This is a genomic window from Rhizobium sp. BK112 (assembly GCF_014193215.1).
In the GTDB taxonomy this organism is placed as follows: Bacteria; Pseudomonadota; Alphaproteobacteria; order Rhizobiales; family Rhizobiaceae; genus Rhizobium; species Rhizobium anhuiense.
Map to the genome: position 1 here is coordinate 457,500 of NZ_JACHYZ010000001.1, position 449,930 is coordinate 907,429.

441 protein-coding genes, 2 tRNA genes, 2 other RNA genes, 7 pseudogenes and 2 riboswitches (2 of these 454 cut by a window edge) are annotated in these 449,930 nt (G+C 61.7%); of the genes and pseudogenes, 251 read left to right on the forward strand and 201 right to left on the reverse strand.

Features of this window, described 5'->3' with window-relative positions; genetic code table 11:
• Window positions 1-615: the 3' portion of a neutral zinc metallopeptidase gene (locus FHT75_RS02130; protein WP_028759077.1), read on the forward strand. Its footprint begins 306 nt before the window's first position; the window shows 615 of its 921 coding nt (coding positions 307-921); its start codon lies beyond the left edge, outside the window; it ends in the stop codon at window positions 613-615.
• Window positions 616-673: 58 nt separating this feature from the next.
• On the opposite strand, the gene FHT75_RS02135 is transcribed toward FHT75_RS02130, so the two are convergent.
• Window positions 674-1,669: an aldo/keto reductase gene (locus FHT75_RS02135; protein WP_063474553.1), complete on the reverse strand. Its 996-nt coding sequence runs from the start codon at window positions 1,667-1,669 to the stop codon at window positions 674-676.
• A gap of 406 nt (window positions 1,670-2,075) precedes the next feature.
• On the opposite strand from FHT75_RS02135, the gene FHT75_RS02140 reads away from it, so the two are divergent.
• Together FHT75_RS02140 and FHT75_RS02145 are read left to right on the forward strand one after the other, a co-directional pair.
• Window positions 2,076-3,320, forward strand: coding sequence for a TCR/Tet family MFS transporter (locus tag FHT75_RS02140; RefSeq protein WP_063474554.1), 1,245 nt, complete (start codon window positions 2,076-2,078; stop codon window positions 3,318-3,320).
• A gap of 142 nt (window positions 3,321-3,462) precedes the next feature.
• On the forward strand, window positions 3,463-4,866 hold the full coding sequence (locus FHT75_RS02145; protein ID WP_047611097.1) for an MATE family efflux transporter: 1,404 nt from the start codon (window positions 3,463-3,465) through the stop codon (window positions 4,864-4,866).
• A gap of 17 nt (window positions 4,867-4,883) precedes the next feature.
• Here FHT75_RS02145 and FHT75_RS02150 read toward each other — a convergent pair whose 3' ends face one another.
• Window positions 4,884-5,204, reverse strand: a complete 321-nt coding sequence (locus FHT75_RS02150) for an antibiotic biosynthesis monooxygenase family protein (protein WP_063474555.1) — start codon at window positions 5,202-5,204, stop codon at window positions 4,884-4,886.
• 129 nt (window positions 5,205-5,333) lie between these two features.
• Window positions 5,334-6,539: a glutamine-hydrolyzing carbamoyl-phosphate synthase small subunit gene (gene carA, locus FHT75_RS02155; RefSeq protein WP_063474696.1), complete on the reverse strand. Its 1,206-nt coding sequence runs from the start codon at window positions 6,537-6,539 to the stop codon at window positions 5,334-5,336.
• Window positions 6,540-6,808: 269 nt separating this feature from the next.
• On the opposite strand from carA, the gene FHT75_RS02160 reads away from it, so the two are divergent.
• Window positions 6,809-7,264, forward strand: coding sequence for a GatB/YqeY domain-containing protein (locus tag FHT75_RS02160; RefSeq protein ID WP_028758328.1), 456 nt, complete (start codon window positions 6,809-6,811; stop codon window positions 7,262-7,264).
• Window positions 7,265-7,267: 3 nt separating this feature from the next.
• Here the strand turns inward: FHT75_RS02160 and FHT75_RS02165 are convergent, their stop codons facing one another.
• A complete protein-coding gene (locus FHT75_RS02165; RefSeq protein ID WP_063474556.1) occupies window positions 7,268-8,155 on the reverse strand; it encodes a hypothetical protein in 888 nt (295 codons plus the stop codon).
• Window positions 8,156-8,823: 668 nt separating this feature from the next.
• On the opposite strand from FHT75_RS02165, the gene dnaG reads away from it, so the two are divergent.
• The 16 genes from dnaG to FHT75_RS02245 all read left to right on the forward strand — a co-directional run bounded on the left by dnaG (window position 8,824) and on the right by FHT75_RS02245 (window position 25,424).
• Window positions 8,824-10,833, forward strand: coding sequence for a DNA primase (gene dnaG / locus FHT75_RS02170; protein ID WP_047611091.1), 2,010 nt, complete (start codon window positions 8,824-8,826; stop codon window positions 10,831-10,833).
• Window positions 10,833-12,701 (forward strand): DNA helicase RecQ, encoded by a 1,869-nt coding sequence (recQ, locus tag FHT75_RS02175; RefSeq protein ID WP_127430197.1) that lies wholly within the window; start codon window positions 10,833-10,835, stop codon window positions 12,699-12,701. Before dnaG ends, recQ begins: the two co-directional genes overlap by 1 nt.
• Before the next feature lie 96 nt (window positions 12,702-12,797).
• Entirely contained in the window at window positions 12,798-13,985 is a 1,188-nt protein-coding gene (locus FHT75_RS02180) for a glycine C-acetyltransferase (RefSeq protein WP_028758332.1), read from the forward strand.
• A gap of 181 nt (window positions 13,986-14,166) precedes the next feature.
• Window positions 14,167-15,204 carry an L-threonine 3-dehydrogenase gene (gene tdh / locus FHT75_RS02185; RefSeq protein ID WP_028758333.1) on the forward strand — a complete coding sequence of 346 codons (1,038 nt, stop codon included), beginning with the start codon at window positions 14,167-14,169 and terminating at the stop codon, window positions 15,202-15,204.
• A 10-nt stretch (window positions 15,205-15,214) separates the two neighbouring features.
• On the forward strand, window positions 15,215-15,562 hold the full coding sequence (locus tag FHT75_RS02190) for a GFA family protein (RefSeq protein ID WP_063474559.1): 348 nt from the start codon (window positions 15,215-15,217) through the stop codon (window positions 15,560-15,562).
• Window positions 15,563-16,026: 464 nt separating this feature from the next.
• Window positions 16,027-18,084, forward strand: a complete 2,058-nt coding sequence (gene rpoD, locus FHT75_RS02195) for an RNA polymerase sigma factor RpoD (protein ID WP_047611085.1) — start codon at window positions 16,027-16,029, stop codon at window positions 18,082-18,084.
• 421 nt (window positions 18,085-18,505) lie between these two features.
• The gene (locus tag FHT75_RS02200; protein ID WP_018242976.1) at window positions 18,506-18,799 is read left to right on the forward strand and encodes a GYD domain-containing protein; all 294 of its coding nucleotides are present in this window, start codon (window positions 18,506-18,508) and stop codon (window positions 18,797-18,799) included.
• A 167-nt stretch (window positions 18,800-18,966) separates the two neighbouring features.
• Entirely contained in the window at window positions 18,967-19,707 is a 741-nt protein-coding gene (locus FHT75_RS02205) for a DUF930 domain-containing protein (RefSeq protein WP_063474560.1), read from the forward strand.
• 85 nt (window positions 19,708-19,792) lie between these two features.
• The gene (locus FHT75_RS02210) at window positions 19,793-20,896 is read left to right on the forward strand and encodes a DUF930 domain-containing protein (protein WP_063474561.1); all 1,104 of its coding nucleotides are present in this window, start codon (window positions 19,793-19,795) and stop codon (window positions 20,894-20,896) included.
• A 107-nt stretch (window positions 20,897-21,003) separates the two neighbouring features.
• A complete protein-coding gene (locus tag FHT75_RS02215) occupies window positions 21,004-21,165 on the forward strand; it encodes a hypothetical protein (protein ID WP_165932205.1) in 162 nt (53 codons plus the stop codon).
• Between the two features lie 102 nt (window positions 21,166-21,267).
• Entirely contained in the window at window positions 21,268-22,065 is a 798-nt protein-coding gene (locus tag FHT75_RS02220; RefSeq protein ID WP_063474697.1) for an APH(3')-II family aminoglycoside O-phosphotransferase, read from the forward strand.
• A gap of 60 nt (window positions 22,066-22,125) precedes the next feature.
• A complete protein-coding gene (locus FHT75_RS02225; protein WP_063474562.1) occupies window positions 22,126-22,929 on the forward strand; it encodes a helix-turn-helix transcriptional regulator in 804 nt (267 codons plus the stop codon).
• 69 nt (window positions 22,930-22,998) lie between these two features.
• Window positions 22,999-23,898: a DMT family transporter gene (locus FHT75_RS02230; protein ID WP_127430202.1), complete on the forward strand. Its 900-nt coding sequence runs from the start codon at window positions 22,999-23,001 to the stop codon at window positions 23,896-23,898.
• Between the two features lie 3 nt (window positions 23,899-23,901).
• Entirely contained in the window at window positions 23,902-24,594 is a 693-nt protein-coding gene (locus FHT75_RS02235; protein ID WP_063474564.1) for a B3/4 domain-containing protein, read from the forward strand.
• A gap of 98 nt (window positions 24,595-24,692) precedes the next feature.
• Window positions 24,693-25,091: a DUF427 domain-containing protein gene (locus FHT75_RS02240; protein WP_063474565.1), complete on the forward strand. Its 399-nt coding sequence runs from the start codon at window positions 24,693-24,695 to the stop codon at window positions 25,089-25,091.
• A gap of 75 nt (window positions 25,092-25,166) precedes the next feature.
• Entirely contained in the window at window positions 25,167-25,424 is a 258-nt protein-coding gene (locus FHT75_RS02245; RefSeq protein WP_063474566.1) for a DUF6894 family protein, read from the forward strand.
• 145 nt (window positions 25,425-25,569) lie between these two features.
• On the opposite strand, the gene FHT75_RS02250 is transcribed toward FHT75_RS02245, so the two are convergent.
• A complete protein-coding gene (locus FHT75_RS02250; protein WP_028756014.1) occupies window positions 25,570-25,815 on the reverse strand; it encodes a DUF6894 family protein in 246 nt (81 codons plus the stop codon).
• 133 nt (window positions 25,816-25,948) lie between these two features.
• On the opposite strand from FHT75_RS02250, the gene FHT75_RS02255 reads away from it, so the two are divergent.
• The 7 genes from FHT75_RS02255 to FHT75_RS02285 all read left to right on the forward strand — a co-directional run bounded on the left by FHT75_RS02255 (window position 25,949) and on the right by FHT75_RS02285 (window position 30,706).
• Window positions 25,949-26,668, forward strand: a complete 720-nt coding sequence (locus tag FHT75_RS02255; RefSeq protein WP_028756013.1) for a Crp/Fnr family transcriptional regulator — start codon at window positions 25,949-25,951, stop codon at window positions 26,666-26,668.
• 142 nt (window positions 26,669-26,810) lie between these two features.
• Window positions 26,811-28,031 (forward strand): MFS transporter, encoded by a 1,221-nt coding sequence (locus tag FHT75_RS02260; RefSeq protein WP_168334180.1) that lies wholly within the window; start codon window positions 26,811-26,813, stop codon window positions 28,029-28,031.
• 83 nt (window positions 28,032-28,114) lie between these two features.
• A complete protein-coding gene (locus tag FHT75_RS02265; RefSeq protein ID WP_097630794.1) occupies window positions 28,115-28,714 on the forward strand; it encodes a DUF922 domain-containing Zn-dependent protease in 600 nt (199 codons plus the stop codon).
• Between the two features lie 111 nt (window positions 28,715-28,825).
• Window positions 28,826-29,179: a DUF1428 domain-containing protein gene (locus FHT75_RS02270; RefSeq protein ID WP_132572656.1), complete on the forward strand. Its 354-nt coding sequence runs from the start codon at window positions 28,826-28,828 to the stop codon at window positions 29,177-29,179.
• A 97-nt stretch (window positions 29,180-29,276) separates the two neighbouring features.
• On the forward strand, window positions 29,277-29,699 hold the full coding sequence (locus FHT75_RS02275) for a secondary thiamine-phosphate synthase enzyme YjbQ (RefSeq protein ID WP_063474569.1): 423 nt from the start codon (window positions 29,277-29,279) through the stop codon (window positions 29,697-29,699).
• Between the two features lie 166 nt (window positions 29,700-29,865).
• Window positions 29,866-30,171 carry a hypothetical protein gene (locus FHT75_RS02280; RefSeq protein WP_097542121.1) on the forward strand — a complete coding sequence of 102 codons (306 nt, stop codon included), beginning with the start codon at window positions 29,866-29,868 and terminating at the stop codon, window positions 30,169-30,171.
• 175 nt (window positions 30,172-30,346) lie between these two features.
• Window positions 30,347-30,706 (forward strand): hypothetical protein, encoded by a 360-nt coding sequence (locus FHT75_RS02285; protein ID WP_018242957.1) that lies wholly within the window; start codon window positions 30,347-30,349, stop codon window positions 30,704-30,706.
• 329 nt (window positions 30,707-31,035) lie between these two features.
• Here the strand turns inward: FHT75_RS02285 and FHT75_RS02290 are convergent, their stop codons facing one another.
• On the reverse strand, window positions 31,036-31,776 hold the full coding sequence (locus FHT75_RS02290) for an SIMPL domain-containing protein (RefSeq protein WP_028756007.1): 741 nt from the start codon (window positions 31,774-31,776) through the stop codon (window positions 31,036-31,038).
• Window positions 31,777-32,104: 328 nt separating this feature from the next.
• On the opposite strand from FHT75_RS02290, the gene FHT75_RS02295 reads away from it, so the two are divergent.
• Window positions 32,105-32,656: a hypothetical protein gene (locus FHT75_RS02295; RefSeq protein WP_097542122.1), complete on the forward strand. Its 552-nt coding sequence runs from the start codon at window positions 32,105-32,107 to the stop codon at window positions 32,654-32,656.
• Window positions 32,657-32,719: 63 nt separating this feature from the next.
• Here the strand turns inward: FHT75_RS02295 and FHT75_RS02300 are convergent, their stop codons facing one another.
• Window positions 32,720-32,866 carry a hypothetical protein gene (locus FHT75_RS02300; protein WP_164735911.1) on the reverse strand — a complete coding sequence of 49 codons (147 nt, stop codon included), beginning with the start codon at window positions 32,864-32,866 and terminating at the stop codon, window positions 32,720-32,722.
• Window positions 32,867-33,119: 253 nt separating this feature from the next.
• Here FHT75_RS02300 and FHT75_RS02305 point away from each other — a divergent pair, with 253 nt between their 5' ends.
• Window positions 33,120-33,308, forward strand: a complete 189-nt coding sequence (locus FHT75_RS02305; RefSeq protein WP_028756005.1) for a hypothetical protein — start codon at window positions 33,120-33,122, stop codon at window positions 33,306-33,308.
• 102 nt (window positions 33,309-33,410) lie between these two features.
• Here the strand turns inward: FHT75_RS02305 and FHT75_RS35710 are convergent, their stop codons facing one another.
• Window positions 33,411-33,605, reverse strand: coding sequence for a hypothetical protein (locus FHT75_RS35710; RefSeq protein ID WP_080759842.1), 195 nt, complete (start codon window positions 33,603-33,605; stop codon window positions 33,411-33,413).
• Between the two features lie 337 nt (window positions 33,606-33,942).
• Between FHT75_RS35710 and FHT75_RS02310 the strand changes: the two genes are divergently transcribed.
• Complete coding sequence (locus FHT75_RS02310) at window positions 33,943-34,647, forward strand: FkbM family methyltransferase (protein ID WP_028756004.1); 705 nt, start codon at window positions 33,943-33,945, stop codon at window positions 34,645-34,647.
• A 329-nt stretch (window positions 34,648-34,976) separates the two neighbouring features.
• On the forward strand, window positions 34,977-35,288 hold the full coding sequence (locus FHT75_RS02315; RefSeq protein ID WP_082849686.1) for a hypothetical protein: 312 nt from the start codon (window positions 34,977-34,979) through the stop codon (window positions 35,286-35,288).
• A gap of 677 nt (window positions 35,289-35,965) precedes the next feature.
• On the opposite strand, the gene FHT75_RS02320 is transcribed toward FHT75_RS02315, so the two are convergent.
• Window positions 35,966-36,041: transfer RNA gene (locus tag FHT75_RS02320), tRNA-Ile, on the reverse strand.
• 201 nt (window positions 36,042-36,242) lie between these two features.
• Here FHT75_RS02320 and FHT75_RS02325 point away from each other — a divergent pair.
• Window positions 36,243-36,611 carry a response regulator gene (locus tag FHT75_RS02325; RefSeq protein ID WP_028756002.1) on the forward strand — a complete coding sequence of 123 codons (369 nt, stop codon included), beginning with the start codon at window positions 36,243-36,245 and terminating at the stop codon, window positions 36,609-36,611.
• Between the two features lie 101 nt (window positions 36,612-36,712).
• On the opposite strand, the gene FHT75_RS02330 is transcribed toward FHT75_RS02325, so the two are convergent.
• The 3 genes from FHT75_RS02330 to FHT75_RS02340 form a co-directional block, all read right to left on the reverse strand.
• On the reverse strand, window positions 36,713-36,904 hold the full coding sequence (locus FHT75_RS02330; protein ID WP_028756001.1) for a hypothetical protein: 192 nt from the start codon (window positions 36,902-36,904) through the stop codon (window positions 36,713-36,715).
• Window positions 36,901-37,566, reverse strand: a complete 666-nt coding sequence (locus tag FHT75_RS02335) for an acyl-homoserine-lactone synthase (RefSeq protein WP_097594206.1) — start codon at window positions 37,564-37,566, stop codon at window positions 36,901-36,903. The genes FHT75_RS02330 and FHT75_RS02335 overlap by 4 nt, the downstream gene beginning before the upstream one ends.
• A 507-nt stretch (window positions 37,567-38,073) precedes the next feature.
• A complete protein-coding gene (locus FHT75_RS02340; RefSeq protein WP_028755999.1) occupies window positions 38,074-38,799 on the reverse strand; it encodes a LuxR family transcriptional regulator in 726 nt (241 codons plus the stop codon).
• Window positions 38,800-38,922: 123 nt separating this feature from the next.
• On the opposite strand from FHT75_RS02340, the gene FHT75_RS02345 reads away from it, so the two are divergent.
• A complete protein-coding gene (locus FHT75_RS02345) occupies window positions 38,923-39,117 on the forward strand; it encodes a hypothetical protein (protein WP_018242928.1) in 195 nt (64 codons plus the stop codon).
• Between the two features lie 710 nt (window positions 39,118-39,827).
• Here FHT75_RS02345 and FHT75_RS02350 read toward each other — a convergent pair.
• Window positions 39,828-40,067 carry a DUF2934 domain-containing protein gene (locus FHT75_RS02350; RefSeq protein ID WP_028755998.1) on the reverse strand — a complete coding sequence of 80 codons (240 nt, stop codon included), beginning with the start codon at window positions 40,065-40,067 and terminating at the stop codon, window positions 39,828-39,830.
• Between the two features lie 24 nt (window positions 40,068-40,091).
• A complete protein-coding gene (locus tag FHT75_RS02355; RefSeq protein WP_028756342.1) occupies window positions 40,092-40,298 on the reverse strand; it encodes a hypothetical protein in 207 nt (68 codons plus the stop codon).
• 357 nt (window positions 40,299-40,655) lie between these two features.
• Here FHT75_RS02355 and FHT75_RS02360 point away from each other — a divergent pair, with 357 nt between their 5' ends.
• Both FHT75_RS02360 and FHT75_RS02365 read left to right on the forward strand, forming a co-directional pair.
• The gene (locus FHT75_RS02360; protein ID WP_028756343.1) at window positions 40,656-41,039 is read left to right on the forward strand and encodes a hypothetical protein; all 384 of its coding nucleotides are present in this window, start codon (window positions 40,656-40,658) and stop codon (window positions 41,037-41,039) included.
• Window positions 41,040-41,208: 169 nt separating this feature from the next.
• Complete coding sequence (locus FHT75_RS02365; RefSeq protein ID WP_097542124.1) at window positions 41,209-41,622, forward strand: DUF4174 domain-containing protein; 414 nt, start codon at window positions 41,209-41,211, stop codon at window positions 41,620-41,622.
• Window positions 41,623-41,686: 64 nt separating this feature from the next.
• Here FHT75_RS02365 and FHT75_RS02370 read toward each other — a convergent pair whose 3' ends face one another.
• A complete protein-coding gene (locus FHT75_RS02370) occupies window positions 41,687-42,397 on the reverse strand; it encodes a GntR family transcriptional regulator (RefSeq protein WP_132572645.1) in 711 nt (236 codons plus the stop codon).
• Window positions 42,398-42,664: 267 nt separating this feature from the next.
• Between FHT75_RS02370 and FHT75_RS02375 the strand changes: the two genes are divergently transcribed.
• The 8 genes from FHT75_RS02375 (at window position 42,665) to FHT75_RS02410 (ending at window position 49,807) form a co-directional block, all read left to right on the forward strand.
• Window positions 42,665-43,753 (forward strand): ABC transporter ATP-binding protein, encoded by a 1,089-nt coding sequence (locus FHT75_RS02375; protein WP_028756346.1) that lies wholly within the window; start codon window positions 42,665-42,667, stop codon window positions 43,751-43,753.
• Between the two features lie 53 nt (window positions 43,754-43,806).
• On the forward strand, window positions 43,807-45,105 hold the full coding sequence (locus tag FHT75_RS02380; protein WP_047611023.1) for a PotD/PotF family extracellular solute-binding protein: 1,299 nt from the start codon (window positions 43,807-43,809) through the stop codon (window positions 45,103-45,105).
• A gap of 254 nt (window positions 45,106-45,359) precedes the next feature.
• Window positions 45,360-46,274 carry an ABC transporter permease gene (locus FHT75_RS02385; RefSeq protein WP_028756356.1) on the forward strand — a complete coding sequence of 305 codons (915 nt, stop codon included), beginning with the start codon at window positions 45,360-45,362 and terminating at the stop codon, window positions 46,272-46,274.
• Window position 46,275: 1 nt separating this feature from the next.
• A complete protein-coding gene (locus FHT75_RS02390) occupies window positions 46,276-47,097 on the forward strand; it encodes an ABC transporter permease (protein WP_047611022.1) in 822 nt (273 codons plus the stop codon).
• 1 nt (window position 47,098) lies between these two features.
• The gene (locus FHT75_RS02395; RefSeq protein WP_028756354.1) at window positions 47,099-47,842 is read left to right on the forward strand and encodes an aspartate/glutamate racemase family protein; all 744 of its coding nucleotides are present in this window, start codon (window positions 47,099-47,101) and stop codon (window positions 47,840-47,842) included.
• Between the two features lie 3 nt (window positions 47,843-47,845).
• A complete protein-coding gene (locus FHT75_RS02400; RefSeq protein ID WP_028756353.1) occupies window positions 47,846-48,457 on the forward strand; it encodes a flavin reductase family protein in 612 nt (203 codons plus the stop codon).
• A 96-nt stretch (window positions 48,458-48,553) separates the two neighbouring features.
• Complete coding sequence (locus FHT75_RS02405; RefSeq protein WP_028756352.1) at window positions 48,554-49,051, forward strand: heme-degrading domain-containing protein; 498 nt, start codon at window positions 48,554-48,556, stop codon at window positions 49,049-49,051.
• A 132-nt stretch (window positions 49,052-49,183) separates the two neighbouring features.
• Window positions 49,184-49,807 (forward strand): DUF2799 domain-containing protein, encoded by a 624-nt coding sequence (locus FHT75_RS02410; RefSeq protein WP_028756351.1) that lies wholly within the window; start codon window positions 49,184-49,186, stop codon window positions 49,805-49,807.
• Window positions 49,808-49,810: 3 nt separating this feature from the next.
• On the opposite strand, the gene FHT75_RS02415 is transcribed toward FHT75_RS02410, so the two are convergent.
• Complete coding sequence (locus FHT75_RS02415) at window positions 49,811-51,070, reverse strand: AGE family epimerase/isomerase (RefSeq protein WP_063474580.1); 1,260 nt, start codon at window positions 51,068-51,070, stop codon at window positions 49,811-49,813.
• A gap of 215 nt (window positions 51,071-51,285) precedes the next feature.
• Between FHT75_RS02415 and metH the strand changes: the two genes are divergently transcribed.
• Entirely contained in the window at window positions 51,286-55,059 is a 3,774-nt protein-coding gene (gene metH / locus FHT75_RS02420; RefSeq protein WP_063474581.1) for a methionine synthase, read from the forward strand.
• Window positions 55,060-55,192: 133 nt separating this feature from the next.
• On the opposite strand, the gene FHT75_RS02425 is transcribed toward metH, so the two are convergent.
• Complete coding sequence (locus FHT75_RS02425) at window positions 55,193-55,957, reverse strand: GntR family transcriptional regulator (protein ID WP_011652849.1); 765 nt, start codon at window positions 55,955-55,957, stop codon at window positions 55,193-55,195.
• Complete coding sequence (locus tag FHT75_RS02430) at window positions 55,954-56,838, reverse strand: N-acetylglucosamine kinase (protein WP_047611011.1); 885 nt, start codon at window positions 56,836-56,838, stop codon at window positions 55,954-55,956. The genes FHT75_RS02425 and FHT75_RS02430 overlap by 4 nt, the downstream gene beginning before the upstream one ends.
• A gap of 525 nt (window positions 56,839-57,363) precedes the next feature.
• Between FHT75_RS02430 and FHT75_RS02435 the strand changes: the two genes are divergently transcribed.
• The 5 genes from FHT75_RS02435 (at window position 57,364) to FHT75_RS02455 (ending at window position 62,701) form a co-directional block, all read left to right on the forward strand.
• Window positions 57,364-58,623 carry an ABC transporter substrate-binding protein gene (locus FHT75_RS02435; protein ID WP_047611009.1) on the forward strand — a complete coding sequence of 420 codons (1,260 nt, stop codon included), beginning with the start codon at window positions 57,364-57,366 and terminating at the stop codon, window positions 58,621-58,623.
• Window positions 58,624-58,837: 214 nt separating this feature from the next.
• Window positions 58,838-59,785, forward strand: coding sequence for a carbohydrate ABC transporter permease (locus FHT75_RS02440; RefSeq protein WP_028755804.1), 948 nt, complete (start codon window positions 58,838-58,840; stop codon window positions 59,783-59,785).
• Window positions 59,786-59,794: 9 nt separating this feature from the next.
• Window positions 59,795-60,634: a carbohydrate ABC transporter permease gene (locus FHT75_RS02445; protein ID WP_028755805.1), complete on the forward strand. Its 840-nt coding sequence runs from the start codon at window positions 59,795-59,797 to the stop codon at window positions 60,632-60,634.
• On the forward strand, window positions 60,631-61,689 hold the full coding sequence (locus FHT75_RS02450) for a Gfo/Idh/MocA family protein (protein WP_028755806.1): 1,059 nt from the start codon (window positions 60,631-60,633) through the stop codon (window positions 61,687-61,689). The genes FHT75_RS02445 and FHT75_RS02450 overlap by 4 nt, the downstream gene beginning before the upstream one ends.
• 10 nt (window positions 61,690-61,699) lie before the next feature.
• Window positions 61,700-62,701, forward strand: coding sequence for an ABC transporter ATP-binding protein (locus FHT75_RS02455; RefSeq protein ID WP_028755807.1), 1,002 nt, complete (start codon window positions 61,700-61,702; stop codon window positions 62,699-62,701).
• 69 nt (window positions 62,702-62,770) lie between these two features.
• On the opposite strand, the gene FHT75_RS02460 is transcribed toward FHT75_RS02455, so the two are convergent.
• The 6 genes from FHT75_RS02460 to FHT75_RS02485 form a co-directional block, all read right to left on the reverse strand.
• On the reverse strand, window positions 62,771-63,076 hold the full coding sequence (locus FHT75_RS02460) for an NIPSNAP family protein (protein WP_028755808.1): 306 nt from the start codon (window positions 63,074-63,076) through the stop codon (window positions 62,771-62,773).
• 193 nt (window positions 63,077-63,269) lie between these two features.
• Window positions 63,270-64,331, reverse strand: coding sequence for an ABC transporter ATP-binding protein (locus FHT75_RS02465; protein WP_028755809.1), 1,062 nt, complete (start codon window positions 64,329-64,331; stop codon window positions 63,270-63,272).
• 12 nt (window positions 64,332-64,343) lie between these two features.
• Complete coding sequence (locus FHT75_RS02470) at window positions 64,344-65,132, reverse strand: ABC transporter permease (protein WP_029867940.1); 789 nt, start codon at window positions 65,130-65,132, stop codon at window positions 64,344-64,346.
• Window positions 65,129-66,022, reverse strand: coding sequence for an ABC transporter permease (locus tag FHT75_RS02475; RefSeq protein ID WP_028755810.1), 894 nt, complete (start codon window positions 66,020-66,022; stop codon window positions 65,129-65,131). Before FHT75_RS02475 ends, FHT75_RS02470 begins: the two co-directional genes overlap by 4 nt.
• Before the next feature lie 71 nt (window positions 66,023-66,093).
• Window positions 66,094-67,197, reverse strand: a complete 1,104-nt coding sequence (locus FHT75_RS02480) for an ABC transporter substrate-binding protein (RefSeq protein WP_028755811.1) — start codon at window positions 67,195-67,197, stop codon at window positions 66,094-66,096.
• A 190-nt stretch (window positions 67,198-67,387) separates the two neighbouring features.
• The gene (locus FHT75_RS02485; RefSeq protein ID WP_028755812.1) at window positions 67,388-68,260 is read right to left on the reverse strand and encodes a MurR/RpiR family transcriptional regulator; all 873 of its coding nucleotides are present in this window, start codon (window positions 68,258-68,260) and stop codon (window positions 67,388-67,390) included.
• Window positions 68,261-68,437: 177 nt separating this feature from the next.
• Here FHT75_RS02485 and FHT75_RS02490 point away from each other — a divergent pair, with 177 nt between their 5' ends.
• From FHT75_RS02490 to FHT75_RS02515, 6 genes are all read left to right on the forward strand, one after another.
• Window positions 68,438-69,211, forward strand: a complete 774-nt coding sequence (locus FHT75_RS02490; protein ID WP_028755813.1) for an N-formylglutamate amidohydrolase — start codon at window positions 68,438-68,440, stop codon at window positions 69,209-69,211.
• Between the two features lie 112 nt (window positions 69,212-69,323).
• On the forward strand, window positions 69,324-70,880 hold the full coding sequence (locus FHT75_RS02495; protein WP_028755814.1) for an amino acid permease: 1,557 nt from the start codon (window positions 69,324-69,326) through the stop codon (window positions 70,878-70,880).
• A gap of 147 nt (window positions 70,881-71,027) precedes the next feature.
• Window positions 71,028-72,392 (forward strand): glutamine synthetase family protein, encoded by a 1,365-nt coding sequence (locus FHT75_RS02500; protein ID WP_028755815.1) that lies wholly within the window; start codon window positions 71,028-71,030, stop codon window positions 72,390-72,392.
• A 244-nt stretch (window positions 72,393-72,636) separates the two neighbouring features.
• Complete coding sequence (locus FHT75_RS02505) at window positions 72,637-74,022, forward strand: aldehyde dehydrogenase family protein (RefSeq protein WP_028755816.1); 1,386 nt, start codon at window positions 72,637-72,639, stop codon at window positions 74,020-74,022.
• Window positions 74,019-75,170, forward strand: a complete 1,152-nt coding sequence (locus FHT75_RS02510; protein ID WP_029867941.1) for an iron-containing alcohol dehydrogenase — start codon at window positions 74,019-74,021, stop codon at window positions 75,168-75,170. Before FHT75_RS02505 ends, FHT75_RS02510 begins: the two co-directional genes overlap by 4 nt.
• 228 nt (window positions 75,171-75,398) lie before the next feature.
• Entirely contained in the window at window positions 75,399-76,112 is a 714-nt protein-coding gene (locus FHT75_RS02515) for a ParA family protein (RefSeq protein WP_028755818.1), read from the forward strand.
• 71 nt (window positions 76,113-76,183) lie between these two features.
• On the opposite strand, the gene FHT75_RS02520 is transcribed toward FHT75_RS02515, so the two are convergent.
• Window positions 76,184-77,584, reverse strand: coding sequence for a L,D-transpeptidase (locus FHT75_RS02520; RefSeq protein ID WP_183844621.1), 1,401 nt, complete (start codon window positions 77,582-77,584; stop codon window positions 76,184-76,186).
• 254 nt (window positions 77,585-77,838) lie between these two features.
• Here FHT75_RS02520 and FHT75_RS02525 point away from each other — a divergent pair, with 254 nt between their 5' ends.
• The 3 genes from FHT75_RS02525 to FHT75_RS02535 all read left to right on the forward strand — a co-directional run bounded on the left by FHT75_RS02525 (window position 77,839) and on the right by FHT75_RS02535 (window position 79,507).
• Window positions 77,839-78,678, forward strand: a complete 840-nt coding sequence (locus FHT75_RS02525; RefSeq protein ID WP_183844622.1) for an aldose 1-epimerase family protein — start codon at window positions 77,839-77,841, stop codon at window positions 78,676-78,678.
• Window positions 78,679-78,749: 71 nt separating this feature from the next.
• A complete protein-coding gene (locus tag FHT75_RS02530; protein ID WP_047610991.1) occupies window positions 78,750-79,088 on the forward strand; it encodes a TIGR01244 family sulfur transferase in 339 nt (112 codons plus the stop codon).
• 74 nt (window positions 79,089-79,162) lie between these two features.
• Window positions 79,163-79,507 (forward strand): RidA family protein, encoded by a 345-nt coding sequence (locus tag FHT75_RS02535; RefSeq protein WP_028755822.1) that lies wholly within the window; start codon window positions 79,163-79,165, stop codon window positions 79,505-79,507.
• A gap of 39 nt (window positions 79,508-79,546) precedes the next feature.
• Here FHT75_RS02535 and FHT75_RS02540 read toward each other — a convergent pair whose 3' ends face one another.
• The 4 genes from FHT75_RS02540 to FHT75_RS02555 are packed head-to-tail and all read right to left on the reverse strand — an operon-like array spanning window position 79,547 to window position 84,357.
• Window positions 79,547-81,205 (reverse strand): thiamine pyrophosphate-binding protein, encoded by a 1,659-nt coding sequence (locus tag FHT75_RS02540; RefSeq protein WP_029867943.1) that lies wholly within the window; start codon window positions 81,203-81,205, stop codon window positions 79,547-79,549.
• A 13-nt stretch (window positions 81,206-81,218) separates the two neighbouring features.
• On the reverse strand, window positions 81,219-82,421 hold the full coding sequence (locus tag FHT75_RS02545; protein ID WP_183844623.1) for a CaiB/BaiF CoA transferase family protein: 1,203 nt from the start codon (window positions 82,419-82,421) through the stop codon (window positions 81,219-81,221).
• A 17-nt stretch (window positions 82,422-82,438) separates the two neighbouring features.
• Entirely contained in the window at window positions 82,439-83,395 is a 957-nt protein-coding gene (locus FHT75_RS02550; protein ID WP_183844624.1) for a DMT family transporter, read from the reverse strand.
• Window positions 83,396-83,427: 32 nt separating this feature from the next.
• Window positions 83,428-84,357 carry an alpha/beta fold hydrolase gene (locus FHT75_RS02555; protein WP_183844625.1) on the reverse strand — a complete coding sequence of 310 codons (930 nt, stop codon included), beginning with the start codon at window positions 84,355-84,357 and terminating at the stop codon, window positions 83,428-83,430.
• A 157-nt stretch (window positions 84,358-84,514) separates the two neighbouring features.
• Here FHT75_RS02555 and FHT75_RS02560 point away from each other — a divergent pair, with 157 nt between their 5' ends.
• The 4 genes from FHT75_RS02560 (at window position 84,515) to metF (ending at window position 89,093) form a co-directional block, all read left to right on the forward strand.
• Entirely contained in the window at window positions 84,515-85,255 is a 741-nt protein-coding gene (locus FHT75_RS02560; protein ID WP_183844626.1) for a ribonuclease T2 family protein, read from the forward strand.
• Window positions 85,256-85,353: 98 nt separating this feature from the next.
• Window positions 85,354-87,003: an energy-dependent translational throttle protein EttA gene (ettA, locus tag FHT75_RS02565; protein WP_028755828.1), complete on the forward strand. Its 1,650-nt coding sequence runs from the start codon at window positions 85,354-85,356 to the stop codon at window positions 87,001-87,003.
• A gap of 160 nt (window positions 87,004-87,163) precedes the next feature.
• The gene (locus tag FHT75_RS02570; protein ID WP_183844627.1) at window positions 87,164-88,189 is read left to right on the forward strand and encodes an ArsR/SmtB family transcription factor; all 1,026 of its coding nucleotides are present in this window, start codon (window positions 87,164-87,166) and stop codon (window positions 88,187-88,189) included.
• Window position 88,190: 1 nt separating this feature from the next.
• A complete protein-coding gene (gene metF / locus FHT75_RS02575) occupies window positions 88,191-89,093 on the forward strand; it encodes a methylenetetrahydrofolate reductase [NAD(P)H] (protein WP_028756318.1) in 903 nt (300 codons plus the stop codon).
• 462 nt (window positions 89,094-89,555) lie between these two features.
• Here the strand turns inward: metF and FHT75_RS02580 are convergent, their stop codons facing one another.
• From FHT75_RS02580 to FHT75_RS02600, 5 genes are all read right to left on the reverse strand, one after another.
• A complete protein-coding gene (locus FHT75_RS02580; protein ID WP_183844628.1) occupies window positions 89,556-90,461 on the reverse strand; it encodes a DMT family transporter in 906 nt (301 codons plus the stop codon).
• A 130-nt stretch (window positions 90,462-90,591) separates the two neighbouring features.
• The gene (locus FHT75_RS02585) at window positions 90,592-91,809 is read right to left on the reverse strand and encodes a lytic murein transglycosylase (RefSeq protein ID WP_183844629.1); all 1,218 of its coding nucleotides are present in this window, start codon (window positions 91,807-91,809) and stop codon (window positions 90,592-90,594) included.
• A gap of 81 nt (window positions 91,810-91,890) precedes the next feature.
• On the reverse strand, window positions 91,891-92,688 hold the full coding sequence (locus FHT75_RS02590) for a GH25 family lysozyme (RefSeq protein WP_047610975.1): 798 nt from the start codon (window positions 92,686-92,688) through the stop codon (window positions 91,891-91,893).
• 129 nt (window positions 92,689-92,817) lie between these two features.
• Window positions 92,818-93,489 carry a class I SAM-dependent methyltransferase gene (locus FHT75_RS02595; RefSeq protein WP_183844630.1) on the reverse strand — a complete coding sequence of 224 codons (672 nt, stop codon included), beginning with the start codon at window positions 93,487-93,489 and terminating at the stop codon, window positions 92,818-92,820.
• Window positions 93,486-94,730, reverse strand: a complete 1,245-nt coding sequence (locus FHT75_RS02600) for a DUF3419 family protein (protein WP_132572603.1) — start codon at window positions 94,728-94,730, stop codon at window positions 93,486-93,488. The genes FHT75_RS02595 and FHT75_RS02600 overlap by 4 nt, the downstream gene beginning before the upstream one ends.
• Window positions 94,731-94,948: 218 nt before the next feature.
• Between FHT75_RS02600 and FHT75_RS02605 the strand changes: the two genes are divergently transcribed.
• Window positions 94,949-96,373 carry a serine hydrolase domain-containing protein gene (locus tag FHT75_RS02605; RefSeq protein ID WP_132572600.1) on the forward strand — a complete coding sequence of 475 codons (1,425 nt, stop codon included), beginning with the start codon at window positions 94,949-94,951 and terminating at the stop codon, window positions 96,371-96,373.
• 31 nt (window positions 96,374-96,404) lie between these two features.
• Here the strand turns inward: FHT75_RS02605 and FHT75_RS02610 are convergent, their stop codons facing one another.
• The 3 genes from FHT75_RS02610 to FHT75_RS02620 all read right to left on the reverse strand — a co-directional run bounded on the left by FHT75_RS02610 (window position 96,405) and on the right by FHT75_RS02620 (window position 99,366).
• Window positions 96,405-97,346, reverse strand: a complete 942-nt coding sequence (locus FHT75_RS02610) for a lytic transglycosylase domain-containing protein (protein WP_063474582.1) — start codon at window positions 97,344-97,346, stop codon at window positions 96,405-96,407.
• A gap of 115 nt (window positions 97,347-97,461) precedes the next feature.
• Window positions 97,462-98,097 (reverse strand): LysE family translocator, encoded by a 636-nt coding sequence (locus FHT75_RS02615; RefSeq protein ID WP_029867949.1) that lies wholly within the window; start codon window positions 98,095-98,097, stop codon window positions 97,462-97,464.
• A 57-nt stretch (window positions 98,098-98,154) separates the two neighbouring features.
• The gene (locus FHT75_RS02620; RefSeq protein ID WP_029867950.1) at window positions 98,155-99,366 is read right to left on the reverse strand and encodes a pyrophosphate--fructose-6-phosphate 1-phosphotransferase; all 1,212 of its coding nucleotides are present in this window, start codon (window positions 99,364-99,366) and stop codon (window positions 98,155-98,157) included.
• A 409-nt stretch (window positions 99,367-99,775) separates the two neighbouring features.
• Here FHT75_RS02620 and FHT75_RS02625 point away from each other — a divergent pair, with 409 nt between their 5' ends.
• The 18 genes from FHT75_RS02625 (at window position 99,776) to murB (ending at window position 119,313) form a co-directional block, all read left to right on the forward strand.
• Window positions 99,776-100,483 carry a J domain-containing protein gene (locus FHT75_RS02625; RefSeq protein ID WP_029867953.1) on the forward strand — a complete coding sequence of 236 codons (708 nt, stop codon included), beginning with the start codon at window positions 99,776-99,778 and terminating at the stop codon, window positions 100,481-100,483.
• Window positions 100,480-101,241, forward strand: a complete 762-nt coding sequence (locus FHT75_RS02630) for an N-acetylmuramoyl-L-alanine amidase (protein ID WP_029867954.1) — start codon at window positions 100,480-100,482, stop codon at window positions 101,239-101,241. Before FHT75_RS02625 ends, FHT75_RS02630 begins: the two co-directional genes overlap by 4 nt.
• Window positions 101,242-101,504: 263 nt before the next feature.
• Entirely contained in the window at window positions 101,505-102,032 is a 528-nt protein-coding gene (locus FHT75_RS02635) for a lytic transglycosylase domain-containing protein (RefSeq protein WP_029868443.1), read from the forward strand.
• 99 nt (window positions 102,033-102,131) lie between these two features.
• Window positions 102,132-103,319 (forward strand): NAD(P)/FAD-dependent oxidoreductase, encoded by a 1,188-nt coding sequence (locus tag FHT75_RS02640; RefSeq protein ID WP_029868444.1) that lies wholly within the window; start codon window positions 102,132-102,134, stop codon window positions 103,317-103,319.
• Between the two features lie 9 nt (window positions 103,320-103,328).
• Complete coding sequence (locus FHT75_RS02645) at window positions 103,329-104,504, forward strand: NAD(P)/FAD-dependent oxidoreductase (protein ID WP_063474583.1); 1,176 nt, start codon at window positions 103,329-103,331, stop codon at window positions 104,502-104,504.
• A gap of 53 nt (window positions 104,505-104,557) precedes the next feature.
• Window positions 104,558-104,955, forward strand: an RNA gene (rnpB, locus tag FHT75_RS02650) — RNase P RNA component class A.
• 427 nt (window positions 104,956-105,382) lie between these two features.
• Window positions 105,383-105,820, forward strand: coding sequence for a division/cell wall cluster transcriptional repressor MraZ (gene mraZ / locus FHT75_RS02655; RefSeq protein ID WP_024320776.1), 438 nt, complete (start codon window positions 105,383-105,385; stop codon window positions 105,818-105,820).
• A gap of 17 nt (window positions 105,821-105,837) precedes the next feature.
• On the forward strand, window positions 105,838-106,863 hold the full coding sequence (gene rsmH / locus FHT75_RS02660; protein WP_063474584.1) for a 16S rRNA (cytosine(1402)-N(4))-methyltransferase RsmH: 1,026 nt from the start codon (window positions 105,838-105,840) through the stop codon (window positions 106,861-106,863).
• A gap of 1 nt (window position 106,864) precedes the next feature.
• Window positions 106,865-107,383, forward strand: a complete 519-nt coding sequence (locus tag FHT75_RS02665; RefSeq protein ID WP_063474585.1) for a hypothetical protein — start codon at window positions 106,865-106,867, stop codon at window positions 107,381-107,383.
• Entirely contained in the window at window positions 107,383-109,143 is a 1,761-nt protein-coding gene (locus tag FHT75_RS02670; RefSeq protein ID WP_047610954.1) for a peptidoglycan D,D-transpeptidase FtsI family protein, read from the forward strand. The genes FHT75_RS02665 and FHT75_RS02670 overlap by 1 nt, the downstream gene beginning before the upstream one ends.
• A 6-nt stretch (window positions 109,144-109,149) precedes the next feature.
• Window positions 109,150-110,670, forward strand: coding sequence for a UDP-N-acetylmuramoyl-L-alanyl-D-glutamate--2,6-diaminopimelate ligase (locus FHT75_RS02675; RefSeq protein ID WP_063474586.1), 1,521 nt, complete (start codon window positions 109,150-109,152; stop codon window positions 110,668-110,670).
• Window positions 110,667-112,100 carry a UDP-N-acetylmuramoylalanyl-D-glutamyl-2,6-diaminopimelate--D-alanyl-D-alanine ligase gene (locus tag FHT75_RS02680; protein WP_063474587.1) on the forward strand — a complete coding sequence of 478 codons (1,434 nt, stop codon included), beginning with the start codon at window positions 110,667-110,669 and terminating at the stop codon, window positions 112,098-112,100. Before FHT75_RS02675 ends, FHT75_RS02680 begins: the two co-directional genes overlap by 4 nt.
• A 22-nt stretch (window positions 112,101-112,122) precedes the next feature.
• The gene (gene mraY / locus FHT75_RS02685; protein ID WP_003541415.1) at window positions 112,123-113,223 is read left to right on the forward strand and encodes a phospho-N-acetylmuramoyl-pentapeptide-transferase; all 1,101 of its coding nucleotides are present in this window, start codon (window positions 112,123-112,125) and stop codon (window positions 113,221-113,223) included.
• A gap of 7 nt (window positions 113,224-113,230) precedes the next feature.
• A complete protein-coding gene (murD, locus tag FHT75_RS02690) occupies window positions 113,231-114,643 on the forward strand; it encodes a UDP-N-acetylmuramoyl-L-alanine--D-glutamate ligase (RefSeq protein WP_063474588.1) in 1,413 nt (470 codons plus the stop codon).
• Window position 114,644: 1 nt separating this feature from the next.
• Window positions 114,645-115,799 (forward strand): putative lipid II flippase FtsW, encoded by a 1,155-nt coding sequence (gene ftsW / locus FHT75_RS02695; protein WP_047610942.1) that lies wholly within the window; start codon window positions 114,645-114,647, stop codon window positions 115,797-115,799.
• A gap of 6 nt (window positions 115,800-115,805) precedes the next feature.
• Window positions 115,806-116,930, forward strand: coding sequence for an undecaprenyldiphospho-muramoylpentapeptide beta-N-acetylglucosaminyltransferase (gene murG / locus FHT75_RS02700; protein WP_047610941.1), 1,125 nt, complete (start codon window positions 115,806-115,808; stop codon window positions 116,928-116,930).
• Complete coding sequence (gene murC / locus FHT75_RS02705) at window positions 116,927-118,342, forward strand: UDP-N-acetylmuramate--L-alanine ligase (protein ID WP_063474589.1); 1,416 nt, start codon at window positions 116,927-116,929, stop codon at window positions 118,340-118,342. Before murG ends, murC begins: the two co-directional genes overlap by 4 nt.
• Entirely contained in the window at window positions 118,339-119,313 is a 975-nt protein-coding gene (gene murB, locus FHT75_RS02710) for a UDP-N-acetylmuramate dehydrogenase (protein ID WP_063474590.1), read from the forward strand. Before murC ends, murB begins: the two co-directional genes overlap by 4 nt.
• A gap of 3 nt (window positions 119,314-119,316) precedes the next feature.
• Here murB and FHT75_RS02715 read toward each other — a convergent pair whose 3' ends face one another.
• Window positions 119,317-120,246 (reverse strand): UDP-glucose 4-epimerase family protein, encoded by a 930-nt coding sequence (locus FHT75_RS02715; RefSeq protein ID WP_063474591.1) that lies wholly within the window; start codon window positions 120,244-120,246, stop codon window positions 119,317-119,319.
• 114 nt (window positions 120,247-120,360) lie between these two features.
• A complete protein-coding gene (locus tag FHT75_RS02720) occupies window positions 120,361-121,674 on the reverse strand; it encodes an MFS transporter (protein ID WP_063474592.1) in 1,314 nt (437 codons plus the stop codon).
• Between the two features lie 210 nt (window positions 121,675-121,884).
• Here FHT75_RS02720 and aqpZ point away from each other — a divergent pair, with 210 nt between their 5' ends.
• From aqpZ to ligA, 10 genes are all read left to right on the forward strand, one after another.
• Window positions 121,885-122,586, forward strand: a complete 702-nt coding sequence (gene aqpZ, locus FHT75_RS02725; protein WP_280178063.1) for an aquaporin Z — start codon at window positions 121,885-121,887, stop codon at window positions 122,584-122,586.
• Between the two features lie 272 nt (window positions 122,587-122,858).
• Window positions 122,859-123,785: a D-alanine--D-alanine ligase gene (locus FHT75_RS02730; protein WP_047610935.1), complete on the forward strand. Its 927-nt coding sequence runs from the start codon at window positions 122,859-122,861 to the stop codon at window positions 123,783-123,785.
• Window positions 123,773-124,705: a cell division protein FtsQ/DivIB gene (locus tag FHT75_RS02735; RefSeq protein WP_063474594.1), complete on the forward strand. Its 933-nt coding sequence runs from the start codon at window positions 123,773-123,775 to the stop codon at window positions 124,703-124,705. The genes FHT75_RS02730 and FHT75_RS02735 overlap by 13 nt, the downstream gene beginning before the upstream one ends.
• Window positions 124,702-126,033, forward strand: coding sequence for a cell division protein FtsA (gene ftsA / locus FHT75_RS02740; RefSeq protein ID WP_047610931.1), 1,332 nt, complete (start codon window positions 124,702-124,704; stop codon window positions 126,031-126,033). Before FHT75_RS02735 ends, ftsA begins: the two co-directional genes overlap by 4 nt.
• Window positions 126,034-126,088: 55 nt before the next feature.
• Window positions 126,089-127,807, forward strand: a complete 1,719-nt coding sequence (gene ftsZ / locus FHT75_RS02745; protein ID WP_047610929.1) for a cell division protein FtsZ — start codon at window positions 126,089-126,091, stop codon at window positions 127,805-127,807.
• Between the two features lie 262 nt (window positions 127,808-128,069).
• Entirely contained in the window at window positions 128,070-129,026 is a 957-nt protein-coding gene (lpxC, locus tag FHT75_RS02750) for a UDP-3-O-acyl-N-acetylglucosamine deacetylase (RefSeq protein ID WP_047610927.1), read from the forward strand.
• Window positions 129,027-129,283: 257 nt separating this feature from the next.
• Window positions 129,284-130,153: an outer membrane protein assembly factor BamD gene (locus FHT75_RS02755; protein ID WP_174824440.1), complete on the forward strand. Its 870-nt coding sequence runs from the start codon at window positions 129,284-129,286 to the stop codon at window positions 130,151-130,153.
• Window positions 130,154-130,158: 5 nt separating this feature from the next.
• Complete coding sequence (gene recN, locus FHT75_RS02760) at window positions 130,159-131,832, forward strand: DNA repair protein RecN (protein ID WP_063474596.1); 1,674 nt, start codon at window positions 130,159-130,161, stop codon at window positions 131,830-131,832.
• Window positions 131,833-131,923: 91 nt separating this feature from the next.
• Window positions 131,924-132,460 (forward strand): DUF6886 family protein, encoded by a 537-nt coding sequence (locus FHT75_RS02765; protein WP_063474597.1) that lies wholly within the window; start codon window positions 131,924-131,926, stop codon window positions 132,458-132,460.
• A gap of 102 nt (window positions 132,461-132,562) precedes the next feature.
• A complete protein-coding gene (gene ligA / locus FHT75_RS02770) occupies window positions 132,563-134,719 on the forward strand; it encodes an NAD-dependent DNA ligase LigA (RefSeq protein WP_063474598.1) in 2,157 nt (718 codons plus the stop codon).
• A 34-nt stretch (window positions 134,720-134,753) separates the two neighbouring features.
• On the opposite strand, the gene FHT75_RS02775 is transcribed toward ligA, so the two are convergent.
• Entirely contained in the window at window positions 134,754-135,290 is a 537-nt protein-coding gene (locus FHT75_RS02775; RefSeq protein WP_063474599.1) for a GNAT family N-acetyltransferase, read from the reverse strand.
• A 281-nt stretch (window positions 135,291-135,571) separates the two neighbouring features.
• Here FHT75_RS02775 and FHT75_RS02780 point away from each other — a divergent pair, with 281 nt between their 5' ends.
• Together FHT75_RS02780 and FHT75_RS02785 are read left to right on the forward strand one after the other, a co-directional pair.
• Window positions 135,572-136,162, forward strand: a complete 591-nt coding sequence (locus tag FHT75_RS02780; protein ID WP_047610917.1) for a 3'-5' exonuclease — start codon at window positions 135,572-135,574, stop codon at window positions 136,160-136,162.
• Between the two features lie 76 nt (window positions 136,163-136,238).
• Window positions 136,239-136,730 (forward strand): CreA family protein, encoded by a 492-nt coding sequence (locus FHT75_RS02785; protein WP_063474600.1) that lies wholly within the window; start codon window positions 136,239-136,241, stop codon window positions 136,728-136,730.
• Between the two features lie 230 nt (window positions 136,731-136,960).
• Here FHT75_RS02785 and FHT75_RS02790 read toward each other — a convergent pair whose 3' ends face one another.
• A complete protein-coding gene (locus tag FHT75_RS02790; protein WP_017965084.1) occupies window positions 136,961-137,428 on the reverse strand; it encodes a chemotaxis protein CheW in 468 nt (155 codons plus the stop codon).
• Window positions 137,429-137,430: 2 nt separating this feature from the next.
• Window positions 137,431-139,395, reverse strand: a complete 1,965-nt coding sequence (locus FHT75_RS02795) for a methyl-accepting chemotaxis protein (protein ID WP_063474601.1) — start codon at window positions 139,393-139,395, stop codon at window positions 137,431-137,433.
• Window positions 139,396-139,787: 392 nt separating this feature from the next.
• Here FHT75_RS02795 and FHT75_RS02800 point away from each other — a divergent pair, with 392 nt between their 5' ends.
• Window positions 139,788-140,390 carry an SCO family protein gene (locus tag FHT75_RS02800; RefSeq protein WP_183844631.1) on the forward strand — a complete coding sequence of 201 codons (603 nt, stop codon included), beginning with the start codon at window positions 139,788-139,790 and terminating at the stop codon, window positions 140,388-140,390.
• A gap of 68 nt (window positions 140,391-140,458) precedes the next feature.
• The gene (locus tag FHT75_RS02805; RefSeq protein ID WP_047610908.1) at window positions 140,459-141,337 is read left to right on the forward strand and encodes a 50S ribosomal protein L11 methyltransferase; all 879 of its coding nucleotides are present in this window, start codon (window positions 140,459-140,461) and stop codon (window positions 141,335-141,337) included.
• A 310-nt stretch (window positions 141,338-141,647) separates the two neighbouring features.
• On the opposite strand, the gene FHT75_RS02810 is transcribed toward FHT75_RS02805, so the two are convergent.
• Entirely contained in the window at window positions 141,648-141,821 is a 174-nt protein-coding gene (locus FHT75_RS02810) for a hypothetical protein (RefSeq protein ID WP_012758267.1), read from the reverse strand.
• 278 nt (window positions 141,822-142,099) lie between these two features.
• Here FHT75_RS02810 and FHT75_RS02815 point away from each other — a divergent pair, with 278 nt between their 5' ends.
• Complete coding sequence (locus FHT75_RS02815) at window positions 142,100-143,935, forward strand: aminopeptidase P family protein (RefSeq protein ID WP_063474602.1); 1,836 nt, start codon at window positions 142,100-142,102, stop codon at window positions 143,933-143,935.
• Window positions 143,936-143,966: 31 nt separating this feature from the next.
• Here the strand turns inward: FHT75_RS02815 and FHT75_RS02820 are convergent, their stop codons facing one another.
• Window positions 143,967-144,275 carry an AzlD family protein gene (locus FHT75_RS02820; protein ID WP_047610903.1) on the reverse strand — a complete coding sequence of 103 codons (309 nt, stop codon included), beginning with the start codon at window positions 144,273-144,275 and terminating at the stop codon, window positions 143,967-143,969.
• Between the two features lie 3 nt (window positions 144,276-144,278).
• Window positions 144,279-145,010, reverse strand: coding sequence for an AzlC family ABC transporter permease (locus FHT75_RS02825; protein ID WP_063474603.1), 732 nt, complete (start codon window positions 145,008-145,010; stop codon window positions 144,279-144,281).
• Window positions 145,011-145,143: 133 nt separating this feature from the next.
• On the opposite strand from FHT75_RS02825, the gene FHT75_RS02830 reads away from it, so the two are divergent.
• Window positions 145,144-145,407, forward strand: coding sequence for a DUF2164 domain-containing protein (locus FHT75_RS02830; protein WP_047610898.1), 264 nt, complete (start codon window positions 145,144-145,146; stop codon window positions 145,405-145,407).
• Window positions 145,408-145,499: 92 nt separating this feature from the next.
• Here the strand turns inward: FHT75_RS02830 and FHT75_RS02835 are convergent, their stop codons facing one another.
• The 3 genes from FHT75_RS02835 to FHT75_RS02845 form a co-directional block, all read right to left on the reverse strand.
• A complete protein-coding gene (locus tag FHT75_RS02835; protein ID WP_063474604.1) occupies window positions 145,500-146,165 on the reverse strand; it encodes a dihydrofolate reductase family protein in 666 nt (221 codons plus the stop codon).
• 95 nt (window positions 146,166-146,260) lie between these two features.
• A complete protein-coding gene (gene pncA, locus FHT75_RS02840) occupies window positions 146,261-146,887 on the reverse strand; it encodes a bifunctional nicotinamidase/pyrazinamidase (RefSeq protein ID WP_063474605.1) in 627 nt (208 codons plus the stop codon).
• 331 nt (window positions 146,888-147,218) lie between these two features.
• Window positions 147,219-147,722, reverse strand: a complete 504-nt coding sequence (locus FHT75_RS02845) for an EF-hand domain-containing protein (protein ID WP_063474606.1) — start codon at window positions 147,720-147,722, stop codon at window positions 147,219-147,221.
• A 397-nt stretch (window positions 147,723-148,119) separates the two neighbouring features.
• Here FHT75_RS02845 and FHT75_RS02850 point away from each other — a divergent pair, with 397 nt between their 5' ends.
• Complete coding sequence (locus tag FHT75_RS02850) at window positions 148,120-148,467, forward strand: membrane protein (protein ID WP_047611758.1); 348 nt, start codon at window positions 148,120-148,122, stop codon at window positions 148,465-148,467.
• A gap of 16 nt (window positions 148,468-148,483) precedes the next feature.
• On the opposite strand, the gene FHT75_RS02855 is transcribed toward FHT75_RS02850, so the two are convergent.
• Window positions 148,484-150,976, reverse strand: coding sequence for an ATP-dependent helicase (locus tag FHT75_RS02855; RefSeq protein ID WP_047610891.1), 2,493 nt, complete (start codon window positions 150,974-150,976; stop codon window positions 148,484-148,486).
• Window positions 150,977-151,236: 260 nt separating this feature from the next.
• On the opposite strand from FHT75_RS02855, the gene FHT75_RS02860 reads away from it, so the two are divergent.
• The 9 genes from FHT75_RS02860 to FHT75_RS02900 all read left to right on the forward strand — a co-directional run bounded on the left by FHT75_RS02860 (window position 151,237) and on the right by FHT75_RS02900 (window position 164,810).
• Window positions 151,237-151,713 carry a VOC family protein gene (locus FHT75_RS02860; protein ID WP_063474607.1) on the forward strand — a complete coding sequence of 159 codons (477 nt, stop codon included), beginning with the start codon at window positions 151,237-151,239 and terminating at the stop codon, window positions 151,711-151,713.
• 412 nt (window positions 151,714-152,125) lie between these two features.
• Window positions 152,126-154,069, forward strand: coding sequence for a PrkA family serine protein kinase (locus tag FHT75_RS02865; RefSeq protein ID WP_047610888.1), 1,944 nt, complete (start codon window positions 152,126-152,128; stop codon window positions 154,067-154,069).
• Between the two features lie 12 nt (window positions 154,070-154,081).
• Entirely contained in the window at window positions 154,082-155,356 is a 1,275-nt protein-coding gene (locus FHT75_RS02870) for a YeaH/YhbH family protein (RefSeq protein WP_047610886.1), read from the forward strand.
• The gene (locus FHT75_RS02875; RefSeq protein ID WP_047610884.1) at window positions 155,353-156,903 is read left to right on the forward strand and encodes a SpoVR family protein; all 1,551 of its coding nucleotides are present in this window, start codon (window positions 155,353-155,355) and stop codon (window positions 156,901-156,903) included. Before FHT75_RS02870 ends, FHT75_RS02875 begins: the two co-directional genes overlap by 4 nt.
• A gap of 160 nt (window positions 156,904-157,063) precedes the next feature.
• Window positions 157,064-157,984: an adenylate/guanylate cyclase domain-containing protein gene (locus tag FHT75_RS02880; protein WP_063474608.1), complete on the forward strand. Its 921-nt coding sequence runs from the start codon at window positions 157,064-157,066 to the stop codon at window positions 157,982-157,984.
• A 266-nt stretch (window positions 157,985-158,250) separates the two neighbouring features.
• Window positions 158,251-159,462 carry an efflux RND transporter periplasmic adaptor subunit gene (locus tag FHT75_RS02885; protein WP_047610881.1) on the forward strand — a complete coding sequence of 404 codons (1,212 nt, stop codon included), beginning with the start codon at window positions 158,251-158,253 and terminating at the stop codon, window positions 159,460-159,462.
• Window positions 159,459-162,614, forward strand: coding sequence for an efflux RND transporter permease subunit (locus tag FHT75_RS02890; protein WP_063474609.1), 3,156 nt, complete (start codon window positions 159,459-159,461; stop codon window positions 162,612-162,614). The genes FHT75_RS02885 and FHT75_RS02890 overlap by 4 nt, the downstream gene beginning before the upstream one ends.
• 269 nt (window positions 162,615-162,883) lie before the next feature.
• Window positions 162,884-163,882, forward strand: coding sequence for a flagellin (locus FHT75_RS02895; RefSeq protein WP_063474610.1), 999 nt, complete (start codon window positions 162,884-162,886; stop codon window positions 163,880-163,882).
• Window positions 163,883-164,144: 262 nt separating this feature from the next.
• Window positions 164,145-164,810, forward strand: a complete 666-nt coding sequence (locus FHT75_RS02900; protein WP_047610874.1) for an OmpA family protein — start codon at window positions 164,145-164,147, stop codon at window positions 164,808-164,810.
• A 67-nt stretch (window positions 164,811-164,877) separates the two neighbouring features.
• Here FHT75_RS02900 and FHT75_RS02905 read toward each other — a convergent pair whose 3' ends face one another.
• Complete coding sequence (locus FHT75_RS02905; RefSeq protein ID WP_063474611.1) at window positions 164,878-165,285, reverse strand: DUF2000 family protein; 408 nt, start codon at window positions 165,283-165,285, stop codon at window positions 164,878-164,880.
• 40 nt (window positions 165,286-165,325) lie between these two features.
• On the opposite strand from FHT75_RS02905, the gene FHT75_RS02910 reads away from it, so the two are divergent.
• Window positions 165,326-166,237, forward strand: coding sequence for an AraC family transcriptional regulator (locus tag FHT75_RS02910; protein WP_063474612.1), 912 nt, complete (start codon window positions 165,326-165,328; stop codon window positions 166,235-166,237).
• Here the strand turns inward: FHT75_RS02910 and FHT75_RS02915 are convergent.
• The gene (locus FHT75_RS02915) at window positions 166,197-167,291 is read right to left on the reverse strand and encodes an AbrB family transcriptional regulator (protein ID WP_063474613.1); all 1,095 of its coding nucleotides are present in this window, start codon (window positions 167,289-167,291) and stop codon (window positions 166,197-166,199) included. The two genes, FHT75_RS02910 and FHT75_RS02915, sit on opposite strands and share 41 nt — an antisense overlap.
• 258 nt (window positions 167,292-167,549) lie before the next feature.
• On the reverse strand, window positions 167,550-168,452 hold the full coding sequence (locus FHT75_RS02920) for a LysR family transcriptional regulator (protein WP_063474614.1): 903 nt from the start codon (window positions 168,450-168,452) through the stop codon (window positions 167,550-167,552).
• Window positions 168,453-168,544: 92 nt separating this feature from the next.
• On the opposite strand from FHT75_RS02920, the gene FHT75_RS02925 reads away from it, so the two are divergent.
• The 3 genes from FHT75_RS02925 (at window position 168,545) to FHT75_RS02935 (ending at window position 175,158) form a co-directional block, all read left to right on the forward strand.
• On the forward strand, window positions 168,545-169,579 hold the full coding sequence (locus tag FHT75_RS02925; protein WP_063474615.1) for an aldo/keto reductase: 1,035 nt from the start codon (window positions 168,545-168,547) through the stop codon (window positions 169,577-169,579).
• Between the two features lie 264 nt (window positions 169,580-169,843).
• Window positions 169,844-171,256, forward strand: a complete 1,413-nt coding sequence (locus tag FHT75_RS02930; protein ID WP_047614158.1) for an FAD-binding oxidoreductase — start codon at window positions 169,844-169,846, stop codon at window positions 171,254-171,256.
• A gap of 191 nt (window positions 171,257-171,447) precedes the next feature.
• Window positions 171,448-175,158, forward strand: coding sequence for an AsmA-like C-terminal region-containing protein (locus FHT75_RS02935; RefSeq protein ID WP_063474616.1), 3,711 nt, complete (start codon window positions 171,448-171,450; stop codon window positions 175,156-175,158).
• Window positions 175,159-175,253: 95 nt separating this feature from the next.
• Here FHT75_RS02935 and FHT75_RS02940 read toward each other — a convergent pair whose 3' ends face one another.
• The 4 genes from FHT75_RS02940 to ssrA all read right to left on the reverse strand — a co-directional run bounded on the left by FHT75_RS02940 (window position 175,254) and on the right by ssrA (window position 176,836).
• Window positions 175,254-175,478 carry a ribbon-helix-helix domain-containing protein gene (locus FHT75_RS02940; RefSeq protein ID WP_047610860.1) on the reverse strand — a complete coding sequence of 75 codons (225 nt, stop codon included), beginning with the start codon at window positions 175,476-175,478 and terminating at the stop codon, window positions 175,254-175,256.
• Window positions 175,479-175,584: 106 nt separating this feature from the next.
• Window positions 175,585-175,779 (reverse strand): DUF4169 family protein, encoded by a 195-nt coding sequence (locus FHT75_RS02945; RefSeq protein WP_047610858.1) that lies wholly within the window; start codon window positions 175,777-175,779, stop codon window positions 175,585-175,587.
• Between the two features lie 50 nt (window positions 175,780-175,829).
• A complete protein-coding gene (locus FHT75_RS02950; RefSeq protein ID WP_047610856.1) occupies window positions 175,830-176,345 on the reverse strand; it encodes an SspB family protein in 516 nt (171 codons plus the stop codon).
• A gap of 128 nt (window positions 176,346-176,473) precedes the next feature.
• Window positions 176,474-176,836: a transfer-messenger RNA gene (ssrA, locus tag FHT75_RS02955) on the reverse strand.
• Window positions 176,837-176,947: 111 nt separating this feature from the next.
• Here ssrA and FHT75_RS02960 point away from each other — a divergent pair.
• From FHT75_RS02960 to FHT75_RS02980, 5 genes are all read left to right on the forward strand, one after another.
• Window positions 176,948-177,742, forward strand: a complete 795-nt coding sequence (locus FHT75_RS02960) for a thymidylate synthase (RefSeq protein ID WP_063474617.1) — start codon at window positions 176,948-176,950, stop codon at window positions 177,740-177,742.
• Window positions 177,743-177,755: 13 nt separating this feature from the next.
• Entirely contained in the window at window positions 177,756-178,274 is a 519-nt protein-coding gene (locus tag FHT75_RS02965; protein ID WP_047610853.1) for a dihydrofolate reductase, read from the forward strand.
• 149 nt (window positions 178,275-178,423) lie between these two features.
• Window positions 178,424-179,506, forward strand: a complete 1,083-nt coding sequence (gene hflK / locus FHT75_RS02970) for an FtsH protease activity modulator HflK (protein WP_047610852.1) — start codon at window positions 178,424-178,426, stop codon at window positions 179,504-179,506.
• Window positions 179,507-179,509: 3 nt separating this feature from the next.
• Window positions 179,510-180,466, forward strand: a complete 957-nt coding sequence (gene hflC / locus FHT75_RS02975; RefSeq protein WP_047610850.1) for a protease modulator HflC — start codon at window positions 179,510-179,512, stop codon at window positions 180,464-180,466.
• Window positions 180,467-180,672: 206 nt separating this feature from the next.
• Complete coding sequence (locus FHT75_RS02980; protein WP_063474618.1) at window positions 180,673-182,403, forward strand: Do family serine endopeptidase; 1,731 nt, start codon at window positions 180,673-180,675, stop codon at window positions 182,401-182,403.
• 93 nt (window positions 182,404-182,496) lie between these two features.
• Here the strand turns inward: FHT75_RS02980 and serB are convergent, their stop codons facing one another.
• Window positions 182,497-183,387: a phosphoserine phosphatase SerB gene (gene serB / locus FHT75_RS02985; RefSeq protein ID WP_047610846.1), complete on the reverse strand. Its 891-nt coding sequence runs from the start codon at window positions 183,385-183,387 to the stop codon at window positions 182,497-182,499.
• On the opposite strand from serB, the gene miaA reads away from it, so the two are divergent.
• Window positions 183,386-184,282: a tRNA (adenosine(37)-N6)-dimethylallyltransferase MiaA gene (gene miaA, locus FHT75_RS02990; protein ID WP_047610844.1), complete on the forward strand. Its 897-nt coding sequence runs from the start codon at window positions 183,386-183,388 to the stop codon at window positions 184,280-184,282. The two genes, serB and miaA, sit on opposite strands and share 2 nt — an antisense overlap.
• A 3-nt stretch (window positions 184,283-184,285) precedes the next feature.
• Here miaA and FHT75_RS02995 read toward each other — a convergent pair whose 3' ends face one another.
• Window positions 184,286-185,776: a PLP-dependent aminotransferase family protein gene (locus FHT75_RS02995; RefSeq protein WP_063474619.1), complete on the reverse strand. Its 1,491-nt coding sequence runs from the start codon at window positions 185,774-185,776 to the stop codon at window positions 184,286-184,288.
• A gap of 141 nt (window positions 185,777-185,917) precedes the next feature.
• Here FHT75_RS02995 and FHT75_RS03000 point away from each other — a divergent pair, with 141 nt between their 5' ends.
• Together FHT75_RS03000 and FHT75_RS03005 are read left to right on the forward strand one after the other, a co-directional pair.
• Entirely contained in the window at window positions 185,918-186,532 is a 615-nt protein-coding gene (locus FHT75_RS03000; RefSeq protein WP_063474620.1) for a LysE family translocator, read from the forward strand.
• Window positions 186,533-186,552: 20 nt separating this feature from the next.
• Window positions 186,553-187,479, forward strand: a complete 927-nt coding sequence (locus FHT75_RS03005; protein WP_063474699.1) for a dihydrodipicolinate synthase family protein — start codon at window positions 186,553-186,555, stop codon at window positions 187,477-187,479.
• Here the strand turns inward: FHT75_RS03005 and FHT75_RS03010 are convergent.
• Complete coding sequence (locus FHT75_RS03010) at window positions 187,464-189,488, reverse strand: ATP-binding protein (RefSeq protein WP_063474621.1); 2,025 nt, start codon at window positions 189,486-189,488, stop codon at window positions 187,464-187,466. The two genes, FHT75_RS03005 and FHT75_RS03010, sit on opposite strands and share 16 nt — an antisense overlap.
• A gap of 323 nt (window positions 189,489-189,811) precedes the next feature.
• Between FHT75_RS03010 and FHT75_RS03015 the strand changes: the two genes are divergently transcribed.
• Window positions 189,812-191,602 carry an acetolactate synthase 3 large subunit gene (locus FHT75_RS03015; RefSeq protein ID WP_047611753.1) on the forward strand — a complete coding sequence of 597 codons (1,791 nt, stop codon included), beginning with the start codon at window positions 189,812-189,814 and terminating at the stop codon, window positions 191,600-191,602.
• 83 nt (window positions 191,603-191,685) lie between these two features.
• A complete protein-coding gene (gene ilvN / locus FHT75_RS03020) occupies window positions 191,686-192,258 on the forward strand; it encodes an acetolactate synthase small subunit (RefSeq protein ID WP_063474622.1) in 573 nt (190 codons plus the stop codon).
• Window positions 192,259-192,338: 80 nt separating this feature from the next.
• Here the strand turns inward: ilvN and FHT75_RS03025 are convergent, their stop codons facing one another.
• Window positions 192,339-193,187 (reverse strand): aldo/keto reductase, encoded by an 849-nt coding sequence (locus FHT75_RS03025; RefSeq protein WP_063474700.1) that lies wholly within the window; start codon window positions 193,185-193,187, stop codon window positions 192,339-192,341.
• A gap of 150 nt (window positions 193,188-193,337) precedes the next feature.
• On the opposite strand from FHT75_RS03025, the gene FHT75_RS03030 reads away from it, so the two are divergent.
• A complete protein-coding gene (locus tag FHT75_RS03030; protein ID WP_063474623.1) occupies window positions 193,338-193,931 on the forward strand; it encodes a LysE family translocator in 594 nt (197 codons plus the stop codon).
• Here the strand turns inward: FHT75_RS03030 and FHT75_RS03035 are convergent.
• Complete coding sequence (locus FHT75_RS03035; protein WP_063474624.1) at window positions 193,923-194,399, reverse strand: DUF2269 family protein; 477 nt, start codon at window positions 194,397-194,399, stop codon at window positions 193,923-193,925. The genes FHT75_RS03030 and FHT75_RS03035 overlap by 9 nt on opposite strands.
• A complete protein-coding gene (locus tag FHT75_RS03040) occupies window positions 194,399-195,673 on the reverse strand; it encodes an SDR family oxidoreductase (protein WP_063474625.1) in 1,275 nt (424 codons plus the stop codon). The genes FHT75_RS03035 and FHT75_RS03040 overlap by 1 nt, the downstream gene beginning before the upstream one ends.
• Window positions 195,674-195,770: 97 nt before the next feature.
• Between FHT75_RS03040 and nthA the strand changes: the two genes are divergently transcribed.
• From nthA to FHT75_RS03055, 3 genes are read left to right on the forward strand one after another with little or no spacing between them, the layout of a single operon-like run.
• On the forward strand, window positions 195,771-196,424 hold the full coding sequence (gene nthA, locus FHT75_RS03045) for a nitrile hydratase subunit alpha (RefSeq protein WP_063474626.1): 654 nt from the start codon (window positions 195,771-195,773) through the stop codon (window positions 196,422-196,424).
• Entirely contained in the window at window positions 196,421-197,080 is a 660-nt protein-coding gene (gene nthB, locus FHT75_RS03050; RefSeq protein ID WP_063474627.1) for a nitrile hydratase subunit beta, read from the forward strand. Before nthA ends, nthB begins: the two co-directional genes overlap by 4 nt.
• Window positions 197,067-197,435 (forward strand): nitrile hydratase accessory protein, encoded by a 369-nt coding sequence (locus FHT75_RS03055; RefSeq protein ID WP_063474628.1) that lies wholly within the window; start codon window positions 197,067-197,069, stop codon window positions 197,433-197,435. The genes nthB and FHT75_RS03055 overlap by 14 nt, the downstream gene beginning before the upstream one ends.
• Before the next feature lie 3 nt (window positions 197,436-197,438).
• Here the strand turns inward: FHT75_RS03055 and FHT75_RS03060 are convergent, their stop codons facing one another.
• The 5 genes from FHT75_RS03060 to FHT75_RS03080 all read right to left on the reverse strand — a co-directional run bounded on the left by FHT75_RS03060 (window position 197,439) and on the right by FHT75_RS03080 (window position 200,108).
• A complete protein-coding gene (locus tag FHT75_RS03060; RefSeq protein ID WP_063474629.1) occupies window positions 197,439-198,221 on the reverse strand; it encodes an anti-sigma factor family protein in 783 nt (260 codons plus the stop codon).
• A complete protein-coding gene (locus tag FHT75_RS03065) occupies window positions 198,218-198,733 on the reverse strand; it encodes an RNA polymerase sigma factor (protein ID WP_063474630.1) in 516 nt (171 codons plus the stop codon). Before FHT75_RS03065 ends, FHT75_RS03060 begins: the two co-directional genes overlap by 4 nt.
• Before the next feature lie 46 nt (window positions 198,734-198,779).
• A complete protein-coding gene (locus tag FHT75_RS03070) occupies window positions 198,780-199,160 on the reverse strand; it encodes a lipoprotein (protein ID WP_047614143.1) in 381 nt (126 codons plus the stop codon).
• 150 nt (window positions 199,161-199,310) lie between these two features.
• Window positions 199,311-199,727, reverse strand: coding sequence for a VOC family protein (locus tag FHT75_RS03075; protein ID WP_063474631.1), 417 nt, complete (start codon window positions 199,725-199,727; stop codon window positions 199,311-199,313).
• A gap of 45 nt (window positions 199,728-199,772) precedes the next feature.
• Window positions 199,773-200,108: a cupin domain-containing protein gene (locus FHT75_RS03080; RefSeq protein ID WP_047610811.1), complete on the reverse strand. Its 336-nt coding sequence runs from the start codon at window positions 200,106-200,108 to the stop codon at window positions 199,773-199,775.
• Between the two features lie 143 nt (window positions 200,109-200,251).
• On the opposite strand from FHT75_RS03080, the gene FHT75_RS03085 reads away from it, so the two are divergent.
• On the forward strand, window positions 200,252-200,824 hold the full coding sequence (locus FHT75_RS03085) for a MarR family winged helix-turn-helix transcriptional regulator (protein WP_063474632.1): 573 nt from the start codon (window positions 200,252-200,254) through the stop codon (window positions 200,822-200,824).
• A 117-nt stretch (window positions 200,825-200,941) separates the two neighbouring features.
• Entirely contained in the window at window positions 200,942-201,430 is a 489-nt protein-coding gene (locus FHT75_RS03090) for an RrF2 family transcriptional regulator (protein ID WP_063474633.1), read from the forward strand.
• Between the two features lie 114 nt (window positions 201,431-201,544).
• On the opposite strand, the gene FHT75_RS03095 is transcribed toward FHT75_RS03090, so the two are convergent.
• The 4 genes from FHT75_RS03095 to FHT75_RS03110 all read right to left on the reverse strand — a co-directional run bounded on the left by FHT75_RS03095 (window position 201,545) and on the right by FHT75_RS03110 (window position 204,893).
• Window positions 201,545-203,026 (reverse strand): mechanosensitive ion channel family protein, encoded by a 1,482-nt coding sequence (locus FHT75_RS03095; RefSeq protein ID WP_063474634.1) that lies wholly within the window; start codon window positions 203,024-203,026, stop codon window positions 201,545-201,547.
• A 93-nt stretch (window positions 203,027-203,119) separates the two neighbouring features.
• Complete coding sequence (locus FHT75_RS03100; RefSeq protein ID WP_063474635.1) at window positions 203,120-203,536, reverse strand: cupin domain-containing protein; 417 nt, start codon at window positions 203,534-203,536, stop codon at window positions 203,120-203,122.
• A 53-nt stretch (window positions 203,537-203,589) separates the two neighbouring features.
• Window positions 203,590-204,345 (reverse strand): SDR family oxidoreductase, encoded by a 756-nt coding sequence (locus FHT75_RS03105; protein ID WP_063474636.1) that lies wholly within the window; start codon window positions 204,343-204,345, stop codon window positions 203,590-203,592.
• 68 nt (window positions 204,346-204,413) lie between these two features.
• A complete protein-coding gene (locus FHT75_RS03110) occupies window positions 204,414-204,893 on the reverse strand; it encodes a carboxymuconolactone decarboxylase family protein (protein WP_047610801.1) in 480 nt (159 codons plus the stop codon).
• 132 nt (window positions 204,894-205,025) lie between these two features.
• Between FHT75_RS03110 and FHT75_RS03115 the strand changes: the two genes are divergently transcribed.
• Together FHT75_RS03115 and FHT75_RS03120 are read left to right on the forward strand one after the other, a co-directional pair.
• Window positions 205,026-205,952, forward strand: a complete 927-nt coding sequence (locus FHT75_RS03115) for a LysR family transcriptional regulator (protein ID WP_063474637.1) — start codon at window positions 205,026-205,028, stop codon at window positions 205,950-205,952.
• Between the two features lie 90 nt (window positions 205,953-206,042).
• Window positions 206,043-207,170, forward strand: coding sequence for an ATP-dependent RecD-like DNA helicase (locus FHT75_RS03120; RefSeq protein ID WP_047610798.1), 1,128 nt, complete (start codon window positions 206,043-206,045; stop codon window positions 207,168-207,170).
• A gap of 40 nt (window positions 207,171-207,210) precedes the next feature.
• Here the strand turns inward: FHT75_RS03120 and FHT75_RS03125 are convergent, their stop codons facing one another.
• Entirely contained in the window at window positions 207,211-207,903 is a 693-nt protein-coding gene (locus FHT75_RS03125) for a MerR family transcriptional regulator (RefSeq protein ID WP_063474638.1), read from the reverse strand.
• Between the two features lie 451 nt (window positions 207,904-208,354).
• Here FHT75_RS03125 and FHT75_RS03130 point away from each other — a divergent pair, with 451 nt between their 5' ends.
• Window positions 208,355-209,107 carry a pyridoxine 5'-phosphate synthase gene (locus FHT75_RS03130; protein ID WP_063474701.1) on the forward strand — a complete coding sequence of 251 codons (753 nt, stop codon included), beginning with the start codon at window positions 208,355-208,357 and terminating at the stop codon, window positions 209,105-209,107.
• 246 nt (window positions 209,108-209,353) lie between these two features.
• Here the strand turns inward: FHT75_RS03130 and FHT75_RS03135 are convergent, their stop codons facing one another.
• Entirely contained in the window at window positions 209,354-210,262 is a 909-nt protein-coding gene (locus FHT75_RS03135) for an SDR family oxidoreductase (RefSeq protein ID WP_063474639.1), read from the reverse strand.
• A 123-nt stretch (window positions 210,263-210,385) separates the two neighbouring features.
• On the opposite strand from FHT75_RS03135, the gene FHT75_RS03140 reads away from it, so the two are divergent.
• Complete coding sequence (locus FHT75_RS03140) at window positions 210,386-210,802, forward strand: winged helix-turn-helix transcriptional regulator (protein WP_028757540.1); 417 nt, start codon at window positions 210,386-210,388, stop codon at window positions 210,800-210,802.
• A 9-nt stretch (window positions 210,803-210,811) separates the two neighbouring features.
• Here FHT75_RS03140 and FHT75_RS03145 read toward each other — a convergent pair whose 3' ends face one another.
• The 4 genes from FHT75_RS03145 to FHT75_RS03160 form a co-directional block, all read right to left on the reverse strand.
• Window positions 210,812-212,020, reverse strand: a complete 1,209-nt coding sequence (locus FHT75_RS03145) for an MFS transporter (protein ID WP_063474640.1) — start codon at window positions 212,018-212,020, stop codon at window positions 210,812-210,814.
• Window positions 212,021-212,147: 127 nt separating this feature from the next.
• A complete protein-coding gene (locus FHT75_RS03150; RefSeq protein ID WP_028757542.1) occupies window positions 212,148-212,771 on the reverse strand; it encodes a TetR/AcrR family transcriptional regulator in 624 nt (207 codons plus the stop codon).
• 59 nt (window positions 212,772-212,830) lie between these two features.
• Window positions 212,831-213,748, reverse strand: coding sequence for a helix-turn-helix domain-containing GNAT family N-acetyltransferase (locus FHT75_RS03155; protein WP_063474641.1), 918 nt, complete (start codon window positions 213,746-213,748; stop codon window positions 212,831-212,833).
• A gap of 201 nt (window positions 213,749-213,949) precedes the next feature.
• A complete protein-coding gene (locus FHT75_RS03160) occupies window positions 213,950-214,669 on the reverse strand; it encodes an aspartate/glutamate racemase family protein (protein WP_028757544.1) in 720 nt (239 codons plus the stop codon).
• A 147-nt stretch (window positions 214,670-214,816) separates the two neighbouring features.
• Here FHT75_RS03160 and FHT75_RS03165 point away from each other — a divergent pair, with 147 nt between their 5' ends.
• From FHT75_RS03165 to FHT75_RS03185, 5 genes are all read left to right on the forward strand, one after another.
• A complete protein-coding gene (locus FHT75_RS03165) occupies window positions 214,817-215,281 on the forward strand; it encodes an Lrp/AsnC family transcriptional regulator (protein WP_047610791.1) in 465 nt (154 codons plus the stop codon).
• Window positions 215,282-215,307: 26 nt separating this feature from the next.
• Entirely contained in the window at window positions 215,308-215,853 is a 546-nt protein-coding gene (locus tag FHT75_RS03170; protein WP_063474702.1) for a PH domain-containing protein, read from the forward strand.
• 127 nt (window positions 215,854-215,980) lie between these two features.
• Entirely contained in the window at window positions 215,981-216,490 is a 510-nt protein-coding gene (locus FHT75_RS03175; protein WP_080759837.1) for a BA14K family protein, read from the forward strand.
• A 366-nt stretch (window positions 216,491-216,856) separates the two neighbouring features.
• On the forward strand, window positions 216,857-218,122 hold the full coding sequence (locus FHT75_RS03180; protein ID WP_063474703.1) for an NAD(P)/FAD-dependent oxidoreductase: 1,266 nt from the start codon (window positions 216,857-216,859) through the stop codon (window positions 218,120-218,122).
• A gap of 447 nt (window positions 218,123-218,569) precedes the next feature.
• Entirely contained in the window at window positions 218,570-220,525 is a 1,956-nt protein-coding gene (locus FHT75_RS03185) for an elongation factor G (protein WP_063474642.1), read from the forward strand.
• 137 nt (window positions 220,526-220,662) lie between these two features.
• On the opposite strand, the gene FHT75_RS03190 is transcribed toward FHT75_RS03185, so the two are convergent.
• Window positions 220,663-221,709 carry an NAD(P)-dependent alcohol dehydrogenase gene (locus tag FHT75_RS03190; RefSeq protein WP_028757485.1) on the reverse strand — a complete coding sequence of 349 codons (1,047 nt, stop codon included), beginning with the start codon at window positions 221,707-221,709 and terminating at the stop codon, window positions 220,663-220,665.
• A 204-nt stretch (window positions 221,710-221,913) separates the two neighbouring features.
• Here FHT75_RS03190 and FHT75_RS03195 point away from each other — a divergent pair, with 204 nt between their 5' ends.
• From FHT75_RS03195 to FHT75_RS03205, 3 genes are all read left to right on the forward strand, one after another.
• Entirely contained in the window at window positions 221,914-222,822 is a 909-nt protein-coding gene (locus FHT75_RS03195; protein WP_028757486.1) for an AraC family transcriptional regulator, read from the forward strand.
• A gap of 92 nt (window positions 222,823-222,914) precedes the next feature.
• Window positions 222,915-223,973, forward strand: coding sequence for a glycosyltransferase family 2 protein (locus FHT75_RS03200; RefSeq protein ID WP_063474643.1), 1,059 nt, complete (start codon window positions 222,915-222,917; stop codon window positions 223,971-223,973).
• Window positions 223,973-225,655: a hypothetical protein gene (locus tag FHT75_RS03205; RefSeq protein ID WP_063474644.1), complete on the forward strand. Its 1,683-nt coding sequence runs from the start codon at window positions 223,973-223,975 to the stop codon at window positions 225,653-225,655. Before FHT75_RS03200 ends, FHT75_RS03205 begins: the two co-directional genes overlap by 1 nt.
• 11 nt (window positions 225,656-225,666) lie before the next feature.
• On the opposite strand, the gene FHT75_RS03210 is transcribed toward FHT75_RS03205, so the two are convergent.
• Together FHT75_RS03210 and FHT75_RS03215 are read right to left on the reverse strand one after the other, a co-directional pair.
• Window positions 225,667-226,032, reverse strand: a complete 366-nt coding sequence (locus FHT75_RS03210) for a DUF4087 domain-containing protein (protein WP_063474704.1) — start codon at window positions 226,030-226,032, stop codon at window positions 225,667-225,669.
• A 23-nt stretch (window positions 226,033-226,055) separates the two neighbouring features.
• Window positions 226,056-226,502 (reverse strand): hypothetical protein, encoded by a 447-nt coding sequence (locus FHT75_RS03215; protein ID WP_028757490.1) that lies wholly within the window; start codon window positions 226,500-226,502, stop codon window positions 226,056-226,058.
• Between the two features lie 174 nt (window positions 226,503-226,676).
• Here FHT75_RS03215 and FHT75_RS03220 point away from each other — a divergent pair, with 174 nt between their 5' ends.
• Together FHT75_RS03220 and ilvC are read left to right on the forward strand one after the other, a co-directional pair.
• Entirely contained in the window at window positions 226,677-227,342 is a 666-nt protein-coding gene (locus FHT75_RS03220; protein WP_028757491.1) for a TetR/AcrR family transcriptional regulator, read from the forward strand.
• A gap of 49 nt (window positions 227,343-227,391) precedes the next feature.
• On the forward strand, window positions 227,392-228,411 hold the full coding sequence (gene ilvC, locus FHT75_RS03225) for a ketol-acid reductoisomerase (RefSeq protein ID WP_183844632.1): 1,020 nt from the start codon (window positions 227,392-227,394) through the stop codon (window positions 228,409-228,411).
• 49 nt (window positions 228,412-228,460) lie between these two features.
• On the opposite strand, the gene FHT75_RS03230 is transcribed toward ilvC, so the two are convergent.
• The 6 genes from FHT75_RS03230 to FHT75_RS03255 form a co-directional block, all read right to left on the reverse strand.
• Window positions 228,461-229,048 carry a class I SAM-dependent methyltransferase gene (locus FHT75_RS03230; RefSeq protein ID WP_047610778.1) on the reverse strand — a complete coding sequence of 196 codons (588 nt, stop codon included), beginning with the start codon at window positions 229,046-229,048 and terminating at the stop codon, window positions 228,461-228,463.
• Entirely contained in the window at window positions 229,038-229,373 is a 336-nt protein-coding gene (locus FHT75_RS03235) for a type II toxin-antitoxin system RelE/ParE family toxin (protein ID WP_047610777.1), read from the reverse strand. The genes FHT75_RS03230 and FHT75_RS03235 overlap by 11 nt, the downstream gene beginning before the upstream one ends.
• Entirely contained in the window at window positions 229,357-229,608 is a 252-nt protein-coding gene (locus FHT75_RS03240) for a type II toxin-antitoxin system ParD family antitoxin (protein WP_047610776.1), read from the reverse strand. The genes FHT75_RS03235 and FHT75_RS03240 overlap by 17 nt, the downstream gene beginning before the upstream one ends.
• Before the next feature lie 105 nt (window positions 229,609-229,713).
• Window positions 229,714-230,091: a type II toxin-antitoxin system VapC family toxin gene (locus tag FHT75_RS03245; RefSeq protein WP_047610774.1), complete on the reverse strand. Its 378-nt coding sequence runs from the start codon at window positions 230,089-230,091 to the stop codon at window positions 229,714-229,716.
• Window positions 230,091-230,300 carry an AbrB/MazE/SpoVT family DNA-binding domain-containing protein gene (locus tag FHT75_RS03250; protein WP_047610772.1) on the reverse strand — a complete coding sequence of 70 codons (210 nt, stop codon included), beginning with the start codon at window positions 230,298-230,300 and terminating at the stop codon, window positions 230,091-230,093. The genes FHT75_RS03245 and FHT75_RS03250 overlap by 1 nt, the downstream gene beginning before the upstream one ends.
• 346 nt (window positions 230,301-230,646) lie before the next feature.
• On the reverse strand, window positions 230,647-231,747 hold the full coding sequence (locus FHT75_RS03255) for a branched-chain amino acid aminotransferase (RefSeq protein WP_063474646.1): 1,101 nt from the start codon (window positions 231,745-231,747) through the stop codon (window positions 230,647-230,649).
• A 268-nt stretch (window positions 231,748-232,015) separates the two neighbouring features.
• On the opposite strand from FHT75_RS03255, the gene FHT75_RS03260 reads away from it, so the two are divergent.
• On the forward strand, window positions 232,016-233,236 hold the full coding sequence (locus tag FHT75_RS03260; protein WP_047610768.1) for a PLP-dependent aminotransferase family protein: 1,221 nt from the start codon (window positions 232,016-232,018) through the stop codon (window positions 233,234-233,236).
• A 22-nt stretch (window positions 233,237-233,258) separates the two neighbouring features.
• Here FHT75_RS03260 and FHT75_RS03265 read toward each other — a convergent pair whose 3' ends face one another.
• The 3 genes from FHT75_RS03265 to FHT75_RS03275 all read right to left on the reverse strand — a co-directional run bounded on the left by FHT75_RS03265 (window position 233,259) and on the right by FHT75_RS03275 (window position 236,481).
• A complete protein-coding gene (locus FHT75_RS03265; protein ID WP_063474647.1) occupies window positions 233,259-234,302 on the reverse strand; it encodes a DUF2278 family protein in 1,044 nt (347 codons plus the stop codon).
• A 341-nt stretch (window positions 234,303-234,643) separates the two neighbouring features.
• Window positions 234,644-235,099, reverse strand: coding sequence for a c-type cytochrome (locus tag FHT75_RS03270; RefSeq protein ID WP_244604775.1), 456 nt, complete (start codon window positions 235,097-235,099; stop codon window positions 234,644-234,646).
• Window positions 235,100-235,422: 323 nt separating this feature from the next.
• Entirely contained in the window at window positions 235,423-236,481 is a 1,059-nt protein-coding gene (locus FHT75_RS03275; protein ID WP_063474649.1) for an aldo/keto reductase, read from the reverse strand.
• Window positions 236,482-236,778: 297 nt separating this feature from the next.
• Between FHT75_RS03275 and FHT75_RS03280 the strand changes: the two genes are divergently transcribed.
• From FHT75_RS03280 to FHT75_RS03290, 3 genes are read left to right on the forward strand one after another with little or no spacing between them, the layout of a single operon-like run.
• A complete protein-coding gene (locus tag FHT75_RS03280; protein ID WP_183844633.1) occupies window positions 236,779-237,744 on the forward strand; it encodes an ABC transporter substrate-binding protein in 966 nt (321 codons plus the stop codon).
• Between the two features lie 7 nt (window positions 237,745-237,751).
• A complete protein-coding gene (locus tag FHT75_RS03285) occupies window positions 237,752-239,446 on the forward strand; it encodes an ABC transporter permease (RefSeq protein ID WP_063474651.1) in 1,695 nt (564 codons plus the stop codon).
• Window positions 239,434-240,489: an ABC transporter ATP-binding protein gene (locus FHT75_RS03290; protein ID WP_047610757.1), complete on the forward strand. Its 1,056-nt coding sequence runs from the start codon at window positions 239,434-239,436 to the stop codon at window positions 240,487-240,489. The genes FHT75_RS03285 and FHT75_RS03290 overlap by 13 nt, the downstream gene beginning before the upstream one ends.
• A gap of 21 nt (window positions 240,490-240,510) precedes the next feature.
• Here the strand turns inward: FHT75_RS03290 and FHT75_RS03295 are convergent, their stop codons facing one another.
• Window positions 240,511-240,867, reverse strand: a complete 357-nt coding sequence (locus FHT75_RS03295; protein ID WP_047610755.1) for a DUF4189 domain-containing protein — start codon at window positions 240,865-240,867, stop codon at window positions 240,511-240,513.
• Window positions 240,868-241,065: 198 nt separating this feature from the next.
• Between FHT75_RS03295 and FHT75_RS03300 the strand changes: the two genes are divergently transcribed.
• Both FHT75_RS03300 and FHT75_RS03305 read left to right on the forward strand, forming a co-directional pair.
• On the forward strand, window positions 241,066-242,175 hold the full coding sequence (locus FHT75_RS03300) for an endonuclease/exonuclease/phosphatase family protein (RefSeq protein WP_063474652.1): 1,110 nt from the start codon (window positions 241,066-241,068) through the stop codon (window positions 242,173-242,175).
• Window positions 242,176-242,183: 8 nt separating this feature from the next.
• Window positions 242,184-242,954: an NUDIX hydrolase gene (locus FHT75_RS03305; protein WP_063474653.1), complete on the forward strand. Its 771-nt coding sequence runs from the start codon at window positions 242,184-242,186 to the stop codon at window positions 242,952-242,954.
• A gap of 149 nt (window positions 242,955-243,103) precedes the next feature.
• On the opposite strand, the gene FHT75_RS03310 is transcribed toward FHT75_RS03305, so the two are convergent.
• The 5 genes from FHT75_RS03310 to FHT75_RS03330 form a co-directional block, all read right to left on the reverse strand.
• On the reverse strand, window positions 243,104-243,406 hold the full coding sequence (locus tag FHT75_RS03310) for a hypothetical protein (RefSeq protein ID WP_097594224.1): 303 nt from the start codon (window positions 243,404-243,406) through the stop codon (window positions 243,104-243,106).
• A gap of 86 nt (window positions 243,407-243,492) precedes the next feature.
• Window positions 243,493-243,789, reverse strand: a complete 297-nt coding sequence (locus tag FHT75_RS03315) for a hypothetical protein (protein WP_047610748.1) — start codon at window positions 243,787-243,789, stop codon at window positions 243,493-243,495.
• Between the two features lie 154 nt (window positions 243,790-243,943).
• Window positions 243,944-244,019 (reverse strand) — tRNA-Lys (locus FHT75_RS03320).
• 218 nt (window positions 244,020-244,237) lie between these two features.
• Entirely contained in the window at window positions 244,238-245,149 is a 912-nt protein-coding gene (locus tag FHT75_RS03325) for a PhzF family phenazine biosynthesis protein (protein WP_063474655.1), read from the reverse strand.
• A 456-nt stretch (window positions 245,150-245,605) separates the two neighbouring features.
• The gene (locus FHT75_RS03330) at window positions 245,606-245,914 is read right to left on the reverse strand and encodes a hypothetical protein (protein WP_047610744.1); all 309 of its coding nucleotides are present in this window, start codon (window positions 245,912-245,914) and stop codon (window positions 245,606-245,608) included.
• Window positions 245,915-246,198: 284 nt separating this feature from the next.
• On the opposite strand from FHT75_RS03330, the gene FHT75_RS03335 reads away from it, so the two are divergent.
• Window positions 246,199-247,014 carry a chromate resistance protein ChrB domain-containing protein gene (locus FHT75_RS03335; RefSeq protein WP_063474705.1) on the forward strand — a complete coding sequence of 272 codons (816 nt, stop codon included), beginning with the start codon at window positions 246,199-246,201 and terminating at the stop codon, window positions 247,012-247,014.
• Window position 247,015: 1 nt separating this feature from the next.
• Window positions 247,016-248,437: a chromate efflux transporter gene (gene chrA / locus FHT75_RS03340; RefSeq protein WP_063474656.1), complete on the forward strand. Its 1,422-nt coding sequence runs from the start codon at window positions 247,016-247,018 to the stop codon at window positions 248,435-248,437.
• A gap of 77 nt (window positions 248,438-248,514) precedes the next feature.
• On the opposite strand, the gene FHT75_RS03345 is transcribed toward chrA, so the two are convergent.
• Together FHT75_RS03345 and FHT75_RS03350 are read right to left on the reverse strand one after the other, a co-directional pair.
• Complete coding sequence (locus FHT75_RS03345; RefSeq protein WP_063474657.1) at window positions 248,515-249,846, reverse strand: hemolysin family protein; 1,332 nt, start codon at window positions 249,844-249,846, stop codon at window positions 248,515-248,517.
• Window positions 249,847-249,974: 128 nt separating this feature from the next.
• A complete protein-coding gene (locus tag FHT75_RS03350) occupies window positions 249,975-250,358 on the reverse strand; it encodes a VOC family protein (RefSeq protein WP_047611743.1) in 384 nt (127 codons plus the stop codon).
• A gap of 317 nt (window positions 250,359-250,675) precedes the next feature.
• Here FHT75_RS03350 and FHT75_RS03355 point away from each other — a divergent pair, with 317 nt between their 5' ends.
• Window positions 250,676-250,999 (forward strand): RcnB family protein, encoded by a 324-nt coding sequence (locus tag FHT75_RS03355; protein ID WP_063474658.1) that lies wholly within the window; start codon window positions 250,676-250,678, stop codon window positions 250,997-250,999.
• Between the two features lie 142 nt (window positions 251,000-251,141).
• Here the strand turns inward: FHT75_RS03355 and FHT75_RS03360 are convergent, their stop codons facing one another.
• From FHT75_RS03360 to FHT75_RS03370, 3 genes are all read right to left on the reverse strand, one after another.
• Entirely contained in the window at window positions 251,142-251,321 is a 180-nt protein-coding gene (locus tag FHT75_RS03360; RefSeq protein WP_063474659.1) for a hypothetical protein, read from the reverse strand.
• Window positions 251,318-252,523, reverse strand: coding sequence for a zinc metallochaperone GTPase ZigA (zigA, locus tag FHT75_RS03365; protein ID WP_063474660.1), 1,206 nt, complete (start codon window positions 252,521-252,523; stop codon window positions 251,318-251,320). The genes FHT75_RS03360 and zigA overlap by 4 nt, the downstream gene beginning before the upstream one ends.
• A gap of 143 nt (window positions 252,524-252,666) precedes the next feature.
• Window positions 252,667-253,695 carry a zinc ABC transporter substrate-binding protein gene (locus tag FHT75_RS03370; RefSeq protein ID WP_063474661.1) on the reverse strand — a complete coding sequence of 343 codons (1,029 nt, stop codon included), beginning with the start codon at window positions 253,693-253,695 and terminating at the stop codon, window positions 252,667-252,669.
• A 102-nt stretch (window positions 253,696-253,797) separates the two neighbouring features.
• Between FHT75_RS03370 and FHT75_RS03375 the strand changes: the two genes are divergently transcribed.
• The 5 genes from FHT75_RS03375 (at window position 253,798) to FHT75_RS03395 (ending at window position 257,232) form a co-directional block, all read left to right on the forward strand.
• On the forward strand, window positions 253,798-254,733 hold the full coding sequence (locus tag FHT75_RS03375) for a metal ABC transporter ATP-binding protein (protein WP_063474662.1): 936 nt from the start codon (window positions 253,798-253,800) through the stop codon (window positions 254,731-254,733).
• The gene (gene znuB, locus FHT75_RS03380; protein WP_063474663.1) at window positions 254,726-255,541 is read left to right on the forward strand and encodes a zinc ABC transporter permease subunit ZnuB; all 816 of its coding nucleotides are present in this window, start codon (window positions 254,726-254,728) and stop codon (window positions 255,539-255,541) included. Before FHT75_RS03375 ends, znuB begins: the two co-directional genes overlap by 8 nt.
• Window positions 255,538-255,936: a Fur family transcriptional regulator gene (locus FHT75_RS03385; protein WP_047610731.1), complete on the forward strand. Its 399-nt coding sequence runs from the start codon at window positions 255,538-255,540 to the stop codon at window positions 255,934-255,936. The genes znuB and FHT75_RS03385 overlap by 4 nt, the downstream gene beginning before the upstream one ends.
• 85 nt (window positions 255,937-256,021) lie before the next feature.
• Complete coding sequence (locus FHT75_RS03390; RefSeq protein WP_047610729.1) at window positions 256,022-256,420, forward strand: ester cyclase; 399 nt, start codon at window positions 256,022-256,024, stop codon at window positions 256,418-256,420.
• A gap of 410 nt (window positions 256,421-256,830) precedes the next feature.
• Window positions 256,831-257,232, forward strand: a complete 402-nt coding sequence (locus FHT75_RS03395; RefSeq protein ID WP_047610727.1) for a hypothetical protein — start codon at window positions 256,831-256,833, stop codon at window positions 257,230-257,232.
• Window positions 257,233-257,519: 287 nt separating this feature from the next.
• On the opposite strand, the gene FHT75_RS03400 is transcribed toward FHT75_RS03395, so the two are convergent.
• Window positions 257,520-258,050, reverse strand: coding sequence for a gamma carbonic anhydrase family protein (locus FHT75_RS03400; protein ID WP_063474664.1), 531 nt, complete (start codon window positions 258,048-258,050; stop codon window positions 257,520-257,522).
• Between the two features lie 10 nt (window positions 258,051-258,060).
• Complete coding sequence (locus FHT75_RS03405; protein ID WP_063474665.1) at window positions 258,061-258,756, reverse strand: fumarylacetoacetate hydrolase family protein; 696 nt, start codon at window positions 258,754-258,756, stop codon at window positions 258,061-258,063.
• Between the two features lie 284 nt (window positions 258,757-259,040).
• Between FHT75_RS03405 and FHT75_RS03410 the strand changes: the two genes are divergently transcribed.
• Together FHT75_RS03410 and FHT75_RS03415 are read left to right on the forward strand one after the other, a co-directional pair.
• On the forward strand, window positions 259,041-259,793 hold the full coding sequence (locus FHT75_RS03410; protein WP_063474666.1) for a nucleotidyltransferase domain-containing protein: 753 nt from the start codon (window positions 259,041-259,043) through the stop codon (window positions 259,791-259,793).
• Window positions 259,794-259,837: 44 nt separating this feature from the next.
• Window positions 259,838-260,374, forward strand: a complete 537-nt coding sequence (locus FHT75_RS03415; protein ID WP_063474667.1) for a GNAT family N-acetyltransferase — start codon at window positions 259,838-259,840, stop codon at window positions 260,372-260,374.
• Between the two features lie 32 nt (window positions 260,375-260,406).
• Here FHT75_RS03415 and FHT75_RS03420 read toward each other — a convergent pair whose 3' ends face one another.
• Window positions 260,407-261,303: a DMT family transporter gene (locus FHT75_RS03420; RefSeq protein WP_063474668.1), complete on the reverse strand. Its 897-nt coding sequence runs from the start codon at window positions 261,301-261,303 to the stop codon at window positions 260,407-260,409.
• 171 nt (window positions 261,304-261,474) lie between these two features.
• On the opposite strand from FHT75_RS03420, the gene FHT75_RS03425 reads away from it, so the two are divergent.
• Window positions 261,475-262,365 (forward strand): LysR family transcriptional regulator, encoded by an 891-nt coding sequence (locus tag FHT75_RS03425; RefSeq protein WP_097542209.1) that lies wholly within the window; start codon window positions 261,475-261,477, stop codon window positions 262,363-262,365.
• 118 nt (window positions 262,366-262,483) lie between these two features.
• On the opposite strand, the gene FHT75_RS03430 is transcribed toward FHT75_RS03425, so the two are convergent.
• From FHT75_RS03430 to FHT75_RS03440, 3 genes are all read right to left on the reverse strand, one after another.
• Window positions 262,484-263,464 carry an SDR family oxidoreductase gene (locus FHT75_RS03430; protein ID WP_063474670.1) on the reverse strand — a complete coding sequence of 327 codons (981 nt, stop codon included), beginning with the start codon at window positions 263,462-263,464 and terminating at the stop codon, window positions 262,484-262,486.
• A gap of 159 nt (window positions 263,465-263,623) precedes the next feature.
• The gene (locus FHT75_RS03435) at window positions 263,624-265,609 is read right to left on the reverse strand and encodes an adenylate/guanylate cyclase domain-containing protein (protein ID WP_063474671.1); all 1,986 of its coding nucleotides are present in this window, start codon (window positions 265,607-265,609) and stop codon (window positions 263,624-263,626) included.
• Window positions 265,609-269,382, reverse strand: a complete 3,774-nt coding sequence (locus FHT75_RS03440; protein ID WP_063474672.1) for a FecR domain-containing protein — start codon at window positions 269,380-269,382, stop codon at window positions 265,609-265,611. The genes FHT75_RS03435 and FHT75_RS03440 overlap by 1 nt, the downstream gene beginning before the upstream one ends.
• 129 nt (window positions 269,383-269,511) lie before the next feature.
• Between FHT75_RS03440 and FHT75_RS03445 the strand changes: the two genes are divergently transcribed.
• Window positions 269,512-270,051 (forward strand): Pycsar system effector family protein, encoded by a 540-nt coding sequence (locus tag FHT75_RS03445; RefSeq protein WP_047610710.1) that lies wholly within the window; start codon window positions 269,512-269,514, stop codon window positions 270,049-270,051.
• 59 nt (window positions 270,052-270,110) lie between these two features.
• On the opposite strand, the gene FHT75_RS03450 is transcribed toward FHT75_RS03445, so the two are convergent.
• Together FHT75_RS03450 and FHT75_RS03455 are read right to left on the reverse strand one after the other, a co-directional pair.
• The gene (locus FHT75_RS03450; protein ID WP_063474673.1) at window positions 270,111-270,599 is read right to left on the reverse strand and encodes a RidA family protein; all 489 of its coding nucleotides are present in this window, start codon (window positions 270,597-270,599) and stop codon (window positions 270,111-270,113) included.
• Window positions 270,593-271,318, reverse strand: a complete 726-nt coding sequence (locus FHT75_RS03455; protein ID WP_047611738.1) for an SDR family NAD(P)-dependent oxidoreductase — start codon at window positions 271,316-271,318, stop codon at window positions 270,593-270,595. The genes FHT75_RS03450 and FHT75_RS03455 overlap by 7 nt, the downstream gene beginning before the upstream one ends.
• Window positions 271,319-271,512: 194 nt before the next feature.
• On the opposite strand from FHT75_RS03455, the gene FHT75_RS03460 reads away from it, so the two are divergent.
• Window positions 271,513-272,415, forward strand: a complete 903-nt coding sequence (locus FHT75_RS03460) for a LysR family transcriptional regulator (protein ID WP_063474674.1) — start codon at window positions 271,513-271,515, stop codon at window positions 272,413-272,415.
• 113 nt (window positions 272,416-272,528) lie between these two features.
• Entirely contained in the window at window positions 272,529-273,305 is a 777-nt protein-coding gene (locus FHT75_RS03465) for a DUF1194 domain-containing protein (protein ID WP_063474675.1), read from the forward strand.
• Between the two features lie 60 nt (window positions 273,306-273,365).
• Here the strand turns inward: FHT75_RS03465 and ampC are convergent, their stop codons facing one another.
• A complete protein-coding gene (gene ampC / locus FHT75_RS03470) occupies window positions 273,366-274,523 on the reverse strand; it encodes a class C beta-lactamase (RefSeq protein WP_063474676.1) in 1,158 nt (385 codons plus the stop codon).
• Window positions 274,524-274,648: 125 nt separating this feature from the next.
• Between ampC and FHT75_RS03475 the strand changes: the two genes are divergently transcribed.
• Window positions 274,649-275,533 carry a LysR family transcriptional regulator gene (locus FHT75_RS03475; RefSeq protein WP_063474677.1) on the forward strand — a complete coding sequence of 295 codons (885 nt, stop codon included), beginning with the start codon at window positions 274,649-274,651 and terminating at the stop codon, window positions 275,531-275,533.
• 70 nt (window positions 275,534-275,603) lie between these two features.
• Here the strand turns inward: FHT75_RS03475 and FHT75_RS03480 are convergent, their stop codons facing one another.
• On the reverse strand, window positions 275,604-275,972 hold the full coding sequence (locus FHT75_RS03480) for an antibiotic biosynthesis monooxygenase family protein (protein ID WP_174824441.1): 369 nt from the start codon (window positions 275,970-275,972) through the stop codon (window positions 275,604-275,606).
• A 98-nt stretch (window positions 275,973-276,070) separates the two neighbouring features.
• Here FHT75_RS03480 and FHT75_RS03485 point away from each other — a divergent pair, with 98 nt between their 5' ends.
• Complete coding sequence (locus FHT75_RS03485) at window positions 276,071-276,547, forward strand: MarR family winged helix-turn-helix transcriptional regulator (protein WP_063474679.1); 477 nt, start codon at window positions 276,071-276,073, stop codon at window positions 276,545-276,547.
• Window positions 276,528-277,061 carry a cytochrome b gene (locus FHT75_RS03490; protein WP_082849687.1) on the forward strand — a complete coding sequence of 178 codons (534 nt, stop codon included), beginning with the start codon at window positions 276,528-276,530 and terminating at the stop codon, window positions 277,059-277,061. Before FHT75_RS03485 ends, FHT75_RS03490 begins: the two co-directional genes overlap by 20 nt.
• Before the next feature lie 140 nt (window positions 277,062-277,201).
• On the opposite strand, the gene FHT75_RS03495 is transcribed toward FHT75_RS03490, so the two are convergent.
• On the reverse strand, window positions 277,202-277,891 hold the full coding sequence (locus FHT75_RS03495; protein ID WP_063474706.1) for a VOC family protein: 690 nt from the start codon (window positions 277,889-277,891) through the stop codon (window positions 277,202-277,204).
• 282 nt (window positions 277,892-278,173) lie between these two features.
• Window positions 278,174-278,608, reverse strand: a complete 435-nt coding sequence (locus FHT75_RS03500; RefSeq protein WP_063474681.1) for a 6,7-dimethyl-8-ribityllumazine synthase — start codon at window positions 278,606-278,608, stop codon at window positions 278,174-278,176.
• 78 nt (window positions 278,609-278,686) lie between these two features.
• Window positions 278,687-278,829, reverse strand: a riboswitch (FMN riboswitch).
• A gap of 259 nt (window positions 278,830-279,088) precedes the next feature.
• Here FHT75_RS03500 and FHT75_RS03505 point away from each other — a divergent pair.
• The gene (locus FHT75_RS03505) at window positions 279,089-279,535 is read left to right on the forward strand and encodes an SRPBCC domain-containing protein (protein WP_063474682.1); all 447 of its coding nucleotides are present in this window, start codon (window positions 279,089-279,091) and stop codon (window positions 279,533-279,535) included.
• A 185-nt stretch (window positions 279,536-279,720) separates the two neighbouring features.
• A complete protein-coding gene (locus FHT75_RS03510; RefSeq protein ID WP_018485640.1) occupies window positions 279,721-280,029 on the forward strand; it encodes a GCG_CRPN prefix-to-repeats domain-containing protein in 309 nt (102 codons plus the stop codon).
• A gap of 218 nt (window positions 280,030-280,247) precedes the next feature.
• On the opposite strand, the gene FHT75_RS03515 is transcribed toward FHT75_RS03510, so the two are convergent.
• On the reverse strand, window positions 280,248-280,472 hold the full coding sequence (locus tag FHT75_RS03515) for a hypothetical protein (RefSeq protein WP_047610691.1): 225 nt from the start codon (window positions 280,470-280,472) through the stop codon (window positions 280,248-280,250).
• 217 nt (window positions 280,473-280,689) lie between these two features.
• Here FHT75_RS03515 and FHT75_RS03520 point away from each other — a divergent pair, with 217 nt between their 5' ends.
• The 3 genes from FHT75_RS03520 (at window position 280,690) to FHT75_RS03530 (ending at window position 283,801) form a co-directional block, all read left to right on the forward strand.
• The gene (locus tag FHT75_RS03520) at window positions 280,690-281,808 is read left to right on the forward strand and encodes an adenylate/guanylate cyclase domain-containing protein (RefSeq protein WP_047610688.1); all 1,119 of its coding nucleotides are present in this window, start codon (window positions 280,690-280,692) and stop codon (window positions 281,806-281,808) included.
• Window positions 281,809-281,879: 71 nt separating this feature from the next.
• Window positions 281,880-282,524, forward strand: coding sequence for a winged helix-turn-helix domain-containing protein (locus tag FHT75_RS03525; protein ID WP_063473342.1), 645 nt, complete (start codon window positions 281,880-281,882; stop codon window positions 282,522-282,524).
• Window positions 282,521-283,801 carry an MFS transporter gene (locus tag FHT75_RS03530; protein WP_097594227.1) on the forward strand — a complete coding sequence of 427 codons (1,281 nt, stop codon included), beginning with the start codon at window positions 282,521-282,523 and terminating at the stop codon, window positions 283,799-283,801. The genes FHT75_RS03525 and FHT75_RS03530 overlap by 4 nt, the downstream gene beginning before the upstream one ends.
• Here the strand turns inward: FHT75_RS03530 and FHT75_RS03535 are convergent.
• Both FHT75_RS03535 and FHT75_RS03540 read right to left on the reverse strand, forming a co-directional pair.
• Window positions 283,788-284,714, reverse strand: coding sequence for a LysR family transcriptional regulator (locus FHT75_RS03535; protein ID WP_063473340.1), 927 nt, complete (start codon window positions 284,712-284,714; stop codon window positions 283,788-283,790). The genes FHT75_RS03530 and FHT75_RS03535 overlap by 14 nt on opposite strands.
• A 298-nt stretch (window positions 284,715-285,012) precedes the next feature.
• Complete coding sequence (locus tag FHT75_RS03540) at window positions 285,013-285,936, reverse strand: phytanoyl-CoA dioxygenase family protein (protein WP_063473339.1); 924 nt, start codon at window positions 285,934-285,936, stop codon at window positions 285,013-285,015.
• A 97-nt stretch (window positions 285,937-286,033) separates the two neighbouring features.
• Here FHT75_RS03540 and FHT75_RS03545 point away from each other — a divergent pair, with 97 nt between their 5' ends.
• Entirely contained in the window at window positions 286,034-286,861 is an 828-nt protein-coding gene (locus FHT75_RS03545; protein ID WP_047610678.1) for a helix-turn-helix transcriptional regulator, read from the forward strand.
• Window positions 286,862-286,864: 3 nt separating this feature from the next.
• Here FHT75_RS03545 and FHT75_RS03550 read toward each other — a convergent pair whose 3' ends face one another.
• Window positions 286,865-287,887: an LLM class flavin-dependent oxidoreductase gene (locus tag FHT75_RS03550; protein WP_063473338.1), complete on the reverse strand. Its 1,023-nt coding sequence runs from the start codon at window positions 287,885-287,887 to the stop codon at window positions 286,865-286,867.
• A 233-nt stretch (window positions 287,888-288,120) separates the two neighbouring features.
• Window positions 288,121-288,270, reverse strand: a complete 150-nt coding sequence (locus FHT75_RS03555) for a hypothetical protein (RefSeq protein WP_245294514.1) — start codon at window positions 288,268-288,270, stop codon at window positions 288,121-288,123.
• A gap of 134 nt (window positions 288,271-288,404) precedes the next feature.
• On the opposite strand from FHT75_RS03555, the gene FHT75_RS03560 reads away from it, so the two are divergent.
• The 3 genes from FHT75_RS03560 to FHT75_RS03570 all read left to right on the forward strand — a co-directional run bounded on the left by FHT75_RS03560 (window position 288,405) and on the right by FHT75_RS03570 (window position 292,869).
• Window positions 288,405-289,274 (forward strand): FecR domain-containing protein, encoded by an 870-nt coding sequence (locus FHT75_RS03560; RefSeq protein WP_245294513.1) that lies wholly within the window; start codon window positions 288,405-288,407, stop codon window positions 289,272-289,274.
• Between the two features lie 39 nt (window positions 289,275-289,313).
• Entirely contained in the window at window positions 289,314-292,094 is a 2,781-nt protein-coding gene (locus FHT75_RS03565; protein WP_063473336.1) for an EAL domain-containing protein, read from the forward strand.
• A 133-nt stretch (window positions 292,095-292,227) separates the two neighbouring features.
• Entirely contained in the window at window positions 292,228-292,869 is a 642-nt protein-coding gene (locus FHT75_RS03570; RefSeq protein WP_063473335.1) for a metallophosphoesterase family protein, read from the forward strand.
• Between the two features lie 168 nt (window positions 292,870-293,037).
• Here FHT75_RS03570 and FHT75_RS03575 read toward each other — a convergent pair whose 3' ends face one another.
• Window positions 293,038-293,379, reverse strand: coding sequence for a hypothetical protein (locus FHT75_RS03575; RefSeq protein WP_063473334.1), 342 nt, complete (start codon window positions 293,377-293,379; stop codon window positions 293,038-293,040).
• Between the two features lie 5 nt (window positions 293,380-293,384).
• Window positions 293,385-294,182, reverse strand: a complete 798-nt coding sequence (locus FHT75_RS03580; protein ID WP_063473333.1) for a DUF899 domain-containing protein — start codon at window positions 294,180-294,182, stop codon at window positions 293,385-293,387.
• A gap of 117 nt (window positions 294,183-294,299) precedes the next feature.
• Here FHT75_RS03580 and FHT75_RS03585 point away from each other — a divergent pair, with 117 nt between their 5' ends.
• From FHT75_RS03585 to FHT75_RS03595, 3 genes are all read left to right on the forward strand, one after another.
• Window positions 294,300-295,520: a helix-turn-helix domain-containing protein gene (locus FHT75_RS03585; RefSeq protein ID WP_097622366.1), complete on the forward strand. Its 1,221-nt coding sequence runs from the start codon at window positions 294,300-294,302 to the stop codon at window positions 295,518-295,520.
• 45 nt (window positions 295,521-295,565) lie between these two features.
• A complete protein-coding gene (locus FHT75_RS03590) occupies window positions 295,566-296,198 on the forward strand; it encodes a PQQ-binding-like beta-propeller repeat protein (protein WP_028758212.1) in 633 nt (210 codons plus the stop codon).
• A 127-nt stretch (window positions 296,199-296,325) separates the two neighbouring features.
• Entirely contained in the window at window positions 296,326-297,240 is a 915-nt protein-coding gene (locus FHT75_RS03595) for a phosphotriesterase (RefSeq protein ID WP_063475196.1), read from the forward strand.
• Between the two features lie 104 nt (window positions 297,241-297,344).
• Here the strand turns inward: FHT75_RS03595 and FHT75_RS03600 are convergent, their stop codons facing one another.
• Window positions 297,345-297,881, reverse strand: coding sequence for a GNAT family N-acetyltransferase (locus tag FHT75_RS03600; protein WP_063475195.1), 537 nt, complete (start codon window positions 297,879-297,881; stop codon window positions 297,345-297,347).
• An 87-nt stretch (window positions 297,882-297,968) separates the two neighbouring features.
• Between FHT75_RS03600 and FHT75_RS03605 the strand changes: the two genes are divergently transcribed.
• Both FHT75_RS03605 and FHT75_RS03610 read left to right on the forward strand, forming a co-directional pair.
• Window positions 297,969-299,714 (forward strand): sensor histidine kinase, encoded by a 1,746-nt coding sequence (locus FHT75_RS03605; protein WP_183844634.1) that lies wholly within the window; start codon window positions 297,969-297,971, stop codon window positions 299,712-299,714.
• A 10-nt stretch (window positions 299,715-299,724) separates the two neighbouring features.
• Window positions 299,725-300,126 (forward strand): PleD family two-component system response regulator, encoded by a 402-nt coding sequence (locus tag FHT75_RS03610; protein WP_003560657.1) that lies wholly within the window; start codon window positions 299,725-299,727, stop codon window positions 300,124-300,126.
• A 129-nt stretch (window positions 300,127-300,255) separates the two neighbouring features.
• Here the strand turns inward: FHT75_RS03610 and FHT75_RS03615 are convergent, their stop codons facing one another.
• Window positions 300,256-301,725: a PLP-dependent aminotransferase family protein gene (locus FHT75_RS03615; protein WP_245294582.1), complete on the reverse strand. Its 1,470-nt coding sequence runs from the start codon at window positions 301,723-301,725 to the stop codon at window positions 300,256-300,258.
• A 90-nt stretch (window positions 301,726-301,815) separates the two neighbouring features.
• On the opposite strand from FHT75_RS03615, the gene FHT75_RS03620 reads away from it, so the two are divergent.
• The gene (locus tag FHT75_RS03620) at window positions 301,816-302,679 is read left to right on the forward strand and encodes a DMT family transporter (protein ID WP_028758216.1); all 864 of its coding nucleotides are present in this window, start codon (window positions 301,816-301,818) and stop codon (window positions 302,677-302,679) included.
• Between the two features lie 228 nt (window positions 302,680-302,907).
• Entirely contained in the window at window positions 302,908-303,366 is a 459-nt protein-coding gene (locus FHT75_RS03625; protein ID WP_063475193.1) for a DUF4168 domain-containing protein, read from the forward strand.
• 72 nt (window positions 303,367-303,438) lie between these two features.
• Here FHT75_RS03625 and FHT75_RS03630 read toward each other — a convergent pair whose 3' ends face one another.
• The gene (locus FHT75_RS03630; protein ID WP_028756802.1) at window positions 303,439-304,053 is read right to left on the reverse strand and encodes a 3'-5' exonuclease; all 615 of its coding nucleotides are present in this window, start codon (window positions 304,051-304,053) and stop codon (window positions 303,439-303,441) included.
• Between the two features lie 543 nt (window positions 304,054-304,596).
• Between FHT75_RS03630 and FHT75_RS03640 the strand changes: the two genes are divergently transcribed.
• Window positions 304,597-306,273, forward strand: a complete 1,677-nt coding sequence (locus FHT75_RS03640) for a globin-coupled sensor protein (protein ID WP_082849724.1) — start codon at window positions 304,597-304,599, stop codon at window positions 306,271-306,273.
• Between the two features lie 80 nt (window positions 306,274-306,353).
• On the opposite strand, the gene FHT75_RS03645 is transcribed toward FHT75_RS03640, so the two are convergent.
• From FHT75_RS03645 to FHT75_RS03655, 3 genes are all read right to left on the reverse strand, one after another.
• The gene (locus FHT75_RS03645) at window positions 306,354-306,740 is read right to left on the reverse strand and encodes a cupin domain-containing protein (RefSeq protein WP_063475218.1); all 387 of its coding nucleotides are present in this window, start codon (window positions 306,738-306,740) and stop codon (window positions 306,354-306,356) included.
• A 148-nt stretch (window positions 306,741-306,888) separates the two neighbouring features.
• Window positions 306,889-307,155 carry a DUF2277 domain-containing protein gene (locus tag FHT75_RS03650; RefSeq protein ID WP_028756799.1) on the reverse strand — a complete coding sequence of 89 codons (267 nt, stop codon included), beginning with the start codon at window positions 307,153-307,155 and terminating at the stop codon, window positions 306,889-306,891.
• A gap of 172 nt (window positions 307,156-307,327) precedes the next feature.
• Complete coding sequence (locus FHT75_RS03655; RefSeq protein WP_028758222.1) at window positions 307,328-308,551, reverse strand: ROK family transcriptional regulator; 1,224 nt, start codon at window positions 308,549-308,551, stop codon at window positions 307,328-307,330.
• A 193-nt stretch (window positions 308,552-308,744) separates the two neighbouring features.
• On the opposite strand from FHT75_RS03655, the gene FHT75_RS03660 reads away from it, so the two are divergent.
• From FHT75_RS03660 to FHT75_RS03680, 5 genes are all read left to right on the forward strand, one after another.
• On the forward strand, window positions 308,745-310,019 hold the full coding sequence (locus FHT75_RS03660; protein WP_063475191.1) for an ABC transporter substrate-binding protein: 1,275 nt from the start codon (window positions 308,745-308,747) through the stop codon (window positions 310,017-310,019).
• Window positions 310,020-310,283: 264 nt separating this feature from the next.
• Complete coding sequence (locus FHT75_RS03665; protein ID WP_028756796.1) at window positions 310,284-311,168, forward strand: carbohydrate ABC transporter permease; 885 nt, start codon at window positions 310,284-310,286, stop codon at window positions 311,166-311,168.
• Window positions 311,168-312,019 carry a carbohydrate ABC transporter permease gene (locus FHT75_RS03670; RefSeq protein ID WP_063475190.1) on the forward strand — a complete coding sequence of 284 codons (852 nt, stop codon included), beginning with the start codon at window positions 311,168-311,170 and terminating at the stop codon, window positions 312,017-312,019. Before FHT75_RS03665 ends, FHT75_RS03670 begins: the two co-directional genes overlap by 1 nt.
• A gap of 46 nt (window positions 312,020-312,065) precedes the next feature.
• Window positions 312,066-313,211 (forward strand): ABC transporter ATP-binding protein, encoded by a 1,146-nt coding sequence (locus FHT75_RS03675; RefSeq protein WP_097622368.1) that lies wholly within the window; start codon window positions 312,066-312,068, stop codon window positions 313,209-313,211.
• A gap of 16 nt (window positions 313,212-313,227) precedes the next feature.
• Complete coding sequence (locus tag FHT75_RS03680) at window positions 313,228-315,360, forward strand: beta-galactosidase (protein WP_063475188.1); 2,133 nt, start codon at window positions 313,228-313,230, stop codon at window positions 315,358-315,360.
• 329 nt (window positions 315,361-315,689) lie between these two features.
• Here the strand turns inward: FHT75_RS03680 and FHT75_RS03685 are convergent, their stop codons facing one another.
• Window positions 315,690-316,292 (reverse strand): hypothetical protein, encoded by a 603-nt coding sequence (locus FHT75_RS03685; RefSeq protein ID WP_063475217.1) that lies wholly within the window; start codon window positions 316,290-316,292, stop codon window positions 315,690-315,692.
• 50 nt (window positions 316,293-316,342) lie between these two features.
• On the opposite strand from FHT75_RS03685, the pseudogene FHT75_RS03690 reads away from it, so the two are divergent.
• A pseudogene (locus FHT75_RS03690) lies at window positions 316,343-316,526 on the forward strand (dihydrofolate reductase family protein); the annotation flags it as partial.
• A 122-nt stretch (window positions 316,527-316,648) separates the two neighbouring features.
• A complete protein-coding gene (locus FHT75_RS03695) occupies window positions 316,649-319,432 on the forward strand; it encodes an EAL domain-containing protein (protein WP_183844635.1) in 2,784 nt (927 codons plus the stop codon).
• 132 nt (window positions 319,433-319,564) lie between these two features.
• Here FHT75_RS03695 and FHT75_RS03700 read toward each other — a convergent pair whose 3' ends face one another.
• The 21 genes and pseudogenes from FHT75_RS03700 to FHT75_RS03795 all read right to left on the reverse strand — a co-directional run bounded on the left by FHT75_RS03700 (window position 319,565) and on the right by FHT75_RS03795 (window position 343,790).
• Window positions 319,565-320,212 (reverse strand): hypothetical protein, encoded by a 648-nt coding sequence (locus tag FHT75_RS03700; RefSeq protein ID WP_028756790.1) that lies wholly within the window; start codon window positions 320,210-320,212, stop codon window positions 319,565-319,567.
• Window positions 320,213-320,538: 326 nt separating this feature from the next.
• A pseudogene (locus FHT75_RS35715) lies at window positions 320,539-320,649 on the reverse strand (GFA family protein); the annotation flags it as partial.
• Window positions 320,649-320,987: a slr1659 superfamily regulator gene (locus tag FHT75_RS03705; protein ID WP_028756789.1), complete on the reverse strand. Its 339-nt coding sequence runs from the start codon at window positions 320,985-320,987 to the stop codon at window positions 320,649-320,651. The gene FHT75_RS03705 and the pseudogene FHT75_RS35715, both read right to left, overlap by 1 nt.
• 7 nt (window positions 320,988-320,994) lie before the next feature.
• On the reverse strand, window positions 320,995-321,555 hold the full coding sequence (locus FHT75_RS03710; RefSeq protein ID WP_028758184.1) for a slr1658 superfamily regulator: 561 nt from the start codon (window positions 321,553-321,555) through the stop codon (window positions 320,995-320,997).
• Window positions 321,556-321,559: 4 nt separating this feature from the next.
• A complete protein-coding gene (locus tag FHT75_RS03715) occupies window positions 321,560-323,917 on the reverse strand; it encodes a SpoIIE family protein phosphatase (RefSeq protein ID WP_168333974.1) in 2,358 nt (785 codons plus the stop codon).
• Window positions 323,917-325,089 (reverse strand): class I SAM-dependent methyltransferase, encoded by a 1,173-nt coding sequence (locus tag FHT75_RS03720; protein ID WP_028758186.1) that lies wholly within the window; start codon window positions 325,087-325,089, stop codon window positions 323,917-323,919. The genes FHT75_RS03715 and FHT75_RS03720 overlap by 1 nt, the downstream gene beginning before the upstream one ends.
• On the reverse strand, window positions 325,086-325,595 hold the full coding sequence (locus FHT75_RS03725; RefSeq protein ID WP_028758187.1) for a hypothetical protein: 510 nt from the start codon (window positions 325,593-325,595) through the stop codon (window positions 325,086-325,088). Before FHT75_RS03725 ends, FHT75_RS03720 begins: the two co-directional genes overlap by 4 nt.
• Window positions 325,596-325,652: 57 nt before the next feature.
• A complete protein-coding gene (locus FHT75_RS03730; RefSeq protein ID WP_028758188.1) occupies window positions 325,653-327,305 on the reverse strand; it encodes a putative bifunctional diguanylate cyclase/phosphodiesterase in 1,653 nt (550 codons plus the stop codon).
• A 213-nt stretch (window positions 327,306-327,518) separates the two neighbouring features.
• Window positions 327,519-328,523 carry a C-terminal binding protein gene (locus FHT75_RS03735; RefSeq protein ID WP_183844636.1) on the reverse strand — a complete coding sequence of 335 codons (1,005 nt, stop codon included), beginning with the start codon at window positions 328,521-328,523 and terminating at the stop codon, window positions 327,519-327,521.
• A gap of 37 nt (window positions 328,524-328,560) precedes the next feature.
• On the reverse strand, window positions 328,561-329,538 hold the full coding sequence (locus FHT75_RS03740) for a ketopantoate reductase family protein (RefSeq protein ID WP_028758190.1): 978 nt from the start codon (window positions 329,536-329,538) through the stop codon (window positions 328,561-328,563).
• Window positions 329,539-329,615: 77 nt separating this feature from the next.
• Window positions 329,616-330,797 (reverse strand): acyl-CoA dehydrogenase family protein, encoded by a 1,182-nt coding sequence (locus tag FHT75_RS03745; protein ID WP_028758191.1) that lies wholly within the window; start codon window positions 330,795-330,797, stop codon window positions 329,616-329,618.
• Between the two features lie 114 nt (window positions 330,798-330,911).
• Complete coding sequence (locus tag FHT75_RS03750; protein WP_168333977.1) at window positions 330,912-332,015, reverse strand: LLM class flavin-dependent oxidoreductase; 1,104 nt, start codon at window positions 332,013-332,015, stop codon at window positions 330,912-330,914.
• A 211-nt stretch (window positions 332,016-332,226) separates the two neighbouring features.
• Window positions 332,227-333,318 (reverse strand): LLM class flavin-dependent oxidoreductase, encoded by a 1,092-nt coding sequence (locus FHT75_RS03755; RefSeq protein ID WP_183844637.1) that lies wholly within the window; start codon window positions 333,316-333,318, stop codon window positions 332,227-332,229.
• The gene (locus tag FHT75_RS03760) at window positions 333,315-335,045 is read right to left on the reverse strand and encodes a dipeptide ABC transporter ATP-binding protein (RefSeq protein WP_183844638.1); all 1,731 of its coding nucleotides are present in this window, start codon (window positions 335,043-335,045) and stop codon (window positions 333,315-333,317) included. Before FHT75_RS03760 ends, FHT75_RS03755 begins: the two co-directional genes overlap by 4 nt.
• Window positions 335,024-335,872, reverse strand: coding sequence for an ABC transporter permease (locus FHT75_RS03765; RefSeq protein WP_047610629.1), 849 nt, complete (start codon window positions 335,870-335,872; stop codon window positions 335,024-335,026). Before FHT75_RS03765 ends, FHT75_RS03760 begins: the two co-directional genes overlap by 22 nt.
• Window positions 335,869-336,879, reverse strand: coding sequence for an ABC transporter permease (locus FHT75_RS03770; RefSeq protein ID WP_028758196.1), 1,011 nt, complete (start codon window positions 336,877-336,879; stop codon window positions 335,869-335,871). Before FHT75_RS03770 ends, FHT75_RS03765 begins: the two co-directional genes overlap by 4 nt.
• A gap of 37 nt (window positions 336,880-336,916) precedes the next feature.
• Entirely contained in the window at window positions 336,917-338,569 is a 1,653-nt protein-coding gene (locus tag FHT75_RS03775) for an ABC transporter substrate-binding protein (protein WP_183844639.1), read from the reverse strand.
• 134 nt (window positions 338,570-338,703) lie between these two features.
• Window positions 338,704-341,025, reverse strand: coding sequence for a molybdopterin guanine dinucleotide-containing S/N-oxide reductase (locus FHT75_RS03780; protein ID WP_028758198.1), 2,322 nt, complete (start codon window positions 341,023-341,025; stop codon window positions 338,704-338,706).
• 47 nt (window positions 341,026-341,072) lie between these two features.
• Complete coding sequence (locus FHT75_RS03785) at window positions 341,073-342,449, reverse strand: FAD-binding oxidoreductase (protein WP_183844640.1); 1,377 nt, start codon at window positions 342,447-342,449, stop codon at window positions 341,073-341,075.
• Between the two features lie 157 nt (window positions 342,450-342,606).
• Window positions 342,607-343,209: a 2-hydroxychromene-2-carboxylate isomerase gene (locus tag FHT75_RS03790; protein ID WP_063475178.1), complete on the reverse strand. Its 603-nt coding sequence runs from the start codon at window positions 343,207-343,209 to the stop codon at window positions 342,607-342,609.
• Window positions 343,206-343,790: a TetR/AcrR family transcriptional regulator gene (locus FHT75_RS03795; protein WP_063475177.1), complete on the reverse strand. Its 585-nt coding sequence runs from the start codon at window positions 343,788-343,790 to the stop codon at window positions 343,206-343,208. The genes FHT75_RS03790 and FHT75_RS03795 overlap by 4 nt, the downstream gene beginning before the upstream one ends.
• Window positions 343,791-344,266: 476 nt before the next feature.
• Between FHT75_RS03795 and FHT75_RS03800 the strand changes: the two genes are divergently transcribed.
• The 4 genes from FHT75_RS03800 (at window position 344,267) to FHT75_RS03815 (ending at window position 346,825) form a co-directional block, all read left to right on the forward strand.
• A complete protein-coding gene (locus FHT75_RS03800; protein ID WP_063475176.1) occupies window positions 344,267-344,818 on the forward strand; it encodes an alpha/beta hydrolase in 552 nt (183 codons plus the stop codon).
• A 165-nt stretch (window positions 344,819-344,983) separates the two neighbouring features.
• Complete coding sequence (locus tag FHT75_RS03805) at window positions 344,984-345,676, forward strand: type 1 glutamine amidotransferase domain-containing protein (RefSeq protein ID WP_183844641.1); 693 nt, start codon at window positions 344,984-344,986, stop codon at window positions 345,674-345,676.
• 148 nt (window positions 345,677-345,824) lie between these two features.
• Window positions 345,825-346,238: a GFA family protein gene (locus FHT75_RS03810; RefSeq protein ID WP_028757269.1), complete on the forward strand. Its 414-nt coding sequence runs from the start codon at window positions 345,825-345,827 to the stop codon at window positions 346,236-346,238.
• A gap of 143 nt (window positions 346,239-346,381) precedes the next feature.
• Window positions 346,382-346,825 (forward strand): SRPBCC family protein, encoded by a 444-nt coding sequence (locus FHT75_RS03815; RefSeq protein WP_003560606.1) that lies wholly within the window; start codon window positions 346,382-346,384, stop codon window positions 346,823-346,825.
• Between the two features lie 47 nt (window positions 346,826-346,872).
• Here FHT75_RS03815 and FHT75_RS03820 read toward each other — a convergent pair whose 3' ends face one another.
• Together FHT75_RS03820 and FHT75_RS03825 are read right to left on the reverse strand one after the other, a co-directional pair.
• Entirely contained in the window at window positions 346,873-347,805 is a 933-nt protein-coding gene (locus tag FHT75_RS03820; RefSeq protein ID WP_028757270.1) for a hypothetical protein, read from the reverse strand.
• A 179-nt stretch (window positions 347,806-347,984) separates the two neighbouring features.
• A complete protein-coding gene (locus FHT75_RS03825; RefSeq protein ID WP_088930348.1) occupies window positions 347,985-348,158 on the reverse strand; it encodes a hypothetical protein in 174 nt (57 codons plus the stop codon).
• Window positions 348,159-348,377: 219 nt separating this feature from the next.
• Here FHT75_RS03825 and FHT75_RS03830 point away from each other — a divergent pair, with 219 nt between their 5' ends.
• Together FHT75_RS03830 and FHT75_RS03835 are read left to right on the forward strand one after the other, a co-directional pair.
• Window positions 348,378-348,578: a hypothetical protein gene (locus tag FHT75_RS03830; protein ID WP_028757271.1), complete on the forward strand. Its 201-nt coding sequence runs from the start codon at window positions 348,378-348,380 to the stop codon at window positions 348,576-348,578.
• Between the two features lies 1 nt (window position 348,579).
• A complete protein-coding gene (locus FHT75_RS03835; RefSeq protein WP_028757272.1) occupies window positions 348,580-348,789 on the forward strand; it encodes a hypothetical protein in 210 nt (69 codons plus the stop codon).
• A 98-nt stretch (window positions 348,790-348,887) separates the two neighbouring features.
• On the opposite strand, the gene FHT75_RS03840 is transcribed toward FHT75_RS03835, so the two are convergent.
• Window positions 348,888-349,778 carry an SDR family oxidoreductase gene (locus FHT75_RS03840; protein WP_063475174.1) on the reverse strand — a complete coding sequence of 297 codons (891 nt, stop codon included), beginning with the start codon at window positions 349,776-349,778 and terminating at the stop codon, window positions 348,888-348,890.
• Between the two features lie 91 nt (window positions 349,779-349,869).
• Between FHT75_RS03840 and FHT75_RS03845 the strand changes: the two genes are divergently transcribed.
• On the forward strand, window positions 349,870-350,694 hold the full coding sequence (locus FHT75_RS03845) for a helix-turn-helix transcriptional regulator (RefSeq protein WP_028757274.1): 825 nt from the start codon (window positions 349,870-349,872) through the stop codon (window positions 350,692-350,694).
• Between the two features lie 2 nt (window positions 350,695-350,696).
• On the opposite strand, the gene FHT75_RS03850 is transcribed toward FHT75_RS03845, so the two are convergent.
• Entirely contained in the window at window positions 350,697-350,900 is a 204-nt protein-coding gene (locus FHT75_RS03850) for a hypothetical protein (protein ID WP_125853736.1), read from the reverse strand.
• On the opposite strand from FHT75_RS03850, the gene FHT75_RS03855 reads away from it, so the two are divergent.
• Window positions 350,899-352,440, forward strand: a complete 1,542-nt coding sequence (locus tag FHT75_RS03855) for an Ig-like domain-containing protein (RefSeq protein WP_097594416.1) — start codon at window positions 350,899-350,901, stop codon at window positions 352,438-352,440. The two genes, FHT75_RS03850 and FHT75_RS03855, sit on opposite strands and share 2 nt — an antisense overlap.
• Before the next feature lie 212 nt (window positions 352,441-352,652).
• Here the strand turns inward: FHT75_RS03855 and FHT75_RS03860 are convergent.
• A pseudogene (locus tag FHT75_RS03860) lies at window positions 352,653-352,787 on the reverse strand (cell division protein FtsZ); the annotation flags it as partial.
• A 276-nt stretch (window positions 352,788-353,063) separates the two neighbouring features.
• Here FHT75_RS03860 and FHT75_RS03865 point away from each other — a divergent pair.
• Window positions 353,064-353,276 carry a hypothetical protein gene (locus FHT75_RS03865; protein WP_047611710.1) on the forward strand — a complete coding sequence of 71 codons (213 nt, stop codon included), beginning with the start codon at window positions 353,064-353,066 and terminating at the stop codon, window positions 353,274-353,276.
• A gap of 124 nt (window positions 353,277-353,400) precedes the next feature.
• On the opposite strand, the gene ftsZ (FHT75_RS03870) is transcribed toward FHT75_RS03865, so the two are convergent.
• The 3 genes from ftsZ (FHT75_RS03870) to FHT75_RS03880 all read right to left on the reverse strand — a co-directional run bounded on the left by ftsZ (FHT75_RS03870) (window position 353,401) and on the right by FHT75_RS03880 (window position 356,773).
• Complete coding sequence (gene ftsZ / locus FHT75_RS03870) at window positions 353,401-354,420, reverse strand: cell division protein FtsZ (protein ID WP_017964879.1); 1,020 nt, start codon at window positions 354,418-354,420, stop codon at window positions 353,401-353,403.
• A 317-nt stretch (window positions 354,421-354,737) separates the two neighbouring features.
• A complete protein-coding gene (locus FHT75_RS03875; RefSeq protein ID WP_063475172.1) occupies window positions 354,738-356,108 on the reverse strand; it encodes a sensor histidine kinase in 1,371 nt (456 codons plus the stop codon).
• The gene (locus FHT75_RS03880) at window positions 356,105-356,773 is read right to left on the reverse strand and encodes a response regulator transcription factor (protein ID WP_063475171.1); all 669 of its coding nucleotides are present in this window, start codon (window positions 356,771-356,773) and stop codon (window positions 356,105-356,107) included. Before FHT75_RS03880 ends, FHT75_RS03875 begins: the two co-directional genes overlap by 4 nt.
• Window positions 356,774-356,914: 141 nt before the next feature.
• On the opposite strand from FHT75_RS03880, the gene FHT75_RS03885 reads away from it, so the two are divergent.
• From FHT75_RS03885 to FHT75_RS03895, 3 genes are all read left to right on the forward strand, one after another.
• On the forward strand, window positions 356,915-357,403 hold the full coding sequence (locus FHT75_RS03885; RefSeq protein ID WP_063475170.1) for a hypothetical protein: 489 nt from the start codon (window positions 356,915-356,917) through the stop codon (window positions 357,401-357,403).
• A gap of 68 nt (window positions 357,404-357,471) precedes the next feature.
• Window positions 357,472-357,885: a hypothetical protein gene (locus FHT75_RS03890; RefSeq protein WP_047610598.1), complete on the forward strand. Its 414-nt coding sequence runs from the start codon at window positions 357,472-357,474 to the stop codon at window positions 357,883-357,885.
• A gap of 795 nt (window positions 357,886-358,680) precedes the next feature.
• On the forward strand, window positions 358,681-359,829 hold the full coding sequence (locus FHT75_RS03895) for a hypothetical protein (RefSeq protein ID WP_210294331.1): 1,149 nt from the start codon (window positions 358,681-358,683) through the stop codon (window positions 359,827-359,829).
• Between the two features lie 86 nt (window positions 359,830-359,915).
• Here FHT75_RS03895 and FHT75_RS03900 read toward each other — a convergent pair whose 3' ends face one another.
• Window positions 359,916-360,902 carry an aldo/keto reductase gene (locus tag FHT75_RS03900; RefSeq protein WP_063475168.1) on the reverse strand — a complete coding sequence of 329 codons (987 nt, stop codon included), beginning with the start codon at window positions 360,900-360,902 and terminating at the stop codon, window positions 359,916-359,918.
• Window positions 360,903-361,040: 138 nt separating this feature from the next.
• Window positions 361,041-363,053, reverse strand: coding sequence for a BTAD domain-containing putative transcriptional regulator (locus tag FHT75_RS03905; protein ID WP_063475167.1), 2,013 nt, complete (start codon window positions 363,051-363,053; stop codon window positions 361,041-361,043).
• Window positions 363,054-363,230: 177 nt separating this feature from the next.
• Here FHT75_RS03905 and FHT75_RS03910 point away from each other — a divergent pair, with 177 nt between their 5' ends.
• The 3 genes from FHT75_RS03910 (at window position 363,231) to FHT75_RS03920 (ending at window position 364,725) form a co-directional block, all read left to right on the forward strand.
• Window positions 363,231-363,494 (forward strand): hypothetical protein, encoded by a 264-nt coding sequence (locus FHT75_RS03910; RefSeq protein ID WP_047610594.1) that lies wholly within the window; start codon window positions 363,231-363,233, stop codon window positions 363,492-363,494.
• Window positions 363,495-363,818: 324 nt separating this feature from the next.
• Window positions 363,819-364,199 (forward strand): VOC family protein, encoded by a 381-nt coding sequence (locus FHT75_RS03915; RefSeq protein ID WP_047611701.1) that lies wholly within the window; start codon window positions 363,819-363,821, stop codon window positions 364,197-364,199.
• Window positions 364,200-364,242: 43 nt separating this feature from the next.
• On the forward strand, window positions 364,243-364,725 hold the full coding sequence (locus FHT75_RS03920) for a cupin domain-containing protein (protein WP_063475166.1): 483 nt from the start codon (window positions 364,243-364,245) through the stop codon (window positions 364,723-364,725).
• A 106-nt stretch (window positions 364,726-364,831) separates the two neighbouring features.
• On the opposite strand, the gene FHT75_RS03925 is transcribed toward FHT75_RS03920, so the two are convergent.
• The 3 genes from FHT75_RS03925 to FHT75_RS03935 are packed head-to-tail and all read right to left on the reverse strand — an operon-like array spanning window position 364,832 to window position 367,754.
• A complete protein-coding gene (locus FHT75_RS03925; protein ID WP_047610589.1) occupies window positions 364,832-365,176 on the reverse strand; it encodes a response regulator in 345 nt (114 codons plus the stop codon).
• A 1-nt stretch (window position 365,177) separates the two neighbouring features.
• On the reverse strand, window positions 365,178-366,650 hold the full coding sequence (locus tag FHT75_RS03930; RefSeq protein WP_063475165.1) for a sensor histidine kinase: 1,473 nt from the start codon (window positions 366,648-366,650) through the stop codon (window positions 365,178-365,180).
• A gap of 27 nt (window positions 366,651-366,677) precedes the next feature.
• Window positions 366,678-367,754, reverse strand: a complete 1,077-nt coding sequence (locus FHT75_RS03935; protein WP_245294581.1) for an AraC family transcriptional regulator — start codon at window positions 367,752-367,754, stop codon at window positions 366,678-366,680.
• Window positions 367,755-367,842: 88 nt separating this feature from the next.
• Between FHT75_RS03935 and FHT75_RS03940 the strand changes: the two genes are divergently transcribed.
• The 5 genes from FHT75_RS03940 to FHT75_RS03960 all read left to right on the forward strand — a co-directional run bounded on the left by FHT75_RS03940 (window position 367,843) and on the right by FHT75_RS03960 (window position 373,195).
• The gene (locus FHT75_RS03940) at window positions 367,843-368,211 is read left to right on the forward strand and encodes a DsrE family protein (protein WP_063475164.1); all 369 of its coding nucleotides are present in this window, start codon (window positions 367,843-367,845) and stop codon (window positions 368,209-368,211) included.
• Between the two features lie 182 nt (window positions 368,212-368,393).
• Window positions 368,394-369,674: a bifunctional sulfur transferase/dioxygenase Blh gene (gene blh / locus FHT75_RS03945; protein ID WP_063475163.1), complete on the forward strand. Its 1,281-nt coding sequence runs from the start codon at window positions 368,394-368,396 to the stop codon at window positions 369,672-369,674.
• Window positions 369,675-369,948: 274 nt separating this feature from the next.
• Window positions 369,949-370,199, forward strand: a riboswitch (cobalamin riboswitch).
• A 181-nt stretch (window positions 370,200-370,380) separates the two neighbouring features.
• Window positions 370,381-371,397 (forward strand): ABC transporter substrate-binding protein, encoded by a 1,017-nt coding sequence (locus FHT75_RS03950; protein WP_063475162.1) that lies wholly within the window; start codon window positions 370,381-370,383, stop codon window positions 371,395-371,397.
• A complete protein-coding gene (locus tag FHT75_RS03955; protein WP_047610579.1) occupies window positions 371,394-372,434 on the forward strand; it encodes a FecCD family ABC transporter permease in 1,041 nt (346 codons plus the stop codon). The genes FHT75_RS03950 and FHT75_RS03955 overlap by 4 nt, the downstream gene beginning before the upstream one ends.
• The gene (locus FHT75_RS03960) at window positions 372,431-373,195 is read left to right on the forward strand and encodes an ABC transporter ATP-binding protein (protein WP_097594242.1); all 765 of its coding nucleotides are present in this window, start codon (window positions 372,431-372,433) and stop codon (window positions 373,193-373,195) included. The genes FHT75_RS03955 and FHT75_RS03960 overlap by 4 nt, the downstream gene beginning before the upstream one ends.
• 105 nt (window positions 373,196-373,300) lie before the next feature.
• On the opposite strand, the gene FHT75_RS03965 is transcribed toward FHT75_RS03960, so the two are convergent.
• A complete protein-coding gene (locus FHT75_RS03965; protein ID WP_097594243.1) occupies window positions 373,301-373,798 on the reverse strand; it encodes an HIT family protein in 498 nt (165 codons plus the stop codon).
• Between the two features lie 207 nt (window positions 373,799-374,005).
• Here FHT75_RS03965 and FHT75_RS03970 point away from each other — a divergent pair, with 207 nt between their 5' ends.
• The 8 genes from FHT75_RS03970 to FHT75_RS04005 all read left to right on the forward strand — a co-directional run bounded on the left by FHT75_RS03970 (window position 374,006) and on the right by FHT75_RS04005 (window position 380,865).
• Window positions 374,006-374,929 carry an MYG1 family protein gene (locus tag FHT75_RS03970; RefSeq protein ID WP_097630421.1) on the forward strand — a complete coding sequence of 308 codons (924 nt, stop codon included), beginning with the start codon at window positions 374,006-374,008 and terminating at the stop codon, window positions 374,927-374,929.
• A 198-nt stretch (window positions 374,930-375,127) separates the two neighbouring features.
• A complete protein-coding gene (locus tag FHT75_RS03975) occupies window positions 375,128-375,517 on the forward strand; it encodes a c-type cytochrome (protein ID WP_097542266.1) in 390 nt (129 codons plus the stop codon).
• Between the two features lie 148 nt (window positions 375,518-375,665).
• Entirely contained in the window at window positions 375,666-376,484 is an 819-nt protein-coding gene (locus tag FHT75_RS03980) for a cytochrome c oxidase subunit II (protein WP_063475156.1), read from the forward strand.
• A gap of 63 nt (window positions 376,485-376,547) precedes the next feature.
• The gene (locus tag FHT75_RS03985; RefSeq protein WP_097594245.1) at window positions 376,548-378,317 is read left to right on the forward strand and encodes a cytochrome c oxidase subunit I; all 1,770 of its coding nucleotides are present in this window, start codon (window positions 376,548-376,550) and stop codon (window positions 378,315-378,317) included.
• Window positions 378,314-379,027, forward strand: a complete 714-nt coding sequence (locus FHT75_RS03990; protein WP_097630419.1) for a cytochrome c oxidase subunit 3 — start codon at window positions 378,314-378,316, stop codon at window positions 379,025-379,027. The genes FHT75_RS03985 and FHT75_RS03990 overlap by 4 nt, the downstream gene beginning before the upstream one ends.
• A 9-nt stretch (window positions 379,028-379,036) precedes the next feature.
• Window positions 379,037-379,756, forward strand: a complete 720-nt coding sequence (locus FHT75_RS03995; protein ID WP_063475153.1) for a heme-copper oxidase subunit III family protein — start codon at window positions 379,037-379,039, stop codon at window positions 379,754-379,756.
• 7 nt (window positions 379,757-379,763) lie between these two features.
• Window positions 379,764-380,129, forward strand: a complete 366-nt coding sequence (locus FHT75_RS04000) for a cytochrome C oxidase subunit IV family protein (protein WP_063475152.1) — start codon at window positions 379,764-379,766, stop codon at window positions 380,127-380,129.
• A gap of 43 nt (window positions 380,130-380,172) precedes the next feature.
• On the forward strand, window positions 380,173-380,865 hold the full coding sequence (locus FHT75_RS04005) for a molybdate ABC transporter substrate-binding protein (protein ID WP_063475151.1): 693 nt from the start codon (window positions 380,173-380,175) through the stop codon (window positions 380,863-380,865).
• A 60-nt stretch (window positions 380,866-380,925) separates the two neighbouring features.
• On the opposite strand, the gene FHT75_RS04010 is transcribed toward FHT75_RS04005, so the two are convergent.
• Entirely contained in the window at window positions 380,926-381,963 is a 1,038-nt protein-coding gene (locus FHT75_RS04010; RefSeq protein WP_063475150.1) for an AraC family transcriptional regulator, read from the reverse strand.
• Between the two features lie 120 nt (window positions 381,964-382,083).
• On the opposite strand from FHT75_RS04010, the gene FHT75_RS04015 reads away from it, so the two are divergent.
• The 5 genes from FHT75_RS04015 (at window position 382,084) to FHT75_RS04035 (ending at window position 387,483) form a co-directional block, all read left to right on the forward strand.
• Window positions 382,084-383,535 carry an APC family permease gene (locus FHT75_RS04015; protein WP_063475149.1) on the forward strand — a complete coding sequence of 484 codons (1,452 nt, stop codon included), beginning with the start codon at window positions 382,084-382,086 and terminating at the stop codon, window positions 383,533-383,535.
• Window positions 383,532-383,705, forward strand: a complete 174-nt coding sequence (locus FHT75_RS04020; protein WP_176707371.1) for a hypothetical protein — start codon at window positions 383,532-383,534, stop codon at window positions 383,703-383,705. The genes FHT75_RS04015 and FHT75_RS04020 overlap by 4 nt, the downstream gene beginning before the upstream one ends.
• Window positions 383,706-383,796: 91 nt before the next feature.
• The gene (locus tag FHT75_RS04025) at window positions 383,797-385,785 is read left to right on the forward strand and encodes a primary-amine oxidase (protein WP_097594417.1); all 1,989 of its coding nucleotides are present in this window, start codon (window positions 383,797-383,799) and stop codon (window positions 385,783-385,785) included.
• 97 nt (window positions 385,786-385,882) lie between these two features.
• Window positions 385,883-386,479 carry a dienelactone hydrolase family protein gene (locus FHT75_RS04030; protein WP_063475148.1) on the forward strand — a complete coding sequence of 199 codons (597 nt, stop codon included), beginning with the start codon at window positions 385,883-385,885 and terminating at the stop codon, window positions 386,477-386,479.
• Window positions 386,480-386,745: 266 nt separating this feature from the next.
• Window positions 386,746-387,483 (forward strand): SDR family oxidoreductase, encoded by a 738-nt coding sequence (locus FHT75_RS04035; protein WP_063475147.1) that lies wholly within the window; start codon window positions 386,746-386,748, stop codon window positions 387,481-387,483.
• A gap of 150 nt (window positions 387,484-387,633) precedes the next feature.
• On the opposite strand, the gene FHT75_RS04040 is transcribed toward FHT75_RS04035, so the two are convergent.
• From FHT75_RS04040 to msuE, 8 genes are all read right to left on the reverse strand, one after another.
• On the reverse strand, window positions 387,634-388,872 hold the full coding sequence (locus tag FHT75_RS04040; protein ID WP_063475146.1) for an SfnB family sulfur acquisition oxidoreductase: 1,239 nt from the start codon (window positions 388,870-388,872) through the stop codon (window positions 387,634-387,636).
• Between the two features lie 35 nt (window positions 388,873-388,907).
• On the reverse strand, window positions 388,908-389,687 hold the full coding sequence (locus tag FHT75_RS04045) for an ABC transporter ATP-binding protein (protein ID WP_063475145.1): 780 nt from the start codon (window positions 389,685-389,687) through the stop codon (window positions 388,908-388,910).
• A 108-nt stretch (window positions 389,688-389,795) separates the two neighbouring features.
• Window positions 389,796-391,139 (reverse strand): ABC transporter substrate-binding protein, encoded by a 1,344-nt coding sequence (locus tag FHT75_RS04050; protein ID WP_063475144.1) that lies wholly within the window; start codon window positions 391,137-391,139, stop codon window positions 389,796-389,798.
• Between the two features lie 69 nt (window positions 391,140-391,208).
• On the reverse strand, window positions 391,209-392,255 hold the full coding sequence (locus FHT75_RS04055) for a branched-chain amino acid ABC transporter permease (RefSeq protein WP_183844642.1): 1,047 nt from the start codon (window positions 392,253-392,255) through the stop codon (window positions 391,209-391,211).
• Between the two features lie 3 nt (window positions 392,256-392,258).
• A complete protein-coding gene (locus tag FHT75_RS04060; RefSeq protein WP_063475142.1) occupies window positions 392,259-393,155 on the reverse strand; it encodes a branched-chain amino acid ABC transporter permease in 897 nt (298 codons plus the stop codon).
• Complete coding sequence (locus FHT75_RS04065; RefSeq protein ID WP_063475141.1) at window positions 393,155-394,066, reverse strand: ABC transporter ATP-binding protein; 912 nt, start codon at window positions 394,064-394,066, stop codon at window positions 393,155-393,157. The genes FHT75_RS04060 and FHT75_RS04065 overlap by 1 nt, the downstream gene beginning before the upstream one ends.
• Window positions 394,067-394,178: 112 nt before the next feature.
• Window positions 394,179-395,288, reverse strand: coding sequence for a dimethylsulfone monooxygenase SfnG (sfnG, locus tag FHT75_RS04070; protein WP_063475140.1), 1,110 nt, complete (start codon window positions 395,286-395,288; stop codon window positions 394,179-394,181).
• A gap of 28 nt (window positions 395,289-395,316) precedes the next feature.
• A complete protein-coding gene (msuE, locus tag FHT75_RS04075; protein ID WP_097594250.1) occupies window positions 395,317-395,901 on the reverse strand; it encodes an FMN reductase in 585 nt (194 codons plus the stop codon).
• A gap of 343 nt (window positions 395,902-396,244) precedes the next feature.
• Here msuE and FHT75_RS04080 point away from each other — a divergent pair, with 343 nt between their 5' ends.
• From FHT75_RS04080 to FHT75_RS04110, 7 genes are all read left to right on the forward strand, one after another.
• Window positions 396,245-397,351 (forward strand): helix-turn-helix domain-containing protein, encoded by a 1,107-nt coding sequence (locus FHT75_RS04080; protein ID WP_063475139.1) that lies wholly within the window; start codon window positions 396,245-396,247, stop codon window positions 397,349-397,351.
• Window positions 397,352-397,437: 86 nt separating this feature from the next.
• Window positions 397,438-398,637 carry an efflux RND transporter periplasmic adaptor subunit gene (locus tag FHT75_RS04085; RefSeq protein ID WP_244604778.1) on the forward strand — a complete coding sequence of 400 codons (1,200 nt, stop codon included), beginning with the start codon at window positions 397,438-397,440 and terminating at the stop codon, window positions 398,635-398,637.
• A complete protein-coding gene (locus tag FHT75_RS04090) occupies window positions 398,634-399,338 on the forward strand; it encodes an ABC transporter ATP-binding protein (protein ID WP_047614052.1) in 705 nt (234 codons plus the stop codon). The genes FHT75_RS04085 and FHT75_RS04090 overlap by 4 nt, the downstream gene beginning before the upstream one ends.
• Window positions 399,335-400,474, forward strand: a complete 1,140-nt coding sequence (locus FHT75_RS04095; protein WP_063475137.1) for an ABC transporter permease — start codon at window positions 399,335-399,337, stop codon at window positions 400,472-400,474. Before FHT75_RS04090 ends, FHT75_RS04095 begins: the two co-directional genes overlap by 4 nt.
• A 4-nt stretch (window positions 400,475-400,478) precedes the next feature.
• On the forward strand, window positions 400,479-401,693 hold the full coding sequence (locus tag FHT75_RS04100) for an ABC transporter permease (RefSeq protein ID WP_097594251.1): 1,215 nt from the start codon (window positions 400,479-400,481) through the stop codon (window positions 401,691-401,693).
• 320 nt (window positions 401,694-402,013) lie between these two features.
• Window positions 402,014-403,501, forward strand: a complete 1,488-nt coding sequence (locus FHT75_RS04105; RefSeq protein ID WP_047610548.1) for a right-handed parallel beta-helix repeat-containing protein — start codon at window positions 402,014-402,016, stop codon at window positions 403,499-403,501.
• Window positions 403,502-404,097: 596 nt separating this feature from the next.
• A complete protein-coding gene (locus tag FHT75_RS04110) occupies window positions 404,098-405,579 on the forward strand; it encodes a right-handed parallel beta-helix repeat-containing protein (protein ID WP_183844643.1) in 1,482 nt (493 codons plus the stop codon).
• A 70-nt stretch (window positions 405,580-405,649) separates the two neighbouring features.
• On the opposite strand, the gene FHT75_RS04115 is transcribed toward FHT75_RS04110, so the two are convergent.
• From FHT75_RS04115 to FHT75_RS04125, 3 genes are all read right to left on the reverse strand, one after another.
• Window positions 405,650-405,931, reverse strand: a complete 282-nt coding sequence (locus FHT75_RS04115; protein ID WP_047610543.1) for a hypothetical protein — start codon at window positions 405,929-405,931, stop codon at window positions 405,650-405,652.
• Between the two features lie 168 nt (window positions 405,932-406,099).
• On the reverse strand, window positions 406,100-406,744 hold the full coding sequence (locus FHT75_RS04120; RefSeq protein ID WP_047610542.1) for an NrsF family protein: 645 nt from the start codon (window positions 406,742-406,744) through the stop codon (window positions 406,100-406,102).
• Window positions 406,741-407,289 carry a sigma-70 family RNA polymerase sigma factor gene (locus tag FHT75_RS04125; protein WP_047610540.1) on the reverse strand — a complete coding sequence of 183 codons (549 nt, stop codon included), beginning with the start codon at window positions 407,287-407,289 and terminating at the stop codon, window positions 406,741-406,743. Before FHT75_RS04125 ends, FHT75_RS04120 begins: the two co-directional genes overlap by 4 nt.
• Before the next feature lie 182 nt (window positions 407,290-407,471).
• Here FHT75_RS04125 and FHT75_RS04130 point away from each other — a divergent pair, with 182 nt between their 5' ends.
• From FHT75_RS04130 to FHT75_RS04140, 3 genes are all read left to right on the forward strand, one after another.
• Window positions 407,472-407,756 (forward strand): pentapeptide MXKDX repeat protein, encoded by a 285-nt coding sequence (locus FHT75_RS04130; protein WP_047610538.1) that lies wholly within the window; start codon window positions 407,472-407,474, stop codon window positions 407,754-407,756.
• Window positions 407,757-407,840: 84 nt separating this feature from the next.
• Entirely contained in the window at window positions 407,841-408,683 is an 843-nt protein-coding gene (locus tag FHT75_RS04135) for a cytochrome b/b6 domain-containing protein (protein ID WP_047614046.1), read from the forward strand.
• Window positions 408,680-409,456 carry a molybdopterin-binding protein gene (locus FHT75_RS04140; RefSeq protein ID WP_028758922.1) on the forward strand — a complete coding sequence of 259 codons (777 nt, stop codon included), beginning with the start codon at window positions 408,680-408,682 and terminating at the stop codon, window positions 409,454-409,456. The genes FHT75_RS04135 and FHT75_RS04140 overlap by 4 nt, the downstream gene beginning before the upstream one ends.
• A 7-nt stretch (window positions 409,457-409,463) precedes the next feature.
• On the opposite strand, the gene FHT75_RS04145 is transcribed toward FHT75_RS04140, so the two are convergent.
• The 3 genes from FHT75_RS04145 to FHT75_RS04155 form a co-directional block, all read right to left on the reverse strand.
• The gene (locus FHT75_RS04145; RefSeq protein ID WP_155295699.1) at window positions 409,464-409,601 is read right to left on the reverse strand and encodes a hypothetical protein; all 138 of its coding nucleotides are present in this window, start codon (window positions 409,599-409,601) and stop codon (window positions 409,464-409,466) included.
• 22 nt (window positions 409,602-409,623) lie between these two features.
• Entirely contained in the window at window positions 409,624-410,181 is a 558-nt protein-coding gene (locus FHT75_RS04150; protein ID WP_063475134.1) for a hypothetical protein, read from the reverse strand.
• A 159-nt stretch (window positions 410,182-410,340) separates the two neighbouring features.
• The gene (locus tag FHT75_RS04155) at window positions 410,341-411,117 is read right to left on the reverse strand and encodes a protocatechuate 3,4-dioxygenase (protein WP_183844644.1); all 777 of its coding nucleotides are present in this window, start codon (window positions 411,115-411,117) and stop codon (window positions 410,341-410,343) included.
• Window positions 411,118-411,155: 38 nt separating this feature from the next.
• Between FHT75_RS04155 and FHT75_RS04160 the strand changes: the two genes are divergently transcribed.
• Together FHT75_RS04160 and FHT75_RS04165 are read left to right on the forward strand one after the other, a co-directional pair.
• Window positions 411,156-411,467 (forward strand): hypothetical protein, encoded by a 312-nt coding sequence (locus tag FHT75_RS04160; protein WP_132572277.1) that lies wholly within the window; start codon window positions 411,156-411,158, stop codon window positions 411,465-411,467.
• Between the two features lie 50 nt (window positions 411,468-411,517).
• Window positions 411,518-413,100, forward strand: a pseudogene (locus FHT75_RS04165) (Na+/H+ antiporter).
• 100 nt (window positions 413,101-413,200) lie between these two features.
• Here FHT75_RS04165 and FHT75_RS04170 read toward each other — a convergent pair.
• Entirely contained in the window at window positions 413,201-415,102 is a 1,902-nt protein-coding gene (locus FHT75_RS04170) for a potassium transporter Kup (protein ID WP_097542286.1), read from the reverse strand.
• 334 nt (window positions 415,103-415,436) lie between these two features.
• On the opposite strand from FHT75_RS04170, the gene tyrS reads away from it, so the two are divergent.
• The 3 genes from tyrS (at window position 415,437) to FHT75_RS04185 (ending at window position 418,967) form a co-directional block, all read left to right on the forward strand.
• The gene (gene tyrS / locus FHT75_RS04175) at window positions 415,437-416,729 is read left to right on the forward strand and encodes a tyrosine--tRNA ligase (protein WP_047610531.1); all 1,293 of its coding nucleotides are present in this window, start codon (window positions 415,437-415,439) and stop codon (window positions 416,727-416,729) included.
• Window positions 416,730-416,864: 135 nt separating this feature from the next.
• Entirely contained in the window at window positions 416,865-418,040 is a 1,176-nt protein-coding gene (locus tag FHT75_RS04180) for an MFS transporter (protein ID WP_097542287.1), read from the forward strand.
• A gap of 504 nt (window positions 418,041-418,544) precedes the next feature.
• The gene (locus FHT75_RS04185) at window positions 418,545-418,967 is read left to right on the forward strand and encodes a TIGR02594 family protein (RefSeq protein ID WP_028758913.1); all 423 of its coding nucleotides are present in this window, start codon (window positions 418,545-418,547) and stop codon (window positions 418,965-418,967) included.
• 38 nt (window positions 418,968-419,005) lie between these two features.
• Here FHT75_RS04185 and FHT75_RS04190 read toward each other — a convergent pair whose 3' ends face one another.
• The 3 genes from FHT75_RS04190 to FHT75_RS04200 all read right to left on the reverse strand — a co-directional run bounded on the left by FHT75_RS04190 (window position 419,006) and on the right by FHT75_RS04200 (window position 422,123).
• Window positions 419,006-419,791: a class I SAM-dependent methyltransferase gene (locus tag FHT75_RS04190; RefSeq protein WP_047610527.1), complete on the reverse strand. Its 786-nt coding sequence runs from the start codon at window positions 419,789-419,791 to the stop codon at window positions 419,006-419,008.
• A gap of 128 nt (window positions 419,792-419,919) precedes the next feature.
• Complete coding sequence (locus tag FHT75_RS04195) at window positions 419,920-420,594, reverse strand: hypothetical protein (protein WP_246712878.1); 675 nt, start codon at window positions 420,592-420,594, stop codon at window positions 419,920-419,922.
• A 131-nt stretch (window positions 420,595-420,725) separates the two neighbouring features.
• Window positions 420,726-422,123, reverse strand: coding sequence for a pyridoxal phosphate-dependent decarboxylase family protein (locus FHT75_RS04200; RefSeq protein ID WP_047610523.1), 1,398 nt, complete (start codon window positions 422,121-422,123; stop codon window positions 420,726-420,728).
• 311 nt (window positions 422,124-422,434) lie between these two features.
• Between FHT75_RS04200 and FHT75_RS35725 the strand changes: the two genes are divergently transcribed.
• The 3 genes from FHT75_RS35725 (at window position 422,435) to FHT75_RS04215 (ending at window position 424,459) form a co-directional block, all read left to right on the forward strand.
• The gene (locus tag FHT75_RS35725; RefSeq protein WP_246712879.1) at window positions 422,435-422,836 is read left to right on the forward strand and encodes a hypothetical protein; all 402 of its coding nucleotides are present in this window, start codon (window positions 422,435-422,437) and stop codon (window positions 422,834-422,836) included.
• 109 nt (window positions 422,837-422,945) lie between these two features.
• Window positions 422,946-423,452, forward strand: a complete 507-nt coding sequence (locus tag FHT75_RS04210) for a GNAT family N-acetyltransferase (RefSeq protein ID WP_063475128.1) — start codon at window positions 422,946-422,948, stop codon at window positions 423,450-423,452.
• A gap of 86 nt (window positions 423,453-423,538) precedes the next feature.
• Window positions 423,539-424,459, forward strand: a complete 921-nt coding sequence (locus FHT75_RS04215) for an ornithine cyclodeaminase family protein (RefSeq protein ID WP_183844646.1) — start codon at window positions 423,539-423,541, stop codon at window positions 424,457-424,459.
• A gap of 15 nt (window positions 424,460-424,474) precedes the next feature.
• On the opposite strand, the gene dapB is transcribed toward FHT75_RS04215, so the two are convergent.
• The 3 genes and pseudogenes from dapB to FHT75_RS04230 form a co-directional block, all read right to left on the reverse strand.
• Window positions 424,475-425,245 (reverse strand): 4-hydroxy-tetrahydrodipicolinate reductase, encoded by a 771-nt coding sequence (gene dapB, locus FHT75_RS04220; RefSeq protein WP_028758920.1) that lies wholly within the window; start codon window positions 425,243-425,245, stop codon window positions 424,475-424,477.
• A 133-nt stretch (window positions 425,246-425,378) separates the two neighbouring features.
• Window positions 425,379-425,594, reverse strand: coding sequence for a hypothetical protein (locus tag FHT75_RS04225; RefSeq protein ID WP_183844652.1), 216 nt, complete (start codon window positions 425,592-425,594; stop codon window positions 425,379-425,381).
• A 147-nt stretch (window positions 425,595-425,741) separates the two neighbouring features.
• Window positions 425,742-426,325: pseudogene (locus FHT75_RS04230) on the reverse strand (histidine phosphatase family protein).
• A gap of 245 nt (window positions 426,326-426,570) precedes the next feature.
• Here FHT75_RS04230 and FHT75_RS04235 point away from each other — a divergent pair.
• Window positions 426,571-427,044 (forward strand): VOC family protein, encoded by a 474-nt coding sequence (locus tag FHT75_RS04235; protein ID WP_183844647.1) that lies wholly within the window; start codon window positions 426,571-426,573, stop codon window positions 427,042-427,044.
• 100 nt (window positions 427,045-427,144) lie between these two features.
• Here the strand turns inward: FHT75_RS04235 and FHT75_RS04240 are convergent, their stop codons facing one another.
• Window positions 427,145-427,546, reverse strand: coding sequence for a GFA family protein (locus FHT75_RS04240; RefSeq protein ID WP_028827839.1), 402 nt, complete (start codon window positions 427,544-427,546; stop codon window positions 427,145-427,147).
• Window positions 427,547-427,777: 231 nt separating this feature from the next.
• Here FHT75_RS04240 and FHT75_RS04245 point away from each other — a divergent pair, with 231 nt between their 5' ends.
• Window positions 427,778-429,658, forward strand: a complete 1,881-nt coding sequence (locus FHT75_RS04245) for an ABC transporter ATP-binding protein (RefSeq protein ID WP_183844648.1) — start codon at window positions 427,778-427,780, stop codon at window positions 429,656-429,658.
• A 35-nt stretch (window positions 429,659-429,693) separates the two neighbouring features.
• Here FHT75_RS04245 and FHT75_RS04250 read toward each other — a convergent pair whose 3' ends face one another.
• The 3 genes from FHT75_RS04250 to ubiA all read right to left on the reverse strand — a co-directional run bounded on the left by FHT75_RS04250 (window position 429,694) and on the right by ubiA (window position 432,177).
• Complete coding sequence (locus tag FHT75_RS04250; RefSeq protein WP_047610507.1) at window positions 429,694-430,308, reverse strand: LysE family translocator; 615 nt, start codon at window positions 430,306-430,308, stop codon at window positions 429,694-429,696.
• A gap of 154 nt (window positions 430,309-430,462) precedes the next feature.
• Window positions 430,463-431,239: a phosphodiester glycosidase family protein gene (locus FHT75_RS04255; RefSeq protein ID WP_183844649.1), complete on the reverse strand. Its 777-nt coding sequence runs from the start codon at window positions 431,237-431,239 to the stop codon at window positions 430,463-430,465.
• 23 nt (window positions 431,240-431,262) lie between these two features.
• A complete protein-coding gene (ubiA, locus tag FHT75_RS04260) occupies window positions 431,263-432,177 on the reverse strand; it encodes a 4-hydroxybenzoate octaprenyltransferase (protein ID WP_028757504.1) in 915 nt (304 codons plus the stop codon).
• Between the two features lie 206 nt (window positions 432,178-432,383).
• Between ubiA and FHT75_RS04265 the strand changes: the two genes are divergently transcribed.
• Entirely contained in the window at window positions 432,384-432,767 is a 384-nt protein-coding gene (locus tag FHT75_RS04265; protein ID WP_028757503.1) for a VOC family protein, read from the forward strand.
• A gap of 173 nt (window positions 432,768-432,940) precedes the next feature.
• On the opposite strand, the gene FHT75_RS04270 is transcribed toward FHT75_RS04265, so the two are convergent.
• Together FHT75_RS04270 and FHT75_RS04275 are read right to left on the reverse strand one after the other, a co-directional pair.
• Complete coding sequence (locus FHT75_RS04270) at window positions 432,941-433,114, reverse strand: hypothetical protein (RefSeq protein ID WP_168333141.1); 174 nt, start codon at window positions 433,112-433,114, stop codon at window positions 432,941-432,943.
• A gap of 246 nt (window positions 433,115-433,360) precedes the next feature.
• Window positions 433,361-434,572 (reverse strand): argininosuccinate synthase, encoded by a 1,212-nt coding sequence (locus tag FHT75_RS04275; protein WP_183844653.1) that lies wholly within the window; start codon window positions 434,570-434,572, stop codon window positions 433,361-433,363.
• A gap of 128 nt (window positions 434,573-434,700) precedes the next feature.
• On the opposite strand from FHT75_RS04275, the gene FHT75_RS04280 reads away from it, so the two are divergent.
• Complete coding sequence (locus FHT75_RS04280; RefSeq protein ID WP_028757501.1) at window positions 434,701-435,168, forward strand: Lrp/AsnC family transcriptional regulator; 468 nt, start codon at window positions 434,701-434,703, stop codon at window positions 435,166-435,168.
• Between the two features lie 17 nt (window positions 435,169-435,185).
• On the opposite strand, the gene FHT75_RS04285 is transcribed toward FHT75_RS04280, so the two are convergent.
• Both FHT75_RS04285 and FHT75_RS04290 read right to left on the reverse strand, forming a co-directional pair.
• Window positions 435,186-435,548 (reverse strand): hypothetical protein, encoded by a 363-nt coding sequence (locus FHT75_RS04285; RefSeq protein ID WP_028757500.1) that lies wholly within the window; start codon window positions 435,546-435,548, stop codon window positions 435,186-435,188.
• Between the two features lie 117 nt (window positions 435,549-435,665).
• Window positions 435,666-436,505: an SDR family oxidoreductase gene (locus tag FHT75_RS04290; RefSeq protein ID WP_028757499.1), complete on the reverse strand. Its 840-nt coding sequence runs from the start codon at window positions 436,503-436,505 to the stop codon at window positions 435,666-435,668.
• A 131-nt stretch (window positions 436,506-436,636) separates the two neighbouring features.
• On the opposite strand from FHT75_RS04290, the gene FHT75_RS04295 reads away from it, so the two are divergent.
• Together FHT75_RS04295 and FHT75_RS04300 are read left to right on the forward strand one after the other, a co-directional pair.
• On the forward strand, window positions 436,637-437,014 hold the full coding sequence (locus tag FHT75_RS04295; RefSeq protein ID WP_028758907.1) for a winged helix-turn-helix transcriptional regulator: 378 nt from the start codon (window positions 436,637-436,639) through the stop codon (window positions 437,012-437,014).
• A 36-nt stretch (window positions 437,015-437,050) separates the two neighbouring features.
• A pseudogene (locus tag FHT75_RS04300) lies at window positions 437,051-437,868 on the forward strand (class I SAM-dependent methyltransferase).
• A gap of 16 nt (window positions 437,869-437,884) precedes the next feature.
• On the opposite strand, the gene FHT75_RS04305 reads toward FHT75_RS04300, so the two are convergent.
• Window positions 437,885-438,697: a hypothetical protein gene (locus FHT75_RS04305; protein WP_029868411.1), complete on the reverse strand. Its 813-nt coding sequence runs from the start codon at window positions 438,695-438,697 to the stop codon at window positions 437,885-437,887.
• A gap of 144 nt (window positions 438,698-438,841) precedes the next feature.
• Here FHT75_RS04305 and FHT75_RS04310 point away from each other — a divergent pair, with 144 nt between their 5' ends.
• Window positions 438,842-439,717: a helix-turn-helix domain-containing GNAT family N-acetyltransferase gene (locus FHT75_RS04310; protein WP_029868412.1), complete on the forward strand. Its 876-nt coding sequence runs from the start codon at window positions 438,842-438,844 to the stop codon at window positions 439,715-439,717.
• Window positions 439,718-439,819: 102 nt separating this feature from the next.
• Here the strand turns inward: FHT75_RS04310 and FHT75_RS04315 are convergent, their stop codons facing one another.
• Window positions 439,820-440,023, reverse strand: coding sequence for a hypothetical protein (locus tag FHT75_RS04315; RefSeq protein ID WP_029868413.1), 204 nt, complete (start codon window positions 440,021-440,023; stop codon window positions 439,820-439,822).
• Window positions 440,024-440,223: 200 nt separating this feature from the next.
• Window positions 440,224-440,865: a dihydrofolate reductase family protein gene (locus tag FHT75_RS04320; RefSeq protein ID WP_029868414.1), complete on the reverse strand. Its 642-nt coding sequence runs from the start codon at window positions 440,863-440,865 to the stop codon at window positions 440,224-440,226.
• A gap of 90 nt (window positions 440,866-440,955) precedes the next feature.
• Between FHT75_RS04320 and FHT75_RS04325 the strand changes: the two genes are divergently transcribed.
• Window positions 440,956-441,477, forward strand: a complete 522-nt coding sequence (locus FHT75_RS04325) for a winged helix-turn-helix transcriptional regulator (protein ID WP_028827836.1) — start codon at window positions 440,956-440,958, stop codon at window positions 441,475-441,477.
• Window positions 441,478-441,492: 15 nt separating this feature from the next.
• On the opposite strand, the gene FHT75_RS04330 is transcribed toward FHT75_RS04325, so the two are convergent.
• The 3 genes from FHT75_RS04330 to FHT75_RS04340 are packed head-to-tail and all read right to left on the reverse strand — an operon-like array spanning window position 441,493 to window position 444,115.
• Complete coding sequence (locus FHT75_RS04330) at window positions 441,493-442,296, reverse strand: ABC transporter permease (RefSeq protein ID WP_029868232.1); 804 nt, start codon at window positions 442,294-442,296, stop codon at window positions 441,493-441,495.
• A 2-nt stretch (window positions 442,297-442,298) separates the two neighbouring features.
• The gene (locus FHT75_RS04335; RefSeq protein ID WP_029868233.1) at window positions 442,299-443,099 is read right to left on the reverse strand and encodes an ABC transporter permease; all 801 of its coding nucleotides are present in this window, start codon (window positions 443,097-443,099) and stop codon (window positions 442,299-442,301) included.
• Entirely contained in the window at window positions 443,096-444,115 is a 1,020-nt protein-coding gene (locus FHT75_RS04340; protein WP_028756070.1) for an ATP-binding cassette domain-containing protein, read from the reverse strand. Before FHT75_RS04340 ends, FHT75_RS04335 begins: the two co-directional genes overlap by 4 nt.
• 158 nt (window positions 444,116-444,273) lie before the next feature.
• On the opposite strand from FHT75_RS04340, the gene FHT75_RS04345 reads away from it, so the two are divergent.
• Complete coding sequence (locus tag FHT75_RS04345) at window positions 444,274-444,816, forward strand: NADPH-dependent FMN reductase (protein WP_183844650.1); 543 nt, start codon at window positions 444,274-444,276, stop codon at window positions 444,814-444,816.
• A gap of 19 nt (window positions 444,817-444,835) precedes the next feature.
• Here FHT75_RS04345 and FHT75_RS04350 read toward each other — a convergent pair whose 3' ends face one another.
• On the reverse strand, window positions 444,836-444,982 hold the full coding sequence (locus FHT75_RS04350) for a hypothetical protein (protein WP_164735916.1): 147 nt from the start codon (window positions 444,980-444,982) through the stop codon (window positions 444,836-444,838).
• Window positions 444,983-445,121: 139 nt separating this feature from the next.
• On the opposite strand from FHT75_RS04350, the gene FHT75_RS04355 reads away from it, so the two are divergent.
• The 3 genes from FHT75_RS04355 to FHT75_RS04365 all read left to right on the forward strand — a co-directional run bounded on the left by FHT75_RS04355 (window position 445,122) and on the right by FHT75_RS04365 (window position 448,112).
• On the forward strand, window positions 445,122-445,793 hold the full coding sequence (locus FHT75_RS04355; RefSeq protein ID WP_028756072.1) for a response regulator transcription factor: 672 nt from the start codon (window positions 445,122-445,124) through the stop codon (window positions 445,791-445,793).
• Window positions 445,790-447,139, forward strand: coding sequence for a sensor histidine kinase (locus FHT75_RS04360; RefSeq protein WP_409527290.1), 1,350 nt, complete (start codon window positions 445,790-445,792; stop codon window positions 447,137-447,139). Before FHT75_RS04355 ends, FHT75_RS04360 begins: the two co-directional genes overlap by 4 nt.
• A gap of 103 nt (window positions 447,140-447,242) precedes the next feature.
• Window positions 447,243-448,112, forward strand: coding sequence for a DUF3313 domain-containing protein (locus FHT75_RS04365; protein ID WP_029733168.1), 870 nt, complete (start codon window positions 447,243-447,245; stop codon window positions 448,110-448,112).
• Window positions 448,113-448,241: 129 nt separating this feature from the next.
• Here the strand turns inward: FHT75_RS04365 and FHT75_RS04370 are convergent.
• From FHT75_RS04370 to FHT75_RS04380, 3 genes and pseudogenes are all read right to left on the reverse strand, one after another.
• A pseudogene (locus tag FHT75_RS04370) lies at window positions 448,242-448,693 on the reverse strand (GNAT family N-acetyltransferase).
• Between the two features lie 254 nt (window positions 448,694-448,947).
• Window positions 448,948-449,475: a BA14K family protein gene (locus FHT75_RS04375; RefSeq protein WP_028756080.1), complete on the reverse strand. Its 528-nt coding sequence runs from the start codon at window positions 449,473-449,475 to the stop codon at window positions 448,948-448,950.
• A gap of 360 nt (window positions 449,476-449,835) precedes the next feature.
• Window positions 449,836-449,930, reverse strand: partial view of a BA14K family protein gene (locus FHT75_RS04380; RefSeq protein WP_029733167.1) — the 3' portion only. The gene runs 394 nt beyond the window's last position; 95 of the gene's 489 nt are visible here — the last part of the coding sequence; its start codon lies off the right edge, out of view; its stop codon occupies window positions 449,836-449,838.

The following is a 449,930-nucleotide window of genomic DNA, read 5'->3' on the forward strand; positions in this document are numbered from 1 at the left end:
CGCACCGTTCTTGCCGAGACCGAGGATACCTGGCAGGGCATCTTCCAGGCGCAGGGCCAGAATTACGAGGAGCCGCGCCTCGTGCTGTTCTCGGGTTCGACCGCATCGGCCTGCGGCTCCGCATCATCGGCTACCGGGCCGTTCTACTGCCCTGGCGATCACAAGGTCTATCTCGACACCGAATTCTTCCAGGAGCTTTCCGACCGGTTCGGCGCGTCGGGCGATTTTGCCGAGGCCTATGTCGTTGCCCACGAGGTGGGCCATCATGTGCAGAACCTGCTCGGCATCCTGCCGAAATTCAATCAGGCCCGCCAGCGCATGAGCGAGGAGGAAGCCAACAAGATGTCGGTGCGCGTCGAGTTGCAGGCCGATTGCTTTGCCGGCATCTGGGGCAAATATACCCAGCAGAAGGGCCTCTTGGAGTCCGGCGACCTGGAGGAAGCGCTGAACGCTGCCCAGCAGATCGGCGACGACACGCTGCAGAAACGGTCGCAGGGCTACGTCGTCCCCGAAAGCTTCAACCACGGCACCTCGGCGCAGCGCGTCAAATGGTTCAAGCGCGGTTTCGACAGCGGCCAGCTGTCGGCCTGCGATACGTTTTCCGGGCCGATCTGAGAGGGTGAGAGGTAGAGGCGCGTAGCACGCGCCCACGCAGCCGTTTCAATCCTTTTGCTTACTTCTCGCTGTCCATATCCTGCAGCATATGTTCGGGATAACGCCCACCTGCAGCCGCATCCTTCGGCACGGCGCGTTCGATGGCGGCGAAATCGTCTGGTGACAGGTCGACCGCGCGTGAGCCGAGCGCCTCGCTCAGCCGGTCGCGGCGGCGGGCGCCGATGATCGGGACGATATCCTTGCCCTTGGCGGCGACCCAGGCGATGGCGATCTGGGCGACCGAGACGCTCTTTGCCTCGGCGATCTCGCGCAGCTTCTCCACCAGAGCGAGGTTTTGTTCGATATTGCCTTCCTGGAAGCGCGGGCTGTAGGCACGGAAATCGCCGGCCGTCGCACCCTGGCCCTTCTGCCAGTGGCCGCTGATCAGGCCGCGCGAGAGCACGCCGTAGGCGGTGATCGAGATGCCGAGTTCGCGTGTCGTCGGCAGGATCTTCTCCTCGATGCCGCGCGAGATCAGCGAATATTCGATCTGCAGGTCGACGATCGGGGCAACAGTGGCGGCGCGGCGGATCGTATCGGCACCGACCTCCGACAGGCCGATATGCCTGACATAACCTGCCTTGACCATGTCGGCGATGGCGCCGACCGTGTCCTCGATCGGCACCTTCGGATCGAGGCGGGCCGGGCGGTAGATGTCGATATAGTCGACACCGAGGCGCTGCAGCGTGTAGCTGAGGAAGTTCTTCACCGCGACCGGGCGGGCATCGATGCCGTTCCAGCCGCCGACGGGATCGCGCAGGCCGCCGAACTTGACGCTGATGACGGCGCTCTCGCGCCTGCGGCCTTTCAATGCCTCGCCGATCAGCATTTCATTGTGGCCCATGCCGTAGAAATCGCCGGTGTCGAGCAGGTTGATGCCGGCATCGAGCGCGGCATGGATCGTCGCGATGCTTTCTGCGCGATCCGAGGGGCCGTACATGCCCGACATGCCCATGCAGCCGAGACCGATGGCCGAGACATCGGGTCCGGTCTTTCCTAAACGATAAGTCTGCATTTGTCTTCTCCATCAGTTTGCGCCACGCGGCGCAATCGGGTATCCGCGCCGGGGGCGTCCTCGATGCCGTTCTACCGCTTTCGCATGCGGGCGATAATCGGGCGGCACAGGACGGGCTGTACGGCGAAATGCACAATGACCAGTCTTTTTACCGGTGTTCTCTGGTGATCTGGAAGCCGTCGCAGCGATTGCAAGGGAACGCCCGGCGATCGGCTGGGCGGCTCTCGATCTCCTGAAGCTGGAACGGCAGCGCGCGCCCTCCGGTTGAGGCATCTCATGAACTTCCCGCCTGGCATTATCAAAAACTTTGAAATGTTCACGGATTGTTTCGGTTTCCTTTCTGAGCTATGTCACTTTCTCGGCGATGAGATCGTCTTTTCAGAACCAACCGCTGTAGAGATGCCTCATGCTGGACCCCAAATTCGTTCGCCGCGGCCTTTTCCTGGTCTTCATCATCCTCTTCCTCGACATTATCGGCATCGCCATCATCATGCCGGTGCTGCCCGCCTATCTGGAGCAGTTGACCGGCGGCAGCGTCAGCGATGCGGCGATCGACGGCGGCTGGCTGATGCTCGTCTATGCCGGCATGCAATTCCTGTTCGCGCCGCTGCTCGGAAACCTGTCCGACCGTTTCGGCCGTCGTCCGATCCTTTTGCTTTCGGTGCTGACCTTTGCGATCGACAATTTCATCTGCGGCATCGCTACCAGCTTCTGGATGCTGTTCGTCGGCCGCGTGCTTGCCGGCATCAGCGGCGGCAGCTTCGCCACCTGCTCGGCCTATATCGCCGATATCAGCACCGAGGAGAACCGGGCGAAGAATTTCGGGCTGATCGGCATTGCGTTCGGCGTCGGCTTCACCATCGGCCCCGTCGTCGGCGGCTTCCTCGGCGAATTCGGCCCGCGTGTGCCGTTCCTCGGCGCGGCCGCGCTATCGCTCATCAATTTCATCGCCGCCTGCTTCCTGCTGCCGGAAACGCTGGCGGCGAAGAACCGCCGCCGGTTCGAATGGAAACGCGCCAATCCGCTCGGCGCGTTGCGCCAGATGCGCCATTATCCCGGCATCGGCTGGGTCAGCCTCGTCATGTTCCTGTTTTTCCTGGCGCATGCCGTCTATCCCTCGGTCTGGTCGTTCGTCTCGACCTATCGTTACGGCTGGAGCGAGGGACAGATCGGCCTGTCGCTCGGCATTTATGGCATCGGCGCGGTGATCGTCATGGGGCTGGTTCTGCCGCGGATCGTGCCGGTACTCGGCGAGTGGAAGACCGCTCTTCTCGGCCTCTGCTTCTCGGCCGTCGGGCTCACCGGCTATGCCTTCGCCTGGGAGGGCTGGGTCGTCTATGTCATCATCGTTGCGACCGTCATGGAAAACGTCGCCGATCCGCCGCTGCGCAGCATCGCCGCCGGCAAGGTGCCGCCCTCGGCGCAAGGCGAGTTGCAAGGCGCGCTGACCAGCCTCAGCAGCATCACGACCATCCTTGGGCCGCTGATCTTCACGCAGATGTTCGGTTATTTCACGCGGCCCGAGGCGCCGGTCACCTTCGCCGGGGCGCCCTATTTGACCGCTGCCCTGTTCATCCTGGTGGCCGCCGGCGTGTTCCTCATGCGGGTTCGGGTCCGTGAACCGGCCGAGGCACTGGAAGCGGCAGGTTGATCGATCAGAAACGCTGATGCGATGATGAATTTTTCATCATCTGCCTCATCTGGGGTAGTTCTTTGCGGGGCTTTGCTCTAAGTCCGGATGTTATTTCGCCGCAAGCTGCGGCGACGCATATTTCAATCACAGGACTGGTGTCATGGACACGCCGATCGACGCGCGCAGACTTGCGCCGACAACCGATAATCGTTGGGGCGCACATTTCCGTGCAACGCTGGCGCTCGGCATTCCGCTGATCGGCGCGCAGCTTGCCCAGCTCGGCATCAACACCACCGACGTGATGATCGTCGGCCGGCTCGGCGCCGAGCATCTGGCGGCGATGGTGCTTGCGGCGCAGTTCCTGTTCACGATCCTGATCTTCGGCTCGGGCTTTGCCATCGCCGTCATTCCGATGGTGGCGCAGGCCTACGGCCGCGGCGACGTTGTCTCGGTGCGCCGGTCGCTGCGCATGGGTCTGTGGGTGGTGATCGGGTACTGGGTAATCATGCAGCCGGCCTTCTTCAATTCGGAGCAGGTCCTTCTCTTCGCACAGCAGAAGCCCGAGGTGGCCAAACTCGCCCACGGCTACATCATGATCGGCCAGTTCGGCGTGCTGCCGGCGCTGCTCTTCAACGTCATGCGGGCGCTGGTCAGCGCCATCGGCAAGGCGGGCATCATCCTCAACGTCACCATCGCCACGCTGGTGATGAATGCGATCTTCGCCTATATGCTCGTGCTCGGCCATTTCGGCTTTCCGGCAATGGGGCTCGAGGGCGCTGCGATCGTTTCGGTCGTCGTGCAGACGGCAGGCTTCCTCTTCATCCTGGCTTTCGTGCAGCGGCGGGAAGAGACCCGGCGCTACGAGATCTTCGTGCGGTTCTGGAAACCCGACTGGCATGCGCTGCTGGAGGTCATCCGGCTTGGTTTCCCGATCAGCGTCACCATCCTTGCCGAAGTCAGCCTGTTCACGGTGGCCTCGCTGCTGATGGGCTATATCGGCACCATCGAGCTTGCGGCTCACGGCATTGCCCTGCAATGGGCGTCGATCGCATTCATGATCCCGCTCGGCCTCAGCCAGGCGGCGACGGTGCGCGTCGGCGTCGCGCACGGGCAGGGCGACCATCAGGGGCTGGTGCGGGCTTCGATCATGGTGCTCATCCTCGCCTGCGCCATTTCGGCGGTGGGCTCGGTACTCTTTGCCACCATGCCGCAATTCCTCGGCAGCTGGTTCCTCGACGTGAACTCGCCCGAAGCGCCGGAGGTGCTTGCCTATGCCGGGCCGCTGATCGTCGTTGCCGGGCTTTTCCAGCTCGTCGACGGGCTGCAGGTGATCGCCAATGGATTGCTGCGCGGTCTCAAGGACGCGCGCGTACCGATGATCATGGCGTTGATCGCTTACTGGCCGATCGGCTTCTTCCTGGCCTGGGCCTTTGCCTTCCCGCTGGGTTTCGGCGGTATCGGCATCTGGTTCGGCTTCCTCGTCGGGCTGGCAGCCGCCGCCGTCATGCTCTGTGCGCGCTTCTACCTTCTCCTTCGCCGGGAGGCGGAGCTGGCCCACGCCTGAGCCGTCCGCCTCTGCCGTCAGGCCGCGACGGGCTTGTAACTGGCGATATCGGCGCGAATGCCGAGACGTGCAAACATTTCCTGCGGATCGAAATGGGCGACCCTATGGGCCGCTGCAACGGCCGCCCCCGCGCGCTCGACGACCTCCGTATTTTCCCATTCGGCGATCGTGACGAAATTGAATTCGCCTGGGCCGGCGACCTGTTCCAGCACCCTGTGATCGATGAAACCGTCCTGCGCCTCCAACAGCTTGTGGGTCATCATCACTTTGACGAGAAATTCCTCTCGCGCCGCTGCCGGCACGACGAACTTGTCTATCCTGTAGAAAGCTCCGCTCATCCAGTTTTCTCCTGCATCAGATGTTTGCAGGCAGATCTGTAATTCCTCAACTTAAGCTGAGGTCAAGGGGCGGATAAAGAAAAAGGCCCGCCTGGGCGAGCCTTCATCGGAAATCGCTGTGGCTTGAAATCAGCGTTCGGCGAGTGCCGATTCGCCCTTCTTTTCGCGCACCATGTTGATGAAGCGGCGGAAGAGATAGTGGCTGTCCTGCGGGCCGGGAGAAGCTTCCGGATGATGCTGGACGGAAAAGACCTGCTTGCCGAGCACGCGCAGGCCGCAATTGGTGCCGTCAAAAAGCGAAATGTGAGTCTCTTCAACGCCATCAGGCAGCGACTTCGAGTCGACCGCGAAGCCATGGTTCATCGAGACGATCTCGACCTTGCCCGTCGTGTGGTCCTTGACGGGGTGGTTGGCGCCGTGATGGCCCTGATGCATCTTCTCGGTCTTTGCGCCGAGTGCGAGACCCAGCATCTGGTGGCCGAGGCAGATGCCGAAAACCGGGATGTCGGTCTTGATCAGCGTCTTGATGACAGGCACGGCATATTCGCCGGTTGCCGCCGGATCGCCCGGGCCGTTCGACAGGAAGATGCCGTCCGGCTGCATGGCGAGGACGTCTTCGGCGCTCGTTGTGGCCGGCATGACGGTCACCTTGCAGTCGAGGCCGGCAAACAGGCGCAGGATGTTGCGCTTGACGCCGTAATCGAGGCAGACGACGTGGAATTTGGCGTCCGCAGCCTTGAGTTCACCGTAACCTTCGTTCCAGACCCACGGCGTTTCGGTCCACTGCGAGGACTGGCCCGACGAGGCGATCTTGGCAAGGTCGAGACCTTCGAGGCCGCTCCAGGCTTTGGCTTCGGCCTTCAGCGTCTCGATGTCGAAGACGCCGTTAGGATCGTGGGCGATCACCGCGTTCGGGGCGCCGTTCTCGCGGATCCAGGCTGTCAGCGCGCGCGTGTCGATGCCGCAGAGGCCGATGACGCCGCGTGCCTTCAGCCATTGGTCGAGGTGCTTGGCGGCGCGGTAGTTCGAAGGGTCGGTGATGTCGGCCTTGAAGATGACGCCGACGGCGCCGTGCCGGGCGGCCGGCGTCAGATCCTCGATGTCTTCCTCGTTGGTGCCGATATTGCCGATATGCGGGAAGGTGAAGGTGACGATCTGGCCGAGATAGGAGGGGTCCGTCAGGATCTCCTCATAGCCGGTCAGCGCCGTGTTGAAGACCACTTCGGCCGGCACTTTGCCGGTGGCGCCGATGCCCTTGCCTTCGATGACCGTGCCGTCGGCAAGAACGAGCAGGGCGGTCGGCTTTTCGATTGTCCAGGGTGCTGTCGCGGTCATCTTCATCCCGTTTCCGGCAGGTGGGCGCGTTGCCGCGCTCGTCGCCATTTGATCTCGCAGGCGTGTGGACACGGCAATGCCGCGCGCTTCAGGCCTGATCACGAATTTTGGTGCAGGTGGCGGTAAATAGCCACGCAATCGCTTAGCGTCAATCTTTGTAGCCGAGATTGCCGCCGTTTTCCTGCGCTTTATCTCCCTGATCGCGCAATTTATTTGATCCGCCGCATCAGCGTGGTTTATGAAGCGGCATCAAAACAGGAGTGAAGACCATGCTGCGCGATCAACTCGCCACCCAGCTGAAAGAGGCGATGAAGGCCAAGAATGCGGAGCGGCTTTCCACCGTCCGGCTGATTCAGGCCGCGGTCAAGGACCGCGATATCGCCAATCGCGGCACCGGCAAGGAGCAGGCGAGCGACGACGAGATCCTGCAGATTCTCGCCAAGATGGTGAAGCAGCGCGACGAATCGGCAAAGATCTACGAGGAGAATTCCCGGCCGGAGCTTGCCGCCAAGGAGCGCGCCGAAATCACCGTCATTCAGGATTTCATGCCGAAGCAGCTTTCCGACAGTGAAGTGCGCGCCAACGTCTCGGCGATCATCGCCGAGACGGGTGCCGCGGGCGCCAAGGATATGGGCAAGGTGATGGCAGCGCTGAAGGAGCGTTATGCCGGCCAGATGGATTTCGCCAAGGCCTCGGCGACCGTCAAGGAATTGTTGAACGGATAAGTTTCAGATAACGCGTCGTGCCTGCGGCTCGTCACGGACCGCAGGCCCGAGCACCGCTTCGGCGGCGGCATCGACGATGGCGAATTTCGCCGCCTGATAATTCCAATATTCGCGGATGAAGTGGCCCGACAGCCAGAAGTCGCCCTTGCGGGAGAGTTCTGTCCAGCCGACGCTTTCCATGGTCGCCGCCTGCGTCAGTAGCCGCTTCAGATGGGTGTTGGAGATCATGAACTGTTCGCGCAGTTCCCTGAGCGACAGAGGGCCGAGAACGACGCGGTCGGCCGTCCGGGGAAATTCCGGAAGGCGCGAGATCAGGTAGTCCATCACCAGTCCGCCGGAATTTGCCCAGTTGAAGAGGTTGAAGGTCGGGCCTGGATTGCGCACCGCTTCACTCCCGATGATCGCCTTGGCGATCAGCGGCTGGATCGCTGCCATCATCGCCGAGGGATCGGCAGTGATCTTGTCGGCGCGCTCACCGCCGTCGAGGCTATCGAGGATCATCATATGGGTGACGAGCCAACGGGTGAAATGCTGCTCGGCGATTTCGGTCGGCTCCAGGTAGCGTGTGCGCTTGTCGGGGCCGGGAACCGGTCGCAGGAAGCGATAGGCCAGCATTTCCTGCATGAAGGCTGCGGCCGTGTTGCGGCTGGCGATATCGTTCTTGACCGCGAAATCGATGAAGCGGCCGGAATAGAGGCCGCTCTTGCCGCCGTCGGGATGACCGTAGTGAAGGGCGAAACCGGCATGGGCCATCAGCCAGCGCTGCTGCGCGGCGAAGATCGAGGCGATGCGCGGGCTCTCGCGATAGATGGCGAGCATCTGATCGGCGCACTGCAGGATCGCAGCGAAAAATCGATCGTCTGCTGCAAGATTTTCCGCGGTAAAAGCCATTGGAGAGGTCCAGGAGTTCGGCGCATACATCTTTCATGCCAGCACCGCCTGTCAACGGTTTTGTCAATAAGCGGTTAATTTCAAAGGGAGAGTTGTCGCAAGGCGAGCCAAAATTTAAGAAGGCAGGAGCTGGGGGCGCTCCTGCCTTCTTGCTCTTTGCTTCCGCCGGCAACGCAGGACCGAGGCCCAAACCGGAGGGTATTTGCAAAGGCACCCTTGCGAAGCGGCGCCGGGGGTAGGGATGGTGCTTCGCTCGGGGATCGCTTTGTTGAGATCGAACCTATTGCGGGCTGGCTGCTTATTCAAATTACAAAAAAATAATGATTGGCGAAAACGGCGGTTTGGGGGGCATCAAAGCGGAGGCCGGGCAGTAGGCTGTAAGACGGGGGTGTCCGAGCGGCGGAATTGATATGTCACTGTTTTTAAAGGATTTAATATGGGAATTCGGCAGGCTTTGGCTCTTTGTGGAGCACTCACGACGGTGCCGTTCCCGATCTGCGAGGACAATAATGTCGCACCCCTGTCGCAGGGGCGATAACGTGTTGTTGATTGGAAAACCGACATCGCAAGCAACCGGTGCACTTGCCTGTGAATAGCGGGTTTTCATGACAAGTTTCGTGGCATGGAGCGGCAAAGCAGCTTATATGGAGCTTGGCCAAGAGGTATAGATGCGCTTTTCCAACACCTTTCTCGATGAGATCCGCGACCGCGTTCCGATTTCGAACGTGATTGCGCGCCGCGTCAGCTGGGACAAGCGCAAGACCAACGTATCGCGCGGCGATTATTGGGCCTGCTGCCCGTTCCACGGCGAGAAATCGCCGAGCTTCCACTGCGAGGACCGAAAGGGCCGCTATCACTGCTTCGGCTGTGGGGTCACCGGCGACCATTTCCGCTTCCTGACCGAACTCGAGGGCCTGAGTTTTCCCGAGGCGGTGCAGCAGATCGCCGATATGGCCGGCATGCCGATGCCGCTGGCCGATCCTGTGATGGAGAAGCGTGAGAAGGAGCGCGGTTCGCTGATCGACGTCATGGAAATGGCGACGCAATTTTTCCAGGACCAGTTGCAGACGGCGAATGGGGCGAGGGCACGGGCCTATCTGCGCGACCGCGGGCTGACGGGACGCACCATCGAGACCTTCCGTCTCGGCTATGCGCCCGACAGCCGCAATGCGCTGAAGGAATTTCTTGCCGGCAAGGGCGTGCTCAAGGAGCAGATCGAGGCCTGTGGCCTGGTCGTCCATGAAAACGTGCCGGTTTCCTACGATCGCTTCCGCGACCGCATTATGTTCCCGATCCTTTCGTCGCGAGAGAAGGTCATCGCTTTCGGCGGCCGTGCCATGTCTGCGGATGCGCCGGCGAAATATCTGAACTCGAACGAGACGGAGCTCTTCCACAAGGGCAATGTTCTTTATAATTTCGCCCGTGCGCGGCGCGCGATCCAGGGACCGGGCCGCGGCGACCCTCAGGATGACAATGCGACGGGCACCATCATCGCCGTCGAAGGCTATATGGACGTGATCGCGCTCTATCAGGCCGGCGTCGAGAATGCCGTTGCGCCGCTCGGCACGGCGCTTACCGAAAACCAGCTCGAACTGCTCTGGAAGATGGTGCCGCAACCGGTGCTCTGCTTCGATGGCGACGGGGCCGGTATCCGCGCCGCCAATCGCGCCGCCGAACTGGCGCTGCCGCATCTGAAGCCCGGCCGTTCCGTCCGCTTCGCGCTTCTGCCCGACGGCAAGGACCCGGACGATCTTGTGCGCGACGAGGGCCGCGCGCCCTTCGACAAGGTGATGAGCCAGGCAAAGCCGCTTTCCGAGATGCTGTGGAGCCGGGAGATCAATACCGGCAAGTTCGACACGCCCGAGGCGCGCGCCGAGCTCGAAGCACGGCTGAAGCAACTGGTCGCCGTCATCGCCGACGAGAATGTGCGCCGCCACTACCAGCAGGATATTCGCGACCGGCTGAACGCTTTCTTCCAGCCGCAGTTCCAGAACCGCAACAATGGCGAGCGCCGCGGCGGCTTCGCGGGCAATGGCAATTACCGCCCGGGCCGCGACAATGCCGGCAAGGCGGGGCCGAAAAGCCCCAGCATCATTTCCGACCGGCTCGCCCGCTCCGGCCCCGTGCGCGGCCACCGGGACAATACGGCGTTGCGCGAAAGCGTGTTGGCGCTGACTGTCATCAATCACCCCTCGCTGATGATCGACGATTATGACGAAATCGCCGCGATCGACTATGACAGCCGCGAGCTGCAGCGGCTCTGGTCGGCGATGCTCGGGGCTGCCGCTGCCGTCGCCGGCCCGCATCTGACACGCGAATATCTCACCGAACGGTTGGAATTCGAGGGTTTCGGTCCGCTCATCAAGAGCCTCGATCAGCAGGTGCGCAATGCCCGGCTCTGGACGGCGACCGAGGAGGCGGCGATGGAGGATGCGCGCGAAGGCTACCGCCAGGCGCTGGCCTTCCACAAGCGGGCGAAGGCGCTGCGCCGGCAGAAGATCGAACTCGAGCGAGAGATTGCGCTGGCGACCGAAGCCGGCGACGGCGAGGCGATCGTTCAATTGATGCGCGCGCAGCAGGAAGTGCATTTCGAAGGGGTGCGCCTTGAGAACCAGGAGGCGATCATCGATGGCTTCGGGGTGCTTTCCGGCCGCGTCAAAGGGGCGGCGAACCACTGATGTCGCTGACCGAACGCAATGAACCGGGCTTTTGCGCTTCCGGCGCGCTGTTTTCTTCCGGCCGCTCGCCACTCGCTATCCTCAAGCAGGTCTACGGCTATTCCTCCTTCCGCGGCAAGCAGCAGCAGGTGGTCGAACATGTGGTTTCCGGCGGCGACGCTGTCGTGCTCTTTCCCACAGGTGCGGGCAAATCGCTGTGTTTTCAGATCCCGGCGCTTTGCCGCGATGGCGTCGGCATCGTCGTTTCGCCGCTGATTGCGCTGATGCGCGATCAGGTGGAGGCGATGAAGCAGCTCGGCATCCGTGCCGCAGCGCTCAATTCGTCGCTGTCGCGCGAGGAATTCGTCGAGGTTCGTCGCGCGCTCTCGGCAGGCCACCTCGACCTTCTCTACGTGACGCCCGAGCGCATTCTGACCGACGGGTTCCGCGAGCTGATCGCCAACGAGAAGATCGCGCTCTTTGCCATCGACGAGGCCCACTGCGTCTCGCAATGGGGCCATGATTTCCGGCCGGAATATCGTGCCCTCGGCCGGCTCGGTGAACAATATCCCGGCGTGCCGCGCGTGGCGCTGACGGCGACGGCCGATCCGCATACGCGCGACGACATCATCGAGCGGTTGGGGCTCGATGCCGCGGAGATCTTCACCACCAGTTTCGACCGGCCGAACATTGCCTACGAGATCGTCGAGCGTGACCAGCCGCGCCAGCAGCTCTTGAGGTTCCTCTCCGGCCATAAGGGCGACAGCGGCATCGTCTATTGCCTGTCGCGCGCCAAGGTCGAGGATACGGCCGACTGGCTGAACGGGCAGGGCATCCGCGCGCTCGCCTATCATGCCGGCATGGACAGGGCGGTTCGCGACGCCAATCAGGATGCCTTCCTGAAAGAAGAGAATCTTTGCCTGGTCGCCACCGTCGCCTTCGGCATGGGCATAGACAAGCCGAATGTGCGGTATGTCGCCCATCTCGACCTGCCGGGCTCGGTGGAAGCCTATTATCAGGAGACCGGGCGCGCCGGGCGCGACGGCCTGCCGTCGGAGGTCTGGATGGCCTATGGCATGGCCGACGTCATCCAGCGCGGCCGGATGATCGACGAGGGCAGTGCCGCCGCCGAGATCAAGCGGGTCGAACGCGCCAAACTCAACGCATTGCTGGCGATCTGCGAGACGGCTTCTTGCCGGCGCCAGGCGATCCTTGCCCATTTCGGCGAAGCGCATGCCGGCCATTGCGGCAATTGCGACACCTGCCTGAAGCCGGTCGAAACCTGGGAGGGCACGGAGGCGGCGATCAAGGCGCTGGCCGCCATCTATCGCACCGGCGAGCGTTTCGGCGCCGGCCATGTCGTCGACGTGCTCCTCGGCAACGTCAACGAAAAGACCGAGCGTTTCGGTCACGCCGAGATGCCGGTCTTCGGTGCCGGCAAGGATATTCCGGCGCGTGTCTGGCAATCCGTGTTCCGTCAGCTGCTCGCCATGGGTCTGATCCGCGTCGATCACGAAGCTTTCGGCGCGCTGAAGCTGGAGCCGGAGGCGCGGGCCGTCTTCAAGCACGAGCGGCAGGTGTTCTTTCGCAAGGACCGCCCGGCCTCGGAGCGGCGTACGAAGAAGGCGGAGCGCGGCGAGCGCAAATCCGGCTTGTCAGGCGCCGATGGCGCTCTCTTCGAGGCGCTGCGGGCCGAGCGCATGGCGATCGCGAAATCGCTCGGCGTGCCGCCCTATGTCGTCTTTCCCGATACGACACTCATCGCCTTCGCCACGGAGAAGCCGCGAAGCCGCAAGGAATTGCTCGCCATATCGGGCGTCGGGCAGGCGAAGCTCGAACGCTACGGCGATGCCTTCCTCGAGATCATTCTCTCGCACGACAAGGGCTGAAGGCTCACGGCTGATCTCGGTCCAGCGCTGAAGAAGACAAGCCGGCGGCGATATGCTAACCCGGCTGGCACGGAAATCTTCACGAAGGGCCGCCCCATGACCTCGCAATTTCTCTCCCATCTCCGCAACGAGATTTCGGTGCTGAAGGATGCCGGCCTCTATAAATCCGAGCGGGTCATCACTTCCAAGCAGGCGGGCGAGATCGGCATTTCCACCGGTGAGCGGGTGCTGAATTTCTGCGCCAACAACTATCTCGGCCTTGCCGACAACGAGGAACTGGCCGAGGCCGGCAAGCAGGCGCTCGACCGCTACGGTTATGGCATGGCTTCGGTGCGCTTCATCTGCGGCACGCAGGAGGAGCATAAGCAACTCGAGGCGCGCATCTCCGCCTTCCTCGGCATGGAAGACACGATCCTCTATTCCTCCTGCTTCGATGCCAATGGCGGCCTGTTCGAAACGCTGCTGTCCGAAGAGGACGCGATCATCTCGGACGCGCTGAACCACGCCTCGATCATCGACGGCGTCAGGCTTTCGAAGGCCAAGCGTTTCCGCTACGCCAATAACGACATGGCAGCACTCGAAGAGGAATTGAAAAAGGCCGAAGGCAGCCGGTTCAAGCTGGTCGCCACCGACGGTGTCTTCTCGATGGACGGCATCATCGCCAATCTCGGCGGTGTCTGCGATCTCGCCGAGAAATACGGCGCGATGGTCATGGTCGATGACAGCCACGCCGTTGGCTTCGTCGGCAAGAACGGCCGCGGTTCGGCCGAACATTGCGGTGTCGAGGGCCGGATCGACATCATCACCGGCACGCTTGGCAAAGCGCTCGGCGGCGCCTCGGGCGGTTACACTTCGGCCAAGGCTGAAGTCGTCGAATGGCTGCGGCAGCGCTCGCGGCCCTATCTGTTCTCGAACACGCTGGCGCCTGTCATCGCTGCGGCCTCGCTCAAGGTGTTCGATCTCATCGAAAACGGCGATGCCTTGCGCAAGCGCCTTTCCGACAATGCGGATCTCTTCCGCACAGAGATGACCAAGCTCGGTTTCACGCTTGCCGGCGAAGGCCATCCGATCATCCCCGTCATGCTGGGTGACGCCAAGCTCGCCCAGGACATGGCGGGCCTGATGCTGAAGAAGGGGATCTATGTGATCGGCTTCTCCTTCCCCGTGGTGCCGAAAGGCCAGGCCCGCATTCGCACGCAGATGTCGGCGGCGCATTCGCGGGCGGATGTGGAGCGGGCGATCGCGGCTTTTGCCGAGGCAGGGCGGGAATTGGGTGTGATTTGAGAATAGGCGATGCTGCCCCTCACCCTAACCCTCTCCCCGCTCGCGGGGAGAGGGGACGTGCCCAACGGACCGCTTGAGAATGCGGAAACGGTGCGGCATATCCCTTCGCCCCGCTTGCGGGGAGAAAGGGCCGGCAGGCGGATGAGGGGCTGCGACAGATACGGGGCCAAGGAATACAGATATGTCGAACATGATGAAGGCACTGGTCAAAGCGAAACCGGAAGTCGGGCTCTGGATGGAGAATGTGCCGGTGCCCGAGGTCGGGCCGAACGATGTGCTGATCCGGGTGAAGAAATCGGCGATCTGCGGCACCGACGTCCATATCTGGAACTGGGACCAGTGGGCGCAGAAGACCATTCCGGTGCCGATGGTGGTCGGCCATGAATTTTCCGGCGAGATCGCCGAGATCGGTTCGGCGGTCACCCGCTATCATGTCGGCGAGCGCGTCTCCGGCGAGGGGCATATCGTCTGCGGCAAGTGCCGCAACTGCCGGGCGGGCAGGGGGCACCTCTGCCGCAACACGCTTGGCGTCGGCGTCAACCGCCCGGGTTCCTTCGGCGAATTCGTCTGCATCCCCGAAAGCAATGTCGTGCCGATCCCGGACGATATATCAGACGAGATCGCGGCAATCTTCGACCCGTTCGGCAATGCCGTGCATACCGCACTCTCCTTCGATCTTGTCGGCGAGGACGTGCTCGTCACCGGCGCCGGCCCGATCGGCATCATGGGCGCGCTCGTCGCCAAGCGATCCGGCGCCCGCAAGGTCGTCATCACCGATATCAATCCGCACCGGCTGGATCTCGCCCGCAAACTCGGCATTGACCACGTCGTCGATGCTTCCAAGGAAAACCTCGCCGATGTGATGAAGGCGATCGGCATGACGGAGGGTTTCGACGTCGGGCTTGAAATGTCGGGAGCGGCCCCCGCCTTCCGCGACATGATCGACAAGATGAACAATGGCGGCAAGATCGCCATTCTCGGCATCGCGCCTGCTGGTTTCGAGATCGACTGGAACAAGGTGATCTTCAAGATGCTTAATCTCAAGGGCATCTATGGCCGCGAGATGTTCGAGACCTGGTACAAGATGATCGCCTTCGTCCAGGGCGGCCTCGACCTTGCGCCCATCATCACCCATCGGATCGGCATCGACGATTTCCGCGATGGCTTCGAGGCGATGCGGTCGGGCAACTCCGGCAAGGTCGTCATGGATTGGATGTGAGGAGGACGACATGATTTATGAAGGAAGCTGCCATTGCGGCAACGTTGCTTTCGAGGTCGAAGGCGAATTCACCGAGGCGCTGGATTGCAACTGCTCGCTCTGCCGCAGGCGGGGCGGGCTTCTCGCCTTCGTGCCGCGTGACAAGCTGGTGCTGAAGACGCCCGAGGCCAATCTCTCGACCTATACTTTCAACAGCCATGTCATCCGGCATCACTTCTGCGCCAATTGCGGCATCGCGCCGTTTGGTGAAGCCGTGACCCCGGATGGCGCGGCGATGGCCTCGATCAATCTGCGCTGCATTCCCGCGGTCGATCTCGGGGCGCTGACGGTGAAGGCCTATGACGGCGCGGCGCGTTAGATTCTTCAGGCTGAAGGCGCATATATCATCGGTACAACTGCAAAAATGGTGGAAATAACGGGTATGGCGGGCAAAATATTTGCTGCCCTTGTCTTTTGTTCGCCGCATCTTAAATAAGGCTTCGCAATCGCTGCCGCGGTTCAAAGCCTGTGGATAAGGCTTTTTCCGATATTTCGTGAGCTTTTTTTCTGGAAAAGCTTGACGAGAACAAAAAATGTGGGAATCACCGTTCGACTTGTTGAAACGGTGAACTGGGTCAAGGCGGATCGCGCAACCATGGCCGGAAATCCAAAAGCAAGAAAGCTTTGCTGTCCGGTGCCGGCGATCGTGGTTAATCAGGCTTTAAATGTCATCCCGTTAGGTGGGCAAAGGTGATTCGAGGGCGGCGCGAGCGACGCGTCAGGCCCTGAGACGGCCCATTCACCGTAGCGAGATTGGATAGCGTCAGGAAGGCGACGATATAAATGGCAACCAAGGTCAAAGAGAACGAAGACGCGGAAGTCGAACGCGACGGCGCAAGCGACGGCCCTCTTCTCGATCTTTCCGACGACGCGGTCAAGAAGATGATCAAGGCCGCCAAGAAGCGCGGCTATGTGACGATGGACGAGCTCAACGCTGTCCTGCCGTCCGAAGAAGTGACGTCCGAGCAGATCGAAGACACGATGTCGATGCTGTCGGATATGGGCATCAACGTCATCGAGGACGAAGAAGCCGAGGAAGCCGGTGCTTCCGGCGGCGGCGATGACGACGACGCCGGCGGTGACGAGGACAGCGAAGGCGGCGAGCTCGCACCTTCGAGCGGCACGGCGCTTGCGACCGCCAAGAAGAAAGAACCGACAGACCGGACAGACGATCCTGTTCGTATGTACCTGCGCGAGATGGGCTCGGTGGAGCTTCTCTCCCGCGAGGGCGAAATCGCGATCGCCAAGCGCATCGAGGCCGGCCGCGAAACGATGATCGCAGGCCTCTGCGAGAGCCCGCTGACCTTCCAGGCGCTGATCATCTGGCGTGACGAACTCAACGAAGGCACGACGCTGCTGCGCGAGATCATCGATCTCGAAACGACCTATTCAGGTCCTGAAGCCAAGGCTGCGCCGCAGTTCCAGAGCCCGGAGAAGATCGAGGCCGACCGCAAGCTCGCCGAGGAAAAGGAAAAGACCCGCCGCGCCCGCTCCGGCGACGACGACATTACCGATGTCGGCGGCGAAGGCCTGCCTCCCGAAGAGGAGGAAGAGGACGAGGACGAATCCAACCTTTCGCTGGCGGCGATGGAAGCAGAGCTTCGTCCGCAGGTGATGGAGACGCTGGATACGATCGCCGAGACCTACAAGAAGCTGCGCAAGCTGCAGGACCAGCAGGTCGAGCAGCGGCTGTCGGCTTCCGGCACGCTGTCTACCGCCCAGGAGCGCCGCTACAAGGAACTCAAGGATGAGCTCATCAAGGCCGTCAAGTCTCTGTCCCTGAACCAGAACCGCATCGATGCTCTGGTCGAGCAGCTCTACGACATCAACAAGCGCCTCGTTTCCAACGAAGGCCGCCTGCTGCGTCTGGCCGAATCCTATGGCGTCAAGCGCGACTCCTTCCTGGAGCAGTACCAGGGCGCCGAGCTCGACCCGAACTGGATGAAGTCGATCGGCAATCTGGCTGCTCGCGGCTGGAAGGAATTCGCCAGGGGTGAAAACACGACGATCCGCGACATCCGCCAGGAGATCCAGAATCTGGCGACCGAGACCGGGATCTCGATCTCGGAATTCCGCCGCATCGTGCATATGGTGCAGAAGGGCGAGCGCGAAGCGCGCATCGCCAAGAAGGAAATGGTCGAAGCAAACCTTCGCCTCGTCATCTCCATCGCCAAGAAGTACACGAACCGCGGCCTGCAGTTCCTCGACCTCATTCAGGAAGGCAATATCGGCCTGATGAAGGCGGTCGACAAGTTCGAATACCGCCGCGGCTACAAGTTCTCGACCTATGCGACATGGTGGATCCGTCAGGCGATCACCCGTTCGATCGCCGACCAGGCCCGCACGATCCGCATTCCGGTGCACATGATCGAGACGATCAACAAGATCGTCCGCACGTCGCGCCAGATGCTGCACGAGATCGGCCGCGAGCCGACGCCGGAAGAACTGGCCGAAAAGCTTGCGATGCCGCTCGAAAAGGTCCGCAAGGTCCTGAAGATCGCCAAGGAGCCGATCTCGCTCGAAACCCCGGTGGGCGACGAAGAGGATTCGCATCTCGGCGATTTCATCGAGGACAAGAACGCGCTGCTGCCGATCGACGCCGCCATCCAGGCGAACCTGCGCGAAACGACGACCCGCGTTTTGGCCTCGCTGACGCCGCGCGAGGAACGCGTCCTGCGCATGCGCTTCGGCATCGGCATGAACACCGACCACACGCTCGAAGAAGTCGGCCAGCAGTTCTCGGTCACCCGAGAACGTATCCGCCAGATCGAGGCAAAGGCGCTGCGCAAGCTGAAGCATCCGAGCCGCTCCAGAAAGCTGCGCTCGTTCCTCGACAGCTGAGCGACGACAAGATCTCTACGATTGCGAAAGCCGGGCTTCATGTCCGGCTTTTTGCTTTCCGTCTTTGTGTCATCCAGTCGTTATCTCGCAACCGGTGTTTCGGCCCCACATTGCTCGCCTAGTCTCAATCTGTGATCTGCTGCCATGTCGAACGTTTGGAGGTCCGCTTTTAGGTGCCACGCGAGCGCGCACTGAAGCTCTGTGTACGAAGAAATTTTGTACGCAGTCCCAGACGCGGGGTTATCTCGACTTTCTGCACACTTTTGGGCGACATGCCTAATACCAATGATCCCGGCGGCTTTCTTGTCGCTGGGTGGTGACAAGATTATAGTCCGGCCACGGGGGAAGAAATCGATCGCGATGCGCGAGCGAGGACCGGTGCATGCCCGCGTCGGGCGAATCCTCCGTTGGGAGGTGCGAAATGACCACTTACATTGTGTTGATCAACTGGACGGACCAAGGTGTGCGCAACGTTCGCGACTCGTCAAAACGGCTGGATGCGGCGAAGAAATTGCTCGGCGACATGGGCGGCTCCTTCAATCAGTTCTTTCTGACGATGGGCGGCCACGACATGGTGGCTGTCTGCGAAGCGCCTGACGATGCCGTGATGGCGCGGTTTGGCCTCTCGCTCGCGATGGGCGGCAATGTCCGCACCCAGACACTGAAGGCATTCCCGGAGGCCGCCTATCGAGAGATCATCGGCTCACTTGGTTGATCGCGACAAAGGACCGCTATCGGCGGTCATAAGCGTTGCGCAACTCGCGTCAGACTGGCACTGTCGCCCTGTCCTTAATTCCTCGTGGCGTATCGGCAGGGCTCTTGATGAAAGCGTTCCCGGGTTTTATGGCCGCCTTCGATTGTCCGACAGCTGCTTCCTGAGCGATGGCACTGGTGTGGGAAAATCGGGGCGAAAGCATCGAGCGGGGCGCTTTCGCCTCGTTCGCTCTGCATGCCGTCATGCTTGCACTGCTGCTCCTGCTGCTTCCGAGACCTGAGCCGCCGGCACCGTTGCCGGACGACGGCATTACGGTTGATATCGTTCCCGAAGTCGCCAAACCTTCTGCGATAGCGCAGCGGGTCGCGGCGCCTGCACCCGCTACGGCAAAGCCGGATGCGAGTGCGCCGGTCCAGGAGATCGCTCCGCCGCATCAGGAGGAGGCGCCGGCGGCCGCGAGGTCGCCTGAATGGGCTTCCGTCCCTCCGGTGCCGCCGAAGCCTGGTGTATTCGTCCAGGCGGGCCAGCTGTTTTCGGAGACGGTGTTGTCAGATCCGCGCAGCCGGCGCGCCCGCGAGGCGCTGCGCGGCCTTGCCGGCAGCGAGCGCAATCTGCAGCTCTGTGACCTGGAGGCGCTGGAACAGGTGCGCCGCGCGCAGCCGGCGATGGCGCCGGATGCGCTCGCGCCCTATGCGATGGCGGCGGAGAAGGTCAGCGGCAACAGGGTCGAGGTGAAGGGCGGCGCCTTCCGCAGCAAACGGAAGTGGTACAATATTCAGTTCAAATGCGAGCTCAATGCCGCCTCCGGCAAGGTCGCGTCCTTCGCCTTTCTCATCGGCGATGCCATTCCGCAAAGCGAATGGCGGGTCCATGACCTGGTGGCGGACGATGGAGCCGCCGACCAATGACACCATAGCGCCGCGCGTCTTTTCGGACGCGCAAAGGACGCTGTAGCACTTTGAATGGCTGCTGCGATCACGCGGTTTTTTTCTTTTGTGGCTTGATGCTGCCGGCTTTAAAGGCCACATCGCTGCTGTGACAGAAGAAGACGTGGAACCAGCGGAAACGCAGCATGAAACGGGAAAACAGCGGCCTCAAATCCGCTGGGGTGTCGTCGCGTCCGTTGTCGCGCATATTCCCATCATTGCTCTTCTGATTTTCGGGCTGCCGAAGATCGAGCCGAAGCCCGCCGAAGACGAGAGCGTCAAGGTGGAGCTCGTTCCGCCGCCGGAGGAGAAGAAGCCGGAGCCCAAGCCCGAGGAAAAACCACCGGAGCCGAAGCCGCCGGAAGAGGCCAAGAAGCAGCCACCGCCACCTCCTCCGCCACCACCACCTCCTCCTCCGCCGCCGGCTCAGAAAGCTCCCGAGCAGGCGAAGCCGATGCCGACCCTGAACCCTGTCGTCCAGTTTGGCGACAGGAATAGCGGCCCCGAAAGATCGTTGGCGGGAAAATCGTCTCAAGGCGAAGCCAAACCCGCATCAACTCCACCGGAGCACGATGCGGAACCGGAGCAGAGGCCGACACAGGCTGCCGCGGAAAAGCCTGAAACTGAGACGCCTGCTTCAAAGCTCGTCCCAGATGATGTGAAGCTTCCAGAGGTTGCGACAACGGACGTTTCCCCGAAGCCCAATGGGCCGCCGACAGACATGTCCGGCGAAGCCACGACGAGTATCGAGCAGGCCAAACCACTGGAGCAGAAGACCGCTGAAAAGTCGAAAACGGTCGCTAAAAACAACGATCTGCCCAAGGCAAAAACGCTGTTTTCGCACATTGGAGATGGCAATTTGCTTGCGCAGACTGCGATCGATGGCCTTCCGCGCAAAGAACGAGTGGCCAAACTTTGCGCGACTGAACTTCAAGGGCAGCTCGTTCACGATTCGCCGAGCTATGCTCCTATCGATTTGCCTTTTCGTCGGCTGCCAACCGGTACTCTCCTCGATATCGATGACGCAGCTTTTAGCACAGCCAGGGGCTGGTACCATGTTCGCTTCCGTTGCGAAGTGGATGAGAATGCCACGAAGGTCGTGTCGTTTGCCCACAAGGCCGGCGGATTGATCCCTCGTAGCCAGTACGCGAAGTATGGTATTGAGGATTAGTTTCACTGTCTCGATACAGTCTGGCCGGCAACAAGCCACGCGCAAGGAACCGCACCTAGCCTCTTCTCATGGCCGTGATGTTTCCGGTGAAGAAGAGGACAAATGATATGTCGAACGAGATCGAGCGTTTTTTGGAGCGTCAGGACGAAGCCGTGAGCGCGCTGTTCCTGGAGAACAAAGGCGACGAACTGACCGATATTCTGGTGGCGGCTCTGGAAGAGGCTTTCGAAATCCTTCTCGAAGCCGCGCCCCCCGAAACTGTTCATTGAAGTCGCAGAGGGCGTCCAGCGCCGATATGCGCTGACCGATCGTGCCGCTTGCAGTGCATCGCCCTGTCGGGATAATGCGGCAGCGTCAATGGCATGGATATCATGTCGAATTGCCAAGAAGATCAACCGCTGGCAGCGGGCGCGCTTGATGCCCGCCTGGCCGGATACCGGTTCGAGCGCGATGCGCTCGGACGTTCTGCGGCGAGCGTCTTCCGGCTCGAAGCTCCCGGATTGCCGACGCTTTATCTGAAGGCCGAACAGGCCGGCCCTTTCGGCGAGCTCGCCGACGAGGCAGCCAGGCTGCGTTGGCTCAAGGCGTCCGGTCTGCCCTGTCCCGATGTCATAGCAGAGGATAGCGACGGTGCGCACAACCGGCTGCTGATCAGCGCGCTGCCGGGTAATGACCTCGCCAGCGCGTCGGCGCTGACGCCGTTTGCGCGGGTCGAACTGCTGGCGGTAGCCCTTCTCGACCTGCATCGGCTGCCGATCGCATCCTGCCCTTTCGACCATCGGCTGGAGAGACGCATTGCGGCGGCGAAAGCGCGGATGCAGGCCGGCATCGTCGACGAGACCGATTTCGATGAGACGCGGCTTGGAAAGAGTGCCGAAGCCCTGTTTGCCGAACTCGAAAGCAGAAGGCCGGGCCGCGAGGATCTCGTCGTCACCCATGGCGATGCCTGCCTGCCGAATTTCATCGCCTCCGAAAAGGGATTTTCCGGCTATATCGACTGCAGTCGCCTTGGCGTCGCCGACCGCTATCAGGATATCGCGCTTGCCTGCCGCAGCATCGCCTATAATTTCGGCGCGGCGCTGGTGCGGCCCTTCCTCGACCGCTACGGCCTGCCGGCCGCGGATCCGGCGAGGCTCGGCTACTATCAACTGCTCGACGAGTTCTTCTAGGCGTTGCCTCCTCTCCGTCCGACTGGCAGAGTGGCCCGTGATCGGACCTGCGGACAGACGATGGCGAAAAACCAGTTCAGGATGTTGCGCTCGGCGCTGACTGGCGTCGAAGCGGTAGAAGCGGAAACGCATCACAGCTTCGCCCGCCACACGCATGAGCAATTCGGCATCGGCCTGATGTCCGCCGGTGCGCAGTCCTCGCTCAGCGGCCGCGGCATGGTCGAGGCCGAGGCCGGTGACATCATTACGGTCAATCCGAACGAGGTGCATGACGGCGCGCCGATCGGCCAGCGACGATCCTGGCGCATTCTCTATTTCGATCCCGCCATCGTCACCGGTCTGGCGCACGAGATCGGCGAAGACGGGGTAGGGCGATCGGAAATTCCGCATCCCGTCATCCGTAACCGCGCGATCGCCGGCCGCTTCGAAACGCTGTTCCGTGCGGCAACCGGCGCTGCGGCGGACGGGCTGCTCTGCGAGGAACTGCTTCTGCAACTCGTCGCCGACGTCATGCGCGAGCGCGGCGGCGCCGAACAGAGGCCGCCGGTGCCGGCGTCGATCCGTGCGGCGCGAGAGCTGATCGATGACGATCCGCTTGCCGCCGTCTCGCTTGCCGATCTCTCCCGGGAAAGTGGGCTCAGCCGCTTCCAGGTGCTGCGTGGTTTTGCCAAGGCGACCGGCCTGACACCGCATGCCTATCTCGTCCAGGCCCGCATCCATATTGCACGGCGGCTGATTGCTCAGGGCATGCCGCTGGCGGAAGCGGCTTTTGCCAGCGGCTTTGCCGATCAGAGCCATATGACGCGCGTCTTCGTGCGCAAATACGGTCTGTCGCCGCGCCTCTATGCCGGCGCCTTTCTCTGAACCTGCAATTTCGTTCAAGACCCCGGCAGGCCCTTGCTGTTTTCTCGGCGCGTCCAACAGGAGACGCGGATGTCGAGACAGGTTCAAGGTTATCTCTATCTGGCGCTGGCCATGCTGACTGTGGGAAGCACGGTTGTATCAAGCAAGCTCATTGCATCAGGCCTGCCGCCGTTCAGCGCCACCGCGTTGCGTTTCGCCATCGCCTTTCCCATCTTTCTCGTGTTGATGCGGGCGACCGGCGCGCGGCTGCCGAAGCTCTCCGGAAAAGACCGCCTCATCCTCGTCATTCAAGCCGGGGCCGGTAGCGTCGGCTATACGACGCTGCTAATTTCTGGCCTCAGCCTGACCTCGGCGGCCGATGCCGGTGTCATCATCGGCACGCTGCCGGTGGTGTCGGCCGCAATCTCCATTCTGCTGCTTGGCGAACGGCCGCAGCGTGGCCTGCTTCTCGCTGTGGCGCTGGCGACGGCAGGCGTTCTGTCGATCGCCGCCACGCCGGAGGCCGCAGGAGGCTCGCTTGCCGGGAATGCGCTGATCTTCCTGGCGGTGGTCTGCGAGGGAGTGTTCATCCTGCTGAACAAAAAACTGAAAACGGAGATCGCGCCGCTTGCCCAGTCGGCGCTGATGACCGGTATCGGCTTCATCGTCGCCGTCATCCCGGCTGTTTTCGAAGCGCCTCTCGCAGAGGGTCTGTCGGGAAGCGCGGTCGCCGCCGTCGTCTACTATGCGCTGGTGCCGACCGTCGGCGGATTTCTATTGTGGTATGCGGGGGCGGAGAGGGTCAGCGGCACGGAAGCTGCGCTCTTCACCGCGCTTGCTCCCGTTTCCGCCGTCATGCTTGCCTTCATCATCCTTGGCGAGCCGGTCGGGCTCAGCCAGATCGCCGGCATCACCTGCGTGCTGGCCGCCGTGCTCGGGCTGGCCCTTGCCGGGAGCCGTGTCGCGGTTAAGCGCGTCGAGGGGAGATAGACCATGCAGTTCAGCCATTCCGATGCCATATGGCAGGTCTTTCCGGAGCTTCGCGCTGGCGCGCTCCATGCGGGAGGCATCGATGCGGATGTCGATGTCGAGGAGGCGATCGCACACTTCAGCGCGATCGCCGAGGCCCGGCTGGCCGAAACGCAGGAAGGCGAATTCCCCGAAATCCAGGCCTGGCGGCGCGGCTTCTCCCGTATGGGGCTGAAGCCGACGCAATATCGCTGCGCTTCCGAGGCGCTGCTGCGGCGCTTCCGTCAGGAGCATGCGCTGCCGCGCCTGCATCCGCTCATCGATCTCAGCAATGCGATTTCGCTCGCTTTCGCCATCCCGATCGCCGTCTTCGACGCGGAAAGGATCGTCGGCGATCTCGAGGTTCGACGGGCCGGGGGTGACGAGACCTATCTGACCTTCGGCGGCGTGAGCGAACATCCGGAGCCGAACGAGGTGATCTTCGCAGACGGGGTGGGGAACGCGCATGCGCGGCGCTGGACGAACCGGCAGAGCGGGCTTTCGGCCGTGCGGCAGACGACGCGCTCGGTGCTGATCGTTGCCGAGGCCTTGCATGCTTCGGCCGGTGAGGACATGGAGGGGTTGGTCGCCACGGTGGCCGATGCGCTTGCGCACCATTGGCCGGCGGCGCCGAAAACGGCGTTGCTGAGCGTGGAATCGCGGCATTTTGAATTCTAAGGGAGCGACACTTCAGCAAAGGTGGCATTCCAGGCCTTGGGCCGGCAGCGTGCCCGCCCTATCTCCAAGGGGCCGATATCTCCTGGAGACGAACCACCATGTCAGACAAGACGATCAAGATCCCGGGGCCGGACCACCCGATCACCGTCGAGCACAATCCCTCCCGCGTCGTCGTCACGCTCGGCGGCAAGATCATCGCCGATACCCACGATGCGCTGACGCTGCGCGAGGCCTCCTATCCGCCGGTGCAGTATATTCCGCGGAGGGATGTGGACATGTCGCTGCTGCAGCGCACCGACCACACCAGCCATTGCCCCTATAAGGGCGATGCCTCCTATTACAGCATCATTGCAGGCGGCGAGCGCTCGAAGAATGCCGTCTGGACCTATGAGGCGCCGAATGCAGCGGTCAGCAATATCAAGGACCATCTCGCCTTCTACCCCGACCGCGTCGACGGTATCGAGGAAATGGCCTCTCCGGAAGCCGGCACCTTCTGACGGCGTCCGTTGCAGCCGTTCCGGCGGAACATGTTTGCCGCCGGCCCGTTAGGCCCATCTAGCGGGGGATGTGTCGTGCCGAAATTCTACTTTCAGCTTTTCGATCGGGATGGCGTCGGGGCGACCGAGACGGGATATGATTTCGACTCCGTCGAGGCTGCCAAAGCGGAGGCGCGGCGCGTGCTCGCGGAGATGGCCGCCGAAGGCCTGCCGGCTGCGCCTTTGAATATGCTGTCGGTGGAACTCTTCGATGAAAGCCGGCGGCCGCTGGCGGAAATCCGGCTGGTTCTCGAAGAAATTTCGAAAGAGCCGCGATCGGCGCGCCGGCCTTGAATAGCTGTCGATCGAGCCGAAGCAATCGAAAGACTATGTCAAATTTAATTGTCGGCTATGAAGACGGGTCTTAGCGTCGCGTCACAATCGACCGAGTCGGATTGATGCGTATGTGTGACCGGCGGCAGCCCTTGAACGGCGGCCGCTATCGCAAGATGTCGAGCCATTCATTGTTGAAGACGAGGCTGGCAACCGTGACCGGATCGCCTTTCTCGTTGCGAACGGTGACGGCGATCGTCATGCGGTCACCCGCAGGCAGTTCGTCCCGGGCCACATCCAGCAGGATGCGGGTCACTTCCTTCGGAATGTCTTCACGAGATCTGAGCTCGGTGCCGTGCTCATCGCGCGTGGGACCTTCCCCGTTGTGTAGATCGAAATAGTAGCGAGCCATGGTTTTTCCCTACGCGTTAGAGGGGAAATCACAGATGAAGACAATTGTTCCCGAGGCTAGGCATTGATTCTTATAGAAAAACTGGGTTGCATCGAAATCGGTCGGGCCCCTCGCGATATCGGGGGGCAGGCCCTTGATTGAATCCCTGCTGCTCAACCTTGGAAGCCGCGATGTGCTGTCGGATGAAGAGGAAAGCCATCTCAGGGCGATCATCGTCAAAGACAGGTATTTTGCTGCCGGGGAGGATCTCGTCTCCGAAGGAAGCAGGCCTGGCTACAGCACGCTACTGCTCGACGGTTTTGCGGCGCGCTACAAGGTGATGGCCGACGGCAGCCGCCAGATCACGGCGCTGCATGTCGCCGGCGATTTCGTCGATCTGCACGCTTTCCCGATCAAGAAGATGGATCACGGCATCGTTGCGCTGTCGTCCTGCCATGTCGCCTTTGCCGATCACGCCGACCTCAGGGCGATCACCGAGCGCATGCCGCACCTGACCCGGCTGCTCTGGCTCGACACGCTGGTCGATGGCGCCATTCACCGGGAATGGATCGTCGCCATGGGCCGGCGCTCCAAACGCGCCCATATCGCTCACCTCGTCTGCGAACTCTTCGTGCGGCTGCAGGTGGTGAAGCGGACGCGCGGCGCAAGCTTCCAGTTTCCGTTGACGCAGATCGAGATGGCCGACGTGCTCGGCGTTTCCGTCGTCCATCTGAACAAGACGCTGCAGGCGTTGAGGCGCGAGGGGGTGTTCACCTGGGAGAACCGGACGATCACCATCGTCGACTGGGAACGCCTGCAGGAAATCGCCGAATTCGACCCCGGCTATCTCAGCATCTCCAGGGAACCGCGCTAACTTTGTGAGGCCGAGCATTGCACAATCCGGTGACAACAGCTCATTGCAATTGACAAACCATTTATTGGGGCAGAACACGTGCCAATATTTTTGAAAACCCCATGAAGGCCACGGCTTCGCCGCGTCGGCCGGTGATATCGCAATGGACATATCCCAAAGCCCGGGGAGCGTTCTTCGCCACCCCGGCTATCTGAACTTCGCCGCCTCCCGCGTCTTTTCCTCGCTTTCCTTCCAATCCATCGGCATCGCCATGGGCTGGATGATTTACGATCAGACGCACAGCGCCTTTGCGCTCGGCCTCGTCGGCTTCTGCCAGTTCCTGCCGATGGCGGTGCTGACCTTTGTCGTTGGCCATGTGGCCGACCGGTTCGACCGGCGGCGCATCGGGCTTGTCTGCCAGTTGATCGAGGCGGTGACGGCGCTGGTGCTGGCGATCGCCACCTGGCAGCAATGGCTGACGCCGGCCGGCATCCTTACCGCCGTCACCGTGCTTGGCGCCGTCGTCGCCTTCGAGCGGCCGACCATGGCGGCGCTGCTGCCGAATATCGTGCCGGCCTCGATGCTGCAGAAGGCGGTCGCCACGTCCACCTCGATGATGCAGACGGCGCTGATCATCGGCCCCTCGCTCGGCGGCCTGCTCTATGGCCTTCATCCCGTGGCGCCCTTTGCCATCGCGGCGCTGCTGTTTGCCGTTGCGAGCTTCAATGTCATTTCGATCCGCATGCAATGGAGCCCTGCCAGGCGCGAGCCGGTGACGCTTGCTTCCGTCTTTGCCGGTGTCTCCTTCATCCGCAGCCGGCCTGTCATGCTCGGCACGATCTCGCTCGATCTCTTCGCGGTGCTGCTCGGCGGCGCCACCGCGCTCTTGCCGATGTTTGCCCGCGATATCCTGCATGCCGGCCCCTGGGGCCTCGGCCTGCTGCGCGCAGCGCCGGCAATCGGCGCGCTCGCCATGTCGATCGTGCTTGCCCGCCGGCCGCTCGAAAGCAATGTCGGGCGCAAGATGCTGGCCGCCGTCGCGGTGTTCGGCGTCGCCACCATCGTCTTCTCGCTCTCCACCAATATTGCGCTTTCCGTCGCGGCGCTGCTTGTCGTCGGCGCCTCCGATACGGTGAGCGTTGTCGTTCGCAGCTCGCTGGTACAGCTTCTGACGCCGGACGAGATGCGTGGCCGTGTCAGCGCCGTCAACTCGCTGTTCATCGGCACCTCCAACCAGCTCGGCGAATTCGAATCGGGCATGATGGCTGCAGCCCTCGGGCCGGTCGCCACCGGCGTCGTCGGCGGGCTCGGCACGATCGTCGTCGTCGTCCTGTGGATGCGGCTCTTCCCCGATCTCACCAGGGTCAAGACGCTGCAGGGTTGATGCTTGCGCCTCGTTTAACCGCGTTGAAAGACGGGAGCGGTCCCATTAGGTTCGGCGGCGGGAATCATTTGGCGGGGCGGCGCGTGACGAGACATTTCCTATCTTCTGCGCTGACGGCGTTTTTCGCGTTGGCGCCGGCGGCAGCGCTCGCCGAATGGCAGGCGGTCGAGGAGGTGCGGCCCTATTCGATATCGGGCAAGACCGGGGCCGAACTCTACGAATCGATCGGGGCGCGGGGACCGAAAGCCGGGGTCACGGGCCGGGTGATCGCGCATACGACGTTCAAGCTGACCTGGACGAGGAAATACGAACCGCAGGGCAATGCCTGTGTGATCGTGGCCAACCGGCCGAAGCTCATCATCACCTACACGCTGCCGAAGCCGGCGAGCGAGCTGCCGGCGGCCGTCGACAGCAGCTGGCAGGCCTTTATATCGGGTGTTGCGGCCCATGAACGCGTGCATGGCGTGACCATCAAGGAAATGGTCAAGGAAATCGAGGCGACGAGCATCGGCCTCACCGTTGCCGATGACCCCGATTGCAAGAAGATCCGGGTCGAGCTGACCCGGCGCCTCGGCGAGATCTCGATGCGCCAGCGCCAGCGCGGCCGCGACTTCGACAAGATCGAAATGGGTGACGGCGGCAATATCCAGCAACTGATCTTGAAGCTGGTGAATGGTCCCTGATCGGGCCGAAGCTGATAGCGCGGCGCGGTCAACCACTCGCCACCGGGCTGGACCCGCTCGGCAAGGCTCCTATCTCCCCCGCAATAACAGACACATGAGAGGAGGAGTGCAATGTCCTATGTCGATGGTTTCATCGTCGCGGTGCCGAAGGAGAATGTCGGGGCCTACAAGAAGTTCTCGACCTTTGCCGGCACGATCTGGAAGGAATATGGCGCCCTCGAATATGTCGAGTGCATCGGCGACGACGTGCCCTATGGCGAACTGACCTCCTTTCCCCGCGCCGTGCAGGCGAAGGCGGATGAGGTGGTGGTGTTTTCCTGGATCGTCTACGGCTCGCGCCGGGAGCGCGACGATGTCAATGCCAAGGTGATGGAGGATCCGAGGCTCAAGGGCGACCAATGGCAGATGCCGTTCGACGGCAAGCGGATGATCTATGGCGGCTTCGAGATGCTGCTCAAGCTCTGATGGCGCCAGGCAACCTTTGACTTCCCCCGGCAAGCTTGACTCGCCGCCAGCGGTGCGCCAACTCGCGGGGAATGTCATTGCGAGATGGGAGAGCGCCTTGCCCCAGACGATCCTTAGCCTGTCCACACGCGGACAGGGCCTTTACGAATTCACCGACCAGGCGAGCGCTTTCGTCAACGCCTCGGGGCGGGAGGAGGGGCTTCTGACCGTCTTCGTGCGCCACACATCCTGTTCGCTGCTGATCCAGGAAAATGCCGATCCCGATGTGCGCACCGATCTTCTCTCCTTCTTCCGCCGCCTCGTGCCGCCGGCCTCCGATCCTCAGATGAGCTGGATCGTGCACAGGGCCGAGGGGCCGGATGATATGCCGGCGCATATCAAGGCGGCGCTGACGCAGGTCTCCATCGGCATTCCCGTCGCCAGGGGGCGGCTGATGCTCGGCACCTGGCAGGGGCTCTATCTCTTCGAACATCGAGACCGGCCGCACCGGCGCGAGATCGTGCTGCATCTCAGCCCCTGAACATCGAAAGAGAGAGTCGATAGTGCCGGAAACCGCCGACGTTTTCGGCATCATGCTGTTGTGAATGCAAACTGAATGCCCGGTTCGAACACCATTCATTTTGCAACGTTTACTGTCGACACAATCCCTGAAGGGAGAGCCTGGAATTCAATCGACGGAGACATCCATGACGCATTTCCTCACCAAGGCTTCGCTTGCCGCTCTGCTCGCCCTCTGCACCATTCCGGCCACTGTTTCCACGGCCGCCGCCGCGGGGCCGCAGACGAGCTTCGTCGTCGAGGCACAATACCATCGGCCGATCCGCGGCTGCTCGCCGATACACGCCGTGAATAAGGCGCGCGATTTCGGCCTGCGGAGAGCCCATGTCACCCGCCTGTCGCCGCGCGTCGTCGTCGTCGCAGGGCGCGACCGTCGCGGCTGGGACAGAATGGTCTTCGCGAATGTCCGCGGCTGCCCGCTGATCCGGCGCTGAGGACTGCGGTCGGAGGCGCCGAAGCGGCGCTTCCGGTCCGTTTTGCCTTGACGGCGACACTTTCAGCCGTCTCTTCTCTGATCTGTATGAGTGATTCTCAAATGACGCTTCGGCGTAATGTGGAGAGTGGGGAGGGCGGCTCGACCGCTCCGACTTTCAAACGAAAGGTTTTTCGATGATGCAGTTTTTGGCAAAGGCGGGTCTTGCCGTCATGCTGACAGCCGGCACTCTTGCCGGCACGGTGGCCCCGGCCGCCGCCCAGTTGAATATCATTATCGGCGAGCCGGACCGTGGTCCGCCACAGGATTACCGCCGTCCGCCTCCGGGCTATGACCGTCCGCCTCCGGGCTACGGCCGCCCGTCGCGCGGCTGCAATCCGCAGCTCGCCGAAAATCTCGCCCGGGATTACGGCTTCCGCCGCGCCCGCGTCGTCGACATCACCCCGCGCCGCGTGATCGTCCAGGGCTGGACGCGTCGTGGTCCCGATGAAATGAGCTTCGGCAACGTGCGCGGCTGCCCCGCCCTGCGCCGCTGATATCAAGTAGAATACCGCCTCGTCTCCCCGATGCGGCGGCCAGAACCGCCTTTGCCAGTCTTCCCGGATCGGCAAGGGCGGTTTTCTTTTTGAAAGACTTTTTACAGCGCTGCGGGTCTGAAAAGACGCCGAGCGCTCCGTTTAATGACAAATCTCGCTCGCCCCGCCTCATCCTCGGAATTGTGCCACTGCTGTCCGGTTTACGCGGATAGAGGGCTGCCTCTCGTCGATCTCCAAGCGGTGGGAGGTCGTGTCACGCTGAACCCTTGCTCGTGTATTGTCGGCAGCCTGAGCACCGCACGTTTCTTCAAACGCGCGGTGCTCTCCTTTTACTGCTCGATGGCGAAAGTCACGGTGACGCTGACATTGTAATTATTCTCGCCGCCCTGGACGGGAACGGCAGTGTCGGAGGTCTCTTTCATCATCGTGGCGCGATAGACCGGCTGCGGCATGGCGCGCGGCACATTCTCGTTGATCTCGAGGATGCGGCCGAGCTTGACGCCGGCGGCTTCGCTCAGCGTCTTCGCCTTCTTGACGGCATCGGCGACGGCATCCTTGCGTGCCTCTTCGAGAGTGGCTTCCGGTTTGTCGTTGGTGAACTGGATGTCACCGCCTTGGTTGATGCCGAGGGTGACGGCCTGATCGATCACCTGGCCGAGCTTGGCGAGATCGCGCAGCCTGACGGTGACCGAATTGATGGTCTGGTAGCCGACCAGTTGCGGCTGTTGCTGCTGGCCGTCGACGGGCTGCGGATAATTGTATTGTGGTTGGATGGAAAAGCCGGAGGTCTGCAGATCGCGCTCGGCGATGCCGCCGCTCTTCAGCGCGGTCAGCACGTCGTTCATCGCCTTGTTGTTCTCGTCGAGCGCTTCGCGGGCGGTTTTCGCCTGTTTGACGACGGCAAGATTGAGGACGGCCATATCGGGCGCTGCGGACGATTCGCCGTCGCCCGTCACCGAGATCACCGGCTCGCGCGGCTTTACCTCCTGCGCGAATGCCGGCGCTGCGGCGGTCAGCGGCAGGGCCAGAAGGGCAGTCATCAGAACAGTTCTGGTGTAGATCGGCGCCATGTTTTCATTCCTTGGTTGTCGTTTCCCTGAACAGCTTTCTGTCGGTTGATTGTGAAGCTATTGCGGCGGAAAAGACAGGCGCATGCGCATCGCGAGAAAAATGTGGAGTAACGAGGAGAGGATATGCCGCGGTCACCCTCTCTGCCCTGCCGGGCAGAGGGGCTCACACGGCACACCGGTAAAGCGCAGGCAAACGATACTTCGCCTCGCATCAACCGACGTGACGACGCCACCGCTTCCCAAATTCCGCAAACCTGATAGCAAATATGGCGGGTTAAGGAACAAGCGGCGGCCGCACAGCACATCGTGCGGCCGGCAAGGGGGCAGCATGCGATTCTTGGCAATTCTTTCGATCAGCCTCGCCGTCGATCTGGCGGGCTGCTCTCAGGTGGCGGAAAAGGCGGAGAATGCCGCCAACCGCTCTTACACCAGCTATGCGCTGGGCAAGCCCTATGCGGAGGTCGCCAATCTCGGCCAGTCGCCGATGGCGCGGCTTTCCGGCTCGGAAGCGACCTTCGGGCCGATGATCGGTGCGACGTCATTGACGAACGGCATGACGATCTACCGGCACATGGCGCCCGGCGCCAAGACCGAAACCGGCACGAATTTCGTCGGTCTGGTCGGCAGCTCCACCGTTTCGCAGAACAACCGGCTTTCCTATTTCCTGGTGGGCGCCGACGGGGTCGTCAAGGATTGGGCGACTGGCTCGGTACAGGGCAACGCCAGCGACTGCGTGCAATATATCGGAGGCATCATCAACCGCTGCACCGACATGCGGCAGCTCCAGGCTTCGCTGGCGCTCTACGACATGCGCGTGGCGACCAAGGCCGGCCAAGCCATTTCCAGCTGGGGTGAACCGGCTGCACCCGCAGTGAACTAAGGACGCGCGCCGGCGAGGGTAGGGGCGTTTCCCTACCCGTTGGCCGGGGAATGTATTGGACGCTTAGGCGCCGAAATCGTCCATGAAGGATGGATGGATGGCGGGCTGGCGCTCTTCGCGTGCGGCGCGAATGCGCTGGGGAACCGCACCGAGACCGGAGACGAAGCGGGTCAGGAGATTGCGGTGGAAAAGTCTCTGTATGGCACTCATGGCAATTCACTCATTCTTTTTTTTGTTAGCCGACAGCATATATTTTGCCCAGACTGCCGGAACAATGGGCAATTTCACATGACAGTTATGCGACAGTGCATGGCTTGAGGAGATGGCCTGCACGCTGATCACATTGGCGTTAGATCGGGCCGCTAAGGCCGGTCGGCCACGATAAATCCTCGTCTGTCGTCGCCGTGGCGTGGTAGATTGCCCGCTTGGGGTAAAACGATACCCCTCCGAAGGAGAAGCTCAGATGAACCGATTTTTCGCATTTATCGCGACCGGAACGCTGATCAGCCTTGCCTCGATCATCTCGGCCTGCACTTCGTCCGGAAGCGTCGACCAAACCTCCTCGATCGGCTACTACCACGAGGATCTGCCGCTCAACCCAGCCTGCGGTGGTGGGTTCAGGCCGAGCGATGGGCGTTCTTGCAGCTATTAGAAATCTGCGCCGATCGGGCATGATGCCGCCGGATGAAGTCGTCTGACTGGCAATCGCTGGAGGCGAACTATCGCTGCAATCAGACTTCCAATTTTTCCCGCGCTAATAGCTGCACGGACGATCATTGCCGAATCCATCGCGGCAGGCAGGCCGGAGGTCAAAGTCAGCGCTCCGGGCGGTATACCCGACCGAGCCCGTTTGCATCGAGTCGTTTGGGCTCGTGGTGCAGGCCGATGCCGACATGGCAATGACGAAGACGGCTGTCATGGCCCCCGATAGTTTGCGAGTTTGAAGCATCTCCCCACCCTTCACTGTCCAACGTGTCCGTATACTCGTGGCAAGTAGGGCCGAAGAGGCGTCCTGATAACTGTCGTTGCCGATCAAGATTTTGTTATTTGTTGAAAACCCCTTCGCAAGCGCTTGCTGCCACGATCAAGGTTGTTTGGCCATGCCTGCAGAAGGGATCCACGGCTACGTCGGCTTCACCTAAAGAACTAGGCTTGGCGAAACGGCCACGCAAGGCATCAACTATCGATGATCTAGCCACTGGTTGCCAATTCACGGAAGGTGAAGAAACAGGGGCACGCCGCTCGACGAGTGGATAGCACATGCTTTCGAGTTACCGGGAGCCTACATGCTTCATATTGCTAAGATTGCGCCACCTCGGTTCAGGCTATGGACGCGCGCTTCACGAGAATGGCGCCATGGTGAGCCCGAGCTTCGGATCCTCGATCGATTATGCCGTCGGAGCCAGACTGCCATCGATATAGGTGCGAACTACGGTGTCTATTCTTGGTTCTTGACCAAGTATGCGCGCAATGTCGTCGCCTTCGAGCCTCAACCTAACATGGTAGCTTTTCTGAAGGCCGCGCTTGGTTCGTCGGTTCGGGTGGAGCAGGTCGCACTTTCCGACAGCGCTGGCGTTGCAACGATGCGGATCCCCAGTGATCAGCGCATGGATGGCTGCGCCACGATTGAGGAGCAGAATAGGCTTTCGACGCAAAATGTCGAAGAAATTTCCGTTCCAACCCGGCGCCTGGATAGCTATCAGTTCGACACTGTAGGCTTCATCAAGATCGACGTTGAAGGGCACGAACTAAAAGTACTCGAAGGCGCGGAGGCTATATTGCACCGGGATCGCCCAAATCTGCTTATCGAAGCGGAAGACCGACATCGACCCAACGCTGTCGGCAGTGTGATCGACTATCTTAAGCCGTTTGGATATTCTGTATATTGCCTGAAAGATCGAAAATTTCGTTCCCTGTCGATCGACGAGGTCCGGAAAGGCTCTTCCGGAACGCCTTACAACTACGTTTTTTCTATCCGCGACGATCTATAAGCGCACTTAGTGTGCCCACCCCCCGCCGGCCGACCTTCAGCGGCAATGACCGCTGGCGCGTCGCGGCAAAGCGCTCGGAAATCGGACGGGATTGGACCTCGGGCGGGAGGATATTTTGCCGGCCCTTTGAGAACGGTTTAAACGCTCCTTGAGCCGTCCTTAAGACCTGATTGGGCTTTTCAAAAATTCGGGAACCTCGTGTCAAAATTCCAAAAAATCACGTCCGCCGAGCCGAAGGAAGTTCAACGGCCGGTGTTTTTCTGAGAAGCGCGCGTTCATCGGAGGTTAATCCTTGTTAACCCAGAATCGAAGCCTGAAAGGATGATCCGATGAAGATGCTTTTTTCGTCACTTGCAGCCATTGTCTTGTCTGCATCGTTCGCCCTGCCGCTAAACGCCACGCCGATTGTCGTGCCGAACGCAGCACAACTGCACACCCCAGACGTCGAGCAGGTCAAACACCGGAAACATGGGAAATGGCATGCAAATCGCCACTGGAAACAGCGATACGCCCACCGCGACTGCAGGTATTATGGCTCGTGCTACCGTCCGCGGTATTACGGTCATCGCGACTATTACGGCTATCGCGACGATTACTCCTATCGTCGTCGGTCAGGAGTGACTGTGTATTTCGATTTTTAGTCGGCACTGCCACGGGCGCCAACCTATAAAAAGAAAGGTCGGGCGAATGCTCGCGCCGACCTTTCTTTGATTGCATCGCACGGTGCCAGTACATCCGTGGTCACCAGCAAAAGCTATCCGATAGATTGAATTTATGCGCCTCGTGAATTTTCGCAAGGATTAGGGGGCTGCTGATTTAGAGCTAGGCAGGGGGCGCAATAACCGCGGTACGACGAGAAGTCCGACACGCGCTCTGAAGTGCGCTAGTTGCTCGGCCGATCCGTCCAGTCGATCATCGCGGCGGCAGCAAAACGGAAGCCCTACCATAGCGCGCCGTCAGCCTTACCAACCGGCGGCTATTGACCAACATGCCCTGTTTGCGTGGCCGCCGCGGCTTGTGTCGGCATAGGCGCCACTCTGCTCGATCATATGGTTGGACAAGGTGCTATGCCCTGTCCGCGAAAGGCCGGAGCCTCGATCGCCGCAAAAAAAACGGTGCGACTAGCGATCAGCTCAAGGCAATATTCAGATGGTTACACCCGCGCAGCACGTCGCAAGAAGCTAGCCGGAGACGGCGCCAAGCTCCTCTTGCCGGATCGGAACGAGAACTAAAATGTCTAACTCGGTGGGTCTAAGCTTGAAAGCTGGGACCTTGAACGCAAATATATGCAGGAAAAATAGGATCTTAGAGAGTTGAATGGTGGGCCCGGAGGGACTCGAACCCCCAACCAAGCGGTTATGAGCCGCCGGCTCTAACCATTGAGCTACAGGCCCTTGGCGCCGGGTGTCCGGCGCTTGGGTGCCGGGGCAATGGTTCCCGCGGCACGGGTTCCGCTCTAACGCAAATCGGGAAGAGCCACAAGCGGAGAGCGCACGCATCTGTGGACGATGCATATTTCGTGGGCAGCCACTGGAAGCTTCCCGCGCGGACCACAGTTATTCAAGTGACCTTCCGCATGAAAAGGGCGATCGCAGATGGTGGCTTTGAACAGTGCCGTGGTGCTCATCGTGGAGGATGAGCCGATGATCCGGTTCAATATCCTCGATGTGCTGGAGGATGTCGGCCACGTGGCGCTGGAGGCGGCGAATGCCGATGAGGCGCTGGTGGTGCTGAAGGGCAGGCAGGATGTCGATATCCTGTTCACCGACGTCAACATGGCCGGCTCGATGGACGGTCTCCAGCTTGCCAATCGGGTGAGGGCGATGCGGCCGAACATCGGCATCATCATCACCTCGGGCATGGTGCGGCTCGATCCGATGGCGCTACCCGCCAATACCGCTTTCCTGCCGAAGCCCTATATGCACGACACGTTGATTTCGACGATCAATTCCCTGATGACGTAGTAACACCGCGCAGCCGCAAAACGGGGACTGGTCTTGCGGCTGCGCGCGAGGCGCCGGGAGACATGGCTCGTCTTCAGGCACGGCGGAGGGGAACAGCGCCCTCAGCTGAAGCTGCTCTTCAGCGCCTCGTTCTCGTGATGGGCTTTCTTCTCGTAGATCGTGAACAGCGCCATCGAGAGGAGATAGGAGAGGAAGGGATCCCCTATCTGCGTAGCGAGGTCGCGGGATGCGAGAACATGGCGTTCCAGCGCGCCGATATCCTTCTGCGTGGCGGTTTCAGCGAGGCGGTTCATGCTGCCATCTCCAGGAATTGGGTCACGACCGAGCGAGCCGGCACGTGCCTGACATAAAGGGGTAGGGTGAGGCCGAGGGCGGCGCGCATCTTGCGCAGCACGCGGTCCGATACTTCGAAGGCGCCGCAGCAGACGGGATATTTGCCGTAGCCGTCGGCGCGGCCGAGTTCTTCCACTTCGGCGCCTGCGCGCTTGTAAACGCGCTTGAGGTAGGGCTCGTAGTTGGAAATCATCGTATGGATGCCGTGATCGAGCGCGCATTCGCAAAGCGCAAGCAGCATCATGGAGAAGGCGCGGCCGGCATCGATGCCGGGGAAATCTCGGGTGATCGCCTCTTCATCGATGCACATCCGCGTGCCTTCCCAGATGCCGGGGGAGATGAGATCGGCGGCATCGGGAAAGGTCTCGCGGAACACGTCGTAGAGAAGGGTCGGGCCCGTCGTCGGCATCAGGCGCATGCCGCCATAAAGACGGGTGCGGTTGTCGTTGCACCAGACGAGATAGGCGGGAGCCAGCGAATCGTAGCTGTCGCGTTCGTAAGGGCCGATGACGGGCACGTCCCAGCCGAGCGTATCGGCGAACACCTTCTTGCGCAGGCGAAACATCTGGTCGAGTACGGCAGCGTATTTCTGATACTCATGTGCCTGAATGATAACGAACATTTTGCCCTCCAGCGTTTTCAAGTTCGTGGAAGGCAGAATGGTTCAGGCGGGCCGGATCGGAAATTCCCTCAGATGGGCCCCCTCAGATGAGGGGGGCAGAGCCTGCCGCGCAAAAGTGAGATTTTGTGATCACGACATGCGCCAAAAAACGCGCCAGAGCCTTTCCTGGCCAGATTGAAGCATTCTGCCGGAGCAGGTTTTCGTCAGGGCAAAGGCGCTTGGCGAAGGGCATACCTCTTGGTACGTCCGAGCCGATCGCCTTTGATCCTGGCGTAGAGATGCCCGGCCCACCGGCCGCACTGCTTCGCCATGCGAAGCAATAGGTGCGTCCGGCGATTCTAAAGTCCTGCAGATTTGCCTAGCAAATCTGCGGGAGGGTTGGCTGAAACGGGCCGGCTGATCGACCGGTCGGCCTGGCCGTAGAACTGGGCTACGACGCGCGCCGGCCGGTCGACCATCCGACTCCGTTTGAGCCAACAGAATGCTTCAATCTGACCAGGAAAGGCTCTAGGGATTGATGATGCGCAATTGCACGGCCCGCGACGCGGCGGCCGAGATCGTCGCGCAGCCGAGCTTGAAGCGGGCGGTCTTCAGATAATCGCGCGTGGTGTGCTCGGATATGCCCAGGATGAGCGAAATATCCTTGTAGTCCTTGCCGAGCGCCGTCCAGTGCAGGCATTCGATTTCGCGCGGCGACAGTGCCGGCACCGGATCGTTCTCGCCATGCAGCTCGTAGACGGCCTTGCGGTGGATCAGGTGAGCGATCTCGAGCCATTCGTTGCGGCAGCGGCGGACGAGTTCGGCCCATTGGTCAGCCGGTATGCGGGCATTCATCGACAGCAGGGCGCGGCGCTGCGCCTTGTCGGCGACGGGAATGGAGTAGCCGTTGCCGCCGATGCCGTGCTTCTGGGCGTCGACCAGCATGGCATAGGCCTCCGGCGTCGGCTCGACCTCGCTCCAGTCGAAGGGCAGCTGGCGTTCGAAGCCCTCTTTGACGATCGGATCGACCTTCACATAGCTGTTCAGGAGGTAGCGGGAGACCCAGGCATCCGGATAGGTGGTGCGCACGAAGGGCGAATCGATCTTGCTGGCGATGGTCTGGGCGAGATGGTATGTGACGAAATCGAGGCCATATTCCGCCTGCAGAATGCGGATCGCGGCATCCACATTGGCCGCGGCCTTGATCTGTTCGAAAGCGGACTCGAACTTTTCGCTATAGGTATTCTCAATCATTTCCACTGCCCCAATTCCCTCAATCCTACCGCGAGGGCCGTCATAAATACAAGGCATCCCCACATATGCGGGGAATGACAATTCGGGTCCCATCTGCTAGCGCCTGTCATGAGGAGACCTCATATGGACAGCAAGAGACCATTCGAGATTGCCGAATGCCAACAGGCCGCCAAGGGCCTGAAATCCAGCTGGCAGGACATGGCAGGCTCCGAAGCGCTGATCCGCGCCCTCGTTGCCGAACGCAACGGCGACAGGCCGCTGGCACTGTTCTGGACCGAGGTTCACCGGGCGCTCTGCCAGGAAACCAACGCTTTCTGACGATCGGCCTTCCCGAACGGCTCAGCCTTTTCTCCGCAATTCAGGCATGACACCCACGCCGGCCGGCAGGCAAATCCCACAGCATTTCTGCTCTGCAAAACTGCCGATGAATACGTCTTCATTCATGTCGTGATTCGATTTGGCGGTGAAAGGATCGGACTTTGCGTTCTGGATCTATGGTTAAGAAATCCGCATTATTTCATCGACTTGTTTCGAAACGATTGATGGAGACTTTGCGGAGGGAGCGATGATGTTTGTGGAAACGGTTGCGCTGTGCCGTCGCTGACGCTCTCTTGCGAAAGGCAAGCCGAGCCCTCTTTCCATCCTGAAGTGCCAGGGCTCCGAAGAGCAAGGCCGGCCACCGGGGTCCGCTCCGGCTATACATGCGGCCGCAGCACCCATCACCCGCCTCCGTCCTTAGAGGCTCCGGCCTTCGGCCTGCGCATCTCAGGATGAGGGTTGATTGGTGTGTGGCGTGGCAGCGGCTGATCGGCGGCCGTGTGGCAGGCGGGCGATCGGTATGCCGTGTGGTACTGAGTGGTGCCGTGCAGAGTCTGGCTTGCCGTTCTGCTCTCCGGGGAGGCAAGCGGCGACGCCTCTCCCCCTCATCCTGATGCGCGCCGCAGGGGCTCTAAGGACGAGGCCGCCACGGGGGGCTCCGGCAATGGACGAGCACTGCCGAACGGCTGAAGCCGGCTTGGGATAGGGGGTCAGCCGACCATTGTGGAAGGATTGACCCAGTCTTGCCGCGGCATTTCGGGCTGCTGCGATCTCGGGCGAAACTTCACCAGCACCTCGCGGCCATCGGAAGAGGCCTTCGTGCGCTCAAGCGCATCGCGTTCGGCAACCGCCTGGCGCCAGTGTTCGTCGTCGCGGCCAATGGGCCGGCCCTGTTCTTCCCAGATCGCGTAAGCTCTTTTGCTGATCCATTCGTGGCGTCTGTCGCTCATCTATCCATTCCACTCGTCAAAGTGTTATTCGGCAATTCTGTCCGGCAGAACCGGCGACCGGCGTTTGGCTGCCATCAGCAGGTCGAGTTCGATAGAGGAGGGCCCGAAACGGGTGAACAGGCTTTCGGCCTGATCGCTCAGCAGGCCATATTTGGAAGCGAATTCATCAAGGCTATAGGGGCGGCCGCGCAGGATTCTGCTTCGGCGCTCCGGCTCACGGATTTGCGTCATTGGTGATAACCCCAGACTGTTTTGTGAATTATGAGAACAAAACAAATTACAACGACAAAGGTTCCGTGATTTTTCAGGGTTTTTTCGCCTCGTCGTACCGTTTTGGGGCGCCTGAATGCGGGTGGCATGAATTTTCCAAAAGGGTGCTGCCTGAGAAAATTTCGCCTAAAAAATGCAGGAATTTCAGCCGGTTATGAAATTGGCTTTCGCGGCGGCCGATAAATGGCTTTATCCCCGGCACGTTACTCTATAGAATCAATCGTGTTATTCGGTCCGCAGGGGCAATATTTTCCGTTCCCGCGTTGATGCCGACCGATACCGGAGGACTTGGCTTCAATCCAACAAGAGGAGACAGACATGATGAATGCACTGCCGCCACTTCATAACGGCCACGCGCCGTTTACCCTCCAGCAATTGTTCCGCGAAGCGCTCTATGCCTTCGAGGAATGGGATAGCGAATTGACCGAGCCGATCGTGACCCACGAAGGACGGATCATCCCCATCAGCTTCGTTTTCGAAGCCATGCGCGAATGCACCGACATCGTGCCGATGAATATCGTCGGCGCCGTCACCGAACGGCTGACCAAGCCGTGGGAGGGCGAAGGCCCGCTCGACCAGATGACCTTCTCGACGGCGGCACGCGTCATGCGCGTGCTGGTGCGCAAGCGCCTTCTCGCCAACGGCACGGCGGATCTCGTCGCCGTTTCGGCCCACGCGGCCGAAGACCAGAGCCGCGACTGACAGGACGAGGATCGCGGCCATGGCTGCGATCCTTTTCCGCTTTCTGGCGGAACCTCGCTCATCCCCAGCCGTTTAGTCCGCACAGCCCGCCACTACGGCGCCTCGCGTCTTCGGACGCGCAATTCTGTACGCGCAATTCTGTAGTGATGACGGCCGAGGAACGAGCATCATGCTGAAATCCATCGTTCATGAAATCATCGGCGCATCCAGGCATGAGCCGGAGCTTCCGCAATCGCTGGAGCAGTTTCGCGACAGGAAGCGGGTATTGATCATCTTCGCCGACGCGCAAGACGACCGTCCAATCATTCAGGACGAATGGCTGCGCAAGGCGCAAATGCGCCTCATCGAGGAAGACGTCGAGGTATTCACCATTGCCGGCGGCGGCGCGTTCGCGCTGTTCGATGATGACTGGGAGCTCGATGCCGACGATATTCGCGCGCGGCTGCAGGGACCGCCGGCCGGTGAGTTCGGCCTGATCCTGATTGAGCGCGACGGAACCGTCCGACTGCGGTCGAGCGAGCCGCAAACCGCGGAGGAAATTTTCGCGGCCTTCGAGACGCTGCCGAAGCAGACACCCTGGTAAGGCTTCAGCCTTCGGTCTGAAACGAAAGCGGGGGTGGCGAAAGCTGCGCTCCCCCTTTGCGTGTTCAGAGCTCGAAGGCTTCCTTGAGGCCGAGGCTCTTGCGTTCGCGCAGATCGAGGTCGGCCTCGATATGGGCGATATGATGCAGCATCAGCTGGCAGGCGCGGTCGAGTTCCTTGACTTCGATCGCCGAAATGATGTCGCCATGTTCGGAGTGGCCGCAGCTCGATGCGGTCGACCGGCCATAGAGCGCAATGACGAGGGATGAGCGGGCAACGAGTTCCTCCATGAAGCGCTGCATGATCGCATTGCCGGATATCGCCGCCAGCGTCAGGTGAAAATCGCCCGATGCCTTGATCTCGGCTCGGCGCGCCGTCTGGCCGCGCTCGCTCATCAGGCGGCCTTCTTCCAGCAGCAGCTGTCTCAGATGGGCGATGTCATCCGGCGTGATCCGGGCGGCTGCCTCGCGCAATATGCCGGGTTCGACGAGCCGGCGGGCGGAAAAGATCTGGCGCGCCTCATCCGGCGAGGGATAAGCGACGAAAGCGCCGCGGTTCTTCTCGACGCTGACGAGGCCTTCATAGGAGAGTGCCTGCAGGGCGGCGCGGGCAAGCGTGCGGCTGACATTGAAGAGATTGCCGACATCGCTTTCCGAAAGCTTGGTACCGGGCGAGAGCCTGCGCTCGACGATCGCTTCGCGAATGGCATCGCGGATCTGTTGCGCGCCGGTCTCGGCGGAGTCGTCGGCCTGCTGAGCCTTGGCAGCGGATTTCATGAAATCGATTTCCTGATGGTCGGCAAACCATATCCGTGTTCGCGGCAAAAGTTAAATAGAATTTGTGCCCGAAGTGACGCTGAAATTGTATACGATCTTTTGCACAAATCGCGCACGATAGCCTAAATCGTGAGCAGATGCGGTTCTGCCTATAATTCGCCCTTGAAACTTCTGTTGATATAAAATCCTTATTTCGCAACGGTTTGATGCAGAAAACTGCATTTGGCACGGCAGATGCATCGTCTTTTTCGAACAGGGGAAGGCATGATGTCGAAAGCGGCAGAGATCGATATAGTATCCGTTTCGAAGGTCTATGGCGCGACGACGGCCGTCCATGCGATCAGCCTGAAAATTCCGGCCGGCTCCTATTGCTGCTTCCTCGGCCCGTCGGGCTGCGGCAAGACCTCGACGCTGCGCATGATCGCCGGCCACGAGAGCATTTCGTCGGGCGATATTCGGCTCGGCAATGTCGTGGTCACCGACTTTCCGCCGGCCAGGCGTGGCACGGCGATGATGTTCCAGTCCTACGCGCTGTTCCCGCATCTCGACCTGATCGACAACGTCGCCTTCAGCCTGAAGATGAAAGGCGTCGACAAGCAGGAGCGGCGGGCGAAGGCGCGCGAGATGCTCAAACTGATGCAGATGGAGGCCTATGCCAGCAGGCGTCCGGCCCAGCTTTCCGGCGGCCAGCAACAGCGCGTGGCGCTGGCGCGCGCGCTGATCACCGATCCGGAAGCGCTGCTGCTCGATGAGCCGTTGTCGGCGCTCGATCCGTTCCTGAAGATCCGCATGCGCGCCGAACTCAAGAAGCTGCAGAAGTCGCTCGGCATCACCTTCGTGCACGTCACCCACAGCCAGGAAGAGGCGATGGCGCTCGCCGATGTCATCGTCATCATGAACGACGGCCGGATCGAGCAGGCCGCAGCACCCCGCGAGGTCTTCGAACGGCCGGCGACGGCCTTCGTCGCGCGCTTCATGGGCGATCACAATGTGCTGTCCGGCCAGGTGACATCGAGCGAGAACGGGGTGCTGGTCATGACGGTGCCGGAGGGGCAGAGCTTTTCCGTGCGCGGGACGGGCAGGGAGGTCGGCGAGCGCGTCGATATCGGCATCCGCACCGATCGCGTGCGCCTGCAGGTGGCGACCGAATGGACGCTCGGCTTCAACGGCATCGTCTCCAACATCGAATATCGCGGCTCTTCCGTGAAGATCACCGTTATCGGCGCCGGCAGCGACGATTTCACCGTCATATCAGACGACGGCGACTATTTCGCCCGGCCGGTCGCCGTCGGCGACACCGTCGCGCTCAGCTGGGCGCTCGAGGATGCCGTGCTTCTCGGCCGCTCCTCGGCGTGAGCCATCACCATCAAGAACCATGAACCTTCCATATCAAGAAAAGGGGAACTGACATGACGACTGAAACGACATCGACCAAGGCGGAGAAGGGTCTGTCCCGCCGCACACTGCTGAAGACGGGCGCTGCCGCCGTCGGCGCCATCGCCGGCTCCGGCGCCATCACCGGCTTTCCGACAATCTGGGCGCAGACGAACATCACGCTTCGCCAGTTCGGCACCGGCGTTTCCAACATCAACGCCATCGCCGAGAAGTGCAAAGCCGATCTCGGCATCACGCTGGAGATGACGGCGACCGATTCCGACGCCGCCGCCCAGCGCGCCGTCACCCAGCCCGACAGCTACGACATTGCCGATATCGAATACTGGATCGCCAAGAAGGTGTTCCCGACAGGCGTCCTGCAGCCGATGGACGTCAAGAAGCTGAAATATTACGACAAGATCGTGCCGCTGTTCATCAACGGCAAGCTGAAGCCGGAAAGCGTCATCGCCCAGGGCACGGCGCCGCACACGGTCGGCTTCGTCGAGGCTCCGGGCGCCAAGACCTTTGCCAAGGAACCGACGCAGTGGATGACGATGGTTCCGACCATCTACAATGCCGATACGCTCGGCATCCGCCCCGATCTCGTCGGCCGCGATATTTCGAGCTGGGCCGACATCATGGATCCGAAGTTCAAGGGCAAGACCTCGATCCTCAACATCCCGTCGATCGGTATCATGGATGCTGCGATGATCATGGAGGCTATGGGCAACATCAAGTATGCCGACAAGGGCAACATGACCAAGGAAGAGATCGACAAGACGATCGAATTCCTCATCAAGGCTAAGGGCGACGGCCAGTTCCGCGCCTTCTGGAAGAGCTTCGACGAATCGGTCAACCTGATGGCATCGGGTGAAGTGGTCATCCAGTCCATGTGGTCGCCGGCCGTCGCCGCCGTCCGCTCCAAGGGTATCGCCTGCAAGTATCAGCCGCTCAAGGAAGGCTACCGCGCATGGGGCGGCGGCCTCGGCCTTGCCTCGCACCTCAAGGGCGCGCAGCTCGATGCGGCTTACGAATATATCAACTGGTACACGTCGGGCTGGGTCGGCGGCTACCTCAACCGCCAGGGCTACTATTCCGCCTGCATGGAAACGGCCAAGAACTTCATGACAGCCGACGAATGGGGCTACTGGATCGAGGGCAAGCCGGCGCAGGGCGATATCCTGTCGCCTGAAGGCAAGGTCATGGAAAAGGCCGGCGCCGTTCGCGACGGCGGAGCCTTCGAAGCCCGCATGGGCGCGGTCGCCTGCTGGAACTCCGTCATGGACGAGGACCGCTACATGGTCCGCCGCTGGAACGAGTTCATCGCTGCGTAATGCGATTGCCGTTTTCCCCTCCTCAACCCTCCCCACAAGGGGGAGGGAGTCCGGAGGCGGTGCGGCAGAGAACTCCCTCCCCCTTGTGGGGAGGGTTGGGGAGGGGTCCTTTGAGCCCTCCCTGTCGGAAAGCAGGTGGCCCGGACGCCGCCGCGATTCTCTTCTCCCCCAGCGGGGAGAAGGTGCCGGCAGGCGGATGAGGGGGTGGCACGCACCTTCGTTCCACTTGACGTAATCAGAACGGAGAACCGGATATGGCGACCATCGCAGCGGAAACGGAGGAGGACGGTCAGGGCGCGCGCGGCGGGCGTGGACTGAGGCTCTCCCCATCGGCGATATCCTATCTCCAGGCGACGCCGCTGTTCGCCATTCTCGGCTTCTTCTTCCTGCTGCCGATCGCCATGATCGCGGTCGTCAGCTTCTGGGACTACGATTTCGCCGGTCTCTACCCCGATTTCCTCACCATGAACTATACCGACACGCTCGGTTCGTGGGTGACGTGGAAGACCTATCTCAACACGTTGAAATTCACCGCGATCGTCTGGTCGCTGACGCTCGTCATCGGCTTCTGGGTCGCCTATTTCCTGGCCTTCCACATCCGCAAGACCTCAACGCAGATGATCCTCTTCCTCGTCTGCACCGTGCCGTTCATGACGTCGAACATCATCCGGATGATCTCGTGGATCCCGGTGCTCGGTCGCAACGGCCTGGTCAATTCGGCGCTGATCAAAATGGGCATCATTCCGCAGCCGATCGAATGGCTGCTCTATTCCGATTTCGCCGTCGTGCTCGCCATGGTGCATCTCTATACGCTGTTCATGGTGACGCCGATCTTCAACACGCTGATGCGCATCGACCGGTCGCTGTTCGAGGCGGCGCGCGATGCCGGTGCGTCGGGCTGGCAGATATTGTGGAACGTCGTCATTCCGCTCGCCAAGCCCGGCATGGCGATCGGCACGATCTTCGTCGTGACGCTCGTCATGGCCGACTTTTCGACGGTTCAGGTGATGTCCGGCGGCCAGAGCGCCTCGGTGGCGCTGATGATGAAGAACCAGATGTCGCTGCTGCAATATCCGGCAGCGGCCGCCAATGCCGTGGTGCTGCTCGCCGTCGTGCTCCTGATGGTCGCGGCCATCCTGCGCGTCGTCGACATCCGCAAGGAGCTTTGAGATGAACCACGAAAAACGCGGCCTGCAATTCTATCTGCTGGCGATCTTCTTCATCATCTTCGTACTGTTTCTCTACGGCCCGCTTTCGGCGATCCTGATCCTCTCCTTCCAGGGACCGGACGGCGGCCTGACCTTCCCGATGAACGGCGTTTCCACCCATTGGTTCTTCAACCTGTTCGAGAAGCAGGCGGTCGGCGATTTCGGCGCCTCGTTCCGCCGTTCCTTCACCCTCGGGCTGATGGTGATGGCGGTGACGGTCGTCGTGTCGCTGCTTGCCGGGCTTGCCTTCCGCCGCCGCTTCCGCGGTTCGACCGCGCTGTTTTACGCCACGGTCGCAAGCCTCGTCGTGCCGTCGATCATCATCTCGCTCGGCATCGGCGTGGTCTTCCAGCAGGGAGGGCTGAAGCCCGCCTGGTATTCGTCGGCCTTCGGCGCGCATCTCACCTGGACGCTGCCCTTCGGCGTGCTGATCATGTTTGCCGTCTTCAACCGTTTCTCGCCGGCTTACGAAGAGGCGGCGCGCGATCTCGGCGCCAGCTCCTGGCAGACGTTCCGCCATGTCGTGCTGCCGATGATCGCGCCAAGCCTGATCGGCGTCGGCTTGTTCGGCTTCACGCTCTCCTATGACGAATTTGCCCGCACGCTGATGACCTCAGGCAGCTACAACACCTTGCCGCTCGAAATCTACGGCATGACGACCAACGTCACGACGCCGGTGCTCTATGCGCTCGGCACGGTGACGACGCTGTTTTCCTTCACCATCATTCTCATCGCCCTTGGCATCATGATGATGCTCAGCCGGCGGCAGGCAAAGATAAACTGATATGCGCATCCTCATCGTCAATCCGAACACAACGGCCTCCATGACCGAGAAGGCCGCGACCGCCGCGCGTGCGGTGGCAGCCTCCGGCACGGAGATCATCGCCGCGACGTCGCGCATGGGGCCGGTTTCCATCGAGGGACATTACGACGGCGCGCTGGCGATCCCCGGTCTGCTCTCTGAACTCCAGGAGCGGCAGGCGGTCGGCTATGACGCGGCTGTGATCGCCTGCTTCGACGATACCGGGCTCGAAGCGGCACGGAGCTTTGCCGATGTGCCGATCCTCGGGCTTTGCGAATCCGCCGTGGTGACGGCAGGATTCCTGGCGCAGCGCTTCACCGTGGTGACGACGCTGGAGCGCTCGCGGGTGCTGATCGACAATCTCGTGCGCCGCTACGGCATGGGCGAGCGCGCCAAGGTGCGGGCCTCCGACATCCCGGTGCTGGAGCTGGAAGATGCGGCCTCGGGCGCAATCGGCAAGCTCAGGGCCGAGATCGAGCGGGCGCTTTCAGAGGACGGCGCCGAGGCGATCGTGCTCGGCTGCGCCGGCATGACCGATCTGGCGCGCGAGCTGCAGGAGATCTACGGCGTGCCGGTCGTCGACGGCGTTGCGGCCGCCGTCAAGCAGGCCGAGGCGCTGGTGTCGCTCGGGCTTTCCACCAGCAAGCGCGGCTCCTATGCCTCGCCGCTGCCGAAACCCTTCAGCGGGGCGATGAGCGGTTTTGCGCCAGTCCGGAAAGCCGGCTGAGCCATGTCCGTTTCCTTCGATTTCAAACAGCTCAGCGAGCGCGAACGCTACAAGCTGATGATCGGCACGATCATCCCGCGGCCGATCGCGCTGGTGACGACGGTGGATGAGGACGGCCGGATCAACGCCGCGCCCTTCAGCTTCTTCAACTGCCTTTCTGCCGATCCGCCGATCCTTGCGATCGGGGTCGAGAACAATGCCGACATGTCGTTCAAGGACACGGGCCACAATATCCGCATGACCGAGGTGTTCACGGTCAATATCGTCTCCTTCGCCATCGCCGAGGCGATGCATGTCTGCGGCGCCAAATATCCGCGCGGCGTCGACGAGCTGAAGCAGGCGGGGCTGACGGCGATGCCGGGCGAGAAGGTCGCTTCGCCCTTCATCGCCGAGGCGCCGGCCGCCTTCGAATGCCGGCGGCATGTGACGCTGGAACTCGGCCGCTCGCGGCAGATCGTCATGGGTGAGATCGTCTATGCGCATTACCGCGACGGGGTCGTCGATCCGCAAAGGCTGCATGTCGATCCGGCAGCGGTCGATGCGATTGCAAGGCTCGGCGGCGATACCTGCGCCACCATCCGCGACCGTTTCGAGATGCTGACGCCGAAGCTCTGACGGGTGCGATAGGCCATAGGCCCAAGTTTTGCTTTACTTTTTCGGCTCCCGCGCGAATGGTCTGCACGGATTATCGCGGCAGAGGAGCGCTTACCCATGACAATCGAGAACGATCTCAGCCGGATCGCGGAGCAGGAGAAAGCGCTGAGCTTCGACGCTTTCGACCTGACGACGGCATGGCAGCTCGGCAAGCTCCTGCAGGAACTCGCCACCGAGCGCGGCCTCGGCATCGCGATCGATGTGACCTTGCATTCGATGCCGGTGTTTTACGCGGCACTCCCTGGCGTGACGCCCGATAACGTCAATTGGGTCCGCCGCAAGCGCAACATGGTGTTGCGCTATTTCCGCAGCAGCTATGCCTCCGGCCTGAAGTTGCAGAAGGACGGCAAGACGGTCGAAGACAATGGGCTTGATGGCGCCGACTATGCGCCGCATGGCGGCAGTTTTCCGATCAACGTCAAGGGCACCGGTTGCATCGGCGCCGTCACTGTCTCCGGCCTGCCGCAGCGCGACGACCACAATCTCGCGGTCGAGGCACTGGCGCTGATGCTGGCGAAGGATCTGGATACGTTGCGGCTTGCCCCGCCGCTCTGATGCGACCTTTCCTGCCGTAATTTTGACAGAAAAAAGCCATGAAAACTGCAAAATCGTGTCGCCGCTCCGGTGACGCGGCCCTATCCTGCGGCTAAGCTGCGGCATCGCACTCCTATTTTACCCCGGGACGCCATGATCCGCTTGTTTCTTGCGCTTGCCGCCATTGTCGGCTTCGGCCTTTTCCTTGCCTCCTGCAACACGCTGTCCAAGGAGGAATGCGTCGCCGCCGACTGGCGGGTGATCGGTGAGAGTGACGGGGCGGCGGGCTACGAGCCGCAGCAGCGTTTCGCCGCCCATGCGAAATCCTGCGAACGGGTCAAGATCATCCCCGATCAGTCGATCTGGTTCCAGGGCTATCAAGCGGGCCTGGTGCGCTACTGCACGCCGCTCAGCGGGCTTTCACGCGGCCAGGCGGGCAGCGGCTATGCCAATGTCTGCCCACCGGAAACCGCGCCGGGGTTCCTGCGCGGCTTCAACCTCGGCAGCAAGCAGCACGGGCTGCAGGAACGCCTCAACTCGATGCAGAACGACTATAGCTCCAAGGAGATGAGCATTGACGAGCTTTCCGACAAGCTGAGGGATGCCAAGGATGGCGACCGGTCGGAACTGCGCCGGCGGATCGAGGATCTGGAAGACGACATGCACGACATCCGCCGCGACCAGCGCGACGTGCAGGACGATCTCGACCGCGTCAACGAGGATGTCGAATGGTTCCAGCGCAACCCGAGCGCCGAACTGCCGGCGCCGGGTTACTGAAGCTCAGAGCTTGCCATTGGCCTCGGCGATGCCCTTCGTCAGGCTGCCGGTTGCCGGGAAGAGCGGAATGAGGCAGGCCTGCAGCGCGTGGTAGATATCGCCCTTGCCGGGGAAGAGCGAGTGCGAGGGCACGAGATCTTCCGTCAGTTCCTCATGCCAGCCGCCGTTCTTGTGGTCAATGAAGGCGCGCTCGATCACGTTCCAGATCTTGCGGTAGCTCTCCTCGTGGAAATCGCTCGGCAGATGTTCGTTGAGGAAATGGGCGGCAGCGGCGCCTTCGCAGGCCGGCCACCAGAGCTTATTGCGCTTGGCGGGCTTGTCGTCCCAGTCGAGCGTATAAAAGAAGCCGCCCTTGTCGTTGTCCCAGCCGAGCGCCATGGATTGGGCAAACAGCGCCTTCGCCGCATCCGGCATCCATTCGATGCGTTTGCCGCCGAGCGCCCAGAGCTGCAGGATCAGGCGAGCCCATTCCAGCCAATGGCCGGGCGTCGTGCCGGCCGGGCGGAACATTTCGTTCGGATGATAATAGGTCTTGTCGAGCTTCCATTCGGCGTCGAAATGCTCGGCGACGCGCCAGTCGACCGAACCGGCCGCGCGGCGGATGACGAGATCGGCGATGCTTTCGGCCTTGGTCAGATATTGCCTGTCGCCGGTCGCTTCGAAGGCCGCCATCAGCGCTTCGGTCAGGTGCATGTTGGAGTTCTGGCCGCGATAGGCGCCGCCGTCGAGCGGCTGCCAGTCGGCGGTGAATTCCTCCGCGATTGCGCCGTGCTTGGCTTCCCAGAACTTTGTGTTGAGGATCTCGGTGATATCATTGAGCATGCCGTCGGCAAGCGGATGGCCGATGGTCTTTGCGGAGGAGGCGGCCAGCAGCACGAATGCATGGCCATAGCCCTGCTTGTTGGAATCGACCGGACCGTCATTGTTAAGCGACCAGAAATAGCCGCCGTTTTTCCGGTCGCGATGATGGTTCCAGATATAGTTCATGCCGTGGTCGGCGACGTCGGCAGCGCCCGGACGGCCGAGCAGGGCGCCGATCGAGAAGCAATGCACGGCGCGCGCGGCAATATGGATGCCGCGAACCTGGCCCTCGGCGTCGAGAGGCCTGCCTTGGTCGTCGAGATCGTAGAAACCGCCCTTGGGGTTGACCGAATTGTGCTGGAAGAAATCGAAGAGGCCGTTCGCCTGGTTGAGCAGCCAGTCGCGATGATAGGCGCGGGTCGTCCAGTTTCCAAGCGCGGCATTGCCGGTTGCGGGTGCCATGATGCTCCTCCGATTTCGTGCACAAGCGTTGCAAACGCCTATATAGAGGTCGAGCAAGCCTGTCATCGGTCTATCGCATCGGCCGTCCTTTGCGCGTCTGAAAAGGCGCGCGGTGCTGTAGCCTTGCAAAGCACGAAATCGATAGGCATATATTGACATAAAGATATCTTTATGTGATTTGGAAGTCTGGTCTTATGACGTCAAGGAGCCCTCCCGTGTTTGACAATCTCTTTGGTCCGGAAACGGGCAAGCGTGACGGCCGTGAAGTTTTCGCGGCTTTGAAACAAGCCGCGAGCGAGCGCATCCTTGTCCTCGACGGAGCCATGGGCACACAGATCCAGGGGCTCGGCTATGACGAAGACCAGTTCCGCGGGACCCGCTTCATCGGCTGCGCCTGTCACCAGAAGGGCAATAACGACCTTCTGATCCTGACCCAGCCGGACGCGATCGAAGAGATCCACTACAAATACGCCAAGGCCGGCGCCGACATTCTCGAGACCAACACCTTCTCCTCGACCCGCATCGCGCAGGCCGATTACGAGATGGAAGGCGCGGTCTACGACCTCAACAAGGAAGGTGCCGAGATCGTGCGCCGGGCGGCACAGCGCGCTGAACGCGAGGACGGCCGCCGCCGCTTCGTCGCCGGCGCCATCGGCCCGACCAACCGCACCGCCTCGATCTCGCCTGATGTCAACAATCCCGGCTTTCGCGCCGTCACCTTCGACGATCTGCGTTCCGCCTATGGCGAGCAGATCGACGGCTTGATCGACGGCGGCGCCGACATCATCCTCATCGAGACGATCTTCGACACGCTGAACGCCAAGGCGGCGATCTTCGCCTGCGAGGAGCGCTTCGCGGCCAAGGGCGTGCGCCTGCCGGTGATGATCTCCGGCACGATCACCGATCTGTCCGGTCGCACCCTGTCCGGCCAGACGCCTTCGGCCTTCTGGAACTCGGTGCGCCATGCCAATCCCTTTACGATCGGTCTCAACTGCGCGCTCGGCGCCAACGCCATGCGCCCGCATCTGCAGGAACTTTCGGGCGTCGCCGACACCTTCATCTGCGCCTATCCGAATGCCGGCCTGCCGAACGAATTCGGTCAATATGACGAAACGCCGGAGCTGATGGCCGCGCAGATCGACAGCTTCGCCCGCGAAGGCCTCGTCAATATCGTCGGTGGCTGCTGCGGTTCGACGCCGGAACATATCAGGGCGATCGCCGAGACCGTCGCCAAGTACAAGCCGCGGCCGATCCCCGAGCATCGTCCCTTCATGTCGCTGTCAGGCCTCGAACCTTTCGAGCTGACCAAGGACATTCCCTTCGTCAATGTCGGCGAGCGTACCAACGTCACCGGCTCGGCGAAGTTCCGCAAGCTGATCACCAATGCCGATTATACGGCAGCGCTCGACGTCGCCCGCGACCAGGTCGAGAACGGCGCGCAGGTGATCGACATCAACATGGACGAGGGCCTGATCGATTCCGAAAAGGCGATGGTCGAGTTCCTCAACCTGATCGCCGCCGAGCCTGACATCGCCCGCGTGCCCGTGATGATCGATTCGTCGAAGTTCTCGATCATCGAATCCGGCCTGAAGCGCGTCCAGGGCAAGCCGATCGTCAACTCGATCTCGCTGAAGGAAGGCGAGGAGAATTTCCTCGCCCAGGCGCGGCTGTTGCACAATTACGGCGCGGCCGTCGTCGTCATGGCCTTCGACGAGACCGGACAGGCCGACAGCTATGAGCGCAAGGTGGAAATCTGCACGCGCGCCTACAAGCTGCTGACCGAGAAGATCGGCTTCCCGCCCGAGGATATCATCTTCGATCCGAACATTTTCGCGGTCGCGACCGGCATCGAAGAGCACAATAATTACGGCGTCGATTTCATCGAGGCGACGCGGACGATCCGTGAGCGCATGCCGCTGGTGCATATTTCCGGCGGCGTTTCGAACCTGTCCTTCTCGTTCCGCGGCAACGAGCCGGTGCGCGAGGCGATGCACGCCGTGTTCCTCTACCACGCCATCCAGGCGGGCATGGACATGGGCATCGTCAATGCCGGCCAGCTGGCGGTCTACGACAACATCGATCCCGAGCTGCGCGAGGCCTGCGAGGACGTGGTGCTGAACCGCCGCCCCGACGGCACCGAACGGCTGCTCGAAGTGGCCGAGCGCTTCCGCGGCGCCGGCGCCCGGGAAGGCCGGGTCCAGGATCTCTCCTGGCGCGAATGGAGTGTCGAGAAGCGTCTCGAACATGCGCTGGTCAACGGCGTTACCGAATATATCGAGGCCGATACCGAGGAGGCGCGCCAGCAGGCCGCCCGGCCGCTGCATGTCATCGAGGGCCCGCTGATGGCCGGCATGAACGTCGTCGGCGATCTCTTCGGTTCGGGCAAGATGTTCCTGCCGCAGGTGGTCAAGTCGGCGCGTGTCATGAAGCAGGCGGTCGCCGTGCTGCTGCCCTACATGGAAGAGGAAAAGCGCCTCAACGGCGGCGAAGAGCGCCAGTCGGCCGGCAAGATCCTGATGGCGACGGTCAAGGGCGACGTGCACGATATCGGCAAGAACATCGTCGGCGTCGTGCTGGCCTGCAACAATTACGAGATCGTCGACCTCGGCGTCATGGTGCCGGCGACGAAGATCCTCGAAACGGCGATCGCCGAGAAGGTCGACGTCATCGGCCTTTCGGGCCTGATCACGCCGTCGCTCGACGAGATGGTGCACGTTGCGGCCGAGATGGAGCGGCAGGGTTTCAAGATCCCGCTCTTGATCGGCGGGGCGACGACCAGCCGCGTGCATACGGCCGTGAAGATTCATCCCGGCTACAACAACGGGCAGACGATCTATGTGACCGATGCCAGCCGCGCTGTTGGCGTCGTCTCGGCGCTGCTCTCGCCGGAGACCCGCCAGGGCTATGTCGACGATATAAGAGCCGAATATGCCAAGGTGGCGGCCGCCCATGCGCGCAGCGAGGCCGAGAAGGTGCGCCTGCCGTTGCCCCGGGCTCGCGAGAATGCTCACAAGATCGACTGGTCTGCCTACCAGCCGGTGAAGCCGCAATTCTTCGGCACGCGGGTGTTCGAGGATTACGATCTGGCCGAACTTGCCAAATATATCGACTGGACGCCGTTCTTCCAGACCTGGGAACTGCGCGGCCGTTACCCCGCCATTCTCGAAGACGAGAAGCAGGGCGAGGCAGCGCGCGCGCTCTGGACCGATGCGCAAGCCATGCTCAAGAAGATCATCGACGAGAAGTGGTTCCGCCCGCGCGCCGTCATCGGCTTCTGGCCGGCCGGCGCCGTCGGCGACGATATCCGGTTGTTCACCGACGAGAGCAGGACGCAGGAGCTTGAGACCTTCTATACCCTGCGCCAGCAGCTTTCGAAGCGGGACGGGCGGCCAAACGTGGCGCTCTCCGACTTCGTCGCGCCTGTCACAAGCGGGGTTCAGGATTATGTCGGCGGCTTCGTGGTGACGGCCGGTATTGAGGAAATCGCCATTGCCGAGCGTTTCGAACGGGCGAACGATGATTATTCTTCGATCCTGGTCAAGGCGCTGGCCGACCGTTTCGCCGAAGCTTTTGCCGAGCGTATGCATGAGCAGGTGCGTCGAGAATATTGGGGCTATGCCAAGAACGAGACGCTCAGCAAAGAGGATCTCATCACCGAAGCTTATGCCGGCATCCGCCCCGCGCCCGGTTATCCCGCCCAGCCTGACCACACCGAAAAGGCAACGCTCTTCAAGCTGCTCGACGCTGAAAAAGCGGCCGGCGTGAAGCTGACGGAAAGTTATGCGATGTGGCCGGGTTCCTCGGTCTCCGGCCTCTATATCGGCCACCCTGACTCCTATTATTTCGGTGTCGCCAAAATCGAGCGCGATCAGGTGGAAGATTATGCCAGGCGCAAGGGCATGGAGGTTTCCGAAGTCGAGCGCTGGCTCGGACCGGTGCTGAACTACGTGCCGCGCAAGGCGGATGAGGAGATCGACGACGCGGCGTAACCAGCCGTTTGGCGTCTTCCGCTGATAAAATAATTCAAGAAAGGAGGGAGCCGGAAGTGAATCACTTTCCGGCTCCATGCTTTTGAAAATCAAGAAGATTTTTCTTTTGAGCCGATGATGTCGGCCTTGCGGTTCAAGTCACCGCGATCGTCAGCTCCGCGACGAAATCATAGGCGTCGCCGCGATAGAGCGAGCGGGTGAATTCCACGGCGCGGCCGGAGCCAAGATAGGAGATGCGCTCGATCGACAGGCCGGCCGCACCGACCGAGACGCCGAGAAGCTGGGCGTCGGCTTCCTTCATATTGGTTGCCGAGATGCGCTGCACCGCGCGTACCGGGCGGACCTGGAGGCGTTCGAGTTCAGCATAGAGCGAATTGGTGACGGCCGAGGGATCGGGCAGGAACTCGCCGGAAACGCTGGCATTCTCGATCGCCAGCGGCTGGTCGTCGGCGATGCGCAGGCGGGAGAGGCGCGAAACCTTGACGTCGGTGCCGAGGCCGAGAATCATCATCTCGTCGGGCGAGGGGGTGTGGATGCCCTTGTGCAGCCATTCGGAGCGGGAGGACATGCCGCGGCGCGCCATATCCTCGGTGAAGGAGGTCAACTGCGACAGGCGTTGCTCGACCTTGGAGACCGGCTTGGCGACGAAGGTGCCCGAGCCGTGGCGGCGCACCAGCAGGCCGTCGGCGACCAATTCGTCGATCGCCTTGCGGACGGTGACGCGGCTGACGGCGGCGAATTCGGCGATGTCGCGTTCCGGCGGCAGCGCATCGCCGTGGCCGAGCGTGCCGGTGCGCACGGCCTCTTCGAGCATGCGGCGCAGCTTGACGTAGAGCGGGCCGGTACCGGCAGCCTGCAGGCGCTCCAGGGATAGGATGGTAGCGAGGTCGTCGCTCATGCCGCACCTCTCTGCCTGTTGTTCAGGAGCTTCACCGCAAGTCCCACCGCGCCCTGCAGGGCATCGCCCTTCGGTTTGGCGAGCAGCAGCCTGTAACGTTCGGCAAGCCAGGGTTCATAGGCTTCGGCAAGGCCGCCGAGCAGGCAGATCGACGGGCATTCGGGCCAGAGCAGCGCCTCGAGGCTTTCGCCGATCGCGGTCGCGGCGTCGGTGACGATGCCAACCGCAACAGTATCGCCCTTGGCCGCATGTTCGAAGACAACAGGTGCGTAGCGGGCAAAGTCCTTCGGTCTTGCCGAATGCGCGAATTCGACGATGCGCTCGGGATCGTTGCCGTATTCGGCCATGACCGCTTCGGTGATCGGCGATGCCGGCCGCACCCCGTCATGGGCGAGCAGCGATCGTTCCATTAGGTCGCGGCCGAGGCGGGCGCCGCTTGCCTGGTCCCCAACGACGAAACCCCAGCCGCCGATGCCGTTCAGCCGGCCATCCCTACGGGCATTATAGACCGAGCCGGTGCCGAAGGCGCCAACGATACCGTCGGCATCGCCGAGCGCACCCTGCAGGGCAATCAGCGCATCGGTGACGACGCGACCTTCGGTAAAGGGCAGGGCCGTTTCGATTCGTCTGCCGTAATCGCCGACGTTGGCACCGGCGACGCCGACGACGGCTGCGACGGAGGAGATGGTTTCAGCAGCAAGCCCGGCATCGCACAGCGCCTGCCGGGCGGATTCGACGATATTGAGAAGAGAGTTTTCGAGATCCGACAGAATGTTGGCAGGGCCTGATTTGCCGCGGCCGATGACATTGCCGTTTCCGTCCGCGACTGCGGCCCGGCAGCTCGTTCCGCCGCCGTCTATGCCGATTGCAAGCTCCGTCATCGGGCCTCCGAATATACCGTTCCCTATGTTTTTTAATACAATACCAAAAAAATACCATTTACCAAGTGGGAATGAGGGAGAAAATCAATCTTTTTATCTCATTGATTTCACTGGATTTAATTTTTTAACGAATTTTCTCAGGCCGAAAAGTTAAATTCGGCTGGACAATTGGTATTTTTTTGGCATTAATTCCGCAAAAGGGAACAGCACTTCGAAGCCCACGAAAACCGGCAGTTAAGCCAAGCCGGAACCGCTACGAAGGTGATCGAGATGACGACCCACTGGCCTATCGGGCTTGTGGCGAATTCGGGCATTCATCGGCTTTCCCCATCATTTCGCCGCCCCGGTGTAGCCGCTGGGAAGGTGCGCAGTCCGGCCGCAGGCGATCCGCCTTCGTGTCCGTCGAGCTTTCGGGACCGGCATTGCTGGCGGTCCTCCAAGGGGCGTTGGGTGTTGCCTCAGGCACGCCAATTGCTTGTTTCAGATCGAAAACAGCGCCTCGCGGCGCTTAAACAGGAGAGGGAAATGAAAAACACTGCTCTGAAAAGCTTCCTGCTTGCATCCAGCCTGCTGACGTCAGCAGGCCTCGTCCATGCCGCCGACGTCACGCTGACGATCGAAAGCTGGCGCAATGACGACCTGCAGATCTGGCAGGAGAAGATCATCCCGGCCTTCGAAGCCAAGAACCCGGGCATCAAACTCGTCTTCTCGCCGACAGCACCGACCGAATACGATGCTGCAACGTCTGCCAAGATCGATGCCGGCAGCGCCGGCGACATCATCACCTGCCGTCCCTTCGACAAGTCGCTGGCCCTGTTCAAGAGCGGCAACTTGACGAGCCTGAATGATCTGCCGGGTATGGAGAACTTCTCGCCGGTCGCAAAGGCCGCCTGGACGACCGACGACGGCAAGTCGACCTTCTGCGTGCCGATGGCTTCGGTCATCCACGGCTTCATCTACAACAAGGATGCCTTCGACAAGCTCGGCATCTCGGTGCCGAAGACGCAGGACGAGTTCTACGCAGCGCTCGACAAGATCAAGGCCGACGGCACCTACATCCCGCTCGCCATGGGCACGAAGGACCTCTGGGAAGCCGCCACCATGGGCTACCAGAACATCGGCCCGAACTACTGGAAGGGTGAGGACGGCCGCGCCGCCCTGATCGCCGGCAAGCAGAAGCTGACCGACGCCGACTGGGTCAAGCCCTATGAAGAGCTTGCCAAGTGGAAGCCCTATCTCGGCGACGGCTTCGAAGCTCAGACCTACTCCGACAGCCAGAACCTCTTCACGCTCGGCCGTGCCGCGATCTACCCGGCCGGCTCGTGGGAAATCGCGCTGTTCAACAGCCAGGCACAGTTCAAGATGGGCGCCTTCCCGCCGCCGGTTCCAAAGGCTGGCGACACGGGCTACATCTCCGACCATCCTGACATTGCGGTCGGCCTGAACGCGAAGAGCGCGCATGCTGAGGAAGCCAAGAAGTTCCTCACTTGGGTTGCTTCGCCTGAGTTCGCCGATATCTACGCCAACGCGCTGCCGGGCTTCTTCAGCCTGAACTCCAACCCGGTCAAGATGTCCGATCCGCTCGCTCAGGAATTCGTTTCCTGGCGCGGCCCGTACAAGTCGACGGTGCGCTCGACCTATCAGATCCTGTCGCGCGGCACGCCGAACCTCGAAAACGAGACCTGGGTCGAATCGGCCAACGTCATCAACGGCACGGATACGCCGGCGGTTGCTGCCGAAAAGCTCCAGAAGGGCCTCGACAGCTGGTACAAGCCGGCCAAGTGATGTGATCAGGGGCGGCGTTTGCTGCCCCTCATCCAGCCTGCCGGCCACCTTCTCCCCGCGTGCGGGGAGAAGGAGATTCGCAGCGACCTCCCAGCCCGACATAGCATCCCAGCAGGGCGTTCCTTTCTTCCCAGGTGGTGGAGAGTCCGGGTGAGGCGCAACGTTTTCCACCTGTGCTGCCCTTGCAGCCAGTCGACATGAACAGGCAAAAGCCATGAGCGAAACCAACAACGCGGCCGATATCGTCCCGCTCAAGCGCCCGGTGCGCTGGCACATTTTCGTCTTCATGCTGCCAGCCCTGATCGTCTATTCCGCCGTCATGGTGCTGCCGCTCATCGAAACCCTCCGGCTGTCGCTTTACAATATGGTCGACGGGCAGCCGGCCTTCGTCGGACTGGCGAATTTCAAGGTGCTGTTCGGCGATGCGCGCTGGGCGCGCGATTTCTGGAATGCCCTTGTCAATAACCTGATCTTCTTTGCCATCCACATGTGCGTGCAGAACCCGATCGGCGTGGCGCTTGCCGCCCTGCTTTCGGTGCCGAAACTGCGCGGCGTTGCCTTCTACCGCACGGCGATGTTCCTGCCGACGCTCTTGTCCTTCGTCATCGTCGGCTTCATCTGGAAACTGATCCTCTCGCCGATCTGGGGCGTGGCGCCCTGGATGCTCGATCTCATCGGCTTGAAATTCCTGTTCGCGCCCTGGCTCGGCAAGTCCGGTTCGGCGCTGATCGCGGTGTCGCTGATCTCGAACTGGCAATATATCGGCATTCCGATGATGCTGATCTATGCCGCACTTCTCAGCATCCCTGAAGAGGTGATCGAGGCGGCCGAATGCGACGGCATTACCGGCTGGGCGCAATTCTGGAAGATCAAGCTGCCGCTCATCCTGCCGGCGATCGGCATCATCTCGATCCTGACCTTCGTCGGCAATTTCAACGCCTTCGATCTGATCTACACCGTGCAGGGGGCGCTCGCCGGGCCTGACATGTCGACCGACATTCTCGGCACCTTGCTCTACCGCACCTTTTTCGGTTTCCAGCTTCAGCTCGGCGACCGCTCGATGGGCGCGACGATCGCTACGGTGATGTTCCTCATCATTCTCGCCGGCGTCTCGCTTTATCTCTTCGTCATCCAGCGGCGCATGCGTCGCTACCAGTTCTGAGGAGCGCGCATGTCCAAGGCACGCACATCTCCCATCCGCACCGGCCTCGTGCATCTGGCGCTGAGCGCCTATACGCTGGTCGCGTTGTTTCCGGTGTTTCTGACCATCGTCAACTCGTTCAAGGATCGCGCTTCGATCTTCCGCGAGCCGCTGATGATCCCGACGCCGTCGACCTTCAGCCTTGTCGGCTATCAGACGGTGCTGGGGCAGGGCGATTTCGCCACCTATTTCCAGAACAGCTTCATCGTCACGATCGTCTCGATCCTGCTGGTGCTGCTCTTCGGCGCCATGGCGGCCTTCGCCCTGTCGGAATATCGTTTCCGCGGCAATACGCTGCTCGGGCTCTATATGGCGATCGGCATCATGATCCCGATCCGTCTCGGCACGGTGGCGATCCTGCAGGGCATGGTGGCGGCCGGCCTCGTCAACACGCTGACGGCGCTGATCCTCGTCTATACCGCGCAGGGCATACCGCTGGCGATTTTCATCCTGTCGGAATTCATGCGCACGGTTTCGGATGACCTCAAGAATGCCGGGCGCATCGATGGGCTTTCCGAATATGCGATCTTCTTCCGGCTGGTGCTGCCACTGGTGCGCCCGGCCATGGCGACGGTCGCCGTCTTCACGATGATCCCGATCTGGAACGACCTCTGGTTCCCGCTGATCCTGGCGCCGTCGGAGGCCACCAAGACGGTGACGCTCGGCTCGCAGATCTTCATCGGCCAGTTCGTCACCAACTGGAATGCGGTGCTGGCGGCGCTGTCGCTGGCGATCCTGCCGATCCTCGTCCTCTACGTCATCTTCTCGCGGCAGCTGATCCGCGGCATCACGTCAGGAGCCGTCAAGTGACCGTAAAACCGATCCGCGTCCTCGTTGCCGGCCTCGGCAATATGGGCCGCAGCCATGCGCTCGCCTATCACAACAATCCAGGCTTCGAGATCGTTGGTCTCGTCAACCGCTCGACGCCGAAGCTGGAGCCCGAGCTGCAGGGCTATACGATCCATCCCGACTTCATGACGGCGCTCGCCGAGCTGAAGCCGGACCTCTGCTCGATCAACACCTATTCCGACAGCCATGCCGATTATGCCGTCGCCGCCTTCGAGGCCGGCTGCGACGTCTTCGTCGAAAAACCGCTGGCGACCACCGTCGCCGATGCCGAGCGCGTGGTCGCGGCGGCTGGGAAGGCCGGGCGCAAGCTGGTGATCGGTTATATTCTTCGCCATCACCCTTCCTGGATGAAGCTGATCGAGGAGGCGCGCAAGCTCGGCCCGCCTTACGTCTTCCGCATGAACCTCAACCAACAGTCCAGCGGCCCGACCTGGGCGACGCACAAGTCGCTGATGCGCACCACCTCGCCGATCGTCGATTGCGGCGTGCATTATGTCGACGTCATGTGCCAGATCACTGATGCCAGGGCTGTCGAGGTGCGCGGCATGGGGCTGCGCATGTCCGACGAGATTGCCGCCGACATGTATAATTACGGTCACCTGCAGGTGCTGTTCGAGGACGGTTCGGTCGGCTGGTACGAAGCCGGTTGGGGACCGATGATCTCGGAGACCGCCTTCTTCGTGAAGGACGTGATGTCGCCGAAGGGTGCGGTTTCCATTGTCATGGATCCGAACGCCAAGTCCGACGATATCGACACGCACACCAAGACCTCCGTGATCCGTCTGCACACGGCCGAGACCGGCGCGGACGGCAAGTTCATCCGGCCCGACCAGGATATGAGGATGACCGGCGAGCCCGGCCATCAGGCGCTTTGCGACCTGGAACAGGCCTTCATGCTGAGGGCGATCCGCGAGGATCTGAACCTCGACCGCCATATGGCGGATGCGGTGGCATCGCTGCGCATCTGCCTTGCCGCCGACGAGAGCGTGCGTACCGGCCAGCCGGTCAGATTGTAAGGGAAAGACAGTGGGATCGCTTCAACTCAAATCCATCCGCAAGACCTACGGCACGCATGAAGTGCTGAAAGGCATCGACCTCGAAGTCAAGGACGGTGAATTCGTCATCTTCGTCGGTCCGTCGGGCTGCGGGAAGTCGACGCTGCTGCGCAGCATTGCCGGTCTCGAGGACGTCACGTCGGGCGCCGTCGTCATCAACGGCCGCGACGAGACGCTGACGCCGCCGGCCAGGCGCGGAATCGCCATGGTGTTCCAGTCCTACGCGCTCTATCCGCATCTGACGGTCAAGGACAATATGGGGCTCGGCCTCAAGCAGGCCGGCACCGCAAAGGACGAGATCGAAAAGCGTGTCAGCAAGGCATCCGGCATGCTGTCGCTGGAGCCATATCTAGCGCGGCGGCCGGCCGAGCTCTCCGGCGGCCAGCGCCAGCGTGTCGCGATCGGCCGCGCCATCGTGCGCGAACCGGAACTCTTCCTGTTCGACGAACCGTTGTCGAACCTCGATGCGGCGCTACGCGTCCAGACCCGCCTCGAAATCGCCCGGCTGCACCGCAGCCTGAAGGCGACGATGATCTATGTGACCCACGATCAGGTCGAGGCGATGACGCTTGCCGACAAGATCGTCGTGTTGAATGCCGGCGCGATCGAACAGATCGGTTCGCCGATGGAGCTTTACAACCGTCCGGCCAATGTCTTCGTCGCCGGCTTCATCGGCTCACCGCAGATGAATTTCATCGCGGCCGAGAAGGTTGGCGATCACAGCGCCAAGACGATCGGCGTGCGGCCCGAACACATGACGCTGTCGCGTGAGCAGGGGAGTTGGGCGGCGAAGGTCGTGCATGTCGAGCATCTCGGCGCCGATACGATCATCTATCTGGAGTCCGACCAGTGCGGCCTGCTGACGGCACGCCTGTTCGGCGAGCATCAGTACGAGCCCGACGAGATCGTCTATGCGACGCCGGATCAGGCGCGTGTCCACCGCTTCGATGTCGACGACCAGGCGATCCGCTGAGGGCATGATAGAACGAAAAAGCCCCGTGTTGCGGGGCCTTTCACTTCCCGTTGGCGTGCAAGAGTTCGATCAGCCAAGCACGGGCCGCATGAAGCTACGTTCATAGCTGACGATACTGCGGTTGCGTTTGTCGAGTTCGAAAGCGGCCTGACATTCCGGATCACTCGCCATGCGCGTGCGATAGTCCTCATAGGCGGCAAGGCTCGGGAAGGAAAACAAGGCAACGGCAATGTCGTTGGCGCCTTCGGATGGCAGGAAATAACCGTGATGGGTGCCGCCCATCCTGTTGACGATCGGAATCCAGAGCCGGGCATATTCCTCGAATTCGGCAAGCTTGTACGGATCGATCACATAACGCAGGTGGCAGGTAATCATTGACATATCCCATTGCGTAAAACACCGAGCGGAGGGGTGCGGCTCATTTGGTTTGCTCACCTTCTGGCATCGCGTTGAGAGAGTTCAAGTGCTTTGCAGTGATGACAGCATCACGATTGCTGACGTGTCGGCCAGCCTGAAATGAAAAAGGCGCCGTTTCGCGGCGCCTTTTGCGTGAACGGTATCGGCGAAATCAGTCGCGGATGATCAGCAGGTCGGCCGCCATGAAGCGCAGCGTCACCGTTTCGCCGGCCTGCGGCGGGGTGATGCCCGGGCTGTTGAACATGTCGAAGGAGATGACGTTGCCGCCGACATTCATACGGGTGCGGATGACCGATCCCAGGAAGTGGGCCGAGACGACCTGGCCGGTTAGCGCCGTATCGCTTTTGACGTTGTCAGAGAGGGAACCGGCTTCCGGACGCAGCGCCAGCGAAATGGTTTCGCCAGCCTTGTGGGCGGCGACCGACTGCTTGAGCGTCACGCCCTGATCGCCGATCTGGATGCGGTTGGCGCCGGGGTCGATGACCTTGGCCTCGATGAGGTTCAACGTGCCGACGAAGGAGGCGACGAAGCGTGTCGCCGGCGTGTTGTAGATCTCGAAGGGCGAACCGATCTGGTCAGCCTTGCCGGCATTCATGACGACAATGCGGTCGGAGATCGACAGAGCTTCTTCCTGGTCGTGGGTGACGAAGACCGTGGTGATGCCGAGCTGCTGCTGGATCTGGCGGATTTCCTCGCGCAGCGACACGCGGATCTTGGCGTCGAGCGCGGAGAGCGGCTCGTCGAGCAGCAGCACCTGCGGCTTGACGGCAAGCGCGCGGGCAAGGGCGACACGCTGCTGCTGGCCGCCCGATAGCTGATAGGGGAAGCGGTCGGCCAGGTGATCGAGTTTGATCAGGCCGAGCATTTCCTTGACGCGGGCGTCAATCTCAGGCTTCGGCGCGCCGGCGACCTTGAGGCCGAAGGCGACATTGTCGTGCACGGTCATGTTGGGGAACAATGCATAGGCCTGGAAGACCATACCGATATTGCGCTGGTTCGGCTTCAGGGCGCTCTGGTCCTTGCCGTTGATGGTCAGCGTGCCGCCGGTCGGTGTCTCGAAGCCGGCGATCATGCGCAGAACAGTCGTCTTGCCGCAGCCTGACGGGCCGAGGAAGGAGATGAACTCACCCTTCTCGATGTTCATGTTGAAGTTCTTGACGACCTGAACCGGGCCGAAGGATTTCTGAATGTTGGTCAGTGTGAGAAAGGACATGAGCCAGTTACCTTAAGCCTTTGCCGGGCGGGCTTTACCGAAGCGGGAAACGAGGTTGAGCAGGCCCATGCTGAGCCAGGTGATCGAGAAGGCGATGACGGCGAGCGCCGAAGGCTCATAGGCCTTGTTTGCACCGACGAGCTGCAGATAGGGACCGAAAGCCGGACGGTTGAGCAGCGCGGCGAAGGTGAATTCGCCCATGACGATTGCCAGCGTGATGAAGGCGCCGGAGAGCACGCCGCTCATGACGTTGGGGAAAATGCACCTGAACATGATGGTCGTCCAGCGGGCGCCGAGACTTTCGGCCGCTTCCGTCAGCGTGCGGACGTCGATGGCGCGCATGGCGGTATCGACGGCGCGGTACATGTAGGGCAGGGACAGCGTGATATAGGAGAAGACCAGCAGGGCGTTGGTGCCGGTCGTCGAACCCGTCAGGGGCAGGTAGGACGACGAATTATACATCCTGAGGTAACCGAAGACGATGACGATCGCCGGAATGACAAGCGGCAGCAGCGTGATGAATTCGACGACGGGACGCATCTGCGGCAGGCGCAGCCGCACCCAATAGGCCGTCGGCACGACGAGCAGCATGCCGAAGACGATGGTGAATAACGCCATCAGCATGGAATAGCCGAAGGTCTCGCGGAACTGAATGTCTGAGAAGACCGATTCATAGGCATCGAGGCTGTATTCGCCGCGGCGCATGCGCAGCGAAAATTCGATCGTGCCGATCAACGGAATGACGAAATAGGATGCGCCCAGGATGACGGCGATCCAGGCCCCAAGACGTTGAGCTTTCATTTCTGCCACCGTTCGGCGCGCATGCGCAGCATGAGATAAAGGACGTTGGAGACGCCTGTAATGACGATCATGCCGAGCGCGATGGCGTAGCCGAGGTTGGCATTGTGCAGAACGTCGCCGCGGATCTGCGCATAAAGCAGGATCGGCACGATGTTCAGCGAGCTGCCGGTCAGCGCAAAGGCGGTGGCGATGGCGCCGAAGGCATTGGCGAAAAGCAGCAGCGTCGTGCCAAGCAGGCTCGGCCAGAGGATCGGAAGGGCAACCATCGTCCAATATTGGCGGTTGGTGGCGCCGAGGATCTGCGATGCCTCGCGCCATTCCTTCTTCATGCCGTCGAGGGCCGGCGTCAGGATCAGCACCATCAGCGGGATCTGGAAATACATGTAGGTGATGGTGAGGCCAAAGAAGGACAGCAGGTTGAAACCGGTGCCGTAGAGATTGAAGCCGAACCATTCGCGCAGGAAGATCGTCACAAGGCCGGTACGGCCGAGCGTTGCGAGAAAGGCGAAGGCGAGCGGCACGCCGGCGAAATTCGAGGCGACGCCGGAGAAGGTCAGCAGCGTCGAGCGCACGGAGGCGGGCAGGCCGCCGAGCACGACGGCCCAGGCGAGGAAGAAGCCGATCAGCGCGCCGCCGAGAGCGGAGGCGACCGAGACGCGGATACTGATCCAGTAAGCGCTCATGATCGATGGCGTAAAGAGATCGCCGATATTCTTCAGCGTGAAATCGCCCTCGGGCGTCAGGAATGCGCCCGCCACAAGATAGAGCGTGGGGATGATCAGGAATAGCAGGGAGAAAATGATGAAGGGTGCAATGCCCAGCCAGTCGATCACACGGTCTTTGTTGATCAAGGGGGCACTGCTCGCCATCGGCGTAGAAACGGTGCTCATGGAAAAGCTCATCCTGGGGCGTCGGAGTAACAAAACCTCCCCGCCTTGCGGCGGGGAGGCAGGAGCAGAGATTACTTGACGTTGGCGCCGACGACGGAATCCCAGTTCTTGGTGATGGCTTCCTTGCCGGCGGCCTGCTCTTCGAGCGTCGGGAAGACGGCCTTTTCGTAGGCCGCTGCCGGCGGCAGCTTGTCGAGCAATTCCTTCGGGATCTTGTTGTTCTTGGCAAGATCGTTGAAGCGGATCGGGTGGCAATAGCCCTTCAGCCAGCCGAGCTGACCTTCGTCGGAATAGAGGTATTCCATCCAGAGCTTGGCAGCGTTCGGGTGCGGAGCGAAGGCAGAAATCGCCTGAACGTAAACGCCGGCAACGACGCCGGTCTTGGGAACGACAACCTCGAACGGAGGATTGCCCTTCAGGCCTTCGCCCCAGGACATCGCGTTGTAGTCCCAGGCGACGATGATCGGCGTGGAGCCCTGCGCGAAGGGAGCAGCCTTGCCGACGACCGGCACGAAATTGCCGTTCTTGTTGAGCTCGGCGAAGAACTTCAGACCTTCTTCACCTGCCTTGGCTGCGTCACCGCCAGATGCGGAAAGACCGGCGGCATAGACGCCCTGGACAGCCTGGTTGGCCGTGCGCGGGTCGCCTGCCAGCGCGACGCTGTTTGCGTAGTCGCTCTTTTTCAGATCGGGCCAATCGGCCGGCGATTCCTTGACGAGATCCTTGTTCACGAGGAACGAGAGAACGCCGTAATAGTCGCCATACCAATAGCCTTCGGCGTCCTTGGCGGTATCCGGGATGGAATCCCAGGTAGAGACCTTATAAGGCTGGATCAGGCCGTCTTTCTTAGCGGACGGGCCAAAGGAGAGGCCGACGTCGATGACGTCAGGAGCCTGCGGGCCGGTATTGCCCTTGTTGGCCTTGATCGCTTCGATTTCGTCGCCGGAGCCGGCATCCGGGTTCAGTTCGTTGACCTCAAGACCGTATTTGGCCTTGAAGCCGGCAATGACGTCGCCGTAGCCGCACCAGTCGTGCGGAAGTGCGATGGTCGTCAGGGTGCCTTCCTTCTTGGCGGCGGCGATGAGTTCAGCGCTCGGCTCAGCGGCGGCAATCGCGGTCGAAGCCACGATCATCGCAGTAGAAAGCGACAGCAGTCGAGAAATGTTAGAGATCACTGTTGTTCTCCTTCGGGTTTTCAGTGTCTGGCGATGCTGTTAATGAGCTTACATGAAGCTTGTATGACGTTTGGATGACGTTCATTTCACCCTGAATATCAGGCCTTTGCGACAAATATTCTATTTGCGACAGCGCGGTCTGTTTCCGTGAAAATCCGTCATTGTCTTTCTTCTGTTTAGTCTTGTCCTCCTAACCCGGTTTACGGAAAAGCCTGGTCTGCTCAAACAGGCCTTCCAGCGTCTTCATGCGCTCCTTCGTCTCGTCCCAGGTCGAATTCTGAACGGCCTCGATCAGCGCTTCGACGATGAACAGGGTGACGACGGAGGAATCCCAGGCCGATGGCGCTTCGATCCGGACGCGGAAGGTATGTCTGGCGAGCTTGGCCGCGGGCGAGCCCCACTGGTCGGTGAAGACGACGATCTCGGCGCCGCGTTTGCGGGCGGCGGTGGCAAGGCTCACCATTTCCTGCTCGTAGCGGCGGATGTCGAAGATGATCAGGATGTCGCCGGCATTCATGTTGAGGACATATTGCGGCCAGCTGCTGGAATTCGACGACAGCAGCGTCGTTGCTGGCCGGATCACCTGCATGTGGGTGAAGAAATACTCGGCAAGCGCGCCGGTGATGCGGCCGCCGACGAAATAGAGGCCGCGTTTGCGGTCGGAGAGCAGCGAGGCGACGCTGTCGAAAGTCGCGGTGTCGAGATCGGTCAGCGTCTGGCGCAGATTGCCCATGATGGCATCGGCAAAGCGATTGAGGATATGGGTGCCCGGCGCGTTCTGCGCCCAGCGATCGTGCTTGGCGATGGGGTTCGAGATCGTCGCCTCGACCTCCTGATGCAGATGCGCCTGAAAGTCCGGATAGCCCTTGAAGCCGAGTTTCTGCACCATGCGCACGACGGTCGGCGTCGAGACGCCGGCATTCTCGGCGATCGTGGTGATGCTGCCGAGACCGGAAACCGGATAATTGTCGAGAAGGCTTTCGGCCAACTGCTTCTCGGCGCGCGTCAGCACCCCCAAATGCGAATGTATGACGTCCGAAACCGTCTTCGACGCAACTGTCACGTAACTATGCTCCCCGGGATGGTCTGGCGCCACTTTCCCACTCAAAGTTAACAACGCTGTCATAATCCATGTCAACTACTGTCATGAAAAGAAATTTTCAGTCGATGCTTGACAGTCATCGAAACCTGAAGAATTCTTTTCTTATAAGAATTTATTAATGGATAAGGAGTGGCGCTTTTGGTGCTGGCTCGACCGAACATCCTCAGCGAAGCGGACGGCGACTGCGTCGGGATCGAGCGCATCCGTGGCGGGAGCCCGGTGCTCTTCGTCTGTGAGCATGCCTCCAGCACTCTTCCTGAACGTTTCGGTGATCTCGGTCTTTCGCGTGAAGCGCTCTCCAGCCATATTGCTTGGGATCCAGGCGCACTTGCGGTTGCCCGCATCCTATCCGACGCCCTTGACGCGACGCTCATCTATCAGCGGTTTTCACGGTTGATCTATGATTGCAACCGCCCACCCAGCTCGCCGGGGGCGATGCCCGAGACAAGCGAGATCTATGCCATTCCCGGTAACAAGGATTTGACCGCGGAAGAGCGGCTGGCGCGCACCGAGGCGCTCTACGTGCCTTTTCACGATGCCGTTCGTGGATTGATCCGTGACCGTCGGGCGCGGGGCCAAGACAGCATCATCGTGACGATGCACAGTTTCACGCCGGTCTATCACGGCCGAGAGCGGGCCGTCGAACTCGGCATATTGCACGACAAGGACAGTCGGCTGGCCGACGGCATGCTGAAAGCTGCCGCTGAGGCACCGCTCTTCAGGACGGAACGCAACGAGCCTTACGGACCCGAGGATGGCGTAACCCACACGCTGATCCTGCACGGGCTTTCGAACGGGATTCGCAATGTTATGATCGAGGTCCGAAACGATCTCATCGCAAACGATGCCGGCCAAAGGGTCATGGCCGACTATCTAAAGGGGCTGCTCCAGCAAAGCCTGGACGCCCAATAAAAAGACCCGAGGGAGCAGTCTAACTGCGAACGTCTGTACGGCGCAAATGCCGCGGACAATTGGCACTGAACCGGCCCGCAATCCCGCGGCCGATCGTGAACAGGGGGAAGTCATGTCGGATTATACCGAACTGGACAAGAAGCAGGATGTGCACATCCTGCATTCCATGGGCTATGCCCAGGAACTCGAACGACGCATGAGCTCGTTCTCGAATTTTGCCGTATCATTCTCCATCATCTGCATTCTGTCCGGCGGCATCAATTCGCTGGCGCAGGCGACCTCCGGTGCCGGCGGAGCGGCCATCGGCATCGGCTGGCCGGTCGGGTGCTTCATCTCGCTGGTCTTCGCCGTTGCCATGGCGCAGATCAGCTCCGCCTATCCGACGGCCGGTGGGCTCTATCACTGGGGTTCGATCCTCGGCAACCGCTTCACCGGCTGGCTGACCGCATGGTTCAACCTGCTCGGGCTCGTCACCGTGCTCGGCGCCATCAATGTCGGCACCTACTATTTCTTCATGGGCTCCTTCGGCACCACCTATCTCGGGCTGACGGATTCGACGGTAGTACGCATCGTCTTCCTCGTCATCATCACCGGTGCGCAGGCGCTCGTGAACCACATGGGCATCGGGCTGACAGCGAAGCTGACCGACTTTTCGGGCTATCTCATCTTCGCGAGCTCGATTGCGCTGGCAGTCGTCTGCCTTCTCGCGGCACCCTCGTATGAATTCGGCCGTCTCTTCACCTTCGCCAACTATTCCGGCGAAGTCGGCGGTAACGTCTGGCCCTCCACCTCGGGTACCTGGGTCTTCCTGCTCGGTCTGCTGCTGCCGATCTACACCATCACCGGCTATGACGCCTCCGCGCATACGTCGGAAGAGACCGTCAAGGCTGCTGAATCGGTCCCGCGCGGCATGGTCGCGTCGGTGCTGTGGTCGGCGCTTTTCGGTTATATCATGCTGTGCGCCTTCGTCCTGATGCTGCCGAACATGGACGATGCGGCAAAGCAGGGCTGGAACGTGTTCTTCTGGGCGATGGACAGCCAGGTCAACCCGATCGTCAAGGACATTCTCTACCTCGCCATCCTGGTCAGCCAGTGGCTGTGCGGTCTTGCGACCGTCACCTCGGTCTCTCGCATGATCTTCGCCTTCTCGCGTGACGGCGGTCTGCCGGCATCGAAGGCATTGTCGAAGGTCAGCCCGCAGTACCGCACGCCGGTAGCTGCGATCTGGACAGGCTCGATCTTATCGGTCCTGTTCGTCTGGGGCTCTTCGCTCGTTTCGATCGGCGACACGCCGGTCTACACGATCGTCGTCTCGTGCACCGTCATCTTCCTGTTCTTCTCCTTCGCGATTCCGATCACGCTCGGCCTCTTCGCCTGGGGTACATCGAAGTGGGACAAGATGGGTCCGTGGAACCTCGGCGAAGGCGTCTTCAAGCTCTTTGCCGTGCTGACGATCATCGCGATGATCCTGATCTTCATTCTCGGCATTCAACCTCCGAATGAATGGGCGCTCTATATCACCGTCGGCTTCCTCGTGGTCACCGGGATCGTCTGGTTCGGCTTCGAAAGCCGGCGCTTCAAGGGGCCGCCGATCGGCGCCGAAGTGGCAAAGCGTCAGGCCGAGATCGCGGCCGCCGAAGCGGCGGTCGGCGAGAGCGGCGAAAAGTAAGCATCGAGGCTTCCCTCTCAAATGGCGGGGCCGCATCCTGCGGCCCCATCACCGGTTCAACGAAAAGGCATCGGGCTGGGAGGTCCGGCCGAGCGTATGCGATTTCGTTGCCCCGATTTTCTCAATCCCAATTCAGGCGGATCAATCATGAGCAGCTACACGATCGACGATCTCAGGAAGGATGTTGCCGAAGGGCGCATCGACACGGTTCTGGCCTGCCAGGTGGACATGCAGGGCCGGCTGATGGGCAAGCGGTTCCAGGCGGAGTATTTCATCGAGAGCGCCTGGAAGGAAACGCACAGCTGCAACTACCTGATTGCCACGGACATGGAGATGGAGACGGTCTCCGGCTACAAGGCGACGAGTTGGGAGAAGGGTTACGGCGACTACACCATGAAGCCGGATCTGGCGACGCTGCGCCGCATTCCCTGGCTCGAAGGCACCGCGCTGGTGCTCTGCGACGTGCTCGACCATCATACGCATGAGGAGGTCGCCCACTCGCCGCGCGCGATCCTGAAGAAGCAGGTGAAGCGCCTCGAAGATATGGGCATGAAGGCCTATATGGCCTCCGAACTCGAGTTTTTCCTGTTCGACCAGACCTATGAGGCGGCACAGGCCTCGGGCTACCGCAACCTCAAGCTCGCCAGCGCCTATAACGAGGACTACCACATCTTCCAGACCACCAAGGAGGAAGAGGTGATGCGGGCGATCCGCACCGGGCTGCAAGGCGCCGGCATCCCGGTCGAGAACTCCAAGGGCGAGGCTTCGGCCGGCCAGGAAGAGATCAACGTGCGCTACGCCGATGCGCTCGCCATGGCCGACCGGCACGCGATCATCAAGAACGGCTGCAAGGAGATCGCCTGGTCGAAGGGCAAGGCCATCACATTCCTCGCCAAGTGGAACTACAACGCCGCCGGCAGTTCCTCGCACATCCACCAGTCGCTCTGGAGCCTGGAGGAGAAGCCGCTTTTCTTCGACCATACCGGCAAATATGGCATGTCGCCGCTGATGCACAATTACGTCGCCGGGCTTCTCGCCCATGCGAGCGAGATCACCTATTTCCTGGCGCCCTACATCAACTCCTACAAGCGCTTCATGGCCGGTACCTTTGCGCCGACCAAGGCGATCTGGAGCAAGGACAACCGTACCGCCGGCTATCGGCTCTGCGGCGAGGAGACCAAGGGAATCCGTATCGAGTGCCGCGTCGGCGGCTCCGATCTCAATCCCTATCTCGCCTTCGCCGCGCTGCTTGCGGCCGGCATTGACGGCATCGAGAACAAGCTGGAGCTCGAAGCCCCCTTCGTCGGCGACGCCTATGGCGGCAAGGGTGTCCGCGAAATCCCGCGCACGCTGCGCGCAGCCACGATTGAGATGACGGAATCGGCAATGCTGCGCAAAGCCTTCGGCGACGACGTTATCGACCATTACACCCGTACTGCCGAATGGGAGCAGGAAGAATACGATCGCCGTATCACCGACTGGGAAGTGGCGCGCGGTTTCGAAAGAGCTTAATAGGCAATCAGAGGCGGCTTGCCCCTCACGCTAACCGTTGCCGGGGTCGAGCCACTGGTCTCGACCCGTCCTTCGGACCCCCGCTTGCGGGGAGAGGGGACGTGCCCTGTGCGGGGTTTGCGGTTGGGGAAAACGGTGCTGTGTATTCCCTTCTCCCCGCGAGCGGGGAGAAGGTGCCGGCAGGCGGATGAGGGGCTATGGCCCTCGACGAAATTTTTGATCAATACGAGGACGGAAATCGATCATGGCAATGATCCAATGCATTTCACCGGTTGACGGGTCGGTCTATGCCGAACGCGCCGCACTTTCTCTCGATGCCGCCAAGGATGTGGTGGCGCGCGCCCGCAAGGCGCAGAAAGCCTGGGCGAAACGGCCGCTCGAAGAGCGCGTGCAGCTGGTGCTGAAGGGTGCTGCGCGGCTGAATGAGATGTCTGATGTCGTCGTCCCGGAGCTTGCCTGGCAGATGGGCCGGCCGGTCAAGTATGGCGGCGAATACAAAGGCTTTAACGAGCGCTCCAACTATGTCGCCTCCATCGCGGCGGATGCGCTGGCGCCTCTCGTCGTCGAGGAGAGCGAGCGTTTCGAGCGCCGCATCGAGCGCGAAGCCCATGGCGTCGTCTTCGTCGTCGCGCCGTGGAACTATCCCTATATGACGGCGATCAACACGATCGCGCCGGCGTTGATGGCCGGCAATACCGTGGTGCTGAAACATGCCTCGCAGACGCTTCTTGTCGGCGAACGGCTGGTGCAGGCCTTCATCGAGGCCGGCGTTCCCGAGGATGTGTTCCAGAACGTCTTTCTCGACCATGAGACCACGTCGGCGCTAATTGCCGCCGGCAGCTTCAATTTCGTCAATTTCACCGGATCGGTCGAAGGCGGGCGGTCGATGGAGCGGGCGGCCGCCGGCACCTTCACCGGCCTCGGTCTCGAACTCGGCGGCAAGGATCCGGGTTATGTCATGGAAGACGCCGATCTTGATGCGGCCGTCGATACGCTGATGGACGGCGCGACCTACAATTCCGGCCAGTGCTGCTGCGGCATCGAGCGCATCTATGTGCATAAATCGCTCTATGACGCCTTCGTCGAGAAATCGGTTGCCTGGGTGTCGAACTACAAGCTCGGCAATCCGCTCGATCCCGATACGTCGCTCGGGCCGATGGCAAATAAGCGCTTCGCCAAGGTGGTGCGCGAGCAGATTACTGACGCGGTTTCCAAGGGCGCCAAGGCGCTTGTCGATCCCAAGCTTTTCCCTCAGGATGACGGCGGCGCCTATCTCGCACCGCAGATCCTCGTCAATGTCGACCACTCCATGGCCTTCATGCGCGAAGAGACTTTCGGTCCGGCAGTCGGCATCATGAAGGTGAAGGGCGACGAGGAGGCACTCGCTTTAATGAACGACAGCCAGTACGGGCTGACGGCCTCGCTCTGGACCAGGGATGTCGAGCGGGCAGCGCGGCTTGGCCGCGCAATCGAAACCGGCACCGTTTTCATGAACCGCGCGGATTATCTCGACCCGGCGCTTTGCTGGACCGGCGTCAAGGAGACCGGCCGCGGTGGCTCGCTGTCGATCATCGGCTTCCAAAATCTGACGCGTCCGAAATCTTTCCATCTGAAGAAGGTCACAGCATGAGCAGCAACATCACCGCAAACTGGAGCTATCCGACATCGGTCAAGCTCGGCCGGGGCCGCATCACGGAACTGGCCGACGCCTGCAAGAGCCTCGGCATCAAGAAGCCACTGCTCGTCACCGACCGCGGCCTCGCCTCGATGGCGATCACCAAGACTGCGCTCGATATCCTCGAAGATGCCGGTCTCGGCCGGGCGATCTTCGCCGATGTCGATCCGAACCCCAATGAGAAGAACCTCGACGCCGGCGTCAAGGCTTTCAAGGACGGCGGACATGACGGTGTTGTCGCCTTCGGCGGCGGCTCCGGCCTCGATCTCGGCAAGTGCGTCGCCTTCATGGCCGGTCAGACGCGGCCGGTCTGGGACTTCGAAGATATTGGCGACTGGTGGACGCGTGCGAGCCTCGAGGGCATCGCCCCGATCGTCGCGGTGCCGACAACGGCCGGCACCGGTTCGGAAGTCGGGCGTGCCAGCGTCATCACCAATTCCGAAACCCATGTGAAGAAGATCATCTTCCATCCGAAGTTCCTGCCTGGCGTCGTCATCTCCGATCCGGAACTGACGGTCGGCATGCCGAAGATCATCACGGCCGGCACGGGCATGGACGCCTTTGCCCATTGCCTGGAGGCTTATTCCTCGCCCTTCTATCACCCGATGTCGGCCGGCATCGCGCTTGAAGGCATGCGGCTCGTCAAGGAGTTCCTGCCGCGCGCCTATAGGGAAGGCACAGACCTCGAAGCCCGTGCCAATATGATGTCTGCGGCCGCCATGGGCGCGGTTGCCTTCCAGAAGGGGCTCGGCGCCATCCACGCGCTGTCGCACCCGATCGGCGCCGTCTACAACACCCATCACGGCATGACCAATGCAGTCGTGATGCCGGCAGTGCTGCGCTTCAATCGCAAGGCGATCGAGGAGAAGATCGGCCGCGCCGCCGCCTATCTCGGCATTTCGGGCGGTTTCGACGGCTTTTACGACTATGTGCTGAAGCTCCGCTCCGAACTCGGGGTGCCGGAGACGCTGTCGGCGATGGGAATCGCGCCTGATCGTATCGATGAATTGTCGGCCATGGCGATCGAAGATCCGAGCGCCGGCGGCAACCCGGTCGCAATGACGCTCGAAAATACCAAAACTCTGTTCAAGGACTGCTTCTGACAATACGAGCGGACCAACTGACTGGCCGGAAAACCTTGGTTTTCCGGCCTTTTTTCATTCCGGCGGCATCCCCAATTTTAGGGATGTGAAAAATACCGGCTGCAATTTCGCCGCGCGTGTTTGGAATTTGTTAACCATGATTAGAAAGGATGGATTAACCGCACGATGCTCCCGAGGGTGCGTAAAAGAGCGATTCCGGCTCGCACCATCTCCTTCCGAGGACCGAACATGCCTGTCATCACATTCGCAAATACCAAGGGCGGCGCCGGCAAGACGACCGCTGTTCTCCTGCTCGCCACCGAGCTTGCCCGCAAAGGCTATCGCGTCACCATTCTCGACGCCGATCCGCAGCACTGGATTTCGCGCTGGCACGAAATATCGGGTCATGTTCCCAATCTTTCGGTGATCGATTTCGTGACCACCGCCTCGCTGCCGCAGCATATCAGCGAGAACAAGCACAATACCGACTATTTCATCGTCGACCTGCCGGGTGCGCGCAATCCGCTGCTTGCGACAGCCGTCGGCCTTTCCGACCATGTGCTGATCCCGATCCAGGGCTGTGCGATGGATGCACGCGGCGGCGCGCAGGTGCTCGAGCTGCTGCAATATCTGGACGAGAAGGCCGGCATCAAGATCGGCCATTCGGTGGTGCTCACCCGCGTCAACTCGATGGTGACGACGCGGGCGCTGCAACTCGTCAAGTCGCTACTCAGCGAACGGCATGTGCCGGTGCTGGACACCGCAATTATCGAACGCTCCGCCTTCCGCGACATCTTCGACTGTGGCGGCACGCTGCACACGATCGACCCCACGCGCGTCAGCAATCTCGACAAGGCGCGTGAAAACGCCACCTGTTTTGCCGAGGAAATGATGCGCAAGCTGCCGGTCAGGCTGACCGCCTCCGCCCGCATGGGAAACCCGCTGGTCCGCTCGGCGGCCTGATTTCCCCGTGATGAAACGAAAAGGCCGCCGGAGCGATCCGGCGGCCTTTTCTATCAGCGAAATGAAGCGGCTCAATCGACGAATTCGACCGTGACGCCCGGCTTGACCATCTTGGCCAGCTCGGTGGCATCCCAGTTGGTCAGTCGGATGCAGCCGTGGCTCTGGGTGCGGCCGATCTTCGAAGGCTCGGGCGTGCCGTGGATGCCGTAGGTGGGCTTGGAAAGCGCCATCCAGACGGTGCCGACGGGGCCGTTCGGGCCGGGCGGGATGTTGAGGATCTTGTCGTTTGCGCCCTGTTGGAAATTGATCTTCGGATTATAGGTGTAACCGGGATTGAGGGCGACACGCTCGACATTTACCAAGCCCGACGGAGAGGGAGTGTCGGTGGAGCCGATCGATGCCGGATAGGCGGCGAGGAGATTGCCGGCGCCGTCATAGGCGAAGACCTGCTTGCGGCCCTTGTCGGCGATGATGCGAGCGACTTCACCGGTCTTCGGCTCGCCGGGATTGACGACCTTGATCACCGTGCCTGGAACGCTGAAATCGGCGCCGGGGTTCATCTCCTTGAGGAAGGCTTCATCCATATGGAAGCGCTCGGCCAGCATTTCGGTGGTCGAGGTATAGGCAAGCGACGGCAGCAGCGCCTTCTGCGAATAATCTTCCGGGATCTGGGCGACGAAGGGACCGGCGGCATCGGCCGGCGTGATCGTGTAGCTGACGACGGGCAGGCCGCCGTTCAAGCGCAGCTCTTCGAGAATGGCATCGGTGTCGTTGGGATCGAGCTTCGACCCGGTCATCTGGTCATAGGCATAGATGCCCTTGGTGACGTTCGAGCCCATATGGCCGTCGATGACGCCGGGGGAGATGCCGGCGCGATCGAGGAAGACCTGCAGCGCGACGATCTCCGGCTTCGACTTGTTCTTCAGCGTGATGACGGGCTCTTCGGGTGCGGCCTTCGGCTGATCGGCAGGCGGGATCTGCTGGTCGGGGTCGATCGAGGCGTAGTCGTCGCCGGGCTGCGGATTGCCGATGCTGTTGTCATCAGGATAGGGCTGGTCGTCGAGCGGCTGCCGTTCGATCGCGGCATCGCGTGGAACGCCGCCGGTCACGGCGCCGCGCTCGGAATAACGCGTATCGCCATAGGGATTGTTGTCGGAATAATAGGGGTCGTTGCCGCCCTGGTCGTTATAGACTTCGCGCGGGCCGGGTCGCGGCGGATAATAGCCGCGGGCGCGCATCTCGGTGGCAACGACGTTGCCGTAGTCGTCGATCAACACACGATTGCCGCTGCGGTCGCGAGCATAGATATAACCTGCTGGTACATAGTCGAGGATTTCGCCGGTCGGCGTCACGAGCACGATATCGCTCTGGCGGCGATCGCGGAATTGCTGCGCGCCTGCCTCCGGCGCTGCAGCTGCAAGCGCAGCCAGGACGGCCGTAAGGCAAAATGCCGATCTCAAAAAGCGATTCACGTCTCACACCTCGAACAGTGACTGGGCAGACACACACCTGCGAATTTTGACGCTAGTGTGGAATTTATGAAAGCGTACTGAACAAAATATGAAAATCACTAAGATTTCCTTTTACTCATAAACGTTTGCGCCCTTCTGTCCGTTCCGCAAAATCCACGGTTGCTGCAAAAACACAAGATGAGAGCGGCGGCGATTGACGAATGGAGGCGTGAAACCTAACGCTACAGGCCGATAATTCCCTCAAGGAGACCGTGATGATCGAATTTGCCGCCGCAAGCGGGCCGCGCCTGATGCTGGACCAAACATCGGTGCTGGATATCGGCGGATGCATCGTCGACGGCGTCGATATCGCGCCGAAACGCGCCATTCCCGACGACGGCGATCCGCGAATCGATCACTCGCTCGAAGGCTTCCTCTTTACCTGCGGGCCGGATCACATCCGCCACCGTCAGCCGATTCCCGACCGGGGCGACGGCAAAGTCTATCCGCTGCACGGATCGGCCTCTGGCCATGCGGCAAAGGTGCTGTGGACGAAATTCGAGAACGGCAATGCCGAATGTCGCGCCGATATCGACATCACCACTGTCGAAGGACTGCCGCAGCGCATCGAACGGCTGTGGCGGATCGACGGGGCGACGGGCGAGGTGCTGCTCGAAGACCGGGTCGTCAATACCAGCGATCGGACGGTGCCGACCTTCCTGATGTATCACATGAACGTTGGCGGCAAATGGCTGGACGACGGCACGCGGCTCGAAGGCCGGATGCTGGAGAATGGTGGTTTCCCCTGGGCATTCGGCGAGGAGCCGGGCGGCATCTTCTGCGTCGCGGCGCCGGCGGTGGAGGAAGGTTTCGCGGAGGTCCGCCTCGGGCCGATCGCCGCAATCGGCGGCAGGACGCTCAGCGTGCGTTTCCGCGCCGACACGCTGCCCTATCTTCAGGTCTGGCGGAACCAGAAGCCGCCGGCCCATATCATCGGCATCGAGCCGGTGTCGCATCGCTGGGTGCTGCGCGACGAGCTCGAGGCAGCCGGTGAGTTCAACATGCTGGCGCCAGGCGAGAGCCGCAGCTATGCGCTGACCTTTACCTTTCTGTGAGCGAAGTGTTGTTGACGCTGGCAGACCTCCGTCGTAGACCTTCACCCCACGATTTTTGAGGAGACAAGACGATGGATATTCGCCAGATCGACGATGAATATTCGGTTTCGGGCCAGATCACGCTCGAGGAACTCGACGAGATCAAGGCGCTGGGGTTCAAATCGATCGTCTGCCACCGTCCCGACCACGAAAGTCCCGACCAGACGTCGTTTTCCGTCATCGAGGCGCGCGCCAAGGAGATCGGCCTCGAGATCGCCCACGTGCCTGTCGGGCCGATGGGCGTGACCGAAGAAGCCGTGCAGGGCATGGTCGACGCGCTCGACGAATTCCCGCGGCCGATGTTGGGCTATTGCCGTTCCGGCGCACGCTCGACGGCGATTTACCAGAAGACCCACCATATCCGTAACTGAGCCCCATTCCCGGGCGCAGATTTTCCGGCGCTGACCTTCAGCGCCGCCACCTTCCATTCACTCAGGAGACTATGATGAGCATTAAGCGTATCGACGTCGGCGCGCGCATGAGCGGCGCCGTCATTCACGGCAACACGGTCTATCTCGCGGGCCAGGTCGGCGAGGGCGAAAGCGTCACCGATCAGTGCAAGTCCTCGCTTGCCGAAGTCGACCGCCTGCTGGCTGCATCAGGCAGCAACAAGTCGAAAATCCTGCAGACGATCATCTACCTTGCCGACATCGCCGATTTCGCCGAGATGAACGCCGTCTGGGAAGGCTGGATCGATCCTGCCAATCCGCCGGCCCGCGCCACCAGCGAAGCCAAGCTCGCTGCGCCGAAATACAAGGTCGAGTTCATCGTCACGGCGGCCATCGACTGAAGTCGCAGCGTCCCTATCCTTCAAGGCCGGTGAGTTTTCTCACCGGCTTTTTGTTTGCGCGATTTCCGAGAGCGTACGCGTCGGCGTGATCGCCTCAGGATCGAGCTTGACTTCGATGATCGAGGGTTTGCCGCTGGCGCGCGCCCGCTCGAAGGCCGGGGCGAATTCGTCCGTCCTTTCCACCGTCTCGCCATGGCCGCCATAGGCGCGGGCAAGGGCTGCGAAGTCGGGATTGGTCAGATCGGTGCTGCTGACACGACCCGGATATTCACGCTCCTGGTGCATGCGGATGGTGCCGTAGATGCCGTTGTTGACGACCACCGCGATGATCGGCAGATCGTGGCGGATGGCGGTGGCGAATTCCTGGCCGTGCATCAGGAAGCAGCCGTCGCCGGCAAAGCAGATGACCTCGCGCTCGGGAAAGAGACGCTTGGCGGCAACGGCGGCCGGCAGGCCGTACCCCATCGAGCCGGAGGTGGGGGCGGCTTGAGTGTTGAAGCGCCGGAAACGATGGAAGCGATGCACCCAGGTGGCGTAGTTGCCCGCACCATTGGTGAAAATCGTCTCCGGCTTCGTATTGGCCTCCAGCCATTCCATGATCGGCCCCATGTGGACGGCACCTGGCCCGGTCGCCGGCGGGGTCGACCAGGTGAGATAGGCCTGGTGCAGGCGCGCGGTGCGCTCGGTCCAGTGCGGTTCGGCCGGCGCTTCCAGGTCGGCGAGTGCTGCGACGAAATCGGCCGGCGCGGCGCAGATGGCAAGATCCGGGCGGTAGATGCGGCCAAGCTCGGAAGCGTCGGGATGGATGTGCACCAGCGATTGCTGGGGGTAGGGGATATCGATCAGCGTATAGGACGAGGACGGCATTTCCGACATGCGGCCGCCGAGGAGGATCAGCAGGTCGCTCTCCTTAATCTCCTTTGCCAATGCCGGATTGATGCCGATGCCGACATCGCCGGCATAAGAGGGATGGAGGTGATCGAACAGCATCTGCCGGCGGAAGGAGCAGCCGACGGGGAGCTGGAAACGCTCGGCGAAGCTCTGAAAATCGGCGACGGCATCGGCATCCCAGCGCGTGCCGCCAAGGATCACCATCGGCCGCTCGGCCTTCAGCAGCCTTATATAGAAATCGTCGATCTGCCGGCGGCCGGGATGGGCCTCGACATTGGCATAGTGCCTGGCGCGGGGTGCCTCGACCTCGTCGCGCAGCATGTCTTCCGGCAGCGTCAGCACGACCGGGCCGGGACGGCCGGAGGTGGCGACCGCAAAGGCGCGGGTGACGAATTCGGGAATACGGGCGGCATCGTCGATCTCGCCCACCCACTTGGCGAATTCGGTGAAGGCGCGGCGGAACTCGACCTCCTGGAAGGCCTCGCGCTCGCGTGCTTCCCGCTGCACCTGGCCGATGAACAAGATCATCGGGATCGAGTCCTGCTTGGCGATGTGCAGGCCGGCGGAAGCGTTGGTGGCGCCGGGGCCGCGAGTCACCATGCAGATGCCGGGTTCGCCGGTCAGCCTGCCCCAGCAATCCGCCATCATCGCCGCGCCCCCCTCCTGGCGGCAGACGAGAACGTCGATATCGCTGTCACGCAGCGCATCGAGAACGGCGAGGAAGCTCTCGCCGGGAACGCAGGAAAGCCGCTTGACGCCATTCGCCTTCAGCGCCTCGACGATCAGTTCTCCGCCGGTCTTCTTCATGACAATGCCTTCTTCATGATGATCTCTCCCCATCACGCTCAGCGAGTTCCGCCAGAATTTCCGCCTGGTGTTCGCCGAGGCGCGGGCTCGGCCTGTCATAACGCAGCGGCGTCTCCGACAGTACGACAGGCGTCCTCACTCCGGGGATCACGGTGCCGGCGGCGTCCGCAAGATCGATGCGCAGGCCGCGGGCCTGCACCTGCGGATCGGCGAACATTTCCTCGATCGTGTTGATTGCGCCTGATGGAACGGCATTCTCCTCGCAGGCCTTCAAGAGATCCGCCTTCTGCCATTTCAGCGTTTCGGTGGAGATGAGGCGGCGCACCTCGCCGCGATTGCCGACCCGAGCCTTGTTGGTGGCGAAACGCTCGTCGCAGGCCACGGTCTCCAGGCCGAGGAGGGTGCAGAGGCGACGGAACTGGCCGTCATTGCCGACCGCGAGGATGAGATAACCGTCCGCCGTCGGCACGACCTCATAGGGCGAGATATTGGGATGGGCATTGCCAAGGCGGGTCGGTGCGGCGCCGGAGACGAGGTAATTCATGTTCTGATTGGCGAGCACGGCCGATTGCACATCGAGCAGGGCCATGTCGATCAATTGGCCTTCGCCCGATTTGAGGGCGTGGATCAGGGCGGCTTCGATTGCCGAGACGGCATAGATGCCGGTGAAGATATCGGCGATGGCGACACCCGCCTTCATCGGCTGGCCGCCCGGTTCGCCGGTGATCGACATGAAGCCCGACATGCCCTGGACGATGTAATCATAGCCGGCGAGGCTGGCATAGGGGCCGGTCTGGCCGAAGCCGGTGATCGAACAATAGACGAGCTTCGGGTTGATCTTGCGCAGGCTGTCGTAATCGAGCCCGTATTTGACGAGGCCGCCGAGCTTGAAATTCTCGATCAACACATCGGCGGTGGAAACGAGGCGGCGGACGAGATCCTGGCCTTCGGGGCTTTTCAGGTCGGCGGTGACGGAGCGCTTGCCGCGATTGGCGGCGTGGTAATAGGCGGCCGAGAGGTTCTCGCCATCGGCGCCCTCGACGAAGGGCGGCCCCCATTGGCGCGTGTCGTCGCCGCCCTCGGGATTTTCGACCTTGATGACGTCGGCGCCGAGATCGGCGAGCATCTGTCCCGCCCAGGGGCCGGCGAGCACGCGGGCAAGCTCGATCACCCGGATTCCGACAAGCGGCGGCTTCTTCGTCACGGTCTCTGTCATGTTCCTCCCGGCAATGTCTACGGCGCCATCGTCACCTCAGATGTATCGGATACAGGCTTTGAAGCAAAGCGGCGCTCGCGCCAGAGGATGTAGATGCCCGATGCCACGATGATGGCAATGCCGAGCCATTTGACGGCATCCGGAAAGTCGCCGAAGACCAGCCAGGCGAAGATCGTCGCCGAGACGATCTCGAAATATTGCAGCGGCGCCAGCGTCGAGGCCGGTGCTGCGCGATAGGCGTAGACGCCGACGATGCCGGTGATTGCGGCCATGGCGCCGACGCCGGCGACATAGAACCAGGCGCGGCCTTCCGGCATGACGGGATCGAAGAGGTCGGAACCGGTTCCCTGACCGAGGAAAAGCAGGAGGACGCAGAAGAGCAGGCCCCAGATGCTCATCTGGAACTGCATCGACCAGGGGTCTTCCCTGCGCGAGAGGGCGCGGGTCATCAGCACGAAGATGGCGATGCAGAGCGCGCTGACGACAGGCAGAAGCGCGATGTAGCCGACCTCTTCGAAACTTGGCTGAATGATCAGCATCGCCCCGAAGAAGCCGACGCCGCAGGCGGTATAACGTCGCCAGCCAATCGTCTCCTTCAGGAAGATGCCGCCGAGGATCGTCACCATGATCGGCTCGACGAAGAAGATCGCGATCGCGTCGGCGACCGCCATATATTTCAGCGTGGTGACGAAGGAGATCATCGAGATGGTGATGATCGCGCCGCGGATGGCATGGAAGAGGCTCTGGCGCCAGGCGAAATCGGCGAAGCTGCGCCGCCATATCACAAGCGGCAGCATGCAGAGCGCCTGGACGACGAAACGGCCGGCGGTGATCTCCCCGGATGGCACGGTGGTGATGGCAAGCTTGGCGAAGATATCGATGAGCGGCGAGACCATCACCGAAAGAACCATCAGCGCAAGCCCCGTCGTCACGTCGGAGGCGGACGAAACGGGGCGGGCGGAGGTGCTTCTCATGATGAAATCCCCGTACTCAGCATATTGGTCGCTCAGGATCTTGCGACCACCTCGTCGCACCAGTCGGCGAAAGCTGCGATCGCCGCATCCGCGCCGATCTCATTCAGCGTCTCGTGTCGCAAGTCCTGATATATCTGAGTGCTGATACGGGAGAAGCCCAGGCCTTTCAAATGGTTTGACAGCCAGAGCACGGCTTTTCCCCGCTCCGTCGCCGGGTCTTCTCCGCCGCCGACCAGATGAACCGGCATATCGCGCGGCAGCCGGTCGAGATGGATTTTCTGCGGTCCGCGGAAGGTCAGCTCGAAGAGATCGAGCCAGAGAGAGACCGACGCGTCGAAGCCGCAAAGCGGATCGGCGACATATTTGTCGACTTCATCAGGTCTGTGCGACAGCCAGTCGAACTCGGTGCGGCGGCCGGGAATGGATTTGCCCCAGGCGCCGAAGGTGAGCTTCGGCAGCAGGCCGCTCGGCACGTCGGAGCCCTTCAGCATGCGCTCGGCCAGCAGGATCGCCTGGGCGGCGCGGCCGGCGAGGCCGACGGCGAAATTCGAATTCCAGACGGCGACGGCGTCGAAGTCGGCCGGAGCGGTGACGGCTGCATTGAGGGCGATGAGGCCGCCCATCGAATGGCCGAAGAGGATGATCGGCAGGCCGGGATGGCGGGATGCCGCATGGCCGCGCATGGCGATGAGGTCGCCGATCACCCTTTCGACGCCACCTCGTCGGGCGAAGCGGCCGATCGGCGCATCGGGCGCCGTCGTTTCGCCGTGGCCGCGGTGATCATGGGCATAGACATGATAGCGGCGCGCCGCCATCGTCTCGGCAAAGGCGCGATAGCGTTTCGAATGTTCGGCGAGGCCATGCGATATCAACAGGATGCCGCGGGCCGGACCAGCAGCTTCAGCATGGTGATAAGCCAGCGACGCCCCCGCTACGGCGAGCTTCTGCGTTTCAGCAAACATATGGATCCTCCCTGCGGCAACAGACCAGATTGCCTGATAAAAGCAACATGGGGGTTTGGTTTATCCGATAACAAAATACGACGTTGCTGCGATTCAGGGTTGCGCCCGTTTGAGCTTCATGCTTATTTGTTCCCGTATTGTTCTTTTGGGGGTTGAAATGAGCAGCATGCAATTGCGTACCCTGGCGTTTGCCTTGTCGATGGTTGTTTCCGGCGCCGCTACGGCCCAGGAGGGCGGTGGGCGCACCCGTTTCATTCTGGCGGCGAGCTGGCAGCCCACCTTCTGCCAGACGAACCAGAAAAAGGCCGAATGCGCGACGCAGGCCGTGGAGCGCCATGATGCGACGAACTTCTCGTTGCACGGGCTCTGGCCGATGCGCCAGGATTATTGCGGTGTCAGCGCCGACCAGAAGGCCGCCGATAAGGATGGCAACTGGAACACATTGCCGGAGGTCGTGCTTTCGGCCGAGACGAAGACGGCTCTGGCAAAAGCGATGCCCGGCACGCAATCCGGCCTGGAACGGCATGAATGGACGAAGCACGGCACCTGCACGAAAATGAGCGCGGACGACTATTTCGGCGTCGGCGTGCATCTGGTCGGCGCGCTCAACGCCTCGGCGGTGCGCGAGCTCTTCGCCGCCAATATCGGCAAGCCTGTCAAGGCCGAGGCGATCAAGGCGGCTTTCGACAAGAGCTTCGGGCCTGGCGCCGGCGACCGCGTTAAGATGAGCTGCCGGCGGGCCGGCAATATCCGGATGATCAGCGAGCTGACGATCGGGCTTTCGGAAGCCGCCGGGGCGGTATCGGCGAAAAGTGCCGGGCTTGCCGATCTGATCCAGGGCGCGGGAAAAACCTCCTTCGGCTGCGACGAAGGTGTGGTCGACGCTGCGGGCTTTTGACCGGAAATCCGGAGTAAACCGGGTTTCGGCGTTGCCCGCAGGCGCTGTTTCGCCTACATAGCGGCACAATCGAAGTTTCCCGCCCGGAGCAGCGCAGTATGGCACGTCAGTTCATCTATCATATGTCCGGCCTCAACAAGGCCTATGGCAACAAGAAGATCCTGGAGAACATCCATCTTTCTTTCTACCCCGATGCCAAGATCGGTATCCTCGGACCGAACGGCGCGGGTAAATCCACCGTGTTGCGCATCATCGCGGGCCAGGACAAGGAGTATACCGGCGAAGCCTGGCTCGCCGAAGGTGCGACGGTCGGCTACCTCGAGCAGGAGCCGCACCTCGATCCCAACAAGACGGTGTTCGAGAACGTCATGGAGGGCGTTGCCTCGAAGACGGCGATCGTGGATCGCTACAATGAATTGATGATGAACTATTCCGACGAGACCGCGGAAGAGGGCGCCAAGCTTCAGGACGTCATCGACAGCCAGAACCTCTGGGACCTGGAAAGCCAGGTCGAAATGGCGATGGAAGCGCTGCGCTGCCCGCCGCGCGATTCCGATGTCACCAGCCTATCCGGTGGTGAGCGCCGCCGCGTCGCGCTCTGCCGCCTGCTGCTGTCGCAGCCGGATCTGCTGCTGCTCGACGAACCGACCAACCATCTCGACGCCGAAACCATCGCCTGGCTCGAAAAGCATCTGCGCGACTATCCGGGCGCCGTGATGATGATTACCCACGATCGCTACTTCCTGGACAACGTCACCGGCTGGATCCTCGAACTCGACCGTGGCCGCGGCATTCCCTACGAAGGCAACTACTCGGCCTATCTGCAGGCGAAAGCCAAGCGCATGCTGCAGGAAAATCGCGAAGAAGCATCGCGCCAGAAGGCGATCAGCCGCGAGCAGGAATGGATCGCTTCCAGCCCGAAGGCCCGCCAGGCCAAGTCCAAGGCGCGTATCAAGTCCTACGAGCAGCTGGTGGATGCCGCCGAAAAACAGCGTCCCGGCGATGCACAGATCATCATCCCGGTCAGCGAGCGCCTCGGCCAGGTGGTCATCGAGATGGAAGGCATCACCAAGGGCTTCGAGGGCCGGACGCTGATCAATGACCTGTCGATCAAGCTGCCGCCGGGCGGCATCGTCGGCATCATCGGCCCGAACGGCGCCGGCAAGACGACGCTGTTCAGGATGATCACCGGCCAGGAAAAGCCGGATGGCGGCTCGATCCGCATCGGCGAGACCGTGCATCTCGGCTATGTCGACCAGAGCCGCGACGCGCTCGCGGCCGACAAGACGGTCTGGGAGGAAATCTCCGGTGGCGCCGAAATCATCAAGCTCGGCAAGTTCGACATGAACTCCCGCGCCTATTGCGGCGCGTTCAACTTCAAGGGTGGCGATCAGCAGCAGAAGGTCGGCAATCTCTCCGGTGGTCAGCGCAACCGCGTTCACCTCGCCAAGATGCTGAAGGCCGGCGGCAACGTTCTGCTGCTCGACGAACCGACCAACGACCTCGATACCGAAACGCTGGGTGCGTTGGAAAACGCGCTGGAGAATTTCGCCGGCTGCGCCATCATCATCAGCCACGATCGCATGTTCCTCGACCGTCTGGCGACGCATATTCTCGCTTTCGAAGGCGATGGCCATGTCGAATGGTTCGAAGGCAACTTCGAGGATTATGAACAGGACAAGGTGCGCCGCCTTGGTCCCGATGCCCTCAACCCGGGCAGCCAGGCCCATAAGCGCCTGACGCGCTGATCCATCTTTTTTCCTTGCGAAAGCCCCGGTTCGGCCGGGGCTTTTTCATGTCGATCTCTGTCGCAATTTGAGCAGGCAATTTCGCGGAGAGTGCGAATTGTCGCTTGCCACGGCATTTCAAATCACATAAAGATATCTTTATATCTTGATTGGATCGAAGATGAGCGAACCTCTGAAGCTTGGACTGGATGCGCTGGTAGACGTCTTGAAGGCGGCTGGCGAACCCACGCGCCTGCGTCTTCTGGCTCTTCTTGACGGTGGCGATCTGACGGTGACCGATCTTACCGAAATTCTCGGCCAATCCCAACCGCGCATCTCCCGTCACCTGAAGCTGCTCGGCGAGGCCGAACTGATCGAACGATACCAGGAGGGTGCCTGGGCCTATTTCCGTCTCAAGCAGGACGGCAAGGCGGCCTTGCTGGTGCGGGCGCTGCTGAAGCATGTCTCCGAGAACGATCCGACCATCCTTCGCGACGGCGAGCGGCTGTCGCAGGTCAAGCGCCAGCGGGCCGAGCGGGCGCAGGCCTATTTCAGTCGCAACGCGGCCGAATGGGACGAGCTTCGCCGCCTACATGCCGCCGATGAGGAAGTCGACGCCGCCGTCATCCGGCTGCTCGGCAACCAGCCGATCGATTCGCTGCTCGATCTCGGCACCGGCACGGGCCGCATCCTCGAACTGCTGTCCGGGCTTTACCGCCGCGCCATCGGTGTCGATGCCAGCCGCGACATGCTGAGCGTGGCGCGCGCCAATCTCGACAAGTCCCGCATCACCAAGGCCACCGTGCGCCATGCCGATATCCTGAACCTGCCGTTCGAGGGGCAGGATTTCGACCTGGTGACGATCCACCAGGTGCTGCATTTCTTCGATCAGCCGGAAATTGCCATCGCGGAAGCGGCGCGCATGCTTCGGCCGGGCGGCCGGCTGGTGGTCATCGACCTGGCGCCGCACACGCTCGAATATCTCCGCGACGAACATGCGCATGTCCGTCTCGGCTTTTCGCACCAGGCGATGTCCGACTGGCTGCGCAAGGCCGGGCTCGACGTCGAGCAGGCCGTCGATCTTCATCCGGGTCAGCAAAGCGGGCAGGGCTTGACGGTCACCGTCTGGCTCGCGCGCGATCCGAGGCGCCTCATGGCTTCGCAGACGAACGAAGGCGCCGAACCTACATTTGCCGGGAGGATATGACATGGCTTTGAAAAACGAAGCACGCGGCCGCAACATCAGGATCTCGTTCGAATTCTTCCCGCCGAAATCGGAAGAGATGGAAGGGCAGCTCTGGCATACTGTCAGCCAGTTGCAGGATTGGGACGCGGATTTCGTGTCGGTGACCTATGGCGCCGGCGGCACCACCAAGGCGCCGACGCTGTCGACCGTCACGCGTTTCCTGTCGCAGACGCCGTTTGCCACCGCCTCTCATCTCACCTGCGTCGGCGCGACGAAGGAGGAGACGCATCAGGTGGTCGACACCTTCCGCAAAGTCGGCGTGACGCATTTCGTGGCGCTGCGTGGCGATGCGCCCGGCGGCGCCGGCGCGCCCTACCAGCCGCATCCCGGCGGTTACGCCAATGCGGCGGAGCTGGTGGCCGGCCTCAGGGAAATCGGCGATTTCGAGATTTCGGTCTCCGCCTATCCGGAAAAACACCCGGAAAGCCGCGATACGGCCGCCGATATCGACATGCTGAAGCGCAAGGCCGACAATGGCGCCAACCGGGCGCTGACGCAGTTCTTCTTCGACAACGACAATTTCGAGCGTTACCTGGAGCGGGTGCGCGGCGCCGGCATCTCGATCCCTGTTGTGCCCGGCATCATGCCGATCCAGAACCTGACGCAGTTGAAGCGTTTTGCTGGGGCCTGCGGCACGATCATCCCCGCCTTTCTCGACGAGCGCTTCGCCGGCTTTGACGACAAGCCCGAGGAGCGGGCGAAGGTGGCAGCCGATGTCGCTGCCGAGCAGATCGAGGATCTCGTCCGGCGTGGCATCCATGATTTCCATCTCTATACGATGAACCGTGCGCCGCTGGTTTCCGCCGTGCTCGACAATCTCGGCGTGTCGCGCCGGGAAACAAAAAGTGCGGGCGCAGCCGCCTGATCCTTTCGGGATGTTCAAAAGTAAAAGCGCATGTCGGGCGGGACATGCGCTTTTTCGTTGGCGGATTGATCAGCTACTGGGGAGTTTAGGCACTATCAGTCGTTACGCTTTCGTCGGCCGGCTCAGATGAAGAGCATGGACAAAACGAAAGCAAACGCTGCACTGACCAACAGAACATTCAAGGATTGCGTGAGTCCCATGTCTGTCTCCTCGCGTTAACCGGCCAATAATATGTCTGAAATATGTCGGTTGGAAAGCGGATTTTATGCTGCGCTGCAGAAGGGATCAGTGGATAAGTCGAGTGCAGTTTCGGTAAGCCTCTGAAATAAATCGATAATTTTCGATGAATTTTTGTTCACAGATTTTAACATGCCGTTAAATCAGGCGATTTCGGATTTACTTATGCGCCCAAAACATGGCGGACCGGCAACCGGTTGAAAACATGCGGAATTCGCAACCGGTTCAGGCGGTTCTCAGCAGCAGGCGATAGGCGCGGCCGTCGAGAATGACGAGGCCGAAACCGATCAGCGCCATACCGGCAAATTCGCCAAGTGCAAGCCTTTCGCCAAGGAAAAGCACGCCGAGCAAGATGGCGCTCGGCGGCACCAACAGGGTGACAAGCGAGGCGTTGGTGGCGCCGGCCGCCGCCATGATCCGGAAATAGAGGATATAGCCGAAGGCGGTCGACAACAGCGCCAGCGCCAGGATGGCAAGCAGCGCTTCAAGCGGCGGTGCGGCCAGCGCCCAGGGGCGATCGGTGAGCAGCGACAGCGGCAGTGCAATCAGCGAGGACGCGGTCAACTGGCCGGCTGCGGTGACAGGGGCTGGAACATCCCTGAAGCGTTTGCCATAGGTGGCGGCGAAGCCATAGGAGATGGCGGCAAGCACGGGAAGCATCAGCGCCCAGAGCGGCGCTTCGCCACCAGCCGAGATGCCGGGGCCGATCAGCACGATCGTGCCGAGGAGGCCGACGAGGCAGCCGACGATCTTTGCCGGGGACAGTTTCTCGTCCGAGGTGAAGTGGTTGGCGATGAGCACGGTCCAGATCGGCGTCGTCGCATTCAGGATCGCCGCAAGGCCGGCGCCGATGCGGGTCTGGCCGAAGAAGATCAGCGCGTGCGGCAGAGCATTGTTGATGAGCCCGAGGATCAGGAACTCGCGCCATCGGGCCTTCAGGATCGCATAGAGGTCGAAACGGCCGGCGACATAGACATGCAGCGCCAGCGCTGCCAGCAGCAGCCTGAGGAAGACGAGGGTCAGGGGCGGCACGTGCTGGACGGCAATGCGGGCAAAGAAGAAGGAGGCGCCCCAGATCAGGCCGAGCAGGACCAGCAGGCCCCAGGTCCAGGCATTCATTCTGCTGTCCACGCCGGTTCCTCCACCGCAAGCCGTTCGTTTCGCCGAAAACCGGCACCGGTTTTCGGCGTGAAGCTTTAGCGCAGCAGGCGGATCGCGCCACCCGTTTCTTGCGAAACGGGCGGCAAGGTGTCAGCGGGGATCAGAGGGCGTTGAGAAGGGCAGGCGTCGCCCAGCCGTCGGCCGGCATGCCGAGGCGCTGCTGTTCCTTCTGGATCGCGACACGCGTGCCGGAGCCGAGGATGCCGTCGATCTCGCCGACATCATGGCCGAGCGACTGCAGCTTGGTCTGCAGCGCCTTCATCTGGTCGCTGGCGAGCCCCTGTTCCGGCACGCCCTTGAGATAGGGCTCGGCGCCGGAAAGACGCGTGCCGAAATAGGCGGCAGACGTCGTGTAGATAAACGACTTGTTCCATTCGAGATAGATTTTGAAATTCGGATAGGCGATGAAGGCCGGCCCCATGCGGCCCTGCGGCAGGACGAGGTCGCCTTCGAGGTTGCCGAAGGCGGTATTGCCGTCACGCGGCTTGACGCCGAGCGCAAACCATTCTCCCGCTTTCATCGTGCCGCCGAGGCCGGATTTCTCCCAGGGCAGGTTATCGGGCAGGGTCACTTCCTGCAGCCAGGGCTGGCCGCGCTCGAAGCCGAGATGCTGGATGAATTTGGCCGCCGTCAGAATGGCGTCCGGGCTGCTCTGCTTCAGGCGGATATGGCCATCACCATCGCCGTCCATGCCATAGGCGATGATGTCGCGCGGCAGCATCTGCACCTGGCCGATCTCGCCGGCCCAAGCGCCGGTATTGGTGGCGGGGTCGAGGTCGCCGTGTTGAACCATCTCGACCAGGGCGATCAGCTGCGGGCGAAAGAGTTCCGGGCGGCGGCAGTCATGCGCCAGCGTCACCAGGGCGTTGCGGGTGTTGAAATCGCCTTGGACGGCGCCGAAATCGGTCTCCATCGCCCAGAAAGCGGTGATGACGCCCGGGGGAACGCCGAATTCCTGCTCGGCGCGGGCAAAGACGTCGGCATATTGCTTCATCTTCTGGCGGCCGATGTCGAGGCGGCCCTGGCTGACGGTGCGCTGGGAGAATTCGAGGAAGGTCTGCTTGAAGACGCCCTGGGCGCGATCCCGGCTCAGCACCTTGGGGTCGATCTCGGCGCCGGCAAAAGCCTCGTCGGCGGCCGCCGCGCTGGCGCCGGCTGCGACCGCATCTTTCTTGACACCTTCGAGGAAGGCGGAGAGATCGCCGCCGCAGGGCGCTGCCGGGGCTGCGTCCGTGGCCTGCTGGGCGGCCGCGCCGCCTGCGAGGGCGAGGACAAACAGAAGGGCGAGTGCAGAGCGGCTTGCGAGCGAGCGGTGCATGGATACGGTCCTTATATCAAAAAGATTGCCGTCGCTTTCACAGATGAATGTGACGGAAGCAAGAAACATCGCAGGACGTTACTAAGAATTTCTATCCTTGGAAACGGCCGCGACCCAGTTGTTCCAGTTCTTTGCGCTGCCGGCAAAGACATTGATATCTGTGGGACCGCTGATGCCGGGGATAACGCCGGTGGAGGTATATTGCCAGAAGGCCCAGCGGCGGTCGGTATAGGTCACCTCAGGGTGTTTTGCCACCGAACGGACCCAGAAATGATAATCCTGGAAGTAGCCGGCGAGATTGTCGCGGTGGAAATCGACCGAGGTGTAGATGATCGGGCGCTTGCCGTAATAGGCCTCCAGCCGGTCCATGAAACGCTGCATTTCGGCGCGTACGGTTTCCGGATCGGGACGGTAGCGGCAGGTCTTCGATTCGGCGTTCCATTCGACGTCGAGCACCGGCGGCAGGCGCATGGCCTCCTTCGGCACGTTGCGGATGAACCAGTCTGCCTGCTGATCGGCCGAAGAGCAGAAATAATAGAAATGATAGGGAGCGTGCGGGATGCCGGCGGCGCGGGCTTCGCGCCAATATTCGTCGAAGCGCGGATCGACCCTGTCCTTGCCTTCGGTCGCCTTGATGAAGGCGAAGGCGACGCCGGAATTCTTGACCGTGCCCCAATCGATATCGCCCTGCCATTTGGAGATGTCGATGCCGTGGATCTGGTTCTGCTGCGGATGCTTCGGGCCGAAATCCTGCGGATCGGTGTCCTTGAAACGCGTCTTCGGCTTGATCGACGCCGTTTCGAGATAGTCGTAACCGGAAGAGGTGCAGCCGGCCAGCATGATAGCCAGGGGCAAAACGCAAAACAAAAGCCGGCGCATGGGCGTCCCGTCGTAACTCGAATGATCTCTTTGCCCCACAGCCTGACCTTCGAAAAAGACGAGTCGGCAGAGGAATAACCCTCTTTTCACCATATCAACGTAAAAAATCGGTTAGTTTCAAGCGAATTATCAGCGCTTGCTGATAATGGCCGCCCGCCAGGCATAACCGCCGCCAACGGTATCGAACAGCAATCTCGCGCTGTTTTCATGGGCTTGCGCTTCCAGGACCTCGCGCAAATCGGGCCGTGGAGTGACGTGGAATTTCGCAAGCCAGGCCTGCAGCATGCGCCGGAACCAGCCCGGCAGGCCTTCCTGCTGGCCGAAATCGACGATGTGCAGCTGGCCGCCGGGATTGAGTGCGGCGATTGCTGCATCGACGGCGCGTTCCCAGTCGGGGATCATCGACAGGGCATAGGAAATCAGGATGCGGTCGAAGCCGCTGACACCGAATTCGCGCGGCGTGAACGCCGTGGCGTCGGCGACGCGGAAGTCCGGGATCGTCGCCTTGGTGGCGAAGGTCTTGCGGGCCGAAATCAGCATTTCCTGAGAAATGTCGAGGCCGAACAGCTTGGCGGTCGGGAAATGCCGATGGGCGAAGGCCATGTTGCGTCCGGTGCCGCAGCCGACTTCGAGCAGCGTGCCGCCCTCCGGCACGTCGAGCTTGCGGATCGTGCTGTCGCGGCCGAGAAGGTAATATTTGCGGGTGAGGTCGTAGATATGGCGCTGATAGCGGTACATGCCATCCATCAGGCTGGCATGTTCGTCGCTCTTTCCTGCCGTCTCAGTGCCGACCTTGCTCACGCCTTCTTCCCGTAAATGTGGAAGCCGCCATAGATTGCCGAGCGATCGAGCGCCGTCAGCTCACGCGACTTCTCCTCGAAATAATCCCACTGGTCGCGGATCACCGGCGCCAGGCGGCCTTCGATGATGCTCTTTTCAGCGGCGGTGCGGAAAATCACGCGGGCGCCTTCGCGCGCCGTGCGAGTGATTTCCCGCCAGACGTCGTTCAACTGCTCGTCCGTCATCCAGTCCTGTGCGTCGAGCAGGATATAGCGGTCGCGCGAGGCGGCCGGCTCGCGGGCGAGCAACTCGGTGAAGCTGGCGTGGTGGACGTTGACGCGGTCGACATTGGCGCGGATCACCTGATAGTGTTCCGACTTCAGATAGGTCGGCAGCGGGCCTTCCTCTTCGGTGCCGTAGCGGCGGCCGAAGGCCTGCCAGGCGAAATAGTTGTCGCTCATCGGGAAATGACAGGCGAGCTTTTCCAGGCGGTGCTTCAGCACCGGCGCGATCGAATGATCGGCGGCAAGGCTTGCGAGTTCGTCATATTGCTGCGGCGGAATGCCGAGGCCGAAGAGCGAGCTCTTGCGGCCGGTAATCCAGCGCACGACCGGCTTTTCGAACAGCGGCGCGATCTGCTCGTCGAAGAACTGGCGCTGCTCGCGGATCGAGCGGGTCTTGGTCATCTCGCGCAGCTTGACGCCGTGCAGGCGGGCAAGAAGATGGGCCGCGCCGATGAAGCGGCCGAGCAGGCCGGTTTCGTAGATGTTGCGGTCGAAGACGGTGACGCGGCGACGGCCGAATTTGCGGCCGTTCCAGTAGCTGCGGGTCGCCTCATCGAGGCGGGCAGCGAGATGCTGGTCATAGGCGCGGCTGTTCGACTTCTCGTTCGGCATGGCCAGGAAGCGGACGAGATCGGCGTGGCCGGGAAGATGTTTGAAGGCCGCAAGCTTCAGGCGGTTCAGAGCGATATGGTGCGGGTTGAGGTCGACGACGTCGATCGAGGCCGGCGCCTTGGAGAGATAGGCGAGCATGTTGCAGCCGCCGGAGCCGATGGTGACGATGCGATGGTTGGGCTTCAGCTCCATCGCCTGCATGTCAAGATCCGGATCCTCCCAGATCTGCGGGTAGACGAGGCCGGAGAAGAGAAGACCGAAGAGACGTTCGGAAAAGCCGTCCTTCGAAAAAGCCTTGTGGCGGAGAAGGGCGTCCTTGAGTTTCCGGTTCTTGCGGAAGCCGGCATCCGGTGCAAATTCTGACATGAGTCTGTCACCTTTTTAGCGTTCAGGGCGTGTAGCGCGCCTCTGCTACAGTTTGATGACGTGGGCTGTGGGGCGCCGTTCTTCGGAGACTTCGACCGGCTCGGAAGACCGACCGGGATGGCTCTCCTGGGAAAGTGATCGGGACGACAGGCCTTCTTGGCTTTGGCCCCTTTTCGGCGCCTGCGATTCCTGCTTCTCTCCCGGCATGGAGGAATGCCATGCGATTTGTCCTGCGTATCCTGAAGGCGCTTGCTCTCCTTGTCGTTCTCGTCGTCTTCGTCGCCGCCGGCTGGCTTTTTATTCAGCCGCCGGAACTGCTGCGTGTCGGTGACGGTTACGCCGCCAAGATCGTCTGCTCCAACGTCTTCATCGCCGGTCGCGGCGCCGAGGATGTGCTCCATGACGACGTTCAGGCGCCCGGAAATCCGCTGCTGCGGCTGATACGCGTCAGCGTTGACCACGACAAGGAACGGGTGACGGCGCGCTTCATGGGGCTGTTTGCGCCAAGTTATGCGCTCTATCGCGGCGCCTTCGGCTGTACGAGCGTGCCGGACGGCGATTTCGAGGCGGCGGCGAAGGCCGTGCCCTTCGATGCGCCTGTTAAAATGGAGACGAGCGACGCCTTGTGGCCGGAGGGCGAGGGCACCGGCAATCCGGCGGACGGGAAGATTGCCGCACTGCTTGCCGATCCCGGAATTGCCGGCCCGGCAATGCGGGCGATCGTGGTGGTGCACAATGGCCGCGTCGTCGCTGAAGCCTATGGCCCCGGTTTCTCGGCGAAGACTCCGCTGATCGGCTGGTCGATGACGAAGACGGTGAACGCTGCGATTCTCGGCCGGCTGATGCTCGACGGCAAAATCTCCTTCGACGACGACGAACTGCTGGCGCAGTGGCAGAAGGATGCGCGCGCCAAGATCAAGGTGTCCGACCTGCTCGGCATGGAGAGCGGCCTTGCCTTCAACGAGGATTATGGCGATGTCGCCGATGTGACGCGCATGCTCTATCTCGATCCAGACATGGTGTCGCTGCCGGCCAATGCACCGATGGAGGCGCCGCCCGGCCAGCGCTTCCGCTATTCGAGCGGCACGGCCGTGCTGTTGTCGCGCATCTGGATGGACAGGGTCGGCAATCCACAGGCGGGCTTTTCCTATCCGCACGACGCGCTGTTTTCGCCGCTCGGCATGACGAGTGCGGTATTCGAACTCGATGCGCGCGGCACGTTTGCCGGCAGCTCCTATCTCTATGCGACGGCGCATGACTGGGCGCGCTTCGGGCAGTTCCTGCTGCAAGACGGCGTGTGGAATGACCGGCGACTGTTGCCGGAAGGGTTCGTCGGCGCCATGCGCACTCCGACGGTGGCTTCGAACGGACGTTATACGCAGGGCCAGGCCTGGCTCGCTCCTGGCGGCTCAAGCGCGGCGTTCGGACTGCCGGAGGATACGTTTTGGTTGACGGGGCATGACGGGCAGAGCATGGCGATCGTGCCCTCCGCCAATCTGGTCGTCGTCCGGCTCGGCCTGACGCCGAGCTGGCTCGGCTATCAGCCGCAGGTGCTTCTCAAGAAGATCCTGGCGGCCTTGCCGCAAGCGGGGGAGCCACAACAGCAGGCTGGGTCGCAGCAACAGGCGCAGCCGCAGCCATAGGCTGCGATCGCCGTCTCAGCAATGCTCGATGTCAGTAATTACCCTGGGCGATGTCGGTCATGCCCTTGCGCTTGGCGTCGTAATAATAGCCGCGCGCATAGAGGCGGACGGCATCGTCTTCCTTGCTGTCGGAGACGAGCCAGGCGCCACGCAGATATTTGGCGGCATATTTGATGTTGGTTTCGGCATCGAAGAGCCCGCCCGGGGCGCCGTCATAACCCATTGATTTGGCGGTGTTGTATTTGATCTGCATCAGGCCGAAATAGCCGCGCTTGTTGTAGGCCTTCGGATTGTAGCGGCTCTCGCGATGGACGATGCGGTGGAGCAGCGTCTCGGGAATTTCGTAGATCTTCGAGTATTTCTGGATGAGCTTGGTGACGAAGCTCTTCTCCACTGTCGGCGCGTCGTCTTTGTCGTCGTCGCTGAACATCGGGGGTGCCGTCGGCGGATCGATCGGCCCGGATTCGTCGAAACCGTAGTCCATGCTGGCACGCGGCGTGGTGTCGACGGCGGCAAGTGCTGCAAGCGCGCTGTTCTGCGGTGTCGCGGCAAAGGCAAGCTGCGTCGTCGGCTGTGCCGGCGTTCCCGGACGCGGCGTCGGCACGACGGACTGGATTGCCGTCATCTCGGGCGTCAGCGGGATCTGCGCATAGGCTGCAGGCTGTATGCCTGCCTGCATGGCGAGGTCGGTAGACTGAGAGGCTGTTACGGTTGGCATCGCCGTCGCAGTCAGGGAGGGGGATGGCTGGGGAATGGTGGCGCCGGCAACCGCCTGACCGGCAGCACCTTCGGCTGTCGGGATCGCGGCGAGTGTTTCATCTTCGCCGGGTTTCGGCATCGGCACCACGGTCTGGGCGGCAGTCAGTTCGGCCTGCGATGTGTATTCGACGCTCGTGCATCCCGTCATCACACCGCAGAGTATCGTGGAAACGACAAGACTGCGTTTCAGGCCGGATAATCCGATCGCTACCATTCCGCCACTTTCGTGAAATCGCGCCGCCCCGGCTGCGTATAAAAGTTACCAAAAACCTTAAGCCCTGGTGACCCCATTAACCTATTCGTGGCATTCCGGCAACCACGCAATATTTCTATGCTGCAATACGGCGATACCCGGCGGTTACGGCGCCTGCAGCGATCAGCAGGGTGCCTCCCGTTCGGTTTACGGCGCGCTGGATGCTCGCCTTGCGAATCAGTCCGCGCGCGGTATGGGCGAGAAACGCGTAGGTGGAGGCGTTGAGGATCGCCAGCACGAGGAAGGTCGCTTCCATGATCGCCATCTGGCCGACGAAGGGCAGGGCCGGATTGAGGAACTGCGGCACGAAGGCGACGAAGAAGATGATGCTCTTCGGATTGAGGGCGGTGACGACATAGGCGTGGAGGAAGATCTTGAGCGACTTTTCCTCCGGCAGATTGTCGTTGTCGGCAACCGGTTCGCCGATGATGGGAGCCCGCCAGAGCTTGACTCCCAGATAGATCAGGTAGGCGCCGCCGATCCACTTCAACACGGTGAAGAGGGTGGCGGAGGCGGCCAGAACGGCACCGAGACCGAAGAGGGAAGCCGTCATCGCGGTGAAGTCACCAAGCGCCACGCCGCTCACCGTCGCAAACGCCGTCCTGCGCCCATGACCGAGCGCATAGGAAACGACGAGCAGTATCGTCGGCCCCGGTATGGCCAGCATGATGGCCGATGCCGCCGCAAAAGCGAGCCAGGCTTCAAATGACATGGTGTCTCCTCCTATTCCTCAGGAACAAGCAAAGACATCATATTAACCATCCGTCAATCACGCTTCTTTGTATTTCTGACCTATATTGTCCATGACTTCGGCAAACCATGCCGTCGACAGGTCAAAAGCCTTGCCGCCCTTGATGCGCGGGAATTCTATAGTGCGCAACTTACCGTTCTGCGCTTCGTCATGGCCGGTGACGCCGGAGACTTTATTGAGCGCGCTTTCGACGGCGAGATCGACCATGCTCTGGATCAGCCTGAGGTCGTCGCCGTTGGCCGGCGCCGAGCGGGCGAAATAGCCTGATTTCTGCACAAGGGAACGTTCGGCATTCAGGAGGTTGGCGAACTGCTTCTGGAACCAGGCGCCGACATTGATCGTGTCGATCTTCACATGGCCGAAGGCGTCACGCTTGACGGTTTCGCCGGCGGCTTCCCGCTCGGCGACGATGGCGTCGAGGCAGGCGCCTTCCGAGACGAAGACCGTGGCGTGGCCGTTGCGGTCCATGCTTTCCTTCAGGCGGGCGGCCTCGGCGTCGAGGTCGAAGGCCATCTCAGGCAGGTAGACGGCGTCGATGCTCTTCAGATGCGCATCCATCATCAGGCCGTCGACATACTGGTTGCGGCTGGTGCGCTGGAGATAGGCGCGGGCGGTGGCGGCCGTCAGCCAGCCGCAATGGCGGCCCATGACTTCGTGGATGACGAGGGTGCGGGGTGCGGCCGTCTGCTCGTTGCTGACATTGTCGAAGAAATGCGCGCCGACTTCGGCGGCCGTCCAGGCGCCGAGCGACTGGCGGATCGGGACGACGTCGTTGTCGACCGTCTTCGGCAGGCCGACGACGGTGAGATTGTAGCCGTTGGCGGCGAGGTAGGCGGCAAGGTCGGCGGCTGTGGTGTTGGTGTCGTCGCCGCCGATCGTGTGGAGAATGGTGATGCCGTCATTGGCAAGGCGTTCGGCGGCGACCCGCAGCGGGTTCTCGCCTTCCTTGACCAGGCCGCGCTTGACGCAGTCGGCGGCATTGGTGAGCTTGACGCGGCTGTTGCCGATCGGCGAGCCGCCGTAACGGTGCAGCAGCGGCGCCTTTTCGCGCATCTCGCGGGTGATCGCGATGCTGTCGCCGGTGAGCACGCCCTGGTATCCGGACTTGTAGGCGACGATATCGAGATCGGGCGCGACGTCGCTATAGCGTTCGATGAGACCGCCGACGGCGGAAGAAAGACAGGGTGCCAGGCCTCCGGCGGTCAGCATTGCGACTTTCTGCTTGGCCATGATCCCTCCTATGGCGTTTCGGTGCGGTGGCGTTAGCTAACGCATGGATGCGGCAGGGAAAGGGGCCTGTAAAGTAAAGAATTTACGAAAAATGCGCCTTTATGCCGAGTTGGGCCGCGAAGATGGCAGGAAGTAATGATATAATCGTTTCAAGCCCGATCTGCGTGTCGGGAACTGTTGTGGAAATTTCCGTCGCGCACTCCGGATTCACCTGCACGGGCGATGCGCCGGCGATCGTCAGCCGTTGCCATACGAGATGAAAGCGGGCGCCGTGAATCGTTTGCTGCGGTGCGACAATTACCAAATCGTGAAAACTGTGTTCGGCCCTACGACCAATAGTCGCCTTGCAAAGGCTGCGATTCTTTGGTCAAGCTGTTTGCTATAAGTTGACAAGTCTGTGAGATTTTCGATGTCCTTCTGGGAAAAACTGTTGAATGCCATTGGCAATACCGCGGGCAATGCGTTGTCTGCGGTGGTCGAGGCTATCCGTACGGTTTTCGAAGGCGATCCCGAGACCCGGCGTAAGGTGGCTTTCTCCGTGGCGATCATCGCGCTGTCGGCCAAGATGGCCAAGGCCGACGGCATCGTCAGCGAGAAGGAGGTCGAAGCCTTCCGCGAAATCTTCGAATTCCCTGAGGATCAGGCCAAGAACGTCGCCAGGCTTTACAACCTCGCTCGCCAGGATGTCGCCGGCTACGAAGCCTATGCCGAACGGCTCTCCACGCTCTGCGTTACCTGTGCGGCCAATTGCCCGGTGCTGGAAGACGTGCTCGACGGCCTCTTCCACATCGCCAAAGCCGATGGGCTGATCCACGAGAAGGAACTGAATTTCCTGCACCATATCGGCGAGATCTTCCAGATGAGCGAAACCCGCTTCGAGCAGATCGCCGCCCGCCACGTCTCGTCCGGCGGCGATCCCTATAAGGTGCTCGGCGTCTCGCCTTCGGATGATTTCCCGACCATCCGCCGCCGTTACCGTGGCCTCGTCAGCGAACATCATCCCGACAGGCTGATCTCGCGCGGCGTGCCGAAGGAATTCCATGTCATCGCCAATGAACGCATGGCGGCGCTGAATGCGGCCTATGCGGCGATCGAGAAGGAACGCCGCGCCGCATGACCTCTTTCGAGGCCGATTGCAGGAGCGCCCGCGTGCAGCCTTCGCCGAACCACGGCGAGCGGGCAGACGGGCGCCGTCCGGATATGATCCTGCTGCATTATACCGGCATGCCGACGGCAGATGGTGCGCTCGACTGGCTCTGTCGCGCCGAGAGCCAGGTTTCCAGCCATTATTTCGTGCATGAGAACGGCGAGGTGGTGCAGCTCGTGCCGGAAATACGGCGTGCCTGGCACGCGGGAAAAAGTAGCTGGCACGGCGAGACGGATATCAATTCGCTGTCGATCGGCATCGAGATCGCCAATGCCGGCCATCCCGGCGGGCTCCCGGATTATCCAAAAGAGCAGATCGCCGCGGTGATTGAATTGTGTCGCGACTGTGTCAAACGTTGGTCGATCGCGCCGGAACGGGTGCTTGGGCATTCCGATGTCGCCCCGATCCGCAAGGTCGATCCGGGCGAGAAATTCCCCTGGGCCGAGCTCCACCGGGCGGGTGTCGGGCACTGGGTCGAGCCGGCAAAGATCACCGGTGGACGGTTCTTCCAATGCGGCGATGCCGGCCAGCCTGTCGAAGCGCTGCAGTCGATGCTGTCGCTCTATGGTTACGGCACTGAAATTACAGGCGAATTTTCCGAAAAAATGGCGGGCGACGTGGAGGCTTTCCAGCGCCATTTCCGGCCCGAAAGGGTGGATGGCATCGCCGATTTCTCGACGATCGACACGCTGCACCGGCTGCTATCGACGCTGCCGCGTTATTCCTGATCGGAACAGCCTGATATCAGGAGCGGATTCCTCGCGGCCGGCGAGAAAACCGCCTCGCCACATCATTTCCCTATTATCTCCTCATTGCGATGGTCTAAGGACGCCCGCTGAACAGCGCTCACGGCTGTTTTCAAGTGTAACCATGAGCGCCAAATGAAACGATAAGAATTGCTACGGAACGCGATCAGTCCTTGCTCGCGTGTGACCGAATGACGGCGAGGCGCGCAGTCCTGCAATTCTTTGGGTCGGAGTGAAGAGACTATATGAAGAAGTTGATTGTTGGCGCTGCGGCGTGCTTCGGCATGCTGCTGGCGGGGTATAACTTTGCCTCGGCGAATGATGATTGGGGCGTCAGGGCGCAAACCATCCCGCTGAAGACCGTCGACCGCCAGAGTGGCTATGCCATGCCCGACTTTTCCGCCAGCATTCCCTATGCCGCGCTGATCAATAAATATGCCGCCGAATACGACGTGCCCGTCGCACTCGCCCAGGCTGTCGTACGCGTCGAGAGCAATTTCAATCCGAATGCCCGCGGCAGTGCCGGCGAAGTCGGCCTGATGCAGATCAAGCCGGCGACGGCGCGGATGATGGGATATTCCGGCACGAGGAAGGGCCTGTTCGATCCCGAGACCAACATCAAATACGGCATGAAATATCTGGCGGCCGCCCATCAGCTCGGCGGCGGGCAGACCTGCAACACGATCCTGAAATACAATGCCGGCCATGCCGCCACGCGCATGAACCCGGTGTCGAAGACCTATTGCGGCAAGGTCCTGGCGATGCTCGACTGAGCATAGCTCGGCGCGTCCCGGCAAAATTGCCTTGCGGCAATTTTGCCGTATGATGGAGCGCACTTGCCGTGATATTCCGCCTTGAAAACAAGGTGGGACATGGCAGTCGATTTCAGCTTCATCATCATCGGACGCGGCATGATGGGTGCCGCCGCCGCACGGCATCTCTCCTCAATGGCCGACGGCATCGCGCTGATCGGCCCGCGCGAGCCGGAAGAGCGCAAGGCCCATCATGGCGTCTTCGCCAGCCATTACGACGAAGCCCGCATCACCCGCACCTTCGATGGCAATCTGGCCTGGGGAAGCTTCGCCGCCCGCGCGCTCGACCGCTACCGCGAGATCGAGGCAAAGAGCGGCATTTCCTTCTATTCTGAGGTCGGCTGCCTTTTTGCCGGCCCGACCCCGACGGATGAGCAGGACTATATCAACCGGGCGCTGTCCGTCAGCCGGACGCTCGGCAGCGATATCGAGACCATCGCGCCGTCGGAACTTCGCCAACGTTTTCCCTATCTTGCCATCGATCCTGATTTCACAGGATATTTCGAGCGCAGACGCGCCGGCTACATCAACCCACGGGCGCTGGTGCGGGCGCAGGTTACGCTTGCCGAGCAGGGCGGCGTCTCGCTGATCGAGGCAATCGCGACATCCGTGCGTGATGCCGGTTCCCATGTCGAGGTGACAGCCGGCGGCAGATGCTACAGCGCCGAGCGCGTGCTGGTGGCCGCCGGCGGTTTCAGCAATTTCCATGCCCTGCTGCCGCGTCCGGTCGATACCAGGGTCATGGCGCGCACGGTGGCCTTCTACGAGATCGGTGAACGCGAGATGGCTGTTTTCGCGGACATGCCGTCGACGATCGTGCTCGGTGACCGGGAAGAGGATCACATCTATATCCTGCCGCCGGTGCGTTATCCCGATGGCAAAACCTATCTGAAACTCGGCGGCGACACCGAGGCGCTTTCTTTCGAGCGGTTGGAGGATGCCGGCGCGTGGTTCCGTTCCGACGGCAGCGCCGCTGAGCGCGATCATCTCTCGCGTGTCGCCTTGCAGTTGATGCCGGAGCTTGCCGGCTGCCGCGTGACCTCGGCGCCCTGCGCGGCGAATTTCACGCCGACCGGTTATCCCTATGTAGGATATACGCAGTCGCCGCGTATTGCGGTGCTGACCGGCGGCAATTTCGTTGCAGCCAAATCCTCCGACGAACTCGGGCGCCTCGGAGCGGTGCTGCTGGCGGAAGGGCAGCTCGGGGATGAGGATTTCGGCCGCGAACTGACGCCCGTTTTCGCCTAGGAGGACATGATGGCAGTCGATTTCAAATATATCGTCGTCGGCCGCGGGCTGATGGGGGCGGCGGCGGCGCGGCATCTGGCGCGGCAGGCGGACGGCGTCGCGGTGATCGGCCCGGACGAGCCTGGTGATCGCAAGGCGCATCAGGGCGTCTTCGCCAGCCACTACGACGAGGGGCGCATCACCCGCACCATCGATCCCGACCGCAATTGGGCGCTGCTCGCCAACCGCTCGATCGGCCGTTATGGCGAGATCGCCCGCGACAGTGGCGTCGACTTTTATCGCGAGGCAGGCTGTGTTGTCGTCGCGCCGAGGGCAAGCGATTATCTCGAGAGAACCCGGCAGGCGGCCGTCTCGCTCGGCGTCGAGACCCGCCTTCTCGATGGAGCGGGCCTGAAGGCTGCCTTTCCCTTCTTCGCCTTTCCTGATGATGGCGCCGGTGTCTTCGAGGTGAGAGGGGCCGGCCATATCAGCCCGCGCAAGCTGGTGAAGGCGCAGTCGCTGCTGGCGGAAAAGGCGGGCGCCACCATCATTCGCGACCACGTCGTCTCGATCCGCAGCGAGGGCGGCTTTGCCGTCGTCAAGACATCAGGCGGCCTGACCTATCGTGCTGAAAAGGTGCTGCTGGCGGCGGGCGGATTTTCCATTGCCGAGAATCTGTTGTCGCGGCCGGTTGCCCTGACGGTTTATGCCCGGACCGTGACGCTGTTCGAGGTGAGCGAGACGGAGGCGGCGCGCCTAGCCGCCATGCCGTCGCTCATTGTCGATACGCCCGACATCCATATCTACCTGCTGCCGCCGATCCTTTATCCCGACGGCAAATTCTACCTGAAGATCGGTGGCGACCCTGACGATGTGACACTCAGCGACGATACGGAAATGCGTGCCTGGTTCAAGACGGAAGGGCGCGACAGCGTGCGCGCGCATCTTCAACGCATCGTTGCCGGTCTGGTGCCTGATCTGGCGCCGCTTTCGATATCGACGGCGGCCTGCGTCGTGTCGCAGACGGAAAGCGGCTATCCGATGATCGGCTACACCTCGTCGCCTGAGATCGCGGTGTTGACGGGCTGCGCCGGCACGTCGGCCAAGAGCTCCGACGAAATCGGCCGGCTTGGGGCTGAGCTGCTTTTGTCGGGCAGAATCAGCGAACAAGGCTACTCCACGGATTTCACACCGCAATTTCGATAAATAATTTTTGATTTCGATAGCAATTGCCATCTCTCTCGTTTATGGGACCCCTGCCAGTTGGCCGGGCAGCCGCGCTTTACCAATGCCGAAAGGCGGTAGGGTGAGGAAAGTCCGGGCTCCACGGAAACACGGTGCCGGATAACGTCCGGCGAGGGCGACCTCAGGGAAAGTGCCACAGAAAGCAAACCGCCTGTCATGACAGGTAAGGGTGAAAGGGTGGGGTAAGAGCCCACCGCATCTCCGGCAACGGAAATGGCACGGTAAACCCCACCGGGAGCAAGACCGAATAGGGATGACGCGGCGGGCCGAAAGGCCTTCCGGCCGGTTTCCAGGCCAGTCATCCGGGTGGGTTGCGCGAGGCAGCGTGCGAGCGCTGTCCCAGAGGAATGGCTGCCACGTTCCGGTTCACGCCGGAGCCATACAGAACCCGGCTTACAGGCCAACTGGCGATTAACTTTTGTGGCGCGGAAAACCCACGATTTCAGACATCACTTCCATATAAGCCTCTGAAATCGAATGATTTCAAGCGGATGCTCATGCAACCCCGCGAGTGGAAATTCTTTTTGCGAAAGTGTGGTTGCGCGCCTCCTGCGGGAGGGTGATCCTAACCCTTTGTTAAACTTAACGGCTTATAAATTTTTGATCATGCGTCTATTGCAAAACGGGCGCATCCCATTGACGCCCATATGGTCCCATGCTATCCCAAATGCGCACTGCACCAGGGCAATCATTTGCCCATTCATCGCAAAGCAAAGGCGTCTTCCTCTCCGGAAGCGTCGGACGGGTTTTTGCTCATCCGGCTTGCGAAGCTGTGTCTGATATTGGGAGTTTCGGGCGTCTTTTTGTCCGGATCCCTGCGGGAACGGATGTTTCGTGTAATGAGCCGCTTCCTATCGAACGCGACCAACAGGATCGATGCCAAGGGCCGGGTTTCCGTGCCGTCGGCGTTCCGTTCCGTGCTGGCGCAGCGCAATGTCCAGGAGCTCTATTGCTTTCAGGATTTTGTGTTTCCGGCGATCAGCGTCGGCGGTCCGGATCTTCTCGAGAGATTCGAACGGCAGATTGCTGCGGAGGATCCGTTTTCGCCGGATGCGAACGAGATGTCGCTTCTCATTCATGGAGGCGGGGTCTTCATGAAGCTCGACGCCGAGGGGCGGCTGATGGTCACGGATTTCATTCGCGGCTTTACCGGCATCTCGGACGAAGTGACTTTCGTCGGTCGGGCGGATCATTTTCAGCTGTGGCAGCCGCAGGCTTTTGTGGCTGCGCAGGCGCAGGCACGAGGGGAACGCAAGCTGGCGGGCAAGCGTTCCTGAAAGAACGAGGAAACGGAATGGTGGCGAATCCTGGCGGAGGTTCAACTGATGCCGGTGGCGGATCGGTTCGTCACATTCCCGTTCTTCTCGAAGAGGTCCTTGCGGCGCTGGCGCCGGCTTCCGGCAAACTCATCCTCGACGGTACATTCGGTGCGGGCGGTTACAGCTCGGCCATCCTGGCGGCCGGCGCCGAGGTGATCGCGCTCGACCGCGACCCCACGGCGATTGCGGCTGGCCAAGCAATGGTCGCCGCCCATGGCGGCCGTCTCAAGCTTATTCATTCGCAGTTCTCGCATCTTGCCGATCATGCGCCGCGAGGCGGGCTCGACGGCGTCGTGCTCGATATCGGCGTCTCCTCCATGCAGATCGACGAGGCGGAACGCGGCTTCTCCTTCCAGAAAAACGGACCGCTCGACATGCGCATGTCGGCGACAGGCGTTTCGGCCGCCGATGTCGTCAACCGCGCCAAGGTCGCCGATCTCATCCGCATCTTCCATTTTCTCGGCGAGGAAAGCCAGGCGCCGCGCATCGCCCATGCGATCGAGAAGCGCCGCGCCGAAAAGCCGTTCGAAACGACACGCGATCTCGCCGGTCTCATCGAGCTCGTCACGCCGCGCAAGATGAAGGACAAGATCCATCCGGCAACGCGCGTCTTCCAGGCGCTGCGCATCTTCGTCAACGACGAGCTTGGCGAGCTGGCGCAAGCGCTGTTTGCGGCGGAGACGGCGCTGAAACCCGGCGGGCGGCTCGTCGTCGTCACCTTTCATTCGCTCGAAGACCGCATCGTCAAGAAATTCTTCTCCGACCGCGCCGGCAAGGCGTCGGGTTCGCGGCATCTGCCGGTCGCGCATGAACGGGCGGCAACCTTTGCGGCCATCGGCAAGCCGATGGTTTCGGCAAGCGAGGCGGAGGCGGAGATCAATCCGCGCGCCCGCTCCGCCAAGCTGCGCGCCGGCCTGAGGACGGACGCTGCGGCCGAGGCCGCGGATATGTCGCTCTTCGGGTTTCCCAATCTTGCCAGCCTCGGAAAGCTTGGTGGTTGATATGCTGAAAACCTTCGATCTCGTGCTCATCGGCGTCATGACGGCCACCGCCGCCGTGACCTACACGATCAAACATCGCGCCGAATTGAAGCTCGAGGAGGTTCATCGCCTCGAAGCCGAGATCAAGCTCGAGAAGGATACGATCGACCTCCTCAAGGCCGACTGGGCGCTGCAATCGCAGCCGAACCGGCTGGAGCGGCTGGTCAAGGCCTATAATGACGAATTGCAGCTGCAGCCGACGGCGTCGACGGCGCTGGTGCATGCCAAGGAATTGCCGATGCTGAAATCCGAGGTTCCCGTGCCCGACGTGACGGAGGCCAAAGCCAACGGCGCGGCCGGAGCGGGCGCCAAGGGCGCGACCGTGGCCAGCGCCAAAGGCGCGACTGGTACCTCCAAGATACAGCCCATTCCCCAGCCTGCGCCGCGTGGCGCGGCGGAGCCGCACGGCGCAGTGGCGCCTGATGGCGGGGCGGAGGACGACGCAGGCGCAGACGAGATCGAAACGGGGTCGGTGGAATAATGTCGTTTCTTTCCCGCATCATGGTTTTGAAGAGCCAAGCGCATTTCTCCGCCGGCGTCTATAACCGGTTCGGCGGTCCTTCGCCCGCCGGCCTGGCGATCGAGGGATCGCGCAAGAAAAAATCAGGACAGGCGAAAAGCCGCGTCGGCCTGCTGATTCTTGGCTTCATGGGTGTCTACGTCATTATCGGCGGACGTCTCGTCGAATATGCGATGAAGGATCAGGAGGTCGTCTCCAGCATCCTGCCGCCCGACCGGCTGATGGCCTCGCGCCCCGACATTCTCGACCGCAACGGCGAGGTGCTGGCGACCGACATCCGTACCGTCTCGCTGTTTGCCGAGCCCAACAAGATCGTCGATGCCGATGAGGCGGTCGAGAAACTTGCAACGGTGCTGCCCGAACTCGACGTCAGGGACACCTATAAGAAGCTCTCGGTCAAGACCTCGCATTTTGCCTGGCTGCGCCGGCAGCTGACGCCGAAGCAGCAGAGCCAAATCCTGGCGCTCGGCATTCCCGGCATCGGCTTCCGTCCGGAGAAGCGCCGTTTCTATCCGGGCGGCTCGACCGCCGCGCATATCCTCGGCTACGTCAACATCGACAACCGCGGCGTCGCCGGCATGGAGAAATATATCGACGACCAGGGACTTGCCGATCTCGCCTCGGTCGGCATGACCAGTGACCAGCCGCTCGAGCCGGTGCGGCTTTCGATCGACCTGCGCGTGCAGAACATCGTCCGCGACGCGGTCGTCAACGCCGTCAACAACTTCCAGTCCAAGGGGGCGGGAGCCGCCGTCATCGACGTGCACACGGGAGAAGTGCTGGCGATGGCGTCGGCGCCGGATTTCGATCCGAACGATCCGCAGGAAGGCGCCAAGGAAGGTTGGCTCAACCGGATGACCAACGGCACCTTCGAAATGGGCTCGACCTTCAAGACCTTTTCGCTGGCCATGGCGCTCGACACCGGCAAGGTCAAAATGACCGACAGTTTCGACGCCAGCAAATCGATCTATATCGGCGGCTTCACCATCCACGATTTTCACGGGCAGCGCCGCTGGCTGACCGTCCCCGAGATTTTCCAGTATTCTTCGAATATCGGTACGGCGCGCGTCATCGACATCGTCGGCATCGACGCGCAGAAGGACTACCTGACCAAGTTCGGCCTGTTGACGAAGATGCAGACCGAGCTGCCCGAAGTGAAGATGCCGAGCCAGCCGCGTGTCTGGAAGAAGATCAATTCGATCACGATTTCCTTTGGCCACGGCGTCTCGACGACAGCGCTGCAGACAGGGGTCGCCGCCGCCGCCCTCGTCAACGGCGGCAAGCTGATCGAGCCGACATTCCTGCCGCGCACGCGCGAACAGGCCGATCAGATCGCCACGCAGGTGATCAAGAAGTCGACCAGCGACAACATCCGCTATCTCCTCGACTTCAACGGATACAAGGGATCCGGACGTGTCGCCCGCGTGCCGGGCTTTGCCGTCGGCAGCAAGACCGGTACCGCCGACAAGGTGGTGAATGGGCGTTATTCGGCGACGCTGAATTTCAATTCCTTCATTGCCGCATTCCCGATCAATGATCCCAGATACGCCGTGATCACCTTCTGCGACGAGCCGAAGACCGGTGAGAAGCAATATGGCGGAACGATCTCTGCCGGTACGGCCGGCCCGATCGCTCGTGAGATCATCAGCCGCGCAGCCCCCATTCTCGGCATCGAGCCGAAATTCGGGGAGGGCGGTTCGGCCTTGCTGGTGTCTTATTGAGTGTGAATGAATATCGACGCCGATTCGCGAGGGGTGAACCGGCTTCAAGAGAGAAAAGTGCATTCGATGAAATTGCGAGACCTGGCCGGAGATCAGTTTCCGGAACTTGAAGCACAGCTCGAAGGCCCGGCAGGCTTGATTGATATCTCAGGCCTGTCTTCGGATAGCCGCAAGGTGACGCCGGGCAATGCCTTCGTCGCAGTCGCCGGCACCAAGGCGGACGGCGTGGGTTTCATCGCGGATGCCGCCGGCCGCGGCGCTGTTGTCGCGATCGCCTCTCAAGCTATCGATGCTTCCATCCCGGTGCTTGCGGTCAAGGAACCGCGCCGCTTCCTTTCCATCGCCGCCTCGCGTTTCCACGGCAGGCAGCCCGATACCATGGTCGCCGTCACCGGCACGGCGGGCAAGACTTCCGTTGCCTCCTTCGTCAGGCAGATCTGGGCGCATGCGGGCCATGCGGCCGCGATGATCGGTACGACGGGGGTCGTCTCGCCGACGCGCAACGAATATGGCTCGCTGACGACGCCCGATCCGGTGTCGTTGCACGAGCTGCTGGCGGAACTCGCCGAAGAAGGCGTGACGCATGCCGCGATGGAAGCTTCCAGCCACGGCCTCGACCAGTGCCGTCTCGACGGCGTCAAGCTTGCCGCCGCCGCCTTCACCAATCTCGGCCGCGACCACATGGATTATCATCCGACCGTCGAAGCCTATATGGCCGCCAAGATGCGGCTTTTCGATACGCTGCTGCCGAAGGGGTCGCCGGCGGTGATCTTCGCCGACGATCCGTGGTCGGCGCAGGCGATCAAGTCGGCGACCGATGCCGGTCACGACGTTCGTACCGTCGGGCGAAAGGGCAATTATCTTTCCTTGAAGCGCGTCGAGCACTTCCGCCACAAGCAGACGGCCGAGATCCATATCGGCAGCGAGATCTTCGAGGTGGACATTCCGCTGGCCGGCGATTTCCAGGTCGCCAACGCGCTTGTTGCGGCAGGGCTTGCCATGTCGACTGGCGTGGCCGCGAAGGTTGCGATGGCGGCGCTGGAGAAGCTCGTCGGCGCCTCCGGCCGTCTCGAACTCGTCGGCCATACGAAAGATGGCGCTCTCGCCTATGTCGACTATGCCCACAAGCCGGATGCTCTGGAAAACGTGCTGGGCTCGGTGCGACCCTTCACCACCGGCCGCGTCGTCGTCGTCTTCGGCTGCGGCGGCGACCGTGACCGCGGCAAGCGGCCGATCATGGGCGAAATCGCCTGCCGGCTTGCCGACGTCGTCATCGTCACCGACGATAATCCGCGTTCGGAGGAACCGGCTTCGATCCGGGCGGAGATCATGGCGGCAGCAGGCTGCGCCTCGGAAATCGCCGATCGCGCCACGGCGATCCGCGAGGCTGTGGGCATGCTGAGATCCGGCGATACGCTGATCGTCGCCGGCAAAGGGCATGAGGAAGGGCAGACGATCGGCGGCGTCACCTTGCCGTTTTCCGATCATGCGGAGGTGCGCAAGGCCTTGGAGGAACTGAAATCTTGAGCTGGCTCTGGACGACCGAAGACATGATCGCAGCGATGGCGGGGCGCCCCTTCGGCACTCTGCCCGAAGGCATCACCGGCATTTCCATCGACAGCCGCTCGATTACTCCAGGAGAGGCTTTCTTCGCGATCAAGGGTGATCGTGTCGACGGTCACGATTACGCGTCGATGGCGATGGCGAACGGTGCCTCCCTTCTTGTCGTCAGCGAGGCGAGGCTTCCGGCCATGGGTCGGCTGACGGTGCCGATGATCGTCGTGGAAGATGTGCTTGCGGCACTCGGCCGTCTCGGCCTTGCCTCGCGCGAGCGCTCGAAGGCCCGGATCATCGCGGTGACGGGATCTGTGGGCAAGACGACCACCAAGGAAATGCTGCGGCATGTGCTGTCGCCTTCCGGCAAGGTGCATGCTTCCGTCGCCTCCTTCAACAATCATTGGGGCGTGCCGCTGACGCTGGCGCGCATGCCTGCGGATACGGATTACGGCGTCTTCGAAGTCGGAATGAACCATCCCGGCGAGATCCGGCCGCTGGTGGCGATGATCCGTCCCGATGTCGCCATCATCACGACGATCGCGCCGGCGCATCTCGGCAATTTCAAGAACATCAAGGAAATCGCCGCCGCCAAGGCCGAGATCTTTGAGGGACTTGAACCCGGCGGCCATGTTGTGCTCAACCGCGACAACGACCAGTTCAATTTCCTCGACCGCACGGCGCAGTCGCTCGGCATCGAGCATATCCATTCCTTTGGCCAGCATGCCAAGGCCGAATTCCGGCTCGCAGAGTTCAATGGCTCCGACGAGAATTCGACGCTGTGGCTGACGATCGGCGGCGAGACGCTGGAGGTCGCGATCGGCGCGCCCGGCCGCCATATCGCCGAGAATGCGCTGGCAGCCCTCGGGGTCGTCAGGATCGTCGGCGCCGACATGGAGAAGGCGATCGAAGCGCTTGCGACGCTGAAGCCGGAAAAGGGCAGGGGCAAGCGCCACCGGCTTTCGATCGGCGGCGGCAGCTTCACGCTGATCGACGAGAGCTACAATGCCAATCCGGCCTCGATGCGTGCGGCGATCGCACTCTTGGCTGCCTCCGAGCCGACCGGCCGCGGACGCCGTATCGCCGTGCTCGGCGACATGCTGGAGATGGGCGACTATGCGCAGAAGGTCCATACCGACCTCGCCGTGCCGCTGCTTGCTGCCGGCATCGAATATGTCTGGCTCGCTGGAGCCGAGATGGCTGCGCTCAAGGAATCGCTGCCGGAGAGCGTCCATGTCGAATATCGCGAGAACACGAGCGAATTGACGGATTATGTATTGAACTCGGTCGCGCCAGGCGACGTGTTGATGGTGAAATCGTCTCTGGGCATCGGTTTCGGCAAGATCGTCGCCGCGCTCCTTGACAAGTTCCCGTCATTTGCCGACACGCAACGCGAACTTTGATCGGGTAAACAAGGGGCCCTGAATGCTGATCTGGCTTGTCGAACTGTCGGAATATTTCAAGTTTCTGAACCTGTTCAGATATATTACCTTCCGCACAGGGGCCGCTCTCTTCACCTCAGCGCTGATCGTCTTCCTGTTCGGACCGACGATCATCAACTCGCTGCGCATCCGGCAGGGCAAGGGCCAGCCGATCCGCGCCGACGGGCCGCAGACGCATTTCAAGAAGGCCGGCACGCCGACCATGGGCGGGCTGATGATCCTCGCCGGCATCGTCGGCGCGTCGCTGCTCTGGGCCGATCTTTCCAACGTCTACGTCGTCGCCACCTTGCTGGTGACGCTGGGCTTCGGTGCGATCGGCTTCTACGACGATTATCTGAAGGTGACGAAGCAGAGCCATATGGGCTTTTCCGGCAAGGCGCGCCTCGGCATCGAATTCGTCATTGCCGGCATCGCCGTCTATTTCATGATGCGCACCGCTCTTGCCTCGGGAATTGCCGGTTCGACCTTCGGCTCCTCGATCGCGTTTCCCTTCTTCAAGGACTTCATGATCAATATCGGCATCATGTTCGTCGTCTTCGGCGGCTTCGTCATCGTCGGCGCCGGCAATGCCGTCAACCTGACGGACGGCCTCGACGGGCTTGCCATCGTGCCTGTCATGATCGCCGCCGCCTCCTTCGGCGTCATCGCCTATCTCGCCGGCAACGTGGTGTTTGCCAACTACCTGCAGATCAATTTCGTGCCCGGCACCGGCGAGCTTGCCGTCGTGCTTGGCGCCGTCATCGGCGCCGGCCTCGGCTTTCTCTGGTTCAATGCGCCGCCGGCCGCCATCTTCATGGGTGACACCGGGTCGCTGGCGCTCGGCGGCACGATCGGCACCGTCGCCGTCGCCACCAAACACGAGATCGTCATGGCGATCATCGGCGGCCTTTTCGTCATCGAAACGCTTTCGGTCATCATCCAGGTCGGCTTCTTCAAGATGACCGGCCGGCGCGTCTTCCTGATGGCGCCGATCCATCATCACTTCGAGAAGAAAGGCTGGACCGAAAGCCAGGTGGTGATCCGCTTCTGGATCGTCGCCGTCGGCCTTGCCATGCTCGGCCTCTCGACGCTGAAGCTGCGGTGAGGCGGCGATGATCCCGGTCACGACGCTCAAGGACAGGAAGGTCGCGCTCTTCGGGCTCGGCGGCTCCGGCTTTGCCACCGCCCGGGCTCTGATATCAGGCGGCGCCGATGTGACCGCCTGGGACGACAATCCCGACAGCGTCGCCAAGGCCGCGGCCGAAGGCATCCGGACGGAAGACCTGCACACCATCGATTGGAGCCAGCAGGCGCTGTTCGTGCTGTCGCCCGGCGTGCCGCTCACCCATCCGAAGCCGCATTGGACCGTCGATCTTGCGCGCGCGGCGGGCGTCGATATCGTCGGCGACGTCGAGCTCTTCGTGCGCGAGCGCCGCGCCCATGCGCCGGATTGCCCCTTCATCGCCATAACAGGCACCAACGGCAAGTCGACCACCACGGCGCTGATCGCCCATATCCTGAAATCATCAGGCTACGACACGCAGCTCGGCGGTAATATCGGCACGGCCGTGCTGACGCTCGATCCGCCGAAGACCGGGCGTTACTACGTCGTCGAATGCTCCTCCTACCAGATCGATCTGGCGCCGACGCTGAACCCTTCGGCCGGAATCCTGCTCAACCTGACGCCCGATCATCTCGACCGTCACGGCACGATGCAGCATTATGCCGATATCAAGGAACGGCTGGTCGCCGGCAGCGATGTCGCGATCGTCGGTGCCGACGACAGCCATTCTGTCTTGATCGCCGACCGCGTCGAGCGGGCGGGTGTCAAGGTGGTCCGCATTTCGCGCCGGAACGTGGTGGCTGACGGCATTTATGCCGAGGGCACGAGGCTCATCCAGGCCGCCGGCGGCGCCATGCTGCCTTTCGCCGATCTCGACGGCATCCAGACGCTGCGCGGCAGCCATAATGCGCAGAATGCCGCCGCCGCCGTCGCCGCCTGCCTTGCCGTGGGAGTTTCCGCCGCCGACATCCGCGCCGGGCTCACCTCGTTTCCGGGACTGAAACACCGCATGCAGCCGGTCGGCCAGCGTGGCCGCGTCGTTTTCGTCAACGATTCCAAAGCCACCAATGCCGATGCCGCCGCACCCGCGCTCTCGAGCTACGATCGCATCTACTGGATAGCCGGCGGTCTGCCGAAGGCAGGTGGCATTACGACGCTTGCTCCCTATTTTCCACGCATCGCCAAGGCCTATCTGATCGGTGAGGCGGCGGCGGAATTCGCTGCGACGCTCGGCGAGGCCGTGCCTTACGAGATCTCGGGTACGCTGGAGCGCGCCGTCGCGCACGCTGCAGCCGATGCCGAGCGCGACGAAAGCGGTGCTTCGGCCGTGATGTTATCCCCGGCTTGCGCAAGCTTCGATCAGTATAAGAATTTCGAAGTCAGGGGCGATGCCTTCGTCGGCCACGTGGCAGCGCTTGACGGGATTGCGATGCTGATCGGTCCGGCAACAGGAGAGAAATGACATGGTAAGCCGTGCGGAGCGTGGGCCTCTGGCCGATTGGTTCTGGACCATCGACCGTTTCTTCCTGGCGATGTTCATCTTCCTGATGGGCATCGGTTTCATGCTGTCGTTCGCGGCTTCTCCAGCGGTTGCCGAGCGCATCGGGCTCGAACCCTTCCATTTCGTCAAGCGCCACGCAGCCTTCATGATCCCCTCGATCGCCGTCATGCTCGGGCTGTCGTTCCTGACGCCACGCCAAGTGCGGCGAACCGCGATCCTGATCCTGATCATCTCGATCGCCATGATGGTGCTGGTGCTGTTCGTCGGCCAGGAGGTCAAGGGCGGCAGGCGCTGGATCTGGATCGCTGGCCTTTCCATCCAGCCGTCGGAATTCATGAAGCCGGCCTTCGTCGTCGTCTGCGCCTGGCTGTTTGCCGAACATGCGCGCCAACCGGAAATCCCCGGCAATCTCTTCGCCATCATCCTGTTCGGCATCGTCGCCGCCCTTCTCATCGCGCAACCCGACCTCGGCCAGACCATCCTGACGACGGCCGTCTGGGGCGGGATGTTCTTCATGGCCGGCATGCCGTGGATCTGGATCATGCTGCTCGGCATCGGGGGCGCCGGCGGCCTGCTCAGCGCCTATTACGTCTTCCCGCACGTCGCCGGCCGAATAGACAAGTTCATGACCGGCGAGGGGGACACGTTCCAGATCGATACCGCCCGCGAAGCGATCATCCGCGGCAGCTGGTTCGGCCAGGGACCGGGCGAAGGTATCGTCAAGCGCATCATCCCGGATGCCCATACCGACTTCATCTTCTCGGTCGCGGCCGAGGAGTTCGGCATCGTCTTCTGCATGGCGCTCGTTGCGCTGTTTACGGTGCTGGTCTTGCGCGGCCTCTCGCATGCCTATCGGGAGCGGAACGATTTCAACCGTTTCGCCGTCGCCGGCCTGGTGCTGCAGATGGGCATCCAGTCGATCATCAATATCGGCGTCAATCTCGAACTGCTGCCGGCCAAGGGCATGACGCTGCCGCTGATTTCCTACGGCGGCTCGTCCATGGTGGCGATCTGCGTCACTGCCGGCTTCATTCTGGCGCTGACGCGCCATCGACCGGAAAAGCGTGCGCAGGACCGGAGCCTCTTCCGCGTCCCGCACGGCATGCCGGCGGAGTAGAGGACTATGAGCAAAGGCATCGTGCTGCTTGCCGCCGGGGGAACCGGCGGCCATGTATTCCCGGCTGAGGCGCTGGCCTTCAAGCTGAAGGAGCGCGGCTATTCGGTGCATCTCGTCACGGATAGCCGGGCCGAGCGTTACGCCGGCAAGTTCCCGGCCGAGGAAATCCATGTCGTGCCGTCGGCGACGATCGGCTCGAAGAACCCGGTTGCCGTCGCCCGTTCGCTGTGGACGCTGTGGAGCGGCATGCGCGCGGCGAAGAAGCTGATCCAGCGGCTGCGGCCTGTGATCGTCGTCGGTTTCGGCGGTTATCCCACCGTGCCGCCGCTGCTTGCCGCCACCCGGCTCGGCGTGCCCTCGATGATCCACGAGCAGAACGCCGTGATGGGCCGCGCCAACAAGGCCTTAGCAACCCGCGTGCAGGCCATCGCCGGCGGCTTTCTGCCCGAAGGCGGCGCCGCTTTCCCGGACAAGACGGTGACGACGGGCAATCCGGTCCGCCCGGCGATCATCGCCGCGGCCGAGGTACCTTACACGCCATCGCATCCCGGTGAGGCCTTCAACCTCGTCGTCTTCGGCGGCAGCCAGGGCGCGCAATATTTCTCCAAGGCGCTGCCGACGGCGATCAGCCTGCTCGACGATGCGCTTCGCGTGCGGCTGCGTATCACCCAGCAGGTGCGTCCCGAAGATATGGAAATGGTCAGCGGCTGCGTCGCCAAGCTGGAGATGGGGGCCGATATCGCTCCCTTCTTCACCGACATGGCGGAACGGCTGGCGAAAGCGCATCTCGTCATCTGCCGTTCGGGCGCCTCGACGGTTTCGGAAATCTCGGTCATCGGCCGGCCGGCGGTGCTCGTGCCTTACCCGCATGCTCTCGATCACGATCAGGCGGCCAATGCCGCAGCACTCGCTGCGACCGGCGGGGCGAAGGTGATTGCCCAGTCGGAACTATCGCCGGAGAAAATCGCGGCGATCCTGACGGCTGTCATGAACGATCCGGAAAAGCTTTCGCACATGGCAGCGGCGGCGAAACTCGCCGGCAAACCCGATGCCGCGAACTTGCTTGCCGACATGGTTGAGGCTATTGCCGCCGGACGGACAATTGCGGAATTCAAGAGGACACGCGCATGAAACTGCCAAAGGCGATCGGTCTCGTCCATTTCATCGGCATTGGCGGCATCGGCATGAGCGGCATTGCCGAGGTGCTGCACAATCTCGGCCACAAGGTGCAGGGATCGGACCAGGCCGACAGCGCCAATGTCCAGCGCCTGCGCGAGAAGGGCATCGAGGTGTCCGTCGGCCATCGGGCGGAAAACCTGGGTGACGCCGAAGTCGTCGTCGTCTCGACGGCGATCAAGAAGAGCAATCCGGAGCTCATCGCCGCGCGCGAAAAGCTGCTGCCGGTGGTGCGCCGCGCCGAAATGCTGGCAGAGCTCATGCGCTTCCGCAATGCGATCGCCATCGGCGGCACGCATGGCAAGACGACGACCACCTCGCTGGTCGCGACGCTGCTCGAAGCCGGCGGGCTCGACCCGACCGTCATCAATGGCGGCATTATCAACGCCTACGGCACCAATGCCCGCATGGGCGAGGGCGAGTGGATGGTGGTCGAGGCCGATGAATCGGACGGCACCTTCCTGAAGCTTCCGGCCGATGTCGCCGTCATCACCAATATCGACCCGGAACATCTCGACCATTACGGCAATTTCGATGCGGTGCGCGCCGCCTTCCGGCAGTTCGTCGAGAATGTGCCGTTCTACGGTTTCGGCGTCATGTGCCTCGACCATCCGGAGGTGCAGTCGCTGGTCGGCCGCATCGAGGACCGCAAGATCATCACCTATGGCGAGAATCCGCAGGCCGACGTGCGCTTCACGAATGTGCGCATCGACGGCACGCGCTCGATCTTCGACGTCGAAATCCGCCGCCGCCGCACCGGCCAGGTGATCGAGCTCAAGGGGCTGGTCATGCCGATGCCCGGCCGGCATAATATTTCCAACGCCACGGCGGCGATTGCCGTTGCCAACCGGCTCGGCATATCGAGCGCCGATATCGCCAAGGGGCTTGCTTCCTTCGGCGGCGTCAAGCGGCGCTTCACGCTGACCGGCGAATGGAACGGAGTGCAGATCTTCGACGATTACGGCCACCATCCCGTCGAGATCAAGGCGGTGCTGCGCGCTGCCCGCGAAGCCTGCAAGGGGCGCATCATCGCGGTTCACCAGCCGCACCGTTATAGCCGTCTTGCCAGCCTCTTCGAGGAATTCGCCGCCTGCTTCAACGATGCCGACAGCATCTTCCTCGCGCCTGTTTACGCAGCGGGCGAGGATCCGATCGAGGGTATCGATTCCGTGTCGCTGGTTTCGCGCATAAAATCGGGCGGCCATCGCGACGCCCGCTTTCTCACCTCGGCGGAACTTCTGCCTCAGATGGTCTCGGAGGTTGCAAAGCCTGGCGATTTCGTGGTTCTGTTGGGGGCTGGGAGCATCACATCCTGGGCAGCGGCGCTGCCCAAACAACTGGAAGGCCTTTCGGGAAAGTCCGTATGAAACAGGTGAATGGGGAAAAGCTTCTCGCGTCTCTCGGAGACGGTGTAAAGGATATCCGCGGCCGTATCACGCCGGATGCCCCCATGGACCGCGTCACCTGGTTCAGGGCCGGCGGCCTGGCCGAATTGATGTTCCAGCCGCATGACATCGACGATCTCATCGCCTTCCTGAAAATATTGCCGGAAGAGGTGCCGCTGACCGTGGTCGGCGTCGGCTCCAACATCCTGGTTCGCGACGGCGGCATTCCCGGCGTCGTGCTGCGCCTGTCCGCCAAGGGGTTCGGCTTCGTCGAGCTTGCCGGCGAAAACCGCATCCTGGCCGGCGCCATCTGCCCTGATAAACATGTGGCGGCGATGGCGATGGATAACGGTATCGGCGGCTTCCATTTCTTCTACGGCATTCCGGGCAGCATCGGCGGCGCGGCGCGAATGAATGCGGGCGCCAACGGCGTGGAAACGCGCGAGCGGCTGATCGAGGTCCATGCATTGGATCGCAAAGGCAACAAGCATGTGCTCAGCAATGCCGAGATGGGCTATTCCTATCGCCATTCGACCGCATCCAGCGAGTTGATCTTCACCTCCGTGCTGTTCGAGGGCTATCCGGAAGAGCGGGCGCAGATTCGTGCCGAGATGGATGCTGTGCGCAATCACCGCGAGACGGTGCAGCCGGTGCGCGAAAAGACCGGCGGCTCGACCTTCAAGAACCCGCCTGGCCATTCGGCCTGGAAGCTGATCGACGAGGCAGGCTGCCGCGGCCTCGTCATCGGCGGAGCGCAGATGTCGTCGCTTCACTGCAACTTCATGATCAATATGGGGCAGGCGACCGGCTACGATCTCGAATATCTCGGCGAACAGGTGCGCCGCGAAGTCTTCGAGAAAGAGGGCATCAAGCTCGAGTGGGAAATCAAACGCTTCGGCGTCTTCATGCCCGGCCGGGAAGTGCGCCCATTCCAGGGTGTCACGAGCGAATAACGGTTAATTCACCGCAAGCTTCAGGCCCTCGCGCGGCGTGACGACGGGCGACCAGCCGAGCACGTCGCGGGCATGGGATATGTCGACCTGCAGGGAGCCGCAAAGACGCTGGTAGACGGCGCTCTTTCCCGTCACTCTCGCCCCCATCTGCAACAAGGCGGGAGGGAAGGGAAGCAGCATCGGCTCGACGCCCAAGCCTGCGGCAATTCCTTCGATAAGCCCCGGGGTCGACAGATCTTCCCCATCGCCTGCAAGAAAGGTCTGGCCGGCAGCGTCCGGATGCGTCATGCCCGTGACGATCAGATCGACGAGATTGGGAAGCGCGACCAATGTCCGGCGGTTCTTCAGCGAGGCGAAGGGGAGCGGTATCTTCTTCCGGACAAGTCCGACGAGCAGGGCGAAGTTGCCCCTGGCACCGGGCCCATAGACGAGCGGCGGTCGAATGACGACAATTTCGATGCCTGTTCGGGCGGAGATTTCCTGCAGCCCGATTTCGCATTCCAGCTTCGAAATACCATAGGGATCAACCGGCATCGGCGTGTCGTCGTGCCGGAAAGGCCGGTCGTTCTCTTCACCATTGACCTTGATGCTGCTGATGAAGACGAGCCTTTTTACGCCCGCGCGGGCGGCTTGCTCGGCGAGATTCAGCGTGGCGGCAGTGTTGATTTGGCGGAATTCCGTCAGAGGATCGGCCGCGCGGTCATCCATGATGTGAACGCGGGCAGCGAGATGGACAATGACATCGACACCGTCGAGAGCTGCCGTCCAGTCGGTTTCGCTGGTTATCTCGATGGGAAAATGCCGCACATCCGCCGGGAAGCTGGCGGCGGCCGAGCGGGTGGTTACCGCAAGCTCCCATATCCGCTCTTTATGCAGCCTTTCGACGAGGGGGCCTCCGACAAAGCCGGCCGCGCCGGTAATGAGGCATCGCATCATCTGTTCCCCGTTTTGCCGTGACTGCTCCGGTTAGCCTGAAGTGCCCACGGTATCAATAAAAAAGCCGCGACGGTGGCCGTCGCGGCTTTTCGTTGATTGGTTATCCGAGGCTCAGACTTCTTCGCGGCCCGACAGCAGGATGCAGACCAGCGAGATCACAGCCGAGGCGGCAAGGTAGTAACCGACATAGTTCAGGCTGTAGTGGGTGGCGAGCCAGGTGGCGATATAGGGGGCGAGCGAGGCGCCGAAGATGCCACCGAGGTTGAAGGTCATCGAGGCGCCGGTGTAGCGCACCATGGTCGGGAAGGGCGCTGCAAGAGCCGCGCCGATCGGACCATAGGTGAAGCCCATCAAAGCGAGGCCGATGATCGAGCACAGGAAGGCGCCTGTGAGACCGCTGGTCAGCAGCGTCGCGTAGAAGAAGCCGAAGATTGCGATGGCAATCGTCGTCAGCGACAGAATGATGCGGCGCGAATAGAGGTCTGAAAGCCAGCCGGAAAGCGGGATCGTCAGGCCAAAGAAGACGACGCCGACAAGCTGGACGACCAGGAACTGCTCTCTGGTATAACCGAGCCCGCCCTTTTCCAAAGGTGTCGTGCCCCAGGAGAGCGTGAAGACCGTCATCAGGTAGAACAGCACGAAGGTCGCCACGGCGATGAAGGTACCGAGGATCAGGCTGCGCAGATGGCCGCGGAAGACCACCTCGATCGGCACGGCGACGCGCTCGTGCTTTTCGACGGCTTTGCGGAACTCCGGCGTTTCGGCGATCTTCAGGCGGACATAGAGGCCGACAGCGACAAGGGCGAGGCTGGCGATGAAGGGAATGCGCCATCCGTAGTCGAGGAAATCCTCGTTGCTCATCGTTTCCGCCAGGATGAGGAAAAATCCGGAGGAAAGAATAAAGCCGATCGGCGCGCCGAGTTGCGGGAACATGGCGTACCAGCTGCGCTTGCCGGGAGGAGCGTTTTCGGTGGCGAGCAGAACGGCGCCGCCCCATTCGCCGCCGAGGCCAAGCCCCTGGCCGAAGCGGCAAAGCGCCAGCAGCAAGGGTGCTGCGATGCCGATCGAATCATAGCCCGGCAGCATGCCGATCAGGACGGTCGAAAGCCCCATCGTCATCAGCGCGGCGACGAGCGTTGCTTTGCGGCCGATGCGGTCGCCGAAATGGCCGAAGACCACGGCACCGATGGGGCGGGCGAAGAAGGCTATCGAGAAGGTGACCAGCGACTGCAGCGTTGCGGCGTTCGAATCGCTTGCCGGGAAGAAGAGATGCGGGAAGACGAGGACGGCTGCCGTCGCGTAGACGTAGAAGTCGAAGAATTCGATGGTGGTGCCGACAAGGCTGGCGATGAGAACGCGAGCCGGAGAATTGACTTGCGCGCTGTTCGAGGCAGGTGTCGGCGATGCGGAGATCGCGTCTGTCATTTTCATTCCAATCAGTCTGTCTATGGAACGCCTTGGGAGGCCGGCGGGTCTTAACGCAATTTCAGATCTAAGAAAACGTCTCCTCGCGTCGCAAGCATCGCGTCTCGAACCTGCGGTTTCTCGCTCCTTGCGTGAAGCTTGCTGCGCGCATGCCGGCGCGCTTGACCGGAATCAAATTGTGGCTGAAGCATTATTAACCCTTTGGTTGAAATGGAGGAGGCGCGCATGCAAAAGAGTCTTGTTGCCGAGTTTCTTGGCACATTCTGGCTGGTCTTCGGCGGATGCGGCAGCGCCGTGCTGGCAGCGGCCTTTCCCGAACTGGGGATCGGTTTTGTCGGCGTGGCCTTTGCGTTCGGCCTGACCGTGCTCACCATGGCCTATGCCGTGGGCGGCATTTCGGGCGGTCACTTCAATCCCGCCGTTTCCCTCGGTCTGACGGTCGCCGGCCGGTTTCCCGCCGCGCGCCTGGTTCCCTATATCGTCGTCCAGGTTGTCGGCGCCGTCGCCGCGGCCGCAGTGCTCTATCTTATCGCCAGCGGCAAGGCGGGTTTCGAGCTCGGCGGTTTTGCCGCCAACGGTTATGGCGATCATTCTCCGGGCGGCTATTCAATGCTTTCGGCGCTGCTGATCGAAGTGCTGCTGACCATGTTCTTCCTGATCATCATCCTGGGATCGACCAGCAGCCGGGTGCCTGCCGGCTTCGCGCCAATTGCGATCGGCCTCGGGCTGACGCTGATCCATCTCATTTCCATCCCGGTGACGAACACCTCGGTCAATCCGGCACGTTCCACCGGCCAGGCGCTTTTCGTCGGCGGCTGGGCGCTGCAACAGCTCTGGCTGTTCTGGATTGCGCCGCTTGCGGGTGGTGCGCTCGGCGGACTGGTGTGGAAATTCCTCGACGACGCCGACTGACTGCAAGATATCGAACTATCCCATTGAGCCCGCGTGGTTTTTCCGCGCGGGCTTTTCTCTTTCCGCGGATCGGCGGGCATCCTCGCTCGACATTTCCGAAGAGGTGAAAGTTAAAAAATGAAGGGCGCAGCAAGACGGAGTTAACGAAAGTAAACACTTCATTAACCATAATGATGCTCTAATGCGTGCAGGTCGGACAAAGGCCTGAAACGGAGCAGACAGCTTCGCGCAAGCGTCGCTTTCGAGAATGGAAGTTATTTTTGGGGGTGTTGATGAGTCGCAAGCATGTCGCTGTCCTGATGGGCGGATTTTCCTCGGAAAGGCCGGTCAGCCTTTCCTCGGGAAAGGCTTGCGCAGAAGCCCTCGAAGCTGAAGGCTTCGACGTGACGACGATCGACGTCGCGCGCGATGTTTCCGAGAAACTCGCCGCGCTGAAGCCCGATGTCGTCTTCAATGCGCTTCATGGCCCGTTCGGCGAGGACGGCACCATCCAGGGCATCCTCGAATATCTGGAAATTCCCTATACGCATTCCGGCGTGCTTGCCTCGGCGCTGGCGATGGACAAGGACAAGGCGAAGCTTGTTGCAGCCGCCGCCGGCATTCCGGTCGCCGAATCGCAGGTGGTCAATCGTTTCGCCTTCCCCGCGACGCACCCGATGAAGCCGCCCTATGTGGTGAAGCCGGTCCGCGAGGGCTCGAGCTTCGGCGTCGTCATCGTCACCGAAGACCAAGCGCATCCGCCGCAGGTCGTCAGCTCCCCCGAGTGGCGTTACGGCGAGGAAGTACTCGTCGAGCGCTATGTCTACGGCCGCGAGCTCACCTGTGGTGTCATGGGCGAAACGCCGCTCGGTGTCACGGAAGTGGTGCCGCAGGGACACAATTTTTATGATTACGACTCCAAGTACGCGGCGGGCGGTTCAAAACACGTCATCCCTGCGAAAATTTCACCGAATATTTACCAAAAAATACAAACATTGGCCCTAAGGGCGCATCAGGCAATCGGTTGTCGCGGCGTCAGTCGGTCCGACTTTCGTTACGACGATCGTTTCTCCGAAGACGGCGAAATTATCTGGCTGGAGGTCAATACCCAGCCAGGCATGACTCCAACTTCGCTCGTGCCCGAAATGGCCGGTCATGCCGGCTATTCCTTTGGTCAGTTTCTCCGGTGGATGGTGGAGGACGCGTCTTGTTTGCGTTGACGGTCAAGAGGTTAGGGCGTCCCAGCCATCATGCCGTGCTTCCGATGATGGAAGCCGAAGAGCGGTTCGTGCTGCCGCGCCCGCTGCGCCGGGTCACGCGCTTCCTGATCAGCCTCTGCAGCGGCCGCATCTACATTCCAGCCCATACCGGCACGGTCTCGGCGCTGGCTTTCCTGGCTGCGACAGGGCTTTACGGCATGTCGCTCGGCGGCCACACCGAAGCCGTCGCCCAGGCGACAACGACGGCGGCAGGCTTTGCGATCGAGGACGTGAAGGTCTCCGGCAATTCGGAGACGTCCGAAATCGAGATCCTGCAGCTGATCGGCCTCGACGGCACGACCTCGCTGGTCGCTCTCGACGTCGATGCCGCCCGCCGGAAAATCGCGCATCTTCCCTGGGTCGAAAATGTCGAGGTTCGCAAGATCTATCCGAAGACGATCGAAGTGAAGCTCAAGGAGCGCCAGGCCTATGCGATCTGGCAGCACGGGCAGGAGCTTTCCCTGATCGAGAAGAACGGCAGCGTCATTGCGCCGCTGCGCGACAACAAGTTTTCGGCGCTGCCGCTCGTCGTCGGCCGCGATGCGGAAACGGCGGCGGCATCACTCGACGACGCCTTCTCGAAATGGCCCGACGTAAAGGCCCGCGTGAAGGCCTACGTCTGGATATCCGGCCGTCGCTGGGACCTGCATATGGACAACGGCGTCGTCGTCAAGCTGCCGGAAGACGGTATCGACCAGGCACTGGCGACGCTTTCGACGTTCGACAAGGAGCATCAGCTGCTCGAGCGGGACATCGCTGCGGTCGATCTGAGATTGCCTGACAGAACCGCGATCCAGCTGACGCCGGAAGCGGCGGTTCGCCGGCAGGCGGTTGTGACGGAGCGTACGAAAGAATTGAAGAAGGCGGGGCAGAATATATGAGCTTGTTCGGTTCGTCCCATTTCGGATTGCCGCGCCTGAAGCCGCTTTCGTCGAAGCGGTCGCATATCGTTTCGGTGCTCGACATCGGCTCGACCAAGGTCGTCTGCATGATCGGCCGGCTGACGCCGCGCGAGGAAAGCCAGATCCTGCCGGGCCGCACCCATAATATCGAGATCATCGGCATCGGTCATCAGCGTTCCCGCGGCATCAAGACCGGCGTCATCGCCGATCTCGACGCGCTGGAAGGCGTCATCCGTCTTGCCGTCGACGCGGCCGAGCGCATGGCGGGGCTGACCGTCGAGAGCCTGATCGTCAATCTGACGGCCGGCCGCCTCGGCAGCGACATCTACACCGCGACCATCGATCTCGGCGGTCAGGAAGTCGAACTCAACGATCTGAAGAAGGTGTTGTCGGCCGCCTGCCAGCAGTCGCTGCGTCAGGACCGTTCGGTGCTGCATTCCCTGGCAACCGGCTTCTCGCTCGACGGCGAGCGGGGCATCCGCGATCCGCTGGCGATGTACGGCGACGCGCTCGGTGTCGACATGCATGTCGTCACGGCGGAGCGCTCGGCGCTGAAGAACCTCGAACTCAGCGTCAACCGCGCGCATCTGTCGGTCGAGGGCATCGTTGCGACGCCCTATGCATCCGGCCTTGCGGCTCTCGTCGACGACGAGGTCGAGCTCGGCTGCGCGGCGATCGACATGGGCGGCGGCACGACGACGATCTCGGTCTTTGCCGAAGGCAAGCTCGTTCACACGGATGCCGTCGGCCTCGGCGGCCATCACGTGACCACGGATCTCGCGCGCGGCCTTTCGACCCGCATCGAGGATGCGGAGCGGCTGAAGGTCGTGCATGCCACGGCCCTCTCGAATTCTTCCGACGAGCGAGAGCTGATCTCGATCCCGCCGATCGGCGAGGACGATCGCGACCAGCCGTCGCAGGTGCCGCGGGCGCTGGTTTCGCGCATCGTATCGGCCCGAATCGAGGAGACGATGGAACTGATTCGCGACCGTATCCAGCGCTCCGGCTTCAGCCCGATCGTCGGCAAACGCGTCGTGCTGACGGGCGGGGCGAGCCAGCTGACCGGTCTTGCCGATGTGGCGCGGCGCATCCTTGCCCGCAACGTCCGCATCGGCCGCCCGATGGGCGTCTCGGGGCTGCCGACGGCGGCCAAGGGCCCGGCCTTTTCGACGGCCGTCGGCCTGATGATCTATCCGCAGGTCGCGGACATGGAGACACATGCGTCACAGAGCGGTCTGCTCATGTCGCTTGGGGGAAATAACAGCCGGATAGCCCGCATGGGCCAGTGGCTGAAGGAAAGCTTCTGAAATTGAGTAATTGGCCGGCGTGGCGATGCGGCCAGAGAGAGAAGGAACAGGTACCATGACCATCAAGCTGCAAAAGCCTGACATCACAGAGCTGAAGCCGCGCATCACCGTGTTCGGCGTTGGCGGCGGTGGCGGCAATGCCGTCAACAACATGATCACCGCCGGCCTCCAGGGCGTCGACTTCGTCGTCGCCAACACGGATGCGCAGGCGCTGACGATGACGAAGGCCGAGCGCATCATCCAGCTCGGCGTCAACGTCACCGAAGGCCTCGGCGCCGGCTCGCAGCCGGAAGTCGGCCGCGCGGCTGCCGAGGAGTGCATCGATGAGATCGTCGATCACCTGAACGGCACGCATATGTGCTTCGTCACCGCCGGCATGGGCGGCGGCACCGGCACGGGTGCGGCTCCCGTCGTCGCGCAGGCAGCCCGCAACAAGGGCATCCTGACGGTCGGCGTCGTCACCAAGCCGTTCCATTTCGAAGGCGGGCGCCGCATGCGTCTGGCTGAGATGGGCATTCAGGAACTGCAGAAGTCTGTCGATACGCTGATCGTCATTCCGAACCAGAACCTCTTCCGCATTGCCAACGACAAGACGACCTTTGCCGATGCCTTCGCCATGGCCGACCAGGTTCTCTATTCCGGCGTTGCCTGCATCACCGACCTGATGGTGAAGGAAGGCCTCATCAACCTCGACTTCGCCGACGTCCGCTCGGTGATGCGCGAGATGGGCCGCGCGATGATGGGCACCGGCGAAGCCTCCGGCTCCGGCCGCGCTCTCCAGGCCGCAGAGGCTGCAATCGCCAATCCGCTGCTCGACGAAACCTCGATGAAGGGCGCTCAAGGGCTGCTGATCTCCATCACCGGCGGTCGCGACCTCACCCTCTTCGAAGTCGACGAAGCCGCGACCCGCATCCGCGAGGAAGTCGATCCGGACGCCAACATCATCCTCGGCGCCACCTTCGACGAATCGCTCGAAGGCATCATCCGCGTCTCGGTCGTCGCAACCGGCATCGACCGGGCGATGAACGAAGCCGCCGAGCGGAACCTCCAGCCGGCAGCAAGGCCCGCTATCCGTCCCTCCGCGGCTGTTGCTCCGGCAGCGGCCGCAGTTCAGCCTGCCCCCGTGATGCAGGCACCGAAGGCCATGGATCCGATCGCGCAGACCATCCGCGAAGCCGAGATGGAACGCGAGCTCGAAATTCCGGCCCCGCGTGCTGCCGCACCGCTGCAGCAGCCGGCTCCACAGCAGGAAACCTTCCGTCCGCAGAGCAAGATCTTCGCGCCTGCGCCGGAAGCTCCGGCAATGCGTCCTGCCCCTGTGCAGCAGCAGGCTCCGGCACCCGTCATGAGCCAGCCGGTGATAAGCCAGCCGGTTCAGCAGCAGCCGGTCCGGCAGGAGCCGATCATCCGCCAGGCGCCCGAACCGGTGCGCATGCCGAAGGTCGAGGATTTCCCGCCGGTCGTCCAGGCCGAACTCGACCACCGCACGCAGCCGGCCTCCGCGCATGCGGCGGAAGAGCGCGGTCCGATGGGCCTGCTCAAGCGAATCACCAATTCGCTTGGCCGCCGTGACGACGACGCCGTTGCCGCCGACATGACCGCCGCACCGCCGGCTGCTTCGCAGCAGCGCCGTCCGCTGTCGCCGGAGGCAAGCCTCTACGCACCGCGTCGCGGCAACCTCGACGACCAGGGCCGCGCGGTTCCGCAGGCCCGGATGATGCAGGAAGACGACCAGCTGGAAATCCCGGCATTCCTGCGTCGCCAGTCGAACTGATACCGTGCTTCGGCACCGTTCATGCCCGGGATCAAGGTCCCGGGCATTGCCGTTTTTCTGGCTGCGATTCGCAAGTGATTTCAATTGCGTGACTTCGTAACAAAGCGAAAGAAACAGTGATTTGGATTGGAGCGCCGGCGCACGTAAGTATGGTGCAAGGAAACTGCCCTAGGAGACCTTTCGACAGGCTCCTGCTGCAGAATGAACGATGACCGTGCCGATCGGACAGGCCGCCGGTACGGAAGAATAAAAGGCAGAATTTATGGCAATTGGCTTGCTGGGTTTTCAAACGACGGTATCGCGTCCCGTAACGCTCTCAGGCATCGGAGTGCATTCGGGCGCTGATGTCTCGATCACCCTGAACCCGGCCGAATCGGGCACCGGCGTCGTTTTCCAGCGCCTGCATGACAATGGCGACATCACCGAACTCAAGGCCGTCTCCTCGCAGGTCGGCAATACCGACCTCTGCACCGTGCTCGGCTTCTCGCCCGCCCATTCGGTCGCGACGATCGAGCATGTCATGGCCGCCATCTATGCGCTCGGCCTCGACAATGTGGTGATCGAGGTGCAGGGCTCCGAAATGCCGATCATGGATGGCAGCTCGCTGCCCTTCGTCGAGGCAATCGAGCAGGTCGGTCTCGTCTCGCTCGGCGTCAAGCGCCGCTATATCCGTATCACCAAGCCGGTCAGAATCGAGCATGGCGGCTCCTGGAGCGAATTCCGTCCCTATGACGGGACGCGCTTCGAAGTCGAAATCGATTTCGAGTGCCCGCTGATCGGCCGGCAGAAGTGGGCCGGCGACATGAACGCCGCCGTCTTCAAGGCAGAGCTTTCCCGCGCCCGCACCTTCGGTTTCATGCGCGATGTCGAGCGTCTCTGGGCGTCGGGCCACGCGCTCGGCTCCTCGCTTGAAAATTCCGTCGTCATCTCGGACGACAATACCGTCATCAATGTCGAAGGGCTGCGTTACGCCAAGGACGAATTCGTCCGCCACAAGACGCTCGATGCCGTCGGCGATCTGTCGCTTGCCGGCGCGCCGTTCATCGGCTGCTACCGTTCCTATCGCGGCGGTCACAAGATGAACGCCAATGCGCTGAAGGCGCTGCTCGCCGACCCCTCCGCCTACGAGGTCGTGGAGACGTCGACGCCGCGCCAGCGCGTCGCTGCCCGCGAATTGATCGCAGTTAGCGCTTCGGAATTCGCTCCCTGGTCGGCATGACCTCCAGCACATTCTTAAGACCAGGCCGCCTCTTTCCCAGAGGCGGTTTTTTTATATCCGCCGCGTCGTCGGCAATAGGCAGATGCATGACTGCCACAGGTCGGGAAGAAGATGAAAAGCCCGGTCATTCTGCGGCGGCTGCCACAAAAATGCGTTAATGCCTTATCATTGCGTTGCTCTTGATGCACATTTGTGGCTAGAAACGCCAGCGAGGCGTGGCTGCCGTGGAGCGAGCGGCGGCAGTGGGGTTCTTTCGAATGGGTTATGCAGGATCTGAAGGTATGATGAAGACAGCGCGTGCTTTGTTCGCATCGCTTCTGGTGCTCAGCGCAGGCGCCGCGATCTCCGGTTGCCAGTCGGACCCTGATATCGACATCACCAAGCTCGGCCTCGAAACCGATCCGCCTGATGTGCTCTACACCCAGGGCCTTGCCAATATGAAGGCCGGCAACATGGCGGAAGCGGCGCGCAAGTTCGACGCGATCGACCGCGAGAACCCGTTCTCCGAATGGGCGCGCAAGGCGCTTGTGATGAGCACCTTCGTCAAATACCGCCAGGGCCGTCTGGACGATGCGCTTGCGTCGGGCAACCGCTACATGTCGCAATATCCGAAGTCCCAGGATGCCGCCTATGTGCAGTATCTCATCGGTCTCACCTATTCCAAGCAGATCGTCGACGTGACGCAGGATCAGCGCGCCTCGGCCAAGACGATCGAGGCGATGCAGGCTGTCATCGACAACTATCCGAACTCCGAATATGTCGACGACGCGCAGGCGAAGATCCGCTTCGCGCGCGACCAGCTCGCCGGCAAGGAAATGCAGATCGGCCGCTACTACATGGAGCGGAAGGAATATCTCGCCGCGATCTCACGCTTCCGCATCGTCGTCGAGAAATATCCGAACACCAACCAGATCGAAGAGGCCCTAGCGCGTCTCGTCGAAGCTTATTACGCCATGGGCATCGTCGACGAGGCGCAGACGGCGGCTGCCGTTCTGGGTCACAATTATCCCGACAGCCAGTGGTACGCCGATTCCTACAAGCTGCTGCAGACCGGTGGTGCCGAGCCGCGTGAGAACAAGGGCTCGTGGATCGCTGCGGCAGGCAAGAAACTTCTTCTCGGTTCCTGAGGCCAATGCTGATCCAGCTTTCGATCCGCGATATCGTCCTGATCGAGCGGCTGGATCTTGCCTTCGAGACCGGCCTCTCCGTGCTGACGGGGGAGACCGGGGCGGGCAAATCCATCTTGCTCGACAGCTTGTCGCTGGCGCTCGGCGGGCGCGGCGACGGCGACTTGGTGCGCCATGGCGAGGACAAGGGCCAGGTGACGGCGGTGTTCGACGTCGGCATGGATCACGGCGCCCGCACACTCCTGCGCGAAAACGGCATCGATGACGAGGGCGATCTGATCTTCCGTCGCCAGCAATCGGCGGACGGGCGCACCAAGGCCTATGTCAACGACCAACCGGTCAGCGTGCAGCTGATGCGCCAGGCCGGTCAAATGCTGGTCGAAATCCATGGCCAGCACGACGACCGCGCTTTGGTCGACACCAATGCCCACCGCACTCTGCTAGATGCCTTCGCCGGCCTCACCGACGAGGTTTCGGAGGTTTCCCGGCTCTATCGCCTGTGGCGCGACAGCGAGCGGACACTGAAGAAGCACCGCGAGAAGGTGGAAAGTGCGGCGCGCGAAGCCGACTATCTGCGCTCTTCCGTCGAGGAACTCGAGAAGCTCTCGCCGCAGGATGGCGAGGAGGAAGAACTCGCCGACCGCCGGCAGAAAATGATGAAGGCCGAACGAATCGCCGGCGATATCGCCGAGGCCTCCGAGTTCCTGAACGGCAATGCCTCGCCGGTGCCTCACATCGCCTCGCTGGTGCGCCGGCTGGAGCGCAAGAGCCATGAGGCGCCGGGACTGCTCGAAGACACGGTGGCGCTGCTCGATGCCGCGCTCGACCAGCTTTCCAACGCGCAGATGGAAGTCGAGGCGGCGCTGCGCAAGACCGAATATGATCCGAGGGAACTGGAGCGCGTAGAGGAGCGGCTTTTTGCGCTCAGGGCCGCCTCGCGCAAATATTCCGTGCCCGTTACCGAGTTGCCTGCGCTTGCCGTCCGCATGATCGCCGACCTTGCCGATCTCGACGCGGGTGAGGAGCGGCTGGCGCGGCTCGAAGCCGAGGTCGGCCTGGCCCGTGAAAACTACGATACGGCGGCGCGCTCGCTCTCCGACAAGCGCCATCATGCCGGTATTGCCTTGGCTGCGGCTGTCATGGCCGAGCTGCCGGCGCTGAAGCTCGAACGCGCCCGTTTCATGGTCGAGATCACCACGGATGCGCACGAGGCCCTGGCTGAAGGCATCGATGTGGTCGAGTTCCATGTCCAGACCAATCCCGGCACGCGGCCGGGCTCGATCATGAAGGTTGCCTCCGGCGGCGAACTCTCACGTTTCCTGCTGGCGTTGAAGGTGGCGCTGGCCGATCGCGGATCTGCTCCGACGCTGGTCTTCGACGAAATCGACACCGGCGTCGGCGGTGCGGTGGCCGATGCGATCGGCCAGCGGCTGAAGCGGCTGTCGGAGCGGGTGCAGGTGCTGTCGGTCACGCATGCGCCGCAGGTCGCAGCAAGGGCGGCGACGCATCTGTTGATCTCCAAGGGACCGGCGGCCGAGGGATCCGAAAAGATCGCTACGCGCGTCGCGACGATGGCGCAGAAGGACCGAACCGAGGAGATCGCCCGCATGCTGGCCGGGGCATCGGTGACCGAAGAGGCGAGGGCCGCGGCGAAGCGGCTGCTGGCCGGCAACGGCTGATCGCAACTCGGCTGTCGGTAAGGCCGACGGCGGTGACGAACATCTCGCTTTGCGCTATCCGTAACATTCCGATCCGCGCCGATCTGTTGCCATGCGCCTTTTCCATTTCAGCGACGATCCCGACATTGCGGTGTTCGAACCGCACCCGGTTCGCGTACCCTCGATTCGCCCGGCGGGCCGGGAATGGCTGAACGGTCCGCTCGTTTGGGCAATCGATGGCGACCATGACTTCATGTATCTCTTTCCGCGCGACTGCCCGCGGATACTGATCTGGGCCACACCCGAGACGCCGGAGGCCGAGCGACGGCACTGGCTCGGGGATTGCAGGGCCGCGGCCTATGTCGAGCGTCACTGGTTGGAAAGGCTCTCGGCGGAGACGATCCATCGCTACGAGCTGCCGGCTGGGGATTTCGAGGATCTGGATGATGCCGGCATGTGGGTGGCCCGCAGACGCGTTGTTCCCATCGAGCGCACCGCCGTCTCGCGGCTCGACCGGGAGTTTGCCCCGCGCGGCGTGGAGCTCAGGGTGGTCGATAGTCTTGCGCCGTTGAAGAGCCTTTGGGACACGGGCTTGCATGTCAGCGGCATCCGGCTGCGCAATGCGCGGGATTGGGAACAGGATGGGTAGATCGATCTTCGCAGCGCGGCATGCGCGGCCTCCCTTTTCATCCGGAATTTTTGCTCTAAAAACAATCCAGATTTCTGGCCAGATTCCCTGGAGTGTTATTCCATGTCCATCGAAGGTTCCGCCGTCGACACGTTGACGATCGAAGAGGCTGCTGCCGAGCTCGAACGGCTGGCAAAGGAGATCGCGCATCACGATGCGCTCTATCACGGCAAGGACCAGCCGGAGATTTCGGATGCCGATTACGACGCGCTGAAGCGCCGCAATGATGCGCTGGAAGCACGCTTTCCCGAGTTGATCCGCGAAGACAGCCCATCGCGGCATGTTGGTGCAGCGCCCTCCGTGACGTTTTCGCCTGTCGTCCATGCGCGGCCGATGCTGTCGCTCGACAACACCTTCTCGCAGGAGGACGTGCAGGATTTCGTCGCCGGCGTCTATCGCTTCCTCGGCCGTCTGCCGGACCAGTCGATCGCCTTTACCGCCGAGCCGAAGATCGACGGTCTCTCGATGTCGATCCGTTACGAGAACGGCAGGCTGGTGACGGCTGCGACGCGCGGAGACGGGACGACGGGGGAGAACGTCACCGCCAACATCCGGACCATCTCCGAGATCCCCAACGAGCTGCCGAAGGGCGTGCCCGCCGTCGTCGAGATCCGCGGTGAAGTCTATATGGCCAAAAGCGATTTCCTGGCGCTGAACCGGCAGATGGAGGCGGAGGGCAAACAGACCTACGTCAATCCGCGCAACACCGCGGCCGGGTCGCTGCGCCAGCTCGACGCCAAAGTGACGGCGAGCCGCAAGCTCAAATTCTTCGCCTATGCCTGGGGCGAGATGTCGGAGATGCCCGCCGATACACAGTTCGCCATGGTGCAGACCTTCAGAGACTGGGGTTTTCCGGTCAACCCGCTGATGAAGCGGTTGAATTCGGTCGCCGACATCCTGGCGCATTATGACGAGATCGGCCTCGAGCGCCCGGATCTCGACTACGACATCGACGGCGTTGTTTATAAGGTTGACAGTCTCGAACTGCAGCAGCGCCTCGGCTTCCGCTCGCGTTCGCCGCGCTGGGCGACGGCGCATAAGTTTCCGGCCGAACAGGCCTTCACCGAGGTCGAGAAGATCGAGATCCAGGTCGGCCGCACCGGGGCGCTGACGCCGGTGGCGCGGCTGAAGCCGATCACGGTCGGCGGCGTCGTCGTCACCAATGCGACGCTGCACAACGAGGATTACATCAAGGGCATCGGCAATAGCGGCGAGCGCATCCGGCCGGAGGAACACGATATCCGCGAAGGCGATACCGTCATCGTCCAGCGCGCCGGCGACGTCATTCCGCAGATCCTCGATGTCGTGATGGAAAAACGCGCGGCCGACGCCCGGCCCTACGAATTCCCGAAGACATGCCCGGTCTGCGGTTCGCATGCGGTGCGCGAGGTCAACGAGAAGACCGGCAAGATGGATTCGGTGCGCCGCTGCACCGGCGGCTTCATCTGCCGAGCGCAGGCGACGGAGCATCTGAAGCACTTCGTTTCGCGCAACGCTTTCGATATCGAAGGGCTCGGTTCGAAGCAGATCGACTTCTTCTTCGAAAATGAAGATCCGTCGCTGCAGATCCGCACCGCGCCCGACATCTTCACGCTGGAGAAGCGCCAGCAGCAATCGCTGACCAAGCTCGAAAATATCGACGGCTTCGGCAAGGTCAGCGTCGGCAAGCTCTATGCGGCGATCAACGAACGGCGCAGCATTGCGCTCCACCGCTTCATCTACGCGCTCGGCATCCGTCATGTCGGCGAGACCACGGCGAAGCTGCTGTCGCGCTCCTATGGCACCTATGCGGCCTTCGAGACGGGGATGCGGGAGGCCGAGACGCTAGCCGGCGACGCCTGGAACGATCTCAATGCCATCGAGGGCATCGGCGAGGTCGTGGCGCGGGCTATCGTCGAATTCTACAAGGAGCCGCGCAATGTCGAGGTGATCACCCGGCTTATCGAGGAGGTGACGCCCGAGGAGGCCGAACAGCCGGTGACGGCGGGCAGCCCGGTCGCCGGCAAGACCGTCGTCTTCACCGGGTCGCTGGAAAAATTCACCCGCGACGAGGCGAAGGCGAGGGCGGAAAGCCTCGGCGCCAAGGTGGCGGGATCGGTCTCCAAGAAGACCGACATCGTCGTTGCCGGCCCCGGCGCCGGCTCCAAGCTCGACAAGGCGCGCGAGCTCGGCGTGCAGACGATGGACGAGGATGAATGGCTGGCGTTGATCAGCGGGTGAAGGGCTGAGGGCAGGCCGCCAGCCTCCCGCTCGCTCATAGCCTGAGCCGTGCCATCGTATAGGCGTCGACATATTGACCGGCGCGATATCCGAAAGCCCTTAGCAGGCCTTCCTGTTCGAAGCCGAATTTGCGGTAGAGACCGATGGCGACATCGTTGTCGGTATAGACGGTCAGTTCCAGCCGTCTGATATCGAGCCAGTCATCGGCAGCGTCGACAAATGCGCCGAGCAGGATCCGTCCGAAGCCGCGGCCGGTGAAGTCGTCATGCACGCCCATGCCGATGCTGGCGACGTGTTGCCTGCGGCCGGAAAGACGGTTGAGGCCGCCACTGCCGACGATCTTGCCATTCAGGGTGACGACAAGGTTGAGCGCGCCCGGGGAGGGATTTTCCATGTGCTTGCGAACCTCCTCGACTGCCTGGTATGGCGGCCGCAAGGTACCTGCCCGGTAGCCCGGCAGATTTATGAGATCGGTGATCTCCTCGGCATCGGAAAGGCGGACGGCACGCACCAGGACGCCGTCCGGCAGGGGCGCCCGGCCGCGCGGTTCATTCTCTTCGTTTTCGGACATTCATGCTCTCCATCGGTTTTACGAGGAGAGCCGGTTTCCGAAAACCCTGCTCGCCTCGGCAGGGTTTCGGGATGATCGGATCGCTGCTAACGCGCCATCGCTCCCGCGTACCCTTCCAGGGTCGTGGTGTGATGAATAAGCGTTGCCATGGTCACGAAGCCGATCATGGCAGGTAGGTTTCGATATGCGGGTTAAAAAGTCAACCATGCGTCGTGCCGAATTTGCGCGGTGGGAAGCGGGGCGGTATTCCTGTGCCTGGAGAAACGATTCGGGTTGCTGCATTGAAAACCATCGCGATTGACTTCGAGACGGCGAACGAACAGCGCGGCAGCGCCTGTTCGGTCGGCCTTGCCTGGATCGAGGATGGCAGGGTGACGCGCGTCGAAGAGCGACTGATCCGGCCGCGAGACATGCGTTTTTCCGGAATGAACATCGCAATTCACGGCATCCGGCCGGAGCATGTCGAGGATGCGCCCGAATTTCCCGAGGTGATGGACGAGTTCCACGAGGATTTTCGCGGTGCCACGATGATCGCGCACAATGCCGCCTTCGATTTCAGCGTCTGGCGGGCGTGTCTCGATCTCTACCGGCAATCCTATCCGGAGCTTACCTATCTCTGCAGCCTGAAGATGGCGCAGCGGATCTGGCCGCACTTCCTCTCGCACCGGCTGAACCTGATCGCCGAGCATCTCGGCCTGCGTTTCGTGCATCATAACGCCGCCGAGGATGCAGCGGTCTGCGCGGCGGCGGCGATCGAAATGGCGAAGGCGGTCAAGGCGAACGCCGTTCACGCCATACCGGCGCTGATCGGCATGAGGCCCGGCCGGCTGACGGCGCGGGCCTACGAGCCCTGCACCTGCCGGAAAGGCTGAGCGTTCTCGCAACGGCGATTTCTTGCAAAGCATGAGTGCATGCTTATCTAGAATCCGGATCATTCAGGGAGCCGCCATGTCCAAGCTGCGCAATCTTCTCCTCGCCGCCTTCTCTTTCTCCGTTCTTTCCGCCGGGGTCGTCTCGGCCGAGGTGGTCGGCAAGGTCGGGGTCGACTGGATCGGCAACGACATCATTGTCGAGGCGGTCTCCGACCCTGAGGTCAAGGGCGTTACCTGCCACGTCACCTATTTCGACCGCAGCCTGATCGACCGGTTCAAGAACGGCAACTGGTTCGAAGACCCGTCCAACAATTCCATCGCCTGCCGGCAGACGGGGCCGATCGAGATCGGCAATATCGACCTGTCCAAGGACGGCACCGAGGTGTTCCGCCAGGGCATGTCCCTGATCTGGAAAACGCTGGTCGTCAACCGCATCTACGACAAGACCAACGACACGCTGATCTATCTCGCCCATTCGCGCGAACTGACGGACGGTTCGGCGAAGATGTCGATCTCGACCATTCCGCTCTATGGGCAGAATGTTGTGTGGAAGAACGGGAAGCCGTAGGGGCGGGAAGGTTCCTGGATTTTTCGCGTTCGTTATTGAAAAGCCCGCCCCACAAGGGGGAGGGGCTTAACTTGTCGCACCCGCTTTCCAGATCTTTGACGTTTCGGGAGGAGCGAGGCGGGGCCTGAGCTTAGTCCCTCCCTAAAGCTGATCCGATGCTGGCTTATGCTCCACACCAAACGGAAAAGGCCCGGACGAGCCGGGCCTTCCAATACGCAAACGGAGAAATATCAAGCCGCCTGCGTCAGCTCGTCGGCAATGACCGTGTCGAGGTTCAGGAAGCAGACCATGGTCTTTTCGAGCGCGACGATGCCGCGGCAGAAGGCGCGCTGGGCTTCCGGGATGATTTCCGGCGGCGGCTGCAGGTCTTCGCTCTTGATGGTCATCATGTCGGAAACCTGCTCGACCAACAGGCCGACCAGTTTGCCGGCGATGTCGGTGACGATGATCGCCGAGCGCTCGGAGGGCTCGGTCATCTTCATGCCGAGGCGGCAGGCCATGTCGATGACGGGGATCACCGCGCCGCGCAGGTTGATGAGACCCAGCACGTAGGGCGGGGTGTGCGGCATCGGCGTCACCGGCGCCCAACCGCGGATTTCGCGGATGGCCATGATGTCGATGCAGAACTCCTGGTCGCCCAGGTGGAACGAAACGATTTCGAGATAGGCGCCCGATTGCTTGATGGCGTTGTTGTTCATGGTCAGAATTCTTCCCAGTTGTCCCCGGCGGGAGAGGCGATGACTTTGGCGGCAGAACCGCCGTTGAATGCGCCCGCGACTTTGCCGATCAGGTTGCGCGCGGGAGATGGTCTCGAATGCGAGGCGGCATTTGCCTCTCGCGGCGTTTGCCGGGCGCTCATGCCCTCGCCGGTCTTGAACTGCTTGACCAGTTGCGTCAGGTTTTCCGCGTCGATGGCGAGCGTATGGCTTGCAGCGTTCGTCTCTTCCACCATGGCCGCGTTCTTCTGCGTGACCTGATCCATCTGGCTGATGGACGTATTGATTTCATTCAGTCCCACTGATTGTTCGCGCGCAGAGGTTACGATTGATTTAACATGTTCGTCGATGCGCAGAACATCTTCGCCGATCTGGCGAAGCGCTTCGCCGGCGGCCGTCACCAGTTCGCCGCCGATCTTCACTTCGTCGCCGGATTTTCCGATCAAGGTCTTGATATCCTTGGCAGCGCCGGCGGCGCGGCCGGCGAGTTCGCGTACTTCCTGGGCAACGACGGCGAAACCCTTGCCGGCTTCGCCGGCGCGTGCTGCCTCGACGCCGGCGTTGAGCGCCAGAAGGTTCGTCTGGAAGGCGATCTCGTCGATGACGTTGATGATCTTGCCGATCTCGCGGGACGCGCCTTCGATTCGCTGCATCGCCGCCATTGCGTCGCCGACGACGATATCCGACTTCGCCGTGTTCTCACGGGTATGGGTGACCATATGGCCGACTTCCTCGGCGCGGTTGGTCGCGTTGCGGACGGTGGCGGTGATCTGGTCGAGGGCGGCTGACGTCTCTTCGAGCGACGCGGCCTGCTGCTCGGTACGCTTGGCGAGGTCGTCGGCGGCAGCGCGCATCTGGCGGCTGTTCGCCTCGATCGAGCTGCTGTTGACGGCGATGTCGCTCATCGCCTTGCGCAGCGTTGCCGTCGTCTGGTTGAAGTCGCGGCGCAGGCGCTCCAGTTCCTCGCGGAAAGGCTGGTCGATCGTAACGGTCACGTCGCCTTCCGACAGGCGGGTAAGGCCGTGGCCGAGGGCGGTGACGGCGGCGTTCAGAGCTTCGGCGTCGGCGAGCTTTGCGGCTTCGCGCTCACGGTGCTCGGCATCGCTGCGCTGCCTGTCGGTCTGGTTCTGCGTCTCGAGGTTACGCTTCTCGATGGCGGCGAGACGGAAACTGTCGGCGGCGCGGGCCATTTCGCCGATCTCGTCGCCGCGGCTCTTTTCGGCAACGTCGCTGGCGAAATCGCCGTTCATGATGCGCTGCATGCTTTCGCGCACGGCGCCGATGCCGCGGCGGATCGAGCCGCCATGGACATATTGCAGAATACCCATGCTGAGGATGGCGAAGATGCCGAGGCCGATCTGGAGAACAAGGGCTTCCCGCGATACGGCATTGGCAAGATCGACATGCTGCTGGGCAAAGACGGTGCCGTCAGCGGCGAGCTTGTCGAGCGTTTTGGTCAGCTCCTCGCCGGCGCCGTCAATCGTGTCGTCGATCTTGTCGAACTCGGCATCGGGCGCACCCTGTTGAACCAGAGCGACGAGATCGACCTGGATCGCCTTGCCCATTGCGGCGACGTCGGCGTCATAGCTTTTCAACAGACCATCGTCATGCATTTCTTCGGCAAGCCGGCGCATTTCCTTCGAGCCGCCGGAAAGGGCGGTGAGCGAATCGCCGATCAGCTTGATGCGCTCCGGCTCCACCGCCTTGTCGTCCTTGTCGACGATGATATCCATGGCGGCCAGCACCATCGTCAGGTTCGCAAGGCGCATGTCGTCGATATGGTTGACGCTCGTCTGGATCTCGCTGGCGCTACGCAGGCTGGCATCGACCCGCATGTTCTCGTACCAGCCGACGCCAAGCATCGTTCCGAAACCGAGGAAGGCCGCGCCACCGAGCGTCCAGAGCCGCTGGCTGACTGACAGGCTCTTGCGCACTGCTGAATTCGTCATGAAAAGACCCCTCCACAAACCGCTCGGGTTTATGTTCTCCTACCCTCATGCGGACGTCCGGGGTTTTTGCCACTCGGCAGACTTCATGTCAGAACGGCTCGATGGAGCCGCACGCATTGCTAAATATAGATATGACGGCTTAAGTCTTTCCTAACGATATGTGCCTTGAGACTGTCTGTTCGCTTCAAAAGCAAATTATTCAAAACACGATGTTTTTCGATCCATGGCAATTTCGACGGGCAGATTTTCCGCTGTGGATGGCCTCTATCAGTGAGACAATCAATCACGGGTCAGAAAACATATTGTTGAATTGCGCGCGTCCGGTCGGGGCTATAATCACGCGGGGCACAAGGGGTGGGCGGCAGATATCCGCCTGGATCGAGGATCATCCAATGAAGACTTTCCGCATCGCCGTCTGGGTCGGTGTCCTGATACTGGCCGGGTTTCTCGGCGGGTTCTCGTACTATCTCAGCAGATCGGGGAATGTAGTGGCGGAGGCTCCCTTCGGCGTGCCCTTTACCCTGGTCTCCCAGACGGGCCAGCCGATCACCGAGCAGGCGTTGCGCGGCAAGCCGACGGCGCTGTTTTTCGGCTTCACCCATTGCCCGGAAGTCTGCCCGACGACGCTTTTCGAGCTGAACGGCTGGATGGAGAAGGTCGATCCGAAGGGCGACAAGCTCCAGGCGTATTTCGTCACCGTCGATCCGGAGCGCGACACGCCCGAGATCATGAACCAGTACGTTTCCAATGTTTCCAAGCGGATCACCGGCATATCAGGTGCGCCTGACAAGGTCGCCGAGGTCATCAAGGGATTCCGCGTCTACGCCAAGAAGGTGCCGGTCGACGAGAAGGATCCGAATGTCGACTATACGATGGATCACACCGCCTCGGTCTTCCTGCTCGATTCGGCCGGGCGGTTTTCAGGAACGATCGCCTATGGCGAAAACCCGGACACGGCGGTAAAGAAGCTGGAGAATCTCGTCAGCAAGGGGTGATGGTTTCAGCGTGATGGGGCGTTGGCCCGACCGGCGGCGGGCAACGGAAACGGGAAAGACCGCCTATCGTGAGTGAAATCCGCCTTTACGTGACGACGACCGAAAGCAAGGCCGAAGAGATTCTCGACCTTCTGAGCACGGTCTTCGGCGAAGAAGACTTTGCCATCGGCACCACCGAGATCGATGAGAAGAAGGATATCTGGGAAGCCTCGATCTATATGATGGCCGAGGACGAGGCCGAAGTGCGTTCCCGCGTCGAGGATGCACTGAAGACCTCTTTCCCCGATGCCCGGTTGGAGCGGGAAGTCATCCCCGAGGTCGACTGGGTGGTGAAATCGCTGGAGGGGCTGAAGCCCGTCAGGGCAGGGCGCTTCCTGGTGCATGGTTCGCATGATCGCGACAAGGTCCGCCCCGGCGATATCGCCATCGAGATCGATGCCGGCCAGGCCTTCGGCACCGGCCATCACGGCACGACTGCCGGCTGCCTCGAAGTGATCGATGCCGTGGTGCGCTCACGCCCGGTCCGCAATGCCCTCGATCTCGGCACCGGAAGCGGCGTGCTGGCGATTGCGGTGCGCAAGCTCAAGAATATTCCGGTGCTGGCGACGGATATCGATCCGGTCGCGACACGGGTGGCGGCCGAGAACGTGCGCCGCAACGGCATCGCGTCGGGCATCGTCACCAGGACCGCGCCGGGCTTTCATTCAACGGCCTTTTCCGAACACGGTCCCTTCGATCTGATCATCGCCAACATTCTCGCCCGCCCGCTGATCCGCATGGCGCCGAAGCTCGCGACGCATCTTGCGCCGGGTGGATCGGTGATTCTTTCGGGCATTCTAGCCGCGCAGCGCTGGAAGGTGATTGCCGCCTATAGCGGCGCACGGCTTCGCCATGTGCGGACCATATGGCGCAATGGCTGGGTGACGATCCACTTCGATCGACCGTAATTTTGCTGGGTTGTTTCTGAGTGGGGTTAGGGCCTTAGCCTACGTCACGCTTGCTTGGGGCACCAGGTTCCTTCCCCGCCCCAATGCTGTGCCTGTCACAGGAATGAGCGAGGAGGGGCTTGCGCTCCATCCCCACGACGCCACGACTCGCACTCTTCCTAAGACAAGAAAAAAGGCGGTGCCGATGGCACCGCCTTGGACCGGTCTATCCGGCCAATGCCCGCGAGCTCAAGGGGAGGAGCGCTCAAGCGGGCTCTACTGCATTCCAATAGGCCGGTCCGGGAGGGAGGAGACGGACGGGCTTTCAGGCTTAGAACGCGTAGCTGAGGGCGCCCTTGTGGCGCGTAGCGCGCTGGCCGGCTCCGAGCAGCTTGAGGCTGTCCTCGTTCTGCGGGCGGCGGGCGCCGATCACGTGACGCACGGTCTGGCGTTCGCCAGCCTGCACCGGGCTGCTATATGCGAAGCGCGAGAGAGAGGCGGTCATTTCAAGAATTCCTTTGTTTCGGGTTCATCGCGAACCGTTCGATGGCGTCTATATAGCTATTCTGAAATGCGGAGGCAGAGGGTTTTGCTCATGGGAGCCATGCGGCCAATGCATAAAGCGTGCCAAATTACGATTTCGTGTCACAGTTCTGCCAAAATGTTGAGCGGCCCCAAGGGTTTCGACTCGTTTCGTCGCTTTTTCTCCCCATCGGTTGAAATTCCGCTAACATGGCAGCTATCCCATTAACCGGATTCGTCTCAACCATTCGGATTTCCAGCATGTTCCAGTCTTTCGAGGTCACTTCCACGCCGCAATTCGGCAGGGATCGTGTATCGGCGTTGCGCGCCGGTTTCGATTCGCTCGGCATCGACGCCTTCCTCGTACCGCGCGCCGACGAGTTCAACGGTGAATACGTTCCCGCAGGTTCGGAGCGTCTCGCATGGTTGACGGGCTTTACCGGGTCGGCGGGTATTGCGCTGATCCTGCGCACGCAGGCGATCGTTTTCGTTGACGGGCGCTATGTGACACAGCTTGCCGAACAGGTCGACGGTTCGGTCTTTTCGGGCGGCGATCTTGTCAATGAGCCGCCGCATGTCTGGCTGGCCGCAAACGGCGCCAAGGGCCTGCGGCTCGGCATCGATCCCTGGCTGCATGCGGGTGCCGAGGTGCGTCGTCTGGAAAAGGCGCTTTCGCAGATCGGCGGCACGCTGGTCTTCCTGCCGCACAATCCGCTCGACAGGCTTTGGAGCGACCGGCCGGCCGAGCCGCTCGGCGCGGTCAGCATCCAGAACGTCGCGCAGGCCGGCGTGCTGGCCAGAGAGAAGATCGCGACAGTTGCGGCCGATCTTTCGAAGAAGAACCTCGCTGCGGTGCTGATCGCCGATCCCTCTTCGGTCGCCTGGATCTTCAATATCCGCGGCGCCGACGTGCCGCACACGCCGCATCCGCTGGCGCGCGCCATCATTCATGCCGACGGCCGAGCCGAGCTCTTCCTCGACAAACGCAAGACGGGCATCGAGCCGGAGGCCTATCTCGGGCAGATCTGCACGCAGCTGCCGCCCTCGGCGCTGGAGGAGAGACTCGCTGCCGTTTCCCGGAATGGCGGCCGCGTGCTGATCGACCCCGATATCGCTTCCTATGCGCTGGCGGAAATCATCCGCCGGGCGAGCGGCGAAGTGGTGGAGGGCGCCGATCCCGCCAAGCTGCCGCGCGCGGTGAAGAACGACGTCGAGATCAACGGCTCGGCCGCCGCGCATCTGCAGGACGGGGCGGCGATGGTGGAATTCCTCTACTGGCTGTCGCAGGAAAAACCCGGCACGGTGAGCGAGATTGTCGCGGCCGAGCGTCTCGAAGCGGCGCGCGCCCGTGTCGGCCAGAGCATGCAGAACCCGCTGAAGGACATTTCCTTCGACACGATTTCGGGTGCGGGCGAACATGCGGCGATCATGCATTACCGCGTGACGACCGAGACCAACCGGATGATCGAGGCCGGCGAACTCTTCCTGATCGATTCCGGCGCGCAATATATCAACGGCACGACCGACATCACCCGCACGGTCGGCATCGGCAGGGTAACCGAAGAGCATCGGCGCTTCTTCACGCTGGTGTTGAAGGGCATGATCGAGATCAGCACGGCGCGTTTCCCGAAAGGCACGCGCGGCTGCGACCTCGATCCGCTGGCGCGCATCGCGCTGTGGCGGGCAGGCGCCGATTTCGCCCACGGCACGGGCCATGGCGTCGGTTCCTACCTCTCGGTGCATGAGGGCCCGCAGCGCATCTCCAGGCTTTCGACACAGGAACTGCTGCCCGGCATGATCCTTTCGAACGAGCCGGGCTATTACCGGCCCGGCAGCTTCGGCATTCGCATCGAGAACCTGATCTATGTGCGCGGCGCCGAAGAGATCGAGGGCGGCGATACGGCGATGCTCGGTTTCGAGACGCTGACCTTCTGCCCGATCGACCGCAGCCTCGTCATTCCAGAGCTTCTGACCCATGACCAGCTGCATTGGTTCAACGACTACCACCGCCGCACACGCGAGGCGCTGATGCCGCTGATCCACGATCACGATGTCAGGGCATGGCTCGAAAACGCGACGCTGCCGCTGGAATATTGAGAACGGCGTCGACGCGCCGGCGCTGCAGCCCTCAGGCGCCGATCGTGTGGCGCCAGGTCATCACGACGATCCAGGCGGCGACCAGCATCCATGTATGCGAAACGCGCAGGCCGACGAAGAGGGCGACGATCAGCGCCAGTTTCGACTCCCAGCCGCCGATGAAGAAGGCGGGGGCGACCAGCGTCGTCAGCACGGCGGCCGGCACGGCATTCAGCGCCGCCTCCATGCGCGGCGGAATGCTCTTCATTCGGGTGATGAGGATGTAGCCGCCGATGCGGGTGGCGAAAGTGGCGACCGCGGCGGCGAAGATGACGAGCGCCATGTGAAGATCGAATTCCATGGCTCAAACCTCGTGCACTTCGGATTGCAGGGCGTCGGCTTCGAGATCCGGCGCTTGCGGCGGCAGCGGCAGCAGGGCGGCAAGCACGATGCCGACGGCGGCGCCGAGGCTGACATGCCAGGGCGAGCCGACATAGCGATAGGCGAGGACTGATGCGACGGCGCTGACGAGCGCCACGGGCAGAAAATTGTCGCGCTTGCGGAAACCAAGGACGATGCCGAGGAAATAGGCCGGCAGCAGGATATCGAGGCCGATCGCCTTGGGATCGCCGATGAAGCCGCCGAGCATGCCGCCCAGGACGCTGATCAGCACCCAGGGAACGTAGATGATGATGCCGAAACCGAAATACCAGGCGAAGCTGACCGGCAGACCCGACTCGCCGCGTTTCACCGCTGCGGCAAATTGCGGATCGACGAGCAGGAAGAAGGTGAAAAATTTCTGGACCGGCGTGAACTGGCCGATATAGCGCGCCATCGCCGCCGAATAGAGCACGTGGCGGAAATTGACGGCGAGGATCGACAGCACGATCAGCCAGGCATGGACATTGTGGCCGAAGAGTTCGATGCCGACCATCTGGCTGGCGCCGGCATAGACGGTGGCGCTCATGAAGGCGGCTTCGGAAAGCGACATGCCGTTTTCGACGGCCAGCGCTCCGAACAGGGCGCCAAAGGGCGCCGATGCCAGCGCAACGGCAAAGCCGCCCCGCAAACCTTCAACAAAGTCGGCGCGATTCATGTGATCTTGTCCGGTTGGAATTCAGGTTTCCCCTTATGGTCTATGGCTTGCAACGGCAATTGAATTTCCTTGATTGACCAATCGATTTCGCTGAACCATCAAACTTCCGAGTGCATTCGGCCAAGAGGAAACCATGAAGAAGATCGAATTTTCCAAGGAGGCGAAGGCGGCGATCGTTTCAAGCATCCGCCGCTATTTCGAGGCGGAGCTCGACCAGCCGATCGGCGTGCTGCCGGCGGAGTTCCTGCTCGATTTCTTCGCGGACGAGATCGGCGCCCATTATTACAATCAGGGTCTTCGCGATGCGCATGCCGCCCTTCTGAGGAAGATGGAGGACCTGGCGGAAGACATCTATCTGTTGGAGCGCGAGGAGAAGAACAAGGGCACTACCGCATAGTTCTACAGCGTTCCCTACGCATCTGAGAAGGAGCACGGCGCTGTCGCCATAACGGGACGCGGCGGCGCCGCGGCCCGCAAGATCGCAGAGGATCAGCCCTCGCGCTTCATCCGCTCCCGGCGAGCGATTTCGGCCTCCGAGGGCTGCGCCAGCTCGAACGTGCCTGTCTTGATTGCGCCCGCACGCTCATAGACGCTCATGATGACGCCCGTCGTCGATACGCTATTGGCGGTCAGCTTCAGCGCCTCCGGCTTGGCGCCTTGACCGAAGAGGCGTTTGCCCGGGCCAAGCACGAGCGGGAAGGTCTGAAGCCGGAATTCGTCGATCAGGTCGTGCGCCAACAGGGTCTGCAGCAGGCCGCTGCTGCCCTGCGTCAGGAGGGCGGGACCGTCCTCCTGCTTCAGCCGGGCGATTTCGGCAGCGACGTCGCCACGCAAGGCGATAGAATTCTCCCAGTCGAGCGGTTCCGTGGAGCTGGTCGCGACATATTTGGTCACGGCGTTGAAGACCTGGCCGATCGGATCGTCCTTCTCGACGAAGGGCCAATGCGCGGCAAAAATCTCGTAAGTCCTGCGGCCGAGCAGCAGTTCGAAGGGGTCGGTAAAGATCCCGCCCATGAACTGGCTCATCGGCTCGTCCCAATAATTGACGGTCCAACCGCCAAGCGTGAAGCCGCCGGTCGGATCCTCCTGTGGCGCGCCCGGCGCCTGCATGACGCCATCCAGGCTGACGAAGGCTGCAGCAACAAGCTTTCTCATCTCTCAACTCCCATTGTTGGTGTGTTCAGAGCCAAGGACGGATCGGCTTGCACCGATCCGACATTCGACGCGTGGTTTTTTAGGCGCGATCTGACTTAATCTGACAAGACCTTGGCGCTGTCGATGATCGCGATGCCATGCGCCCGCATCTCCTCGATGGCGGCGGCGACACCTTCGGGCGTGATGCCGCGGCTTGCATCCTCGATGAAGCGCACGCGGACACCCGGCATCATCTCCAGCGCGTCGAGCGCGGAGAATTTGACGCAATAGTCGGTCGCGAGCCCGCAGACGTCGAGGTCGGTGATGCCCTGGTCCTCGAGGAAATCGGAAAGGCCGGTCGAGGCATCGCGGTCATTGTCGCGGAAGGCCGAATAGCTGTCGATATAGGGATGCTCGCCCTTCTGCTGGATCAGATCGATCTCTTCCGATCTGAGCGCAGGATGCAGTTCCGCATCGAGCGTACCCTGAATGCAGTGGTCGGGCCACATCATCTGCGGCTTGCCCGAGAGTTCACCCATCTCGAAGGGGGCCGCGCCCGGATGGGCGGAGGCGAAGCTGCCGTGGCCCGGCGGATGCCAGTCCTGCGAGGCGACGATCAGATCGTATTTGCCGCTATCGATCAGCCTGTTTGCGACGGGAATCACCTTGTCGCCATCAGGTACCGGCAGATTGCCGCCCGGGCAGAAGCCGTTCTGAATGTCGATGAGCAGCAGCGCTTTCATCAAGCCCAATCCCTTCGCTTTATTGCAGTGTAAGACGCCAAGCACACTCAATGCATCAACTAGTGGATTTCCAGGCGCGGCGGCGCAAGTGTTAATTCTGGTACTAGCGGTAGTAAGTCGTCAAAGTAGAGAGCTCTAATGCAATCATCGCGATAGTTGGCGGCGGCTCTCGTGTTGAAATGGAATGGAGGGAAGGTTCGTGGATAATCTCCGGATCGCAGACGCGGCCAAAGACGGCGGCGATTGCCGGCAAATCGCTTTGACCGCTAAGACGCTTTTGCGCGGCATCGGTGGATCGAGGCTCCCCCGGCAGAGCCCGGATCTCGGCCGGCTAGATCGCAACCGCGGTGTCGGCTGCGGAATCACCTGCCGCGGCGGAAGCGCCGTAGGTATTGCGGTAGGCCTGAAGCGCCGTCTGCATGTCGCTCAGCACCTTGGTGAGCAGCGGATCGCTATCGCCGGATGTACTGATTTTGCTCGGATCGGCGGCGAGGAATTCCGACTCGGTCAACTTGCCGTCGCCATTCGTATCCATCGCGGCGAAGACACCTTTGGAAGTGTCGTCGCTTTGATCGCTACCGTCGCCCTGATCGTCGCTGTCGTCGGTTTTCTGCATGGACAGCATCAGCGACAGGATGTCGGCGGTGATCTTCTTGACGATGTCGGTACTGCTGTCGTCGCTATCGCCGTCGGTCGCGACCGTGCTTGATGTCGAGGACTGCGATGCGGCGGCGAGCTCGTCCGCCGAAATGACGCCGTCACCGTTCTTGTCCAGGCTTGAAAGCGGAGACTGATACTGTGTCAATGTGCTGCCGAGAGATGAAACACTGGTCACTTGAACCTCCTTTGAAAAGTTCGTCGTGAAGCCCGCCTTTCATGGACGGGCAGTCTCCGGGCTAAGCTGATTTGCGCAAAGCGTCAAAGCGACGTTTTGACAGGGAAGAAGGTGCGATTGACGGCGTGGGGCAACGCACGTTAACCTTTCGGTTACCAAAGCTGTTTCATTGAAATGATTGGCGTTTTTAGCGATCGACGGGTTCGGGCGAGCGAAAGTCCATCTCTGCGAGCGCACGCGATGGCGCCATCGCGGCTTGTTGAAGGGGCAATGGGCGGTGCGCCGGGTCTCCGCCCACTGCGGCATTTCGTCCAGCTTCCCGGAGCGCGATGCCAGATCGATCTTGCTCAGGACTGCGATTTCTGCCTTTCTTGCCTCAGAAGCAGGAACCGAAGCCATGTCCGAAGCGGACCCCGACGAAAAGATCGATGCGACCTTCCGCAACGGATCGCTGACGGCGACCGGGATCATCCTCGGTTTCTCCCTCAATTTCATCAGTCTCTGGGTATCCAATCCGAATGACTGGAGTCGCATCGATCTGCTGCCGATGTCGTTCCTGACGGTCGGCATCGCCATTCAGGTGAAGGTGTTTGCCGATCTTCTGGCGCGGGACTCGCTGGTGGCTGTCAAATATGACCGGGCTCGCCGGCTTTTCCTGATCGGATTGTCGATCGTCGCCACCGGGATGGGAATTGCCCTGATGAACGATATTCTCGGGCTTGGAAGCATGCGGATGCTCGGCTGAAGGTGCTGACGCAAGGTCAGACGCGTTCGACGAACCCGTCCAGCACCCGCTTCTGTCCGGCCCGGTCGAACTCGATCGTCAGCTTGTTGCCTTCGATGCCGGTGATGTTGCCGTTGCCGAATTTCAGATGGAACACGCGATCGCCGAGGGTGAATCGCGACGGTTCCGACGAGGTCGATTTCGCCACCAGCTCGCCGTCGATCGTGCGCCCCTTCGGGCCGCTTTCGCCATAGCCGATGCGTTCGACGGCGTGGCCGGAGCGGGTGCCCCAATTGTCGCGGGTGGCGTCGGTCTTGTTGGCCTGGGCGCGTTTCCAGCCTGGGGTGGAATAGGAGTTGGCGAAGGGCTCGGCCTTGTCGAAGCGGGACTGGCCGTAGCCGCCGCGGCCGTAACCGCCATAGCTCTGCTCCATTTCGGCGACCTCGACATGGGTTTCCGGCAGTTCGTCGAGGAAACGCGAGGGCAGGGTCGACTGCCAGAGACCGTGGATGCGGCGGTTGGAGACGAACCAGATATGGCAGCGGTGCTTGGCGCGGGTTATGCCGACATAGGCGAGGCGGCGTTCCTCCTCCAGGCCGGCGCGGCCGCTCTCATCCAGCGAGCGCTGGTGCGGGAAGAGGCCTTCCTCCCAGCCGGGCAGGAAGACGGTGTCGAATTCCAGGCCCTTGGCCGAGTGCAGCGTCATGATCGAGACGGCGTCGAGGTTCTCGTTGGTCTCGGCATCCATGACGAGGGAGACGTGTTCAAGGAAGCCGCGCATCGACTCGAAGCTCTCCATCGAGCGGATCAGTTCCTTAAGGTTCTCAAGGCGGCCGGGCGCTTCGGCGCTTTTGTCGTTCTTCCACATGTCGGTATAGCCGGACTCTTCGAGGATCTGCTCGGCAAGTTCGGTATGCGGTGTGTTTTCAAGCAGTTCCTGCCATCGGCGGAAAGATTGAATCACGTCGAAGAGGGCCTTTCGCGCCTTCGGTTTCAGCTCGTCGGTCTCGATGATGTCGGCCGCTGCCGCAAGCATCGGGATGTCGCGAGCGCGCGCGTAGTCGTGCAGCGCACGCACCGTCGTATCACCGAGGCCACGCTTTGGCGTATTGATGATGCGTTCGAAGGCGAGGTCATCGGAGGCTTGAGCGACCAGGCGGAAATAGGCCATGGCATCGCGGATTTCCAGGCGCTCGTAGAAGCGCGGGCCGCCGATGACGCGGTAATTGAGGCCGAGGGTGACGAAGCGGTCTTCGAATTCGCGCATCTGGAAGGAGGCGCGCACGAGGATCGCCATGTCGTTCAGCAGATGCTTGCTGCGCTGGAGCTGTTCGATCTCCTCGCCGATGGCGCGGGCTTCCTCTTCCGAATCCCAGGAGGCGTGGACCTGAACCTTGATGTCGTCCGGATCGGAGCGATCGGTGAACAGCGTCTTGCCGAGCCGGCCTTCATTATGGGCGATCAGATGGGCCGCGGCGCCGAGAATATGTTCGGTCGAGCGGTAATTGCGCTCGAGCTTGATCACCTTGGCGCCGGGGAAATCCTTCTCGAAGCGCAGGATATTGTCGACCTCCGCGCCGCGCCAGCCGTAGATCGACTGGTCGTCGTCGCCGACGCAGCAGACATTCTGCGGCTCGCCCTTGGCGCGCTGGGCGAGGAGCCTCAGCCACATATACTGGGCGGTGTTGGTGTCCTGGTACTCGTCGACCAGGATATAGCGGAAGCGGCCGTGATATTCCTTCAGGAGATCGGGATTCTTGCGGAAGATCGCGATCGGATGCATCAGCAGGTCGCCGAAGTCGCAGGCGTTCAGCGTCGTCAGGCGGTTCTGATAGGCAAAATAGAGATCGCGGCCGCGGCCATTGGCAAAGGCGCGGGCGTCGCCCTCGGGAATATCGGCAGGCCCGAGGCCTTTATTCTTCCAGGTGTCGATCATGCCGGCGAACTGCTTGGCCGGCCAGCGCTTGTCGTCGAGGCCTTCGGCCTGGATCAGCTGCTTGATCAGGCGGACGACGTCGTCGGTATCGAGAATGGTGAAATCGGAGCGCAGGCCGACGAGCTCGCCGTGGCGGCGCAGCAGCTTGACGCCGATCGAGTGGAAGGTGCCGAGCCAGGGCATGCCTTCGACGGCGCCGCCGACGAGCAGCGCAATGCGCTCCTTCATCTCGCGGGCGGCCTTGTTGGTGAAGGTGACGGCGAGGATCTGCGAGGGGAAGGCGCGGCCGGTGTTGAGAATATGGGCAATGCGGGTGGTGAGCACCCGTGTCTTGCCGGTGCCGGCGCCGGCGAGCACGAGGACCGGGCCCTCCAGCGTTTCGACGGCATCTGTCTGCTCAGGATTCAGCCCGGCAAGATAATCCGGCCGCTTGCCGCCGTCGCGGGCCGCCATGGCGCGCGCGGCGAGGCCTCCAGCTGCAATGCTCCCTGTTGCAGGCGCCTTTCCCAACGAAGCCTGAGGCGGCTGCGGCTTGCGCGCCATCTCGCCCGGCTCTTCATCAAAGAAGGGAATATCGTCGAAACTATTGCTCATGGCGCGTAATGTAGTGATTCGGGAAGGAAAGACCAGAAAAGATGTTCTGCTTTCATTCCCAAGTGGCCGCTATCCCAAGCGGGATGCTCTGGGCAGTAAGGGCGCCGCGAGCGCGGCTGCGATCGCCACGCCGGCGAACCGGGCGAAAAAATTCAGATCGCAGCCTGTCGGAAGCGATGCCGGCGCGACGTCCTTGAAGCATCGGGCTTCGATCATCGGACGGGGTCCGGATCAATACTCGTCAACAAGGAGGCCGTTTCATGCCGAAGGTCGTTTCAAATCTCTGGTTCGCCGAGCAAGCGCGCGAAGCCGTCGAATTCTACACGTCCGTTATCCCCGACTCCCGGATCGGCCGCATCACTATATTGCCGGCGGAAACGCCGAGCGGGCCTCCCGGCAGCGTCGAGCTGATCGAGTTCACGCTCGGCGACCAGGCCTTCCTGGCGATGAAAGCCGGGCCGCTCGATAGCTTCAACCATTCCTTCTCGATCGCGATTCTCCTGGAAAGCCAGGCCGAGATCGATCGGATATGGGAGGCATTCCTCGCCAATGGCGGCACGCCGGAGGCCTGCGGCTGGCTGAAGGATCGCTGGGGCCTTTCCTGGCAGATCGTGCCGCGCATGCTTTCCGAGATGGTCGCCGATAGCGACCGCGAGCGGGCGAGGCGCGTGACCGAGGTGATGCTCGGCATGATCAAGATCGATATCGCCACGCTGGAAAAGGCGTTCAACGGCTGAGTCGCGCCGGTGGCATATCGTTACGAAAAACGGGCGGATGGCTGTGATGCGCCCGTCTTTATCATGTCAGGTGCGGATGGGTATGCGCTGTCCAGCATCGACTTTGCGCAGATTGGCTGCCAAGCGTCGATTTTTCCAGGGCTCGAATCACGGGCGACATTGCACACCCTTTTCATCTTTCTGTCACGTCGCGAAATGTGCTGATACCGCAAAAGCCCTTTTCTCAACTACAATAAGAAACAGTTTCGTAGAGTAAAAAAATAACCGGTGCATGCACGTTTTTGTGCATTGCCAGAAACAGCCGGTGAGCGTGGAATATACCTGCGAAACTATTGATTCTTAGGAATGTCGTGGCCATCTCCTTTGGTATGACGACCTAGAGCCTGTGGCAGTAACCTTGAATGGAGGGCCCATGCTGAGCGAATCCGTATTTGATGCGTTCACCCGCAGTTATGATGCGCGCCGCGAGACTGATATGTCGATCGCGGAGTATCTCGACCTTTGTAAAAAAGAACCGCTTGCCTATGCCAATGCGACCGAGCGGCTGCTCGCCGCGATAGGCGAGCCGCAGATGGTCGATACCGCCAGGGACGCGCGCCTCGGCCGGATCTTCATGAACCGGACCATCCGGATCTATCCAGCCTTTGCCGGCTTCCACGGCATGGAAGAGACAATCGAACGCATCGTTTCCTTCTTCCGGCACGCAGCCCAGGGGCTCGAAGAGCGCAAGCAGATCCTCTATCTGCTCGGCCCGGTCGGCGGCGGCAAGTCATCGCTGGCGGAGCGGCTAAAGCTGCTGATGGAGGTTCATCCGATCTACGTGCTGAAGGCCGGTGACGAGATCAGCCCCGTTTTCGAAAGTCCGCTCAACCTCTTCGACCCCGACACGATGGGATCGCTCCTGCAGGAGCAATACGGCATTCCCCTGCGTCGCCTGAACGGACTGATGAGCCCGTGGTGCCTGAAGCGACTCGACGATTTCGGCGGCGATATCTCCCGCTTCCGCGTCGTCAGAGTTCAGCCTTCGCGGCTGCGCCAGATCGCCATCGCCAAGACCGAGCCTGGGGACGAGAACAATCAGGATATCTCGTCGCTGGTCGGCAAGGTCGATATCCGCAAGCTGGAGACCTATTCCCAGAACGATCCCGACGCCTACAGCTATTCGGGCGGCCTCAACCGCGCCAATCAGGGCGTGCTCGAATTCGTCGAGATGTTCAAGGCGCCGATCAAGATGCTGCATCCGCTGCTGACGGCGACGCAGGAGGGGAACTATATCGGCTCCGAGAATATCGGCGCCATACCCTTCTCCGGCATCGTTCTTGCGCATTCGAACGAGGCGGAATGGCAGACCTTCAAGGCCAACAAGAACAACGAAGCGTTCATCGACCGTATTTGCGTCATCAAGGTGCCCTATTGTCTGCGCGTGACGGAAGAGCAGAAGATCTACGAGAAGCTGATCGAGGGATCCGAACTCGCCGATGCGCCATGCGCCCCGGCGACGCTCGAAATGCTGGCCCGTTTCTCCGTGCTTTCACGCCTGCGCAAGCATGAGAATTCGACGTATTTTTCGAAGATGCGCACCTATGACGGCGAAAGCCTGAAGGAGACGGATCCGCGCGCCCGCAGTGTCCAGGAATATCGGGATGCCGCCGGCATCGACGAGGGCATGGACGGCATATCGACCCGCTTCGCCTTCAAGGTGCTCGCCTCCACCTTCAATCACGACACCACGGATATCGGCGCCGATCCGGTTCATCTGATGTATGTGCTGGAGCAGTCGATCCGCCGCGAGCAGTTTTCCGACGATGTCGAGAAGCGCTATCTGGAATTCATCAAGGCCGATCTTGCGCCGCGTTACGCAGAGTTCATTGGAAATGAAATCCAGAAGGCCTATCTTGAATCCTATGCGGACTACGGACAGAACCTGTTCGACCGCTACGTGGACTATGCCGATGCCTGGATCGAAGATGTGGACTTCAAGGATCCCGATACTGGCCAGCTTCTCGACCGCGAGCTCCTCAACCAGGAACTGACGAAGATCGAAAAGCCGGCGGGAATCGCCAATCCGAAGGATTTCCGCAACGAAATCGTCAAGTTCTGCTTGAGATCGCGGGCAGCCAACGGCGGAAAGAATCCGTCATGGACGAGCTACGAGAAAATCCGGGAAGTCATCGAAAAGCGAATGTTCTCGCAGGTCGAAGATCTTTTGCCGGTCATTTCCTTCGGATCGAAGAAGGATTCCGAAACGGAAAAGAAGCACAGCGAATTCGTCTCGCGCATGGCCGCGCGAGGTTACACCGAGAGGCAGGTTCGACGCCTTGTGGAATGGTACATGCGCGTCAAACAGGCAAGTTAATGCGGAGCCATTATGCACATTGTCGACCGGCGGCTGAATCCGCGCGGTAAAAGTCTGGAAAATCGGCAGCGGTTCCTTCGACGCATGAAGGGCGCCGTGCAGCAGGCGGTAAAACGTTCTCTGCAAAACCGCAACATTCGCGATGTGCTCGACGGCGGGGAAATCAGCCTGCCGATCGATGGGATGGCCGAACCGAACTTGCGAAGGGGCGACGGCGGCATCCGCGATCATATCCTGCCTGGAAACAGGGCCTTCGTCGAAGGCGACATTCTCCCGCGCCCGCCGGGGAGCAGGGGCGGAAAACCCAAGGATGCGGGCGAAGGCGACGGCGAGGACGGCTTCCGTTTCGTGCTCACGCGCGAGGAATTCCTCGATGTGTTCCTGGACGATCTGGAACTGCCCGACCTTGCCAAGCGGCGCCTGGCCGAAACCGAGGAGGAAACGCCCTTCCGTGCCGGCTATTCCGTGTCGGGATCGCCGTCCAACATCGCCGTCGGCCGCACGACCAGGCTCGCGATGATGCGCCGTGTCGCGCTTGGCCGTCCGCGCCGCGAAGAAATCGAAGCCCTGCAGCGGCAGATCGAGGAATGCGAGGACGACGAGAGCCGCCTGACGCTTGAGGCAAAACTCAAATCCCTGACGGAAAAAAGCCGGCGCATTCCCTATATCGATCCGCTCGACGTGCGGTATCGCCGCTTCGAAAACGAGCCGAAGCCTGTGGCGAAGGCCGTGATGTTCTGCCTGATGGACGTCTCCGGCTCGATGTCGGAACACATGAAGGACCTGGCGAAGCGTTTCTATCTGCTGCTCTACCTCTTCCTGTCGAAGCGTTACAAGAAAGTGGAGATCGTCTTCATCCGCCATACCGACAAGGCCGAGGAAGTCGACGAGGAAACCTTCTTTTATGGCCCGGCAACGGGCGGCACGCTGGTCTCCAGCGCGCTGGCGGCAATGCGGGCGATCATCGCGGCGCGTTTCGATCCGGCAGAATGGAATATCTATGGCGCCCAGGCCTCGGATGGCGACAATGCCCATTCGGACGGGAACCTGAGCGGGCAGCTGCTGCGCGAGATTTTGCCGCTGTGCCAGTATTTCGCCTATATCGAGGTTGGCGAAGAGGGCGGCGACTCCTCCGTATCCCGCTCACCGCTTTGGATGCTCTATGACGGGATCCGTTCCGAGCTGCAGCCGCTTTCGATGCGCAAGGTCTGCCGGCGAAACGAAATATTCCCGGTTTTCCACGATCTCTTCCAGAAACGTGACGCACAGTCGAAGGTAACGCCATGACCATGACGATGAGGCCACGAGAGCGGCTATTGTTCGAGGGGGCCGACTGGGACTTTTCAACACTCCAGCGCATCCACGACGCCTGCGAGGACATCGCGCTTAACGAACTCGGCCTCGACGTCTATCCGAACCAAATCGAAGTCATCACCTCCGAGCAGATGCTGGATGCCTATTCCTCAACCGGCATGCCGCTCTTTTACCGCCATTGGTCCTTCGGCAAACACTTCGCGCATCACGAAACTTTCTATCGCCGGGGGATGCGCGATCTTGCTTATGAGATCGTCATCAACAGCTCTCCCTGCATCTCCTACCTGATGGAAGAGAACACGGCGACGATGCAGACGCTCGTCACCGCGCATGCGGCCTTCGGCCACAACCATTTCTTCAAGAACAATTATCTCTTCAAGCTCTGGACCGATGCGGAGGGCATCCTCGATTACCTTGATTTCGCCAAGGGTTATATCACGCGCTGCGAGGAGCGTTACGGCGAGACGGCCGTCGAGCGCACGCTCGATGCAGCCCATGCGCTGATGTCGCACGGGGTGCATCGATACGCGGGCAAGACCACCATCGATCTTCGCCAGGAGGAGAAGCGGCAGCAGGAGCGCCGCGCCCACGAGGAACAGATGTTCAACGACCTGTGGCGCACGGTTCCCGTCGGCAAGGCCAAAAAGGCGAGCGACAGCGGCCTGGATAAGCGCCGCGCCGCCCTCGGTCTTCCGCAGGACAACATCCTTTACTTTCTCGAGAAAACGGCGCCGCGGCTGCAGCCGTGGCAGCGCGAGATCCTTCGCATCGTCCGCCACGTCGCGCAATATTTTCATCCGCAGCGCCAGACCAAGGTGATGAACGAGGGAACCGCCACCTTCGTCCACTACCAGATCATGAACCGGCTTCACGAGCGAGGGCAGATCAGCGACGGAAACTTCCTGGAATTCCTGAAGTCGCACGCCAATGTGGTGTTCCAGCCGAGTTATGACGACCGGCGGTTCTCGGGATTCAACCCCTATGCGCTTGGTTTTGCGATGATGCAGGATATCGAGAGGATCGTCACGGCGCCGACGGAAGAGGACCGCGCATGGTTTCCCGATATCGCCGGACGAGGCGATGCGATGGCGGTGTTGCGCGACATCTGGGCCAACTACCGGGACGAGAGCTTCATCAGCCAGTTCCTGAGCCCGAACCTGATCCGGCAGTTGCGGTTGTTCCATCTCTACGACGATCCGGAACAGACCGAGGGGATACTGGTTTCGGCGATCCACAATGAGCGCGGATATTTGCGCATCCGCCGCCAGCTCTCCCGCGAATACGATATCGGCTGGACCGACCCGGCAATCGATATCGTCGATGTCGACCTCGCCGGCGACCGCCGCCTGTTGCTGCAGCACATCGTCGTGAATGGCTGCTACCTTCAGGAAAATGACACGAAACTCGTCCTGCAGCATCTCGCCGATCTCTGGGGCTACGACGTCTTGCTTCAGGAAATCGACAGCTCCAGCACGGTGGCGAGAGAACACACGGCGAGCCCGCGCAAAATCGTTCAATAATCAGCCGTTATGCTGACGGGCGATAATCAACAATTATCGGTGGCAACAAACACAAAGCCTTAGTAGTTTATCGCCGTTGCAATCGCCCACCTGTTCTCGGCCAGTTTCACCCTTTGCAGCGATCTTTCCCGGCGGGCGGATAGCGCGGAGACGAGAGACCATGAGTGAAACGCGGCGCAAGCTGACGACGATCTTCTGTGCTGACGTGCAGGACTATACGCGGCTGATGGGGGCTGACGAGGAGGGCACGCTTGCCAGCCTGAAGCGCTGCCGCGAGGCGATGGGGCGCCTGATCGAAAGCCATGGCGGCCGCGTCATCAATACCTGGGGCGATGGGCTGATCGCCGATTTCCCGAGCGTGGTCGAAGCGGTGCGCGCGGCCGTCGACACCCAGAACGAACTCGCGGGCTTCAACGCCCGCCGCCCGGCCGACGGGCGCATGCTCTTCCGCATCGGCATCAATCTCGGCGACGTCATCGTCGAAGGCGACGATATTTATGGCGACGGCGTGAATATCGCGGCGCGGTTGCAGGCTTCGGCGGCGGCCGGCGGCATCGTCATATCGAGCACCGTTTACGACCAGGTCCGCAACAAGGTGGCTGTGGGTTTCGAGTTTCTCGGGCCGCTGATGGTGAAGAACGTCGATGAAGGCGTGCCGAGCTATGCGGTGAAGATCGGCGACGCCAGGGATGAGACGCCGCCTGCTGGAAGATCCGGTCCGGCGCGACCGCAGCCGGCGGCGGTTATGCCCGCTGATATGGCCGAGGTAAGGCCGGCACCGGGCGGACGCAGGCTGTACGGGGTGCTTGGCGTCATCGCCGTGGTCCTGATCGGCATCAACCTTCTATCGTGGCAGGGCGTTTTCTGGGCGCGCTTTCCGGTGCTTGCGCTCGCCGTTGTCGCGGCACTCGCCTGGAATCGCGACCAGACCCGGTTCCACCGGAAGATCACCTTGCTGGCGATCCTGGCGCTCGGCTTTGTCAGCATCAACCTCTTCACCTGGACGGGGCAGTTCTGGGCGGTGTGGCCGATCCTCGGGATTGCCGCCGCAATGGGCCTGCGATGGTCGATGCGCCGATAGGCACCAACCCGCATCGCCAGAGATTGGATACGGCATCTCGCCCGAAATCGACGGCGTCAAAGACATGCGTGAGTGTCCGTTCAAGCAAAAGTGAGCGGCCGGGTTATTTCCATTCTTTGCTGATATTACAAATCGGTAATGCCGGCTGCTTATGCTTGCCGGTAAACTGTAAACGCGCGATATTGTCGCATCAGACGGGACTCTCGATCCCGCGGCGCCTCTTTCGACCGACCCTGGTCCAACCTCGAGTCCCTCTGGAGACGTGAATGGCCTTTTGGAAGCAGTTTATACTGTCGCTCGTCGTCATTATTGCCGGCTTTGCCGCGTGGGTTTTCCTTGTGCCCGGCGCCGGCGATACGATGCGCGATGCAGGTATTCCAGAGAGCATCGTTTCCAAGATCGCGCCGAAGGCCGAGGAGACGGCGGATGCCGATGCTCCCGGCCGGGCGCAAAGTCAGCAGCGCGGTGAGGGACAAGGCCAGGGCCAGAACCGCCGCAATGGCGGCGGGCGCAACAGCGCCATCCTCGTCGCGACGCAAGCCGTCGTCCAGGGCGTCGTCAACGATCGGCTGAATGCCATCGGCACGGGTGACGCGATCCGTTCGGTTGCGGTCACGCCGCAGGCATCGGGCACAATCCGCGAAATCCTCATCAAGTCGGGCGACAGGGTGAAGGCCGGGCAGGTGCTGGCCAAGCTCGACAGCGAAGAGCAGGTGATCGCCCGCGGCCAGGCGGATGTGGCAGTCAAGGCCGCCGTCGAGAAATCCAATCTCTATCACAACATCAAGTCCAGCGTGTCGCGCATGGATGTCTTCGATTCCGAGATCGCCGAGCAGGGCGCGCGGCTGCAGCTGCAGGCTGCCGAGCTCAATCTCGCACGGCGCAATATCACAGCGCCGATCGACGGCATCGTCGGCATCGTGCCGGTCAATATTGGTGACAACGTCACGACGAGCATCCCTATCGTCACCCTCGACGACCGTTCGGAAATCCTCGTCGACTATTGGGTGCCGGAGCGCTTCGCCAATACGGTGTCGGTCGGCCAGCCGGTCGAGGCGATGTCGGTCGCAAGGCCGGGACAGGTGTTTTCCGGTGTCGTCGAAGCCGTCGACAACCGCATCGACGCGGCAAGCCGCACGCTTCGCCTGCGCGCCCGGATCGACAACAGCTCCGATGAGCTGCGTGCCGGCATGTCCTTCAGCGTCAGCATGAAATTTCCCGGCGACAAATATCCGGCCGTCGACCCGGTCGCCGTGCAGTGGGATTCGCAGGGTTCCTTCGTCTGGCAGGTGACCGACGACAAGTCGCATAAGGTGCGTGTCAGCGTCGTGCAGCGCAATCCCGATTTCGTGCTCGTCAAAGCCGACCTTAAGGACGGCGACAAGATCGTAACGCAGGGCCTGCAGCGCGTGCGGGAGGGCGGGGCGGTGCGTATCAGCGCCGATGTCGCATCCACTGCGGAGGTCGCGACCCAATGAGCGTGACCGAGATTCATCAGGACAGGGCCTCGGGCAAGCAGAGCTTCACCGCACTTTTCGTTCGCCGGCCGATCCTGGCGCTGGTGTTCAACACGCTGATGGTCGTAGCCGGCCTTGCGGCTTATGTCGGCGTCGAGGTGCGCGAACTGCCGGATGTCGACCGTCCCGTCGTCACCGTGCGCACCACCTTCGACGGCGCATCGCCGCAGACGATCGACCAGGAACTGACCAAGGTGATCGAGGGGGCGGTTGCGCGCGTCAGCGGCCTGAAGTCGATCTCGTCGACCTCTTCCTTCGGCCAGAGTCGGGTGACGCTGGAATTCTCCGATGCGATCGATCTGGCGGTCGCCGCCAACGACGTGCGCGACGCGATCGGCCGCGTCACCCAGAACCTGCCGGATGAGGCGGATGCGCCGCAGATCGTCAAGGCGGATTCGGATTCCTCGGCGATCATGCGCCTTGCCGTCACCTCCACCAAACTCAACATGGACGACCTGACACAGCTCGTCGAAAACGAGGTGATCGATCGCCTCGCCTCCGTCGATGGCGTTGCCGATGTCGAGGAATATGGCGACCAGGAGAAGGTTTTCCGCGTCGATGTCGACCAGGGCGCGCTGGCCAGCCGCGGGCTGACCATCGGCGACCTGACGAAGGCGCTCGACAATGCGGCCCTCGACGTGCCGGCCGGCTCGCTGAAAAGCAAGACGCAGGATATCGTGGTGCGCGCCACCGCCAATCTGCAGACGCCGGCGGATTTTTCCAACGTCATGCTGCAGGATCGTATTCGGCTCGGTGATGTGGCGACGGTGACGCTTGGGCCGCGCGACGGTGAAACGGCGCTGCGCTCCAACGGCAAGCCGGGCATCGGCCTCGGCATCATTCGCCAGGCGCAGTCGAATACGCTGAACATCTCGACCGGCATCAAGGCCGCTGTCGACCAGCTATCGAAGACGTTGCCCGAGGGCACGAGGATCGCCATAACCAGCGACGACGCCGTCTTCATCCAGGGCGCGATCCACGAGGTGGTGCTGGCGCTGGTGCTCGCCGCCGTCATCGTCACCGCCGTCATCTATCTCTTCCTGCGCGACTGGCGCGCGACGCTGATCCCGGCGGTCAGCATGCCGGTGGCGCTGATCGGCACGCTGGCGGCGATCTATATGGTCGGCTTCTCGATCAACATCCTGACGCTGCTTGCCATCGTGCTGGCGACCGGCCTCGTCGTCGACGATGCGATCGTCGTGCTCGAAAATATCGTGCGCCGGCGCGCCGAAGGCATGGGGCCGCGCGCGGCCGCCGTGCTCGGCACGCGCGAGGTGTTCTTCGCCGTCATCGCCACGACGGCGACGCTGGCGGCGGTGTTCATTCCGCTCTCCTTCCTGCCGGGACAGGTCGGCGGCCTTTTCCGCGAATTCGGCTTCGTACTCGCCTTCTCGGTCGGGCTGTCGTCGATCGTGGCGCTGACGCTGTGTCCGATGCTTGCCTCGCGCATGCTGACCAAGCCGGTTCTCGAGGATCACGGCGCGCTCGGCCGTTTCGGCGGGGCGCTTGCCGATCTCTATAAATGGGCCCTGCACGGCTGCCTCAACGCGCCCTTCGTCGTCATCCTGTTCTCGGTAATCTTTGCAGGCGCGGCGGTCATCGCCTTTTCCACAGTCAAGAGCGAGCTGACGCCCGAAGAGGACCGCTCGATGGTGATGATGCGGCTGACGACGCCGCAGGGATCGAGCCTCGAATATACCCGCGACAAGATGCAGCTCGTCGAGGAATATCTGCAGCCGCTGGTCGACAGCGGCGACATCCGCAACGTCTTCTCGATCTCAGGCCAGGGCGGTTCGCTGAACAGCGGCTTCATGGTGCTGACGCTTGCTCCCTGGGGAGAGCGCCAGAGGACGCAGGCGGAGATCGTCGGCGACATCAACCAGGCGGCATCAAGGGTGCCGGCGCTGCGCGGCAATGCCATCTCCTCCAACAGCCTGCGCATCCGCGGCGCCGGCAGCGGCGTGCAGATGGCGCTGATCGGCAATGATCACGAGGCGCTGACGGCGGCAGCCGCCAAGCTGGTTCAGGCGCTCGAGGCCACCGGCCAATACGATACGCCGCGCCTGACCAACGAGCCGAGCCAGGCGCAGGTATCGGTGGCGATCGACCGCGAGCGTGCCTCCGACCTCGGCATCGACATCACCGGGCTTTCGACGGCGATCCAGTCGCTGCTCGAAGGGCGCTCGGTGGTCGACGTCTTCGTCGACGGCGAATCCTATCCCGTGCTTCTGACCTCGACGACGCGGCCGATCGACGATCCGACCGACCTCGAGAACGTGTTCCTGAAGACCGGCGACGGCAAGATCGTGCCGATGTCGGTCATCGCCACGATGAAGGAAGGTTCGGTTGCGCCGCAGCTCAACCGCGAGCAGCAGCTCGCTTCGGTCGCGATCACGGCCGGCCTCAGGAACGGCATGTCGCTCGGCGATGCGGTCAAGCAGGTCACAGCGCTCGCCGAGCCGCTGTTGCCGGCAGGCTCCCGCCTGTTGCCGCTTGCTGAAGCGGCGACGCTCGAGGAGAATTCGAGCGGCATGGCGCTGACCTTCGGCTTCGCCATCGTCATCATCTTCCTGGTATTGGCCGCGCAGTTCGAAAGCGTGCTGTCCTCGCTGATCATCATGTCGACGGTGCCGCTCGGCCTTGCCTGCGCCGTTTTCGCGCTGGTGATCACCGGCTCCAGCCTCAACATCTACAGCCAGATCGGTCTCGTGCTGCTCGTCGGCGTCATGGCCAAGAACGGCATCCTGATCGTCGAATTCGCCAATCAGCTGCGCGACCGCGGCGAGGACGTGCGGTCCTCGATCGAAAAGGCCTGCGCGCTACGCCTTCGCCCGGTGATGATGACGATGATCGCCACCATCCTCGGCGGCGTGCCGCTGGTTTTTGCCCATGGCGCGGGCGCCGAAGCGCGCGTTGCGCTCGGCTGGGTGATCGTCGGCGGTCTCGGTTTCGCGACGCTGGTGACGCTGTTCATCACGCCGGTCGCCTATCTGCTGCTTGCCCGCTTCGCCAAGCCGCACGCCCATGAGGAAGCGCGCCTGCACGAAGAGATGGCGGTCGCCACACGGTCGCGCACTGCCCCCGATGATGAGCAGCTACAGGCTGCCGAATAAGGCTTCCATCCGATTTTGCAACGCCGCCGTACCTCGTTCGGCGGCGTTTCTTATGGTGTACGAAACCTTGAAAAATAAGATGAATTACTTCTGAAGTTTAGCCGTTTGTTAAGCATAAACGGCAATGATTGCTCCAGACACCGACTGGTCTTCTTCGTTTCTTGAAGGCCGCAGCGCTGAAGCGTCAGCGACCCCGGACATGAGCGTCCGCGCGGCACGGTTCATTTTTGTACAGTTTGCGTCTGTTGAGTTTTTGGAGTCTAGTTCCCGTGAGTATTTATCAGCGCGTTTCCGTGGACGCGGCGCTTCATGTGCTGCGCGATATCAATCGGAACATGGCCGTCACTCAAAATCACATCACGACGGGCATGCGTGTTGCAAAAGCCAGCGACAATGCCGTCTACTGGTCGGTCGCCACAACCGCGCGAACCGATAACAAGGCGATTTCAGCGATCCAGGATGCGCTCGGTATGGCGGCGGCGACGATGGGAACGGCCTATACCGGCGTTCAGGACGTCATCGACGTCGTCTCCGAGATCAAGGCGAAGCTGGTCGCCGCAACGGAAGATGGTGTCGACAAGAACAAGATCAACGAAGAGCTCAAGCAGTTGCAGGAGCAGTTGCGCAGCGTCTCGGAAGCGGCGACCTTCAACAGTGACAACTGGGTGGTCCTCAATAACGATGCGACCCCGACGCAGCCGCGCCAGATCCCGGCTTCCTTCATTCGCAATGCCGACGGCACTGTCTCGGTCGGCATGCTGAGCTACCATATCGATACGACGCCGAGCGGAAGCACGTCCTCCAAGGATGCGCGCTATCTGATCGACGATCGCGCCACCGGTTCGGGTGAATACGGTGTGCTGACGTCGGCCTATTTCGCCACCGAACTCGGCGCCTCGCAGAACTACGTGCTGATGACGAGCAAGAATGGCACCACCACCGGCCAAGTGGTGATCTCGCTTTCGGACACCACGACGAAAGGACAGGTCAGCGAAATGATCAGCGTCGTCGATGCAGCGCTGACGCAGCTGACGACGGTCGGCTCGGCTTTCGGCGCGCTGGAGAAACGCATCAACCTGCAGAACGATTTCGCTGGCAAACTGCACGATAACATCACCGCCGGCATCGGCCGGCTCGTCGATGCCGACATGGAAGAGGAGTCCAGCAAGCTCAAGGCGCAGCAGACGCAGCAGCAACTCGGCCTGCAATCGCTGAACATCGCCAATGCGACTTACGATACGGTCAGGCAGTTGTTCCAGAATTTCTAAGAGTGCGATCCCACTCTCCCTCATTCCGGTGACGAGCACAGGAATGAGGGAGGAGAAGTGGCGGCTCCAACAACGCACTATGCGACGGCCGATGACGGCAATCACAGGCGCGCTACTCGCTAAAACTGGTGATATCCGCGCATTCCCGCAACATGGCTTCTGTTTCGGCGCCTGAAATTCCCCTATCAAGAGAGCATCTTCATTTTCTTGCCGCAATCCTTGCCATTTGCTCGCATCAGTTCGAACGGAGACCGTCCTGTCCATGATCAAGAAATTCATACTTCTGGCTGTTGCAGCAAGTTATCTCAGTGCCTGCACGACGACCGATCCCTATACCGGTGAGCAGAAGGTTTCCAATACGGCCGGCGGCGCTGCGCTTGGCGCCCTCGGCGGTGCCCTCGTCGGTGTGGCTGTTGGCGGCGGCGGCCACGGCAAGCGCAATGCGGCATTGATCGGCGCAGGCGTCGGGGCTCTCGCCGGTGGCGCGATCGGCAATTACATGGACCAACAGGAAGCCGAGCTTCGTGCCCAGCTCGAAGGCACGGGCATTTCGGTGACCCGCAACGGCGACAACATCATCCTCAACATGCCCTCGAACATCACCTTCGACGTCGACCAGGATGCGGTGAAGCCGGGCTTCTATCCGACGCTGAATTCGGTGGCGATCGTACTGCGCAAGTTCAACCGGACGCTGATCGACGTCAACGGCCATACGGATTCGACCGGCAGCCTGCAACACAATCAGGACCTGTCGCAGCGCCGCGCGCTTTCGGTTGCCGATTATCTCGGCGGCCAGGGCATCGACCAGCGCCGCGTCTCCGCCGTCGGTTTCGGCCCGTCGCAGCCCGTCGCCTCCAATGCGAGCGAGGCCGGCCGCGCACAGAACCGCCGCGTCGAAATCCAGATCGCGCCGATCACGCAGGGCTGATCGCACGCTTTCCCAGACAACACGAAGGCCGGGTCATTGCCCGGCCTTTTTCATTCCAATCTTTACGTCAGTGCTGCATCGTCGCGCCCTTGGTGATCTTGTCGACGATCTTCTTTTCGGCGCGCAGCGCGATACCGACCACCTTGGCATCTTCGGGCGCGAATTCGGCGAAGACGGCGCGGTTGGCGGCGTCGTGGCCGGTTGCAAACATTTCCTCGATGAACAGCGAGGCGGTGACATCGCGCTCCAGCGCACGGCGATGGATGGCTGACATCGTCGCCTCCTCGGCGGAGAGCACGATGATCGGTTGGATCGACAGCGGATTATAGAGATTGCCGGCGCGGTCCTTGTAGGGTTCACCGATGATTTCGGGGTGTCCGCCGGCGATGCCTGTCATCAGGAAGGCGGTGACGTTCAGTTTCTGCCAGCCGGCAAGATTGTTTCGCAGGACGACGGCAATTTTGGTATCAAACATCGGATGGTCTTTCACCTCGGGTTAAGGAGTATCGGGCGCGTTGAGCCAGGATTTACATCCGCAGGCCTTCGAAGGTCTTGAACGTTTGTGCGCGGGACCATCCGGCAACGCCATCCTGGCCGCGCCGGCCTTTCCCGGCATCGAGCGCATCGAGGCGCAATTCTCGGGCAATGCCTTCGAGCCGCACCGGCACGACACCTATGCACTCGGGGTCACACTGAAGGGCGTGCAGACCTTCCGCTACCGCGGCGAACAGCGCTTCAGCCTGCCGGGGCAGGTGATCGTGCTGCATCCCGACGAGGAACACGACGGTGGGGCGGGGACGGAGGATGGGTTGCAGTACCGCATGCTTTACCTGGAACCATCGCTGCTTCTCGAATGCCTGGAGGCGGATGGCGCCGGCCTGCCTTTCGTCGACGAACCTGTCATCGGCGATCCGGCGCTGGCGGGTGTGCTGCTCGCGGCGCTCGGCGAACTCGATCGCGAACTGGACGAACTTTTCGTTGACGATTTCCTGTCGCGGGTGACGGGCGGGCTGTCACGGCATGCGCGTATGCCGCGCCGGCCGCTCGGCCTCGTCGCCTGGCGGCAGGCGCGGGCGGCGCGGGATTATCTCGAGGCGCATGCGACCCGGGCGGTGCGTTCAGGCGAGCTGGAAGCGGTGACGGGGCTCGACCGTTTCGCGCTGTCGCGGCATTTCCGGGCGGCCTTCGCCACCAGCCCGCATCGCTACCTCTTAATGCGGCGGCTGCAGCAGGCGCGGGCGATGATCGGCGCAGGCGAGGGGATTTCGGACGCGGCGGCGGCGACCGGCTTTGCCGACCAGAGCCATCTCAATCGCCATTTCAAGAAGGCCTACGGCATGACGCCCGGCCAGTGGGCAGCGCTCGCGCATAATTCCGCGCAGCGTTCTATGCGGGATTTTCCGCAAGGCCGGAACGGCGTGCGATGAAGCGGGCGAGCATCGGCCCGATCATCAGGATCACCAGGAAACGGCCGGTCTGCATCGCCATCACGAAGGGTACGTCGACATCGCTGGAGGCGGCGATAATGGCGACGGAATCGGCGCCGCCAGGGCTGGTGGCGAGATAGGCGGTCAGCGGATCGATGCCGGCAAAGACATGCAGTGCCGCCGCCATGCAGCCGCAGAGCGCCATCAGCAGCACGATGCAGGCCGATACCCTCGGCAGGGCGCGCGCCACATGCTTGAGGATCGAGCGGGTGAAACGCAGGCCGATGCTCCAGCCCACCAGTGCATAGGCGATGGCGAGCAGCCACACCGGCAGCTCGATCTTCAGGAGACCCATGCCCTGCAGCAAGGCACCGAGAAAGAGCGGTGCCATGATCGTGCCGCCCTGGAGGCGCAGGCGCCGGATGCCATAGGCACAAAAGGCGGCAAAAGCCATCGTCGCAGCGAAGGCCGGCCAGTCAATCTCGGGAAAGAGGACAAGCGGCGGCGGCTCGCCGCCGTCGGCCGCCACCCACAGGCGCGAGATCACCGAGGCGCCGACGGCGACGAAGACGACGCGGAGATATTGCATGAAGGCGACGAGGCGGGCATCGGCGCCATAGGCTTCCGACATGATGACCATGGCGGAAGCGCCGCCCGGCGAGGAGCCCCAGACGGCAGTCGTTCCCGGTAGCACCTGCCAGCGCGTCAGCAGCCAGCCGAGGCCGGTGGCGATGGCGATCACCGAGAAAATGAACAGCAGGAAGAGCGGCGCGTCCTTCGCCATGGTGCCGAGAATATCGGCGGTGATGGTGCGCGCCATCATCAGGCCGACGAGGACCTGGCCGAATTGCAACGGCCAGAAGGGCACGCGAAGCTTTCCCTTGCCGACGGTCAGCGCCAGAAGAATGGCCGCAACCATCGGCCCGATCAGCAGCGAGGCGGGCAGAGCGAAGAATTCGAGGAAGATGACGAGAGCTGTGGAAAGCGCCAGCAGCAGCGCCCATTTCGGCAGGCCGGCATCCCGCAGCAGGCGGCTCGCGTCGCTCAATGACATGATCCCCGTGTCTTTTTCTGGCCGGCGCCAAGCCCTGAGGCTGAAGATGGGAGGGGGCTCCGGCATGACGAAGAGAGGCCGGCTGCAAGAGCCGGCTGGCGCGGGTCCGATATAGGCGGGTGGAAGACGAACGGTCAATTGCGAAATCTGGCTTCTCGGCGCCTGGGAATGCGAAATTGATTCATATAGCTTTTGTAAGCTATTGTTTTCATGGAGGTTGACTTCCGAAGCCACTGAGCGGTTTCGGTTGATCTGCCCTCAAAAACGCACGTGGCTGACGAGGAAATCGAGCAGTGCGCGGACCCGTGCCGGCAGCGGCCCACCCTGGCCCATGTAGAGGGCGTAGAATTCCTCGAGATCGCCGGGATTGGCCTCTTCGAGCACCGGCACCAGACGCCCGGCATCGATATCGGCGCGCACGGTGAAGGCGGCGAGGCGGGCAAGGCCGGCGCCTGACAGAGCGAGGTGCCGCATGGCTTCGCCGTCTGTCACCTGCACGCCGGGGGTGATCGGGATGGTTACGGTCTCGCCGTCTTCGTGCAACGGCCAGCCCTCGACGGCGCGGGCGTAGGAAAAGCCGATGCGGCAATGGCGGCGGAGATCGGCGACAGTGCGTGGTTCGCCATGACGCGAGAGATAATCCGCCGATGCGACGATGATCTTGCCGGTGGCGCCGAGCTTTCGGGCGATCAGCCTGGAATTCTTCAGGGGGCCGGCGCGGATCGCGACATCGGCGCGCTCCTCCATCAGGTCGACTATTCTGTCGGTATGGGAAATATCCAGCGTCACGGCCGGATGAAGCGCCATGAAGGCGGGCACCAGCGGCGCCAGCACATGATTGCCGAAGGAGCCGCTGGTGTTGATGCGGATGCGGCCCGAAGCCTGCTCGCCTGTCGAGGCCTGACGTTCGGCCTCGGCGATATCGGCAAGGATGGCAATGCTGCGCTCGTAGAAGGCGCAGCCTTCCGGCGTCAGCTGCAGCTTGCGGGTCGAGCGGTTGATAAGGCGGGCGCCGAGGCGCGTCTCCAGCCGGGCGACGAGCTTACTGACGGCCGACGGTGTCATGCGCCGGGCCGTGGCGGCCGCGGAAAAATCGCCGCGCTCGACGACACTGACGAAGACTTCCATTTCGCCGGAGCGGTTGATGTCCTGACGGCTCATGATGAAATCAATTCACAGATGATTTTCTTTCAGGCAATCTATATCACAAGCTGGCCAAGGTCTATCTCAGAGGAAATACAGGAGACAGATCGATGGATTACAGAAATCTCGGTGCATCCGGCCTCAGGGTGCCGGTGTTGAGCTTCGGCGCAGGCACATTCGGCGGCAACGGTCCGCTGTTCGGCGCCTGGGGCAATACCGATGCGGAAGAGGCGCGACGGCTCGTCGACATCTGCCTCGAAGCCGGCGTCAATCTCTTCGACACGGCCGACGTCTATTCGGCCGGCGCTTCCGAAGAGGTGCTCGGCCAGGCGATCCGTGGCCGGCGCGACGCGGTGCTGATCTCGACGAAGACGGCGCTGCCGATGGGCGAGGGGCCGCAGGACTGGGGAACGTCGCGGGCGCGGCTGATCCGCGCGACCGAGGATGCGCTGCGCCGGCTCGGGACCGACTATATCGATCTCTTGCAGCTTCACGCCTTCGATGCCTCGACGCCGGTCGAGGAGGTGCTGTCGGCGCTCGACGGCCTCGTCGCCGCAGGCAAGATCCGCTATGTCGGCGTTTCCAATTTTGCCGGTTGGGAGCTGATGAAGTCGCTTGCTGCCGCCGAGCGCTATGGCTATCCGCGTTATGTCGCCCATCAGGTCTATTATTCGCTGGCTGGGCGCGATTACGAATGGGAACTGATGCCGCTTGGCGCCGACCAGGGTGTGGGGGCTCTCGTCTGGAGCCCGCTTGCCTGGGGACGGTTGACCGGCAAGATCCGCCGCGGACAGCCGCTACCCAAGGCAAGCCGGCTGCACGAGACGGCGCAATACGGCCCGCCGGTCGATGATGAGAAGCTGTTCGACATCGTCGAGGTGCTGGACGCCATCGCGGCGGAGACCGGCCGGACGGTGCCGCAGATCGCCATCAACTGGCTGCTCGGCCGGCCGACGGTATCGAGCGTCATCATCGGCGCCCGCAATGAGGAGCAGCTCCGGCAGAACCTCGGCGCGGTCGGCTGGAGCCTGTCGAAAGACCAGATCGAAAGGCTCGACGCCGTCAGCACTGTCACTGCGCCCTATCCCTATTTCCCCTATCGGCGGCAGGAGGGTTTTGCGCGGCTCAATCCGCCGCTCGTCTGAGGTGTCGGAAGGCGAACTTGGCTATAACAGCCGGCCTATAACAAAAGGGGAATGAAATCTTCTGCCAATCTTAACTGGACAGCCGCTTTGACTTGCCGCATACCCAGCCTGCTGCATAATTCCTTAAATCGGAATCGAATTAAGGATGAAATTATGCAGCAATTTTAAAGTCCTACAGCGTCCTTTGCGCGTCTGAAATGACCGCGGCGCTGTAGCCTGCGAGACATGATAGGGTTTCTGCGGAATAGCAGGGAGATCAAAGGAATGGCGCTGAAGGACGCGAAGGCCGGCACACGCAACGAGGCGGGCATAGCTGCCGTGCTCGGCATTCTCAAACAGAGCTTCGGCGAGCGCTTCCAGACCGGCCAGTCGTTCCGCGAGCAGCATGCCCACACGACCACCTATATCCCGTCGCAACTGCCGGACGGGGTGCTCTTTGCGGAGAGCGCCGAGGATGTGAAGGCGGCGGTCAGGGCGTGTGCGACCCACAAGGTGCCGGTGATCGGCTTCGGCGTCGGCACCTCTCTGGAGGGGCAGGTCAACGCCGCCAATGGCGGCATTTCGATCGATTTCAGCCGCATGAACCGGGTGCTCGAGGTCAATCCCGAAGATCTCGACTGCACCGTCGAGCCGGGTGTGACGCGCGAGGCGCTGAACATCCACCTTCGCGATACCGGCCTGTTCTTCCCGATCGATCCCGGCGCCAACGCCTCGATCGGCGGCATGGCCTCGACGCGGGCTTCCGGCACTAATGCCGTGCGCTATGGGACGATGAAGGACAATGTCCTTGCCGTCACCGCGGTCACCGCCAGTGGCGAGGAAATCCGCACGGCCCGGCGCGCCCGCAAATCTTCCGCCGGCTACGACCTGACGCGGCTCTTCGTCGGCGCCGAGGGCACGCTCGGCATCCTGACCTCGGTGACGCTGCGCCTGCAGGCGATCCCGCAGAAGATCGCCGGCGGAGCCTGTGCCTTCCCGAGCATCAAGGCTGCCTGCGATGCCGTCATCATGACGATCCAGATGGGCATTCCGGTGGCGCGCATCGAGTTGCTCGATACGGTGCAGATGCGGGCCTGCAACGCCTATTCCAAGCTCTCCTATGCCGAGAGCCCGACGCTGTTCCTCGAATTCCACGGCACCGACGAGACGGTGCCGCTGCAATCGGCGGCCTTTGCCGAGATCGCGGCGGAATGCGGTGGCGGCGAATTCCTGTGGACCGCCAATGCCGAGGAGCGGACGAAGCTCTGGAAAGCGCGCCACGACGCCTATTGGGCTGCAAGGGCCCTGGCGCCCGGGCTTGCCGCACTTTCGACCGATGTTTGTGTTCCGATATCGAAGCTCGCCGATTGTGTTTCCGAAACGCAGGCGGATATCGAGGAACACGGGCTGCTGGGGCCGATCGTCGGCCATGCCGGCGATGGCAACTTCCATGTGCTGCTGCTGTTTGACGACAGTAGTGCCGAGGACATCGCCAGGGCCGAGAGCTTCGTGCAGCGGCTTAACCGGCGAGCGCTCGACATGGATGGGACATGCACCGGTGAACACGGGATCGGGCAAGGCAAAATGGCGTTTCTGGAACAGGAGCTCGGAGGCGCGGTGGATCTGATGCGACAGGTGAAACAGGCGCTCGATCCGGACGATATCTTCAATCCCGGCAAGATTTTCCACCATGGCTGAAAACGGAATATTCTCATGAAGTTGGGCCTTGCCCCCGGCATGAACGGCGCTAGAGCATTTCCGTTTTTTTCCAAGCTGCGGAAATGCTCTATCTTTTTGTTTTTCCGCAACTCCGGACGCAAAACCGCTGTGCACTTGTGCTGGAATTGCTCTAGTGTCGGCAACAGAATCCCGAATGGAGACTCCTTGCATTGGTAGGCCGGTTCCTCGTCTTTCTGGGGGGAGTGATCGTCGTAGTGCTGTTTGTGGCGCTGCTTGCGCCACTGTTCATCGACTGGACGGATTTCCGCAAGAATTTCGAGGATCAGGCAAGCCGCATCATCGGCAAGAAAGTCACCGTCTACGGCACGGTGGACGCGCGCCTGCTGCCGTTTCCGTCGGTCACGCTGCACGACGTGCGCGTTGGCCAGGAAGTGGACGGCACGCCGATCGTCAAGGTCGAGCAGTTCTCCATGGATGCGGAACTCGCGCCTTTCCTGTCGGGCGAGGCGCTGATCTTCGACATGCGTGTCGTCAATCCGAAGGTGCGCCTGAGATTGCTCAAGGATGGCACGCTCGACTGGATGCGCGGCAGCCGCGCTGAAATACCGGCAAAGACCGTCGTTCTCGAAAATGTGCATGTCAGCGGCGGTGAAGTCGAGTTCGTCGACGACCAGTCGGGCCGCTCGCGCCGCATCACCGGCCTCAATGCGGAAATGTCGGCGAAGTCGCTGGCCGGACCCTGGCGCATCGAAGGCGATGCGGCACTCGACGGCGAGCACGGCAGTTTCTCGATCTCGAGCAGCCAGCCGGATGAGAAGGGCGTGCTGCGCATGCGCACGAAGCTTTCGCCGGACAAGCACCCCGTCAGCGTCGATCTTGACGGCGAGCTAAAGCTCGTCGACAGCAAGCCGAATTATCAAGGCCAGCTTTCGGCGGCGATCGAGACCCGCAACAGCGCCAGGCCGGCCGACAAGAATGAGCAGCCGCCGCGCGTCAAGGGCCGCTTCGAGCTGACCAACGAACGCATCCGCATTCCCGAATACCGGATGGAGATCGGCCCGACGGACGATCCCTATGTCATAACTGGCGAGGCGACGCTCGATACCGGCAATGCGCCGGAATTCCTGTTGACCGCCGACGGCCAGCAGATTGACGTCAACCGTATCGGCAATCAGGGCGCGGCCGGCAAGACGACGCGGGATGCGGCGGTTTCGGCGCGCCAGCGGCTGAATTCGCTGATCGATATCGTCGGGCAGGTGCCAATCCCGCAGGTGCCGGGCAAGGCGAGCGTCAAGCTGCCGGCCATCGTCGCCGGCGATACGACGCTGCGTGACGTGCAGCTGGAGCTGGAGCCGGCCGGAACAGGCTGGATGATCGACAGCGCCACCGGCACGTTGCCGGGGCGCACGCAGGTGGAAGGCAAGGGCAAGCTCCAGCTTCAGGGCGAAGCCTCCTTCAACGGCCAGATCGTGGTGGCTTCGAGCCAGCCGACGGGACTTGCCTCCTGGCTTGCCGGCTCGGTCGATCCGGCCATCCGGCAATTACGGCAGGCGGGCTTTTCCGCCAATGTCAGCCTGACGCATGAATTGCAGCGTTTCGAAAATCTCGAGATCGCCATCGGACCGGCGACGCTGAAGGGTCGACTGGAGCGCCAGGCGATTTCCGGCCAGACGCCGACGCTGTCTGTGGCATTGAATGGCGATACGCTCGATCTCGACGCGCTGCAGGCGCTGAGCGGGCTGATGACCGGTCAAGACGCCGGCGACAACGTGCTCGACCACAAGATCGCCGCCCAGCTCAAGGCGGACAAGTTCACCGCCTTCGGCGTCAATGCCGAGAATGTCGAGACCACCTTCACGATTGCCGATGGGGAGCTTGCCGTCGACCGGCTGTCGATCAAGAATATCGCAGGCGCCGAGCTGACGGCGACGGGCAGGGCGGAAGGTTCGCTGCTCGATTACAAGGGCGCGGGTGAGATTACCTTCAAATCCGCCGATCCCGGCGGCTTCTTCACTATGCTGCGCGAGCATCTGCCGCATCACCCGGTACTCGACCGGTTGGTGCGCAATGCCGGCTGGTACGGCAATACCGCGCTTCGCGGGGCGCTGACGCTCGGCGGCGACGAGGGCGACGCGCTGACGGTGACGCTTGCCGGCGTCTCGAACGGCAGCCGCGTCAATCTCGATTACCGCATGTCCGACCTCTTGGCGCTGACCGGCAACGGCACGACGAGCCTGGAGGCGACCCTCGAAAACGCCGTGCCGTCCATCCTGTTCGGCCAGGCCGGGCTCGACCCGCTGCCGGTCGATGTCGGCGCCAACGGCCGCCTGACGCTGAAGGTGAAGGCATCGGGCAACGATCCCGCCGATGCGGCGCTGACCTTTGCGACCGACCGGACCTCGTTCACCGCCAACGGCAAGGTCGATGTCCGGCCGGAAACCTTCATGAACGGCCGGATCGCCCTTTCGCTCGACAGCGCCGATATCGACCCATATCTGATCATGAACGGCATCGCCCTGCCGCAGACTGGGACGGGGCTGCCGTTCGGCCTGCAGGTCAATGCCGCCGTCGACAGCGACAAGATCGTCTTTTCCGATCTCAAGGGTCATGCGGCCGACAACGAATTTTCAGGCGGGCTGAGCTTCGACCGGAAGGCTACGAAGACGACGGCGAGCGGCGGGCTGACGCTTTCGAAGGCCGATGCCGGCTGGCTCGGCGAGGCAGTGTTCGGCCAGATCGTCGATCCGGCCAACGGTCAGCTGACGACGGCGCCGCTGGGACTGCCCATCTTCAAGGATCTCGACGTCAACGTGAAGCTGACGGCCAAGGAGTTCTGGCCCGGCCTGCCGGAAACTGCGGTGTCCGACTTTACCAGCAACGTCGCCTACAAGGGCGATGAGCTGCAGCTCAACGACATGGCCGGCAACTGGGACGGCGGAAAACTCTCCGGCAACCTGCTCTTCACCAATGCCAACGGCACCGGTTTCCTGCAGACGAAGCTTGCGCTTGCCGATTCCGATCTTTCCGGCATCGTCTGGCTGCGCGATGGCGCGCCGATCGCCAACGGCAAGTTCGGTTTGTCGCTGTCGATGGAGGCCTCGGGCAAGACGATCGGCGAGATCGCCAGCTCGCTCAATGGTTCGGGCGAATTGAGGCTCGGCGATACCAGCATACGCGGGCTGAACCTCGCCATCCTTCCGCCGCTGCTTGCCGCAACCGACACGATGCAGGAGCAGATCAATGCCGGGAAGGTGCATCCGATCGTCGAGACTTTGCTCAGCAACGGCGAGGCGAAGCTGCCGCCGCTCGGTATTCCCTTCAACATCACCGACGGCACGCTGAGGGTGCAGAATGTCACCGTCGCCAACGATCTCGCCCGCATCACCGCCGATGCGCAGATCGCGCTGCCGGAGGAACGGATCAGCGCGACGCTGGCTGTTGGCCTTAATCCCGGCACGGAAGCGCTTTCCGGCGCCGAGCCGGCGCTCAGGCTGAATTTTTCCGGCATGCTGCCATCGCCCGGCAAGACGATGGATGTGACCGATATCACCAGCTATCTGTCGCTGCGTGCCTTTGAGCGCGAGCGCCGGCGGGTCGAGCGGCTGCAGGCGATCGTGCTCGAAAAGCAGCGGCTGCGCCGCGAGGTGGCGCTCTACCGGTTCAACGACGCGGAGCGAGTCCGGGCAGCCGAGATCGAGCAACAACGTCGGGCGGAAGAAGAGCGGCTGCGCGCATTGGCGCAGGCGGCAGCGGTACAGAAGGCGGCTGCCGAGGCGGAGGCCGCGCGTGTGGCGGAAGCCAAAGCCAAGGCGGATGCGCAAGCAAGGGCCGCTGCCGAGGCGGAAGCGGCGCGCCGTAGCGGGCAGGCGCAGCCCGGTCCGCTCAATTTCGACCAGCTGCCGGGCGTTCAGGCGCAGTGACGGCGGATAGAATTTGATTCATGCAACGCGCCTCAGCTCTTTGTTTTCATTGATGTCGCCGTCACAAAGCGCCATGCGATCTTAAGCAATATGTATCAGGTCCGGCGGTCGCCGCCGGCCTTCGCCCAGGCGAGCACGTGGAGCCGCAGCGCCGAGGACAGGTTGCTGTCGGCAGGACGGTGGTCGTCGATCTCGGAGATCAGCGCGGCAAGCGGCATCGAGCGGCATGCGGCGATGGTCTTCAGCTCGGCCCAGAATTCATCCTCCAGCGAGAAACTGGTGCGATGGCCGTGCAATGTTGCCGAATGCTTGCGGATCATGAAGGCTGTTTCGCGTTTCGATCGGGTTCGAAGATCGATTCAAGGCGGCCGTGCAAGTGGTTGATTGCGGAATCCATTCCGGCTCTTCAAGCCGTCGGTGAAAGCGTCACGCGCCGTCGTCATCCGTTTCGATACGGCCGTCGCGATGGGCCTTGTCGGCCTTGTCGTTCAAGCTGCGGGTCAGCTGCTTTTCGACCTTGGTGCGGCCGAAGGAAATGCGGTTCTGCTCAGCCTGCTTTTCCTTTTCGGAGCGGGCCTGCTTCTTGCGGAACTGGCGCAGATTGATGATTTCGGCGCTCATGCGGTTGCCTGAATTCCCTATGAAAAAGGGAGGCTTGGCCTCCCTTCAAATCACTGCTTCTTGCGGAAGGAGTCGAGCGAGACGACGGAGCCCGGCTTCTTCTCTTCGCCGTCGGCAGGTTTCGCGCCCGCCGCGTCATCGGGCTTTGCAGCCGCATCGACAGGATAAGCGGTGATCTCGCCTGATGGCAGCTCCTCGCCATCGGCCAGCGGCACGTCGAATTCGAGTTCGAAATTGACAGAGGGATCGTAGAAGCCGCGGATCGCATTGAACGGGATGACCAGCTTTTCCGGAACGTCTGAGAAGGAAAGGCCGATCTCGAAATGCGTCTCGGTGATCTTCAGGTCCCAGAACTGGTGCTGGATGACGATGGTCATCTGCTCGGGATATTTCGACTTCAGGTGCTGGGAGATGCGTACGCCGGCGGCACCCGTGAGGAAGGTGATGAAGAAGTGATGGTCGCCAGGCAGACGGCCGGTCGCGCCGACTTCCGCCAAAACCTTGCGGATGACGCCGCGAAGTGCATCCTGTGCCAGAATGTCGTAGCGGATATGATCCTGCCCCATGCTTTTCCTGTCTTTCGTCGGTTCGGAAGTCTTTTCACAAGGTTATATGCCACGTCCGGGCGCCTTGGGAAAGACCGGAGCCGAGTCACGTTTTGAAGCAGCATACATGATTTCGGCGGCAGGGAGAAGGTGAAGGCTTCTGTTGCCAGGTGCCTTCGGACCCCGCCTAGAGGTGCGAACCACTAGGACTTTGATTGAAGTGTCACACCGCGATTAAGCAGCGAGACGAGCTTCCGCATAGTTGTCGTTTGCAACTACAATTTTAGCCCGATAACGGCGGTACAATGCCGAGCAAAAAGACGATCTTTACACCCTTGTCGATCCTGTTTCGCCCCCATCAAAAGCCGGCCTTCGAGGCCGCCGGTTTTTGGTGGAGGCGCCGGGTACCGCCCCCGGGTCCAATAGGTTTATTACACCGCTCATTTATCGCCATAGCCGACCCGAAAGCCGGCAAGGGTGATATAGTGGTTTCCTCAGCCCAAGGAAAGGGCAAACGTCATAAAAGCGTTATGCAGCCCATCAGAAACATTGGGAAAATGCCCGGTGGCGATTGGTTTCCCGCCGCTGAGGGCTTAAATTGGGGCAAACGGAATCAGCGCGACATGAAGCAATATCTCGATCTCCTGAACCATGTGATGGACAAGGGCTCCGACCGGGGCGACCGCACCGGCACCGGCACGCGCTCGGTCTTCGGCTACCAGATGCGCTTCGACCTCGAAGAGGGCTTTCCTGTCCTCACCACAAAGAAGCTGCATCTGCGCTCGATCATCCACGAGCTTCTCTGGTTCCTGAAGGGCGAGACGAATATCCGCTATCTCAAGGAGAATGGCGTTTCTATCTGGGACGAATGGGCCGACGAAAACGGTGATCTCGGGCCTGTCTACGGCGCCCAGTGGCGCTCCTGGCCGGCGCCGGATGGCGGCCATATCGACCAGATCGCCAATCTCGTCAAAGGCATCGTCAACAACCCGAATTCACGCCGCCATATCGTCTCGGCCTGGAATCCGGCCGAAGTGGATGAAATGGCGCTGCCGCCCTGCCATTGCCTGTTCCAGTTCTATGTGGCCGATGGCAAGCTTTCCTGCCAGCTCTACCAGCGCTCGGCCGATATCTTCCTCGGCGTGCCGTTCAACATCGCTTCCTATGCGCTGCTGACGATGATGGTGGCCCAGGTGACCGGGCTGAAGCCCGGCGATTTCGTCCACACGCTCGGCGACGCCCATCTTTATCACAATCATTTCGACCAGGCGAAGCTGCAGCTGGCGCGCCGGCCGAAGCCGCTGCCCTTCATGCGCATCAATCCTGATGTGAAGGACATTTTCGGCTTCACCTTCGACGATTTCGAGCTGATCGGCTACGAGGCCGATGCCAGCATCAAGGCGCCGATCGCCGTCTGATCCGGGACATTCCATGGCCGACATCCGCAGGACCATCTTCGCCGCCGTTGCCCGCAACGGCATTATCGGCCGCGACGGCGATATGCCCTGGCGGCTTTCGAGCGATCTCAAGCGCTTCAAGGCGCTGACATTGGGCAAGCCCGTCGTGATGGGCCGCAAGACCTACGATTCGATCGGCAAGCCGCTGCCGGGGCGGCCGAATGTCGTCATCTCGCGGCAAGCGACGATAAATCATCCCGATGTCAGCATGGCGCAGTCGCTGCCGGAGGCGATGACGGCGGCTGAAAGGCTGGCGCTCGAAACCGGCGTCGATGAGATCTGCATTCTCGGCGGCGGTCAGGTCTATGCGCAGGCGATCGGCCTTGCCGACCGGATGTGCATCACGCATGTCGAGGCCGATCTCGATGGGGACGCCTCATTTCCCGCCATCGATCCCGATATTTGGCAGGCGGGGGAGTCTATCGCGGTTCCGGCCGGCGAGAAAGACAGCTATCCCACGCGTTTCGTCGTCTATGAACGCCGACACGCCTGAAAATGAACTATTTTCCAATTAAATTGACCAAGTTTCCCACGTTGCGTTGAAAGCCGATGCGGCGATACCTATAACGGTCACCAACGCATCCGCCGGTCAGCCCCCACGGTTCCGGATGTGTGGAAGACTTAACGAACAACGAGGTTTTGATGCCCTGGAGCAATCAGAATGGCGGCGGCGGCCCTTGGGGCGGCGGCGGCGGTAATAATCAGGGACCATGGGGCCAGGGGCCGAACCGCCCGCGCGGCGGTGGCGGCAAGGGCGGACCGCCCGATCTGGAAGATATCATCCGGCGCGGCCAGGACCAGCTGCGCAACATCGTTCCCGGCGGTTTCAACGGCGGCGTGGCGGTGATCGTCGTGGCGATCCTCGCGGTGTTCTGGCTGATCCAGTGCATCTACGTGGTGCAGCCGGACGAGCGCGGCGTCGAGCTGCGGTTCGGCAAGCCGAAGGAAGAGATCTCGATGCCCGGCCTGCATTTCCATTTCTGGCCGATGGAAACCGTCGAGACGGTCAAGGTGACCGTGCAACAGCTGAATATCGGGGCGACCTCGGCCTCGTCTTCGAACGGCCTGATGCTGTCCAGCGACAAGAGCGTCATCAACGTGCAGTTCGCCGTCTTCTACACGGTCAGTGATCCGAAGGCCTATCTCTTCAACGTCGAAAATCCGGCAGAGACCCTGCAGCAGGTTTCCGACAGCGCCATGCGCGAAATCGTCGGCCGGCGTCCGGCCCAGGACGCCTTCCGCAGCAATCGCCAGCCGATCGAAGTGGATGTACTCAACATTCTGCAGGATACCATGAACCGCTATGGCGCCGGCGTGACCGTCACCGGCGTGACGATCCAGAACGTGGCGCCGCCGCGGGAAGTCGCCGATGCTTTCGAAGAGGTGCAGCGTGCCGGCCGTGACCGCGATAGCACGATCGAAGAGGCCAATCGCTACACCAACCAGAAGCTTGGCCAGGCGCGAGGCGATGCGGCCAGAATCCGTGAAGATGCCGCCGCCTACAAGGACCGTGTCGTGAAAGAGGCGGAAGGTGAAGCGCAGCGTTTCACCGCGATCAACGACGAATATTCCAAGGCGCCTGACGTGACCCGCAAGCGGTTGTACCTCGAAACGATGGAGCAGGTGCTGAAGAACTCGAAGAAGGTCATCATCGATGAGAAGCAGGGCGTGTTGCCCTATCTGCCGCTCAACGAGCTCGGCAAACCGGCGCAGCAGGGAGGTTGAGTCATGACATCGAACAGACTTCCCATCATTCTCCTCATCCTCGCCATCGTGCTGGTCGGGCTCTATTCGTCCATCTTCGTGGTGAATGCGCGCGAGCAGGCCATTGTCGTCCGTTTCGGCCAGATCCAGTCGGTCAAGACCGAGCCTGGCATTTATTTCAAGCTGCCGTTCGGCTTCATGGATGCCGACCGCGTTCAGTTGGTCGAAAAGCAGGCGCTGAGGCTCGATCTCGACAATATCCGGGTTCAGGTCCAGGACGGCCAGACCTTCGACGTCGATGCCTTCGTGATCTACAACATCTCGGATGTCCGCCGTTTCCGCGAGACGGTATCGGGTGATCGCGAGGCCGCGGAAGCGCGGCTGAGGGCGCAGCTCGATTCATCGCTTCGCCGCGTCTACGGTCTGCGTGACTACAATGCCGCACTCTCGGAAGAGCGTGTCGCGATGATGCTGGAAATTCGCGACGACCTGCGCACAGATGCCGAAAATCTCGGCCTGCATATAGACGACGTTCGCATCCGCCGTACCGACCTTTCGCCGGAGGTTGCGCCGAACACCTATAATGCCATGCGTTCGGAACGCCTTGCCGAGGCCGAGCGTATCCGTGCCGAAGGCAATGAGGAAGGCCAGCGGCGCCGGGCCGTCGCCGACCGCCAGGTTGTCGAGCTCACCGCAGGCGCCCAGCGCGATGCGGAAATCCTTCGGGGCCAGGGCGATGCCGAACGCAACCGCGTCTTCGCCGAAGTGTTCAGCAAGGATCAAGCCTTCTTCGAGTTCTATCGCTCGATGGCGGCCTATTCCTCGGCCCTTTCGTCGCAGGACACGACGCTGGTGCTGTCGCCGAATTCGGAATTTTTCCGCTTTTTCGACAATGCCGCCGGCACTCTGCAGCCGTCGCCGGCAAATCCGGCCGCACCGGCTGCGGCTGCTCCCGCAGCACCCGCCCAGCCGGCGAACTGACGGCAGGGATGCCGATCGCATCCCGACAATCCTCGAAGGGCCGGCCCGAGTGCCGGCCCTTTTTTCGTGGGATGATTGAGATGATCCGGCATTTGCGAGGCCACGTCACATTGCACGGGGATTTCGCGAAAAGGTGATTTCACCCTCCATCATTCCGCCTTATGCTGGTGCTCAATGTGCGCATTTACCCCTTATGAGGAAGCTTGATGGCCCCCACGAAACGCTCGCCCTTCAGACGAACGCTCGCGCTTATGGCCAGCGCTGCAATTCTTGCGCATGCCGGCATGAACGGGATTGCCTATGCGCAAACCGCACCTGAGACGACCGCTCCCGGGGTTGTCACGCCCGCTCCGGCTGCTCCGGAGGCGGCTGCTCCTACGCCCACGCCGCCCGCACCCGGCGCGCCACAGCAGATCGCCCCGATCCAGGCCGTCACGCCAAACAACGGCCCGGCTTCGGTCGCCGATCTCGCCGAGGGGCTGCTCGATGCCGTGGTCAATATCTCGACCTCGCAGAATGTGAAGGACGACGAGGGGGCCGGCCCGGCGCCGCGTGCACCCGACGGCTCGCCGTTCCAGGAGTTCTTCAACGATTTCTTCAACAAGCAGCAGGGCAACAAGGGCGGCAATCACAATGTCAGCTCGCTCGGCTCCGGCTTCGTCATCGATCCGGCCGGCTATATCGTCACCAACAATCACGTGATCGAGGGCGCCGATGACATCGAGATAAATTTCGCCAATGGTTCGAAACTCAAGGCGAAGCTGATCGGCACGGATACGAAGACCGATCTTTCCGTGCTGAAGGTCGAGCCGAAGGCGCCGCTGAAATCCGTGAAATTCGGCGATTCCAGCACGATGCGCATCGGCGACTGGGTGATGGCCATCGGCAATCCGTTCGGCTTCGGCGGTTCGGTGACGGTGGGCATCATTTCCGGCCGCGGCCGCAATATCAATGCCGGCCCCTATGACAACTTCATCCAGACGGATGCGGCGATCAACAAGGGCAATTCCGGTGGACCGCTCTTCAACATGAAGGGTGAAGTGATCGGCATCAACACGGCGATCATCTCGCCGAGCGGCGGTTCGATCGGCATCGGCTTCTCGGTGCCGTCGGAGCTTGCGTCCGGCGTCGTCGACCAGCTGCGCGAATATGGCGAGACGCGGCGCGGCTGGCTCGGCGTGCGCATCCAGCCGGTGACCGACGATATCGCCGACAGCCTCGGGCTCGACAGCGCAAAGGGCGCGCTGGTCGCCGGCGTCATCAAGGGCGGGCCCGTCGACGACGGCTCGATCAAGGCGGGCGACGTCATCTTGAAATTCGACGGCAAGACCGTCAGCGAAATGCGCGACCTGCCGCGCGTCGTGGCGGAAAGCACGGTCGGCAAGGAAGTCGACGTGGTGGTGCTGCGCGACGGCAAGGAGCAGACCGTCAAGGTGAAGCTTGGCCGGCTCGAAGACAGCGATCAGGCGGCCGCATCCGGCGATGCGGCGCCCGATGGCTCGCAGGACGACGGCGTAATCACGCCGGATCCCGGCGAAAACAATGACATGGACCAGCCTGACAGCGGCGATCAGGTCCAGCCCGAACCCGGCACGCCGGACCAGCATAAGGGTCAGGTGGCGCCGGATGCGGCAACGCCGAAGAACGTGCTCGGCCTGTCGCTGTCGCTTTTGAGCCCCGAGACGCGCAAGGCTTTCGGCATCGCCGAGAGCGTCGACGGCGTCGTCGTGACAGAGGTGACGCCCGGCTCCGCCTCGGCCGAAAAGGGGCTGAAGCCCGGCGATGTGATCGTCGAAGTGGCGCAGGAGTTCATGAAGTCGCCGGATGCGGTCGCCGCCAAGGTGCAGGCGCTGAAACAGGAAGGCCGCCGCAACGCCCAGCTTATGATCGCATCGGCGAATGGCGATCTCCGGTTCGTGGCGGTGCCGATGGAATAAGAAAGTTGCGGCGGTGGTGAATTACCGCCGTCGTCTCCAACTCTCGCCCATTCCTGTGACGAGCACAGGAATGAGGGTGTGCCACGTCGGTCTTCAAGCCGTCACGAAATCCGTCTTCCGGTAGCCCTGGATATAGAGCAGGGCTGTGAGATCACCGTGGTTGATGCGCATCTCAGCTTCCGCGGCGACGGCGGGCTTGGCGTGGAGGGCGACGCCGGCGCCGGCGAGGTGCAGCATGCCGAGGTCGTTGGCGCCGTCGCCGACGGCGATCGCTTCTTCCGGCGAAATGCCGAGGCGAGCCGAAATTTCGTTCAGCGCATCGACTTTCGCCTGCTTGCCGAGGATCGGTTCGGCGACGAAGCCGGAGAGTATGCCGCCGTCTTCGAGCAGCGTGTTGGCGCGGTTCTCATCAAAGCCGAGGGTGGCGGCGATGCGGCTGGTGAAGACCGTGAAGCCGCCGGAGACGAGGGCGGTGTAATGGCCTTTCGATTTCATGGTGGCGATCAGTTCCGGGCCGCCAGGGGTAAGTGTGATGCGCTTGGCGATCACTTCGTCGACGACCGACAGCGGCAGGCCCTTGAGCAGGGCGACACGCTCACGCAGGGCAGGTTCGAAGGCGATCTCGCCATTCATGGCGCGGGCGGTGATGGTGGCAACCTTTTCCTTCAGGCCGACTTCGGCGGCGAGTTCGTCGATGCACTCCTGGCCGATCATCGTCGAATCCATGTCGGCAATCAGCAGCTTCTTGCGGCGGGTCTCCTGCTCCTGGATGACGAGGTCGATCGGCGCGCCTGATATGAGCGCAAGGATATTGGCCTCGGCCGCCTGCGCATCCGTGCCGTCGCGCAGCGCGATGTCGCAGGCGATGCCGTCGGCCAGCCAATAGAGGCCGGAAGCCTTCACCACCTCGGCCGCCTGTTCGGCGATTGCGGGTGTCAGCACGGGATTTGACGGATTGGCAACAAGCGTGGCAACGAGGGCCATGATGGAAAACCTTCTGAGCACAGTGAACGCGATCCTGATAACCGGGCCGACCGCCAGCGGCAAGTCCGCGCTCGCCGTCGAATTGGCCAAACGCCATGACGGTGTCGTTGTCAACGCCGACAGCATGCAGGTCTACGATACGCTGCGGGTGCTGACGGCGCGGCCGTCGGAGGGGGAGATGCAAGGCGTGCCACATCATCTCTACGGCCACGTGCCGGCGGGGGCGGCCTATTCCACAGGCGCCTGGCTGCGCGATGTCTCGGCGCTGCTGCCGATGCTCAAGGCCGAAGGACGGCTGCCGGTCTTCGTCGGCGGCACGGGGCTTTATTTCAAGGCGCTGACCGGCGGACTCTCGGATATGCCCGGGATACCGGAGACACTGCGGCAAAGCCTCAGGGCACGGCTGCTGGAGGAGGGGCCGGACGGGTTGTATGCGGAGCTCGCTGACGCCGATCCCGCCACGGCGGCAAGTCTCAACCGCCAGGACGGACAGCGCATCGTCCGGGCGCTGGAAGTGATGAAGGCGACGGGGCGGTCGATCGCCGATTTCCAGGGCCAGTCGGGACCGGTGGTGATCGACGCGGGTGAGGCCCGCAAGATCGTCGTGCTGCCGGACCGGGCGGTGCTGCATCAACGCATCAACGGCCGTTTCGAAAAAATGCTGCAGCAAGGCGCCGAAGACGAGGTGAGGGCGCTGCTTGCGCTCGACCTGCCGGCCGAGGCGCCCGTGATGAAGGCAATCGGCGTGTCGCAGATCGCGGCGATGCTGAGGGGCGAGATGACACGCGACGAGGTGCTGGAGAAGGGTGCTGCGGCGACGCGGCAATATGCCAAGCGGCAGATGACATGGTTTCGCAACCAGATGGACGACAGCTGGGAACGGCTGATCGCTTAAGTGTCAGACCTGACGCGTGCCTTCCGCTCCAGTCATCTGCAGGCTCAGCAGTTTGGCGAGTTCGCCGACCGCCGCCCGCAGTTGGTCCGGAAGAAATCCGCCGAAGCCCAGCATCAGGCCGGGGCGCGTAGGCTCCGCAGCATACATCGGGGAGATAGCCCGCACGGCGAGGCCGGCCGATAGGGCGCGTGCCGCGAGTTGCACGTCGTCGGCCTGCTCGGGCAGCCACAAAAGAATATGCATGCCCTGGTCGCTCGGCTGAACTTGGAATCCCTTGGGCAAGGCCCGCTCGAGCGCTGCGAGCAGGACAGCGCGGCGTTCGGCATAGAGGCCGCGGATGCGCCGGATATGCGCCTCGAAATAGCCTTCCCGCATATAGGCCGCCAGAACATGCTGTTCTGCGATCGGCGAATGCCGGTCGAGAATGGCGCGGGCGCCGGCAAAGGCTTCTACGAGCGGAGGAGGGGCGATGACGTAGCCGAGGCGCAGGGAGGGGAAGAGCACCTTGCTGAAGGTGCCGAGATAGATGACGCGTGACGGACGCAATCCTTGCATCGAGGGAAACGGGTGTCCGGCATAACGCAGCTCGCTGTCGTAATCGTCCTCGACGATCCAGGCGCGATTCTGGTCGGCCCAGGCGATCAATGCATTGCGCCGCGCCATGCTGAGCGGCATGCCGATCGGATATTGGTGCGAAGGGGTGACGAATGCGGCGCGCGCCTGCGGACAGAGTTCGAGGCCGCGTTCCACGTTCATCCCCTGTGCATCGACGGGCAAGCGGTGCGTCCTTACGCCGAGATCGTCGAGCACTGCCGTCAGGCCGGGATAGGCGGGGTCCTCGGCCCATACCGGATCGTCACGCGAGAGAAGCACCCGGCCTGCCATATAGAGGCCTTGCTGGGTGCCCGATGTGACGATGACCTGTTCCGGCTCGCAATGAACGGCCCGCGCGCGCCTGATGTGGTCGGCAATGGCAAGCCTGAGCTCGTGCAGACCCATCGGGTCGTGGTAACCCGAGGGTGCGGCCTGTCTCGACGCGCGCACGCGATTGCCGAGGCGGCGCCAGGTGTCGTCGGGCGCAATACCGGACGCCGGGACGGCAATGGCGAAGGGAACCGGCGGGTGCGGGGTGAGCGCACGGGCAACGGCGATCAGCCGGGCAGCCGGGGGAGGCAGATCGACAGCATCAACGATCGGCGGTGCTGCCGGCGCCGGCATCGCGTCCAGGAGATGGGCGGCAACCCGAGTTCCGGCTCCGACCCGCGCTTCGAGATAGCCTTCGGCGACCAACTGATCGAACACCTCGACGACAGTGCCGCGCGCGATCTTCAGCGAAGCCGCAAGGCTGCGCGTCGAAGGAAGGCGTTCGCCTGGCCTCAGTTCGCCGCCGGCGATTGCGCTGCGCAGGCTCTGGGCAAGCTGGCGGCCGACATTGGCCGTTCGATCGATCGTGTTGAGCGACGGGATTTCGATGGTGCTGCGCCGTTTGGACATCGCAAAATGGTCTAGAGATTTTCTTCAAAAATGGTGCTTTATGGTGGACCAGTTTTCGAGGAAAAGGAAGCGGATTGGCTGCTCCCCGTATTCTTCGTTTCTGGGGGCCGTCCGTGGGCGCAAACTTCTGGAAATACGCAAATGCAGGATCTTCTCGTCGTCTATATCGCCTATGCAATTGCTGCAGGCAGTCCCGGACCAAGCAACATGGCCATCATGAATGTGGCGATGCGGCAGGGGCGTCGACCGGCGTTAGCCTTGGCCGCCGGGGTCATCACGATGTCGACATTCTGGGGGCTGATCGCGGTCACCGGCATTTCGACACTGCTGGTCCGTTATGCCCATGCCCTGCTGTTCCTCAAGGTCGCAGGCGGGCTGTACCTCCTCTGGCTCGCCTGGAAGGCGGCCCGCTCGGCAGCCGCCCCGGACAGGCCGGCAGGTGAGCTCGTCCGGCCTGACGCGCAACTCGGCATGCTCTATCGCCGCGGCGTTCTGATGCATCTCGGCAATCCGAAGGCGGTTCTGGCCTGGGTCGCGATCATGTCGCTCGGCCTTAAGCCCGGCGCTTCGCCAGAGATGGCCGTCACGGCGTTCGGCGGCTGCGTGCTTCTCGGGATCTCGATATTTGCCGGCTATGCCGTGCTCTTCTCGACGGCGCCGATGGTGCGCGGCTATGCCCGCGCGCGGCGGTGGATCGAGGGAAGTCTCGCCGTCTTCTTCGCCGGCGCCGGATCGCGCCTGCTGTTTTCACATTGACCGTTTTTCAGGATCGCATCATGTCTGTCGCTTCTCCGTTTCATGGTCTTTCGGCCTTTCCGCCAACGCCCGCCGATCGGGATGGCAGGGTCGACACCGAAGCTCTTAGCCGCCTGCTGGAGCGCCTGTGCGATGCAGGCGTCGCCTCGATAGGTCTTCTCGGCAGCACCGGGATCTATGCCTTTCTTGCACCTGAGGAGCGGCGGCGAGCCGTCGAGGCTGCGGTCGAATGCGTTCACGGCCGTATTCCCCTCGTCGTCGGCGTTGGCGCTTTGAGGACAGACCAGGCCCAAAACCTTGCGAGGGATGCCGAGGCCGCTGGTGCAGATGCGCTTCTGCTGGCGCCTGTATCCTATACGCCGCTGACCCAGGAAGAAGCCTATGGGCATTTCCTTGCGGTCACGGAGGCGGCGAAGCTGCCGCTTTGCATCTACAACAATCCCGGCACGACCCACTTCACCTTCAGCCGCGAGCTTCTGCAACGCCTGTCCGACCTCGAGACGATCAAGGCGGTAAAGATGCCTCTGCCTGTTGACGGCGATCTCGCAGGCGAACTGGCGGCATTGCGGGAGAAGACCGAGCTTGCGATCGGCTATAGCGGCGACTGGGGGGCGGCCGAAGCGCTGCTTTCAGGCGCCGATGCCTGGTACAGCGTCATCGGCGGCTTGCTGCCGCGCGTCGCCCTTGCGCTCAGCAAGGCCGCGATTGCGGGCGACAGTGGCGAGGCGCGCCGGCTCGATGCTCTCCTTCAGCCGCTCTGGAAAACGTTCAAGGAATTCGGAAGCCTTCGCGTGGTCTATACGCTGGTCGACATTCTTTCACTCGCTCGGGCAGAGCTCCCACGGCCTCTGTTGCCACTCGCATCGATGGACCGGCAACGGGTGCTCGACGCCGTCGGACCTCTAATGACGCTGGAGAGTGAGCTGAAGCGTCAATCCTTGTTGTAGAGGCTGCTCAGCGGTTTTTTCAGGATGCTTTCGCGCAGCGACGTGCCAGGCTCCCGGCGGGTGATCGCTGGCTGATCCGCCGGCGGCGCCGGCCGGGGAAAGACCGGCTCCTCGCGGCGCATCTCGCGGCGGAGCGCGTCCAGCCGGGGATCGATCGCCGGCACTGCAGCCGGATCCAGTCGCGGCGTTTGCGGCAGCAGTTCGCGTCGGTAGGATTCGAGCGGCGCGGCCGAAGAGGTTGGTGGTACGTAGGGCTTGGCGTCGAGATCCTCGTCGGCTGCATCAGCCTCGTCCAAGCTTGCCACGGATGCGGCATAGTTCTGCTGAAAATTCGAAATGTCGGGTCCGACGGTCACCGCCCGCATACGGGTGACGATCTTGCGCAGGTCGACCGTATCCGGATCTTCCTCGCTGTGCTTGCTATTGGCGCTGCTCGCCTTCGGCAGCAGGTTCTCCTCGACGCGGGAAAAGCGCATGCGCATCGGCACGCTGATCGCCTCGCCGAAAGCGATTGCCTCGCCATTGCCGATCGAGGAGATGAAGCTCGTCGTCGAGATCGACGAATTCGGGATGGCCGAGCGGATGATTTCCTGGTCTCGGTCGTTGGCAAGGCGCATGGCAAAGAGCGTCGAACACTGCGACAGGATCGTCTGGTCGAGCTCGCCCGGCCGCTGGGTGATGATGCCGAGCGAGACGCCGTATTTGCGGCCCTCCTTGGCGATGCGGGCAATTGCCTGGCGTGTCGGCACGAAGCCGAGGCTCGGATCGGAGGGAATGTAGCGGTGAGCTTCCTCGCAGACGACGAGCATGTGGATGGCGCCGTCGCTCCACAGCGCCACTTCGAAGGCCATGCGGCAGAGCACAGAGGCGACCGAATTGACGACCTCGGAGGGAATGCCGGCAAGCTGGAAGGTGCAGATCGGCCGGTTCTCGCCGGGGATGCGGAAGATCTGCGCGATGGTTTCGGTGATCGTGTCGCTGATCGTGTTGTTGGAGAACATGAAATGATAGCGCGGATCGTTGATCGCGGCGATGAGGCGCATCTTCAGCGACCGCAGGAAGGGCTTTTCCGAGCGGCCTTCCAGGCGGCCGATGCGTTCGTCGATCAGCGCCAGCAGATCGGCCATGCGGTAGGGAACCGGCGTATCGGCGGTGATCGAGCTTTTTTCCGTGGTGCGGCGCACCAGCGAGTTGTCGCTGCCGCGGAAGGCGCGTTTGGCTTCCGGCAGGATATCGCGCAGCATGTCGAGCTCTTCGGGCACCGGCGGACGGCCGCGAAAAACGACCTCGGCGAATTCCTCCAGCCGCATCAGCCAGAAGGGCAGGTCGAGTGTATCGGTATCGATGGTGACGGCGTGCTTGGGGAAGGCGGCGGCAAATTCATTATGCGGATCGAGGATCAGTACACGCAGCTTCGGATCCGCCTCGATCGCCTTGTGCAGGAGCAGCGAGACCGCGGTCGACTTGCCGACGCCGGTGGAGCCGACGACGGCGAAATGCTTGGAGAGCATCGAGGGGATGTGGATCGCCGCATCGATGCTTTCGTCCTGCGTCAGCTTGCCGATGACGGCGGTCGTACCCTCGCCGGCATCATAGATGCGCATCAGGTCGGCGGAACGGATGCGGTGGGCGATGGCGCCGAGATAGGGATAACGCGAGATGCCGGTCGAGAACTCCTCGGTGCCGTCCTCATCCACACGGACTTCGCCGAGCAGTTCGGTCTCGATCCGGAACGTGTTGTCTTCGCCTTCATCCCAGGCATGGCTGCCGGTGTTCATCTGATAGACGAGGGCGACGACACGGTTGCGGCCGACGCTGATCGAAATCAGCCGGCCCACGGACCAGAGTTCGGTAAGATCGGTGCCGCCCTGTTCGGCGACGGCGGCAATCGTCGCCCTGGAGCCGCTGCATGCAACGACGCGGCCGAGAAAGCGATTCCCCGGCGCATGGCCATCGCGGCGATCATGCTCGCCTACCTTGCCAGACGTGCGCAAGTCGTTGTTGAGCAAAGGGCTACTCCATGCGGTAGCGTATAAGAATAAAGTCGATCCTTTAACAAATCCTTCATCCTATCGATTTTCGGGGATACGGGCGCCGGGCAGTTTTTTATTGCGGCATGCGTTGACGCTGCGAAATTTTCTGTCTATCACTGCCGACCATGAAAATCGCAACGGCTCTTATCGTGGTGGGAAAGCGCATGGGCAGGATGGTGTAACCATCCGGCGATAGCCACCCATGCGCTAGATGACAGGCTCCTCCGGGGCCTTTTTTTATGCCCGAAATCAGGGCTTCCGGCCACAAACGCAAATCCCAGCATAAACGGAACAGACAGATGAGCACGGACAATCAGGCGGCAGGCAATCGGATGACGGGAGCGGAGATCGTTCTCAAGGCGCTGAAGGACAATGGCGTCGAACATATCTTCGGCTATCCCGGCGGCGCGGTCCTGCCGATCTACGACGAGATCTTCCAGCAGGAGGAGGTCAAGCACATCCTCGTCCGCCACGAGCAGGGGGCAGGCCATGCGGCCGAAGGTTACGCCCGCTCGACCGGCAAGGTCGGCGTCATGCTGGTAACCTCGGGTCCGGGCGCCACCAACGCGGTCACGCCACTGCAGGATGCGCTGATGGATTCGGTCCCGCTCGTCTGCCTGACCGGCCAGGTTCCGACCTCGCTGATCGGCTCCGACGCCTTCCAGGAATGCGATACGGTCGGCATCACCCGGCCCTGCACCAAGCACAACTGGTTGGTCAAGGACGTCAACGAGCTCGCCGCCGTCATTCACGAGGCCTTCCGCATCGCCCAGTCCGGCCGTCCAGGCCCTGTCGTCGTCGATATTCCGAAGGACGTGCAGTTTGCGACCGGCACCTACACACCGCCGGCCGACTACACGATCCAGAAGAGCTACCAGCCGAAGACCCAGGGCGACCTCAACCAGATCCATGCGGCGATCGAGCTGATGGCGAATGCACGCCGTCCCGTCATCTATTCCGGCGGCGGCGTCGTCAATTCCGGTCCCGAGGCTTCCAAGCTGCTGCGCGAGCTGGTCGAGCTCACCGATTTCCCGATCACCTCGACGCTGATGGGCCTCGGCGCCTATCCCGCTTCCGGCAAGAACTGGCTGAAGATGCTCGGCATGCACGGCTCCTACGAAGCCAACATGGCGATGCACGATTGCGACGTCATGGTCTGCATCGGCGCGCGTTTTGACGACCGCATCACCGGCCGTCTCAATGCCTTTTCGCCGAATTCGAAGAAGATCCATATCGATATCGATCCGTCTTCGATCAACAAGAACGTCCGGGTCGATATCGGCATCCGCGGCGATGTCGGCCACGTCCTCGAAGACATGGTCCGCCTGTGGCGGGCGCTGCCGAAGAAGCCGGAAAAGGGCCGGCTCGACGATTGGTGGACCGATATCACCCGCTGGCGGGCGCGCAACTCCTTCGCCTATACGAAGAGCAACGACGTCATCATGCCGCAATATGCGCTGGAGCGGCTCTACGCCCACACCAAGGACCGCGACACCTACATCACCACCGAGGTCGGCCAGCATCAGATGTGGGCGGCGCAGTTCTTCGGCTTCGAGCAGCCGAACCGCTGGATGACCTCGGGCGGCCTCGGCACGATGGGTTACGGCCTGCCGGCCGCACTCGGCGTGCAGATCGCCCATCCCGACAGCCTCGTCATCGACATTGCCGGCGATGCCTCGATCCAGATGTGCATCCAGGAAATGTCGGCAGCGATCCAGCACGATGCGCCGATCAAGATCTTCATCATGAACAACCAGTATATGGGCATGGTGCGTCAGTGGCAGCAGCTGCTGCACGGCAACCGCCTGTCGAACTCCTATACCGAGGCGATGCCCGACTTCGTCAAATTGGCGGAAGCCTATGGCGCCGTCGGCCTGCGCTGCGAAAAGCCGGATGAGCTCGACGACACCATTCTGGAAATGATCGAGGTCAGAAAGCCCGTCATCTTCGACTGCCGCGTCGCCAATCTCGCCAATTGCTTCCCGATGATCCCTTCAGGCAAGGCCCATAACGAGATGCTGCTGCCGGATGAAGCCACCGACGAGGCGGTCGCCAATGCGATCGATGCCAAGGGCCGCGCGCTCGTCTGACATTTTTAATTTGCGCATAATCCTTTCCGGAAATCGTTCCCGATTTTCGGGGGTATGCGACAGGGAAGAGGAAACTCAGGACCATGAACGCACATCTACAGCCCACGGGCTCCGCCTATTTCATCTCGCCGGAAACGGCGGCCGTCGAAAGCCACACGCTTTCGGTTCTCGTCGACAACGAGCCGGGCGTTCTTGCCCGGGTCATCGGCCTGTTCTCCGGCCGCGGCTACAATATCGAAAGCCTGACGGTCTCCGAGACCGAGCATCAGGCGCATCTTTCCCGTATCACCATCGTCACACGCGGCACGCCGCACGTGCTGGAGCAGATCAAGGCGCAGCTGGAGCGGATCGTGCCGGTGCATCGCGTCGTTGACCTGACGGTGCGCGCCCGCGAACTCGGCCAGGACCGGCCGATCGAGCGCGAGGTGGCGCTGATCAAGGTGATCGGCGAGGGCGACATGCGCGCCGAGACCCTGCGCCTTGCCGATGCCTTCCACGCCAAGGTGGTGGATGCGACGGTCGGTCACTTCATTCTTGAGATCACCGGCAAGTCGTCGAAGATCGACCAGTTTGTAGCGATCATGAAGCCGCTCGGCCTGATCGAGGTCTGCCGTACCGGCATTGCGGCGATGAACCGCGGTGTCCAGGGCATGTAGAGACTACAGCCCGGGCATGTAAAGATTACAGCCCGGGCATGTAAGCCCGCTGCTGAAATAATTGCGAAAGCCGCTGGAGATCAGAGCATCTCCAGCGGCTTTTTCTTTGCCGGCGGCGGGAAGGCGGCGTCCAGCGCCTGCCAGTCCTCGTCGGTGATATCGAGCGAGACGCAGTCGCGGTTTTCGGCCGCGCGTTCGGCATTCGAGGTCTTCGGGATGACGATGACGCCGTCGTGTTCCAGCAGGAAGGCGAGCGCCAGCTGGGCGGGCGTTGCCTGATAGGCCTTGGCAATACGGATCAGCTCGGGATGATGCAGGATATTTCCCTGCTCGATCGGCGAATAGGCCATGATGGGAATCTTGCGGCTCTGACACCAGGGCAGCAGGTCGAATTCGATGCCGCGGCGGGAGAGATTGTAGAGCACCTGGTTGGCGGCGACATTGGCGCCGTCGGGCACTCCAAGCAATTCCTGCATGTCGTCGGTGTCGAAGTTGGAGACGCCCCAGGCGCCGATCTTGCCGGATGTTTTCAGCATTTCGAAGGCGGCGACGGTTTCGGCGAGCGGGTAGTTGCCGCGCCAGTGCAAGAGATAGAGATCGATGCGGTCGGTGCCGAGCCGTTCGAGACTGCGCTCGCAGGCTTCGATCGTGCCTTTCAGGCTGGCGTTCCAGGGATAGACCTTGCTGACGACGAAGACCTCGTCGCGCCGTCCCCTGATTGCCTGGCCGACGATCTCCTCGGCGCCGCCGTCGCCATACATTTCGGCGGTGTCGATCAGTGTCATGCCGAGATCGATGCCTGCCTTGAGGCTTTCGATCTCGGCCCTGGCGTGGCCGGCATCCTCGCCCATGGCCCAGGTTCCCTGGCCGAGCGCCGGCACCGCCGTGCCGTTCGGGAATGTGATCAATGGAATCGGGTCGTCTTGCATAATTTTCTGTCCCTTCGGCAAGAGATTGGGCCGGCTCGCCATCTTTCAAGTAATCCTGTCACCATGACAATGATGTCATGGCATCGGCAGTTTAGGGCAGCTATGCTGACCTAAATAAGCAGGCCGCAAAAAGCTGGCTGGGGAGGTCGCATGCCGCTGGATACGTTTCTCGCCCTCGTTCTCTTTGCCTTCACGACATCGATCACGCCGGGACCGAACAATATGATGCTTTTCGCATCGGGCGTGAACTTCGGCTTCCGCAGGACGATCCCGCATATGTTCGGCATCGGCGCCGGTTTTTTCTCGCTGCTCATCGGCGTCGGCCTCGGGCTCGGCGCGCTTCTGCATACGGTGCCGGCCGTCTATACGGCGCTGAAATTTGCGGGCGGCGCCTATCTCGTCTGGATCGCCTGGAAGATCGCCACGTCGCGCTCGCTCAGCGAAGGCAAGAGCGGCGTCGAGCCGATGTCCTTCTTTGCGGCTGCCGCCTTCCAATGGGTCAATCCAAAAGCCTGGGTGATGGCGGTCACCGCGATGGCCACCTATACCAATCCGCAACTCTATCTCGTCAGCGTGCTGATCGTCGGTCTCGCTTTCGCGGTGGTCAATGTCCCCAGCGTTTCGACATGGGCAGGCTTCGGCTCGGCGCTCAGGGAATGGCTTTCCGATCCGGTGCGGCTGAAATGGTTCAACATCAGCATGGCAGTGCTCTTGGTGCTAAGCCTCTGGCCGATGTTAAAATAGAGCGATCGACGGCTTCATCAGCATCAGCCAGAAAATGCCGAGGACGGCTGAGAAGGCTGGAAAGCCGAAAGCAAACCAGATGCGGTAAAGGCTGAAATAGGCTGGCGGCAGGGCTTTTCCCGATGCCGCGGCAGCGCGAGCGAGATTGCGCAGCCGGATCTGGATCCAGACGACCGGCAGCCAGAACAGGCCGGTGACGACATAGAGCAGCAGCGACAGCGCAATCCAGCCCTCCGACAGGTCCCAGCCGATCGATCGCGCCAGCAGAGTGCCGGTCACCGGCTGGAGGATGGCCGCGGTGGCGGTGAAGAGCGTATCGGCGATGACGACGGTTGCTGAGACATGGGCGATCAGTGCGGGATCGCGTGTGCGATGCGCCATCGCCATGAAGAAGGCGATACCGGCGCCGGTACCGAAGAGCACGGTCGCGCCAATGACATGGGCGAGCAGCAGCCATTCTTCAAGCATCAGCGTTCATCCAGGATGGCAAGGGCTACCAGCGTCAACAGGATCGACGGCAGCACCTTGACGAGAACCCCGAGCGGATCGAGCCAGAGCACGGGTTCGAGCAGGCTGGCGCCGGCGAGATAGGCGATCGACACTCCAAGCATGCCGAGAAGGGCGCGTTTCGCCAGGGGACGGACAAGGACGGCGGCACCGAGGACGATGTCGACGAGGCAGGTCGCCAGCGTCAGCGCCGTTGCGGCAGCGTGAGGCATGAATGGCAGGAAGTGAGCGGATGTCCTCTCGAGCGCCAGCAGCGGGATCAGGCCGGAAAGCAGCCAGAAGACGGACAGGCCCGATATGACAAGCGACTTCAGGAGATAGAGCCGGGCAAACCAGAGATCCTGGACGCCGGAGGGATTGGCCGAGAGCGTCGCAGCCGCTGATGTCGCGACGAGGCCGCTTCCTGCTTTCGAGCTTTGCACGCCTTCCGACATGACGGTCATCGCTGTCGAACGCAGCGGCGAACGCCAACCGAGCAGGCCCGACAGATCGGCGAGCCATGTCACCGGCCGGGCAAGCCAGGGGGCAAGGGCAAACACGCGGGCGGGAGGGAGGCCGAGCCATTGCCGGTGCAGGCGGACGAGATCGGCGAGCGTCAGGGTCTCGGCGGCGGCAAGATCGACATCGCCGGAGATGTCGCCAGAAACCGCCCGCGACACGGCTTCCGCCACATCGTCGACAGAGAGTGTTTCGACGAGGCTTTCGGCATGGACCAGGGGCAGCACCAATGGAAAGGCTGCGAGTGCGCGCAGCAGCGCCGAACCGCCATGGGCATTGCGGCCGAGAACCAGGGCAGGGCGCAGGATGAAATATGGCAGGCCGCTGGCAGCAAGCGCCTCGTCGGCCCGCCGTTTGGTGGCGAGGAAGGGAAGATCGCCGGCCGCTCCCGCCGTCCTTGCCGATATCTGCACGATCAGCGGGCGCGACGAGGCTTTTGCGGCGGAATATAGCGCCAGCATCGCCTCTGCCTGGGTGGCCGACAGATCGTCCGAAAGGCCGTCCTGCAGGGCGCCGGCGCAATTGATGACGGCATGCTGGTCCTTGAGGATGTCGTCCCAATCCGCCGGTTTCGTCATGCGCGAGAGATCGGCGCGCCGCCAGTCGACCTTCGACTGTTTCAGGCGGGCACGCGCGGGATTGCGGCCAAGCCCGGTCACTGCGTGGCCATCGGCAACGAGCCGGGCCGCGACCACGGAGCCTATGAAGCCGGTTGCGCCGAGAATCAGAATGTTCATGGCGGGAGATTAGCGGAAAAGCTGAGGGCGCATAGAAGGGCTTGGCGGACCTGCGGCATATGGTAAAAATAGGAGAAAGTTTCGGGAGGACAGTGTCTTGCACGACGATCATGACGCGCATAGCCATGACCACGATCATGCCCACGGGCATGATCACGACAATCTCTATTCCGACATGCAGGCACGTGTGAAGGCGCTGGAAACGTTGCTGACGGAGAAGGGGCTTATCGATCCGGCGGCGATCGATGCGATCGTCGAGACCTATGAGACGAAGGTGGGGCCGAGAAACGGCGCGCATGTCGTTGCCAAAGCCTGGGGCGATGCCGATTTCGCCGACTGGCTGAAGCGTGATGCGACGGCGGCGATCGCCAGTCTCGGCTACATTGGCCGGCAGGGCGAGCACATGCGTGCCGTCTTCAACACGGCCGAGACCCATAATCTCGTCGTCTGCACGCTCTGCTCTTGTTATCCGTGGTCGGTGCTCGGCCTTCCGCCGGTCTGGTACAAGGCGCCGGCCTATCGCTCGCGCGCCGTCATCGATCCGCGCGGCGTGCTTGCGGAATTCGGGCTGACGCTGCCGGAGGACAAGAAGATCCGCGTCTGGGATTCGACGGCAGAGCTGCGTTACCTCGTCATTCCCGAGCGGCCGGAAGGCACGGAAGGAATGGACGAACAGGCGCTTGCCGGTCTCGTCAGCCGCGATGCGATGATCGGCACCGCGGTTGCTGCCAGCCCGGAGAGCACACCATGAACGGACCGCACGATCTCGGCGGGCAGATGGGCTTCGGGCCGGTCGCGCCCGAAAAGAATGAGCCCTATTTTCATGCAGCATGGGAAAAGCGGGCGCTCGGCATCACCATCTCCTGCGGCGCTTTCGGCGCGTGGACGATCGATGAAAGCCGGCATGCGCGCGAGAATATTCCGCCGGCCGATTACCTCGCCGCCAGCTACTACGAGATCTGGATCCGCGGCATCGACAAGCTGCTGGAGCGGCACGGCTTTGCGACGCGCGAGGAGTTGCTGTCCGGCCATGCATTGCAGGACGGCGCGGTGCCGAAGCGGGTGCTGAAAGCGGACATCGTGCCCGCCGTTTTGGCAAAGGGTGGGCCTTGCGATCGTCCTGTTAAGACCGCTCCGCTCTTTGCGGTCGGCGAGACGGTGAAGACGAAGAATTTCAACCCGCCGACGCATACGCGCCTACCGCGTTACGCGCGCGCCAGGACCGGTGTGGTCGAAGCTGTACAAGGTTCGTTCGTCTTCCCTGACGACAATGCGCATGGCAAGGGCGAAAACCCGCAATGGCTGTATACCATCGTCTTCGACGGCGCGGAGATCTGGGGCGCGGATGCCGATCCCACGCTGACCGTGTCGATCGATGCATGGGAGAGCTATCTTGAGCCGGCATGAGACATCGCCGTTGAGGCAATCGCCCAGCCTGCCGAGATCGCCGGAGGGAGAGCCGGTCTTTCCCGAGCCATGGGCGGCCGAAGCCTTTGCCATGACCGTGCACCTGCACGCAAAAGGGCTGTTCAGCTGGAGCCAATGGGCTGAAACGCTGTCCGCGCAATTGCACAGGCCTGGCCGGGCCGAAGATGGCAGCGACTATTTCGACTGCTGGGTGGCGGCTCTCTCGGATCTGATCGTCGGCAACGGCATCGCCGATGCGAAAACGATCCTGGCACTGCAGCACAGCTGGCAGCGGGCGGCGGAAGCGACGCCGCACGGACGGCCGATCGAGCTCAGCAACGATCCCTCGCGCTGATCCTCACGACGGAAACTGCTTATAGCATTCCTCAGCCACCTTCCGTAGCGTCTCGCGGGAGATTTCGCCGGTGACGGCATAGCCGAGTTCGCCGTCGATCCAGTAAAAGGTCTCGACATTGCCCGACGAGGCGAAGCGGAAGCTCGTCGTGCGGTTGTCCGTGTTGCGGCCGACCAGGACAGTCAGGCGCTCGCCGGCCTGGTTCTCGTACATGAACATGGCGCCCGGCCTGCCGTCGACCGGCAGCAGGCGGCCGCCGACCAGCTTGAAGCCGAGCGGCTGCAGGTTCGGGATCTTGAGATTCTGGATTGCCAGGCGCTTGCCGAGCCAGGTGGCGAGATGGGCCTCCTCGTCTGCGAAGACCTCGACGGGGTGACGAACCTCGGCGGCATAGACCGCGAAGGCGGTCTCAGCCTGTTTCGGCAGCGTTTCGTCGCCGGCAAGCTGCAACTCCGGCTTTTCCAGAAGTGCTGGGCCATAATGGCCGCTGACGGCGCCGAGCGCGAAGACGACGAGGGCGGCCGCAGCGATCGCCCAGCGTTTCGAGCCTGATGGAATGGCGCGCGGGGGGACGACCAGCAGGGGGTCGGTGTCCTTCGCCTGCTCATAACCTGCAAACATCGAGCGGATCGCCCCATTTTGCGCCTGCCATGCGGCGACCATCGCCGCTTCATCGGGATTGTCGGCCAGGAAGGCCTCGATGCGGGCACGCGCCGTTTCTGGTAGTTGGCCGTCGGCATAGGCGTGGAGATCGGCTTCGGTGACGCTCGGATTGGTCTCGTTCATTTCGGTCTCCGAAGCGTAATGATGTTGTCGGCCTTTAGCCGCTCGGCGATGCGCCGGCGGGCGCGCGACAGGCGGGACATGACGGTGCCGATCGGGATGTCGAGCGCGGCGGCGACCTCGCCATAGGTATATCCCTCGATGACCACGAGCATCAGCACGGCGCGGTGTTCTTCCGAAAGGCTGTTCAGCGCATCGTCGAGCCGCGCGCGCTCCAGCGGATCGGCCGGTGGTTCGGAAGAGGCCATATCCTCAGCCGCGTCGAGTTCGATCAGGCCGTCGCGCGCCTTGCCGCGCCGGCCGTTGCGATAGAGATTGGTCATGATGGTCAGGACCCAGCCGCGCAGGTTGAGGCCGCGCCATTGGCCACGGCGCGTGAGAACCTTCTCGACGCAATCCTGGAGCAGATCCTCGCCATCGGCATCCGAGCGCGTCAGGCTGCGCGAATACCGCCGGAGCGAGGGCAGGAGGGCCAGGATCTGGCCCTCGAAGGTTTCGGGTGCGGGTATCTTCACGCCGGCTCTCTGGTGATTTGGGTCTGGGCGATCAGGGCCGCCACAATCAGGGTTTGGCGAGATCCCAATTGCCGCCGACGCCATCGCCGGTGATGTCGCCTGCCTTCTTGTCTTTGACCCAGAAATAGAGCGGCATGCCGTCCTTGGCCCATTGTTTCGTGCCATCCTTGCGATCGATGATCGAATATGCACCATCGGCCTTGGCGTCGCCAGCGGCCATCAGCGGTGGCCAGTTCTTGGCGCAGTCGTCGTTGCAGTTGGAAACGCCCTTGACGTCCTTCTTGAAGGTGTAGAGCGTCATGCCGTTTTCGCCGGCGAGCACCTTGCCCTTGGCGGAATCGACGGTCTTGACGGGAGCGGCGGCGAAAGCAGCGGTCGCGGCAAGGGCGGCGGCCGCCACGACGGACAGAAATTTCACGGACTTCATGATGTCTCTCCTCAGATTGGGCACGCAATCTTGCGATGCCTGAGATGAGACACGAGGCGAGGCAGTTTTATTCCCAGGTGGCGAAATTTTTACGGGCGAGGCTGGCCGAAACCCGCTTCGCCCGTGCGGTCGCGTCGGGTGGCTTGTCGGCTATTGCCCCGAGGCGGACGCCGCCGCCATATCGACCCATACCGCTTCGAATATATGGCCGTCGAGATCCTCGAAGGCGCGGTTATAGAGCCAGCCCATGTCTGTCGGGGCGCGCGGATCGGCCTTGCCGCCGGCGGTTGAGGCCGCCTCGACGATGGCGTCGACGTCTTCACGACTGTCCATCGTCAGTGCGATCAGCATTTCGCTCGCCTTCTCCGCTTCGGCAACAGGTTTTGGCGTGAAACTCGCGAAGAAATCGCGCGTCAGCAAATGGAAGATAATCGCCTCGGACCAGACCATATTCGAGGCCTGGTGATCGCTGAACTGTTCGTTCTTGCTGCATCCGATCGCTTCGTAGAAGCGGGTCGCAGCAGCAATGTCTTTTACCGGCAGGTTCACGAAGATCATCTTGGACATTGCGGTTTCCTCCTCTTTGGGGTGTTTTTCGGGGGCAGTCTCGCCTCACACAAACTCCTGCACGATAGTGTCGCTGGCATGAATGCAGACGATTTCGAGCCGTCCCGTGCCGACATTTTCGAAGCGGTGGGGAATGTTGGCGGCCACGACGACGATATCACCGGGAAAGGCCCGGGTTTTGGCGTCACCAACGGTGAACTCGGCTTCGCCTTTCCGGACGGCCCATGTCTCGGAATAGGGATGGACATGCAGATCGGGGCCCTGGCCGGGCTCGTTGTCGACGAGGAAGAGCGATATCTCGCCGCCGTAATCGTGGCCTTCGAAGCGGACCGTCCTGCTCTGATCCGGCCGTGGTTCCTGGTGTCGAAGAATCCTGAACATCACGTGCCTCCTGCTCGTGCCGTCTGCGAACGCAAACTATCTTTGCGAGAAGATATATCTCTGAAAATTATCTTCCCGTCAAGATATCTTCCGTGAATCGAGTGAAAGGTGTATGTCTCGCCCGTGGTGATATGAGGCAGAGAATGATGGATGGAACTGAAGGGAACGGTGACCGCCCCGAGGACGAGGGCCGCCCGAGCGAGGACCATGTCGACCGGCTGCGCCGGCAATGGACGCTGGAACTGCCCGACCTCGACACGGAGCCGATGGCGATCCTGGGGCGGGCCTTTCGGCTGTCCAACCTGGTGCGCCCCAGCATCGAGGCGACCTTTGCCGATTTTGGCCTCGACCGAGGCGAATTCGACGTGATCGCAACGCTTCGCCGTTCCGGGCCACCTTACCGGCTGACCCCAACGGACATGTATTCGGCGCTGATGATCTCGTCGGGAGGCATGACCCACAGGCTAGACCGTCTGGAGAAAGCGGGCTTGATCTGCCGGGAGAAATCGCCACGTGACGGGCGCAGTGTGCTGGTGGCGTTGACAGAAGCCGGCGCCGCACTCGCCGAAAAGGCCTTCCGCACCGATATGGCGAGCGAATCCTCGTTTCTGCAGGCTCTTGACGGACAGGAGCGCGAGGCGCTCGCGGCGCTGCTGCGCAAGCTGATTGCCGGGATTGAGAATGATCAGGCGAGGGGCGAGAGCGAGGCCGGCTGAGGTTCACGGCTCAGGCGGCAACACGCTGCTTATGCAGGTCGTTTACATCATACCGGTTTTCGGATATGATATATCCTTAATTCCAATGGCCGAGCCAGCCATCACAAGAGTTGCCGAATGATCCTGAAAAGCCAGGTCGAGTGGGCGTTGCATTGCTGCGCCATTCTCGCGGGCCTGCCAGAGGGCAGGTACCTTTCCACCAAGGCGCTCGCCGAGCTTCATGGTTTGCCGAAGGAATACCTCTCCAAGGCGCTGCAGAGCCTTTCGCAGGCATCGCTGGTCAACACCACGCTCGGCCCGAGCGGCGGCTACCGGCTTGCAAGACCCTCGTCCGAGATCAATTTCCTCGACATCGTCGAGGCGGTCGAGGGAAGCGCGCGCAGCTTCACCTGCACGAATATCCGGGAAAACAATCCATGCCGGGCGGAAGGCTATTGTGACAGCAAGCCTTGCGCGGTCGCCCGCATCATGTGGGAAGCCGACGAGGCCTGGCGCAATACGCTGAGGCGCGTCCGGCTTTCCGATCTCGTCGGGATCCTGTCCGAGGAGGTTCCGGCCGAACTCTGGCAGAGCACCTTCGCATGGGTGCTGAAGCGCGCCGGCTGAGGGGAAGACCGCGCTTGAGGGCATTTCCGCTTTTCTTTGAGCCACGGAAATGCCCTGTATTTGTTTTTCGCAATTCCGGACGCAAAACTGCTGCGCACTCTTACTGGAATTGCTTTATGCCCTGAAGATGGTCCTGATGGTTTTCAGAATGGCGCGCGCGCTGCCGGCATGTTCCGGGGGCAGGGCGGCGCCGTCGCGAAAGCGCTCGGCGCGGCTGGCGAGGTCGTCGGCGATCTCTTCTGCCAGTGTGGGACGTTCGTTCAGCAGCGGCGCGAAGGCCTCCTGATCGATTTCATAGGCGATAACCGGGGTCAGCGCCTCCAGGGTGCAGACTTCCTGCATGCCCGCGAGCAGCCCGGTCTCTCCGAAGAAATCACCTGGTGCCAGCCGCCCACGCTCCTGATCTCCGTGGCGCGCCGCGATGATGCCCGCCCGCACCATCATCAGCGATGGCAGCATTTCGCCCTCCCGCACGATGACATCGCCCTTGCGGAATTCGCGCACGGCCGTGGTCTCGGCGAGTTTCTGCTTTTCATCACGCGTCAACGTCGCAAAGATCGGAATGGCCTCGATCAATTCGAGCGGCGTCACGCGGGGCGGCCGTGCGCTCTCTTCGGTCGGCAGTTCGCCGGTCAGGACGGAGGCCGCGGCTGGAACGGCCAAAAGCAGGCCGGCCGATTTGCAGTGGCGATAGACGAGGTCGAGCACCTCGTTTCGCGCCGGCACACGCTGGCTGGGGCTCGTTACCCGGAACTGCAGCTCGACCTCCAGCGCCGTGGCATCCAGCCCCTTGAGCGCCACAACCGGCGGCGGTTCGCGGACGATCGAATTGCAGCTCGCCAGCGCTGTCGCCATCACGTGCCGGACCGAGGCGGGCATCCGCGTCGGGGCGATGCGGATGGTGAGGATCAAGAGATGGGTCTCGTCCGGCCGGCTTACATTCGTCAGGCCGAGCTTTGCCAGAAAACTGTTCGGCAGAACGACGATATTGTTTGCGCTGGTCAGGATATGCGTCGCGCGCCAGTTGCTTTCGACGACACGCCCCTCCGTGCCGTCGCTGAGGAGGATCCAGTCGCCGATGATGTAGGGCCGGCCGAGCGTCAGCGCGATGCCGGAGAAGACGTCGGCGAGGGTGTTCTGGAGCGCCAGGCCGAGAATGATGGCGACGACGCCCGAGGTCGCGACGAGCGTACCGATCGGCACGCCGAAGACGAAGGCCAGGACCGACAGAGCCATGCCGATATAGACGACGCCGATGACGAGATCCTGGAGCAGGCGGGCCTCTCGGGGGCTGCCCTCCAGCACCAGATACAGTCTGATGAAACCGATGACGGCCCATGCCAGATGGATCCACCAGAGCGATTTCGCGACGATGACGAGCAAGGCCTGCGGATCCTCGGACTCATATCCGTGAAACCGGTGAGGTTCGATACCGCTGCCGACGAGGATCAGTGTCATCGCCGCAAAGAAGAGAATCTGCACCACCAGTCGCGTCGTCGGCCGATGGCTGGAGAGCAGATGCCAGACGACGATACCGGCGAAACCTATCGCAATGAGGGATATCAGAGGCTTGCCGAAGAGCACGTCGTAGATCATCTCTCTGTCTCCGGGATAGGGCGGGCCGCACATGATTCAGCATCTCGGCCGCCCGCGCAAGCATCGGGCTTGCACGGGCGGTATCGGCGGATGTCACTTCTTGAGCGGGTAGGTGAGTTCTTTCTGATTGGTGTCGACGACGAAAACGGCGAGCAGACGGGCGGGCTTGGTCTCGCTGTCGTTGGCGCTGACGCCGTGACGATCGCCCGGCATTTCGGAGAAACTCTCTCCGGCATGATAGACCTTGACCGGGCCGTCATTGACCTGGCTGCGGATCGCTCCTTCGAGCACGGTGGCATAGATGAAGGCGGTGGTGGGATGGGTGTGGCCTTCGGAGAAGCCGCCCGGACCGTATTCGACCAGCACGCCCTTGATGCTCTTGCCCGGCACGTTCGGAAGCTCGTGCTCGTAAACGAGGGTGACCTTCGAGGCCTTGTTTGCGTCGTGCGCGCCGGCGCCGGTGGCTGCAAGGCAGGCGAGGGCGGCGGCGAGGAATGATGTTCTGATCATCGGAATCTCCATGGGATCGTGGTGCGCAGGGCGCGCATGGCGCCCTGGCAAGATCACTTCGGCTGCGCGGTCTTTGCGAACCATTGCTCGAAGGTGATCGAGCCGAGCCGCGGGTTATTGTCGGAAACGAGCGACTGGTCGTTGAGCCTGGCGCCGAAATATTTTGCTTCGGCATCAGCCTCGACGGTGCGCGGATCCTTCATGGCCTTCAGATATCTGGCGACGAGCTCGCTCAGGCGCGCCCGTTCCGGACCTGATATCTCGATCGTCGCGTTGGCGGGCGGTGAGAGCGCCACATCCGCCATGACATCGGCGACGTCGTCGGATACGATCGGCTGCACATAGGCCGGCGACAGGCGAACCGTCTGGCCGACAGTGCCCGATTGGGCGATGCCGCCGAGGAATTCCATGAACTGCGTCGAATGCACGATGGTGTAGGGAATCCCTGACGCCTTGATCAGCTTTTCCTGGGCGAGCTTGCCGCGGAAATAGCCGCTTTCCTGCAGATGCTCGGTGCCGACGACGGACAGCGCGACATGATGCTTCACGCCGGCCACCTTTTCGGCGGCGAGAAGTTTGCGGCCAGAGGTCTCGAAAAATTCGAGCACGGCCTTGTCTTCGAAGGATGGCGAATTGGCGAGATCGAGCACGACTTCGGCGCCTGCGAGCGCCTCGGCCAGTCCTTCTCCCGTGATCGTGTTGACGCCTGAGTTCGGCGATGCGGCTACCACGTCATGTCCCTGCTTGCGCAGACGTTCGACAGTCTTCGAACCGATGAGGCCGGTTCCGCCGATGACAACGATTTTCATAACAGATCTCCGTTCACTGCCGAGATGCGGCAGCGTTAAAATTGAATCTTCTCAATGAATTGCGAAGCTTAGTTCAGTCCTGCCTTGTCGAGGCCGTAAGCCTTGTCGGCCGAGCCGGGCACGGTCTTGAAGCCGACATTGACGCGGTTCCAGGCATTGATGGCCATGACGACGAAGGTCAGGTCCGAGATTTCCTTCTCCGAAAGCTGGCCGCGAACCCGTTCGTAGATCTCCTCGGGAACGCCGCCTTCCGGCAGCTTGGTCAGGGCTTCGGTCCAGGCAAGGGCGGCGCGCTCGCGGGGAAGGAACAGGTTCGATTCCCGCCAGATGGCAACGTGGTGGATCCGTAATTCGCTCTCGCCATAGATCTTCGCCTGCTTCACATGCATGTCGAGGCAAAAGCCGCATCCATTGATCTGCGAAGCGCGGATCTCGATGAGAGCCTGCAGCTTTTCGTCGATCACGCTGTTCTTCAGCGCCATGCTGAATTCCATGAATTTCTTGAAAAGCTCGGGGGACTGCTGGGCGTAGTTCAATCGCTGGGTCATATCGTTTCTCCTCTAATTAAGGATACAAAATATCCTTATGGATATAAGATATCCTTAATTGCTGGACTGTAAAGCCATTCTCGCTTAGTCTGGCTGCATAAGGCCTATGCGCAAAAGTATGAGGGGGCGGGGATGGATATCGTATCGGCATTGCGGACCTTTCTGCGCGTCGTGGAGACGGGCTCGTTCTCGGCGGCGGCGCATGATCTTGACGTGACGCAGCCGGCGGTCTCGCGGCAGGTCGCGGCCCTTGAGGGGCATTTCAACACCCGCCTGCTGCATCGCACGACGAGTGGCCTCTCGCTGACGGCGGAGGGTGAACGGATGCTGCCAATGGCGATGAGGATTCTCGAGGCGGTGGAGGAGCTCGGCGATGCCGCCGGACCGGAAGGTGCCATGGCCTCCGGAAAGGTCAGGCTCAGCGTTCCAGCGCCACTCGGCCTCTATCTCAGTGATCGGCTGGGCGATCTTCTCGCCGCCCATCCGAAACTCTCGGTGGAACTGATGTTCCGGGAACAAAGCTCCGACATGATCGAGGAGCGCCTCGACCTCGAGGTGCGTCTGGGCTCCGTCGCCGACAGCAGCCTCGTTTGCCGGCGGATCGGCTGGACGACGGCCTTCCTCGTCGCCTCGCCCGCCTATCTCGCCCGCAGGTCGCCGCCGCGGACGCCGAAGGACATCAAGGACCATGAATGCCTCTGCTACAGCAGGGCCGGCGATGCCTGTTCATGGTCGTTTTCGAACGGCTCGGAAGACATATCCGTCAGGATCTCGCCGCGGCTGACGGCGTGCAGCGCCGTCGCCATTCACAGGGCGGCCCTTGCCGGCGCGGGCCTAGCTGTGCTCTCCCACATCATCGCCGTGCCGGATATCGCCGCGGGTCGGCTGATCCCCGTCATGAACGACTTTCAACCGACCCGGCTGCCCATTTATGTCGTCTATCCCTCCCGCAGAAACATACCGCTGCGGGTCAAGACGGTTCTGGACTTTCTGACTGATGCCATCGGGCAGGATCCGTCGATGTCAGCAAGCGGAGCGGATCGGCGGTGGGAGGGATGATTGTCGGCCGGGCGGATTTGGCGTCATCGGCCTTGCCGCGTCAGTTTCCGCCTTGCCTAACGCCCGCGAATCCTGCCAAGTCGTGCAATCATGCAATTTGCGCCGCAACAAGACGAAGCCCTCAAGGCTGTTTCGAAATGGCTGAATGAAGGGCGCTCGCCGCTCTTTCGCCTGTTCGGCTATGCCGGAACGGGAAAGACGACGCTTGCCAAGCACTTCGCCGAGAATGTCGATGGCGATGTGCTGTTTGCCGCTTTCACCGGCAAGGCCGCGCAGGTGCTGCGCTCGCGCGGCGCCTCCAACGCCCGGACGATCCATTCGCTGATCTACCGGCCGCGCGGCGAGGAGGCGGTGGAGGACGAGGAAACCGGCAAGACGTCGATCGCGCCGATGTTTTCGATCAACCGGCAAAGCCCGGTCGCCAAGGCTGCGCTGATCATCGTTGATGAATGCTCGATGGTCGACGAGGCGCTCGGCAAGGATCTGATGAGCTTCGGCACACCGATCCTGGTGCTCGGCGATCCCGGCCAGCTGCCGCCGGTCAGCGGCGGCGGTTACTTCACCAATCAGGACCCGGATTACCTGCTCACCGACATTCACCGCCAGGCGCGTGACAATCCGATCATCAAGCTTGCCATGCAGGTGCGCGAAGGCAATGAGGTGATGTATGGCGATTACGGCACGGCCAAGGTGATCTCGAAGAACGAGGTGACGCAGGATCTGGTGATGAAGGCCGACCAAGTACTCGTGGGCACCAACCGGACGCGCCGCCGCTACAATCAGCGCCTGCGCGAGCTGAAAGGCTTCAATGCCGATTATCCGCAGACCGGCGACAAGCTTGTCTGCCTGCGGAACGATCCGGCCAAGGGCCTGCTCAACGGCTCGCTCTGGCAGGTGATGACCTCGTCGAAGGAAACGACGAAGCCCGGCATCAATCTGCTGGTCCGCCCCGAGGACGACGACATGGACCGCGGCGCTGCCAAGATCAAGCTGCTGAAGCAGGCCTTCGAAGATGTCGAGGGCGAGATCCCCTGGAACACCCGCAAGCGCTACGACGAGTTCGACTATGGCTATGCGCTCACCGTGCACAAGGCGCAGGGTTCGCAATGGAACGATGTCGTGCTGTTCGATGAGAGCTGGGCGTTTCGCGATACGCGGGAGCGCTGGCTCTATACCGCGATTACGCGCGCGGCGGAGACGCTGACGATCGTCCGTTGACGTTTGGCGGGCAGGAGACGGTGGCGGCCGTCGTGTGTGTTCAGGCCTGCACAATGCCGAGCAGAACCGCCTTGGCGATGGCCTGAAAGCGGTTGTTGGCGCGGAATTTCAGGATGATCCCGGCCTCGAGATCCTTGGTCTCGTCATGTTTCAGGTCGAGCGCCCGGGCGATGCGCTGGGTGGAATAGCCTTCCGCCATCAGTTCGAGGCAACGCCGCTCCTGTGGACTCAGGCTGGCGCTGTCCTGATTGTCGTTCAACGGCGGCTCCTCGATGGTGCCGTCGTAATCCAGGAGGTCGCCGACCTGTTGGAGCTGGCGGTGCAGCGTCGACATCTCGGCGGTCAGCTCGCGCTTGCGTACCTGCAGGGCCTCGCGGAACATTGCCTCGGCCGATTCCTGCGAATCGGCGCTGCGAAGCTCGTCCATCAATTCCTGGATGACGGCGATCGCCATGCCCGTCTCACGGCAAACGGTGATGACGGCCATGCGCATCACGTCGTCCTGCCCGTAGACCCGCATCAGGCCGATGCGATTGGCCGAAATCAAGCCCTTCTCTTCGTAGAAATGCAGTGTCCTGTGTGTCACCCCGAATGCATTGGCCATATCGGCGATGGGCACGGGACCATCAGATAGATCCGGCGGCAGCGCGGCTGAAGGCAGGAACCGATATTTCGATCGGGCCTCCGAAGCGATACCGGCGGTGGCAAACAGGCGTTTGGAACCGTCTGGCATGAACCCTCCTAGGGCATGTTGTTGCACCTCATGCGGATTTGCCAGTTGCTTCCCATGCGCGGCGAGTGGGGTTTCCTCTAAGCGTTCTTCTCAGTGGGAAAGAAGCAGTACGCGGCGTACTCTACGCGATACGATGTCCACGTTATGCGTGAACGATCTTTTTTATAAGTGCTAAAAATAATCTCTTTTAAATGGGATAGCAACTTTACCGGCATATTTTGCCGGGTTCTTGGGTGTGTCGCACAAAAACATGTGCTGCACTGCGGAATCTCGCGGTCCTCTTCAAGGGTGACGGGATTTACTATCTGCGGTACGCGTGCGGCAAATGCTCAGCGCAATTTCGGTGTCCATCAGCGATTGGCATCGCATCCATTTGTGAATCTCGTTGGCCATCACGGAGCACATGGCTTAAAAGCAGGGCCTCCCATTTTCATGACCGATGGATTTCGCCATGCCCGCCAAGCTCTCCGTGAACCTCAACGCCATCGCCATGCTGCGCAACCGGCGCGATCTGCCCTGGCCAAGCGTCGAAGCGCTCGGGCGGATCGCACTCGCCTCCGGCGCCAGCGGCCTGACGGTGCATCCGCGCCCCGACCAGCGGCACATCCGCTTTTCCGACCTGCCCGTGATCCGCAACCTGATCGACGACGAATTTCCCAAGGCCGAATTCAATATCGAGGGCTATCCCACCGAGGAATTCTTCGAACTCTGCGCCGGGGCGGCGCCCGAGCAGGTGACGCTGGTGCCCGACGATCCCGCGCAGGCGACATCCGATCACGGCTGGGATTTCCGCAAGCACCGGGCGTTTCTGACTGATGCCGTCGCCCGTTTGAAGAAGATGGGATGCCGGGTGTCGCTGTTTGCCGATGGCGACGGGGATGCCGAAGCAGTCGAGATCGCCAAGGCAGTCGGCGCCGACCGGATCGAACTTTATACCGGCCCCTATGGCGGCTGTTACGGCGCGCCGGAACGGGCGGCCCCGATCCTCGAAGCACTCGGACGGACGGCGGATGCGGCCCTTGCAATCGGCCTTGCCGTCAATGCCGGCCATGATCTGACAGTTGAAAACCTGCCAGCGCTGGTGAAACGCATTCCCGCGCTTGCTGAAGTTTCGATCGGCCACGGGCTGACCGCCGATGCGCTGGAATACGGCATGGCGGAAACGGTACGGCGCTTTTGCCGCGCCTGCGGGCAGGCAGTTTGATCGGGGCGTTGCCTTCAACGCTTTGACTGGAAGCGGGTTATTACGCTTCTGTCTGTGAGTCACACAATGCGTTTTGAAGCAAGAGTCTCCCGCGCCCAAGGACCTGGGCGCGCTGGATTCCTGTGCCTGTCACAGGAATCCAGCCACGGCGCGCCCTGGCCGTGCGTGACTCATCTGCCCTGATGAGGGATCCAGAATCGGAGTTCGCTCATCCCTGCGACTAGCGCAGGAACACAGCGAAAGGCTTCAATGGCCTCCGGCATTGCCTGACGCCGTCAGGGCCGCCTTGTGTTCCACGAAGAAATCCTTCAGCGGCTGTGGTTGTTTGCCGGTCAGCTTGGTGAAGTCTTCGGTGACGATCGCGAAGTTGCCGGCGCGGATGTTGGCGTCGGCCGAAACCAGCATGTCGGCGACGAAGCCGGGAAGACCCGCGCCGCGGATGCCCTGGCCGAGCTGTTCGTCATTGACGTCGACGACTTCGAGCGGCTTGCCGGCGGCTTCGGAGACGATGGCGGCGATCTGCCGGTTGTTCAGCAATTGCGCGCCGGTTAGCGTATAGGTGGCGCTCTCGGCGGTGCCGGAGGCAAGGGCTGCGGCGATGGCCAGCGCGCAGTCGTCACGCGAGATGGTCGAGATCTTGCCGTCGCCGGTGGCGCTGTACCATTTGCCGCCCTGCAGGTTGTGCGGCATGCCGTGCAGGTAATTGTCGTGATACCAGGCGTCGCGGATGATCGTGTAAGCGATGCCGCTTGCCTTGATGGCGTTCTCGCTGCCGAGATGATCGGGCGCGAAGGAAACGAGCGAATTGTCCGGCGCCGGCATCGAGGTGTAGGCGATGTGCTTGACGGCGGCTTTGACGGCCGCTGCAACGGCGCCCTTGTGCTGGGCGATACGCTTGCCGGGCGTGTCGAGCGCGTCGGTGCTGATGATCAGCAGGCGGTCGATGCCGGCAAAAGCCTTTTCCAGGCCTGCCACATCGTCGAAATCGGCCTTGCGGGTGAGAACGCCCTTCTTTTCCAGCTCGGCGAGCTTTTGCGGGCTGCGCGTTGCCGCGACGATGCTGCCGGGCGCGACCCTGTAGGTCTCGATGAGGTGGTGGATGACACGCTGGCCGAGCTGCCCGGCAGCGCCGGTGACCAGGATGGTTTCGCTCATAGGTCGTTTCCTTCTATGTTTTGGTGGCGGTCTCAAAAAGAGAGTTACACTAGAATAGGAATTGACTTGGCGGTGTAAAGGAGGCAGTTTTTCGGCTCTACGTTACCAAAAAGGAACCAGCAGATGACCGGCGCGGTCCTCAGTCTGAAGAACAGAATGCCGGGGATGCGGCGCGAGATCGATCTCGCCAGTCTCGATTTTTCGAATTGCCCGGTCAGGGACATGATGCAGCAAATTGGCGGCAAATGGTCGACGCTGCTGCTCGAAGTGCTGGCGGCTCGGCCCTGTCGCTTCGGCGAGCTGCGGCGGATGCTCCCCGATATCTCGCAGCGCATGTTGACGCAGACACTACGTGACCTGCAGAGGGACGGGTATATCCATCGCGAAGTGTTCCCGACCAAGCCGCCGAGCGTCGAATATTCGATGACCGAACTCGGACGCTCGCTCTACCAGCCACTGTCGCAGCTGCTGAACTGGGCGGAGGCAAACCACGACGCCGTTCGCGCCGCCCGTTCGCATTTTGATTCCACCGACAAATAGGCTGGCTTCCTACCGGCCGCGCCCTTCCGTCAGGAACAACAGGAAGGCTAGCGCCGGAAAGCAGAAGCCGATCCAGGCTGTCATCGTCCAGCCGCCGGTGGCATAGGCCCAGCCGCCGAGCGCCGAGCCGAGCGCGCCGCCGGCAAAGAAGGTCGCCATGAACAGACCGTTGAGCCGGCTGCGGTGTTCCGGGTTCAGGGCATAGATGGCGCGCTGGCCGCAGACCAGATTGGTCGTCACGCCGAAATCGAGAAGGATCGCCGCGGCCGTCAAAAGCAGCAGAGCGGTGAGCGAACCGTCCGTGGCGAAATGGCTGATCACGAAGGAAGCCATTCCGAGCAGCATGGCAATCGTCGAGGCGATCCTCGTCATGCCGCGGTCGGCAAGCCGGCCGGCGATCGGCGAGGCGATGGCGCCGGCAGCGCCTGCAAGCGCAAAGAGGGCGATGCCGTTCTGTGTCAGGCCGAAAGCCGGGCTTGCAAGCAGCAGCGGCGTCGTCGTCCAGAACAGGCTGAAGGCGCCGAACATACCGGCCTGGTAGAGCGCGCGGCGCTGCAGCACGCGCGAGGTCAGCGCCAGATGACCCATGGAGGCGAGCAACTCGCCGTAGCGCAGCTTCGTCTTCGGCAGCCGAACCGGCAGGTTGAAGCGCAGCACGACGGCAAGCACGAGCATCAGCGCCGCGGTGAGGTAATAGACCACATGCCAGGAGGAAGCTTCGGCGACGAAGCTTGCAAAGGGGCGAGCCAGCATGATGCCGCAGAGCAGGCCGCTCATGACATTGCCGACGACCTGACCGCGCGTTGCATCCGGCGCCATGTTGGCGGCGAAGGGAACCAGGACCTGAACTGCCACCGACGAAAGACCGATGCAGAGCGAGGCGATGAGGAAGGCCGTCGGCGTCGACGACAGCGCCGCGCCGATCAGCGCAACGGCGGAGACGGCGATCAGCAGCAACACCAGACGGCGATTTTCGGTGAGGTCGCCGAGAGGCACGATCAGCAACAGGCCGAGCCCGTAGCCGATCTGCGTCAGCGTGACGATCAGGCCGGTGGCGGCAGGCGTGAAGCCAAGATCGGCGCTGATCGGGCCGGCAAGCGGCTGGCCGTAATAGAGATTGGCGGCCACCAGTCCGCAGGCGGCGGCAAAAAGGAAGGTTAGCCAGGGGGATAGCGCCCTGGGAATGGCCTTATCCGGCGTGGTGGCTGAAATGCTCATCGGGAACTCCGGTATTCAAAGATTGAAAGGAATGATTTCAAATGGTCTTGCCGCCGGCCACCCGCTTCCGGCTGTGCAACAGCTTGCCGCTCCTCCGAGAGAATGGCTTGCCTTTCTCCGGGGGATGTCAGGTCACCAACTTCATCGCGGCTTCGGCGACGGCCGCCATTTCTTCACCGCTGCGCTCCACCTTGCCGATGACGCGCATGCCTTTGGTGAGGCAGAGAAGCGCAAGCGCGGTCGCTGATATATCGAGGTCTGCAGAAATCGAGCCGTCGGACTGGCCGAGGCGGATCAGATCGGCCAGCAGTGTCTCGTCGGTCATGAAGGCGGCGGCGACACGTTCGGCCGCTTCGCTGTCGAAGAGAGCGAGATCGCCGGCGCTGCCGACCACCAGGCAGCCACGCCTGCCGGTTTCGCCGTGGGAGGAGGCCGCAAAGAAGGCGATCAGCGCATGCAGCTTATCCCGGCCGGTCTCTGCCTTGGCGAGTTCGGCATCGAGCATGCCACGGCGCACGGCGCGGTAGCGGTCGAACGTTGCAAGGAAGATGCCACGCTTATCGCCGAACGCCTTGTAGACACTGCCGGCGGCAAGACCCATGGCCTCGGTCAGTTCGCTGATCGAGGCGGCGTGATACCCGCGCTCGGAAAAGACGCGTAGGGCAGCGTCGAGCGCTGCCTCCACGTCGAATTCGCGCGGCCGGCCGCGGCCCCTGGTCTTTTCTTGATGTTCAATGGTCGCCGTATTCATGGCATCTAATTAGGAAATGTTTGTTTCCAAATCAAGCGAAACTTTTGCGACGCAGCAAATCACAGAGCCAGAACCCAGTTCTGGCCGTTCGCCTCGGGGCCGAACATGCGGTGTCTCTCCTCGGAGACAAGCCGGAAGCCGGCCTTGATATAGATGGCGCGGGCGGTCTCCAGCATGTCGTTGGTCCAGAGCGAGAGTTCGCGGTAGCCCTTCTGTCTGGAGAAGCGGATGCATTCGTCGACCAGCATCTTGCCGAGCCCGAGGCCGCGGGCTGATTTGTCGACATAGAGCAGACGGAGCTTGGCGATGCCGTCGCCGCCATTGGTGACGAGGGCCGAGCCGACATTGACGCCGCCGCGCTCGGCGATCCAGCAATATTCCTTGGCCGGATCGAAATTGGCGAGGAATTTCCCGGCAACTTCGGCGACCAGCGCTTCGAAGCGCAGGTCCCAGCCATACTCCTCGGCGTAGAAACGGCCCTGGCTCTGAACGATCCAGCCGATATCGCCGGCGCGATGGGCGCGGATGACGGCCGGTGCGGGTTTGGCCGTAGGGTCGAGGAGGGCGCGGATGGTGTGCATGGCCGAGACTGCCGCCTCCGGCTCGCCGGCCGCGAGATTGTCGAAACGGGCGGCGATCTGCGCATTGGCGCGCCGGCCGAGTTCTTCGAACTGCTCACGTCCCCGGTCGGTGACAATGATGACCTGGCTGCGCAGATCGGCCGGATCCGGACTGGTCTCGATCAGTCCCTCTGCGCGGAAACGCTTGAGGATACGGCTGAGATAGGCCGGGTCGAGATGCAGGTCGCGGACCAGCGCCACGGCGCTGACACCGTCATGCGAGCCGATCTCGAAGAGGATGCGGGCATCCGTGAGCGTGAATGCGGTGTCGAGATAGGCCTTGTTCAGGAGGCCGAGGAAGTTCGTATAGAAGCGGTTGAAATCGCGCGCGGTTTCGATGAGGGCGATATCGGACATGGCAAAGATCTCCAGATGGAAACCTTGTCAGACTGCTGACAAGTCGGCCCACTCATCTTTCGTTTATCCTCGGCACAAGGCCGAGGATAACGCCGAGGAGAGAACGAGCCTTGTCAACAACTCAAGAATCTCCAAATAGAGATCTTGTCCTGTATTTAATGGACTGAGTCAACTAATTTGGCAATCCGAGGCGAGACACTTTCAGGCCGCTTCCTCTTCCGCGATCTCGTCCGCGCCAAGCGCGAAATCGACTGCCGCTCGCGCATGAATCGCCGTGGTGTCGAAGCCGGGCAGCGGCAGATGGTCGGGATCGAGGATCAGGCAGATCTCGGTGCAGCCGAGGATGATGCTGTCGGCGCCGTTGTCGATGGCGCGTGATATGACCGCCATGAGCTTGTCGCGTGAGCTGTCGAGTACCTTGCCGGCGCAGAGTTCATTGAAAATGATGTCGTGCACGGTGGTGCGGTCGCCGGCATCGGGAACCATGATGTCGAGACCGAGGTTTTTCATGCGGTCGCTGTAGAAGCCGTGTTCCATCGTGTAGCGGGTCGCAAGCAGCAACGGGCGCTTCCGGCCGCCGGCATGCAGCGATTTCGCCGTCTCGTCGATGATGTGGATCAGCGGCACGGAGATCTTCTTGGCAACCTCGTCGGCAATCAGATGCATGGTGTTGGTGCAGATGAGGATGCAGCCGGCGCCAGCAATCTGCAGGCGCAAAGCCACGTCGGCAAGGCGACGGGCGGCCATATCCCAGGCGCCGGCCTTCTGAAGGGCGACGATCTCCTCGAAGTTCACCGAATGCAGGATGAGTTCGGCCGAGGCAAGGCCACCCTTGCGGTCTCGCACCATCTCGTTGACGAGACGGTAATAGACCGCCGAACTTTCGAAACTCATGCCGCCGATCAGGCCGATCGTTTCCATGTCTTCACGCTCTCCATGATTCTGAACTTTCGAAAATGATGCCGTAATCCCGGCGCGGTGTGTTTGCGTTATTTGTTTCCATGGTGGGATATGTGCTATAATTTTGCGCCATTTGATGAAATCGTGCAAATATTGGGCGGAGGATACATGCTTGATGATCGCGACAGGCGCATTCTCGACATGCTGCAAAAGGATGCAGGCATATCCGTGACCGATCTTGCGGAGCGCGTGGCGCTTTCGGTGTCGGCCTGTTCGCGGCGTATCCAGCGGCTGGAAGAAAGCGGCCATATCGCCCGGCGCATCTTCGTGCTCGACCGGGAGAAAATGGGCGTGCCGACGACGGTCTTCGCTCTCGTCAAGACGGCTCACCATTCCGACGAATGGACGGAAAGCTTTCGCCGGATCATCGGCGACATTCCCGAGATCGTCGAGGCGCACCGACTGACCGGCAATCACGATTACATTCTGAAGATCGTGCTGCCGCGCGTCGAGCATTACGACGTGATCTACAAGCAGATCGTGCGCAAGCTCGAACTCTTCGACGTCTCGGCGTCGATCTCGATGGAAGAATTGAAACATGGAATGGCAATACCGGTGGGCTACGCCCGGTGAAAAATCATTTGAAGGGGCATGACAGTATGAGCGATAGCGATATTCGTAGCTTTCTCATGCCGGGGGAAAAGCTTCTTTGGTCAGGGCATCCCGGACAAGGATTTCTTTTGACATCGCGGGATTTCCTCCTCGTTCCGTTCTCGCTTTTGTGGGGCGGCTTTGCGATCTTCTGGGAAATTACTGCCATCAGCACGGAAACGCCGGTATTCACAAAATTATGGGGTATTCCGTTCGTACTCATGGGCCTTTACCTAATGGCCGGACGCTTTTTCGTCGATGCGGCTGCCCGGGCTCGGACGGAATATGTACTGACCAACAGACGTGTGATCATTCGCAGAAGCGGGCTCTTTCGACATTTGTCCACCAACCAGCTCGAACTCCTGCCGTCGATCAGTCTTGAAGAGGGCAGCCGCGGCAAGGGTACGATCAAATTCTGCGTGCCGTCCAACAGGAGGATGAGCGGCTGGACGCCAAGTCTGGCCAACGAACCTCAGCTTCTGGGGATCGAGGATGCGCGACACGTTTACAGCCTCCTGGAAACAGCAAGGTCGGATTGCACCAGCAGCCGATAATTCGCAGTGCCATCGATAGGGATTAATGTGTCTCTATAAGGAACGTTTTTGGACATATTGCGTTCACCTTTGGTTCAGGAGGAGGGGAAGATATTTCCCTCACTTGGAGGAGCAGAGGAGAACAGTCATGAGAAAGCTGACCGTCGCCGCGTTGTGCTTGATCATAGGTGCCCCCGGCATCACGCCGGCTCAAGCGTTTCCGGCTATCAACCCACCCAGGATCGAAGCGCAGCAGCAGATAGAGCATGTGCAATGGCGTGGCCGAGGCGGCCACTGGGGTGGCGGCCATTACCGAGGCGGCTATTACAGAGGTTACCACCATAACCATGGAGCGGACTGGGGCTGGGCCTTGGGTGGCCTAGCCGTCGGCACCATCATTGGCGGCGCATTGGCACAGCCCTATTACGGCTCGTATTACGGTTCACCCTACGGCTATTACGGCTCGCCCTACCGCTATTACGGTTCGCCGTATCGCTATTATGGCCGGCCCTATCGGGCCTATGCGTCGTCTGGCTATTATGGACGGGGCGGCAACCACGAGAGTTGGTGCTATGCGCGTTATCGGTCGTACAGGGCGTTCGACAATACCTTCCAGCCCTATCATGGACCCCGTCGCCAGTGCGTCGGTCCCTATTGATTGCTGCGCCGTGAACTGTTCCGGGCCGACTACCCGTTCGAACGCTATGTCTGTGTCGCACCTCGACCGAGGCTCTGGGCAGTTATAATTCTGCCCGACGTCCGCTTCACAAGCGTCGCCGGGTTGGATTGCAGGAGTTGCCGATAATCTCGGCGCTAAAGCGCGCCGCGATCGGACTCGTTTGTCGCGCTTTGGTCTAGGCCTTTCAATTCCAGCATGTCGTTCTCGCAAAACCGCTGCACACTTTTGCGCGACATGCTCTTTCGACTGCGGGTGACGCAGGGGAGACATGCCGAAACGGCGGTTGCAACCTTTGCGGCGAGGGCCACATTGGCTTTCAGCGAAATGGCGCAGAAGGGGCAGGTCATGGGCGATCATCATGTCGTCGTTGTCGGCGGCGGTTTTGGCGGGTTGCAACTCGTCAACGGTTTGAAAGGCGCTGGCGTCAAGATCACGCTCGTTGACCGGCGCAACCATCATCTCTTCCAGCCGCTGCTCTATCAGGTGGCGACGACCATTCTCTCCACCTCGGAAATCGCCTGGCCAATCCGCCGGCTCTATGCCGACCGGCCTGACGTGACGGTTCTGCTCGGCGAGGTCACAGGCGTCGACAGCGGCACAAAGACTGTTTCCCTCCGTAACGGCATGACTCTTGGTTACGATACGCTGGTGCTGGCGACCGGGGCGACGCATGCCTATTTCGGCCATGATGAATGGGAGCCGGTGGCGCCGGGCCTGAAGACGTTGGAGGATGCGACGACGATCCGCCGGCGCGTGCTGCTTGCCTTCGAGAGGGCGGAGATGGAGGCCGATCCAACCGTGCGCGATGCGCTTCTGACCTTCACCATCGTCGGGGCCGGGCCGACCGGTGTCGAGCTGGCCGGCATCATTGCCGAACTCGCGCATTTCACGCTGCCCAAGGAATTCCGCAACATCGATACGCGCAAGACCCGCGTCGTGCTGGTCGAGGCTGGTCCGCGGGTGCTGCCAACCTTCGCCGAAGAGCTTTCGGCCTATGCCCAGAAGGCGCTGGAGAAACTCGGGGTCGAGATCCATCTCGGCAGGCCGGTGACGGAATGCAATGCCGACGGCGTGAAGATCGGCGACACCTTCGTTGCCAGCCGGACGATCGTCTGGGCAGCCGGCGTCACCGCCTCGCCGGCGGCACGGTGGCTCGGCGTTGCGGCCGACCGGGCAGGGCGCGTCGTGGTCGAGAAGGATCTGGGCGCGCCGGGGCTACCCGACGTCTTCGTCGTCGGCGATACCGCATCGGTGATGCGCGAGGACGGGAAGCCGGTGCCGGGCATCGCGCCTGCCGCCAAGCAGCAGGGCGGCTACGTCGCCAAGGTGATCCGTGCCCGTCTGTCCGGCAAGCCGGCACCGGCGCCCTTCCGCTACTGGCACCAGGGCAGCCTCGCCACGATCGGCAAGAGTGCGGCCATCATCGATTTCGGCCGGATCAAGCTGAAGGGCTGGATCGCCTGGTGGATCTGGGGTCTTGCCCATATCTACTTCCTGATCGGCACCCGCTCGCGCTTCTCCGTCGCCTGGAGTTGGTTGTGGATCTATCTGAGTGGCCAGCACAGCGCCCGGCTGATCACCCAGAAAGAAACGATGCGAGAGGAGGAGTAGGCCTCCTTTGCCCGTGAAAGCTGTCCGGGAATGCGCCGTCTCTCCTGCCTCATTCTGAGGTGCACCCGGAGGGCCTCGAAGGATCGGGGACGGCCACCGGCGCTTCACCCAGCGACATCTGCATGCAGCATGCACCGCTTAGCCACCCGCCCTCGTAGTTCGAGACGGCCCTGCGTTTGTCGCTGCAATCGATCACTGGATCGATTGCTTCGCTCCTCACCCTCACCATGAGGGCTGATTGTCGTGCCCTGCGGCACACATGTCGGAGCCTTTAGACAACGCGATACGCCCAAGCTTGACACATCTCCCCGCACACCCTTAGCATTCCATCCGCGTCTCCCAACCACCGGGAGGTGCGCATCCAGCCGTAGCAACGGGTAGAGGTTCCAATGCGCCGATTCACTTCTCACGAAAATCACATTCGAAATTCTGAGAAGTTGGTGGTTCATGCGCACTTTGAATCTGGGCATTCTCGCCCATGTAGATGCAGGCAAGACTAGCCTTACCGAAAGACTGCTTTTTGACGCCGGCGTCATCGACAAGCTCGGCAGCGTCGATACCGGCAATACACAGACGGACACTCTCGAACTCGAACGACTACGCGGCATCACGATCAGGGCGGCGGTGGTGTCGTTTGCGATCGGCGACAGGATCGTCAATCTCATCGACACGCCCGGCCACCCGGATTTCATCGCCGAGGTCGAGCGGGTGCTGGGATTGCTGGATGCCGCGGTCGTCGTCGTTTCGGCGGTCGAAGGCGTGCAGGCCCAGACACGGGTGTTGGTGCGAGCGCTGCGGCGGCTTGGCGTTCCCTTCATCTTCTTCGTCAACAAGGTCGATCGTCTTGGGGCCCGATATCAGGAGGTGGTGGAGGCCCTAGCCGCGCAGCTGGCGGTCCGCCCCATCGCCATGTCGTCGGTCATCGATGCCGGAGCCAAGCTTGCCCGGGCGGAGACGCTCGCGCCGGGAGACGAGCCGCTTTTCACGCCGCTCTGCGAGGCACTGGCAGAAAACGACGAGGCCCTGCTTGCCGATTATATCCTTGCTCCCGGTCGCCTGACCGAGGAAAGGCTTGGGCGCTGCCTGGCCGATCAGGTGGCGAGCGGCCTCGTCCATCCGGTCTTCGCGGGCGCAGCGATGACCGGTGTCGGCATGCCCGCCCTGGCATCGGCCATTGCGACGATCTTGCCCGGCCGGTGCTCCAATCCGGATGGCCCGGTCGCGGGCAAGATCTTCAAGATCGAACGCGGCTGGGGTGGGGAAAAGCTCGCCTATATCTACCTCGCCTCAGGCACGGTGCGGCTTCGGCAATATCTGGACCTGCCCAGAGGCCCGGAACGGGTGACTGCGATCCACCTGTTCGAGGCCGGCCGGATCGAAGGCGCCGAGAGACTTCGCGCAGGGCAGATTGCCCGCGTCGCCGGCCTTGCCGGCGCCCGGATCGGGGATGCGGTGGGCGGAGATCCCGCGGGCGGGCGGGCTCACTTTGCGCCGCCGACGCTCGAAACCCGGGTTCTTGCGCGGCGGCCTTCCGACAAGGCGGCGCTCTGGCTGGCGCTGAACCAGATGGCCGAACAGGATCCCTTGATCAATTTGCGCCGCAACGAGGAGACGGACGAAGTCTTCGTTTCACTCTACGGCGAGATGCAGAAGGACGTTATCCAATCGACCCTGCTGACGGATTTCGGACTTGAGGCAAAGTTCGAGGAAAGCACCGTCATCCTGGTCGAGAGGCCAGTCGGGACCGGGGCCGGCCTGCAGATCCTCTTCAAGGAGCCCAATCCCTTCCTGGCAACCGTCGGCCTGCGCGTCGAACCACGCCCTCCCGGGGCGGGCAACAGCTTTGCGCTCGAAGTGGATGTCGGCCAGATGCCCATCGCCTTTTATCGAGCGGTCGAGGAGACCGTGTTCGAAGCGCTGAAACAGGGGATTTTCGGCTGGCAGGTCATCGATTGCCACGTGGCGATGACGGCGGCCCGGCACAGTTCGCCTGCAAGCACCGCCGCCGATTTCCGGCAGTTGACGCCATGGGTGCTGGCAACGGCGCTATCGGCCGCGCGGACCGTGCTCTGCGAGCCAATCGACCGCTTTTATCTCGAAACGCCCGCGGAAAATTTGAGCGGCGTGGTCACCCTGCTTGCAAAATCGGCAGCAACGACGACGGATTCGGTCATTGCCGATGGCGTCGCCCGGCTCGAGGGTACCATGGCGTCTCAGATGGTCCGCGGTGTCCAGCAGCAATTGCCGCGCCTGACGAGCGGGGCGGGGACCATGGAAAGCAGCTTCGATCATTATGCCCCAGTGGCTGGCCCGCCGCGCTCGCGCCCGCGATCAGGTCCTGATCCGTTCAACGGCGTCGAATATCTGCTGCGCCTGCATCGACTTGCCGGAGGCATATCGTGACATCCGAGTGTCGCATTTGATCGTGGGTGGCAGACGGTGCGGCTGCGCCCAAGGGCGGAGATCTTGACAGCACCGCCACAGTTGAAATCGCCCGACATTGAAAAAGGCGGCCCCCGAAGGAGCCGCCTCTCGTTTTCTTATGCTGCCAGCGAGGCGATGTCGATGACGAAGCGGTAGCGGACGTCGCTCTTCAGGACGCGTTCATAAGCTTCGTTGACCTGCTGGATGTTGATCTTCTCGATCTCGGAGACGATGTTGTGCTTGCCACAGAAGTCGAGCATTTCCTGGGTTTCCTTGATCGAGCCGATCATCGAGCCGGAAATACTCTTGCGGCCGGGGATGATCGAGAAGGCGTGCACGGGGATCGGATTCTCAGGCGCGCCGACCACCACGAAGGAACCATCCACCTTCAGAAGGCCGAGATAGGCATTCCAGTCGATTTCGGCGCTGACGGTGCAGATGACCAGGTCGAAAGTGCCGGCGAGCTTCTTGAAGGTTTCCGGGTCGTTGGTGGCATAATATTCCTTGGCGCCGAGCTTCAGCCCATCTTCCTTCTTGGAAAGGCTCTGGGAAAGAACGGTGATATCGGCGCCCATGGCCGCACCCAGCTTGACGCCCATATGGCCGAGGCCGCCCATGCCGACGATCGCGACCTTCTTGCCGGGGCCGGCATTCCAGTGGCGCAGCGGCGAATAAAGCGTGATGCCGGCGCAGAGCAGCGGCGCGGAGGCATCGAGCGGAAGGTTGTCCGGGATGGACATGACATAGCCTTCCTTGACGACGATCGAGTCGGAATAGCCGCCCTGGGTGCGTGTCTTGCCGTCGGCTTCGAAATCATTGTAGGTGCCGCTGAGACCCGGCATATACTGTTCGCGATCGAGGTCGCGCTCGGCGCAGCCGATACAGGAATCGACGAAGCAGCCGACGCCGACGCGGTCGCCGACCTTGAACTTGGTCACGGCGGAACCGACGGCCGAGACGATGCCGGCGATCTCATGGCCCGGCACGATCGGATAGACGGCGTTCTTCCATTCGTTGCGGACAGTGTGGATGTCCGAATGGCAGATGCCGGCAAACTTGATGTCGATCACGACGTCATCGGGGTTGGGGTTGCGGCGTTCGAAGGTGAAAGGGGTCAGCGGTTTGGAAGCGTCGGTTGCGGCGTAGCCTCTTGCAATAGGCATGGGAACCTTCCTTTTCGATTGTGGTGGGGGTTGAACGGGATGGCGGACTATTGCCCGGAACTGCGTGAGAGGGTTAGAGCGATCCTCTCAGCTTTTTGCACGATCCTGCAAAAGTGAGGCGCCGGCCTGTTTGCGAAATGGCGAAGGCACTCTAGATAAGGGCGGTATCACCGGCGTCAGCCAGTTGACAGAAAGAGTTGCCGCATGACTTTGCCCTTCAGCCCCTATCAGGAAATTGTCGACATCGCGATGCGCTTCGCGCCTGGCGACGGCGAGTTCTCAACTGATATCGGCAATCTTCACGTCAGCCGTCGGTCCAAGCCAAGCGATCCGCTTCACAGCAGCTACCGGCCCTGTTTTGCCTTCGTCCTGCAGGGGGCCAAGAGCCTGCGCCTCGGCACCGAACTTATCAGCTACGGGACAGGAGACTATCTGCTGACCTCGCTCGACCTGCCGGTCGCCTGGCAGGTCACCGAGGCAAGCCCTGAAGTGCCGCATCTCTGCCTGGGGCTGGCAATCGATTCCGAAAAGCTGCTTGAGCTTTTGAGCCGTATCGATATTCCGCGTCCGGCGGCCCATACCGACGGGCAGCGCGGGATGGCGGTGAACGTCGCTCCGCCGGAGCTCCTGGATGCCGCCGTCCGCCTGCTGCGCTTGCTCGATCGTCCAGGCGACATTCCTGCCATGGCGCCGCTGATCGAGCAGGAAATCCTCTACCGGGTGCTGACCGGGCCGGATGGCGCGCGGCTGATCAACATCGCCACAGCAGACAGCCACAGCAACAGGATCGCCCGCGCCGTCGCATGGCTGAAGGAGAATTTCGCGCGGCCGCTGCGCATCGAAGATCTTGCCGTCCGCGTCAGCATGAGCGTGTCGTCCTTCCATCATCACTTCAAATCGGTCACGGCGATGACGCCGGTGCAATATCAGAAGCAGCTTCGCCTGCACGAGGCGCGTCGCCTGATGCTGGTGGAGCGCCTCGATGCCGGCACGGCCGGCCACCGCGTGGGCTATCAAAGCCCGTCGCAGTTCAGCCGCGAATACAGTCGCCTCTACGGCGCTTCGCCGGCGCGCGATATCGATGGCGCGCGCGAGGTCATGGCGGCGGAGTAGTCTGTCGCGCATCCCGGGCATCCGATCATTAAAGGATGTTTGACGTTTCGTGGCTAGTCTGGCGCCAACCATCCAGCAGGCCCGAAGTCCGTATGACGCAAGAACCATTTCTGTCCATCGTCGCGCCTTGTCATAACGAGGAAGAGGGCCTCCGCGAATTCTGCCGCCGAGCCGTCGCAGCTGCTCGGAGCGTTGCTGGGGATGCCTTCGAGCTCATTCTCGTCGATGACGGCTCGTCCGACCGCAGCTGGGAGATCATTTCCGAATTGGCGGCTGATGTGCCGCAAGTGCTCGGCGTTCGTCTTCTTCGCAATCACGGCCACCAATTGGCATCGACGGCGGGTCTCTCCGCGTCGCGGGGCGAGCGTGTGCTCCTGATCGACGCTGATCTTCAGGATCCGCCCGAACTGCTTTTGATGATGATGCCGATCATGGAGCGTGGCGCCGACGTCGTTTATGGTCAGCGCACGCGCCGCGAGGGTGAAACCTGGTTCAAGGTTGCCTCGGCTTCGCTTTTCTATCGTGCGCTGTCCAGGCTCGCCTCGGTGACCATTCCGCGCGATACCGGCGATTTCCGGCTGATGAGCCGGCGCGTCGTCGATATCCTGCTGGCGATGCCGGAGCGCGATCGCTTTATCCGTGGCATGGTCAGCTGGATCGGCGGCAGGCAGGTTGCTCTCCCTTACGAGCGTGACGCCCGTTTTGCCGGCGCGACGAAATATCCGCTGCGCAAGATGATCAATTTTGCGCTCGATGCGATCACCAGCTTTTCGACGACGCCGCTGCGTATAGCCACATGGCTTGGCATGATCAGCGCCTGCGTCGCGATCTCGTTGCTCGTCTACACCTTCGTTCGCTGGCTGGAAGGCGAAACGGTTACCGGCTGGTCGTCGATCATGGCCGCCGTCAGCGCCTTCAGCGCCATCCAGCTGATCTGTATCGGCATCATCGGCGAATATCTCGGCCGTCTCGTGCAGGAGAGCAAGAAGCGGCCGATGTTCATGATCGAGACGATCCTGCGCGGCGGCGAACACGCCGAGCTGCCGACTGCTTTTCCGGAGATGAACGCCAGCGATAAGCGCGCCGCACTCGATGTCGCCTTTACATCCGGGGAGTTTCCGCGAGCGCAAAAGAGCAGTCGGATCGGATAATGGACCAGATCGACACGCCTGCTGTGGTCGCAGGCGAGCCTCAGGGATTGGCCGCCAGACAGGATTCCGCCATTGCGGTCGCCGCTTTCGTCGCGCTTGCCGCGGCGCTGGTGGTGCTGTTTCGTTTTCCGCCGGTTCTCGATTACCCCAATCACTACGCCCGGATATGGCTCCTTTCGGGCGGCATCGGCGAGCAGCCGTTTCCTGAGATTTATGCGGTCGATTGGAGCCGCACCTTCACCAATGTCGGGATCGACATTCTCGCCACCTGGCTGGGACCGCTTGTCGGCGCCGACAGGCTTGCGCGGACTTTGCTTTTCCTGGCGATCGTGCTGCCGCCGCTCGGCGCGATCGGCTTGCATCGCGCGCTTTTCGGCGGCCGGCACCACTGGCAGACCGCCATGCTGTCGCTCGGCTGGTGCGCCACCATGATCGGCGGCTTCATCAATTTCCAGATCGGCCTCGGCATGGCGCTCTTCTTCGCCTGCGTCGACCTCCGGCTGCAGGGCAAAAATCCCGCGCTGGTTTTTGCCTGGCGGCTCGCCGCTTCGCTGCTGCTGACGGTGATGCACATCTTCTCGCTCGGCTTCTATATGGCGATCGTCTGCGGCCTCGAATTTTCGTGGCGCATCGACATACTGCGATCGAAGGCGGGTCTCACGAGGCTCGTCGGCCGGTTGGCGTTGGCGATTGGCGCCTGCGTCTTGCCACCGCTCGCGCTCTACCTTCACACGGCATCTTTGCCCAACGCCGGTGGCAACGGCCTTGGGCTTGCATGGAACGACAGCGTCGTCCTGATCGTCCTCAATCTGCTCTCCGCCATCACGACCTATGTCCCGGTGGTGGATGTCTTACTGGTTCTGCCGCTGATCCTCATCTGCACACGTGCCGCACGAGCGGGCGACATCCGCATGCATGCGGGGCTTGCCGTCGCCGCTGGCGGTCTGCTGCTGCTCTCCTGTATTTCGCCTCGCCACATGCTCGGCACCGGATGGATCAGTTGGCGCTTTCCGATCATGACGGCGCTCGTCGCCATGGCGATGGTATGCCCCTTCGCCAATCTCCCGCGCCGGCAGGCGCTGTTGCTTTCGCTCGTCATCAATCTTGCGGTCTTCGGCCGTACCGGCTGGATCGGCTGGAACTGGTGGCTGGCGCAAAAGGATGTTGCCGCTGTCGAGAGCGTGCTGAAAAGGGTGCCGGCCGGTGCAGCCGTGCTACCACTTGGGCATGAACCTGAGACAGTGAGCTACCTTGCCCACTCCAACCGGCATTTTTTCTGGGGACTGGATACTTTCCGGCATCTGCCGACGCTTGCCGTGCCCGTCTCGCATGCTTTCGTGCCGACGCTCTTCACCGCAAAAGGCAAGCAGCCACTTTCCGTTCTGTCGCCCTGGTCTGAGATCGCGGTTCCAGAGGGCAATCTGCTGTCGGTGGGTGTGCTTTCATGCCCGACAATGTTGCAGCAATATCGAGACTTCACGCCCTATCTGTCGGATTGGCGCAGTCGTTTCGATTTCGTCCTGGTCGCCAATGCCGATATTCTCGATCGCTATGTCGGCACCTTCATGCCGTCGGGCCTGACGGTCATCGAGGATGCCGGTTTCGCGAAGCTTTACGCGATCGATAAGACGATGCCGGCAGAGCCTTTGGCTATCCCGGCGGGTTGCGCCACGGCGTTATAAGCCGCGGCTCATCAGCCGGGGAATTTCAGCGCCTTGTCGGCACGGCATTTGGCGAGCTTGAGCTGGCGGAAGGAGAGGATTTTCGTGATGCGCTCCTTGCCATCCGTCTCCACACTCATGCAGGCGCAGGCATAGCCGTAATTGCCGTTGGTTCTGACATACTCACGTTCGGAGATGTCGGAGATCAGCTCCATGCCTTCCACCTCGCCGGCATCGTCGCCCTGGGTCATGATCGTCCAGGTGTTTTCCGCATCTTCCAGCCACCAGTTGGCGGGCGTCGGATTTTCAATCCAGCCGCAGCGCGTTTCGGCCGCCTGTGCATTTGCGGCGATGGCAAGGGCTGCGGTGATGACTGCGGCAGCGATCCGGTATTTCATCGGCTTTTCCTCATCGCCAGATTTCAGTTGTTGATCGCGATGATCGCCCAATGGCTTTCCTCGCAGGCGTCGTCATCGCAGACCGCGCCCATCCAGAGGGCGCCACCCGCGAGCATGACGCCGTCGCTATTGACGAAGAGATCCCCGTATTGCTGGCGCCCGACGGCGCGGCGCGTTTCCGGCGTCACCAGATCGTCGAAATTGTCGATGAAATCTTCGGCGCTCTCGACGTCGTAAGTCTCGCCCCTGGCCTCGACCGTCAGCGGGTATTCGGCAAGCCCGGCAATGGTTTCGGCGTCGCCCGAGCGCATCGCCCGAACGAGTTGGCGCAGCGGCCGGTCGAAGCCTGCGGCGTCGCCGTGCAGTTCTTCGATGCGGTTATAGACGTCGCTGTCGGACTGCGCGAGAGCGCTTGAGCCGCCCAGGAAAATTGCTCCGAGCAGGAGAAGAGCTGCAGACAGGCGTGACATCGAAGCCTCCAGGCGCAAACGGGTACCGCGACAATATGCGATCACCAAGGATTCGCGCCTATCCAATTCTGGTGTTTGATCGCGGTTTCCCGTATTAAAAAAATGATCCGGGCTTCTTGACGATCTGATCGGTTTATCGCATAAACCTCGCGAACCGTACCGTACGGTACGTACATGGGAGCTACGACCTTGTCTGTCGATACCGCAGAGCCGAGCGAATTTTCGCCGCGCCAGAACGCCGTTCTGGAGCAGGCGTTGCGGTTGCTCGTCGATGGCGGCGAGAAGGCGCTGACGACCTCGGGTGTGGCGCGTGCCGCCAATTGCTCGAAGGAGAGCCTCTACAAGTGGTTCGGCGATCGCGATGGGTTGTTGTCGGCGATGATCGCCTATCAGGCGAGCAAAGTGCGCACCTTCGAGCGCAACGGCGAGCGACTGACGGCGGCAAGTCTGCACGACCATGTGGTCATTTTCGCGCGTGATCTGCTGGAGGTGCTCGCCGGCGACGTCTCGCTGGCGCTGAACCGGTTGGCGATCGGCCAGTCGAACCGCGACGGCTCGAAGCTCGGCAAGCTGCTGCTCGAGCGCGGCCGCCGCCAGATCGACCGGCGCGCCATGGCGTTGATCGATGCCGGAAAGAGGGCAGGGCTCCTGCGTTTTTCCGATGCCGACGAGGCTTATCACACGCTTTACGGCCTTGTTGTTTCCGATCTGCATGTGCGCATGCTGCTCGGCGAGCCGGGCCTCAAGGATACCGCGCGCCAGGCGGAGAGGGCGGTTACCGCCTTCCTCCGGCTCTACGGCACGGACAAGGTTCTGGTGGAGATGCCGGTTCTCGGTTGATTCCGCTTTAATGACAGTCAACAAGACAAGCAAAGGGAAGGAACTTCAAATGCGCGTCTATTACGATCGTGATGCCGATCTCAACCTCATCAAGGCCAAGAAGGTCGCCATCATCGGCTACGGTTCGCAGGGCCGTGCCCATGCGCTGAACCTCAAGGACAGCGGCGCCCAGAACGCCGTCATCGCGCTCAAGGCCGGTTCGCCGACCGTCAAGAAGGCTGAAGCCGACGGCTTCAAGGTCATGACGGTTGCCGAAGCCGCCGGCTGGGCCGACCTGATGATGATGGCAACGCCCGACGAACTGCAGGCCGACATCTACAAGTCGGAAATCGCTGCAAATATCCGCGACGGCGCGGCGATCGCCTTCGCCCACGGCCTCAACGTGCACTTCGGCCTGATCGAGCCGAAGGCCACGGTCGACGTCGTCATGATCGCGCCGAAGGGCCCGGGCCACACGGTTCGCGGCGAATACCAGAAGGGCGGCGGCGTTCCCTGCCTCGTTGCCGTTCACCAGAACGCTTCCGGCAATGCGCTTGAACTCGCTCTCTCCTACGCCTGCGGCGTCGGCGGCGGCCGCTCGGGCATCATCGAAACCAACTTCCGCGAAGAGTGCGAAACCGACCTCTTCGGCGAACAGGTCGTTCTCTGCGGCGGTCTGGTCGAACTCATCCGCGCCGGTTTCGAAACGCTTGTTGAAGCCGGCTACGCGCCTGAAATGGCCTATTTCGAATGCCTGCACGAAGTGAAGCTGATCGTCGACCTGATCTATGAAGGCGGCATCGCCAACATGAACTACTCGATCTCGAACACGGCCGAGTGGGGCGAATATGTCTCCGGTCCGCGCATCATCACCGCTGAGACCAAGGCCGAGATGAAGCGCGTCCTCAAGGACATCCAGACCGGCAAGTTCACTTCCGACTGGATGCAGGAATACCGCGCTGGCGGCTCGCGCTTCAAAGGCATCCGCCGCCTGAACGACAGCCACCAGATCGAGGAAGTCGGCGCCAAGCTGCGCGGCATGATGCCCTGGATCGGCAAGAACAAGCTGGTCGACAAGAGCGTGAACTAAGCGGTTTTCAGACTGTAGGAATCGAGGGCCGGGGCGAAAGCTCCGGCCTTTATCGTTGTGCGCTGACGGTCAGCCAGCGCGTCGGCTTGCCGTCATATCCGCCGCCGTCGTATTCGCTTAGGGCGATATTCCTCCAACCGCCTTTCGTCAGAAGCTCCGAGAGCCATTCGGCGGAGGGATAGTTGTAATAACGCCCGAAGCCGTCATGGCCTTCTGCTTCCCCGGCCTTGAAGCTTGCGTGAAGGAGGCCGCCGGGCCTCAGGGCGCGGCGGATGCGGGCGAAGACGTCGGGCAGTTCGGATCGGGGGACATGAAGAAGGCTCGCATGCGCCCAGACGCCGTCGAAGGCGCTGTCGGCGTCGAGTTCCTGGAACAGCATGACCCTGACCGGCCTGCCGATCAGCGCTTCGGCCTGTGTTGCAAGCTCGGCAGAGCCATCCGTCGGCGTCACGTCGAAACCCTGCGACAGCATGTAGACGCTGTCCTGTCCGCCACCGCAGCCGAGTTCGAGGATTGCCGCACCCCGCGCAAGCCCGGCGAGGAAGGCATCGAGCTGCTGCTTCGGCAGGCTGCGCGCCCGGTTGGCGTAGGTCTCGGCGTTTTGCCTGTAGAAGTCAGAGGTATTGTCACGAGGCATGCGGATCGGCCGTTCGGGAGCGTCGGTTGGATTGAAGGTGCCTTTCGGGGAGCCGATCGGCGCCGATGATGTCGATGACGAGGATGCCGTCCGGTATTTCACGATAGAAGGCGACGTGGCGCATGTGAAGAAGGCGGCGAAGGCCGACGCCAAGCTCTTCGCATTCGTCTCCCATGGAGGGCGCGCGCGAAAGAAGCACGAAAATTCTGTCCCAGTCGAGAAGATAGGCATCCGCCTGTGCCTCGCCGAAGTGCAAGCTGGCATATTCGTCGATGCCCGACAGCACGGCATCTGCGGTTCGGGTCAGCCTATAGGTTGATGTCACGCAGCTTTGCCTTCGTTTCCAACAGGATATCGGCAATGCGCCGGTCGCTGATGCCGCTCTCTTCGGCCAGCCTCAGAATCTCACGCAATTCTTCGTCATCGAGCTTGCGATGGTCCTGGTCCCTCAGGACGAGTTCCGCCAGATATGTGCTGGCATTGGCGTATCTGCCGCTTGCGACACGGCGTGCGACGTAATCCGCCAGATTATCCGGAAGAGAGATCGTCATTTTCGCCATTGAATTCGGTGCAGTCCGTCCATGCCGGTTGATGCCAGATTACCATTTCCCACGTTGTGATAGAAGCGTTGCGCTCCGCCGTCGAGCACTTGGGTCACATCCAGGTCAGTCTTTTTTATCGACATAGATGACGCGTTCGAGATCCTTGAAATGGGCGTCGCAGGTCAGGATGTCGGCATCATGGCGCTCCGCGGTCGCATAAATGATCGCATCGGCGGTGGCGAGTTTGTGGATCGTCGAGATTTCGGCAGCACGGCGGGCAAGCGTCGTGTCGAGAGAGACAACCATGCATGTCGCGGTATAAGCGATGAAGCTGTCGACGGCTTCCTCGTCCTTCTCGCGTGCCAGCCATTTGGAGAGCTCGAGCTGCACGATCGTTGGAACGATGCATTGATCGCGCACCGGGATATTGGCCTGCAACCGGGTTCCGGCGGCACTTTTCGTCAGCCATTCTATCCATGCGGAGCTGTCGACCACGCGCATCAGAAACGGTCGTTCCGGTCGCGGTAGTTTTCCTTGTCAGCGCCTTCGGCAATGCCGCGAAGATCGGCAAGCGTCGGGACCGGCATCAGCAGCACGCCTTTCCCTTTGGGGATGAACACGAATTCCTGCCCCGCCGACCAGTGCTGCTGTTCGCGCACTTCCTTGGGAATGGAGATCTGGAATTTTGTGGAGAGGGTTGCGGTTGTCATTCTTACCTTTCCTCCATCGATAGATGAATGGTAAGAATTCATCTGACATCCGTCAATGACGAAGTGTTTTCGGCGTTAGTGCTATTTTGGTCGCCAAAGGAGAAGTAGCGATGATTCTTCCCGCTGACTCGGCCACAAAAGACCGGGCGGCGCGCGGTTTCGAAAGAGATCCGCGGATTGCTTGGTGGCCGTCCGCTCGAAGAGCATCGTAGCGTATCGTGCAGCTCGACACGAACTCCGGCGAGGGCGGAATAGGGTCGACAGCCCGGCGGCTTTGCGCGCGAGGCGGAGAGCGGCGCCCACCATGTCGGTGTTGACGCCGCCGTTTGCGTGGAACGTCGGGAATTCAGGCCGGGATAAGGCGGGTCCAGCCGCGCTCATCGTTCGTTACGCCCTTCTGCAGACTGACGAGCTGCTGGCGCAGTTCGCTGGTCAATTTGCCGGTCTGTCCGTCTCCGACCAGAAACTCGCCGCCGGCATGTCGAACCAGGCCAATGCCCGCCAGGACTGCGGCAGTGCCGCAAGCGAAGGCTTCGACGAGCTTGCCGCTGGCAGCGTCGTCTTGCCATTCCGCGAAGGAGTAGGGACGCTGCTCGACGCGCAAGCCTCTTTCTTCGGCGAGTACGATCACGGAGGCCCGGGTGATGCCCGGCAGGATCGTGCCGCCAAGGGGCGGGGTCACCACCGATCCGTCATTCATCAAGAAGAAGACGTTCATGCCGCCGAGTTCTTCGACCCAACGATGCTCTGTTGCGTCGAGGAAGACGACCTGATCGCAATTCTTCTTCGCCGCCTCGGCTTGCGCCACGAGGCTGGCTGCGTAGTTTCCGCCGCATTTTGCAGCGCCGGTGCCGCCGGCAGCCGCACGGGTGTATTCGGTCTCGACCCACAGGGAGACGGCCTTCGCGCCGCCCTTGAAGTAGGCGCCGACCGGAGAGGCGATGATGCAGAAGATATATTCCTGAGCCGGACGAACACCGAGAAACGCCTCGTTGGCGAACATGAAGGGGCGAAGGTAGAGGCTGGCGTCGCCGGACGGAATCCAAGCCTTGTCAATGCGGACCAGTTCTTCGACGGCCTTCAGGAAGAGTTCTTCGGGCACAGGAGGCATCGCCATGCGGGCTGCAGACTGCGCGAAGCGGCGGGCATTCTCTTCAGGCCGAAAGAGCAGAATCCGGCCATCGTCTGCCTTGTAGGCTTTCATGCCCTCGAAGATTTCCTGAGCATAATGCAGCACGGCGCTCGCGGGATCGAGCTCCAGCGGCCGCCTGGGCGTAACCTTCGCATCGTGCCAGCCCTTGTCGGCAGTCCATCGTGCCAGGACCATATGATCGGTGAACACCTTGCCGAAGCCGGGTGTCTCCAGTGCCTGGATGCGATCGGCGTCGGAGACGGGAGACTGGTGGAGTTCGATTTTGATTTCAGGAGAGGCCGACGTCACGGTCATTGCTGGCACCTTGATAGTAATTTGAATAGTGGCGGCGACACTACTGCCGCCGAGCTGGTCTTGGAAAGGTCTGAATCAGCCGGTTTCGACTTTGATCAGAGGAATAATCGCTTGGAGTGGCTGACGTCGAGCAGCAAATTCGGGATCGAGCGTCTTCGATATCGGATGGCGTCTACGCTTGTCACCATGACAAGAAAATAGGTCAGTATTATTGACATAATTTCCCTGGCATGGTTTGTCGGCGGTATAGAAAATATGAGGAAACCCCATGCTGAACTGGGACACCATGTTTGCGTCGCGCTCGTCGCGCATGCGCGCATCCGAGATCCGCGAGTTGCTGAAGCTTCTCGACCGGCCCGACATCATCTCCTTTGCCGGCGGCATCCCTGATCCGGCGCTGTTTCCGGATCGGGAATTCAAGCAGGCCTATGCCGATATCTTCGACGGCGCCGCCGTCAACTCGGCGCTGCAATATTCAGTGAGCGAAGGCTACAAGCCGCTGCGCGAATGGCTGGTCAAGCAGATGGCAGCTCTCGGCATCCCCTGCGAACTCGACAACGTCTTCATTGTATCAGGCTCGCAGCAGGGCCTGGATTATCTCGGCAAGCTATTCCTGTCGCCTGGTGATACCGCGCTGGTGACATGGCCCACCTATCTCGGCGCGCTGCAGGCCTTCAACGCCTATGAACCGGCCTATGACCAGTTGACGCCGAACGGCAACCGGACGCCGGAATCCTATCGGGCGGCCGCAGCGGCTGCCGGCGGCAAGGTGAAGTTCGCCTATCTCTCCGCCGATTTCTCCAACCCGACCGGCGAGACCGTCGATCTCGATGGCCGCAAGAAGGTATTGGCATTAGCCGAAGACCTCGACATCGCCGTCATCGAGGATGCGGCCTACCAGTCGTTGCGTTACGACGGCGATCCGATCCCACCGATCCTGGCGCTCGAGATTGCCGAAAAGGGCCATATCAACGATACGCGCACCATCTATTGCGGCAGCTTCTCGAAGACGCTGGCGCCTGGCCTTCGCGTCGGCTTCATCGTCGCCAATGCGCCTGTCATCCGCAAGCTGGTGCTGATGAAGCAGGCGGCCGACCTGCATTCCTCGACGATCAACCAGATGGCGATATCAGATGTCGCCGAGCGCGGCTTCGACGCGCAGGTCGCCAAGATCAAGGCCGCCTACAGCAAGCGCCGTGACTGCATGCTGACGGCACTCGAGAAATATATGCCCAAAGGCACGAGCTGGACGAAGCCGGAGGGCGGCATGTTTATCTGGATCACGCTGCCGGAGGGGATGGATGGCGCCAAGCTCTTGGCGAAATCGCTGGAGACCGCCAAGGTCGCCTTCGTACCCGGCAAGGCATTCTTCGCCGATGGTTCCGGCGCCAACACCTTCCGCGTCAGCTTCTCCTGCGCCAACGAGCAGATGATCGAGGACGGCATCGGCCGCTTGGGCGCGCTGATCTCGGCCGAAATCGGCGGCTGATCCAGGCTGGCGAGGGCGTCGATCAGAAGATCGTCGTCCAGCCTTCGTTCGCCGTCTCGCTCTTGCCGTAGCCGACCCGGTCGGCCACGGCGCCGTCGGCGTTGCGCAGGATGATGTCGCCGCCCCTGTTGGCAAGCTGCGGGCCGCCGGCCGCGGCATCGAGTGCCACGGTGCGCAGCTCGCCTGCGCCAAGCGACCCCGACAGTGTCTGGGTCCTGCCGTTTTCGTCTTCCAGCTTCCAGCCGTCGAGCGATGCGGTCATGTCGGAGCGGTTGATGATCGTGACCGTTTCGGCCTCGGTGCCGCCTTCGCCGTTCACCGGGTTGATCAGCGCGGCGACGATGCGCAGCGACGAGGCGACGATCGGCTGCGGTCGGCGCGTGCCTTCGCCGCGGCCCTGGCCGCCACGGCTGTCGGAAACCGGATGGCCGGTCGCCGCATCGGTGTTCCAATTCTGCGACTGGAAGCAGAGGAAGATCGCCGCCCATTCGTCGGTATCGTTGAAGTGGACGAGAAGGGCGCCGTCCTGGTTGGGGCCGTTGGTCGCCTTGAAGCTGCCGCCGTCGCCCTGGTTCATGTGAATGTCGTGGATGCCGTTGCCCGGCTCGAAACGGAAATATTGGTCCGGCTTGTTGTGCTCAGGACCCCAGGCCTCGCCGAAGGCGTAGAAATGCACGTCGGAATCGGCAATGCCTTCCTGGACGATCGGCTCGATGAAGTCGCGCAGGTCGTTCTTCGGGCCGGATAGCTGGAAGGGTGCGACATTCATATCCTCGCGTTCGATCAGCCCGCCGCGAACATAGTCTATCGCAAGCTCCGGACGGTCCTTGCGGATGTCGATCAGCCCCATCGGCAGCGCTTCGAGCGCCTCCGTCAGCGCTGAGTGCTTGAAATCGACGATATTGGCGTAGAGCAGATCGTGCGGCGTTTCCTTGGAGCGGACATTGAGCGCGATGCGATAACTGACGCCGTTTGCCTCGATGCGGATCTCGATATGAGGATCGTTGTCGTCGTCGAGGGCAAGTGCGCTCGCCGTGCCCTTCAGGACCTTGTAATTCTTCAGCATGGAGAACCTCGCGGGAGTGGCGGGGTCTGACGATAACACGGCGAAAGTGCATCTTTTGTGACGACTAAAGTATGGCGCGATCCTTCAGATTCGCCTGCCACGCTTTAGGTCTTTGATTTACCCATGTCGTGGTCGCAAAACCGCTGCACACTTTTGCGGACTTATGTAGCAATTGCCATAAAGGTCACGCAGTGCAATCAGAGCGGTTGTTAAGCAGATAAACGGCCAGAAATGACCGGCGCACGGATAGCTTGTTCGTGGGCAAGAGGTGCCAATCGCCGTAACGCAGTGATCGCTATTCGTCGGCCCTATTCGGTGCATCGCCGACCCCGAACTGATCGTCAGAGGCCGGCAAGATAGTGAGCCATGGCAGCGATGTCGTCGGCCGAAAAATTGCGCACCAAGGCCGTCATGCTGGGCATGTTCGGGCGCTTGTTATCGCGAAAGTCGGAGAGGGTTTTGATCAGGTAGTCCAGCTTCTGATTTGCGACGCGCGGAGTGTTGGCGTATCCGACGAAACCCTCCCGGTGGCACGAGGTGCACTTCTTCCCGGCGTCGAGCGCTCGGACGCGGGTAATGCTCGCTGCGTCGGCCGGCTCGCGGTAGGCGGGCCAGGGCAGTGCGGAGAAGTAGGCCGCAAGCGCCTTCATGTCGTCGTCGGAAAGATTCTTCGCGATCCGGCCCATGAGGTCGTCGGTGCGCTCTCCATTGCGATATTCCTGCAAAGCTATCAGCAAAGAGGACTCGTGCTGGCCGGCGATGATTGGCGTGTTCTTAACAGTCGGCATACCTTTCATACCGTGACACATCCCGCAAAGCTTGGCCCTGTGGGAGATTGCCGCCGGCGGTGGCGCAGCATTGTTCTGCGCTCTAGCCGGCAGCGGACCGAGGGCCACGAGAGCGGCGATGACGAACGGAGCGAGCGCGCTGCTGCAAGGCATGCGAGGCCTCCAGATCGGGGCTTAATTTAAGCTGAAGTGTGATGCTGAGCTTATCAGGAGATGCAACCATTGGCGAGCGGACCCCCGTCGCCTCCATGCGACTATGGCTGCGTTTTTATGAGTTCACGCCCTAGTTGACTTGGAGTTTTGTGGCGGCCGTGCAGTGCTTGATCCGCTGCCTATTGTTGCAGATGCGGGGCGAAAAGCTCGAGATCGGCCTCGCCAAGCCTGTCGCTGACCGTGTTCAGTTGGTGCCAGTAGGGATAGATCACCAGTGGCAGGCTGACCGCGTCGAGGCGCTTGCGCTCCTCGTCCGTCAGCTTCAGCTCGGCGGCGGCGATGTTGTCGCGGAACTGGGCTTCGGTGCGGCCGCCGATGATGACCGAGGTCACGGCTTTGCGGCCGATTAGCCAGGCGAGCGCCACCTGAGCCGCCGAAACGCCGCGTTCCTGGCCGATCGCGACCAGTGTCTCGACGATGTTCCATAGACGGTTTTCGTCACGGATCGGCGGCTCGGTCCAGCCGGCGAATTGGCGCGTGCCTTCAGGGGCTGCCTGGTTGCGGCGATGCTTGCCGGAGAGCAGGCCGCCGGCGAGCGGGCTCCAGACCAGCACGCCGAGGCCCTGGTCGATCGAGATCGGTAGCAGCTCATATTCGGCATCACGGGCTTCCAGCGTATAGTGGATCTGCTGGCTGACGAAACGCTGGTACCTGTGCTCGTTGGCAATGCCAAGCGCCTTCATGATGTGCCAGCCGGAATAGTTGGAGCAACCGACGTAACGCACCTTGCCCTGTTTGATCAGGGTATCGAGGGCTTCCATCGTCTCTTCGAGCGGCGTCTGGCCGTCCCATTCATGCACCTGGTAGAGGTCGATGACATCGGTCTTCAGGCGCTTGAGGCTCGCCTCGCATTCGCGGACCAGGTGGTAGCGCGACAGGCCTTGGTCGTTCGGGCCGTCGCCCATGCTGAAGCGGGCCTTGGTGGCGAGCAGCACACCCTGCGGCCGCTTGCCGGAAAGCACCTCGCCGATGATGTTTTCGCATTCGCCTGATGAATAGGCATTGGCGGTATCGATCAGGTTGATGCCGGCATCGATGCACATATCGATCATCTTGCGAGCCTCGGAAACGCCGAGGTCCCCGACGGTCTTCGCCCAGCCGACGCCGCCGAAGGTCATCGTGCCCATGGTCAAAGTCGAAATCTTCAGGCCGGAACGGCCGAGCAGACGATATTCCATAGAAATTCCTCCTTCATTGAAACGTGAGTGACGTAGCGCAAAGCCCGGCAATGGCAATCTCCGAGTGTTCACGCCTGGGTGAGATTGCTTGGCGCCAGGATACCAGATGATCGGATGTTTCACAGGGTTGAAGACGACGCCTGCGAGATTGCGCCACAGCTATCGCCCCGATTGTCGGCAAAGCCGGGGGAGGTCAAGGAAGGTTGTGAAGCCTGGGCCTGGCGGCTGCGGCGTGCTGTCACATCGCTGTCAACGACCCCTAATAAGGGAGGGGTATCGAAATCGAGGATCCTTCCCATGAAAACGATCGTTTCTGCCGCAGCACTTGTCGCCGCGAGCCTCTTTGCCCTTCCGGCTTCGGCCGCAAACCTCGTTCTCTACACCAGCCAGCCGAACGAAGATGCGCAGGCAACGGTCGATGGGTTCATGGCCGCCAATCCTGATATCAAGGTCGACTGGGTGCGCGACGGCACGCCGAAGATCATGGCGAAGCTCCAGGCCGGCAACCCGCTCGCCGACGTTCTGCTGATCGCCGATGTCGTGACGCTGGAGCGCCTCAAGGAAGACGGCAGGCTCCTGGCCTACAAGTCGCCGGAAGCCGCAGGGTACGATGCTGCCCTCTATGATGCCGACGGTTACTACTACTCCACCAAGCTGATCACGACAGGCATCATGTACAACACGTCGGCTTCGATGAAGCCTGCGAGCTGGAAGGATCTGACCAAGCCGGAAGCCAAGGGCCTCGTCACCATGCCGAGCCCGCTTGCTTCGGGTGCGGCACTCATCCACGCCCAGACGCTTGCCGCCGTTCCCGGCCTCGGCTGGGATTTCTACAAGTCGCTCGCGGAAAACGGCGCGATCGCGGCCGGCGGCAACGGCGCCGTGCTGAAGTCGGTCGCCTCGGGCGAGAAGGCCTATGGCGTGGTCGTTGACTATCTGCCGATCCGCGAGAAGGCCAAGGGCGCTCCGGTCGATTTCGTGTTCCCGAGCGAAGGCGTTTCTGTTGTCACCGAGCCGGTCGGCATCCTCGCCAGCACTGAGAATGCCGACGCCGCCAAGAAGTTCGTCGACTATGTGCTCTCCGAAAAGGGCCAGGAAGGCTTTCAGAAGCTCGGCTACATCCCGGCCCGCAACGGCATGAAGGTGCCGGAAGGCTTCCCGGCGCGCGACACCATCAAGGTCCTGCCTATCAAGGCGGCCGAAGCGTTGAAGAATACCGACCAGGACCTGAAGACCTTCTCGGGCATCTACGGTTCGAACTGATACTTTCATGCACGGATATGTCAAAACAGGAAACAGCCAGCCCGCCTGGCTGTTTCCTTTTGTCGTCATCGTCGTCCTGATCCTCAGCGTGCTGCCGCTCGCTCGTCTTGCCATGGTCGGGATCTCGGCCTTCGCCGATGGCGGCGTGATGACTGTTTTGAGCGAGGCGTCGCTGTGGTCGGCAACCTATTACACGGTTGTCACCGCCATCCTCGGCACGATCATCTCGCTCGTCATCGGCTGCCTCTTCGCCTTTCTGCTGACGCTGACCGATATCCGCGCCAAGGGGCCACTCAGCTTCTTCTTCGTGCTGCCGATGATGATCCCGCCGCAAGTGACGGCATTGGCCTGGGTGCAGATGTCCGGCCCCTCCAGCCCGATGTTGAAGGCGCTTTCCATTGCCCCGCCGCTCGGCTCGCCGCAGCCGCTCTATTCGGTGGGTGGTATCGCGCTGCTTTACGGCGTCCAGCATGCGCCGCTGGTCTATCTGGCGCTTCGGGCCGGCTTGATGACGCTGCCGCGCGACGGTGTCGAGGCCGCACGGCTTTCCGGCGCCTCCAGCCTGCGGGTGTTCCGCGACATCATCCTGCCCCTGTCGCTGCCCGGCATCATCGCCGGGGCGGCAATTTCCTTCGTCTCCTGCACCGGCAATTTCGGCATTCCCGCCATTCTCGGCATTCCGGCCTCGATCTTCACGCTGCCGACGCTCATCTTCACCAAGTTTTCCGCCTTCACCAGCCGGACCTTCGGCGATGTCGCCGTGCTCTCGGCGATCATCGCCATCATCTCGGTCGTCGGCCTGATGATCCAGGACCGGGCACTGCGTGGCCGCGACTACCGTGTCATCGGTCTATCCGGAGCGAGCGCCGCCTTCGAACTCGGTGCCTGGCGATTTGCCTTGGCGCCACTCGTCTGGGTGATCCTGTTCTTCATGCTGGCGGCGCCCTTCTTCGCGCTCCTTGCCGGCGCGCTGGTGCCGGCCTATGGCGTGCCGCTCACCTTCAAGACCATGTCGCTGCATGCTTTTGAGGAGATCCTGTTCCGGCAGGCGGTGACGCGCACGGCCTTTGTCAATTCGCTGTCGCTTGCCGGCGCCACCGCGCTTGGTCTCCTGGTGGTGACAATGCTTGCAGCCTATGCGCTGACGCGGCGCAAGGATGCGGCTTCCCGCATCGTTTCCGGCCTCATCGAAATACCCTATTCGCTGCCCGGCATCGTCATGGCTGTTTCCTTCATCCTGGTGTTCGCTGCACCCATCCCATTCCTGCGCGTCTCGCTCTACGGCACGATCTGGATCATCCTGATTGCCTATTTCTCCTCCTTCTTCGCCGTCAGCCTGAAACCGGTGGTCAGTGCCTTTCATCAGCTCGATCCGGCGCTCGAAGAGGCGGCACGGCTTTCCGGGGCCGGCTTCTTCCGCCGGCTTGCCGATATCATCGTGCCGCTGATCGCGCCGGCCGCTGGCGCCTCCGTCATCCTCGTCTTCCTGATCGCCTGCAACGAGCTGACGATCTCCGCACTTCTCTGGTCGGCCGGCACGCAGACGCTCGGTGTCGCCATTTATAATCTCGATGACAGCGGCAGTTCCGACCTTGCTTCGGCGCTTTCGGTGCTCGTCGTCGTCATGGTCGTCATGCTGATGCTGCTGCTTGAGCTTCTGGCCAAACAGCTGCCGAAAGGAGTGGTCCCATGGCGAGGCTGATCCTCAATCAGCTCGGCAAGGATTTCGGCACCGGACGGGCTGTCGTCAGCGGGTTTTCGCTCGATGTGCGTGAGGGTGGCTTCCTGGCGCTGCTCGGGCCTTCCGGCTGCGGCAAGACGACGGTGCTGCGCATGATCGCCGGTTTCGAGACGCCGACCGACGGGTCGGTCCATCTCGGCGAGCGGCTGCTTGCCGATGCCGCGCAATCGCTGCCGCCGGAAAAGCGAAACATGGCGATGGTGTTCCAGTCCTATGCGCTCTGGCCGCATATGAGCGTCGCCGACAATGTCGGTTATCCCCTCAAGGTGCGCGGCATTTCGGGCGAGACCTATCGGACGAAGGTGCGCGATGCGCTCGGCATCGTGCGGCTTGCCGAATATGCCGAACGGCGGCCGGCCGATCTTTCCGGCGGCCAGCGCCAGCGCGTGGCGCTTGCCCGCTGCCTGGTCACATCGCCCGACGTCGTGCTGCTCGACGAGCCGCTCGCCAATCTCGACCGCCACCTGAAACAGGAGATGGAGGAAACGTTCCGCGATTTCCATCAACGCTCGGGCGCGACGATGATCTATGTCACCCACGACCAGAGCGAGGCGATGGCGCTCGCGACCGACGTTGCCGTCATGTCGGAAGGGCGACTGCTGCAGGTGGCGTCACCGGCCGAGATCTACGCCCGGCCGGAAGGCCGCGTCGTCGGCGGGCTGATCGGGCGAGGGGCGATCGTGACGCTGCCGCGGATTGCCGGAAATTGCAGGGCGTTTGACCGGCCTGTGCTGGAGCCGTTGTTTGCCGGTGCTGTCGCCGGGACCGCCAGCGGCGACCGGATGGATGTCCTCGTCCGGCCGGAGGATGTGATGGTCTCCGGCGAGAATACCGCCGCCGGCGAGGGGATCGCGGCGGCGGTCGAATCCGTTCTCTTCGAGGGCGAGCGCTATGCATTGAAGCTCACCCTCGCCGACGGGCAGGCGCTGCGGGCCTATTCCCGCTTTCCAGTCCGGACGGGTGACAGTCTCAGGTTATCGGTGCGCGCGGCATGGCGGCTTTGAGACGCCCGCGCCCTTTCGGGATCACTCGCTGCCGGAACATTGCCAGCGGATGACACGGCAGGTTCCGGTCTGACGTCCACAGCTGCCGATCGCCTGACGCTGGGCCTCACGGTTGTCGTAACCCCAGCCGCCGCGATGGCCGACGGCCACCGCGCTGCAGCCATTGCGGAACCAGATGGCGATGCGGCAGTCATCGGCGCTGCTGTCGCAATTGCGCCGGGCGACGGTTTCGGCGTCGCCGCGATTGTCATTGGCATTGGACCAACCCAGAGCGCCCGTTGATGGCGAATAGGTGATGGCACCGTAGCTGTCTGCAAGTGCCGGGCCGGTGCCGGCGAGGGCAGTCAAAACCGCAATCGATGCAGAAATCCGTTTCATGAAATGCTCCCGCCCCGGAACCGGTGAATGTCGTCCGGGACGAATTATTCGGAGCCTGCGGGAGCATGTCAGCGGCCTAAGTCACTGGCAATCGCCTCCGGGGCCGCAAGAGGGGTGGTTGTCCGCATATTTCTTGGCCGGCCATCTTTTCCTGCGGCTTCTGCTGGTTAAGGTACTCCCCGCAACCGGATCCTTCCCATGTCGCTTCGCCTCGCCACCTTCAATGTCGAAAATCTCCTGACCCGTTTCGATTTCACCGGCTTCCGCAATCAGCTGCGCCAGGACCGCGTCATCAAGCTTTTCCAAGTGTCGAGCGAGGGCGTCTACCAGCAACTCGAGCAGGCTCGGGTGATCGCTGCGACCGACGATACGCGGCAGATGACGGCGCTCGCGATCGCCGATGCGGATGCCGACATCCTCTGCCTGCAGGAAATCGACAACATGGCGGCTCTTCAGGCCTTTGAATACGGCTATCTCTTCCGCATGGTCGGAAACGGCTACCGGCAGAAATATCTGGTCGAGGGCAATGACAGCCGCGGCATCGATGTCGCGGTGCTGATGCGCGAGGAAACGCGCGACGGCCAGAAGATCGAGCTCAGGGACATCCGCAGCCATGCAATGACGACCTATCGCGATCTCGATCTGTTCGACGAGGAACTGGGGCTCACCAACCGCATCGACGACAAGATCTTCAAGCGCGATTGCCTGGAGCTCGACCTTCTGATCGGCGGCCGGCCGTTTTCGCTCTATGTCGTGCATTTCAAGTCGATGGGCAATCCGCGCGACGGGCTGGACGGGCGGCAATCGACCATGCCGATCCGCCGTGCCGAGGCGCGCGCGGTGCGCCGTATCATCGAGGATCGTTTCGGTGCGGATCACGCGGGCACCAAGAGCTTCGCCATCTGCGGCGACATGAATGATTATCAGGAGCGCGTCGACGTCATCGGCCGGCGGGGCGCCGGCTATCGTTTCGAGCATCAGGACGAGGCCGAAAGCGCGCTCGACGTTTTCAGCCGCGACGGCTTTGCCGAAAACGTCGTACGCCGCCGCGCGGCGCTGGACCGCTGGACGCTCTATCATGCGCGCGGGCCGCAGGAGCAGTGGCTCTGCCAGCTCGACTATCTCTGGCTTTCACCAGCGCTCGCCGCCCATAATGCCGGTCGCCTGCCCGAAATCATCCGCAGCGGCCAGCCCTACCGCACCATCTTCCCGCCAGGGCAGGAGGTGGAGCGTTATCCGCGCACCGGTTGGGACAGGCCGAAGGCGTCCGATCATTGCCCCGTCGTCATGACACTGGATCTCCCCTGAAAGCGAACATGAAAACGAATTTGAACATGAATTTCACCAACGCCAATTTCTCCGATGATTTCGCCGGCTGGCCGCCGTCGGCGACGGTCTTCCCGATTGCCGGCGTGGATCTGCGCGTCCTGCCCGGCCCCCATCCCCTCGTCGCCACCGAAGAAGCGGCGATTCGAGAGAACTGGGCACGAGAGACCGCTGCCAACCCGGCGCTATTCGACGGGCGCATGGTGTTCCAGCGACTGATATCGCTCAGCGAAGACGGGATTGTGGGCGAGGGCCATGTTATTCCCTTTTCCGCGTTCATGTGGTGGCGCCGGCAGCCGCAGCGTCAGGGCGGCATTCACGTCTTCGCCTATCCGGTGCTGGAAAGCTCCGACGGCGCGCTGGTGGCGATCCGCATGGGCGCCCATACCGCCAATCCCGGCCAGGTCTATTTCGCCGCCGGTTCGCTCGAACCGGAGGATATCGTCGACAACAGCTGCGACATCGAGGCAAACATGCGCCGCGAGGTCCACGAAGAGACCGGGCTCGATCTTGCCGATGCCGTCGCGGGGCAGGGACTGTTCGCCACCCATAACAAGCGCACGGTAACGCTGCTGCGGCTCTTCCGCTTCGAGATGACGGCGGACGAGATGATCGAGCAGATCGAGCGCCACATGCTGGTCGCCGACGACCAGGAGATCGCGGGCGCCGTGGCCATCCGCTCGGCTGATCCCTCGGCCTATCCCTATAACATCGCCATGCTGCCGGTGATCGACTGGTATTTCGGCAAGGCCGGCGCATAGGCGATCAGTTCGTCCGCGTCACGCCACACCAATCAGCCCTCATCCAGAGGTGCTCCGGAAGGGGCCTCGAAGGAAGAGGGCGGTGGTTCGTGCCTCCCATGAGATTCGAAGCCGATGCCTGGAACCGTATTGGGCGACGCTTCAGGATATTATTTGGGGATCCTGTTATAGAAGGACTGGGGATCGTAGACGCATTCGTAGTCGAGAAGGCAAAGCTTGCCGTTGGCATCCCTTACCCTGGCGGTGTCGTACTTGTCGCCCAGATTGCACCTGGCCGGCGGATAACGGAAGCTGCGGCCGCCAAAGCCCATGCGCACAAAAACAGCCTTGTCCTTCCTGATGATCTGCGCAAGCTCCTCGCAGCTGTGATCGCGGGCATTGACCTCCACCGCCTCGACGGCAAGGGCTGCGGACGGAAACAGCAATGCGACGGCTAGAACAGTGCTTTTCATGGAAACTCCTGCATGTGAGAAAGAGGCGGCTGGCGCAATCAGAGTGTTAGAGCGTCCTTTGTGCGTCCGAAAGGACGAACGGCGCTCTAGGGGAAATTATAGGGCGATGCCGGGTCGAAGACGCAGGCATAGTCGAGAATGCACTGTTTCCCCTTAGCATCGCGAAAACTGGTGGTGGTGCGTTTGTCGCCCATGCTGCATTGGGCGGGCGGATAGCGGAAGCTGCGGCCGCCAAAGCCGACGCGGACAAAGACCTTTTTATTCTGACGGATGATCTGCGCAAGCTCGCCGCAGCTGTGATCGCCCGCATTGACCTCCGTTGCACCGGCGGCAAAGGCCGGCAAGGGCAGAGACAAGGCGACGGCCAAAATAACGCTTCTCATGCACCCCTCCCGTCTGTGAGAGGGAGATAGGGCGCGCGGATCGCGGCGGCCAGCCTTGAGGGCAAGACGAACCATGCCGCCGGCGTCCAGAACGGTTCCCGGCAGGCCGGAAAATCCGGCCTGAATTCAGAAACATCAATCTTTTCAAGAGATTTGGTGGGTGATGTAGGGCTCGAACCTACGACCCGCTGATTAAGAGTCAGCTGCTCTACCAACTGAGCTAATCACCCGTTCGCGCTTGGCTGCGCGGTGTGACGGGGCGTATAAACAGGATCGGCAGGCTTGTCCAGCGCATAGGCGAAATTTCTTTGGTTAATCGCGAAGATTTTTCGGCATGGCTGAAATGCAGCGCATAACCCCGAAAATCGGAAGCGATTTTCGGAAAGGATTATGCGCCGATTCAAAGTGATAGGGCGCGTCCTGGCGGACGCGCGGCGCTCCGGTGAAATCAGAGGTCGAGCGTGCCGCTGGCCAGCCGCACCGCCTGGCCGCCGATGCGCGCGTTGGAGATCGTCCCGCCGTCGACATCGATATGAAGGTGGATAAAGGATGGACGATCCATCTCGACGCCCTGCTCGATCATGATTGGATGATGTCCGTCCGTCAGCCGGTCGAAATGGTGGATCGCTCCGGAGAGCGCCGCCGCTGCCGCCCCGGTAGCCGGGTCTTCGACGATGCCCATGCCGCTTGCAAACATGCGCGCATGGAACTTCGCCACGTGGTTGACGCCGCCGCGACAATAGACATAGGCCGAGGCGAGCGCACCGTCGACGAAAGGCACGATCTTTTCCCAGAGCTGCGGATCGAATTCCACCCGCTGCGTGGCTCCGACATCGTGCACCGGAATGAGCAGGAAGGGGACACCGGCGCTCCAGACCGATGGGACATGATTTTCGAAGCCGATTTCGGTCACCTTCAGCGACAGCGCATCGGCAATGCCGAGCTTGTCGAGCGGCATGATGGCCGGCTGCGACTTACGCGGCAGGTCAAATTCGGCAAAGCTCGCTTCGCCCTCCCTCAGCCGCACCGCACAGCGCACTGGCCCGACATTTTCCTCGAGTACCGAGACGAGATCGCGGGTCGTCGCGCCATGAGCCCGCTCGGCCAGCGCCACCGCCGTGCCGACCGTCGGATGGCCGGCAAAGGGCAGCTCGCGCCCCGGCGTGAATATCCTCAGCCGCGCTGCATAGGCGGGGTTGCTCGAAGGCTGCACGAACACCGTCTCGGAGAGATTAAGCTCCCGGGTGATCGCCTGCATCGCCTCGTCGCTGAGATCGTCTCCGTCGAAGATCACCGCCAGCGGGTTGCCCGCAAGCTTTCGATCGGTGAACACGTCATAGACGCTGTAGCTTCGCGCCACATCAGCCTCCTTGAATCGTCATCGCGCCGCCAACCTGCCCGACCAAGCGGTCGAGTGCAAGGCGCTAGCGCATCGGCCCGAAAATCGGAATCGATTTTCGGAAAGCACGATGCGTAAATTCAAGGTGTTAGAGCGTCCATTGTGCGTTCGAAAGCACGCATGGCGCTTTAGGTCGGCCTGGAGCGCCGCGACAATCGCTTTCGATTTTCGGGTAGCGCTTTGGCAGGAGCAGGCATGACTGCCCCATTCGGCATCGATGACGAGGTCAAGAAAAAGGCCGGGCGAAACTCGCACCGACCTTCCTCGATCAGTCTCGATAACGGCTGCCAGTACATCCGTGGTCAGCCGTTAGAGACAGATATGATATCCCTTAAGTAGGGTTTGCTTAATAATCTTCAAGAGCCCACAGCGGTCAGGAAGCCGGCATCCGGCCGGCTTCCTTTGGCCGAGCAGCGGTTACTGCTGGGCAGGGGCAGCCGGCGGAGTGGCCGGTGCCGGTGCCGGTGCGGGCGTTGCGCTGTTGTCGGTCGGAGCGATCGGCTTGGCCGGCGCCGGCTCGGATTGGGTCGTGGAGGCTGTCGTATCCGGCGATGTGCCGGGGGTGCTCCACTGCGAATAGGCGAATGCAGCGACAGCGATCACGGCCAATGCAGCGACCCAGACAACCCACGTATTATTGTTGCGCGCGCTCGGCGTGGTGCGCAGATCCAAATTTGGGTTCAGGGGGCGGTTGGGGTCGTTGGCATTATTGGGGTCGTACGTCATGGTACTTTCTCCTCTTTCGGTGACAGAAGAATGCCGAAGTGGGCATTTTGTTCCGTTCTGGGCCGAAGCGCCTGTGTTGATTGAGTTTTCGTCCTCTTCATTCTTGTCCCGGAGGACGAGATGCCGGCCGATCGGGTGCCCTGCGGACAGCAGCCGCCGCGACCCAATGCCCTTGACATGGCGGGGGCACTTTTGCATGGTTTTCCCATGGGGTCGCGATCACCCCACGAGGCGTCATGCTGAAGAATCGCGTCCAACAGAACCGATCAACGGAGGGACGCGTCATGCCGTCATTTCTCGAAATTTCTCCCGACAAGCTCAGCCGCCTCATCGGAACTCCCGGTGCGCCTTGCATTATCGACGTTCGCACGAAGGAGGACTTCGGGCTCGATCCGCGCCTGGTGCCGGGCTCGATCCGGCGCGACCATACCGAGGTAGCGTCCTGGGCCGGCAGCGTCGATGCCGATTCCGTCGTCGTGGTCTGCCAGAAGGGCAGCAAGCTCAGCCATGGCGTTGCAGCCTACCTGCGCCATGCCGGTATCGATACCGAGAGCCTCGAGGGCGGCTTCGAAGCCTGGATCGCAGGCGGACCGGCGGTCCCCTGGGAAAAGCTGCCGCGCCGCGACGCGGAGGGACGGACTGTCTGGGTAACGCGCGCGCGGCCGAAGATCGACCGCATCGCCTGCCCCTGGCTGATCCGGCGCTTCGTCGATCCGAGCGCTGTCTTCCTGTTCGTGCCGGCGCCGGAAGTTATCGCCGTCGGAGAACGCTTTGGGGCGGCGCCCTTCGATATCGAAGATGTGTTCTGGAGCCACCGCGGCGAATTCTGCACTTTTGACGTCATGGTCGAGGAGTTCGGACTGGCGTCGGAACCGCTTCTGCGTCTGGCGCGGATCGTCAGGGCGGCGGATACCGCAAGGCCCGACCTCGCGCCCGAGGCGCCTGGCTTGCTTGCGGCGTCGCTCGGCCTCTCCAGGATGTATTCCGACGATCTGGAGCAACTGGAAGCCGGGATGCTGCTCTACGACGCCTTCTTCCGCTGGTGCCGGGATGCGACCGAGGAAACCCACAACTGGCCAGCGCCGAAGAAGAGGGCATGAGATGGCCGAGATGACGGATGCTGCATCCGGCGGCAAAATGGCGGGGGAGGACGCGAATGGGGCGCATCATCACGGCGTCTCGTTTGGTGACGCCTTCAGGGTGTGGCTGCGCGTCGCCGCCTTGAGCTTCGGCGGTCCCGCCGGCCAGATCGCCGTCATGCACCGGATCATTGTCGACGAGAAGCGATGGATCGGCGAGCATCGTTTTCTGCATGCGCTGAATTATTGCATGCTGCTTCCCGGACCCGAGGCGCAGCAGCTCGCCGTCTATATCGGCTGGCTGATGCACCGGACAGCGGGTGGTCTCGTCGCCGGCTTGCTGTTCGTGCTGCCGGGGTTTCTATCGATCCTCTGTCTCAGCTATATCTATGCGGCTTACGGTAACGTCGCCATCGTCGCCGGTCTGTTTTTCGGGCTGAAGGCGGCGGTGCTCGCCGTCGTCGTGCAGGCGGTCATCCGCATCGGCAGCCGCGCGCTGAGGAATAACGTCATGGTCGCTATTGCGGCCGTGGCCTTTATCGCCATCTTCTTTCTCCATATGCCGTTCCCGCTGATCGTGCTCGCGGCCGGCATCGCCGGCTTTGTCGGCGGCAGGTTCGGGCTTGCGGCCTTCCGGACGGGCGGTGGCCACAAGGCCGGAAGCGGCCCGGTGCTGTCGGATGCCGAGTCGGCGCTCGGCGAGGGCATACCGGCGCATGCGCGCCCTAATCTTGCCTGGTCGCTGCGCATGTCGGCCGCGCTGCTCGCCCTCTGGCTCGCTCCGCTCGCCGTGCTCTACGCAACCTTCGGTGCCGACAGTGTCTTTACCCAAATCGGCCTGTTCTTCAGCAAGATGGCGGTCGTCACCTTCGGCGGCGCCTATGCCGTGTTGGCCTATGTCGCGCAGGAGGCCGTGCAGCATTTCGGCTGGCTGAAACCCGGCGAGATGCTGGATGGTCTCGGCATGGCCGAGACGACCCCGGGGCCGCTGATCATGGTCGTGCAGTTCGTCGGTTTCATGGGCGCCTACCGCGATCCAGGAGCACTGAACCCGATGCTTGCTGCCACGCTTGCGGCGATGCTGACGACGTGGGTCACCTTTGTGCCCTGTTTCCTCTGGATCTTCCTCGGCGCGCCCTTCATCGAGAAACTGCGCGGCAACATCGCGCTTGCCGGCGCGATGTCGGTCATAACGGCGGCGGTCGTCGGGGTCATTCTCAACCTCGCCATCTGGTTTGCCCTGCACACGCTGTTTGCCGAGGTCGCGACCGTCGGCCTTGGCGGCTTGCGGCTCGATATCCCCGTGCTGCAATCGGCTGTGCCGGCGGCTATGGCGCTGTCGGCCGCTGCTGCCGTCGCCATCTTCCGCTTCAAGGCTTCCGTGATCGCGACGCTGCTCGCCTGTGCTGTTGCAGGGATGATCTGGACGCTGGCGGTGAACTAGAGCCGTGCGTCCTTTCGGACGCACAAAGGACGCTCTAATACTTCAGACCTCCGCATCGTGCGGGACGATCCGCTAGACTAGGCTTCCGCCCCATCCGCGGGAATGCGCGTGGCGAGCATCTTGTCGATGCGCATGCCGTCCATGTCGAGCACTTCGAAGCGCCAGCCGTCGAAGAGAAAGGTTTCGCCGGCTTCGGGGATGTGCTGGAGCTGATGCAGCGCGAAGCCCGCAAGCGTATGGAAATCGGCATCCGGACGATCGCGCAGGCCCAGCCGTTCGAAGGCGTCGAAGGCCGGCATCATCGCATCGATCAAGAGCGAGCCGTCTTCCCTGACGACGATGTCGGGCTCTTCATCGGATCCCGGCAGGTCGCCGGCGATGGCTTCGAGCAGATCGGTCTGGGTGACGATGCCTTCGAGGCTGCCATATTCGTCGATGACGATGGCGAGGCGAACTGGCGAGGCCTTGAAACTGTCGAGCACGCGGACGACCGAGGTGCCCTCATGCAGCACCAGCGGCTGCTTGATCACCTCCATCGGCCGGACCTTGCCGCCGTCCAGAACCTGGTCGAGAAGGTCCTTTTTCAACACCATGCCGATCGGTTCGTCGATCGAGCCACGCGCGACCAGCAACTGCTCATGGCCGCATTCGCGGATGGTCTTCAGGATCTCGGCGTCGCTGTCGTCGGCGTCGAACCATTCGATATCGAGACGCGGGGTCATGATGTCGGAGATCGGTCTGTCGCCGATGTTGAACACCCGCTCGACCAGTTGCTGCTGCACCTGGTTGAGAAGGCCGGCCTCCTGGCTCTCGGCGACCAGCAGCTTGAGCTCCTGCGGCGAATGGAACGACGATTCGCCGGTTCCGGCGCGAAGACCCACACCGCGCAGCACGAGGTTGCCCATGCCGTTCAGGGCAAAAATCGCCGGCTTGAACAGCAAGAGGAAGAACCCGAGCGGACGCACCACAGCAAGCGAGGTGGCCTCGCTGCGCTGAAGCGCCAGGCTTTTCGGCGCGAGCTCGCCGAGCACGATGTGCAGCGCCGTGATGATGACGAAGGCAATGACGATGGCGACGGTATGCGCGCCTGTCGCCGCCCATTGCCCGGGCAGCCAGGACAGCAGAGGCTCGATCAGGTGCGCAAGCGCCGGCTCGCCGACCCAGCCAAGGGCGAGCGACGAAATGGTGATGCCGAGCTGAGTGGCTGCGAGGTTGGCATCGAGATTGTCGACGGCGCGCTGAAGTGCGGAGGCATTCATGCGGCCTGCCGCGGCAAGTTCCGTGACACGGCTGCGCCGCACCGACACCAGTGCGAATTCGGCGGCGACGAAGAAGCCATTGGCGGCCACGAGAAGCAACACGGCTAGTATCCCGACATAGTCGAAGAGCCCGCCCGCGGATTCGGACATGTTTCCCTACCTCTGAATTGATGCGAGTCCGAAACTACACGCTCGGACAGAGGTAGCAAGGCGCAGCCGCATTCTTGCTGCACGCGATGTGGATGTCGGGTTGCCGTCATCGGGTGACCGCTGCCGCGTCATCTCTTCGGTGCTTCGAAGAGTTCGATCGGGTTTCCGGCCGGGTCTTCGAGGAGGATTTGCTTGCCGCCCATGCCCTGCACGATCTCGTTGCGAAAACGCGCGCCGGCCTGGCGCAGCGTGGCGACTTCGGCTTCCAGATCCGCGACTTCGATCTGGATGCGATTCCATCCGCCGGGCTCGGGCTTTCGTCCGTCTGGCATCGCCTGAGACGCTCCGCCCGGTCCCGTTACGCCGCTGACGAGCAGACGAAAGCCGTCCCTGGTGAGGATGGCGAAGCTGGGCGCGGGATGAAGCGCGATCGAGAAGCCGAGATGTCTCGTGTAAAATTCCAACGCGACGTCGACGTCGTCGACGATATAGCGCACGCTGATGCCGGGCATGATTTCCTCCACTGTCTCTAGAGCGATCCCGCACGACAGTCCCGACGGCGCCAAGCGCTCGTTCGGAGGCAGGGACACGCTGCATTATTTGAATCTGCGCCCAATTCTTCCGAAAATCGAATCCGATCTTTTGGGGCTATGCAGCGATTGTGCCGTGTCGGGTAAAACGGCTCTTCGTCATAGTGTATAAGACTAACCTAAAATATTAGCCGCAACCCACAGCCATCGGATTCTATTACGAAAATTTAATTTATATTTCAGTTTCGGTTCATCTTTTCAGCCCTAGTTTGTTCCCGTGCCAACACGAGGAACCCGACATGAAAAAGATTCTTGCAGCTCTTCTTTCCGCCTCCTTTCTTCTGTCTCCGATGATTGTCTCCCAGGCCAGTGCTGACGATTATCGCCGTCCGCCTGTCGTGCAGAAGCGGGTGATCGTTGAGAAGAAGGTCATCCGGCCGCATTGGAAAAAGGGATACCGCGTCAATGCCAGCGAGCGTCGCCGGTTCTCCGATGTCAACGACTACCGCCGCTATCGGCTGGCGCCTCCGCCGCGCGGTTATCGCTGGGTCCGCGCTGACAATGACTACCTGTTGATCAGCGTCACCAGCGGCATCATCTCCAGCATCATTACCGTCCGTTGATCGCAGATGGATGAGGAAAGAGGACGGATTTGGCTGCCCTCTTTCCAACTGAGGGCAATGAGTATCGATAGGTATCCTCGTTCTCTCCGTCAGTCCTGCGACAGGCGCAGGTGAGGGAGGGGTTGCTCTCGCCGGTGATCGGTTAATCCTGCCGGCGCAAAGGCATTACCCGGTCAGCGATGATGCCGAGAAATCCCTTCGGTTTGCGGGTTTCAGTCTCAGGGTCCGGTGGATACGTCAGCGGATGAAGTCCTTCGATTGTTGGCAAGGGATCGCATTCCTGGCAGATGCAGCGGTAGGATTTGATCGCCGTCGCTTTCATGCTGCCTGCCGGCTCCAACTGGCGAAGGGATCAGGCAGTTTGCGCCAGCGTTCCGGTGCAAACACCGTGGTGTCGACCAGACAGGCGTCGAGTTCCTTCCTGATCCAGGCTTCGTCCATCGGATCGGCGCCGATGAAAACGATTTCCTGGCGGCGGTCGCCCCAGACCGGGTCGAGATAGGGGCCGATGGCGCGCATGAAGCCTGGCTCTTCGGGCCATTGTTCGCGGGGTACGGCCGCCCACCACAGACCCATTTTGCCGGTACGAACGATCGCGCCCGCCTGGCTGATCTCGCCGACATGATGCGGCCGGGTCGCCAGCCAGAAGAAGCCCTTGGCGCGCACCACGCCCGGCCAGCTTCTGTCGAGGAAGGCTTGCAGCTTTGCCGGATGGAAGGGCCGTTTTTCGCGATAGACGAAGGAGCGGATGCCGTATTCCTCGGTCTCCGGCACGTGATCGCGGAAGCCGTGCAGCTCCTTGTACCAGAGTGGATGGGTCTCGGCCTTGTCGATGTCGAAGCGGCCGGTGCCGAGCATTTCGTTCAGCGCCACCCTGCCGAAATCCGCCTCGATCAGCTTGGCATCGGGGTTGAGGCCGGTGACGATCTTGCGGGCGGCGTCGCGCTCTTCCTCGCTGGCCGTGCCGACCTTGTTCAGCACCACGACATCGGCGAATTCGATCTGCTCGACCAGCAGGTCGACGATGGTCCTGTTGTCGCCGTCACCCGCCGTTTCGCCGCGGTCGGCGAGGAAATCGGCTGAGGCATAATCGGCAAGCAGGTTGGCGGCGTCGACGACGGTCACCATGGTGTCGAGCCTTGCGACGTCGGAAAGGCTTTGGCCGTTCTCATCTCGAAATTCGAAGGTGGTGGCGACGGGCAGGGGCTCGGCAATGCCGGTGGATTCAATCAGGAGGTAATCGAAGCGGCCCTGGTCGGCGAGCTGGCGCACCTCGTTCAACAGGTCGTCGCGCAGTGTGCAGCAGATGCAGCCGTTGGTCATTTCGACAAGCTGCTCCTCGGTGCGGGAGAGATTGGCGCCGCCGTCGCGCACCAGCGCCGCGTCGATATTCACCTCGCTCATGTCGTTGACGATGACGGCGACGCGCAAACCTTCGCGATTGGCGAGCACATGGTTGAGCAGCGTCGTCTTGCCGGCGCCGAGGAAGCCTGAAAGCACGGTGACGGGAAGTCTATTGTCCATGGGAACCTCATCGAATTATTAATGTTATATCATTACATGGATTGCGCTGAAAAAAGGCGGAACGGGGGTGTCCGCCTTCTTCCGCTTCAGCTTTCTCCAAAACGTCGCGTGTCCGGCAGGACGCGCAGCGCGGCGCATGACAATCATGCGCCGGAGAGGCAGCCCTTAATGCTGTTGGCGATGCCGCGCATGAGGGTGAAGTAGAGATCGGGGCCGGCCTTCAGCGTCGCCGCTTCGGGGTCGAGCACGCCTGATTTGGCGTGCGTGCCTTCGATGACCACATCGACGAGGCGCGGTTCGAACTGCGGCTCGGCAAAGACGCAGGTGGCGCCGAGTTGCCCGACCTTGCTGTGGATTTCCGAAACACGCTCGGCGCCGGGAATGGTTTCCGGGCTGACGGTGATCGAGCCGGCGACCCGGATGCCGTAGCGATGCTCGAAATACTGGTAGGCATCGTGGAAGACGATGAAGGGCTTGTCCTTGACGGGAGCGACAATGCCCTTGATCTCGGTATCCAACGCATCCAGCTTGTCGTCGAGAGCCTTGGCGTTGCCCTGATAGGTCAGCGCATTGGCGGGATCGGCGGCGACCAGCGTCGTGGTGATCATGGCGGCCATCGCCTTGGCATTCATCGGGTCGAGCCAGAGATGGGTGTCGAAGGCGCCGTGGTCGTGGTGATCGTCGGCAGCATGCGTGGCTTCGGCATCGTGATGTTCGTGACCGGAGGCAGTGTCGTGCTCGTCGCCGTCATCGTGCGCTTCAAAGGCGCCGCCCTCGCGGAAGGGGAGTTTGACGAGGCCGGGCGCTTCATCGAGTGCAGCGATGCTGGCATCCCGGCCGAGCGCCTGCAGTGGCTTTTCGAGAAAGGCCTCGAGGCCGGGACCGACCCAGAAAATCACCTTGGCGTCCTGCAAAGCGCGGGCATTCGACGGCTTCAGACTGTAGGTGTGCGGGGAGGCGGCGCCGTCGACGATCAGTTCCGGTTCGCCGACGCCCTGCATGATCGCCGAAACCAGCGAATGGATCGGCTTGATCGAGGTGACGACGACAGGCGCATCGGCGGCCCGCATCGTTCCGGCAAAGAGCAAGGCGGGGATTGCGACGCCCATGATTGCGAGAGCCGGTATTTTGAAGGCCAAGACTTTGAGAAATGGCCCCAGGGCACGTTGCATCAGTGTGCTTCCCTTGAATTACAATTGTTATGTTATTACATCAATTGCGTTATGCTATAACGTGTGCAATAGCAGGACGCAACAGCACTTTCGGAAAATTTGATGCTCTCTCCCGCAAAGACCCTCGGTAGTGTCAGGGCCGAACCGCTGGTTTCGCTTGAAAATGTCGGCGTTCTCCGCAATGGCCGCTGGCTGGTGCGCGGCGTCGATTTTTCCGTCTCGCGCGGCGAGATCGTTACCCTGATCGGGCCGAACGGCTCCGGCAAATCGACGAGCGCCAAAGCGGCAATCGGCGTGCTGAAGCCCGACGAGGGCAGGGTGGAGCGCAAGGCCGGCCTCAAGGTCGGCTATGTCCCGCAGAAGCTGTCGATCGACTGGACCCTGCCGCTTTCGGTGCGTCGGCTGATGACGCTGACCGGCCCGCTGCCCGAGCGCGACATGCTCTCGGCGCTCGAATCCGCCGGCATCGCCCATATGCTCGATGCCGAAGTGCAGCATCTTTCCGGCGGCGAATTCCAGCGGGCGCTGATGGCACGCGCCATTGCCCGCAAGCCGGATCTGCTGGTGCTCGACGAGCCGGTGCAGGGGGTCGATTTCTCCGGCGAGATCGCCCTCTACGATCTCATCAAATCGATCCGCAACGCCAGCGGCTGCGGCATTCTGCTGATCTCGCACGATCTCCACGTCGTCATGGCCGAGACCGACACCGTCATCTGCCTCAATGGTCATGTGTGCTGCCGCGGCACGCCCGAATCCGTCAGCCGCAGCCCGGAATATGTGCGCCTGTTCGGCAGCCGGGCGGCGCAGACGCTGGCCGTCTACAGCCATCATCACGATCATACGCATCTGCCGGATGGGCGCGTGCAGCATGCGGACGGCACGGTCACCGATCATTGCCACGCCGATGACGGGCATCACGCGCATGACGGCGGCCATGCGCACGACCACGGGCATGACGGGCATGACCATGGGCATGCCGGTGATGGCCACACGCATCCGCACGCCCATGAGCATGCGGCGGGAGATCGCCATGCTTGACGATTTCTTCGTGCGCGCCATCCTTGCCGGCGTCGGGCTGGCGCTGACGACGGGGCCGCTCGGCTGCTTCATCATCTGGCGGCGCATGGCCTATTTCGGCGATACGATCGCCCATTCGGCGCTGCTGGGCGTCGCATTGTCGCTGCTCTTCGAACTCAATCTGACACTGGCCGTGTTTGCCGTCGCCGCCCTCGTATCGGTGCTGCTGCTGTTCCTGCAGAAGCGCCAGGCGCTGTCGGCCGATGCGCTGCTCGGCATCCTCTCGCATGCGACCCTTGCGATCGGCCTCGTCATGGTCGCCTTCATGAGCTGGGTGCGGATCGATCTCATCGCTTTCCTGTTCGGCGATATCCTTGCCGTTTCCACGACCGACATCGCGCTGATCTGGGGCGGTGGGCTCTTCGTTCTCGTGGCAATGGCCTGGCTGTGGCGGCCGCTGCTGGCGGCGACCGTCAATGCCGAGCTCGCCGAGGCCGAGGGGCTGAAGCCGGAGCGGGCGCGGCTGTTCTTCATGCTGCTGATGGCCGTCGTCATCGCGATTGCCATGAAGATCGTCGGCATCATGCTGATCACCTCGCTGCTGATCATTCCGGCGGCTGCGGCGCGGCGCTTCTCGTCGACGCCTGAGGTCATGGCGGTGCTCGCCTCGCTGATCGGGGCCATCGCCGTCGTCGGCGGGCTGTTCGGTTCGCTCACCTACGACACGCCCTCCGGCCCCTCGATCGTGGTTGCGGCGCTGATCCTCTTCATGCTCAGCCTGCTTCCCCTCAGGCGCCATCGCGCGGTCATGCAAGGACAAGGCTCATGACGACACCGCAATTGACCAAGAACCAGTCGCTTGTTTTCGATGTGCTCGAAAAGGCCGATGGGCCGCTCAGCGCCTACACCATTCTCGACAAGCTGCGCGATCACGGTTTTCGCGCGCCGCTGCAGGTCTACCGGGCGCTGGAGAAGCTGCTCGAATATGGCGTCGTGCACCGGCTTGAAAGCATCAACTCCTTCGTCGCCTGCGCCCATCCCGGCGACGACTGCCACAGCCACGGCATCGTCGCCTTCGCGATCTGCGAAAGCTGCGGCCAGGTGATGGAGTTCCACGACCATGAAGTCGACCATCGGCTGATGGCCTGGGTGCGCGGCCAGAAGTTCAAGCCGGAAAAGACGACGATCGAGATCCGCGGATTGTGCGAGGCCTGTGCGGCCTGATTGGAGCGGGTTGCGGCCGTTTCCCGATGCGCCACGTCTGGTGAGAACGCCACCCACCTCATTCCTGCAACACAGGAGCAATCGCGTGACGAAAACCGACCTCTCCGACCGCTACCGCGATTACATTGCCTGCCTGAACAGCCAGGACTGGCAGAAGCTAGGGCAATTCGTCGACGACGGCGCGATCCATAACGGCCGGCGGCTTGGGCTGTCGGGTTACGTCGCCATGCTCGAGCGGGATTTCGATGAGATTCCCGATCTCCATTTCAATGTCCTGATGCTGATCGCCGACCCGCCTTACGTCGCTTGCCGGTTGGGCTTCGACTGCACGCCGAAGGGAAAATTCCTCGACCTCGAGGTCAACGGTAGGCGCGTTGCCTTCAGCGAGAACGTGATCTACGAATTTCGCCACGGAAAGATCGTCGAGGTCTGGTCGGTGATCGACAAGGTGGCAATCGAAGCTCAGCTTCGAGGCGAGAGGTGATTGCACGGTCTTGCGGTTTGCCGACCTTGGTGGGTTCTGACGGAACGGTGGCGGAGATGGGTTGATCGCGTCGACCATAAAATTCTTCTGCAGGTGGCAAATTGGCGAAACGAACCGGCCGTTTCCCGGGATGAAAACGGCGCGGTCTTCGGGCCAGTCAGAAAGAGATATCGAGCCCTGACCGAGAAACACCAGGGGACATTGACGTCGCCGCCAGCTCGAGCAAGGGCAAAATCGGTGGCAGGTTGCGGTAAATTCGACGAAGAATTGTGTGCCCGACGGGCAGCTCCGCGAGCGTTTGGTGTAAGAATCGGAAACACTTTGTGACTAAGTGTCTCCAAAAGCAGCGTTTTTCGACTTGCTGCGCGCGACGACATGACGGATATTGTTTAAACGTTGAGGAAGCCGTCATGATCAGAATGATTGAAAACCCTGCCGAGCTGGCGGGCGAAGATATCACCGGCAAATATATTCTCCGGAAGCTGAACTATCATTGGTTCGCTTACGGCAAGGCAGCTATCGTGACCGCTTGCAAGGGAACGATCCTGCATCTCGAACGGGAAGAGACGGTCTATTCCGAGCGCTGGGGTCGCCGCGCCTATACGGGCAGCGGCAAACGTTATCCCGGCGGCATCTGTCCCATTTCGGCGGTCGCTTGCGTCTGCGATACACCTGACGACGTCAATGCCGTCATCCAACTGGATGTCGAAGCGCAGGACGAATTCTATCAATTGATCGCCAAGGCCGAAGCCAGGGTTCAGGCTCTTGCCTCTTCCTCACGGAACAGCCAGTTTCTCGAAGCCGCCGAATAAGGCACTCTTCCGCGAAATCGGGCTGGGCCGTCATTTCGAGGCGTCGGGGATCGATGCGAGGTCTCCACTGGAGTGGCTACGGCAGCTATTGGCCCGGCTGCGATTAGTCGATGCCGGCAATACCCGACCAGACTCTATATAGCACTTCGGAATCCCGAAATTGGTTGCGGCATTGAAATCATTGGCTGTTTCTCTCCGTCCACACCTCACGAAACGCCGCGAATTTCGGAATCCCGAAGCGGCGTTTTTCTTGATTGGATTGCCAATGGCAACAACTCTGTGGCGCGTCACCCGATCTGCTTGAGATCGCGGGCGAAGCGTTGCCAGTTGGCGACGTAGTTTTCCGCCGAGCGGCGGATGGCTCCGATTGCCGCTTCGTCGAGCGTGCGCAGGACGCGGGCGGGTGCTCCGACGATCAGGGAGTTGTCTGGGAATTCCTTGCCTTCGGTGACCAGTGCATTGGCGCCGACGAGGCAGTTGTTGCCGATTTTCGCACCGTTGAGGATGGTGGCGCCCATGCCGACCAGCGCGTTGTCGCCGATGGTGCAGCCGTGGAGAATGGCGTGATGGCCGATGGTGCAGCCTTTGCCGATCGTCAGCGGGAAGCCCATGTCCGTATGGGCCATCACGCCCTCCTGGATGTTGCTGCCTCCGCCGACGGTGATCTTCTCGTTGTCGCCGCGCAGCACTGCGCCGAACCAGATGCCGACATTCTCGCCGAGCTCGATTCGGCCGATGATGTTGGCATCCGGTGCGATCCAATAGAGGCCGGCGGCGGGCAGTTTCGGCGTCGATCCGCCGAGCGCATAGACGGGCATGACTCTCTCCTCAGACGACCTCGACCGATAGGGTGGCGATACCGTCGATGCCGCAATAGATATGATCGCCCCTGGCGACTGCGCCGACGCCGGCGGGCGTGCCGGTCATGATGATATCGCCGGGCGCCAAGGTGAAAAGCTTCGACAATTCGGCGATGATCTCCGGCACCTTCCAGATCATCTGGTTGAGATCACCGTCCTGAACGCGTTTGCCGTTCTGTTCCAGCCAGATCTTTGCCTGCGTGGGGTGGCCGAGGCGACTGGCCGGAACGATCGACGAAACGGGGGCGGAATGTTCGAAAGCCTTGCCGACTTCCCAGGGACGGCCGAGCTTCTTTGCCTCGCCCTGCAGATCGCGGCGGGTGAAATCGATGCCGACGGCATAGCCGTAGATGCAGTCGAGCGCATCCGCGGCCTGAATGTTCGCGCCGCCGGATTTCAGCGCCAGCACACATTCGACCTCGTAATGCACGTCTGATGACAGCGACGGATAGGGAAAGGCGTGGCCCGCCGGCAGCAGGTTGTCGGCATTCTTCTGGAAGAAGAAGGGTGGCTCGCGGCTGGGATCATGGCCCATCTCGATCGCATGGTCGGCATAGTTGCGCCCGACGCAATAGACGCGGCGCACCGGAAAACGCTCGGCGCTGCCTTCCACCGGCAGCAGTACCGGTGCGGGACGCGGAATGACGGTGGCGGGATGGGGCATGGGCGGGCTCTTCCTGTTTTCGACTCTTGCGCCATCTTAGACGGAAAACGTCGCGCCGGGAAAGCATCCCTGGCGCCCGGATCGGGTGCATTGACGCCGTCACGGTCGCGGGTTAACCTTGGCCATGAGCAGGATTTTTGCAGTTTCGACCAAGTCTACGACCACCGCGCCGCGGTGGGTGGTGGACGCGTGAACTGAATTCCGTTCATCGCTGCTGAGACCAACCCGCCGGAAACGAGCGGGTTTTTTGTTCCCGCCCGTGTCCCGCATTCGAGGACGAGATCGTGGACGATATCCAGAAACATATTCTCGCGGAGCGGGCGCTGGCCGCTGCCCGCCGCTGTGTCGCCAGCCGCTTTGCCGGGGCTGCTTTCACCTATGTGGCGGGTTCCATCATGCGCGGCGAAGGGACTGCGTTTTCCGATATCGATCTGGTCGTCGTCTTCCCGTCGCTGGAAAGAGCCTGGCGGGAATCGTTCACTGAGGACGGCTTCCCGGTCGAGGCCTTCGTCCACGATGCGCAGACGCTAGCGCATTATCTTCATCGGGATGCTGACAGCGGCTATCCGATCATGGTCAACATGGTGATGACAGGCTGCATTTTGGGACCGGATATCGACAGCGCCCGCCTCATCCAGGCAAAGGCGGCGGATATTCTGGCGGCAGGGCCCAAGCCTCTTGCCGGGGCAGACTATGACATGCTGCGCTATCAGGTCACCGATCTGGCCGATGACCTGCGCGGCGCCCGCCCGCCCGAAGAGGTCGCCGCTATCGCCGCACTGCTCTACCAGAAGCTCGCCGATCTGATCCTGCTCGGGCGCGGCGCATGGAGCGGCCGCGGCAAGTGGGCGCCGCGTGTCCTGAAGACGCTCGATGCGCAACTGGCGGCCGAATTCGACGCGGCGTTCAGGCTGGCGGGGCAGGGCGACGGCGCCCGGTTGCTGGCCCTTGCCGACCGCGAGCTCGCCCTGCATGGCGGCCGCTATTTCGACGGGTACCGGCAGAACGCGCCGCTGGAAGCGCGCCGCCTGGAATAATTTGGTATCGGTCACGTTGCCGCATTTTGAAAATTGGATGAAAGATGTTTGAGAATGAGTTCAAAGGTGTCTTGCAGTCTGCCGTGAGGCGCACCGCCAGATTGCTTCTCAGACCTCCGGTGGAAGGGGATGCCGATTTCCTGATCCGGCTTTTTTCGCGGCCGGAACTGGTCGCACACCGACCGGTGCCCCGGCCTGATACGCCGGAGGAAAGTGCTGCGCGGCTCGCGCGCGATATCGGGCATTGGAAAGATCACGGGTTCGGGCGTTGGGCTGTTGAGTCAGACGGCGCGCTGATAGGGTTCGGCGGCGTCACTGTTTCCACGGAATTCGATGGCCTCAACCTTTCATATCATCTGCAACCTGAAAGCTGGGGCCATGGCTATGCCACGGAATTGGTCAGGGAATCCCTGACATTTGCATTCGACGATCTGCAGGCCGATCGCGTGATCGGATTGGTTCGCACCGCCAACACCGCGTCAAGACGCATTCTCGAAAAATGTGGCTTCGCCTTCGAGTGCGAGGTGATGTTGCACGGCGCGCCGACCAACATGTACGCCTTCGGCAGTTTCCGGACTTAAGCGGCAAGCGCCGATCGCATCCGCACAAGCGTTCACGCTCGCGAGGTCATCCAGACACCCACCATTGTCACCGCCAATCCGACGAACATCGTTGCCGTCAGCGGCTCGGAAAACAGGGCCCAGGCCCATAACATGGTGACGGGTGGGCTGAGGTAGATTGCGGCGCTGACCTGCGCCACCGGGAAAAGTCGAAGACTGGTGTAATAGACCGAATAGGCGGTAAAGGTTGCGATCAGCACGAGCCATGTCATGCCGATGGCGAAATCGATGGTCATCGGCGGGATCATATTGCCCTGCATGAAGGCGCAGAACGAAAACAAGGCCGAGCCGGTCAGGGTCTGGATGCAAAGGCTCTGATGGACAGGCATGTGCTCGTCGCGCCGCCGTCTGTAGAGAACCGAGGCGAGGGCGAAAATCAGCATCGAGCCGGCCGTCAGCCCATAGGCCCAGAGCGGGGCCTGGCCGAAGCTCAGGCTTTCGAGCGAAACGAGCAGAACGCCCACCACGGCGATCGTCGTCCCCAGCCATTGCCGCAATGTCAGCCGTTCGCCCAGGAGCGGTTGCGACAGGCACGCAATCGCCAGCGGCAAGAGGTCGGAAATCAGTGCGACCAGTCCCGTCGGCACGCGCTGCTCGATGGCGAGAGCGAATCCACCGAGATAGAGGAAGACCGACATCACGCCGAACAGCATTTGCCCCAGCACACTGCGCAGATGCATCCTTGGCCCGATGGTCAGCGCGAAGGGCAGCAGTATCAGTCCCGACAGAAGGGTGCGCCAGAACAAGACCAGAATGACGCTTGCCCCCTCGCTGGCGTAGCGGATGCCGACGAAACCGGAACTCCAGCTGATCACCAGAAGTGCCGCGAGCACGGGCCAGAGGAGAGGGTGTCGTCGCGGCTCGGGCCGGACGATTGATTGATCTGTCATGGCATACTCATTTCGATAACGTTCTGCTCTGACATAGGTCAGGCCAGGTGTCATCGCACATGACAAATTTCGATCGTGACATGACAAGACGCTCGCTTTATCGATGGCGACTTGTCAGGCCGACCAGCTCCATGCATAGATTTTGCGACACAGTGAGCAGAGGGCGCCGCCGTGACCGAACTCAACAGCCGACGATTGGAAATAGACGCGTTGCGGGTCCTGTGGTCCGTTCGCCGTCATGGTGGAGTCACCCGCGCCGCCGAGGCGCTCGGTCTGTCGCAATCGGCCGTCAGCCATAAGATCAAGCGGCTCGAGGTCAGCCTCGATTGCGATTTGCTCAGCCGCAAATCAGGCTCGGCCATGTTCACCGCCGCCGGAGAGGACTTGCTGGATTATGCCGAACGTATCCTTGGCCTTCATGACGAAGCGCTTCTCAGCCTGACGAAAACGCCGCTCGCCGGGCGCATCGCGCTGGGGCTGACCGAGGACACGACCTGCACGGACCTTGCCCGCATATTGGGCCGGTTTCGTCGTCTCCATCCTGATGTCGCGGTGCGCACCAAGGTCAGAATGAGTCTGGTTCTCAGGGGGATGCTGGAGCGGGGCGAGCTCGATGCTGCGATCGTGCAGATCTTTGCCCACGAGGTTCGCCCGACCGATATCGTCCTTTTCCGGGAGCAGCTCTACTGGGTGAAGCATGCGGACTTGCCTCTGCCGCCGAGTGGTCCCATTCCATTCCTGTCTTTTGACGACGAATGCTTCTATCGCCAATGGGCGCTTGATATCGGGCAGGACGGCGACACGCTGCTCGAGACGGTGTTCGAATGCGCCAGCGCCGCCGGAATCGTCTCGGCGGTCACATCCGCCCTGGGTGTGGCGCTTCTGAACGGGCGCCACCTGCGCCCCGAGATGAATATCATCACCAACCGCCTGCCCACACCTCCCGCCCTGGCCTATGTGGTGCGCCGCGCCCGAAAGGCGCGAAATCCGGCGCTCGATACGCTGGTCGCCGAAATCGAGAATGAAGTCAGCCGTTACGGCGGCCTGACTTTGGCGAGCTGACGGGTCGGGACATGCCCAGCGCATCGACCCGAAAATCGGAATCGATTTTCGGAAAGCACGATGCGAGGATTGAAAGTGCTAGAGCGTCCTTTCTGCGTCCGAAGGGGCACGCGGCGCGCTAGCCGAGAGCGCTTTGCGCGGCGCATATCCTGTCGATCAGGGCATCAAGTTCACCTTTTGGCGGACGGCTTTTGGCCAGGCGCTGTTTGAGGTGCATGATCGGCTCAGCCAGGATTTTATCCAGGCTCTCGGCACAGGTGAAGTCACCCGCCACGCGCTTGACCTTCGAATTGTCGAAGATGGCCGTCCAGGCCTTGTCGCCGACCAGCGGGCCTCTCCAATCCGGATTGTACCTGATCAGGGTGTCGGTCGGTACGTGGACGATCTTGGCTTCTACGCCCAGCAATCTTGCAATCGTCTTCTGGATATCGTCCCAGATGTGGGCGCGATCGGAGGTGATGTGGAAAATCTCGCCGAGCGCTGCTTTCTTGCCGAAAAGCCCGACGAAAGGCACTGCGAAATCGACGGAGCGGGTCAGTGTCCAGGGCGTGTGGCCATCGCCCGCCACGATGGTGGGTTCGCCGTCCAGCATGCGTCTCGCCATGACGTCGCTATCGCCCATCATGATCGGCAGGCCGGTGCGAACGGTGTGGCTGGGGCGGATGATCGTCCAGGCCAGATTGCTGGACTTCTTGAGCAATTCCTCGCAGGCGATCTTGGCCTGGCTGTAGGGCCAGTAGGGATTGATCGCCGGCGTCTCCTCGGTGATCACGTAGTGACGCGGCGGCTTTTCATAGACCGAGGCCGAAGAGATGAAAATATACTGACCGCAATTGCCCGCAAACAGCTCGATGTCGCGCGCCACCTGATCGGGCGTGAAGGCGATGAATTGGCATACGACATCATAATTGGCCCTGGCGAGATCCGCATAGGCGGTCGACCCAAGTTCACCGACGATCGAGGTCACCCCCGCAGGCAATGGGTCGCTTCTCAAGCCGCGATTAAAGACGCTGACATGATGGCCCTCAGCAACGGCGCGGTCGACGCAGGGATAGGAAATCTGGCCGGTGCCGCCAATGAAAAGAACTTTCAAAGCCATGAGTGACCTCGGGGTCTATGGGCGGGATCTGGTGATCACCCTTCATAGCGCGAAAGAACGTAATCGTCTCCCGCAAATCTCGTGCACCGAAGATTGCGCCGCGAGCGGGGTCGCGTTGAGCCGAAAGCCGTCACTGATCGCCTGCCGTACAAGTGGCCATCATTCCCCACCATCGCCCACCAGCGCATCCCGCACGATCGCGTAGTAGGCGGCAAGCTCGGGGATATCAGCGGCCAGCCTGTCGAAGGCGGGGTCGGCTGGCGCAAGTGTGCCGGCATATTTCGTCTCGATGAAAGCCTGGTGGGCGGCAAGCGCTTCAGCATCGGCTTTGTGCACGACGGTATAGACCGGTGAGGGCACGGTGCGGCCCTTGACGATGATGCGGTCGAGTTCGACGACGGTGTAGGTATCGGCGACCAGCCTGGCGGTTTCCTCGCCGAGCAACAGGGCGACGCCATAATTCTTCGAGGCGCCTTCGAGGCGGGAGGCGAGGTTGACGCTGTCGCCGAGGCAGGAGTAGTCGAAGCGGCGGGTCGAGCCCATATTGCCGACGATGCATTCACCGGTGTTGATGCCGACGCCCATCTTCAGCACATGCGGCTTGTCGCCGCGTATCGCCGCCTCCCGCTCCAGCTGGCTGTTCAGCCTCGATATCGCCGCCTGCATGGCAAGCGAGGTGCGCACCGCATGGAGCGCGTGGTCGGGATCGTCGAGTGGCGCGTTCCAGAAGGCCATGATGCAATCGCCCATATATTTGTCGATCGTGCCGCCGTGATCCATCACCACGTCGGAGAGCGGCGTCAGCAGCCGGTTGATCAGGCCGGTCAGTTGCTCCGGATCGTCCTTCAGCGTCTCGGCGATGGTGGTGAACCCCCGCACATCGGAAAACAGCACCGAGAGCGTGCGCCGCTCGCCGCCGAGCTTCAGCTGCGAGGGATCGTTCGACAGGCGGCGGACCAGATCGGGCGAGATATATTGGGCGAAGGCGCGAATGATCTGCCGCTTGTTGCGGCGCTCCTCGGCATAATCGAAGGCCGCCTGGCCGAAGGCGACCGAGACATAGGCGACGACTGGGCCGAGCGGCGAGACGAAGACATGGGCAAAGCGCATGCCGGCAAAACTCGCTGCCGCGAAGGCGATGAGTGCGGCGGCGCTGGCGACGATCGTCAGCCATCCCGTCGAACGCCAGACGGTGGCGGCGGCCAGCAGCACCGAGATCAGAATGCAGGCGGCGACCAGCGGCAGACGAGCCTCCGTGATCGACAGGCCACGGCGGATATTGTCGTAGATCGTCGCCTGGATCTCGACGCCGGAGACGAGCTTGCCGGTATGCACGGTATAGGGCGAGGCAAAGGCATCGACGCCGCCCTTGTCGATCGCAGGTGCATTCTGCAGGCTGAGGCCGACGAGCACGACGCGGTCCTTGAAATAACCCGGCGGCAGCAGATTCTCGGGGTCGAGCGCCTGGTAGTAGGAGACCGTCGGATAGGAGCGGGCCGGGCCGAAGGACTGGATGAGCCGGCCGGAGGGCAAGGCTATGTTTGCTGCTCCCGACGCCGTCTTCATCAGCATGGCGGCAAAACCGTCCTCATAGCCTGGAATGCGCCGGAACGTGCCGTCGCCGCTGAGATCGATGGAGGCGATGCCGGTCACCGCACCCGCTTCGGTCAGCTGCGGCAGCGGCGTGGCGCGGATCAGCTGCGAGGCCTGCGGCGTTTCGATCAGCGTTTCATCGCCGGCGAGCACGACATCGGGGCCGACGGCCTCGGTGATTGCCGCATCATTGTCGGGGTTCGACGGTTCGGCCATGATGATGTCGAGGCCGATGACACGGGCGCCGGCCGCGCGCAGCTGCCTGACGAGTTCGGCATGCAGGCTGCGCGGCCAGGGCCATTGCGCATTGATATCGGCAAGCGATGGCTCGTCGATGGCGACGATCACGGGTCCGCCGGGTGGCGGGCGCGGATCGTCGACGGTCGAGAGATAGTCGAAGCTTCTGAGCTCGAGCAGCGACCAGGCGGGCAGGCGCGACAAGAGCGAGATGGCGACCAGCGTTGCAAGCGCCAGCACCAGCAGCCTGAGATGACGGCTTTCGGCTTGCCGGCTGGCGGGTCCGACCTGCCGAGGCTTGTCCTGCGCCTGCATCAGAAGCGGACTTTGAGCGTGCCCTTGAAGGCGCGGCCCCAGCCGGGTACGCCGGGCGTCAGCTCGAAATCCTCGTCGAGCAGGTTATAGGCGGCCGCCTCCAGCGCGATGCGCTTGTCCAGGGGTTCCCAGATCAGGTGGGCGTCGAGGCTCCAATAGTCGTCGAGCTTGGTGCCGAGATCGTCGCCGTCGCGTTCGCCGATATAGTTGGCCGCCACCGTCGCCTTGACCTTGGCCTCATTGACCCAGGTCAGGGCGATCTGGCCGGAATTTTTCGGAATGAATGGAAGCGAGCCGCCGTAGTTCGGCTCCAGCGGGTCCTTGTTCTCCGACTCCATGTAGGCATAGGTGGCGGACAGGCCGAAGCCATAGCCGAGGGCGACGTTGGCGGTGACGGCGGCGCGGTCGATGCTGCCGCGTGACAGCGGCAGGCTGTCGGCTGCCGGAAGCGAGATCAACGGAAAATCGATCGAGAAATCATGCAGTTCCTGGTGCTGGTATTCGACCGAGGTGAAGAAGCGGTCGGTCCACTCTGCATCCCATTGCAGCGCCACCGTATCGCTATAACCTTCGATGCCGACCGAAAACTGGTTCGGCTGCAGGCCGAGGATGCCGACCGGGGCAAGGGTCGGAACGCCGGTGTCGACGCTCTGGCGCATGAAGGCGGCGCGCAGCCAATGGTTCTGGACGGGCGCCCAGGCAAGGCCGAAGCGCGGCTCCAGCCGGCTGACATCGACGCCGTCGCCTGACATGCGGGTGCCGAACAGCGCATATTCGCCCTTCAGATCAGGCGTGATCTCGTGCAGCACGTCGAGATAGGCGCGGGCAATGTCGACGCGGTTGTCGGCCTCCGTGGGGCCGAGCGTCGTGCCGTCGAGGAAGCCCGGAACGATATCCTCGATGTGGAGGAAGCTGCTGTTGTGGGTATCGATCCAGCCGCCCTCGATGCCATAGCGGAAGGTCATGGGTCCCGCGCCGATATCGTGGTTGAGGGCGGCGACATAGGTCTTCGAGCTCTGGTCCTGGCTGATCTGTCCGAAAGGGCGGATATCGGTGCCGGGACCGCCAAGGAACGGCACCGTCTCCCAATCGAACGCTAGTTCGTCGGTGGTCTTCGTTCGCGTGCCGGAATAGAGCAGCGCTGCATTCAGCACGTTTTCATAGCCGAATGTGTGGCTCCAGCCGATGCCGGCATTGGTCGTCGTGATGATGTCGCGCCGGGTCTGATAAAGCGGCAATTCGTCGGGTGCCAGAGGGAAGCCGAGCAGGGGAATGAACAGGCCGTCGTTCAGAATGGTCGACAGCTGGGAATTGCTGCTCAATGTGTCGAGGTCGAAATCGCGTTTGGCGCCATTGAAGTAGGCGACGACGCGGTCATCCGGGGTAATCGTCGCTGTGAGATAACCGTTGCCGCTGAGGATCTTGTTGTCGGTGGAGAAGCCGCCGAAATCCGTATAGTCGCCGTCGCGGGCGATCTCCTCCCAGTTCAGGTTGCCGTAGAAGCTGAGCGGGATGGTTTCGTTGGAGAAGCCCTGGATTTCTGCCTCGCCGATGCGTCTGGTATGGCCGTCGACGCTGTTGATGCCGCCGCCGAGCGAACCTTCGATGAAAGGAGTGCGCAGAAGCGTGGCCGAGCGCGAACGGCCCGACAGCATATGCGGATCGAGCAGCAGGCCCTGGAAGAGCGAGGAGAAGCTCGACGTGTTGAGGCGGTACTGGCTGATATTGTCGTCGCCGAAATCAGTCGCATTGCTGAAGGGAAAGATGCTGCCCTTGATCGACTGGTCGGTATAGCCGCTGCCTTCGAAGGGACTGAAGACCGCATCGCCATAATAGCGGCCCCAAGCGTCCAGGCCCTGGAGGCGGAAGGCGTTGTTCAGGGTCGAGCCGGCGTCCTGGTTGGCGCCGAGCGCGCTGTAATCGCCGCCGCGCGCCCTTGAGCGGCGGAGAAACTCCTGGGCGTTGCGGATCGCGCCGTCGGCGTCGTAATCGTCGATATCGACGGCAGTGCGGAAGGAAGAGATGACGGGATCGTTCTTGTCGAGCCTGTCGGCATTGTCGACCGCTTGCTCGGAGGGGAGACGGTCGCCCTTTTCGTAGTGGGCGGCGGCAAGCATCAGCTGCGACTGCGAATGCGCCGGATTGGCGGTGCTGGCCGCCAGCAAGTCCGCCAGCGCCTTGTCGCGCTCGCCGGTCTGCAGGTAGTAGCGGCCGCGGGCGAGGAGAGCGATGTCGTAGGACGGATCGACGGCGAGCGCTGTGTCGATCTCGCGCTTGGCATCCTTCATCCTGGATTGGTCCAGGTACAGGATGGCAAGATTGCCGTGGGGAACCGGGTCCTGCGGATCGAGCGCGATCGCCTTCAGGAAGGCCGCCTCGGCCTCGCCATTGGCATCGCGGGCGCTCTGCAGCAGGCCCAGCGAGTTCAACGATCCCGATGCCCCGGGCGCAAGCTCGATGGCGCGGTTCAGATCGGCGAGGGCGCCGTCGATATCGCTTTCATAGCTCGCCTTGTAGGAGGCGCGCGCGGCAAGGGCGATCGGATGGTTGGGATCGAGCGAGAGGGCGCGGTTCACGGCCTCCTGCATCTGGGCGCGGTCATCGATCAGCTGCGCCAGTTGGGCGCGGATTGCGGGTAGGGTGGGATCGTCGGGAAAACGCTTCTCTGCTTGGCTGATCACATCGAGAGCGGCGCGCGGGTTTTCTAGGAAGCCGGCGGTGTAGGCCTTCATGATCGCGCCATAGGGACCGACGGCAGCCGACGGCGGTTTTTCGACATGGGCGGGATCGGCAAGCGAGCGGGCGAAGTAAGCGCCATACTGCGCCATGTTCCGGCGGTTGGCGTCGAGATGCGGCAGTGCCGTCGCAAACAGCCTTGCGGCTTCGTCGTAACGTTTTTCGGAGCCGGCGATCGTGGCATCGATCAGGTCGACGCGCGCCTTCTGGGCGGTCGTCAGCTTGCGGCTCCGAACCTGCTGAAGCGTCTCTGCGGCGACCTGCCGGCCGTCGAAGGCGCTCTGCACTTCGGCAAGCTCCAGCCAGTCCTCGGTTGTGCGACGCTCCGGCGGCAATGCCAGCAGCCGGCGGCGCTCGTCGGCCATGCGGCCTGCCGGCAGCGGCGAGGTCGGCATCAGGCCGAAGCCGTCTCGCAGGTTCAGGTAAAACAGCATCTGCTCGCGATCGTCGGGCGTGACGATAACGAGCTTGCGCGGCGCCTGACCGATGGTGGCGACGGCGCCTTCACCTTCGCTCACTTCGACGCTGCCCTGTGGGTTGCTGAGCGCGACGCGGCCCTCGAGCACGATCATCGAGGTCTTGTCGCCCTCGACCGTCATGGTCCAATCGGTGCCGCGGATGGCGGCTGCGGCCGCCGGCGTTTCCACCGTCAGGCCTTGGCCGCCGCGCTCGGCGCGCGCCCAGATCGTTCCTGATTGCAGCTCCAGCGTCGTGTCGCCGCTTGCGGCCATCTTCTTGACCTGTAGCGAGGAATTGCGGCCGAGGCGAACCTGGGTGTGATCGGAAAAGACGATGGCGAGCTGGCCGTTGGCATTGGTGCGCAGCACGTCGCCAGTCAGCAGATCCTGATGGATGTCGACGACGCGCCAGTTCGACACGTCGATGAAGCGGACCTCCTCGCCGGTCTTGCGGGCGATGACGGATCCGGCGACCGGTGTTGCACGTTGCACCGGGTCGGCCGCCGCCGGGGAAAAGCCCGGCACGACAAGCGTAAGCGCCACCCCGGCGCGACAGATGTTTTTCCAGCGACCCAGCATGACCCCAACCCCAAACCCCACTTCCCCTTTGTCCATGTAGAAAAGAAAAGTCAAGCGCGTTGCACACGTGTTCTTGAATTCGCTGTGAAGTGTAATATCAGGGAAACACTTTTGGGGTGGAGTATTCAGGTGAGTGAATTCGAGAGTGCAACTGAACTTATGCCAAGCGAACCGTCGACAGGTGACATTGGCGCCGGTTATTTCGACCACATCAAGAAAATCAATGATATATTCTATGATCAGATCAAGATCTCCGATCAGAAGGCTGCCTATATCTTTACTTTCATGCTGGCCTTCCTGGTGAGCTCTAGCGAGGTGAGGGCAGTCTTCAGCCCGGCTCGCTACGCGAATGGGGCGCCAGGGAGCATGTTGTTCTCGGGCCTGCTTGCTGCCGCTTCGGTCTTTTCCATCCTGTCGGCGATCCTCGTCGTGCTGCCTCGCCGTTTGGACAGCTCGACCTCGCTGTTCTGGGGCGCATGGCACAACCACCGCGATCTGTTCTTCGAGGCGGCGCTGCGGCGAGACGAACGCTATCTTTTCGACCAATATCTCGAAAACGCCAACATCCTCTCCGCCATCGCCCGCAGCAAATACCGCTGCGTTACCTTCGCGTTCCGCGGGCTGATGGTGAGTGTGATCGCCTATGTGCTGCTGTTGGTGGCGGTGTGAGCGCATCAAGTCTGATGCGGACGCTTTGGCCGGGCATGCCGCAACATGCCCGGCTGCTTTCAGCCATCAACTTCGAGGACGAGCTCCAGTTCGATCGGCAGGCCGAGGGGCAGGCTGGCGACACCGAGCACGACGCGGCCTGAGAGCTTTTCCTCGCCGAAGACAGCAAGCAGCATTTCGGATGCTCCGTCGGCCACCTTCGGATGGTCGCGGAAATCACCTTCGGTCGCGATGTAGACGCCGAGCTTGACGACTCTGGCGACCCTTTCCAGCGAGCCCAGATAGTCCCTGGCGGCCGCAAGCGCGCTCAGCGTTGCCGTTTCGGCCGCCTTCCTGCCGTCTTCGACCGTCAGGGCACCGCCGACGCGGCCGATATAGCGGGGCTCATGACCGACGACGGGCAGCATCCCGCTGAAGAAGACCAGATTGCCGGTCCTTGTCGCTTCGACATAGGCGCCGAAGGGCGTCGGCGGCGGGGGAAGGGTGATGCCGAGTTCCTGCAGCCGTCGTTCCGCGCCGGCTGCCTGCGCTTTTGCATGGTTTACCATTTGCCCAGATGTGCGCCGCCGTCGACGTGCAGCACCTCCCCGGTTACGCGCGGCGCTTCGGTCAGGAAGATGACAGCGTCGACGATCTCCTCGACGTTGGATATGCCTGTTATCGGCGACAACGTCTTCAGGAAATCCTTCGGATTGTCCTTGTGCAGCGGCGTGTCCACCACGCCGGGAGCCACAATGTTGAAGCGAATTTTCTCGTTTGCATATTCCATCGCCAGGTTCTTGGAGATGGCGTTGATGCCGCCCTTGGTCATCATCGACACCGAGGCGGAGAAGCCGGCGATCGGATGATCGGTCAATGGCGTGGTGATGCTGACGACGCTGCCGCCGGTTTTCTGCGCGAGCATCTGCCTGACGACCAGTTGGGTCAGGTGGATGAAGCCTTCGAGATTGGTCGAGGACAATTTATTGAAGTCGGCCATTGTGAAATCGACGAACGGCTTGGCTAGGAAAATGCCGGCATTGTTGACGAGGCCGTCGATCGAGCCGAACCGGTCGATTGCGGTTCTTGCTACCCGCGCTGCGGTTTCGGCATCGCCGATGTCGCCGTCAACGAGCGCCAGCTTGTCGGAGGCTTGGAACGCCTCTGAGGCGCTGACCTGGCGCGAGGTGGCAACGACATTGTAACCGCGCTCGATGAAGGCGTTGACGAGCCCGGCTCCGATACCCTGGGAGGCGCCCGTGACGATGACTGTTTTTCCCGTAGTCATGCTGATCTCCATAAACTGGTTCGGGCAACGCGGGCCTTGGCTTTGCGAAGGCGGGGTCGCTCGAGATGGGGCTGCTGCGAATGCGCCTCCATCGGGTTGTGATTGTTTTCGCAGGGTGAATATGGCGAAAACTCCATTACTCGATTAGATGGAAATATCTGGATTCTCTTTTGCACATATGCAAAAATCCCGGCATGGTCGATCTGAATGACATCGCCGTTTTCGTGAAGGTGGCGCAGTATGGCAGCTTCAGCCGTGCGGCCCATTCACTTGGCATGCCGGTGTCGACCGTCAGCAGGAAGGTGACGTCGCTGGAGGAGCAACTCGGCGTGACGCTGCTGCAGCGGACGACCCGCAAGCTGAGCCTCACGGCGCAGGGAAGGGCCTATTTCGATCAGTGCAGTGAACCGCTTGCCCATCTCCTCGACGCCGAGGAGGTGCTGACCGAGACCCAGAAAAAACCTGAAGGTCTGCTGAAGATCTCCGTGCCCGTCATTTTTGGACAGGAGGCCTTCTACGAATTCGTCTCGGCCTTCCTGAAGACATATCCGAAGATTCAGGTCGATCTCTTCGTCACCAACCTGTTCCTTGATCTGATCGCGGAGAACATTGATCTCGGCATCCGCTTCGGCGATCTCAAGGATTCGACCATCGTTGCGCAGCGGCTCGGGAAGAGCGTACGCTATCTGGTCGCCGCGCCGGACTACCTGAAGGGCAGGGTGCTTCCCTTAAAGCCCGAAGACCTGAAGGACCATCAGTGCGTTCTGCTGAACGGTCGCAACGGCGAAGCGGAATGGCATCTCGTCAGCGGGCGCAAATCGGTCGACGTGCATGTATCGGGGCCGGTATCGAGCCGGGATTTCGATGCGGTGAGCGCCTTCACCTATCGCGGACACGGGATCGGGTTGTTGCCTTCGACCTATTGCGACGAGCAGATCAAAAGCGGCGAGCTTATCCGCCTGCTGCCGGACTGGTCGTCCGAAGAAATTTTCGTGCATGCCGTCTATCCCACGCGCCGCTTCCTGCCCTCCCGGTTGCAGGTCTTTCTCGAGGCGCTGAAAACATGGAAGAGCCCCTTGTGGCTTCCCTTGCATTGACGGCTTTCGATTCCATCACCGAAAATTGAAGCTGGGCGCACGGCCGGGCATCCTGCGTCGGCCAAGCTGTGTTAGAGTTCGCTGGCCTGGATGGTGCGGGGATTGGATTGCCAATGCTGACGACACTTGCGGTGCTTATGGGTCTTTCCGGCCTCGTCCCGGCCGCGCAGGCGGGGGGAAGCGAGGTCGACGTGACGCTGGTGCTCGCCGTCGACACCTCGCGGTCGATGGATTTCGAGGAGATCGGCATCCAGCGCGAGGGTTATGTCGAAGCGCTCAAGCACAAGGAATTCATCGACGCGGTGAAGGGCGGGCTGACCGGCCGCATCGCCATCAGCTATTTCGAATGGGCCGGTTATGTCGTCCAGGATTCGGTGATCGACTGGCAGGTGATCGAGACGGAAGAGGATGCGATCGCTTTTGCCGACAAGCTCGAAGCCCGGCCGATTGCCACGCAGCGGCGCACATCGATCTCCACCGCGATCGCCCAGGGCGCCAGCATGATCGTTTCCAGTCCCTTTCAGTCCAGACGACAGGTGATCGATGTCTCCGGCGACGGGCCGAACAATTCGGGCAATCCCGTCAGCCCCGCCCGCGACAAGGCGGTGGAAGCAGGCATGATCATCAACGGCCTGGCCATCATGCTGCGACCTTCCGATGCGCCCAACGGGCTCGACAAATATTATGCGGACTGCGTGATCGGCGGGCCCGGCGCCTTCGTGCTGCCGGTCCGCAAGATCGAGGATTTTGCCGTTGCCGTGCGCCGCAAGTTGGTGCTGGAGATCAGCGGCCTTTCCCCGCCGGCGACGGTGCAGAAAACAGCCGGCGGCGAGACGGGTGCCGACTGCCTGATCGGTGAGAAGCAATGGCGGGACATGTTCGACCGCTGATGCCAGAACCGGATGTCGTCCGAAAACCGCGCACACTTTTCGGCATCATGCTCTACCGGGTCAGGGCGCCGAAATTATATCAGTCAGTATTCGGTAAGCGGCAGAGACGCGATCCTCGTTGGGATAGTTTTTGTTGGCCAGGATGACGATGCCAATCCGCTCTTTCGGGATGAAGGCTACATAGGCGCCGAAACCATTCGTCGAGCCGGTTTTGTTGATCCATTGATCGTCGCGCGGCTCCGCTGCAGGCGTCAGTTGCTTGACGGGAATGGTCTTCAGCATCGCGCTGGAATTGTTGTCCATCAACGTCGTCAGCGTGGTGGGATAGGAATACTGCTCCCAAATAAGGTCTTGGGTCATCGCGCCGACATCGAAGTATTCCCGATGCGTATTCGTGATCGCCCGCTGGAATGTCTCGTCCAGCTTGACCAGGCCCATGTTCGCGTCGACGAACCGGATCATGTCGCTCGCTGTCGATTTGACACCATAGGCTTCCGATGAAAGAGATGCCGACGTCATCCGGGCGGGATCGCCGCTCCGCTTGTAGCCTTGGGCATAGTCCGCCATTCGCGATTTCGGCACATCGATGAACGTGCTTTTCAATCCAAGGGAGGGAAACAATTTGCCTTCCATCAAAGCGACGAAACCCTCATCCATGCTTTTCGCCGTTATATATCCAAGCATTCCAATGCTTGGATTGGCGTAAGTTCGATGGGTCCCAGCCTCGTATGAGGGGCGCCAGGTTTTAAAATAGTCGATCAGTTGTTTTTCGGTTTTGATGTCATCGGGAACCTGCAGCGGAAACCCACCAGCCGTATGCGTGGCCAAATTCATCAGCGCGACTTCGCCGAAAGGCTTTCCCTTCATCGACGGAAGATATTTGCTGACCTGATCCGACAGTGAAAGTCGGCCGATCGCTTCCGCGTAGGATGTCAGGGTCACCGTAAATGTTTTGCTGATCGATCCCAGTTCGAACATGGTGGTCGCAGTGACCGGCCTGCCGGTGTCCTTCGAGACGACACCGTAATTGAAGATGTGGTTCTCGCCGTCGACGGTGATGGCAACGGCCATGCCGGGGATGCCGTATTTGTCCATGACCGGTTTGATCGCAGCGTCCGAGATGGCTTTGAGCTTCATCTCGTCGGCCGCAAAGCCACTTGTAGAAACGCATGTCGAGACCAATGCGGCCGATAGAATTCCTAGCCAGTCACACTTCATTTTTTCATCCTCTGGAAGCAGCTTTCTCAGCGCCAAAGGGCGCATGAGCATGGCATTTAGCGGCACTGTTTTGTGGCGGCAAACGATGATATCTCGGAGGAAACACAAGAAAATCTAGGGCTAAAATGGTTCGGCAATTCCTTCCTTTGAATGGCTTGAGGGCCTTTGAAGCTTCGGCGAGACATCTCAGCTTCACCCGCGCCGCGATCGAGCTTTGTGTTACCCAGGCCGCTGTCAGCCAGCAGGTCAAAAGCCTGGAGAAGCGATTGGGCGTTGCCCTTTTCCAGCGCCTTCCAAGGGGCCTGAAAATCACCGCAGAAGGTGAAGCTCTTTTGCCGACGTTGACCACTTCCTTCGATCAAATGGCAATCACGCTGGACAGGATTGAAGCCGGTCAGGTTCGGGAATTGCTGTTTTTGGGCGTCGTCGGAACCTTTGCTGTCGGCTGGTTATTGCCAAGGCTTCCGGATTTTCAACAGCGTCATCCCTTCATCGACGTGCGCATTTCGACAAACAATAATCGCGTCGACATGGCCGCTGAAGGACTGGATCTCGCCATTCGCTTTGGCAGCGGCTCCTGGCACGGCACGGAAGCCTCGCGTCTGTTCGACGCTCCGCTCTCTCCACTCTGCACCCCCAAATTGGCGGAGCGTTTAAGGTCGCCCGCAGACCTGCTCGAGGCGACGCTTTTGCGCAGTTACAGGGCCGACGAGTGGAGCACCTGGTTCGCGGCAGCGGATGTTCCTCCTGCGGCGCAGGTCAACGCAGGCATCGTTTTCGACTCTTCCGTCGCCATGACGGAGGCGGCGCTGCAAGGATTGGGAATCGCTCTGGCGCCGCCGTCGATGTTTTCCAGGCACCTGTCGTCAGGGGCTCTAAACCAACCCTTTCCCACGACGATATCATTGGGGAGCTATTGGCTGACCCGACTTCAATCAAGGCCGCCAACGGCAGCCATGCTCGCATTTTCCGATTGGATAATGTCGCAGATGTCTTCCACATCTCAATGAGACCTTCTGGCGCGGAGTCGAGGGACCGGACCGCGAAGATCCATGTGCCCGCTCTCAGGGAACGGGCTTCCTAGGCGACGCAGATGCCCGGCACGGCGACCTTCTGGAAGAGGTGCGGGGAGGCAACGGCCGAGGACGGGTAGGAGGAGAGCTTTGCCCTGAACTCTGGATGCGAGAATGCCGCCCTGAAGTCGGCGGTCGATTCCCAGACGGCATAGTTGAGATAGGCAGGACTTTCGCCGATAGCCCGGTGAAGCTGGGTCGAGATGAAGCCCGGCTGGCGTTTCATGAAGGCCGCATCGGCCTGCCAGGCTTCAAGGAAGGCCTGCTCGTCGGCCTTGTCGAGCGTGAAGAGATTGATGAGGACGATCGCGGAAGCATCGAGCGCGATTTGACGATCGATCGGGAAGGCGGGGTCCATCGGACGCATGAGTGACATGGTCGGCTCCATCTGAATTGGTTACATGATGTCAATCTGGTGATAAGGATACATATTTCCTTTGACACCATAATGTCAATATAGGTACATGGTGACAAATGCAAAAACCTCAGCGAAGCCCGGCTGGAACAGCCTTGACCGACCTCATTCTGGATCTCTTCCGGCTCAACAACCGGATGATCAACGCGGGCGACAAGCTCGTCGAGGGGCTCGGTCTGACGAGCGCCCGATGGCATGTCCTCGGCACTGTGGCCACGGCAGATCGGCCGCAGCCAGTCGCGTGGCTGGCGCGCGACATGGGGGCCAACCGCCAGAACGTCCAGCGCATCGTCAACGATCTGGACAAGGAAGGGCTTCTGGCGTTCCAGCCCAATCCGCATCACCGGCGGGCACAGCTCGTCGTGCTGACGGACAAGGGAAAACAGGCATATGAAACCGCCATGCACCTGCAGGCGCCGTGGGTCGATATGCTCTCCGAAGGGCTTCAGGTCGAGGATCTCAAAACCACGCACGCCGTCATGAAGGCGCTGCGCAGCAAACTGGAAGGAAATGGAGATGTTGAAGAGCAGGCCTGATCGCTATGGCGCAATAGCGGTCTCGATCCACTGGCTGAGCGCGGTTCTGATCCTGGCGCTGCTCGGCTCCGGCTTCCGGGCCGCCAACGCCGTGGACGCGGTGACCAAGGCTGGGCTGCTGCGCTTCCACATTCCGGTGGCGGTCATCGTCCTGCTTCTCACGGCTCTTCGCCTTGTCTGGTGGTGGCGTTTCGATCGCAAGCCTGCGCCGGTTAAGGCATCGCCTCGCTGGCAGGCGCGCCTCGCGCGCTTTGTCCACGTCGCCTTTTACGTCTTCATTCTCGGCATGGTCGCCAGCGGCATCGGGATGATGATCCTCAGCGGTGCCGCCCCCGCCGTCTTCGGGACACCCGGCGCCATGCTGCCTGATTTCACTGCCTATCCGCCGCGTGGCCCGCATGGGTTAGGCGCCTTGCTGCTTGTCGGCCTGCTGGTCTTCCATGCCGGCGCTGCGCTCTTTCACCAACTCGTCCGCGGCGATCACCTGCTGCGGCGGATGTGGTATGGCGGCTGAGGTCGGCTGACGAGGCGGCGAGGGTGTCTGAACCGAGAGCCGCTACGAGGAAGGCAGACACGATAAAACGTCTCGGCGCGATGCGTGCCGAGACGCTTGTCAAACGATGTTGCCGTCTGCGATGACGCTGGAGCCCGTGCCTATAGCGGCAACTGCTTGCCGGCCTGTTCGCTGACCATGTATTCGGCGTACCAGTCCGGCCAGCCTTCGTCGTGCTTGCCGCCGTTTCGCTTCTCGTGTTCGCCGTGGGCGGTTGCCGCGCGGCGCAGTGCTGCCGCAAGCTCGGTGGAAGTCGTGAATTTCGTTTCGTCGGCGTCGATGCGTCCGGGCAGCCGCGTGGTGACTTCCTGGAACAGCCAGCCGTTGCCGTCCGGATCCTTGAACGAGGCGAAGGAGCGGTAGCTGCGATGTTCGGGATCGCGGCCGGCGATGCGCAGCCGCCCGAACAGATAGGGCTCGTCCCTGCCGGCATAGACGCCGGCAGCGTCATGAAACACGTCGCTGACCTCGACGCCGCGGGCGATCAGATCGCGACGGGCAGCCTCGATATCGGAGACGACCAGGTAGAGTCCCTGGGCGGAACCCGGGGCTGCGGCAGTGACATTCTTGCCGAAGATGATCGCGCAGCCGGAGCCGGGCGGGGTAAACTGGATCACACGGAAATCGGCGTCATTTGCAAAGTCGGCGTCGAGCCGCCAACCCAAGCCGTCGTAAAAACGTTTGGCGCGGTCGACATCGGAAACGGGGATGACGACCACCTCGAGCTTGGTGTCGACAGGCTGTGATTTTGGGGTTTGCATGGGGGTTTCGCTGCGCAGTGCATTGCTCATCTTCAGCTCCATGGGGTTTGGGATGCGTTAAGAATGGCGATACATGTCAGCGGTCAGTGGACCACAGCGCGGTCGGGCCGTCGAATCAATTATTCTGTCGGATTTGGCCGGTATTGGCGGATTCCGCTGCGACACAAGGCCTGTTGCTCCGATCCGCGGACGTGTCGTTTCCGACCCGCGGGGTGGCAAGGTCAGTCGATCCGGTGAGGCGGCGGGTTTGTTCCCGCCGTCTTCGCTCTTGTGTTGCGGCTCATCGAGCCGCGTTCGGGAAGATGGATCCCACTACGCGGCGAGAGCTGCGCGGGTTTTGCCGATCGTCAGGGCTGCCTTTGCTGCCTCGCGCCCTTTTTCGATGAAGTGCGCACGGTAGATCTGCTTGTGGTGTTCGGTTTCCTGATACTGATGCGGCGTCAGCGAAACCGACAGCACCGGCACGCCGGTATCCATGCCGGCGCGCATCAGCCCATCGACGACGGCCTGCGCGACGAATTCGTGGCGGTAAATGCCGCCGTCGACGACGAAGGCGGCGGCAATGACGGCGCCATAGCGCCCGGTTGCGGCGAGATCGCGCGACAGCAGCGGCATCTCGAATGCGCCGGGAACATCGAACACATCGACCTGCTCGGCCGGAACGAGCTGATAGAAGCCATCAAGGGCGCGGTCGACGATGTCGGCGTGCCAGCTGGCTTTGACGAAGGCGTAGCGGGTGGGTGTCATGGTAATCTCCTTTGGCGAACAGACACATCACCCAAGGCGATCACGAACGTTCCCGACAGCCGCAAGGGCGGCAGGAACGTACGTTCTCTTTCATCCGGACTATGACCGTCGGCTCAGGCATCTCACCTGATCTGCTGACCCTTCCTAAGAAGGCGCTCGCGGGCTCGCAATCGAAACTGCATACCGCCGGTAGGGACTTTCACCCCGCCCTGAGAACGGCGGCGACAATAGGGGGAAGGCGGCGGGCTGGCAATAGGTCGGAAATGCTTTCGTGATCGATGAATCTGTCGATGCGGATCAAGGCTCGCAAAGTGGCGGTTTCGTTTCTCCGTCGATGGCGAACAGCCGATGCCTCTTGCTGAGGATGGGCTTGCGCCTACATGCTCGGGTGAGGACATCCACGTCGGAACAACATGACGGAACAGGATACGCCGTCTTCGCCCGAGGCGGGGCAGGCGACAGCCACCATGGGAGGGAGTGATGCCAGAATCTTTCGTCGTTCACCGCGAGGCGCATATCGCGGCGCCGCCGGCTGCGGTGTTCGCGCTGATGACCGATCCGGAGAAGATCCTGCGCTGGATGGGAACGGAGGCGCAGGTCGAGCCGCAACCGGGCGGGCTCTATCTCGTCAATGTCACCGGCGCCCGCTTTGCGCGCGGCTCGTTTCGCGAGGTGGTACCGGTTCATCGCCTTGCCTACAGTTTCGGCTGGGACGGCAGCGAAGTGGTGCCGCCGGGATCGAGCCTGGTCGAGATCGACCTCATCGAGCAGGGCGGCGGAACGCTGCTGCGGCTCACCCATAGCGGCCTGCCCAGCGCCGACCAATGCGCCGGCCATGAGGAAGGCTGGGCCCACTATCTCGGACGGCTGACCGATGTTGCCGCCGGGCGTGATCCGGGTCCCGATCCTTTTTACGGCAGGACATGAACGGTTTTGCGCCGGCAGCAGGGTGCCCGGAAGCGTTTGCCGCATCGGGGAATACTGCCGGCCGGCGCTGCGATCGGCTGTCCGAAAGCGCTTCTTTTGCTCCCGCAAACATGAACGCGCAGTTCATCTCCAGTTCAATTTGGCGCTCCTAAAGTGATTGCGGCTGGATTGAAATGGAGTTCTCGATGAAGGCACTTTCTATCGCGGCTGCCTTGCTTGCCGGCAGCCTCTCTATCGGTACAGCTGAGGCGATGCCGATTGGAACAATCAATGTGCAGAGCAATGTGACGAAGGTCGACTATGCCTGCGGTCGCGGCTGGCACCTGACCCGCTGGGGCGAATGCCGGCGAAACTGGCGCCGCCCGCCGCCGGTCGCTTTCTACGGTGGTCCGCCCCGCTGGGGCTGGGAGCGGCGTCACCGGGATTGGGATGGCCCGCGCTGGCGCCATGAGAGGCGCTGGGATCGCGACCGTCGTTGGCGGGATGATGACTAAACGTCTCGCTTAAAGCGCGTCGCGTCAAACCGGAATCATGCGACGCGCTTTAAGTCTTTGATTTATGCATGTCGTTGTCCCAAAACCGCTGCGCACTTTTGGGCGACATGCATGAGATCGAGATGGACGAAGGCCGGAGCGATTTTCGCCCGGCCTTTTCTGATGAAACGGCTTCGCCGACGCTGACAGGCAGCGTTCTCTGCATTTGTCCGATATGGTCAAATACTGCTGACGAGCCAGTACTTGCCGTCGATCAGTTCTTCAAGCTCGACAGGATCCTTGACGCCGAATTCGAACCATTCGACGAGTTCCTTCGCCTTACGGCTGCTCTCCTCCGCCGTCAGCTCGACCTGATATCTTTCGCACCATCGCCGGAGGATCGACGTCAGCAGCGTCATGTCATCCCCATCCAGCGGATCTTTCGGCCAGAATATCGTGCCCATCGTACCCCTCAATCACACGATGACGAACGATCCTATAATGGAATCAAAGTCGCGCAAGTTTAAAGTGTTTATTTTTTGTTTTCCACCGCGCTGGACGGTTTTCGACAGGCGATGCCGACGCCTTTTACAGGCGTCGGACTGGGTCGCTGAAAAACGTCTCCACGATCACCCCGGCGATATCCTTGCGGACGTCCACGTCGGCATGCGATGTTGAGCGATGGATCTGCCGTCTCCCCTTGCCTGGCTGGTTGACGAGGCCGGGGCCTCGCCTGGTCCCGAACGGTTTCTGGCCGAGCTCGGGCGACGGTTGCTGGCCGATGGCCTGCCGCTTTCCGGCGGGGCGCTGACGCTTTCGGTGCCGCATCCGATCATCGCGCGGCGCACCTGGCTGTGGCGGGCCGAGACCGGCGCCGTCATCGAGGCATTGGCCTTCGCCGCGGCCCCGCAAAGTGAGGCCGGGCGCGAGTGGCTCGCCGGGTTGGGGCCGGTATGGGAGGCAAGGATCGGGCCGCCGCGGGACAAACAGGCATCGGACAGCCCGCTACTCGGCTGGGCAGGGATTGCCGACGGGGCAGGGGGCGGTGCATTCGCTCCGGCCGAAGCCAGCCTGCTCTGCGAGGTCGCGCGTTTTGCCGCAGCGCCGCTCGCCGCTTTGGCGGCGCGGGAGGCGCGGGCCGCGCTGCTCGAAGCCTATCTCGGCCGGCGCAGTGCCGCCCGGGTGCAGGCCGGCGCGCTTGCCCGCGGCACCGGCGAGACCATCCGCGCGGCGCTTCTCTGCGCCGATCTGCGCGACTTCACCGCGCTCTCCGAGGTAACCGAACCTCACGTGATGATATCAGCGCTGGATGCCTGGTTCGACCGCGTCGCCGGCGCAGTGCATGCCTTCGGCGGCGAGGTGCTGAAGTTCATCGGCGACGGCGTGCTGGCGATCTTTCCGGTCACTGTTGCGTCGGGCGAAGGCGATGCAGCCCAAGGGGATCGCGAAGCCTGCGAGGCCGCCCTTCGCGCGGTCGCCGCCAGCCGGGCGGGCATGGCCCATCTCGACCAACTGCGGCAGGCGCAGGGGCTGGCGCCGCTGCCCTTCGGCGCGGCGCTGCATTTCGGCGAGATCCTGTGGGGCAATATCGGCGCGGCCGACCGGCTGGACTTCACCGCCATCGGCCCCGCCGTCAATCTGGTCAGTCGATTGGAGGGGCTGTGCAAGCCGCTCGGCCGAAGCGTGCTGATCTCGGGTGCCGTGGCAGCGAATACGACGACCGCGCTGATGCCGCTGGGAGAGCATACCTTGCGGGGCATTGCCGACCCTTGTGCGGTGTTCACGCTGCCGACGGATTGAGCCACGCGCAAGGCATCTATTATTGCAAAGAAAGCTTTGCAAAGATGTCTTTGCAATAGTAGGCTTCGCGCATGAAAAAACCGCGCCCACAGCCTGTTCAATCCGTCACCGCACCGCGCACCGTCAGTCGCGTCGTGCCGGATCCGACCGCCTTGAAGGCGCTGGCGCATCCGGTTCGGCTGCGCATGCTCGGCATGCTGCGGATCGACGGGCCTGCCACGGCGACACAGCTTGCAGCGCGGCTTGGGCTGAACAGCGGCGCGACCAGCTATCACCTGCGCCAGCTCGCCCAATACGGCTTCATCGAGGAAGCGCCGCATGCTTCGCGGCGCGACCGCTGGTGGCGCGCCAGCCACGAACTCACCTCGGTGCCGGCAAGCGAGGCCGAGGGCGAAGCGCTTGACCTCGACCTCGCCTTCAACCAGGCGGTACTCTCCCTGCAGGTCGGCCAGATGCAGCAGGCGCTGGAGGAGTATGCCGAACTGCCGGCGGAATGGCGCAAGGCGAGCGCTGCCAACGACGTCATCATCCCGATGACGGCGGAACAGGCCGAGGTCCTGACCAGGCAGCTGACCGACATCATCCTCGAAGCAATGCGGGTGGCTCCGCCTTTGGGCGAGGCGACCGCTCCGGGCATGGTGCCTTTCTCGATCATGCTACACGCCTTTCCCTATCCGGGCCGGCTCCCGCATAGCGAGGAGGATGGCGGGTCATGAGAAGGGGTGGGCCTTTCCTGGCGCTTGCCGCCGCCGAGACGCTTTCGCTGTCCGGCACACGGCTGTCGACCATCGCCATTCCCTGGCTGGTGCTGGTCGCTACGGGCAACCCGATTCTAACGGGGCTGACGGCGATGATGGAAATGCTGCCCTATGTCGCTGCCAAGGCGCTCAGTGGGCCGCTGATCGACCGCGTCGGCGCGAAGCGCATCGCTGTCGTCTGCGACGCCGCCTCGGTGGCCGTGGTGATGCTGGTGCCGCTGCTCGACCGGCTCGGGCTGCTTGGTATGCCGGTACTGCTACCGATCGTTTTTGCCATGGGTGTGCTACGCGGTCCGTCCGATGCCGCCAAGCAGGCGATGGTGCCCGATATCGCCGAATTGGCGGCCGTGCCGCTTGAGCGGGTGACCGGTGTCGTTGGCGCCATCGAGCGGCTGGCCTCGACAGTGGGTGCGGCCGGTGCCGGTGCGGTGATCAGCCTGATCGGCCCGGGCCAGGCGCTGGTCGTCAATGCCGTCACCTTCGCCGCCGCCGCGCTGATTGTGGGGGTAGGCATCCCCGGGCTGAAAAGCATGCCCAGGCTGCAATGCATGCCCGGGCTGCAATGCATGCCCGCGCCGCGCGGCGCGCCCGAGGCTCGGCCGGGCGGAATGTCCTCCTATCTCGGCGATCTCAGGGAAGGCTGGTGCTTTCTGCGCGGCGATGCGGTGCTCGTCAGCATCGTCATCATGGTGGCGACCACCAATCTGCTGGACCAGGCCTATGGGGCGGTGCTGCTGCCCGTCTGGACGCAGAGTTCGGGCCATGGCCCGGAATTGCTGGGGGCGATGTTTGCGGCCTTCACCGGCGCTTCGATCGCCGGCGCGGCGATTGCCGCTGCGATCGGCGAGCGGATGCCGCGCCTGATGATCTATACGGTGGCCTTCCTGCTGACCGGATTTCCGCGTTTTCTCGTTCTTGCGCTGGACGCGCCGCTCCCCATTATTTTTCTCACTTTGGCAATCGCTGGATTTGCCTCGGGCTTCCTCAATCCGATCCTGTCGGCGGTGATCTTCGAGCGCATCCCCAAGCCGCTGATCGGCCGCGTCACCGCAATGAACGCCGCCCTTTGCTTTGCCCTCATCCCGTTCGGCGGCCTCTTCGGCGGCGCCCTGATCAGCATGATCGGCCTTGCCGCAGCGCTCTCGCTCACCGGGTTCGCCTATCTCGCCGCAACCCTCTTTCCTCTGGCGCTGAAAAGTTTCCGCGGCTTCGACAAGCCTCTCACCGAGAGCTAGCGTCATGGTCGCGTACCTGGCCCCCAAGCTCCTCGACCATCAGATCGATGAAGCGGCGGACACGCGGTTCCAGCAGGCGTTTGTCGGGATAGAGCGTAACGATTTTTGCGTCGTCGGTTTCGAGGTCGGGCAGGATCTGCCGGAGGCGACCGGCGGTAAGATCGTCGGCGACGAGAAAATCGGGAAGCAGCGCGATGCCCAGCCCCGCGAGCGCGGCGTCGCGGATCGCCTCTCCGCTGTCGAGCCTCAGGCGACTGCGGCCCTGCGCCTTGACCCAGGAGCCGCCTTCGCCGCGAAAGCGCCAGCCCTGCCTTTGATGGCGGCTGGCGAAGATCAGGCAATCGTGGGCCGCGAGGTCGTCGATATTGCGCGGTTCCCCGCGCTCAGTCAGGTAGGATGGCGACGCGCAGAGCCGCGCCTTATAGGTGGCGATCACACGCGAGACCAGGCGGGTATCCGACGCCGTCGCGTCGATCCGGATCGCCAGATCGGAGCCTTCTTCGACGATGTCGGCCGGGCGATCGGTGAAGCTCACTTCGACCTGGATGTCGGGCCAGGCCCGAAGATATTTTTCAAGCAGGGGCAGCACGACGAGCCGCCCCAGGGTATCGGGAACGGTGAGCCTGAGAACGCCTTGCGGCGTGCCGCTCTGCCCCGCCACGCTCGCCTCCGCCTCGTCGACCGATGCGAGGATCTGCAGCCCGCGCTGGTAAAACATCCGGCCTTCATCGGTCAGGCCCAGCGTTCTCGTCGTACGGTTGAGCAGGCGCGCGCCAAGCCGGTCTTCCAGGCGGATGACGGCCTTTCCTGCCGCCGAACGGGAGAGGCCCATGGCCTGGCCGCCGGCGATAAAGCTTCCGGCATCGACGACTGCCATGAAGATCAGGATATCGTTCAGGTTCGTACGTGGCATCAGGGCACTCGAGCGGTTCGGCTACAGCATACCTCGGTCAGTCATGCGACAGATTCAAGGTTCGCAGCATCAACGTCCGACGCGGCAGTAAGGTCCGGGCGCTTCGCTTCTGTGTCGACGTCCGTTCGTCAATCAACCTGCCATAGCGGCCATCACACCGGATTGCCGGTCAACAACGGCCGCCGCGACCACGCTGACGGGCGTTTTTGGCCTCGCCTTTCCGCAGCAGCGCCGTCGCCTATACCGGATGATGCGCCGGCAGAGCCGGGGCTGTGCCCAATGAGGCCGTCGAACCGCGCTACAGCATGTCGCCGAGACTCCAATGGTTGTTCCATCGGACGTCGATCTCGTCGTCGACATTCTGATATCTTATGTCGGTGGAGAGGCGCAGCCGTCGGCTGCAGTCCTGGTTGGTGGTCGAGGCATGGATCATGTAGGGCGAGTGGAGCACCACATCACCGGCCTCATAATCGGCGGCGAGCCAGCGAGTATCGAAGCGCTCCGCCATATCAGGGAGATCCTTCGAGACCCAGCCGCCTTCGGCCATGTGGCGGTTATAGGCGCTGATCCGCTCTTCCGGAGAAAGATCGCCGCTTGCGGCCTGGAACTCGGCCTCCATCCTGACACCAACCGCGTGCGAGCGCTCGAGGTAGACCAGCCCCCCCATCTCGGCGGGGATATCGCCGATCGGAATCCAGGCCGTCACCAGGCGTCTGGTGCCGCCGCGGAGATAGACGAGATCATAGTGAGCCGGTGTGGCCGTTGGCGATCCCGGCTGAACGAAACGCATGATCTTGCGCTTGTGCAGATAAGAGATGCCCTGCAGGAAATCGTCCATGAAACGGGCAAGCGGCGGCTGCGCGCAGAAGCCTTCATAGGCGGCAGAGCGGACCAGCGACATCAAGCGCCGGTCCGCCAGGCTCCTGTCGAAGCCGGCGGCAGACGCGATGCCCAGCGAAAAATCGCTGCCGGGCTCGACCAGCCCGGTTTCGGCAAGGCGTTCGAAGACCCAGCGGCGAAAATCGAGAACATCGGTCCGCGGCAGAAGGCGTTTCAGCCAGACATAACCATCGTCCTGGTAGCGGCGGCGGATGGCGTCGACGCCGATGGCGGGATCGGTCGGCGCGAGCCAGCCCGTCCGCTCCGCAGGCAAGGTCTTGCCGTGGGCGGCAAGGGGAAATTCCGGCTTTCGGGCTTGCATCGTTTTGGCGGTAATTGACATTTCAGCCTTCCATCGCTTGAGTTGGCTCGCCATTCGTTAGCTGATCTGTTGGGACAACCGACATAGAGGAAAATCATAGCTGGACTTTTCGCTCACCATGAAAGACGTCGAGGCCATCTATCGGTCACCGCTCGGCGCGGCCGGCGGACTTGCGGTCACCGGCAGTGGCCGGCAGCATGCCCATCATGCGGTGAGGGATCGGAAACTGCCGAGTTTCGCCGTCGTGCTGGTGGAGCGCGGGCAGGGCTGGCTGGAAACCGCCGCCAGCGGCCGCTTGAGCTTGGCGGGACCGGCCCTCTTCTGGCTGTTTCCCAACCGCGCCCATTCCTATGGCCCCGATGAAGCAGGCTGGGACGAGCGCTGGGCGCTTTTCGAAGGGTCCTTCACGCGGGACTTCGTGCGGCTGAGGCTCATCGCCGAGCGGCACCCGGTCGTCGCCTTGCATCATCTCGATGACGTCGCGCGGCTCTTCGCCAAGCTTCATACCGATCTGCTTGACGATACCAACCTCGGACAGGCGTCGGCGGCAGTGATGCTGCATCGCATCGTCATCTCAGCCGCCAGACAGGCGGCAAGTGTCGCGGGCGATCGACGACAGGAAAGGCCCGACATGGCCGCAATCGTGGAAACGCTGCGGCAGCGAGCGATGCAGCCGTTGGATCTCGCTGCCTTCGCCGCCGAGCACGGCATCTCGCCGGCCACCCTGCGCCGGCGGTTCACGCTCGAGACGGGGCTGCCTCCCAAGGCATTTCAGCTTCGGGCGCGCATGGATCACGCCAAACAGCTACTGGCAACTACCGACGAGAAGATCGAAACGGTTGCTGCCATGATCGGCCTGGATGACCCGTTTTATTTTTCGCGTGTCTTTCACGAACGCGAGGGCTGCAGTCCTCGTGAATTCCGCACGAGATACAGGCGGGTTTGAACGTCAGCGCCAGCCGAGCGCCGGGGCAACATGGGTGAGGATCGCTTCGATGACATGGGTGTTGTAGGCGACGCCGAGCTGGTTGGGGACGGTCAGCAGCAGCGTGTCGGCTTCGGCGATTGCCTCGTCCTCGGCGAGCTGCTTGATCAGGGCGTCAGGCTCGGCAGCATAGCTGCGGCCGAAGATCGCCCGGGTCTTCTCGTCGATGAAGCCGATCTTGTCACCCTCGTCGTTGCCGTAGCCGAAATAGGCGCGGTCGCGGTCATCGACCAGCGCGAAGATGCTGCGGCTGACCGAGACGCGCGGCTGGCGTGTGTGGCCGGCTTCTTTCCAGGCCGCGCGATAGGCGCGGATCTGGTCGGCCTGCTGGACGTGGAACGGCTCTCCCGTTTCGTCGTCCTTCAGCGTCGAGCTCTGCAGGTTCATGCCGAGCTTGGCTGCCCAGACGGCAGTGGCGTTGGAACTCGCGCCCCACCAGATGCGTTCGCGCAGGCCCTCGGAATGCGGCTCGAGGCGCAGCTGGCCGGGCGGGTTCGGAAACATCGGCCGCGGATTCGGTTTGGCAAAACCTTCGCCGCGCAGCACTTCGAGGAAGACTTCGGCATGGTGCCGGGCCATGTCGGCCTCGCTCTGGCCTTCCGGCGGGGCATAGCCGAAATGGCGCCAGCCATCGATCACCTGCTCGGGCGAACCGCGGCTGATGCCGAGCTGCAGACGGCCGCCGGCAATGAGGTCGGCCGCACCGGCATCTTCGGCCATATAGAGCGGGTTCTCGTAGCGCATGTCGATGACGGCGGTGCCAATCTCGATCCGGTTGGTTCTGGCGCCGACGGCCGATAGCAGCGGGAAGGGCGCGGCCAGCTGGCGGGCGAAATGATGCACGCGAAAATACGCCCCGTCCGCCCCGAGCTCTTCGGCCGCTACGGCAAGATCGATCGACTGCAGCAGCGCGTCGCCTGCCGAGCGCGTCTGCGATTGGGGCGAGGGCGTCCAGTGCCCGAACGAGAGGAAACCGATCTTCTTCATGCCGCCTTTTCCGTTGCATCTCATGGTGGATGGGTCATGGCATAGTTTCGGGCCGGAAGACAATCGGAAGCGGGGGGATGTGGCGTATCACTTATCCGGCATTTGACGCGCTATCTTCCGCTATCTCTGGAGAGTGTCGCGTGCCCTTTCCTCCGTCATTCCTGTGGCGAGCACAGGAATGGGGGAGAGGAGATGCTCGTGTGCTAAAATTTCCATTGAATCTCCACAGGCTTTCACACCGCGCCGACATCCTCCAGCTGCGTGTGCACGGCGTTGAACACCTGCGATGGCACGCGCAGGCTGGCATCGTCTTGATAGAGCGCCCGCACTTCGCCGGCAAAGGTCGGGAATCGCCGGATTCGCGAGAGTTTTTCTGGAATCATTCAAATGAAATTAAGGAGATAGTGGTTTTATCAGTTGGTATTTGGGAGATTATATGTTTCGCGCTTTTTCGTTTTTTCTGGTGCTTTTCTTTTTTTCGATAGTGTCCGCGAATGCCGCTGAGGGTGACTGGCAAGTGGCCAAGGCCAGCCAGCAGGTGAATTTCACCGTCGACAAGCGGAACTGGGTAGCGGTTCGAGCGGGAGACATCATCCCCAACACCGCCTGGATCGCGACCGGGCCGAGGGGACGCGTTCAGCTGGTGCGCGGCGTCGAAAGCATTTCGTTTCAACCCAACACCGTCGCCGGCATCTTCACATCGGGCTTTGGCGAGAGGAAGACGGAGGTCGTCGAGCAGGCGGGTGTGCTCGATCTGGAGATCGAGAAACGCAGCAAGCCGCATACAACAGTCCAGACGCCTTTCCTGGCGGCCGTTGTGAAGGGGACGAATTTCCGCGTTTCCGTCTCGAAATCCGCGGCTGAGGTTACGGTCAACCGCGGCCTGGTGCAGGTGACATCGTTTGCGAGCGGTCAAAGGGCGAATGTCGGGCCGGGGCAGGGCGCATCCGTCGACGGTGTGAAAGGGATGACGGTTTCCGGCGACGTTTCGACGCCTGTGGTGACCGCGGTCTCCCCGTCGGTGGCGCGAGTGCCTGCCGTCGGCGCGACGACCCTCAACGGGCAGGCGGAGACAGAGAGTTCGAAGGCATCTGGCGCATCTTCATCCGTTTCCAATAGCGCCGGCTCTGGCGACCGAGATAGCGCTTCCCACTCCTTCGGCAATGAAGGCCGCAATGGCAATCGCTACGGCGCCGATAATGGCTCCAGCAATGGCAATGAGAATGCAGCCGGCAACGATGACGGCCAAGGAAACGCTGTCGGGAATGACAGCGACAACGGCGACAACAATGGAATCGGGAGCGGCAAGGATAAGGACAAGAAAGATAAGAAAGACAAAAGCGACAAAAAGGACAAGAACAAAGGCAAGGGAAACGATGACGACTGAAGTTTCCCCGTCGGCCGGTGTGAGAGGTTTCCATCGTTGATGAAGGGCGGTCGTGGCTTTCGGCTGTCGCGCTTGCGCCCAGTCAGGCTGTTATTCATCCTGATGATGATCGGCCTGCCGCTCTCGGGGCAAGTCCTGCCCTTTGTGAATTATCTCGACAATGCCCTGGTGAGCTGGCGCTTCAGCGCGGCACCACGGGCGGCGTCCGGAAATATTGTTTATGTCGCGATCGATAAGCGCAGCATCGATGCGGTCGGCACCTGGCCGTGGCCCCGCAGCCTCTATGCCGAGCTCATTGACAAGCTGATTGCGGTAGGCGCAGGCGACATCTTTATCGACGTCGATTTCAGCACGCCGTCGAACTCTGCCGAGGATGACCGGCTGGCCAAGGCTCTGACTGAAGCCGGAGGCGGCGTGATCCTGCCGGTCTTCAAGCAATATCTCGGCGCCGAGGCCGGATCGCAGACGGTGGTGACGCGGCCGATTCCGGATCTCGCCGACAATGCCTGGCTTTCCCTCGCCAATGTCGGCCTCGACGGCGACGGCACGGTCAGGCGGTTCGCACTTGGCGATACTCTCGACAATCAGCCGACGCAAAGCGTTGCCGCAGTGCTGGCGAAATTCGACAGGGCGGCAGGCTCCTATCCGATCGACTATTCGATCGCCCCGGCGAGCGTCCCGACATTCTCGCTGTCGGATGTTCTTGCCGGGAAGGTCGGCAGGCCCGATCTGGAAGGGCGTTCGGTGGTTGTCGGCGCCTATGCGACCGAGCTGAAGGATATCTTCCCCGTCCCGGTCTATGGCGCACTGCCCGGCGCAATGCTGCATATTCTCGCTTCCGAAACGATCCTGCAGAAGCGGCTGCTCGAGGACATCGACCAGATGCCGCTGGAGCTTCTCTTTGCCGCAGCCATTATTGCGCTCGCCCTTGGCATGCGCAGCCGGTCCGCAGCCCATGCCGTCGCGTTTGCTCTTGCCATTGCCGCCGCCGGTGAAGTGACGGCCTTCTTTCTCCAGAAGGATCACGCTCTCATCCTTCACACGGTGCGGCCGTGGATCATTCTTCTTGCCGGTCTCGTGCTGTTGTTGAACGAGAAGGTCGATTTCGGCCGGTTTCTGGTCGAGCTTGCCAAGGCCGAGCAGCGCAACACGCGCCGGCTGCTCGAGAGGATCGTGGCTGACAGCGCCGACGCCGTCATCGCCTTCGACGATCAGTTCCGCATTCTGAACGAAAGCGCCTCGGCTGCGGCGATGCTGGCTTTGGAGCCACAGGCGGACAGGCGCAGAACGCTTGATGCGATGATCCCGCCCCCTCTCGTTCATCGCATCATCAAGCTTGCTTCGGATTATATGGCGCAGCCGGGCACGATCCACGCCTGCAACGCGCGTTTTTCGCTTCAAACCGAGAGAGGGACAAAGCATCTCGAGGCAGCGATCACCATTTCGCCTGTCGAACGGCCTGGCGAATCCGGCATCGTCGCCGCGAAATCCTTCATCGGCAGCCTGATCGTCAGGGACATGACGGCCCGCCGGCGGTACGAAGACAAACTTCAGCGCCTGTCCGAATTCGACGAGTTGACCGGTCTGATGAACAGGCGCGAATTCCGCCGTCGCCTCGATCGGCTCGAGGGTGAATGCCATGTGATCGCGCTGGGGCTACACCGTTTCTCCGTCCTGAATACGGCGATGGGACGGGATGTCGGGGATGAGCTTTTGAGGGCCGTCGCCGTGCGGATGGAGGCGGAGGGTGCAATCAGCCTCGTCGGGCGGTTGGGGGGCGATGTCTTCACGGCCGTCATCCCGGCGTCCGAGGAGTGCGGTCAGGAGCGGTGCGCGCAGCTCATCCTTGATCTTTTCAGAGAGCCGTTCGCGCTTGGCGGTTCGATGATCCATGTCGCCGCCCGGCTCGGGATCTGCACCAGCGAGGCGCGCAACGGTGACGCCGACATTTGGATTCAGAATGCCGAGATTGCGCTCGACGACGCCAAGCGGGTGGCTGGCAGCGGATGGCGCGCTCATGATCCGGTGACCGCCCTGCGGCAGCATCAATCGCGATTGCTCGAGCGGCAGATGCGCGCTGCTCTCGATCGTCGCGAATTCTTCCTGTTGTATCAGCCGCAGGTGGACCTCAAGACGGGCAAACTGGTCGGTGCTGAGGCCCTTTTGCGGTGGAAGCATCCGGAGTTCGGGCTGGTTTCGCCGGCAGATTTCATTCCGGTCGCCGAAGCCAGCGGTTTCATCTGCGATCTCGGCTGCTGGGCGCTTGCCGAAGCATGCCGGGCGGCGACCGAATGGCCGGATCGACTCAATCTCGCCGTCAACGTATCGCCGATCCAGTTTTCCCGGCCGGAGCTGGTTGCAGAGGTCAAGGCTGCATTGGCGACAAGCGGCCTGGCGGCCTCGCGCCTGCATCTCGAAATTACCGAATCCGCCTTTGTCGACGGCAGCGAGCAGATCATGTCGGTCATCTCGGAGCTCAGAGCGCTCGGCATTGCCGTCGCGCTCGACGATTTCGGAACCGGCTATTCGTCGCTGAGCTATATGGCCGGCTTTCCCCTCGACAAGCTCAAGATCGACCAGTCCTTCGTCAGGAAGATCGCGGACGATCCCAAGATCCTGGCGATCGTCGCGACGGTCGGCTCGCTTGCCCACGGGCTGGGGCTCAAGGTCGTGGCAGAGGGGATAGAGACCGAGACGGAATGGCAGATGCTGGCGCAGATGGGCTGTGAGGAGGGCCAGGGCTACTTCTTCGGTAAGCCGCAATCGTCCGCCGCTCTGATGACGCTTTCGCGCCAGCCGGGCTGGACGCGTGCTGCATGACCGATCTCGCCGGCCGCTTTCTTCAAGCGGAAGCAGAAGGAATTGCGGTAAGCGGCTGAGAGGGAGTCGGATTTTCTGTCGGCATCGGTGGTGCGGACTTCACCTGGCTCTCGACAGGCGTTAAGAATGCGACATGCGCTACACATTCGCCATAGGCGATATCCATGGCTGCATCGATCCGCTGAACAGGATGATCGATCGGGTCGAAACCTATGCGCCTGAAGGGACAGTCGTCTTCCTTGGCGACTATATCGATCGCGGGTTTGACAGCAAAAACGTCCTCGACCGCATCATTGCCGGCACGGCCGACCCATGGCGATGGATATGCCTGAAAGGCAATCATGAGGACATGATGGTCGCTGCCTATGCCGACAGCGGCAGCCGAGCCGTATGGCTCGGCAATGGCGGGCTCGAGACCGAAATATCCTATGGCGGCAGAGTTCCGCCCCAGCATCTGCAATGGGCGGCTGATCGTCCGCTCATGCATGTCGACCGGCATCGCATCTTCGTCCATGCCGGCGTCGATCCGGCGTTTCCGCTGGAACGGCAGAGCGAGGACGATCTTCTGTGGTTGCGGTTCCCTCCCGGTGAATCCAGCGACTATTGGGGCAAGCACCTGGTCCACGGCCATACGCCGTCACTGTCCAACCCGGTGACGACAGGAAACCGCACCAACATCGACAGCGGCTGTGTCTTCGGCGGCAAGCTTTCCTGCGCGGTCTTCGACGACGAGGTTGCCGGCGGGCCGATCGACTTTATCGAGGTGAGGGCATGAACTTGGGCGCGTCGGTAAGGGTGTAAAGCTGGAGACGGCGGAATGGGAGCCGCGCGGAGCGAGGAAGCCTTTCGCTCCGCCGCGCTCCGTCAGCAGAAGTTTGACGAGGGCGCTACCCCATCTCTCTTTTCCCAGCGGCGAGAAGAGAGATGGGGTGCGGCAGAATCCTCACTTCCGGCCCTGCCGGCCGGCGAAGAGCCGCAGCCAGGGCGCTAGATGGAAACCGCCCATCAGCAGGTACATCGGCACCATTCCCCCGATCGGGAAGGCATCAGGCGTTGTCATACACATCATGTCGGTGCTGCCGGTTGCTGCCGTCAGCAGCGCCATGATCGCGAATGTTGGGGCGGCGGCGAATGCCAGCCAGTCGGCGGCGTGGGCGGCGAGCCGGCCGCCGGCGCTAGCCACACTGCTGCTCGGCTTATCAGTTGATCCGACTGCGGCGGCGGCCAGCGAGAGCCATTCGGCGTTGCCGTCGCCTCTCTCCGGGGTGGGGGTGGAAAGCAGCATCGCAGTCACTCCTTGCCGTAGCGGTCGTGATGGCGCCACCAGATGCCGGTTTCGTTGCGGCCCTTGGGCGCGCGGTCGAGCCATTGGTACATGCCCCAGAGCCCATCCAGCCCGCGGGCATAGCTGGAATAGCTGTGGTAGACCGTGCCATCGATGAGTTCGAAGGCGCTGACACCCGGCCGGTCGCGGGTGTAGGTCGCGACATCGGTGCCGGTCATGGCGGCAATCTGCGCGACCGGGCCCTCGCTGCCGGGCGACTGCCATTCTTGCACGGTCTTGCCGGCGAGCGGTTCGGGAGCGGGGAACTCGCGGCGGTAGTTGTATTCTATGCCGCCCTGGTGCTGCTGCTCGGCAGAGAACCAGACGCTGAAATCGCCGTTGAAATCGCTGCCGAAGGAGGAGGCCCAGGGAAAACTCCAGTCCATGCGTTGCTTGAAGGCCTGAAGTTTGGGCAGTCGCGCACGCGAAACCGCCCAGAAGGCGAGGTCGTGGTTTTCGAGGTGGACGAAGAAGCCGTTGAAACCGTCGGCGATCGAGGAGCAGGAGGGGCATCCCGCGCTATAATCGGGCCCGAACATGAAGTGATAGACGAGAAGCTGCGAGCGGCCGCCGAAGAGGTCCTTCAGTGAGACGTTGCCGTCGTCCGTATCGAAGCGGTATTCCTTATCGATTCTCACACGCGGCAATTGCTGGCGCTTGAGCGCCAGCGCGTCGCTTTGCCGGGTCAGCGCCTTTTCCTCTTCGAGCAGGTCGAGCCTTGCCGCCAGCCATTGCTGCCGTGTTGCGTTCAGCTCTGTCGTCATGGGTCTTCTCCTTTGCCTGTCTGTCGTCGTAGCATCCGGCGCGGATTGGTTGCCGGGTCCAGAGCAGATTACGGCCGGGCGGAAGGAGGCGGGAGTGACAAGTGTGACGGGATTTGAATGGACTCGCTGATCACAGCCGCGGCGCAGGCGCTGGCATCGGGCGATGCGCTCGGCGCACTGAAGCGGGTGGCGCTGCGTGACGACGCGCCGGCGCTGGCGTTGCGCGGCATCGCGATGGCGCAGCTCGGCGATCTCGTCCGCGCCAAGGCGCTGCTGAAGAGTGCTGCGCGCGCCTTCGGCCCGCGCGAGGCGGTGGCGCGGGCGCGTTGCGTGGTTGCCGAGGCCGAGATCGCGCTCGTCTCGCGTGATCTTCTCTGGCCGCCGAAGGCGCTGGAAGCGGCGCGCAAAGTGCTGGAAGCGCATGGCGACAGGGTCAATGCCGCGCATGCGGGCAATGTCGCCATTCGCAGGCTGGTGTTGATCGGGCGTCTCGACGAGGCCGAACGCGCGCTTGCAGCACTCGATCCGACGCCGCTGCCGCCGGCTCTGCGGACTGCCCACGAGCTGGTGGCCGCCGGCATCGCCGTCCGGCGCCTGCAGACGCAGGCGGCGCGTGCGGCGCTCGCCCGGGCAAGGGTTGCGGCGCGCGCGGCCGATATTCAGGCTTTGACGGCGGAGGTCGAAACTGCGGCCCTCGTGCTCGACACGCCAGCGGCGCGGCTGATGTCGCGCGGCCAGGAGCGCTTGCTGCTGCTCGGCGAGGTGGAAGCGCTGCTCGGTTCGGGCACGCTCGTCGTCGATGCCTGCCGCCATGTGGTGTGGAATGCGGGCGCCGCCGTCTCGCTGGCGACGCGGCCGGTGCTGTTTGCGCTTGCCCGTACGCTGGCCGAAGCCTGGCCGGGCGATGTGACACGGGGAGCGCTCATCGCGCGCGCCTTCCGCGGCAAACACGCCGATGAATCGCATCGCGCCAGGCTGCGGGTCGAGATTGGCCGGCTGCGGGCCGAACTGCGAGGACTGGCGGAGGTGTCAGCGACGAAGCGCGGCTTTGCGCTTTCGCCGCGTGGCGCCCGGGATATCGCGGTGCTGGCGCCGCTCGTCGAAGGTCAGCATGGGGCAGTGCTCGCATTCCTCTCCGATGGCGAGGCGTGGTCGAGCTCGGCCTTGGCGATCGCGCTCGCCGCCAGCCCCCGCACCGTGCAGCGGGCGCTGGATTCCCTTGCGGGCGAAGGCAAGGTGCAATCGCTGGGGCGCGGGCGGGCGCGGCGCTGGATGAGCCCGCCGCTGCCGGGTTTCCCGACGATCTTGTTACTCCCCGGACCGCTGCCCAGCGATTAGTGTGGGCTGACTGATTGTGATGCCCGAACCATAGGGATGGAAGAGATGAAGAAATCGGCTGCGAATATCCTGCGTGAATATGGACCTTTTCCCGGCGCTGAGCGCGTCAATGGCGTCACCTTCGACGGCGAGCACGTCTGGTTTGCCTCGGGCGACCGCCTGAACGCGCTCGATCCCGAAAGCGGCGAGGTGGTGCGCTCGATCGAGGTTGCATCCCATGCCGGGACGGCCTTCGACGGCGAGTTCCTCTATCAGATCGCCGAGGATGTCATTCACAAGATCGAGCCGAAGACTGGCCGTATCCTCGCCACCATCCCGGCGCCTGGCAATGGCGGCGATTCCGGCCTTGCCTGGGCCGAGGGCACGCTCTGGGTCGGCCAGCATCGCGGCCGCAGGATCCACCAGATCGATCCCGAGACCGGCAAGATCCTCCGCACCATCGAATCCAACCGCGTCGTGACAGGCGTCACCTGGGTCGACGGCCAGCTCTGGCACGGCACCTGGGAGGGCGACGACAGCGACGTCAGGCGCATCGACCCGGAAACGGGAGAGGTGCTGGAACGGCTCGACATGCCCGAAGGCACCGGCGTCTCCGGCCTCGAATCCGACGGTGCCGACCGCTTCTTCTGTGGCGGAGGCGGCAGTGGCAAGATCCGCGCGGTGCGCCGGCCGGCGTGAAGCCCGGAAGAATTTCGGTCGAGTGAGCGATTGATTTCGTCATGGGACGATCTACTTTCGCGGCAGTGTCGAAGCTTCGGGGGCGGTCGAGGGCTCGACGCAAGCGGCATGACCGCGGGGAGAGACTTTGAAATATCTGCGCACGACACTTGGGCCTAAGAGCAAATCCGAACTTGGGATGATCCTCCCGCACGAGCACGTCTTCGTCGACCTCAGGACGCCGGACCAGCCCGGTTATGCCGAAGCAGACATTGAAGACGTCGTTCGGCTGATGGCCCCCGAAATCGAACGGATCAAGAAACTCGGGGTGACGGCACTGGTCGAATGCTCGACGGGCGGCGTCGGACGCCGTGCGGATATCGATCTTGCCGTGTCGCTCGCGACGGATTTTCCGATTGTCGTTCCCACCGGCAATTACCGTGAACCCTGGATTCCCGAATGGGTCCGCCATGCTTCCGAGAAGGAACTGGAGGTATGGATGCTTCGCGAGCTGACAGAGCAGATCGACGAGACCGGGTTCCAGGCAGGCTGGATCAAGCTCAGTGCCGGCGATGACGGCATGACGGCGCTCGAGACAAAAATCCTGCGGGCGGCCGCGCGCGCCGCGGCGCAGACAGACGCCGTCATCGGCAGTCATACGATCAGGGGACGGGTCGTCATGGATCAACTCGATGTCATCGAGGCGGAGGGCTACAGGGCCGACAGATTCATCTCGATCCATACGCAGGAAGAAAAGGACTTCGCCTATAACGTCGCCGTGGCCGAGCGAGGCGCCTGGATCGAGTATGACCATGTCGGCCGGGCCGAAGATAACGAGGTGGCGGATCTGGTCATCAAGGCGCTGGAGGCCGGCTGCGGCGACCGCCTGTTGTTGAGCCATGACCGGGGCTGGTTCGATCCGGCACTGCCGATGGGCGGGACACCCAAGCCGTACACCCATCTTTCCACGGTCTTGCTGCCCGAGTTGAAACGGCGCGGCATAGACGACGGGACGCTGATGCGCCTGACTCACGACAATCCGTTCGAGGCTTTCGCCCGATAGGGGATGGCTGGGCTCATTGCGTGCAAGGGCATTTGTTCCAAGTTCAGGCCGAAATGATGATCAGCCGGACTCGCCCCGTTCAAAAATCGACGCGATACCAGGATCTATGAGAAGCCGCGCTCGTCGAACAAAAGCGCCATGCTGATCGCATCGATGAACCGGCCGTCGATGCGTGCCGCCCGTCGGACGATGCCTTCGCGGGCAAATCCGACCTTTTCGTAGAGAGCGATCGCACGGGCATTGTCCTCGTAAACATCGAGTTCAACCCTGGCAAAACCGCTTTTCTGTGCGGCGCTCAATGTCGTCTCGATAAGCCTTCGTCCCAGACCCTTGCCCCGATAGGCAGGAAGGATACCCATTCCCAGGTTTCCACGATGGGCATGCGACGGGAAAAAATGACGGCTGATGTCGCACCAACCGATGACTTGGGTTTGAGCGGTGGCAACGAATTGAGGATTGCCTTTTGCAATCATGCCGATCACGAACTCCCGCGTCTGCGGCAGAGGAGTCGCTTCCAGCATAGACAGGTATCTTTTCTCCCGCGCGACCAGGTCGAGTGCGTGATGAAAACTATCGATGTGGGCGGCAGCGATCGGTTCGATCCTGATATCCGACGTTTCCGGCGATGCGGGAGCATCCATACGCTTCTCCTTCGGAGATTGTGAAATGCCTATAGGAGACAAGTTGTGGACCTGCACGGGAGCGCATAATTCACGGTCCGTCAACCTTTGCGTGTCAATTTCTCGGTGGCAGTCGCCATCAAAAGGTTGCAGGTATTGAAGGTCAGACTCACATCCCACATTACGTTTGTCCTGGTAACGCTCACCTGTGCTGCGGCCGTGTTGCTGTGCGGTTTTGCGTGGCTCGCCGCAATCAAGGTCGATGATCTCTATATGCGCCGACAGGCCGATTTCGTCCGACAGGGACTGGAAGAGCAGATCGCAGCACTTCCCCGTGAGCAGGAAAGCGTCACCAAATGGGACGATGCCTTCCTCTATGCCAAGCAGCGGAACCATGAATGGCTGCTCGACAATGTCGGGCGGTGGACGAGCCAGTATTTCGCGCACGACAGAACCTATATCTTCGACGATGCCAATCGCCTGATGTTTGCGTTCCGTGACGGCGCGGATGCGATGCCGCCGCGGCTCGATGACGACGACGGCAAAGAAATGACCGCTCTTGCCGGAGAGATGCGTGCCGCTCTCGTCGAGCGGGCTGCAGAGCCCGGCGCCGAACCGATTGGTCAACTGGCCACGGTTCGGACGATCATGATCGGCAAAAGGCCGGCGATAGCAAGCGCGCGTCCCATTCTGCCGAGTTCGACCAGGATGCAGATCGAGGCGGGCCAGGAGTTCATCGCCATCTCGGTCAAGTTCATCGATGGAAAAACTGCCGAAAGCATCGCCCATCATGCGCTGCTCGAAGGATTGCATTTCGCGTCTTCGAAAGGTGAGGACGAGCGGGCGCAAGTGCCTGTGTCATCGCATGACGGCGGCACGATCGGCTATTTCGTGTGGCCTCCCATCCGGCCCGGATACATGCTGCTTCAGCAGATCGCGCCGGCGGGGCTCGGTTGTCTGGCGCTGCTGATCACCGTCGTGTTCTGGCTGGGACGAGGTCTGCATCGCACCTCGCTGACCCTGCTGGACAGCCAGGCGCAACTCACCCATCACCGCAACCATCTGGAAGAGATGGTGGCCGATCGAACGGCCGAGATCGAAAGGCAGAGAGAGGAACTGGATCGCCTGCTGGTGCACGAACGCCAGGTGAATGCGCTCCAGCGCCAGTTCGTCGCCATGGCCTCGCACGAGTTTCGCACACCGCTCGCAATCATCGACGCCGCTGCCCAGCGGCTCTGCCGCTCGACGACCAACGTCAGTGGCGATTACGTTCACGAAAAAGCAGGCGTGATCCGCAGCGCGGTGGTGCGCATGGTCGATCTGATGGAGAGCATTCTCGCCAGCGGCCGGCTCGAAACCGGACAGATCACGCTGAAGCGCAGCGAAGGCGATCTGAAAGCCCTGCTCGTCACCTGCTGCGACAGGCAGCGCCATCTCAGCCGCTCGCATGTGTTTCATCTCGATCTCCAGCCGATACCCGATGTATTGACATTCGACCGCAGCGCCATGGAACAGGTCTTCACCAACCTGATTTCGAACGCCGTCAAATATTCGCCCAACGCGCCCGACATTCATGTCCGCGCCCGGGCTGACGAGAAGACGGTGGAGATCGCCATCTCCGACAGCGGCATCGGCATGGATGCGGAGGATCTGCCGAAGCTGTTCCAGCCCTATTACCGCGCCCGCAGCGCCACGGGCATTGCCGGAACCGGCATCGGCCTCAACGTCGTCAAGCAGGTCGTCGAACTGCATGGCGGCACCGTCGAGGTAAGCAGCGAGCTCGGCAAGGGCACAACATTCACCATTCTTCTGCCAATAGCGTTCCTATTGTCGGATCAACAAGTCGCAGCTTAAGGAAGAGCTCATGGTTACAGTCCTGTGCATAGAAGACGAAGTCGAGATCCGGAACCTCCTCGTCGAAGAGTTGAGCGAAGCCGGCTACAAGACGCTCGAGGCTTCGAACGGCGCCGAGGGGCTGGAAATGATCCTGTCGAAATGGCCCGACATCGTCATCAGCGACATTTCGATGCCTGTCATGGATGGGCACCAGCTACTGGCGGAAATTCAGATCAACCACCCCGAGCTCTCCAACATCCCCTTCATCCTGCTGACGGCGCTGACCGACCGGGAAAACACGCTTGCCGGCTTACGCGGCGGAGCGGCGGACTATCTGACGAAGCCGCTCGACTTCGATCTGCTGCTCGCCAAGCTCGAAGGCTGCGTGACGCGTCTTGCCAATGACAAGGCGGTTCACCGGTCGTTTTGATCGTTGCGGGCGGAGACCGAGACAGCCTCACTCAGAGGTGCTGCGCAGGAGGCTCCGCCCTGCGGGCTGCGCGCCTCAATGATGAGGGCGTTGGTGAATGCCACTCCGGAAGCGTTGGGGGTGCCGCCCTCATGAGAGGGCCTGGACGCAGTGAGAAGAAGGCGCTTGAGCCTGTGCCTCCGACCTCCATTGTCCTCGTCCTGCCAGTGCATCGCCCAACACCTCGAACACCCGCGCATCGAGTGTTTGAGACACGTTGAAGCGCATGAAATTGGTCGCCGATTGCGACAGGCTGAATGCGTTTCCGGGAGCCAAAACGATCCTCCTTTCCAGTGCAGCGCGCGCCACATCGGCCGCATCGATGCCCTCGGGCAGCTGGCACCAGAGGAACATCCCGGCCTGTGGCTCCAGCCACGGCGTTATCCCTAAGCCCTTCAGTCTGGCCGAGACCTCGCTCATCGCCCGAGAGAGCCGGTGTCTCAGCGTCTCCATGTGTTTGCGATAGCTGCCGTCGCTCAGGACGTTCAGCACCAGTTCCGCCGTCAGCCGGCCGCCGCCGAAGGAGGTGGCGATCTTGAGATCTGTCAGTCCGTCGATCCATTCCGGTTTTGCCACGACGAAACCGCAGCGGGCCGAGGCCGACAGGGTCTTCGAGAAGCTGCCGATGTGAATGACCCGCTCGAGCCCGTCGAAGGCGGCAAGGCGGGGCGCCGGCGAATATTCGAAATCGGCGAAGATATCGTCCTCGATGATGGTCAGATCGAACTGCTCGGCGAGTTTTAGAAGCCGGTGGGCCGTCACGGGGGAAAGCGTTGCGCCTGTGGGATTGTGGATGGCGGAGTTGGTGATGTAGAGCCGCGGCCGCTTTTCGGCGACGACTTGCGCGAACAGTTCGATATCGGGACCGGACGGGGTATAGGGGACGCCGACGATCTTTGCCCTATGGGCGCGCAGCAGCGCATGGAAGTTGAAATAGCAGGGATCGTCGACCAGCACCGTGTCGCCGGGTTCCAGCAGGAAACGGCAGAGCAGATCGATTGCCTGCGTGCCGGAATCTGCCAGCATGATTTGCTCAGGGGAGGCTTCGATCCCCCGTTCACCCATGCGCCGCGAAATCAGCTGGCGCAGTTGCGGCAAGCCGAGCGGCGAGCCGTAGTCGGCGAGGGCCGGCCCGTCGGCGCGGGCAAGCGTCCTCAGCCCGCGGCGCATCCCTTCCCCCGGCAGCCAGGAGGGTGGCAGCCAGCCGCAGCCGGGCTTCAGGTCTGTTTCATCAGCCTCCAGCGATTGCCGCGATATCCAGAACGGATCGACGGCGCGGTCGAGCTTCGGTCCGCTCTGCGCAAGCGCAAACGGGGCTGCCTGGTTGGCGACATAGAACCCCGAACCCGGTCTTGCCAGGATCGCGCCTTCGGCGACCAACCGCTCATAGGCGTCGACGACCGTCGATGTCGACAGCTTCAACGTCGCCGCCAGCCCCCGGACGGACGGCAGTCTTGCGCCCGGCGTCAGGCTGCGCCCGGCAATGCGTTGCCTGATCGTCGCGACGACCATCTCTACGCGTGTGCGTCCTTCATTCATCTGTATTGCTTTCTGCATCATTACAGTTTCACGAAATCGTATCAGACTGTTACTGTCATGACCATCGCCGTTGGCCGATAAGAGCTGGGAAAAGAAGGAGTGCAGCGCATCATGGACCGCATGGCATCGGGATGGATCAATGGTTTTATCGGGGTGGTGATCTTCAGCGGATCGCTGCCGGCGACGCGCGTGGCGGTGATGCAGTTCGATCCCGTCTTTCTCACCGTGGCGCGCGCGGCGATCGCCGGCATTCTCGCCCTCGGCCTGCTGATCGCTTTCAGAGAGAAACGGCCGAGCGGGCGCGATACCCTCTCCCTTGCTGTCGTCGCGCTCGGCGTCGTGGTCGGCTTTCCCTTGCTGACGGCGCTGGCGCTGCAGCACGTCACATCAGCTCATTCGATCGTTTTCGTCGGCCTGCTGCCGCTGGCGACGGCGATCTTCGGCGTGATCCGCGGCGGAGAACGCCCGAAGCCGGCATTCTGGCTGTTTTCCATCCTGGGCAGCGCGCTGGTGGCGGGCTTCGCGCTGGCGCAAGGGCTGACTGCGTCACCGATCGGTGACCTATTGATGCTGGCGGCGATCATCGTCTGCGGCCTCGGCTATGCCGAAGGCGGCAGGCTTTCGCGCACGCTCGGCGGCTGGCAGGTGATTTCCTGGGCGCTGGTGCTGTCGCTGCCGGTGATGGTCGCGGTCGCGCTTTTGCATCGGCCGGCAAGCTTTTCCGGCATTGAAACGCCGGCGCTGCTGGGTCTTGCCTATGTCTCGCTGTTTTCCATGCTGATCGGCTTCATCTTCTGGTATCGCGGCCTGTCGCAGGGCGGCATTGCCGCCGTCGGCCAGCTGCAGCTGCTCCAGCCGTTTTTCGGCCTGGCGCTTGCTGCCACCCTGCTGCACGAGCCCGTGACCTGGGCCATGCTCGCCGTCACGGTCGCCGTCATTCTGTGCGTGGCCGGCGCCCGCAGGTTTGCGCGGTAGCGGTTGCTCCGGTCACGGCAAGTGGTTGGAAGTGACGGTGCGGTGACCACCAGCCGACATGTCGACGGTCACAAAGCCGCCGCTCAATCGTCAGCAAATCGCCCCGTTGCCGCCGCACCGTGCCCTCTTAAAGGTTCCATCGTCGCGACCTCGCCAGCCCCAACGGCTGAGCGATCGACCGAGCCGGTTCTGCTGCCGCTCAAATCATGCACGTGAAAAGGAACGAATATGATCACTCGTTACACACCCGTCGCAACGATGACCGCTGCGGTCTTCAGCCTGCTTGCTTTCAGCCCGGCATTCGCTGTTGATATGGCCCAGGCGCAACAGCAGCCGCCGGCACAAGGCCAGGCGCCGATGCAGGGACAGACCGGTGGCAACGGCGCGGCCGCACCCGTCAGCGATAAGAAAATCGAGGCCTTTGCCGTTGCTTATCTGCAGGTCGACAAGGTCCGCCAGGAATATTCGGCCAAGATCGGCGCGACGAAGGACGAGGCTGCCAAGCAAAAGCTACAGGATGAAGCCAAGAAGCAGATGGTCGATACCGTCGAAGCCTCCAACGGCATCTCCGTCGAGGAATATTCCTCGATCCTGACCGCCGCGCAGAGCGACCCGGCCCTGGCCAAGAAGGTTCTGGAAAAGATCGGTACGCCGCCGCCGGCAGCGCCAGCGCAACAGCAGCAATAAGCTGCCCGCCCTAAGAAAGCAGTGCCCGCCGTTTGGCCGGGCGCTGCTTCAAGCCCTTGGTGTCTCGTGCCTTCAGAGCCGATCGAAAACCTCGGGCTGCAATTTCCGGATCTTCATCAGATGCTGCAGCGTGTACGATAGCGACAGAGCGTCGTCGAGCCCGTCATGCGCCTGCAAGGCAGGATGGTCGACGTTGTAGTAGTCGGCCAGCTTGTTGCTGGGCGTCTTTGCCAAATCCTCGATCGGCATGCCCGCTGCGATGAGAAGCTTGACGGCGTTGTCGAACCGGCGGGCCGGGATGGAAGGCTGGATGCCTGCGACATAGCAGCTGATGGCCACCATGTTCATCTCATCCTTACCCCAGGACCAGAACCGGGCGCCGCCCGAGAAGCTGTCGACACCGGAAAGCGCATCCTCCAGCGCCACGCCATGGGCGTCGATATCCTCTTCGGTGATGCCGGTCAGATGGGTGAAGTATGGATCGAGCGGATACCGCTTGCCGAAGCGGTCGACGGGCCGGACGTAGGACTTGTACGTGCCAAGGATCGGAAACTCGCCTTCGAGTCCGAGCTTGACGGCTCCGATCTGCGCAATGACAGGATCGGGATCGTGGGCCGCGCACCAAAATCTGCGCTGCGAGCCTTCGAGGCAAAGAAATTCACAGTCGAATATGATGGCGGTCTTCATGGCCGACGTTCCCCTCGTAGTTGGAGCTTCGGACTGAATACCCTCCGTCGTGGCCCGACAAGTTCTCGATAACAGGCATCAGCGATCCGTTCGTCCTATGCGTGTTTCGACAATTTCGCTCACCTGTTTTCGTCCACCGTGGCCGAGGTGGAGGTCGGTGCCATCCTGGCCTGGCTTCCCGTGATTGCCGCTGCCCGCCTGACGGAAGGCGTCGCAGACGAAAATGACGCGCTGCTGCGGCTGGCCGAGGCGAACGGGTATCATTGAAAGGCTTGGCATCCACAGTCTGTGCGGACCGTCGGTCCCCGTTCCTCTCGATAATGCCGGCTTTGCGCAAGAACATCCAAAATCCGCGCGTGTATCCAAAGGGCGTTGAATAATTGTGTTTTATCAAGGGAATTTACTCTTTGCAAACCATGCCGGCCGTCAATTCGCGGTTGTCCGATGGGCGGGGTCTGCACGACAAGCTGCTATGAATACGGGTTTCGGAGACGGATTCCCGCGCCACATCGGTTACCGAAGTTCTGTCTCTAAGAGGTGCCAATGTCGAACTATTCCCATGCCCCCACTGGTCATCAGGCTCATGGGCACCCGACACCCGGACAGGTCGATGCCGGGTCGCAAAACCGGAATATCGAACGTCGCCTCGAATTCATGGGGCTCGACCAGCAAGGGCGTGCCGGGATCCGTTCGCTGAAAGCGCTGATCGAGCGGGAATTGCCGCATGGTCTCGACAAATTCTATGCGCAGTTGCGCAACAGCCCCGAGGTCAAGCGCTTCTTTTCGTCGGATGAGCATATTGCCAGAGCCAAGGGCGCCCAGGTGGGGCATTGGGCGAATATATCCGATGGCAACTTCAATGAGGACTACGTCGCCAAGGTCCGTACCATCGGCACCGTTCACGCGCGTATCGGCTTGGAACCCAGATGGTATATCGGCGGCTACGCCATCCTTGTCGACCACCTGATCAAGAGCGCTGTCGAGGAGATGTTTCCAAAAGGCGGAATGTTTTCCAAGAAAACCATGAAGCCGGCGGACTTCGCAAAGGCGTTGGCAAGTCTGGTCAAGGCCGTGATGCTCGATATGGATCTGGCCATTTCGGTCTATATCGACGAAGCGGAAATCGCCAAGCAGAAGGCTCAGGCGGAAGCGATTGCGAGCGAGCAGAAGCTTGTGAGTGACTGTTTCGGCAAGGCGATGTCCGCCATCGTCGCCAAGGATGTCAGCTATCGCATCACCGATGACCTGCCCGCCGCCTATCACCAACTGCGTGACGATTTCAACCACGCGCTGGATCAATTGACGAGCACGATCAGCGAGATCGATTCCGCCGCGTCGCAGATCCATGCCGGATCGCAGGAGATTCGCTCCGCCGCCGACGCGCTTGCCAAGCGCACCGAGCAACAGGCCGCTTCCATCGAGGAGACTGCGGCTGCGCTCGAAGAGATCACCACGACCGTCAAGGATTCCAGCAGGCGCGCGGAAGAGGCGGGGCAGCTGGTTTCAAAGGCGCGCGCCGGTGCGGAAAAATCCGGCCAGATCGTCCAACGGGCGGTTACCGCGATGGGCGCGATTGACAGTTCATCGCGTGAGATTTCCAGCATCATCGGCGTGATCGACGAGATTGCTTTCCAGACGAACCTGCTGGCGCTGAACGCCGGCGTCGAGGCCGCGCGCGCCGGTGAGGCCGGCAAGGGATTTGCCGTCGTCGCCCAGGAAGTCCGCGAGCTGGCCCAGCGTTCGGCCAAGGCGGCAAAAGAGATCAAGGAATTGATCAATACCTCCGGCGAGCAGGTCAAGACAGGCGTTTCGCTGGTCGGGGAAACGGGAGAAGCGCTGGCTGTCATCGTCGATGAGGTCAAGGAGATCGACCATCATATCGGCTCGATCGTCGAGGCGGCGCGCGAACAGGCGACCGCGCTTGCCGAGATCAACATGGCCGTCAATGCCATGGATCAGGGCACGCAGCAAAATGCCGCCATGGTGGAGGAATCCACGGCCGCAAGCCATGCTCTTGTCCGGGAGATCGGACGGATCGCGGAAATGCTCAGCCAATTCCATATCGGCAAGAGGTCCGCATCTGCCGCTCCCCCAAGGCCGGCGCCGGCGAAGCCGACGGATGCGGGGTCTCCCGCGCGCGAACTCAAGGCCAGGGTCGCCAAGGCGTATCAGACACAGGGCAACGCGGCGCTGGCGAGCGGCCAGTGGGACGAGTTCTGAGATCGTCACCTAGCGGGCGCTCGGACCAAAGGTCCGAGCGTGAGCGCTTTACGTGCCGGCGGTTCAATGCTGATGTGGTCTCACTTCGCAGGCACGACGAGGGTCTCTCCCTTGCGCACGACGTAGGTCGCCAATTCCGACGCCTTGCCGCTGCCGATGTTCTTCGCCGAGTGAACGACGCCTGATGGAATGAACAAGGATTGGCCGGCTTTCAGGGTCACCGGCTCTGCGCCTTCGAGCTGGTATTCCAATGTTCCTTCGATGACGAATGCGATCTCTTCGCCGGGATGCGAGTGCTTGGGGGCGAGAACGCCGGGAGCAAAATCGACGCGGACCTGAATAGCCTCGTGGCCGGGCACGTCAATATCGTTCCTGATGAGATCAGTGCGCTGCAGCGGCTGTTCTGCCTGTGCTGCTGCTGCGCCGCCGAGAACAAGGGCGAGTGCGATAGCCTGGATCATTTTCATCGTTGCATCCTTCTGAATTGACCATTTTCGGCTCATCGGCCGCATCGGTATTTCAGTCGATGATTGAACCAGGGATGTGTCTGGAAACCCCCATTTTTGTAAGACAGTGTATCTGCAGGCCTACGCTCCTGCGAGGACGGGATTTTTCTTACGCGAAGCGGATCGCGGTTCTCGCGCGCGCCTTCGCCGCTACTTCCTCGCGGTCGCGAGGCGGTTGAGACGTCTCCAGTGAATCGAGCAGTTCGCGGGCGCAAGCAGCGATCGAACCGACCGCGCGTTCGAACGCAACCTCGTTGCGCTTCGACGGCTTGGTCGCTCCGCTCAGCTTGCGTACGAACTGCAGCGCGGCATCATGAATCTCCTCGTCCGTCGCTGGCGGATCGAAATTGAACAGTGGTTTTATATTTCGGCACATGGCTTGCTCACGGTCATTTCTCTTTGCCACCGAGGGAGCGTGGCGCGGTATAAAAACTAATCGCGCGAGCGCGAATTGCAACCGACCACGGGAACTTCCCACCCAGTGATCCCTTCGCGGTGCTCGCAAGCTGCCGAAACCACACGTCCGCCAGCAGCAATGAGCTCATCGCTCAAGCCGCCGACGAAGACCCCGGCGCTTTCAACCTAACCCCTCCCAGCGTCGCAATATCAGTCACCCCACCCGACGATTCAAAGTCGAAGATCTTCTGCGTCACCAGGGCGGCGGCACCCCTTGCCCAGGAATTGTCTTCCCAGTCGGGCAAAAGCGGTGGCGCGGTCCTGAAGGTTCGGGCGGCCAGCGCCTCGCGCAGCGGCACCAGGAAAGGATCGCCGAGGGAGACGGCTTCGCCGCCGGCGACGATGACTTCGGGATCGGTGATATTGACGAGATTGGCAAGGGCGGTGCCGATGCCGCGGCCGGAATCGGCGACGAGGGCGAGGGCGGTGGGGTCGCCTGATGTGAGCGCCTTGCAGAGTTCTGGCAGATCGAGCTCGTCTCGGCCAGTTGCTTCCCGCCAGCGCCTTAGCATCGAAGCTTCGGAGTGATAGGCCATCAGGCAGCCGCGCTTGCCGCATTCGCAGAGCCGGCCGTTCTCTTCGAAGAGGGTATGGCCGAACTTGCCGGCCGCTCCATTTGCGCCGCGATAGAGCTTGCCGTCGATGACGAGCGCGCAGCTGATGCCGACGCCGACGGCGAGGACAGCCATGTTGCGATGTTGGCGGCCGAGCCCGAAGAGTTGCTGGGCGATGGCATAGGCGTTGGTATCGTCTTCCAGCCAGACCGGGACATGCACGCGGTTTGCGACCAGCGAGGCGAGGGGGACGTTGTCCCAGCTGAAGCGGTGGCTGCGCACGCAGGCGGTCTGTTCGTGGTTGAAGACGCCCGGCATGGAGATGCCGATGCCGGCGAGCTTGGCGTTGGGACGGCCGGCGAGCTTCACCAGTTCCGGCACGGTACCCGCCAACAGGTCGGCGACCTTCTCGGGCTCATGGCCGTCGAGGTTTACCCGCATGGCGGCGATGGGGTTGGTGGCGAGGTCGGTCGCCACGCATTCCACCGAATCCACCATCAGCTTGAAGCCGACGGCAAGCGCGTGTTCGTAGTTGATATCCACGGGGATCGGTCGGCGGCCGGTGAGGCCGGGCACGGTCTTGCCTTCGACGACGATGCCTTCCTCCAGCAGGTCTGAAACAACGAAGGTCACGGCCGCCGGGCTCAAGCCGATGACGGTGGCGATGTCGGCGCGACTCCTCGGTCCCTCGCGCCTGAGGAGGTTGAGGATGAGGCGTCGGTTCATGGCTCTCGCCGTGGTCTGGTCGCCTTTGAGCTTCACTTTGCATTCCTTAATTTTGTAAATTAATTATTGCGGGCTGCCAAGATCTATGCATAAGTTCGGCCGCGGATCAACTCAGCCAGGCGGATTATCGCTGGAATCGGGGTGGATCGCAGCGTTGAAAGCCTGGTCGGTCGTTTCATGGAGGAGGCGGCGGTCGGGAGATGTCGATCGATCAACTGGGAGGAATTCAATGGCATTTTCGAAGCAATTTCCGTCAGCCACCCGCAGGAGCTTCCTGAAGGGTGCGGGCATCGTGTCTGCCGCTGCGGTCACCGGCAGTTTTCCAATTCCCGCGATCGCGCAGGCCCAAGAGGTCACGATGATCTCGGCCGAAAACAATGGGGCCGCGCTCGATGCGCTGAAGGCAATCGCCGCGGGCTTCAGCAAGGAAGCCGGCGTCAACGTCGTCATCAACAATATGGATCACGAGGCCCACAAAACGGCCATCCGCAACTATCTCGTCGCCGGCGCGCCTGATGTCTGCTCCTGGTTTTCGGGCAACCGCATGCGCGCCTTCGTCAAGCGCGGCCTGTTCGACGACATCTCCGATCTTTTCGAGAAAGAGAAGTACAAGGGCGTGCTCGGCGCGACGGCGGGGGCCGTTACCGAAGACGGCAAGCAGTACGGCCTTCCCACAGGCGGCACGCTCTGGGGCATGTTCTATCGGAAGGATGTGTTCGAGCAGCATGGGCTGACCGTGCCGAAGACCGCCGAGGAATTCATGGCCTATGGCGACAAGTGCAAGGCGGTGGGCATTACGCCGGTTGCGATCGGCACCAAGGAATTGTGGCCGGCTGCCGGCTGGTTCGATCAGATGAACCTGCGCATCAACGGCCTCGACAAGCACATGGCGCTGATGAATGGCGAGATGAGCTATCTCGATCCGTCGCTGACGGCCGTGTTCGACCAGTGGGAAGCGATGATATCAAAGGACTTCTTCACGGCCAACCACACGTCCTTCGGCTGGCAGGAGGCCGCGGCGCTGCTGGCGCAGAAGAAGGCCGGCATGATGAACTTGGGCGCCTTCCTGCGCTCGGCCTTCACCGCCGACGATCTGCCGCAGCTCTCCTATGCGACCTTCCCGGTGCTCGACGCCAAGGTCGGCCACTTCGAAGAGTTTTCGGTCAATTCGATCCATATTCCGGCGAAGGCCAAGAACAAGCAGGGCGCGCGCGAATTCCTCGCCTATTTCTACAAGCCTGAGAATCTGGCGGCCTATCTGGAGCCGGGCGGCAACGTGCCGCCGCGCCACGACCTGCCGCCCAGCAAGGACCCGCTGGTCAACATTGCCGTCGAGACGATGAAAACGGTAGAGGGCACGTCGCAATATTACGACCGCGACAGCGACCCCGACATGGCGCAGGCCGGCCTCGTCGGCTTCCAGGAATTCATGGCCAAACCCGAACGGCGCAAGGCGATCCTGACGCGCCTCGAGGGCACGCGTAAGCGGATTTACAAGATCTGACGTCGGCCGCTCGTCCTGGCGTTCATGGTTGCCCCTCACCCTCTCCCCGTTTTGACGGGGAGGGGGACGTGCCCTGCGAGACGTGTGCGGGCGGAGAGGTTGCGGCTTCGTCTCTTCGCCCCGCGAGCGTGGGTCCGAAGGACGGGTCGAGACCCGTGGCTCGACCCCGGTCGGTGGCGGCAGCCGGATGAGGGGCAGCCCGACCAGCGCAGCCCGATGAGGGGCAGTTCGCCGCTTGCTTTTGTCGTAAACGAGGCTCCTGAAATGCAGACATTATGGCGCCGCCAGCGTTGGTGGCTTACCCCGACCTTGCTCATCGCGCCGGCGATATTGCTGTTTTTCACCGTCATCCTGCTGTCGGCCGTCCGGAGCCTTTGGATCAGCCTGCACGACTGGGACGGCTTCGGCCCGATGGTGTGGATCGGCTTTGGCAATTACGTCGAGCTCTACGACGATCCGCAATTCTACGTGTCGCTGAAGAACAACCTGATCTGGCTTGTCATGTTCATGGCGGCACCGCCGCTCGGCCTCGCCATCGCGCTGCTGGTCAATCAGAAAATCCGCGGCATGCGCTTTCTGAAATCGCTGTTCTTCATCCCGCTGGTGCTCGCCTCGGTCACCGTCGGCGTCGTCTTCACCTGGGTCTATACGCCGGAATTCGGGCTGCTCGCGCTGATCTTCAAGGCCTTTGGAGCGACGGCGCCGGCGGTTCTCTCCGACGAGCATTTCGTCACCTTCGCCATCGTGATTGCAGCACTCTGGCCGCAGATCACCTTCTGCATGGTGCTTTATCTCGCAGGTCTCAACAATCTCAGCGAAGAGCTGATCGGGGCCGGCCGTGTCGACGGGGCGAGGGGCTGGAACATGCTGTGGCACATCGTGCTGCCGCAACTGACCCAGGTCACCTTCATCGCCATTGCCGTCACCGTCGTCGGCGCGCTCAGATCCTTCGACATGGTGTCGGTGATGACAAACGGTGGTCCGTTCGGCTCGTCGTCGGTTCTCGCCTACCAGATGTTCGAGCAGTCGATCTTCTCCTATCGTTTCGGCTACGGCGCCGCGATCGCCTCCGTGCTCTTCGTGATCATGGCCGCCTTCATCGCCTGGTACCTCAGCCGCATCATCCGCACCGAAGAAAGGGGAGGCTGATGTATCCTCGTCCTATTCCCGAAGCCGCCGTCTGGCAGCGACGCCTTTATGTGATCGCCGTCGTCATCGTGCTGCTGCTCTGGCTCTGCCCGCTGTTTGCGATCATCCTGACCTCCTTCCGCACGACCGAGGATGTCATGGGCGGCAATCTGTGGGGATGGCCGACCGGCATCGGCGTGATCGACAATTATACTGATGTCTTCACGCAGACGCCGATGGCCCGCTACTTCCTCAACAGCCTGATCATCACCGTTCCCTCGGTGATCGGCGTGCTGGCGCTCAGCACGCTCGCCGGCTACGTGCTGTCGCGGTACCGCTTTCCCGGCAACATGCTGATCTTTGCGCTGTTCGTCGGCGGCAATTTCCTGCCGCATCAGATCATGATGATCCCGGTGCGCGACCTGATGGTGCAGCTCGATCTGATCGACACGACCGCGGCGCTGATCATCTTCCACGTCGCCTTCCAGACAGGCTTTGCGACACTCTTCATGCGCAATTTCATCGCGGCACTTCCCGACGAACTGTTCCAGGCGGCCCGCGCCGAAGGCGCCTCTCCCTTCCAGACGCTCGTGCACGTGGCGATCCCGCTGGTGCGGCCGGCACTGGCAGCGCTTGCCATCCTGATCTTCACCTTCATCTGGAACGACTATTTCTGGGCCGTGGTGCTGACCGTCAGCGACAGCGTCAAGCCGGTCACGGCAGGCCTTGCCAATCTGCGTGGCGAATGGGTCTCGGCCTGGAACCTGATTTCGGCCGGCACGATCGTCGTCGCCGTGCCGCCGGTCATCATGTTCTTCCTGATGCAGCGGCACTTCATCGCCGGCCTGACCATGGGAGCGGTGAAGGGATGATCCAGCACCTCGATTTTCCAGTTTCAACAGCAGAGAGCCAGGACGCATGACCAGTCTCGAACTCCGTGAGATCAACAAGAATTACGGCGCTTATCATGCGTTGCGCGGCATCGATCTTTCCGTCGCGCAAGGCGAGTTCATCGTCATGGTCGGCCCCTCCGGCTGCGGCAAATCCACGCTTTTGAAATCGATCGCCGGCCTGGAGGCGATTTCCTCCGGCCAGATCCTGATCAACGGCCGCGACGTCACCAAGCAGGAACCGGGCGACCGCGGCATCGCCATGGTCTTCCAGTCCTACGCGCTCTATCCGCACATGACGGTAGCGGAGAACATGGGCTTCGGCCTGCGCATGGCCAAACGGCCGAAGGCCGAGATCGAGGCGGCGGTGGCACGCGCCGCCCAGATCCTGAGGATCACCGACCAGCTGGAGAAGCGGCCGAAGCAGCTTTCCGGCGGACAGCGGCAGCGCGTAGCGATCGGCCGGGCGATCACTCGCTCCCCCGACGTCTTCCTGTTCGACGAACCGCTGTCGAACCTCGATGCGGCGCTCAGAACCCAGATGCGTGTCGAGCTCAGCAGCCTGCATGCGGAACTCGGCGCCACCATGGTCTATGTCACCCACGACCAAGTGGAGGCCATGACCATGGCAAGCCGGATCGTCGTCTTGAACCAGGGGGTGATCGAGCAGGTCGGCTCGCCGCTGCAGCTCTACCGCAACCCCGACAACCTCTTTGTCGCGGGCTTCCTCGGCGCGCCCAGAATGAATTTCCTCGGTGTCACCGTCGACGAGGTGTCCGGCCGCAATATCACGGTTTCGGCGTCCGGCCTTGTGCCGGTGACGGTGGAACTGGCGGAGGCGACAGCGCTGGCGAAAGGCGCCAGCCTGACGCTGGGTGTGCGGCCGGAGAACATCTCGGTGGTCGCCGACGGCAGCCAAGGCGGGGCAATCAACGGTCAGGTCCGGCTCGTAGAGCATCTCGGCCGCGAGACCATTCTCTATATCGACGCCGGCAATCTCAGGACCGTCGCCTCGGAGAGCGGCACCGGCAACATCACGGTGCAGCTCAGCTATGTCGCACCTTTTGCCGCCGACCAGAACGTCGCGCTGAAGCTCGACGCCAGCGAACTCTATCTTTTCTCGCCCGACGGCGGACGCACGATCAGCGCCCGCAAAACCATCCTCGACAGATAATCACAGGAAACCCACCGTGTCCGACAAGACCCTCTCCGCATGGAACCCCGTCAAGACCGACCGCTTCCTCGTCGGTGCGCCGCACTATCCCGAGCATGTCGACGAAAGTTATTGGGAACGCGACGCCGAGCGCATGGCGAAAGCCGGCTTCAACGTGGTCAGAATGGCCGAATTCGCCTGGCACATTCTCGAGCCGAAGCTCGGCACATACAATTTCGATCTCTTCGACCGCGCCATATCAATGCTCGGGCGCTACGGCATCGACACGATCATGTGCACGCCGACGGCGACCCCTCCGCGCTGGCTGACGGCGGCACACCCTGAAATTCTAAGGGTCGACGGCAAGGGCCGGCCGATGAGCCATGGCTCGCGCCAGCACTGCGACACGGCAAGCCCGGTTTTCCGCGAACACAGCAAGCGCATCACCAGGGCGATGGCCGAGCACTATCGCGACAATCCCTTTGTTGTCGGCTGGCAGACCGATAACGAGCTGAACACCAGCATGCCGGAGAGCTTTTCCCAAGCGACGCTCACCGAATTCCAGGCCTTCCTTGCCGGCAAATATGGCGAGATTGCCAAGCTCAATACGGCCTGGGGCGGTGATTTCTGGGCGACGGCCTATGACAGTTTCGACCAGGTGGTGCTGCCGATCGAGTTCGGCCCGACCTTCCCGAGCCCTGGCCACCTGCAGGATTATCACCGCTTCCTCGCCTTCTCGACGGCGCGCTTCCAGCATGACCAGGTGGAGATCCTGCGTGCCGTCAAACCCTCCTGGTTCGTCTTCCACAATCTCGGCGGCTTGCGGGATATCGACTTTCGCGGCCAGTTCTCGACCGATCTCGATTTCGTCGGCTACGACATCTATCCGATGCTCTATGACGAGTTCCAGCGGCTCGGCAATCACGCCAAGGTTCAGGCGCTGCACCTCGATATCTGCCGAGGCTTCTCCGGCAATTACATCGTGCCCGAGCAGCAGTCGGGTTTCGGCAGCCAGCCGGGCTTCTGCACGCTGACGCCGGAGCCGGGCGAGCTTCGCCGCATGGCGCTCTCCTCGGTTGCCCATGGCGCCGATGGCCTAATGTTCTTCCGCTGGCGGCCCGCCCATTTCGGCGCCGAGATCTACTGGATGGGCATCATCGACCATGACGATATCGGCCGCCATCGCTATGAGGAGGCCAAGCGCTTCGCGACCGAGATGACCGCGCTGGCGCCCAAGATCCTCGGCACCTATGTGCGCATGGATGTCGGCATCGCCGGCTCCGATTTCGACAATCAGGAGGCCCACAAGACCTATCCGATCGGCCTGCCGAGCCCGCAGGACGATGCGATCCTGCTGCATCAGCACTGCTATGACAGGGGCATCGCCTGCGGCTTCATCCATCCCGAGGACGATCTTTCCAAGCTGAAGCTCTTCTATGTCCCCCACTGGGTGATGTGGAAGGACGAATGGACGGGCAAGCTCGAAGCCTTCGCTGAAGCAGGCGGCACTGTCGTCATCGGCGCGCGCACCGGCACCCGCAACGAGGACAATCACGTCATCCGCGAGACCGCGCCCGGGACCGCGCTTTCGAAGCTGACCGGCGTGCGCGTGGAAGATTTCGGCCGTCTCGCCGCCCCCGGCGCCAACGGGCTCTTCGACGTGATGGAACGCTCCGGCGGCCTCGTCATTCCGCCGAACAAGCCGGCCGAAAGCAACCGCCGCCAGCGCCGCTTCAAGATCGGCAACCGCGAAATGGCGGCCGGCCATTTCTACGAAAACCTCGCCATCGACCCCGACGTCGAGGTGATCGCCGCCTGGTCCAACCGCTATGCCGAGGGCCAGCCGATGGCGACCTCCCGCAAACTCGGCAAGGGGCAGGTCGTCTATCTCGGCACCTATCTCACGCCCGACCTGACCGAGGCGCTGACCGAACGCTTGTTCGCACCCGCCGGCATCGAACCGCTGGTCGGTGGGCTGCCCGAGGGCGTGGAGGTGACGATGCGGATGAATGACGAGCGGCGGCTGCTGTTTGTGCAGAATTATACGGATCAGGCTGTGACGGTCGGTGGCGTGCCGGCCGGGCGGGATTTGCTGGATGGGGAGAAGAGGGTGACGGGGGCGCTGGAGCTTGAGGGGTATGGGTGTGCGATTGTGGAGTTGGAGGGGTGAGGTTGCGGCATATTGAATGGCGGTGAGGGAAAGTGGACCGCGCGTGTTCAACAGGCGGTGTACCTGACCGCACCTGGGCACAAGTGCAGAATCTCGTTCGAAAGACCAGTTGCCTTGAAAACTAAGGCAACTGACCATCGATCGTGGTCAATCCGCAAAATTACAGGCTATCTATAAAGGCACGTTGGATAGCTACCCATTCGTCAGGATATGGTTCTTGATCTTGCTGATGCTCCGCCTGGTACTCACTTCAGCCCTGAAGTTTCCAGTGTTTCGTCATCACCTCAACCCAGGCGTGCGGGGTTTTGGCAGCTTTACCTCACGATCAATCAGTTGCCCCAGCCAATTTGGAACCGATCAAATCGAACCTCGCTCAACGGCTGGTTGGAGGGGCCCAGCCTTACTGAACGAAGAACGAGATGAAGCTCGGGGGAATAGTATTGTTCGAAAATAATCGGAGGCAATCCCGTCAGTTCCAGACGGCTGTTGGTGGCCCAAACTTTGTAGGAGCAAGATGCAATCGTTTCCTCTCCCAAGCCGTCGAACCTAATAAAAGTAGTGCCCGAAACGGATTTTTTGCCATTGATGAAAAGCGTAGTGTCGGATTGCCAGTTCTTCTTCTGTGGTAGATCGTCCAACGCAACCGCATTCGCGTATTTCAGCTCATGCGTCCCATTGGGACCAACTCTCTTTTCGACGAGCAGGGGGTGTAAATATACGGCCGACACCGGCTGCAGTGAACGGTTACGCTCCACCAGCTTTTGTTCGGTGAGACCTGGACCGTTCGGCTTGTAGAATACGGAAAGGAAAGGCACTTCTCTGGTTAGCAGTACGCCCTGTTTGGTCTGATTGGCGGTTAAGCAATTGCCAAAGGCTGGTGCCGCCAATATTATTCCAACCAGTAGCGACAAACTTCTTAGCAAGATCGACATCCCAGATTCCAACTCATCCAAGTCCGCTACCATGGTGCTTGGGTGAAATTGGGGAGATCGAAGTCGCCGGCCCGGACCTTGCCCACAACCTGACCGAACTTGGCCTGATCGACGAATATCATCTACCTGCACCCGGTCGTGGTGGGGCAGGGCAAGACCAATTTCGCGGGGCCTCGCCCTCCGCGCCAGTCGAAAATCCATTCACCATGCCAAGACACCCGCGATAAACCCTAATGCCACAACCCCACCTCCAACCCGCCCAAACACCCGTCTTTTCCGCCAGCTGCCCCCTCCACTTCAACCTTCCTTAAACGCCCGCCCCATAGCGTAACCCCTCAAATCGAGGGTCCTTTTCCATGTTCACCGTTCTGACGTGCGTCACCGAGCAGCATAATCTCACGCTGGTCGGTCTCGCGGGTTTGATCTGCTTTCTTGCCAGCCTTTGCGCGATGGTTCTGCTCGATCGGGCGATGTCTTCCGATGGCGCTGCCCGGTGGGTGTGGATCGGGACGGCGGGGGCGGCTGGGGGTTTCGGGATCTGGGCGACGCATTTCGTTGCGATGCTGGCCTATGATCCAGGTGTCGTCGTCGGCTATCATGCCGGCTTGACGCTGGTTTCACTGCTGGTCGCGATCGTCGCGACGACGGGCGCGATCGCGGCCAAGATCGCCTATACCAGGTGGACGGCGAATATTCTGGCGGGCGTGCTCTTCGGCGCCGGCATCGGGTCGATGCATTTTTCTGGAATGCTCGCCATCGAATTCCCGGGAGCGATCTCATGGGATAGCGGGTTCGTGACGGCCTCGTCCACCCTCGGCATCGTCTTTTCGGTCGCGGCCTTTCGGTTTGCGGTCAGGGACGAGCGGTCGCTTCTCGGCGGGCTCGCGCCGACGCTTTTGTTGACATCAGGTGTCGTCGCGCTGCATTTCACCGCGATGGCGGGTGTCACCGTCACGCCTGGCATTGTGGCGCTCGATCCCGCGACGCTGCTTTCGCCCGCGATCATGGTGGTGACGATCGCCGCCGTCACCTTTTCGCTGCTGGCGGCGGGTTTTGCGGCGGCCATTTTCGCCGTGCGCTCGGAGGCCAAGACCGCCAAGGCGGAGCGCAATTTCAAGCTGCTGGTGCAGGGCGTCACCGACTACGCCATCTATATGCTCGATCCCGACGGCAAGGTCAGCAACTGGAATGCCGGGGCCGAGCGCGCCAAGGGCTATCGCGCCGAGGAGATCGTCGGCAAGGATTTCTCGCTGTTCTATTCGGCGGAAGATCGCCGGAACGGCCTGCCGCAGCGGGCGCTCGCGACCGCCCGCACCGAGGGCAAGTTCGAGGCGCAGGGCTGGCGCTATCGCAAGGACGGCTCCTCCTTCTGGGCCTATGTCGTCATCGACCCGATCTACGACGAGACCGGAGCGCTGATCGGCTATGCGAAGATCACCAAGGACAACAGCAAGCAGAAGGCGGATGCCGACCGGATCGAGGAGGTCAGCCGCAATCTCGATGTCGCGCTCGAAAACATGGGGCAGGGCATCTGCATGTTCGCCGCGGATGAGCGCCTGGTGCTGTGCAACAAGCGCTATCTCGAAATCTTCAAATTTCCCGAAGGGTCGGTGCGTCCGGGAATGTACTACAGGGAGATCGTCGAGGTCGGCTATGCCGCCCACGCCGAGACCCCGGCGGAAGCGGCGGCGCGGGCCGAGGCCCATTACATCAGGAACATGGCGCTGATCCGGGGCGGGGCCGGCAGTGCGGTTCACAAATATCCAAGCGGCATCTCTATCCAGCAGAATGTCAACATCCTGCCAAACGGCGGCTGGGTCGTGACCTTCGAGGATATCAGCGATCGCGTGAAATCCGAGGAGCAGGTCGCCTTCCTGGCCAAGCACGACGCGCTGACGGGCCTGCCGAACCGGCTGGAGTTCGGCGAGTGCGTCTCCGAGGAAATGATGGTCGCCGACCGGATGAGGGGCAGGGTTGCGGTCATCGGTATCGATCTCGACAAGTTCAAGGAGGTCAACGACCAGCATGGGCACGGCACCGGCGACTTGGTGCTTGTCGAATTGACGCGCCGTCTCGGCGAGGCACAGCAGGAGGGCGAATTCATCGCCCGCTTCGGCGGCGACGAGTTCGCCGCAACCAAGCGCTTCGACGATCTGAGCGCGCTCCACGATTTCATCGGCCGCCTGGAAGGCGCGCTGACCGGAATGGTTTCCGTCGACGGCTTCGAGATCAAGACCGGCGCCAGCCTCGGCGTCGCCATCTATCCCGGCGATGCGGAGAGCGTGGACGGGCTTCTCGCCAATGCCGACCTAGCCATGTACCGGGCCAAGCAATCGCTGCTGCAGAAAGTCTGCTTCTACGAGGCTGCCATGGACGAGACCGCGCGCCGCCGTCGCGCGCTCGCCAACGATCTCTGGGCCTGCATCGACCGCAACGAACTTCATCTGCATTATCAGGTGCAGAAATCGGTGCGGACGGGAGAGATCACCGGCTATGAAGTGCTGCTGCGCTGGCGCCATCACGAACGCGGCAACATCCCGCCCATGGATTTCATTGGCCTTGCCGAGGAATGCGGCGCGATCCTGCCGATCGGCGAATGGGTGTTGCGGGAAGCCTGCCGCGAGGCCGCGGGCTGGAGCAGCGGCCACAAGATCGCCGTCAACCTCTCGCCGATCCAGCTCGGCCATGCCGACATGGCGGCCGTCATCGCCAGCATCCTCCTGGAGACCGGCCTCGATCCGCGACGCCTCGAAATCGAGATCACCGAAAGCTCTATCATCATCGACAAGGACAAGGCCCTGCGCACCATGCGGGAGATCAAGGCGCTCGGCGTCTCGATCGCGATCGACGATTTCGGCACCGGCTACTCGTCGCTGGAGACGCTGCGCGCCTTCCCCTTCGACAAGATCAAGCTTGACAAGAGCTTCATGGCCGAGGTCGAGAGCAACGCGCAATCCAAGGCGATTGTCCGGGCCATCCTGGCGCTCGGCCGCAGCCTGGAGGTTCCGGTGCTCGCCGAAGGCGTGGAGACGCAGGCGCAGCTCGATACGCTTTTCGAAGAGCAATGCGACGAGGCGCAGGGTTACCTGCTCGGAAGGCCGCAGGCGATGCGCGAGGCGGTGGCTGAGAAGGCGGCTTGAGGCATCGCCACGGCGTAGTGTTTCATGAGAAAAAAAGAGCATCTCCGTACTGAAACAAAACGGAAATGCTCTCTCGTAGTTTAGTGCGGAGCCATACTTGTCAGCTCCACACTGCTCGCACCTGTTTATAGGCTATTCCTCGGATGTCTCCGGCGCGGCGTTCTCCAGCGAGGCGCGGATTTGATCGATCTTCCCGTTCGCCTCGCCAACCCCGAGGATTGACTTGGCTTCGGCCAAAACCGCCGGGCTGACCTGGCCGGTTTTCGTTGCGGAAGCCAATGCGTCCTCCAGCGCCTCGTCCCCCAATAGAGGGTCATCGGCGGCGGGCTCGATGCCATTGTCGAGTTCATACTGGGCATAAGCCATGGCATAGGCCGCGATGGCGGTCATGCGCGGGTCCGACGTATGCATCAGCGCCCGGTAATTTCGCTTCAGGGAGTTCAGGCCTGCCATCTGCGCCGACAGGTTCTTTTCTTTCGTGACGGTTTTGGTCCCATCAGCCTTCGCGGATTTGGACTTGCTTCCTGCTTCGGTGGATTTGCCTTTCACGCCTGAGGATTTAGAGCTGCCATGGGTTGAACCGCTACCCTGGTTGCCGTTGCCGTGACTGCCGCTATTTCCGTTGCCGCCGCCATGACCGCCCCCGTTGCCACCACCATTGCCCCCGCCGTTCCCACCGTCTTTTGCCAGCGCGGCAATGTCGATCCCGGCAATCGTAGCCGGGCTTGCTGCAAGAGCCAGCGAGAGCACGGCCAAGGACGCTAAGGTTGCTATCCGCATCATTTTCCTCCGAGTCAGATCATCAAGTGCGGTGCAACTGCACTGCATAGGGAGATGTGAGAGGTTAGACGCTGATTGCGTATCGCACATCGGCACGAGGTCCGACGTCGGTCGGGACTATGGTCCTAAACAAGTTGAAATATTTGATAAATCCACATCGTCAGCCAGGTTGGGCTGATGTGGCGACACGCCGTGAAAAGGGAGTAGGTGCTCGGCGCGGCTGAGGCAGCTGAACACCGGACGATCTTTTACCGGAACCTTGGAGCCGGCGATCCGCCGCCGGTGGATTTTTCTCAGTCGGCCGGAAGCTGAGACATCGCAGATTGTCAGAACCAAGGATTGCGTACGCAGCGTCCTTTGGATGGAGGGTCTTCAAACGTGTCCGCGCCGTCGAAATGATCGACATGCAGATCGCGCACGAGAGGCGGCGGCGCAATCACCCCAGACGTAAATCAATAAGCGGATGTAACTTCTTCAGGTTCGGCAGAGACTTAGCTTGCCAGGGATATTGATTGGTGCCTTTGATGACGAGCAGGAGATCGCCCATCTTTCTGGCTTCGATCGTCAGCTTGGCCAACAGATTTATGCCGGAGGAATTGAGGAACTCGAGACCCGTCAGGTTGAACGTCACCTGTTTGTGTCCCTCATGGAGCAGACCCGAAATCAATGAATAAATGGGTGCATAGGCGTCCGGTCCGGCCAGCCGGAATACGCCGTCGAAATATACCTGGTTTCTTTCCGCCCATACGCGGAAGTTTTCGTCGCTGATTTCCATTCTTCGCTCACAGATTGGAGGAGGGCGGCATCGCCACAGCTGCAGTCGTCGTCAGTATGATACGCTGGTCATTGTTCTCTTCGAATGCCCAAGCCATTTTTGCGTCGTAGTCGCTCAGAAGGGTGAGCAATCCCAAGCCCGAACCGCTCGTTGCCGATATGGCGTTGGTTTCGATTTGCTCAAGAAGAAGTTCCCCGGGATCTTTCGATTGGAGGCGATGCAGCAATTGCTGGAAGCGGGACGATGTCACGCCATCGATCGTGTTCTTGACCCTTATCAAAAAGGCTCCGTCGAATATGCCGGCTTCAATGAGGATCTCCCCAGGTTGTCGAAACTTGACGGCATTTTCAATCAGCTCATTGCTGAGATATCCGATGTCATGATGCGCCTGCGTGTAATCTTTCCTTGAACGTGAATAGGGCAGAGCCATGACTTCCGCTATGAAGTCCGCCGTCATTCCCGAGTGCTTCCATCCAAGCTGAAGAGGTCCATCGCTTAACGTGAGGCGAGTGGCCGAACCTAAGCTTATGCCCGCCAGAGATTCCTTGCCGTATACCGTTGGCGTCATTGTCTCACCTATGCCGCACTGCGAGAAGCGTGATGTCGTCGTAAATCTTCTGCGATCCGACAAAGCGCATCAATGCCGCTACAATTCCGGAAACGACTTTCTCAGCACTCTGATCCTTCAAACGACGTGCTTCGCGGCAGAGACGTTCAATGCCAAAGAGTTCTCCCCCGTCGTTTGCTGCTTCTGTTACGCCGTCCGTATGCAAGAGTATGAGATCCCCCGTCGCGAACGCTATCTCACGGGTTTTGATGAACGCAGAAATATCGGCTTCCAGCCCGATCGGCATGCCCAGATCCATGGTGTCTATGCGCTCGACATCGCCGTTCGCCCGCACAATCACAACTTCCTCGTGTTGTCCTGATAGAATCATCTCTTTACCGTCGTAGTCAAGAAACGCCAGAGTGAGATGCTTGTCGATTTTGGTCCTGACGATATTTTTAAACAGGGCGCTGTTCAGGTCTGTGAGAAATTTGACGGCATCGGTGTTTCCGGCTTCCTGCAGGGCGCGGGCAACGGACTGAACCATCAGCATCAGCACGCCGCTTTCGAGCCCGTGTCCGGTGACGTCGCCGATGCCGATCTTCAACCGATTTCCGTTCTTCAATACGTCGTAATAATCGCCGCCGACTTCTTCGGCCGGCCTCATATAGGCGGCGATCTCGAGGGCTTGAAACTCCTCGAGCTCCTGATGCAGCGGAAGGACCATGAGCTGGATTCTCTCGGCGACGGCGAGCTCGGTTCCAAGACGTCGATTTTCTCGCTCGAGCTGTGCGTTCAGCGTCGAAATCTCTTCCTTTGCATCTTCGATTTGAGCAGTTCGCTCTTCGACGAGTTGCTCGAGATTTTCGGTGTGATAGCTGATCTGCTCAGCCATCCGATTGAATGCTTCGCCAGCCTCACCGACCTCGTCTTTGCTCGATATGGCCACCCTGACCGAATAGTCCTTCGCCTGAATCCGCTTGGCTGCATCTGCAAGTGCACTGATCCCGCCCGTTATTCGTTTCGAAGCCGCAAATACCGCGATCGTCACAACCAGCAGCGACAGTAAGATCGCGAGAATTTGGTAGAGCACGATCCGGTTCGTAGCCTCTGAAATCTTGGCCTGGGCCGCATAGAGCGAGGCTTCGATTTCTCGTTCGGGCACAACGACTCCAAGAGACATCGCCTCTTGCCGCACCGGGCCGCTGACCCAGAGATTGGTCGCAGGGAGTCTTTTGACGATAACGATATAGGGGACCTCGTTACCGTCCTGCTGCAACATCAAATGTTGGATGCCCTGTTCGCGGTCAAGGGCCAGTTTTGCGATCGCAGGCTGGGCGCTTCCCTTGAGGGAGCGCTCCAGTCCAGTCACTCCGGCTCCGCTCGCATCGCTCGCAGAACGCAGACCGAGAGTTTTTTCGCCCGTGCTGTTGATCGCCACAACATTTCCGTCGGACATTGCGAGAAATCCAAAGCCGGACTGGGCCACTTTCACATTTTCAACAGTCTGCGCGAGCTGGTCGAGTGTGATGTCCGCACCGGCCGTCCCGGCGACATCCTTCCTGTCGGCGGTCCACAGTGGCTGAAAGAAAGAAACGATCAGTTTCCCGGTAATGGCGTCCGTATATGGCGCAGTCTGTGTTATATCGTCCGCGACCGGCCGCGTTTTCATGTCCTTGGCCCAGCCCTGCCAGGACTCGTAAAGTCCGGGAAAAAAGAAGTCCCAGAAATTGGCCTCGTTGTGTCCGGGATAAAGGCGGTCGAAGGTCTGAGCCTGGTCGGTGTAAGGCGCCGTCCTGAAGATTGGTCGTTCTTTCGAGCCGATGAAATACATCTGCAGCTTCGAAGCACCGCGCTGCAGCAGGCTCGGCGCAACAAGGTCGAGAACCGCACTGGTCTGGATATCGCTCTGGACGTCGGGCCTTGGCTGATGGTCTTGTCCGAGCAAGTAACCCCAAACGCTCACAACCGAGGCGGAGCCCGGAGCGTTCTGAGACCAGTTCGTCTTTTGATCGTAGGACAGGCTGACGCTGCCGGGAGATGTGCGAGCGATCGCCGCGCCGACGTCGGAATTGCGCTCGGGATCATCGATCTGCGCCTGGAGCACCCCTGCCAAGGTGCCGACGTCGTTATGAACCTGCCGCAGGAGCAAACTTACCTGCGCCGCGGTCGAATCAGCATATGTGCGAATGTATTCCTGGCTTGCCGCTTCAAGACCTTGGCCGACTTCGAGGGTTGCGTCGCGCGACAGTCTCTGAACGTTCCAAAGCGCCAGTCCACCGCTGACCAGCAAGTCGAAGAGAACGGCTCCACCGACGACCAGGATGAACTTTGCCCGAAATGAGCCCAATCTTGCCGGTCTTTTCGATGAGCGTGCGTCCATCACAGCGGCTTTCGCCCGGAGGCCGCCCAGATGGGCCAGCCCGCATAACCCTTGGGGTGAAGAGCGGCAAAGACATGGTCCTTGAATCCCTGCCGGAACCGGCGAATGAAATCTATTGAGTCGCCCCGCCGGACGGCCATCTCACCGGCGTAGACATTTTCCCAAGCTTCGATGACGTCTGCGAAGTCTTGGGGATCGCCGTCGAGGTTCGTTACCATAAAACAATCCACCTTGATGTTGTCGAAGCCTGCATCGGCAAGGAGATGGCGGCTTTTCGGCCCCATCTCGACATCCATGTCGAAGTGGCTGAACAGTTTGGCGACCTCCTCGTAAGTCCATTTTATCGTGTCAGCATGTGGCTCCCCAAGGCAATGAGAATTTTTTTCGTTGGTGATGTAGACGCGGCCGCCGGGCTTGCAGATGCGGTAAAGCTCCCGCAGGAGCATCTCGGGACGGTTGAAAATCTGCAGCGAATGACGGCAGGTCACAAAGTCGAATTGATTGTCTCGCAGCAACATTTGCGAGGCGTCGCCATAGGTGTACTCGATTCCCTGTAGATCGAAGTCGGTAGCGACCCTGCGCGCATATTCGAGGCTGCGCACCGAATGATCCAGCGCGACAAGGCGTGCCGGTTTGAATTCCCGTTGAACCAAGGCCGCGAAATCACCTATTCCACAGCAGATATCGGCGATGGCAAGACCGTTGCGCAGGCCGTGGCGCGGCAGCAGTTCGCGTTCATGTCGCCATGTCATTTTCGTCTGGGTGCGGAGGATGGGAATGAAAGTCTCATCCTCGACAAAGCTCTGGCCCGGATAGAATGCCGAATCGTAGACCTCGACCGACAAGTTTGGTTGTGATGCCGCAAGCGTTTGGAATAACGAGGTCGACCATGCCACCACGCTTGACGTAACGATGACGATCTTCCGTTCCGGCCTGGCCCGGCAGGTTGCCGCGAGGACATCCGACAGGGCAGAGAAGGCAGTCATGTTGATATGCGTCAGACGTTTGACGTTGAGGTAAACGACCCCGCCGTATTTTTCCAAACTTTGCTGCACCAGTTCGAGAGCATCGCCAATCTCAGCGGCACTTTCGGGCCGCATCTTGCCAGACAGCACCAGCTCCTGATTTGTCGGATCAAAATAAACCGTGAAAGGTCGCAGCAGCAGGTTCATCGGAAGTCCTCGGCCGAGGGGAAATCCGCAATGATTTGAATCCCTTGTCCGCCGTCTTTCTCAATTCGGATAGCGGCGCGGAATATTGTTGCCAAATCGCTGAGCAAAACCGTCCCATCGGATTTCATGACCAAGTATCCAGACTCGGTATCGGGGACAGGCAGATATTCGCCTGATCTCGCACTCGTTTGTTTGCGGCCAAATGCTTCCTCGCCGGGAAACGCAATTCTCAGCCGATTGAATGCTGCGCTCCGATAGAGACTGAAACGTATCCTTCCCAACTCACCCGTTGAACGGAAAGCGAGTTCAATGAGCTCGTTGGCTGCGACGGAAAGAAAGTTCGAATATCGAGCGGGATCGTTGTGACCCTGGCCGAGAATGTCGGAGAGATATTCCGTGATCCTGTCGCAAAACTGCCATCGCGATTTGAACATGGCGGTATTCATTTCCAGCGATACCATCGGCGCAAATGCATGGTCATCGAAGCGAGATGCTTCCTTTTCCACTACACCCTCCATTCGTTTGTCCGGGGCGTCAGGTTGATTCCGAAAATCGATTGTTCACTATGATAGCGCGGGGCTCAGGGATGTTTCGGCTCTGGCGAGGAACTCGCCAATTGCCTCGATCGGAAGCGGCCTGCTGACCAAGTAGCCTTGAAGCCTGTCGCAGCCCACGCCGCGCAACCATTCGGCCTGACCTGGCGTCTCGACTCCTTCGGCGGTCACCTGCATGTCGAGGTCATGGGCGAGGTTCACGATGCAGCGGACGATTGCCTGGCTTTTCAGATCGCTTTCGAGATCGGTGATGAAGTATTTGTCGATTTTGATCGTGTCGAAAGGGAATGTCTTCAGATAGCTGAGCGAAGAATATTCGGTGCCGAAGTCATCAAGCGAGATTCGTATCCCCAGCACGTTGAGCGTATTCAGGGTGTCGATGTTGTTGACGGTCCGCTCGAGCAGCACGCTTTCGGTTATCTCAAGCTCCAGACGGTCGGGCGGCAAGCCGACCAGGTCGAGCGTCTGGGAGACCCGATCGGTGAGGCCACTGGTCAGGAATTCGGCCGCCGATAAATTGACGGCAACGATGTAGTTCTGCGGCCACTTCATCGCCTCGCGGCATGCCTGCTCTAAAACCCACGCTCCTATTTCCGGCATCATTCCATCGGCCTCGGCCATCGGAATAAATGCCGCCGGTGAAATTTTTCCAAGCAGGGGATGGTGCCATCTCAGCAATGCTTCGAAGCCGACAACGCAGCCGCCCTCTGAGATGGGTTGGTATTCGACAGAGAACTGCTGCTGGGCCAAGGCCATGCGAAGGCTGCGGCGCAGCAGTTCGCGTTGCTCCAGCGATTCAAGCATCGAGGGATCAAATGCTTTTGCCCGGCCGCGCCCGTCTTTCTTCGCGGCATAGAGCGCGAGATCGGACGCCTTCATCAGTTGCTCCGGACTTGCACCGTCCGATGGCGCGGTGGAAATGCCGATGCTGGTACCAACAAATACGGCAATGCCATCTATCGTGAAGGGCTTTTTGAATTCGGCAACCAGAATTTCTGCTAGCCACTGCCCCTTGGCCGGATGTCCCGAGCCCATGGAAATAACGGTGAATTCGTCACCCGCCAGTCGATAGGCTCTGTCATCGCTGGTCAGGCAGCCTTGAATACGCCTTGCCGCAAATTGAAGGACCTTGTCGCCGGCCGGATGCCCAAGCGTGTCGTTCACGGGCTTGAAATCGTCGAGGTCGAGCTGCATCAAAGACAGGGTCTCGTTCGCGCCTGCGGCCTCCTGCAGCAATACTGTGAGGTCCTCGCTGAACTGTCGTCGGTTCGGCAGTCCGGTCAGGGGATCATGGGTCGCCAGGTGCAGAAGGGTTGCACGCTCATCATCGAGACTTTCCTCGGAGCGCACCACGGCAAACAGATCTCCGATCCGATAGATCGTCAGTCCGCGCGATCCAGGCTCGCCAAGGTCGCCCGATATTCGCAAAGGCTGGGCACTGTCACCCAGTGAACGTAGCGCAAGCGTAATCGCCGATTGGTCCAGTTCTGGAAAATGCTCCCAAAAGGACGCTGCTGGTTTGACAGAAGCAGGCAGCTCATTGCCCAGCAAATTCTCGACGGGATTGAGATCGCGGTCAAAGAACAAAAGTCGGTCGATCGAACTCGAAGCCTCTGCCTCTGTTTTTCCGAGGGCCGAGTGGGCCGCACGAATTTTCCGCATGTCCGAGGCTCTCCCTTGCTGAATGTCCTAACCAGATATTGTAGCAGTTTGACTCCCACACAACTTGTGCACGCTAAGATTTACATTAGGCATTTCTGATTAACAATCCCCAACCGCAGCATTGAGATACACTTATGTCACGGATAAAAAGAAGCAATCGATCACCTGTCTTGCCCGCGCCTGCACTGGGATAGGCAGGACCACAGGAGGCCGTCAGGCGGTGATCCGATTTCGGAGCCTGCCTTCATCGAGCAATATTCTGACCGTCCGCGCTGCGTTTTGGCGCATCTCGACCGCGGCGTGATCGGAGTAAAAGGCATTGTGCGGGGTTATCACCAACCGTCCCGCGAGCCAGTCTTCACGTTTGCGCCAGGCCGAAAGCAGCGGATGGTCGCCCGGCGGTTCCTGCATCAGCATGTCAATCGCGGCCGCTGCCAGGTGGCCGCTTCTGAGGGACGTTTCAAGCGCATCGAGATCGTCAATAAGTTCGCCGCGCGCCGTATTGACCAAAATGGCTCCGGGTTTCATCCGGGCAAGTCCGTTGGCGTCGAGCATGCCGCGTGTCTCCTCCGTGGCTGGACAGTGGAGCGTGAGGATATCCGAGCGCGCGAAAAGATCGCCCGCATTGTCGACACGCTCGTATCCCACCGCCTTTTCGTGACCAGGCGGTTGGCCGGGATCATAGCCGAGGATGCGAAAGCCGAAGGGCTTCAGGCGGTTGATGACCGCCGTTCCGATCCGTCCGACACCGACGACGCCCACAGTGGCCCGGTTTGAACGGGAAAGCGGCTTGAGGCTGTGGACTTGCCATCCGGACCGATAGCCACGGGCGCGGGCATCATGTTCCCAGAGCCGTCTTTGCAGGGACAGGATCATCGCGACCGCGTGGTCGGCAACTTCCTCGGTGCCATAATCCGGGTTGTTGGCGAAGGGGATGCCGGCGGCCGCCAAGGCCTCGATATCGATCTTCTCGTAACCGACGCCGTAACGCACGACGCCCCGGCAGCGGGTCAAATGCGCGATGCTTCGCGGCCCGAGCCGTGCGCCCCAGACCATCAGGGCATCGAGCCGGGCGAGGCGATCGGCAGCGAAAAGCGTTTCATCCGTGGTGGCGAAGAAGTCGATCTCGACCTCCCGGCCGAGCATCTCGGCCTCGAGGTCCGGAGAGCCGATCATGTGGTCGGTGATTCCGACCACATATTTTCTCTGTTCTGTCATTCGGAGGAAGAGCCGCCTTGAATTGTTGGTCCCTCGGTCACGCCAACCGTCCTACCTCTTCAATGCCCAGCGAACCCGGCTTGCCTCCATCGCGTGCAAGCTTTGCCGCCGCTCGTTGGAAGGCCGCGTTGAGGGGTGCGGCTACGCCATGAAGACGTCCGAGCCGCACGATCTCACCGTTCAGGTAGTCAACCTCACTTGACGTGCCGCGCACGAAGCTCTGCCATGTCGATTGCTGGCCGCGTTCGATGCCGCTGTCTTCGGCGACGCGCCAGCCTGATATGTCGATCGCCCGTTCCGAAGGGGCCGCCAGATCGTATCCCGCCGCCTTCAGGACGGTGCGGGCTTCTTCTGCCAATTCGGCGGCGGCTTTTGCGCGCACCTCCGGTGTGCCGGCGAAAAGCTCGACTGCGTTAGTCGCATTGTGCTGCAGTTTGGCGGCCTTCCAGCGGCGAATGTCTGCACGCGCTTCGGCCAGATATCCCGCCTTCGTCAGGTCGGAGACAACAGCCGATGCGGTATCGTCCAGTCCGTGCGGATAGCGTCCGAGCGTGACGATGCCGAGATTCGGTTCACCGCCGACGACGACCTCACCGGTCACGGTATAGCGCGCGGGAATGAGAATGCTGGCCGCGTAAACACGATGGAAGCGTCGCAGCGCGATATCCTCGGCCGCCAGCCCGTTTTGGAGCGTGACCAGCGGCAGATCGGATGCGAGACCTGCGCCATCCACATCGCGCCAGGCCCAGAAATCGGTTGCCGCTTCGACATCCTGCGCCTTGACCGTGAGGATCAGGATATCGTCCGGCTTCAGAACGGGCGGCGTTGCGGTGTCGACCGCATTGAGCTGAACCACCCGGGTTTCCCTCGGGCGGCGATAGGAAAGGCCATGGGCGGCGATATGAGCGATCTGAGCGCCGCGTCCCACCAGAACGTAAGGAATGTCGTGGGTTTCGAACTCGGCGGCAAGGCTTGCGCCGACCGCGCCGGCGCCGATGATGATGTAGCGTGTCATGTTCGTCCACTGCGAGTTGGCCGGAGGGCTGAAGGGGAAGGTGGGAAGGTCATGAGGTGAGGTCCGTCCCCGTCGCGTCAGGCTGTTTTAAGGACGGGGACGCCTGTCGAATAGCTCGATAGGGCGGTCTCATCCCGGTTCCACCGGTCGAAGGCGGCGCGCCCCAGAATGGAAATCGATACGTCTTCCTGCGGAGCATGGACGAGCACGGACTGGATGTCCCGGAAATGCCGTTCAAGCCCCAGGTCGGCGCTCAGGCCCGGATTGCCGATGCCGCGCACCGCGATCTGGACTGCCTCGCGCAACTGCCGGCCGGCAATGAGCCGGGCTCTTATGAATTTTTCCGCGTCAGTTTGGCCAGCTTCGAGCGCGCCAAAAATGATCTGGCGGGCGCCGGAGACAAGCAGGTCGATTTCGCCCGAAAGCGTCACGAAACGCTCCGTGCGGGCAATGGGATGGCCGAGATTGGTCGGCACCCGCTCATGCGCGAAGCGGATGAACGCGGCCTGCGCGGCTTCCGCCACGCCGAGATAGAGCGCGGTCAGCGCCAGCGTGAGCGCCGCATGGGCGCGATTGTCCTGTTGGGCAACTGTGGCGTCGGTGAGATCAAGCACGTCCTCTGCCGGGATCTCGACGTCGGTATATTCGACGTCGTGCGAACCTGTGGCGCGCATGCCGAGGCTGCTCCAGTTTTCGATCACGCGAATGCCAGGCAGTCCATTCGGCACGACGAAGGTTCCAACCCGCGTTGGGGTTTCATCGGTATGCGCCCAGACGAGGAAATGCGTGAGACCATGCGCGCCGGTCACGAAGCGCTTGCGACCGGTGATCGACCAGCCGTTGGCCGTGCGGCGGGCGCGCGTTGCCGGCAGACCGCCGCGCGCCGGCGACCCCAGTTCCGGCTCGACGCGGGCGGCGTTGAGCAGCAGCGGACGCTGCTTTCCCTCCGCCAGCAGCCTGATGTAGAGATCTTCCGGCCAATGGTTTTTTCCGGCCTGGCCGAGATGGTTGAAAATTGTCATGGCGCTGATGAGCGCGACCGACGGATCGCCTCGCCCGAGGGCGGCTAGGATGTGAGCCGTGTCGGCAAGGTTGGCACCTCCTCCGCCGTAGCGGACGGCGACAGTGCTTTCCAGAAGGCCGCTTTCATGAACGGCACGAATGCCCGTCCATGGAAACTGACCGGTACGATCCGCTTCCGGAGCGGCCTCGGCTAGAACCCGCGCGGTTGCGTTCAGGACGGTTGTGTCATGGGGCATGTCGTTGAAGCCTTCTGATGGAAGCCCGAGCGATATCCTCCGACGCGATGAAGACAGCGTCGCCTGCTCGTTCTGGGATTGAATGCATGGTCCAACCGTACCGGACCGAGATCATCAGGCGGCCGTTTTCTTTTTGGCCTCTTCCCGCTCGCGGATGCCGTCACGCACCAGCGGCAGGATGTAGCGGCCATAATCGACGGCATCGTTGTAATTGTCGTAGCCGCGGATCGAGATCAGGTCGGCGCCAAGATCGATATAATCGAGGATGGAATCGGCGATGGTGCGCGGCGAACCCACCAGCGCGGTGGTGGCGCCGCTGGCATTGGTGGCGGTCACGGTCGGATACCACAGGGCGCGGTCCTGCACATGTCCGCGTGCCGCAATGTCCAGCAGCCGCTGCGAGCCGACATTGGCCGGACGCGGAGCCGAAAGCGGCGCACGGCTCAGGCCCTTCTCGCGGTTCTCGTTCAGCCGGTCCAGAACCTTATGTGCCTTCGCCCAGGCCAATTCGTCGGTCTCGGCCACGATCGGCCGGAAGGTGACCCAGATGCGCGGACGATCTGCGCGGCCAGCCTTGGCGGCTTCGTCGTAAATCCGGTCGATCTGCTGCTTGGTTTCGGCAAGCGGCTCACCCCATAGGCCGAAGATGTCGCACAGCGAACCGCCGATCCGGTAAGCCGCATCCGACGAGCCGCCGAGCGAGATGGGGATGAGGCCCCTGGTGGGACGCACGGCGCTGCGGAACTGCTTGAACTGGTAATATTTCCCATCGAAATCAAAGGGCTCGGTCGACGTCCAGGCCAGACGCAAGATGCGAATATATTCCTCCTGCCGCTCGTAACGCTCTTCCTTATTGAGGAAGTCGCCTTCACGCGCCTGCTCCTCGTCGCTGCCGCCGGCAATGAAGTGAACGACGACGCGCCCGCCGCTCAACTGATCGAGCGTCGCCAGCGATTTCGCCGCAACCGTCGGATAGACCGTGTTCGGACGTAGGGCGACGATGATGCTGAGTTTTTTCGTATGTGCGAGGATCGTCGCTCCAAGCGTGAACGGATCGAAGGAAGACGAGGAATAGGGGATCAGCGTGTAGTTGAAGCCGTAATCGTCGAGCGCGCGCGCGTATCGCTCCAGAAAACGCGCATCCACCGGCGCGTCGGGAATAGGGTTGAGGTCATTGGAGGCATTGGCAAAGCTTGCGCTGATGAATTCCGTGGCCATGTGAGCGTTTCTCCCGGGGTTGCCGAACATGCCCTCACGTTATGGCGTGACAAATCCCATAGGAAGACAGGTCTTTCTTTTTCTACTAAAACTGTAGAAAATATTCGCGCGTCGCAGCCTGGTGGGGAAGAGTTGGTCACCTTCTCCATTGAAAACCCTGATGGCTGCTCTAGCCGCAATGGCGACGCTCGACCGCTGGCATCAGTGTGGTTCAAATGGTAGGCGACCAGCCGAGGTTGGGGGCCACCGTGTCTGCCAGGTCCGTCAGCAGCCGCACGTTTTCGGCAAGGTCGAAGGCGGGGGGAAGGAAGAGCACAAGCTCATCGGCGGAGGCAAGGCCTGGGTCGTCAAGCACGGCCTCAAGCACCTGGTCGGGCCTGCCTTGGAAGACCGGGGAGATCTGGATGCCGGGCGGCTGATTGGCTGGCGCGGCCGGCGTCAGCGCCCCCTTGGGACGGGACGCGGCAATTCCCTGGGTGCGGCGCTCGAGGTCGTAGGCTGCATACTTCTCCCGAAGCTCGGCCGTGGTGCCGACCAGGATTGAGGCGGCAACGGCGACTGGCGGCGGTTGGGTGTTCCACGTCTCGCGCCAGGTCGCACGGAAAGCCGCGATGCAGCGAGCCTGATACTCCCCGAAGGTTTCGCCCTCGTCGTGGTCGTGCTGCACTGTGCCTGAGATGAGCCCGATTCCGAGCTTGGCAGCCTGCACCGCCGAATCCAGACTAGCCGAGCCCTGCCTGATCCGCGAGCGCAGGGTCGGGCTGTGCGGCGTCACCCGCAGTTCAGTACCCTCCGGGGCGCCCTGGCCTTGCCCAGCGACGGTGTGGAGAACCTCACCCGAGATCGCGGCGAGGAAGCGCGCCTGACGGCGTTTGGCTTCCGTCCGGGCATCGGTGTCTGCCGTACCGAAGACGGCGTCGAACGCCGCATTGGCGCCCGTCGAGATGGCCAGCTCCAAGCGGCCGCTGATCAAAAGGTCGGTCGTGCCGGCCGCCTCGGCGAGCAGGATGGGGTCCTGGTAGCGCATCGGGATAACAGCCGAGCCGAGCGTGATATGCCTGGTATGCTGGCCGGCCGCGGCGAAGAACGGAAGCGGTGACGACAGGTAGTGGTCGAAGTGCCGTTGGTAGGCCCAGCCCGACTGATAACCCAGTCGCTCGGCGGCCTTGAACAGCTCGATCCCGTCGCGTAGCCCCTGCGCCGGCCCGGCGTCGTCGTTGAAGGACACCCGGGTGTTGAAGCCGAGCCGCTGCTTCGGACGAAACGGTGCGGGCAGGGGGATGGCAGGGGCGGCGATGGTCATGCGATCTTTTCCTCGTTGACGAACCGCTGCGGTCTGGGGTGTGGCGCGCGGGCGATAGCAGCGGCGCCTGATGGGATCGATTCCAGCAGCGAGCGTGTGTACGGCTCCCTGGGGCGTTCGAAGATGTCGGTGACGGTCCCATGCTCGACGATGCGCCCACGCTGCATCACCGAGACGGTGTGGGCAAGCTGGCGCACCAGAGCCAGGTCGTGGGAGACGAAGACATAGGTGAGGCCGAGCTTGGCTTGCAGCGAGAGCAGCACCTCGACGATGTCGGCCTGGACGCTGACGTCGAGTGCGGAGGTTGGCTCGTCGAGCACGATGACGTCGGGCTTGAGCACCAGTGACCGGGCGATGGCCACGCGCTGGCGCTGGCCACCTGACAAGGCCTCCGGCTTGCGTGAAAGCAGATGTTCGCCGAGCCCGACATTGGCCAGCGCTTCGCGGACCCGCGCGGATCGTTCCTCGCGGGTGCCGATCTTGAACCGGTCGAGCGGTTCGCGCACCAACTGCTCGACTTTCCAGGTCGGGTCCAGCGAGGTGAACGGGTTCTGATAAACGAGCTGAAGGTGGCGCCATACGGCGCGCAGGGACTCGGGCGAGCGACCGGCGAGCTGCTCGCCGGCGACGGCGATATTGCCGATGTCGGGTTGCTCGAGCCCAAGCAGCAGCCGGATTGCCGTCGTCTTGCCCGAACCGGATTCGCCGACTAGCGCGTGTGTGGTGCCAGCCGGGACGGCAAACGACACCTCATTGACGGCCGTCAGAACCTTGCCGTCGACCGTGAAGGTCTTCGTGACGCCGCTGACTTCGATCTTCGGTGCCTTGTCGGCTTTGGTTCCGAGGAAACGGAAGCCGGGATCGCGCAGCGCACGGTAGCGATCGGGGTTGAGGGCCGGGACGTCGGCATGCAGCTTCCTGGCGTATGTCGACGAGGGCGCGGAGAAGACGGAAGCGGTGCTGCCGGCTTCCTGGACGACGCCGTCCTTGAGTACCACCAGCGAGTCCGCCCGCTCGGCGGCGATCGCCAGGTCGTGGGTGATGAGAAGCAGGCTGATCTCAAGCTCGTGCTGCAACTTGGAAAGCAGGTCGAGGATACGCTTCTGGATCGTGACGTCGAGCGCCGACGTCGGCTCGTCCGCGACCAGCAGCGACGGCCGTGGCAGGACCGCAAGGCCGATCAGCACACGCTGCAGCATGCCGCCGGAGAGCTGGTGCGGGTAGGAGTCGTAGACCCGTTGGGGATTGTCGAGCCCGACCTGGGCGAAGGTCTCCAGGATGAGCGCCTTGCGGATTGCCTTATTGGGCTCGTCGACGAGTGCTGCCGCCTCCATCGCCTGGGCGCCGATCGTCCGCACCGGGTTGAGCGAGTTGCCGGGATCCTGCGGGACGAACCCGATCGCCCGTCCTCTGAGCGGCCGGAAACGGCGCTCCGGGAGTCCCAGTATCTCCTGGCCGTCGAACTCGACGCGGCCGGCAGCGCGTCCACCGCTGGGGAGCAGCCGCAACACCGCCCGGGCGATGGTCGACTTGCCCGAGCCCGACTCGCCGATGAGGGCGAGGCTCTTGCCACGGCCGAGTTGAAACCCGATGTTGCTGACGACTTCGTGCGGCCCGTAGGAAACCGACAACCCGTCAACCCGGAGCAGAGGGGCTGATCGCTGGAGCGGCAGCCCGGTGGCGTCGGTGTGGGCGAAAAGCTCAGTCAGTCTGTTTTGCGAAGCCATCGGCTGATCCTGTTCACGGAGAGGACGGTTGCGATCGTGACGAAGGCGGGGGCGTAAACCAGCCACGGCCATTTGAGGTAGTCCTTGCCGATCGAGATCAGCAGGCCCCAGTCGGAGGCCGGCGGCGGGTCGCCGTAGCCGAGGAAAGCGAGACTGGCGATCACCAGGATCGAGTCGCCGAACTGCAGCACGGCGAGCGGCAGCACCGATCGCGAGGCATTCGGCAGCACGTGACGCCACAGGATGTGCCAGCGCGACCCACCGAGCAGAAAGGAAGATTCGACGAATGTGGCCTGCCGGGTTTTGATCACCTCAGAGCGCATCACCCGGGCGAAGAGGGCGACCGCCGAAACGCCTGTTGCAATGGCGGCGTTGGTGGTGTCGAAGCCGATCGCGGTGACGACGATGACGGCCAGCAGGAATTTCGGAATAGCCAGCAGAACGTCGACGAGGCGGGCGAACAGGGTGTCCACCCAGCCGCCGAAGAAGCCGGCCAGGAGGCCGATGAGGCCACCGGCGACAACGCCGATGACGACGGCGATCAGCGCGCTCGCCACCGAGGAGGCCGTGCCGTAGACGACGCGGGTGTAGAGGTCGCGGCCGAGGTGATCGGTGCCGAACCAGTGCGCCGCACTGGGGCCGAGCAGCTTTTGAGCAGGAACGCCGTTGACCGGGTCATAGCTGGTGAACAGGCTCGGGGCGAGAGACCAGGCGATGGCAAGCGCGACGATAGCGAAGGACAGCGCGACGACCGGCGGTACGCGCAGCGCCGTCAGGCGGCTGATCGCCGTGACATACGAGGCAGAGGAGGCGGAGGCGAGGGTCATAGCGTCACCGCCTTGGAAATGCCGGCGGAGCCTTCGTCAGCCGTGGTTGGACGGCGCTCGGGAGCGCCAAGAAGCTTTACGCGCGGGTCGAGCAGTGGGTAGGTCAGATCCGCGATCAGGTTGACGATCACGAAGACCACCGCTGCCAGCGAGACGACCGCCTGCAGGACGGGCAGATCCTGCGTGCTCACCGACCGTTGCACCAGGCTGCCGAGACCGGTGCGCCCGAACACCGTCTCGGTGATCAGCGAGCCGCCGAGCAGTTCGCCGATGGTGAGCGCGATGACGGTGATAACCGGCAGCGACGACGGCTTGAGCAGGTGCTTGGCGAACAGGCGCATTTGCCCGAGGCCGCGGCCCCGTGCGACGGCGGCGTATTCCTGCCCGGACTCATGATCGAGATTGGCGATGAGCACTTCGGCGATTTGTGCCGAGATGGGGATGCCGAGCGCGATGGCCGCGAAAAGCGTCGCCCAGAAGCTGTCGGGCTCGATCACGCGAAAGACGCCGAGCTGGAAACCGAAGAGATGGATCAGCACCAGGCCGATCACGAAGTTCGGCACCGACAGGAACAAGGAGGGGAAGCCCCGCAGCAGGCCCTGACCGAGCCGTTTTGGCAGAAACTGCGTGCCATAGGCGATCACTGCCGACAGCAGCAGCGCGACGACGAGACCTGCGGAAGCAAGGACCAAGGTCGACGGAAGCACCTCGGCGATCAGGGTCGAGACGGGCCGGTTGGTCCGCATCGACAGGCCGAGATCCCCGGTCACGAAGCCGGAAAAAGACGTCCACAGCTGGACCGGGATCGGCTTATCCAGGCCCTGGGCGGCGATGATCTCCTTGATCTCATCCGGTGTGAAGCCATTCTGAGGATTGTTCAGGACATTGGTGATCGGGTCGCCGGGCAGGATGCTGACGACGACGAAGGTGAAGACATAAGCCAGCAGGATCACGACGATCGCCTGCACGAGGCGTTTTGCGGCGTAGTTGAGGTAGGCTTTGCTCATGCCGTCACCTTCTTACGTTGCTCGGTTGAATTGCGGATTATTCGCTTTTCGTGGCCGTGTAGTAGCTGGCATAGGCGACGCCGTTGTAGACTTCGCCCTTGAGCTTCGGAGACTGCACGTAGATCCGCTGGACGATCTGTGTGCGCGGGATGAAGTAACCCTGATCGAGGATGTATTTCTGCAGTTCGTCGAGGAGCGGTTTGCGGCTTTCGATGGAACCGGCGCTGGCGATCTTGTCCCGGAGTTCGTTGAGCGTCTTGTCGCTCTCGTCGAGGGCGAACCAGTTCTCGCCGTTGTTGGCATTTGTCAGGATACTGGCGACGGTGCCGGCGTCGATGAAGCTGCGGGTCACCTCATAGGCCGGCACGGCCGGGCTGCCGTATTTGACCTTTTGGCCGTAGGTGACGACATCGTAGGAACGGATGGCGACTTTCCAGCCGATTTTGCCGAGCTGCTGGGAGATAAGCTCATCGACTGATTTCGAGGTTGCGAGGTAGGGGTTGGAATGCAGCGTCAGCACCAGCGGCTGGCCGTTCTTGGTGCGGATGCCGTCCGCGCCCTTTGTCCAACCCGCTTCGTCCAGGAGCTTCTCGGCCTTTTCGGGGTTGTAGACCAGCAGGGCGCTTTGGTCGGTCGCTCCCGGCACGTTGCTCTGGATGAAGGAGGTCGCCAGTTTCCAGTCTGACGTATAGACGGTGTCGATGATCTCCTGGCGATTGATGCCGGCCTGGAGGGCCTGGCGTACTTTCACGTCATCGTATGGCGCAAGCTTGGTGTTGACAGCCCAGCCGTTCACGAAGCCGAGATAACGTGGTGTCGCGGTGGTGAAGCCCTCTGTCTTGAGAGATTCCAGCTCCTGCGGCGAGGCGTTGTAGGCGACGTCGGCCTGACCGGACTGAACAGCGGCAACGCGCAGCGACGGCTCGGACACCAGCTTGTAGGTGATCGTGTCGAGATAGGCCGGGCCGGTATGGCCGACCGCGGCGGGACCCCAATTGTAGTCCTTGCGCTTGACCAGCTTGACGAAGTCGCCTTCCTTCCAGGAATCGACCACATAGGGGCCGCTGCCGGCGGTCTTGCTGAGGTCGGCCTGCTGGGCGGCAGGCTGCGCGAGGGTCTTGGGGGAGATCAGGATCGAGCCGTGGTAGCCGAGGGTCGGGATGAAGCCGAGTGTCGGCGCCTTGAAGAAGACCTTCACGGTAGCCGCGTCCACTGCCTCGGCGTGGTCGTAAGTCTTCGGGAAGAGACCGATCGGGTTGATGCCCTCGCTCTTGCGGCCGGCGTACCAGATGTCGAGGTTGGCGACGACGGCGGATGCGTCGAGCGGGGTGCCGTCGGAGAAGGTTACGCCGCTCTTCAGGTGCAGCGTGAACTCGGTGGCCTTGTCGTTCTGTTCCCAGCGCTCGGCAATCCAGGGGCTGACCTTGCCGTCAGCGTCGACGTAAAGGAGCTTATCGGTCACATGGCCCCAGATGTGGCCTTGGAAACTGGAGATGGCGCTGTTGTTCGGGATCCAGGTATCGCCCAACGAGTCGATGAGGAAGGTGATGTCACCGCCGTTGTGTGGGCTATCGGCACTCAGAGCCGGATTGAACTCCGCCGTTACCACCAAGGCGGCGATTGCCAGTGCAGACGTGGCGATCAGCAGACGACGCCGGGGAAGGGAGAACGGGGAAAAGCGTTCGATCATAATGCGGTCCTGTATTGTTTGCCAAGGAGATCACGACGCATAGCCTAAGCAGGGCAACAGGAGGGAGAAAGACCAGTTGTTCTTTTTCTACTAAATTTATGGATTATTTTGTTCGGTTTCTGCGTGTGTGTGGATCAGCTTTTCCGGGCTTGTCGCGATATGTCTGCGAACTTCATTCCCTCGAAGATCCGCACCGGCGGCAGTTCGCCGGCGAACCGCTCCGCCTCCACCCTGGTAAGCTGTCCGGTCGAGCCCTGGGCCAATTGCGAGGTTCCGACGTCGCGGGTGAGGATATTCGGGTTGCCGTGGATGCACATGGACTTCTCGGCGGTCGGGTCGTTCGGTTCGAACCACGCACCCGTCGCAAGCTGCATCACGCCCTGTCTCACGTCCTCGCTTATCACCGCCGCCGCAAGGCAGCTGCCGCGGGCGTTGAACAGCCTCAGAATGTCGCCATCGGCGATGCCGCGCTCGGCCGCGTCGGCCGGGTTGATGCGGACCGGTTCCCGGCCCTTGATCTTGGTGGAACGGCTGAAATCGCCATAGTCCAACTGGCTGTGCAGCCGTTGATGCGGCTGATTGCAGACCAGATGGAGCGGGTAGCTGCTTGCATTGCCCTCTAACTGCGGCTTGGCCGGATACCATCGCGGATGGCCGCGGCAATCGTCGTAACCGAAGCTCTCGATCGTCTCGGAAAAGATCTCGATCTTTCCGGATGGCGTCTGCAGCGGAGATCCGGACGGATCATCGCGAAAGGCGCGCGCCGGTCCGCCGTCGTCAGGCTTCAGCGGCAGGCGCATCTCTCCGCGTTCCCAGAACGTCTCGAGGTCGGGAGCTTCGTGTCCGGCGGTAGCAAGCGCCTTTTGCGTCGTCTCGAAAAGAAAGGCGAGCCATTCCTTGCTGGTGCGGTTTTCGGTGAACTCTTCGGCTCTGCCGAGGCGGCGGGCTATCTCGGAAAAGATGTCATAGTCGTCCCGCGCTTCGCCGACCGGCTCGATCAACTTTTTCATGGCGATCATCAGCGGATCGCGGTCCGCCGCGCCGATGTCGTCCCGCTCGAGCGTGGTGGTCGCCGGCAGCACGATGTCGGCATGACGGGCCGACGACGTCCAGGCCGTCTCATGCACGATGATGGTTTCCGGCCTCCTGAACGCCGCCCGCAGCCTGTTGAGATCCTGATGGTGATGGAATGGGTTGCCGCCCGCCCAATAGACGAGGCGGATGTCGGGATAACGCATCGCCTGACCATTATAGTTGAACGCGCTGCCCGGATTGAGGAGCATGTCGGCGATGCGCGCGACGGGAATGAAATCCGGCACGGCGTTCTTGAATTGACTGAGCGTGGGCAGTGGGACGGCAAGCTGGTGTTTGCCGATATTGCCCAATGCGCCAAGCGAATAGGAATAGCCGCCGCCATCCAGTCCGATCTGCCCGAGCATTGCGGCGAGCACGATGCCCATCCAGACCGGCTGCTCGCCATGCTCGGCACGCTGCAGGGAATGGCTGACGGTGATCAGCGTTCTGGCGCGCGCCATGGAAAGCGCGAGCTTCCTGATGGTGTCTTTGCCGATGCCGCAGATATGGGACGCCCATTCCGGGCTCTTTTCGACACCATCGGTCCGGCCAAGCAGGTAGTCTTCGAAGCGCTCGTAGCCGACCGTATAGCGGTCGAGAAATTGGCGGTCGTGCAATCCCTCGCTGGCAAGCACATGCGCGAGGCCGAGCATCAGCGCTATGTCGGTGCCGGGCAAGATGGGCAGCCATTCGGCGTTCACGTCAGCAGGAAAATCGTCTTTCAACGGGCTGACGAGGACAAAACGCGCACCGCGCGCGTGCGCGCCATTCAGCGTCCGGGGCACGATATGTGCACTGATGCCGCCGCCATGCACATCCGTGTTCTTGATCGCCATTCCGCCGAAGGCGACGACCAGTTCGCTGCTCCGCTCGATGGCATCCCAGGTGACGCTCTTGCGCTCGAAATGGTCGTAGGGTCCCAAGACATGCGGGATGATGACCATGGCCGCACCCGAGCTGTAGGTGTTGACGGATCTGATATATCCGCCCAGCACATTCAGAAACCGATGGATCTGGCTCTGCGCATGATGGAAGCGTCCGGCGCTCGACCAACCATAGGACCCGCCGAAGACGGCTCGCGGGCCGAAGTCCGCGTAAACGCGCTGAAGCTCCTTCGAAACGAGGTCCAGCGCCTGCGGCCAGCTGACTTCGACATAATCGTCTGCCCCGCGATTTTGCGCGTTGCCGGTGCTGCCTTCGAGCCAGCCGCGCCGGACAGCCGGACGTCTGATGCGCGCCGGACTATGGGCGATCGCGGCGAGATTGCCCAGCAGGGGCGATGGATGCGGGTCGGCCGGATGGGGACGGATTTCAAGCTTTCCATCTTCGTAGCGGCCGGAAAAGGCGCCCCAGTGGGAGCTATGGGGCTGAAACGAACTCATTTGTAAAGCTCCAGGCAAACAAGGGTTTATCAACGGACTGCGGACGTCTATCCGGGCAAGACTTTGCCTGGGTTCATGATGCCTGTCGGATCGATGGCATGCTTGATGACGGCCATGAGATCGACGGCATCGCCATGTTCCCCGCGCAGATAGCCAATCTTGCCGGTACCGACGCCGTGTTCGCCGGTAGAGGTGCCGCCCACCGAGATTGCATGTTGCACCATCTTCTTGTTGATGGCTGCAACCTCATTGAGTTCCGCCTGATTTCCCGGGTCGACAGCGAAGACGACGTGATAATTGCCGTCGCCGACATGGCCGAGAATGGCGGCGGGAACGCTGCAGCCGCGCAGAAGATCACGCGTCTTGAGGATGCAGCTGCTGAGCTGTGAGACAGGGACGCAGACGTCGGATGACCAGCCTTTGGCATGCGGCCGCTGGGAGACGACCGCGTAGAACGCGTTGTGACGCGCCTTCCACAGCCGGTTGCGCTCTTCAGGTGCGTTTGCCCATTCGAAATCCTTGCCGCCATTCTCCTCGACGATCGCCTTGACCATTTCGACCTGCTCCTGAACCCCAGCCGGAAAGCCATGAAATTCGAAGGCGAGCGTGTCCTCGATCTTCAGCGACAGATTGGAATAGGCGTTGACGGCCGCGATCAGGCCGCGGTCCATCAACTCCATGCGGACAACCGGAATGCCGAGCTGCACGACCGCAATCGCCGCATTGACCGCCTGCTCGACGCTTTCGAACGAGCAGAGCGCTGCGGAAATCGTCTCCGGGATGCCGTAGAGCCTGAGCGTCACCTCGGTAATGATGCCGAGCGTACCCTCGGAACCGACGAACAGTCGGGTCAGATCGTAGCCGGCTGACGACTTGCGCGCCCGGCCGCCGGTGCGGATGACCTGGCCGCTCGGCAGCACGACGGTCAGTGACAGGACGTTTTCGCGCATGGTGCCGTAGCGCACGGCGTTCGTCCCCGATGCCCGCGTCGAGGCCATGCCGCCGATCGAGGCGTTGGCGCCGGGATCGATCGGGAAAAACAGGCCCATATCGCGCAGATGCGTGTTCAATTGCTCGCGGCTCACACCGGCCTCGACGGTGCAATCGAGGTCCTCGGCGCTGACGCGGACGATCTGCGACATGCGTGAAAGATCGATCGAGACACCGCCGCGCACCGCCGTCAGATGGCCTTCGAGCGAGGTGCCTGCGCCAAACGCGATCACCGGCACGTCTTCAGCCGCGCAGAGCCGGACGATCTCGGCCACGTCCTCGGTGCTTTCCGCAAACACGACAGCATCCGGGATGGCGGGCGTGTGGTAGGATTCACCGCGGCCGTGCTGTTCGCGCAAGGCCTGCGAGATGGAGAAGCGATCGCCGAAACGGATGCGAAGCGTTTGCGAAAGAGCGGGAGAAAGAACACTCATTTGCCGCCTCGACGCTCTTCAGGAATGACGCGGCTAGGGTTATCCGGATGCGCCGCCAGCCATTCGGTGGGGGTGATGGACATGGAGTGCTCCGGATGATGCTCTGGCGGGGGACGAACGGGCCGATGCTGTTGGCGCCGGCCTGCTCGATGATCCATCAGGCGGCGATCTTGTCGCCGTTGAGATGGCGCTCGAGGAATGGCAGGCTGTCCTGTCCCCAGTACAACTCGTCTTCGTATCGGAAGGTTGGAAGCCCGAAGACACCGGCAGCCTTGGCGGTCTCGGCGTTCGATTTCCAGATCGCCTGCACGTCCTCGGCCTGAGCGCGCTGCTCCAGAACTGCACCGTCGAACCCTGCCTTATCCGCAATTGCGCGACGAACCTCGGCTCGGCCGATGTCCTCGCCACATGTCCAGAAGGCCTCCTGAAGCGCCTTTGTCAGTCTGAGCCAGTCTTGCCCCGCATCGATGGCGGCAATGACCATGAAACCGGCGGGGGTCGGGTCAGAAAGGGCGGCGCGGTTTTCGAAGTTCAGCGTTTTACCCCGCAGCGCGGCCCAACGTTTCAGGTCCTTGACCCAATAGGCGCGGCGCGCTTCCGGCCGGTTGCGGGAATAGATCGCGCCATTGTCCTCGATCAACGGGATCACATAGGGGCGGATCGATGCCCCATGCTCGGAGGCGAGCGCCGCAAATGGCTCGAGGCCGATAAAAGCCCAGGGAGAGCCAATGCCGAAGAAGTAATCGATGGTCTTTGTCATGTTCCGTTCTTCTCAAGAGATGTGGTCGAGTAGATTGCCGCGTCGAATACCGATAGCGCGCAGTCCCGGGCGACGAGAACGGCCTGGGGATCGCGTCCGACCGCCACCGTGGCAAGGGCGCCTTCATAGAGAAGGGAAAGGTGAGCAGCCGCCTGGTCGGGCTTGACATCGGCCCTCGACAGGATGGTGCGAAATATGTCCCTCACGACCTTCTTGTGCGTTCGCGCGACGGTGAGGACACGTTCTGAATCGCCGTGCTCGGCGACGGCAAGTGCAAAGGCGCAGCCCCGAAACTCCGGGCTGTCGGCCTTTTCGTACAAGCGCTCGAAAATCAGTTTGATCTGATCCCTCGGCATGCTTGCCGCATCCAAAACCTCCTGTAGCGAACGAATGACGCGGTCGTGGCGATCCTGGAGATAGGCTGCCACGAGGTGGTCCTTGGATGGGAAGTGTCGATAGAGGGTCGCCTTGGCAACGTTTGCTTCTTCGATGATTCGATCTATGCCGACGGCGCGAATACCTTCGCTATAAAAAAGCGCGCTGGCGGCGGTAAGGATCTGATCTGATATAGGCTCTTTCATTGGATCGCTTCGGGTTGGGAATGTATCATGGGATCAGCAAGCCCATATCATCAGGTCATTGCAAGGGTTCTGCCGAGGTTGGCTGCATTGTTTCGCGATCGGTGGTGTCGAGCGGACCAGAAACCCAGGGGGCGAAGGCTTGGCCATGCTGCGTCCGACCGGTAGACTCCTAAGGCGCAAGCCATTTTTGTTTTTCGTCTTCCTTTCAAGCGTGACTCCCCATCGACCGTCGACAGATGATTCCGCTGGATTTGCAATGTGGAAGCTAGAGGATTGAGAGATTATGAGAAAGACAGGTCGTTCTTTTTCTACTGAATTTGTGGAAAATGTTTCGTCCACGGCTCTCGCAGACAGCTGACTTTTTCGTGGCGATAGGTGGTAACCTCATGTGTCCATCTATCTCTCAGGTCGGACAGTTTGGGCGTGGCCGCGGCTGCAATCTTGTCTGCCTCTGCTATGGGGAATAGGCTGACGGGATGATCAAACAGGTTCTCTTTGTCCAAGGCGCCGGCGAAGGCGTTCATGACCACTGGGACAACAAGCTCGTGGCGAGCCTCGAGCGCGAGCTCGGTGGAAATTATGTTGTCCGCTATCCCCGAATGCCCGGCGAAGACAATCCCAGCTTCTCTGTGTGGAAGTCTGCGCTGATGAGGGAATTCGCCTTGTTGGAAGATGGCGCAATGCTCGTGGGCCATTCGTTCGGCGGCACCATCTTGATGCATGCGCTTGCCGAGCAGCCGCCGACACCGAGGTTGGGCGGGCTATTTCTCATCGCCGCACCCTTCATCGGCGAAGGCGGATGGCCGAGCGATGACATCGGCGGTGCCGAGGATTTCTCGGGGTCCCTTCCGCCCGGCCTTCCCGTCCATCTCTATCATGGGATTGATGACGACGAGGTGCCGACGGCTCACGTCCATTTCTACGCGAAAGCGATTCCGCACGCCGTGGTGCGCACGCTCGAGGGCAGGGATCACCAGTTCAATGATGACATGAGCGAGGTCGCCTGGGACATCCGTTCGTTGGGTTAGGCTTCTGCTCAGACAATTCTAGCAAACACCACGCGGGAAAGCTTGTTTCCCAGCGCAGCCGCTCTATGTCCTCTCCCGTTTCAGCATGAGATCTGCAGGCAGTATTCACCGTAAAACCGGGCGCCGACGGCGTTGTCCGCCGGCCGGCTTTGAAGGAGCTGAGCAATGAAAATTCTCATGGTTCTCACATCGCATGATCAACTGGGAAACACCGGCAGGAAGACGGGCTTCTGGCTCGAGGAGCTCGCCGCCCCTTACTTTGTTTTCCGTGGCGCCGGAGCCGACATCACGCTCGCTTCGCCGAAGGGCGGCCAGCCTCCACTCGATCCGAAGAGCAACGAGCCGTCCTTCCAGACGGAAGACACGCGGCGGTTCGAGCGCGACCAGGCGGCAACGGCTGCGCTCGCCAACACCTTGAGATTGTCCGACATCAACCAGGCGGACTATGACAGCGTGTTCTTCCCCGGCGGGCACGGTCCGCTTTGGGATCTGACGAACGACCGCAACGCTCTGTCGCTCATCGAGGATATGCTCGCGGCGGGAAAACCCGTGGCGCTCGTTTGCCACGCACCAGGTATCCTGACGAATGTGAAGGCGCCGGATGGAAAGCCCATCGCCAAGGGCCGGACGGTCACGGGTTTCACCGATTCCGAAGAAGAGGCGATGCACCTGGTCGAGGTCGTTCCCTACCTGCTCGAGGATGTATTGAGGGAGCAGGGCGCAAAGTTTTCGAAGACGGCGGATTGGGGCGTGCATGTCGTCCAGGACGGCCTGCTGATCACCGGTCAAAACCCGGCTTCGTCAAAACAGGGCGCCCGGAGGCTTCTTGAGGCCTTGAGAAAGCAGGACGCGGCTTAAGGGCTTAAGCCCTGGGCACGACGGCTGCCCTGGAGGTCGAGATCTCCTCATTCGGCTTGTGCCGACGCCGGCCGCAGGTGCGTCTCGACGACGTCTGCAGCACGGCGGCGGCGAGCCAACGTTCAAACACGGATGAAAGGCGCCTGACATGACGGGGAAATATACGGGACAATGCGCTTGCGGCGCGGTGAGATTTGCCTTCGACACCGACCCGAACTTTGTCGCCAACTGCCATTGCCTGGACTGCAAGAGGGCAACGGGCGGCGAGGCCGCCACGTTCTTCGCCGTACCGCAGGATGATTTCAACGTGATCAGCGGTAGCCCGAAGGCGTTTCACTATGTCGCCAATTCAGGCAAAGGGCTCGACCGCAATTTTTGCCCGGATTGCGGCGCCAGATTGTTCAGCAGCAACCTGGAGAGCTTTCCTGGCCTCGTCTTCGTGACGCTCGGCAGTCTGGATCAGCCCGAGCTCATCAAGCCGGGAGTCGAAATGTTCACCAAGCGGCGGCTCGCCTGGGCAAGGCCGCTCGATCTTCCGCAGTTCGACGGCATGCCCGGCTGAGCCGCGACGCAAACCGCTGCACAGTTTTGCGCGATATGCTTTGAGCAATTTTTCTTGAAGAAAAGTTCCATTCGGTGTCGGATCGGTCAGCCCACGCCCGTCCTAGGTTCGTCCATTCCGTCCATTCAAAAAGGATCACTACCATGCCGAGTACCATACGCCTGCACCGCGTTCTGGCGACCAGCCCGGAGAAAGTCTACCGCGCATTCCTGGAGGCGGACGCGCTTGCCAAGTGGCTTCCGCCGAACGGCTTCCTCTGCACCGTGCATCATTCGGAGCCGGTTGTCGGCGGCACGTTCAGAATGTCTTTCCGTAACTTCACGACGGGCAACAGCCACGCCTTCGGCGGCGAATATCTGGAGCTCGTCCCAGGTGAACGCCTGCGTTACACCGACAGGTTCGACGACCCCAACCTGCCCGGCGAAATGGAAGTCACCGTGACACTGAAGAAGGTCTCGGTCGGCACCGAGGTGGACATCGTGCAGGCAGGCGTGCCTGACGTCATTCCGCCCGAGGCTTGTTATCTCGGCTGGCAGGAGTCGCTGCGAAACCTCGCCAGGGTCGTCGAGCCCGACATCCAGGAATAGTCCAAGATCGCGCTGGCCGGGCGGCAACCGCCCGGCGCCAGCCGACGTCAATGACTGCCGACGCCGCGTTTGGCGAGCGCGTTGCGGGCGGCCACAGCGCCCCAGTCGTCGGAAAGATCCTGCCCTTCGATCTCGGCTTCGGCGATCGGCGTTGCCCGGATCAGTGGCACGGAGCCGAAAGGCAGGCCGTCGATCCGCCCGGGGGCCTGGCTCAGCATGATCCGGCTCATCGGGCTATAATCCTCGGTCAGCCGGCAGAACAGGATGGCGCCGTGTTTCTCGACATCGCGGGCGACGCGATAGCCGTCTGCCACGAGGTCGCCGATGTTGATCAGCAGGTTTGCCCAGTTCTTGATCCCCTCCGCATTCAGGGTCGCGGGGCCGAATTCCATGAAGAGTTCGCATTCCACGCCGTTCTCCGGCTCGGATATGCCGGCCCAAGGGGTCGACAGCCCGTCGGTGGCAAGCGTCAGCCTTTCCGGCGCCTGGATGGCGAGGATGCGGCGATGCGGGCCGAACCATTTCGTCTGGGCGTGAATGTTGGCCGTTCCGCGCTCGGCCGCAAAGTTCTGAAGCACTGTACCGCGGCTCTGCCAGAAGACGCGCCGCGCAGCGGCTGCGGTTTCGTAGATCGGGTCGTCGGGCGCGCGCGGCACGATCGTCCGATCATAACTGGTTTGGAGCGTGATCTCGCCCCGCATGAAGGGAAACTTCGGCTTCTTCCAGCGTATTAGCACCTTGTTGAAGCGAGGCACCCCTGATGCACCGAGCTTTTCGACGACTTCGGAGATGATATCGAGCGGATGCCTGGAGGCCTCCGGGACATAGTTTCCTTCGGCATCGCGGTAACCGCCCGTCCGGGACGAGTGCCCCGCCTGCATCGTGGTGGCAGTCCATTCGCCACTGACCGCGCCCGCCGGCGCCTTGCCGAGAGCCGGCGCAAGTTCCCGGATCGCATCGTCAATCGAATAGGATGCCACGTCGCCCCTCAGCCTTCGCCCAAAGATTGTATCCCTCGCGGCCGCTCTGCCCGCGAGCAGAAGCTAGAGCGGAGGCGTCGCCGATCAATAGCGAGGTGGAGTGGCGCGAGCAGAGGAGGCGCCCAGGTCCCTGGGCGCAGGAGAAGTTCTTTTACTAGGTGAGGTAAGGTCCGCTGCGCCTATTTGCTTCCGTCGTTCGGCCGCGCCTTGGCGCTGTCGTTGCTGGTCGACGAGGCGGTCTTTCCATCCGGTTGCTGCCCGAAATATGTGCCGCCGAGATGGCCGCCGGCGCTGGTGTTCTTTACCTGCCGTTCGGCGCGTTTCTGGAGTTCACGAACGTTGGTCTTGCTCATTTTCGGCTCCATGTTTGAGGTAGACCTCTGGTCAACCAATGGCGGACAACACGGTTCCATATTTTTTGCGGAGGGCGGGGCCGGGTAGCGGGTTGGGCCTGCTCACCTCTGCTGCGCCAAGCTTGCTTTCGAACGACAGGGCGGCTCACCGGGGAAGAATTCCCGCGGGAACACTTCCTGATCTTTTTGGTTTCCCCTGTTCAACAAGGAGAAACGAAGATGGGCATGACGACACCGAAAGACGGCGCCCCCGGCACCACCGATCAGTCTCCCCGCTGGGAAGGGCCGAAGGGAAATAAACCTCGCGGCTATATGAAGGCCAAGGACGATCCGGATCGCGATCGCGACGCGCATGGCGAAAACAACCGCGATCCCGAGACGAAGACTCTCAGCGATGCGCTGAAGCAGAAGGGCCAATGACATGGCTGATCCCAAAAAAGACGCAGCCGGCCAGTTCGCCAGATCCCAGGCCGACCGGAAAAGCAGCGGTGTGGCCAGCGCCAAACCGACCGTGATCACCGGCTCGGAAGATGCCACGGTGAACAAGAACCCGCCCGGCAAGAAGAAGTCCGGGAAGGATTGGGATATCAACTACGATCCGGCCGCTAGGAACGAGAGCCGGTCGCACTAGCTCCGGCTGTCGCTGCTTCTCCTCACGAGCCAAGCCGCGAGGCATTTCCGTTTTCTCCAGTCAGGGAAATGCTCCAGTTTCATATGTGGACACTGTTCCTACCCACCGAAATAGGCCGGATGGTCGATATCGGCGAGGAGGCCGGGCTGCTTTGGCTCCCAGCTGAGCAGCGCGCGGGTATGCTCGCTCGATGTCGGGACGTCGAAGCCGGCGAACATGCCAAACCAGCCAAAATGCTCGGCCGCTTCTTCCCGTGAGAGCGAGACAGCGGGCACATCGAGCCGCCGGCCGATGACCTCGGCAATCTGCCTGAAGGGAACTCCCTCTTCTGCGACTGACAGGAACGGGCCACCGACAGCGCCGCGCTCCAGCGCCAGCCGATAGAGCCGGGCGGCATCGAGCCGGTGCACGGCGGGCCAGCGGTTCTGCCCTTCGCCGATATAGGCCGAGACTCCCGTCCGCCGGGCCAAATCGATCAGGATCGGCACGAAACCATGATCGCCATGGCCATGTACTGACGGCGGCAGCCGGACGGTGGCGGCCCGCACGCCACGCGCGACAAGCGATATCGCGGTGATTTCGGAGGCGCGAGGGTAGGTCTGCGACGTTGGCATGGGCGGGTCCTTCTCGGTGCCGGTGCGCCCCGGCGCATGGCCGAGGCCCGCCGTCACCAGCAGCGGCCGGCCGGAACCTTGGAGGGCTTCGCCCAGCGCCTCGATGGCGCGCCGGTCGGCGGCGCAGTTCTCGGCAAATTTCGAGAAATCATGATTGAAGGCCGTGTGGACGACGCCATCCACCTCTGCCGCGCCGCTCTTCAGGCTGTCCAGGTCGTCGAGCGTGCCGCGATGGACCTCGGCACCGGCGGCGGCCAGTTGATCCGCTCCCTTGTCCGAGCGGGTGAGGCCGAGCACCTTGTGGCCGGCGGCGATCAGTTCATCGACGACGGCCGAGCCGACCCAGCCGGTGGCTCCAGTGACGAATACGCGCATGTGATATCTCCAGTTTTTGCCGGAGACACATATCGGCCCTGCCTATATCATGGTAAAGTAGTGACATTATCATGGTATAAAGGCTAACAGGATGGGCGAATTCGTCACATCGGACAATCGGCTCGGTGCCTATTTGAAGGGGCGCCGCGTCAGGCTCGATCCCGCTGCCTTCGGCTTTGCGGGGGAGCGGCGGCGCACGCCGGGTCTGCGGCGCGAGGAGGTCGCGAGCCGCGCCAATATCAGCCCGACCTGGTACACCTGGCTGGAGCAGGGGCGTGGCGGGGCGCCGTCTGCCGACGTGCTCGACCGGATCTCTCGCGCGCTGATGCTGACTGATGTCGAGCGCGAGCATCTCTTCCTCATCGGCCTCGGTCGACCGCCCGAGGTGCGTTACCACAGACAAGAGGGCGTGACGCCGAGGTTGCAGGGCGTGCTTGATGCGCTGGACCCGAGCCCGGCGCTGATCCGCAACGCCATCTGGGACGTGATTGCCTGGAACAGGGCGGCGACGGTGCTTCTAACCGATTACGGCGCGCTGCCGCCGGAAGAGCGCAACGTGCTGCGCTTCATCTTCCTCGATCCGCGCGTACGCGCCGCTCAATACGACTGGGAAAGTGTCGCTCGCTTCGTCGTCGCCGCTTTCCGCGTGGATGCGGCCCGCGCGGGTGCCGCGGCCGAGGTCGAGCCCCTCGTCGACGAACTCTGCCGCAAGAGCCCCGAATTCCTGGCGATGTGGCGCGACAACGACGTGCGCAGCCACGGCGAGGGCGCCAAGCATATCCGCCACCCCATCCTCGGCCCGCTCGCCTTCGAATATTCCGCCTTCCAGGTGGACGGGCGGCCGGATCTCAGCATGGTCGTGTACAACCCGGCGACGGCGGAGGATGCGGCGAAGATCAAGGGATTGGTGGGGTGAGGCTAGGGCAATTCCGTGACGCCTTTAGGCGCGGCATCTTCCGTCGTCCCTAGTGGTTTGGTGTGCAACCCATAAAGCGAAGCATTCATGGCAAAGCTGTGAAAATCTAAAATACTACCTTTGCTGGAAAATTCGTTGACCGTCCCAGTCTCTGCTGCTTTCTTTCCGATAGGCCAAGGCGAATGGGTCTTGAAGGAGATATCCATGACAGAGCTTGCAAAACCTGTGACGGTCGACGATGTCAGCAGCGCTTCCGAGAATGACGTGATCTCAGGCAATCTGCTGGAGAATGATCTGGCCGGGGGCTCCGGCAACATGTTTCTCAACTTCTTCGACGGCGAGAGAGTTCTTGCCAAGAGGGACGGGCAGGTCACCGATATCGAGGGTGAATACGGCACGTTCCACGTCAAGGCCGACGGCTCTTACACCTATACGCTGAACGAGACCGCCAAGGCGGGTTTCCTCCAGGGAATGACGCTGACGGAGACGATCGGCTACAAGATCTCCGACGGTGCCGGCAACACCGATGTCGGCCATTTCACGCTCGACATTCACGGGGTCACGAGCCCGCCGGTCGCGGTCGACGACGCCTTTTCCTTCCGCGAAGGAAGCGAGATGGCCGGCAACGTGCTCGCCAATGATCACGCGGGAGAGGCCGGCACGCTCTTTCTGCGCTCGGTCGAGGGCACCAGCATTCCTGCCGGTCAGGGGCAGGGGCAGACGACCGACGTGGCGGGTGAATTCGGTATCTTCCATTTCGCGGGCGATGGAAGCTTCACCTACGATCTCAATCCGGCCGTCAAGGCGGGCCTCGACGATGGCGAGCATGTCACGGAGAAACTCCAATATTACAAGGTCTCCGACGGCGCCGGTCACGCGGATGCCGGCGTGATCACCCTGACCGTCGACGGCGCGACGGACGGGAAGTCGTTGAACACCAATCATGTCGAGGTCCAGGCGGATGTGGTGCGCCCCTTCCTGGATCATTACGAACTCCAGGGAGTCGCGGTCGATCCGCTAACGGGCAAGTATTACGTCAGTTCCGGCCACGGTTTCCCGGATGATTCCATGGTGAGCGTTTACGACAACGCCTCGGCATTTGAAGCCGGCAACGCCGGCGGCGCCATCTCCCTCGGCGACTATGACAAGGGCGAATATGACATCGGCGGAACCTATTTTTCGGTCCGTGGAGGCGAGATCATCGGAAGAACCAACGAGGCGAGAAGCGAGGAGGACCCTTTCCCCGATCAGACCTATCTTGCAAAATGGGATGCCGCCGACGGATCTCTCGATCAGAAGGGTGCTTCGATTCCCGGCCTTATCGGCAAGAATGGCGCGGGTACGTTCGACTGGGGTGGATTCACGGCCGTCAATACGATGCAGGATTCGACCGGCATTTACGTCGTCGGCCGCATCAATGATTCCACCTGGCAGGTCTCGAAGATCGACCCCGAAACGTTGAGCTCGATCGAATCCAAGACCTTCGCGGCGGGCGGGCTCGGATACGGCTTTGCCGTCGACGGCACGTTCTTCTTCGGCGATTCCTCCAGCAGCGAGCATATCGGCACGGCCTTCGACTTCGAAACCGGGGTCAAGACAACGGTTGACGTCAACATCGCCATACCGGGAGACGACTTGATCACCAACGTGGTCTATGACTCAGCGGCGGATAAACTCTACCTCACCAACACCGGGACCGACGAAATCGCCGTGGTGCACAATATCTCGGAGGTTCTGTTCGCCTAGCGCATCGGCCCGAAAATCGGAATCGATTTTCGGAAAGCACAATGCGAGGATTGAAAGTGTTAGAGCGTCCTTTGTGCGTCCGGAAGGACGCACGGCGCTCTAATGGGGCCTTACCGCTCGAATGCCGACGCCGCCCCGCGCGTTCTCTTGACGGCGGGGCGTTTAACCGGCCGGAGCCTTCGTAAACACAAATCAATAGAATTGCAGCCACGCTACTGCAGCGTGCGCGTCTGGATCTGCTCGGCGGCGTGAGGCGCGGATGCGGGCAGAGGGCTGCCTTCGAGGCCGGTCGCTACCACTGAAACGCGGAACTTGCCGTCGAGGCTGCGGTCGGAAATCGCCCCGACGTATGCAGTCTTGCCGTTCCGGACAAGGCCGCTTTCCAGCAAGTACGAGGCGTCTCCGGCTGTCCTGGCAGCAAGAGCGGCGGGGCGTGCGGAACATGGATGGCGGCCGACGCCTTCAGCCGGCCGCGTGGACCGGTTTCGGCCGATGATTTGGAACCTTGATCCCGCAGTACTGTTTAACTGGAAGGCGCGGAAGCGCCGATAACGGGGATGCCGATTGCCGGCCAACCCGGTAATGACGATCGGCCTTTCGGTTCGCCTATGGAGGAATACAACATGCAAACGACCCGATCGAAAGAACTGGCGGACGAATACCTGCGGCTTGGCGGCAAACGGCTGGCCAAGATCGATGACAATATCGTTAAAATCCGCCACTGGGAGGATGACACGCCGGAGGCCGAGGCCTTCTGGCAGGAGCACATCGAGCCGCTGGATGACAAGCGCCGCGTAGAGGTCGAAACGCACCTTCCCACGATCAACGACAGGTGATCGCGAATCAACGATCGGTGATCGCAGCGATTTCCCCGGAGCGCATGACATTGAAGCGCGACAGCGCCGCGCGTCTGAAAAGACGCGGCAAGCTGTCGTGCTCGGATATGTCGCGCCGCTGCGCTTACTGCAGCGTGCGCGTCTGGATCTGCTCGGCGGCGTGAGGCGCGGATGCGGGCAGGGGGCTGCCTTCGAGGCCGGTCGCCACCACTGAGACGCGGAACTTGCCGTCGAGGCTGCGGTCGAAGATCGCGCCGACGACGATATCGGCGTCTTCCTGCACTTCGTCACGAATGCGGCTTGCCGCCTCGTCCACTTCGAACAGCGTCATATCCGAACCGCCGGAGATCGAGATCAGCACGCCCCTGGCGCCCCGCATCGAGATATCGTCGAGAAGCGGATTGGCAATTGCCGCTTCCGCCGCCTTCATCGCGCGGCTTTCGCCGGAGGCTTCGCCGGTACCCATCATCGCACGGCCCATGCCTGACATGACCGACTTCACGTCGGCAAAATCGAGGTTGATCAGGCCTTCCTTGACGATCAGATCGGTAATGCAGCCAACGCCCGCATAGAGCACGCGGTCGGCCGTCATAAAGGCATCGGCGAAGGTCGTTTTCGCATCGGCGATGCGGAAGAGGTTCTGATTGGGAATGACGATGACCGTATCGGCCGCCTGGCGAAGCGCCTCGATGCCGATTTCCGCCATCCGCATGCGGCGGTTGCCTTCGAAGGTAAAGGGCTTGGTGACGACGCCGACCGTCAGGATGCCGGCGGCACGCGCAGCGCGGGCGATGACGGGTGCAGCACCCGTGCCGGTGCCGCCGCCCATGCCGGCGGTGACGAAGCACATGTGCGAGCCGGCCAGGTGATCCATGATCTCATCGAGCGACTCTTCGGCAGCCGCATGGCCGACCTCGGGCAGCGAACCGGCGCCGAGACCCTCCGTCACATTCGCGCCAAGCTGGATGCGGCGCGTCGCCTTGGAGGTGGCCAGCACCTGAGCATCGGTGTTTGCGGCGACGAATTCGACACCTGCCAGCTTTTCCGCGATCATATTGTTGATCGCATTGCCACCGCCGCCGCCGACGCCGATGACTGTAATATGCGGCCGTAGTCCAGAAATGCCGCTCTTGGCGTCCGACATCGCGCTCTCCTTTGATGTTTCGTTCATGCCCACCCTCGTTTGCGGACGGCGAATCGTGCCTCACGATACGCGAGCAACAAGGCAGAGGCGAGGCGAAAGACGTCTCGGATGGAGCGGAGATGGTCGGGAAGGGCCCCCAGCTGCTGCCTTTCAGGGAGGGAGCATCATGCCGAGAGCTGACAATTATGCTTCAAGGACAGGCCGTGAAGGTAGCTTGCGGCGATATTGTTGAAAAAATCGCCGCGTAGGGTTTTGTTTTACGCCTCTCGGAATGAAATTGCGCTGTGACTCCATTTCTGCATCGACGCAGAAGAAACCTACAGCCTCGATCCCACAGCCACCGGCAAACACAATACACACCGCAAGCCCGCCGCCTCATTCGCCTCTAGCACCAGCGAGCCGCCGTAAAGCCCCGCGAGTTCATTGACGATGCTGAGTCCGAACCCGTTGCCCGGGACATGTTCGTCCTCGCGCACACCCGGCAGCAGCACAGCGGCGAGGCGGTCCGGGGGGATGCCGGGGCCGTCGTCCTCGATGGTGATGCGGGCGATCGGGCCGTCGCGGCGGGCGCGGACGATGACGCGCGCGGAGGCCCATTTGAAGGCGTTGTCGATCAGGTTGCCGAGCATTTCCTCGACATCGCTTTCGTCGCAGGCGACCCGAAGGCTCTCTGATATATCGGTGTCGAAGGCGAGCTTGCGCTCGGCATGAATCTGGCCGATCGCCCGATGCAGATCGGTGATCGCTGCCGCCACGTCGGTGCTGGCGACATTGTCCGAGGAGGCCATCACCCGGCGGGCGGCGGCGAGATGATGTTTGATCCTGTTGTCTATCCGGGCTGCGAGGCCGCGTAATGCGCCTTTGGGGTCGTTTTGCTCGTCGAGCGCCAGCAGCAGGCTCGCCACCGGAGTCTTGAGGCCGTGGGCGAGGTTGGCAAACTGCATGCGCGTTGCCGCAAGCCTCTCTTCGTTGGCCTCCAGCAGCGCATTGGTTTTCAGTGAGAGCGGCGCAAGTTCGACTGTCGCCTCATCGGGTAGGCGGCCGCGCTCTCCCCGGTTGATGGCATCGATATTAGCCGCCATGGATATCAGCGGGCGCAGGCCGAAGCGGATCTGCCAGAGCGTGCCGGCCATCAGCACGAGGCCGAGCAGCAGCATGCAGGGCACCAGCCAGAAGAGGGCGCGCAGTGCCGGGCCGACGAGGGCGATCATCGGCGCCGTCGCGGTGATCGTCAGCGTCATTCCGTCGATGCTGCGGATGGCCTGCCGAAGATAGAGCGGTCCTCTTCCGCGATCACCGCCCATGCCTGATGTCGGCATGCCCATCAGCACATGGCGCAGATCCTGCCGGGGTGGCGGCGCGTCTATCGTGCCGTTCATCAGGGAGCGTGAGGTCAGGCGCTGCTGTCCGTCATCGATCTGCCAGTACCAGCCGGATGAGAGGCGATCAAATGGGGGCGCATCGAGCGGTGCGGAGAGGGCGAGCCTTCCCCCAGCGTCACGCGTCACCGCGCTGGCGAGGGCGCCGATCTGAATGTCCAAACGCTGGTCGACCTGCTCGCGCACCACAGTCTTCAGCGCCAGCCAGAGTACGATGGCGGCGACGACAAGCGCCAGCGTCACGAAGATGCCGGAAAACATCAGCAGCCGGCCGGCGATCGATCTCGGCTTGACGGACGGGGCCTTCATGATGCCGCTGCTGCCGTCAGCATATAGCCGCGGCCGCGCACCGTTTCGATGCTGTTGGCCCCGAGCTTCTTGCGCAAGCGGGCGATGATGACCTCGATGGAATTGGAGTCGACTTCGGCATCACCGTCATAGACGCGCTCGGTGAGTTCGCGCCGGTCGACGATCATCCCCTTACGCAGCATCAAGCAGGAGAGCACCCGCCATTCCAGCGCCGTCAGCTTCAGCGGCAGGCCGTCGAGCTCGAAGGTGCCGAGTTGGGCATCGAAGACCAGCGCGCCGCAGACAAGGCGCGAGGCGGCGTGACCGGACGCCCGGCGCACCAGGGCGCGCAGACGCAGCACCAATTCCTCCACCTTGAAAGGTTTGGCAAGGAAATCGTCGGCGCCGGCCTTGAAGCTCGAGACCTTGTCCGGCCAACCGTCGCGCGCCGTCAGCACCAGAACCGGCAGGTTGCGATCACCCTCGCGCCATCCCTTCAGCACGCTGACGCCATCGATCTTCGGCAGGCCGAGATCGAGGATTGCGACATCAAAGAGTTCGGTCAGTCCCGCATGGAGAGCGTCCTCGCCGTTGCGCGCAATATCGACGACGAAGTTTTCCGATCGGAGCACCGCGGCGATCCGGCCGCTCAGGTCTTCGTCATCTTCGACGAGCAGTACGCGCATGGGCATGGCTTTCATAGGGTATCGCCGTGGACGGACCAAAGCTATCGGGCCGAGCTTAACTCAATCTGAACGGAGAGGTTCAGGCAGGCGAGGGGGTGTCGCGGTTAGATTGCGGCCATTACTGAAGCAAGGAGCAGATATATGCCTGATGAAAACCAGGACAACGGACATCCCGAAGGTGCCGCCGCGCCGATGCCGCGAGGACACCGCCGGCGCCGGCTGGCGATCCCTGTCATATCAGCCGCAGTGGCGCTTGTTATCGGTGCTGCCGGTGGTGCCGGCGCCGTGAAGATGATGCGTCCCACGCCCGAAATGGCGCCGATGACGCCGGTGGCGATTTCGACCATGCCGGTATCGAGCCTCGTCACCATCAAGGGCAAGGTCGCCGAGATCTACGGCAACAAGTTCGTGCTGCAGGACGACAGCGGCAAGGCGCTTGTTGAGACCGGTCGGGCCGGCGAGGGTGGCGCACTCGTCACCCAGGATGAGGCCGTCACCGTCCAGGGCCGCTTCGACGACGGCTTTGTGCATGCGAGTTACCTCGTTCGCCAGGACGGACGAACCGAAGCGCTGCGTCCGCCGAAAGGTCCTCTGCACAGACGGTTTGCAGATTTCGATCACAGGCCGTGACGGGCGTGAACCAAAGCCGCGCTGCGGTGTTAACAGACACGCCTCATAACTCCGAAAGGAACGTTTCCATGCAACGACTTCTGCTATCAGGCCTTGCCCTTGCCGCACTGGCCGGCACCGCCTTCGCCCAGCAGCCGCCGGCTCCGCCATCCGCCGCGACTCCGCCCGCAGCGGCTGAACCCGGCTCGCCGCCTCCGCCGCCGTCTCCGTCCGCTCCTGATGACGATGAGCAGATGACGGACCGGCCGGACGCGAGGCCGGGAGATCGCCCGGATTTCCGCTGGCATGGTCGGAGAGGCGATATGGGCTTCCGTGGCTTCCGCGGTCATCGCCCGCCACCGCTACCGCCATCGAAGGCAGCGCATTTCCGGATCGAGGATGGAAACACCCGGATCGATCTGAAATGCGCCGAGGACGAACCGATGAAGGCCTGCGCGGATCTGCTGCTGCAGGTGATGGACCGCCTGCAGGGGCAGGACTGATCATCCGCACTTGAGGCGGATGCCGCACGATAATGCAACCGTCCGCGTTTTCTCGCGGGCGGTTTAAGTTTGACGCGAACGCCGCCCCGCTCTTCGTCATGTCAGGCCTTGTGCCGAGGATCTGCGGCGCCGGATGCAGATGCTCGGGACAAGCCCAAGCATGACGGAAGAGCGGTTGGCGCGTCCTCTCGCAGGTGGTTTTGTGACTTTCTCGGAGGTGATGGCTCGATGTGGCAGACCGCCACCCCCATCTCAACAGCCTGCTATTGCATGACGCTCACGTTCAACACCATCTCCTTGATCTCCCCGTCTCCAACAGGGAACCTGACAACGAACCTGTCACTGCCGATGTAGCCTGGCTTTGATGTATAATAACCAGCAACGCCTCCCACCTTGACCGTCCGGCATTTTGCCAGTTTTCCCTTTGCTTCGTGGGGAAATATCGGTTCATGGACAATCTGGAGACGCCCATGCTTGGGCTGCTCGATGATATGCGTAGGCGGGTAATCGGCGAGGCTGCAATCGCTGTGGATACGCCAGACTTGGCCCGCTCTCGTCCTTTCACCACTGCGTACCGTTAATGATGCGGACTCGCGTCTGAAGCTGTCGGAGGTTGTCGTGCAGCTCGAAAGCGAAATCACCGCCGCTGCCAATATCGAATATGCAAAGATGCTTTTCACTTATAAACCCTCAACTTTTGCTTGAATGAATATTGGATTTTTCTTGAGAGTCAATCAGAGTGCAAAGCTTTGATTTGGCAGTTGTTCTGCTTGTAGACATTGGCGAGGTGCAATCTTGAAAAGACGGGTCGTGGCGTGGGTCTTCTTACTCGCGGGCGGCGCTGGGGTGCTTCCGGCCGGCACCAGTGATGCCGGCGGGGTCCCGTTTTCCGCCAGCGGAAATGTTCCGGACTACAGGGCGTCAATGACCGTTCGAGAGGCCTATCATGAGCCGAAGGAATATTGGCGTTCGGTCGTCCATCACGATGGCTGGACCCGGGTCGAGGAGGTCATAAGCAATAGGACACGCATTGCCTATGGAAGCGCCCGCGATAACGTTTTGTTGTGGGCAACAAAGACCGGTGACGAGGACTTTACGGGGATCTTCATCGACAAGACCACGCCGCGGGAAGCGAGGGACACCGGGGACGCGGACAATCAGGCTGGTGAAGCTTGCAAATGGTCGGAGATCACCCGCAAGGCCTCGCACAGTAGCACGTCCGAACCGCTCTGGCTCAGTTGCCTGTCAGGTGACGGCATTGAAATTGGCACAAGGGTATTGCTCAGTAGCAAGGAGCTCAAGGAGCCTATGACCGAAACGCAATTGGTCAAGCTCGAGCGAACACCTGTTGCCGATTCCGAAGTCCTGCCCCCGAAGAGGCTTTTCGACCCCGGGTTCTGGCTGAAGCCGCTCAGGTACTATCCGGACAGACCCGCCGCGCTCGTCGATTTTGAAGCCAGAATGGCGGGGATAGACTCAGACCTCAGAATATTCAGACATTATCCCTGGCAAGCTGAAGAGCGTCGCGGCAAGGACGGATCGGTGCGGTTCAAGGTTTGGAACGACCTCGAAAATCAGGGAATCAATGTCATTTACTCCAAGCGCGAATATAGTCTTCAAGCCTTCCGTTCACCGCTTGATCCCGCACGACCGTTCAATCAATTCGACGCTGAAACAGGCCATGCGGACATGAAACGTAGGGATAATCACCTTGGTGAATCCTGCGCCTGGTTCAACATGACGCCCGACGCGGCAGACGCGATCAGAATGGAATGTTTGACGCCGGATGGCGTGCCCCTGAAAGTGGAACTGCATTTCGGTATGGGGGACGGTGAATTCTACACCGCCGTCGAGGTCAAACGCCGTCCCGTCGACATCAACGAAATGCTCCCGCCGCGCGAATTGATAGAGCCGTCGGCATGGGGATTTACGGTTGACGACTGAAGGCGCCACTCCCTGCATCCATCGGACGCCGGCGCATTGAGGGACAAGGATGTTCGTGCTGTCGCATCGAACTCGGTGTCGTCGGCTCACCGCGTGACGCGGGCTGCCGACGTTGCGGAGTAGCGGTCGCCGTGGATCTCGATGCCTGAGAACACCGCGTCGATCTCAGCCAGTTCTTCCGATGTGAAGGTGATGTCGGCGGCGGCGATATTTTCTTCCAGCCGGTGCAGCTTGGTGGTGCCGGGAATGGGGACGATCCAGGGCTTGCGGGCCATCAGCCAGGCGATGGCGATCTGGGCCGCGGTCGCGTTTCTGCGGCCGGCAATCGCCTCGATTGCATCGACCACCGGCTGGTTTGCCTTGCGGTTTTCGGCCGAAAGGCGCGGATTGGTCTTGCGGTGGTCGTTGCCGCCTTCGAAACTGGTGTTCTCATCCATCTTGCCGGTGAGGAAGCCACGGCCGAGCGGGCTATAGGGCACGAAGCCGATTCCGAGTTCTTCGAGGACGGGCAGGATTTCCGCTTCGGGGTTGCGCCACCATAACGAATATTCGCTTTGCAACACGGAGACCGGCTGCACGGCATGGGCGCGGCGGATAGAGCCGGCATCGGCTTCGGATAGGCCGAAATGCAGCACTTTACCGGCGCCGATCAGATCCTTCACCGTGCCTGCCACCTCTTCGATCGGTACTGCAGGGTCGACCCGATGCTGGTAGAAGATATCGATGCGATCGGTGCGAAGCCGCTTGAGGGCTTCTTCTGCGACCACACGGATGCGTTCCGGCCGGCTATCCAGGCCGACTTCCGGCCGGCCATCCTTGAAGCCGAATTTCGTCGCGATCACCACCTCATCACGGATCGGCGCCAGCGCCTCGCCGACAAGATCCTCGTTGGTGAACGGCCCGTAGGCCTCTGCCGTGTCGAAGAAACTCACGCCCCGCTCGTGCGCCGCCCGCAAGAGCGCAATGGCATCGCCGCGCTCCACCGCCGGCCCGCGATGGTAGTTCAGTCCCATGCAGCCGAAACCGATCGCCGATACATCAGGGCCTCTTTGGCCCAGCCTACGTTTGATCATGCGGATGTCCTCCTCAGGTTCGGTCGTAAGCTAAGGGCAAAGGCTGGTATCGATTAGCCGGTGATATCGGCATGGGCTTATGAGTTGGGTTCATAAATGCATCTCCGTTGGATCAGAGACGATCCTCGGAGGACGGCGCTACGCCGGCAGTCCCGCCATCCTGAGAGCCTCGATATAGCGTGCACGATCGTCGGGCCGCCGGAACGGTGGGAGCACGTCGGCGAGGTTGGAAAGCCGGAGCGCGGGATCCATCAGGCACAGGCGAGCGACCGTTTCCTGGGCTTGGCCAATCCGCCCGGCCATGGCCTGGCCCGCCGCCATCACGCGCATGGCGCTCGGGTAGTTCGGCTGGTGGCGTAGCGATTTTCCTGCCCAGGCTGTAGCGTCGTCATAGCGGCCGGCGCAAAAATGCGCGAGCCCGGTGTTGAACTGCCAGGCAAACAGGCGTGGATCCAAAGGGCTCAAGCGCATGGCAAGGGCGGCGTGTTCGACGGCCATATCAGGCTCGCCCAGGCACGCCTTCACCCAGCTGCTGACGCCGAGTGCTGCGGCGAGGTTCGGGTTGAGAAAGACCGCGCGATCGATACAGGCCGCGCTGCCGTCGAGGTCCCCGCCGACATAACCGATGACATATCCACCGTAGGAGAGCGTAACTGCATCGTCCCAGCCGAGTTCGACAGCTCTCCTCGCCAGTCGGGTGGCTTCGGCAGTTTCCTCTGCGGGATTGACCATCCAGCCGTTGCTCTTTCGTGTGGCGTAACACCGCGCCGCCCGGGCATGGGCTATGGCGAATTCCGGGTCGCGCTCGATCGCCTTCATGAACAGCCGCAAGGCTTCGTCGACGACCGATCTGCTGGTGATGGTCCGGTCGAAGGCCGCCAGGCCGCGGAGATAGTAGTCGTAGGCGTCGAGGCTCTCGGTCGGCTTGCGTTTGGCACGCTCGATCTCAGCCTCCTCCACTTTCGGCGTTATGGCGCCGACGATGCTCGAGGCGACCTGATCCTGAAGATCGAAGACATTCGCCAGGGTTCCATCAAAACGATCGGCCCAAAGGTGCGCACCGGTCGAGGTGTCGATGAGCTGGCCTGCGATGCGCAGGCGGTCACCCGTCCGGCGCACGCTTCCTTCGACCACGTAGCGGACGTCCAACTCGCGCCCGACCTGCTTTATGTCGACCGCCTGACCTTTGTAGGTGAAGCTCGAATTCCGCGCGATGACGTAGAGGTGGCGGAATTGAGCAAGCGCGATGGTGATGTCCTCGACGATGCCGTCGGCGAAATATTCCTGCTCCGCGTCGCCGCTCAGATTCTGAAACGGCAATACGGCAACCGATGGCCGATCGTGATGTTTCGCCGGCGCTGAGATGGCCTGCGGCTGCGGTACGAGGTCGGGGCCAGGTGCGCTCCGCTGATATTCGGATCCCTGCCGCGATTGCAGCGAAGCAGCCAAGGAGGAGGTTTCTGCCTCGGGTTCTGCCTGAAGATGCTTCCTCAACAATGCCCGGCAGGCTTCGAACTGGCGCAGGGCGGCGTTTTCGTGACCCCTGAGAGTGTGTATCCGTATCAGTGCCCGATGGGCGCCCTCGATGGTCGGGTCCGCAGCCAATAGCCTTTCGGCGAGCCTTTCGCAGGCCGATTCTTCCCCGGAACCCGGCTCGGAGAATGCGAGGCTCAGTCGCTCCACGAGCTGCAGCGCCTTCCGTTGATATGTGCTCCGGTAGGGTCGAAACCACTCATCCAGCCCGTCCGGAATGGCTTCGCCTGCCAACACCTCGCCGCGATAGAGATCGGCGGCGAAGGCGAGATCGGCCGTCCGGCCCGCCTCGAGTTTACGGTCGAAGATCGAAATGTCGGTCTCTTCAGGACCTGTTATCAGCGCGATGGTCTCTTGATCCCCATCGATGTAGATGGTGGCATCCCCGCCGGCTGGAAACGATCGCCTGATATCGACGAGCGCTTGCCGGAGACTATTGCGAGCTTGATCACTGCCTCGTCCCGGCCAAAAGGCTTCGGAAAGCGGTTCCCTGCGATGACCGCGGTGGCCGGCGAGCACCAGGGCAGCAAAGAGAAGCGACGTTTTGCGCGTGGTGAAGCGGACCTGCCGGTGCTCCCGGGACGTCACTTCGAGGCCACCCAGCAACCTGATGCGCACAGACCGTCTCCCAGATTTCGACCGCCACCGCAGATTAACATCTCGGCAGACAGATTTAACACCGATTTAGCGGCGGCTTGTCGAAGTTTTCCCGCCCGTTCACGCTCAGCCGAACGGCGCGAAAACACCGGCGTGGCAGGCTCCCACTTGCAAATCTGAAAAATGGGAGACGGAAAAATGGCTCACATGGAAACGCATGCCGGCATCAGCGCGCCGAAAGGACAGTTGTTCGGGGCCAAGCCGAACGCCGTAGCAATCATCGTCGCCGCCCTGAGGACGTGGCGGCTGAGCGTCGTAAGACGGAAGGCAATGGCGGACCTGACGCCGGATCAACTGAGGGACATCGGCTATCCCCGGGATAAACTCGGCCATCCCCAGATCAATCGCCCTGTGATCGAGATCAAGGCAGGGCTGATGACGAAGTTGATGTCGATGCGCTAGTCGGAAAATTCCGCTGCGCGGATGCGTCGGCTGCAGGTCGATGGCATAAGGATCCAAAACGCAAGCGCGGATTCGATTTGCAGAAGGCGATCATTGATTCTTCCCAGGATGTAATGCAGGCCGATTTTCAACATGCACAGCCCCGTCAATGATTGGCGGGGCTTTTGCTGTCCGGCGGGCAGGTGGCAGACGAGGTATGGGCGAGCCCGCGCCGTTGGGGCAAGGGCCGCTGATCTGGCATCCATCCTTCGCCAGCAGTCGTCTGTTTTTCCGCCGCGGCGATTTCGCCTATGATGGGATGATGGAACGATAGGGATGCACGGCATGATTGATCATATCACCATCGCAGTGAGTGACCTCGAGAAGAGCAAGCTGTTTTATGAACGTGCTCTCGCCCCCCTCGGCTATCGCCGTACCTTCGGGAAGGAGGGCGTGTTCTGGGCCTTCGATGTCGGCGGCAGTCTGTTCGAGATCCAGCACACCGACGACAAGCCGCCTCTGACGCGTGTGCACGTTGCCTTCCGGGTCCAAAGCAGGGCGGAGGTCGAGGCGTTTTATCGAGCCGCGCTTGAAGCCGGTGCGAGGGACAACGGCGCGCCCGGTCCGCGGCCGGAATATGAAGAGAACTATTATGCCTGCTTCGTTCTCGATCCCGACGGATACAATATCGAAGCGATGCTCAATCAGCCGGCGTCGCAAGGGTGAGGGGCAGGCTCCGCCCAAAGATTGCAATCGAGGGGAGGTGGGTATGTCAAGTTTCAGGAACGCCGTCGTCTCTTTACCCGGCAAGGAGCGCCTGGCGAGGACGCCCTTTGGCGCGAGGATCATCATTCATGCGACGGCCGCCGAGACCGGCGGCGCGTTCGGCATGTGGGAAACCTTCACACCGCCGGGTCATGGTCCGGCTCCCCACACGCATACGCGGGAGACGGAAGTCTTTCGGGTCATCCGGGGGCTCTATCGATTCCAATGCGGCGACGAAGCGTTCGACGCGCCTGTGGGAACCGTCGTCGTTCTGCCGCCACATGTCCCGCACAGCTGGCGAAACATAGGCGACGAACCCGGCCAGATGTTCGGCACGGTGACGCCAGGCGGCTGCGAGCAAATGTTCATCGATATCGAGGCTTGCAGTGCCGATACGCCTGAGAAAATCGCGGTGATCGAAGCGCGACTGGGGATCATCAACGACATTACGCTGGCGCTCGGATTGACGGGCCCGCAACCGCGCTGATCGATCATCTGGGTGTCGATCGAATCCAGTTCGGCCCTCGCCATCGCCCGCCACAACATGTCTCATTGGGGCGGCTCTTGGACTTGGGCGTCGGCCCTCTTGGGTCTCAGCTGACGGTTTCGATGACGGCGGCGAGATCGGCTGATGTGAATGGCTTGGTCAGCACCGGCCGGCCGGCAAAGGCGGGATCGATACCCGCTGGCCCATATCCGGTTGCGAAGGCGAAGGGGATACCGCGCTGCTGAAGGACCGCCGCCACCGGAAATGACTTATGGCCGGCGAGGTTTACATCGAGAACGACGAAATCGAGATTGCCATCGGCGGCAACCTCCAGCGCCGAGGGCAAACGCGCGGCGGTCGCCACGACCTCGTGACCGAGGTCCATCAGCATGTCCTCGATCATCATGGCGATGGTCATTTCATCTTCAACGACAAGTACACGCTTGGCCATGTCATTCGTTCCGGAGACGGTCTGCCGGAGCGTCGAGACGGAAGGAAAAACCCCGTTCGGCAAACGAAATCTCCACATTGCCTCCCGTCTCCGCGGCAAGGCCGCGCTGGATGAGGACCGTGCCGAACCCCTTCCGCTTCGGTTGTTCCACCGGCGGTCCGCCATGTTCGTCCCAGTCTATGCGGTAGCGTTGCGTTCCGTCGTCGATGATTTGAAGGGAGCATCTGACGCGGACGGCGCCGCCATCACTCGACCATGCGCCGTGGCGCACGGCATTTGTGCCGAGTTCATGAAAGGCCATGGTCAGCGCCAGCGCCGTCTTTGCGGAAACCCGGATATCGTCTCCGGTGAGCTCCCATCGCCCGCCATCCGGCCTATGCGGAACTGTCGCCTGGTCGAGCGTCTGTTTCAGGGACGCGCTGCTCCACAGTTCTCCCGTCAGCAGATCATTGGCACGGCCGAGCGACACCAGCCGCGCCGTGAAACTGTCCAGTGCACGCGGGATGTCGTCGGCATCCCGGAAGGTGCGGTACGCAAAAGCCTGCACCATCGCCAGATTGTTCTTAACGCGATGATTGAGCTCATGAACGACAAGTTCCAGCTGCTGCTGCTTGCGTCGCCGCTCGGTGATATCGGTCGCGGCCCCAAACCATTCGACGATGGCGCCTGCGTCGTTCAGGAGTGGAACAGCCCGTGACAACACCCACCCGGTGCTGCCGTCGGCCCGCCGGACGCGATGCTCGCATTCGAAAACACCCTTGCTTGATATCGCCTCGTCGATCACCGCCTGGATCGCCGGAATGTCCTCGGGAAACAAATAGGCCTCCTGCCAGGCGACAGTCGGATTGGCGGTGTCGGCAAGAACGTTGCGACCGTCGAGCTGCTGCATCTCCTTCCAGTCGGCGCTCATGCGATAGACGATATCGGTCGTGGCCGTAGTGAACGCCCTGAACCGCTCTTCGCTCTCGCGCAGCCGCCGCTGGGCAAGGACGCTTTTCGTCGTTTCGACGACGATCGCGATGACGCCCGCGGGTTTGCCACTTTCGTCGAGGACGGGCGAATAGTCGAGGTTCATCCAGGCAGGAGCCGGGCTGCCGTGGCGCAACAGCGTCAGTTCCTGGTTTTCGTAGGCGAGCGTTTTACCGGACAGCCCAACTTTCATGACATTGTCGTTGAAGTCGGCAATTTCGCTCCAGCCCTCGCGGACCTTGGAACCGAGAAGATCCGGATGGCGGCTGCCGGCGAAGACGGAATAGGCGTCGTTATAGATCATCACGCCGTCCTCGCCCCAGAGAAGAACGATCGGCACGGGTGAGAGCAGGAGCATGTTGGTGGCCGTCTTCAGACTTTGCGGCCAGAGATCGAGAGGACCGAGCGGCGTCTTGCTCCAGTCGCGGGTCTGGATCAGTCGGCCAATTTCCCCGCCACCGACAGGAAAGCGAGTTGTGAGTGGCTGAGGGGATTCGGAATCCAAGGCGCGCTCCCGATTTTGATGGTGCTTCTAATTAGCGCATCCTTTGATTTTTTCCACCCATGAGTGTTGCGGCTTCCTCATGCCAACCTTGTCCGAGCCGATCACACTCTGGGCCCGCGCCATCGCCCGCCACGTCGCCGGCGGGGTGGCGAAGGCGCGAGAGAAGGCGCGATTGAAGGCGGCTTCGGTGGCGTAGCCGGCGTCGTAGGCGATTGTTGCGATAGGCTGACCTGAGGTGGCGAGGGCGACACTTGCGAGGTAGAGCCGCCAGTCCCTGATATAGCGGATGGGCGAGGTCGAGAGCATCGCCTGGAAGCGGTCGGCGAGGGCGCTGCGCGACAGGCCGGAGGCTGAGGCGAGGTCCTCCAGCGACCAGTCGTGTCTGGGATCGTCGTGAATGAGGGAGAGACAGCGCGACAGCGCGGGGTCGGCAAGGGCTGCCAGCCAGCCGACCGAGCGCGGTTCGGCCATCATGATCTGATGGCGCAGGATCTCGATGAACACGATTTCAGTCAGCCGCGGCAGCATGGAAACTCCGCCGGCGCGCGGCCTGTCGACCTCCTCGATCATCTGGCGGATGGTGGCGCGCAACCAGTCGCCGTCATTGACGGCCCGTGTCCTGACATGGATCATTTTCGGCAGCGCCTGGTGCAGCGGCGCAAAGCTCAAGCCGTCCCATTGCAGATAGCCGCAGAGCAGCCGCACCCTTTGCGCCGCCTCGCCATAGCGCAGCACGGGAATCTCACGCCAGGGCTTCTGCGGCAGGTCGCGCGTCGGCAGCACCAGCATGCCGTCCCTTCCCGCGCCGAGCTGATGTCCGGTGCCGAAGGGGAAGACCAGCACGTCTCCGGCCTCCAGATCGGTCTCTTCCCCTTCCGTCTTCAGCCAGCAGCTGCCGGCCACGACGATGTGAAAAGGCATCGTGCCCGAAGCCTTGGCCGAGAGGTTTGCTAAGGCCGGCGCGGCATCCGTCTGCCAGTCGCCCGTCGGCATGAAGCAGAACTGCAGCGATCCCGACAGGCGGATCGTCGAAAGCAGCGCCGACAACACGTCGTCGCGCACGACACCCGCAACGCCTGGATTTTCGGACAAGGCTTCACGCATCCCGGCCAAATACGCGCCCCGCGCACCCTCCTATGGTGTTCTCGCTCACTCGTGGTGAGCGTTCATTTCAATTCACTGGGAGAATACTATGCAAACTCAAAGCGACAAACTGGTCGTGCTCATCACCAAGGGCATCGAATCCGAACTGTCCTCCGTCGCCTTCACCATTGCCAATGGCGGCATCACCGCCGGGCTGAAGGTCTCGGTGTTCCTCACCAGCACCGGGATCGATCTGGTGCGCAAGGGTGGCCAGCGCATGACACATGTGCCGCCGCTTGATCCGCTGTCGATGCTGATCGAGAATTTCCAGCAGCGCGGCGGCACGATCTGGGCCTGCCCGCCCTGCGTGACCTCGCGCGGTTACACGCAGGAGGACATGCTCGACGGTGTCGTCATCGTCGGCGCCAGCGCCATGCATGCCGAGATCAAGGAGGGCGCTGCGACGCTGTCGTTTTGACCGGAGGAGCCGGGCCGGGCGGAAGTATGAGGAGCCTCTCCCGCCGGTTTCGTCAGGCTTTGCGGGCCGGCGGCAAGCTCGGGGATGCGACAAGTGGTCTATTCTTGCGCTCGGCAATATACTTGTGAGATTGTGTCGATATACATGCGATAATGCCTGATGAGGGCAGCGCGGGGGCTTCGATGACATCCGTGAGGGTCAATGAGCTGATATCGGTGACGGGGCAGCCCGGCGCCGCGGACTTTGGTGCTTTCGCGGCAGACGGCTTTGCCGCCGTCATCAATGCCCGGCCGGATGGCGAGGAGCCGGGGCAACCCGGTAATGCAGCGGAGAAGGCTTCAGCCGCCGCCGCCGGGCTCGCCTACAGCTTCGTGCCGGTGAAGGGGGCCGAGATTACCGAGGCCGATATCCGCGCCTTTCAGGCGGCGATAGCTGAGGCGAAGGGGCCGGTCGTCGCCCATTGCAAGAGCGGCACACGGGCGCTGACGCTTTATGCGCTGGGCGAGGCGCTGGACGGGCGGATGAAGTCCGGGGATGTCGAGGCCTTTGGTCAAGGCCTCGGCTTCGATCTTGCCGGCGCGCGGCGCTGGCTGGAGAAGCGGGCAGGGCAGGTACCTCATGTGAAGGCCTTCTTCGAGCCCCGCACCTGCAGTGTGCAATATGTCGTTTCCGACCCGGCGACGAAACGCTGCGCCATCATTGACCCGGTGCTCGATTTCGACGAGATGTCGGGGGCGACGGGCACGGCCAATGCCGACGCCATCCTCGCCCATATCGAGAGCGAAGGGCTGACGGTCGAGTGGATCCTCGACACGCATCCGCATGCCGATCATTTCTCCGCTGCGTATTACCTCAAGGGAAAGACCGGTGCGCCGACGGCGATCGGCGCCCATGTCACCGACGTGCAGGCGCTCTGGAAGGAGATCTACAATTGGCCGGCGCTCGCGACCGACGGCTCGCAATGGGACCGGCTGTTTGCCGATGGCGAGACGTTCGAGATCGGCACGCTCAAGGCCCGCGTGATGTTTTCGCCCGGGCACACCCTCGCCTCGATCACCTATGTGATCGGCGACGCCGCCTTCGTGCACGATACGGTGTTCACGCCGGATTCCGGCACCGCCCGCACGGATTTCCCGGGCGGCAGCGCCAGCGCCCTCTGGCACACGATCCAGGCGATCCTGTCGCTGCCCGAGGAGACCCGGCTGTTTTCCGGTCACGACTATCAGCCGGGTGGCCGCCACCCGCGCTGGGAAAGCACGGTTGCCGCCCAGAAGCGCGCCAATCCGCATATATCGGGCATCGACGAGGCCGGCTTTGTGGCGCTGCGCCAGGCGCGCGACCGCACGCTGCCGAAGCCGAAGCTGATGCTGCACGCGCTGCAGGTCAATATCCGCGGCGGGCGGCTGCCCGAGCCGGAGGAGAACGGCCGGCGGTATCTGAAGATTCCGCTGGATGCGTTGTGACGGGGCGGCCCTGGCAACCGCCGCATCGTTCAAAGCGTGCTTCCTATAGCAGCCCCGGCGAAGTCATCCCCACCAATAGCAGCCGGCACCCATGTTCCCCGACTGCTTCATAGGCAAGGCAGTTTATCGCAAGGAAGCGCTTTTCGCCGCAATGTCAACCGACCGCCACCGGCAGTTTGCGCACCGAACGGCGGCGCGCAGCCATGCGCGCGATATATTTATCCGCCGGTGGTGCGGCGCCCTCTGAATAATCATTGACGGCGCGCGGGCAGGCGACGTAACTGGGGGAGACGGTTCCCTGAAGATGACTCCAAGGGGATTAATAGGGAACACGGTGAGGACGACCCAGTAGGGACCGAGACCGTGGCTGCCCCCGCAACTGTAAGCGGATTGTCGATCTCGGGGTTGATCGCGGAGCGATCATGCCCTTGGCCTAAAGGCCACGCCACTGCGGATATTGCGGGAAGGCGGATGAAAGACGGATATCCGCAAGCCAGGAGACCTGCCGTCAATCGCGATCCAATCAACCGGGCGGGGATGCCCGGACAAGGAACAGACATGATTGTCCTTCTGAACCTTCGCCTGATATCGGCATGCATCCGTCTCGATTGGGCCTCCCGCGGCTAGTCTACGCGTCAGCGTGACTTCAGCGTTGCGTATATGCGCGCGGCGCGGCCGTGCCTGTTTTCCCATCATCGAGGTTTTCATGCGTCAATTTCTCGCCATCATGACATTTACCTTCGGGCTGGCCGGCCTTGCGGCACCAAGCTTGGCCGCGACCCAATATCCCCTGACCGTCAGCAATTGCGGCCAGCAGGTGACGTTCCAGAAGGCGCCCGCCAGGATCGTTTCGATCGGCCAGGGCATGACTGAAATTCTGTTCTCGCTCGGCCTTGCCGACAAGATCGCCGGAACCGCCGTCTGGGTTGGCCCTGTCCTGCCGCAATATGCCGAGGCCAACAGCAAGATAAAACGCCTCGCCGACAACGATCCGAGCTTCGAATCCGTCGTCGGGCAGGAGCCCGACCTCGTGGCGGCCGAGTTCGAATGGCATGTCGGCGCGCAGGGCTCCGTCGGCAAGCGGGAGCAGTTCAAGGATCTCGGGATCAATAGTTATCTCGCGCCGGCCGATTGCGTCGCCAAGGTCAACACCGATGGCGGCGACGGTGTGCGTGGGGAGCTGTTCACGATGGACCTGATCTACCGGGAAATCGCTGAACTCTCGGAGATCTTCGACGTCAAGGAGCGCGGCGATGCGCTGATTTCCAAGCTGAGGAAGCGCGAGGCGGATGCCGTGGCGTCGATATCGGGCGCGACGGGCAAGAGCCTGCCGGTCGTCTTCTGGTTTTCCAGCAAGGAGGTCAACGGCGACGCCTTCATTGCCGGCAAGAACAGCGCACCTGCCTATATCCTCAAGACGATCGGCGCGAAGAACGTCGTGACAACCGAAGAGGAATGGCCGCTGGTCGGCTGGGAAACCATCGCCCAGGCGAACCCCGCGGTGATCGTGCTGGCGACCATGGATCGCCGCCGTTATGCGGCTGACGATCCCAAGGTCAAGCTTGACTTTCTCGAGAACGACCCTGTGACCAGGGAACTCGATGCCGTCAGGAACAGGCACTTCGTGATGATGGATGCGCAGTCGATGAACCCGACGATCCGCACGATCGACGGCATCGAGACAGTGGCGAAGGGCATCAAGTCCTTCGGCCTGGCACAGTGAAGACAGTATCGCTCAGGCGGCAGGGATGGTGGGCGCTCGCCGCGCTCACCATTGCCGCGCTTCTCCTTCTTGGACTGATGATCAGTCTCGCCGTTTCCATCGGCGAGATTGCCATCCCGCTTGCGACGACGGCTGAGGCGGTTTCGAACCGCCTGTTCGGAACCGATTTCGAGCTCAGCCGCATCCACCAGGGCATCGTCTGGGATTATCGGCTGAGCCGCGCCCTCGTCGCGGCCAGCGCCGGCGCGTCGCTCTCGCTCTGCGGCGCCATCCTGCAGGCGCTGCTGCGCAATCCGTTGGCCGAACCCTATGTGCTCGGCATCTCCGCCGGCGCCTCGACGGGAGCCGTCTGCGTGATGATTCTCGGCTTCGGCTACGGTATTCTCGGCCTGTCGAGCGGGGCCTTCATCGGCGCAGTCATGGCCTTTTTGCTGGTCGGCTTCCTGGCGACGGGTGCGGGGGGAACCGGCGAACGCATCATACTGTGTGGCGTCGCCGGTTCGCAGCTCTTCAACGCGCTCACCTCCTACATCGTGACGACATCGGCGAATGCCGAGCAGGCGCGCGGCATCCTGTTCTGGCTTCTGGGGTCGCTCAGCGGCGTACGCTGGCCAGATGTCTACCTTTCGGTGCCGATCGCGCTTGCCGGCTTCATCGTCTGCATGGCCCATGTGCGGGCGCTCGATGCCTTCGCCTTCGGCACGGATGCCGCCGCCTCGCTCGGCATTGCCGTGCGCCGCGTCCAGATCGTGCTGTTCGCCCTGACGGCGGCGATGACGGCAAGCGTCGTCAGCATGGTGGGCTCGATCGGTTTCGTCGGCCTCGTCATACCCCATGCCGCCCGTTTCCTTGTCGGGCCGGCCCATGGGCGGCTGCTGCCGGCAACGGCGCTCGGCGGCGCCATCTACATGGTCGGCGCCGATATCCTTTCGCGCATCATCATACCGCAGCAGATCCTGCCGATCGGTGTCGTCACCGCGCTCTTCGGCGCGCCGGCCTTCGCCGTCATCCTCTATCGCGTACGAGGGAATGCATGAGCATCAACGTCGACGAGGTGAGCTTTGCCGCCGGCGACACCGTCATTGTCAACGGCGTCAGCCTGACGGTGAAAAGGGGCAAGGTGCTCGGGTTGCTCGGGCCGAACGGTTCCGGAAAGTCGAGCCTTCTCAGATTGATCTGCCGGCTGCGCAAGGTTCGCAGCGGTGTCATCAGGCTCGGCGAGGACGACATTTCCTCGCTGTCGCGCGCAGCCCTTGCGCGTCGCGTCGCCTTCGTCGAGCAGCAGTCGACGACCGATACGCAGTTGACAGTGCGCGATGTGGTGCGGCTTGGCCGCACCCCGCATCGCGGGCTGTTGTCGTCCTGGGGCGCCGAAGACGATGCTGCCGTCGACCAGGCGCTGTCGCGGACGGGCATGCGGGAGAGGGCAGGCCAGCTCTGGCAGACACTGTCGGGCGGCGAGCGCCAGCGCGTCCATATTGCGAGATCGCTGGCGCAGGCGCCGAGCGAACTGCTGCTCGACGAGCCGACCAACCATCTCGATATCCAGCACCAACTCGACATTCTCTCGCTGATCTCGAAGCTCGGTATCACCTGTATCGTCGCGCTGCACGATCTCAACCTGGCGGCAATGTTCTGCGACAGCCTGGCGGTACTTCAAAAGGGCAAGGTCATCGCCTCGGGCGCGCCGGAGGATGTGCTGACGGAGGAGATGATCGGCCGGGTCTTCGGCGTTCGCGCCCATGTCCAGAAATCGGCCGTGCATGGCCGGCATCATATCCAATACGTCATGGATTAAGGAACGGCGGGGGATTTCGATCTTAAGGAGGGGTATGACCTCACTGGCCTTCTTCCGGGCCTGGCGCCGTGCGCTCGTCGCAAGACAGCCGGGACCGGCGCTGTCTTAGGCTTCAGGCGCCGAAAACCGCATTGCCTCCCGCAACAGCTTGATGACCTCTGAGACCGATGGCCCGCTGATGGGCGGCGGCTCTGTGCGTTCGCAGAATTCGCGCCAGACAAACAGCGTCAGTTCCGCGCCATCCGTTGCGGTTTCCCCCGGACCCTCTGCAAAACTCTGGAGCAGGCGATATCGAGCGTCCTTCCAGAACAACTCCTCCACCCAGTCATATATCGGGATCACATGGAAATGGATCGGATAACCGGGCGTGTGCCCGTATCGGCCGATATAGACGCGCTGGGCATTCAATTTCCGTTTCAGGGCGCTCTGAACCCTTGCGAGCAAGGGGCCGAATTCGGCCAAAGCGTCTTCAGACAAATCCGACAGATCGTTGGTATCGGTCTTGGAACTGAGCATGAGGTAGCCGGGAAGGGCGGAGTTCATGCGGTGGTTCACAAGCCATCCTGATGTTTCGGCAACATGAAAGTGCGGAGGAATCTCCAAACGCTGCGTCTTCCGTTTTCGCAAATGTCGCTATTCACTTCTGGTGGCGGCAGAATAGGCAGTTTCGCGAGGGTTGCAAATGACGCATCCGAGACATAATCAAGGCCAAGTCCAAGAGCCTTATCCCAGAGAGACTTGTCGTCATATCCGCCAACCGCTATCTGGTGCTGATCCTAGGCGAACCCGCCGAGAACGATAAGGCCTTTTATGATCCCCGATTTCCTCGTCACCCATTCCGGTGGCTTCCATGCCGACGAATTGCTGTCGAGCGTCATCCTGACCCGGCTTTTCCCGCAGGCGCGTATCGTCCGCAGCCGGGCGCCGGAATGGATCACGCCGGGCGAAGAACGCATCATCTACGATGTCGGCGGCGCCTATGACCCTGCCGCCGGGATATTCGACCACCACCAGCGCGGCGCGCCGTTGCGCGACGATGGCCAGCCCTACAGTTCCTTCGGCCTGATCTGGAAGCATTACGGCCGTGATTATCTCGCAGCCTCCGGCCTTCCCGAAGCACATGTCGAGACGCTGCATGGTTCTTTCGACGCCAGTTTCGTGCTGCCGGTCGACCTGACGGACAATGGCGCGCTCAGCCCCTCCGGGCCGCTGGCCGGGTTGACGCTGCCGGCTCTGCTGGAAACGCTGAAACCGGTCTTCGACGATGCCGACCCCGCTGCCGACGACCGTGCCTTCCACGCGGCCCTTGCCATCGCCCGCAGTTTCGTCGAGGCCAGGATTGCGCAGAGTGCTGCGAAATTGCGGGCCGAGGCGGTCGTGCATCAGGCAATCGAGGCTACCGGGCAGGGGCGTGTTTTGGAATTGCCGAGGGGAATGCCCTTCCGGCCTGCTATCGTGAAAGCAGGCGCCGATCATATGCTGTTCGTCGTCCACCCGCGCGAAAAGGACTGGTGCGTGACCGGCATCCGCCGCGCCGAGGATGGTTTCGAGCTCAGGGCCGATCTGCCGGCGGCCTGGGCCGGGCTCACCAATGGCGCATTGGAGGCGGCGTGCGGCATAGAGGGCGCGAGCTTCTGCCACAACGGCCGATTCATCGCCGCCGCCAGGACCCGAGAGGCGGCGCTTGCCATGGCCGAACTGGCGGTAGAGGAGGCGCTTTCGATCGGGCAATAGGTCAAATAGCGGCAGCTCAGGCAGCTTATTCGCGCCGGGTTCACCTCGTATCAGATTACGTTCAGATGGCTCCAATTGTAGGGCCGATTGACTTGCTGCCGCGAAGGACTAAGCTTTAGGCCATACAACCACTACCCATACGCGAGAGATTGCTGAGGGTGCAAGTGGCTGGCAACCTTGAGGAGGATGAGGTTTGCCATGGACTATCGTGTTATTCTGCTGATTGCCACATCCGTGATTGCCCTTTCCCCCGGTCGCGCCGGGGCGCAGGAGGGCGATGCGACCGCGGGTGCCGCCGTTTTCAAGAAATGCGCAACCTGTCATGTCGCCGATTCCGATACGAACAAGGTCGGTCCGTCGCTGAACAAGTTATTCGGCCGACAGGCCGGCACGCATCCTGATTTCGCCTATTCGGCCGGAATGAAGGCGGCCGGCGAAGGCGGTCTGGTCTGGGACGAGACAGTGCTGCGCGACTATCTGCATAATCCGAAAGCGAAGGTGAAGGGCACGAAGATGGCCTTCGTCGGCGTGAAGGACGATCAGGAGATCACCGATCTCATCGCCTATCTCAAGCAATATTCCAAATGATGGGCCATACTCCAAAATGACGGGTGGAAACGGCGCGGCAGGTGCCTAAATTGCCGTAATTGCCGATATTTTCTATCTGTGCGATAATAAAGACGGACTTTTTGCGGAATGCGGTTTCACGGGTCAACCTGCTCGAGGAGGAGCGGAAATGGCTGTCGTGCTGATCCTCGTCCTGATTGTCGTCGGCTCCGTGCTGTTCCATGTGCTGAGCCCGTGGTGGTGGACGCCGATCGCGTCCAACTGGACCTATATCGACAGCACCCTCGTCATCACCTTCTGGATCACCGGCATCGTCTTCGTGGCAGTGGTCTTGTTCATGGCCTATTGCGTCTTTCGCTTCCGGCATAAGCCGGGCAACAAGGCGCATTACGAGCCTGAAAACCGCAGGCTGGAGGTGATGCTCGCCTCGGGAACGGCGGTCGGCGTCGCCGCCATGCTGGCGCCCGGCCTCATCGTCTGGAACCAGTTCATCACGGTGCCCGCCGATGCCGCATCGGTGGAGGTCGTCAGCCAGCAGTGGCTGTGGAGCTTCCGCCTGCCGGGGGCGGACGGAAAGCTCGGCCGCGCCGAAACGCGCGACGTTACGCCCGAAAACCCGCTCGGCCTCGACAAGAACGATGCAAGCGGCCTCGACGACATCATCATCGAAGGCGGCGAACTGCATCTGCCGATCGGCAAGCCGGTGCACATGTTGCTGCGCTCGGTCGATGTGCTCCATGATTTCTACGTGCCTGAGTTTCGCGCCAAGATGGACATGATCCCCGGCATGGTCACCTACTTCTGGCTCACGCCGACGCGGACGGGGACCTTCGAGATCCTCTGCGCCGAACTCTGCGGCGTCGGTCATCCGCAAATGCGCGGCACCGTCGTCGTCGACAACGACGCGGACTATCAGACTTGGCTCGGGCAGCAGCAGACATTCACCCAGTTGACGGCGTCATCGGGAGAGCTGCCGCCGGCAAACTGAACCGTGCAGTGGTCGCAGACCGCAGGCCGGTTCGGTGAACCGGCGGGGGAAGGAAGAGAGATCATGGTCGAGATTCCATCCGGCAGCATCCCATCCGCCGAAGTCGAGGATGTGGAGCTTTATCATCCACACAGCTGGTGGACGAAATATGTGTTCAGCCAGGATGCCAAGATCATCGCCGTGCAATATTCGATTACCGCCATCGCGATCGGCCTGGTGGCGCTGGTACTCTCCTGGCTGATGCGGATTCAGCTCGCCTTCCCCGGCTATTTCACCTTCATCGATGCCGATCACTATTACCAGTTCATCACCATGCACGGGATGATCATGGTGATCTATCTCCTGACTGCGCTCTTCCTCGGCGGCTTCGGCAATTACCTCATTCCGCTGATGGTCGGCGCCCGCGACATGGTTTTCCCTTACGCCAACATGCTGAGCTACTGGATCTACCTGCTCGCGGTGCTGATCCTCGCCGCAGGCTTCTTCGCCCCCGGCGGCCCGACAGGGGCCGGCTGGACGCTTTATCCGCCGCAATCCGTTCTGTCAGGCACACCAGGCGGCAAGGACTGGGGCATCCTGCTGATGCTGACCTCGCTGATCGTCTTCATCATCGGCTTCACGATGGGCGGGCTGAACTATGTGGTAACCGTGCTGCAGGGGCGGGCGCGCGGGATGACGCTGATGCGGATGCCGCTCACCGTCTGGGGCATTTTCACCGCAACCGTGATGGCGCTGCTCGCTTTTCCCGCACTCTTCGTCGCCTGCGTCATGATGCTCTTCGACCGCGTGCTCGGCACCAGCTTCTTCATGCCCGCCATCGTCGAGATGGGCACGCAGCTCCAGCATGGCGGCGGCAGCCCGATCCTGTTCCAGCACCTCTTCTGGTTCTTCGGCCATCCCGAGGTCTATATCGTGGCGCTGCCGGCCTTCGGCATCGTCTCGGACCTGATCAGCACGCATGCGCGCAAGAATATCTTCGGCTACCGCATGATGGTCTGGGCGATCGTCATCATCGGGGCGTTGAGCTTCGTCGTCTGGGCGCACCACATGTATGTCAGCGGCATGCACCCGGCCTTCGGCTTCTTCTTCGCCACGACGACGCTGATCATCGCCATCCCGACGGCGATCAAGGTCTACAACTGGGTGCTGACGCTGTGGCGCGGCGATATCCACCTGACGCTGCCGATGCTCTTTGCGCTCGCCTTCATCGTCACCTTCGTCAATGGCGGGCTGACCGGCCTGTTTCTCGGCAATGTCGTCGTCGACGTGCCGCTGTCGGATACGATGTTCGTCGTGGCCCACTTCCACATGGTCATGGGGGTCGCGCCGATCCTCGTCATCTTCGGGGCGATTTATCACTGGTATCCGAAGGTGGCGGGGCGCATGCTGAACGACGTGCTCGGCCATATCCACTTCTGGATCACCTTCCTCGGCACCTATGCGATCTTCTTTCCGATGCACTATCTCGGTCTGCTCGGCGTGCCGCGCCGCTATTTCGAGATGGGGGAGACGGCCTTCGTTCCGCCGTCGGCCCACACGCTGAACATCTTCATCACAGTCATGGCGCTGGTCGTGGGCGCCGGGCAGATGGTCTTCCTGTTCAATCTCGCCTGGAGCCTTTTCCGGGGCAGGGAGGCCGGCGGCAATCCCTGGCGGGCAACGACGTTGGAATGGCAGACGCCTGAGACGCCGCCGGCGCACGGCAACTGGGGCAAAGACCTGCCTGTGGTCTATCGCTGGGCCTATGATTACAGCGTGCCGGGCGCGGCCGAGGATTTCATTCCGCAGAATGTGCCGGCAACGGCTGGCGTCACCCGGGAGACGCCGGCATGAGCGTCGTGCTGATCTTTCTGGCCGCCATCGCCGCCATCATGATCTGGTGGCTCTCCGGGCAGCGGCTGACCTCGAAGCCCTGGCTGGAGACCGGCTCCGTGCAGATGCCGGTTCATGGCGGCACCGACCGGCCGCCGGTGCCGTCGGTGAAGATCGGTCTCTTCGTCTTTCTCGGCGTCGTCGGCGCGCTCTTCAGCCTTGCCGTCAGCGCCTATTTCATGCGCGCGGCCTCGGCCGACTGGTGGGGGATGCCGGTTCCGCGCCTGCTCTGGGTGAACACCGCGGCGCTGGCCTTGAGCAGTGCGGCGCTGCAATGGGCTAAGCGCGAAGTGCGGCATGGCCGCATGGAAAGCCTGCGGCCTGCGCTCGTTACGGCACTTGCGCTTGCGGTCTTCTTCCTCGCCGGGCAGATCCAGGTATGGCGGGAGTTGGTCGCGGCAGGCTACGTGCTTGATGATAACCCCGCCAACAGCTTCTTCTACATGCTGACCGGGCTGCATGGCCTGCATATTCTCGGCGGGCTGGCGGTGCTGGCGCACACGACGGTCAAGGCCTTCGCAGCCGATATCGCGCCGGAGAGGCTGAGCCTCAGCGTCGATCTCTCGGCTATCTATTCGCATTTCATGCTTGCGGTCTGGCTGCTGCTCTTCGCGCTTTTTGCCGGCTGGGCCAGCGATTTCGTCGATCTCTGCCGCACGTTGATTAGCTAGGGGGTGCAGATGGCACAGACTATCGAGACACATGGTGGGGCTGACCTCAAGCCATCAGGCCTTCGCGGTGTCGCCGCCGATTTCAGCTCGGATCAGCGCGCCTTCAAGACCGCCTCCTGGGGCAAGGCGATGATGTGGATCTTTCTCTTGAGCGACACCTTCGTCTTCGGTTGTTTCCTGATCGCCTATATGACCGCCCGCATATCGACGCCCGTACCATGGCCCAATCCGAGCGAGGTCTTCGCGCTGCATATCGGCGGCCAGGATGTGCCGTTGATCCTGATCGCGATCATGACCTTCGTGCTGATCTCGAGCAGCGGCACCATGGCGATGGCGGTCAATTTCGGCTATCGCCGCGACCGCCGCACGACGGCGGTGCTGATGCTGCTGACAGCACTTCTCGGCGCATGCTTCGTCGGCATGCAGGCCTTCGAATGGACGAAGCTGATCACCGAGGGCGTGCGCCCCTGGGAAAACCCGTGGGGGGCGGCGCAGTTCGGCTCGACCTTCTTCATGATAACAGGCTTTCACGGCACCCATGTCACGATCGGCGTCATCTTCCTCCTCATCGTCGCCCGCAAGGTCTGGCGCGGCGATTTCGACGTGGAACGGCGTGGCTTCTTCACCAGCCGGAAAGGCCGCTACGAGGCCGTCGAGATCATGGGCCTCTACTGGCACTTCGTCGACCTGGTCTGGGTCTTCATCTTTGCATTCTTTTATCTGTGGTGAGGTCGTCATGAGCGAGACAACGGCGCATGCACAAGTCCAAACGGCGCATGCACAGGCACACAGCGGACAGCAGCACCCGATCGGGCTCTATTTCTTCGTCTGGGGCCTGCTCTTCGTGCTCAGCGCGGCGTCCTATATGGTCGATTATCTTGGCGTCCAGAGCTATCTCAGGTGGACGCTGATCCTGGTGTTCATGATGCTGAAAGCCGGATTGATCGTCGCCGTCTTCATGCACATGGCCTGGGAACGGCTGGCGCTGGTCTACGCCATCCTGCTGCCGCCGCTGCTGGTGCTGGTTTTTGTCGCGTTGATGGTTTCGGAAGCGGACTATACGATCTTCACGCGGCTGGCGTTTTTTGGGGCGGGGCCGTAGGGTCTGCTGGACAAGATCGTTAGATCAGAGGCGGAGTTCTGATATGACTCGGGAAGTCCGTCTTTTTGGCGCTATTGCGGTTCGACCCGCCGTCCTTGCTCTCATATCCCGGTACGAAACGGCCACAGCGCACAGAGTTGCGCTCAAGTGGGAGCTCAATCCTGTCGTCAAGAAGCAGATCGAAGCTGGCGAACCCTTCGACCTCGTCATCACCAATCCGAATCTGGTTCAGGAACTGACAGCCCTAGGGAAAGTCAGGGCGGGGAGTGAGGTCGCGTTCGGCCGGATCGCAATGGGGGTGGCTGCCAAGGTCGGCAGCCCGCCGCTCGACATAGGGTCCGTGGAAGCATTCAAACAAACGTTGAAGAGCGCCGGATCGATCGCCTACGCCAGTGACGGAACCAGTGGCGGCTATTTCTCCGGTCTGTTGGAACGCCTGGGAATAGCCGATGAGGTGAAGCCCAAGCTGGTGACCATATCCGGAGGGCAGACGGCGGCGGCCGTCGGTCGTGGGGAAGCCGAGCTGGGCGTCGTTCCCGTGACGTCGATCCTCGCCGCCGCTCCCGAGGTCATGCTTGTCGGCCCGTTTCCGGCAGAACTCCAAAGTTATATCGACTTCGCCATCGGCATCAGCGCCGATGCAACGGACGCGGAAGCCACGAGGCAATTGTCGGAATTTCTGACGTCGACAGCCGTTGACGACCTCCTGGCGGCAAAGGGCGTTGAGCGCTGCTGAAAACTCCTTGATAAGCAGCGGTGAGGCGAACAGGCAATCTCCGTTGCCGTACATCCTCGTTCAATCGATCGAAGATGAGTGGTTCCCTTTCTTCTCCCAGGACCGCAGCGCACGCCAGAGCACCGTGTTGTCTGCATAACCCAGCACACGCGCCACCTCGGACATCGGCGCGGCATGTCGGTCGCCGAGATAATGGGCGGCGAGTGTCTGGCGGTGTTGGCGAACGAGATCGCGAAGCGACACGCCTTCCTCCGACAGCCGACGCTGCAGGCTTCGCGGCGACATCTTCAGTTCGGCGGCGAGGATTGCGACCGTGATCGGTTTGCGGCCAAGATAGATGCCGATCAGGGCCTGGACCTTTTCATTGACAGCTTCGCCGGCCGCCGGCTCGTTGACCAGATCGCCGATGTGCCGCTCCAGGATTTCGATCAGGCTTTTGTCTTCCGAGCGGTGGACACGATCGGCATCCGCCTTGTTCATGACGATGCGGTTGCCGGATTGGCCGAACAGGATGGGCGCGCCATAGATGCGTTCCAGCACGCCGGCATCGCGTGGGGCGTGATGTTCGAGCTGGATTTCGATCGGTCGCCAGCCTCGGCGGAAGCACGAACGGACGAGCTGACAGGAGGCGGCAATCGTGAATTCGCTGTCCTGCCGGCGCGGCCACATGCTGGGGTCGACGATCCGGTAGCTCCAGACAAAATCGCCATTCTCCTCGAATACGCCGGAACTGGTTGCGCCCTGCAACGCGTTCACATATTTGGACAGCCGTTCGAAAGCGCTGCGAATGTTCGGCGAGAGCGCGAAGAGCATGCCGATGGGGCCGAGATCGGCGGGCCTGAAACCGGTGGCCATGCGGGCTCCGAGTGCCGGTTCGCCTGTTATCGTCGCGGCATCCTCGAACAGCGCGACATAACGCGCCATGGGCAGGACAGCGTAGGGATCTTCCAGTTGCGAGCGCAGAATGCCGTGCGAAGCCAGAAGAAGGTCGGTTTTCCCGGATCTTTTATCGATTTGTTGCACCAGCGGGATCAAGACAGAGGCTCGAATCGAAGCAACTGCGGGCATCCGGCTGATCAAATGCGGTGCAACTGCCATTTTCAGCGTCTCCGGTGACCGTCGTGGCGCGAATTATCGATTCATTGGCATAAACTGCAATTTCGAGGCCAGATCGCTGCGCTTACCCTCTTGGCAACAACAAACAAAGAGGGTTCCTCCATGACACTGGAAGCAAGCATGCCCGCGCCGTCATCGCCGGAGCGTCGTCTGGCCAAGGACTCGGTGGGACTTGCCCATATCGTGTTCTTCGTCGTTGCCGCGGCCGCGCCGCTCACGGCCGTCGTCGGCGCTTCACCGGCCGCCTTTGCCTTTGGCAATGGCGCAGGCGTTCCCGGCGCGTTCGTGCTCGCCGGCCTGCTTTACCTGCTCTTCTCGGTCGGCTTCACCGCCATGAGCCGGCATGTGGGCGGGGCGGGGGCCTTCTACACCTATATCACCCATGGCATCGGTAAGCCGGCCGGGGTGGGTGGCGCCTTCATGGCGCTGGTCACCTATAGCGCGGTTCAGATCGCCATCTATGGGCTGTTCGGCTTCTTCATGGCCAACGCCATGGCGCCGCTTGGGCTCGTCCTGCCGTGGTGGGCCTGGGCCTTCGCGGCACTCGTCGTCGTGCTGGTTTGCGGTCAGCGCAATATCGCCTTCTCAGGCGCGATCCTTGGCGTCTGTATGATCGCCGAAATCGCCATATTGCTGGTTCTCGATCTTGCCATCGTCTTTTCAGGCGGCGGACCGGAAGGCATCACCTTCTCCTCCTTCGCTCCATCGCAGGTCTTTACGCCAGGTCTTGGTGTGGCGCTGGTCTTCGTCATCGGTTCCTTCATCGGCTTCGAAGCCACGGCCATTTTCGGCGAGGAAGCCGAAGATCCCGAAAAGACCATTCCCCGCGCCACCTATGTTGCCGTGCTGCTCATCACCCTGTTCTACGCCTTCTCCACCTGGGCCATCGTGCAATTCTACGGTCCGGGCAATGTGCAGGCCTCTGCCGCTGCCGGCCTCGACAGCTTCTACTTCGCTGCCGCCAATTCGGTGCTTGGCGCATGGTCGAGCCAGGTGATGAACGTGCTGCTGATCACCAGCCTGTTTGCCTGCATCCTGTCCTTCCACAATACGCTCAACCGCTATTTCTTCGCCCTCGGCCGGGAAGGCCTGGCCGCCAAGGTACTTGGCAAGGTTCACGCCAAGCATGGCTCACCCTATGCCGCGGGTCTGCTGCAAAGTCTGATCGCGGCCGTCGTCCTTGCCCTGTTCGTCATCTTCGGCGCCGATCCCTACACCGTGGTGTTCTCGTGGATGGCAGCGCTTGCAGGGATCGGTATCCTGCTGGTGCAGGTGCTGGTCTCCGTCGCGATCATCATGTTCTTCCGCAAGACGCCGAACAGCTACAGCGCCTGGACCACGATGATCGCCCCGGCGCTGGCGCTGCTCGGCCTGATGGGTTCGCTGGTGCTGGTCAGTTCCAATCTTTCCCTGCTTTCCGGCAGCGAAAGCCTGATCGTCAAGGCTTTCCCCTATGTCATGGTGCTGGTGGGCATTCTCGGAGCGCTGTTTGCAATCCAGGTCAAGAGATCCAAGCCCGCTCTCTACGCCTCGCTCGGAAAGGCTTTCGAATGAGTGCCATTGCTGAACTTGCACCCGTCGATCGCCTTCTGGTTCTCGCGATCGCGATCCTTGCCGGCGCAACTTTGCTGGTTGCCGTTGAGGCGCATGTTTTCTGCTCGGTGTTTTGCATTCACGCAGAGGCGATGATGACCGAGATGCAGATCTGCTCCGGTCGATCCTGATTACCGCAGCTTGCGACGCGCGAAGGCGCGTCGTCTTTCCGGAAGCCAAGAGGCCCACAATCAAAGAGGCCTAAATCAAAGAGGTATGTTCATGGACGCCGTTGTCGCAGTCACCCATCCGCTCGATCCTCTGAGCCTTGCCGAGATCGCCTCTGCCGTTGCCATACTCAAGGATACGCAGAAACTCGCAGCCACCTTCCGCTTTCCGATAACCCGGCTGGAGGAGCCGACCAAGGCGGATCTTGCCACTCATCGCTTGGGCAACAGTCTGCCGCGCCTCGCCTTCATCCTGGCCATGGATATCAGCAACGGCGAGACCTTCGAGGGCATCGTCGACCTGACCGCCGGCAAGGTGTCCTCCTATATAAGATTGCCTCTCGACGAGTTGCCCTACGGCCAGCCGCCGGTCATGCTGTGCGAATTCGAAACCGTTGAAGGCACCGTCAAATCCGATCCGCGCTGGATCGCTGCCGTCAAGAAGCGCGGCATTACCGACGAGGACATTCCGCTCATCCAGATTGATCCTTTCTCCTCCGGCTATTTTGGCCGCGAATTCGAGAAGGGAAAGCGCATCGTCCGCGCCGTGTCCTATTGGCGCGAGGATATCCGCGACAACGGCTATGCGCATCCGATCGAGGGCGTGGTGGCGGTGGTCGACCTGATCGCCAACCGAGTGGTCGATCTCGTCGACGATGAAAAGATCATTCCGGTTCCACGGAAGAAGCGCAATTATGGCCGCGAAACCTTCCCGGAACTCCGGCCCGATCTCAAGCCGCTGCATATCGTTCAGCCGCAAGGGCCGAGTTTTACTGTCGACGGCTGGAAAGTCGAATGGCAGAACTGGAGTTTCCGTGTCGGTTTCACCCCGCGCGAGGGCCTCGTTCTGCATGAGCTCGGCATCAAGGATCAGGGCAGGCTGCGGCCCGTCGTCTTTCGCGCCAGTGTCACCGAAATGGTCGTGCCCTATGCCGATCCGACCGCGAACCATTATTGGAAGAGCGCCTTCGATGCCGGCGAATACGGCCTCGGGCGCCTGGCCAACAGCCTCGAACTCGGCTGCGACTGCCTCGGCCATATTCACTATTTCGACGTGCCGGCGGCCGATGATTTCGGCCAGCCTTTCATCATGAAGAACGCCATCTGCATGCATGAGGAGGATTACGGCATCCTCTGGAAGCATTACGAATTCCGCAACGGTATTTTCGAAGTGCGCCGCTCCCGCCGTCTCGTCATCTCCTTCTTCGCAACCGTCGGCAACTATGATTACGGCTTCTACTGGTATCTCTACCAGGACGGCACGATCCAGCTCGAAGCCAAGCTCACCGGCATCATCCAGACGGCGGCGGTCGCGACCGGCGAAACCTATCCATGGGGCGGTATGGTCGATGACAATCTCGGCGGTCCGACCCACCAGCATTTCTTCAATGCGCGCCTGCATATGGATGTCGATGGCGATGGCAACACCGTGACCGAGCATGAGTTCGTGCCGCGTCCCTGGGGTGAAGACAATCCCTATGGCAATGTCTTCGATACCAGGACTCGCGTATTGAAGCGCGAACTCGATTCGCCTGCACTCGCCAATGGCGAGACCGGCCGCTACTGGAAAGTCTCCAACCCCAACATGCAGAACAGCGTCGGCAAAACGCCGGGCTACAAGATCGTCGTCATGCCGTCACCGGTCATGCTTGCCCAGCCGGATTCGACCGTTGCCCAGCGCGGCGGCTTCGCCAAGAAACACATCTGGGTCACGGCCTTCGATGCCAGGGAGAAATATGCGAGCGGTGATTATCCAAATGTGCATGCCGGCGGCGACGGCCTGCCGGGTTATGTCAAGCAGAACCGCGAAATCGAGAATGCCGATATCGTGCTCTGGCATTCCTTCGGTCATACCCATGTCTGCAAGCCCGAGGATTTTCCGATCATGCCGGTGGAATATGCAGGCTTCACACTGAAACCGAACGGCTTTTTCGCATCCAACATCGCCATGGACCTGCCGCCTGGTGGAAACGAGGAGAGTGTCGACAATCGCCTGCAGCCTTCACCCGATGACAGCGGGAACGATTCCTGCTGCCACACCTAGAGTATGGGACTGGCCTGCGACTGACGTCTTCCCGACGAAGCGATGACCCGGTAGAGTTGCCGAATGTGCGCCCGATCATCCCATCCGGAGGCTTCGTATGGCTGAGGTCTTGTTATTCCACCACGCACAGGGGCTGACCCCGGGTGTGCATGCGTTCGCCGACGCTTTGAGGGCAGCCGGCCACATCGTGCATACGCCTGATCTGTTCGACGGGCGTACCTTCCCCAGCATCGAAGAAGGCCTCGCCTATATCGGTGAAATCGGATTCGACGCTGTCAGGGAGCGTGGCGTCCGCCTCGCCGACGAACTGCCGGTCGAGCTCGTCTATGGCGGGTTCTCATTCGGTGTGCTGCCGGCGCAGAAGCTGGCGCAGACGCGGCCTGGGGCCTGTGGGGCGCTCCTCTTCTACTCCTGCCTGCCGATCAGCGGCGAGTGGGCCTTCGGACCATGGCCGGATGGTGTCGCGGTGCAGATCCACGGTATGGACAACGACCCGATTTTCGCAGGCGAGGGCGATATCGACGCCGCCCGCGAGATTGTGGAAAAGGTCGAGAAGGCGGAGCTTTTCCTCTACCCCGGCGATCAGCACTACTTCGCCGACAGCTCGCTTCCATCCTATGACGCGGATGCGACCGCGCTCCTCACCAGCCGAGTGCTCGCGTTCCTGGACTCCTTGGACGACACGTCTGGATGAGGCTGGAGGGCAGGGATGCGGCTGAGCGCAGCAGTTCGGCACAGCCATCGTCGCCACTTGCCATCGAAGCAAAATCTGCCTTATAAAAATTCCGTCGAAAGAGTGCTGGTCGGATGGTAGCCCGGCCGTCGCCCATCGGGCGGCAACTCCTCCTTTCAGGGTAACCGCGACACCGCAGCCGGCTTGCCGGTCTCGTAGGTGTGTCCGCCGGGAACTCTGAAACCTTTGTCGGCGCACCTTCATGTCAACATAGAAGGACGTTCGACTTGAAACTGACGGACAACACCATTCTCATCACCGGCGGCGCAAGCGGCATCGGGCTGGCGCTTGCCAAGCAACTTTCCGAACGGAAAAATCGCGTCATCATCTGCGGCAGGAGCAGGGAGGCGCTGGACAGGGCGCAGGCGGCCGTGCCTGCTCTGATAACGCGGGTCTGCGACGTCACCGATCTCGACAATCGTGACAGCCTGTCGGGCTGGCTGGAAAACAACCATCCCGACCTCAACATGCTGATCAACAATGCCGGGGTGCAGTACGTCAGGCATTTCGACGATGATCAGGCCGTGGCCGATCTCGACCAGGAGATAGCCATCAACCTTGCCGCGCCGATCCAACTGATCGGCGAGCTGCTGCCGATGCTGAAGCGGCAACCCAGCGCCGTCATCGTCAACGTCACCTCGGGACTGGCGTTTACGCCGAAGGCCGACATTCCCGTCTATTGTGCGACCAAGGCCGCCCTCCATTCCTTCACGCTGTCGCTTCGTCACCAGTTGAAGGCGACGGGCGTGCGGGTGGTCGAGATGGTCCCGCCGATGGTCGACACCAATCTCGGCGGTGGCGTGCGGGCAGCGAGTGCGGAGCGGCAATACATGATGTCGCCGGAGGAATTCGCCACGGACGCACTTGCCCAGTTGGAGAATGACCAGCACGAACTGCTGGTCGGCACCGCCGTCCACACGCGCAAGCATGGCGAAGCGATGTTCGAGCGGTTGAACGGCGGCTAACCTAAGACCGCTTATATTCCAGGGAGCAGATCAATCCGAAACGCCGCGGTCACTGGATGCTCTCGACATATAAGGATAGCAGGACAGTGGCGATGAGGTCCCTCTCGCCACTGAAATATTCTGAGTTTCGAAGTGCGAATGGCAGCCCTTTTAGCTCCAGGCGTGCAGCGGCGGCTTCTCTCCATTGAGGAAATACTTGCCGAGGATCGAGTATTTCCATCGTACCGGATCGTGCAGCGTATGCGTCCGGGCATTGCGCCAATGGCGGTCGAGATTGTGCTCGGCAAGCGTCGAGCGGGTGCCCGCCAGTTCGAACAGCTTGTTGGTCGCCTCGATAGCGATCTCGGTGGAGAGGATCTTGGCCTCGGCCGTGAAGACCTGGGCTTCCGCCACGGTATCGGCATTGGGATTGGCGACCGCCCGGTCGATTGCAAGTCCGGCTTTATCGAGCAGCGCCTGAGCCGCATGCAGCCTGAGCTGGAGTCCTCCGATCGCCTGGATCGTGTAAGGATCGTCCCAGGCATGGTCGAGGCCGCTATCGACCCAGGCGCGGGATTTGGTGCGGACGAAATCGATCGTCTCCTTAATCGCTGCCGATGCGATGCCGGTATCGACGGCAACCTGGATGATTTGGAAGATGGCGCCGTCGGCCGTCGGTCTGTCATAGCCCTTGTAACCGGGCACCAGCCACGCCTTGTCGACTTTGACATTGTCGAGGATGACGGTGCCCGACAGCGTGGTTCGCTGGCCAAAGCTCGACCAGTCGTCGATGACAGTCAAACCCGGCGCATCGCGATCGGCGATCGCGTACCAGGCGCGGCCCTCGTCATCGAGCGCCACGATCGGCACCTTATGGGCAAGCAAGGCGCCGGACGAATAGAATTTCTGACCGTTCACCACGACGTGGTCGCCATGGTCGACAAACCTGGTTTCAAAATCGACCGCGCGTTTGGAGCCGAATTCCGAAAAGGCATTACCGAAGCGGGTGCCCTTGAGAATTTCGCCGAACAACAGTTCCTGCTGCGCTTCGTCTGAAACCGTACGGATTGCCGCCACGACGCCGAGATGGTTCTGCGAGATCTGGCCGATTGACGAATCTGCCTCGGAGATGATCTCGACCACCTTTGCGAGCGTGACGTAGGAGACCTCCGGTCCGCCGAACGCCTTGGGCACATTGATCGACCAGAGTCCGCTCTGCGAGAAGGCATCCAATTCTTCCGCCGGCCAGATCCGCTCGCGGTCACGATCTGCGGAACCCTTGACGAACTCCGCGGCGAGCCGGTGAGCGACCGCGATCGCTTCTGCGTCGCCCTTGATGATATGCGCAGGCTTTTCCGGCCGCTTGACGCCGGGTACGGCAACCCTGTCTGTTTTGGCAATGACGTTCATTTTGGTCTCCCTTCTGCGTGATGGATGTGAATGGATCAGGCCGCCGGCCTGCTGTGGGCGAAGGCCGCGCTTTCCCCGAGATAAAAAGCCTTGATGTCGTCACGGCTGCGCAATTCGGCGGCGGAACCCGACAGCACGGCGACGCCGTTTTCGATGACGGTGGCGTGGTCGGCGTACTGAAGCGCCACCGTCGAATTCTGTTCGGCAACCAGGATGGAAAGTCCATCCTCCCGGTTCAGCGCCTTGAGCGAACGGAAGATATCCTTGATCACGAGGGGTGCCAGACCCATCGAGGGCTCGTCGAGAACAAGCAGCCGCGGCCGCGACATCAGCGCGCGACCGATCGCCGTCATCTGCTGCTCGCCGCCTGAAGTAAGTCCAGCCGCTGTACGACGCTTTTCCTTGAGCCGGGGGAAAATGGCATAGATGCGCTCGAGGTCGGCAGCGATCTCGCGCCTGGACGATGAACGCCCGAGGCCGCCGGAGATAAGATTTTCCTCAACCGACAGGCTTTTGAAGCAATGCCGCCCTTCGAGCACCTGCACCAGGCCCGATCGCACCAGATTGGCGGGCTTCTCGCTGAGCACATCGCGGCCTTCGAAACGGATCGTGCCCGACGTCACCTGGCCTCGTTCGGCCGGCAACAGGTTCGAGATAGCCTTCAGTGCCGTCGTCTTGCCCGCGCCATTCGACCCGAGAAGGGCAAGGATTTCTCCGCGCCGTAGCTGAAAGCTCACGCCGTTCAGGGCTTTGATCGTCTTGTTGTAGACGGCGTGCACGGAGTTGATATCAAGAAGGATCGTTTCGTCGGACATGTCGTTCGTTCCAAAGCCAATCAGCGAGAGAGGCCCGGCGCAGGCAAACCGATCTGCCGCACCGGGTTATGGAATGAGGGATGGCGGCTTGCGCCATCCCTCACATCGTCAGTTCGTGGTCACGGTGCCTTCGGCATCGGCCGCTGTGCGCAGCTTGATGCCCTTTTCCTTGGCGTAGGCTTCCGAGGATTTTTCGATGATCGGACGCAGCAGCTTCCAGTCCGGCGCGATCCAGTCGGAGACGACGTTCCACTTCTTGCCGTCCCATTGCTGGAAGGTCACATAGCCATCGCCTTCGTGGTTGTCCCAGGAGACGTTGATGGAGTGGAACAGGTCATTGGCGCCCAGTGCTGCGACCTTGGCCTCATCGAGCTTCAGGTGCTCGAAGCCCCAGCGCACTTCGTCGCCGGTCAGCGTACGCTTGCCGAATTTTTCCTGTGCGGTGCGGATCGCTTCGACATTCAGGATGCCATTGACGATGCCGAGGTTGTGGTAGACCGAGCCGATGCGCTTCTTATCTTCGAGATTACCCTTGCCTTGATCGTAGAGCGTCTTCACGATCTCCTGCAGGACAGGATACTGCTGGCCTGAAGCCTGGGTGGTGATCGCGGTATAGCCGACCGCCGCCTCGCCTGCGGGGATCACGTCTTCTTCCGAATTCGACCAGACATTGCCGACGATCTTGGAGGCGGGGAAGCCGACCTTGGCCGCGGTCTTCAACGCCACCGGGTTCATCACGCCCCAGCCGCGCAGGACGACGTAATCCGGCTTGGCACGACGGATCGTCAACCACTGCGACTGCTGCTCGTTGCCGGGATGCGGCACCTCGATTTGCTGAACCGTGAAGCCATACTTCTCGGCCAACAAGTCATAGATCGGAATGGTTTCCTTGCCATAGGGCGAGCCGTGATAGAGCACGACGATCTTCTTGCCCTTGAGCTTGTCGAGACCACCTTCCCTAGAGGCAAGGTAGTTCACGATACCCGACGTTTCCGAATAGGGGTTGAGAAGCAGCGGGAAGACGTAGGGGAAGACGCGCCCGTCGGTGGAGTCGGTACGGCCATGGTTCACGGTGATCAGCGGCACCTTGTCATTGGTGATGCGGTCGATCATGGCATAGGCGATGCCGACCGAAAGCGGGTTCCAGGCTGCCGCGTTCGGATGGCTTTTCTGGCGCTCGTAGCATTCGACGCCGCGCTCGACCTCATACTGGGTTTCGCATTCGTCCCAGGTGAGCTTGACGCCGTTCACGCCGCCGTCGCGGGTGTTGATCAGATTCAGGTAGTCGATGAAGCCACCAAAGAAACCGGTGCCGCCGGCGGCATAAGGCCCGACGCGATAGCTCTGCAGCGGGAAATATTGTTCATCGGCATGGGCCGGCGCCAAGCCGACCCCACCGATGATGGCGAGCGCTGCGACCGCCGCCTTGACTGTGGTTTTCAGATTTTTCATTGGACATACTCCCTCTGTTGACCGGCTATGCCGGTGTTCCAATGCGTTCAAAGATGATGATGTGGCAGCTCAGCCGAGGGGTTCTGGCGTGCTGGGCCTGAACCGTCCGGTCAGCCGCCTTCCGAGCGCCGCGAGCCCATCGGGTTCGAGGATCAGGAAGACGATGATGAGTGTGCCGATGACGATGCGCTGGCTCATGTCGAGCACGCCTGAATCGAACAGATCGCCGAGGAGGAACGATCCGACCCGCGACAGTACGACAGGAAAGACCACCATCAACGCCGCGCCCAGGAAGGCGCCGCGGATCGTCGCCAGCCCGCCGATGATGATGATGAACAGGATCTGGAACGAACGGTCGAGATTGAAGCCGGCCGGCTCCACTGTGCGCAGATAGGCAAAGGCCCAGAGCGCGCCAGCGATCCCGATGATGAAGGAGGAAAGCGCGAAGGCGAGCAGCTTGGTGCGCAGCACCGGCACGCCGATGATCCTGGCCGCCGTCTCATTGTCGCGAATGGCGATGAAGTTGCGTCCGGTCTGGGAGGATGCGATACGCCAGGCGAAGAAAGTCAGCACCGTGACGACGATCAGCGAGAAATAGTAGCGCCCAGTCGAACTGTCGAAATCGATGCCGGCGATAGTGAGTTTCGGCGCGTCGATCACGCCCGACGGATTGTCGTTTGAGAACCAGCCGAACTTGGTCAGTGCCCACTGCACGAAGAACTGTGCTGCAAGCGTGGAAACCGCGAGATAGAAGCCGCGCAGCCGCAGGCTTGGCAGGCCGAAGACGATGCCGACCGCAGCCGTAATACCGCCGGCGAGCGCGATGGAGACGAGAAGCGGCAGGCCTTCGACACGCAGATTGAAATTGAAGGAGGCAAAGGCGCCGACGGCCATGAAGGCAGCACTGCCGAGCGATACCTGCCCGGCATAGCCGGTGAGCAGGTTGAGGCCGACGCCGGCCAGCGACAATGCCAGGAACGGCAGCAGCAGCGCTTCGATGAGATAGCTCGAGCCGATGAAGGGCACGACGGCGAAGGCGATGATGAGGATGGCAAGCGGCGCGATCCAGCCTGGAAGTTTTGCCGAAACGACGGGTTGGGAGGTGATGGCAGCCATGGCTCAGACCCTTTCCACAAGCTTCTGGCCGAACAGGCCGGAGGGGCGGATGAGCAGGAAGACCAGCGCGATCGCATAGGCGAACCAGCCCTCTATGCCGCCGCCAAAATATTCGCCGATATAGACTTCGGCGAGCTTTTCCGAGGCGCCGATCAGCAGGCCGCCGATGATGGCGCCGGCGATAGAATCGAAACCGCCGAGCACCAGCACTGGCAGAGCCTTCAGCACCACGAGCGAGAGTGAGAATTGTACCCCGCTGCGCGCGCCCCAGAGAAGGCCTGCGACCAGTGCGACGAGGCCCGAGGTTGCCCAGACGGTGGCCCAGATGCGCGGCAGGCGAAGTCCGACGGCGAGTGCCGCAAACTGGTCGTCCGCCACCGCGCGGAAGGTCAGGCCGACCCGGGTATAGCGAAAGAAGAGCGTCAGTCCGATGACCATCAAGGCTGCGACGGCCGAGGCGAAGAGATCGAACTGCGAGATGAAGACTCCGTAAAATTCGAAAGGCACATCCTCGATACCAAGCTCCAGGGCATGGACCTGCGTGCCCCAGAGAAGCTGGGCAGCACCCTCGATGATGTAGGAAAGCCCGAGCGTCGCCATGAACAGCGTGATCGGCGGCTTGTTGACGAGCGGTCGGAGCACCGCGCGTTCGATGCCGATGCCCAGCAGCACCATGATGGCGAAGGTAAGGGCAAGCGCCAGATAGAAAGGCACTCCGCGCTCGACCAGCGAGACGAAGGTGAGGGCGGCAAACAGGAGCAGCGCCCCTTGCGCGAAATTCAAGACGCCCGAGGTCTTGTAGATCAGCACGAAACCGATCGCGACGAGCGAGTACATGACGCCGGAGAGCAGTCCGCCAGTCAGCACCTCGAGGAAGAAGAGATAGTCGAAGCTTTCCATTACGCGTCCGCCTCTTCCTGGTCCTCGCGGGTAACGCCAAGATAGGCGTCGATGACGGCTTGGTCGGCGCGCACTTCGGCCGGGGTGCCGTCGGCGATCTTGCGGCCGTAGTCGAGCACGGCGATCCGGTCTGAAAGCCCCATGACCACGCCGATATCGTGTTCGATGAGGATAATCGTCGTGCCGTAACCCTCCCGCGCGGCGCGGACGAAGCCTGCCATTTCCTGCTTTTCGGTGGCGGTCATGCCGGCCATCGGCTCGTCGAGCAGCAGGATCTGCGGATCGGGCACTAGCGCCCGGGCAAGTTCGACGCGCTTCTGCAGGCCATAGGGGAGCGAGCCGGCAAGCCGGTCATGCACATGGCCGAGATGCAGGAAGTCGATGACTTGCCGTGCCCGTTCACGCGCCTCGCGCTCCTCGCGGCGCGCGCGGGGCGAGCCGAGCGCCTGGCCGATGAAGGTCGAGCGGCGCTGGAATGTCAGGCCGGTCATGACGTTTTCGAGAACCGTCAGCCCTTTGAACAGTGCAAGATTCTGGAAGGTGCGGGCGATGCCGAGCCGCGCGGCTTTCTGCGCCGGCACCTGCGCATAGGTCTTGCCATTGAGGCTGACATGGCCGACATCCGGCCGGTATTGCCCTGAAATCACGTTGATCAGCGAACTCTTGCCGGCGCCGTTAGGGCCGATGATCGCGCGGATCTCGCCCGGCTGGACCGCAAGATCGACATTCGAGATCGCCGTGACGCCGCCGAAGGAGAGCGTGATGCCCGCGAGCGCCAATATGGGCGGGTGGCTCAGCGCATTGCTGTCGGCAGTCGCCACGCTACGGCTCGATTGACCGGACACCGGCAGCGGGGAATATTCCCTCACCGTAGAAGTCTCATCGAGTGCCGTGTAATGCGCATTCACCATCGTCTGCTCCGTTATGCGCAGAAATCCGCAGGCCCAGCCTGAAGACGCACGCCGCCATCCGGCTCCCCTGGAATGGGGAGCCGTTCGCTTTTTCAGTTTGTGAAGGAAGCCGTTATTCGGCGGCTTCCAGCCGCTGGTCTTCGATCGCTTCCAGTTCGCGGACGATCGGCAGGACGTGCTTGCCGAAATATTCCACCTCTTCCTGGAAATGCAGGAAGCCGAGCAGAATGAGGTCCGCGCCCGCCCGCTTGTGACCGATGATGCGTTCGGCCACCTGCTCCGGCGTGCCGATCAGGTTCGAACGGAAACCGTCGTTGTATTGCACCAGATCCTGGAAGGTTGATTTCGCCCAGTTGCCTTCGCGCTCCGGCGAGGAATTCCCGGCATTCTGAACCTCGTGGTGGAAACCCTTGACCGCCTCGGGAATGGCCTTGTCGAGGATCTCCTGGAGGACCTCCTGCGCTTCCTTCTCCGAGGAGCGGACGATGCCGAAAGCATTCATGCCGATCTTCGTGCGCCAGGTCTTGCCGAAAGCCTTTTCCTTGGTGCGGATGTCATCCACCTGGGCCTTCAGACCTTCCGGCGTGTTGCCGTTGGTGAAGTACCAGTCGGACACGCGGGCCGCCATGTCACGAGCCGCGCGCGAGGAACCGCCCTGGAATACCTGCGGAACGCCGCCGATCGGCTTCGGCTTCATCGAATAATCCGTGAAGCGATAGAAATCGCCGCGCAGGTTATAGACGTCTTCCGTCCAGATGCCGCGGATCGCACGGATGAACTCCTCGGAGCGACGATAGCGTTCGTCATGGTCCAGCCAGGGCTCGCCGATGGCGGCGAACTCGCCGCGGAACCAGCCGGAGACGATGTTGACGTCGACGCGGCCGTTGGTGAGGTGGCTGATGGTGGCGATCTGCTTGGCAAGCAGCGCCGGGTTCCACGGTCCGGGCAAGACGGCGGCAATGACGCGAAGCTTCTCGGTGGCTGCAAGAAGTGCGTGGGAAAAGGAGACCGACTCGTGCTGGTTGTCGGCGCCATATCCGGCCGTGAAGCGAATCTGGCTCAGGGCAAACTCAAAACCCGACTGTTCGGCGATCTGGGCGAGCTTGCGGTTGTAGTCGATACCCCAATCGGTGCGTTGTTCGACCGAACTGATAACCAGGCCGCCCGACACGTTCGGCACCCAGTAGGCAAATTTCAAGGGTTCTTTCTTCGATTGTGACATCGGTCTCTCCGTGCTTATTCGTAATTTGTCAGGCGCTTAGCCGCGATTGTTCTTCGGCGCGGGCTAAGGCGAGCGTCCTGGCGTGCGGAACGATCAGTTCCAGTTCCCGCACGGCCGCTCTGATCCGTTTCTGGATGTCTGAACTTGCAATGGCGTATGAGTCGAATTCGCTCTCAAGCGCGTAGACCGATGTTGGCAGCGGCAGCGCTTTGAAGAAGCTGAACAGGGGCCGGAGCTGATGGTCGATCATCAGGCCGTGCAACGGCGTTCCGCCCGTTGCGGCGAGGATCACCGGTTTGCCGACCAGCGCCTCATAGTGAACTAGGTCGAACAGGTGCTTGAACGCCCCGCTATATGAAGCGCGATAAACCGGGGAGCCGACGATGAGGACATCCGCGCGCTCAACCGTGCGCACGATCTCCGCGCCTTCCTCACCCAGTTGGTCAGCCCGCAAGGCTCGAAACAGCACCGGTGCAGACACAGCCAGGTCAATGTGCCGTCCAGGGATGCCAAGTTCAGACTCGATGCGCCGAAGGATGGACGCGACCAGCGCCGATGTGCGGGATGGCGCCTTTACATTTCCTGATATTCCGACGATGCGCAGTTCTTGCATGGGGATCCTCCAATGCATAAAACCTATAAATTAACTAGACTATTGGCAACGAGTGGGACATCCGATTTGACCGGCGATCGGAATATCAAATTCCAAAGAACATCCATTTTTAGAAATATTTTCATCTGCCTTCGCAGGCGCTGGCACGCGGAAAGCGGTCGCCGCAACACCCGCCGGGCGAATTCGGGCCTTCGGCCAGCTGTCCTTGCCTCGGTCCCTCACGAATCTCCCGTGGAGATTTTCGCGCGGAAGGAGTTAGTCGGAGAAGGTGCGCCTCAGAGCCTGATGGGCCGGTAATACATGCCGGTCATCAAAAATCCCACGCGAAAACAGGTTCTAAAACATGATGGAGGTCGCGCCTAGTGAGGATCTCGGCAATGATGGCATCTATTCGTCACTCCGATCCCACCAGGCCATGCTGTTCATTCCGCTTCCCTTCGTCGTTGCTCTTCTGCTGCTCGTCCTCTTCGTTACCGTGCTCAAGCGCGACGAGGAGGCGGCGCCGAACCGGCCATTTCTGGCACTGATCCTCCTGAGCGTCTTGCTGTCCATCCTCTCCGGCTTGCGCTGGGGCTACGGAGTGAAGGCGGTGGGTATGATCGCGCCTGTCATCGCGGCGATGGTGCCGCCGCTTGCCTATGCCGGAGTATCCAGGCTGGTGCGGACGAGCCGCCGGTCGCTGCCGCAGCGGATTGCGCTGCATGCCGCGCCGGCCGCCGTCATCCTCTTGTTGATCACCTTCCGGCGGGAGGCGATCGATATCGCGCTGGTGCTTGTTTTCATCGGGTATGCCTTGGCCATCCTGCTTCTGATGCGGCCGGGCGCGGATGCGCTTCGGCTTGCGCCCTTTGAGGGGGCGGTGCCGGCCTATCGGGCGATCATCTTCGCGGCGGTGGCGCTGTGCCTGTCGGCGGCAGTCGATATTTTCGTGTTTCTCGACTTCACTTGGGCACATGGCGAGCATGCGGTGACGCTAATCAGCGTCAGCAATCTCGCCGTCCTCGTCATCCTCGGCATTGCGGCGGCGGCGGCCAGCCGAAGCCGGGCGCCGGCCGAGACGGTGGAGACGGCATCGAAGTCCGAAACGACCGAGGACAAGGAGACCATCGCCACGGTCGATGCGCTGATGGAAGCAAGAAAACTCTATCGCGACGCCAATCTCAATCTCGACCGGCTGGCTCGCAAGGCGGGCATTCCCGCGCGCCAGATCTCGGCGGCGATCAACCGGGCGATGGACAAGAACGTTTCGCAATATGTCAATGATTACAGGATCGGCGATGCCTGCCGGCTGCTTGCCGGCACCGAGAAATCGGTGACCGAGGTGATGTTCGAGGTGGGCTTCCAGACGAAGTCCAACTTCAACCGCGAATTCCGCCGGGTTACGGATATGACACCGCTTGCCTGGCGGCAGAGGAAGGGTGGGGTGGGAGGCTCTCCGGCCTCGTCCTGAGATACGCCACGTACACAATCGCGATCGAGGACTGCCGGAAACGTGTTCGAGGTCGCGGTTTTGCAGCCGGCGACCATTCTGTCGGCATGAACACGACATCAGAACATGACCGAAACCTTGCCGCCAAGCTGAGATCGCTTTCGATCGAACCCGCGGCCTTCAAGACAGAGCCGCCGGAGCGTGAAGCCCGGCGGCGCGTGATGCCACTTGCTATGCTTGCGCTTGCCGCGACGGCATCGCTCGCGGTGGTTCTTTTCTCTCGGCCCGAGATGCTGCAGCGCATCGAAACGGTGCTTGCAGGCCTCGCGGTTCAGCGCGGGGCGACGACACCAATAGGCGGAACGCAAGGGCCTGCCGAGGGTGCCGCTGCCGAGCGGATGCGGGCTGTTGCTGATGCACCGGCGGTTCGGGCCTTGCCGGCCCGGGAGGTCACCGGCTCCGGCTATGTCGTGGCGCCCGATGCCGCGACCGTCTTTTCCAAATATGAAGGCCGGATCGTCACCGTCGAGGTCGAGGCGGGTGACAGGGTTGCCGCGGGGCAGGTGCTGGTGCGGCTCGACGATGCGGGCGCCCGCTTTGCGCTTCGGGGGGCCGAGATCGCCCGGCAGGCGGCGGCACTGGCGCTTGATGCAAAGAATATCGATCTCGCGCAGGCGCGGTCTTCCCTGACGCGCATCGAGCGGCTGGCCGGGCGCGATGCCATGTCGGCGCAGACGCTGGAGGAGGCGAGGACTGCTTTCGACACTGCCGAGAATGCTGCCCTGCAGGCACGGCAGAATGTGGCCAAGGCGGATCTCGATATCGACAGGGCGCGCGAGCAGGTGGAGGCGCTGACCGTCCGGGCGCCGATATCGGGCACCGTCACGCGGCTTACCGCGCATGCCGGCGACACCGTGCTGTCGCGCGAGGACAGCGTGCGGGAGAATGAAAGCCTGCTTGTGATTACCGACACGGCAAACATGGCCATTGATGCCGATGTGGCGGAGACCAACATCGCGCAGATGCGACCGGGCCTATCCGGTGAGGCGGTCCTCGACGGCTTTCCCGATCGGCCCTTTGCGGTCGTAGTGTCGAAGATCGCGCCCATGATTTCGCGGGAGAAGGGAACGGTGACGCTTCGCCTGTCGCTGTCTTCGTCGCCGCCGGGCATGCGCCCTGCGATGGCCGCGCGCATCCGCCTTGTGGTGGATGAGACAACAGCTTCCGGCTCACAGGCGGGCGGAGCTGCGACCGTTCGGCCACAGGCCGCGGATATCACAGATCATCAGCAAGGAGCAGAGCGATGAACGATACGCAAGAGCCCTATATCGCGCTTCGCGGCGTCCAGAAGGCATTCAGGATCGGTGCGGAGACGATCCCGATCTTTTCCGGGCTCGACCTTTCCATTGCGCGCGGCGATTTCGTCGCCGTCATGGGACCATCGGGCTCGGGGAAATCGACGCTGCTCAACATGTTGGGCGGCCTCGACAGCCCTGATGCCGGGGAGATCAGGATCGGCCGCAGTCATCTCGAACAGATGGGCGAGGGCGCCAGAGCCGCATGGCGGGCGCATGGCATGGGCATCGTCTTCCAGTTCTACAATCTGCTGCCGATGCTGAATGCGAGCGAGAATATCGAGCTGCCGCTGCTTTTGAAGCCGCTCGGGCGAAAGGAGCGGCGCGCCCGCGTCGAGACCGTCATGGATCTCGTCGGGCTTGCGGGCCGGCAGCGGCAGTTTCCGTCGAGCATGTCCGGCGGGCAGCAGCAGCGCGTCGGCATTGCGCGCGCCATCGTCGGTGATCCCGACCTTCTGCTCTGCGATGAACCGACCGGCGATCTCGACCGGAAATCGGCCAACGATATCCTGGAGATGCTGGGCTTTCTCAATCGTGAGCTTCAGAAGACGATCATCATGGTCACGCATGATCCCGAGGCCGCCGCCTTTGCCCGGCGCACGTTGCATCTCAACAAGGGCGAATTCGTCGAGCAGCAAGGGAGGGGCCAATGACTTTCTTCCAGCTCATGCGGCGCAATGCCTGGCGCAAGCGGCTGAGGGCGACACTGCTGATGTTCTCGGTCGGCGTCGCCTTCCTGATTTACGCCCTGACCGCCAGCTTCCTCGGCGGCAGCCAAGGGGCGGCGGGCGCCAGCGACAACCTGCTCGGCGTCTTCAACAAGTCGGGCCGCGGGTTGCCGCTGCCGCTCGCCTATCTCAACCGGATCGCTGCGGACGCTGATGTCGCCGCCGTTGCCTATACCGCGCGGATGCGCGGGTTCGTCGAGGTCGAGAAGAATATCGTGATGACCAGCGCGGTCGATCCGCGCGCGGTCGCCGCTGCCAATGGCGATGAGCTTGGACTGACGCCTGATCTGATCGAAGCACTCGAAGAGGGCCGTGACCGGGTGCTCGTCGGCAAAGCGTTGGCGGAGGCTCAGGGTTGGTCGGTCGGCCAGCGCATCGGCGTCACCAGCCAGCTGATGAGGGCCGACGGCAGCCGCGACTGGCGCTTCGTGATATCAGGCATCTTCGAGGGAGCTAATGCCAGCACCGACACCTATTTCATGCTGGCCCGTTACGACACGATCAATGAGGCCCGGGCGCGAGACAAGGATACGGTCGACACCTTCGTGGTGCGCCCGCGCGAGGGCGTATCATCCGGCGTGCTGGCGGCGCGGATCGATGCGCTGTTTGCCAATTCGGCGGCACAGACGCGGACGCAATCGGAAAAGCAGTTCCTCGAAGGCTTCCTGCGGCAGTTCGCCGATGTCGGCCTGATTGTCGGCCTCGTCGTCGGCGCGGCTTTCGTGACCATACTGATGATCACGGTGAACACCATGCTCTTTGCCGTGAGGGAACGCAGCTTCGAGATCGGCGTGATGAAGGTGCTGGGCTTTTCCCAAGGCCGGATCATGACGCTGGTGCTCGGCGAGACGCTGTTCATCTTTGCCGCCGGCGGCACGGGCGGGCTCCTTCTTGCCAAGCTTGCGACACTGTTGATCGGGCCTGAATTCGGCCTCGTCTTCAGTCTGTCGGTGCTGTCGAAATCCCTCGCCATCATTGCGGGTCTCGGCCTCCTGACTGGGCTGCTGCCCGCCTGGAACGCCATGCGCATGCCCATCGTCAATGCCTTCAGATCGAGATAGTCCAATGTCATCAGTGCTCAAGCAGACCTTTCTCATGATCAGAATCAACCTCGGCAGCCTGCCGCGGCGGCTCTGGATCTCGCTGTCGATGGTGCTCTCGGTCGCTCTCGTGGTGGCGGTGCTCGCAGGATTTCTCGCCATGGCGCGGGGATTTGAAGCCGCGCTTGCCGGCGCCGGCTCGCCTGGCATCGCCGTCATTCTCGGCGGCGGGACCAACCAGGAGATCGGCTCTGACGTACCTGCCGAGGCGATCCGCAGCCTTGCCGCCATGACCGGTGATATCGGCGTGGTGCGGGATGGCGCGGGCGGGCTGGCGCTGTCGCGCGAGATCGTCGTTCCCGTCGATGTCGTCAGGCAAGTCGACGGCGCGGAGCAGACGCTGTCGCTGAGAGGCATGGACCCGCTGGGTCCCGGCTTGCGCGATCGTGCGGCGCTTTCGCAGGGGCGGCTGTTTTCCCAGGGCGCCCGCGAAATCGTCGTCGGCGCCCGTATCGCCGACGAATTCTCCGGCTTTGCGGTCGGCGACAGGGTGCGGCTCGGCCCGGTCGAATGGACTGTCGTGGGGCATTTCACCTCCGGCGGCAGCGCCTTCGAATCCGAGATCTGGGCGGATCTGGAGGCTGTGCAATCGGCTTTCGACCGGCTGGGGCAGGTGCAGAGCCTGCGCGTGCGCCTCGACGGGCGGGGCGATCCCGCTCTTCCGCTGACGACGCTGCGCGCGCGCCTTTCTGCGGTTCCCGGCGCCCCACTTACCTCAGTCTCCGAAGCCGATCTCTATGCCGGGCAGGCGGAGCGCACCGAGAGCCTCATTCGCCTGTTCGGCTGGCCGATTGCGCTATTGATGGCGGTCGGTGCCACGGCTGGGGCGCTGAACACGATGATGAGTTCGGTTTCCGACCGCACCGTCGAGATCGCCACGCTGCGTATGATCGGCTTCGCCCGCGTGCCGGCCTTCGCTGCGACCTGGGTCGAGGCGGTGCTGCTGTCGTCGGTGGGCGCGGTCGTCGGCATCCTCGCCTCGCGGCTCGCCTTCGACGGCTGGCGGGCAAGCACGATGGGCGCCAACAATACCAAGATGGCCTTCCAGCTCGACGTTACCAGCGACGTCGTACTTACCGCGGGCCTGCTGGGACTTGCGATCGGGATTGTCGGCGGAGCCTTGCCGGCGCTGGCGGCGACGCGGCTGCCGTTGAGGGGGGCTTTGCAGGCGAGGGGGTGAGGAGCGAATACGCTGCGCGTAAGCGAAGCCACGAATCGCATGTTAAACAGCTTGAGCTAACATAAGTCCCGCGCAGCAGGTCCCCGATTTATTCGCCTCGAAGTCGTTGTTTTCCAGGCCGAAGTTGCAGCTTTCGGCCATCTATGCGGCGCCCAGGCCATTGCCTGTGGAATACGGCCCGTGAACCGGCCAGTTGCCCCATTGACAACATCTTATCGCCTTCTTGCCGTGGACGGTTGCCCCCGCCGCGCTCGATCGGCCGATCCCGGTCGATCTTCGTGGCGACTTAGCGATCCGACGAACAGGGCAACATTGGCGATATGACAATCTACTATGTGAACTCAGCGACTGGCTCCGACCGCAACAACGGAACGGGCCAGAACTCGGCTTTTGCGACTTTGTCCAAAGTGGAATCCTTGAAACTGAAACCGGGCGACAGCGTTCTTCTTGCCAAGGGGAGCGTGTTCAACGAGCAGTTTGATATCAAATATTCCGGCACCGAAAGCGCGCCGATCAAGATCGGCAGTTACGGGACGGGGGCAGCGCCCGTCATCCACAGCGGCGGCGACGGCATTCACAGTCTCTATGCCTCGAACATCGTCATCGAGAACCTCAAAATATCGAATACCGGGACCGCCGGCATTTATGGCGGCAGTGTCACGAACTGGACGGTCCGCAATGTCGAGATCGCCAAGACAGGCATGTCGGAAAATGCCGGCGCCGTCACCTTCCGGAGCAGCACGAACGTCACGGTCGAAGACAGCAAGATAACGGCCGTCAAGGGCGACGGCTTCTGGATCGAAAAGGTCGCCGGCGTCAAGCTTCTCGACAACACCGTGACCAGCGCGAACGGCTCGACCGCCGATGCCGTGCAGGTGAACGACAGCAGCAATATTCTGATCAAGGGCAACCATCTTGATCAGACGAACGCCGATAGCCCCAAGGGCGTGATCGCGCTGGTGCGGGCCACCGATGCCGTGGTCGAGGACAATGTGCTCACCGGCGGCGGCTTCGGCATCAGCGCGCCGGCCGGCAAGAATGTCGCAATTCGCGACAACGACATATCGGGATTTCACGGTTACAGTTGGTCCTTCGGCGTCGGCCTCGGCGATCAGGGCAATGCGCGGGATTATGATATTTCAGGCAACCACATTCATGACGGCGCATGGGGCGTTGCCATCAGCGACGCCAGCGGCACCAGCTATACCCGCACGAATATCAAGGTGCACGACAATGTCTTCGACGACCTCTCGCAGGCGGCGCTGAAGGTCGACAGGCCGGCTTCCGGCTCCTTCACCAACAATACGATCGAGACCGGCACCACGGCCACCGCCATATCGCCGTCCATCGTCGACGCGCACACCTTCACCGTCAGCAACAACCATACGGTCGCCAATGTCGAAACGGTGCTGGCGAGCCCGGTTGCCAAGACTGCCGCAGTCACGGAGGCGTCCGCGGATCCGGCGGTTGCCGCCGTCCATGACAATTTGAAGATCTTCAGCGATACGGGCGAGGCCCATCGCGGCAATCTTCTCGAAAACGACAGCTCTGACAACGACACCTTGGTTCTGCGCCGCTTCGGCGACGAAAGCGTCGGCAAACACGGCCTCACGCTGACCGGCGACTACGGCGTCATCCACGTGGACCGGGAAGGCAACTATGCCTACACGCTCGATGAAACGAAGCTTCCCGACCATGACGGCCATGTGAGCGAGTCCTTCAGCTACGGGATCAACGACGGAAACTCGCACCATACCGACGGCGATACGCTGACCGTCTACATCCATATGGATAACTTGCTGGGCTGAGGGTGCGAGGCTGCAATGACACAAGGAGAAATCCCGGAAAGTTTCCGGGATTTCATAAGCAGCCGTCAGCCCCCGTGCGGGGCGCGGACGCGTTTTTTCAAGCTCAACCGTAAGTTTTTGCCGGCTGTTCGTTGCCACGGGATCGGATTCAGGCAACGACGGAACGGGCACAACCTTCGCCGCAGCTGCAACCCGGTCGTGCATCGGCGGAGGCAGCGCCTTCCAGGATGCGGACCTCGTCCTTGCCCGCGGAACGTCGCGGTGTCTCATAATGAACCGCAGCTGCATTCAAATGCACCGGAAAGCCTGCAAAAGGGTGTTCACTGTCAGCGCCGGTGACCATTGGTCGCGAGCTGCGATACGGTTCATTCACCTTTCGGTCGTTGTTCTGTAGATTATTTTCTTATAAGTTGTAGTCTTTAATATACCGCCACCGCCAGGCGTTTCTCGGGACCAAGGCAGGCCGCCCACAGGGTCTGCCAACCGCCGTGAAGGCAATATGAAGGCCCTCTTGATGGCCTTTAACCCCGACCGCATCCGATCCACGCGTTGCAGCCGATGCAGACGGCTGCGCGGCAATTCGAGAACAAGGCGATATGGCAATCTATTATGTGAATCCAGCGATAGGCTCCAACGGCAACAATGGAACGAGCGTGGACACGCCGTTTGCATCGTTCTGGGCGGTGGAAAACTTGAAGCTGCAGCCGGGCGACAGCGTGCTGCTCGCCGCCGGAAGCGTGTTCAACGACCAACTCGACCTGAAATATTCCGGCACCGCTAGCGCCCCGATCACCATCGGCAGCTATGGGGTCGGCGACGCGCCGGTTATCCATAGCCCCGGCGACGGCATTCACAGCCTCTATGCGTCGAATATCGTCATCGAGAACCTCAAGATCTCCGAGACAGCAGGCGCGGCCATCTATGGCGGCTATGTTTCGAACTGGACCGTCCGCAATGTCGAGGTGGAAAATACCGGAAGCTCCACCAAGTCCGGCTCCGTCACGTTCAGGACCGGCTCGAACATCACCATCGAAAACAGCACGATCACCGGCGTGAACGGTGACGGCGTCTGGATCGAGAAGGTCAACGGCGTCAATTTTCTCAACAACACCGTCACCAACGCCCACGGCACCGCGGCAGATGCCGTACAGATGAACGACAGCAGCAATATCGTGATCAGCGGCAATTACCTCGACCAGACGGGCGCCGCGACGCCGAAGGGCGTCATTGCGCTCATCCGGCCGGTGAATGCCGTGGTCGAGGATAATACGCTGATTGGTGGCGGCTTCGGGATCAGCGCCCAAGCGGGCACGAATATCGCCATCCACGACAATGATATTTCAGGCTATGGCGGGTACAGCTGGTCCTATGCCATCGGTCTCGGGGACCAGGGCAATACGCGGGACTACGATATCTCAGGCAACTATATCCATGACGGCGTATGGGGCGTGGCGGTCAGCTCTGCCGGCACCACCAGTTACGTTCGCGAAGGTATCGAGATCTACGGCAATGTCTTCGACGACCTGTCGCAGGCGGCGCTGAAGGTCGACAGGCCTGCATCCGGCTCTTTTCATGACAATGTCATCGCCAGCGATGTCACGCCCTACAGCATATCCCCGGCCATCATCGCCGCGAACACCTTTCCGGTCAGCAACAACACGACGCTCGAAGAGGCCCAGCTTGCGATTCTTGATAGTCACGTTGCGGGAGATGCAACGCATGCGGACGCAACCCCGACGATCGTCGCAACCCATGACAGCCTGAAAATCTCGGCCGACGCGGACGCCCATCATGGCAATCTCCTCGAAAATGACAGCTCGGCCAATGGGATCCTGCTGCTTCGCCGCTTTGACGGCGAGTTGGTCAACAAGAACGGTCTGACGCTGACCGGCCAATACGGCACCATCCATGTCGACGATCATGGTGACTATAGCTACACGGTCGACGCGACGAAGCTTGCCGGGCTTAGCGGTGAGGTGAGCGAGACTTTTTACTATAAGATCTCCGACGGGGCCGCGCACCATTTCGACACGGATACGCTGAGCATCTCCGTCCATGTGGATGACTTGCTGAGCTGAGAGGAATGTGGGCAGCAAACGGCGCCTTGCCCGGTCCGAGGCGCGGCGATGGAGGAGGAGAGCGCATGTCTCAGCGGTCGCTGAACAGGATCCTGGTGACGTCGATTTCGATTTCCGCGCAGATGATCTCGTATTCGGTGACGATTGCGGGATCGGCGGAGATTTCCCTGCGCATGCGGTCAAGGACGGCGCAGGCCTCGCCATAGGCGCCGCACAATTCATAAAGATGGGGGCGGCTCGCCGCGGCTGCTCTGATGGTTGCCCGCGTCGCGGGCAGCCTCATCATCAGCCTGGCCAGCCCTTGTTCGGCGGCTTGCCGGGGAATGTGTGCTATGCCTTCTTTCCTGACCATGCCATCACCCCTCGCTGCCTTCGTTTGCCTGTCCTGAGGGGTAGTACGCAGGAATGCTGCATCTGGTTTCATGCCGGATGCAGGATTAGTGCGCGCCGCTCCGATTCCTTCACGGAAAAATTGGTTATTGCATCGTGGTATCGGGGCGCAAGAATCCGACAGCCGGTCCTACCAGCGCAGAAGGCGACGACTGAAGAGGGCGCCGATTGCGCCTGTTAACAGGATGCCGAGCGAATACCAGAGGACGACGAAGGGCAGGCCGTTTTCGGTGCAGAACCAGGAATAGACCCAGGCGCCGGATGCGCCTGCTGCAATGCCGGCGACGAAGCCTGTCATCCCAAGCTTGCTTGGTGCGGCGCCGCGTAGCACCCATGTATTGGCGATCAGGATGGGCATGGCAAAGGCAAGGATCAGCAGCGGGCAATGCAGGGCGGAGGAGCCGAGCACCAGCACGGGATAGCTTGATGCCGGCGACAAAGCGAGCTGGATGACCGCCATGGCGGCCAGAGCCAGCACGATTGCAGCGCCAATGCCGAAAAAGCGGCCTTCCGAGCCATCCGGCCGGGAGAGGCGGTAAACGGCGGCGAAGGCGGCGATTGCGAGCAGGGCATTATAGCCGGATTTGATCCAGAAAACCGGCAGCGTCAGCGCCTGCGTCATGTCTGTGCGAAGGCCGACGACAACAAGCATCAGCAGCAGCGAGACTGCCAAAGCAGGCAGGACGGCGAGCACGAAACGGCGTTCCAGCGCATGTCTCGGTACCGGCTTCAGATCTCTGACAAGGATGTCGATCACGTCCTCAGTTTCTCTCACGTCCCACCTCGCAATCTTGCCGCCAGCGCCTTGATGCCTCTGTGAACACCGACCTTGACCGCCGATTCCGACTGTCCGGTGCGGCTTGCCGTATCGGCCACCGACTGCCCTTCGAGCTTGACCTGACGGATCAGTTCCTGCTGGTGCTGCGGCAGGCCGTTCAACAGCCGCTCGACATCCATGCGCGCTGCAATCGCATCCTCCCTGAAGTCGCCTTCGATCTCCTCGTTAAGCTCCATTTCCGACTTGTAGCGACCGCCATGTTTTCGGTGATGGTCGATCAGCTTGTAGCGGGCAATCGAGAAGAACCACGCGGTAAACGGCCGCTCCCTGTCATAGGTCGCCCGGCGCGCATGCAGCGCCAGCAACGTCTCCTGCACGAGATCTTCCGTGTCGGACTTCGCCGCGGTGCCAATACGCCCGCCGTAGTAGCCGACGAGCAGGGGTCGCAACGTGCCGAGCAGACGCCGATAGGCAGCCTCGTCCCCGTCGAGGGACAGAAGCATCAGCATCTTCAGGGCTTGTTCCGAATGGGCGTTCGTCATGTCGTCTGCAATGTCATTCGCGTGGATGACGCTTTGGTTACAGGCGGATTCGAAAATCTCCTGACGGGCCAGCGCTATCACATAAGCGTGAGGCTGTAACTGCCTTCGCAAGAAGATCGAATTCAGCACTGTGAGCCGTCGGCGGGTGCCGCGGACACATCAATCGATCCGAGGAGACCCTCATGACCAAGATCCTTTCCACCCTTGCCGCCTGCACCTTCGTTATCGGCCTGTCGCTTGCCGGCGCCGCCAGCGCTCAAAGCAGCGATGCCATGAAGAAAGACAGCATGAAGACCGACGCGATGTCTAAGGACGCCATGTCGAAGGATACGATGTCGAAGGACGCGATGAAGCAGGACAACATGGCGACCGGCAGCACCAAGGCCGACTGCATGCACAATGCCGGCATGGAGAAGGACTCTATGAAGAAGGACACGATGATGAAGGCCTGCGACGCGATGAAGTAATAGTGGATCGCGGCCGCTGAAACTATTTTGCCCGCGGCCGCGTCTTTTCGAGAAGACCTTTCAAGTCGATCCGGAGGACCTACGATGGCCACGACCGATGCCGGCATGGCGAGCGGAGGAACGCTCTTCTACCGCCATGGCCTGCTGGTGCGCCTGTCGCACTGGGTAAACGTGCTGTGCATGACGGTGCTGCTGTTCAGCGGCCTGCAGATATTCAACGCCCACCCGGCGCTCTATTGGGGCCAGTATGGCGCTGATGACGATCCGTCCTTCATTTCCATGGAAGCGGAGCAGGAAGGCGATGCGTTGAAAGGGGTGACACGCCTGGGCGGATTGACCTTCGACACGACGGGCGTTCTCGGGGTTTCGAATGTCGACGGCGAGGCTTCTGTGCAAGGTTTTCCGAGCTGGCTGACCATGCCGAGCTACCGGGACCTGGCGACGGGCCGGCGCTGGCATTTCTTTTTTGCCTGGCTGTTCGTCATCAACGGCTTCATCTACCTCGCCTATGGCTTTATCAGCCGGCATTTCCGCCGCGATTTGTTGCCGGCGCCCCAGGAGCTGAAGCCTTCGCATCTCGGCCATGAGATCGTCAATCACGCCCGGCTGCGCTTTCCCAAGGGGCCTGAGGCACGCCACTACAACACGCTGCAGAAACTCGCCTATATCGCGGTGATCTTCGTGCTGCTGCCGCTGATGGTTGCAACCGGTCTAACCATGTCGCCGGGCTTCAATGCGGTCGCGCCCTGGCTGCTCGACCTGTTCGGTGGCCGGCAATCGGCGCGGACGCTGCATTTTCTGACTGCTTTCTCGCTTGTCGCCTTCGTCGCGGTGCATGTGGCGATGGTGCTGGTCTCGGGCGTGTTCAACAATCTGCGCTCGATGATCACCGGTTATTACGACATCGGCCAGGGAGGGAAATCATGAGCCGCATCATTACCAGACGCCGCTTCCTGATCGGCGCGACCATGACGGCGTCGGCGCTGGGGCTTGCCGGCTGCGATGCACTCGGCGAAAGCGATCGGACGAAATCGGTGCTCAAGATCGCCGAAGGCCTCAGCATGAAGACCCAGCGCTTCCTGCTTGGCGACGACGCGCTCGCCCGCGAGTTCACGGAAGCCGATATCTCGCCGACCTTTCGCGCCAACGGCACGAGCATGCCCGACAATGCTCGCTATATCGAGTGGATGAACCAGCGGTTTTCAAGCTGGCGGCTCGAGGTCGGCGGGCTGGTCGACAAGCCGATGCAACTGTCGCTGGCGGAGTTGAAAGCCCTGCCGGCCCGTACACAGATCACCCGGCACGACTGCGTCGAGGGTTGGAGCGCCATCGGCAAATGGACCGGCGTGCCGCTCGGCGCGCTGCTACAGGCAGCCGGTCTGAAACCCGAAGCCCGCTACATTGTGTTCCACTGCGCCGACGAATACGAAAAGACGCTCGACGGCAGCGGCTGGTATTACGAAAGCATCGATCTCGTCGACGCGTTTCATCCCCAGACCATCCTCGCCCACACCATGAACGGCCGCGATCTCGAAGTCGCCCACGGCGCGCCGCTCCGGCTCCGGGTCGAGCGCCAGCTCGGCTACAAGCAGGCAAAATACCTGACCGGCATCGAAGCCGTCGCCGATCTCGGCCAGCTTTACGGCGGCAATGGCGGCTTTTGGGAAGATCGCGGTTATGAATGGTATGCGGGTATATAGGTGGCGGTCATAACGCCCGTCCCAGTTCTATCAGATTAAGAGCGAAAGCGTCTGCCTCGCGCCGCCAGTGCTCGAAATGGCAGCCGACGCGCACGACGGCGGCATTGACGTTGCCGCCATCCAGGGGGATCTCGGGTTCCAGCAAGGTCGTCATCCCCTCAAAAGATTCATTTGGACCCTGAGTTCAATATCTGCCGAACAATATCTGCATCACTGTTGGTGCTTTCGAAAAAGAACGGAGCGGAACACGGCGCCCGCAGGACAGACAGGGAAGCCGGATCCGGGTCCGGAAGAATAGTGGCGGTGGCACCTCGAAGTGGCGGTAGCGGTGAGCCTGAACTGCGCAAGGCTATAAGGTAGGAGGTAGGCGGCATAGTCTCGCTGAATGCAGTGTTATCCCAGGTGACGGTGAGGGTATGAGGCGCCGTGCCACGCAGAACTTCCTCGACCGCTATCTCCAAGCGCGCATAGTCAGTCATAAAACTGTTCGCCTTCCCGAGAAGCTCCCGGACTTTGCCACTACTGTGGGCAAGGAATTCCTGATGTCGTTTCCTCGCCTCGGGGTCGAGAACCAACGTGTATTTCGTCACGCGACCAACGACCACGACGTCTGCATATGAAACATCGTGAAGGTCCATGGGGGCAATATCGATACAGGCACTGGTCGGCCCGGCTGCCAGCATGGCTCCGAGATTGAAGAGCGCAACAAACCCAAAGCCTCGCATCCTCATCCTCCATCGCTCAACACGCTGGTCTGAACCGGGGAAGCACAGATATCCCGATTGACGCGAAGATTTTGTATCTTGTCTTAGTGAAGTTGCAATACAGGCCCTCGCGGATGGCAATCTACAGCTCCGGCCATGCATTTCCGGCGTTACCTGCGTTCAGGCAGAGAGGCCGATCGTGATGGTGGCGGAGAGCACGCCGCCATCGAGCTTCTCGAAATCGAATATGTGATCGGCGGCGTCCTCAGGGATGATGCCGTCGTCGTCATTGCGCGTATCGCGGGCCGGGCGTCCAATATAGTCCGGATGCTCGCCATAGATGATGTCGCTCAGCGCATCGTCGAAATAGATCTGGCTGACGAGAAGCTCATTGCCGTCGACGAGGATTCGGCAATGAACATGGGGTGTGCGGCCCTGGTACCATCCGGGATAGGCCGTCAGGAAGCCTGCCTGCCCCTGTGCATCCGTCAGCTGGCGACCGCGAAAGGCGAGCCCGCTGATCGCCTCGGCATCGCCAAGTGTACACATCTTCGCAGCCTCGCGGCCGGAATAGATGCCGCGGTGATCCGTATGCCAGATTTCGATATCGGCATTCTCGACCGGCCGGCAATCGGCTGCATGGACGATCCGGACGGCCAACCGCAAGGGCAGTCCAGCCTTTCCTTCCGAGACGTCCTGACGGGCGGGAATATTGTTGACGTGGCAGGGGCCAAGAGTCTGAGCGACGGTGACGACGCAATTCGGACGGCTGCGGAAGAGCGGGACGGGCAGCTTTTCCAAGGCGACCGATTTGGTGCCGCCGCTCAGGAAATCCGTCCCCTTCCAGTCGAATGTCCTGGCGGCGACCGTGATATGCCGCCGGGGCCAGATCGCTACCGCCGCGACGGACGATGCAACGATCGCCGCACCTCCAAGCACAAGGGTCCGTCTCTTCATATATCGTCCTTTGCCTCAAGACTCAGGGTGTAAGGAGGATGCGCAGGAAATTCCAATTAAATCCCGGCAATGATCGACGGCAAGCGATCATCGACATCAAATGCCTGCCGTGCAGGGCAAACCTTGCCAATGTGGCCGTCAACTCCGGTGACGCCAGGGGTCACGTCTATGTCTCGATCGCGTGGTTGACCGGCTCGGGCTATGCCGACAAGCTTTATGGCAGTACCGACTCCAACCAGCTATGGCACAAGGTGGACATTATCGCCGGTCGCCTCTGGGGCGAAGCGGTTTTCCCGGTTCGGCGGCTTTACAGCGCGGTGCGTCTTTTCAGACGCGCGAGGTCGCTGTAACTCTTTGCGTCAGGCATCCGACATCCGTTGCTGAGCAGGGGCAGAGGCAGATGGAACCAACCCACTTATTCGAGCTCGTTATCGTGATGTTTCTCGCGATCATCGCGCTGCACTATGCCGCCCACAGGCTCGGGCTGCCGCCGTCCGTCGCGCTGTTGACCGGTGGCGCCTTGCTGGCCTTTGCGCCGGGACTGCCGGCGATATCAGTCGACCCCGGACTGGTTCTGGTCATCTTCCTGCGCCGCTGTTGATGGACGGCGCCTGGTCGATCGCGCTCGCGCGGTTGCGGCGTCATGTGATCGGCATCGCTTCACTTGCCGTCGGTGCGGTGCTCTTCACCTGTGCCGTCGTCGCCGTTGTCGCCCATCTCCTCTTTCCCTCACTTCCCTGGGCTGCCTGCGCGGCACTCGGCGCGATCGTCGCGCCGCCGGACGCGGTTTCGGCGCGCGCCGTACTGGAGCGCGTCAGGCTGCCGCGGCGGCTTCAGATTCTGCTCGAAGGCGAGAGCTTGCTCAACGATGCGAGTGGCCTGGTTCTTTTCCGTTTTGCCGTTGCCGCCGCTGCAACCGGAGCCTTCAGCACGGGGGAGGTGATCGGCAATTTCTTCGTGCTGGCGCTCGGCGGCGCCATCGTCGGCATCGTTGTGGGAACGGCGTGGTTCAAACTCGTCCGGCGTCTCGGCGACGAATATCTCATCATTGCAGCCTCGGTGCTGCTCGGCTGGATTGCCTATCTGCTCGGAGAGCAGCTGCATGTTTCCGGCGTCATCGCCACCGTTACGGCGGGGCTGATCATGAGCTGGCACCAGCACACAGTGCTTTCAGCCGCAATGCGCATGCGCGGCACCTCGTTCTGGACGGTGATGATCTTCCTGATGGAAGCTGCGGTGTTCATCTTGATCGGGCTGTCGCTCAGGGATGTCGTCGAACGCGGCGGCGGTTTTACCACTGTGATCGCGACAATGGGACTGCCGATGCTGGCGATCCTCGTCACGCTCGTGATCGCGCGTTTTGCCTGGGTCTTCGCCTCCGATTTCGTTCTCAGGTTCTGTGCTGTCCTGGGGTTCACGCGCGCCCGACCGCTCGGCGCCGGTGGTGCGACGGTTCTGAGCTGGGCGGGCGTGCGCGGGGTGGTCACGCTTGCCCTGGCGCTGAGCCTGCCCGAAGGGTTCGCAGGTCGTGACTTCATCCTCGTCACATCGTTCGCCGTCATTCTCGGAACCGTGCTCATACAGGGCACGACATTGGGGCGAGTGATCGCCTGGGCGCGGCTGGTGGAGCCGGATTCGGAAAGAGCGCGCCTGACGATGAGCCAGGCCGAAGCCGCCATGGCCCAGGCGCAGTTCGGGACCGTCCAGAGCCTGGCATATGACGCCGAGGGGAAACTCATCCATCCGCAATTGCTGGAGCGCTACCAGCGCCGGGCGACGTCGATCGTCGACTATGCCGAGAGAACCGAGCATTACATACCGGTGCTGCATGCGCATTTCGACGTCATTCTCGAAGCGGTTGCAACGGGACGCCGGGAACTCATCCGCCTCCATCGCGCCGGCGAAATCGATGACGAGACGTTGCGGGAGCTGGAACGGGATCTCGATCTGGAGGAATTGAGCGCGATCTCGGCCAAGGCATGATTTCGCGCCTCATGCCGTGACGCTTGCGACGGGAGCCACTCTTGCCTCGCTTCCATCTCTCCTGTCCCAGTCGCGACTCCCCGGCCTTCGGCATCATGTTCTAAATGGCAATCTGCTCACCGAGTTCGACGACGCGGTTTGACGGCAGGTTGAAATAGTCGGAGGGGTCGATCGCCAAGCCCTCCAGCGCCATGAATATGCGCTCCTGCCAAGCGGGCAGCCCGGTGTTCGGCGTTCTGACGAGGTTCCTGCGGCCGAGATAGAAGGAGGTCTTCATGATTTCGAACTTGAAGCCGCCCTCGCGGCAGAGCGCCAGTGCCCGGGTAACGTCGGGGTCGTCCATGAAGCCGAAGGTGATATCGAGACGTACGAAGCGTGGCGAGAGCTGGCTGAGCTTGATGCGCCTGCTGTCGGGGACGTAAGGTTCGTCTTCGGTCCAGACGGTCAGGATAACGTTCTGTTCATGGAGCACGTGGTTGTGCTTGAGATTGTGGAGCAGAACATTCGGCGTGCGATCCGGGACGCTGGTCAGGAAGACGGCCGTTCCTGGAACGGTGACCGGCGAATGGTCCGACTTTCGCTCGATCGACCGGATGAAGGAATCGAGCGGGATCTCGTTGTTGGCCCGCAGTCGCTTCAGATAGGCCTGTCCTCGGGTCCATGTCCACATCAGGATCATGATCGCCAGCGCAAGGGCGACCGGAACCCAGCCGCCATCATGGATCTTCAGCAGGTTGGCCGCCAGGAACATGACTTCGATGAAGAAGAGCGGCAGCAGCAGGAGGGCGGCAACCACGAGGGAGTAGCCCCAGACGGCCCGAAGGAACTGGAAGACCAGCATGGTCGAGATGACCATGGTTCCGGTCACCGAGATGCCATAGGCCGTCGCCAGCGACTCGGAATCGCCGAAGGAAAAGATCAGCATCAAGACGCCGACCAGCAGGAGAAGATTGACGCTCGGCACGTAGATCTGGCCGGTGTTGGTCTCCGATGTGAACTTGATGCGCAGCCTCGGCAGGAAGCCGAGGTGAACCGCCGAGCGGGCCAGTGAAAATGCGCCCGTTATCACCGCTTGGCTGGCGATGATCGTTGCCATCGTTGCCAGCAGAACCACCGGCAGCAAGGCCCAATCGGGATACATCAGAAAGAACGGATTGGTGGCTGCGTGGGGATGGGAGAGAACCAGCGCGCCCTGGCCGAGATAGTTCAAGAGCAATGCCGGAAAGACGAGCACGAACCACGCCATCTGGATCGGGCGGCGCCCGAAATGCCCGAGATCAGCATAGAGCGCCTCGGCGCCCGTCACCGTCAGAAAGACGGCGCCAAGCACAATGAGGCCGACGGTGCCGGCATGGGCGAGGAACGACAGCGCGTTGATCGGATTGAGCGCTTCGAGAATCCTCCAGTCGTCGCCGATATGGATCAGGCCGCCCGCTGCCATGGCCAGAAACCACAAGACCGTGATCGGCCCGAAAAACATCGAGACGGCGGCCGTTCCCCGGGACTGGACGGCAAAGAGAACGATCATGATCGCAGCCGACGCGAGCGGGACGTATTCGGCAAAGGCCGGCGTGACCAGCTTCAGGCCTTCGAGCGCCGACATGACGGACAGGGCCGGCGTGATCATCGCATCGCCGATGAAGAGCGCCGCTCCGATCAGGCCTGCGAAGAAGAGCACCGGCACGTTTCGCCCCATCTTCTTCATCAGCAGGGCGAGAAGCGAAAGCGTGCCGCCTTCACCGTCATTGTCCGCCCTGAGAAGGAAGAGCACATATTTGAAGGTCACGATGACCGTCAGCGTCCAGATCATCAGCGAAATGAGACCGATGACCTCGGCCTCGTGTACGCCATCGGCGGCAAAAGGCCTCAGCGCCTCACGAAGGGCATAGAGCGGGCTGGTACCGATATCGCCATAGACGACGCCGATCGCGCCGACGACCAGTCCGGCAAAGCCCTTCCGGCCGGCACCTTCACCCGTATTGTCTATATGCGTCGACGCCATGGTTCCCCGCTTATGCCCCTTGCCTATGAACACAAACATATGCCGCATTGCAGAACGGCAAGTAAATTGATGCGTGTGCGAATTTTTTGTGAGGGGCGGCGGCGTGAGCGGGAGAGGGGTGGGGCGCACGATCGGCTTGGACTTCGGCGGTCGCCTCTTGCGATTGCGCAGTCGCATGGTAATAAGGATCCATGACCTGCACCCTGAACCTTTCGAGCTTCTATTATACGCTGCTCCCATAGAGAGCGGCGTAAGGTCATATTCCTGACACCCGAGACGCCGCATGGTCGGCGGCACGCGTGTCAACAGAAGGTCTCCGGCCTCATCGGCCCCAATGGAGACCCCCGTGACACGATCCTCTCAGCCCACCGGACCCCGATCCGACTTTCTCCGCACCCTGACCGAGCGCGGTTTCCTGCATCAATGTACCGACTTGGAAGCACTCGACAGCTGGCTTTGTTCGGGAGCCGGCACAGCCTATAACGGCTTCGATCTCACCGCCGACAGCCTGCATGTCGGGCATCTCATTCCGATCATGATGCTCCGCTGGTTCCAGAAGACTGGTAACAAACCCATCGCGTTGCTGGGTGGTGCGACAAGTCGGCTGGGCGATCCGAGTTTGCGCGACACGTCACGCCCCCTTCTCAGCGAAGAGCAGATCATGAAAAACCTGCTCGGCATCCGGCGTGTCTTCGAGCGGTTCCTCGCTTTCGGGGATGGCCCGGCCGATGCGGTGATGGTCAACAATGCCGATTGGTTGGGCAGGCTCAACTACCTCGACTTCCTGCGCGATGTTGGACCGCATTTTTCAGTCAACCGGATGCTGACATCGGAGAGCGTGCGCCAACGGTTGGAGCGGGAGCAATCGCTGTCATTGCTGGAATTCAACTACATGGTCATGCAGGCCTACGACTTTCATGTGCTCGCAGAAAGCCGCGGCTGCCTGCTTCAGCTTGGTGGTTCCGACCAATGGGGCAACATCGTCAGCGGCGTCGAATTTGGGCGGCGGATCGGTGGACGCGCCTTGTTTGGATTGACCGCTCCGCTGCTGACGACATCGTCGGGCGCGAAGATGGGCAAAAGCGTTTCGGGGGCGGTCTGGCTCAACGCCGACCGGTTGTCGCCCTATGAATTCTGGCAATTCTGGAGAAACACCGGAGATGCCGATGTGGGTCGTTTTCTCAGGCTGTTCACCGAGTTGCCGTTAAGTGAAATTGCCCGCCTTGACGTGCTTCGGGATTCCGAGATCAACGAAGCGAAAAAGATACTTGCCGACGAGATCACCAGCCTGTGCCACGGGACGGATGCGGCAGCGCAAGCTTCCGAAACCTCCCGGCGTACCTTCGAAGAAGGTGAGGTGCCGGTCGGCCTCCCGACCGTCAGGTTCCCGGATAGCCTTCGCAGCACCTTTCCGCTCGCTGATGCGATGGTCATTGCCGGGCTCGCCAAGTCGAAAAGCGAAGCACGTCGATTGATCGCCGGCGGCGGTGTGCGGGTGAACGGCGGCAGCGTAAACGACGAGGCAATGCAGCTTGGTCACTCCGATGTCCAGGACGGCGTCATCCGGCTGTCCGTCGGCAAGAAGCGACACGTCCTCCTTCAATCGGCGGTGGCGCCGCCATGCTGACAGGGGCTGTCAGCATGGTGGTCGACAATGCTGAAGCCGCGGGTTTCCGAGCCAGTCGCCATTTCGTCGGAATGTCCGGCTATCCCACGGGGGATAGTTGGACTTCAATCCCGCCAATCGGAGCAGAGCCCCGAGATGAAGCCGCACCATCGTATTTTCTTCATTCAGTTTGCCGTGGCCCTTTCCGTGGGGGCGTTTCTTTCGCGGCTGCCCGACATTCAGCTCAAGTTTAGCCTGAGCGAAGGAGAGCTGGGCCTTTTGCTCGCCATCATGTCCCTCGGGGTTCTCTGCGGGTTGACGTTCTCGGCGAGGCTCATCGAGAGGCTTGGTGCGCGCACAACGGCCTTCGTCACCGTCTTCGGTGTGACGTTGTTTTATGCGCTGATCCCCTGGATGCCTGCAGTTTCCCTGGCGATGCCATTATTCTTTGTTGCCGGCATTTTCGCCGGCGCATTCGAGATCAACGCCAATCTCGAAACCGATCGCCATGAGGCGCTGCTCGGCTACCGCATCATGAGCCGGGCTCACGGCATGTGGAGCCTCGGATTCTGCATCACCGCCCTTGTTGCAGCCGGTATGCGGCAGGCCGCAGTCTCCATCGAACTGCATAGCTTCATCGTCCTCGTGACGGTCTTGATTGCCGGGTCGATCGTTTTCTCCGGGATCGAGAATGCGCCCCGGCGGCATGACGCTCACCCCGGCGATGCTCCGCTCGTCGCTTTTCCCACGATCGGGCTGCTTCCCCTTTGCCTCATAGGCGCTGCTCCGCTTCTCGCCGAGGGCGCGAGCGTCGATTGGTCGGCGATCTATATGCGCGACGTATTTGCGGTCGAACCATTTGTCGGCGGGCTCAGCGTGGCCATTTTCTCCTCGTTCATCGCCATCGGACGGCTCGGCATGGACTCTGTGATTGACCGCTTCAATCCACGCCCCGTCGCAATAACCCTCCTCGGGATCGCGGCCATCGGCCTTGTCTTGGTTGCGACGGCGGCACAGCCTGTCGTCGCCCTCGCGGGCTTTGGCCTGACGGGGATCGGCTGCTCGTCGGTCTATCCGCTTGCCATCTCGGCCGCGGCCCGGCGCACGGACCGACCCGCATCGGTCAGCGTTGCAGCGCTCGGGCAGACGACCTTTCTCGTGTTTTTCGCTGGGCCGCCATTGCTCGGTTTCGTTGCCGAACACTTCGGTATCCGCTTTTCGTACTGGGTGGTCGTCCCTGTGATCGCCGCTGCGCTCCTCGTCACCAAGGCGCTCATCGCTGCTCCTGCCCCGATCACAGGGCAGCCCGAACCGGTACAACCACACGGTTGATACGCCGCGCCGCCGGTCCGTTATCCCAAGGTCGCGCATGTTCGCAATCGGCGGGGGCTGACCACCGATTTTCGCTGTTGAATAGGGCGGGCGCAATGTATTGCCGGTGACGTCTAAGTATTACTGATGGCCGTCTCAAATATAGCTCGTATAGGTGATGGCCCAAGGCCGTGCAGGATCGTCAACTCTTGGTGAATGGTCTTGCCGCTCAAGCACTTGCGGGCGCGGTCCACCTTCTCTGCATACACCTGGCCCGGACGGCCTATGTCAGCCTTTCGAGCCTGCAAAATAAGGGTTCTACGAGTTCTTCGATCGTCGCGTTCGGCCGCAACGAGAGGCTGGTCAGCGCCGATCCGTGCCTCTCTTCGGACAAATTCCCGCCGCCAAAATGCCAGTATTAGTTGTTTCTAATTCACGCCATAATTCGCATCTACGTTGCCGCGCCTGTTTTATTCTTCGCCACATTTTGGAATTTCAGCATAATACAAACAATGGTGGGTAACTATGAAGGTTATTCTCGTCATCGTCCTCACGGCGCTTGCCGTGCCCTGTGAGGCGGATATGCTCGGCACGGCGTCCAAGTACAAAAGCATGCATGAACGCTCCATCTCCTTCCTTAGCATCAATCCGCGCAGGGTATCGTGGTGCGGGGCGTTCCTGGCCTTTGTCGCCAAACGATCTTCAAGGGAGCCGCCGCCCAACCCCAACATGGCGGCGTCCTGGAAGAAGTTCGGCAAGCCGGTCGGCGTCCGCTCCGCCAGGCGTGGGGATGTCGTGGTGATCCGCACCGGCCGGCGCTTTCATGTCAGCCTGTTCGATCACATCGACCAGCGCCGGCAATATGTCTATCTCTTCGGCGGCAACCAATCCAACCGGGTGCAGCTGTCGCGCTATCGCGCCAGTTCGGTCGTTGCCGTGCGACGATAAGCCGGTTCCAAACCTCAATGCCGGCGGGAAAACAGGTCCTATGCCTTGCGTGCCCTGATATGCAGGAAGATCGGCGCGACGCGGGTGTCGGCGACGACGGGTTCGGCCTGCGCCACCACGGCTGAGGCCATCGGCTCGCCAAAAGCCTCGATCGTAAGCCCCGCTTCGACGATCATCGATACCCAGGTCGACAGCGTGCGGTGAAAGCGCGGAACGGAAAACGGCGTCAGCGCCGCCCGTTCCGCTTGCGGTATCGAGGAAAAGATCCAACGGTCGATCCGGCCGTCGCTCTCGTCGAAATAGTCGGCGATCTCTACCGCGACGGGCTCGCCGGCCTCATTGCGGATGTTACGGCGCGTCGGCGGCACGAAGCAGGGATGCAGGATCGAAAACTGCAGGAAGCCGCCGGGCTTCAGAATGCGGTGGATGCCCTTCAGCACCTCGCGCTGATCAGCCATGTCCATCATCGACATGAAGGCGGTGACGAAATCGAAGCTCGCTTCCGGGAAATCGATGCTCTGGCCGTCGCCGAGCACATAGTCGATGCCGAGCGGCGCGTCTGCCTCGCTCTCGCGGGCATAACGAATGAAGGTCGGGGCGATGTCGAGGCCGGTCACGCGGGCGCCGAGCCGGGCGACCGCGCGGGTATTGGAGCCTTCGCCGCAGCCGAGGTCGAGACCTCTCAGGCCGCCGACCGACGGCAGCATCTCCAGAAAGGTCGGCGTGTTCAGCGCATCGCGATACTTGTCGTAGCCCGCCCTGGAATAGATCGTCCACGTCTCGGCATTGCTCTCCCAATGGGCGGCGACATCATTGGCTTTCATGGCTCTTCCTCCTTGCGCGATCGGAACGGGCGGGGAGCTATAAGCGCAGCCTGTGACAATGAGAAGACGAGCTGTCGCGCCTCAATCTGGAAGAGAAGAAGTGTGCCAATAACTGATGCGTCGTAGCATCAGTGCGTCAGGGATTGGATCCTGTCGTAGCGGACCGTGTACTCGTCGGCCGTGCCCTCGTAATAGACCTTCGCCAACGTGGCCTGGAGGTCAGGCGAATAGAGCACGCTCAAGATGTCGACCTGCTCGTCGCCTCTCTTGGTCACTTGCTTGATCCTGAACACCTTGTATTTGCATTCGCCGAGACTGAAGCTCTCCTGTCCGGCGACGGTCAATTCCAGGCTCCAGCGCGTATCCGCCCGCTCGTCCGGGCCAAGCGCTAAGAAAGCAACGTTGGTTCGAGCGCCTTTCTTCAGCGGACCGATGCGGCTCAGATCGGAGAGCGGGTGGATCGCATATTGTTCGTTTTTGCTGAAGCGGGCCAGATCGAAGAGACCTGCAAAGGAAAACACCGTCTGCTGCTGTGAGCCGCCGAAATGATTGACAGTCTTGACGATCTGCCCTTCCGCCTTGTGGAATTCGCTCCGTGCGCCGGTATTTTCCAGCACAAAACCCTTGGCGGCGGTGTCAGCAGACGGACAATCGGCTGCATGAACCGAAACAGGCAGAAGGGCGGCAATGAATAATGAAGCAAGGCGATTCTTAAACATGGTTCTCGTTTCCGATAAGACTGGACCGATCTCGTTTGATCGCCTGGAAATACTGGAACCCGCGGGGGCTGTCATGAGCTTCATTCTTGCGACAGGAACTATTCCACATTTGCGTTAATGGCCGGGGCTTCTCGCGGAAAGTTTCATTTGGGATGCGCGGCCGGCGACAGCACCATTCTGTGCGCGGGCGAACCAGGGGAGCTGATGCATCATTCTCAGCTGACACTCTTGAAGGCGGCGATGATGCTTTCTGCGGCGAGTTGCGCCTGATCTGATGTCGTCTGGAAATTGGTGACGGAGAGACGCAGGATGTCGCGGCCGCGCCATTTGGCGCCGCCTGCGAAGATCATGCCGTCCGCCTTGATCTTTTCGATGGTCTTTCGCGTCAGCGCGTCGCCTTCTTCGGAGGGCAGGTCGGTACCGAAGCGGATGACGAGCTGGTTCAGGGCCACCTCGTTCAGAATGGCGATGCCGGGCTCGCGTGCGAGCCGATCGGCGATCAGCTGCGCCGAGGCGCAGCACTGGTCGATGAGGGCGGTTACACCCTCGCGGCCGAGATGTTTCAGCATCGCCCAAGTGGCAAAGCCGCGCGCCCTTCGCGAAAGCTCGGGCACGTAATGGGAAGGATCGCGCTCGCCTTCGCCAGCGAGCGGCAGATAGCTTGCGGCGATCGTCATGGCGCGGCGATGGGCGAGTTCGTCGCGGACGATCGCATAGCCGCAATCATAGGGCGTCTGCAGCCATTTGTGGCCGTCGGTCGCCCAGCTGTCGGCCGCTTCGATGCCGCGGCTGAGGTGGCTGGTTTTCACCGACGTCTGCGCCCAGAGGCCGAAGGCGCCGTCGACATGCACCCAGGCGCCTTTCGCCTTCAACAGCGGGATGATGGCGGCGAAATCGTCGAAGGCGCCAGTATTGATCTGCCCCGCCTGGAGGATGGCGATGAGGGGACCGGAGACGGTATCGAGTGTGCCGGTCAGCGCGACCGGGTCTATCCGGCCTACTGGATCGGTGCGCACGCGCAACACGCGATCGTGCCCGAGGCCGAGAAATTGCAGTGCGGAGAAGACCGTCGTATGGGCGTCGTCGCCGATCAGCACGGTGATCTCAGGCGCGCCGAACAGGCCACTCGCATCGGCATCCCAGCCCGCCCGGCGCAGCACTTCGCCGCGGGCGGCGGCAAGGCAGGTGAAGTTCGCCACTGTCGCCCCGGTGACGAAGCCGACCGAGCTTTCGGCCGGCAGCTTCAGGAGATCGAGGAGCCATCTCGCCGCGATGGTCTCGACTGCGGCTGCGGCCGGGGCGGCGGCATGGTTTCCGGCGTTCTGGCCCCAGGCGCTGGTGAGGAAATCGGCCGCGACGCCGACCGGATGGGAGCCGCCGATGACCCAGCCGAAGAAGCGCGGGCCCGTGGTTGCGTGCAGCCCGGGTTCGGCGTCACTCGCCAACTGCCTGATGACATTGAGCATATCGCAACCGGCTGCCGGCAGCGGTTCGTCGAAGCAGGCAAGCGAGGCTGCGTAATCGTGGGCAGGCACATGGCGGGCGGGCCCTGCCTGCCGGAACCCCGCAGCAAGCCGGGCGGCTTCCTGAAACAGAGATGCAATTGCCGACATAAGTTCCCCCTGCCGCCGCCGATCCTGGAGGGACCGCCCCCGAAGGCAGGCTGCCGGCGCTATGCAATTTAGCCCATATCGCCAGCTCTGTCTTCGCCCAGGAGACTCGGGCTTGGGATCCAGAGTACTTTCTCGTCCTTGCCGAGGCTCAAGATAAATTGAGCATCCAGAGAGGGCTTCCTAAATATCTACAATACTTACTCTATTCCGTTCTGTCCATTTTTGAAATTTCATGGCTATGCTTGAAAATGATTGCCTTCGTCTCAAGTATCGTTCAATAATGCGGAAATATCGTTTGCACCATTGTCAAGTTGGTGCTGCCAACTAGCGAGGGATATGCACTGAAATATTTCCTTCTCTACGCGCTGACATGCACGTTGGTCGGGATAGTTCTTCTCGTCATCATCCATGAAGTTGTATCGTTCAAGATCGACAAGCCAACTGATGAACCAGCGGGCGAACCAACCGAACAATCGGCCGCCGGGCCAACCGGGGAACCGGTGAACGGGCCGACAACCGATCAATCCGCCGTCCAGCCAGCCGATCCGTTGATCGTCCGGTCGACGAGGCAGCCTGTCGGCGGGCCAACCGATAAACCAGCGGTCGGCCCAACCGGCGAACAGGCCGCGCCCCCAACCGATCAAACAGGGGTCGACCCACCCCGTGAACCGGCCGTCCGGAAGGGCGGCCGGCTGAGGAGTCCGGCGCAGTGATCGGCGCTTGAGACGATCGCCATAGGCTGGGGCATGAAGCTTTCAACGCCGGTTGCATCGGCTGAGCCCATCTGTATTGACTGTACCTCTCATCTCGAAGGAGGTTCCGATGGATGGAAGCGGTACGGCGATCAGGCATATCAGGGCAGACGAGGTGGAGGCTTTCCGGCGCATCCGTCTGGAAGCGCTTCGCACCGAACCGTCCCTCTTTGCAAGCCGCTACGAAGACTGGGAGGTTCTTTCTCTCGAGGAGTGGCGCAATCGCCTGAACGAGCCGGTTTTCATCGCGTTTCAGGGCGATGAACCCGTCGGCATAACCGGCCTGCTTCGCCAGCGGTCGAGCAAGATGGCCCATCGCGCAACGATCATCATGGTCTATGTGAGAAGGAGCCTGCGCGGAACGGGCCTTGCCAGCAGGCTGCTCGGTGCGGTTGCCGATCACGCGCGCGATATCGGCATCCTGCAGCTGGAACTCTTCGTCAGCGCTGAGAACCCGGCGGCAATACGGTTCTATCAGCGGGAAGGCTTCTCCGAAATCGGCAGGATTCCCGGCGGGGTTCTGGAGGAGGGCAGGGAGATCGACGACGTCATGATGGCGCGCCGTCTGGTCGATTAAGTCTCCCGCGGATATCGGTTTGCTGACCTATTGACCTCAAGCGGGGTTGGGGTTGCAGGGTGCCGGCATGAACCGGAGGTTTGGGGATGGCGAAAGTCCTGAGAGACGAAGATCTGGTCGATGGCGCGTTGATGACGGTCGCGATCGATGCGCTCGAGACCGCTTTTCTCGCGAGAGCCGGCAATCGGCTGATCTCTCCGCCCCGGCATCATGTCTCGTTTGCCGATCGCGGCGATCTCGTCTTCACCGTCGGCGGCATCCTCGGCGACAAACCGCTCGCGGGCTTTCGGGCCTATGAAACATTCGAGGGGGTGGAGCATTCGCAGATCGTGGCGGTATGGTCGGCCGACGACGCCAGGCTCAAAGGTATCGTTCTCGGAGAGCGTCTCGGCAATCTCAGGACCGGTGCGATCGGAGGTCTCGCCATCCGTCACCTCAGCGCGCCGGATGCCAGGACCGTGGGGATACTCGGCAGCGGAGCGCAAGCGCGAACCCAGCTTGCCGCAGCCGACGCGGTTCGAAAACTGGATCGCGCCCGCGTCTATAGCCGCGACGAGGAAAAGCGTACGGCTTTCGCAAGCGAGATGCAGCACGCCTTGGATATTGAGGTGGAGGTTGCCGGCAGCGCCATCGAAGCCGTCGATGATGCCGATATCGTCATCTGCGCGACAACGAGCCAAACGCCTGTCGTTCATGCTGGGGATTTGAAGCCCGGTGCGCACGTCAACACCGTCGGCCCGAAAACGTATCGGGGATACGAACTCGGCCTGGATATCGCCGATGCGGCAGCCGTGATCGCGACGGATTCTCCGGAGCAGACGCGCGCCTATGCGTCGCCGTTTTTCCTTGCCGGCTCGGGCAACGACAGTCGCATGGTCGACCTTGCCGATATCATTGCCGGGAAAGCGACGGGGCGGAGATCACCTGAGGATACGACGCTGTTTTGCTCAGTGGGACTGGCCGGAACCGAAGTGGTCGTCGCTTCGGCAATCCTCGATATGCTGTGAGCTTGTTTCCCTTATTCACGCCAGCCCCAGCGCATCCCTCATGCCGTATTCGCCGGGTGCGCGTCCCGCGATCCAGCGGGCGGCGGCAAGCGCGCCGCGGGCGAACATGCCGCGATCGAGAGCCGAATGCGAGAGCGTCACGACTTCCTCGGCGGCGGCAAACATCACGCTGTGTTCTCCGACGATCCCGCCGGCGCGCAACACGGCGAAACCGATCTCGCCGGGCGGCCGCTCGCCGGTGATGCCGTCACGGCCGCGCCGCTCGACGGATGCGAGGGAAACGCCGCGGCCCTCGGCGGCTGCTTCACCAAGCATCAGCGCCGTGCCGGAGGGCGCGTCGATCTTCCTGTTGTGATGGGCTTCGAGGATTTCGATATCCCACTCATGCGCAGGAAGGGCGCGGGCGGTTTGGGCGACCAGACCGATCAGCATGTTGACGCCGATGGAGAAATTGCCGGAGCGCAGGATCGGAATCGTGCGGGCGGCCTCGGCGATCCGTTCCAGTTCATCTGGCTCGAAACCTGTCGCCCCGATTACCAAGGCCGGTCCACCGGCCGAAGCACACAAGCCGGCAAGTTCGGCCGCAGCGCTTCCCGTCGTGAAATCCAGGATCACGTCGGCCGCTCCGATCGCGGCCGAACGATCGATCAGCCCGGCACCCATAGAGCCCTCACGGCCAATGCCGCCGACGAACGCAAAAGCCGGATCGGCCGCCAGCAGTGGCAGGATGGCACGACCCATGCGGCCCCTCGCGCCGGCGACGGCTATTTTGATTGGTGAGATCACGGTCTTTCCTTGGCTCTCGATATTCCGGCCGAACGGCTATTTACAGCCAGCATTCGCGCCGGAGAAGGGGACCCGCAACTACCGCACTTGCGCTCGCGGCGCAAAGCCGGATCTCTGGCAGGTCATGTGATGCTTACCAATTGCCTGGGTCGGCGGTGTGATCGATGCTGGCGAATTCATCGGCCTTTTCGCGGTCCAGCTTCACCTCCTTCGTGGCGTTCGTCTCGTCGGTGACCGCGTAGCGATCGGGGACCGGTCCCCTCGACAGTTCCTGATAGAGGAGCAGGGCGGCCTCCTCGGCGGTGTCAGCCTCGATCTCCCGCGTAATAGTGACAGTGAACTTGTGCATGGCTTCGAGCCTTTCGATCGTCGTGCAGGCGTATGCGTAGATAGCCCAGTCTGACACGAGTTTTGTGTCGAAGACAGAAAAAGCGCGTCGTTTAGAATTTGATTCATGCGACGGTCGCAGGTCTTTGTTTTTATGAATGTCGTGGTGCTAAGTATCGGCCGACGCGCTTACCAGACTGAACTCACCGTCGCAAAGACGATAAAACCCATCTTGGGGAACGGGCAATTCCAGCATTTCCCGCTTCGAAAGGCCGGAATATACGCCACGTACCAATCGGCCAAACAGCCCGTGAGAAATCGCAATTGTCGGTTCATATATGCCTGAGATCCAGTTCTTTGCTCGCGCACAGGCGGCATCGAGCTCTCCCCGTCTGGAGATCTGAAATACCAATCAAAAGCGTCGGACCTGTCCAGCATTCCTGGAAACTCGTTGTCGATCTCGAACTTGGTCATGCCGTCCCAAGAACCGACGGTCACCTCCATGAGCCGCGATTCCGGACGAGCGGCCAGCGGCAATACCCGTTCGATGCGAGCCGCGGTCTCCTGCGTTCTGCCGAGAGGGCTGACGTGAAGCTGGAACGATCGCTCACTGCCTGCAATTTCCTTCTTCAAAAGCTTCGCCATTTGTTCGGCCTGTTCGATACCGCGCGCTGTAAGTGGTGAATCTTTTTGGCCCTGGAACCGACCCAAGGTGTTCCAAATGGTCTCGCCGTGGCGAAGCAGGTAAATCACTTGTGTTGTCCTAAAAGAATGCCAAAAGGCTGGTTCAGCGGCCAAGTGATGCGACAGATCAATAATGACCGCAACTGCTCCGATCCATATGTGCCACGTCTTCTGCTGTCGGCCGAAGCGGGTACTTCGACCATTTTAGCAGCGCTCGGCAGTTGCCCGCGGGAAATCGCTGCCGTGGGCTGGAGAAAGACGGCTTGCCTCTTATTTCAGTTGGAAATGCGAAACGAGGAGCGAGAGAGCACACAATGGCAAAGAACACGATCTGCGTATGGTACGACAAGGATGCTGAGGCTGCCGCCCGCTTCTATGCTGCGACTTTTCCCGACAGTACCGTGGACGCCGTTATTCGTGCACCGGGAGATTATCCCGAGGGTAAGCAGGGAGATGTGCTGGTTGTCGAGTTCACCGTTGCGGGGATTCCCTGCATCGGGTTGAACGGCGGTCCCGCGATCAAACACAACGAGGCCTTCTCCTTTCAGATCGCGACCGACGATCAGGAGGAAACCGATTGCTACTGGAACGCCATCGTCGGCAATGGCGGCCAGGAAAGTGCGTGCGGCTGGTGCAAAGACAAATGGGGGGTGTCCTGGCAGATCACGCCGCGCGTCCTCTCCGAAGCGCTCTCGGCAGGCGGTGGCCAGGCAAAGCGTGCTTTTGACGCGATGATGACCATGAGGAAGATCGACATCGCAGCGATCGAGGCGGCGCGGCGCGGCTGAGAAGCCTATCGCGGAACGATCTTTCGTCAGAGCGCTGCGTCTGGTGCGACCCGGCCGGGTAGCGATTTTCGCAATCGGCCGGTCGACACGAGACAGGCTGTCAGAACCAGAGGTCGCGCACGCAGCGCCCTTTGGAAGGAAGGTCTTCAAACGTATCAAGGCCGTCGAAATGATCGATCGGCAGGTCCTGAACGAGATCGGCCGGCGCAAGCCGCATGTTGACGGCCATGCGCCGGCGGCCATCCTTTCGAAGCCGCAGGCCGCGCCAGCTCAAGACACAGGCGCAGGATGGGCAGAATAATATTTCTAGAGACGGCTCGTCCCTGTCGGCGCGGGTGTAGGAGGCGGTCTCTCCAGTGAGAGCGATACGCTCTCCTTCGTAATCATAGGCCCACAACGTGCCGTAGCGCCGGCAGAGCGTACAGTTGCACGCGGTGATCGAGCCGGGATCACCTTCGAGTGTCCAGCTCGCCTTGCCGCAATGACATGAGCCCGTCAGCATGGTCGCCGGTTCAATCCTGCTCCCTGTTTACGGACGACATCCTGCCGCAATTACGCGATGACCGCAATTGGCGCTTTCAGGCGCCACGTGCTCCTGAAACGGCTTTCACGACACCTTTTGCATCGGGCGTTTTCTGAAATTTCTAATTGAGATCGCGGCCGGAAGATGATTTTCTGCGACCCAGCGTAGCTGAGTCCACGCCTCCTCCCGATTTTTTGATCCGAGTGGCCCATGTCGATTTCAGATGCGATCTATCGTCCCTTCGAAACCTTGATCCGGCCGCTCGATATCCCCTACCGGCCGCTGCCCACGAAGGGACCTGTGGCGGTTCTTTTGCACTTCATCGCGATGTTTCGAGGCGTCATCATCGCTATGGCGGCGAGCTCGATGGCCATCGAAGCAATCAATCTTACGATCATCTGGGGGCTTTCGGTCATTGTCGACGGAGTGACGACGCAGGGTGTCGAACTCTTCGTCGACAGCAAGTTCGGGCTGCTGGCAGTCCTTGCCTTTCTGCTTTTTCCGGTGATGCCCATTCTTTTCTATATCACCAATATTCTCAACTCGCACACCATCGGCATCAGCCTGCCCGTTGCAATTCAATGGCAGGGGCACAAGGCCGTCGAGCGGCAGGATCTCGCCTTCTTCCATGATCTTTTCACCGGTCAGGTCGCATCAAGGCTCGGTCAGGTCGCCAATGCCGTTCAGCAACAGATCGTGATCGCGTTCCAGACGGCCCCCCGCTTTCTGCTTCAGATCATCGGGTCGGTGGTTCTTCTGCTCGCGCTCTCCTGGCAGCTTGCGCTGCCGGTCGTCGTCTGGGTTGCCTTCAACGTGCTCTTCACGATCAAGGTCGTTCCGGATTTTACGGAGCGCGCCCGCCGCTCGGCAAAGCAGAACAGCCTCATCTCCGGTGCCCTGACGGACATCTACGGCAACATCCAGATGGTCAAGCAGTTCGCAGCAGAAGATAGCGAGGCGGGTGCGCTGAGAAAGACCATGTCCAAGGGGGTCGACACGCTTCACCACGAACAGCGCATCTACCGGACAACGGAACTCGTCGTCATCAGCCTCAACATGGTGCTCTGGCTCGTCATGCTCAGCATTGGTTTCTGGGGTCTGTTTGACCGATTCCTGACCGTGGGCGATTTCGTTGCAACGGTGTACATCCTCCAGCGCCTTTCGGCTGGGTCCTTCACCTTCCTGCAAATGGGACAGCAGATCTTCCGCGCGCTTGGCACGATCAAGGATGCCATGCCGGTCATGACGACACCACCCACCATCACCGACCGGCCGGATGCGACCGAATTGACGGTCAGCCGTGGGGAAATCTGTTTCGAGAATGTCCGTTTCGCCTACACCTCCGGCAAGCCTGTTATCGATGACCTGTCGCTGACGGTTCGTGCCGGCGAAAAGGTGGGGCTCGTCGGCCTCTCCGGGGCCGGCAAGACGACGCTGGTGAGCTTGCTCTTACGCTTCTACGACATCGCCGACGGCGCGATCCTGATCGACGGGCAGGACATCCGCACGGTCACGCAGGCAAGCCTTCGCCGCGCCATCGGCGTCATCGCGCAGGATGTCGCACTGCTGCATCGATCGGTCGGCGACAATATCCGTTACGGCCGGCCGGAGGCGACGACGGACGAGATCGAGAGGGTGGCGAAGATGGCCAGCGCCGATGCCTTCATAGCCGATCTTTCCGATGGCGAAGGCCGCAGGGGCTATGATGCCTTCGTCGGCGACCGCGGCATCAAACTTTCCGGCGGCCAGCGCCAGCGCGTGGCCATCGCCCGCGTTCTCCTGAAGGACGCGCCGATCCTGGTGCTCGACGAGGCGACTTCCGCCCTCGACAGCGAATCCGAAGCCGCCATCCAGGAAAGGCTGAACCTCGTCATGGAGGGAAAGACGGTGATCGCGATCGCCCATCGCCTGTCGACCATTGCCAGGATGGACCGGATCGTCGTGCTCGATCACGGGCGCATCGTGGAGGAGGGCAGGCCGGATGAACTGGTCGAACGGGACGGTCTGTTTGCCCGTCTATGGAAACGCCAGACCGACGGCTTCATTCCCGAAGAGATTGACGAACCCTTGCCGGCCTCGCCTGCTGCCTGACCGAGTGGCCGGCCCTCCCGCATGCCGGAATGAGGTCAGCGAGCCCAGAGCAGGCGGCCGCCGATGAGGATGAGGGCGGCGCCCATCACGCGCTCGATGCCGGCCTTGAACCGCAGGAAGCTGGCGGAAACGCGCGGGTTAGAGAAGAAAAAGGCCAGGCCGCAATACCAGAGAGCCGAGAGCAGGAAGCAGGTCAGGGCAATGACGCAATAGAGCCAGACAGGCGCATGTGCCGGGATGACAAGCGCAAAGATGCTTCCGAAGAAAGCCACTGATTTCGGATTGGTCATGCTGACGACGTAAGCACGGCGCATGGCGGAGCGCCATGTGACCTCAGTCGGTCCGGTCGTCTTCAAGGGCTTGGCCGCGCCGCGGATCATCTTCAGGCCCAGCCGGATCAGATACAGCGCGCCGACCACCTGCAACGTCATATGCAGCCAATCGAATTGGGTCAGCAGAAAGCCGAGGCCTGCCATCGCCATGACGGCCCAGGTCAGGGATGCGATCGCAAGTCCGAGACCCGCAAAGAGGCCGGCCGCGCGCGACACCGTCATGCTGGTGTTGGTGACGATGATGAAATTCGGTCCGGGGCTGACGAGGGAGACGACATAGACGCTGATGAGCAATGCGAGTGAATCGATATATTCCATCCGGCCCTTCCAATTTTGAAGTTCGGGAGCCTATGCGAAGCAGGCGGTTTTTGAAAGGCGCGTCATCCTGGACATCATGCAACAGGCATCGGACCGGCAGTGAAAGGTCGACTGACAGGATCGTCGGCCTGGTAGAAGCCGGCTTTTCCTTGCGCTACTCGACAAACCCGAAGATAGGGCCGTAGCCGCCGTGCCAGGACCAGTCGTTGTAGCCCATGTCCGGATTGTAAAGTCCGACCCCTCGTCCGCCATCGAGAAACAAGGCGTCCGGGCATTTCAGATGGTCGCGGAAGAGCCGTGCGAAATCGTGGAAATTCACCCCGTCTTTGCTGATCGCGAAACGAACCGTGCCGCGCTCGCAGGCTCCGACACCGCTGCGGCGGGTTCGGTCCGTCGAGCCGACGATGAAGATCGGGTTCAGCTTGTCGGCGATAACAAGCATCGGGCCGGACTGGGTGGCGAACCGCACCTTGGGCCGACGCTTCAGAAATTCAGCGGTCGGGAGTATCCCGGCGCCTGCTTCACTCAGAAAGAACACGCCGTTCGGCTTCTTGTAGAAATTCGGCACCTGGCCGGCGGAGCTTTCGGCTGGCGTCGTATTGGCGGAGTTCAATTCCCTGCTGTTCTCGACATAAAGTCCCATCGGCGAAAAATCGGCCCGATACATCCCGGCATTGACGGCGAAAACCAGGGTTCGCCCCTCGGCGCGAACAGCTTCGGCAAGGCTTGAAAAAGCGCGGTATGGCGCGCCATCGTCATTCTTCCAGAACAATCGCAGATCGGCTTTGCCCGGTTCCAGCGTGCAGACGACATATTTTGCTTCTTCGAAGGTTTGCTGCTCGCATGGTTGCGCATACGCCTGATGGAGGGATGTCATCGTTGCCGCCAGCGTCACGACCGCGGCGAGCACGCCATGTTTGAAGTAGGTCATCGGTGCTAACGTCCTCGAGCTGCTTACCATGTGCCTGAAAACGCCGTGCAGGCGAGCAGCACTCCCGTCAGGATATTAGCCAGGAACAAGCGATAATTCACGTCCGGGCGGGCAAGGTCGATCCGCCGGGTCTGCCAGCCAAGATGGACAGCGATCACCAGCATTCCGATCGCATAAGGCGGTGACATTTCCAACAGCCAGCCCCCGAGCGACCACGCGCCGACCGCCAAGGCATAGAACAGGCCGATCAAGATCTTGCCATGCCGGCCGAACAGGATTGCCGTTGATTTCAGGCCGAGACGGGTGTCGTCCTTCAGATCGACATAGGCATAGACGGTATCATAGCCGATCTGCCAGGCGATGGCGCCGGCCCACATGAGCATGGCACCAACCGGGATGTGGCCCGCAGCCTCGGCCCATGCCATCAGCATTCCCCAGTTGAACGCTGCACCCAGGACGGCCTGCGGCCAGTGGGTGAAACGTTTGCAGAGCGGATAGACGAAGACGAGCGGCAGCACACATATCGCAATGAGGCGTGTGTAAGGCGTCAGGAAGAACAGAAGCAAAGCCGCCAGTGCGAGTTCAACGGCCAGGAAAACAAAGGCCGGCAGCGTGGCAATCTCTCCGCTTGCCAAGGGCCGAAAGCGGGTCCGCTCGACATGGCCGTCAAACTTCCGATCGGCGATGTCGTTGATCGTGGAACCGGCGCTTCTCATCAGAAGAGCGCCGAGAGAAAAGACCGCCAATTGCCTGAGGTCGGGGAGGCCGCTCGATGCCTGAATGAGGGCGGCCCAGCATGGGAAAAGCGTCAGCCATATCCCGACCGGGCGATCCAGCCGCGCCAACCGCGTATAGGGCCGCCATGTGGCCGGCAAACGGCGATCCACCCAGTCGTCACGGTGGATATCGCTGAGATCACGGCGTTCCAAAGTCATCATGATGTGATCCAAATTTCCCGTCGCAGTCATGGGGGTACACCGAGGTTTCATCGCCATCGGCGAAGTGCAGAATAGGAGTTTTTGCGGACACGGCAATCACCGTCTGCCGCGATGATTTTTCGCAAGACTGCCCGTAGTTGTTCTTGTTATGTTCGTGTATGCGCGATATGAAACCTGCATGATCCTGCAACAGGGAAGGGAAGGTGATGAGCGTTTATGCAACCCTCGGCGCAATCGATTTCGACAAATCGAACGCCTTTTACGATGCCGCTCTGGCAACGATCGGATGGAGCAAACATAAGGAATTTCCCGGATGGCGAGCCTATTCCGAAGGCGGGAAAGGCGAAGGTTTTATTCTGTGGGTCTGCAAGCCCTTCAATGGGGAGCAGGCAAGCGCCGGAAACGGCTCGATGGTTGGTTTCATGGCCCAGTCCCGCGCCGAAGTAGACGCTTTCTACGAAGCTGCGATGAGCAATTCGGGAACGGATGAGGGCGCACCTGGTCTACGTCCGCATTACGGGCCGAACTGGTATTCCGCTTACATGCGTGACCCGGCTGGGAACAAGGTTGCTGTCGTCTACGACGGCTGAGGTCATCCCGATTTCCGCTCTCCGATGTCTCGGAGAATGTTCATATTTCCCCTAACATGGGGATCGGTACCGCAGGCGTCCGACAGGCAAGAAGCGGCGTTGCGTGTGTTCTTCGAGGCGATCCTACGGATCGCCCCTCAGGATGAGGGAGTTGGAGAATGCCGCCCCGATCCCTACCAGGCGGTACGGGCGGTGCCGAGCGCGGTCGTATGAGAGGATGAGACGTGGGCGACGTTGGCTTTGAGCGACACGACGCAATTTCCCGGAACGCTTAGCTTGTGCAACATCAAGTGTTTCAGCAATGTCTCCGGGTCGCGCTTTTCGGTCAGCGGAAATGTCACAGTCATGCGAGTTCTCCAACGAATAAACTGAGCATCCACAAAAATTAATGTCTAAATTCTTTTGCGATGCAACAAGAAAATTTTAACGATAAAATTAAAATCGATTAATTTTCGAGCTGCTGTTTTTAGATCGTTTGAAATTGGGTTCCTCGCTTCTCCGTGGTTTTGACTGCTTCGGCCCGCCGCGGGGGAAGGTGCCGTCAATGTGGGCATTGACCTATCGGCCCATCAGGCTGACGTAAGATCGAGCGGTCATCTGCCGTTGCGGGCTGCCCAGCTCTTGAGCCGCAAGCCATTGAGCCTGATGAAGCCTTCGGCATCATGGTGATCGTAAGCGACGGCGCTTTCCTCGAAGGTGACGAGGTCGGAGGAATAGAGTGAGCAAGGGGAGGTGCGAGAGATAACCGAGGCGCTTCCCTTGTAAAGCCTTACCGCCACTTCGCCGCTGACGAAGGCCTGGCTCCGGTCGATCAGGGCCTGCAGCATTTCCCGCTCGGGCGCGAACCAGAAGCCGTTATAGATCAGCTCGGCGTAGCGGGGCATGATCTCATCCTTCAGATGCGCGGCGGCGCGATCGAGCGTGATCGATTCAATGCCGCGATGCGCCGAAAGCAGGATCGTACCTCCCGGCGTCTCGTATATTCCTCTCGACTTCATGCCGATGAAGCGGTTTTCGACCAGATCGAGCCGCCCGACGCCATGCCGGCCGCCCAGTCCGTTGAGTTCGGTCAGCAATGCGGCCGGTGTCATCGCCGTGCCGTTCAGGGAAACCGGATCCCCTGCCTCGAAACCGATGGTGATGATCTCGGGGGCATCGGGAGCATCGACGGGGTCGACCGTGCGCTGATAGATATAATCGGGCGCGACTTGCGCCGGATCTTCGAGAATCTTGCCTTCGGTCGAGGTGTGCAGCAGATTGGCATCGGTCGAGAATGGCGCCTCGCCGCGTTTGTCGCTTGGCACCGGGATCTGATGATTCTCGGCATATTCGAGAAGCTGGGTGCGGGAGCGGATGTTCCATTGGCGCCAGGGAGCAATGACCTTAAGCGACGGATCGAGCGCATTGACGGCCAGTTCGAACCGGATCTGGTCGTTGCCCTTGCCTGTTGCACCGTGGGCAACGGCATCCGCGCCGACTTCCCCGGCTATGCCGACCAGATGCTTGGCGATCAGTGGCCGGGCGATGGAACTGCCGAGCAGATACTGCCCCTCATAGAGCGTGTTGGCCCGCAGCATCGGAAAGACGAAATCGCGGACGAACTCTTCACGCAGATCGAGGATGCGGATGTCCTTGACCCCCGACATCGCAGCCTTGGCTCGCGCCGGCTCGAGCTCCTCGCCCTGGCCGAGATCGGCCGTGAACGTCACGACCTCGCACTCATAGACCTCCTGCAACCATTTGAGAATGATCGATGTATCCAGCCCGCCCGAATAAGCGAGCACGATTTTCTCTATCTTTTTCACCATCAGTCCATCTCCGATTTAATGAGAAGAACGATAGGCCAGTTCGCACGCAATGAGCTTTCAAAGCTTCTTCAAAATTGCAAAAGTTTGGCATATTCTGCCATTCAGAGAATAGCTGGAGCTATGAAATGCCAGGAACGTTGGACCCGATCGATCGCCATATCCTGCGCGTGCTTCAGCGTGACGGGCGTATTTCGAACGTCGATCTGGCGAGGGAGGTCGGGCTGTCGCCTTCGCCGTGCCTGCGACGGGTGCGGCTGCTGGAAGAGGCCGGGATCATCGATCGCTACGTCGCCGTGCTGGACCCTGCCAAGATCGGGGCTGGGCTGACGGTTTTTGCCCGCGTGTGGTTCAAGACCCAGGACGCCGAGGTGACGCTCCGCTTCGGAGAAGCCGTGAGGCGCTTTCCCGAGGTGATGGAATGCTACCTGACCACAGGGGAATGCGATGCCGTGCTTCGGATCGTCACCGCCGATCTGCACAGCTACTGGCGTTTTCAGGCCGACCACCTGACTCGTATTCCGAGCGTGCTCAGCGTCAAGACCGACGTGCCGATGGAAACGCTGAAGCGGAGCTACGAACTGCCGTTGCGATAGGCGTCGTGGCTCGATCCTTATCCCGGGGCGTTCCGCTTCCTTGTCAGCCAGATGAGGCCTGTGACCAGGAGCAGGATCATTACGGCATGGGTGACGTAATCGAGCCTGGTTTGCGGGCCGACGCCGACGGCGATGGTGAAGGCGCCGACGAGAGTGCCGAGGAGGGCGAAGGACTGGGCCGAGATCGCAGCCGCGCGGCTCCACGGTCGGTCAAGGCTGAGCGCGGTCAGGCCGAGAAGGAGGACGGCTGATATCACTGCTTCGGCAATCATCGCCTGCCGGTGTTCATGGCCTTCGAGGACGAGCCCGGCGTGGGTGAGCGAGGCAACGGCATAAAGACAGGTTTCAACCAGGAAGAGGATCGCGATGGCTGGACGCATGGCATGGCTCCCTGGGGAATGTCGTCTGGGGCGGCTGCAGCGGCGATTGCCGGACTTCCTTTTATCATTGCATGGAGGGCAGACGGCGGACACCGCCGTCTGCGACTTTGTTTGCACTTATGCCTTCAGTGCCGCGGCATAATCTGCCGCGTAAGTCTTCAGCGAACGCGGCGCCTTGCCCGTCAGCGTCTCGACATCGCCGGTCACGGCGGCGGTCCAGCCCTGGCGAACCGGATAGAAGATCGAAGCGAGGAAGCTCGCATAGTCGGCCGGCACGCCAGCGCCGGTGAGAATGCCGACGAAGGCTTCGTCCGTGATGGCGTTGTAAGCAACGGGCTTGCCGATGACGTCGGAAAGGATGACGGCGGCCTCAGCGTAGGACAGGGCTTCCGGCCCAGTCAGGTTGAACGCCCTGTCGTCGAAGGCTGAGGAGGTGAGGGCGGCCACGGCGCTTGCCGCGATGTCGCGGGCGTCGATGAAGCTCGACTTGCCCTCGGCCGCCGGAAGCGCGATCTGGCCATGGTCGATGCCGGCCTTCCAGAAGGTATGAAAATTGTCGGCGAACCAGTTCGGACGCAGGATGACGTAGGGTGTTCCTGATTTCTCCAGGGCGATCTCGACTTGGCGATAGGGGATGGAGTCGTCGGCGTCGACGCCGAAAACGCTCTGGAACACGACCTTTACCTTGCGGCTGGCCGCCGCTTCGATGATGGGCAGCAGCAGACCCTTGGCATCGACATAGCCGGAAGGCAGAAGCACATGGGCGCGGTCGACGCCCTCGAAGGCCGGGCCATGGGTTTCCGGCTTGCCATGGTCGAAGACGACGCCCTCGGCGCCCGCCACGGGCTTGCCCGTGCGGGAAGCGGCCTTGACAGCCTCGCCCTTCGCCAGAAGCCCATCCACCACATGCTTGCCGACGGTACCCGTCGCGCCGAGAACGAGAATCTTGTTGCTCATGTCACTCTCCTTGGTATCTATTGGAAACTATCTTACTATTGGATAGATACAGGTAAATACGGATTGGAAAAGAGAGCACTTTTTTGTCACCTGGTTTCCTCCGGGAAACCGCTTCGGGAAGGGAAAAGCAGATGACGGCGATGCAACAGGCCTACAACGTCTATGAGGACCGCTGCCCGACGCGGCTGGTGCTGGACCGGCTGGCGGACAAATGGGCGCTGCTCATTCTCGACCGGCTGGAAGGCGGGCCGGTGCGTTTCAACCACATCCGCCGCGATATCAAGGGTATATCGCAGAAGGTTCTGGCCCAGACGCTGCGGAAGCTGGAGCGCAACGGGCTGATCTCTCGCACCATCTTTCCGACCGTGCCGGTGACCGTCGAATATGCGCTGACGCCGCTGGGGCGCACCCTGACGGATACCGTTTCCGCTCTTGCCCACTGGGCCGAGAAGAATATGGATGCCATTTTTGCGGCACAACGCGCCTATGACGAAACCCACCCCGTTTGATAGCCTGGCTGCCGCATAATTCAAAGGACGCTGTAGATGGAGTCCGCGATGGAAACGGTAAAGCTCGACCGTCGGTTTGGCCGCGAAGCGTTTGGGAATGATCCTGCCAATTATCACCGCGGGCGGCCGCCTTATCCGCAAGCGACATGGACGGCCTTGCGCGAGCGCGCCGGTCTCAAGGCCGGCATCGACATATTGGAGATCGGCGCCGGTTCAGGGTTGGCGACCAGGACGTTGCTCGGCCACCGGCCGCGCAGGCTCGTTGCCGTCGAGCCTGATGGCCGGCTTGCGGACTACCTTCGCGCCTCGATCGACGACGCGCGTCTTGATATCGTGACGGCTCCTTTCGAGACCGCGGATCTCGAGCCTGCCTCCTTCGATCTCGTCGCCGCTGCGACGGCCTTCCATTGGCTTGACCCGATCAATTCGCTGAAAAAGATCCATGATCTGCTCCGGCCGGGCGGAGCCATCGCCCTGTGGTGGAATGTCTTTGGCGATGCCGGCCGGATGCCTTCCACGACGAAACCCTTCATCTCTTCGCGAATAGCCCGTCCAGCCCGTCGAGCGGCGATGCCGAACGGCTGCCTCACGGGCTGGACGCCGAGGCCCGTGTCGGGGAACTGGCCGCCACTGGCTTCACTGCCGACGCACCGCAATTTCTCCCGTGGACGCTGACGCTCGATCCGCCAGCCGTTCGCAGGCTTTACGCGACTTTTTCCAACGTGACTGCACTGCCGTCGGTGGAGCGTGGCGCACTGCTCGATGCCCTGGAAGACATCGCCGCATCCAGGTTCGGCGGACACGTCGAACGCAATATGACGACGGCGATCTATACGGCGCGCCGGCATTCTTGACGGGTCGGCGAGAGGATCATTCGACCTGGATGTGAATATGGTCGTCGTGGCGGGCGGCGCGGCAGCCTTGAAAGCGGATATGGCTGTCGGTGAACCCAAGCGTGTTCTTGAGATGCGGCTCGATGAAGATCTTCTGCAGGCCGAAGCGCGCCACGCCTTCGCTGGTCAGCCAGGCGATCGCGGCCGATGTGCGCTGTTCCTCGATGCGATAGGCCGGAAACAGAGGCTGCAGCGCATTGAAGTCCCAACGGGTGGTGAGCCAGTCATGACGCCCTTCGCATGGCAGTTCGTCACCGGGATTCGGTTGCTCGAAGGCGAAATAGCCGATCGGCGAGCGGGTGACGCCATTCAGGAAGGCGCCGTCCGCATCCTTGTAATAATAGGCGAAGTCGAGTTTTTTCCCGTCGGAATGCGACAGATGCGGAAGCAGCGGAAAGCCATTCATGAAGGGAAAATTCGCATCTAGCGCGACGGTGACGGTGCCTGGGAATTGCTTGTCCATATGGACGGCAAGCGCCTTTGCCAGATCGCGCACGTCTGGGGTGACGTAGTTGCGGTTCAGCAGACAATAGATCGGAGAGCGGACCACGAGCCGGTCCGCGGCACTGGCGACACAGGAGAGGGGAACCCGTCCGAACATCGGTGCGGCAAGGTTCGCGGCGAATGTCGCGCCGGCATAACAAATCAGGAAAATCGCAAGCTTCGCCGGAAATCGCCGTATGTCGAAGATGCGCGATGCGGCGAGAGCGATAAGATAGGCGATGCCGCCGATCTCAGTCAGTAACGTCAGGATGAGGGCGATCAGGAGATGAAGGGCAAAACGGAACACTGAGAGGCCTTGCGGAATGTTGCATTTCCATAGGTGAGGCGATGGTGTTGCGCAAGGTGGCCGTCAGCCGGCGACCGGCCGGAAAATCTGCTCTTTGAGTGCGCAGAATTGACATGATCAATTACCTGACCTAAGTCAGATAATATGGCTTTCGATCCTGTCTCTCGTGTCCGTCGCTTCAACCGTGCCGTCACCTCGGAAGTCGGCGCTCTCGATACCTCTTTCCTCGGACGTGGCCGCCCTTTGGGCGCAGCTCGCGTTCTCAATGCGATCGGCAAGGGCCAATCGGACGTTGCGATGATCCGCGATTATCTCGGTCTCGACTCGGGTCTGATGAGCCGACTGCTGCGCAGTCTGGAAGAGGAGGGGCTCATCGAGACGGTCGCGAACTCGGAGGATGCGCGCCGCCGTATTGTCCGGCTGACCGAAAGCGGCCGTTCCGAGTTTCGGGCTTATGAAGCGCTTTCCAACACGCAGGCTCAATCTTTTCTGGCACGCCATCGCCGCCCGGAAGAGCTCCTGCGCGCCATGGATATCGTCGCTTCCTCGCTCAGGCGTGACCACATCATTCTCGAGGAGCAAGATCCTCGACACGAGGACGCCAGATATTGTCTGAGTGAATATTACGGCGAACTTGCACGCCGCTTCGAGAAGGGTTTCGATGTCTCGCTTTCTCGCGATCCCGACGCCAAGGATATGATCCGCCCGCACGGCGCGTTCCTAGTGGCCATCTCAGATGGCCTGCCGATCGGCTGTGTCGGATTGAAGGGCAGTGGCGGCGAAGTCGCGGAGATCAAAAGACTGTGGGTCGCCCCCTCCGCGCGTGGCCTCGGGCTGGCAAAACACCTGATGACGGCTGCCGAGACCATCGCCCGCGAGCTGTCCGTCAAGATCCTGCGTCTGGATACGAATAGTGCGCTGCCTGAGGCAACACAGCTTTATCGCGGAACCGGCTGGAACGAGATCGACCGTTTCAACGACGACCCGTACCCTGACACGTTCTTTGAAAAACGTCTTTAGCTAAGCAAATTCGATCGAGCTGTGCGCCTGCCTCGCGCTTCGAGACCCGTCGCAGCGTTGCTCCTTGCATCTCTCCGGGACGGGTTCGATGGATCGATAATCCTACCGGTGATCCAGCTGCTTCGACAGCTCGGTAAAAAGCCTGTTGCGGTCGCTGTTCATCTGGATGAGATCGACGGCGACGGTGATGGCGCGGTGTCCTTCGATGCTGTCGATGTCTAGTTTCCTCTCGCAGCACCATTGCCGAACAGCATCGGTGACAGTGATGATTTCATCATCGTTAAGGGAAATGAGTGACAGGAGCATTTCCGTGCCCTCCATGAAATGGCAAGAGCACGTATGATCTCTCAAGCGGTCTCGCCGATGTCCGATGGGCCGATGCCCTTTATTTTACGCTCATTCGGGAGCAATGCCACAGCTTTCTTAACACGGTTTGGTCTCGGACCTGGGAACGATTCAGGCAGGCGACCGTCAGAGCGGCGCCTGCCAGGATGGTTTCGGCTCGTTTATTTTGCCATCACGATATGGGTGGCGTGTTCGGTCGTCACATGCTCGACGACGCGGAAGCCCAGCGCCGGGAGGTCGATGCCGGTGAACATCGCTTCGCCCTTGCCGAGCACAACAGGCGAGATGGCGAAATGCAATTCGTCGATCAGGCCGGCCTGCAGATATTGGCGGACTGTGCTGACGCCGCCGCCGATTTTCACATCCTTGCCGCCAGCCGCGGCCTTCGCCTTGGCAAGCGCTTCCTCGATGCCGCCGGTGACGAAGTGAAACGTCGTCCCGCCTTCCATGACGATGGGTTCGCGGGGGTGATGTGTCAGGATAAAGGTCGGTGCGTGATAAGGCGGGTTCGGCCCCCACCAGCCTTTCCAGGCGTCATCCGGCCAATCGCCGCGGATGGGGCCGAACATGTTGCGCCCGAGAATGAAGGCGCCGAAATCGGCCATGCCGCGGGCGGCATAATTTTCATCGACGCCTTCAGAACCGCCGTCCTTTCCGATCATCGCGCGGAAGGTGCGGGTGCGGAAAAACCATTCAAACAGTTCCGTTCCCCGCTTGCCCAGCGGATCGCTCAGGCTCTGCTCCGGCCCGGCGCCGAAACCATCCACGGAAAGGGAAAACGCTGCGACACGCACTTTGGTCATGCTTTCCTCCATCTGATTGCTGTTTGAAACTGGTTGCTTTGTTGCATAAGTGATCCTATATTGCAACCAGTTTTTCGAAGGAGAGAATTGGTGGATATCGAACTGCGGTCGGGCTGCCCGATCAACCTGACGATGGAAGTGCTGGGCGATCGGTGGAGCCTCATCATCATCAGGGACATCATGTTTGGCAACCGCCGTCATTTCCGCGAGCTTCTGACCCATTCGGAGGAGGGGATCGCCTCCAACATACTGGCCGCCAGGTTGAAGCGTCTGCTCTCGCTAGGATTCATCAGCAAGCGGGACGATCCGAGCCACAGCCAGAAAGCAATCTACAGCCTGACGGAGCCGGCGATCCAGCTCGTGCCCGTCTTCGCGATGATCGGCGCCTGGGGACGCCGCCATCTGCCGGTGAGCGAGGAACTGAGCATCCGCGCGCAGCTTCTTGAAGAAGGCGGACCGCCGCTTTGGGACGCGTTCATGGAGGATCTCCGGCAGATCCATATCGTCGATCCGATCGGCGGCGCCAATGGCACCTGCACCTCACCGGTGCTGGCGAAGCTGACCGCGGCATTCCTCGAGGTCCGCGCGAGATCGTCGGCGCAGGCGTCCTGACGCCGGCTGGCCCGATCAGCCGCCGGCACCCTGATATTTGCCGGTGGCGTACCGCCAGTGAGCGATTGCCATCAAGACCCAGATCGGCCCGGCCACAAGCGACACCGGCTCGGCCCAGCCCCCGAGGATCGGGATGGGCTTGCCGAGCAGGGCGCCGACGGGAACGGAACTGGTGAGGGCCAGCGGGACTGCGGTTATGAGGATGAGCTGTATGCCGCCAGGAAAAATATTGAGCGGGTAGCGGGTCAACTCCCAAAAGCCGAAGAAGATCGAGAACAAATGGTTGGACCGCACCCAGATCAGCGCGGTGGCGCCGATCATGGTGATGAGCGCACCCGTCAGCAGCGTTGCGCTGACAAGCGCAGCAATGAAGAATGACGCGGACCAGACCGACCAAACGAAGTCGATCGACAGAACTGCCCAGGCCATCAGCGCCGCTGCGAGGATGATGTGACCGGCGTAGCCGATATTGAGGCCGGAAAAGACCAGATAGGCCCAAGGGCTGAAAGGTTTTACCAGCAGCGTGTCGTAAGTGCCGAGCCGCACCAGTTCTTCGAGCTCGCGCAACTGCACGAAGCTCATCGCAGCGCCGAGCGAATAGGCCAGCAGTTGGAAGCTGAACAACAGTGCAAGCTCCGGCCAGGTCCAGCCGCCGAGCGTGTCGAAGCGGGCAAGCAGGATTCCGATGGTGGCGAAGACGCTGCCATAGGAGAGTATCTGCGCAAGACGGTCGAGCCAGAAAGCGCCGCGATATTCCATCTTGGAGCGGACGTGCATCCGCACCAGCAGCGGCAGGACGCGCAGGTGATGCATCAGCATGATCAACCTCCCTGCACGGTGATACGGCTGGAGGCGCGGCGCCACAGCCAAAGGACGCCGGCGAGGAACAAGGCGGCCCAGCCGAGCCCCAGGCCGAGATGAAACCAGATCTCGGGCGTGGAAAGCCTGCCGAGATAGACGGCATTGGGGTAATAGACGATCCAGGCAAAGGGCAGGTGGCGGGCAATCATGGCCAGAGGTTCGGGGAAGAACCAGAAGGGCACCAGCACGCCTGAGAACAGTTGCAGCAGGGCGCCCAGGATCCAGTCCAGCGAGAAGCTGGTCATCAGCCAGAAAGCGACGAGGCCGAAAAGCGCTGATATCAGGAACAGCAGCGCAAAGGACAGCGCCCAGAAGGCGATGAACATCACGGCATGGAACGGGCTTACGGGCGGCAGCATGCCGTAAAACAAGGCGGTGAAGGCGACGGTCGGGATGACCTGCGTTGCCAGGCGGTAGAGAAAGCTGCCGCATTCGTTGGCGAAGAGGTAGAGAGGATAAGACAAGGGCTTGAGTAACCAGATCGCGACATCGCCTGTCTTGAGCGACCGGCCGATCTCGCCGATGATCCTTTCTGGGCGGGTTGCGCCCATCACGGCGCCGCCGAGCAGGGCATAGGTCACCATCTGCTGCAGGGAGACCCCCTCGACCACGATTGCGCCGACGCCGGCATAGGCCGCCTGCCAGATGGCGACACGCGCAAAGACCTGCACGAGTTTGCCGAAGATGTTGGCCCATACTTCGTTGCGGTAGGCGAGTTGCGAATGGAACGAACTGCGCGCAAAGGCGAAATAGGCGCTCATGATGCCCGGGCCTTGGCATTGCTACGCTGGTCGGCGTTGCGGCGCTGGTAGAAGGTGCGGATGACCTCTTCGATGTCGGGCTCATGCAGCGCCACGTCCTTGAGGCCGCGCCCGCTGCCGACCTCCGACAGGATTGCGACCAGCGAGATGTCTTCACGCTCGATGAGATAGTTCTTGCGCAGGCCCTCGTCGCTGACGAGGGCCGCGGTGCGCAACGGCAGCGGTCCAGGGTCGCTGGCAAATTCAAGCGTCAGCCGCCGGGCAGAGCCCAATGCCGCACGCAGGCTCCTCAACTCGCCGTCGAAGATGAGCCTGCTATGATCGACCATGATCAGCCGCGGGCAGATGGTTTCGATATCCTGAAGGTCATGGGTGGTGAGAATGATGGTGACGCCGCGCTCGCGGTTGATCTCGGCGAGGAAGCGCCGCACCGCATCCTTGGCGACCACATCAAGCCCGATTGTGGGTTCGTCGAGAAAGAGGATCTTGGGATCGTGCAGCAGCGACATGACGATCTCGGCGCGCATGCGCTGGCCGAGGCTGAGCTGGCGCACCGCGCGGTCGAGAAAGGGCGTGAGATCGAGCAATTCGCTGAATCGCCGGAGATTGTCCGCGTAGCGGGCGGCTGGGATATCATAGATGCGCTGGTGCAAGGTAAAACTGTCGACCAGCGGCAGATCCCACCACAGCTGGCTGCGCTGGCCAAAAACAACTCCGATCTCGCGCGCATTGTCCATCCGCTTGAGATGCGGCGTGCGTCCGAGCACCGAGAGCGTGCCGGCACTCGGCACCAGAATGCCGGTCATCATTTTGATCATCGTGGATTTGCCGGCACCATTGGGGCCGAGATAACCAACGGCCTCGCCTGCCGTGATGTCGAAACCAATGTCGGAAACGGCCAGAACTTCGGTATATTCGTTGGTCACCAACGTCTTCAGGGCGCCCAGCAGGCCCGGAAATCTCTTGTGCTGCCGGAAGCGTTTGCTGACGCCCCGTGCCTCGATCAAAGCCGTCATGTGTATTTCCTCGAGGGTAATTCCCGCCGATTCGGCAGCGGTACTCAGGCTAACGCGAGGCTTGGCTAGTTCAAGCAAAAGTCGCTTTTTTGGCGTTACTCAATCGATCCTAGCCTTTTGCGTTGACAGCCATGATCGATCGATTCCTGTTAGGGGCCATGAAGATTCTCGCCATATCCGGCAGCGCCCGGCGCAATTCCACCAATACATCAATGCTGCGGGCGGTGCGCGCCGTTGCGCCAGATGAGATCGAAATTGCGATCTTCGATGGCGTGGGAGGTTTGCCGGTATTTTCGCCCGATCTCGAGGGGGAATTTCTGCCGGTGGCGGTGCGGGATTTCATCGAGGCGATCGCTCAGAGCGACGGGGTGATCATTGCCAGCCCGGAATATGTGCGATCCATGCCCGGCGGGCTGAAGAATGCGATCGACTGGCTGGTATCGGGAGATGAGATCGTCCATAAGCCGATCGCGCTGCTGCACGCATCGCATCGCGGCGACGACATGCTGGCCGGTCTTCGCACGATCCTTGCGACCATCACCGACCGGTTCGCCGGCGATATTTTCCTCCGGCTTCCTCTGATGAAACTGGAGCCGGCCGATGTGCTCAGGACCGTCGAAACCGCGGAGAACCGTTCCAGGGTGCAAGCCTATCTTCAGGCGTTCTCGGCCTATTGCATGGCAGGCAGCGAGACCGCCTGAGGTTCGCTCGCTCGCACGCTCATCGCACCTCCATCAGGAGACCGCTCTCGAAGGCTGCCTTTTCGTGAAGCGTGTGCAGTATCACGAGGGGCGCTGCGAGCAGCGCGGCGAGGAGGAAGGCGGAAAGGAAGTGTCTCGTCAGGAGACGTAGGATAGGTCGGATCATCTTGATCTCCAGCTGCCGCGAATATTCTTTGTGCTGGACTTCAACAATTGCAGCAGCATGACCGGCTGCCTTGCAAGCTCCGCAATGCTGCCGCAACCCTTGTGGCGGAGAGAGGGGTGAGCGAGACAATGGACGAGCGATGCGGATACTGTTGATAGAAGACGAGAGGGAGCTGGCCGAGGCGCTGTCGGCGGCGCTCGGCAAACACGGGATCGTCACCGACCACACGATGCATCTGGCCGACGCGGTCGAGCTGACGCGGCAGAACCTCTACGATGCGATCCTGCTCGACCGGCGCCTGCCGGATGGCGAAGGGTTGCGCTTCATTCCGGAGTTGAGGCGGACGGGGAAGGAGACGCCGATCATCGTGCTGACGGCGCTGAACGAGCCGAAGGAACGGGTGGAAGGCCTCGATCTCGGTGCCGACGACTACCTCGGCAAGCCGTTTCTGGTCGAGGAGCTGATGGCGCGGCTGCGCGCCGTGCTGCGCCGGCCGCCGAACCTGTCCGATCTCAAGATCGCGGCTGGGCGCATGGTGATCGATCCGCTGCATCTGAGCGTCACGGTCGGCGATACGCCGCTCGATCTGCCCCGGCGAGAACTTCTGGTGCTGGCCGCACTCGCAAGGCGTAAGGAGAAGACCGTGCTCCGCTCGACGCTGGAGGCGGCGGTCTACAATTATGAAGAGGAAATTCAGTCGAACGCCCTCGATGCCCACATATCGCGGCTTCGCAAACGGCTTTCCGACGCAGGAGCCGAGGTTTCGATCCACAATATCCGCGGTGTCGGATATCTGATGAAGGAAGAATGATGGGAGGGGCGGGAAACACCAATCCGTCGCTCTGGTGGCGGCTCAGCTGGCAGCTCAGCCTCGTCTTCGTCGGCGTAGTGACGGCTGTGGTTATCGGGCTCTGCTTCTACGGCGCGACGATCCTTTCTCCGAACGTTGCGCTGGAGGACCATATCACCGCCGCGTTGGCCCCGGCCGTTGCGCTCGATGCCGAAGGGCGGCTTGAAATAAGAGATACACCGGAGTTGGACGCGCTCAAGCAGCAGTATGACGGGCTTTGGTATGTTGCGGCGACGACGAACGGTTCTTTCGTGTCCTACGGAACCATCCCTGCAGCCTACGGTGAGCTTGCGCACCTGACCTATCTGTTCGAAGGGGCTGATATCAGGGGGTCGGCCGGCACGGACGAGATCGCCTCGGTCGAAAGCGTGGGGACCGCGATCGGCGAGCTACGGGTGCTGTTTGGCGGCGTCGCCGACAAGGGCTGGCCCGTTCTTACCCTTATGGGCGCTGTTTATCCGATCTACGTGCCGCTATTCGCCGTCGCCTTGCCCGCGGTTTTTCTCGCCGTTCCCAGAATCGTCAGGCGCGGCCTGGCCAGTGTCAGCGAGGTTGCCCGCAAGGCGTCGGAGATCGAGCCTCGCCGCTACGATGCTCGCCTGCCTCTGGACGGCATTCCGAGGGAAGTCGCTCCGCTGGTGATCGCCTTCAACGAGGCGCTCGACCGACTGGAAAACGAGTTCCGCAAACGGCAACACTTCCTGATCGATGCGGCGCATGAACTGAGGACGCCGATCGCGATCATGCAGACCCGGATCGATGGAACGGCCGAGGGGCAGGACCGCAGGCGGTTGCTCGACGACGTCGCGCGTTTGGCCGAGACGGCGGAACAATTACTCGATTTCGAGCGCAACGACCAGGCGACCGATCTCCATGAGATCGTCGATCTGGTCGAAATCGGCCGCAGCGTCGTGGCCGATCTTGCGCCGCTGGCGATCGGCGCCGGCTATCAGATTTCGTTTCAGAGCGAGGTCGAGAGCCTGAAATGCAAAGGGAGCCCTTCGGCGCTGCCGCGGGCCGTCAGCAACCTCGTGCGCAACGCCATCGACCATGGCGGCGGGAGCGGCATGATCACCGTTTCGGTCTCGGCTGCCGGCCGTGGACGGATCAGCGTCGCCGACGAGGGGCCTGGCATCCCGGCCGAGCACCGCGAGCTGGTGTTCGAACCTTTCTACCGCGTCACCCCGAAGAGCAGGGGGGCAGGGCTCGGCCTCAGCCTCGTCAAGCAGATCTGTTTGAACCATGGCGGCGAGGTCAGCATCGAAAGCAGTTCCGCCGGCACCGAGGTGACGATCCAGCTCGGATAGACCGGCTCTTCCGGCAGCCCATGCTGCCGGAGACGATGTAATGTTGCGGCAATTCTTGGACGCCACTTTCGCCTGAGTTCATCGGCGACGGAGGCCAGACAGCGTGCGCAGCAATCCATTCCTATTTTTCTTCCCGCAGGCCTCGAGAGGCTTGTCCCTCGCTCTGCCGCTGGCGCTCGCCATGGCCGCGACCGGGTGCAGCTCGGTGCCACTGAAAGAGGCAGGCACGCTCTCCTCCTACGGCAATCTCGGCGCGCCGAAGGGGAAGCTGTCGAAATCGCGCGTCTATGTCGATGGGACGCGCCTTGCCCCGGCAAAGACGGTGAGCATCGTGCCGACGACCTTCGCCTTCAGCGCTGCGACCCGCGTCAAATCGGACGCCGACCGGACGATGGTGGCGAATGCGCTGGACCGGGCGCTCTGCATTTCGCTCAGCGACAAATATCAACTGGTCTCTGCCGGCCAGCCGGCGGATCTGACGGTCCGCTCCGTCGTCACCGACATCGTGCCGACCAACAAGGCGATGGCGGGTGTTTCGACGGTCGTGACCGTCGGCACCGGTTTCGTGCTGCCCGTCGGCGTGCCGCGGCTGCCGGCGGGCCTCGGCGGACTGGCGGTCGAGGCGGAAGCTGTCGACAGCGGTGGCGTGCAGCGGGCCGCGATCGTTTGGTCGCGCGGGGCAAACTCGCTGCAGAACAACCCTCGCGTTTCTGAGGTCGGCGACGCCTATAGCCTGGCTTCGAAATTCAGCGGCGAGTTTTCCCGGATGCTGATCAAAGGCAAGGAGCCGAAGGGATTGGATATCTCGCTGCCATCGGGGCAACGGATGAAATCCTGGCTCGGCGGCAAACCGAAATACGCCGCCTGCGACGCCTTCGGCCGGCCGCCCGGATTGATGGGGGCGGTCGCCGCCAAATACGGCGCCCCGCCGCAATGGACCGAGAAGAAGCCGAAACCGGCCGCGACCTACTGAGACAATGCGCGGCGGCGCCGACAGCCGCCGCGACCAGCACTCAGCCCGCCCCAGGCTGATGGGACGGACGGAGCATAGGCGGGCAAGGCTTGTGCTCCGTCCGTCTGGAAATCAGTTGCGCATGTCATGTCAGCTGGCGGTTCCGGGCTTCAGCCAGAAATACAGTTTGATCTGATCGGCCCTGTCGGAGGAATGGGGGCCGCGCGTGAACAATTCGCCGCCATTGCGCTCGATCACGCGCCGCGAGGCGTCATTGTCCTCGTTGCAGAGGATGGTGAGGCGGTCGAGGCCTTCCTTTGCTGCGACCGGCCAGCAGAAGGGTGAGGGCGGTCGTCGCGTGGCCGTTGCGCTGTTTCCACGGCACGACGGAATATCCGACATGGCCCGATACGTCGGGTGGCAGTTCCTCGGTGCCGGCTTGAAAGCGCAGGCTGATGCTGCCGCAGAATTCGCCATCCCAGATCCAGAACAGGCGGGTGATCAGCGGCCGCGGCGGCGAGCGCCGCTTCGAAACCCGACAGGTTTTCCAGATCCGGCGGTAGCAGGACGACGGCGTGCTTTGCTGTATCTCCAGATGGCATTTCGCACCTAAAGCGCGTCGCGATCTTTCAGATTCGCTCCTGACGCTTTAGCCTTTTAATCCGACGCATGTCGTTGTCGCAAAACCGCTGCACACTTTTGCGCGACATGCTTTAGGTTCCTATCGCCTAACCAATCAAGCTTGGCCGCGCAGGCAAGCACGACCGACCGGCAATTGGAAGCCGTACAACGGGATTTCGGCCATCAAAAAAGCCCCGCATCTTCATGCGAGGCTTGTACTGATGGATAGACCGGACTAGCGGCACTGGCGGCGCGGGCCGTAATTCGGCTGGTAGGTATTGTCATAGGCGCGGTAGGACCGGTAGCGGCTATAGCAATACTCGGCATGCGAACTATAGCCGCTCGTGCGCGGCTGCGAAGCGATGATGCCGCCGAGGAGGGCGCCGGCTGCCAGGCCGCCGATGATGGCGCCGCTGTTGTCGTGGCGGCGATACCGCCGATCATAGCGGCGATCCCAGCGATCATCGCGGCGATTCCAGCCATAACGGTCATCACGGTCGTAGCGGCGGTCGCGGTAGCTGCGCCGGTCCCGGTCGCCATCGTTATCGCGGTCACGGTTGCGGTAGGATCTGCGGTTATCGCCGTCGCCCGAGCAGACGATGGAGTATGGGTTGCAGGCGACGGTCATGATCCGGGCATCGGTATTTTGAGGCGCCGGCTGCGCCGATTGCACCAAGCTCGGCACAAAAGCCGGGCCTGCCGAGGCCGGCATTCCGGAGAAAGCCGTCGCTATCGACAGAGCAATGATGCCGAATTTGTTCATTTCACTCACCTTGGGTTAATGGATGTATCGAGGGGATAACGCAGGGGAAGGGATTAAGTTTCATTTTGGCGTGAGGAGGGATTAGGTATGTGCGTATCTGCTAACCTATGGCGCGCCTTTCACACATATAGAGTTGTGGGTGATAGGGAGCAAGGCGATTTGTGGCCGGGCGTGAGGTGAGAGTGGAGAGGGCCGCGAGGGATTCGGTTTTGGAGGACCGTTGCGCTGGACATTGCCATTAGACTGCGACGATTATCAGAACAGCCTAACGATGTCTCTGGCAAGCCGCGCAACGGGCTTTCGGCCATCAATAAAGCCCCGCATCTTCATTGCGAGGCTTGTTCTGATAGATGGACCGGACTAGCGGCACTGGCGGCGCGGGCCGTAATTCGGCTGGTAGGTGTTGTCATAGGCGCGGTAGGACCGGTAGCGGCTATAGCAATAGTCGGCATGCG

Bases quoted from the DNA above. Each gene is read 5' to 3' on its own strand.
- FHT75_RS02135 (WP_063474553.1), bottom strand. From the start codon at position 1,669: ATGCAGACTTATCGTTTAGGAAAGACCGGACCCGATGTCTCGGCCATC.
- FHT75_RS02140 (WP_063474554.1), top strand. From the start codon at position 2,076: ATGCTGGACCCCAAATTCGTTCGCCGCGGCCTTTTCCTGGTCTTCATC.
- FHT75_RS02145 (WP_047611097.1), top strand. From the start codon at position 3,463: ATGGACACGCCGATCGACGCGCGCAGACTTGCGCCGACAACCGATAAT.
- FHT75_RS02150 (WP_063474555.1), bottom strand. From the start codon at position 5,204: ATGAGCGGAGCTTTCTACAGGATAGACAAGTTCGTCGTGCCGGCAGCG.
- carA (WP_063474696.1), bottom strand. From the start codon at position 6,539: ATGACCGCGACAGCACCCTGGACAATCGAAAAGCCGACCGCCCTGCTC.
- FHT75_RS02160 (WP_028758328.1), top strand. From the start codon at position 6,809: ATGCTGCGCGATCAACTCGCCACCCAGCTGAAAGAGGCGATGAAGGCC.
- FHT75_RS02165 (WP_063474556.1), bottom strand. From the start codon at position 8,155: ATGGCTTTTACCGCGGAAAATCTTGCAGCAGACGATCGATTTTTCGCT.
- dnaG (WP_047611091.1), top strand. From the start codon at position 8,824: ATGCGCTTTTCCAACACCTTTCTCGATGAGATCCGCGACCGCGTTCCG.
- recQ (WP_127430197.1), top strand. From the start codon at position 10,833: ATGTCGCTGACCGAACGCAATGAACCGGGCTTTTGCGCTTCCGGCGCG.
- FHT75_RS02180 (WP_028758332.1), top strand. From the start codon at position 12,798: ATGACCTCGCAATTTCTCTCCCATCTCCGCAACGAGATTTCGGTGCTG.
- tdh (WP_028758333.1), top strand. From the start codon at position 14,167: ATGTCGAACATGATGAAGGCACTGGTCAAAGCGAAACCGGAAGTCGGG.
- FHT75_RS02190 (WP_063474559.1), top strand. From the start codon at position 15,215: ATGATTTATGAAGGAAGCTGCCATTGCGGCAACGTTGCTTTCGAGGTC.
- rpoD (WP_047611085.1), top strand. From the start codon at position 16,027: ATGGCAACCAAGGTCAAAGAGAACGAAGACGCGGAAGTCGAACGCGAC.
- FHT75_RS02200 (WP_018242976.1), top strand. From the start codon at position 18,506: ATGACCACTTACATTGTGTTGATCAACTGGACGGACCAAGGTGTGCGC.
- FHT75_RS02205 (WP_063474560.1), top strand. From the start codon at position 18,967: ATGGCACTGGTGTGGGAAAATCGGGGCGAAAGCATCGAGCGGGGCGCT.
- FHT75_RS02215 (WP_165932205.1), top strand. From the start codon at position 21,004: ATGTCGAACGAGATCGAGCGTTTTTTGGAGCGTCAGGACGAAGCCGTG.
- FHT75_RS02220 (WP_063474697.1), top strand. From the start codon at position 21,268: ATGTCGAATTGCCAAGAAGATCAACCGCTGGCAGCGGGCGCGCTTGAT.
- FHT75_RS02225 (WP_063474562.1), top strand. From the start codon at position 22,126: ATGGCGAAAAACCAGTTCAGGATGTTGCGCTCGGCGCTGACTGGCGTC.
- FHT75_RS02230 (WP_127430202.1), top strand. From the start codon at position 22,999: ATGTCGAGACAGGTTCAAGGTTATCTCTATCTGGCGCTGGCCATGCTG.
- FHT75_RS02235 (WP_063474564.1), top strand. From the start codon at position 23,902: ATGCAGTTCAGCCATTCCGATGCCATATGGCAGGTCTTTCCGGAGCTT.
- FHT75_RS02240 (WP_063474565.1), top strand. From the start codon at position 24,693: ATGTCAGACAAGACGATCAAGATCCCGGGGCCGGACCACCCGATCACC.
- FHT75_RS02250 (WP_028756014.1), bottom strand. From the start codon at position 25,815: ATGGCTCGCTACTATTTCGATCTACACAACGGGGAAGGTCCCACGCGC.
- FHT75_RS02260 (WP_168334180.1), top strand. From the start codon at position 26,811: ATGGACATATCCCAAAGCCCGGGGAGCGTTCTTCGCCACCCCGGCTAT.
- FHT75_RS02270 (WP_132572656.1), top strand. From the start codon at position 28,826: ATGTCCTATGTCGATGGTTTCATCGTCGCGGTGCCGAAGGAGAATGTC.
- FHT75_RS02280 (WP_097542121.1), top strand. From the start codon at position 29,866: ATGACGCATTTCCTCACCAAGGCTTCGCTTGCCGCTCTGCTCGCCCTC.
- FHT75_RS02285 (WP_018242957.1), top strand. From the start codon at position 30,347: ATGATGCAGTTTTTGGCAAAGGCGGGTCTTGCCGTCATGCTGACAGCC.
- FHT75_RS02290 (WP_028756007.1), bottom strand. From the start codon at position 31,776: ATGGCGCCGATCTACACCAGAACTGTTCTGATGACTGCCCTTCTGGCC.
- FHT75_RS02295 (WP_097542122.1), top strand. From the start codon at position 32,105: ATGCGATTCTTGGCAATTCTTTCGATCAGCCTCGCCGTCGATCTGGCG.
- FHT75_RS02300 (WP_164735911.1), bottom strand. From the start codon at position 32,866: ATGAGTGCCATACAGAGACTTTTCCACCGCAATCTCCTGACCCGCTTC.
- FHT75_RS02305 (WP_028756005.1), top strand. From the start codon at position 33,120: ATGAACCGATTTTTCGCATTTATCGCGACCGGAACGCTGATCAGCCTT.
- FHT75_RS35710 (WP_080759842.1), bottom strand. From the start codon at position 33,605: ATGCTTCAAACTCGCAAACTATCGGGGGCCATGACAGCCGTCTTCGTC.
- FHT75_RS02310 (WP_028756004.1), top strand. From the start codon at position 33,943: ATGCTTCATATTGCTAAGATTGCGCCACCTCGGTTCAGGCTATGGACG.
- FHT75_RS02315 (WP_082849686.1), top strand. From the start codon at position 34,977: ATGAAGATGCTTTTTTCGTCACTTGCAGCCATTGTCTTGTCTGCATCG.
- FHT75_RS02325 (WP_028756002.1), top strand. From the start codon at position 36,243: ATGGTGGCTTTGAACAGTGCCGTGGTGCTCATCGTGGAGGATGAGCCG.
- FHT75_RS02330 (WP_028756001.1), bottom strand. From the start codon at position 36,904: ATGAACCGCCTCGCTGAAACCGCCACGCAGAAGGATATCGGCGCGCTG.
- FHT75_RS02335 (WP_097594206.1), bottom strand. From the start codon at position 37,566: ATGTTCGTTATCATTCAGGCACATGAGTATCAGAAATACGCTGCCGTA.
- FHT75_RS02340 (WP_028755999.1), bottom strand. From the start codon at position 38,799: ATGATTGAGAATACCTATAGCGAAAAGTTCGAGTCCGCTTTCGAACAG.
- FHT75_RS02345 (WP_018242928.1), top strand. From the start codon at position 38,923: ATGGACAGCAAGAGACCATTCGAGATTGCCGAATGCCAACAGGCCGCC.
- FHT75_RS02350 (WP_028755998.1), bottom strand. From the start codon at position 40,067: ATGAGCGACAGACGCCACGAATGGATCAGCAAAAGAGCTTACGCGATC.
- FHT75_RS02355 (WP_028756342.1), bottom strand. From the start codon at position 40,298: ATGACGCAAATCCGTGAGCCGGAGCGCCGAAGCAGAATCCTGCGCGGC.
- FHT75_RS02360 (WP_028756343.1), top strand. From the start codon at position 40,656: ATGATGAATGCACTGCCGCCACTTCATAACGGCCACGCGCCGTTTACC.
- FHT75_RS02365 (WP_097542124.1), top strand. From the start codon at position 41,209: ATGCTGAAATCCATCGTTCATGAAATCATCGGCGCATCCAGGCATGAG.
- FHT75_RS02370 (WP_132572645.1), bottom strand. From the start codon at position 42,397: ATGAAATCCGCTGCCAAGGCTCAGCAGGCCGACGACTCCGCCGAGACC.
- FHT75_RS02375 (WP_028756346.1), top strand. From the start codon at position 42,665: ATGTCGAAAGCGGCAGAGATCGATATAGTATCCGTTTCGAAGGTCTAT.
- FHT75_RS02380 (WP_047611023.1), top strand. From the start codon at position 43,807: ATGACGACTGAAACGACATCGACCAAGGCGGAGAAGGGTCTGTCCCGC.
- FHT75_RS02385 (WP_028756356.1), top strand. From the start codon at position 45,360: ATGGCGACCATCGCAGCGGAAACGGAGGAGGACGGTCAGGGCGCGCGC.
- FHT75_RS02390 (WP_047611022.1), top strand. From the start codon at position 46,276: ATGAACCACGAAAAACGCGGCCTGCAATTCTATCTGCTGGCGATCTTC.
- FHT75_RS02395 (WP_028756354.1), top strand. From the start codon at position 47,099: ATGCGCATCCTCATCGTCAATCCGAACACAACGGCCTCCATGACCGAG.
- FHT75_RS02400 (WP_028756353.1), top strand. From the start codon at position 47,846: ATGTCCGTTTCCTTCGATTTCAAACAGCTCAGCGAGCGCGAACGCTAC.
- FHT75_RS02405 (WP_028756352.1), top strand. From the start codon at position 48,554: ATGACAATCGAGAACGATCTCAGCCGGATCGCGGAGCAGGAGAAAGCG.
- FHT75_RS02410 (WP_028756351.1), top strand. From the start codon at position 49,184: ATGATCCGCTTGTTTCTTGCGCTTGCCGCCATTGTCGGCTTCGGCCTT.
- FHT75_RS02415 (WP_063474580.1), bottom strand. From the start codon at position 51,070: ATGGCACCCGCAACCGGCAATGCCGCGCTTGGAAACTGGACGACCCGC.
- FHT75_RS02425 (WP_011652849.1), bottom strand. From the start codon at position 55,957: ATGAGCGACGACCTCGCTACCATCCTATCCCTGGAGCGCCTGCAGGCT.
- FHT75_RS02430 (WP_047611011.1), bottom strand. From the start codon at position 56,838: ATGACGGAGCTTGCAATCGGCATAGACGGCGGCGGAACGAGCTGCCGG.
- FHT75_RS02435 (WP_047611009.1), top strand. From the start codon at position 57,364: ATGAAAAACACTGCTCTGAAAAGCTTCCTGCTTGCATCCAGCCTGCTG.
- FHT75_RS02440 (WP_028755804.1), top strand. From the start codon at position 58,838: ATGAGCGAAACCAACAACGCGGCCGATATCGTCCCGCTCAAGCGCCCG.
- FHT75_RS02445 (WP_028755805.1), top strand. From the start codon at position 59,795: ATGTCCAAGGCACGCACATCTCCCATCCGCACCGGCCTCGTGCATCTG.
- FHT75_RS02460 (WP_028755808.1), bottom strand. From the start codon at position 63,076: ATGATTACCTGCCACCTGCGTTATGTGATCGATCCGTACAAGCTTGCC.
- FHT75_RS02465 (WP_028755809.1), bottom strand. From the start codon at position 64,331: ATGTCCTTTCTCACACTGACCAACATTCAGAAATCCTTCGGCCCGGTT.
- FHT75_RS02470 (WP_029867940.1), bottom strand. From the start codon at position 65,132: ATGAAAGCTCAACGTCTTGGGGCCTGGATCGCCGTCATCCTGGGCGCA.
- FHT75_RS02475 (WP_028755810.1), bottom strand. From the start codon at position 66,022: ATGAGCACCGTTTCTACGCCGATGGCGAGCAGTGCCCCCTTGATCAAC.
- FHT75_RS02495 (WP_028755814.1), top strand. From the start codon at position 69,324: ATGTCGGATTATACCGAACTGGACAAGAAGCAGGATGTGCACATCCTG.
- FHT75_RS02500 (WP_028755815.1), top strand. From the start codon at position 71,028: ATGAGCAGCTACACGATCGACGATCTCAGGAAGGATGTTGCCGAAGGG.
- FHT75_RS02505 (WP_028755816.1), top strand. From the start codon at position 72,637: ATGGCAATGATCCAATGCATTTCACCGGTTGACGGGTCGGTCTATGCC.
- FHT75_RS02510 (WP_029867941.1), top strand. From the start codon at position 74,019: ATGAGCAGCAACATCACCGCAAACTGGAGCTATCCGACATCGGTCAAG.
- FHT75_RS02515 (WP_028755818.1), top strand. From the start codon at position 75,399: ATGCCTGTCATCACATTCGCAAATACCAAGGGCGGCGCCGGCAAGACG.
- FHT75_RS02525 (WP_183844622.1), top strand. From the start codon at position 77,839: ATGATCGAATTTGCCGCCGCAAGCGGGCCGCGCCTGATGCTGGACCAA.
- FHT75_RS02530 (WP_047610991.1), top strand. From the start codon at position 78,750: ATGGATATTCGCCAGATCGACGATGAATATTCGGTTTCGGGCCAGATC.
- FHT75_RS02535 (WP_028755822.1), top strand. From the start codon at position 79,163: ATGAGCATTAAGCGTATCGACGTCGGCGCGCGCATGAGCGGCGCCGTC.
- FHT75_RS02540 (WP_029867943.1), bottom strand. From the start codon at position 81,205: ATGAAGAAGACCGGCGGAGAACTGATCGTCGAGGCGCTGAAGGCGAAT.
- FHT75_RS02545 (WP_183844623.1), bottom strand. From the start codon at position 82,421: ATGACAGAGACCGTGACGAAGAAGCCGCCGCTTGTCGGAATCCGGGTG.
- FHT75_RS02550 (WP_183844624.1), bottom strand. From the start codon at position 83,395: ATGAGAAGCACCTCCGCCCGCCCCGTTTCGTCCGCCTCCGACGTGACG.
- FHT75_RS02555 (WP_183844625.1), bottom strand. From the start codon at position 84,357: ATGTTTGCTGAAACGCAGAAGCTCGCCGTAGCGGGGGCGTCGCTGGCT.
- FHT75_RS02560 (WP_183844626.1), top strand. From the start codon at position 84,515: ATGAGCAGCATGCAATTGCGTACCCTGGCGTTTGCCTTGTCGATGGTT.
- ettA (WP_028755828.1), top strand. From the start codon at position 85,354: ATGGCACGTCAGTTCATCTATCATATGTCCGGCCTCAACAAGGCCTAT.
- FHT75_RS02570 (WP_183844627.1), top strand. From the start codon at position 87,164: ATGAGCGAACCTCTGAAGCTTGGACTGGATGCGCTGGTAGACGTCTTG.
- metF (WP_028756318.1), top strand. From the start codon at position 88,191: ATGGCTTTGAAAAACGAAGCACGCGGCCGCAACATCAGGATCTCGTTC.
- FHT75_RS02585 (WP_183844629.1), bottom strand. From the start codon at position 91,809: ATGCACCGCTCGCTCGCAAGCCGCTCTGCACTCGCCCTTCTGTTTGTC.
- FHT75_RS02590 (WP_047610975.1), bottom strand. From the start codon at position 92,688: ATGCGCCGGCTTTTGTTTTGCGTTTTGCCCCTGGCTATCATGCTGGCC.
- FHT75_RS02600 (WP_132572603.1), bottom strand. From the start codon at position 94,730: ATGTCAGAATTTGCACCGGATGCCGGCTTCCGCAAGAACCGGAAACTC.
- FHT75_RS02605 (WP_132572600.1), top strand. From the start codon at position 94,949: ATGCGATTTGTCCTGCGTATCCTGAAGGCGCTTGCTCTCCTTGTCGTT.
- FHT75_RS02610 (WP_063474582.1), bottom strand. From the start codon at position 97,346: ATGGTAGCGATCGGATTATCCGGCCTGAAACGCAGTCTTGTCGTTTCC.
- FHT75_RS02615 (WP_029867949.1), bottom strand. From the start codon at position 98,097: ATGTCATTTGAAGCCTGGCTCGCTTTTGCGGCGGCATCGGCCATCATG.
- FHT75_RS02620 (WP_029867950.1), bottom strand. From the start codon at position 99,366: ATGGCCAAGCAGAAAGTCGCAATGCTGACCGCCGGAGGCCTGGCACCC.
- FHT75_RS02625 (WP_029867953.1), top strand. From the start codon at position 99,776: ATGTCCTTCTGGGAAAAACTGTTGAATGCCATTGGCAATACCGCGGGC.
- FHT75_RS02630 (WP_029867954.1), top strand. From the start codon at position 100,480: ATGACCTCTTTCGAGGCCGATTGCAGGAGCGCCCGCGTGCAGCCTTCG.
- FHT75_RS02635 (WP_029868443.1), top strand. From the start codon at position 101,505: ATGAAGAAGTTGATTGTTGGCGCTGCGGCGTGCTTCGGCATGCTGCTG.
- FHT75_RS02640 (WP_029868444.1), top strand. From the start codon at position 102,132: ATGGCAGTCGATTTCAGCTTCATCATCATCGGACGCGGCATGATGGGT.
- FHT75_RS02645 (WP_063474583.1), top strand. From the start codon at position 103,329: ATGGCAGTCGATTTCAAATATATCGTCGTCGGCCGCGGGCTGATGGGG.
- mraZ (WP_024320776.1), top strand. From the start codon at position 105,383: ATGAGCCGCTTCCTATCGAACGCGACCAACAGGATCGATGCCAAGGGC.
- rsmH (WP_063474584.1), top strand. From the start codon at position 105,838: ATGGTGGCGAATCCTGGCGGAGGTTCAACTGATGCCGGTGGCGGATCG.
- FHT75_RS02665 (WP_063474585.1), top strand. From the start codon at position 106,865: ATGCTGAAAACCTTCGATCTCGTGCTCATCGGCGTCATGACGGCCACC.
- FHT75_RS02670 (WP_047610954.1), top strand. From the start codon at position 107,383: ATGTCGTTTCTTTCCCGCATCATGGTTTTGAAGAGCCAAGCGCATTTC.
- FHT75_RS02675 (WP_063474586.1), top strand. From the start codon at position 109,150: ATGAATATCGACGCCGATTCGCGAGGGGTGAACCGGCTTCAAGAGAGA.
- mraY (WP_003541415.1), top strand. From the start codon at position 112,123: ATGCTGATCTGGCTTGTCGAACTGTCGGAATATTTCAAGTTTCTGAAC.
- murD (WP_063474588.1), top strand. From the start codon at position 113,231: ATGATCCCGGTCACGACGCTCAAGGACAGGAAGGTCGCGCTCTTCGGG.
- ftsW (WP_047610942.1), top strand. From the start codon at position 114,645: ATGGTAAGCCGTGCGGAGCGTGGGCCTCTGGCCGATTGGTTCTGGACC.
- murG (WP_047610941.1), top strand. From the start codon at position 115,806: ATGAGCAAAGGCATCGTGCTGCTTGCCGCCGGGGGAACCGGCGGCCAT.
- murC (WP_063474589.1), top strand. From the start codon at position 116,927: ATGAAACTGCCAAAGGCGATCGGTCTCGTCCATTTCATCGGCATTGGC.
- murB (WP_063474590.1), top strand. From the start codon at position 118,339: ATGAAACAGGTGAATGGGGAAAAGCTTCTCGCGTCTCTCGGAGACGGT.
- FHT75_RS02715 (WP_063474591.1), bottom strand. From the start codon at position 120,246: ATGCGATGCCTCATTACCGGCGCGGCCGGCTTTGTCGGAGGCCCCCTC.
- FHT75_RS02720 (WP_063474592.1), bottom strand. From the start codon at position 121,674: ATGACAGACGCGATCTCCGCATCGCCGACACCTGCCTCGAACAGCGCG.
- aqpZ (WP_280178063.1), top strand. From the start codon at position 121,885: ATGGAGGAGGCGCGCATGCAAAAGAGTCTTGTTGCCGAGTTTCTTGGC.
- FHT75_RS02730 (WP_047610935.1), top strand. From the start codon at position 122,859: ATGAGTCGCAAGCATGTCGCTGTCCTGATGGGCGGATTTTCCTCGGAA.
- ftsA (WP_047610931.1), top strand. From the start codon at position 124,702: ATGAGCTTGTTCGGTTCGTCCCATTTCGGATTGCCGCGCCTGAAGCCG.
- ftsZ (WP_047610929.1), top strand. From the start codon at position 126,089: ATGACCATCAAGCTGCAAAAGCCTGACATCACAGAGCTGAAGCCGCGC.
- lpxC (WP_047610927.1), top strand. From the start codon at position 128,070: ATGGCAATTGGCTTGCTGGGTTTTCAAACGACGGTATCGCGTCCCGTA.
- FHT75_RS02755 (WP_174824440.1), top strand. From the start codon at position 129,284: ATGGGTTATGCAGGATCTGAAGGTATGATGAAGACAGCGCGTGCTTTG.
- recN (WP_063474596.1), top strand. From the start codon at position 130,159: ATGCTGATCCAGCTTTCGATCCGCGATATCGTCCTGATCGAGCGGCTG.
- FHT75_RS02765 (WP_063474597.1), top strand. From the start codon at position 131,924: ATGCGCCTTTTCCATTTCAGCGACGATCCCGACATTGCGGTGTTCGAA.
- ligA (WP_063474598.1), top strand. From the start codon at position 132,563: ATGTCCATCGAAGGTTCCGCCGTCGACACGTTGACGATCGAAGAGGCT.
- FHT75_RS02775 (WP_063474599.1), bottom strand. From the start codon at position 135,290: ATGTCCGAAAACGAAGAGAATGAACCGCGCGGCCGGGCGCCCCTGCCG.
- FHT75_RS02785 (WP_063474600.1), top strand. From the start codon at position 136,239: ATGTCCAAGCTGCGCAATCTTCTCCTCGCCGCCTTCTCTTTCTCCGTT.
- FHT75_RS02790 (WP_017965084.1), bottom strand. From the start codon at position 137,428: ATGAACAACAACGCCATCAAGCAATCGGGCGCCTATCTCGAAATCGTT.
- FHT75_RS02795 (WP_063474601.1), bottom strand. From the start codon at position 139,395: ATGACGAATTCAGCAGTGCGCAAGAGCCTGTCAGTCAGCCAGCGGCTC.
- FHT75_RS02800 (WP_183844631.1), top strand. From the start codon at position 139,788: ATGAAGACTTTCCGCATCGCCGTCTGGGTCGGTGTCCTGATACTGGCC.
- FHT75_RS02810 (WP_012758267.1), bottom strand. From the start codon at position 141,821: ATGACCGCCTCTCTCTCGCGCTTCGCATATAGCAGCCCGGTGCAGGCT.
- FHT75_RS02815 (WP_063474602.1), top strand. From the start codon at position 142,100: ATGTTCCAGTCTTTCGAGGTCACTTCCACGCCGCAATTCGGCAGGGAT.
- FHT75_RS02820 (WP_047610903.1), bottom strand. From the start codon at position 144,275: ATGGAATTCGATCTTCACATGGCGCTCGTCATCTTCGCCGCCGCGGTC.
- FHT75_RS02825 (WP_063474603.1), bottom strand. From the start codon at position 145,010: ATGAATCGCGCCGACTTTGTTGAAGGTTTGCGGGGCGGCTTTGCCGTT.
- FHT75_RS02830 (WP_047610898.1), top strand. From the start codon at position 145,144: ATGAAGAAGATCGAATTTTCCAAGGAGGCGAAGGCGGCGATCGTTTCA.
- FHT75_RS02835 (WP_063474604.1), bottom strand. From the start codon at position 146,165: ATGAGAAAGCTTGTTGCTGCAGCCTTCGTCAGCCTGGATGGCGTCATG.
- pncA (WP_063474605.1), bottom strand. From the start codon at position 146,887: ATGAAAGCGCTGCTGCTCATCGACATTCAGAACGGCTTCTGCCCGGGC.
- FHT75_RS02850 (WP_047611758.1), top strand. From the start codon at position 148,120: ATGTCCGAAGCGGACCCCGACGAAAAGATCGATGCGACCTTCCGCAAC.
- FHT75_RS02855 (WP_047610891.1), bottom strand. From the start codon at position 150,976: ATGAGCAATAGTTTCGACGATATTCCCTTCTTTGATGAAGAGCCGGGC.
- FHT75_RS02860 (WP_063474607.1), top strand. From the start codon at position 151,237: ATGCCGAAGGTCGTTTCAAATCTCTGGTTCGCCGAGCAAGCGCGCGAA.
- FHT75_RS02865 (WP_047610888.1), top strand. From the start codon at position 152,126: ATGCTGAGCGAATCCGTATTTGATGCGTTCACCCGCAGTTATGATGCG.
- FHT75_RS02870 (WP_047610886.1), top strand. From the start codon at position 154,082: ATGCACATTGTCGACCGGCGGCTGAATCCGCGCGGTAAAAGTCTGGAA.
- FHT75_RS02875 (WP_047610884.1), top strand. From the start codon at position 155,353: ATGACCATGACGATGAGGCCACGAGAGCGGCTATTGTTCGAGGGGGCC.
- FHT75_RS02880 (WP_063474608.1), top strand. From the start codon at position 157,064: ATGAGTGAAACGCGGCGCAAGCTGACGACGATCTTCTGTGCTGACGTG.
- FHT75_RS02885 (WP_047610881.1), top strand. From the start codon at position 158,251: ATGGCCTTTTGGAAGCAGTTTATACTGTCGCTCGTCGTCATTATTGCC.
- FHT75_RS02890 (WP_063474609.1), top strand. From the start codon at position 159,459: ATGAGCGTGACCGAGATTCATCAGGACAGGGCCTCGGGCAAGCAGAGC.
- FHT75_RS02900 (WP_047610874.1), top strand. From the start codon at position 164,145: ATGATCAAGAAATTCATACTTCTGGCTGTTGCAGCAAGTTATCTCAGT.
- FHT75_RS02905 (WP_063474611.1), bottom strand. From the start codon at position 165,285: ATGTTTGATACCAAAATTGCCGTCGTCCTGCGAAACAATCTTGCCGGC.
- FHT75_RS02915 (WP_063474613.1), bottom strand. From the start codon at position 167,291: ATGTCATTGAGCGACGCGAGCCGCCTGCTGCGGGATGCCGGCCTGCCG.
- FHT75_RS02920 (WP_063474614.1), bottom strand. From the start codon at position 168,452: ATGAGCCGTCAGGACATCAACCGCTCCGGCGAAATGGAAGTCTTCGTC.
- FHT75_RS02925 (WP_063474615.1), top strand. From the start codon at position 168,545: ATGGATTACAGAAATCTCGGTGCATCCGGCCTCAGGGTGCCGGTGTTG.
- FHT75_RS02930 (WP_047614158.1), top strand. From the start codon at position 169,844: ATGGCGCTGAAGGACGCGAAGGCCGGCACACGCAACGAGGCGGGCATA.
- FHT75_RS02940 (WP_047610860.1), bottom strand. From the start codon at position 175,478: ATGATCCGCAAGCATTCGGCAACATTGCACGGCCATCGCACCAGTTTC.
- FHT75_RS02945 (WP_047610858.1), bottom strand. From the start codon at position 175,779: ATGAGCGCCGAAATCATCAATCTGCGCCAGTTCCGCAAGAAGCAGGCC.
- FHT75_RS02950 (WP_047610856.1), bottom strand. From the start codon at position 176,345: ATGGGGCAGGATCATATCCGCTACGACATTCTGGCACAGGATGCACTT.
- FHT75_RS02960 (WP_063474617.1), top strand. From the start codon at position 176,948: ATGAAGCAATATCTCGATCTCCTGAACCATGTGATGGACAAGGGCTCC.
- FHT75_RS02965 (WP_047610853.1), top strand. From the start codon at position 177,756: ATGGCCGACATCCGCAGGACCATCTTCGCCGCCGTTGCCCGCAACGGC.
- hflK (WP_047610852.1), top strand. From the start codon at position 178,424: ATGCCCTGGAGCAATCAGAATGGCGGCGGCGGCCCTTGGGGCGGCGGC.
- hflC (WP_047610850.1), top strand. From the start codon at position 179,510: ATGACATCGAACAGACTTCCCATCATTCTCCTCATCCTCGCCATCGTG.
- FHT75_RS02980 (WP_063474618.1), top strand. From the start codon at position 180,673: ATGGCCCCCACGAAACGCTCGCCCTTCAGACGAACGCTCGCGCTTATG.
- miaA (WP_047610844.1), top strand. From the start codon at position 183,386: ATGATGGAAAACCTTCTGAGCACAGTGAACGCGATCCTGATAACCGGG.
- serB (WP_047610846.1), bottom strand. From the start codon at position 183,387: ATGGCCCTCGTTGCCACGCTTGTTGCCAATCCGTCAAATCCCGTGCTG.
- FHT75_RS02995 (WP_063474619.1), bottom strand. From the start codon at position 185,776: ATGTCCAAACGGCGCAGCACCATCGAAATCCCGTCGCTCAACACGATC.
- FHT75_RS03000 (WP_063474620.1), top strand. From the start codon at position 185,918: ATGCAGGATCTTCTCGTCGTCTATATCGCCTATGCAATTGCTGCAGGC.
- FHT75_RS03005 (WP_063474699.1), top strand. From the start codon at position 186,553: ATGTCTGTCGCTTCTCCGTTTCATGGTCTTTCGGCCTTTCCGCCAACG.
- FHT75_RS03015 (WP_047611753.1), top strand. From the start codon at position 189,812: ATGAGCACGGACAATCAGGCGGCAGGCAATCGGATGACGGGAGCGGAG.
- ilvN (WP_063474622.1), top strand. From the start codon at position 191,686: ATGAACGCACATCTACAGCCCACGGGCTCCGCCTATTTCATCTCGCCG.
- FHT75_RS03025 (WP_063474700.1), bottom strand. From the start codon at position 193,187: ATGCAAGACGACCCGATTCCATTGATCACATTCCCGAACGGCACGGCG.
- FHT75_RS03030 (WP_063474623.1), top strand. From the start codon at position 193,338: ATGCCGCTGGATACGTTTCTCGCCCTCGTTCTCTTTGCCTTCACGACA.
- FHT75_RS03035 (WP_063474624.1), bottom strand. From the start codon at position 194,399: ATGCTTGAAGAATGGCTGCTGCTCGCCCATGTCATTGGCGCGACCGTG.
- FHT75_RS03040 (WP_063474625.1), bottom strand. From the start codon at position 195,673: ATGAACATTCTGATTCTCGGCGCAACCGGCTTCATAGGCTCCGTGGTC.
- nthB (WP_063474627.1), top strand. From the start codon at position 196,421: ATGAACGGACCGCACGATCTCGGCGGGCAGATGGGCTTCGGGCCGGTC.
- FHT75_RS03060 (WP_063474629.1), bottom strand. From the start codon at position 198,221: ATGAACGAGACCAATCCGAGCGTCACCGAAGCCGATCTCCACGCCTAT.
- FHT75_RS03070 (WP_047614143.1), bottom strand. From the start codon at position 199,160: ATGAAGTCCGTGAAATTTCTGTCCGTCGTGGCGGCCGCCGCCCTTGCC.
- FHT75_RS03075 (WP_063474631.1), bottom strand. From the start codon at position 199,727: ATGTCCAAGATGATCTTCGTGAACCTGCCGGTAAAAGACATTGCTGCT.
- FHT75_RS03080 (WP_047610811.1), bottom strand. From the start codon at position 200,108: ATGTTCAGGATTCTTCGACACCAGGAACCACGGCCGGATCAGAGCAGG.
- FHT75_RS03085 (WP_063474632.1), top strand. From the start codon at position 200,252: ATGATGGATGGAACTGAAGGGAACGGTGACCGCCCCGAGGACGAGGGC.
- FHT75_RS03090 (WP_063474633.1), top strand. From the start codon at position 200,942: ATGATCCTGAAAAGCCAGGTCGAGTGGGCGTTGCATTGCTGCGCCATT.
- FHT75_RS03095 (WP_063474634.1), bottom strand. From the start codon at position 203,026: ATGATCTACGACGTGCTCTTCGGCAAGCCTCTGATATCCCTCATTGCG.
- FHT75_RS03100 (WP_063474635.1), bottom strand. From the start codon at position 203,536: ATGATCAGAACATCATTCCTCGCCGCCGCCCTCGCCTGCCTTGCAGCC.
- FHT75_RS03105 (WP_063474636.1), bottom strand. From the start codon at position 204,345: ATGAAAATCGTTGTCATCGGCGGAACCGGCCTCATCGGTTCGAAGACT.
- FHT75_RS03110 (WP_047610801.1), bottom strand. From the start codon at position 204,893: ATGACCCAGCGATTGAACTACGCCCAGCAGTCCCCCGAGCTTTTCAAG.
- FHT75_RS03115 (WP_063474637.1), top strand. From the start codon at position 205,026: ATGGATATCGTATCGGCATTGCGGACCTTTCTGCGCGTCGTGGAGACG.
- FHT75_RS03120 (WP_047610798.1), top strand. From the start codon at position 206,043: ATGCAATTTGCGCCGCAACAAGACGAAGCCCTCAAGGCTGTTTCGAAA.
- FHT75_RS03125 (WP_063474638.1), bottom strand. From the start codon at position 207,903: ATGCCAGACGGTTCCAAACGCCTGTTTGCCACCGCCGGTATCGCTTCG.
- FHT75_RS03130 (WP_063474701.1), top strand. From the start codon at position 208,355: ATGCCCGCCAAGCTCTCCGTGAACCTCAACGCCATCGCCATGCTGCGC.
- FHT75_RS03135 (WP_063474639.1), bottom strand. From the start codon at position 210,262: ATGAGCGAAACCATCCTGGTCACCGGCGCTGCCGGGCAGCTCGGCCAG.
- FHT75_RS03140 (WP_028757540.1), top strand. From the start codon at position 210,386: ATGACCGGCGCGGTCCTCAGTCTGAAGAACAGAATGCCGGGGATGCGG.
- FHT75_RS03145 (WP_063474640.1), bottom strand. From the start codon at position 212,020: ATGAGCATTTCAGCCACCACGCCGGATAAGGCCATTCCCAGGGCGCTA.
- FHT75_RS03150 (WP_028757542.1), bottom strand. From the start codon at position 212,771: ATGAATACGGCGACCATTGAACATCAAGAAAAGACCAGGGGCCGCGGC.
- FHT75_RS03155 (WP_063474641.1), bottom strand. From the start codon at position 213,748: ATGTCCGATATCGCCCTCATCGAAACCGCGCGCGATTTCAACCGCTTC.
- FHT75_RS03160 (WP_028757544.1), bottom strand. From the start codon at position 214,669: ATGGAAACGATCGGCCTGATCGGCGGCATGAGTTTCGAAAGTTCGGCG.
- FHT75_RS03165 (WP_047610791.1), top strand. From the start codon at position 214,817: ATGCTTGATGATCGCGACAGGCGCATTCTCGACATGCTGCAAAAGGAT.
- FHT75_RS03170 (WP_063474702.1), top strand. From the start codon at position 215,308: ATGAGCGATAGCGATATTCGTAGCTTTCTCATGCCGGGGGAAAAGCTT.
- FHT75_RS03175 (WP_080759837.1), top strand. From the start codon at position 215,981: ATGAGAAAGCTGACCGTCGCCGCGTTGTGCTTGATCATAGGTGCCCCC.
- FHT75_RS03180 (WP_063474703.1), top strand. From the start codon at position 216,857: ATGGGCGATCATCATGTCGTCGTTGTCGGCGGCGGTTTTGGCGGGTTG.
- FHT75_RS03185 (WP_063474642.1), top strand. From the start codon at position 218,570: ATGCGCACTTTGAATCTGGGCATTCTCGCCCATGTAGATGCAGGCAAG.
- FHT75_RS03190 (WP_028757485.1), bottom strand. From the start codon at position 221,709: ATGCCTATTGCAAGAGGCTACGCCGCAACCGACGCTTCCAAACCGCTG.
- FHT75_RS03195 (WP_028757486.1), top strand. From the start codon at position 221,914: ATGACTTTGCCCTTCAGCCCCTATCAGGAAATTGTCGACATCGCGATG.
- FHT75_RS03200 (WP_063474643.1), top strand. From the start codon at position 222,915: ATGACGCAAGAACCATTTCTGTCCATCGTCGCGCCTTGTCATAACGAG.
- FHT75_RS03205 (WP_063474644.1), top strand. From the start codon at position 223,973: ATGGACCAGATCGACACGCCTGCTGTGGTCGCAGGCGAGCCTCAGGGA.
- FHT75_RS03210 (WP_063474704.1), bottom strand. From the start codon at position 226,032: ATGAAATACCGGATCGCTGCCGCAGTCATCACCGCAGCCCTTGCCATC.
- FHT75_RS03215 (WP_028757490.1), bottom strand. From the start codon at position 226,502: ATGTCACGCCTGTCTGCAGCTCTTCTCCTGCTCGGAGCAATTTTCCTG.
- FHT75_RS03220 (WP_028757491.1), top strand. From the start codon at position 226,677: ATGGGAGCTACGACCTTGTCTGTCGATACCGCAGAGCCGAGCGAATTT.
- ilvC (WP_183844632.1), top strand. From the start codon at position 227,392: ATGCGCGTCTATTACGATCGTGATGCCGATCTCAACCTCATCAAGGCC.
- FHT75_RS03230 (WP_047610778.1), bottom strand. From the start codon at position 229,048: ATGCCTCGTGACAATACCTCTGACTTCTACAGGCAAAACGCCGAGACC.
- FHT75_RS03240 (WP_047610776.1), bottom strand. From the start codon at position 229,608: ATGGCGAAAATGACGATCTCTCTTCCGGATAATCTGGCGGATTACGTC.
- FHT75_RS03245 (WP_047610774.1), bottom strand. From the start codon at position 230,091: ATGCGCGTGGTCGACAGCTCCGCATGGATAGAATGGCTGACGAAAAGT.
- FHT75_RS03250 (WP_047610772.1), bottom strand. From the start codon at position 230,300: ATGACAACCGCAACCCTCTCCACAAAATTCCAGATCTCCATTCCCAAG.
- FHT75_RS03255 (WP_063474646.1), bottom strand. From the start codon at position 231,747: ATGACCGTGACGTCGGCCTCTCCTGAAATCAAAATCGAACTCCACCAG.
- FHT75_RS03260 (WP_047610768.1), top strand. From the start codon at position 232,016: ATGCTGAACTGGGACACCATGTTTGCGTCGCGCTCGTCGCGCATGCGC.
- FHT75_RS03265 (WP_063474647.1), bottom strand. From the start codon at position 234,302: ATGCTGAAGAATTACAAGGTCCTGAAGGGCACGGCGAGCGCACTTGCC.
- FHT75_RS03270 (WP_244604775.1), bottom strand. From the start codon at position 235,099: ATGAAAGGTATGCCGACTGTTAAGAACACGCCAATCATCGCCGGCCAG.
- FHT75_RS03275 (WP_063474649.1), bottom strand. From the start codon at position 236,481: ATGGAATATCGTCTGCTCGGCCGTTCCGGCCTGAAGATTTCGACTTTG.
- FHT75_RS03280 (WP_183844633.1), top strand. From the start codon at position 236,779: ATGAAAACGATCGTTTCTGCCGCAGCACTTGTCGCCGCGAGCCTCTTT.
- FHT75_RS03285 (WP_063474651.1), top strand. From the start codon at position 237,752: ATGCACGGATATGTCAAAACAGGAAACAGCCAGCCCGCCTGGCTGTTT.
- FHT75_RS03290 (WP_047610757.1), top strand. From the start codon at position 239,434: ATGGCGAGGCTGATCCTCAATCAGCTCGGCAAGGATTTCGGCACCGGA.
- FHT75_RS03295 (WP_047610755.1), bottom strand. From the start codon at position 240,867: ATGAAACGGATTTCTGCATCGATTGCGGTTTTGACTGCCCTCGCCGGC.
- FHT75_RS03300 (WP_063474652.1), top strand. From the start codon at position 241,066: ATGTCGCTTCGCCTCGCCACCTTCAATGTCGAAAATCTCCTGACCCGT.
- FHT75_RS03305 (WP_063474653.1), top strand. From the start codon at position 242,184: ATGAAAACGAATTTGAACATGAATTTCACCAACGCCAATTTCTCCGAT.
- FHT75_RS03310 (WP_097594224.1), bottom strand. From the start codon at position 243,406: ATGAAAAGCACTGTTCTAGCCGTCGCATTGCTGTTTCCGTCCGCAGCC.
- FHT75_RS03315 (WP_047610748.1), bottom strand. From the start codon at position 243,789: ATGAGAAGCGTTATTTTGGCCGTCGCCTTGTCTCTGCCCTTGCCGGCC.
- FHT75_RS03330 (WP_047610744.1), bottom strand. From the start codon at position 245,914: ATGACGTACGACCCCAATAATGCCAACGACCCCAACCGCCCCCTGAAC.
- FHT75_RS03335 (WP_063474705.1), top strand. From the start codon at position 246,199: ATGCCGTCATTTCTCGAAATTTCTCCCGACAAGCTCAGCCGCCTCATC.
- chrA (WP_063474656.1), top strand. From the start codon at position 247,016: ATGGCCGAGATGACGGATGCTGCATCCGGCGGCAAAATGGCGGGGGAG.
- FHT75_RS03345 (WP_063474657.1), bottom strand. From the start codon at position 249,846: ATGTCCGAATCCGCGGGCGGGCTCTTCGACTATGTCGGGATACTAGCC.
- FHT75_RS03350 (WP_047611743.1), bottom strand. From the start codon at position 250,358: ATGCCCGGCATCAGCGTGCGCTATATCGTCGACGACGTCGACGTCGCG.
- FHT75_RS03355 (WP_063474658.1), top strand. From the start codon at position 250,676: ATGAAAAAGATTCTTGCAGCTCTTCTTTCCGCCTCCTTTCTTCTGTCT.
- FHT75_RS03360 (WP_063474659.1), bottom strand. From the start codon at position 251,321: ATGAAAGCGACGGCGATCAAATCCTACCGCTGCATCTGCCAGGAATGC.
- zigA (WP_063474660.1), bottom strand. From the start codon at position 252,523: ATGGACAATAGACTTCCCGTCACCGTGCTTTCAGGCTTCCTCGGCGCC.
- FHT75_RS03370 (WP_063474661.1), bottom strand. From the start codon at position 253,695: ATGCAACGTGCCCTGGGGCCATTTCTCAAAGTCTTGGCCTTCAAAATA.
- FHT75_RS03375 (WP_063474662.1), top strand. From the start codon at position 253,798: ATGCTCTCTCCCGCAAAGACCCTCGGTAGTGTCAGGGCCGAACCGCTG.
- znuB (WP_063474663.1), top strand. From the start codon at position 254,726: ATGCTTGACGATTTCTTCGTGCGCGCCATCCTTGCCGGCGTCGGGCTG.
- FHT75_RS03385 (WP_047610731.1), top strand. From the start codon at position 255,538: ATGACGACACCGCAATTGACCAAGAACCAGTCGCTTGTTTTCGATGTG.
- FHT75_RS03395 (WP_047610727.1), top strand. From the start codon at position 256,831: ATGATCAGAATGATTGAAAACCCTGCCGAGCTGGCGGGCGAAGATATC.
- FHT75_RS03400 (WP_063474664.1), bottom strand. From the start codon at position 258,050: ATGCCCGTCTATGCGCTCGGCGGATCGACGCCGAAACTGCCCGCCGCC.
- FHT75_RS03405 (WP_063474665.1), bottom strand. From the start codon at position 258,756: ATGCCCCATCCCGCCACCGTCATTCCGCGTCCCGCACCGGTACTGCTG.
- FHT75_RS03415 (WP_063474667.1), top strand. From the start codon at position 259,838: ATGTTTGAGAATGAGTTCAAAGGTGTCTTGCAGTCTGCCGTGAGGCGC.
- FHT75_RS03420 (WP_063474668.1), bottom strand. From the start codon at position 261,303: ATGACAGATCAATCAATCGTCCGGCCCGAGCCGCGACGACACCCTCTC.
- FHT75_RS03430 (WP_063474670.1), bottom strand. From the start codon at position 263,464: ATGGCTTTGAAAGTTCTTTTCATTGGCGGCACCGGCCAGATTTCCTAT.
- FHT75_RS03435 (WP_063474671.1), bottom strand. From the start codon at position 265,609: ATGCAGGCGCAGGACAAGCCTCGGCAGGTCGGACCCGCCAGCCGGCAA.
- FHT75_RS03440 (WP_063474672.1), bottom strand. From the start codon at position 269,382: ATGCTGGGTCGCTGGAAAAACATCTGTCGCGCCGGGGTGGCGCTTACG.
- FHT75_RS03450 (WP_063474673.1), bottom strand. From the start codon at position 270,599: ATGGTAAACCATGCAAAAGCGCAGGCAGCCGGCGCGGAACGACGGCTG.
- FHT75_RS03455 (WP_047611738.1), bottom strand. From the start codon at position 271,318: ATGACTACGGGAAAAACAGTCATCGTCACGGGCGCCTCCCAGGGTATC.
- FHT75_RS03460 (WP_063474674.1), top strand. From the start codon at position 271,513: ATGGTCGATCTGAATGACATCGCCGTTTTCGTGAAGGTGGCGCAGTAT.
- FHT75_RS03465 (WP_063474675.1), top strand. From the start codon at position 272,529: ATGCTGACGACACTTGCGGTGCTTATGGGTCTTTCCGGCCTCGTCCCG.
- ampC (WP_063474676.1), bottom strand. From the start codon at position 274,523: ATGAAGTGTGACTGGCTAGGAATTCTATCGGCCGCATTGGTCTCGACA.
- FHT75_RS03475 (WP_063474677.1), top strand. From the start codon at position 274,649: ATGGTTCGGCAATTCCTTCCTTTGAATGGCTTGAGGGCCTTTGAAGCT.
- FHT75_RS03480 (WP_174824441.1), bottom strand. From the start codon at position 275,972: ATGTCACTCATGCGTCCGATGGACCCCGCCTTCCCGATCGATCGTCAA.
- FHT75_RS03485 (WP_063474679.1), top strand. From the start codon at position 276,071: ATGCAAAAACCTCAGCGAAGCCCGGCTGGAACAGCCTTGACCGACCTC.
- FHT75_RS03490 (WP_082849687.1), top strand. From the start codon at position 276,528: ATGTTGAAGAGCAGGCCTGATCGCTATGGCGCAATAGCGGTCTCGATC.
- FHT75_RS03495 (WP_063474706.1), bottom strand. From the start codon at position 277,891: ATGAGCAATGCACTGCGCAGCGAAACCCCCATGCAAACCCCAAAATCA.
- FHT75_RS03500 (WP_063474681.1), bottom strand. From the start codon at position 278,608: ATGACACCCACCCGCTACGCCTTCGTCAAAGCCAGCTGGCACGCCGAC.
- FHT75_RS03505 (WP_063474682.1), top strand. From the start codon at position 279,089: ATGCCAGAATCTTTCGTCGTTCACCGCGAGGCGCATATCGCGGCGCCG.
- FHT75_RS03510 (WP_018485640.1), top strand. From the start codon at position 279,721: ATGAAGGCACTTTCTATCGCGGCTGCCTTGCTTGCCGGCAGCCTCTCT.
- FHT75_RS03515 (WP_047610691.1), bottom strand. From the start codon at position 280,472: ATGGGCACGATATTCTGGCCGAAAGATCCGCTGGATGGGGATGACATG.
- FHT75_RS03520 (WP_047610688.1), top strand. From the start codon at position 280,690: ATGGATCTGCCGTCTCCCCTTGCCTGGCTGGTTGACGAGGCCGGGGCC.
- FHT75_RS03525 (WP_063473342.1), top strand. From the start codon at position 281,880: ATGAAAAAACCGCGCCCACAGCCTGTTCAATCCGTCACCGCACCGCGC.
- FHT75_RS03530 (WP_097594227.1), top strand. From the start codon at position 282,521: ATGAGAAGGGGTGGGCCTTTCCTGGCGCTTGCCGCCGCCGAGACGCTT.
- FHT75_RS03535 (WP_063473340.1), bottom strand. From the start codon at position 284,714: ATGCCACGTACGAACCTGAACGATATCCTGATCTTCATGGCAGTCGTC.
- FHT75_RS03540 (WP_063473339.1), bottom strand. From the start codon at position 285,936: ATGTCAATTACCGCCAAAACGATGCAAGCCCGAAAGCCGGAATTTCCC.
- FHT75_RS03545 (WP_047610678.1), top strand. From the start codon at position 286,034: ATGAAAGACGTCGAGGCCATCTATCGGTCACCGCTCGGCGCGGCCGGC.
- FHT75_RS03550 (WP_063473338.1), bottom strand. From the start codon at position 287,887: ATGAAGAAGATCGGTTTCCTCTCGTTCGGGCACTGGACGCCCTCGCCC.
- FHT75_RS03555 (WP_245294514.1), bottom strand. From the start codon at position 288,270: ATGATTCCAGAAAAACTCTCGCGAATCCGGCGATTCCCGACCTTTGCC.
- FHT75_RS03565 (WP_063473336.1), top strand. From the start codon at position 289,314: ATGAAGGGCGGTCGTGGCTTTCGGCTGTCGCGCTTGCGCCCAGTCAGG.
- FHT75_RS03570 (WP_063473335.1), top strand. From the start codon at position 292,228: ATGCGCTACACATTCGCCATAGGCGATATCCATGGCTGCATCGATCCG.
- FHT75_RS03575 (WP_063473334.1), bottom strand. From the start codon at position 293,379: ATGCTGCTTTCCACCCCCACCCCGGAGAGAGGCGACGGCAACGCCGAA.
- FHT75_RS03580 (WP_063473333.1), bottom strand. From the start codon at position 294,182: ATGACGACAGAGCTGAACGCAACACGGCAGCAATGGCTGGCGGCAAGG.
- FHT75_RS03585 (WP_097622366.1), top strand. From the start codon at position 294,300: ATGGACTCGCTGATCACAGCCGCGGCGCAGGCGCTGGCATCGGGCGAT.
- FHT75_RS03590 (WP_028758212.1), top strand. From the start codon at position 295,566: ATGAAGAAATCGGCTGCGAATATCCTGCGTGAATATGGACCTTTTCCC.
- FHT75_RS03600 (WP_063475195.1), bottom strand. From the start codon at position 297,881: ATGGATGCTCCCGCATCGCCGGAAACGTCGGATATCAGGATCGAACCG.
- FHT75_RS03610 (WP_003560657.1), top strand. From the start codon at position 299,725: ATGGTTACAGTCCTGTGCATAGAAGACGAAGTCGAGATCCGGAACCTC.
- FHT75_RS03615 (WP_245294582.1), bottom strand. From the start codon at position 301,725: ATGATGCAGAAAGCAATACAGATGAATGAAGGACGCACACGCGTAGAG.
- FHT75_RS03620 (WP_028758216.1), top strand. From the start codon at position 301,816: ATGGACCGCATGGCATCGGGATGGATCAATGGTTTTATCGGGGTGGTG.
- FHT75_RS03625 (WP_063475193.1), top strand. From the start codon at position 302,908: ATGATCACTCGTTACACACCCGTCGCAACGATGACCGCTGCGGTCTTC.
- FHT75_RS03630 (WP_028756802.1), bottom strand. From the start codon at position 304,053: ATGAAGACCGCCATCATATTCGACTGTGAATTTCTTTGCCTCGAAGGC.
- FHT75_RS03640 (WP_082849724.1), top strand. From the start codon at position 304,597: ATGTCGAACTATTCCCATGCCCCCACTGGTCATCAGGCTCATGGGCAC.
- FHT75_RS03645 (WP_063475218.1), bottom strand. From the start codon at position 306,740: ATGAAAATGATCCAGGCTATCGCACTCGCCCTTGTTCTCGGCGGCGCA.
- FHT75_RS03650 (WP_028756799.1), bottom strand. From the start codon at position 307,155: ATGTGCCGAAATATAAAACCACTGTTCAATTTCGATCCGCCAGCGACG.
- FHT75_RS03660 (WP_063475191.1), top strand. From the start codon at position 308,745: ATGGCATTTTCGAAGCAATTTCCGTCAGCCACCCGCAGGAGCTTCCTG.
- FHT75_RS03665 (WP_028756796.1), top strand. From the start codon at position 310,284: ATGCAGACATTATGGCGCCGCCAGCGTTGGTGGCTTACCCCGACCTTG.
- FHT75_RS03670 (WP_063475190.1), top strand. From the start codon at position 311,168: ATGTATCCTCGTCCTATTCCCGAAGCCGCCGTCTGGCAGCGACGCCTT.
- FHT75_RS03675 (WP_097622368.1), top strand. From the start codon at position 312,066: ATGACCAGTCTCGAACTCCGTGAGATCAACAAGAATTACGGCGCTTAT.
- FHT75_RS03685 (WP_063475217.1), bottom strand. From the start codon at position 316,292: ATGTCGATCTTGCTAAGAAGTTTGTCGCTACTGGTTGGAATAATATTG.
- FHT75_RS03695 (WP_183844635.1), top strand. From the start codon at position 316,649: ATGTTCACCGTTCTGACGTGCGTCACCGAGCAGCATAATCTCACGCTG.
- FHT75_RS03700 (WP_028756790.1), bottom strand. From the start codon at position 320,212: ATGCGGATAGCAACCTTAGCGTCCTTGGCCGTGCTCTCGCTGGCTCTT.
- FHT75_RS03705 (WP_028756789.1), bottom strand. From the start codon at position 320,987: ATGGAAATCAGCGACGAAAACTTCCGCGTATGGGCGGAAAGAAACCAG.
- FHT75_RS03710 (WP_028758184.1), bottom strand. From the start codon at position 321,555: ATGACGCCAACGGTATACGGCAAGGAATCTCTGGCGGGCATAAGCTTA.
- FHT75_RS03715 (WP_168333974.1), bottom strand. From the start codon at position 323,917: ATGGACGCACGCTCATCGAAAAGACCGGCAAGATTGGGCTCATTTCGG.
- FHT75_RS03720 (WP_028758186.1), bottom strand. From the start codon at position 325,089: ATGAACCTGCTGCTGCGACCTTTCACGGTTTATTTTGATCCGACAAAT.
- FHT75_RS03730 (WP_028758188.1), bottom strand. From the start codon at position 327,305: ATGCGGAAAATTCGTGCGGCCCACTCGGCCCTCGGAAAAACAGAGGCA.
- FHT75_RS03735 (WP_183844636.1), bottom strand. From the start codon at position 328,523: ATGACAGAACAGAGAAAATATGTGGTCGGAATCACCGACCACATGATC.
- FHT75_RS03740 (WP_028758190.1), bottom strand. From the start codon at position 329,538: ATGACACGCTACATCATCATCGGCGCCGGCGCGGTCGGCGCAAGCCTT.
- FHT75_RS03745 (WP_028758191.1), bottom strand. From the start codon at position 330,797: ATGCCCCATGACACAACCGTCCTGAACGCAACCGCGCGGGTTCTAGCC.
- FHT75_RS03750 (WP_168333977.1), bottom strand. From the start codon at position 332,015: ATGGCCACGGAATTCATCAGCGCAAGCTTTGCCAATGCCTCCAATGAC.
- FHT75_RS03755 (WP_183844637.1), bottom strand. From the start codon at position 333,318: ATGACCATCGCCGCCCCTGCCATCCCCCTGCCCGCACCGTTTCGTCCG.
- FHT75_RS03760 (WP_183844638.1), bottom strand. From the start codon at position 335,045: ATGGCTTCGCAAAACAGACTGACTGAGCTTTTCGCCCACACCGACGCC.
- FHT75_RS03765 (WP_047610629.1), bottom strand. From the start codon at position 335,872: ATGACCCTCGCCTCCGCCTCCTCTGCCTCGTATGTCACGGCGATCAGC.
- FHT75_RS03770 (WP_028758196.1), bottom strand. From the start codon at position 336,879: ATGAGCAAAGCCTACCTCAACTACGCCGCAAAACGCCTCGTGCAGGCG.
- FHT75_RS03775 (WP_183844639.1), bottom strand. From the start codon at position 338,569: ATGATCGAACGCTTTTCCCCGTTCTCCCTTCCCCGGCGTCGTCTGCTG.
- FHT75_RS03780 (WP_028758198.1), bottom strand. From the start codon at position 341,025: ATGAGTTCGTTTCAGCCCCATAGCTCCCACTGGGGCGCCTTTTCCGGC.
- FHT75_RS03785 (WP_183844640.1), bottom strand. From the start codon at position 342,449: ATGAGTGTTCTTTCTCCCGCTCTTTCGCAAACGCTTCGCATCCGTTTC.
- FHT75_RS03790 (WP_063475178.1), bottom strand. From the start codon at position 343,209: ATGACAAAGACCATCGATTACTTCTTCGGCATTGGCTCTCCCTGGGCT.
- FHT75_RS03795 (WP_063475177.1), bottom strand. From the start codon at position 343,790: ATGAAAGAGCCTATATCAGATCAGATCCTTACCGCCGCCAGCGCGCTT.
- FHT75_RS03800 (WP_063475176.1), top strand. From the start codon at position 344,267: ATGATCAAACAGGTTCTCTTTGTCCAAGGCGCCGGCGAAGGCGTTCAT.
- FHT75_RS03805 (WP_183844641.1), top strand. From the start codon at position 344,984: ATGAAAATTCTCATGGTTCTCACATCGCATGATCAACTGGGAAACACC.
- FHT75_RS03810 (WP_028757269.1), top strand. From the start codon at position 345,825: ATGACGGGGAAATATACGGGACAATGCGCTTGCGGCGCGGTGAGATTT.
- FHT75_RS03815 (WP_003560606.1), top strand. From the start codon at position 346,382: ATGCCGAGTACCATACGCCTGCACCGCGTTCTGGCGACCAGCCCGGAG.
- FHT75_RS03825 (WP_088930348.1), bottom strand. From the start codon at position 348,158: ATGAGCAAGACCAACGTTCGTGAACTCCAGAAACGCGCCGAACGGCAG.
- FHT75_RS03830 (WP_028757271.1), top strand. From the start codon at position 348,378: ATGGGCATGACGACACCGAAAGACGGCGCCCCCGGCACCACCGATCAG.
- FHT75_RS03835 (WP_028757272.1), top strand. From the start codon at position 348,580: ATGGCTGATCCCAAAAAAGACGCAGCCGGCCAGTTCGCCAGATCCCAG.
- FHT75_RS03840 (WP_063475174.1), bottom strand. From the start codon at position 349,778: ATGCGCGTATTCGTCACTGGAGCCACCGGCTGGGTCGGCTCGGCCGTC.
- FHT75_RS03845 (WP_028757274.1), top strand. From the start codon at position 349,870: ATGGGCGAATTCGTCACATCGGACAATCGGCTCGGTGCCTATTTGAAG.
- FHT75_RS03855 (WP_097594416.1), top strand. From the start codon at position 350,899: ATGACAGAGCTTGCAAAACCTGTGACGGTCGACGATGTCAGCAGCGCT.
- FHT75_RS03850 (WP_125853736.1), bottom strand. From the start codon at position 350,900: ATGGATATCTCCTTCAAGACCCATTCGCCTTGGCCTATCGGAAAGAAA.
- FHT75_RS03865 (WP_047611710.1), top strand. From the start codon at position 353,064: ATGCAAACGACCCGATCGAAAGAACTGGCGGACGAATACCTGCGGCTT.
- ftsZ (WP_017964879.1), bottom strand. From the start codon at position 354,420: ATGTCGGACGCCAAGAGCGGCATTTCTGGACTACGGCCGCATATTACA.
- FHT75_RS03875 (WP_063475172.1), bottom strand. From the start codon at position 356,108: ATGAAGGCCCCGTCCGTCAAGCCGAGATCGATCGCCGGCCGGCTGCTG.
- FHT75_RS03880 (WP_063475171.1), bottom strand. From the start codon at position 356,773: ATGCGCGTACTGCTCGTCGAAGATGACGAAGACCTGAGCGGCCGGATC.
- FHT75_RS03885 (WP_063475170.1), top strand. From the start codon at position 356,915: ATGCCTGATGAAAACCAGGACAACGGACATCCCGAAGGTGCCGCCGCG.
- FHT75_RS03890 (WP_047610598.1), top strand. From the start codon at position 357,472: ATGCAACGACTTCTGCTATCAGGCCTTGCCCTTGCCGCACTGGCCGGC.
- FHT75_RS03900 (WP_063475168.1), bottom strand. From the start codon at position 360,902: ATGATCAAACGTAGGCTGGGCCAAAGAGGCCCTGATGTATCGGCGATC.
- FHT75_RS03910 (WP_047610594.1), top strand. From the start codon at position 363,231: ATGGCTCACATGGAAACGCATGCCGGCATCAGCGCGCCGAAAGGACAG.
- FHT75_RS03915 (WP_047611701.1), top strand. From the start codon at position 363,819: ATGATTGATCATATCACCATCGCAGTGAGTGACCTCGAGAAGAGCAAG.
- FHT75_RS03920 (WP_063475166.1), top strand. From the start codon at position 364,243: ATGTCAAGTTTCAGGAACGCCGTCGTCTCTTTACCCGGCAAGGAGCGC.
- FHT75_RS03925 (WP_047610589.1), bottom strand. From the start codon at position 365,176: ATGGCCAAGCGTGTACTTGTCGTTGAAGATGAAATGACCATCGCCATG.
- FHT75_RS03935 (WP_245294581.1), bottom strand. From the start codon at position 367,754: ATGCGTGAAGCCTTGTCCGAAAATCCAGGCGTTGCGGGTGTCGTGCGC.
- FHT75_RS03940 (WP_063475164.1), top strand. From the start codon at position 367,843: ATGCAAACTCAAAGCGACAAACTGGTCGTGCTCATCACCAAGGGCATC.
- blh (WP_063475163.1), top strand. From the start codon at position 368,394: ATGACATCCGTGAGGGTCAATGAGCTGATATCGGTGACGGGGCAGCCC.
- FHT75_RS03950 (WP_063475162.1), top strand. From the start codon at position 370,381: ATGCGTCAATTTCTCGCCATCATGACATTTACCTTCGGGCTGGCCGGC.
- FHT75_RS03960 (WP_097594242.1), top strand. From the start codon at position 372,431: ATGAGCATCAACGTCGACGAGGTGAGCTTTGCCGCCGGCGACACCGTC.
- FHT75_RS03970 (WP_097630421.1), top strand. From the start codon at position 374,006: ATGATCCCCGATTTCCTCGTCACCCATTCCGGTGGCTTCCATGCCGAC.
- FHT75_RS03975 (WP_097542266.1), top strand. From the start codon at position 375,128: ATGGACTATCGTGTTATTCTGCTGATTGCCACATCCGTGATTGCCCTT.
- FHT75_RS03980 (WP_063475156.1), top strand. From the start codon at position 375,666: ATGGCTGTCGTGCTGATCCTCGTCCTGATTGTCGTCGGCTCCGTGCTG.
- FHT75_RS03985 (WP_097594245.1), top strand. From the start codon at position 376,548: ATGGTCGAGATTCCATCCGGCAGCATCCCATCCGCCGAAGTCGAGGAT.
- FHT75_RS03990 (WP_097630419.1), top strand. From the start codon at position 378,314: ATGAGCGTCGTGCTGATCTTTCTGGCCGCCATCGCCGCCATCATGATC.
- FHT75_RS03995 (WP_063475153.1), top strand. From the start codon at position 379,037: ATGGCACAGACTATCGAGACACATGGTGGGGCTGACCTCAAGCCATCA.
- FHT75_RS04000 (WP_063475152.1), top strand. From the start codon at position 379,764: ATGAGCGAGACAACGGCGCATGCACAAGTCCAAACGGCGCATGCACAG.
- FHT75_RS04005 (WP_063475151.1), top strand. From the start codon at position 380,173: ATGACTCGGGAAGTCCGTCTTTTTGGCGCTATTGCGGTTCGACCCGCC.
- FHT75_RS04010 (WP_063475150.1), bottom strand. From the start codon at position 381,963: ATGGCAGTTGCACCGCATTTGATCAGCCGGATGCCCGCAGTTGCTTCG.
- FHT75_RS04015 (WP_063475149.1), top strand. From the start codon at position 382,084: ATGACACTGGAAGCAAGCATGCCCGCGCCGTCATCGCCGGAGCGTCGT.
- FHT75_RS04020 (WP_176707371.1), top strand. From the start codon at position 383,532: ATGAGTGCCATTGCTGAACTTGCACCCGTCGATCGCCTTCTGGTTCTC.
- FHT75_RS04025 (WP_097594417.1), top strand. From the start codon at position 383,797: ATGGACGCCGTTGTCGCAGTCACCCATCCGCTCGATCCTCTGAGCCTT.
- FHT75_RS04030 (WP_063475148.1), top strand. From the start codon at position 385,883: ATGGCTGAGGTCTTGTTATTCCACCACGCACAGGGGCTGACCCCGGGT.
- FHT75_RS04040 (WP_063475146.1), bottom strand. From the start codon at position 388,872: ATGAACGTCATTGCCAAAACAGACAGGGTTGCCGTACCCGGCGTCAAG.
- FHT75_RS04045 (WP_063475145.1), bottom strand. From the start codon at position 389,687: ATGTCCGACGAAACGATCCTTCTTGATATCAACTCCGTGCACGCCGTC.
- FHT75_RS04050 (WP_063475144.1), bottom strand. From the start codon at position 391,139: ATGAAAAATCTGAAAACCACAGTCAAGGCGGCGGTCGCAGCGCTCGCC.
- FHT75_RS04055 (WP_183844642.1), bottom strand. From the start codon at position 392,255: ATGGCTGCCATCACCTCCCAACCCGTCGTTTCGGCAAAACTTCCAGGC.
- FHT75_RS04060 (WP_063475142.1), bottom strand. From the start codon at position 393,155: ATGGAAAGCTTCGACTATCTCTTCTTCCTCGAGGTGCTGACTGGCGGA.
- FHT75_RS04065 (WP_063475141.1), bottom strand. From the start codon at position 394,066: ATGGTGAATGCGCATTACACGGCACTCGATGAGACTTCTACGGTGAGG.
- sfnG (WP_063475140.1), bottom strand. From the start codon at position 395,288: ATGTCACAATCGAAGAAAGAACCCTTGAAATTTGCCTACTGGGTGCCG.
- msuE (WP_097594250.1), bottom strand. From the start codon at position 395,901: ATGCAAGAACTGCGCATCGTCGGAATATCAGGAAATGTAAAGGCGCCA.
- FHT75_RS04080 (WP_063475139.1), top strand. From the start codon at position 396,245: ATGATGGAGGTCGCGCCTAGTGAGGATCTCGGCAATGATGGCATCTAT.
- FHT75_RS04085 (WP_244604778.1), top strand. From the start codon at position 397,438: ATGAACACGACATCAGAACATGACCGAAACCTTGCCGCCAAGCTGAGA.
- FHT75_RS04090 (WP_047614052.1), top strand. From the start codon at position 398,634: ATGAACGATACGCAAGAGCCCTATATCGCGCTTCGCGGCGTCCAGAAG.
- FHT75_RS04095 (WP_063475137.1), top strand. From the start codon at position 399,335: ATGACTTTCTTCCAGCTCATGCGGCGCAATGCCTGGCGCAAGCGGCTG.
- FHT75_RS04100 (WP_097594251.1), top strand. From the start codon at position 400,479: ATGTCATCAGTGCTCAAGCAGACCTTTCTCATGATCAGAATCAACCTC.
- FHT75_RS04105 (WP_047610548.1), top strand. From the start codon at position 402,014: ATGACAATCTACTATGTGAACTCAGCGACTGGCTCCGACCGCAACAAC.
- FHT75_RS04110 (WP_183844643.1), top strand. From the start codon at position 404,098: ATGGCAATCTATTATGTGAATCCAGCGATAGGCTCCAACGGCAACAAT.
- FHT75_RS04115 (WP_047610543.1), bottom strand. From the start codon at position 405,931: ATGGTCAGGAAAGAAGGCATAGCACACATTCCCCGGCAAGCCGCCGAA.
- FHT75_RS04125 (WP_047610540.1), bottom strand. From the start codon at position 407,289: ATGACGAACGCCCATTCGGAACAAGCCCTGAAGATGCTGATGCTTCTG.
- FHT75_RS04130 (WP_047610538.1), top strand. From the start codon at position 407,472: ATGACCAAGATCCTTTCCACCCTTGCCGCCTGCACCTTCGTTATCGGC.
- FHT75_RS04135 (WP_047614046.1), top strand. From the start codon at position 407,841: ATGGCCACGACCGATGCCGGCATGGCGAGCGGAGGAACGCTCTTCTAC.
- FHT75_RS04140 (WP_028758922.1), top strand. From the start codon at position 408,680: ATGAGCCGCATCATTACCAGACGCCGCTTCCTGATCGGCGCGACCATG.
- FHT75_RS04150 (WP_063475134.1), bottom strand. From the start codon at position 410,181: ATGCGAGGCTTTGGGTTTGTTGCGCTCTTCAATCTCGGAGCCATGCTG.
- FHT75_RS04155 (WP_183844644.1), bottom strand. From the start codon at position 411,117: ATGAAGAGACGGACCCTTGTGCTTGGAGGTGCGGCGATCGTTGCATCG.
- FHT75_RS04160 (WP_132572277.1), top strand. From the start codon at position 411,156: ATGCGCAGGAAATTCCAATTAAATCCCGGCAATGATCGACGGCAAGCG.
- FHT75_RS04170 (WP_097542286.1), bottom strand. From the start codon at position 415,102: ATGGCGTCGACGCATATAGACAATACGGGTGAAGGTGCCGGCCGGAAG.
- tyrS (WP_047610531.1), top strand. From the start codon at position 415,437: ATGGAGACCCCCGTGACACGATCCTCTCAGCCCACCGGACCCCGATCC.
- FHT75_RS04180 (WP_097542287.1), top strand. From the start codon at position 416,865: ATGAAGCCGCACCATCGTATTTTCTTCATTCAGTTTGCCGTGGCCCTT.
- FHT75_RS04185 (WP_028758913.1), top strand. From the start codon at position 418,545: ATGAAGGTTATTCTCGTCATCGTCCTCACGGCGCTTGCCGTGCCCTGT.
- FHT75_RS04190 (WP_047610527.1), bottom strand. From the start codon at position 419,791: ATGAAAGCCAATGATGTCGCCGCCCATTGGGAGAGCAATGCCGAGACG.
- FHT75_RS04195 (WP_246712878.1), bottom strand. From the start codon at position 420,594: ATGAAGCTCATGACAGCCCCCGCGGGTTCCAGTATTTCCAGGCGATCA.
- FHT75_RS04200 (WP_047610523.1), bottom strand. From the start codon at position 422,123: ATGTCGGCAATTGCATCTCTGTTTCAGGAAGCCGCCCGGCTTGCTGCG.
- FHT75_RS04210 (WP_063475128.1), top strand. From the start codon at position 422,946: ATGGATGGAAGCGGTACGGCGATCAGGCATATCAGGGCAGACGAGGTG.
- FHT75_RS04215 (WP_183844646.1), top strand. From the start codon at position 423,539: ATGGCGAAAGTCCTGAGAGACGAAGATCTGGTCGATGGCGCGTTGATG.
- FHT75_RS04225 (WP_183844652.1), bottom strand. From the start codon at position 425,594: ATGCACAAGTTCACTGTCACTATTACGCGGGAGATCGAGGCTGACACC.
- FHT75_RS04235 (WP_183844647.1), top strand. From the start codon at position 426,571: ATGGCAAAGAACACGATCTGCGTATGGTACGACAAGGATGCTGAGGCT.
- FHT75_RS04240 (WP_028827839.1), bottom strand. From the start codon at position 427,546: ATGCTGACGGGCTCATGTCATTGCGGCAAGGCGAGCTGGACACTCGAA.
- FHT75_RS04245 (WP_183844648.1), top strand. From the start codon at position 427,778: ATGTCGATTTCAGATGCGATCTATCGTCCCTTCGAAACCTTGATCCGG.
- FHT75_RS04250 (WP_047610507.1), bottom strand. From the start codon at position 430,308: ATGGAATATATCGATTCACTCGCATTGCTCATCAGCGTCTATGTCGTC.
- FHT75_RS04255 (WP_183844649.1), bottom strand. From the start codon at position 431,239: ATGACCTACTTCAAACATGGCGTGCTCGCCGCGGTCGTGACGCTGGCG.
- ubiA (WP_028757504.1), bottom strand. From the start codon at position 432,177: ATGATGACTTTGGAACGCCGTGATCTCAGCGATATCCACCGTGACGAC.
- FHT75_RS04265 (WP_028757503.1), top strand. From the start codon at position 432,384: ATGAGCGTTTATGCAACCCTCGGCGCAATCGATTTCGACAAATCGAAC.
- FHT75_RS04270 (WP_168333141.1), bottom strand. From the start codon at position 433,114: ATGACTGTGACATTTCCGCTGACCGAAAAGCGCGACCCGGAGACATTG.
- FHT75_RS04280 (WP_028757501.1), top strand. From the start codon at position 434,701: ATGCCAGGAACGTTGGACCCGATCGATCGCCATATCCTGCGCGTGCTT.
- FHT75_RS04285 (WP_028757500.1), bottom strand. From the start codon at position 435,548: ATGCGTCCAGCCATCGCGATCCTCTTCCTGGTTGAAACCTGTCTTTAT.
- FHT75_RS04290 (WP_028757499.1), bottom strand. From the start codon at position 436,505: ATGAGCAACAAGATTCTCGTTCTCGGCGCGACGGGTACCGTCGGCAAG.
- FHT75_RS04295 (WP_028758907.1), top strand. From the start codon at position 436,637: ATGACGGCGATGCAACAGGCCTACAACGTCTATGAGGACCGCTGCCCG.
- FHT75_RS04310 (WP_029868412.1), top strand. From the start codon at position 438,842: ATGGCTTTCGATCCTGTCTCTCGTGTCCGTCGCTTCAACCGTGCCGTC.
- FHT75_RS04315 (WP_029868413.1), bottom strand. From the start codon at position 440,023: ATGCTCCTGTCACTCATTTCCCTTAACGATGATGAAATCATCACTGTC.
- FHT75_RS04320 (WP_029868414.1), bottom strand. From the start codon at position 440,865: ATGACCAAAGTGCGTGTCGCAGCGTTTTCCCTTTCCGTGGATGGTTTC.
- FHT75_RS04330 (WP_029868232.1), bottom strand. From the start codon at position 442,296: ATGCTGATGCATCACCTGCGCGTCCTGCCGCTGCTGGTGCGGATGCAC.
- FHT75_RS04335 (WP_029868233.1), bottom strand. From the start codon at position 443,099: ATGAGCGCCTATTTCGCCTTTGCGCGCAGTTCGTTCCATTCGCAACTC.
- FHT75_RS04340 (WP_028756070.1), bottom strand. From the start codon at position 444,115: ATGACGGCTTTGATCGAGGCACGGGGCGTCAGCAAACGCTTCCGGCAG.
- FHT75_RS04345 (WP_183844650.1), top strand. From the start codon at position 444,274: ATGAAGATTCTCGCCATATCCGGCAGCGCCCGGCGCAATTCCACCAAT.
- FHT75_RS04350 (WP_164735916.1), bottom strand. From the start codon at position 444,982: ATGATCCGACCTATCCTACGTCTCCTGACGAGACACTTCCTTTCCGCC.
- FHT75_RS04355 (WP_028756072.1), top strand. From the start codon at position 445,122: ATGCGGATACTGTTGATAGAAGACGAGAGGGAGCTGGCCGAGGCGCTG.
- FHT75_RS04360 (WP_409527290.1), top strand. From the start codon at position 445,790: ATGATGGGAGGGGCGGGAAACACCAATCCGTCGCTCTGGTGGCGGCTC.
- FHT75_RS04375 (WP_028756080.1), bottom strand. From the start codon at position 449,475: ATGAACAAATTCGGCATCATTGCTCTGTCGATAGCGACGGCTTTCTCC.